Raw genomic sequence first — 461373 nt, forward strand, 5'->3', positions numbered from 1 at the left:
CCGGTCAGTTACCATGCCTGTTTCAACTCTGAGACAAGGCTGTCCTGTGTTCCCTGGCCCGCCCCCCTACCCTCGCCTGTTGCTGCTGACCGCATTGCTCGGTGGCTCGGCCATGGCCGACGACTTGTTCATCGACAACACAGACCTGCCGCAGGTTCTGACCGCCACACGCCTGAAACAATCCCCGGCGGCGGTACCGGGCAGCATGACCGTGCTCGACAACGAACTGATCCGCGCCAGCGGCGCCCGCGACATCCCCGAACTGTTGCGCCTGGTACCCGGGATGATGATCGGCTATGGCGCCGGCAACCAACCGACCGTCAACTACCACGGCAGCAACGTCAACGAAGCACGGCGCATGCAGGTACTGATCGACGGCCGCTCGGTGTACCGCGCCGGCCTGGCCACGGTCGACTGGAGCGACATCCCGGTGGCCATCGAGGACATCGAGCGCATCGAGGTATTCCGCGGCCCCAACACCGTCAGCTATGGCGCCAACGCACTGATGGCGGTGGTCAACATCCTCACCCGCAACCCGGCCGACAGCCACGGCACACGGATGAAACTGACCCGCGGCCAGGACGGCATCAACGACTACTACCTCAGCCACGGCTTCGGCTGGGACGGTGGCGACTTGCGCTTGTCGGTGTCCGGCCAGCAGGACGATGGCTTCGACGAGAACCAGTTCGGCCAGGACTACCGCGACAGCCGCCGCCTGAACCGCTTCAACCTCAGTGTCAGCCACGTTCTGGCACCGGACCAGACCCTGGAATGGCAACTGGCGGCCAAAGAAGGCAGCAACCAGCGACCGTATACCTATCAGCCGGTGTTCCCCTACGTCACCCAGACCGGTGACAACGCCGACGTCAACGCCAAGGACTATGCAGGCTCGGTACGCTGGAACATCGATTTCAACCCTGAGCACAGCCTGTATGTGCAGGGTTCGGCCCAGCATTTCGACCGCCAGCAGGTCTGGCGCGCCTGCGACGCGGCGCTGTCGTTCAGCCCCGAGCTGACCCGCTTGTGGCAGATGAACCCCGACTTCGCCGAAAAGGTCGCCCGTGGGGCGAACAACCCGCCGAGCAGCAGCAACCCCGAAGAACAGGCGCTGGTCGATGCAATCAAGGACCAGTGGAACAACCAGGGCGGCAAGAACGTGGTGTGTGGCGATGTCGACCAGAGCACCCGAGAAAGCCGATACGACCTGGAAATCCAGGACACCCTGAGCCTGACCGACAGCCTGCGCCTGCTCAGCGGCATGAACTACCGTTATGATCGTGCCGATTCGCAGACTTACTTCAACGGCAGCATCGACGACCAGACCTGGCGCCTGTTCGGCCAGCTGGAATGGCGCGCCGACGAACACTGGATTCTCCAGGGTGGTGCGATGCTCGAGGATTCGCGCCTTTCCGGCAGCTCGCTGACCCCGCGCATGGCGGTCAACTACCTGATCACTCCGCGCCACGGCCTGCGCGCGGTGTACTCCGAGGCCGTGCGCTCGCCGGACATGTTCGAGAACAACGTCAACTGGAGCTACACGGTCAAGAACCTGAACCCCACAGCGTTCGGCCAGCGCAATGCCGAATACTTCGTCAAGACGCGCGGCCCGGGCGACCTCGAGCAGGAGCGCATGCGCTCGCGCGAGCTGGGTTACAACGGCTACTTCAGCGATATCGACCTGAACATGGATGTGAAGGTGTTCTATGACGAAATCACCGGAATGATCAGCGAGCCCCTGAAGAACAATCAGTACATCGCCAGTAACGCCAACAAGGCCCGCTTTACCGGCAGCGAGGCACAGTTCGACTGGCACCTGGCGCCACGCGATCGCCTGCGCCTGACCTATGCCTATGTCGATGCCTGGGCCAGCAACCCCGCCGACAGCGCCAACACCGCCCGCAACAGTGGTTCGGCCGGATGGATGCGCGAATGGGGTGAAGGCTGGTCCAGCGCGCTGTTCTACTACGGCGACGATGCGCTCAACCAGTACCGTTACGAACGCCTCGACCTGCGCGTGGCCAAGCGTTTTCGCATCGAAGGCAGCAACCTGGAGCTGGCCGCGCTCTGGCAGCAACGCCTGGACGACGAACCGACCACGTCGATTCAGAACCGTTATGACAGCCGCCACCGCCTGAGCGTCAGCGCGGAGCTGGAGTTCTGATGGCCCGGCTGCTGCGCCTGCTGCTGTTCTGCCTGTGGCCGCTGGGTTCGCTGTCCGCCAGCGAAATCCTGCTGGTCGGCGGCGAAGACCAGCCTGGCGTGCGCAGCTTCGTCGAAGCGCTGCAAGCCCGCCGCAGCCATGACCAGGTGCGTTTCCAGAGCGTCGCCGAGCTGGCCCGCCCCGGCCAGCTCAAGGCTGACGTGCGCCTGGTGCTGCTCGACAACGCCGCACTGGAGTGGCGCCTGGCTGAAAGCAATGGGCCGCCTGCCTTGGCCATGCGCATCAGCCGAGTACAGGCTGAACAACGCCTGGGAAAGTCGCGCCCCGCGTACCTGACCCTGCTGTGGAGCGACCCGCCCATGGCCCGGCAACTGCGCCTGGCCCGCTACCTGTTACCCCAGGCCCGGCGCATCGGCGTGTTGTACGGTGAGCACAGCCATTTCCTGCTCGACGAACTGCGCCAGGCGGCACGCCCGCTGGGCCTGGAAATCGTCGCCCAGGACTGGCCGGACCAGCGCGACAGCCGCCCCCTGCAGCACCTGCTGGGCAACAGCGACGTGCTGCTCGCCCTCGACGACCCTGAGCTGTACAACTCGAAGACGGCAAAGAACCTGCTGCTCAGCAGCTATGGCCGGCAAATGGCGCTGATCGGCCCGAATGCCGGTTTCGTCCGCGCCGGCGCCCTGGCCAGCACCTACAGCGACCAGGATGACTGGCTGGCTGTGCTCGACCAGTTGCTCGATCAATCACCGGCGCGCTGGCCGCGCAGCCTGTACCCGGCACACTACGGTGTCAGCGGCAACCAGCAGGTGGCACGCGCCCTGGGCCTTGAACCGATCGATCCGAACGCCACTGCCAAGGCCCTGGCCGCAGGAGAACCCACCCCATGAGCAAACGCCTGAGCTGGGACATCCACACCCGCACCCAGATCATCAGCCTGGGCCCGGCGCTGTTGCTGACCTTGCTGTTGATCAGTTTCTTCACTTTCGTGCGGATCCAGGATCTGCGCCAGGAGCTGAACCACACCGGGCAGCTGATTGCCAACCAGCTGGCGCCCGCCTCCGAGTACGGCGTCATATCCGGTAACAATGAAGTCCTCGAAGGCCTGATGCGTGCCACCTTGAGCATCCCTCACGTGCGCTTCCTCGAGGTGCAGGACAGCCGCAACCACATATTGGTGTACGTCGAGCAGCAGGACGAGAGCAACAACCGGGCTCAGCAGGTGGAGGTGTTCCAGGCGCCGATTCGCCTGCAGCAGATCCGCCTGGACAGCGACTTCCTGCAACAGGGCAAAGCGCCAACACCGGCCATCGGCGACGACTACCTGGGCCGAGTGATCGTCGGCATGTCCGACGATGCGTTCAGCCAGCGCCAGCAGGAAATCGTGATCAAGGCCGGCATCCTCGCGCTGTTCGCGTTGCTGTTCACCTTCCTCCTCGCCCGCCGTCTGGCCATGAGCCTGGCCAAGCCGATCAGCGACATGGGCCATGCGGTGAAGGCTATCCAGCAGGGTGAATACAACGCGCCACTGCCGGTGGTCGACGACAGCGAGCTCGGCCACCTGGCGCGCCATATCAACAACCTGGCCAACGCCTTGGACCAGGCCAGCGCCGAACAGAAGCAGGCCATCGCCCAGTTGATCCAGGCACGCGAGGAAGCCGAACAGGCCAACGGCGCCAAGTCGGAGTTCCTGGCGATGATGAGCCACGAACTGCGCACCCCCATGAACGGCGTGCTGGGCATGCTGCAACTGCTGGAAACCACCCAGCTGACCAGCGAACAGGCCGATTACACGGCTGTGGCCAGTGAGTCCACCGGGCACTTGCTGAAGGTCATCAATGACATCCTCGACTTCTCGCGGATCGAGCGCACCACGCTGGAGCTCGAGCACATCGACTTCAACCTGGGTGAGCTGATCACCAGCAGCGTGCAGTCGTTCCAGCACAGCGCCCAGCAGCGCGGCCTGGAACTGCACCTGCAGTTGCCGACAGATGGCGCACAGCCACAGGTGGTTGGCGACCCGACGCGGATTCGCCAGATCCTGCTCAACCTGATCGGCAACGCCCTGAAGTTCACCGAGCGTGGCCAGGTACAGGTCGAGGCACGCTGGCAGTTGCTCGACCGGCAATTGCTGTGGTTTACCTGCAGCGTGCGCGACACAGGCATCGGCATCGACAGCGAGCGCCTGGAAATGATGTTCGTCGCCTTCCAGCAGGCCGACAGCTCGATCTCGCGGCGCTATGGCGGCACCGGCCTTGGCCTGTCGATCGCCCGCACCTTGGCCGAACGCATGGGCGGCAAGCTGCGCGGTGAAAGCCGCGAAGGGCTGGGCTCGACCTTTACCCTGGAAATGCCGCTGCCCCTGGCTATCAACACGCCGGCAACGCGGCCCGGCGCCTCTGGGGGCATTGCGCCACTTGAGGTGGGTAAGCGCATCCTGTTGGTGGAAGACAATCCGGTCAATCAAAGCGTCATCGAAGCCATGTTACGTAGCCTGGGGATGGAGGTCAGCGTTGCCCACGACGGGCTACAGGCAGTGGAACAGGTAAGGCAGCAGCCATTCGCTGCAGTACTGATGGATTGCCGCCTGCCCCAGGTGGATGGCTACGAAGCCACCCGGCGTATCCGCCTGTTGCCGGCCTGCGGCCAATTGCCGATCATCGCGCTGACCGCCAATGCCTTGCAGGGCGACCGCGAGCGTTGCATGGCCGCCGGCATGAACGATTACCTGAGCAAACCGTTCCGCCGCACCGAGTTGCAGCGGGTATTGCAGCGCTGGTTACCAGGACGCACAGCGGCGACTGGCGATAAATGCTAAAGTGCGGCAGTCTTAAGTACTGGACAGGACCTTGTTCGGACCTGAAAATAGACGTTTCAGTGCACACCTGTACTTCTTTCACCAGGTGCGCTGTGACTTTCACCACAACGCAATAGTCTACCTGTAGGCTGCCGTCCCAGAAGCAAGAAGGGTCGGCCGGGAAGATTCATCCCCTGCCACAGGGGGTTATTGAGGAGCTCGCATGACCAAACAACACGCCTTTACTCGGGAAGACCTGCTGCGCTGCAGTCGCGGTGAGCTGTTCGGCCCAGGTAATGCGCAACTGCCCGCGCCGAACATGCTGATGGTCGATCGCATCACCCATATCAGCGAAGAAGGCGGCAAGTACGGCAAAGGTGAGTTGGTCGCCGAGCTGGATATCACCCCGGATCTGTGGTTCTTCGCCTGCCACTTCGAAGGTGACCCGGTGATGCCAGGCTGCCTGGGCCTCGACGCCATGTGGCAGCTGGTCGGCTTCTTCCTCGGCTGGCAAGGCCTGCCGGGCCGCGGCCGTGCGCTGGGTTCGGGCGAAGTGAAATTCTTCGGCCAGGTGCTGCCTACCGCCAAGAAAGTCACCTACAACATTCACATCAAGCGCGTCCTGAAGGGTAAGCTGAACATGGCCATCGCCGATGGCTCGGTCAGCGTCGACGGTCGCGAGATCTACACCGCCGAAGCCCTGCGGGTCGGCGTGTTCACCTCCACTGACAATTTCTAAGGGTTATTCGCATGCGCCGCGTCGTTATCACTGGTCTGGGCATCGTATCGTGCCTGGGCAATGACAAAGCTACCGTCACCGAAAACCTGCGCAACAGCCGTCCGGGTATCCGTTACAACCCGGAATACAAGGAAATGGGGCTGCGTAGCCAGGTTTCCGGGTCCATCGACCTCAACCTCGAAGAACTGATCGACCGCAAGGTCTACCGCTTCGTCGGCCACGCCGCTGCCTATGCCTACCTGGCGATGCAGGACGCGATCAAGGATTCCGGCCTGACCGAAGAGCAGGTGTCCAACCCGCGTACCGGCCTGGTTGCCGGCTCCGGCGGCGCCTCGACCCTGAACCAGATGGAAGCGCTGGACACCCTGCGCGAAAAAGGCGTCAAGCGCGTCGGCCCATACCGCGTCACCCGCACCATGGGCAGCACCGTTTCGGCGTGCCTGGCCACCCCGTTCAAGATCAAGGGCATCAACTACTCGATCTCGTCGGCCTGCGCCACTTCCGCACACTGCATCGGCACCGCTCTGGAGCAGATCCAGTGGGGCAAGCAGGACATCGTCTTCGCCGGCGGTGGTGAAGAAGAGCACTGGAGCCAGTCGTTCCTCTTCGATGCCATGGGCGCCCTGTCGACCAAGCGCAACGAAACCCCTGAACTGGCCTCGCGCGCCTACGACGCTGACCGTGACGGTTTCGTCATCGCGGGCGGCGGCGGCATGGTCGTGGTCGAGGAGCTGGAACACGCCCTGGCCCGCGGCGCCAAGATCTACGCCGAAATCGTCGGCTACGGTGCCACTTCCGACGGTTACGACATGGTCGCACCGAGCGGTGAAGGTGCCATCCGTTGCATGCAGCAGGCGCTGTCCACCGTCGACACCCCGATCGACTACCTGAACACTCACGGCACTTCGACTCCGGTCGGTGACGTTGCCGAGATGAAAGGTGTTCGCGAGGTGTTCAAGGACAACGCGCCGAAGATCAGCTCGACCAAGAGCCTGTCGGGCCACTCGCTGGGCGCCGCTGGCGTGCACGAGGCGATCTACTGCCTGCTGATGATGGAAAACAACTTCATCGCCGGCTCCGCCAACATCGACGAGCTGGACCCGGAAGTCGCTGACCTGCCGATCCTGCGCAAAACCGAAGAAAACGCCAAGATCGACACGGTCATGAGCAACAGCTTCGGCTTCGGCGGCACCAACGCCACCCTGGTGCTCAAGCGCTGGGCTGGCAAGTAAGACGCTGCTGCGGCAAGTGAAACGCCCCGACTGGTTCGGGGCGTTTTCATTGGTAGCGCCTGCTCCGGCCCTTGCGCGGGCAAGCCCGCTCCCACAGGTAAGGCGCCGCATCGTAAGGCATCGGCAATCCTGTGGGAGCGGGCTTGCCCGCGAAGAGGCCAGTACAGGTCAATGCTGCCCGGGCAATACAGCCAGGAAGTTATTCCGGGCCACCTTGTTGGCCACCTCTTCCGGCAAGGCATCCAGAAACGGCCTGAAACCGTGCATCTGCTCCCCAAGACTGCCAAACCGCCCCACCACATCCGACCCCAGCATGAACCGGTCCGGATGCCGCTCGACCAGCGCCACCCACTCCTTGCGCGGCACGCCCTGTTCATCCAGCAAATAGGGCTCCAGCACACTCCACGACAAGTCCACATATAAATTCGGGTAGTCCGCCAGCAATCGCGTCAGCACCGGCAGCAAAAAGTCCATTCGGGTCTGATGCCGATGGATCTCTGCGCTGCTCCCTGCATGCGCCCAGATGAAACGGGTATGCGGATGATTGCGCAGCGGCTCCTCGATCTCGGCCAGGTACAGCGGATTACGCTCACGCTTGGAAGTGATGTTCGAATGCAGCAACACCGGCATGTCGTGTTCCGCCGCCAGGTGATAGATACGGGTCATCGCCTCGTTATTGGCCCGCGGCGTATCGCCACTGGTCAGCGCAGTCAGGTCGTCATGCCGGGTAAACACCTCGCCGATCCCTTGCCACAGCCCCGGGTTAAGTTCGAGCATGCGCTCGATATGGCTGACGGCATTCTTGTCCACCGGATTGAAGCCGGTCAGAAAGGGATAGAAACGTTTTCGCTGCTCGGCCGGCAGCTTTTCCAATGCGGCAGCTACATAGGTATCGGTGGCGCTATACCAATAGGCATCAGCGTCGTCGCCGGCGTAATAGCGCGGGCGCTTGGGCTCGTCTTCGTGCCACTTCTTAGCTACCGGAATACCAGAAATCATCGAATGCTCGACACCCGCCTGATCCATGGCCTTGATCAGCGCCGTCATGCCCTCGGTCTCCTGGAAGAAGTCCACGTAGTGCAAATGGGCATCGCTGTAGCGGTAGTCACGGGCCTGTGCCGCCTGGCATAGCCAGCCAGACAACAGCATGCAGGCCAACGCTCTGGCAATCATGGGCGTGCTCCTTCTCCAGGCATGAACAGGGTAGACCGGGCAGCCAGCGCAACGGTTCAGCATTGCCCGGCAAACCGCTATGCTTGGGGCATTTCCACCTCGCCTGGAGCCCACCATGAGCAGCCCCCTGATCATCCGCCCACGCGCCGAGTCGGTCGAGGGCCAGCCGATCCTGCGCCCGCTGCCCTCGGCCCAGTGCCGCAGCGTCGGCCCGTTCGTGTTCTTCGACCATATGCTCGAGACCGACTATGCGCCGGGCCATGGCATGGATATCCGCCAGCACCCGCACATTGGCCTGTCCACCCTGACTTATCTGTTCGAAGGTGCGATCCTGCACAAGGACAGCCTTGGCTCGGAACAGCGCGTACTGCCTGGTGATGTGAGCTGGATGACCGCCGGCAAAGGGGTGGCGCATGTCGAGCGTACACCTGCGGACGCCCTGGCCCATGGCTCACGCTTGCATGGGCTGCAGGTGTGGCTGGCCTCGCCCCAGGCACTCGAACAAGGCGAACCGAGCTACAGCCACCACCCCGCAGCGAGCTTGCCGGTCAGCGACAACCTGGGCGTGCGTATCTGCATGATTGCCGGCAGCGGGTTCTGCCTGGAGTCACCGGTGCCGGTGCTCTCCCCTACTCTTTATGCGCATGTGCTGATGCAGCCGGCCACTACCTTGGTAGTACCTGACGAACATGCGCAGCGGGCGCTGTATCTGCTCGACGGCGAGCTGTTCATGGACGGCGAGCAGGTCGAGGCCTGTAGCCTGATCGTGCTGGCGGAAGGGGAAGAGGTCACGCTGTATGCCGAGGAGGAGTGCCAGCTGGTGCTGATTGGCGGCGAGCCGCTGGATGGGCCGCGGCGGATGAACTGGAATTTTGTGGCCAGTGATGTGGAACTGATCGAGCAGGCACGAGCCAAGTGGGCGGCGGGGGATTGGCCGACAGTCCCCGGGGAAACGTCGAGAATCGAGTTGCCTCGCTGAATTGGGGCCGCTTTGCGGCCCTTTCGCGACACAAGGCCGCTCCTACAGGGGTACGCGCACTTCTGTAGGAGCGGCCTTGTGTCGCGAAAGGGCTGCGAAGCAGCCCCATGCAATGTCAGCGCTGGAACACTTCGGTGAGCAGGTTGTGCATCGAGCGGAACGCGCGCTCCGAGGTGCGGCGGTCATACTGCATCTTACCCGGCACATTGGCATTCGGGTCAGTGAACGAATGCACCGCACCGCCGTAGCTCAGCAACTGCCAATCCACCTTGGCCGCATTCATCTCCTCCTCGAACGCCGGCAGTTGCTCCTTCGGCACCAGCGGATCGGCAGCGCCATGCAGCACCAGCACCGAGCCCTTGATGCGCTTGGCGTCTTCCGGGTTCGGCGTATCAAGCGTGCCGTGGAACGACACCGCCGCCCTCAAGTCGGCACCGGTACGCGCCAGTTCCAGGGCGCAGCAACCGCCGAAGCAGAAGCCGAAGGTGGCGACCTTGCCCGGCTCCAGCAACGCCTTGGACTGCGCCAGCAGCTGCGACAACGCCTCGTTCATCCGCTTGCGCAGCTCGGCCCGGTCATTTTTCAGCGGCATCATCGCCGCACCAGCCTCATCCGCATTGGACGGGCGTACCGACTGCCCATACAGGTCGGCAATCAGCACCACGTAACCCTTTTCGGCCACTTCCTTGGCAATGCGCTCGGCGCCTTCGCCAATACCCATCCAGTTCGGCGCCATCACCAGGCCGGGCTTTGGCAGCGCACCCGGCTCGTAGACCAGGCGGCTCTCATAGGTCTTGCCGGACAGGTGATAGACCAGCGATTCGACGATTACCTTGCTCATCAAGCACTCCTTAGGCACTTTTTCATAAAACAGCCCGCCATGAAAAAAGCCCGCCGAAGCGGGCTTTCCTATGCATCAACTCAAGCAGACAGCTCGACCAGCAGCTTGTTCAGGCGACGAACGTAAGCCGCCGGGTCCTTCAGGCTGTCACCAGCCGCCAGCGCGGCCTGATCGAAGAGGATGTGCGACAGCTCGGCGAAACGGTCTTCGCTCTGCTCGTTGTCCAGCTTCTCGATCAACGGGTGAGTCGGGTTGAATTCGAAGATCGGCTTCGAGTCCGGCACCTTCTGCCCGCTGGCTTCCAGGATCTGGCGCATCTGCAGGCCAAGGTCCTGTTCGCCAATGGCCAGGATCGCCGGCGAGTCGGTCAGGCGGTGCGACACGCGCACTTCGGCCACGCTGTCACCCAGCGCACCTTTCAGGCGCTCTACCAGGCCTTCCTTGTCCTTGGCCACTTCTTCCTGGGCCTTCTTGTCCTCTTCCGAGTCCAGCTTGCCCAGGTCCAGGTCGCCACGGGCGACGTCGACGAATGCCTTGCCGTCGAACTCGCTGAGGTAGCTCATCAGCCACTCGTCGATACGGTCGGTCAGCAGCAGTACCTCGATACCCTTCTTGCGGAAGACTTCCAGGTGCGGGCTGTTCTTGACCTGCGCGTAAGACTCGCCGGTGAGGTAGTAGATCTTGTCCTGGCCTTCCTTGGCGCGGGCCAGGTAATCGGCCAGGGCAACGCTCTGCTCGCCGCTGTCGTCCTGGGTGGAGGCGAAGCGCAGCAGGCCAGCGATTTTTTCCTTGTTGGCGAAGTCTTCAGCCGGGCCTTCCTTCAGCACCTGGCCGAAGTTTTTCCAGAAGCCCTTGTACTGCTCAGGCTCGTTCTTGGCCAGCTTCTCCAGCATGTCCAGCACACGCTTGGTCAGCGCGGTCTTCATCGAATCGATGATCGGGTCTTTCTGCAGAATTTCGCGGGATACGTTCAGCGACAGGTCATTGGAGTCGACCACACCCTTGATGAAGCGCAGGTACAGCGGCAGGAACGACTCGGCCTGGTCCATGATGAACACGCGCTGCACATACAGCTTCAGGCCGCGCGGTGCTTCGCGCTGGTACAGGTCGAACGGTGCACGGGCCGGCACATACAGCAGCGAGTTGTATTCGAGCTTGCCTTCGACCTTGTTGTGGCTCCAGGCCAGCGGGTTCTCGAAGTCATGGCCGATGTGCTTGTAGAACTCCTGGTATTCCTCGTCCTTCACTTCGGAGCGCGAACGGGTCCACAGGGCGCTGGCGCGGTTGACGGTTTCCCATTCCTGCGCGGGCTTTTCTTCACCCTCGGCGGCTTCGGCCTGCTCCTTGGGCAGCTCGATCGGCAGGGCAATGTGGTCGGAGTACTTCTTGACCACGTTGCGCAGGCGCCAGCCATCGGCGAATTCCTGCTCGTCCTTCTTCAGGTGCAGAACGATGCGGGTGCCGCGCTGCGGCTTGTCGATGGTGGCGACTTCGAACTCGCCCTCACCCTTGGACGACCAATGCACGCCTTCGGCGGCAGGCTGGCCGGCGCGGCGGCTGTAGACGTCGACCTTGTCGGCGACGATGAAGGCCGAATAGAAGCCCACACCGAACTGACCGATCAGGTGCGAATCCTTCTTCTGGTCACCGGTGAGGTTCTTCATGAAGTCGGCGGTGCCGGACTTGGCGATGGTACCCAGGTGGGCAATGACATCTTCGCGGCTCATGCCGATGCCGTTGTCCTCGAGGGTCACGGTACCGGCGTCCTTGTCGAAGCTCAGGCGGATCTTCAGGTCGGCGTCGCCCTCGAGCAGCTCTGGCTTGGCCAGGGCCTCGAAGCGCAGCTTGTCGGCGGCGTCGGAGGCGTTGGAGATCAGCTCACGGAGGAAGATCTCCTTGTTCGAGTACAGCGAATGGATCATGAGGTGCAGCAGTTGCTTCACCTCGGTCTGGAAGCCCAGCGTTTCTTTTTGAGTCTCCACACTCATGGTCTTCAAAACTCCGATCTGATGGCAGTGGCGCCTGGCGGCCGACATGGCCTGCTTTAACGGCGGATGTCATGCAGATGGGGGCTGCCCGGACGATTTCAAGGGCTTTTCCGGTTCGATCTTGAAATGTGCACGAGCGGTGGCGATCGGCGACTGCCGGTCTGCCTGCCAGGCAGTGATGGCGACGTTGGTCACCCGCCGCCCCTGACGCCACAGCTGGCACTGGGCGTAGGTATCGCGAAAATGCCCGGCACGCAGGTAGTCGATGGAGAAATCGATGATCTTCGGAATGCTCGCACTCTCGCTGTAGATCAGCAGGTACAGGGCAGCAGAAAGCTCCATGAAGCCGGCAATGACGCCACCATGGATGGCCGGCAGCAACGGGTTGCCGATGTTGTCCTGGCTGGCCGGCAGGCGGAACAGCAAGTCGTCGCCATCGCGCTGGCACTCGATGCCGATCAGGCCGGCGTATGGGATCAAGGCCAGCAAGGGACCGTAGTCACCAACCGCGTGAGCCGCGTTCAACTGCTGGCGGACGTCTTCAGGGATCATGCCCCACCCTCCTTCAGGCTGTTGCCGAAACGGATGCCACCCTTGATCTCCTGGCCCAGGCGCATGAAGGTCCCCACCACATGGCAGATCGGCTGGCCAGGGTCGTCCTGATAGGCCGTGCCACGGGTAAAGATGACGTCGCGGGTCACGCGATAGCACTGGGCATGGCCGTAAATCGGCTTGCCCGGTACCGCGGCATGCATGTAGTCGATACGCAGATCCAGCGTCGGGCACACCTCGAAGCGCGGCAGCACGCACAAGGTGGCCATGCCGCACGTGCTATCCATCAGCGTGGTCAACGCCCCGCCATGTACCGCGCCGGTCTGTGGGTTGCCGACGATCGCCGGCGACCAGGGCATGACCAACGTCATGCCCTCACTGTCGGCTTGGGCCACGCGCATCTGCAACAACTGGCAATGTTTCAATGCTGAAAGAAAGCGTTCGGCCATGGCCTGCAAGCTTGAATCATTCATACGCTGTTTCCGTGATGACTGCCGTAACGGCATAAAACCTGTAAAAAGTCTATATAGAACGCGGCGTTATATATCTGTAACAGGCACGGAACTTCTTCCGCATGGCTGAACTCGAAGGAACAACTCAGTTATTCACCAAGAGGAAACACCCCCATGCGTAAACCTTTTGCTTTTGCTCTGATGCTGGCTGCTGCCATGGGCCTGGCTGCTTGCGATAAAGCGAGCGAAGACAAAGCCCAAGACGCACAGCAACATGCCGAGCAAGCCCAGGAAAAGATGGGCGAAGCTCAGGATAAGATGAACGACGCTGCCAAGGAAAACGCCGAAGCCGCCAAAGATCAGGCCGAAGCCGAGCAGAAGGCCGCCGAAGAGGCCGCCCCAGCTACTCCGGCACCGGAAACCGCGCCTGCCGAACCTGCCAAGCAGTAATCGGCCCAAACAAAAAAACCCGACATCGTCGGGTTTTTTTGTGCCTGTCTTTAGTGAGTTAAACGTTTCAGTTAATACTGTTTGAACTTTCCCTGGGTGCTTCTGTCACCGCACTTTCAGTCGGCGTGAACACCATCACGTCCAATACATCGGAATGGAACTCACGGCGATACAGAATCAGCACGACGCCGACACTCACAATCATGAACAGCCAGGGGCTGATAAACCAGGTGAGCATGGCCATGCCGAAGTAATAAGAACGCAGGCCAAAGTTGAACTGGTTGGCTGCCAGCGACAGCACCCGCGCTGCGCGCGAAGCGAAGGCCTTGCGCTCTAGCTCATTGACCTGGCGCTCACCGATCATAGGCGCGGACCCCACCAGCACCGCGGCAAAGTTGTACTGACGCATGCACCAGCTGAAGGTGAAGAAGGCGTAGACGAAAACCATTGCCAGGCACAGCAGCTTGATCTCCGACATGCCCTGGGACGCCTGCTGCACCAGCGGCAAGTCCGCCAGCAGTGACAGCGCGCGATCCGAAGCACCCAGCACGGTGAGGATGCCAGCGAGGATGATCAGAGTGCTGGAGGCGAAGAACGAGGCATTGCGCTCCAGGTTGCCGATCACGCTGGCGTCGGCGATGCGGTTGTCGCGCAGCAGCATACGGCGCATCCAGTCTTCCCGGTACAGGTGCAGCACACTGGCCAGGCACGCGGTGTCGCGGCCCTTCCAGATGGCATAGCGAGTGTAACCGCCCCAGCACAGGGCGAACCAGCAGACAGCCAGGAGGTTGTGGAGGTTGCTTTGGATGAAGTTCATGCAGAATTCCCGAAGGCCAGGTGCACAAAGAATAGTGACCGGGTTTCGACGCCTACAAGCGGTAAAAGGCACAAACTGAAACGAAAAAGCCCCGCATCCTTTCAGATGCGGGGCTTTCGAGTCTCCACCTTTGGCGAGCACCCTACGGCTTGTGGCCGGTGCCGCCCTCAGGCTTCAACTGCTCAGGCCAACGCTTCGCGCGGCTTGCCGAGCATGCGGTCGCAGGCCACGGCGCCGATCAGCGTCACGACCGAAGGCACCAGCCAGGCCAGGCCCTGATCGCTCAGCGGCAGGTGCGCCATGACGTCTGGCAGCACGTGGGCGATGTCGCTGCCCTTGATCGCGTCGACGATACCGAACACCAGCGAAACCAGCATCACTGGAGCCAGGATGCGAGTCGGCGAATTCCACAGGTCCTTCACGAAGCTCAGGCCCACCACCACGATGCACGGCGGATAGATAGCGGTCAGCACCGGGATCGAGAACATGATCAGCTTGGTCAGGCCCAGGTTGGAGATCAGCAGCGAGAAGCCTGCCAGGATCACCACCAGTGCACGGTACGACAGCGGCAGAATCTGGCTGAAGTATTCGGCGCAGGCGCAGGTCAGGCCAACGGCAGTCACCAGGCACGCCAGGGCGATCAGCACGGCAAGGAAGCCACTGCCCAGGGAGCCGAAGGTGTGCTGTACATAGGCGTGCAGAACGGCGGCACCGTTGGTGGCATCGGCGGCGATATCGTGGCTGCCGGCACCCAGGCGGAACAGGCTGATGTACACCAGGGCCAGGCCGACACCGGCGATCAGGCCGGCGATGATGGCATAGCGGGTGATCAGCTTCGGCGACTCGACACCGCGCGAGCGGATGGCGTTGACGATGACGATACCGAATACCAGGGCACCAAGGGTGTCCATGGTCAGGTAGCCATCGGAGAAGCCTTTGGAGAACGCGGCGGCGGCATAGGCCGGCTGTGCTTCACCGATGGTCCCGGCTGGCAGGGCGAAGGCAGCGATGCCCAGCACCGCCAGGGCGATGATCTTCAGCGGCGCGAGGAAGCGGCCGACAGTGTCGAGCAGCTTGCCCGGGTACATGGACACGGCCAGTACCACGGCGAAGTACACCAGGCTGTAGATGAACAACGCTGTCGGGCTTTCACCGGTCAGCGGTGCCACGCCCACTTCGAACGACACGGTCGCGGTACGCGGCGTCGCGAACAGCGGGCCGACCGACAGGTAGCACACGGCCGCCAGCAGGCCGCCGAAGAACTTGCCGATCGGGCTGCTCAGGGCATCCATGCCACCACCGACCTTGGCCAGGGCGACCACGGTGATGACTGGCAGGCCCACGGCGGTAACCAGGAAGCCCAGGGCCGCCATCCATACGTGCGGGCCAGACTGCAGACCGACGATAGGCGGGAAGATGATGTTGCCAGCGCCTACGAAAAGCGCAAACGTCATAAAGCCAAGCGCCAGGATATCCTGGCCTTTGAGAACTTTCATTTAAGGTAGTACCACACTGCTGAAATCGGGATTCGAGAGGGGATTTCCCTTTGGATGAGGGGAAATGCTGCCCGGCTTGATAGGCCAGACCCGTTTAGCGTGTCGTTCCCTTTTGGGGTACGGGCACAGAGTGAACGCGTAGATTAACCGTTTTACCCGGTAAACGCACTGATACAGTGCTGCTTGTCCGATGTGCGTACATGTTTGTCGTCTGTGTGTCCGATAACAGTAGGAATTATCCTCGGATTGAAATAATCGTCTGCTTCAAAATTCCTATCGTACCTATCGAAAATTCCGCATTGCCTGTACCGGCCACTTCGCGGGTAAACCCGCTCCCACAGGTACTTCACAATTATCAAGGCTAGTGATTTTCCTGTGGGAGCGGGTTTACCCGCGAAGAGGCCGGTGCAGGCAAACAACCTCCCGAAAACGACAAAGGCCACCCGAAGGTGGCCTCTGTGCGCGTGGGGGGTGTAGCAGGTATTACTTCTTGGCTTCCCAGCCGGTCAGCTCGGCCAGGGCCTTGCCAATGTCAGCCAGGGAACGCACGGTCTTCACACCAGCGTCCTGCAGCGCGGCGAACTTCTCGTCCGCAGTGCCCTTGCCGCCGGAAATGATGGCGCCAGCGTGGCCCATGCGCTTGCCCGCAGGTGCGGTAACACCAGCGATGTAGGAAACGACTGGCTTGGTGACGTTGGCCTTGATGTAGGCCGCGGCTTCTTCTTCAGCCGAACCGCCGATCTCACCGATCATGACGATCGCTTCGGTCTTCGGGTCTTCCTGGAACAGCTTCAGGATATCGATGAAGTTGGAGCCTGGGATCGGGTCGCCACCGATGCCCACGCAGGTCGACTGGCCAAAGCCGGCGTCGGTGGTCTGCTTGACCGCTTCGTAGGTCAGGGTGCCGGAACGCGAAACGATACCGACCTTGCCTGGCAGGTGGATGTGGCCTGGCATGATGCCGATCTTGCACTCGCCCGGAGTGATGACGCCTGGGCAGTTAGGGCCGATCAGGGTCACGCCCAGCTCGTCGCACTTGACCTTGGCATCCAGCATGTCCAGGGTAGGAATGCCTTCGGTGATGCAGACGATCAGCTTGATGCCGCCGAATGCCGCTTCCAGGATCGAGTCCTTGCAGAACGGAGCCGGAACGTAGATGACCGAAGCGTCAGCGCCGGTGGCTTCTACGGCTTCTTTCACAGTGTTGAACACTGGCAGGCCCAGGTGGGTGGTGCCACCCTTGCCTGGAGTAACGCCGCCGACCATCTTGGTGCCGTAGGCGATGGCTTGTTCGGAGTGGAAAGTACCCTGCGAGCCGGTGAAGCCCTGGCAGATGACCTTGGTGTCTTTATTGATCAGGACGCTCATTACTTGCCCTCCGCAGCTTTGACAACTTGTTGAGCAGCGTCGGTCAGGCTGGTTGCCGCAATGATGTTCAAACCGCTTTCTGCCAGTACTTTAGCGCCCAGTTCGGCGTTGTTGCCTTCAAGGCGAACGACAACCGGAACTTTAACGCCGACTTCTTTCACTGCACCGATGATGCCTTCGGCAATCATGTCGCAGCGAACGATGCCGCCGAAGATGTTGACCAGTACGGCCGCGACATTGCTGTCGGACAGAATGATCTTGAACGCTTCGGTAACGCGTTCTTTGGTCGCGCCGCCGCCCACGTCGAGGAAGTTGGCTGGCTTGCCGCCGTGCAGGTTGACGATGTCCATGGTACCCATGGCCAGGCCGGCACCGTTGACCATGCAGCCGATGTTGCCTTCGAGGGCAACGTAGTTCAGTTCGAACTTGGCAGCGTGGGCTTCACGGGCGTCGTCCTGCGACGGGTCGTGGAAAGTCTTCAGCTTAGGCTGACGGTACATGGCGTTGGCGTCGATGTTGATCTTGGCATCGAGGCAGTGCAGGTCGCCATCGGCCTTGATCACCAGCGGGTTCACTTCCAGCAGGGCCAGATCGTGATCCTTGAACAGCTTGGCCAGACCAACGAAGATCTTGGCGAACTGTTGAACTTGCTTGCCTTCCAGACCCAGCTGGAACGCCAGCTCACGACCCTGGAACGGCTGAGCGCCAACCAGTGGGTCGATGGTAGCCTTGAGGATCTTCTCAGGAGTTTCGTGAGCGACTTTCTCGATGTCCACGCCACCTTCGGTGGAAGCCATGAACACGATACGGCGGCTCGAACGATCCACTACAGCGCCCAGGTACAGCTCTTTGGCGATGTCAGTGCAGGACTCGACCAGGATCTTGGAGACTGGTTGACCGTTGGCGTCAGTCTGGTAGGTCACCAGATTCTTGCCCAACCACTGCGCAGCGAACGCCTTGGCGTCTTCCTTGCTGCGAACCAGCTTGACGCCGCCCGCTTTACCGCGACCACCCGCGTGGACCTGAGCCTTAACGACCCACTCCGAACCGCCGATCTTGTCGCAGGCTTCAGCCGCTTGCTCAGGGGTATCGACAGCGAAACCCTTGGAAACTGGCAGGCCGTATTCAGCGAACAGCTGCTTACCCTGATACTCGTGAAGATTCATGCTTTTTACCGTCTTCGTTAGGTACTGCGCTTCGGCGCTGCGCCATTGCTGGCGCCGCACCACCTGTGACCATTGACCCCGGGTTTACCCGTGTAGTCCGGTCCGGCGGACGTTCCGCGGTGAGTCATGCACGCAAGACTCACGACGGGCAGCCCGCCGTGGTTTCTTATAATTAACGCTTCTTACGGTTGGCCACGTGAATGGCGCCGCCATTCACTGCCAGCGCTGCTTCATGCAGCGCTTCGGACAGGGTTGGATGGCTGAAGACCATCATGCCCAGATCCTCGGCACTGGTGCCGAATTCCATTGCGATTGCGCCCTGCTGTACCAGTTCGGCAGCCGATGGGCCAATCACGTGAACGCCCAGCACGCGGTCGGTCTTGGCATCGGCGATGACCTTGACGAAACCACCGGTATCGTTGGCTGCCATCGCACGGCCGCTGGCCGCGAACGGGAAGGTGCCTACGTTAACCTCAACACCCTCGGCCTTCAAGGCTTGTTCGGTCTTGCCGACCCACGCGATTTCCGGGTGGGTGTAGATGACCGACGGGATCAGGTCGTAGTTCATCTGAGCCTTGTGGCCCTTGATGCGCTCGACGACCATGATGCCCTCTTCCGAGGCCTTGTGCGCCAGCATCATGCCACGCACCACGTCACCGATGGCGTATACGCCAGGAACGCTGGTAGCGCAGTAGTCGTCGACGAAGATGTAGCCACGCTCGTCGATGGTCACGCCGCTGTCGGAAGCCAGCAGGTCAGTGGTCACCGGGCGACGGCCGACCGCGACGATCAGCTTGTCGAAGGTGATCTTCTGCTCGCCTTCGGCGTTGGTGTAGGTCACTTCGACTTCGTTGCCGTTGACTTTCGAGCCGGTGACGCGGGCACCCAGCTTGATGTCCAGGCCTTGCTTGGTCAGGGTCTTCTGGGCTTCTTTCGACACGGCGGTGTCGGCAGCCATCAGGAAGGTGTCCAGGGCTTCCAGGACGGTGACTTCAGCACCCAGGCGAGCCCATACCGAGCCCAGCTCCAGGCCGATCACACCAGCACCGATCACGCCCAGGCGCTTCGGTACCGATTGGAATTCCAGGGCGCCGGTGGAGTCGACGATGACGTTCTGGTCGACCGGAGCCGGCGGAATGTCGATCGGACGCGAACCGGAAGCGAGGATCACGTTCTCGGCTTCGATGACTTCGGTGGTGCCGTCAGCCTTGGTGACTTCGACCTTCTTGCCAGCCAGCAGTTTGCCGTGGCCCTGGATCGAGGTAACGCCGTTGGCCTTGAACAGAGTGGCAACGCCACCGGTCAGGTTCTTGACGATGCCAGCCTTGCGGCCAACCATCGCGGCGACGTCCATCTTCACTTCACCAGTGGAGATACCGTGGACGTTGAAGCTCTCTTTGGCTTCCTTGTACTTCCAGGAGCTGTCCAGCAGCGCCTTGGACGGAATGCAGCCTACGTTCAGGCAGGTGCCGCCCAGGGCCAGCTTGCCCTCGGCGTCGGTGTACTTCTCGATACAGGCAGTCTTCAGACCAAGTTGTGCGGCCTTGATGGCAGCAACATAGCCGCCAGGGCCTGCACCAATTACCACTACGTCGAATTTCTGGGTCATAAAAGATTCCTTATCAGCTACAAGCTACAGGCCGCGGACCGCGCGGCATGGCTTCTCGCGAAGCCAGGGCCGGCACGGTACGCAGCCAGAGGGTTAGATGTCCAGCAGCAGGCGAGACGGATCTTCCAGCAGGTTCTTGATGGTGACCAGGAAGGTTACCGCTTCCTTGCCATCGATCAGGCGGTGATCGTAGGACAGTGCCAGGTACATCATCGGGCGGATAACCACTTGGCCGTTGATGGCCATCGGGCGCTGGATGATGTTGTGCATGCCCAGGATGGCAGCCTGAGGCGGGTTGACGATCGGGGTCGACATCATCGAGCCGAAAGTACCGCCGTTGGTGATGGTGAAGGTACCACCGGTCATCTCTTCGATGGCCAGCTTGCCGTCACGGGCCTTCTTGCCGAAGGTGGCGATGCCGTTCTCGATTTCAGCCAGGCTCATCGATTCGGCGTTACGCAGAACCGGTACCACCAGGCCACGGTCGCTCGACACGGCAACGCCGACGTCGGCATAGCCGTGGTAGACGATGTCGTTGCCGTCGATCGAGGCGTTGACTGCCGGGAAACGCTTCAGCGCTTCGGTGGCCGCCTTGACGAAGAACGACATGAAGCCCAGGCGTACGCCGTTGTGGGTCTTCTCGAACAGGTCCTTGTACTTCGAACGCAGGGCCATGACTTCGGTCATGTCGACTTCGTTGAAGGTGGTCAGCATGGCCATGTTCGACTGGGCTTCGACCAGACGCTCGGCGATCTTGGCGCGCAGACGGGTCATCGGCACGCGCTTCTCGGTGCGGTCGCCAGCGGCAACGACAACCGGGGCAGCAGCGGCAGCAGCAGGCTTGGCAGCTGGAGCCGGGGCCGACTTCTTGTTGGCGACGGCGGCGACGACGTCTTCCTTGGTGATGCGACCGCCTTTGCCAGTGCCGGCAACGGTAGCCAGATCGATACCGCTCTCTTCAGCCAGCTTGCGCGCGGCAGGAGCTGCGATCGGGTCGTCTTCGCCAGCGTCGGCGGCAGCAGCGGCTGGAGCAGCGGCGGCCGGGGCAGCCGCAGGAGCTGCGGCTGCAGCGCCACCTTCAACGATCGAACCCAGTACTTCGTCGGACAGGACGGTGTCGCCCTCGCCCTTGACGATAGCGCCCAGCACGCCGTCGGCGGTAGCCAGAACTTCCAGGACGACCTTGTCGGTCTCGATGTCTACGATCAGCTCGTCACGCTTGACGGCGTCGCCCGGCTGCTTGTGCCAGGTGGCAACGGTGCCATCGGCAACCGATTCCGGGAAGGTTGGGGCTTTGATCTCGATAGCCATTATCTGTGTTTCCTTAAATTCGGTTTCAGGTGCGCGAAGGCATTAAACAGTGAAGGCGTCTTGCAGCAGTTTTTCCTGCTGCTCGGCGTGCTTCGATGCGTAACCACAGGCTGGCGCGGCGGAAGCGTCGCGGCCGGCGTATTCCAGGACCAGCGCCTTGTTGTGGCGGCCCAGGATACGGCGCATGTGGTGCTGACTGCTGTACCAGGCGCCCTGGTTCATCGGTTCTTCCTGGCACCAGACCGCATGCTTGAGGTTGGTGTATTGCGCCAGGATTTCGACCAGGTCGTCCTCAGGGAACGGATACAGCTGCTCCAGACGCAGGATCGCGATGTCTTCGCGGCCTTCGGCACGGCGTTTTTCCAGCAGGTCGTAGTAGACCTTGCCGCTGCACAGCACCAGGCGCTCTACCTTGGCCGGATCGAGGCTGTCGATTTCCGGGATCACGGTCTGGAACGAGCCTTCTGCCAGGTCTTCCAGAGTCGAGATGGCCAGCTTGTGGCGCAGCAGCGACTTCGGCGTCAGGACAACCAGCGGCTTGCGCAGCGGGCGAATGACCTGGCGACGCAGCAGGTGGTAGATCTGTGCCGGGGTGGTCGGTACGCAGACCTGGATGTTGTGCTCGGCGCACAGCTGCAGGTAACGCTCCAGACGCGCGGAGGAGTGCTCCGGCCCCTGCCCTTCATAACCGTGTGGCAGCAGCATGGTCAGACCGCACAGGCGGCCCCACTTGTGCTCGCCGCTGGTGATGAACTGGTCGATCACGACCTGGGCACCGTTGGCGAAGTCACCGAACTGGGCTTCCCAGATCACCAGCGCATTCGGCGTGGTGGTCGAATAGCCGTATTCGAAGGCCAGTACCGCTTCTTCCGACAGGAAGGAGTCGTACAGGTCGAAACGCGGCTGGCCCGGGAACAGGTTCTTCAGCGGTACGTAGGTGCTGGCGTCCTTCTGGTTGTGCAGCACCGCGTGACGGTGCGAGAAGGTGCCACGGCCGATGTCCTGACCGGTCATGCGGATCGGGTGACCTTCGAACTGCAGGGTGGCGTAAGCCATGGTCTCTGCATAACCCCAGTTGATCGGCAAGCCACCGGCTTGCATCTTCTGACGGTCTTCGTAGATCTTCGCGACCTGACGCTGTACGACGAAGCCTTCCGGCAGTTCCAGCAGCTTGGCCGACAGGTCCTGCAGGGTCTTGAGGTCGAAGCGGGTGTCGTGACGCGCAGTCCAGGCATGGCCCAGGTACGGACGCCAGTCGACGAACAGCTCGCGGTTCGGCTCCTTGACCAGGCTCTTCACCACGTGCAGGCCGTTGTCCAGGGCGTTGCGGTATTCGTCGATCTTGGCCTGAGCACGCTCGGCCTCGATACGGCCCGCCTGGATCAGCGAATCGGCATACAGCTCACGGGTGGTGCGCTGCTTGGTGATCTGCTGGTACATCAACGGCTGGGTGCCGTTCGGCTCATCGGCCTCGTTGTGGCCGCGGCGACGGTAGCAGACCAGGTCGATGACCACGTCACGCTTGAACTGCATGCGGTAATCGATGGCCAGCTGGGTCACGAACAGCACGGCTTCCGGATCGTCACCGTTGACGTGCAGGATCGGCGCCTGAATCATCTTGGCTACGTCGGTGGCGTACTCGGTGGAGCGCGCGTCCAGCGGGTTGCTGATGGTGAAACCAACCTGGTTGTTGATCACGATGTGCACAGTACCGCCGGTCTTGAAACCGCGGGTCTGCGACATCTGGAAGGTTTCCATGACCACGCCCTGGCCGGCGAACGCAGCGTCGCCGTGGATAGAGATCGGCAGAACCTTGTCACCCACGGTATCGTTGCGACGGTCCTGACGGGCGCGCACCGAACCTTCAACCACTGGCGAGACGATTTCCAGGTGGGACGGGTTGAACGCCATGGCCAGGTGAACTTCGCCACCCGGGGTCATCACGTTCGAAGAGAAGCCCTGGTGATACTTCACGTCACCGGAGCCAAGCTCGTTCATCTTCTTGCCTTCGAACTCGTCGAACAGCTCGCGCGGGTTCTTGCCGAAGGTGTTGACGAGCACGTTCAGGCGGCCACGGTGGGCCATGCCGATCACGACTTCCTTGGTGCCATAGGAGCCGGAACGCTGGATCATTTCGTCCAGCATCGGGATCAGGCTTTCGCCGCCCTCGAGGCCGAAACGCTTGGTGCCTGGGTACTTGGTGCCCAGGTATTTCTCAAGGCCCTCACCGGCGGTCACGCGCTCGAGCAGGTGTGCCTGCACGTCGGCCGAGAATTCCGGACGGCCGCGCACGCTTTCCAGGCGCTGCTGGAACCAGCTGCGCTGCTCGGAGTCGACGATGTGGGTGAACTCGGCGCCAATGGTGCGACAATATGTCTTCTGGAGTGCCTCGAAGATCTCGCGTAGGCTCGCCTCCTCTTTGCCGATGAACAGGTCGCCGGCACGGAAGGTCGTATCAAGATCGGCATTGGTCAAGCCGTAGTGATTGATCGACAGGTCTACAGGCGCAGGTCGCTGCCACAACCCCAACGGGTCGAGCTTGGCAGCCTGATGACCGCGCATACGATAGGCCTGGATCAGTCGCAGAACTTCAACCTGCTTCTTCTCGTGTTCTGTGCTCACGCTCCCGGCGGAAACCGGTTGGGCGCGGCGCTGGTTCTTTGCCAGCAGTACGAAATGGTCGCGGATCGTCGAGTGCGATACATCGGTAGCGGTGCTGCCGTCGGCGGGCAACTTCTGGAAGTAAGTGCGCCACTCTTCTGGCACAGCGTTAGGGTCGTGCAGGTAGAGTTCGTAGAGCTCTTCCACATATGCAGCGTTACCACCTGAAAGGTGGGCGCTTTCCCACATGCGCTGCATCACGCTTTCTTGCATGCTTGGTCACCCTCGGTTAGGGGACTGATCGGCGAGAGCCACAGCAAACCTGGAAAAGTCCGAATAAAGCGACTGAACCACGCCACTTGGATCCTGCTGATTTTCCGGGTACCAGCCCGGAAAGCCCCTGCTGGTCTCATATCTTCATAGGTATCGAGCGCGAGCTTTGTGGGCCCTTGCTCAGGTTTTACCTCAGTGCGGGCTCACCACCCGCACCTCGGCTTACTGCAGTTACAACTCTTTGTATCAGGTGCCGCTTTGCAGCAGCATGTTACGTACGTGACCGATTGCCTTGGTCGGGTTCAGACCCTTGGGGCAAACGTTGACGCAGTTCATGATCCCGCGGCAGCGGAATACGCTGAACGGGTCATCCAGGGACGCCAGGCGCTCCTGGGTCTTGGTGTCACGGCTGTCGGCCAGGAAGCGGTAGGCCTGCAGCAAAGCGGCCGGGCCCAGGAACTTGTCTGGGTTCCACCAGAACGACGGGCAGGAGGTCGAGCAGCAAGCGCACAGGATGCACTCGTACAGACCGTCCAGCTTGTCGCGATCTTCCGGCGACTGCAGACGCTCGATGGCCGGAGCCGGCGTGTCGTTCTGCAGGAACGGCTTCACCTTCTCGTACTGCTTGTAGAAGATGCTCATGTCGACAACCAGGTCACGAATGACCGGCAGGCCTGGCAGCGGACGCAGAACCAGCTTGTTGCCCTTGACCACGCCCGACAGCGGGGTGATGCAGGCCAGGCCGTTCTTGCCGTTCATGTTCATGCCATCGGAACCGCAAACGCCTTCACGGCAGGAGCGACGGTACGAGAAACCCTCGTCCTTCTCCTTGATCAGCGCCAGCACGTCCAGCACCATCAGGTCCTTGCCGCCGGTATCGACGTCGAACGACTCCATCTTGGGCGCCGAGTCGGTGTCCGGGTTGTAACGATAAACTTCGACTTTCAACATAGCAGCCACCCTTAGTAAGTCCGGACTTTTGGTTCGAAGGCTGGAACAGTCTTCGGCGCAAAGTTGACGCCACGCTTGGCGACGCGCTTCTCACCCGGGTAGTACAGGGTGTGGCACAGCCAGTTTTCGTCGTCACGGTCTTCGAAGTCTTCACGGGCGTGAGCGCCGCGGGACTCTTTACGGGCTTCGGCCGCAATGGCGGTAGCTTCGGCGACTTCCAGCAGGTTCTGCAGCTCCAGCGCTTCGATACGCGCGGTGTTGAAGGCCTGGGACTTGTCGTTGATCTTGACGTTGGCGATGCGCTCACGCAGGCCGGCCAGCTGCTCGATACCCTTCAGCATGTATTCGCCAGTACGGAATACACCGAAGTAGTTTTGCATGCAGCTTTGCAGCTCGCGCTTGAGGCTGGCAACGTCTTCGCCAGTGGAGCGCTCGTTGAGCTTGTTCAGACGGCTCAGGGCAACATCGATGTCGGTGTCGCTGGCGTCGAGGTGCTCGATGCCGTCGCTCAGCGCCTTCTCCAGGTGCAGGCCGGCAGCACGGCCGAACACCACCAGGTCGAGCAGCGAGTTGCCGCCCAGGCGGTTGGCACCGTGAACCGATACGCACGCCACTTCACCTACGGCAAACAGGCCAGGGATGATGTGATCCTTGCCTTCTTCGTCCATGGTGATGGCCTGGCCATGAATGTTGGTGGCAACGCCGCCCATCATGTAGTGGCAGGTTGGAACGACCGGAACCGGGGCGACCACTGGGTCGACGTGGGCGAAGGTCTTGGACAGCTCGCAGATGCCTGGCAGGCGGCTGTGCAGCACTTCCTCGCCCAGGTGGTCCAGCTTCAGCAGTACGTGGTCCTTGTTCGGGCCCACGCCGTTGCCGGCGATGATTTCCTTGACCATGGAACGGGCGACCACGTCGCGGCCAGCCAGGTCTTTCGCGTTCGGCGCGTAACGCTCCATGAAGCGCTCGCCGTGGGCGTTGATCAGGTAGCCACCTTCACCGCGGCAGCCTTCGGTAACCAGTACACCGGCGCCGGCGATGCCGGTCGGGTGGAACTGCCACATTTCGATGTCCTGTACCGGTACGCCTGCACGCAGGGCCATGCCGATACCGTCACCGGTGTTGATCAGGGCGTTGGTGGTGGAGGCGTAGATACGACCGGCACCGCCAGTGGCCAGAACGGTGGCCTTGGACTTGATGTACATGGTTTCGCCGGTTTCGATGCAGATCGCGATCACGCCGACGAAAGCGCCTTCCTTGTTTTTCACCAGGTCAACGGCATAGTACTCGTTGAGGAAGGTGGTGCCTGCCTTCAGGTTGCCCTGGTACAGGGTGTGCAGCAGCGCGTGACCGGTACGGTCGGACGCAGCGCAGGTACGGGCGGCCTGGCCACCTTTACCGAAGTCCTTGGACTGGCCACCGAACGGACGCTGGTAGATACGACCGGTTTCGGTACGCGAGAACGGCAGACCCATGTGGTCCAGTTCGAAGACCGCAGCCGGGCCTTCCTGACACATGTATTCGATAGCGTCCTGGTCACCGATGTAGTCGGAACCCTTGACGGTATCGTACATGTGCCAGCGCCAGTCGTCGTTCGGGTCTGCCGAAGCGATGGCGCAGGTGATGCCGCCCTGGGCGGATACAGTGTGCGAACGGGTCGGGAAGACCTTGGTGACTACGGCAGTCTTGTGACCGCCCTGGGCCAGCTGCAGCGCTGCGCGCATGCCGGCGCCGCCGCCACCGATGATGATGGCGTCGAAGGAAATGGTTGGAATGCTAGCCATGGATCAGATACCCCAGAGAATCTGCACACCCCAGACAAAGTAAGCGAACATCGCAACGCCGCATACCGCCTGGAACAGGAAACGAATCGCAGTCGCCGACTTGCCGAACGACATTGGCGTCAGGTAGTCGGTGGCGATGGTCCACATGCCGACCCAGGCGTGAGCGCCCAGGGCAACGAGGGCCAGCAGACTGAAGATCCGCATCGCGTTGTTGGAGAACAGACCATGCCACTGGGTGTAGTCGATGCCTGGGTGGCAGACCACGTAGCCGATCAGGAAAATGAAGTAAGCCGCGAGAACGACCGCCGATACGCGCTGCGCCATCCAGTCATAGAGGCCCGAACGCGACAGGTTCGTGACATTGGTTACCATACCCAAACTCCCACCAGAACGATCAGCACCACGGAGATGACGATCACGATTTTCGAGCCCAGCTTGCCGCCTTCCAGCGTCTCACCGATACCCATGTCCATGATCAGGTGGCGTACACCTGCCACGAGGTGATAAAGCAGGGCGGACAGCAGGCCCCAGGTCACGAACTTGGCCAGCGGGCTGGTCAGACACGCCTTCACCTCACCGAAGCCTTCCTCGGAACCCAGCGACTTGCCCAGTGCATAAAGCATGATGGCAAGGCCGAGGAACAGGATGACGCCGGAGATACGGTGCAGAATGGACGTGTACGCAGTGACAGGAAGCTTGATGGTCCTTAGGTCTAGGTTTACAGGTCGTTGGCTTTTCACGGCTTTTTTCACACTGAAGAGCCCCTAGCGAATCAGGGCAAAGTTGTTGGTAAGTGTACTGGTCAGGTACCCACCACCCAGGGAACGGCGACCCCCAGCAGTTCGGGCTTGCAAGCCCCTGGGAGTCGGGTGCCGAGTATAGACAGTTAGGCTGCTTATGACAACGTGACGGGGTAGCCCAAATAGCGGATTGCCTTTAGTGAGCAAAAGGCGTAAATGGGCGAGAAATTCGTGAAAAATCAGGCCTTGAGGGCCGTTTCAACCAGCCTTTAGGCAAATTGACATTCGAATTTACTTCTCTATAGTGGTGCGGGCCCTGCGTGGGGGGCTGTCTGATGATTTCAAGCATTAATAGGAGGCCACATGGCTGACAAAAAAGCGCAGTTGGTCATCGAGGGCGCTGCCCCCGTCGAGCTGCCCATTTTAACCGGCACCGTTGGTCCTGATGTAATCGACGTCCGCGGGTTGGGGGCCACTGGTCACTTCACCTTCGACCCTGGTTTCATGGCGACCGCCTCGTGCGAGTCGAAGATCACCTACATCGACGGCGACAAGGGCGTGCTGCTGCACCGCGGTTACCCGATCGAACAGCTCGCCGAGAAATCGGATTACCTGGAAACCTGCTACCTGCTGCTCAACGGCGAACTGCCGAATGCCGAGCAGAAGGCCCAGTTCGTCAGCACCGTGAAGAACCACACCATGGTTCACGAGCAGCTGAAGTCCTTCTTCAACGGTTTCCGCCGCGACGCTCACCCAATGGCGGTGATGTGCGGTGTGGTCGGCGCCCTGTCGGCGTTCTACCACGACTCCCTGGACATCAATAACCCGCAACACCGCGAAATTTCCGCGGTGCGCCTGGTCGCCAAGATGCCGACCCTGGCCGCGATGGTTTACAAGTACTCCATGGGCCAGCCGATGATGTATCCGCGCAACGACCTGTCGTACGCGGAAAACTTCCTGCACATGATGTTCAACACCCCGTGCGAGATCAAACCGATCAGCCCGGTGCTGGCCAAGGCAATGGACCGGATCTTCATCCTCCACGCCGACCACGAGCAGAACGCCTCCACTTCCACCGTGCGCCTGGCGGGCTCCTCGGGTGCCAACCCGTTCGCCTGTATCGCCGCCGGTATCGCCGCACTGTGGGGCCCGGCCCACGGCGGTGCGAACGAAGCAGTCCTGACCATGCTCGATGAAATTGGCGATGTTTCGAACATCGACAAGTACATCGCCAAGGCCAAGGACAAGAACGATCCGTTCAAGCTCATGGGCTTCGGTCACCGCGTCTACAAGAACCGCGACCCGCGCGCCACCGTGATGAAGAAGACCTGCGACGAAGTCCTGGGCGAGCTGGGCATCAAGAACGATCCTCAGCTGGAACTGGCCATGCGCCTGGAAGAGATCGCCCTGACCGATCCGTACTTCATCGAGCGCTCGCTGTACCCGAACGTCGACTTCTACTCGGGCATCATCCTGAAGGCGATCGGCATTCCGACCAGCATGTTCACCGTGATCTTCGCCCTGGCACGCACTGTCGGCTGGATCTCGCACTGGAAAGAAATGCTCTCCAGCCCGTACAAGATCGGCCGCCCTCGCCAGCTGTACACCGGCGAACTGCAGCGCGACATCGTCGAGCTGAAGGACCGCAAGTAAGCTCTACGAGCCGAACGCAAAAAGGCTGCCCTCGGGCAGCCTTTTTTATTGCCAACTCAAAGCCGCGCAGTACTGTGGGAGCGGCCTTGTGTCGCGAAAGGGCCGCAACGCGGCCCCGGCGATCTTGCGGTAGACCTTGAAGTCCGGGGCGCTTCGCACCCCTTTCGCGACACAAGGCCGCTCCCACATGGACCGCACCAGCCCTCAGTTCTTCTCGGCCCGCTCGCGCAGCCCTTTCAAGGTATTGAACGGCGAATCGACCACGAACTTGTTGGCCACCATCGCAGGCACGCTACCACCTGGCTCGGTGTGCACCTGATAGGTCACCTCGGTGCCGTCACCCTTGGGCACCAGCTTCCAGAAGCCCTGCACCTTCGCCACCCGCACAAAGCCCTTTTCTTCCGGAATGTAGGTCGGCTCTTCGACCAGATTGCGGGTCAGGCTGCCGTCAGCCCCCTTGACGGTGGTGATATGCAACACGGAATCACGCGGCGTCACCGGCCACGGCGTATTGAACTGGGTATAGGTCCAGCTCTGGTCACCTTCATGCTTGAGCAACTTCTGCGACTTGCACTCATGTATCCAGGCACACGCCCCCGCCACGTCTTCCTGCAGCGCCTGGACCTTGGCCAGCGGCGCCTTGATCAGGGTCACGCCCTGATAAGCCTTGTACTTGGAGCCCGGCACCTCACTGAGCGAGACCTTGATCCCCTCCTCGTCCTTGGCCACCTGCCAGTTTTCGGCCCAGGCAGCCGGCGCCAGCAGGACACCCATGCCACACAGCAGTGCAATACGCTTGAACGATCTCATCATGTTTATCCTTGTTGTCGAAGATCCAGCCTCTCACGCCGCCGTTATCTGCTCCCACCAGCCAAGAATCCTGATCGCCTCGTCGCGATCACTGCCGCACACCTCGATATCCGCCTTGAAACCGCCGCACACCGCCGGCCGCTCGGGCTTACCGAACAAGTCGCAGAGATTTTCTGCAGTCAGGTGCAGGCAGCGCTCGCCCGCCGGCTTGCCCAGAGGCATGCGCGGCATCGCCGAGCTGATGGACGGGGCGATGCAGCAGGCACCACAACCCTCACGACAATTCATGGCTAAATCAGGACTCCCTGAAACAAAACGGGACGATCGTCCCTGGATAGTAACCGCTCAAACATTCGTTTGAAATTACTGGCCCGATGAAATCTGCCGTGACCCGGCAGTCAGTTGGACTTGCTCAGTTGCGGAACTCGAAATCGATTGCCGCGCCTTCCACATCGTGGCGGCTATCGTTACGCAACTGCAGCTGCATCTCGTTGCTGATCAAGCGGCCATTGAGCTGAAACGGGCTGTCGCTGGTTTCGGGCTTTTCCGTGAACATGGCGGGCAGCAAAGGTTTGCGGCGGGTCGAAGAGTCGCCCACCTCAGGCTCCAGGTTCTTGACCATGTCGGTCGGCAGGCTCAGGTCCAATTTGGCTTTGGGCAAAGGCTGCGAGACTGCCTTGCTGACCGGCTTGGGCTTGGCTTTGGGCTTCGGCTTGGCCTTGCTGCTCGCCGGTTTGGCCTTTGCTGCAGGCTTTGCTGGCGCCTTGCCCTTGGCCTTGTCGTGCACCGCCTGCACCTGGGCAGCTGGCTGCGCAGCCTGAACCGCACCACAAGGCAGGCAGAACGGGACAATACAGATTATCAGGGCAGCACTTCGCAACAGTTTCATGGACATCGGCAGACAGGCGGAATTGGAAAAGTGCGTATGCTCTCTGTTCCGTCCGTTGCTGGCAAGCCTACAAAAGTGAGGGCTGCGATTCTCTGCACAATTGCTGGGCCAACAGCCCGAGCGTGATGACTGCCCTTTCGGCCTCCTTGTTCCAGGGAATGCCACAGTTGAGCCGTATGCAGTGGTTGAACTGCTCGGTGTTACTGAAGATCAGGCCGGGCGCGATACTGATGCCCTGCTCCAGCGCACGCACATGCAATTCCTGGGTATTGACCCGCCCCGGCAGGCTTACCCACAGGATGAAACCGCCGGTTGGCCGGGTCATCTGGGTACCCTCCGGGAAATGCTGCTGCACCGCCAGCTGGTAGGCACTGAGGTTTTTGCGGTACTCCTGGCGGATATAGCGCAGGTGCCGGTCATAACCACCGTTCTCCAGGTACGCCGCCACGCCCATCTGCGTCACACTGCACGCCGAATGGGTGGTGAAGGTCTGCAGGCGCTGAATTTCATCCTGATAACGCCCCGCCACCATCCAGCCGACGCGCACCCCGGGCGAAAGGGTCTTGGAAAAGCTCGAGCAGTAGATGACCCGGTCCAACCGGTCGAAGGCCTTGAGCGCCTTGGTCTTGCCCTGCTCGAACATCAACTCGCCGTAGATATCGTCTTCGACGATCTGGATATCGAAGTCCGATGCCAGGCGCAGCAACTGCTTCTGCCGCTCTTCAGGCACGGTGCCACCCAGCGGGTTGCTCAGGCGCGTGGTCAGCACCAAGGCCTTGATCGACCATTGATTGGCTGCCAGCTGCAAGGCTTCGAGACTGATGCCGGTAGACGGATCACTGGGGATCTCGATCACCTTCAGGCCCAAGAGGTCAGCCAGTTGCAAAAGCCCATAGTAAGTCGGCGATTCGGCCGCGATCAGGTCACCCGGGCGGGTCAGCACCCGCAGCGACATCTGCAAGGCATCGACACAGCCATGGGTGACGATCACTTCACGCGGGTCGACCAGCACGCCAGCATCACGCATGCGGATGGCGATCTGCCGACGCAACGGCTCGAAGCCGGGGCTGAACATATAGCTGAAGGCACGCGGGCTGTGAAAGCGGGTGACCTTGGCGATTTGTTGATGCAGGGCGCGCACCGGCAGATAGTCGACGTGCGGCACGGCGGCGCCGAATGGGAACACGCCATCGCGCCGTGCCTCGGTCAATACCTGCTGGATGATGCTGGCACGCGTCACCAGACCAGGGCGCTCGACCCGGGCAATATCCGGCGTCTGCGCAGTCAGGGCAGGCGTCTGGTGCACGTAGTAGCCCGACTGCGGCCGGGCACGAATCAGGCCCTGATCCTCGAGATTGGCGTAGGCCTGCAATACCGTGGCATGGCTGACGTTGAGCTGGGCGCTCATCTTGCGCACGGACGGTACGCGTTCGCCTGGCTGGTAGACACCGCGACGGATGTCATCGGCCAGTTGCTGGGCGATACGCTGGTACAGCAGCAGGTTGGTCATGGGGCAGTCTCGGCGCGCGGGCGGGCTCGTTGTTCTTGTACGACACACTGACGGTAGAGCATACCGTAACAGTTGCAAAGTGTACTGGGACAGATGGCAAGTTAGTCAACCATAGAGTTGTGTGACATCTGTCTAAACAATTAACCCGAGGCCGCAAGGCGGCCCCGTTATCCGATCCTCAGCGGGCCGGTGCGAGCTTGCCCTTGTCGTCCGAGAAGACGATCTCGACCCGGCGGTTCTGCGCCCTGCCCCGCTCCGAGGCATTGGCCTCGATCGGATACTGATCGCCATACCCTTCGACTTGCAGGCGCTTCTCATCGATGCCCAGGTCGACCAGCATGTCGGCCACCGACTGGGCACGATCACGCGACAACTTGAGATTGTCCTCGGGCGTACCGGTGCTGTCGGTATAGCCCTCGATCCGCACAACGCGACGCGGATTGAGCTGGAGGAACTGCACCAGCTTGAGCACGGTGCGGCTGGCCGAGTTCTTCAGGTCGGCACTGCCGGTGTCGAACAGCACATCGCTCAAGGTCATCACCAGGCCTCGGTCAGCCTGCTCCGAGGCCAGCGCGGCAATCTGGTTTTCCAGCCATTTACCCTGCTGCTGCACACTGTCCAGTTTGGCCTCACGCAGAGCCAGCTGCAGGCGCTGGCGTTCGAGGTCGAGCTTGGCCCGACGCTCCTCATTCAGCGCCAGCTTGGCGTGCTCACTGGCGATCTCGCTGTAGCGCTGGCTCAGGTAGGCATAATGACGCACGTCGCTGCCCGTGCCGATGTAGCTGGACAGGCGCTCGGCGCGGGACAGCGACTCACCGGCACGGACCACATCACGCGGGGCACTGCGCAGCACGTCGGCATCGTCCTTGACCCTCTGGAAGGCCGCGGTCGCGTCATCCAGCGCCGCCGAACTGCGCTGGCTGGCACAACCCTGCAGGCCAGCCGTCAGCACCAGCAGTGCCAGTGCGGCTTTCGCATTGAGGCGCATCATGGCTGCACCTCCAGCTGCTTGCGCAGGCGCTTGACCCGCGATTGCAGCAACTGAAGCTGCTCTTCGCTTTTCTGGTTCAGCACCTGCGCCTCGGCCAGGCGTGCGTCCAGCTCGGCCTGCTCAGCACGCATGCGCGCGTCACGGTAGTCCTCGGTCAGCATGTTGGTCTTGGCCCGGGCGAACTTGTCTTCGGCCAGTTTCAGCGCCTCGACCTGGTCGGTGGCACCGACAGCCTTGGCTTGCTCCAGCGCCTGCTCGGAAATTCGCATCTGCTCATTGGGCGCCGGGTCGTTGGCGCAGCCAGCCAGGCCGAGCATGGCCACGGCTAGGATCAGGGATTGGGTTTTCACGCACTCTTCCTAATGTTTTGGGGCGTCCGCCTGCACTTGCATCTGCGCTTTCCAACGCTCGACATTACGTTGCAGTACGGCTTCGGACGCGCCGGAGATCGGCAATTCTGTCAGCTTTTTTGCCAGTTGCCCACGCAACCACGCGTCATTGCAGGCCGAATTGTGCGACACGGCCAGGTACAGGCCCGGGCGATCCACCGGCAAGCCGCGCGCGATGAGATTGTTACTCATGCCCAGGCCCTGGGTCATGGCCATGCCCGAATAGCGCCCGGCCAACACATAGTCGACCTGGCCCAGCACCAGTTTCTGGAAGGCCTGGGTGAGGTTTTGCGCCGGCACCAGCTTGAGCTGGGCCTTGGCGAAGGCAGTGAACGCAGGGGTCAGGCGCGCGCGCTCGGACAGGCTGCCCTGATACCTGGCCAGGTCAGCCGGGCCATCGAACTCCAGCGCGGCGTCATGGCGGGTCCAGACCAGGTATTCATTGAGCTGCAGGGGTGGATGAATGTAGTCCAGCGCGGTCAGCTGCTCCACTTGCATGGGGGTATCGAGCAGCAGGTCCATGCGCCCGCTGCGCACCTCTTCCAGCGCCTGATCGCGACGACCGGCACTGAGTACCTCGACTTTCACCCCCAGCTCGCCGAGAACCTGGCGCAACAGGTCGACATTGGCGCCGATCAGGTGTTTCGGGTCGCTTGGGTCCTGCCAGGAGTATGGCGGTGCGTCCGGGCTGCCAGTCGCCACCAGGCGCTCGCACTTACCTGCCGCCATCACCATTGGCGACAGCATTGCCACCATGCATGCCAGCACCTTGCCCGCGTTGCGCAACACCATCCTTCACTCCTTGCACGGCAACAAAAAAGCCCGGCCCTCATTGTGAGGGCCGGGCTTCTTTATAAGTGAAGCAGGCGGATCAGACCAGCTTTTCCAGCTCTGGAACGGCTTCGAACAGGTCTGCGACCAGGCCGTAATCGGCTACCTGGAAGATCGGCGCTTCTTCATCCTTGTTGATCGCGACGATCACCTTGGAATCCTTCATGCCGGCCAGGTGCTGGATCGCGCCGGAGATACCGACGGCGATGTACAGCTGAGGGGCAACGATCTTGCCGGTCTGGCCGACCTGCATGTCGTTCGGCACGAAGCCCGCGTCGACCGCGGCGCGCGAGGCACCGACAGCGGCGCCGAGCTTGTCGGCCAGGCTGTACAGGTGCTTGAAGTTGTCACCGTTGCCCATGCCACGGCCGCCGGAAACGACGATCTTGGCAGCAGTCAGCTCTGGACGGTCGGACTTGGCCAGCTCTTCGCCAACGAAGGCCGAGATACCGGCGTTGTGCGCCGCAGCCACCGCTTCGACGGCAGCCGAGCCACCTTCAGCGGCCACGGCGTCGAAGCCGGTGGTACGCACAGTGATGACCTTGATGGCCGCGCTCGATTGCACGGTGGCAATGGCGTTACCGGCGTAGATCGGGCGCTTGAAGGTGTCGGCGGATTCGACCGAGATGATCTCGGAAATCTGGTCCACGTCCAGCAGCGCGGCAACGCGCGGCAGGATGTTCTTGCCGTTGGTGGTAGCCGGGGCCAGCACGTGGCTGTAGCCCTTGGCCAGCTCGACGATCAGCGGCGCGACGTTTTCCGGCAGCACGTGGGCGTAGGCGGCGTTATCGGCAACCAGCACCTTGGCCACGCCTGCGATCTTGGCAGCGGATTCGGCGACGCCACCGACGTTCTGGCCAGCGACCAGCACGTGCACATCACCATCAATCTTGGCGGCAGCGGCGACAGTGTTCAGGGTGGCCGGGGCTACGGCACCTTTTTCGTATTCAGCGACAACCAGGATAGTCATTTAGATTACCTTCGCTTCGTTCTTCAGCTTCTCGACCAGTTCGGCCACCGATTTGACCTTGATGCCAGCGCTGCGGGCAGCCGGGGCTTCAACCTTCAGGGTCTTGGTGGTGGAGGCCAGGGAAACGCCCAGCGCGTCTGGCGTGACGGTTTCCAGCGGCTTCTTCTTGGCCTTCATGATGTTCGGCAGCGACGCGTAGCGTGGCTCGTTCAGGCGCAGGTCGGTGGTGACGATGGCTGGCAGGTTCAGCGATACGGTCTGCAGGCCGCCATCGATTTCACGGGTGACGTTCAGCTTGTCGCCAGCGACTTCGACCTTGGAGGCGAAGGTGCCCTGGGCGAAGCCGGTCAGCGCAGCCAGCATCTGGCCGGTCTGGTTGTTGTCACTGTCGATGGCCTGCTTGCCGAGGATGACCAGCTGTGGCTGCTCTTTGTCGACAACGGCTTTCAGTGCCTTGGCCACGGCCAGGGAATTCAGCTCGTCAGAGGCTTCGACCAGGATGGCACGGTCGGCACCCAGGGCCAGGGCAGTACGCAGCTGCTCCTGAGCAGTGGTCGGGCCGACGGAGACGACGACGATCTCGGTCGCGACGCCCTTTTCCTTCAGGCGTACGGCTTCTTCCACGGCGATTTCGCAGAAGGGGTTCATGGACATTTTGACGTTAGCAAGGTCGACGCCGGAGTTGTCCGCCTTGACGCGAACCTTGACGTTGTAGTCGACCACTCGTTTGACAGCTACAAGAACCTTCATGGATTCCTCGTTACTCTCCGGTGAATAGATAGTCGCCTGGGGCTGAGCCCGGCGATGCGCGTGGGTACAAGGGCACCTCTAAAAACGTACCGGGAGGGGCAAACTTCATGGTGACCGAACAGTCTTGTCGCGACTGTTGCGGCAAATACCCACGGGTCATTTTCTGTCGTGGCGTGTAAACTCCACTACAAACCGGCCAAAAGCCGCAAAACCCTGCTCCACACCTGGTCTTTAGAGGTGTACCTGCGCCCGGCTGCAAGCCTACGGCGAACGTAAAACCGCTCGTATCTTGACCGTAACACCCAATCCGGTCAATACGGCAAATCGGTCACCCTCCAGCCGTGTTCCTGTGATTTTACTGGGCTCCGGCAAATTCAAACAAACGTTTGTATTGGACCCGCCAAGTGGTGTAGATATAATGCGCGCCAAGACAAAACGGTGTAGTCCGTCCATTGCGTAGCTACAGTTTCGCGCCAGTGAAGCGCCCCGCACGCAAGCACCCATAAGACAAAGCAACAGCACGAGCCTTGATGAGTAGGAGAGAACCTGTGGAACGCGAATACATGGAATTCGACGTGGTCATCGTCGGCGCAGGCCCCGCGGGCCTGTCCGCCGCCTGCCGCCTGAAGCAGAAGGCCGCCGAAGCCGGTAGCGAGATCAGCGTCTGCGTGGTGGAAAAAGGCTCCGAAGTAGGTGCTCATATTCTTTCCGGCGCGGTCTTCGAACCCCGCGCCCTGAACGAGCTGTTCCCTGACTGGAAAGAGCTCGGCGCGCCGCTCAACACTGAAGTGAAGCGCGACGATATCTATGTGCTCAAGGACGCCGGCAGCTCGACCAAGGTCCCGGACCTGTTCGTGCCCAAGACCATGCACAACCACGGCAACTACATCATCTCCCTGGGCAACCTGTGCCGCTGGCTGGCCCAGCAGGCCGAGAACCTGGGCGTGGAAATCTACCCTGGCTTCGCGGCCCAGGAAGCGCTGTTCGATGAAAACGGCGTTGTGCGCGGCATCGTCACTGGCGACCTCGGCGTCGACCGTGAAGGCAACCCGAAAGACGGCCTGTACACTCCGGGCATGGAGCTGCGCGCCAAGTACACCCTGTTCGCCGAAGGCTGCCGTGGCCATATCGGCAAGCAGCTGATCAAGCGCTTCGACCTCGACAGCGAATCCGACGTCCAGCACTACGGCATCGGCCTCAAGGAAATCTGGGAAATCGACCCGGCCAAGCACGAGCAGGGCCTGGTGGTGCACACCGCTGGGTGGCCGCTGGACGTGACCAGCAAGGACAACACCGGCGGTTCGTTCCTCTATCACCTGGAAAACAACCAGGTGGTGGTCGGCCTGATCGTCGACCTGTCCTACGCCAACCCCTACCTGTCGCCGTTCGACGAATTCCAGCGCCTCAAGCACCACCCGGTGATGAAGCAGTATCTCGAAGGCGGCAAGCGCATCAGCTATGGTGCTCGCGCCATCTGCAAGGGCGGCCTGAACTCGCTGCCGAAGATGGTCTTCAACGGCGGCGCACTGATCGGCTGCGACCTCGGCACCTTGAACTTCTCCAAGATCAAGGGCAGCCACACCGCGATGAAGTCCGGCATGCTTGCTGCCGAAGCGGTCGCCGACGCACTGATCGCCGGCAGCGAGGGCGGCGACCAGCTCAATGGCTACGTCAGCGCCTTCAAGGCCAGCTGGCTGTACGAAGAACTGTTCGCCAGCCGCAACTTCGGCCCGGCACTGCACAAGTTCGGCCCGCTGCTCGGTGGCGCGTTCAACTATGTCGACCAGAACTGGTTCGGCGGCAAGCTGCCCTTCACCCTGCACGACACCAAGCCCGACTACGCCTGCCTCAAGCTCGCGGCAGAGTCGAAGAAGATCGACTACCCGAAACCGGACGGCAAACTCAGCTTCGACAAGCTCAGCTCGGTATTCCTCTCCAGCACCAACCACGAAGAGGAACAACCCTGCCACCTGAAACTGACCGACCCGAACGTGCCGATCGCCAGCAACCTGCCGTTGTACGACGAGCCGGCCCAGCGCTACTGCCCGGCGGGCGTGTACGAAGTGGTCAGCCAGGAGGACGGCAGCAAGCGCTTCCAGATCAACGCGCAGAACTGCGTGCACTGCAAGACTTGCGACATCAAGGACCCGGCCCAGAACATCACCTGGGTCACCCCTGAAGGCGCCGGCGGGCCGAACTACCCGAACATGTAAGCAAGCCCTGCCATTGCAAAAGAAGCCCCGTTCGCAGAGTTCGGGGCTTTCTTATGCCTGGCCCGGCAGCAAAGCTTCAATTTCAACGCCTGGAGTGCACTTGCGTCGCACTGGTGTCCAGCCCTAGTTGTTCAAGCCGCTCGAGCACGTGCCCCAAGCACGCTCCGCCATCAGGTTGGTAGTGGCCCGAAGCATCATTGATCATACCCAGAAGATCTTGCACGGCCATTTGACCGGCCTGCCTGGAAATCTTCATTTCGCCAGCACAGATTACCGGCTGCCCCCCTCCCAACTGGCTATGGCGAACATACGCGCTTTGCGGCGCGACCTTGTCCCACCATTTGACAATGATGCTGCCTTGCGGCGTGTAGACCCAGGTATATGAGTCAGCATCGGAACTAGGCTCCAGGTAGATCGGGCACTTATGCTTCAGATCATAGGCGAGGATTCTGCCGTGCTGCTCGCCAATCAATTGGCATATGCCCTCAATGCTACTGGGGTCGTACGAACGCCAGGCGAGCCAGTCGCCCAGCATTTGCTTCCACTGCACCGGGTAAGTAAAACCTGCAAAGTCCAGTGGTCCATCTTGCCCCTCGCGTCGCCAATCAAGCCAGTTTAGCGCCCCCTTCCATGAGGCTCCGCGCCCTGGCAGCAGCCAAGGCCCTTGAGACCCCAGGAGCCGATTGCTGAGAAGCTCGTTGACCACAAGATCCAGCGCATTCATGCGCCAGGCGGGGCCATAACCATGGCTGCTCTCTTGATACAACGCTACTGTCTGTAGCTCATCGGCATATATCGTTCGCCCAGGAAACATGGCTGACAAGTCCACTTCAACCTGTAATACCGAACCGCGTTCGAAATTGCCGGCCAGAAACTGACGATGAGAACTTCCATTGATGGAGAACCGCACACTGTCGCTGGTACCGGCACGATAATCATTGGCAACCTGCACCCGTAGAACAAGCTTATTGACTACCATCCCGGCGGCCCTCTCACGCACCGCCACATCAGGCAGTACAACTTGCCACTGTGTTTCCGGCGATGCTGCACCCTGCTCTTGCAACCAAAGATCACCATTCAAACCATCAGCACACAAGCTTTGCGTGCTGTTGTCATAAAATAATGCTCCCCGCGGGGATAAATGCCACTTGTCACTGCCCAGCACTACAGGCTTACAGCGGATTCCCATGCCGAGAACTTGCCGCGAAGCAACATGAGTCAACGTCCCGTTTTTGTACTCCCAGCGCATCGCAAGCGGATCAGCCAGTGCGGCCATGCGCACACCCGCTTCATCAGCGACGAGATAATCATGGCCATTGCGCAGGCAGAACGGGATGCCGGTCGGAAGACCTTCAGTAGGCCCCGCAGCCCCTTCTCTTCCATCCAACTGGTCCAATGAAAGATGGGAGACTTCAAATTGCCGATCACTCGAATCGATCAGCATCATGGATACGCCTGTCGGTGCTTCGCGAATGTCGACGACATGGCGAAAGTCAGCCAGTTTTTGGGCGCCGGTCAAATTGACCCCGCCGCCGTAAACCACAAGCCAGGCCACATCGTGATGGTCTTTGTCGTCAAACACACACGCGACGTTTTTCTCCCATGTAATTACAGGAGTCGTCGGAGCGACAACGCTCTCAGGCGTGGGGGCATCATGATGAATACCCGAAAAGAGCATGTTCGGAGGAATATCGGGCAGTTGTTCGCGAGTCTTCCACTTCACGTGAAATCTGTACATGGCGCTTGTCTCCAGAAGGCAGAATGATGTTCGGCAGTGAACCACCGCTGCAATCTACCCTCGCGCAGAGACGCGTTATGTGGGCCTTTGGCCTTTGCTTGAACGAATAGCTTACATGCCCTGTAGGCCGTTCGATGCGCCCGGAACACCGTGACTCAGGACATTGTGGTTGCCGTGGGCTGTGCGCAGTACAAGCGCGTGCGACGACCGAAGTGCACTGCGGTCATCACCCCCACCATGCCCATGATCAGACAGAAGCCGACACACACCCACGGGCTCCACGGCATCAGCGCGATCAAGGCCAGCGGCGTGGTACTGGCCCAAAGCGCGTAAGCCACGTTGTACGTGAAGGAAATCCCCGAAACGCGGATCTCGGCCGGGAACAGCCCGACCATCACCGACGGCACCACCCCCACCACGCCACAGGCCAGCCCGGCCAAGGCATAGGCCAGCCAGGTCATGCCCCACTGCCCCACCAGGCTGGCGTACAGCGCACCGATGCCCAGCGGCAGCAGCAGGCTGTAGATCATCAGTGCGCGCCAGGCACCCAGGCGGTCGACCAGCAACCCGGCCAGCACGCAGCCGATATTGAGGAAGACGATGCCTACGCTGCTCAGGGCGAAGGTATGCCCCGCCGTCATGCCAAAGCGTTGCTGCATCACTGTCGGGGTAATCACCACCAGTACCACTACTGCAGAAGTCAGCACGCAGGTCAGCAGTGCCGCCGGGATCAACGCCGAACGGTGCTCGCCGAGCACCCGCCGCAGCGGAAACTGCACCGGCCGCTCCTGACGCTCGCGCAGGGCCAGGAACACCGGGGTCTCGCTGAGCCAGCGGCGCAGCCATACACCAATCACACCAAACACCCCACCCAGCAGGAACGGGTAACGCCAGGCATAATCGAGAATCTCCTGCGGCGTGAACACTTGCGCCAGCAGTGTCGCCGTCAGTGCGCCCAGCAGGTAGCCAAAGGTCAGCCCCGCCTGCAGGAAGCCCAGTGCATAGCCACGACGCCCGTTTGGCGCATGCTCGGCGACGAAGGTCCAGGCGCTCGGCACTTCACCGCCCACCGCAGCGCCCTGCAGGATGCGCAGCGCCAGCAGGATCAACGGTGCCGCATAGCCAATGTCGGCATAGGTCGGCATCACCCCGATCAGCAGGCACGGCAAGGCCATCATCAGGATGCTCAGGCTGAACACCCGCTTGCGCCCGAGGTGGTCGGCAAAATGGGCCATCAGGATGCCGCCCAGCGGCCGCGCCAAGTAGCCGGTAACGAAGATGCCGAAGCTCTGCAGCAGACGCAGCCATTCGGGCATTTCCGGCGGGAAGAACAGCTGGCTGAGGGTCAGGGCAAAGAACACGAAGATGATGAAATCATAGATTTCCAGCGCGCCGCCCAGTGCCGCCAGGCCCAGGGTCCGGTGGTCGCCGCGGCTGAACCGGGGCGGGCGAGCGGTATCGATGGCAGTCATGGCAGAAGTCCGCAGATCGGCAAAGGGCAAGAGGATAACAAATGCCCGCCACCTTGCCCCACCTGAGCCACTAACGGCTGAAGACGGTGTGGCCGAAGTTTCGCGGTTTGCGCGCATGAACGGCGCCAGCAGCAAGCCCGGAAGGCAGGGCTATCGTGCCAACCAGCACGGGGCTGTCGATGATCGCCATGAAGGATTGCAACGCATCGTTGTCGGGCACCTGCGGCAAGCTCACGCTGACGGCCTGGCGCTCGGTTTGCGGCACCACTGGCACCTTCAAGTGGTGCGAATGGTAAAGCAGGGCATGCTGGATCTGCGTACTGACCCGGCAGAAACGCGCCAGATCGACGCCAGCATGGCTGGCCAGTTCGATGTTGCCCAGCAGCAGGTTGAACGGTTGCAAGGCGCACTGCACCAGGCGCTGCAACTCTTCAAAAGATTCGACCGGGGCAATCCGGTAATAACCAAGGCCATTGAGCAGTTTTTCCAGCTGCAGGCGCTGCTGCGGGTGCTCGTCGGCAATCAGGATGCGCAGGGTCTTGTTTGTCATTGTCGGACCTGGGCCGTCAGGTGAATTAGGGAAAGCTCCCTGACCAAACTGCGCCAGAAACAGGCAACCGCCAGGGCTGCACCTGGAGGGGTCAATCTAGATAGTTGTCGGGAAAGCGGGAGAAATCAAGTGGCCATCACACAGAATTTTCACCTGCCCTTCACCCCGCGTTCAGGACTCCCACTGCCGCATGCGCACACGGCAATGCTTCATGGCATTGACGATGTGCTTTTCCACCAGGCTGCGGGAGATACCCAGGCGCTCTGCGATCTGCTGGTGTGACAGGCCATCGATCTTGCGCAACAGAAAGCAGTCCCGGCAAACCTTGCTCAGTTCATCCAGGGCCTTTTGCATCAAGGCCAGACGCTGATCGAGCTGCATGTCCTGCTGCAATTCTGCACTGAGAAAGCGCCCGTCGGCATCCAGCGTATCCAGTGATTCGGCCTGGCGAACCTGATGGCGCCGGTGCCTGTCGATCACCAGGTTGAGCGCAGTACGGTAGAGGAACGCTCGCGGATGCTCGATCTGCCCGCTTGAGGTACGCTCCAGCACACGCAGATAGGCATCATGGGCAACGTCCTCCGCAGCCTGGCGATTGCCCAGGCGCGCACTAAGGAAGCTCACCAGTTCGCGATAGTAATGTTCCACAACAGCACCTGAAATCGTCCATGCAACCCACGTGCGGGACTGAGTGACACCGGGCTGTGATAGTACAAATTATAACTATTCTCAGCAACACGCCCGCCACCCTCTCATTCAGGCTAAATCCGCCGGGCCAGCCTTCGTTTATCTGGGACTTCGATGCGCACCACGATTGGCGGCGCGTGACCACTACCCAGGCTGGAAGTCCGCATGAGCCGTTCAACCTCACCCCGTCGCCGGTTCACCCTCGCTGCCGCGGGCCTGCTGAGCCTGGGCTGCCTGCTGGCCTGGCAAGCCCTGCCCTTCGGCGCTCAACCGCTTGGTACTGTCACGGTCACACGGGCAGACATCGAAAGCAGCGTGACAGCCCTGGGCACCTTGCAGCCCAGGCGTTACGTGGATGTGGGCGCCCAGGCCTCCGGGCAGATCCGCAAACTGCACGTGGAAGCGGGCGACCCGGTGCGCCAGGGGCAACTGCTGGTCGAGATCGACCCCTCCACCCAGCAGGCGCGGCTGGATGCCGGGCGCTTCTCGATCGACAACCTCAAGGCCCAGCTCGCCGAACAGCGCGCGCAATTCGAGCTGGCCAGCCAGCAACTCAAGCGCCAGCGCGATCTTGCCGCCGCTGGCGCCACCCGTGATGAAGACCTACAGGCCGCGGCTGCCCAGCTCAAGGTGACCCAGGCGCGTATCGACATGTTCCAGGCCCAGATTCGCCAGGCCCAGGCCAGCCTGCGCAGCGACGAGGCGGAACTGGGCTACACGCGCATCTATGCGCCGATGGACGGCACGGTGGTTGCCGTCGACGCCCGCGAGGGCCAGACCCTCAACGCCCAGCAACGCACCCCGCTGATCCTGCGCATCGCCAAACTGTCGCCCATGACCGTGTGGGCCCAGGTCTCCGAAGCCGACATCGGCAAGGTCAAGCCGGGCATGACCGCCTATTTCACCACGCTGTCCGGTGGCAAGCGCCGCTGGAGCAGCACCGTGCGGCAGATTCTGCCGATCCCGCCCAAGCCGCTCGAGCAGGCCAGCCAGGGCGGCGGCAGCCCGGCCAGCGCCGGCAGTACTGGCAACCAGGTGGTGCAGTACACCGTGCTGCTGGATGTCGACAACCCGGATGGCGCCTTGATGGCCGACATGACCACCCAGGTGTTCTTCGTTGCTGGCCAGGCCAGCCAGGTGCTGACCGTGCCACTTGCCGCGCTGGACAACAATGGCAGCCTGTTCACGGCACGAGTGCTCGACCCGCACGGCAAGGTGGTGCAGCGCCAGGTGCGCACCGGCCTCAGCGACCGCCTGCGGGTTCAGGTGCTGGACGGGCTCAGCGAAGGTGAACAACTGCTGATGGGCGCCCCCAGCGCCAGCGGGGGCTGAATGAGCGCACCGCTGATCGAGCTGGTCGATATCCGCAAATCCTACGGCGGCCAGGACAGCCCCAAGGTCGATGTATTACGCGGCATCAGCCTGAGCATCCACCCCGGGGAGTTCGTCGCCATCGTCGGGGCCTCCGGGTCGGGCAAATCAACCTTGATGAACATACTCGGCTGCCTGGATCGCCCGACTTCAGGCAGCTACCGCTTCGCCGGCAAGAACGTGGCCGAGCTGGGTAACGACGAACTGGCCTGGCTGCGCCGCGAGGCGTTTGGCTTCGTGTTCCAGGGCTACCACCTGATCCCTTCAGGCTCGGCCCAGGAAAACGTCGAAATGCCGGCCATCTATGCCGGCACTCCCGCCAGTGAACGGCATGCCCGCGCCGCTGCCCTGCTCGCCCGCCTGGGCCTGGCCAGCCGCAGCGCAAACCGCCCGCATCAGCTTTCGGGTGGCCAGCAGCAACGGGTGTCGATCGCCCGGGCGCTGATGAACGGTGGCCATATCATCCTTGCCGACGAACCCACCGGTGCGCTCGACAGCCACAGCGGCACCGAAGTCATGGCGCTGCTCGACGAACTGGCCAGCCAGGGCCACGTGATCATCCTGATCACCCACGACCACAAGGTGGCGGCGCGGGCACAGCGGGTAATCGAGATCCGCGACGGCCAGATGATCAGCGACACCGCGACCGACCAGGCGTCCAGCCTTCCCCGCCAAGGGCTGCAGGCCGATGACCTGCGCCAGCGCCTGGACCGCGGCGCAACCCTGCGCGGCGCCTGGAAAGGCGAGCTGACTGAAGCCCTGCAAGCCGCCTGGCGGGTGATGTGGGTGAACCGCTTTCGCACCGCCTTGACCCTGCTCGGGATCATAATCGGGGTTGCCTCGGTGGTGGTCATGCTGGCCGTCGGCGAAGGCAGCAAGCGCCAGGTGATGGCGCAGATGGCCGCCTTCGGATCGAACATCCTCTACCTCAACGGCAAGCCCGCCACACTGGGCGAACCTGCCGGCACCATTACCCTCGACGACGTCGCGGCCATCGGCCAACTGCCGCAGGTCAGGCAGATCATGCCGGTGCTGGGCGAAAAGGTGATGGTGCGCCACGGCAACAACAGCCAGCGTTTCTACGTGGGTGGCAACAACAACCAGTTCCCGCTGATCTTCAACTGGCCGGCAGTCGAAGGGGCGTTCTTCACCGACGCCGACGAAGCCAGTGGCGCAGCGGTGGCCGTGATCGGCCAGAAGGTCCGGGAGAAGATGCTCGAACCTGACCGCGACCCGCTCGGCCAGTACATCCTGATCGGCAATGTGCCGTTCCAGGTCATTGGCATTCTCGCCGGCAAAGGCGCGAGTTCCGGCGACCAGGATGCCGATGGGCGCATCGTGGTGCCCTACTCGGCAGCGGCGATCCGCCTGTTCGGCCAGCGCGACCCCGATTACATTACCGTCGCTGCTGCCGACGCCGCGCGGGTCGATGAAACCGAAGCCGCTGTCGACCGCCTGCTGCGCCAGCGTCACCAGGGCCGTCACGATTTCGAACTGACCAACTCGGCCGCACTGATCCAGGCCGAGGCCCGCACCCAGAACAGCCTGTCGCTGATGCTCGGGGCGATTGCCGCGATCTCGCTGCTGGTCGGTGGCATCGGGGTGATGAACATCATGCTCATGACCGTGCGCGAGCGCACCCGCGAAATCGGCATCCGCATGGCCACCGGTGCGCGCCAGCACGACATTCTGCGCCAGTTCCTCAGCGAGGCGGTGATGCTGTCGATGGTCGGCGGCATGGCCGGCATCGGCCTGGCCCTGCTGATCGGCGGCGCATTGATGCTGGGCAAGGTTGCCGTGGCCTTTACCCTGCCTGCCATGCTCGGTGCTTTCTCCTGCGCCGTTCTCACCGGCGTCGCGTTCGGCTTCATGCCAGCCCGCAAAGCCGCCCGACTCGACCCGGTCAAAGCCCTCACCAGCGAATAGCCCATGACCCTGCCAAGCCGCATCAGCCTGTTGTCCCTGTGCCTGGGCCTCGCCGCCTGCAGCCTGCCGTCCGCGCCACCCAGCGGCATCACTGCCCCTTCAGCCTGGCAAGGCGCTGCCGCCCAGGCCACTGCCAGCCAGCCTTCAGCCCAGTGGTGGCAGGCCTTCGACAGCGCCGAACTGGACCGCCTGGTCGAACGTGCCCGGAACAATGCCCACGACCTCGCCGCCGCCACGGCGCGCGTGCGCCAGGCTCAGGCACGGGCAGTGATCGCCGGGGCGCCACTGCTGCCGGAGCTCAGGTTTGAACTCGACGGCAGTCGCCAGCGCCTGCTGCATGGCGAGGGTTATGACCAGCTCGATGTCAGCAAGTACGAACCGACCAGCACGTCGTTCGGCATGCAGCTGGTCGCCAGCTACGAGATCGACTTCTGGGGTGGCCTGCGCGCCGCCCGTTCAAGCGCCCTGCACAGCCTCGACGCCAGCCGCTTCGACCGCCAGACCGTCGAATTGACACTGGTCAGCAGCGTGGCCAACAGTTACCTGCAGGGCCTGGCCCTGGAAGAACAACTGCGCATTGCCCGCCTCAACCTGCGTAACGCCCGTGATGTCCTGGCCTTGGTCGAAACTCGCCAGCGCGCAGGTTCCGCGACACGCCTGGAACTGGCCCAGCAACGCAGCCTGGTGGCCGCCCAGCAGCGGCAAGTGCCGCTGCTCGAACAGCAGTGGCAAGACAACCGCGTTACCCTGGCCACACTGCTGGGCGACCCAGTCCAGGCCCTGCCCACCACAAGCGAAGCACTGCAGGCTGTAAATTGGCCGCAGATTGGCAGCGGCATACCCAGCGAACTGCTGACCCGCCGCCCAGACATCGCCGCCGCCGAATCACGCCTGGCCGCCGCCAACGCCAATATTCAGGTGGCCAGGGCCGCCCTGCTGCCAAAAGTGACCTTGGGCGCCAACATCGGCACCGGCGCACGCACCTTCGCCGAGGTCTTCGACAGCTCCTACTACACCCTGACCACCGGCCTGGTCGCACCGATCTTCAACAATGGCCGGCTGCGCGCGGCACAGCAGTTGGCTGAGGCCGAGCAGGACGAGTTGCTGGAAAGCTACCGTAGCAGCATCCTGGCCGGCTTCGCCGACGTCGAGAAGGCCCTGAATGCCATCCACGGCGTCGAACAGCAGCGCCAGTGGCAGGACCAGGAAGTCGAACAGGCGCGCCTGGCCTTCGACCTGGCCCAACGGCGCTACGCAGCGGGCGCCGAAACCCTGCTGAGCGTGCTCGAAACCCAGCGCACGCTCTATCTCGCCCAGGACCAGCAGGCCCAGTTGCGTCTGGCTCGCCTGCAGGGCAGCGTGGCGCTTTACAAAGCGTTAGGGGGTGGCTGGCAGCTCGCGAACGCGGATCAGGGTTAATTCGCCACACTGGCAGCTCGTTCATAAGGAAAGCCGCTTGCAAGAGGATTTCCCCATGACCCGCTCCGCCAGCATGCTCCAGGCTTGGCAACAAGGCCTGCGCCGCCTGGTTCAGGGCCAATCGCCAGGTGCCCGCGCCTATCGCGCGTTCGACCTGGTTCTGGCTCGGCGCATCCGCCTCAGCCCATCGTTCGCTCGCCTGGTGTTCACCGGCCCGGATGTCGAATTCATGCTCACCTTGGCGCCGGACCAGCGCGTGAAACTGCTGTTTCCTGCCCCAGACGGTTCGTTGCCAACCCTGCCCCACGACGTTCACTGGAAGACCGCGCACAGCGCACTGGCCGCCGAACAGCGCCCACCCATGCGCACCTACACCATCCGCGCCTTGCGCCCGGATGCGTTGGAAGTCGACGTGGACTTTGTACTTCACGGGGTCAATGGGCCAGCCTCGGCCTGGGCAACCCATGCCCAGGAGGGCGACCGGCTGCTGATGGTGGCGCCGAACCTGGCCCACGCCGGCGACCCCGGCGGCTATGAGTGGAAGCCGCCACAAGGTACCCGCCATGTGCTGCTCATTGGCGACGAAACGGCATTGCCCGCCATCGCCGGCATTCTCGAAGCGCTGGCCGAGGAACAGCCCGAACTGGCCGTGGAAGCCTTCATCGAAGTCCCGCAGGAAGCTGATTGCCTGCCCCTGCGCCACAGCGCCAGTACCCGCCTGCACTGGCTGCCCCGGGAGCTGCTGCGCTGCGACCATGGCCAGGCCATGCAACACGCCGTGCGCGAACTGGCCAGCCTGCCACTGGAAAACGCGTTCTATGCCTGGGTGGCCGGGGAGTCTGCGACGGTGCTGGATATTCGCCGTTACCTGACCAAGCAGCGCGGGCTGCCGCGCGAAAGCCTGATGACGATGGGGTATTGGCGCCTGGGTGAAGCCTGCGACTGAGCAGGCCGAACGAAAGGGCCGCAGCGCGGCCCTCCCGGAATCAAACGGCCGCAGCCAGCGCTTCGGCAAAGCGCTGCGCCACTTCGTCGACCTGCTGTGCGCTGATGATCAGCGGCGGCAGGAAGCGCACCACGGCGCCATGGCGCCCACCCAATTCGAGAATCAGGCCACGCTTGAGGCATTCGCGCTGCACTTTGGGTGCAAGCTCCCGATTGGCGGGCGGGTGGCCCAACGCGTCGGGTTGCCCCTGCGGGTCGACCAGTTCCACCCCAAGCATCAAGCCACGTCCACGGATATCGCCCAGTTGCGGGTAACCCCGCTGCAGTCGCTGCAGGTGTTCGCGCAAGCGCTGGCCCATGGCCTCGGCATGTTCGGCCAGGCGATGCTCGACCAGGTAGTCGATCACCGCCGAACCCGCGGCCATGGCCATCTGATTACCGCGGAAGGTGCCGGCGTGGGCGCCTGGCTTCCAGGTATCCAGCCAGTCGCGGTACACCACCACCGCCAGTGGCAGGCTGCCGCCGATGGCCTTGGACAAGGTGACCACATCCGGCACGATGCCGGCATGCTCGAAGGCGAACATCCGCCCGGTGCGGGCGAAACCGCTCTGGATCTCGTCGACGATCAACGCCACGCCGGCCTGCTCGGTGATATGCCGCACGCCTTTGAGCCACTCGATGTCGGCCGGAATTACCCCGCCCTCACCCTGCACCACTTCAAGGATCACCGCCGCCGGCAGCGGCACGCCGCTTTCCGGGTCCAGCAGCAGGTTTTCCAGGTAGTGCAGGTTGGCCTTGACCCCGGCTTCGCCACCGAGGCCGAACGGGCAGCGGTAGTCATAGGGGTACGGCATGAACTGCACGCCATTGCTCAGCAGCGCACCCAGCGGCTGCTTGGGGCCGTGGCTGCCCATCAGGCTCAGCGCACCTTGGCTCATGCCATGGTAGGCGCCCTGGAAGGCCAGCACGGTACTGCGCCCGGTGGCACCGCGCACCAGCTTGAGCGCCGCCTCCACTGCGTCGGTGCCGGTTGGCCCGCAGAACTGCACCTTGGCTTCGCGGCGCAGGGCTTCGGGCAGAATGCCGAACAGGTCCTGGACGAAGCGGTCCTTGACCGGCGTGGTCAGGTCCAGGGTATGCAGCGGCAGTTCGTCGGCCAGCACGCGCTGGATCGCTTCGATCACCACCGGGTGGTTGTGGCCCAGGGCCAGGGTGCCAGCGCCGGCCAGGCAATCGATGAACTGGCGCCCTTCGACGTCTTCCACGTAGATGCCACGGGCGCGTTTGAGCGCCAGAGGAATGCGCCGCGGGTAGCTGCGGGCGTTGGACTCCTGTTGCTGCTGGCGCTGCAGCAGCGGGGATTCGCTGAATTCGTACAGAGGGTGCGGCGCGCCGGCCGGCAGGACCTGGGCAAGGCTGGTAGCGGTGGACATGGGTAAATCCTCGCAAGCAAGCGAATGGGCAGTTATCGCTTGGAAAACGCTTGAGTGCGTGGAGGATTTAGCGGTTGTTGCGGGATTTTGCTGTGCCTGTACCGGCCCTTTCGCGGGTAAACCCGCTCCCACAGATGTTGCATGGACTTCCAGCCCTGTGCAGCACCTGTGGGAGCGGGTTTGCCCGCGAAGAGGCCGGTACTGGCAGTAAAGATCAGCTAGCGGACCGCGCCGGCACCTGCAGCAGCACTCGCAACCCATCATTGCGGCTGTCGAACCTGAGGCTACCGGCACATCGCTGCACGATCGCCTGAACGATCGCCAGCCCCAACCCACACCCACCGCTCTGGCCATTGCGCCAGAAACGCTCGGTCAGGTGCTGCAGGTCGTCATCGGCAATACCCGGCCCATGGTCACGGACCATGAACCCCACCTGCCCATCGGCCATCTGCACCTCCAGCTCCACCTCGGTATCACCACCGTGGCGCAGGGCGTTGTCCAGCAGGTTGCGCAAGGCCGCCACCGCCAGCGGTGCAGGCATGCCCAGGTAGATCTGCGTAGCCTCCTGCGGCAGGCGCAATACGATGCGCCGGTTGTCACCGCCGCCGGCATCTTGCACCGCTTGGCGGGCGACTTGCTCTGCGCTGCACTGCACACCATCCTCGAACGACAGGCTGCCCTCGACCCGCGCCAGCATCAGCAACTGCTCCAGGGTCCGGTGCATGCGGTCGGCGCCTTGCTCGGCATGCTCCAGGGCCTGCTCGCGCACCGCACCGTCGGTCATGCGTGCCACCTGCAGGTGGGTCTTGATCGCCGTCAGCGGGCTGCGCAGTTCGTGGGCGGCATCGTCGGTCAGGCGCCGTTCGCGCTCGATGGTCTGGGCGATGCGCAGGAACAGTTGGTTCTGGGTGTCGAGCAAGGGTTGCAGCTCGCTGGGCAAGCCGGCCACCTGCAACGGCTCGACACTGTCGGCGCGCCGTCGGCGCAAAGCGTCACGCATACGATTGAGCGGTTCCAGGCCTTTGCCCAGGCCGATCCACAGCAACCCGAGGCTGCCGAGCAAGGCCATCAGCACCGGTGCCGAGGCGGCCAGCAGAATCGACTGGTTCAGCGCCTCGCGCTCCATGTGCCGGTCGGCGGTGGTGATGCGTACGTCACCGTGGTTGTAGGTGAAGGTGCGCCACAACGCGCCGTCGATGGTCTGGTCGCGGAAGCCGCTGCGCTGGTCGTCCATGGCGCCGTCGTGTTTGTGGTTGCTGGCGAGTATCTCGCCACGCAGGGAGCTCACCTGGCAGGCCATGCCATCGGGCACGCTCAGCTGGTCGGCGGAAAAATGCGCATCCTCGCCCTTGGCCGCCAACGGCTGCGGCAACTGCTCGATCAGCCCGGCGACCATGCGCGCCGAGGCGACCAGGCGCTGGTCGAGGGAGAACATCATCTGCTGGCGCAGGTCGCGCAGCATCCACGCCGCTGCCAGTGCCCAAATGATGATGAAGGCGGTGCCGAGGATCAGGCTCAGGCGTACCCGCAGGCTCATGAGGCAGCCTCTTCGGGCGCCTGCGCAGGCCCCAGCCGGTAACCCAGGCCACGCACGGTCTCGACGATGCTGTTGCCGAGTTTGCGCCGCAGGTGGTGGATATGCACGTTCAGCGCGTTGCTCTCGACTTCATCGCTGAAGCCGTACACGCAGTCCTTGAGTTGTTCGCTGGACAGCACGCGACCGGGGTTCTGCAGCAATGCCTGCAGTAACGCCTGCTCGCGCCGCGACAGGTCGACCGGCTGGCCGGCCAGGGATGCTTCGCAGCTGCTCGGGTCATAACGCAGCGGGCCATGCTCGATCACGTTGACCGCCCGCCCCGCTACCCGACGCAACAGGGTATGCAGGCGCGCAGCCAGCTCGCGCAGGTCGAAGGGTTTGAGCAGGTAGTCGTCGGCGCCCGCCTGCAGGCCGTCGACGCGGTCAGTGACCGCATCGCGCGCAGTGAGTACCAGCACGGGCAGGTCCACACCCTGCTGGCGCAGGCGGCGCAGCAGTTTCAGGCCATCTTCGTCGGGCAGGCCGAGGTCGAGGATCATCACGTCGAACTGTGCCGCCTGCAGCAAGGCCCGGGCACTGGCGGCATTGGCCACGCGGTCGACGGTCAGGCCCTGGGCGGTGAGGCCGGCGCAGATGCCGCTGGCGATCAGGTCGTCGTCCTCGCAGAGCAGAACGTGCATGGTGAGGCTCCCGGAGTGGTGTGGCTGGCATTGCACTATGGGGGGATTAAGGGGGGATTATGGACCTTTTTGTGTTCGCCGAAAGCCTTGCAGCGCCTGTGAGATCGAGCGCCGCCCGCGCGGCGCATCGCGGATAAATCCGCTCCTACATCTGTTGCAACGTGCCGAACCTGTTACGCCATGGTTGCCCGCCTTGGCGCATGGCTTGAGCCCTACAGACAAGGCTGACAACCATGGCCTCACAGGCATGGCCACGTTGCAACAGATGTAGGAGCGGGTTTATCCGCGATGCGCCGCGCGGGCGGCGCTCGATCTCCAGGGCGACAAATCCCTCCAGCCGTACCCTTCGCAGCAACAACCCAATCCCTAAAACCCCACCATCAGCAACGAATCGACTTTTCCTACAACCGACTCAGGAACGTCCTACCCACACCCCATGATGTGATTCCCCTGCACAAAACTGGCAGGGAGACGCCTCATGCTGCTCTGGCACATTGTGCCCACCTGGCGCGATATCGAGACACGCATCACCGATGAAATGGGCTATCAGGGAGGCGCCCATTTCCGTACCTACCTTAACGAAGAGGTGCCATCACTGGCCCTCCAGCTGCGCCGTGTCGACAGTGTGCGGCGCGCGCTCTACAAGGCCGAGTGGGTCGCGGGCGAACTGCTGCGCCAGCGCTTCGCCGACCTCGACATCAAAAGCATCCTCAACGACTTGCTCGGGGTGGCCGAGCAGATGGCGATGATCGTCGCCGGCAGCGCCCTCACGGGCGGCCTGCTCGGTGCCGGCATCGGTGCCTTCGCCGGCGGCGTCGGCGCCTTTCCCGGCGGCGTTGCAGGCACGGCCATCGGCTTCAAGGTCAGCGGCTGGATCCTCGGCGTGCTGGGCATTGCGTCCCTTGCCGAATTTTTCGTCGACGGCTTGCCACGCATCGGCGAGTACTACCTGGACGGCATCGGCATCGCCTGGGAAGGCCCACGTGGTGAACAAGGTCTGAGCGCGTTCAGCCAGGACAACCCGCTTGCCATCAATCAGGCCGCGCACTTCATTGCCACCGGGCATGTGGAAGTCGTGATGCTGCTGTTAGGCGCCATGGTTTCCTACCTCACCCGTGGGCGTGGCAATGCGGGTGTGCTGGCTCAGGAAATGGCCGCCAGCAAGAAAGGCGCACGGATTGGGCAGTGGATGCTCAAGCATGAGGAGGCTTTGAAGAAACGGCCGGATCTGCAGGTGCCGGAACGGCGTAAAGGTGTGGTGAGTGATCCGCAGCCTGCGCAGCCAAACCGGCCAGCAGGGAAAGACAAGGAGCCTTCCACGGGTAAGCCCGGTAGCATGCCATTGCATACGGTGGCCTGTTTCAAGGCTGACAACTTGCCGGCGTCGAAGCATGGCGAGTTTGAACGGCAGTTGAAAGGCCAGCAGGATGGGTTGAATCGGCTGACGGTAGAAGAGTTTCTCGAAAACCTCGCCACTCCAGCCAAGCGAAATCCACGCCTTGCGAAAATAGCGAGAAAGGAACTCTACGCTGAGTTACAGGAAAGAATCCAGAAAGACCTCTTGAAAACCATGAGCCCCATTGAAGCGAAAAAACTCTCAGTCAAGCAAGCAAAGGAAACGATGTTATCCTTGGCTGCTTTGCATAATCCTGACTTGATAGCCGGCGGGCGAGATGCTATTTCTGATTTTGGAGACAAGCAAGTCAACTCAACTATCGGCCCACAATGGAGAAATAAAGTTGAAAGCATGAAGTCCGCCGCCGAGAACGCGGCAAAGTCAGGAGCAAGCTCAAGCCTGCTAAACGTCAAGCTGCATAAATGCTAACCACTGAGGATTCCGCTATGGATGAAGTTTATTCCATTTTTGTTGAGCAAGTTGGCAAGCCCATATTCCGACAAGAAGTACCTTCCTCAAGCATAGAGCGCTATAAGGGAGTACTACCCGACAAATTACTCGAGCATTGGAAGGAACACGGTTGGTGTGGATATGGCGAGGGAGTATTCTGGACCGTCAACCCCCAGGAGTATGAAGGAGTATTGTCCTCACTTATAGAAGATACACCATTGGCAAACAGAGACAGGTATCACCTTATTGCTCGCGGCGCATTTGGCGACTTGTATTTATTTGGAGAGAAAACGGGTTTTTCCGTAAAAATTCTGCCTCATATCTCTCGATACCGGGGTAGCGAATGTGAATTAACGGCAACTGACATGGATAGAGAGGTCCAAAGTTTTTTCCTCAGCAAAGAGAAGGCATCTGTTGATTTCGACGACATGTTCCGACCCGCAAAGAAAAAACTAGGCACGCTAAACCATGATGAAATGTATGGCTTCGTTCCAGCTTTGACATTCGGTGGACCCTGCGATCTTTCCCACCTCGAAAAAGTTAAGACTGTAGAGCACTTAACACTGCTCGCCCAGATTTGCCCCCTCGAACCCTACAGCTTCTCTGACTTCTAACTACACTAACAGGCGTGAAAAATGAACGTTCTCTTTTCCATCTTCCTCGAAACCTTCAACGACCCCATCGGCCACCAGCCCGTCCCCCCTTCCGCTCTGGAAGATTACAAAGACAAACTCCCCAACCAACTCCTGACCTACTGGCAAGACCACGGCTGGTGCGGCTACGGCGGCGGCCTGTTCTGGATGGTCAACCCGAAGGAATACGAAGATGTCGTCGCCTTCTGGCTGTCAGGCACTGACTTCGAGACCCGCGACACCTACCACCTCATCGCGCGCAGCGCTTTCGGCGAGCTGTATCTCTGGGGCGAAGAAACCGGGTCAGTCCTGACCATCACTGCCTACGCATCCCGCTACATCGATGGCGCCTACAGCTCGACCGACGAGGAACGGGACGCGAAGATCCAGGGCCTGCTCATGTGGGTACTGACTGAAGGCATCGACCTGGACCTGTTCGAGGCCGCGAGGGAAACGCTGGGCACCTTGGCGCCTGACGAGATGTATGGCTTCGTCCCGGCGTTGATGCTGGGCGGGCCTGCAAAGCTGGCCAATCTGCAGCGGCTCAAGGCCGACGTGCATCTGATCCTGCTTTCCCAGTTGGGCGAACTGGAGCCTTACGAATTCGATGACGAAGAAGATGAGTAATACGTGACAGATAAACTCATTGGCGCAGTGCATCAGGCGTATCGACATCGCGCAGCACACCAGCATCCTCGACTGCCAGCCTGACGCAACTGTCCGGATGGGCTCTCACCACCGAACGCGCCCCTTCATCACCCGTCAGCCGCGCTAGCGCTGGCCAAAAATCACGTCCGAATACTACCGGATGGCCTTGCTGCCCAGCATGACAAGGCAGAACTATCGTCGACCCACTGGCCTCGCGTGCAAGCAAACCCAGGGTCCCGAGTTCCACCCAAGGCATGTCACCCAACAGAATCGCCACCGCCCGCGCCTCGCTGTCGACCAGCGAAGCAGCGCCAGCCGCCAGGCTATGGCCCATGCCAAGCGTGAAATCGGCGCTGGAGATGACCCGGCACGCCGATGGCAACCCGAGTGCCTCTCCCCGCTCCCCGTCACGCAACACCACCCGCACATCATCAAACACTGTGCAGGCACGTTCGACGCTGTGCACCAGCACACTTCGCCCATCAGCCATCAGCGCCCGGCGCTTGTCGCCACCGAAGCGCACGCTGCTGCCGGCCGCCAACACCAGCGCCACCACACTCACAGCGCTGCCCGCCCGATGCCGTTGCGCAGGCGCAGGATATCGGCAAGCACTGCCAGGGCGATCTCGGCCGGGGTCTTGCTGCCCAGGTTGAGGCCGATCGGCGCGTGGATGCGCGCCAGCTCGTCGTAGCCCAGGCCGCCAATGCGGTGCAAGCGTTCACGACGCTTGTCGGAAGTGGCCTTCGAGCCCATCACGCCAATGTAGAACGCTTCGGTACGCACCGCTTCAAGCATGGCCAGGTCATCGATTTTCGGATCATGGGTCAATGCAACCACTGCCGTGTCGGCATGGCAACCACCATTGGCGATGAACTCCGACGGCAGCTCACGGCGCACCTCGATCCCCTCCAGCATCACGCCTTCGAGCACCTCGTCACGCGGATCGCAGAGGATGACTTCAAAGCCCATCCCTTTGCCGAACTCGGCACAGAAATGCGCGACGCTGGAGTACCCGGCCAGCAGCAAGCGCTGGGCGGCACCGACGCGCAAACGCACGCGGCCGCTTTCACGCTCCACGCGCGGCCCCTGGCTGTGGTCGTCGCTGAGCTGGCGCTCACCTTGCGGCAAACTCACTTCGCGCAGCAGCCGACGCTGGCCGCGCAACGCGCCTTCCAGCTCACGCAAGTGGGCCTGTACTTCACAGTCAGCCGGCAGGTTTTCCACCAGCACTTCGAGCACGCCGCCGCACGGCAGGCGAATGCTCGAACGCGTGTCGCTGCCATCACCGTAACGCACAATGGCGATCGGCTCGGGGAATTCACCCCGTGCCACGCGTTCGAGGAAGTCATCTTCGACGCAGCCGCCCGACAGCGACCCCAGCCACTGGCCGCTGGCGTTGACCGCCAGCAGCGAGCCCGGCGCGCGAGGCGCCGAGCCGTAGGTGGCGAGCACCGTGCACAACCACACCCGCTGGCCATTGCACGACCACTGCAGCGCCTGGCTGATCACCTGGAGATCGAGATGCTGCACGGTTTACTCCGCCTTCAGCTCGGCGAGCTGCTGTACGGTCAGGTCGCCGGGCAATCCACCCCAGGCCTGGCGCAGGTAGTTGACCATGTCCGTCACTTGCTGGTCGTCGAGCTTGTCAGCGAAGCCCGGCATCGGCTGCATGCGCTCGAAGCCGGTGAACTGCTGCTCACGGATGCCCTCAAGGATCGCCTTCACGAGGTTGCGTGAGTCGCCCTGGCGCAACACGGTGTTGCCCTGCATGGCCACGGCGATGTGCGGTTTGCCCTCACCGTCCACACCGTGGCAGCCGGCACAGACGTTCAGGTACTGCTGACGCCCACGTTTGGCGCTGTCGGTGAGCTGCTCCAGTGGCACTGCCTCGATCACCTTGGCCTTCGGCGGCTGGTCACCGAGCAGGTAGGTGGCCATGGCGGCCAGGTCGGCGTCTTCAAGATGCTGGGTGCTGTGGTGCACCACCGGGAACATCTCGTTGAACATGCTGCCCTGGGCACTGATGCCGTGCTTGAGGAAGGTGGTCAGGTCCGGCTGGGTCCAGCCGCGCTCGGCCAGGTCCTGGGCCAACAGGCTCGGCGCCAGGTAGCCAGCCAGCAGGCCGCCGGTCAGGCGCTTGTCCTGTTGCAGTGCACCGATCGGGTTGCGCGGCGTATGGCACTCGCCGCAGTGGCCCATGACCTCGACCATGTACTGCCCGCGCTGCCAGGCCGGGCTGTTGCCTTCGGTTGGCTGCAGTTGCACGCTCTTGCCATAGAGCATGTTCCAGCCAGTCAGCCCCAAGCGCACGTTGAACGGGAAGCTCAGCTTGGTTTCCGGCGCCGGGCGATTGATCGGCGGGATGGTCATCAGGTAGGCCAGGATCGCGTCCGAGTCTTCCCGCTTGATCAGGTGGTACGAGGTGTAGGGCATGGCCGGGTAGAGGTTGGCGCCATCCTTGCGCTTGCCCTCGGTGACCGCGGCGAAGAACTCGTCGGCCGTGTAGTTGCCGATGCCGTACTGCTTGTCCGGGGTAATGTTGCTGCCATAGATGGTGCCGAACGGCGAATGGATCGGCAGGCCACCGGCAAACGGTGCGCCGCCTTCGGCCGTGTGGCAGGCCATGCAGTCGGCCGCACGGGCCAGGTATTCACCACGCTTGACCTGCGCCTCGTCGGCCGCCTGGGCAAGCGAGACGACCGCAAGGCCCAGGGCCAACGCGAGAGTGCTGCGAACGAAGCCCATGCTCAACCCTCCTTGACCAGGCCGAGGTCATTGAGCACCGTGCGGGTGGCGTCGTAGTAACGCACGTACCCGGTGCAGCGGCAGATGTGGTGGCCGAGGCTGGCCTCGATGCGGTCTTCCACTTCGCTCTTCTTCAACGGCTGGCGGTGGGCGGTTTCAACCAGCACCGTGGCGGCGTTGACGAAGCCTGGCGCGCAATAGCTGCACTGGAAGGCGAACAGGTCGACGAACTTCTGCTGGATCGGGTTCAGCGTCAGGTTGCCGGCCTCGTCCTGCTTGGCATGGCCTTCGATGGTACGGACCTTCTTGCCTTCGAAATAATGTGCACCGGTGATGCAGGTACGCACTTCCTCGCTGGTGCCGTCGGGGTTGTCGACGATCACCACGCAGGCGTGGCAGATGCCCTGGCCGCAGCCAAGGCGCGAACCTGTGAGGTTCTGGTGTTCGTGCAGGTAGTCGATCATCGCCAGGTCATCAGGGACCTCGACCGGGCCGACCGGTTGACCGTTGAGGGTCAGTTGCAGTGGACGGTTAGCCATTGAGGGCCTCCTTGATACGGGCTGGGGTAATGGGGAGATCGCGCACGCGCTTGCCAATGGCATGCGCCACGGCATTGCCGATGGCACCGACGACCGGGATCATCACCACTTCGGCGATGCCCTTGGACGGGTCGGTCGGTGACAGCGGCGGGAGGATTTCGCTGGTCTGCTTCCACACCGCCACATCGCGCGCATGGGGCAGGCGGTAGCGGTTGAAGTTCCAGTCGCCCTCCCCGGGCCCGCCCTCGTACAACGGCATTTCCTCGGTCAGCGCATGGCCGATGCCCATGGCGATGCCGCCTTCGAGCTGGCCTTTGACCAGCTCTGGCACCAGCACACGGCCACACTCGACCCAGCTGTGGTGGTTGAGCACCTGCACTTCGTGAGTGCCTTTGTTGACCTTGACCTCGACGATGGTCGCCACCGGGCTGTAGTAGGTGACCATGGCGTTGTTCAGCTGGGTATCCGGGTACGCGGCATTCTGCCGGTCGAGCAAGTGGTAGCCATGGCTGCTCATCTGCGCCTTCTTGGCATTCACCGCGCCGTCGCCGTATTTCACCGCCACGGCATCAAGCGGGAAGCGCTCGCGCACGCCATCGATGACGAAGTCGGCCTCGGCCCAGCTCCAGCGGTTGAAACCGTGCACGCTGGCACCGGTGACCAGGCCCATCTCGTGGGCCTTCTGCGCCAGCTGGGCGAACGGGATCGGCGCCAGGCCGTTGCCGGTCAGCTCGCCGTTGACCCACACCGCATTCTCACGGCGCACCACCAGCGGGTTGGCCTGGCCGCCATGCGGCCCCTGGCTCCAGATGGCCATGGCTGCCGGCCACAGGCCGTGGTTGAACAGCACGCGGGCCGCTTCACGGGTGGCGTGGCTGAAGTAGAACGCCGAGTTGGTCGCCGACGACGGCGAGGCCAGCTTGCCGACCCAGCGCGGGTTGCGCAGCGCGGCATCCTGTTCGGGCTGGCTGATCAGGTACGGGTTGCCGCTGGTGCTCAACTGCAACTCCGGCCATTCGGTGACTGCAGTCTTCACCTCATCAGCCGAGCGGCCCAGGAAGTCACTGACCACCAGGGCCTGGGACGTGGACATGCCGGTGCCCAGTTCGGTGCCGATGTGGCGCAGCGTGATGCGGCCATCGGCGGTGAATTCGACGCTGGCCATGGGGGCTTCGGAGCCGGTGCCGAAGTCCTTCTGGCAGATGGCAAAGCCAACGCCGTACCAGTGGTCCGGGTCCTTGGCGTCCATCTGTTGCTTGCGCGCATCGCGGTTGCGCCACCAGTCGTGCACGGCAGCCTTGTCGAGAATCTCGTACAGGCGCAGGGCACCGGCCGGGACTGCGCCCTGGGTGTTCTTCATGCCCGACTTCAGCGCGTTGGCGCGGCGCAGGTCGATGGCATCGACGCCCAGCCGACCGGCAATTTCATCCACCATCATTTCGGTGGCCGCCATGCTCTGCAGGGTGCCGTAGCCGCGCATGGAGCCAGCCTCGACACCGCGCGAGAAGTAGGCAGTCACCGACAGGTCGTTCTGCGGCATGTAGTAGATCGATTGCGCTGCAGTGGCGCCCACCGCGGCCACCGACGGGCTGTAGTTGATACGCCCGCCACCGTCGCAGCTCATGTCGGCACGGAAGATCTTGAAGCTGTTGTCCTTCTTGTCCACGGCCAGCTGGTAGCGGATGTCGAAGGCATGGCGTTTGATGCCGCTCTGGAACTGCTCGTAGCGGTCGTTGGCCAGGCGGATCGGCACGCCGTCGCCATACAGCGCGGCCACGGCGGCGTAGAAGACAAAGATGTTGTTGTCTTTCGAGCCGTAGCCCACGGTGTAGCCCGGGTGCATGTTCAGCGTGTTCAGGGCGAAGCGCGACGGCTTGATCATGTGCACGCATTCCTGTGCCGCTTCGAACGGGCACTGGGTTGCGACCACGAAGTGCAGCGTGCCGGTCGCCGGGTCGTACCAGCCGTTGCCATTGTCCGGCTCCAGCGCGGCAGGCTCGATCGACGGCGTCTTGTAGCGTTCGTCGAACACCAGCCAGTCGGCGGGCGGGTTGTCCAGTTGTTCGCCCATGCGCTTGGCGTAGAACAGGCCCTGCTCGGTCAAGTCGCCGTGCTGGTTGGGCGCTTTCGACCACACCGGCTTGCGGTTGAGGATGGTGGGGAACAGCATGGAGTTCTTCAGGCTGGAGAACTCATCGTCGTCGAACGGCGTGGCGCCGCCCACACGCACGAAGCGGAAGCTGCCATAGGGGTCACGCTGGTACAGCGGAGCCTGGGCGCCGTACTTGATCGCCTTGTCGTTGAACTGCAGCTTGCGCTTGGCCTGGCGGAAGCGCTCGAAGTCGTGCCAGATCAGGATCGCCACCGGGTGGCCGATGAACATCGGCACCTGGCCGGGCGGCAGCAGCGGGTCGGGCGAGTGGGCCTCGGGCCAGGCAATGCCGTCCTTCGCCAGGTCGGCGGCGGTGACGATACGGTCCGGCTGCAGGTCGGCGCCTAGCAGGCTGAGGTCATGGCCGGCGTAGATACGGTCGGCCTTGGTCGCCTTGAGCAGCAGCGCATGGCCTTGCTGGGTCGGCCAGCCGGGCATGTCCTTGGCGCGGATGTCGCGGGCGAAGACCTTGTTGCCACAGACCTTGGACAGCGCGTCGTTGCGAAAACGTGCCTTGCCGTCGTGGTTCATCCACTTTTGCGGCGAGGTAGTGACGCGCTCCTCCATCAGGGCGGCGAATGCCTGGCTGCCGAGTGGCGCCATGGTCACACCGACACCAGCGATCAGGCCGCCTTGCAAGAAGGCGCGCCGGGAAATATCACGGTTGGACATGCTTGATCCTCTGGGCAGAAGAGTATCTGCCCATCTTTTTCTGATTCTTGTGCGGGGAACTCGGAAGGGTGAGAACCTTGTCGCTTGAGTCAGGAAAAACTGACTTATGCGTCAACTTTACAACAAGAATATGGGCATAAGCAAAGTCAAGCCGACAATATGTCGCGGTGTGTCCAAGGCCGACATGCGGTGCTGCGGCAACAGCGTCGCCAGGAACGGTTAACCTTGGGTTAATCAATCCCAGCCAGCATGGCCACCATTCCGTACTGCCAAGGCGAAGACATGCGCATCCTCCTGCTCTTCCTGACGTTACTCCTGGCCGGCCCGTTGCAGGCCAACCCGTTCGACGTCAAACCCGACTTCCTGCCGGTCAACCAGGCGTTCGTGCTGACCCACGACCGCCAGGCTGACGGCCAGATGCGCCTGTACTTCCAGATCAAGCAGGGTTACTACCTGTACCAGAAGCGCCTGAAGTTCGACGGCCTGCCCGCCGACCAGCAACCGCAACTGCCTGCCGGCCTGAATCACCACGACGAGTTCTTCGGTGACACCACGGTGTACCGCGACCAGCTCGAACTGCTGATCCCGGCCAATGCCCAGGGCCAGTTACGCCTGGGCTGGCAAGGTTGTGCCGATGCCGGCCTGTGCTACCCACCGCAAACTACCGCCATCGACCTGGGCGGCAGCGTGGCGCCGGCCAGCGGGCAAGCCAGCGACCAGGCACTGGCCAGCGGCTTGCAGAGCGCCAGCCTGGGCTGGAGCCTGCTGGCGTTCTTCGGCCTTGGCCTGCTGCTGGCCTTCACCCCTTGCTCGCTGCCGATGCTGCCGATTCTCGCCGGCCTGGTCCTGGGCAACGGTGCCAGTGCCCGGCGTGGCTGGCTGCTGGCCGGGGTCTATGTACTGAGCATGGCGCTGGTGTATGCGGCCCTTGGCGTGGTCGCGGCACTGCTGGGCGCCAGCCTGCAGGCCTGGCTGCAGCAGCCTTGGCTGCTGGGCAGCCTGGCCGGCCTGTTCATCCTCCTCGCCCTGCCTATGTTCGGCGCCTTCGAGCTGCAACTGCCGGCCGCCTTGCGCGACCGCCTCGACCGCGCCGGGCAAGGCACCCGTGGCGGCAACCTGTATGGCGCGGCGCTGCTTGGCGCGCTGTCTGGCCTGCTGCTCGGCCCGTGCATGACCGCGCCACTGGCCGGTGCACTGCTGTACATCGCGCAGAGTGGCGATGTGCTGCAAGGCGCATTGGTGTTGTTCAGCCTCGGCCTGGGTATGGGCGTACCGCTGCTGTTGCTGGTGACCCTGGGCAACCGCTACCTGCCGCGCCCGGGGGCGTGGATGAACCGGGTAAAAGGTGTGTTCGGCTTCGTGTTCCTGGCCATGGCCCTGTACACCGTGCGCAGCCTGCTTGCCTCCCCTGTATTGCTGGCCCTGAGCGGCGCCTGGCTGATTGCCCTGGGCTGGGCCAGCTGGCCGGCGCTGCAGCGCTTGCCGGCACTGCGCGCGATACCGCTGCTGGGCGCGTTGTGGGGGGGCTTGCTGCTGGTCGGCGCGGCAGCCGGTGGCGACGATCTGTGGCAACCGTTGCGGCCGTTCGCCGGCGGTACTGCCCCCGCCACTGTGCAAAAGGCCGACGAGCACTTCGTCACGGTCAGCAGCCCTGAAGCCCTGCAACGCGAGCTGGATGCCGCCAAGGCTCGCGGCCAGTGGGTCATGGTCGACTACTACGCCGACTGGTGCGTGTCGTGCAAGGTCATGGAAAAGCAGGTGTTCAACCGCCCTGACGTGCAAGCCAGCCTGGCGGGCGTCCACCTGCTGCGCCTGGACGTGACTGCCGACTCCGAGGCCAGCCGCGCGCTGTTGCAGCGCTACCAGGTACCCGGCCCGCCCAGCATCATCTGGCTCGGCCCGGAAGGTGAAGAACGCCGCGCACGGCGCCTCACCGGTGAGGTGGATGCCGCGGCATTCCTGCAACACTGGACCCAGACCCGGAGCCAAGGCTGATGCTGACGGTTACTCTTGGGCCACTGACCATGGCCCTCAACCACCTGCTGATGCTCGCCGCCCTCGGCGTGGCCTGCCTGGTCGGCTGGTGGGTCGCCCGGCGCGGCGGCGAAAGCCCGGAGTCGGCGCTATTCAACCTCTTCCTGATCGGCCTGCTGTGCGCCCGCCTGGGTTTCGTGCTGGCCTACTGGCCGATGTACCGCGCCGACCTGCTGCAAGTCATCGACATCCGTGATGGCGGCTTCCTGCTCTGGTCGGGCCTGGTCGGCATCGTCCTCGCCACCCTGTGGCAGGGCTGGCGCCAGCCTGGCCTGCGTCGCCCGCTGGGCTGGGCACTGTTCAGCGGTGCGCTGTTCTGGGGCCTGGCCAGCCTGGGCAGCCACCTGTACAGCAAGGGCACTGCACTGCCCGAGCTGAGCTTGCGCAATGCTGCTGGCCAGTCCGTGGCCCTGCACAGCTACCGTGGCAAGCCGCTGGTGATCAATATCTGGGCCACCTGGTGCCCGCCCTGCCGCCGGGAAATGCCGGTACTGCAACAGGCACAGGGCGAATACCCCCATGTGACCTTCATCTTCGTCAACCAGGGCGAGACGCCGGAGAATGTCACAACGTTCCTCGCCACCACCGGGCTGAGCCTGACCCATGTGCTGTTCGACGGCACCGGCGTGCTGGCCCAGCGGGTCGGCTCGATGGCCCTGCCCACCACCCTGTTCTACGACGCCGACGGCCGCCTGATCGGCAGCCACCTGGGCGAGCTGTCGCGGGCCAGCCTGCGTCATGCCCTGGAACCTTTCGAGCGGGCCAAGCCGCCCGCCCCTGCCGCACAAGGAAACTGACATGCGATTGACTGCCCTGCTGCCCCTGTCCCTGGCCCTGCTGGCCGCCCCGCTGGTGCAGGCCGAAGACCTGCCCAAGGCGATCCAGCAACTGCAAGCCAAGGGCGCAGAAATCAAAGGCAGCTTCGATGCGCCCAACGGCCTGCGCGGCTATGCCGCCGAGTACCAGAACAATGCCCTGGCGCTGTACCTGACCCCCGACGGCAAGCACGTACTGGTCGGCAGCCTGTTCGACGAACAGGGCAAGGACCTCAGCGCCGAGCCGCTGCAGAAGCTGGTGTATGCGCCGATGAGCAAGGAAATCTGGGCGAAGATGGAGAAAACCTCCTGGATCGCCGACGGCAAGGACAGTGCGCCACGCAAGGTGTACCTGTTCAGCGACCCTAACTGCCCTTACTGCAACATGTTCTGGGAACAGGCGCGGCCGTGGGTGGAATCGGGCAAGGTGCAGTTGCGCCATATCATGGTCGGCATCATCCGCGAAGACAGCCCAGGCAAGTCGGCGGCACTGCTGGCAGCCAAGGACCCGGCCAAGGCGCTGCATGAACACGAGAAAGCGGGCAAGGCGAGTGCCCTGAAGCCGCTGGACAAGGTGCCGGATGCCGTGCAGCAGAAGCTAGCGGCGAACATGGCCCTGATGGAAGAGATGGGGCTGCAGGCGACCCCGGCGATCTTCTACCAGGATGAGCAGGGCAACCTGAAGAGCCAGCAAGGCGCGCCGCGGCCAGAGCTGCTTGGCAAGATTCTCGGCAAGCGTTAGTGCATGCCTTGAGATTTGTATTTGCAGGTAGATCGAGCGCCGCCCACGCGGCGCATCGCGGATGAATCCGCTCCTACATCTATTGCAACGTGCCGAACCTTATACGCCATGGTTGCCCGCCTGGCGCATGACTTGAGCCGTACAAACCGGCTGACAACCATGGCCTCACAGGCATGGCCACGTTGCAACAAATGTAGGAGCGGATTCATCCGCGATGCGCCGCGCGGGCGGCGCTCGATTTCCGCCGCCCCGCAAAGCTCAAGACATACTACAGCCCCTCCAGCTCAGCCATCAGGTCACTGAGCCGATCCGCCTTGCCTTCATCCATCTCACTGCCCTGCAACCCGCGCACATACTCGGCCAACTCCTCCACCGTGCTGCACTCGAACATCGCCCGCAACGGCACGTTCAACTGCAGCTGCTTCTGCACCCGCGAAGCGATCTGGGTGGCCAGCAGCGAATGCCCGCCCAGCTCGAAGAAGTTGTCATGCACCCCGACCCGCTCGGCCTTGAGCACTTCGGCCCAGATACCGGCAAGCACCTCTTCCAGCTCATCCCGCGGCGCCAGGTAGGCCTGGCTGTGCTGGCCACCGATTTCGATGGCCGGCAGTGCCTTGCGGTCAAGCTTGCCGTTGGCGTTGTGCGGCAGGCTGGCGAACCAGCCCCAGTGCAGCGGCACCATGTACTCCGGAAGCTCGGCACGCAGGCGCTGCTTGACCTGCTCCAGCAACGCCGCATCGGCGACCACGCCCTGGTGTGCCACCAGGTAGCCAACCAGGTGCTTGCCATTGGCGCTTTCCTGCACCCCCACCGCTGCATCGCGAATCTCGGCCTGCTCGTGCAGACGCGCCTCGATCTCGCCCAGCTCGATACGGTAGCCTCGGATCTTCACCTGGTGGTCGATGCGCCCGACGTACTCAAGCACCCCGTCCGGGCGCTGTCGCGCCAGGTCACCGGTACGGTACAGGCGTTCGCCCGGCGCCCCGTGCGGGTGCGGGATGAATGCCAGTGCCGTGCGCAGCGGGTCGCCAACATACCCGCGACCGACGCCAGTGCCAGCCACGCACACCTCACCCACTGCACCCAGCGGCACCAAGGTCTGGTCCTCGCCATACAGGTACAGGCGGTTGTTGTCGGTCGGCGTGCCGATCGGCAGGTAGCTGCCACGGGTCGACGCCATGTCGACGCGGAAGAAGGCCACGTCATCCGAGCACTCCGCCGGCCCGTAGGCATTGACCAGGCCAATCTGCGGATAACGCTGCAGCCATTGCGCAGCCAGCTCCGGCGGCATCGCTTCGCCCGTCGGCAACATCCAGCGCAAGCCATCCAGCGCCTGATGATCGTTGGCGAGCATGCCCTGGATCAGCGATGGCACGCTTTCCAGCACGCTGATGCCGGTTGCCTGCACATGCGCCAGCAAACCTTGCGGGTCATGGGCGATGGCGTTCGGCACGATTTCCACCCTGGCCCCGAACAACGGTGCGGCGAGGAACTGCCAGACCGAAATATCGAAGCTCTGCGAAGCGGTCTGGGCGATCACGTCGCGCTCGCTCAAGGCCAGGTAGGGCAGCTTGCTCAACTGGTTGTTGAGCATCCCGCGCTGCTCGACCATCACACCTTTGGGCAGCCCGGTGGAGCCTGATGTATAGATTACGTAGGCCAGGTTGTCTGGCCCACTGTGGATGCCTGGGTTGTGGCTGGCGATGCTGCTGCCCTGCACCTCTTCCCAAATCAGCAATTGCGGCCGCGCCACACTCGCCAGGTCATCCAGCAACTGGCGCGCCTGCTCGGCACAGGCCGCGCTGCACACCAGTACCGGCGTGCGGCTCAGCTCGACGATGCGCTGCAGGCGCGCCGACGGCAGGCCCGGGTCCAGCGGCAAGTAGCCGGCGCCAGCCTTGAAGCTGCCGACGATCATGCCCAGCAACGGCAAGCCCCGCTCGGCCAGCAAGGCAACCGGCTGGTCGATGGCCACGCCCGCTGCGACCAGCGCGTGGCCGAGGCGGTTGGCCGCAAGGTTCAGCCCGGCGTAGTCATACGACGCATCCAGGCAGCGGGCTACAGTGCGCTCAGGGTGGGCAGCCACCTGCGCTTCGAACAGTGCCACGTAGCTCTGCGTCAGCGGGTAGGCACGCTCGGTACGGTTGCAGTCGTCGAGCAGGAAGCGTTGTTCAGCCTCGCCCAGCAACGGCAATTCGCTCACCTCACCCTCAAAGCCTTGCACCAGCGCCAGCAACAGGCGCTTGAACTCGGCCAGCAGGCGTTCGACGGTCGGGTAGTCGAAGTAGCGCTGGTCGAACGACAGGTGCAGGCCCAGGTCGTCGCCCGGGTAGCACACCGCCGTCAGCGGGAAATTGGTGTGGGTACGGCCTGAGTCGGAGCTGGCATTGAGGTGCTGGGCGTGGTCGAGCACTGCGGTTTCCACCGGCGCGTTCTCGAACACGAACAGGCTGTTGAACAGCGGCTGCCCCTTGGGCAGTTCGCTGCAGTCCTGGATCGTCACCAGCGGCAGGTACTCGTACTCGCGCAGCTCCATGTTGCGTTCCAGCACAGCTTGCAACCACTGGCGCACGCTGCAGCGCTGGCCCGGCTCGGGCAGTTGCACGCGCAGGGCGATACTGTTGATGAACAGGCCGACCGTGCGCTGCATCTGCGGCAGGCTCACCGGGCGCCCGGCCACGGTCACGCCGAAGGCCACGTCGCGATCGCCGCTGTAGCGCGCCAGCACCAGCGCCCAGGCCGCCTGGGCGAAGGTGTTGATGGTCAGCTGATGGGCCTGGGCCAGTTCGCGCAGGCGCACGCCGTCGCTTACCTCCAAGCGGGTGTAGCAGTCGCCCACCACCATGCCGTCACCGGCGTGATCGTTGCGCAGCGGGCGGTCGCTGGGCAGCGCCGTGGCGCGTTCGAAGCCGGCCAGGCTGGCCTGCCACCAGTTGCGCGCTTCATCCATGTCCTGGCGCTGCAGCCAGCCGATGTAGTCGCGGTAGCGCGGCGGCACCGGCAACTGGGCCTGGCGGCCTTCGCCGAGGGCCTGGTAGAGCTCGAAGAAGTCGTTCATCAGCAACGAACGGCACCAGGCATCGATAAGGATGTGGTGGTTGCTCATCATGAACCAGTAGCGCTCATCATCGACCCGCACCAGGCGCAGGTGGAACGGCGCCTCCTGCAGCAGTGCAAATCCCGCTTCCCGCTCCTGCTTGTGCAACGCTTGCAGGCGCGCTTCCTGGGCCGCTTCATCAAGGCCGCGCCAGTCCTGATAGTCCACAGGCGTGCTGCCCGGCTTGTGGATGATCTGCAGCATGGTTTCGCCGGCGTTCCAGCTGAACGAGGCGCGCAAGGCCTCATGCCGTGCCACCACGGCCTGCCAGGCCTGGGCGAAACGCTCAGGGTCAAGCGCGCTGTTGATGCGGTAGCGGTCCTGCATGTAGTAGAGGCCGGTGCCCGGTTCCAGCAGGGTATGCAACAGCATGCCCTCCTGCATCGGCGTCAGCGGGTAGACGTCTTCGATCTGCGCGGCCGGGATCGGCAGTGCGTCGATCTGCGCCTGGGTCAGGTGCGCCAATGGGAAGTCTGATGGCGTGAAGCTGCCGTTGCCATCGGCCAGGCAGTGGCCGATCAGGGCCAGCAGCTCCTGGCGATAGGCCTCGGCCAACTGCGCGATGGTCCGCTGGTCATAACGCTCGCGGCTGAAGGTCCAGCGCAGTTGCAATGCACCGCCGTAGACCTGGCCATCGACACTGAGCCAGTTCGGCAGCGGCGCATCCAGATCGTGAGCCAGGCCTGCCGGTGCATCCAGCGGCAGGAACAATGCAGCCTCGTCGAACTGCTGATCGAACTGGCCCAGGTAGTTGAAGGTGATGCGCGCCTGCGGCAGCGCCGCCATGCTTTCGCGGCTGGCAGCATCGCCCAGGTAGCGCAGCACGCCATAGCCCAGCCCCTTGTGAGGCACCTGGCGCAGCTGTTCCTTGATGCACTTGAGCGAAGTGGCGCGCGCGGCGTCGTCGTCGCCAGCCTGCGGGTTCAGGCGCAGCGGGTAGGCATTGGTGAACCAGCCGACGCTGCGGGTCAGGTCCATATCTTCGAACAGGCCGTCGCGGCCGTGGCCTTCGAGCTGCACCAGCACTTCCTGGTCCCCGCTCCAGCGGCACAGGGTGCGGGCCAACGCGGTCAGCAGCAAGTCGTTGACCTGGGTGTGGTAGGCCGCCGGTGCCTGTTGCAGCAACTGCCGGGTCTGTTCCACGTCCAGGCCGATGGCCAGGGTGTCGGCATGCCGATGCAGGTTGCCACCCTGCGGGTGATCGCATGGCAGCTCATGGCGCACGCTGCCGAGCTGGCCTTGCCACCAGCCCAGTTCGTCGCGCAGCGAATCGCTGCCGGCGTAGCTGGCCAGGCGCGCGGCCCAGTCGGCCATGGCGTGGGTCTTGGCCGCCAGTGGCTGGCCGCGATACAGCGCTTGCAGGTCTTCGAGCAGCACGCGCCAGGACACGCCATCGACCACCAGGTGGTGGATCGCCAGCAGCAGGCGTTGCGCGCCCTGTCCGTCACTGACCAGCAGTGCGCGCAGCAGCGGGCCCCGTTCCAGGTCGAGGCTGCGTTGCACGTCGGTATACAGCGCCTGGCAGTCGGCGAAGTCGGCGACCGTTGCAGTCCATAGCAACTGCTCGGCAGTCAGCGCGGCAAATGCGGCCTGGCCTTGGGTGAAACGCAGACGCAGGCTGTCGTGGTGCGCCACCAGCCCGGCCAGGGCCTGCTCAAGGGTGGCACGCTCCAGTGGCTGGCGCGCTTCCAGCAGCACCGCCTGGTTCCAGTGCTGCGGCTGGGCCACATCACTGTCAAAGAACCAGTGCTGAATCGGCGTGAGGCCGCTGCGCCCCTCGCGCTGGCCCTGGTCGATGCTGCTCGGCGCCGCGCTGCGGCTGACCACGGCAGCCAGGGTCTGGATGGTCTGGTGCTGGAACAGGTCGCGTGGGGTGAACTGCAGGCCCAGCTGGCGAGCGCGGCTGACCACCTGAATCGAGAGGATCGAGTCGCCACCCAGCTCGAAGAAGTTGTCCTGCACGCCTACGCGGGAAGTGTTCAGCACTTCGCGCCAGACTTGCGCCAGCTGCTCTTCCAGCTCATTGGCCGGGGCCTGGTAATGCTGGCGCGCCTGTTCCAGGTCCGGTGCCGGCAGTGCACGGCGGTCGAGCTTGCCGTTGCCCATCAGTGGCAGGCGTTCGAGCAGCACCAGGTGCGCTGGCACCATGTAGTCCGGCAGGTGCTGACGCGCATCGGCCTTGACCGCTTCGCGCAGCCTGGACTGGGTTTCGCTGTCGGCAGTGGCCTGCCTGCACACCAGGTAACCTGCCAGCTGCTTGCCGCCCGGCAGGTCAAGGGCCAGGACCACGGCCTCGTCGACATCGGCATGCTCCTGCAGGCGGCTTTCGATTTCGCCAAGTTCAATGCGGAAGCCGCGAATCTTCACCTGCTGATCGGCGCGGCCGATGTATTCCACCAGGCCATCGGCGCGCAGGCGCACCAGGTCGCCGGTGCGGTACAGGCGCCCGCCGTCATGGCTGAACGGGTCGGCGACGAAGCGCTCGGCGCTGAGGCCCGGGCGGTCATGGTAACCCTGGGCCAGGCCGGCACCGCCGACGTAAAGTTCGCCGACCCCGCCTTGCGGCAGCAGGGCCAGGTCTTCGTCGAGGATGTACGCCGTGCGGGCACCTATCACCCGGCCGATCGGCACGCTGCCAGCGTCGGCGGGCATCACCTGCGGCGCCAGGCAGGCCAGCGGCATGACCACGGTTTCGGTGGGGCCGTAGGCGTTGAAGAACTGCTGCGGGACAAAGGCCTGGCGGATGCGCTGCAGGTGCTCGCCGGTCAGCGCTTCGCCGCCGGTGATCACCAGCCGCACTGGCAACTGCTCACCCTGCCCGGCCAGGTACTGGGCCAGCTGGCTGCCATAGCTCGGGGTAAAGCCCAGAACGCTCACCTGCTGCTCACGCACCAGCTGGCAGATTTCCTCGGCACCCCATTGGCCCTGGGCACGCAGCACCACGCGGGCGCCACACAGCAGCGGTACCAGCAAACGTTCACTGGCCGCATCGAAGTTGATCGAATAGAAGTGCAGCTCGCAGTCATCGCTGCGCATGCCGAAGGCGTCGATCACCGCCTGGCAATGCATGGCGATTTCGCCATGGCTGACCACCACGCCCTTGGGCTTGCCGGTGGAGCCGGAGGTGTAGATCAGGTAAGCCTGGTGCTGCGGGAGGTTAAGGTTGTCCAACGGCGCATCGCTGTATGCCGACAGGCTCGCCGCGTCGTCTTCAAGGCTCCAGCGGGCCACGCCGTCGGGCAATTCACCGAGGCTTTCAAGCAGCGCTTGCTGGCCCAGCAGCAGGCCGATGCGGCTGTCCTCGACCATGTAGCGCAGGCGGTCGAGCGGGTACTCCGGGTCGAGCGGCACATAGGCACCGCCGGCCTTGAGAATGGCCAGGAGACCGACCACCATCTGCAGCGAACGCTCAAGCGCCAGGCCCACTCGCACCTGCGGGCCGACACCGCGCTCGCGCAGGGCCCGCGCCAGGCGGTTGGCCTGCTGATCGAGCTCGGCGTAGGTCATGTGCTGGCCGGCGAAGGTCAGCGCACCCGCGTTGGGCGTACGCGCAGCCTGGGCGGCAAACAGGCCGTGAATCGTCTGGTCGAGGGCGAAGTCCTGCTCGCCTTGCAACTGGCCGATCAGCACCTGCTGTTCGGCATCGGCCAGCATCGGCAGCTCGCACAGGCGCTGCTGCGGGTTGTCGAGCAGGCCGACCAGCAGTTGCTGCCAGTGCTCGGCCATGCGGGCAATGCGCGACTCGTCGAACAGGTCGCGGCTGTAGGTCAGGCAGCAGCCCAGGCGGCCATCGAGATCAGTGACCTCCAGGTACAGGTCGAACTTGGTGGCACTGGCGTCGTTGACCAGGTAATCCACCTGCATGCCGGCCAGCTCACGGCTTTGCTGGAAGGCCCAGCGCTGCACGTTGCACATCACCTGGAACAGCGGGTTGTAAGCACTGCTGCGCGGCGGCTGCAGGGCCTCGACCAGCTGATCGAACGGCAGGTCCTGGTGAGACTGACCTTCGATGGCAGCCTGTCGTACCTGATCGAGCAAGTCGGCAGCTGTCATCTGCCCATCCAGTTCGCAGCGCAACACCTGGGTGTTGAGGAAGGCACCGATCAGGCCTTCGCTTTCCGGGCGGATACGGTTGGCCACCGGCGCGCCGATGCGCAGGTCGCGCTGGCCGCTGTAGCGGTGCAGCAACGCAGCCAGCGTGGCGGTCATGGTCATGAACAGGGTCAGGCCACGCTGATTGTTGAAAGCATGCACGCGGGCGACCAGCGCCGGGTCGAGGTCGAAGCGGTACAGCTCGCCGCGGTGGCTCTGCACAGCCGGGCGCGGGCGGTCGGCGGGCAGCGCCAGCACCGGGTGCTCATCGCCGAGGCGGTCTTTCCAGTAGGCCAGCTGGCGTGCGCCCTCGCCGCTTTCCAGCCATTGCCGTTGCCACACGCTGTAGTCGAGGTATTGCACCGGCAGCGGCGCCAAGGGCGACTCACGGTCATCGACGAAGGCTTCGTAGAGCTCGCCCAGCTCGCGGGCGAAGATGTCCATGGCCCAGCCTTCGGTGACGATGTGGTGCAAGGTCAGCACGAAGTAGTGTTCACGGTCCTCGGCCTTCACCAGGCACGCGCGCAGCAGCGGGCCGCGCTCCAGGTCGAACGGCTGGTGGGCCTGGTCGTCGGCCAGTTGTTGCAGGCGCTGTTGACGGGCCTGCGCCGGCAGGGCCGTGAAGTCTTGCCAGTCCAGTTGCAGCCCGCTGTCGTCGGCCACGCACTGGTACGGCACGCCATCGATGCTCGGGAAGGTAGTGCGCAGGGTTTCGTGGCGCACGATCAGTGCCTGCAGGGCGCGTTCGAAGGCATCCACATGCAGGGCTCCACGTAAACGCGCCATGCCGCCAACGTTGTAGGCGGGGCTGCCTGGTTCCATCTGCCAGAGGAACCACATGCGCTGCTGCGAATACGACAGCGGCACGGCCTGGCGGCGGTCGACCAAGGCGATTTCGCCTTGCCGGTTGCACTCACCGGCAGCGCGGATGCGGGCGATTTCTTCACAGAACGCAGCCAGCTCGCTGGTGTCGAACAACGCCTTGAGCGGCAGCTCGACATCACAGGCCTGGCGAGTGCGCGAGACAATCTGGGTGGCCAGCAGCGAGTGGCCGCCGAGGGCGAAAAAGTCATCGTGCAGGCCAACCTGCGGCAGGTTCAGCACCTCGCGCCAGATGGCTGCCACCTGTTGCTGCAACGCAGTCTGCGGCTCGACATGGGCACGCTGCTGCCACACGGGCGCCGGCAGCGCCTTGCGCTCGACCTTGCCGCTCGGGCCCAGCGGCATTTGCGCCAGGCCGATCAACTGGGCCGGCACCATGTACGCCGGCAATTGCGCGGCCAAGGCAGCCAGCAAGGCCTCGGACTGTGCCGTGCCACTGTAGTAACCGACCAGTTGCGCACCGACGGCGTCCTGGTGAATCAGCACCAGTGCCTGTTCGACACCCGGCTGGCCCAGCAGGCAAGCCTGAACTTCTTCCGGTTCGACGCGAAAGCCTCGCACCTTAACCTGCTGATCGAGGCGACCGAGGTATTCCAGGGCCTGGCTCTGCACCTGCCAGCGGGCGCGGTCGCCACTGCGGTACAGGCGCGCGCCATTGCCGTCGGCTTGTGGTACGAAACGCTCGGCCGTCAGGCCCGGCCGGCCCAGGTAGCCACGGGCCAGGCCCGCACCACCCAGGTACAGCTCGCCCGGAACGCCAGGCGCGGTCAGTTCAAGCTCATCGTCCAGTACCCGGCAGAGCACGTTGCCCAGCGGGCGACCGATCGGCGAGCGTTCACCATCTTCTGCCTGGCACTGCCAGTGGGTGACGTTGATGGCGGTTTCGGTCGGCCCGTAGCGGTTGTGCAACTGCACCTGTGGCAGCAGTTGCAGCACACGGTCACGCAGGTTCGAAGGCAGCGCCTCGCCACCGGAGAACAGCCGGCGCAGGCTGCTGCAGCCAGCGGCCAGCGGCTCCTGCACAAACACCTGCAGCAGCGGTGGCACGAAGTGCAGCGTGGTCACGCCATGCGCTTGCACCAGCGCGGCGATGCGCTGCGGGTCACGGTGCTCGCCGGGGCCGGCCAGCACCAGCTTGCAACCGCTGATCAGTGGCCAGAAACACTCCCACACCGACACGTCGAAGCTGATTGGCGCTTTCTGCATCAGCACGTCGCTTTCATCCAGCGCATAGCTGGCCTGCATCCACTGCAGGCGCTCGGCCAGGGCGGCATGGGTATTGCCAACGCCCTTCGGCTGGCCGGTGGAGCCGGAGGTGTAGATCACGTAGGCCAGGTTGTCGCCCTGCAAGTGCAGGCCCGGTGCCTGGCTTGGCCAGCTGTCCAGGTGCAACTGGTCGAGGGCGATGGCGCTGACGCCGTCCACCTGCGGCAATGTGCCGAGCAGGCTGCTGTGGCTGAGCAGCAGGCTGGCCTGGCAGTCGCCAAGCATGTAGGCCAGGCGTTCGGCCGGGTAATCGACATCCAGCGGCACATAGGCACCGCCAGCCTTGAGGATGGCCAGCAAGCCGACCAGCAGTTGCGGCGAACGCTCGACAGCGATGGCCACGCAGGTGTCGGGGCCGACGCCTTTGTCGCGCAGATAATGCGCCAGGCGGTTGGCCTGCTGATGCAGCTCGGCGTAGTCGAGGCTGCCGCCTTCCCAGACCAGCGCGGTGCGCTGCGGCGTCAGGCGGGCCTGTTCATTGAGCTGCTCGACCAGCAAGCGCTGCGGCGCGGCCGCAGGCGCCTGCCCCCATGCCAGCAGTTGCTGGCGACCCTGTTCATCCAGCAGTTGTACGTCGCCCAATGGCAGTTGTGGCTGCGCGCAAACTTGCTCGAACAGCGCCAGCAGGTGCTGGGCCAGGCGCTTGACGGTGCTCGCTTCGAACAGCTCGGCAGCGTAGTCGAAGGCCAGGCTCAGGCGGCCCTGGTGGTCTTCCTCGCTGTGCAACTGCAGGTCGAACTTGGCTTCGCGGCTGTGCCACGGCAGCTCTTCGGCGAGCAGGCCTGGCAGGCGGCGCAAAGCGGAGAGATCACGCTGCTGGTGGTTGAACATGACCTGGAACAGGCCCTGCTCGCGCGACTCGGGCAGGGCTTCGAGCAGTTGCTCGAACGGCAGGTCCTGGTTGGCCTGGGCGCCGAGTGTCGCGCCTCGCACCTGGGCCAGTAGCTGAGTGAACGGCAGGCGGCCATCCAACTGCGCACGCAGCACCTGGGTGTTGATGAAGAAGCCGACCATGCCTTGGGTTTCCTGGCGCGGGCGGTTGGCATTGGGTACACCGACGCGGATGTCACCCTGGCCGGTGTAGCGGTGCAGCAGGCCCTGCCAGGCAGCCAACAGGACCATGAACAGGCTGGCCTGCTGTTCGCGGGCCAGGCCCTTGAGGGCATTGCCCAGCTTGGCCGGCACTTTCACGCTCAGGCGTGCGGCACGGTTTTCATGCTGGCTGGAGCGTGGCTGGTCCGGGTACAGGTCGAGCACTGGCGAGGTATCGCCCAATGTGGCTTTCCAGTACTCCAGCTGGCGCGCACTTTCGCCTTCGGCCAGCCATTGGCGCTGCCAGGTGCCGTAGTCGGCGTAGCCCAGTGTCAGCGGCGCCAGCTTGGCGTCCAGCCCCTGGCAATGGGCGGCATACAGTTTGGCGAACTCGTCGAGCAGGATGTTCAGCGACCAGCCATCGGCGATGATGTGATGCAAGGTCACCCACAGTTGGTGGTCTTCATCATCCAGGCGCACCAGGGTCACGCGCAGCAGCGGGCCATTGATCAGGTCGAAGGGTTGCCGGGCCTCGTCCTCGCGACGCGAGAGCACCTGTTCAGGCGCCAGCCCTTCCAGGTCCAGACGCTCAAGGCTGAAAGGCTGCTGCGCCAGCACACGCTGCAACGCCATGCCGTCTTCTTCACTGAATACCGTGCGCAACGATTCGTGACGCGCGACCAAGGCTTGGAACGCGCGCTCAAGTGCGGCTTCATCCAGCTCACCGCGCAGGTGCAGCCCCGCAGGAATGTTGTAGGCCGCAGACTGCGGCTCAAGCTGCCAGGTGAGCCAAAGGCGGTTCTGTGCCAGCGACTGCGGCAGTGCCTGGCCACGGTTCAACGCCGTGATAGCGGAGGCTTCACCTGTGCCTTCAGCCAGAATGGCCGCCACGCCAGCGCAGTATTCGGCCAGCGTGGGGGCCTCGAACAGGGTGCGCAGGCTCAGCTGGATAGCCAGCTCATCAGCCAGGCGCGCAGTGACCTGCGTGGCAGCGATGGAGTTGCCGCCCAGCAGCAGGAAGTGATCGTCAGCGGCAACCGTCTCGACCTTGAGGACCTCGCGCCAGATTCCGGCGATACGGGCCTGCAGGTCATCGCCCGTTACCGTATCTGCAGCCTGCCCGGCAGCCATGGGAAAGCGCGCATAGCAATCCAGGCTGCCATCGTTCATGCGCAGGCGGCAGGCCGAACGCTGCAGCTTGCCGCTGGAGGTCTTTGGCAATGCGCCCGGGTTGAGCAGCAGGACCACGGCCGGCGCCTGGCGACAGGCATCGGCGATCACCTTGCGCAGTGTCTTGATCAGGTCCTCGGGTTTGACGGCTTTCTGCACGTTGCGGCTGACCTCCACCGCCACGCCGATGCCCTCCTCGCCCTGGTCGTCGACCGCGAACACGGCCACCCGGCCCTTGCGCAGCACTTCGACCTCACGCTCCAGGGTCTTTTCCAGGTCCTGCGGATACAGGTTCTGGCCACGGACGATCAGCATGTCCTTCAGGCGGCCGGTGACGAACACTTCGCCGTCACGCATGAAACCGAGGTCGCCGGTACGCAACCAAGTCTGGCCGTCGCTTTCGACGAAGGTTCGCGCCGTGGCTTCAGGGTTGCGCCAGTAACCCAGGGCAATGCTCGGGCCGCCGGCCCAGATCTCGCCGACCTGGTTGTCGCCCAACACCTCAAGTTGCTGTGGCTCGACGATGCGCACCGGGTGGCCGGGCTGCGGGTAGCCGCAGCTCATCAGCACGCTGCCCTTGCCGGCTTCGGCACGGTTGGCGGCGAACGCCTCGGCATCCAGCTCCAGCGCGCCGATGCCCTGCCCACGGCGGCTGCCACTGACGAACAAGGTGGCTTCGGCCAGGCCATAACTGGCAAAGAAGCTGCCCGGCTGGAAACCGCAGGCAGCGAACTTGCCGGCGAAGGTGGCGAGGCTGTCCTGGCGGATTGGCTCGGAGCCGGAATAGGCCACACGCCAGCGGCTCAGGTCGAGGCCGGCCAAGGCCGCCTCGCTGACCCGTTCGCTGCACAGCCGGTAGGCGAAGTCTGGCCCGCCGCTGATGGTGCCGCCGTACTCACTGATCGCCTGCAACCAGCGCAGCGGCCGGGCCAGGAAGTAACCCGGCGACATCAGCACGCACGGTACGCCACTGAAGATCGGCTGCAGCAGCCCGCCGATCAGGCCCATGTCGTGGTACAGCGGCAACCAGCTGACGATCACATCGTCAGGGTTGAGGTCGATGCCGAAGCCCGAGCGGATCAACTGCTCGTTGGCCACCAGGTTGCCGTGGCTGACCTGCACGCCCTTCGGTAGCGCGGTGGAACCGGAGGTGTACTGCAGGAAGGCGATGTCGTCCACCTGCAGCTGCGGCTCGCGCCAACTGCCCGCCAATGCCGGGTCAAGCGTATCCACAGCCAGCAGTTCGGGGGCGTTGCTGCCGCTAAGGGCCTCCAGCCCCTGCAGGCTGTCGTGCAGCGCGGCAACGGTCAGCAGCAGGCGCGGCTCGGCGTCATCGATGATCGACAGCAGGCGCTCCTGGTGATGCTGGCGGGACGACTCCGGTGGATAGGCCGGCACGGCAATGACGCCGGCATACAGGCAACCGAAGAACGCCGCCACGTAGTCCGGGCCACTGGGGAACAGCAACACGGCCCGCTCGGCAAACCCGGCGCGGGCCTGCAGCGCAGCCGCGATGGTGCGCGCACGGGCGTCCAGGTCGCGATAGCTGAGCACGGCCTGCTCGCCGGGGGCATCGGCCAGAAAGCGCAGGGCGATGCGGTCCGGGGTCAGCGCGGCGCGTTGCGCCAGGGCCTGGACCAGCGAGAGCGGGAGTTTGAAGGCGTCCGTCATGGGGGGTTCCTGCCAGTGTCTGGTTGGGTCGGGCTGGCTGCCCCGCGCAGGGTCGGCGGGCAGCGGCAGCGGCCGGATGTACACAGGGGAACGGATGGGCGCGGCAGGAAATTAGCGGTGTGAAAGGCGCTGAGGGGAGCAAGAAGGTGAACTGCGTCACGCTCGCTTGCTTAGAACCGAAACTAATAGAAACTCATTAACTTTCGTATTTGACAATCATTATCATTCTGAATAGTTTGTCGCACGTCGTAGGAAGCTTCCCCTCGTGGGGTGCTCCCCTCCCCCTTCGAGACAAGGTGATTTCCATGGCGGAACAACTATCCACAAGTAAGTGCGATTCACCATTACTCCAGGCATTCGTCGACAACCGCAGCATCCTGGTCAAGATCGCAGCACGCATCACCGGCTGCCGCTCGCGCGCCGAGGATGTGGTGCAGGACGCCTTCTTCCGGCTCAGCGCCGCCCCGCAGATCACCTCGTCGTTCAAGGCACAGCTCAGCTACCTGTTCCAGATCGTGCGCAACCTGGCCATCGACCATTACCGCAAGCAGGCGATGGAGCTGAAGTATTCCGGCAGCGAAGAGGAAGGCCTGAACGTGGTCATCCCGAACGCTTCGCCCGAAGCCACGCATATCAACCTGGCGGCGCTCGAACACATCGCCGAGGCGCTCAACGAACTGCCCCAGCGCACCCGCTATGCCTTCGAGATGTACCGCCTGCATGGCGTGCCACAGAAAGACATCGCCAAGGAACTGGGGGTGTCGCCGACGTTGGTCAACTTCATGATTCGCGATGCCCTGGTGCATTGCCGCAAGACTGCCAACCGGCAGGCCTGATTACTGTTTGAGATTGCAGGGGGGCGCGCTGCGCACCCCGTTCCGACCGGTCCGGCGCCCCGGCAAGGCCGCTCCTACAGGCGACCGCGCTCCCTTGTAGGAGCGGCCTTGCGTCGCGAAAGAGTTCCCACAGGTACAGCACAGGCCCCTGGCCCAGCGCAAAACCTGTAGGAGCGGCCTTGCCGGGGCGCCGGACCGGTCGGAAAGGGCCGCAAAGCGGCCCCTGGCCTTCAGACCAGCTTGCAGCGGTCGAAGAATTGCTCGCGCCCCAGAATCATCAGCGCCGCGCGCTTGTGCGGGAAATCGAACTCCTTGTCGCAATGGAAGCACTGGTCGTGCATGTAGCCGATCATCTTGCCATTGTCGGCACGCGGCTCAGCCACCACCCGCTGAGTGCGCGGGTCATCCAGGAACAGGTAGTGCACCAGCGCCGACAGCCAGCTGGCGACCTTGTGCGGGCCACGGTGCGTCTCTTCACCTACCAGCATGTGAATGCCACGGTCGTAATCGTCGGCCGGGTAGAACGGCGCGATGCGATCCTCCTTGGCCCAGTACGCTTCGAAGTAGGCAAACGGCTGGTCATCGAAGCAGCCAATCAGGGTCAAGGCATGTGGGTCGGCCTCAAGCTTGGCCAGGTACTCGCGGTGCTGCTCCAGCGAACCCGCCTCCTGCCAGAATTTCTCCACACGCGGGTTATTCTGCCAGCGATTGAAACGCTCCAGGTCCTGGTCGATTTCCAGGGTACGCAGCGACACCCAGGCGCCCAGGCGCGCATCGAACCGGCGATACACCTCGCCACGCGGTTTGGGTGCCCGGCGTGGGTGGCGCTTGCCATTGCTGAACTGCATCTGCTGCGGGTAGACACCGCTGGCCGAGGCGCCCAGCCACGGCTGCGGCAACTGCCAGAACAGCGTGCGCTCGCACAGATAGACACCTGACTGCTCAGTGGCCAGCAGCAAGCCGCTGGCCAATGCCTCAGGTACGCTTGCAGACAGGTACACAGCCAGGCGTTGACGTGCCGGATCACGCGACAGCAGCCAGTAACAGGCGGCCCACAAGGCCTGCTGCGGGCGCTCCGGGCACAGGTCCTGCACATGAACTTGCAGCGTCTCGCCCGGTTCCAGGCGTACCTGGATCAGGGGGCGGCCTTCAAGGGTCAAGCTTAGCCAGCAGTCACCCTCCTCGGCATCGAGGCTGCGCCAACGTGGTAACGACAGGGGCTGCGAAGCGGCATCGAACGGCATGGTCTTGGCTCACGGCAAAATGAAAGAAAGGCTCACTGCTGATGACGTGCCCGTGCCGGGGGAATTTAGTCGCCAGGCGCGGCGACGGTGATCCGGTAGGGCTGGAAGATACGCGTCAGTTCACCCGTGTCGCGCAGGTAACGCATCAGCTCGGCGAACTTGCGATCACTGATCGGTGAGTCGGGGCGGAGCAAGGCATAGTGGTGATAGACCTGGTCGATGCGCTGCGAGGCCATCAACTGGTTGAGGCTTTCGGGGTTGCGGGCGAGGAAGTCGCTCAGGTACGAGCGCGTTACCAGGGCGATGTCGGAGCGCCCGGCCTGAACCATCAGCAGGTTGCTGTCGTGGGAATAGGTCAGTGTCGCGTTGTACGTCTTGCGCAGGTAGTCGGGGTCGGGGTTGAAGTTGGCGAAGGCGTAGTGATAACCGTTGAACAGGGCCAGGCGCTTGCCACCCAGGCTATCGAAGTAATGCTGGTCTCGGCCATTGACCTTCCTGGCGACGAACACTTCGGCATCCTCCAGGCCCATGTCCACCGTCTGGTGGGGGATCTGCTGCCATCCCCACTCCGGGTTCTCGAAGATCGCCATGTCGGTGCGACCTTGCTGGAAATCACCGAAGCGCCGCTGAATTGAGGTCGGCACCAGGACGAAGCGGTAGTCCTGTTGCAGGCGGTTCAAGGCCTCGACCAGCTGTGGCAGCAAACCGGTGTCGGCACCCTGCTCCGGGCGCACGGTATAAGGCGGGAAATGCGCGGCACCGATTTTCACGTCGACGGCCTCGACGGCCCACGCTGGCACCGCCAGCCAGGCTGCGGCCAGCATCAACAGGGTGGAAAATACCTTCAGGCCGGGCACTGGAGTCAAAGCGGGCGCTCATCACGGTTCATACCTGGATGCGCCTAAACTAGGCGTTTTCACGGCACGGCACAACCGCTGCTTATGCCAAAATGAGGGCATTTTGCCAGGGGATGCCGTGTGGCCAGACATTGGCTACGCTGCTTTGGCATGTATGGCGAGGGAGCCTGATATGGGCCACTGGTTGGTGATCGACCTGGAAGCTACCACCGATGACGGTGGCTGGCCGGTCACGGAGATGGAAATCATTGAAATCGGCGCCAGCCTGGTGACCCGCGAAGGCCGCGAAGTGGACCACTTCCAGCGCTTCGTGCGGCCCCGGCGGCGGCCGCAGCTGACACCGTTCTGCCGCGAGCTGACACACATCAGCCAGGCAAATGTCGACAGCGCCGCAGCCTTCCCTGAGGTGTGGGAGCGTTTCGAGCGCTGGCTGGGGCACCATCGCGGGCAGCTGCAGGCCTGGGTCAGCTGGGGCGACTATGACCGCCAGCAGCTGCTGCAGGAGTGGCGCCAGCACGCAGTCGACAGCCTGCTGCGCGAGCTGCCGCACATCAACCTCAAGCAGCGCTTCGCCAAGGCCCGCCACCTGCAGCGCCCGGCCGGGCTCAATGGCGCGCTGCAGCTGGCCGGCATGCACTTCTGCGGGCAGCAGCACCGGGCCTTGGAAGATGCTCGCAACACCGCGCGCCTGCTGCCCTTGAGCCTGCCCGCGAACGGCACTTGAAAGCAGATGACGAGGCGGATGGGCTTGGGCATACTGGCCAGCCCTTTTTCACCCCTATTCTTTCAGGAGTCGCCCATGTTCCAGGTCAACGAGTACTTCAACGGCACCGTCAAGTCGATCGCCTTTGCCGGTGAAGAAGGCCCTGCCACCGTGGGTGTGATGGCACCAGGCGAATACGAGTTCGGCACCGCCAAGCGCGAGATCATGCACGTGGTGTCCGGCGCCCTGACCGTGAAGCTGCCAGGTAGCGACAACTGGGAAACCTTCAACGCTGGCGACAAGTTCAACGTGCCGGCTGACAGCAAGTTCCAGCTGCAAGTGAAAGTGGATACCGCCTACCTGTGCGAGTACCGCGACTAAGCGGTAGCCTGCTCCGGCCTGTTCGCGGCGGTTCGGCGCACCGATAAAGCCGCTCCCACAGGTATTTCACCGCCTTTTAGAGCTGTGCAGTACCTGTGGGAGCGGGTTTACCCGCGATGAATGCAGCGCTAATCCCTCAGGAAACCCGCCACCTTTTCAGCCGCAGCCTGCAAGTGCTGCTCATGGCTGAACCCCGAGGCCTTCAGCGGCTTCAGGTCATGATCCCCCGCCACCAGCCAGCTCACCTCGATCGCCGGTGACAGCGCATACCCTTGCACTGCCTCACGATTGCCCAGCGCATCCCGCTCGCCCTGTACGATCAACGTACGCGTCTTCAGCTCGGCCAGATGCTCGACCCTGGGCTTCTCTGGCTTGCCCACCGCATAGAACGGATACCCCAGGCACACCAGCGCATCCGCGCCCAACTCATCGGCCAGCAGGCTGGCCATGCGCCCGCCCATCGACTTGCCACCGATGGCCAGCCTGCCCGTGACCAAAGGTCGCACCTGCCGGTACACCTCGCGCCAGCAATCGAGCAGCACCTTCTGCGGATTGGGCGGCCGCTTGCTACCCCCAGCCCTACGCTCGGCCATGTACGGGAACTCGAAGCGGACCACGCCAACCCCAAGCGCCGCCAGCCTTTGCGCCATCTCGTCCATGAACCCGCTGTCCATAGGCGCACCTGCGCCATGGGCCAGGATCAGGCAGGCGGACGGGCCGCTATCTCCCTGATTTCGCGGAGGATCGCAGCGCAAGCCTGGGACATTTCCGACTTGCGCCCATTGATCCCCGTCAATACCGGCACTTTGCCCATTACTCATGCTTGCCTCGCTGTAAAGCCTGCCAAAATAACCGTGGATGGGAACCCATACATGAACACAACCAGCAGTACCGCCTATAACTACAAGGTGGTCCGCCAATTCGCCATCATGACGGTGGTGTGGGGAATCGTCGGGATGGGGCTCGGCGTCTTCATCGCCGCCCAGCTCGCCTGGCCTTCCCTCAACTTCGACCTCCCCTGGACCAGCTTCGGCCGCCTGCGACCCCTGCATACCAATGCGGTGATCTTCGCCTTCGGCGGCTGCGCGCTGTTCGCCACCTCCTATTATTCGGTGCAACGCACCTGCCAGACCACCCTCTTTGCGCCGGGCCTGGCCGCGTTCAGCTTCTGGGGCTGGCAACTGGTGATCCTGCTGGCGGCCATCAGCCTGCCGCTGGGCTACACCAGCTCCAAGGAATACGCCGAGCTGGAATGGCCGATCGACATCCTGATCACCATCGTCTGGGTGAGCTACGCCATCGTGTTCTTCGGCACGCTGATGAAACGCACCACCAAGCACATCTACGTGGGCAACTGGTTCTTCGGCGCGTTCATCCTGACCGTGGCGATACTGCACATCGTCAACAACCTGGAGCTGCCGGTCAGCCTGACCAAGTCGTACTCGGTCTACGCCGGCGCCACCGACGCCATGGTGCAATGGTGGTACGGCCACAACGCGGTGGGCTTCTTCCTGACTGCCGGCTTCCTGGGGATGATGTACTACTACGTGCCCAAGCAGGCCGAGCGCCCGGTGTATTCCTATCGCCTGTCGATCGTCCACTTCTGGGCGCTGATCACCCTGTACATCTGGGCAGGTCCCCACCACCTGCACTACACCGCCCTGCCGGACTGGGCGCAGTCGCTGGGCATGGTGATGTCGCTGATCCTGCTGGCACCGAGCTGGGGCGGCATGATCAACGGCATGATGACCCTCTCGGGCGCCTGGCACAAACTGCGCAGCGACCCGATCCTGCGCTTTTTGGTGGTGTCGCTGGCGTTCTACGGCATGTCCACCTTCGAAGGCCCGATGATGGCCATCAAGACGGTCAACGCCCTGTCCCACTACACCGACTGGACCATCGGCCATGTCCATGCCGGCGCCCTCGGCTGGGTGGCGATGATCTCGATCGGCGCGCTGTACCACACCATCCCGAAAGTGTTCGGCAAAGAGCAGATGCACAGCATCGGCCTGATCAACGCGCACTTCTGGCTGGCAACCATCGGCACCGTGCTGTACATCGCCTCGATGTGGGTCAACGGCATCGCCCAGGGCCTGATGTGGCGTGCGGTCAACAGCGACGGCACGCTCACCTACTCGTTCGTGGAAACCCTGGTGGCCAGCCACCCAGGCTTCATCGTGCGCTTCGTCGGCGGCGCGATCTTCCTCAGCGGCATGTTCCTGATGGCCTGGAACACCTGGCGCACCGTGCGTTCGCCGGCGCTCGACGCCACCCCTGCGAACGCCCAGCTGGCTTGAGGAGACCTGCCTGATGAAACATGAAGTCATCGAGAAAAACGTCGGCCTGCTGGCCTTGCTGATGGTGTTTGCCGTGAGCATCGGCGGCCTGACCCAGATCGTCCCGCTGTTCTTCCAGGACGTCACCAACAAGCCGGTCGAAGGCATGAAGCCCTACACCGCCCTGCAACTGGAAGGCCGCGACATCTACATCCGCGAAGGCTGCGTCGGTTGCCACTCGCAGATGATCCGCCCGTTCCGCGCAGAAACCGAGCGCTACGGCCACTACTCGGTCGCTGGCGAAAGCGTCTGGGACCACCCGTTCCTGTGGGGCTCCAAGCGCACCGGGCCGGACCTGGCCCGCGTTGGCGGCCGCTACTCGGACGACTGGCACCGCGCGCACCTGTACAACCCGCGCAACGTGGTACCGGAGTCGAAGATGCCGTCCTACCCCTGGCTGGTCGCCGAAAAGGTCGACAACAGCCACACCGACACCAAGATGCGCACCCTGCGCACCCTGGGCGTGCCGTACACCGACGAGGACATCGCGGGGGCCCGTGACGCGGTCAAGGACAAGACCGAGATGGACGCCCTGGTCGCCTACCTGCAGGTGCTGGGCACCGCAATCAAGAACAAGAGGTAACCCCCATGGAAATGGACATCGGCATGATCCGTGGCCTGGGCACCCTGGTGGTGATGATCGCCTTCATCGGCCTCTCACTGTGGGTGTTCAACCGCCGCCGCGACCATGATTTCGCCGAAGCGCGCCTGTTGCCCTTCGTCGACGACCGCCTGCCCCCCGCCGGGCAGGAACCTGCTGCCATGACTGCGGCTGTGAGGAGCAAAGCGCAATGACCACCTTCTGGAGTACCTACATCAGCGTACTGACCATCGGCAGCCTGATCGGCCTGGCCTGGCTGTTGTTGTCGACCCGCAAGGGCCAGAGCAACAACACCACCGACCAGACCATGGGGCACAGCTTCGATGGCATCGAGGAGTACGACAACCCGCTGCCTAAGTGGTGGTTCTGGCTGTTCGTCGGCACCCTGGTGTTCGGTGCCGGTTACCTGGTGCTGTACCCGGGCCTGGGCAACTGGAAAGGCATCCTGCCCGGTTACGAGAATGGCTGGACCGGGGCCAACGAGTGGCAGAAGGAAATGGAAAAGGCCGACGCCAAGTTCGGCCCGATCTTTGCCAAGTACGCCGCCATGCCGGTCGAGGAAGTGGCCAAGGACCCACAGGCACTGAAAATGGGCAGCCGCCTGTTCGCCTCCAACTGCTCGGTGTGCCACGGCTCCGACGCCAAGGGTGCCTACGGCTTCCCTAACCTGACCGACAAGGACTGGCGCTGGGGTGGCGAGCCAGAGACTATCAAGGCCTCGATCATGAACGGCCGCCACGGCGTGATGCCGGCGTGGGTCGAGGTGATCGGCGACCAGGGCGTGGCAGATGTCGCCGCGTTCGTGCTGACCAACCTCGACGGCCGCAGCCTGCCGGAAGGGGTCAAGGCCGACCCGCTCAAGGGCAAGGAAATCTTTGCGGGCAACTGCGTGGCCTGCCACGGGCCTGAAGGCAAAGGCACCCCGGCCATGGGCGCGCCGAACCTGACCCACCCGCAGGCGTTCATCTACGGTTCGAGCTTTGCCCAGTTGCAGCAGACCATTCGCTATGGCCGCCAGGGGCAGATGCCAGCCCAGGCGCAAATCCAGGGCAATGACAAGGTGCATCTGCTGGCAGCCTATGTGTACAGCCTGTCGCAGGATAGCGCTGCTGAAGCGGTGACCGCCAAGTGAGTTCGTCGAGAGAGATTCGGCGCCTGTGAAATCGAGCGCCGCCCGCGCGGCGCATCGCGGATGAATCCGCTCCTACATTTGTTGAAACGTGGCCATGTCTGTGAGGCCATGGTTGTCAGCCGGTTTGAACGGCTCAAGACATGCGCCAGGGCTGGCAACCATGGCCTAACAGGTTTGGCACGTTGCAACAAATGTAGGAGCGGATTCATCCGCGATGCGCCGCGCGGGCGGCGCTCGATATCCGCCCCACCGCAACACCCATGCCTTACACCCGCCGTACCCCTCCCTTGCACCCCCTCCGAACAGAACTAAGCTTGTTGCCACAGTGGGCTTCGCTCCCAAAGGAGCGAAGCAGACGCGGCGCACAGCCTGATGCCGCCCGCAGAAAAAGCTTGACCGATCGATCAGAAAAAGGTGAAAAACGGTACACATTACAAATATTTATTTGTGTACAATCGTCCCGACCCTATCGCCGCGGGACACCGGCGAAAGGGCCCGGACACGGGTCGGCGCAAGGATCCTTGCGTTGCCATAACCCAAGTGGTTATCGATACTGGCGCCGATTTTTCGACCAACAAGAACACCAAAACCGTGGAACCTTAGAATGAGCACAGCAATCAGTCCGACTGCTTATAACTATAAGGTCGTCCGCCAGTTCGCCATCATGACGGTGGTCTGGGGGATCCTTGGCATGGGCCTGGGCGTCTTCATCGCCTCGCAGCTGGTGTGGCCGCAACTGAACCTGGACCTGCCCTGGACCAGCTTCGGCCGCCTGCGCCCGCTGCACACCAACCTGGTCATCTTCGCCTTCGGTGGCTGTGCGCTGTTCGGCACCAGCTACTACGTGGTGCAGCGGACCTGCCAGACCCGGCTGATCTCCGACAGCATGGCCGCCTTCACCTTCTGGGGCTGGCAGGCGGTGATCGTCGGCGCGCTGATCACCCTGCCGATGGGCTTCACCACCACCAAGGAATACGCCGAGCTCGAGTGGCCGCTGGCGATCCTCCTGGCCATCGTCTGGGTCACCTACGGGCTGGTGTTCTTCGGCACCATCGTCAAGCGCAAGACCAAGCACATCTATGTCGGCAACTGGTTCTACGGCGCCTTCATCGTGGTCACCGCGATGCTGCACATCGTCAACCACATTTCGCTGCCGGTCAGCCTGTTCAAGTCGTACTCGGCCTATGCCGGTGCCACCGACGCGATGATCCAGTGGTGGTACGGCCACAACGCGGTGGGCTTCTTCCTCACCACCGGCTTCCTGGGGATGATGTACTACTTCGTGCCCAAGCAGGCCGAGCGGCCGATCTACTCGTATCGCCTGTCGATCGTCCACTTCTGGGCGCTGATCACCCTGTACATCTGGGCCGGCCCGCACCACCTGCACTACACCGCCCTGCCGGATTGGGCGCAGTCGCTGGGCATGGTGATGTCGATCATCCTCCTGGCACCGAGCTGGGGCGGCATGATCAACGGCATGATGACCCTCTCGGGCGCCTGGCACAAACTGCGCACCGACCCGATCCTGCGCTTTTTGGTGGTGTCGCTGGCGTTCTACGGCATGTCCACCTTCGAAGGCCCGATGATGGCCATCAAGACCGTGAACTCGCTGTCGCACTACACCGACTGGACCATCGGCCACGTACATGCCGGCGCCCTCGGCTGGGTGGCGATGATCTCGATCGGCGCGGTCTACCACATGATCCCGAAACTCTACGGCCGCGAGCAGATGCACAGCGTCGGCCTGATCAACGCTCACTTCTGGCTGGCGACCATCGGCACCGTGCTGTACATCGCCTCGATGTGGGTCAACGGCATTACCCAGGGCCTGATGTGGCGCGCCATCAACGATGACGGCACGCTCACCTACTCCTTCGTCGAAGCCCTGCAGGCCAGCCACCCTGGCTATATCGTCCGCGCCCTGGGCGGTGCGTTCTTCGCCTCCGGCATGCTGCTGATGGCCTACAACGTGTTCCGTACCGTACGTGCCGCCAACCCGGTACAGGCTGAGGAAGCCGCCAAGATCGTCGTCGTGGGAGCGCACTGATGAAGCATGAAGCCGTCGAGAAGAACATAGGCCTGCTGGCCTTCTTCATGGTCATCGCCGTGAGCGTCGGTGGCCTGACCCAGATCGTCCCGCTGTTTTTCCAGGACGTCACCAACAAACCGGTCGAAGGCATGAAGCCGCGCACCGCGCTGGAAGTCGAAGGCCGCGACATCTACATCCGTGAAGGCTGCGTCGGTTGCCACTCGCAGATGATCCGCCCGTTCCGCGCCGAAACCGAGCGCTATGGCCACTACTCGGTCGCCGGCGAAAGCGTCTGGGACCACCCGTTCCTGTGGGGCTCCAAGCGCACCGGGCCGGACCTGGCCCGCGTTGGCGGCCGCTACTCGGACGACTGGCACCGCGCGCACCTGTACAACCCGCGCAACGTGGTGCCGGAGTCGAAGATGCCGTCCTACCCGTGGCTGGTCGAGAACAAGCTCGACGGCAAGGACACCGCCAAGAAGCTCGAAGTGCTGCGTACCCTGGGTACGCCGTACACCGATGCAGACATCGCCGGCGCCCGCGACGCGGTCAAGGGCAAGACCGAAATGGACGCCCTGGTCGCGTACCTGCAGGGTCTTGGCACCATCATCAAAAGCAAACGGTGACGCTGATGGATATCGGGATGATTCGCGGCCTGGGCACCGTCGTGGTGATGGTGGCCTTCGTGGGCCTGGCGCTGTGGGTGTTCAACCCACGGCGCAAGAAGGACTTCGACGAAGCGACCCAACTGCCCTTTGCGGATGATCCCGGGGCCAGCAAGCACGTCGAGCAAGCAAAAGCTTCTGGGAGCAAACAACAATGACAACCTTCTGGAGTCTGTACGTTACCGTCCTGACCCTGGGCACCATCTTCTCGCTGACCTGGCTGCTGCTGTCGACCCGCAAGGGCCAGCGCGAAGAGGTCACCGACGAAACCGTCGGGCATGCCTTCGATGGCATCGAGGAATACGACAACCCACTACCAAAATGGTGGTTCTGGCTGTTCGTCGGCACCATCATCTTCGCCCTTGGCTACCTGGTGCTGTACCCGGGCCTGGGCAACTGGAAAGGCATTCTGCCGGGCTACTCGTACCTGGATAACGACAAGCAGACCGAGTTCTCCAACGGCCAGCCGGGCTGGACCGGCGTGCACGAGTGGGAAAAGGAAATGGCCAAGGCCAACGCCCGCTTCGGGCCGATCTTTGCCAAGTACGCCGCCATGCCGCTCGAGGAAGTGGCCAAGGACCCGCAGGCGCTGAAGATGGGCGCACGCCTGTTCGCCTCGAACTGCTCGGTCTGCCACGGCTCCGACGCCAAGGGCGCCTACGGTTTCCCCAACCTGACCGACCAGGACTGGCGCTGGGGCGGCGAGCCGGAAACCATCAAGACCACCATCATGGGCGGGCGCCATGGCGTGATGCCGGCCTGGGGTGAAGTGCTCGGCGAACAGGGCGTGGCCGATGTCGCCGCGTTCGTCACCAGCAAGCTCGATGGCCGCAGCCTGCCAGAAGGTGCCAAGGCCGATGCCGAGAGCGGCCAGAAGCTGTTCGCCGCCAACTGCGTGGCCTGCCACGGGCCTGAGGGCAAGGGCACACCAGCCATGGGGGCGCCAAACCTGACCCACCCGCAGGCGTTCATCTACGGTTCGAGCTTTGCCCAGCTGCAGCAGACCATTCGCTATGGCCGCCAAGGGCAGATGCCAGCCCAGGAGCAGCTGCAGGGTAATGACAAGGTGCACTTGCTGGCCGCTTATGTGTACAGCCTGTCGCATCAGCCGGAGGCGGCCCAGCAGGCCGAGTAAGGCAGGCCTGGCCTCTTCGCGGGCAAACCCGCTCCCACAGGTTCGCCACCTGCTTCAGGACCTGTGCAGAACTTGTGGGAGCGGGCTTGCCCGCGAAGAGGCCGGTACAGGCACTGCATTTCTTGCAGGCGAATGACCTGGATCAATTGACACCCGCCATATCACGATTCATGCCACGAACCCAACGCGACTAAAGGTCGCAGCGCGATCCCATACCGCCATCAGCGGCGTATCATGGACCGCAGAGCGCTAGCAGAATGCGCGAGACTGCGGCCGGCACGCACTGGCCGCGGCGTTTCTCCACTGCCGTGGGACTTGATGATGAGCAAGCAAATTCCGGTACATGACGTCACCCCGCCTGCCAACAAAGGGAAGGATTCCGTCGATCTCTACGCCTCCCGCGAGAAAATCTACACCCGCGCCTTCACCGGCATCTTCCGCAGGCTGCGGATGGTCGGCGGTGCGGTGCTGTTCCTGCTCTACTTCGGCACCGTGTGGCTGAACTGGGGCGGGCACCAGGCCGTGTGGTGGAACCTGCCCGAGCGCAAGTTCTACATCTTCGGCGCCACCATCTGGCCCCAGGACTTCATCCTGCTCTCGGGCATCCTCATCGTCGCCGCCTTCGGCCTGTTCTTCGTCACCGTCTACGCTGGCCGCGTGTGGTGCGGCTACACCTGCCCGCAAAGCGTATGGACGTGGATCTTCATGTGGTGCGAAAAAGTCACCGAGGGTGACCGCAACCAGCGCATGAAGCTCGACCGCTCCCCCATGAGCGGCAACAAGTTCCTGCGCAAGTTCGCCAAGCACAGCCTGTGGCTGCTGATCGGCTTCGTCACCGGCATGACCTTCGTCGGCTACTTCTCGCCCATCCGCGAACTGCTCACTGAATTCTTCACAGGCGATGCCGACGGCTGGGCCTACTTCTGGGTCGGCTTCTTCACCCTGGCCACCTATGGCAACGCCGGCTGGTTGCGCGAGCAGGTGTGCGTGTACATGTGCCCCTACGCGCGCTTCCAGAGCGTGATGTTCGACAAGGACACGCTGATCGTTTCCTACGACCCGCGCCGCGGCGAAACCCGTGGCCCGCGCAAGAAAGACGTCGACTACAAGGCCAAGGGCCTGGGCGACTGCATCGACTGCACCATGTGCGTGCAGGTATGCCCTACTGGCATCGACATCCGCGACGGCCTGCAGATCGAATGCATTGGCTGCGCGGCGTGCATCGACGCCTGTGACAGCATCATGGAAAAGATGAACTACCCCAAAGGGCTGATCAGCTACACCACCGAGCACAACCTCTCGGGGCAGAAGACCCATATGCTGCGCCCACGCCTGATCGGCTACGCCGCGGTGCTGCTGGTGATGATCATCGCCCTGGGCACGGCCTTCGCCACCCGCTCGCTGGTGGGCTTCGACGTCAGCAAGGACCGCGTGCTGTACCGCGAGAACGCCCAGGGCCGGATCGAAAACGTGTACAGCCTCAAGGTCATGAACAAGGACCAGCGCGACCACGTCTACGTGCTGGACGCCGCCGGCCTGCCCGACCTGCGCCTGGAAGGCCAGCGCGAAATCCGCGTGGCCGCCGGCGATATCGTCAGCCTGCCGGTGCAACTGTCGATCGCCCCCGAGAAACTGCCCTCGACCACCAACGAAATCACCTTCATCCTCAAGAGCGCCGACGACAGCGCTGCCAAGATTGAAGCCAAGAGCCGCTTCATCGGCCCACAGATCCGCTGACAGAGAGAACACTGACAATGCCTGCCGCCACCGCCGCCAGCCCCTGGTACAAGCACCTCTGGCCCTGGATCATCATCGGCATCCTGACCACCTCGGTGTGCCTGAGCCTGACCATGGTCAGCATTGCCGTAAACAACCCGGACAACCTGGTCAACGACAACTATTACGAGGCTGGCAAAGGCATCAACCGCTCGCTGGACCGCGAGCTGCTGGCCCAGACCCTCAACCTCAAGGCCAGCGTGCACCTGGATGAGCTGACCGGCGAAGTGGACGTGCGCCTGAACGGCAACAGTGACCCGCAAAGCCTGGAACTGAACCTGATTTCGCCGACCCAGCCAGACAAGGACCGCAAGGTACTGCTCAGCCGGGTCGAGGCCGGGCGTTATGTCGGGCAACTGGAAGACAAGGTCGACGGGCGCCGGTTCGTGGAGCTGCTCGGCAGCCAGGACGAGCATGTGTGGCGGTTGTTCGAGGAAGAGAAGGTCGAGCATGGCGTGACCTTGCAGTTGGGCGATGAAGCCATCCAAGGCGCCGAACACCAGCGATGAACCCAGCCATGAAGAGGGGCGCGTTGCGCCCCTTTCGCGACACAAGGCCGCTCCCACAGGAATTCGCATACCCCTGTGGGAGCGGCCTTGTGTCGCGAAAGGGCTGCAGAGCAGCCCCAGCAATCTCAAGACTTAAGACTGCTCGACAATGACCCAACCCACCCCCTGCTACCACTGCGCCCTGCCCGTCCCCGCTGGCAGCCGCTTCACCGCCGTGGTCCTCGGCGAACCCCGGCAATTCTGCTGCCCGGGCTGCCAGGCGGTGGCCGAGTCCATCGTCGCCAGTGGCCTTGCGCACTACTACCAGCACCGCAGCGACAGCAGCATCAACCCCGAAGCGCTGCCCAAGCAACTGCAGGACGAACTGGCCCTTTACGACCGCAGCGATGTACAGCAGCACTTCGTCCGCCATGCCGGCGAACTCGCCGAGACCACCCTGCTGGTCGAGGGCATCAGCTGCGCCGCCTGCGGCTGGCTGATCGAAAAGCACCTGCGCAACCTGCCAGGCGTCGCCGAAGCCCGCCTGAACCTGTCCAACCATCGCCTCCAGCTCAACTGGGACGACCACCAGCTCCCGCTGTCGCGGCTACTCGCCGAACTGCGCCAGATCGGCTATGCCGCCCACCCGTACCAGCCCGACCAGGCCGCCGAGCAGCTTGCCAGGGAGAACCGCAGCGCCCTGCGCCGCCTTGGCGTGGCCGGGCTGCTGTGGTTCCAGGCGATGATGGCGACCATGGCTACCTGGCCGGAATTCAACATCGACCTGTCGCCAGAAATGCACACCATCCTGCGCTGGGTCGCGCTGTTTCTGACCATTCCCATCGTGTTCTACAGCTGCGCACCGTTCTTCAAGGGTGCCGCGCGCGACCTGCGTACCCGCCACCTGACCATGGATGTGTCGGTATCGCTGGCCATTGGCCTGGCCTTCGGCGCAGGTATCTGGACGGCCGTGACCGGCAGCGGCGAGCTGTACTTCGATACCGTCGGCATGTTTGCCTTGTTCCTGCTCACCGGCCGCTACCTCGAGCGCCGCGCCCGTGAACGTACCGCCGCAGCCACCGCGCAGCTGGTCAACCTGCTACCCGCCTCATGCCTGCGCCTGGATAGCCTCGGCCGGGCCGAACGCATCCTGCTCGGCGAACTGCAGCGTGGCGACACCGTGCAAGTGCTGCCCGGCGCGGTGATTCCGGCCGACGGGTGCATCGTCGAAGGCCGCTCCAGCGTCGACGAATCGCTGCTGACGGGCGAGTATCTGCCACAACCGCGCCGGGCCGGCGAGCGCGTCACCGGCGGCACGCTGAACGTCGAGAGCACGCTGAACGTGGAAGTCGAAGCCCTCGGCCATGACTCGCGCCTGTCAGCCATTGTCCGCCTGCTTGAGCGCGCGCAGACAGAAAAACCACGGCTGGCGGAAATCGCCGACCGCGCCTCGCAGTATTTCCTGCTGTTCTCGCTGCTGGCCGCCGTGGCCATCGGCCTGTGGTGGTGGTACCTGGACCCGGCGCGGGCATTCTGGATCGTCCTGGCCATGCTGGTGGCGACCTGCCCATGCGCCTTGTCCCTGGCCACCCCGACCGCGCTCACCGCCGCCACTGGCACCCTGCACAAGCTGGGCCTGCTGGTGACCCGCGGCCACGTGCTGGAGGGCCTCAACCAGATCGACACGGTGATCTTCGACAAGACTGGCACCCTCACTGAAGGCCGCCTGACCCTGCGCAACATCCGCCCTCTGGCGGCGCTGCCTGCCGACCGCTGCCTGGCCCTCGCCGCCGCCCTCGAGAACCGCTCCGAACACCCGATCGCCCGTGCCTTTGGCCGCACCGCCAGCCCTGCCGACGAGGTCCAGACAGTGCCGGGGCTCGGGCTCGAAGGCAAGGTCGATGGCCAGCCACTGCGCATCGGCCAGGCCACCTTCGTCTGCGCGCTGAGTGGCGCCGAAATCCCCAGCGTGCCGGAGCCTCGCGGCCAGTGGCTGCTGCTGGGCGACCGCCAGGGCCCGCTGGCCTGGTTCGGCCTCGATGATCGCCTGCGCGAAGATGCCCCGGCCCTGCTCGCCGCTTGCCAGGCTCGCGGCTGGCGTACCCTGCTGCTGTCCGGCGACAGTTCGCCGATGGTCGCCGAGGTGGCCGCGCAACTGGGCATCGACCAGGCCATTGGCGGCCTGCGCCCGGACGACAAGCTGGACCGGCTCAAAGCACTGCAGGCTTCAGGGCGCAAGGTGCTGATGCTCGGCGACGGGGTCAATGACGTGCCGGTACTGGCCGCCGCCGACATCAGCATCGCCATGGGCAGCGCCACCGACCTGGCCAAGACCAGCGCCGACGCGGTGCTGCTGTCCAACCGCCTGCAGGCACTGGTCGAGGCCTTCGACTTGGCCCGCCGCACCCGCCGCAACATCCTCGAGAACCTGCTCTGGGCAACTCTGTATAATGGCCTCATGTTGCCGTTCGCCGCGCTTGGCTGGATCACCCCGGTGTGGGCGGCCATCGGCATGTCGGTCAGTTCACTGATCGTGGTGCTCAATGCCCTGCGCCTGACTCGCCTGGCTCACAAGCCGGCGGCAGCGGGCCTGCCTGCGAACGACACAGCAGCTAACGGAAGGAAGTCGCCATGCCCGCGCTCTATGTGATGATCCCAGCCGCCCTGCTGCTGGTTGGCGTGGCCGTGTACATCTTCTTCTGGGCGGTGGACAGCGGCCAGTACGACGACCTCGAAGGGCCGGCCCACAGCATCCTGTTCGATGATCAGGACCCGCGCCACCAGGCGGCGGTCAAACCTGACGAAGCCACAACGCCAGACGACAAGGAAGCACCACCCCGTGCCTGACCTGCTTCCCCTGCTCGGCTCGGCACTGGTCCTCGGCCTGCTCGGTGGCGGCCACTGCCTGGGCATGTGCGGTGGCCTGATGGGCGCGCTGACCTTGGCCATCCCCCCAGAACAACGCGGCCAGCGCCTGCGCCTGCTGGTGGCCTACAACCTGGGACGCATCCTCAGCTATGCCTGTGCCGGCCTGCTGCTGGGCCTGGCTGGCTGGGCAGTGGCCAGCAGCCCGGCAGCCATGGCCTTGCGCGTGGTGGCGGCGTTGCTGCTGATCGCCATGGGCCTGTACCTGGCCGGCTGGTGGAGCGGGCTGACCCGCATCGAAGCGTTGGGCCGAGGGCTGTGGCGGCACATCCAGCCAGCCGCCTCGCGCCTGATGCCGGTGTCCAGCCTGCCCCGCGCACTGCTGCTGGGCGCACTGTGGGGCTGGCTGCCGTGCGGCCTGGTGTACAGCACCTTGTTGTGGGCGGCCAGCCAGGGCAACGCCGGCTACAGTGCTGCGTTGATGCTGGCATTCGGGCTGGGCACTTGGCCGATATTGCTGGCCACCGGGCTGGCAGCGGAGCGGGTAAACGCCTTGTTGAGGCGGCGCAGTGTGCGCATGGCCGGTGGTGTACTGGTGATCCTGTTTGGTATCTGGACCTTGCCTGGCCCTCACCAGCACTGGATCATGGGCCACTGAGCGGGGCCACTGCGCAGCCCCTGTGTGCCTTGATACAAATCAACACAGATTCCTACAGACAGCCATAGACTCCGGACACTGCTGCATTATCCGGGGACCGCCCACATGCTCGACGACCTACGTTGGGATGCCGACCTGATCCGCCGCTACGATCTCGCCGGCCCACGCTACACCTCCTACCCGACCGCCGTGCAACTGCACAGCGAGGTAGGCTCGTTCGACCTGCTCCACGCCCTGCGCGAGAGCCGCCGGGCCGTGCGCCCACTGTCGCTGTACGTGCACGTGCCGTTCTGCGCCAACATCTGCTACTACTGTGCCTGCAACAAGGTCATCACCAAGGACCGCGGCCGCGCGGCACCTTACCTGCAGCGCCTGGAGCAGGAGATCCAGCTGATCGCCTGCCACCTGGACCCTAAACAGCGCGTTGAACAGCTGCATTTCGGTGGCGGCACGCCGACCTTCCTCAGCCACGTGGAACTGCGCCAGCTGATGGCCACCCTGCGCCAGCATTTCAACCTGCTGGATGACGATTCCGGTGACTACGGCATCGAGATCGACCCCCGCGAAGCCGACTGGTCGACCATGGGCCTGCTCCGTGAACTGGGCTTCAACCGCGTCAGCCTCGGCGTGCAGGACCTTGACCCGGCCGTGCAACGCGCGGTCAACCGCCTGCAGAGCCTGGAGCAGACCCGCACCCTGATCGAGGCCGCACGCACCTTGCAGTTCCGCTCGGTCAACCTCGACCTGATTTACGGCCTGCCCAAACAGACCGTGGAAGGCTTCGCCCGCACCGTCGACGAGGTGATCCGCCTGCAACCGGACCGCCTCTCGGTGTTCAACTACGCCCACCTGCCCGAGCGCTTCATGCCGCAGCGGCGCATCGACAGCAACGACCTGCCGGCCCCAGCGGTGAAGCTCGAGATGCTGCACAACACTATCGAGCAGCTGACCGCCGCCGGCTACCGCTACATCGGCATGGACCACTTCGCCCTGCCCGACGACGAGCTGGCAATCGCCCAGGAAGAAGGCACCCTGCAGCGCAACTTCCAGGGCTACACCACCCACGGCCACTGCGACCTCATTGGCCTGGGGGTTTCGGCGATCAGCCAGATCGGCGACCTGTATTGCCAGAACAGCAGCGACCTCAATACCTATCAGGACGCCCTGTCCAATGCCCAGCTGGCGACCCAGCGCGGGCTGCTCTGCAACCACGACGACCGCTTGCGGCGGGCCGTGATCCAACAGCTGATCTGCCATTTCGAACTGGACTTCGAGCCGATCGAGGAGGCTTTCACCATCGATTTCCGCGGGTATTTCAACGATCTCTGGCCAGAACTGCAGAGCATGCAACGTGACGGCCTGATCAGCCTCGACGACAAGGGCATACGCATCCTGCCAGCCGGGCGCCTGCTGGCGCGCTCGGTGTGCATGGTGTTCGACGCCTACCTGGCGATGCAAAACCGCCAGCGTTTCTCCCGGGTGATCTGAACGGCGAGTCGATCAACCGCATGGACAAGCCTCCTGGCCAGGCACACTATGGGCACACATGGACTCCCGGCAGGTAACTTGCCGGGGTTTCGCCAGAGCGCACCACCAACGCGCAACTGGCCTACACCCTGTGTCGTGGGTTACCCTTACGACTTATGTGTGCTTTCCCACAAGGATCGATTCAAATGTCCGAGCCAGTCAAACTGCGCCCTCATAACCAGGCCCACTGCAAGGACTGCAGCCTGGCCCCCCTGTGCCTGCCTCTTTCGCTCAACCTGGAAGACATGGATGCACTGGATGAAATCGTCAAGCGCGGGCGCCCGCTGAAGAAAGGCGAGTTCCTGTTCCGCCAGGGTGACAATTTCGGCTCGGTTTACGCCGTTCGTTCCGGCGCCCTCAAGACCTTCAGCCTGAGCGACAGCGGCGAAGAACAGATCACCGGCTTCCACCTGCCCAGCGAGCTGGTCGGCCTGTCCGGCATGGACACCGAGGCCTACCCGGTGTCGGCCCAGGCCCAGGAAACCACCTCGGTCTGTGAAATCCCCTTCGAGCGCCTCGACGAGCTCTCCGTTCAGTTGCCACAGCTGCGCCGCCAGCTGATGCGAGTGATGAGCCGCGAAATTCGCGACGATCAGCAGATGATGCTGCTGTTGTCGAAGAAAACCGCCGACGAACGCATCGCCACCTTCCTGGTCAACCTGTCCGCACGCTTCCGCGCCCGCGGCTACTCGGCCAACCAGTTCCGCCTGAGCATGTCGCGCAACGAGATCGGCAACTACCTGGGGCTGGCGGTGGAAACCGTGTCGCGGGTCTTCACCCGCTTCCAGCAAAACGGCCTGATCCGCGCCGAAGGCAAGGAAGTGCATATCCTCGACCCGATCCAACTGTGCGCGCTGGCCGGCGGTGCAATCGAAGCCTGAGATTGGCGTTTAGCGGGTATACTTGGGCATTCGTTTTCCCAGGATACCCGCAACAATGCACAGCGACGCCTTCGACCTCAAAGCCCTGATCCGCCCGGTAGTGGACTTCCCCAAGCCCGGCGTGATCTTCCGCGACATCACCCCGCTGTTCCAGTCGCCGCGCGGGCTGCGCTACGTGGCCGACCAGTTCATCGAGCGTTACGTCGAGGCTGAGTTCAGCCACATCGGCGCCATGGACGCACGGGGTTTCCTGATTGGCTCGATCATCGCCCACCAGCTGAATAAACCGCTGATCCTGTTCCGCAAGCAGGGCAAGCTGCCGGCTGACGTATTGAGCGAAGGCTACCAGACCGAATACGGCGAAGCCTTCCTGGAAGTGCATGCCGACAGCCTGTGCGAAGGTGATTCGGTACTGATCTTCGATGACCTGATTGCCACCGGCGGCACCCTGCTGGCTGCAGCCAACCTGGTGCGCCGCACCGGGGCACAGGTGTTCGAAGCGGCAGCGATCATCGACCTGCCAGAGCTGGATGGCTCGCGCCGACTGCAGGCGGCCGGGGTACCGACCTTCTGCCTGACCGAGTTTTCCCTGAGCGAATACTGAGTTGCTGTTTGGGGCCGCTGTGCGGCCCATTCGCGGGCAAGCCCGCTCCCACAGTGTTCATGTGGGGGCGGGCTTGCCCGCGAATGGCCTGCAAACAGCCCCAGCGATTTACAGCGAGATCGGCTTGCGCCCGGCAAAGGCATGGGCCAGGGTGCCACCGTCGACCAGCTCCAGCTCCCCACCCAGCGGCACGCCATGGGCGATGCGCGACGCCACCAGCCCCTTCTCGTTCAGCAACTGGGCGATGTAATGCGCCGTGGCCTCACCTTCCACGGTCGGGTTGGTCGCAAGGATCACTTCAGTGAAGCTGCCTTGCTCTTCGATCCGCGCCATCAGCTGCGGCACACCAATCGCCTCAGGCCCCAGGCCATCGAGCGGCGACAAGTGCCCCTTGAGCACGAAGTAACGCCCGCGATAGCCGGTCTGCTCCACCGCATACACATCCATCGGCCCTTCCACCACGCACAGCTGCGTGTCATCACGACGCGGGTCGCTGCACTGCGGGCACAGCTCCTGCTCGGTCAGGGTCCGGCACTGGCGGCAATGCCCTACCCCCTCCATGGCCTGGCTCAGCGCCTGGGCCAGGCGCAGGCCGCCGCTACGGTCACGTTCGAGCAGCTGCAAGGCCATGCGCTGGGCGGTTTTCTGGCCGACGCCCGGAAGGGTGCGCAGGGCGTCGATCAGTTGGCGGATCAGGGGGCTGAAGCTCATGTAGACAGGCCTGCAAGTCTTGGAAAACAGAATGAACAAGGGAGCAACGACCGCCAGGCCGTTACTCCCCCTGTGAAGCTGAAAGTGGATCAGAACGGCATCTTGAAGCCCGGCGGCAGCTGCATGCCGGCAGTCATGTTGCCCATCTTGTCCTGGCTGTTCTGCTCGATCTTGCGCACGGCGTCGTTCAGCGCAGCGGCGATCAGGTCTTCCAGCACTTCCTTGTCGTCTTCATCGGTCGACATCAGGCTCTGGTCGATGCTGACACGCTTGACGTCATGACGACCGGTCATCACCACGCTCACCAGGCCGCCACCGGACTGGCCGGTGACTTCGGCGTTGGCAAGCTCTTCCTGCATCTTCTGCATCTTTTCCTGCATCTGCTGGGCCTGCTTCATCAGGCCGGCCATGCCACCTTTCATCATGGGGGTATACCTCGATTGGGTCATATGATGCGGCACGACGAGGGGCCGGCCGCATGGTTGTGATTACTGGCCCTGGCTGACCAGGGCTTCTACAGGTTCAATAGTATCCTGTCGCACCGTGGCACCGAACTGCTTGATCATCTGCTGGATCAACGGATCCTGTTCGATCGAATGCACGGCGTCCTGCTGGCGCTCGGCGCGCTTGCGCGACGCTGCCTGGGCCGGGGTTTCCTGTTCGGGGCGAATCAGTTCGATCCGCAGGTTCAGGGTACGCCCCAGGTGCTGGTTGAGCGCCTCGTTCAGCCGGCGTTGCTGGGTGCTGTTGAACAGCGCGCCCTGGCCTGGGTCCAGGTGCAGCAACCAATCGTCACCGTCGGCGGCCATCAGCGTACAGTTTGCAGCGATGTTGCCTGTCATGCCGGACACAGGCAACTGTGGGAATAATTCCAGCCATTGCAGGGCCAGGCCGGTCGCCGGTTGAGCAGCCGGCAGCGGTTCGGGCGTTGCGGCTTGGGGTTCTTCCTGAACGTGTTCTGCCAGCTCATCGAGGTAGCTGAAGCCTGCCGGGTCGCTTTCGCCACCGTAGTAGTCCTCGTCCATTGGCGGCTCGTCGTCGCGGTCCATGCCAGCCGAAGCGTAGGCGGACGGGTCGAAGGGCGGCTCGTCGTAAGCTGGCTGGGCGTTATGCGAGGCTGCAACCGGGGACTGGGCTGGAGCTGGCACAGGCTCGGGCGCAGGCGCGGCAGCAGGCTCCTCCCAAGGCAGGTCGATGACCTCTTCCACAACCGCCGGCTCAGGTGCGGCAACTTCGGGTTCAGGTTGTGGCTCAGGCGCGGGCGTCGGCGCCACAACCGGTGCGGCCTCAACCTGTGGGGCAGGTGCCACTGGCGCAGGCTGCGACACCGCAACGGCAGGCGCCTCGACAGCAACGGCTGGCGCTGCCACCGGGGTTGCCGGATCAGCTGTGGCCTGGCTGATCCCCACTGGCTTTAGCACCGGTTTCGGCGCATCGTCGGTATCTGCCGGGCGGAACGCCAGCATGCGCAGCAAGACCATTTCGAAACCGCCCCGCGGGTCCGGCGCCAACGGCAGGTCGCGACGGCCGATCAGGCCCATCTGGTAGTAGAACTGCACGTCTTCGGCCGGCAACGCCGAGGCCAGTGCCAGCACCCGGTCGCGATCGCCCTGGCCATTGTCCACCGCCTCGGGCAGCGCCTGGGCGATGGCCACGCGGTGCAGCACATTGAGCATTTCGGCCAGCACGCCGCTCCAGTCCGGCCCCTGCTCGGCAAGGTTGCGCACGGCTTCGAGCAGCGCCCGCGCATCACCTTCGAGCAGCGCCTGCAGCACGCCATAGACCTGGCCATGATCGAGGCTGCCGAGCATGGCGCGCACATCGGCTGCCAGTACCTTGCCCTCGCCGAAGGCGATGGCCTGGTCGGTGAGGCTCATGGCGTCACGCATCGAACCATCGGCAGCACGGCCGAGCAGCCACAGGGCATCTGCCTCGAACGGCACGTTCTCGGCCTGCAGTACGTGGCTCAGGTGTTCGACCACCCGCTCCGGGCTCATGTTCTTCAGCGAGAACTGCAGGCAGCGCGACAGGATGGTGGCCGGCAGCTTCTGCGGGTCGGTGGTGGCGAGGATGAACTTGACGTAGGGCGGCGGCTCTTCAAGCGTCTTGAGCAAGGCGTTGAATGAGTGGGTGGAGAGCATGTGCACTTCGTCGATCAGGTAGACCTTGAAGCGCCCACGGCTCGGCGCGTACTGCACGTTATCGAGCAGCTCGCGGGTATCTTCGACCTTGGTGCGGCTGGCGGCGTCGATCTCGATCAGGTCGACGAAGCGGCCTTCGTCGATCTCCCGGCACACCGAGCAGGTTCCACAGGGCGTGGAGGTAATGCCGGTTTCGCAGTTGAGGCATTTGGCGATGATTCGCGCAATGGTAGTCTTGCCCACTCCCCGCGTACCGGTAAACAGGTAGGCGTGGTGCAGGCGCTGGTTGTCCAAGGCATTGATCAAGGCCTTGAGCACATGGGTCTGGCCGACCATTTCGCGGAACGAGCGCGGACGCCATTTACGTGCAAGAACCTGATAACTCATCGAAAAACCATCGCAGCCTGATCGAGCGGAAGATCGCTAATGCTAGCGGAGCGGGGGCAAAATTGCACCCTGCACGGTTCGTCTAAGCTAAGCAACTGGCGCGCTGTTCAAGGAGGATGTGCATTGCGACGACTGCTGGCCCTGCTATTGCTCTGGTGCACCCACAGCCTGGCGGATCAACCGGTGCTGCGCTTTTCCGTGGCCGAGAGCTGGAGCATGCCGCTGGTACGGGTCGAAGGCGGCCAGCCGGTAGAAGGCCTGGTGTTCGATCTTCTGCAGGCGCTGGCCCGGGAAGCCGGCGTGCGACCCGAATATCACGTGATGGCCCGCCTGCGCCTGCAGCAGGCGATGGATGCTGGCGATATCGATGTGCGCTGCTATGTCAGCAGCCAGTGGTTCAATGATCGCCCAGGGAATTTCGTCTGGAGCATTCCGTTACTTCTGCAGCGTGATGTACTGGTCGGGCGACCTGATGACGATACCCCTGTCTACCCCGAACAACTGCCGCCCCAGGCAATCGGCACGGTGCTGGGGTATGCCTACGGCACGCTGGAGCCGTTGTTTGCCCAAGGGCGCCTGCAGCGGGAGGACAGCCGTAGCCAGCAATTGGCACTGCAGAAGCTGCAGATCGGGCGGTACCGGCATGCGGTGAGCAATGAGCTTTCGCTGCAGTGGTTCAACCAGGGACTACCTGCCGGGCAGCGGCTGCAGGTGCAGGCGGTGCTGGAGGAACAGGCGCTGGGGTGCATGGTGAGGAATGACCCGGCGATACCAACCCAAGGCATCTTGCGGGCCCTGGTGCGCATGAGGCAGTCGGGGGAGATCGAACGGATTGTGCGGCGGTATGGGGCAACGGGGTATTCGGGGGAGGTTTCGGTGGTGCAGCCTTGAGCTGAGTTGGCAAAAGACCGCCCGACAGAGACTCCCGAACTGTTAGCGACGACTCAATGTCAATGTGCCATCACTCAGTGTAGAGTTACGCGCCCCCGACGCACTGCGGCGGGCGAGAACCGTATCCACACTAAGGAAAGTTGCATGTCCACCGCTCGAAATCTGACCGCTGCCGCATTGATAGCGCTGACCACTGGCTGTGCCACCGGCCTCAATTCGGTCCAGGAGTCGGAACTCGCTGGCTACCGCGCCAGAAACCTCTCGGTAGAAGAGAAAAAACCTGGGCTTGCCGCCGGCCTCGGCCTGCTTCCAGGTGGCGGATCGTTCTACGGCCGCGCCTACGGTTTTGGTGTGGTGAACCTGCTGTGCTGGCCACTCTCCATCCTCTGGGACCCCGTCAGCGGGCATGACGCTGCAGAAATGATCAACTACCAAGCCACCAAGGCTCATATCGCAGCGCTGAAAAAGCGCGATATGGACGAGCTGGATGCCCAGTTGGAGACCGAAGCGATCGATATCAAGCGCTATGCGCTCGACAAACGCCGAATTGATGAGAAATACAGCCTTTGAGGCCATCAGTCGGAGAGCGTCGCACAGGCGGCGCTCAATCTCACAGGCGCTGAAGCTGCTGTGGCACGTGCCTGCCAGCCCTACACGATCACTTCCGCTCCAGCGCCAGCCGAATGTCGCTACCGGGGATTCAAAGACACTGAGGCCACAACAACATCCAAAGCGAACGATGCGCCGTTCCACCCAGGAAATTCGCGAGCAATTTCATCTTGATCTTGAAGCACGGGAAGAGGACATGCGCAAAGCCAGGAATGAATCACTTTGGCAAGCGCTGCTGCCTTTCTGCCTGGGAGCGGTTTTTTTGTTGATCGTGATCGTTGTCGGCACCTGGATCATGCGACAGCTGCAACCAGTGATCAAAAGATGGGAGAGGTGAAGCGCAGGGCCGAATGCAACTTTTCGAGCCCAGAAATGGAGGCGGCCCCACCAGCCACACCCCGGCACTCGATGTTCCCGCTATGGCTGCTCCCTTCCGGGCCTGACCATGTGGCATGCAAGCATGCTCGGTAATCAATGCGGGCCTTATGGGGCAAGGGTTACCGGCTGATGAGGTGATTCGTCACTTACCCGTGCAGACACCCTGCACGGTCGCTCAAAGCTTGGGGTGCGACCAGAATTGTTCCACTCAATTGGTCCACTTTACTGGTCCACTCTGGTGTTCACTCATGGCATACATTGTCCGCCGTCAGTCCATCTACTACCTCAACCTTCGACTACCAAAGCACCTATTTCCCAGCCGTCATACGCTTCGCATATCACTGCGAGTGCGAGAGCGGCAGGCAGCCTTGTACCTTGCCAGCTCCTTAGCTCAGCAAGTGCTTTGCCACCTAACTGAACATCCTCTGACAGCCCCTGAGACGCTGCGTGCACTGTGTACTCAGTGGCGAGACTCTACCCCTAAGCCAATCATGGCGGCTGCACCACGAAGAACTACAGCGGCCACAGCGAAGCCACAAAGCGACGGCCCTACCCTCGCCACCCTGTCCAAACTCTATATAGAAGAAGGCAAACGCGGCGGCACATGGCGACAGGGCAGCACCGAGGAAGTCGAGCGAGCTTTAGCTGACCTTTTCGAGCTGTTAGGCGATATGCCCGCCAAAGCCTTCGATGCACAACAAGCACGCCTGCTAAAGGAACGGCTCAGCCTATGCCCGCAATACTTCGGCTTACGACCTGAGTTCAAGGGCAAGACGCTGAAACAGGTGATTGAGTCAGGTACCACCTACAAGACCATTACTGCTGTCACAGTGAACAATCGGCTACGCAAGCTCACCGCGTTTCTGAACTGGTGCAAAGCGAACGGGTACGTGGCAGACAACTCACTGACGGGCATGAAAGTCATGACAGGATCAGCGAAGGAAGCTCGGCTGTCATTTGAACGACACGACCTAGATGCCCTGCTGAACCGTGAGTCACTGCGAAAGGAAGTCCGCAAACACCCTTGGCGTTACTGGCTGCCGCTCCTTGGGCGAACCACTGGGGCACGATTGGAAGAGCTGTGCCAACTGCGTGTCGATGACTTCATTGAGCAACAGGGCATCCCGTGCATCCGGATTGATGACAGCCGAGAAGGCCAGAACCTGAAAAACGCAAGCAGCCGCCGCGTGCTTCCTTTGCACCCTTATCTGATCGATCTGTGCCTACTTCAGCATGTTGAGTCGATGAGGGTTACTGGTGCAAATCGAGTATTCCCTGAGCTGGAAGCAATACGTGGGAAGCTCGGGCATGCAGCCTCAAAATGGTTTGGCCGCTATAAGGCGAAACTGGGTATCACCGACCCACGCAAAACCTTCCACAGCTTCCGCCACACCTTCATCGATGACCTGCGTGATGCTGGCGTTCAAGACTCACTGATCAAGCGGATGGTGGGTCATGAAGATAGCTCCGTGACCTTTGGCATCTACGGCAGCAGGACGCCAATCAAGGCGATGGTCGAGGCCATGAAGCACATCAAATAACCTCGAATAACCCACCAATAACCTCGATTAAACCTTCCCTTCAGCGGGATGATATCCAACCGCCTCTCACACCAAACCCAATGATTACAGGGCAAAAGGGAGCTATGGATTAAGCGAAGCGCGTTCCTCACCACGAATATTGGTTTATGGTGAAATCTGGCTTGTCAAGTATCGATCTTGACCGGTCATCGCAAAGCGTGTAAAATCCTCAACCTGCTTCAGAGAGCAGACAGACATACTGAAGAGCCTCCACCGCGACCACCAAATAGGTGCATTGCATGGGGGCTTAAATTTGCCTGCGATTTACCAAACAAAACCGGCACAACCCGAGAGGAACTGCCTATCGAAATGAACTTGAAGAGGAGAACGTACAATGGCATACGAATGCCCAGCTTTTACCGCATCACCCTTCCTTAACGTCGATGGACTGCTGATCAGCCCAAAAACCGGCGAGATCTTTGGTTACGATGACAAGCCTTCTGTCTTCAGCAAACGCCCTGACTACCGGCCAGAACTGAGCAAGTGCCGCAGTGCTGACGACCTGCACGCGCATCTGAAGCACGTCGACCGCCGCAAGCTGCCAACGCATACGCTGCACTCACTGACCGACGCACAGGACTACGCCCATGGCCTATGGCGCCGGACAGGCGTGGACTGTCGTATCACTGTCCCAATGATGAACACTCTGAGCAAACTGCACGAGCTGGTTCAGTACCGGAACATGATCATCATGTCTCAAGCCGACTTGGCGAAGGCATTGGGTACAACAGCTCCAAACTTGATGAAGAAGTTGGGAGCGCTGATCAGCACCAATATGGTGCGCGTGAGCACCTCAAGGCAGGGTGGCATTCGCACGGGTGAAATCAAGCTGACAGTAAATCCACGGCTGATCTTCCGGGGCGATGATGCCAATCGGGATGAGTACATCAAGCATTGGTATCGTGACTGGACAACTCTCCACCCTCAATCGGCATCGAGGATGAATAGAAGAGGATGGGATGACAACACCATTACCACAGCAGCACTTGCCGCTTGACCCGAAATGCTGGTTGTTGACCTTGCGTAGTTTCACATCACTTTTTTAAAAAAACTACGCAAGAATCTTGCTGCAAGCCACGCAATACAAGGGGTTGAGGAAAGTCCTATTATATACAAGGATTTCTTGCACCGTTCATAAACACTCATTAGGCCGTCAAGTCTAAGCTGTATCGTTGGCTCAGGCGTAAAGCCCCCTTCCCCTATTGCGTAAGTAATGATTCGTACACAGGGACAACAAACAACAAAGTTGTCCAAAATGAAAATAGCTATCATTGTTAGCTGGCGCTAACGGCCAATCGTACCAGTCCAACCAACCAATAACATGGTTGGACAACAAGAATGCGAGCAGCTACCAGAGCTATGCTCTGATCGTGCAAAACTCAATCCTGCGGATCAGATATTGTGCACAGGAACAGCGTCAGCTGTAGATAGTACGGATTAGTAGGTTTGGGGGGGTGTTGGTTGTTTCACCCCCTCTACACCGTTAGATGTCCACGATCCTGAACTACGGTCATATACAGTGCAATCAGCTGAAAGCTTGCCGCTTTCGGTGCAAACGCCCAGCGGAGCTGATCAAGGAATTTGCTTTGAAGCTCCGCTGAAGGTGCGCAGCATCTACCGTAGGTAGAAGTACAGGAACACTACCACCAACACAACGAAAATCACCCTTCCTTGAAACACATCAGCATTCAGCTTGTCTGTCTTGATCTGCTGGTGCGTGGCAGCATCGCTCAAGCCCTGAGACTTGTAGTGCATGATCTGGTCAATTTCCCTATCGATCTTCTTGTTCTGACCATCGTTGCTTCGCATTGTGATGCCCCACACGATCAACCAAAGCCCTCCTGTCAGAACGGTCAGGATCAAGTGCAGGATGTGGTTTGTCTTCTTCTTGCGACTGGTCAGCACGAACAGTTTTTCGTTCATTTCGTTGGTCTCTCAGAGCTAGGCGTTCGCTTTCCGCGTAGGGGGCTGAGACCATTGTATCATTTAGTGTGTCATCATTTGGAGTGGAATCAATTGGTGTGTTCACGATCAGGGTGCATCCAACCATCATGCAGGGATGCAGACAAACCAACACCTACGAAAGGCCTTTGGCCAACGAATCCGCGAACTACGCAGCAGCCAAGGCTTCAGCCAAGAAGCATTCGCTGACAAATGCGGCTTTGTCCGCACCTACATGTCTCGCATTGAGACGGGCACAGCCAACCCCAGCCTTGAAGCTGCGAAGGTGCTTGCCGATGGCCTTGGTCTTTCTCTGTCAGAATTGCTTCAAGGGTTTTGAAGCGATCATCTTGCCCCTGTGATGCTAGTCACTCACCACATAAGTCAGGAAGATTTTCCGCCATGGGCGATCTAAACGTTTTCGTCAGCGTAGGGGCCACAGCCAATGATGAACAGGAATCTTTTGTTCGTGCCATCGAAGATCGCCTCCGTAGCGAAGGACTTACTCCCCACACCGTAGGCCGAAATTCCTTCAGTGATAAATCTCCTCTGACAGCGGTGACGGAGCTGATGGATAGGTGCTCTGGCACGGTAGTAATCGCTCTTGAGCGCATGTACTGCTCTGAAGGCATTGAGAAGCGGAACGGCAAGAGCGAATCGCGCGTTGCGGATGTAAAGCTAGCCACTCCTTGGAACCAGATAGAGGCAGCAATGGCATACAGCCGTGGCCATCCTCTGATGGTAATCGTGGAGGCAGGAGTTCGGAATGAAGGACTGCTTCAATACGGCTACGATTGGTTCGTTCAATCCGTGCAGGTAGATGCTTCTGTCTTGAGCAAACCTGAGTTCAACGGTGTGCTTTCAAGCTGGAAGCAAAAGCTGAAAACGTCATCAAACCAATCTCATATAGAGAAGAGCCCGGCCGAACTTACGGTCGGGGAGCTAATCACCCGCATGAAGCTCTCGCACCTTTGGGCTAGTCTGGCAGCACTTGCGACCCTTACCACTGGAGCCTTCATGCTTGGAGCGAAGTTTTTCGCATCCTAGGGTCGTACAGACGCATCCTGAGGCTATCAAAGGACTAGACCTATCTGATAGCTCAGCTGGCGCCAGCAAGAAACTATCAATTGGCTATTGTGGATAGATATATGATTCAATTATCATTGACCTATCATTATAAAGATCAAAGGATAGTAAGCGATGAATGCCCACCTCTACCTCCGAGCATCGACCAAGGACCAAGACGCCAATCGTGCAAAAGCCACCTTGGAACTGTTCGCCGCTGAGAAGGGATTGAGCATCGTTGGTGTGTACGCTGAGAACATCAGTGGCACCAAGCTCAACCGCCCAGAGTTGCTATCCTTGCTCGATATTGCCCAGAGTGGGGAAGTGCTATTGGTCGAGTCTGTAGACCGCCTCAGCCGCCTCTCACAAGCTGACTGGGACACTCTCAAGGCCACCATCAAGGCCAAGGGACTTAGATTGGTAGTGGCTGATCTGCCCACCAGTCATATGCTGGTTGAAGCGAAGGGCATCACTGGCCAGATCATGGATGTGATCAACAACATGTTGATTGACCTCATGGCCACCATGGCACGTCTGGATCAGGAGAAGCGCGTGGAACGCATCAAACAGGGTCTCGAGATCAAGAGGGCTTCTGATCCTGAATGGAAGCCAGCAGGAAAAGGAAGAAACACTGCCAAGTGGAAAATGGTGAAGTCGCTGATGCAGGAGCACCCAACCATGTCTGCTGACAACATCGCCAAGCTGGCTGACTGTGGCGTTGCTACCGTTTACCGGATCAAGCGAGAAACGACAACTGCTTGATGCTACTGGTAACACGAGAACACACATGAACAGTCTTACCGATCGAGTTGTAAGGTGTATCGGCCGTCACTTCGTATCGCTGTCCTGCGTTCAGCACCCCCCTGCTCCCGAGGTAACACGGGTTCACGTTTTCTCAGGCTTCGTCGTGGAAATCATGGGCGAATGGTTTTACATGACGGCAGGCCACATCCTGAAAGACCTACGTACTGCTATGGACGCTGGATCCGTCTTCGATGAATGGCGACTTGGCGACCAAACAGCTGGAAATAAATTCAACAACGTTCCTGTGCCCTACGATTTCCAGCTTGAGCAGTGGTCCGTCCTAGAGGACGAAAGCACTGGACTTGACTATGCAGCAGTGCACTTAGGCGGGCTTTTTCGCCAGCAGCTCGAAGCTGGCGGTGTTGCTCCCATCACCAAGCAAGCTTGGGGCGACCACATTACCCAGCATGATCACTGGATTCTCGCCGGCATTCCGAGAGAGTCTATCTCCTACGATGACACTAGTAACATCACAGCCAAATTCGTGATGGTTCCTCTGTTGCCAACGAAACCTCCACCACTCCCTGAACAGAAGGCTGGAAATCAATTTTTTGCGAAACTTGCTGATGGGTCTGAAAAAGTCGTCAGTGATATCGTTGGCATGAGTGGTGGACCAATCATAATGCTATGGAAAGTCGACAACACATGGAAATACAGCATCATTGGAGTACAAAGCGCTTGGTACCCCAAGGGTCGCATTATTGCTGCCTGTCCCTTCCCCTCCTTTGCCGAAGCCCTCGAGCCGGTAGTTGAAGAGGCTCTCACTAGATTAAAGCACTTGAATTGAAGGGATCTGTGGGACCACCACGCTGCAATCGGTCGCTGACTGCTTGAACAAGAAAGGGCTTCGCACCCCGCGTGGTAGTGAGTTCAACGCTACAGCAGTCCGCCGCTTGATGCTTTCTCTTAACGTATCGCTCTAAAAAATAGACTGATATAACCCAGAGTTATTTCTGATTTAGTCAGATTTTCAGAAGCCGGCCTTCCAAATGGGTTAAGCCGATTTGCTGGTTTTCTGGCCAATCGTGGCTCGCAACCCTGCCATACATTATTTTTCAGGCTGAAATTGGAGTGCGCATCAAATGCGCCCTTTTGGCTCAGCGGAAAATTGGGATGGGCAGCAAACGGCTATGTACCAGCTGAAGGAATGTGTACAGTGGATAACATGAGCACAGTGAATTAGGAATCGTGCATGACCAGCACCACATGGAAACTCAAAGAGCTTGAGCAATGGATCGAAACCAACCGACCTGAAGACAAGCAGACCGCAGCCTTGCCAAGGTCGCTCAGCCGTTCATCCTTCATTATCAAGTACCACGCGAACTTAGCAAAGGAAGCGTTTGCGGAGTTCAACAAGGAGTCTGACAATCATCGATCAATGATGGTCGCAATGCTGAGTTTGAAACCTGACTTTGCTATGGCTGCTCTCGCACACGAAGCCAACATTATCGCCACCATTCACACAGTGCGAAACTACGCTGATATATTTGCTCAGCTTGTTAATTCACTGACAATGGCCAAACCTCTGAAAGAGAAAGACTGTACATTTGGAAGAGTTGCTAGCGGGATTCCCGAATCAGCATTAAAACAAAGAATGCTGGATTTGAATTCGTCTTACTCGTTCCGCTACCTAGCAGCATTCAGCAATATATCAAAGCATCGCCGCTTAATCCAAAGCAAACCAAGCGTAAATTTTGAAGAAAATGCTAGCGGTTTGAAAGTAGAAGCATTCTCCTACGCATTCTCTGAAAAAGAGCCCGATACTGCCTTCTCCCAATGCTGGGGCCACGACTTATTAGAAGAGACATTCAATGTCTATCGCCGGATTTTGGAGCTAGGCCAGCAATTGAATGCCCAGCTTTTCCATTCATGACTGAAGCTCAGTTGAAAAAGACCCCCACCAAGTGCGGAATTTTTTATCCAGTAAAAAGCATCCATTAGCCGACGTGATTCTAACAGAATCACCAGCACGCTAACCCACGTAATTTCTTGGCCTTCAGCCACATTGATGACCATGATTGTGGTATTACCCTCGCAATGTGGGCACCCCGCACTCTAAGGAAACTTTTTTGCAGAAGAAAATAGCTAGTGCACCAACAGCCATCAGGTATGGGGCGACTAGGTCTAAAGTTTCCCTATGTGAAACCCAAGCGTTAACTCTGTATTTGGTTTCAAACCACAGTAACAGCATGAAATCCTTACGCGTCCACTTCTTGCTATACGTATTTAAGTCCACGTAGCGCGTTATATCGCACTCTCCATAAAATGAGTGATTCTCTTTTGAAGGATAAGCAATTTTTCGTTGCAAAATTCCTGTTTTCAAGTATTCAGGTGCAGCCAGTCCCGGCTCATCACCGCCATAAATGTTTATGGCTTCTCCGATATGCCCAGTCACTTCATGTATTTCATGGTCTAGGTAATATATAGAGGGATTACTTAGCATTTTATCGGACCATCGCTTGAAGAGCTCGTCTCGGTAGACCTCGGAGTAGGCGTAGTAGCGCAACATACTGTAGATAACGCCCGCAACCAGAAGCCATTGCAAGTTTTCGTGATTTGTAAATTCGATCTTGAAAATCAGGCTACTAGCCTCTTTGATATCAGCACCACTGACAACTATCGCAAGTAACAATAACGACAGATAGAACAGGTTTGCCCTTTTCTTCTTGAACCCTTCATCACCATCTATCGCTTTACGGAATTTGTCGGCTTCCATCACAGCACCTCACCCCAAAACAGATGAAATCTCATCAACCACCCCACACACACAAACAAAATCACACAAAATAGTGATCATTAAGTTCCGGATCACGATATATATTTGCTATAAGATCGGAGCGATGACACCGTCCCTCCATATAAATATGATCAAGACTATCGATATCTATATTCCAGACACCATCAGCCTCATCATACTTAGGAACACCAAACACATACAGAAAAATTTGGTTTTCCGGACGCTTATCAACAATCTTAGCAACTGCCAGAAGTCGCTCTAATAAACCTCGATAATATGCACGCGCCTGATTAACAGACTCTGAGACGGTAGTCGCCAAGAGTCGCACAACAACAGGAGCTCCATTACTCGGAACAGAGAAGCATCGTCCAAACTTAAAACATATATACCTCTCACAGGAATCCATACAGACTGCCAAGCCGCAATATATAAAGCGTCTATAGACATCCGGACTCTGGTTATCTACCGGAACGAAGGCGGACTTAATCGTACCCGAATTACCATCAATAACCAGCCCTCGACGAAGGGACCACCCGCCATTTAAAAGCGTCTCAATAGAGTAGCACTTCGGATTAGCCACCCCCGAACCCTCACCAGACGGACGATTAGACACGTAACGAAGGTTTACTATGTCATCGGCAGGGAACTGTCGTATACGGACTGGAACTCCAAAATATCCTTTTCGACGCTTAGTTTCAAACACAATCTCCGTAGCATCTGCTATGAAAGATCTTTCGCGCCTCCCTCTCCCTAAGACATTGAGAGCTGGAATTGTATACTTAGGCTCAAATGAACAGCCCGGATAGTGCCCTTCAGTCCTACGTGCCGTTTTGAAGTAGTGATCGACTTTATAAGTCTTCCGTCCTAAATTCGCACAAACATACCTCGCCCTACAGGATGCGTCCAAGCATGCAAAATCGTCTTTCTTCGTAATTACGTTTTGACGATAAAGCTCTACTACCTCTTTTGCAGTAACCTCTTTGTTGAGACTGATGCAGTACGCTCGATCCATGATCGCTCACCCCAAAGTATCTAACACTGACAGCCTGTCGTTGCAAATGACTGCACACTGAAAATCAAGAATCACATTGCACAATTCTACATAATCAACTGCAACTTGACATCCGAACGAACGCCTCAAAACGATACGAGCACAGCGTAACCTGCACCTAGGTAGGAGCTGCGACAGGGCACAATCGACCCCTCTAATAGAGATAGGAGCAAATAGGAGTTAGAATCGCGCCTATGGTGCACCACTCAGGTGTACTACGGCACTGGTCCACTTCAAGATTTTTTGAGAGAGAAATCCTTGAGAATTCAAGGACTTGCGTAATGGAGGCGGCCCCACCAGCCACACCCCGGCACTCGATGTTCCCGCTATGGCTGCTCCCTTCCGGGCCTGACCAGGTTAACGGGTAATCAATGCGGGGGGACCGATGGGGCCACCACTACGCGGCTCGCCAAGCAGCGAGCCGCGCCATTGTACCGGTCTGGGGCGAAGATACAACCTCTGCGCGAGAAAAAGTCATCATTTCTCAATGACTTGTCCGGGGTCAGGCTGATCGGGCCCTGGGCCAGGGCTCGTGTAGGAGCGGCCTTGTGTCGCGAAAGGGCTGCAAAGCAGCCCCCGCAAAATCGAGTCACGGCACAGTTAGAGGGGGCGCTTCGCACCCCTTTCGCGACACAAGGCCGCTCCTACAAAGGCCGCGCAGGATCAGACAGTGATGCCATGCCCTGCCAGGAAAGTGACGAAGGCTTCCTCATCCAGCACCTTAACACCAAGCTCACTGGCCTTGGCCAGCTTGGAGCCGGCACCCGGGCCTGCGACCACACAGTGGGTCTTGCCAGAGACCGAGCCGGCCACCTTGGCACCCAGGCCTTCCAGCTTTTCCTTGGCGATGTCGCGACTGAAGCGCTCCAGCGACCCTGTCAGCACCCAGGTCTGGCCGGCCAGTGGCAGGCCTTCGGCAACTTTCTTCTCGCTACTCCAGTGCATACCGAAGGCCAGCAGTTGTGCCTCGATGTCGCGGGCCAGCTGTTGGTTGACCGGCTCCTTGAAGAATTCACGCACCGCTTCTGCCTGTTTCGCCGCCAGCGCCTGGCGCAGGTCGATGCCGTCAGCCGCAATGATCTTGTCCAGGCTGTCGAGCTTGGCCACCAGCTTTTCCGCACCTGTCGGGCCGACCGAGGGGATGTCGAGCTTGGCGATCATGCCAGCCAGGGTAGTGCTGGCGGCAAACTCGGCAGCCAGCTCGCCCTCGTCCTGCAACTGCATGCCGCAGGCCAGCAACTGCTCGATGACCTTGCGGTTGTGCTCGTCCTCGAAGAAGTTGTGGATCTCGTACGCTACTTCCAGGCCGATATCCGGAAGATAGGTCAGCACCTGCGGCAGCGCCTGCTGTACGCGCGCCAGGCTGCCCAGCGAGCGGGCCAGGACCTTGGCGGTCTCCTCGCCCACGTCCGGGATGCCCAGGGCATAGATGAAGCGCGCAAGGCTCGGGCGCTTGCTGGCCTCGATGGCGTCCAGCAGTTTCTTGCTGGAAACCTCGGCGAAACCTTCAAGGCCGACGATCTGGTCGAACTCCAACTTGTACAGGTCTGCCGGAGAGCCGATCAGGCCTTCATCCACCAATTGCTCGACGCTCTTCTCACCCAGGCCATCAATGTCCATGGCACGGCGAGAGACGTAGTGGATGATTGCCTGCTTGAGCTGGGCACCACAGGCCAGACGGCCGACGCAGCGATACACCGCGCCTTCGCTGGTGGTTTCTTTGCCCTTGCTGCGCTTGACCAGCTGAGTGCGCTCGACCTGCGAGCCACACACCGGGCACTCGGTCGGCACTTCGACCGGCCGCGCATCTTCGGGGCGGCGTTCGAGCACCACCTGCATCACCTGGGGAATCACGTCACCGGCACGGCGAATGATCACTGTGTCACCGATGCGCAGGCCCAGCCGGGCGATTTCGTCCATGTTGTGCAGGGTGGCGTTGGACACGGTCACACCTGCCACCTTGACCGGCTTCAGGCGCGCCACTGGCGTGACCGCGCCGGTACGGCCGACCTGGAACTCCACGTCCAGCACTTCGGTAAGCTCTTCCATGGCCGGAAACTTGTGGGCGATGGCCCAGCGCGGTTCGCGCGCACGGAAGCCCAGCTCGCGCTGAGCCGCCAGGCTGTTGACCTTGAACACCACGCCATCGATCTCGTACGGCAAGCTGTTGCGCCGTTCGCCAATGTCGCGGTAGTAGGCCAGGCACTCTTCGATACCGGCCGCATGCCTGAGCTCGCGGCTGATCGGCAGGCCCCACTGCTTGAGCTGCTCAAGAATGCCGATATGGCTCTCGCCGATGCTCTCGGACACCTGCCCGACACCGTAGCAGCAGAACTCCAGCGGGCGGCTGGCGGTGATCTTCGAGTCCAGCTGGCGCAGGCTGCCGGCAGCCGCGTTGCGTGGGTTGGCGAAGGTCTTGCCGCCGGCCTCGGCCTGGGCGGCATTGAGGCGGTCGAAGCCGGCCTTGCTCATGTACACCTCGCCACGCACTTCAAGCACGGCGGGCCAGCCTTCGCCCTGCAGCTTCAGCGGGATGTTGCGCACGGTGCGCACATTGGCACTGATGTCTTCGCCAGTGGTGCCGTCGCCACGGGTAGCGCCCTGCACCAGCTGGCCATCGCGGTACAGCAGGCTCACTGCCAAGCCATCGAGTTTCGGTTCGCAGCTGAAATCCACGGCGCCCGGCTGGTCGAGCCCATCGACCACGCGGCGGCCGAATTCGCGCAGGTCAGCTTCTTCGAAGGCGTTGCCCAGGCTGAGCATGGGCACTTCATGACGCACCTGGCTGAAGGCCGCCAAGGCAGCTCCGCCGACACGCTGGGTAGGCGAATCAGGGGTGACCAGGTGCGGGTGCTCGGCTTCGAGCGTCTTCAGTTCATTGAACAGACGATCGTATTCGGCATCGGGCACGCTTGGCTCGTCGAGCACGTAGTAGCGGTAGTTGTGCTGGTCGAGCTCGGCGCGCAGTTCGTGGATTCGGGTTTCGGCGTTCATGGGTCAGGGTCTCTTGCAAAGCAAAAAGAGCAGCCTGGAGGGATGCTTGGGGCTTAAGAGTCTGACTACCTGTAGCGGCCCCTTCGCGGGCAAGCCCGCTCCCACAGGTACGCCACACGCCTCAAGGGCAGTGGCATACCTGTGGGAGCGGGCTTGCCCGCGAAAGGGCCGGCACAGACGACAACAAGTCTTGAACCGGCCAGCATGCCCACAGGCTGCTCTTTCGTCTGGATCTATCAGCGTTTCTGGGTCAGCGCACGGCGCTCGAACTCGACGATGCGCTGGCGGTAGTGCTCGATGGTCTGCGCGGTCAGCACGCTGCGCTGGTCGTCCTTCAGCTCGCCATTGAGCTCATGGGCCAGCTTGCGCGCCGCAGCCACCATCACGTCGAAGGCCTGCTTCGGATGACGCGGGCCTGGCAGGCCGAGGAAGAAGCTCACGGCACGGGTGCTGAAGTGGTCGATGTCATCCAGGTCGAAGATGCCCGGCTTGACTGCGTTGGCCATGGAGAACAGCACTTCGCCGTGACCCGCCATGCTCTCGTGGCGGTGGAAGATGTCCATCTCGCCAAAACGCAGGCCGCTTTCGAGGATGTTCTGCAGCAGGGCTGGCCCCTTGAAACCGCCCTCATCGCGGGAAATCACACTGATCACCAGCACTTCCTCGACCAGCGGCAGCTCCTTGGCCGCGTTGCCGGTGGCGGCAAAACCACTGCTGCGGGTGTTGTCGGCAACAAATTCTTCGTCGGCATCGGCGAACAGGTCAGGCTCGCGCGGTTCGGCGGCCAGGTTCAGGTCGCCCTGCTGCTGCGCCTCTACCGCACGCTTGCCACGCTTGCTGGCCTTGGCCGGCTTGGGCTCGCGCTCACGTTCGCGCTCACGCGCCGGTGCGCTGAGCGACGGCAGGTCGGCCTCGTCCAGTTCAGGCTCCTTCTGGGTATCCAGCACCCGCGACGGGCCGAGCACTTCAGCGCTGCCCTCCTCGTCCGGCAGGTTGGAATAACTGCGATCCAGACGGAATTTCAGCTTGCCTTTTCCGCCGCGCATGCGGCGCCAGCCGTCGAAAAGAATACCGGCGATGACAATGACGCCGATGACGATCAGCCACTCGCGCAGACCGATTTCCATGTAATCCCGTGCCTCTATAAAAATATGCTTGAAAACAAAGGGTTCAAAGCCCTTTAACACGTGGCGCCAACTCTATGTTCTGACAGGCGTTTTACCCACGCAAAAAACGAGTGACATTAAGCTAGCACGACCAAAGACAACTTTACACCGTCTGTCGCACATGACAGGGGCATTTGCCTACAGTTTTCGCCCTATCTTCGCTCATCAGGCGTCTACCATGGCCAGCGCCTCCTCGACATCAACTGCAACAAGACGTGAACAACCGGGCTCGTGCATGGTCACCCCCATCAATTGGTCCGCCATCTCCATGGCAATCTTGTTATGGGTGATGTAGATGAACTGCACGCTTTCACTCATTTCCTTGACCAGCCGGGCGTAGCGCCCGACGTTGGCATCGTCCAGCGGCGCATCGACTTCGTCGAGCATGCAGAACGGTGCGGGGTTCAACTTGAAGATGGCAAACACCAGCGCCAACGCGGTCAGTGCCTTCTCGCCGCCGGACAGCAGATGGATGGTGCTGTTCTTCTTGCCCGGCGGACGCGCCATGATCGTCACCCCTGTATCGAGTAGATCTTCGCCCGTCAGTTCCAGATAAGCGCTGCCGCCACCGAAAACTTTTGGAAAAAGTGCCTGTAATCCGGCATTTATCTGATCAAAGGTATCCTTGAAGCGGTTGCGGGTCTCCTTGTCGATCTTGCGAATGACGTTTTCCAGGGTATCCAGGGCTTCGACCAGGTCGGCATCCTGGGCGTCCAGGTAACGCTTGCGCTCGGACTGCTGCTCGTATTCCTCGATGGCCGCCAGGTTGATCGCACCCAGGCGCTGAATGCGCCCTTCGATCTGCTCCAGTTCCTGCTCGGTGCCCTGCTCGCTGGCATCCGCCTCGACAGTGGCGAGCACACCCTGCAAATCGTAGCCGTCGGCCAGCAATTGTTCCTGCAAGGTCTTGCGGCGGATGTCCAGGCCCTGGTTTTCCAGGCGCATCTGCTCCAGCTGGCCACGCAGCAGCTGGGCTTGCTGTTCGGCCTGGGTGCGGCGCTTTTCGGCGTCGCGCAATGCGCGGTCGGCTTCATCCATGTGCAGCCGCGCCAGGCGCATTTCCTCGTCGACGCTCATGCGCCGCTCCAGCAGCTCTTCGAGCTTCAGGCGCAGCTCTTCGAGCGGCGCCTCACCCTCTTCCAGGTTCAGGCTCAGTTGCTCCTGGCGCTCGCTCAGGCGTGCGGCCTGCTGCTCCAGACGCTCCAAGGCCTGGCGGGTGGAGTCGTGCTGAGCACGCAGCGAACCCAGGCGCACTGCCAACTGGTGGGCGTGATCCTTGTGCTGACGGGCTTCCTGGCGAATGCGATCAAGGCCTTCGCGCAAGGTGTCGCGGCGCGCCATCAACTGCTCGCGCTGCTCGGTATCCTGGGCCATCAGGTCCAGAGCCTCCTGCAGCACCAGGCGCGCCTCGCCCAGTTGCTCCTGCTCCAGGGCACGTTGTTCCTGAAGCTCGGCCAGTTCTTCCTGCAGCCGGCGGCGGCGTAGCTCGACCTGCTCGGCACGGGCACGGCCAGCGGACAGGCTGGCCTTGAACTCGCCGTGCTGGCGGCTTTCTTCCTGGGTGCGGCGGCGCAGCTGCTCACGCTGCTCCTCCAGCTCTAGCTGCTGCTCGCGGGTTACCTGAAGCTGCTGCTCCTGATGCTCCAGCGCTGCTTCAAGCTCCACCTGCTCCTGGCCCAGGCGTTCGATTTCCTGGCCGCGAGCCAGCACGCCACCCTGGGCTTCGCCACCCCGGCTGACGCGCAGGAAATGGCGGCCAACCCAGTAGCCATCGCGGCTCACCAGGCTCTGCCCTTCCCCCAGCGCTGCGCGCCTTGCCAAGGCTTCGGCGAGGTCTTCGACCGGCTGCACCCGGCCCAGCCACGGGGCCAGATCGATGTGCCCTTCGACCTTGTCGAGCAGGCTGCCGGGCTGACGCTCACCACCCCCGGCCGCCAGTAACAGGCGCAGCTCGCCCTGCTCCAGGGCGTTGAAATCCAGGCCGGCAAAATCGTCCAGCAGCACAGCCTGCAAATCGGCACCCAGCACGGTTTCCACCGCCAGCTCCCAACCCGGCTCCACGCGCAGCCCCTCAGCCAGGCGCGGGCGCTGCTCCAGCCCTTGTTCGCGCAGCCAATCGGCAGCACCGATGCCCGGCTCCAGCGCGGCCTGCTGCAGCGCCTCCAGCGAGGCCAGGCGGCCGCCGAGGCGCTGCAGGTCGCCCTGCTGCTGTTGCTGGGCCTGGGTCGCCTGCTGCAGTTGCTCGCGCACGCTTTCCAGGCGCTCGACCACCTGCTGCTCCGACAACTGCAACTCTTCGAGCAGTATTTCGCTGCTGGCCAGTTGTTCAGAAAGCTCCAGCAGGGAGCTATCCTGCGGATCTACCGTCAGTTGCTCGCTTTCCTCGACCAGCTTGCGTTGGCGTTCGGCCAGGCGCTCCAGGCTGGCTTCCAGCTGCTGCAGGCGCGCTTGCTGCACTTCGGCCTGACGCCGAGGTTCGGAAGATCGGGTGTTGAAGCTGTCCCACTGCTCCTGCCAGCCGTGCATGCCCAGCTCGGCTTCTTCGAGGGTGGCGGCAGCCTCTTCGGCGGCGGCCAGGGTCAGCTCCTGCTCCGGCTCGAGCATGGCCAGCTCTTCACCCAGGGTGGCCAGCAGGGTGCGGTCATGGCCCAGGTGCGATTCGGTTTCCTGGCGGGTACGCTCGGCTTCCTTGAAGTCGTCCTGCAACTGGCGCAGGCGCTGCTGGCCGTGCTGGATGCTCTGTTCCACCCGGGCGATATCACCGGCCACCGAATAGAAGCGCCCCTGAACCTGATTGAAGCGCTCCGACAGCTCGTGATGGCCGTCGCGCAGGCGCTCGATGCTGGCGTCGGCATTACGCTGCTCGGCAACCAGCGCCTCATGGGCGACATCCTGGTCACCGATCACCGCCTCGCGCTGGCGCACGCGCTCGTCCAGGTCGCGCCAACGTAGGGCCGACAGGCGCGCCTTGAGCTGGCGCTCCTGGGCTTTGTATTCGCGGTACTTTTCTGCAGCCTGGGCCTGGCGATGCAGGCGTTCGAGCTGACGCTCCAGCTCTTCGCGCAGGTCGGTCAGCCGCGCCAGGTTCTCCTGGGTACGGCGGATTCGGCTTTCGGTCTCGCGGCGGCGCTCCTTGTACTTGGAGATGCCGGCCGCCTCTTCGATGAAGTTGCGCAGCTCTTCAGGCTTGGCCTCGATCAGCTTGGAAATCATGCCCTGCTCGATGATCGAGTAGCTGCGCGGGCCCAGGCCAGTGCCGAGGAAGATGTCGGTGATGTCCCGACGGCGGCACTTGGTGCCGTTCAGGTAATAGCTGTTCTGCCCGTCACGAGTTACCTTGCGGCGGATGGAAATCTCGGCGTAGGCGGCGTACTCGCCGAGCAAGGTGGTTTCGCTGTTGTCGAATACCAGCTCGATGCTGGCCTGGCTCACCGGCTTGCGGCTGGTGGAGCCGTTGAAGATGACATCGGTCATCGACTCGCCACGCAGGTTCTTCGCCGAACTCTCGCCCATCACCCAGCGCACCGCGTCGATGATGTTGGACTTGCCGCAGCCATTGGGGCCGACGACGGCCGCCATGTTGCTGGGGAAGTTGACCGTGGTGGGATCGACGAACGACTTGAACCCGGCCAGGCGAATGCACTTCAGGCGCATCGGTCAGCCCCGGGCCAGCGCCGCCAGCACCAGTTCGCAGCTGCGCTGGCCATAGGCGGTGAGTACCTCGCGGATGCGCGGCAGGTCGCGGGCAACCACGGCTTCGAGCAGGCGGGCGAACAGGTCAAGGTAGTCGTCCATGTTGGCCTGGCGCTGATCCAGGGCCAGGTAGTAGGCACGGCTCATGGCCGGCTGCAGGTTCTCGACCGTTTCCTGCAGGTAAGGGTTGTCTGCGAACGGGTAGGCAGCGCGCATCACCGCGAAGCTGTCGGCGACGAAGACCTTGATGTCCTGCTGCTCGCGGGCCTGGCGCAAGCGCTGCTGGATGTCCAGGAACGGGCGCAGGTCGCCCTCGCTGCGCCATTTTTGCGCAACCGCATTGCCCAGCAGGATGTAGAACTCGCCCATCAGGGTGCACAGGCTGCGTACGCCGCGCTCGTCCAGTTGGGTCACATGGGCGCCACGACGCGGCAGGATCGCCACCAGATGGCGACGTTCGAGGATCAACAACGCTTCGCGCACCGAGCCACGGCTGACACTGAGGGCCTGGGTGACCTTCTGCTCCTGGATCCGCTCACCGGGCGCAAGCTCGCCGCGAATGATGCGTTCGGCCAGGTAGTCGGCAATCTGCTCGGAGAGGCTGTCCGGCGCCTTGAACGTCATGGTTTTCCTTCAAAATCATTGAACTGGGCACAAGGGAGCGATTGTAGCGCACTTGCCCAGCACACGCGCAGAGGGGCGTGGCGCTTTCTTTGCCCCGTCGACCAGCCAGCCGGGCGGCGCGATCTATGCTTGAGGTATGGGCACATCGTTCGGTGAGACACAGGCACGAATAATTTCCTGACCTTTGAGTCAGAAAATTATTGACCACCGCGACAGGTCTGCTTATTGTCCGCCCAACAACAATAAAACCATTGCGAGGCCATCCCCGTGATCCAGTTTCTCGTCAACCAGGAGCTGCGTAGTGAGCATGCCCTGGACCCGAACATGACGGTGCTGCAGTACCTGCGCGAGCACCTGGGCAAACCCGGCACCAAAGAAGGCTGCGCCAGTGGCGACTGCGGCGCCTGCACCGTGGTGGTCGGCGAGCTTGTCCAGGACGAACAAGGCGAGGACAACCTGCGCTACCGCAGCCTGAACTCCTGCCTGACCTTCGTCTCCTCCTTGCACGGCAAGCAACTGATCAGCGTCGAAGGGCTCAAGCACAACGGGCAGTTGCACAGCGTGCAACAAGCCATGGCCGACTGCCACGGCTCGCAATGCGGCTTCTGCACACCTGGCTTTGTCATGTCGCTGTTCGCCTTGCAGAAGAACAGCCAGGGCGCCGACCTGCATCAGGCCCAGGAAGCCCTGGCCGGCAACCTGTGCCGCTGCACCGGCTACCGCCCGATCCTCGACGCCGCCGAGCAAAGCTGCCGCCAGCCTTGCCGCGACCAGTTCGACGCCCAGCAGGCGCAGACCATCGCCCGCCTCAAGGCCATCACCCCCACCCAGACCGGCGAGCTCAACAGCGGCGACAAGCGCTGCCTGGTGCCGCTGACCGTGGCCGACCTGGCCGACCTGTACAGCTCGCACCCCGAAGCGCGCCTGCTGGCCGGTGGTACCGACCTGGCCCTGGAAGTCACCCAGTTCCACAAGACCCTGCCGGTGATGATCTACGTCGGCCACGTCGCCGAACTCAAACGTATCGACAAGACCGCCAGCCACCTGGAAATCGGCGCTGCCACCCCGCTGACCGACTGTTACGGCGCACTCAACGAGGAGTACCCGGACTTCGGCGACCTGCTGCACCGCTTCGCTTCGCTGCAGATTCGCAACCAGGGCACCCTGGGCGGCAACATCGGCAACGCCTCGCCAATCGGCGACTCGCCGCCCCTGCTGATTGCCCTGGATGCACAGGTGGTCCTGCGCCAGGGCGAGCGCCAGCGGGTGATGCCGCTGGAAGACTACTTCATCGACTACCGCATCACCGCCCGCCAGGACAGTGAGTTCATCGAGAAGATCATCGTGCCACGCGCCAGCAACGACTGGGCCTTCCGTGCCTATAAAGTGTCCAAGCGCCTGGACGACGACATCTCCGCCGTGTGCGCCGCCTTCAACCTGAGCATCGAAGACGGCGTGGTCAGCGGCGTGCGCATCGCCTTCGGCGGCATGGCAGCCATCCCGAAACGCGCCCGCGCCTGCGAAGCGGCCTTGCGCGGCAAACCGTGGAACCAGGCCAGCATCGAGCGTGCCTGCCAGGCCCTGGCCGAAGACTTCACCCCGCTCAGCGACTTCCGCGCCAGCAAGGAGTACCGCTTGCTGACCGCACAGAACCTGCTGCGCAAGTACTTCATCGAACAGCAAACGCCCTACATCGAGACCCGGGTGACCGACTATGTCTAACCATCACGTAGCCAAGAGCCAGGCCGAGATGGCCGAACTGTTCAGCCAGGACCTGACCACCGGGGTCGGCCGCAGCGTCAAGCATGACAGCGCCGACAAGCATGTGTCGGGCGAAGCGCTGTACATCGACGACCGCCTGGAATTCCCCAACCAGCTGCACGTTTATGCGCGTACCGCGGACCGCGCCCATGCGCGCATCCTGCGCATCGACACCACGCCGTGCTACGCCTTCGAAGGTGTGCGCATCGCCATCACCCACGAAGACATCCCGGGCCTGAAAGACATCGGCCCGGTGGTCGCCGGCGACCCGCTGCTGGCCATCGACAAGGTCGAATTCTTCGGCCAGCCGGTGCTCGCCGTGGCAGCCCGCGACCTCGAAACCGCACGCCGCGCAGCGATGGCCGCCATCGTCGAATACGAAGACCTGGAGCCCGTGCTGGACGTGGTCGATGCGCTGCGCAAGAAACACTTCGTGCTCGACAGCCACACCCACCAGCGCGGCGATTCAGCCGCAGCCCTGGCCAGCGCCCCGCACCGGTTGCAAGGCACCCTGCACATCGGCGGCCAGGAGCACTTCTACCTGGAAACCCAGATCTCCTCGGTGATGCCCACCGAGGACGGCGGCATGATCGTCTACTGCTCCACGCAGAACCCCACCGAAGTGCAGAAGCTGGTCGCCGAAGTGCTCGACGTGCCAATGAACAAGGTGGTACTGGACATGCGCCGCATGGGCGGCGGTTTCGGCGGCAAGGAAACCCAGGCCGCAAGCCCGGCCTGCCTGTGCGCGGTAGTCGCACGCCTGACCGGCCAGCCGACCAAGATGCGCCTGCCACGGGTCGAAGACATGACCATGACCGGCAAACGCCACCCGTTCTACGTGGAGTACGACGTCGGCTTCGATGACGACGGCCGCCTGCACGGCATCAACCTCGACCTGGCCGGCAACTGCGGCTACTCGCCCGACCTGTCCGGGTCGATCGTCGACCGCGCCATGTTCCACTCCGACAACGCCTATTACCTGGGCGATGCCACCGTGCACGGCCACCGCTGCAAGACCAACACCGCCTCCAACACCGCCTACCGCGGCTTCGGCGGCCCACAGGGGATGGTCGCCATCGAACAGGTGATGGACCACATCGCCCGCCACCTGGGCCGCGACCCGCTGGCCGTGCGCAAGGCCAACTATTACGGCAAGACCGAGCGTAACGTCACCCACTACTACCAGACCGTCGAGCACAACATGCTCGAGGAAATGACCGCCGAGCTCGAAGCCAGCAGCGACTACGCCGAACGCCGCGAGTCGATCCGCCGCTTCAACGCCAACAGCCCGGTCCTGAAGAAGGGCCTGGCGCTGACGCCGGTCAAGTTCGGTATCTCGTTCACCGCCACCTTCCTCAACCAGGCCGGCGCGCTGATCCACATCTACACCGACGGCAGCATCCACCTGAACCACGGCGGCACCGAGATGGGCCAGGGCCTGAACACCAAGGTGGCACAGGTGGTGGCGCAGGTCTTCCAGGTCGATTTCAGCCGCATCCAGATCACCGCCACCAACACCGACAAGGTGCCAAACACCTCGCCGACTGCTGCCTCCAGCGGTGCCGACCTGAACGGCAAGGCCGCCCAGAACGCCGCCGAGATCCTCAAGAAGCGCCTCACCGAATTTGCCGCACGGCACTATCAGGTGACCGAGGAAGACGTCGAGTTCCGAAACGGCCATGTGCGTGTACGCGACCAGATCGTCAGCTTCGAGCAGTTGGTGCAGCAGGCCTACTTTGGCCAGGTATCGCTGTCGAGCACCGGTTTCTACCGCACGCCGAAGATCTACTACGACCGCAGCCAGGCGCGCGGCCGGCCGTTCTACTACTTCGCCTTTGGCGCTGCCTGCGTGGAAGTGATCGTCGATACCCTGACCGGCGAGTACAAGATGCTGCGCGCCGACATCCTGCATGACGTGGGTGACTCGCTGAACCCGGCCATCGACATCGGTCAGGTCGAAGGCGGTTTCATCCAGGGCATGGGCTGGCTGACCACCGAAGAGCTGGTGTGGAACGCCAAGGGCAAGCTGATGACCAACGGCCCGGCCAGCTACAAGATCCCGGCGGTTGCCGACATGCCGCTGGACCTGCGGGTGAAGCTGGTGGAGAACCGCAAGAACCCGGAAGACACGGTGTTCCACTCCAAGGCCGTGGGCGAGCCACCGTTCATGCTCGGCATCGCCGCCTGGTGCGCGCTCAAGGATGCCGTGGCCAGCATCGCCGACTATCGCGTGCAGCCGAACATCGACGCGCCGGCGACACCGGAGCGGGTGTTGTGGGGTTGTGAGCAGATGCGCAAGGCGGTGGCTGCAGCACAGCCTGCCGAGCCGGAACTGGAAACCGTCACCCAGTAATACTGCAGGCCCACTTTTTTGTGGGAGCGGCCTTGTGTCGCGAAAGGGTCGCGAAGCGGCCCCAGGATCTTTGCCACAACATAGAGTTTTGGGGCTGCTGCGCAGCCCTTTCGCGACACAAGGCCGCTCCCACAAAAAGCGGACCGGGTTGATCTGAAGAGGATCTGAATCATGCACCAATGGATCAACGCCCTCGCCGACCATCAGTCCCGCGGCGAAGCCTGCGTGCTGGTGACCATCATCGAGGAACGCGGCTCGACCCCGCGCAACGCCGGCTCGAAGATGGTCGTCAGCGCCACCGGCCTGTTCGACACCATCGGCGGCGGCCATCTGGAATACAAGGCCCTGCACATCGCCCGGCAGATGCTCGAGGAACACCGCAGCACCCCGCACCTGGAGCGTTTCAGCCTCGGTGCCAGCCTCGGCCAGTGCTGCGGCGGCGCCACCGTGCTGCTGTTCGAGCCGATGGCCGCGGTGCAGGCGCAGATTGCCGTGTTCGGCGCGGGCCATGTCGGCCGCGCTCTGGTACCCTTGCTCGCCGCGCTGCCCTGCCGGGTGCGCTGGATCGACTCGCGTGAACAGGAATTCCCCGAATTCATCCCCAACGGGGTAAGCAAGGTCGTCAGTGAGGAACCGGTCGACGAAGTCGCGGACCTGCCGCCAGGCAGCTACTGCATCGTCATGACCCACAACCACCAGCTCGACCTGGAACTGACCGCCGCCATTCTCAAGCGCAATGATTTCACCTGGTTCGGCCTGATCGGCTCGAAGACCAAACGGGTCAAGTTCGAGCACCGCCTGCGCGAGCGCGGCTACGACGATGCCGTACTGGCGCGCATGCGCTGCCCGATGGGCCTGCCCGAGGTCAAGGGCAAGCTGCCGATCGAGATTGCCGTGTCCATCGCCGGCGAAATCATTGCCACCTACAACGCCTGCTTCGGCCAGCACGACGCTGCCGCCAACGCCGGCCCCATTGCCCAGTTGCTGCCGCCCTCCCGGCGCAGCCAAGCCATTTGACGAGTGTGTTATGACCGTTACCCGCAAAGCCTACCGTGCCGCCATCCTGCACAGCATCGCCGACCCGGCCGAGGTAGGCCTGGACGCTTCCCATGAGTACTTCGAGGACGGCCTGCTGGTGATCGACGATGGCCGCATCAGTGCCGTCGGCCCTGCCAGCGAGCTGCTGCCAAGCCTGGCAGCCGACATCGAAGTGGTGCATTACCAGGACGCCCTGATCACCCCGGGCTTCATCGATACCCACATCCATTTCCCGCAGACCGGCATGATCGGTTCCTACGGCGAACAGCTGCTGGACTGGCTCAACACTTACACCTTCCCCTGCGAGAAGCAGTTCGCCGACAAGGATCACGCCGACAAGGTGGCGAAGATCTTCCTCAAGGAACTGCTGCGCAACGGCACCACCACCGCCCTGGTGTTTGGCAGCGTGCACCCGCAGTCGGTCAATGCCCTGTTCGAAGAAGCCGAGCGCCTGGACCTGCGGATGATCGCAGGCAAGGTCATGATGGATCGCAACGCCCCGGACTACCTGACCGACACTGCCGAGTCCGGCTACACCCAGAGCAAGCAGCTGATCGAACGCTGGCACGGCAAGGGCCGCCTGCACTACGCGGTGACCCCGCGCTTCGCCCCGACCAGCACACCAGAACAACTGGCCTTGGCCGGTCAGTTGCTGAAGGAATATCCAGGGCTGTACATGCACACCCACCTGTCCGAGAACCTCAAGGAAATTGACTGGGTAAAAGAGCTGTTCCCCGAGCAAAAAGGCTACCTGGACGTCTATGACCACTTCGAGCTGCTCAGCGAGCGCTCGGTGTTCGCCCACGGTGTGCACCTGTGCGACAGCGAATGCCAGCGCCTGGCCGAAACCGGTTCGGCCGTGGCGTTCTGCCCGACCTCCAACCTGTTCCTCGGCAGCGGCCTGTTCAACCTGCCCCAGGCCGAGCGCTTCAAGGTCAATGTGGGCCTGGGCACCGACGTCGGCGCCGGCACCAGCTTCTCGCTGCTCAACACCCTGAACGAGGCTTACAAGGTGATGCAGCTGCAAGGCGCGCGCCTGCACCCTTACAAATCGCTGTACCTGGCCACCCTCGGTGGCGCTCGCGCACTGCGCCTGGACGACCGTATCGGCAGCCTGCGCCCAGGCAACGATGCCGACTTCGTGGTGCTCGACTACAAGGCCACGCCGCTACTGGACTACCGCATTCAGCAGTCCAGCAGCATCGAAGAGACCCTGTTCGTGCTGACCACCCTGGGCGACGACCGCACCGTGCGCGAAACCTACGCTGCTGGGCGCTGCGTGCATCAGCGCTAAGGCTCTTTCGCCAGGCCCCGGTACAGCGCGCCGCCGATCGCAGCCCCGATCAGCGGCGCCACCCAGAACAGCCAAAGCTGCTGCAGGGCCCAGCCACCGACGAACAAGGCCGGCCCCGTGCTGCGCGCGGGGTTGACCGAGGTATTGGTCACCGGGATCGAGATCAGGTGGATCAGGGTCAGGGCCAGGCCGATGGCAATCGGCGCGAAGCCTGCCGGGGCACGGGCATCGGTGGCGCCCATGATCACCACCAGGAACATCGCCGTCATCACCACTTCACTGACAAAGCCCGCCCCCAGCGAATAGCCGCCGGGCGAATGATCGGCGTAGCCGTTCGAGGCCAGGCCCGATGACAGCTCGAAGCCGGCCTTGCCGCTGGCGATGAAGTAGATCACCGCAGCTGCCAGAATCGCGCCGATCACTTGGGCGATGACGTAGGGCAGCAACTCCTTGGCAGGGAAGCGCCCGCCCACCACCAGCCCGAACGACACGGCGGGGTTGAGGTGACAGCCGGAGATATGACCGATGGCGAACGCCATGGTCAGCACGGTGAGCCCGAAAGCGAAAGCGACACCGAGCACGCCGATGCCGACGGGAGAACTGGCTGCAAGTACGGCACTGCCGCAGCCACCAAGAACCAACCAGAAGGTGCCGACCAGCTCGGCCCCCATCCGTGTACCCAGAGACATGGTCATCGACCTTTCCTCAAGTAGTGGAACGCAATGGATGCGCAAGCCCAACTGCTTGATGAAGGTTTGCTCACAAAAATTTAGCAGACCTTTGGCTGATGGCCAGTAACGGCATGAGGCCGCTTCGCGCCCCATCGCCGGCAAGCACGGTTCTCACAAGGATGCGCTATCCCTGTGAGCTGCGCTTGCCGGCGATGGGGCGCGAAGCGGCCCTCAAATGACTCAGGCAAACGATCAACCCTTGGCGGAAGCCTTGGGCTTTTTCAGCAAGTGCGAGAACACGGCGTGAAGGTCGTCCGAGGCACTCTCGTCGTCCAGGTTCAGCTTGCTGTCGATGTGGTCCATGTGGTGCATCATCAGGCTCACCGCCTGCTCCGCATCGCGCGCCTCGATGGCATCGATCAACTGCATGTGCTCGTCATAGGAGCAATGCGAACGGGTGCCGCTCTCATACTGGGCGATGATCAGCGAAGTCTGCGATACCAGGCTGCGCTGGAAGCTGACCAGCGGGGCGTTGCCTGCGGCTTCGGCGAGCTTCAGGTGGAACTCGCCGGAAAGACGGATACCGGCGCCGCGGTCGCCACGGGAGAAGCTGTCGCGCTCCTCGCGCACCATCTGACGCAGTTCGTTGAGCTGCTCCAGGGAGGCATGCTGCACGGCCAGTTCGGTGATGGCGCGTTCGACCATGCGCCGCGAGAAGAACACCTGGCGCGCCTCTTCTACCGTCGGGCTGGCCACCACGGCGCCGCGGTTAGGCCGCAGCAGCACCACGCTTTCGTGGGCCAGGCGCGACAGGGCGCGGCGAATGATGGTGCGGCTGACGCCAAAGATCTCGCCCAGCGCTTCCTCGCTCAACTTGGTGCCCGGCGCCAATCGCTGCTCGAGGATCGCCTCGAAAATATGCGCGTAGACGATGTCGTCCTGGGTACCACTGCGGCCGGCCTTGCCAGTGCGCGCAGGTTTTTTCAGAGGTTGCAGCTGTTCGTTCATGGGCTCTCGAGGCACGAAGAGAAAGTATGGCGCCATTGTACACAGGCTGAGGCGATTCCGCAGGGGGCGTTTTACCTATATAGCCGTTGTACGACGCATTGCGCACACAAAAGATAAAACATTATTTGCATTCTTTGTACACAAAAGCATAATCCACCCAGCAACTTCTTGACCCGTGAGTCAACAAAGCGCGTCAGACGTCTGCCTTCCCTCGTGGAGCCACCAAGTGCATTGCTCAGGACCCTGGCTCCAACAACAACAAGAAAGACTTGAGGAGTACTCGCTGTGGAAAGCCGCAAATCCGAAGCACCTACGCTGGATCTCGCGCCACCGCTCGAAACGAGTTGGCTGGAGCGGATTTTCAAACTCAAGCAACACGGCAGCACTGTCAGAACCGAACTGATCGCCGGGGTGACCACCTTCATCACCATGGCATACATCATCTTCGTCAACCCCAACATCATGGCCGACGCCGGCATCGACCATGGTGCCGCTTTCGTCGCCACCTGCATCGCCGCCGCGCTGGGCTGCCTGCTGATGGGCCTGTACGCCAACTGGCCGGTGGGCCTGGCGCCGGGCATGGGGCTTAACGCGTTCTTTACCTACACCGTGGTCGGCACCATGGGCTACAACTGGGAAACTGCGCTGGGGGCGGTGTTCGTCTCGGGCGTGCTGTTCATGTTCCTGACTTTGTCGAAAGTGCGCGAATGGCTGCTGAACAGCATCCCGGTCAGCCTGCGCCATGCCATGGGGGCCGGCGTCGGATTGTTTCTCGGGCTGATCGGCCTGAAAACCGCCGGCATCATCGTCGACAGCCCGGCCACGCTGATCAAGCTGGGCTCGCTGCATGAGCCAGGGCCGCTGCTGGCGGCGGTGTGCTTCCTGCTGATCGCCATCCTCAGCTACAAACGGGTGTTCGGCGCAATCCTGATCAGCATCATCGGCGTCACCCTTGCTGGCTGGGGCCTGGGGCTAGTGAAGTTCGGCGGGGTGATGTCGATGCCGCCGAGCCTGGCGCCAACCTGGATGGCCATGGACGTGGCCGGCGTGTTCAACGTCAGCATGATCAGCGTGGTGCTGGCGTTTCTGTTCGTGCACATGTTCGACACTGCCGGCACGCTGATGGGCGTGGCACAGCGGGCGAATCTGGTAGCGCCGGACGGGCGCATCGAGAACCTGTCACGGGCATTGAAGGCCGACAGTGCTTCGAGCGTGTTCGGCGCCGTGGTCGGTGTACCGCCAGTCACCAGCTATGTCGAAAGTGCTGCGGGTGTGGCCGCAGGTGGCCGAACCGGCCTGACGGCTGTGGTGGTGGGCATCCTGTTCATCGCCGCGATGTTCTTCGCACCATTGGCTGGAATGATCCCGGCTTACGCGACTGCCGGTGCGCTGATCTATGTGGCGATGTTGATGATGGGCAGCATGGCGCACATTCATTGGGACGAAGCCACCGACAGCATTCCGGCGATCGTCACGGTGATCATGATGCCGCTGACCTTCTCGGTCGCCGACGGTATTGCCCTGGGCTTCATCAGCTATGTGGCATTGAAGGCAGGTACCGGCAAGTACAAGGAAATCTCCGCCAGCCTGTGGGTGCTTTGCGCGATCTTCATTGCCAAGTTCGTGTTCCTCTGAACCCTCACTGCACCAACCAAGGGCGCTTCGGCGCCCTTTCTTTTATTGGCTGCGCATGACGGCGCGTGTAGGAGCGGCCTTGTGTCGCGAAAGGGCCGCAAGGCGGCCCCTGCGGTTCATGCTGCGAAGCTGAGATCTCGTGGGCGCTGCGCACCCGGTTCGCGACACAAGGCCGCTCCTGCAACAATGCAGACCGGCTGCCAACGATAAACAGCAGACGAAAAAAAGCCCGCCAGTGTGAGAGCGGGCCAAAGGACCTACGAAGATTCTTCTAGCGACCAACTAGCTTCCGCGGTAGGTCGAATAGCTGTACGGCGAGATCAGCAGCGGCACGTGGTAGTGCTCCTGCTTTTCATCGATGCCGAAACGCAACACGACAACATCAAGAAACGCCGCATCCGGCAGCTGCACGCCGCGGGCACGGTAATAGGCGCCAGCACTGAACTGCAGCTGGTAGACGCCGGTACGGTAGTCGTCACCTTGCAGCAGCGGCGCGTCGACGCGGCCATCGCTGTTGGTCAGGGCAGTGTTCACCAGCTCCAGCTGCTGGCCTTCGACGCGGTACAGCTCGACCTTGATCGAGCTGCCTGGGCAGCCATGCGCGGCATCCAGTACGTGTGTGGTCAAACGTCCCATCTGCTTGTCGCCTCTTGTTCAATCTATGGGCAAAAAATACACAGCTAACGCCCCGGCTTGGGGCCTGCGATGTGCGGGAATGACGCCATTAAGACATTTCATCGCCAGATTGTACACAATTTTTTAATCCCTTCCGTCGCAGCCCCGACAAACCGGCCACCAGTCGCAAATACAGGCGCTGTGCAGAGCCTGACGTCATTAACTGACCAATCAGGCAGGTTTCTTGCAATACATTCTCATGCGACAAAAGGGAAGAAATGCGGAAAAACAGGCTTACAAAAGATTTCAGAAGTTGTATACAATCAGCCCATCCGGTGGTGCGACATCCCGACGCGGCCCGCCCACCCCCGCACAAACGCACAAGAAGGAAGACTGCAGTGAGCGCTGACTACCCTCGCGACCTGATCGGTTACGGCAACAACCCTCCTCACCCGCAATGGCCGGGCAACGCTCGCATCGCGCTGTCTTTCGTCCTCAACTACGAGGAAGGCGGCGAACGCAACATCCTGCACGGTGACAAAGAGTCCGAAGCCTTCCTGTCCGAGATGGTAGCCGCCCAGCCGCTGCAGGGTGCGCGCAACATGAGCATGGAATCGCTGTACGAATACGGCAGCCGTGCCGGTGTGTGGCGCCTGCTCAAGCTGTTCAAGGACAGCGGCGTCCCCCTGACCATCTTCGCCGTGGCCATGGCCGCCCAGCGCCACCCCGACGTGATCCGCGCCATGGCCGAAGCCGGCCACGAGATCTGCAGCCACGGCTACCGCTGGATCGACTACCAGAACATGGACGAGGCCCAGGAGCGCGAGCACATGCTCGAAGCCATCCGCATCCTCACCGAACTCACCGGTGAACGCCCGGTGGGCTGGTACACCGGCCGCACCGGCCCGAACACCCGCCGCCTGGTCATGGAGGAAGGTGGCTTCCTGTATGACAGCGACACCTATGACGACGACCTGCCCTACTGGGAGCCGAACAACCCGACCGGCAAGCCACACCTGGTGATCCCTTACACCCTGGACACCAACGACATGCGCTTCACCCAGGTACAGGGCTTCAACTGCGGCGAGCAGTTCTTCCAGTACCTGAAAGACGCCTTCGACGTGCTGTACGCCGAAGGTGCCGAAGCGCCGAAGATGCTTTCGATCGGCCTGCACTGCCGCCTGGTTGGCCGCCCGGCACGCCTGGCTGCGCTCAAGCGCTTCGTCGATTACGCCAAGAGCCACGACCAGGTCTGGTTCGCCCGTCGCGTGGACATCGCCCGCCACTGGCACGCCACCCACCCGTACAAGAAAGAGAACGCCTGATGACCGCCTTCAAAACCCTCAAGCCCTCCACCCTGGACCGTGACGCCTTCGTCAAGGTTTTCGCCGACATCTACGAGCACTCGCCGTGGGTCGCCGAAAAAGCCTACGACCTGGGCCAGCTGGGTGAACTGGACGAGATCGAGGCGCTGCACCAGCGCATGAGCGACATCCTGCTCAGCGCCAACCACGCCTCCCAACTGGCGCTGATCAACGCTCACCCGGATTTGGCCGGCAAGGCCGCCATCCAGGGCGAGCTGACCGAATCGAGCACCAACGAGCAGGCCGGCGCCGGCATCCACCAGTGCACCGCCGAAGAGTTCGCCCGCTTCACCGAGCTGAACGACGCCTACAAGGCCAAGTTCCAGTTCCCGTTCATCATGGCGGTGAAGGGCAGCAACCGGCACCAGATCCTCGCTTCCTTTGAAAAGCGCATCCACAACGATGCCGATGCCGAGTTCAAGGAAGCCTTGGCGCAGATCAACCTGATCGCCCTGTTCCGCCTGCTGCAGCTGTAAGCGACAGCCGAACCCTATTTTAGAAAAACGAACAATAGAAGAGATAACCGCATGCGCACCCTGATGATCGAGCCCCTGACCAAAGAAGCCTTCGCCCCCTTCGGAGACGTGATCGAAACCGACGGCAGCGACCACTTCATGATCAACAACGGCTCGACCATGCGCTTCCACAAGCTCGCCACGGTCGAGACCGCCGAGCCTGAAGACAAGGCGATCATCAGCATCTTCCGCGCCGACGCGCAGGACATGCCGCTGACCGTGCGCATGCTGGAACGCCATCCGCTGGGCAGCCAGGCTTTCATTCCGCTGCTCGGCAACCCCTTTCTGATCGTGGTCGCGCCGGTTGGCGATGCACCTGTATCAGGCTTGGTCCGTGCCTTCCGCAGTAATGGCAGGCAGGGCGTTAATTACCATCGCGGCGTGTGGCACCACCCGGTGCTGACGATCGAAAAGCGGGATGATTTCCTGGTGGTTGATCGCAGTGGTTCTGGCAACAACTGCGATGAGCATTACTTCACCGAGGAACAGATGCTGATCCTCAATCCCCACCAATAAGAAAAGGTCAGTCATCCTTCTCGGTGACTGGCAGAGGTACATACTGTGGAAGCACACCTTCACGAATGGCTGAACCTGAGCATTCGCTGGGTTCACATGATCACCGGTGTCGCCTGGATCGGTGCATCGTTCTACTTCGTCTGGCTGGAGAACCACCTGAACCGAAGCAACCCGCGCGATGGGTTGTCGGGTGATCTCTGGGCGATTCACGGCGGTGGTATCTACCACCTGGAGAAATACAAGCTCGCACCCCCGAAAATGCCCGAGAACCTGCACTGGTTCAAATGGGAAGCCTACTTCACCTGGATGTCCGGTATCGCCCTGCTGTGCGTGGTGTTCTACTGGAACCCGAGCCTGTACCTGCTGGCACCCGGCAGCACCCTGAGCGGTGCCGAAGGCGTGGCCATCGGTATCGGTTCGCTGGTCGCCGGCTGGTTCATCTACGACTTCCTGTGCGACTCGCCGCTGGGCAAGCACCCTGCCCTGCTCGGTGCCGTGCTGTTCGTCCTGATCATCGCTGCCTGCTTCGGCTTCAGCCTGGTGTTCAGCGGCCGCGGTGCGTACCTGCACACCGGCGCGATCATCGGCACCATCATGGTCGGTAACGTGTTCCGCATCATCATGCCGGCCCAGCGCCAGCTGGTGGCGGCGATCGAGAACAACCAGACTCCGGACCCGGTACTGCCGGCCAAGGGCCTGCTGCGCTCGCGTCACAACAACTACTTCACCCTGCCGGTGCTGTTCATCATGATCAGCAACCACTTCCCGAGCACCTACGGTAGCCAGTACAACTGGCTGATCCTGGCGGGTATCGCAGTAGCCGCGGTTCTGATCCGCCACTACTTCAACACCCGCCACGACAGCAACAAGTACGCCTGGACCCTGCCGGTCGGCGCTCTGGCGATGATCTGCCTGGCCTATGTCACCGGTCCGAAGCCGATGGCAGTCAGCCCTGAGCAGGCCGCGGCGAAGGTCGAGTACCAGCCGCTGCCGGCCACCGCCGTAGGTGGCAAGACCGCTGCCGAGCTGCGCGCCGAGGAAGCCGCCAAGGCCGCCGAAGCACCAGCCGCACCAGCCGAAGCTCCGGCCCAGGCGACCGCACAGGCTGCCGGTGGCGACTTCGACAAGATCCACAAAGTCATCCAGGAACGCTGCAGCGTGTGCCACTCGTCGAAACCGACCAGCCCACTGTTCAGCGCAGCACCTGCCGGCGTGATGTTCGACACCCCGCAGCAGATCCAGGCCCAGGCCGCGCGCATTCAGGCGCAAGCGGTCGCCAGCCAGATCATGCCGCTGGGCAACATCACCCAGATGACCGCCGAAGAGCGCAAGCTCGTCGGTGACTGGATCGCCAAAGGCGCTCAGGTCAACTGATCCACCCTCTCCTGCCAGGGCGTCCGCGCGCCCTGACGGGGGCGGCCTTGCGCCGCGAAGAGGCCGGTACCCCCGGCCTCGCCCTTTACAGATTCATGCAACAAGCAAGCATCGAGCGTTCGACTGCATGCGGGAACCCCAGGCTGCCTCCAACGGGCCTGCCGTATGCGACTGGCGCTTGGATCCGAGAATAAAAACAAAACTCGAGGTGCTGCATGTCCGAGTCACGCAAGGCGTACATTCCAGTTGCGCCGCCGCGACAGCCTCTGCCCCTGTTCCAACTGATCCTGGTTGGCCTGCAACATGTACTGCTGATGTACGGGGGTGCGATTGCCGTCCCTCTGATCATCGGCCAGGCCGCTGGTTTGTCTCGTGAAGAAGTCGCTTTCCTGATCAACGCCGACCTGCTGGTCGCCGGTGTCGCCACCATCATCCAGTCGTTCGGTATCGGCCCGGTCGGGATCCGCATGCCGGTGATGATGGGTGCCAGCTTCGCTGCCGTCGGCAGCATGGTGGCCATGGCCGGCATGCCGGGCGTAGGCCTGCAGGGGATTTTCGGCGCAACCATCGCTGCCGGGTTCTTCGGCATGCTGATCGCGCCGTTCATGTCCAAGGTCGTACGTTTCTTCCCACCACTGGTCACCGGTACGGTGATCACCTCGATTGGCCTGTCGCTGTTCCCGGTGGCGGTCAACTGGGCCGGTGGTGGCCAAGACGCAACGACCTTCGGTTCGCCGATCTACCTGATGGTGGCTGGCCTGGTACTGGCAGTCATCCTGTTGATCAACCGCTTCATGCGCGGCTTCTGGGTCAACGTCTCGGTCCTGGTGGGCATGGGCCTGGGCTACATCCTGGCCGGTTCCATCGGCATGGTCGACCTGTCTGGCCTGAGCGACACACCGTGGCTGCAAGTGGTCACCCCACTGCACTTCGGCATGCCGACCTTCAGCCTGGCGCCGATCCTGTCGATGTGCCTGGTGGTAGTGATCATCTTCGTCGAGTCCACCGGCATGTTCCTCGCCCTGGGCAAGGTGACTGATCGCGAAGTTACCCCGGGGATGCTGCGTCGCGGCCTGTTGTGCGATGCCGGCGCGTCGTTCATCGCCGGTTTCTTCAACACCTTCACCCACTCCTCGTTCGCCCAGAACATCGGCCTGGTGCAGATGACTGGCGTGCGTTGCCGTTACGTCACGGTAACGGCGGGTGCACTGCTGATCGTGCTCAGCCTGCTGCCAAAGGCGGCCTTCCTGATCGCCTCGATCCCGCCCGCAGTACTGGGCGGCGCGTCCATTGCCATGTTCGGCATGGTCACCGCCACCGGGATCAAGATTCTCCAGGAAGCCGACATTGGCGACCGCCGCAACCAGTTGCTGGTGGCGGTGAGCGTCGGCTTTGGCCTGATCCCTGTGGTCAAGCCGGAGTTCTTCGCGCAGATGCCGCAGTGGATGGAACCCATCACCCACAGCGGGATCGCCATGGCCACGGTCAGTGCCCTGGTGCTCAACGTGCTGTTCAACATCCTCGGTGGTGCCGAGCGCGCCGTGCATAACGACGCCTGCCACCAGCATTGAGCCTCAGGCGGGGCGGCGCAGTTTGCCGCCCCTGCTCATATTCCGCAGTAACCGCTTTACCGTCGACCCGCCGGAATGGGCCGCTCGGGGCGCCTGCGCGCCGAAAAAACCGCCAACAAAAACAATAAGTCCGGGAATCACAACATGAAGCGCATCACCTCGTCCCTGCTGCTGGGCAGCAGCCTGCTGGCCACCCTCCCCGCCCATGCAGGCGATTGGCTGCTGTGGCACGGCGAAAGCCTGACGTACTTGTACGGCAAGGACTTCAAGATCAACCCCGATATCCAGCAGACCATTACCTTCGAGCACGCCAACAAATGGAAGTACGGCGACACGTTCTTCTTCGTCGACAAGATTTTCTACAACGGCAAGGCTGACCGCAGCAAAGGCGAGGACACCTATTACGGCGAGTTCAGCCCACGCCTGTCGTTCGGCAAGATCCTCGACCGCAAGCTGGCCTTCGGCCCGGTCAAGGACGTGCTGCTGGCGATGACCTACGAACGTGGCGAAGGCGACAACGAGGCCTACCTGATCGGCCCCGGCTTCGACCTGGACATTCCCGGCTTCAACTACTTCACCCTCAACTTCTACATGCGCCAGACCGAAGGCGGCCGCCCCGGTGACGACGTCTGGCAGATCACCCCCGGCTGGTCCTACACCATCCCTGTGGGCAAATCCGACATTCTGATCGACGGTTACATGGACTGGGTTCCGGACAACGACCAGAACAGCCGTGGCACCTACCACGCCAACCTGCACTTCAACCCTCAGGTCAAGTATGACCTGGGCAAGGCCCTGAACCTCGGTGCCAAGCAGCTCTATGTCGGCTTCGAATACAGCTACTGGAAAGACAAGTACGGCATCGACAGCCGCGGCAACCTGGAGAGCAATCAGAGTGTCGCCAGCGCGCTGATCAAGGTACATTTCTGAAAACCTGATCAAACGCCCAGGTTTGAATCACTGTGCTCCAGGACGGAGCACTTGAGGCGCGGCGCGCAAGCCAGTAATCTGCGCGCCCCCTCGATCAGGGCAGGAAGGATTCTGCCTGCGTTTACTGACCGCTCAGTCAATGAATTCGGGCGGTTGGCCAACGTGTTGCCAGCCTGAAACACCCATTTTCATCCGTTCAGAACGAGTCGAGCAGGAAGGTAGCAGCTAACCCCGAAAAGTTGGCGCAGCTCTTGCCAAACAACTGTGGCCAATCGAAAAAAGCTGACTCAAAAGACAACAAAAGCGCCTGTACCGAGCGCTGACAACAGATCAATCAAGGGAGCGACACTCGCAATGCGTACCATCAATAGCCTGATTCTCGCGGGCGGCCTGCTGGCCTGCGGCACCACCTTCGCCGGCGACCTGCTGCAGTGGCAGAACAACAGCCTCACCTACCTGTGGGGCAAGAATTTCAAGGTCAACCCGGATACTCAGCAAACCTTCACCTTCGAGCATGCCGATGGCTGGAAGTACGGCGACAACTTCTTCTTCGTCGACAAGATCTTCTATCAGGGCAAGAAAGACGCCAGCAACGGCCCGAACACCTACTACGGCGAATTCAGCCCGCGCCTGTCATTCGGCAAGATCTTCGACCAGAAGCTCGAGTTCGGCCCGGTCAAGGACGTGCTGCTGGCCGCGACCTACGAATTTGGCGAGGGTGATGTCGAGTCGTACCTGATCGGCCCTGGCTTCGACCTGAACATTCCGGGCTTCGACTACTTCCAGCTGAACTTCTACAACCGCATCCCTGACGGCAGCCGCGCGGGCAAGAATGTCTGGCAGATCACCCCGGTCTGGTCCTACACCATCCCGGTCGGCGACTCTGACGTGCTGATCGACGGTTTCATGGACTGGGTGGTCGACAACGACGAGAACCGTCACGGCACCTACCACGCCAACCTGCACTTCAACCCGCAGATCAAGTACGACCTGGGCAAGGCGTTGCACCTGGGCGAGAAGCAGCTGTATGTGGGTGTCGAGTACGACTACTGGAAGAACAAGTACGGCATCAAGGACAGCGATGCCTTCACCACCGACCAGAACACCATGAGTTTGCTGGTGAAAGTACACTTCTGATCGGCTGAAGCGTGACAGCGCCGTTATCTGACGGCGCCGTCATGATTATGGCTTGTAAGTTTAAACTTACAGCTTTTTAAGATTTATCTTACTCGCAACGAAAATTGCCTTATAGGTCAAAAATATGACCGCTGGCAGCAGCATCCCAAACATCAGCAAGATCATCTCCACTTCGTGGTGTGGGATGACCCGAAAAATATCAAGCACCAGCACTGCCGCATTGAGTGTCAATGCCAGGCCGAACATCGCACAGCACTTGTAAAGGGCCTGAGCGTCGGCGCTGCGCAGCAGGAAGCCGAAGCCCAAAGCCCCCCACGCCAACGCCGTGAGCAGGTAGAGCGCCAGGTGGTAGGCGTCGTAAGTCAGTACACCGAACATGTGAAGTTCCCCTTCCGACCAAATCTGAAATGGCAAGTTACGACTATAAAGCCAGCGCCCTCGCGTGCACCGCGAAATTTTGACATTTTTTTGCAAACTTTCGACTAAACTCGTCGCCCTCGCACAACCAATAAAGAAAACAGGCCAACTTGATGCGCACTCCCCTCGCCGCGCCATGGCGCTACCTGCTGCTGCTCTGCTCAACCTGGTTCGGCATCTTCCTGCTGACACGCTTAATATTGCTGGTGACGCATCTCTACGAGGTCAGCGGCAATTACTTCTCGATCTTCTTCGACGGGGCCATCTACGACCTGAGCTTCCTTATCTACACGGCCCTGCCACTGGGTGTGTACCTGGTGCTGTGCCCGGACAGGTTGTGGCGCTCGCGTGCCCATCGCTGGCTGCTCGGCGGCTTGCTTGTGGTCAGCCTGTTCGTGATGCTGTTCGTCGCCGTGGCCGAGTGGCTGTTCTGGGACGAGTTCGGCGTACGCTTCAACTTCATCGCCGTCGACTACCTGGTCTATTCCAAGGAAGTGCTGGATAACATCCGCGAGTCCTACCCACTGCCAGCTCTGCTCAGTGGCATTGCGGTAGCCGCAATCCTGCTCGCACTGGTGCTGCGCAAGCCACTGGCGCAAGCACTCAGCGGCCCCGGCGCCACCCTGCGCCAGCGCCTGTCAGGGCTGGCCGTGCTGGCGGTGCTGGTCGGCCTGAACATCCTGGTGATCGATCAGCAGTTCCCACGCGGCCAGGGCGGCAACGCCTACCAGCGCGAGCTGGCCAGCAACGGCCCGTACCAGTTCTTTGCCGCCTTCCGCAACAACGAACTGGACTACACCCAGTTCTACGCCAGCCTTGGCGCTGGCGAAGTCGGCGCGCAGATGCACCAGGAACTTGCCGAACCCAATGCCCGCTTCCAGGGCCAGGAACCCCAGGACATCCGCCGCCACATCAGCGCCAGCGGTGAGCAGCGCACGCCGAACATCATCCTGGTGACCATCGAGAGCTTCAGCGCCAAGTACATGGGCAGCAACGGCGATTCGCGCAACCTCACGCCGAACCTCGACGCCCTGCGCCGCGAAAGCCTGTACTTCAACAATTTCTACGCCACCGGTACCCGTACCGACCGCGGCCTGGAAGCCATCACCCTGTCGATCCCGCCCACCCCGGGCCGTTCGATCGTCAAGCGCATCGGCCGCGAAAGCGGCTACGCCAGCCTTGGCCAGCAACTCACCGCCAAAGGCTACGACGCTGTGTTCGTCTACGGCGGGCGCGGCTACTTCGACAACATGAACGCCTTCTTCAGCGGCAACGGCTACCGCATCGTCGACCAGAGCAGCGTCGATGAAAGCGAAATCAGCTTCAAGAACGCCTGGGGCATGGCCGACGAGGACCTGTACCGGCAGACCCTCAAGCTGGCCGATGCCAATTACGCCCAGCAAAAGCCGTTCTTCCTGCAACTGATGACCACCTCGAACCACCGCCCCTACACCTACCCGGACGGCCGCATCGACATCCCGTCAGGCGACGGCCGCGAAGGCGCGGTGAAGTACACCGACCACGCCATCGCGCAGTTCCTCAAGGACGCCAAGGGCAAGCCGTGGTTCGACAACACCCTGTTCATCTTTGTCGCTGACCACACGGCCGGTAGTGCCGGGGTCGAGGACCTGCCGGTGAACAACTATCAGATCCCGCTGTGGATCTATGCACCGAAAATGATCGAGCCCCGCGAAGACGCCAAGCTGGCCAGCCAGATCGACCTGGCGCCTACCCTGCTGGGCCTGCTCAACTTCGACTACACCTCGACCTTCTTCGGTCGCGACCTGCTCAAAGAAGACGACCTGCCGCCACGTGTGCTGATCGGCAACTACCAGCACCTGGGGCTGTTCGACGGCAACAACCTGGCCATCCTCAGCCCGCGGGGCGGCATGCGTGTGCATGAGGATGCCCTGGGCAAGAGCCATGAAACCACGGTAACCAGCGACAACCCGCTGATTCGCCGGGCGATCGCCTACTACCAGAGCGCCGCCTACGGCTTCAGCCAAGGCTTGCTGGCCTGGAAGCCAGAGCAGCAGAGCGTCAAGACCGAAAACTGATCACGATGGATGGCACCGGCTCCGCCGGTGTTCGCGGGCAAGTCGGGTCGCCGCACCGCCCACAGGAATCGCGCATGCCCTGAAGCTAGCGCTAAACCTGTGGGAGCGGCGGTGCGGCGACCCGACTTGCCCGCGAACCGGGGCGAAGCCCCGGCCATGCAGCCTCAGCTGGCCGGGCGAACCATGCGCCACACTTTCCCCGCAACAGCCACCACCGCCAGCACCACGGCTCCGGCCAGCACACCGGCCACACCATTGAGCAGGCCGCTGGTCAGCGCCCCTCCGCGCCCTTCGCTGAACGCCTCGACTGCATGATGCAGAGGCGCTACCCCGTGTACCAGGATCCCGCCACCGACCAGGAACATCGCTGCAGTGCCGATCACTGACAAGCTCTTCATCATGTAGGGCGCAGCACGCAGGATGCCGTTGCCGACCGTACGGGCCAGGCTTGAAGACTTCTGGGTCATCCACAGCCCCAGGTCGTCGAGTTTGACGATACCGCCCACCAGCCCATACACACCGATGGTCATGACCACCGCAATGCCCGACAGCACGATGATCTGCTGCGTCAGCGGCGAATCGGCGACGATGCCCAGGGTAATGGCGATGATTTCAGCGGACAGGATGAAGTCGGTCCGCACCGCGCCCTTGATCTTGGCTTTCTCGAACGCCACCAGGTCGACATTGGCATCGGCCACCGCTTCCTTGCGCGCCTCGTGCTGGAGTTCGTCTTCTTCCTTGCTGTGCAGGAACTTGTGCGCCAGCTTCTCGAAGCCTTCAAAGCACAGGTAGGCGCCACCGAGCATCAGCAGCGGCGTCACTGCCCAGGGGATGAATGCGCTGATCAACAGCGCCGCCGGCACCAGGATCGCCTTGTTCACCAGCGAGCCCTTGGCCACCGCCCACACCACCGGGATCTCACGCTCGGCGCGCACGCCGGTGACCTGCTGCGCATTCAGTGCCAGGTCGTCGCCAAGCACGCCGGCGGTCTTCTTCGCCGCGACCTTGGTCATCACCGAAACATCGTCGAGCACCGTGGCGATGTCGTCGATCAGTACCAGCAGGCTGCTTGCGGCCATTGAAAATGCTTCCTTACGATTCAAAAAATGCAGCATACCCCGCGCCGCTCAGGGTGCCCAGCCACCCCCCAGGCTCTGGATCAGCGCCACGCTGGCCTGGCTCTGCTGGCCCTGGGCATCGCGCAGGCTCTGCTCGCTCTGCAACAGCAGCAACTGCTGGGTCAGCACCGCCTGCTGGCTGGCCACCCCGGCGCGCTGCTGGGACTGCTGGCTGGCAAACAGCTGCTGGTTGCGCTGGTGGATCTGGCCAAAGGTGTCCGCCTGGCGTTGCAGGTGGTTGAGCGCCGACAGGTTGTCCTCGACATTCTGCAACGCCGCCAGCACCGTGCCACGGTAGTTGGCCACGTCCTGGTCGTAGCCGGCGTATGCCTGGCGCAAGGCCGCCTCGCGGGCGCCACCGTCGAACAGCGTCGCCGACAGCGCAGGCCCCAGGCTCCAGATGCGGTTGGCGGTGCTGAACAGTCCGCCCAGGGCGCTGCCACGGAAACCGACTTCGGCGGTAAGGTCCAGGTTCGGGAAAAACGCCGCTTCAGCCACGCCAATCCGGGCATTGGCCGCCGCCGCAGTGCGCTCGGCGGCGATCACATCGGGCCGCCGCTGCAACAGCGCTGAAGGCAGGCTCAAGGGCGGGTGCGGCACGACAAAATCGTAATCGGCCCTGGGCGCCACGTTGAACTGTGCCGGAGCCTGGCCGACCAGCACGGCCAGGGCATGCTCGAACTGCTCGCGGCTGCGCTGGGCGGTCTGCAGGCTGACGACCACGGTACTCAGCTGGTCCTGGGCCACCAGCAGCTGATCGTTGGACGCCGTGCCCTGGAGGAAGCTGGCCTGGGTCATGTCCAGCAATTGCTGGTTGAGCTGCTGTTGCTGTTCGAGCAGGCCAATGTCCAGGTCCAGCTGGCGCAAGCCCAGGTAATTGCTCGCCACGCTGCTGGCGATCGACAGGCGCACCCCAGCCAGCTGGGCATCCGACACATCGGCCAGGGCCTGGTTGGACTCGATGGTGCGCCGCACCTGCCCCCACAGATCAGGTTCCCAGCTTGCCCCCAGCGTAGCGCTGACGGTCTGCTGCACACCGCTGCCGGTGCCTTGGGACAGGCCCGCACCACCACCATCGACGCCACGGCTCATGGTCAACCCGGCAGTGACCGTCGGCCACAGCCCGGCACGGCTGATGTCGACCTGGGCCTTGGCCTGGCGCCAGGCGGCTTCGGCAGCGACGATCGACTGGTTGGCTCGCGCCGACTGCTCGACCAGGTTGTTCAGCTGGGGGTCGCCAAAGGCCAGCCACCAGCGGCTTGCCAGCGCCCCTTGCGGGTTGGCTGCGGCGCGCTGCCACTGGGTGCCCTCCTTGAAGCCTTGCGGCAGCGCCAGCTCAGGGCGCTGGTAGTTCGGGCCGACCATGCAGCCGGCAAGCATCAGGAACAGCAACAGGCCCGCGCCGCGCAGCTTCATGTGCCTTGCTCCTTGGCCTTGCCGCCCAGGCGGTCCAGCCACAGGTAGACCACCGGCGTGCTGTACAGCGTCAGCAGTTGGCTGAACAGCAACCCGCCGATGATCGAAATGCCCAGCGGCCGCCGCAGCTCCGCGCCATAGCCATTGCCCAGCACCAATGGCAACGCACCCAATGTGGCCGCCAGGGTGGTCATCAGGATAGGCCGCACCCGCACCAGGCACGCCCGGCGGATGGCAGCACGGGCGTCGCTGCCCTCGACGCGCCGTTCATGGAGGGCAAAGTCGATCATCATGATCGCGTTCTTCTTGACGATGCCGATCAGCAGGATCATCCCCACCAGGGCGATGATCGACAGCTCGGTTCCGGTCAGCAGCAACGCCACCAGGGCGCCGACCCCGGCAGAAGGCAAGGTCGAGAGGATGGTCAGCGGGTGCACCAGGTTCTCGTAGAGGATGCCAAGCACGATGTACACCGCCAGCAACGCTGCGGCGATCAGCAGCGGCTCGCCGGCCAGCGACGCCTTGAACACCTGCGCGGTGCCGGCGAACTCACCGACTACGCTGGCCGGCATGCGCAACTGCGCCACAGCGTTATCGACCAGCGCCGTGGCCTGGCCGATGGACACCCCGGGGGCCAGGTTGAACGAGGCGGTCACCGCCGGAAAGGTACCCTGGTGGTTGATGGCGATGGCCGTGCGCTCCAGCAACTGGCTGGCCACCGCCATCAGCGGCACCAGCGGCTCGCCTGGCTGGCGGCTGGGCAAGTAGATGGCCTTGAGTGCCGCAGGGTCGGTCCAGTAGGACGGCGCCAGGCCCATGACCACGTGATACTGGTTGGCAGCCCGGTACAGCGTCGACACCTGGCGCTGGCCAAACGCGTCGTACAGGGTCTGGTCCACGGCCGACATGCTCACGCCCAGCCGCGCGGCGGCATCCCGGTTGACCTGCAGGTGGGTCATCAGGCTGGCGTTCTGCTGGTCGGTGTTGACGTCGGTGAGCTGCGGCAAGCCACGCAGCACCTCCACCACCTTGGGCACCCACAGGTCGAGCGTATCCTGGTCGTCAGCGGTCAGGGTGTACTGGAACTGCGCCCCACTTTGCCGGCCACCGACGGTGATGTCCTGCGCCGACTGCAGGTACAGCCGCGTGCCTGGCATCGCCCCCAGGGTGTGGCGTATCTGTGCGATGACCTGGTCGACCGTGGCCTGCCGCTCGCCCTTGGGCTTCAGGGCCACGAACAGCTGGGCACTGTTGATTGCACCGGAGCCACCGCCACCACCGCCACCGACGAAACCGCCCACGGTGGCAACGTTGGGGTTGCTCACCACCTGGCGGTTGATCTCGCGAAAGTCCGCCTGCATCGCCGCATACGACACACTCTGCGAAGCGAGGATGCTACCGCTCAGGCGCCCGCTGTCTTCCTGCGGGAAGAAGCCCTTGGGCACCACGGCGTAAAGCACTACGGCCAGCACCAGCACCAGCAGGGTCAGCAGGCCCATCAGCCGCGAATGGTCGATGGCCCAGGCCAGGCTGCGATCATAGAAGCGATGCAAGCGCGAGTCCGGCGTGTGCGCATCAGTGGGGTGCCGTGGCGGGCGCAGCAGCACGCTGGCCAGCACCGGGGTGACCGTCAGCGAGACCAGCATGGAGATGACGATCGACAACGACAGAGTCACGGAGAACTCGCGAAACAGCCGGCCCACGATCCCGCCCATCAGCAGCAGCGGGATGAACACCGCCACCAGCGACACACTGATGCTCAGCACCGTGAAGCCGACTTCACCCGCCCCCTGCAGCGCGGCCCGGTGCCTCGGCACGCCGCGCTCCAGGTGGCGCATGATGTTCTCCACCACGACGATGGCATCGTCCACCACGAAACCGGTGGCAATGGTCAGCGCCATCAGCGACAGGTTGTTCAGGCTGTAACCCAGAAAATACATGGCGCCGAAGGTACCCAACAGCGACAGCGGCACGACGGTGGCAGGTACCAGGGTGCTGCGCCAATCGCGGAAAAACCCGTAAGTGACCAGGGTCACCAGCAGGATCGCCGCCAACAGGGTGATTTCCACATCCCGCAACGAGGCACGGATGGTGGTGCTGCGGTCCATCAGCACGCTCAACTTGATGGTTGCCGGTATCGAGGCCTGCAGCAACGGCAGCTGCGCCTTGACGGCGTCCACCGTGTCGATGACGTTGGCCCCCGGCTGCTTGAACAGCACCAGCAGCACCGCCGGTTTGCCATTGAACAGGCCGAAGTTTCGCAGGTCCTCGACGTCTTCGCGCACCTGGCCGAGGTCGGCGATGCGCACCAGGCTGCCCGCGACCTGCTTGACCACCAGCGGCGCGTAATCGGCGGGGGTGTACAGCTGGTCATTGGCCGCCAGCACATGGCTTTGCGCGCCAAGGTCGACCACGCCTTTGGGCAGGTTGACGTTGGCGTTGGCAATGGTCGAACGCACCTGCTCCAGGCTCACGCCGTAGTGGTTGAGGCGGTCTGGGTTGAGCTCCACCCGCACCGCCGGCAAAGCCCCGCCCCCTACCGTCACGTCGCCGACTCCGCGGGTCTGCAGCAGGCGCTGCTCCAGCAGGGTCGAGGCCACATCGTACATCTGCCCCGGGGTGGCGCTGTCCGAGGTCAGGCCAATGATCAGGATCGGTGAATCGGCCGGGTTGACCTTGCGGTAGGTAGGGTTGCCAGTCAGGTCACTGGGCAGGTTGCTGCGCGCCGCGTTGATCGCCGCTTGCACATCGCGGGCCGCGCCGTCGATGTTGCGGTCGAGGTCGAACTGCAGGTTGATGCGGGTTGCCCCCAGGGTGCTGGCCGAGGTCATCTGGGTCACCCCGGCGATCTGCCCGAACTGGCGCTCCAGCGGCGTGGCCACCGAAGTGGCCACGGTATAAGGGTCGGCACCCGGCAACGATGCGCGCACGCTGATGGTCGGGAAGTCCACCTCCGGCAACGGCGCCACCGGCAGCAAGGTGAAGGCCAGGCTGCCGAACAGGGCCAGGCCCAGGGCCAGCAGCGCCGTGGCCACCGGGCGCTGGATGAACGGCGCGCTGAGGTTCATGGCGTGGCGTCCTGCAACGAACGACTGCGACCCAAGCGCTGCGACAGGCTATTCATCGCCAGGTAGATCACTGGCGTGGTGAACAGCGTCAGCAACTGGCTGAGCAGCAGCCCACCGATGATGGCGATGCCCAGCGGGTGGCGCAGTTCCGAGCCGACCCCGGTGCCGAGCGCCAGCGGCACGGCGCCGAACAACGACGCCAGGCTGGTCATCAGGATCGGTCGCAGGCGCAACTGCGCGGCCCGGCGAATCGCCTGCAGCGGCTCTGCACCGTCACGGCGCTGCAGCTCCAGGGCGAAGTCGACCATCATGATGCCGTTCTTCATCACGATGCCGATCAGCAACACGATACCGATCAGGCCGATGATGTCGAATTGCAGGCCGGTGAGCCACAGCGCCAGCAATGCCCCCAAGGCCGCCGAGAGCAAGGTGGAAAGGATGGTCACCGGGTGCACGAAGCTTTCGTAGAGGATGCCCAGCATCAGGTAGACCACGACGATCGCCGCCGCGACCAGAAAGGCCTGATTGCCCAGCGAGTCGGCAAAGGTCGCCGCCGCCCCCTCCAGCGACACCTGCACGGCAGTCGGCAGGCCCTGTTGCGCCTCGATTACCTTGAGCCGGTTTACCGCCGCGCCCAGGGTCTGCCCCGGGGCCAGGTTGAAGGCAATATCGGCGTAGGGGAACTGGCCCAGCCGGTCAAGCGTCAGCGGCACCCGCTGCACCTGCTGGCTGGCCATGCTCGACAACGGCACCACGCCCCCACCCGGCAGGCTCACATACAGGCCGGTGAGCAGGTCGCGAGGTTGTGCGGCGGCCGGTCGCTGACCATTACCACGTGGTACTGGTTGAGCTGCGTGTAGAGGGTCGAGACCTGGCGCTGACCAAAGGCATCGTACAGCGCATCATCGATGGCCTGGGGCGTGACACCCAGGCGCGAAGCCGTGGCGCGGTCGAAGTCCAGCTGGATCTGGTTGCCGAACTGCAGGGCCTGGCTGTGCACATCGGTGAACATCGGGTCCTGGCGGATCGCCGCCAGCAGCTTGGTGGTCCAGCGCTCGAGGGTTTCCATGTCGGCGGCCTGCAGCCCCAGCCGATAGCTGGTGGTCGACACCGTGGCGTCCAGGGTCAGGTCCTGCACGCCGTGCAGGTACAAGCGGATGCCGGCATCGTCGGCATTGGCATCGGCCAACCGGCGGATGACGGCTGCAGCGCTGTCGCGCTGGCCACGCGGCTTTAGGTTGATCAGCAGGCTGCCCTGATTGAGCGTGGGGTTGTTCTGGTCGATACCGACGAACGAAGACAGGCTCTGCACCGCAGGGTCACGCAAGATGCGCGCTACCAGGCGCTGCTGCTGCGCCTGCATGTTACTGAACGAGGCAGTCGGCGCAGCTTGTGAGATCCCCTGGATCAGACCGGTGTCCTGTTCGGGAAAGAAACCCTTGGGCATGGCCGACAAGGTCAGCACGGTCAAGGCTGCGGTCAGCAACACCGACAGCAGGGTCAGCCCCCGATGTGCCAACACCCAATCCAGGCCCCGCAGGTAACGGCCCTCGATGCGGCTGAACAGGTCATCCTGCGCCGGCGCGGCATTGCGCTGCAGCATGCGCGCGCACAGCATCGGCGTCAGGGTCAGGGTGATCAGTGCGGAAATGACGATGGCCACCGCCACGGTCATGGCGAACTCACGGAACAGCCGGCCCACCACATCGCCCATGAACAGCAGCGGAATCATCACCGCGATCAACGCGATCGACAGCGAGACGATGGTGAAGCCGATCTGCGCCGCGCCTTTGAGCGCTGCCTGCAGCGGCGTATCGCCTGCCTCCAGGTAACGGGTGATGTTCTCGACCATGACGATGGCATCGTCGACCACAAAACCGATGGAAATGGTCAGGGCCATCAAGGTCAGGTTGTTCAGGGAAAAACCCAGTGTGTAGATCACCGCCAGGGTCCCGACCAGCGTCAGGGGCACGGTCAATGCCGGAATCAGCGTGGCCGACAGGCTGCGCAGAAACACCAGGATGACCAGCACCACCAACACCACGGCCACACCCAGTTCGAACTGCACATCGCTGACCGAAGCGCGGATGGTCTGGGTGCGGTCGGTCAGCACCGCCACCTTCAGCGTGCCGGGCAGGCCGGCGCGCAAGGTCGGCAGCAAGCGCTGCACCCGGTCCACCACGTCGATCACGTTGGCCCCGGGCTGGCGCTGGATATTCAGCACGATGGCTGACGTGGCATTGGTCCAGGCGATCTGCCGGGGGTTTTCCGGCCCCAGGATGGAGCTTGCCACCTGGGACAGGCGAATGGCCGCGCCGTTGCGGTAGGCGATGACCAGGTCACGGTAGTCTTCGGGCTTCTGCAACTGGTCATTGGCGCCGATGGAATAAGCCTGGAAGCGCCCATCGATATTGCCCTTGGCCTGGTTGACGTTGGCACTGCCCAGCAGCGTGCGCAGGTCTTCCAGCGACAGGCCGAGGCTGTTCAGTGCCGAGGTGTTGGCCTCGACCCTTACCGCCGGGCGCTGCCCGCCACTGATGGTCACCAGGCCTACGCCGGTGATCTGCGAGATCTTCTGTGCCAGGCGGGTGTCGGCCAGGTCCTGGACCTTGGTCAGTGGCAGCACATCGGAGGTCAGCGAAAGGGTCAGTACCGGCGCGTCGGCCGGGTTGACCTTGCTGTAGACCGGCGGGTACGGCAGGTTGGCCGGGAGGAAGGTGCCGGCGGCATTGATTGCTGCCTGCACTTCCTGTTCGGCGACATCCAGCGACAACGTCAGGTCGAACTGCAAGGTCACCACCGAGACGCCATCGGAGCTGGTCGAGCCCATCGAGCGCAATCCCGGCATTTCGCCCAGCTGGCGCTCGAGCGGTGCACTGATCGACGAACTGACCACCTCAGGGCTGGCCCCGGGGTACTGGGTAAATACCTGGATGGTCGGGTAATCCACCTGCGGCAACGCCGACACCGGCAGCAACCGATAGCCAAGAATGCCCAGCAGCAACACGGCGACCATCAGCAGGCAGGTGGCCACCGGCCGCTCGATGAACGGGCGGGAAATGTTCATCCACCGCGCCTCATTGCGCCACCACCTTGATCGCAGCGCCGTCGTCGAGCTTGTCGGCCCCCTCGGTGATCACCTGTTCGCCCTGGCGCACGCCGTCGTCGAGGATCGCCGTGACATCACCGCTGCTGGGCCCGCTGCGCACCCGGCGCAACTGCGCCTTGGCAGACTGCACGATAAACAGGAAATCGCCCTGGCTGCCATGCTGGATCGCCCGCGTCGGCACCACCGGCACCTGCACCAGGGTATCGGCCTTGAGCCGGGCGTTGACGAACTGGTTGGGGAACAGCGCCGTGCCCGCCTCGTCGAAGCGGGCCTTGACCTTGACCGTGCCGGTACCGACATCGACCTGGTTATCCAGCGCCAGCAGCGTGCCCGTGGCCAGCAGGTTGTGCTTGTCGCGGTCATAGGCCAGCACGCTGACCGGGCCCTTGAGCTGCGCCTGGTGGATCTTGCCCAGGTCATCCTCCGGCACGGCGAACACCACCATGGCCGGGTGCAGCTGGGTGATCACCGCGATCGGCGTGGTACTGGTGGTGCTGACATAGTTGCCTGGGTCGACCTGGCGCAAGCCCACCACGCCATCCACCGGTGAAACGATGGTGCAGTAGCCCACCTGCACCTCAAGGTTCTGCACCGCGCCCTGGTCGGCGGCCACCGTGCCCGCTTGTTGTTGCGCGCTGGAAGCCTGGGTGTCGAGGGTCTGCTGGCTGACCGAACCGGCCTTGATCAACTCGCGAAAGCGCGCGAGGTCGCGGCGGGCATTGTCCAGCACCGCCTGGTCATGGGCCAGCACCCCGCGCGCCTGGGCCAGTTGCGCCTTGAGCGCGCGGTCGTCGATGCGGGCGATGACCTGGCCCTGGCGCACCGTCTGGCCTTCGGTGAACTCCACGGTGGCCAGGATGCCATTGACCTGGGTGGTCACACTGACACTGCGCGATGGCGTCACCGTGCCCAGCGCATCGATGTACACCGGCACATCCTGCAGGGCCACGGCCACAGCGGCCACCGGCTCGCCGGGGCTGGCCGGGCGCGGCGCATGTGCAGGGCCCGAGAGCAGCCACCAGGTCAGCAGGCCCAGCACCAACAGCCCTCCCAGGCCCATCAGAAGTCCGCGCCTTGCCCGTACGCCGTTAGCCACGACAGTGCTTCCACGAAGGACGACCCGTTGAAACTCTAGCACCCCCCCATACAGGGTAACGGTCGATCCTCGTCTTGTTCAGGCAAGCGACAGCCTGCCAATCAGTGCTACCATCCGGGCTCGCAGCGCCAAAGGACCGCCAGCACCATGAGTACCATTCGCGAGCGCAACAAGGAGCTGATCCTGCGCGCAGCCAGTGAAGAATTCGCCGACAAGGGCTTCGCCGCCACCAAGACCAGCGACATCGCTGCCAAGGCCGGCCTGCCCAAGCCGAACGTGTATTACTACTTCAAATCCAAGGACAACCTCTACCGCGAGGTCCTGGAAAGCATCATCGCGCCGATCATGCAGGCTTCGACGCCGTTCAATGCCGACGGTGACCCGAAAGAAGTGTTGAGTTCGTACATCCGCTCGAAAATCCGCATCTCGCGTGACCTGCCGCATGCCTCGAAGGTGTTCGCCAGCGAAATCATGCATGGCGCACCGCACCTGTCGCCGAACCAGGTGGAGCAGTTGAACGAGCAGGCCCGGCACAACATCGAGTGCATCCAGCGCTGGATCGACCGCGGGCAGATTGCCCATGTCGATGCCCACCACCTGATGTTCAGCATCTGGGCCGCGACCCAGACCTATGCCGATTTCGACTGGCAGATCTCGGCAGTGACCGGCAAGGCCAAGCTGGCCGACAGCGACTACGATGCTGCGGCCGACACCATCATCCGCATGGTGCTGAAGGGCTGTGAGCCCGAGGCGGCCTGACAATCGGCATAGGCTTCTTCGCGGCTGAACCCGCTCCCACAGGAGCACCACAGGCCTGAAGCTTGTGGAATCCCTGTGGGAGCGGGTTTACCCGCGAACAGGCCGGAACAGGCTACATCGGTTTAGGCAGCTACACCCGCATCCGCCTTCAACCCCACCTCTTCGATCGCACTGATCGCGCACTGCTCGTCGATATCCGACGTATCGCCGCTGATCCCTACCGCACCCAGCACCTTGCCGTCCTGATCACGAATCAGCACACCACCCGGCGCCGGCACCACCGGCCGTTCGCCCAAGCCGTTCAACGCCGCGAAAAACGCCGGACGCTGCTGCGCATCGAGCGCCAGCAAACGCGAGCCCTTGCCCAGGGCAATCGCCCCCCAGGCTTTGCCGGTAGCCACTTCCGGGCGGATCAGGCTGGCACCGTCCTCGCGCTGCAAGGCCAGCAGGTGCCCACCGGCATCAAGCACGGCCACGGTCAGTGGCGCTGCATTGATCTTGCGGCCCGCCGCCAGCGCGGCGTTCACCAGGCTGACAGCGACTTTCAGGTTCAAAGCGTTCATGGAAAGGTCCTCTTCTTGTTGTGAGAAGCCCTGAGGGCAGGTGAAAAACCAATAAGCCAATAGAACACAACTGAATGTATTTTTGTATACAATAAATTGAAACGATCGTATGCGAGACCGCAAACCGCTGTTTTCACGGGCGCTCGAACGAAAGCGACGCAACCCGACGAAAACCCGTTGACCTGAGCGGCCAGCCGTGAATACACTTTGGCACAAAGCAAGTTGTATACAATTACAAAATCGATGAGGCACAAACCATGAGCAAAATGAGAGCAATCGATGCAGCCGTTCTGGTCATGCGCCGTGAAGGTGTAGATACCGCGTTCGGCATCCCGGGGGCTGCCATCAACCCGTTGTACTCGGCCCTGAAGAAAGTCGGTGGCATCGATCACGTCCTCGCTCGTCACGTCGAAGGCGCCTCGCACATGGCCGAGGGCTACACCCGTGCCAACCCAGGCAACATCGGCGTGTGCATCGGCACCTCCGGCCCAGCCGGCACCGACATGGTCACCGGCCTGTACAGCGCCTCGGCCGACTCCATCCCGATCCTCTGCATCACCGGCCAGGCGCCGCGTGCTCGCCTGCACAAGGAAGACTTCCAGGCTGTCGACATCACCAGCATCGTCAAGCCGGTGACCAAGTGGGCAACCACCGTTCTGGAGCCAGGCCAGGTGCCGTACGCCTTCCAGAAAGCCTTCTATGAAATGCGCACCGGCCGCCCAGGCCCTGTATTGATCGACCTGCCGTTCGACGTGCAGATGGCCGAAATCGAATTCGACATCGACGCCTACGAGCCGCTGCCGGTCAACAAGCCGTCCGCTACCCGCGTACAGGCTGAAAAGGCCCTGGCCCTGCTCAATGACGCCGAACGCCCACTGCTGGTAGCCGGTGGCGGCATCATCAACGCCGACGCCAGCGACAAGCTGGTCGAGTTCGCCGAACTGACCGGCGTGCCGGTAATCCCGACCCTGATGGGCTGGGGCACCATCCCTGACGACCACGAACTGATGGTCGGCATGGTCGGCCTGCAGACCTCGCACCGCTACGGCAACGCCACCCTGCTCAAATCCGACCTGGTATTCGGTATCGGTAACCGCTGGGCCAACCGCCACACCGGTTCCGTCGACGTTTACACCGAAGGCCGCAAATTCGTGCACGTGGACATCGAACCGACCCAGATCGGCCGCGTGTTCACCCCGGACCTGGGTATCGTGTCCGACGCCGGCAAGGCACTGGACGTGTTCCTCGAAGTGGCCCGCGAGTGGAAAGCCGCAGGCAAGCTGAAGTGCCGCAAGGCCTGGCTGCAAGACTGCCAGGAGCGCAAGGCCACCCTGCAGCGCAAGACCCACTTCGACAACGTGCCGGTCAAGCCGCAGCGCGTGTACGAAGAGATGAACCAGGTATTCGGCAAGGACACCACCTACGTCAGCACCATCGGCCTGTCGCAGATTGCCGGCGCGCAGTTCCTGCACGTGTACAAGCCACGCCACTGGATCAACTGCGGCCAGGCCGGCCCGCTGGGCTGGACCATCCCTGCCGCCCTCGGCGTGGTCAAGGCCGACCCGAAACGCAAGGTTGTCGCGCTGTCCGGTGACTACGACTTCCAGTTCATGATCGAAGAGCTGGCTGTAGGCGCGCAGTTCAACCTGCCGTACGTCCACGTGCTGGTGAACAACGCCTACCTGGGCCTGATCCGTCAGGCACAGCGTGGCTTCGACATGGATTACTGTGTACAACTGGCGTTCGAGAACATCAACTCGACCGACGCCGCCACCTACGGTGTCGACCACGTCGCTGTGGTCGAAGGCCTGGGCTGCAAGGCCATCCGCGTGTTCGAGCCGGCAGAAATCGCCCCTGCCCTGCTCAAGGCGCAGAAGATGGCCGAAGAGTTCCGCGTGCCGGTCGTGGTCGAAGTGATCCTCGAGCGTGTGACCAACATTTCCATGGGCACCGAGATCAACGCGGTCAACGAGTTCGAAGACCTGGCCCTGGTCGGCAACGACGCGCCAACCGCCATCTCGCTGCTGGACTGATCGCCTGCCGCCCCCAGGCATGCCCTGGGGGCCTTCATCGCAAGGAGACAACTCATGCCTCGCTTCGCTGCCAACCTGTCCATGCTGTTCACCGAACAGGACTTCCTGGCCCGCTTCAAGGCTGCCGCCGACGCTGGTTTCAGCGGCGTCGAATACCTCTTCCCGTACGATTTCAGCGCTGCCGAAATCAAGCAGCAGCTGGACGCCAACGGCCTGACCCAGGTGCTGTTCAACCTGCCGGCGGGCGACTGGGCAAAAGGTGAGCGCGGTATCACCTGCCACCCCGACCGCGTCGAGGAATTCCGCGCCGGTGTCGACAAGGCCATCGAGTACGCCAAGGTGCTGGGCAACACCCAGGTCAACGCCCTGGCCGGCATTCGCCCACAAGGCCCGGACTGCGCCACCGTGCGCAAGACCTTCGTGGAAAACCTGCGCTACGCCGCCGACAAGCTCAAGTCCGCCGGGATCCGCCTGGTCATGGAAATGATCAACACCCGCGACATCCCGGGCTTCTACCTGAACACCACGAAGCAGGCCCTGGAAATCCAGGCGGAAGTCGGCAGCGACAACCTGTTCCTGCAGTACGACATCTACCACATGCAGATCATGGAAGGTGACCTGGCTCGCACCATGGAAGCCAACCTGAAACTGATCAACCACATCCAGCTGGCCGACAACCCAGGCCGCAACGAACCAGGCACCGGCGAGATCAACTACCGCTTCCTGTTCGAGCACCTGGACCGCATCGGCTACCAGGGCTGGGTGGGCGCGGAGTACAAGCCGCTGACCACCACCGAAGCAGGCCTGGGCTGGCTGAAAACGCACAACGCCATCTAAGACAGTACGCGAAACCTTGTAGGAGCGGCCTTGTGTCGCGAAAGGGGTGTTTAGCGCCCCCAGGATTTCAGCCAAGGCAAAGATTGCCGGGGCTGCAGCGCAGCTTTTTCGCGACACAAGGCCGCTCCTACAGAGATACAACAAATACAACGAGGTAATCTCTCATGGCTAAAATCGGTTTCATCGGCACCGGCATCATGGGCAAGCCCATGGCTCAGAACCTGCAGAAAGCAGGTCACAGCATCTTCGTTTCCACCCACCACGACGCCGCCCCGGCTGACCTGATCGCCGCTGGCGCAGTCGCCCTGGCCAACCCGAAGGAAGTGGCCCAGGAAGCCGAATTCATCATCGTCATGGTCCCGGACACCCCGCAGGTCGAAAGCGTCCTGTTCGGTGAGAACGGCGTGGCTGAAGGCGTGGGCCCGAACAAGGTAGTGATCGACATGAGCTCGATCTCCCCTACCGCCACCAAAGCCTTCGCCGAGAAGATCAAGGCCACTGGCGCTGCCTACCTGGACGCCCCGGTGTCCGGTGGCGAAGTCGGTGCCAAGGCCGCGACCCTGAGCATCATGGTCGGTGGTTGCCCGAAAGCCTTCGAGCGCACCCTGCCGCTGTTCGAAGCCATGGGCAAGAACATCACCCGCGTCGGTGGTAACGGCGACGGCCAGACCGCCAAGGTGGCCAACCAGATCATCGTCGCCCTGAACATCCAGGCCGTTGCCGAAGCCCTGCTGTTCGCCGCCAAGAACGGCGCAGACCCGGCCAAGGTACGTGAAGCCCTGATGGGCGGCTTCGCTTCGTCGAAGATCCTCGAAGTGCACGCCGAGCGCATGATCAAAGGCACCTTCGACCCAGGTTTCCGCATCAACCTGCACCAGAAGGACCTCAACCTGGCCCTGCAAGGCGCCAAGGAACTGGGCATCAACCTGCCCAACACCTCCAATGCCCAGCAAGTGTTCAACACCTGCCAGGCCCTGGGCGGCGGCAACTGGGACCACTCGGCACTGATCAAAGGCCTGGAGCACATGGCCAACTTCTCGATCCGCGACGACAAGTAAGCCTGTACCGGCCCTTCGCGGATAAATCCGCTCCTACACACTACCCCTTGTAGGAGCGGATTCATCCGCGATGAGGCCAACCCCGCTGAACCTGCGACCACAGGTTCAGCGGGTGACACCGAGCAACACCCGCCCCTGGTTCGGCCTGCACGGAGGCAGTTCCAGGGGCGTTTTTGATTCTGCAGAACAACAATAAATGGGAGCCTGCCATGTCGGTCGATCCGCAAAAAATTCTCCGCGACCTGTTCGACACAGCCATCGCCGCCGCCCACCCACGTCAAGTCCTCGAACCCTACCTGCCCGCCGACCGTAGCGGCCGGGTCATCGTCATCGGCGCCGGCAAGGCCGCAGCCGCCATGGCCGAAGTGGTCGAGAAGAGCTGGCAGGGCGAAGTTTCCGGGCTGGTTGTCACTCGTTATGGCCATGGCGCCAACTGCCAGAAGATCGAGGTGGTCGAAGCCGCTCACCCGGTCCCCGACGCCGCCGGCCTGGCCGTGGCCAAGCGCGTGCTGGAACTGGTCAGCAACCTCAACGAAGAAGATCGCGTCATCTTCCTGCTTTCCGGCGGCGGTTCTGCCCTGCTGGCGTTGCCAGCCGAAGGCCTGACCCTGGCTGACAAGCAACAGATCAACAAGGCGCTGCTAAAGTCCGGCGCCACCATCGGCGAGATGAACTGCGTGCGCAAGCACCTCTCGGCGATCAAGGGCGGCCGCCTGGCCAAGGCCTGCTGGCCGGCCACCGTCTACACCTATGCGATTTCCGATGTGCCTGGCGACCTGGCCACGGTCATCGCCTCTGGCCCGACCGTGGCCGACCCGAGCACTTCGGCTGATGCCCTGGCGATCCTCAAGCGCTATAACATCGAAGCGCCCAAAGCCGTCATCGACTGGCTCAACAACCCCGCCTCGGAAACCGTCAAGGCCGATGACCCGGCGCTGGCCCGCAGCCACTTCCAGCTGATCGCCAAGCCCCAGCAGTCGCTCGAAGCCGCCGCGGTCAAAGCCCGCCAGGCCGGTTTCAGCCCACTGATCCTGGGTGACCTGGAAGGTGAATCGCGCGAAGTGGCCAAGGTGCACGCCGGCATCACCCGCCAGATTGTGCAGCACGGCCAGCCACTGAAGGCGCCCTGCGTGATCCTCTCCGGCGGCGAAACCACCGTGACCGTACGCGGCAATGGCCGTGGCGGGCGCAACGCCGAGTTCCTGCTCAGCCTCACCGAAAGCCTCAAGGGCCTGCCGGGCGTGTATGCCCTGGCTGGCGACACCGACGGCATTGACGGCTCGGAAGAAAACGCCGGCGCGTTCATGACCCCAAGCAGCTACGCCCGCGCCGAGGCCCTGGGCCTGTCGGCCAGTGACGAGCTGGACAACAACAACGGCTACGGCTACTTCGCCGCGCTCGATGCGCTGATCGTCACCGAGCCGACCCGCACCAACGTCAACGACTTCCGCGCCATCCTGATCCTCGAGACTGCCCAATCATGACGCCTGATAAAAAAGTAAAGATCCTCGCCACCCTCGGCCCTGCGATCAAAGGCATCGACGACATCCGCCAGCTGGTCGAAGCAGGGGTGAACATCTTCCGCCTCAACTTCAGCCACGGCGAGCACGCCGACCACGCCCTGCGCTATCAGTGGATCCGCGAAGTCGAGCAGCAGCTGAATTACCCGCTGGGCATCCTCATGGACCTGCAAGGGCCTAAGCTGCGCGTCGGCCGCTTCGCTGAAGGCAAGGTCCAGCTGCAACGCGGCCAGGCCCTGCGCCTGGACCTGGACAAGACCCCGGGCGACAGCCGCCGGGTCAACCTGCCGCATCCGGAAATCATCGCTGCGCTGGAGCCGGGCATGGACCTGCTGCTCGACGACGGCAAGCTGCGCCTGCGGGTGACCGCCAAGCACAGTGACGCCATCGACACCGAAGTGCTGAACGGTGGCGAACTGTCCGACCGCAAGGGCGTCAACGTGCCACAAGCGGTACTGGACCTCTCCCCGCTCACCGAAAAGGACCGCCGCGACCTGGCCTTCGGCCTGGAGCTGGGCGTGGACTGGGTGGCCCTGTCGTTCGTGCAGCGCCCTGAAGACATCGTCGAAGCGCGCCAGCTGATCGGCGACCGCGCCTACCTGATGGCCAAGATCGAGAAGCCTTCGGCGGTCGAACAACTGCAAGCCATCGCGGAGCTTGCGGATGCGATCATGGTGGCCCGTGGCGATTTGGGCGTGGAAGTGCCGGCCGAAAGCGTGCCGCAGATCCAGAAGCGCATCATCGGCACCTGCCGCCAGCTGGGCAAACCGGTGGTGGTGGCCACACAGATGCTCGAATCGATGCGTTTCTCGCCAGCGCCGACCCGTGCCGAAGTCACCGACGTGGCCAACGCCGTGGCCGAAGGTGCCGATGCGGTGATGCTGTCGGCGGAAACTGCCTCGGGTGACTACCCATTGGAAGCCGTGCAGATGATGAGCAAGATCATCCGCCAGGTGGAAAACGGCCCGGACTACCAGGCCCAGCTGGACGTCGGCCGGCCGAAGGCCGAGGCGACCGTGTCGGACGCCATCAGCTGCGCGATCCGCCGTATCAGCGGCATCCTGCCGGTGGCGGTGCTGGTCAACTACAGCGAGTCGGGTGCATCGACCTTGCGCGCCGCCCGCGAGCGGCCACGGGCGCCGATCCTCAACCTGACGCCGAACCTGGCCACCGCCCGCCGCCTGAGCGTGGCCTGGGGTGTGCACTCGGTGGTCAACGACCGCTTGCGCCAGGTCGACGAGGTGGTTTCCACAGCGCTGGAGATTGCCCAGGCACAAGGCATGGCCAGCCGTGGCGACACGCTGCTGATCACCGCCGGTGTGCCTTTCGGCAAGCCGGGTTCGACTAATACCTTGCGGATCGAGACCTTGGTCTGAAATCCCTGGGGGCGCCTTGCGCCCCTTTCGCGACACAAGGCCGCTCCCACAGGGACCGCGCCAAGGCATGGATACAGGGTCCCTGTGGGAGCGGCCTTGTGTCGCGATTGGAGGGCGCAGCCCTCCCCGAACACCGATGTAACTGAACTGCGGAAAACCGAGGCCCAAAGAGGCCCACCGCTCCCCATCAACCTTATCGACTGCCCCGATGTACACCAAAAATTTCGTCAACCCGTGCCCCGACTGGGCCACGGCGTTACTCAACGGTTTCAGCCAGGTGCTGCTGCTGCGCAACCCCCTGTGCGGCCTGTGCTGTCTGCTGGCCATCCTGCTGACCGCCCCCAACCTGGTCGGCGGCGCCCTGCTCGGTGCCCTTTCCGGCCTGCTCACCGCCCAGCGCCGCGGCTACGACCGTGCCGACCGCCAGGCCGGGCTGTATTGCTACAACGGCGTGCTGATCGGCATCCTGATCAGCGCCGTGCTGCCCTGGTCGGTCATTCTGCCGCCGCTGATCATCGCTGCGGGTGGCCTCTCGAGCATCATCACCCACCAGTGGCGCAAGCGCGGCGGCAAGCTGCTGGTCGCGTACACCGCCCCCTTCGTGCTGCTCGGCTGGGTTGCACTGCTGTTCGCAAGCCCCGCGCCCAGCGGCTTCGTCGAGGCAGAACCTGCGTATGCCCTGGCGCGTGGCGTGGGGCAGATCTTTCTGCTCGACCAGCCGCTGGCCGGGTTGCTGATCATCATCGGGATGTTCATTGCCAACCCCTATGCGGCCATGTGGGCCGTGCTCGGCTCGGCCATTGGCGGCGGCGTGGCGCTGCTCGCCGACCAGGCGCAAGCCGCATGGCTGGGATTGTTTGGCTTCAATGCCGCGCTGGCGGCGCTAGCGTTCAGCCGCCAGGGTGAAAAGCCTTGGGTGACTTTGCTGGCAATTGCGCTGGCTCTGATGCTGCAACCTCTGTTCAAGATGTTGCCGGTACTTGGCCTGACTGCGCCCTTCGTCGCCGCTTGCTGGCTGATGCATCTGGGTAGCCACCTGGCCCAGCCTCGGCAGCGAAACGCCAGCCGCTTGCACAGCTGAAGGGCAGCCCCTAGGCTCAGCCCATCGCAACCGTGGAACGAGCCAATGAACAACCCTGCGAGCCTGCGCGAGCAGCTCTACGTCATCGTCTTCCAGACCGACACCGTAGCTGGAAGGCGCTTCGACAAGATCCTCCTGCTGATCATCCTGGCCAGCCTGGTCACAGTAATCCTCGACAGCATCGACGAAGTCCACCAGGGCTACGCCGGCCTGCTGGCCGCCATCGAGTGGGGTTTCACTGCAATTTTCCTGGCCGAATACCTCACCCGTCTGTATTGCTCGCCCAAGCCCCTGCGCTATGCCTTCAGTTTCTATGGCCTGGTCGATCTGCTGGCGATCGTGCCGGGGATCATCGCCCTGTACTACAGCGACGCCCAGTACCTCTTGATGATTCGGGTAATCCGGATGCTGCGGATCTTCCGCGTGCTCAAGCTCAGCCCCTACCTCAAGCAGGCCCATTACCTGCTCGACGCACTGCGCGGCAGCAAGCAGAAGATCATCGTGTTCCTGGTCAGTGTGTCGACCCTGGTCACCGTGTTCGGCACCTTGATGTACGTGATCGAAGGGCCAGAACATGGCTTTACCAGCATCCCCAAAGGTATCTACTGGGCGATCGTCACGCTCACCACGGTGGGCTTTGGCGACATCGTGCCAAAGACGCCTCTGGGGCAGGTGTTGTCGTCGCTGGTGATGATTACCGGTTATTCGATCATTGCCGTGCCGACTGGCATCTTTACCGCCGAACTGGCCAATGCCATGCGCGGGGAGCAGCTGCAGCATGACTGCCCGACCTGCAGCAAGAAGACCCACGAGCATGGGGCCGCGTTCTGTTCCCGGTGTGGGAATGGGCTGTTTCCCAAGCTGTGATTTTGCCGGCTTTGGCTGTGAGCCAATGCCGGCCATAGCACACTTTCAATTTTGGCGAATTTGTCTAACCTCTCCATTGGCCAGTCCGCCCTGACTGCTACCGAGACCCGGGATGCTGCTTCTATTCCACTCATCTTCGCCAAACCAGCTTTTAACTTCCTTAGACAGCGCATCAATTCCAGCTTCAGTGGAGGAATAAAAATTCAACCCGACCGACCTCGGCCTTTCCCTGCGGAAACCATAATTATCGGCAAGGCGATCAGTTGCGGAAAACTTGTAATCCTTATCTGAGTCAACTTTTAAGTCAACTTTCAACCCACCCTTGACATAAAGCTCACGCCCGGCAAAACTTTCGCTCGTAGCGGCCTTCGGCAGAAGATCTGGAGCCTCCCCCCAAGCCAACCGGTAGTGTTTGTAATCACCATCAGCGTTGGCCTCATATACATAAATACTTCTACGATCCGCAGAAGATCTAGCTTTAAGCAACGGTTTCAGCAACCCCTTCGGCAAACTTTTCTCTTTCATGAAGCGGGTTAAACCAGTTCGGCGCCACGGCATGAAGAGTTTTGCAATATTTACACGACCAGAAGGATCCAAACCATTGACCGGATCAGAAGAACAGTAGACATAGCAATTGACACCCCCCTTACCGAAAGGGCTTAAATGATCGGGCGACACAAAGCGCATCAGACCTGGAGCAAACTGACGGTGTCCGTTTCCCAGTAGATAACCACCTGTTACAGAATCTAGCCTTTGGCCATTGAAAGCGTGTCTACGCTCCATCCCTTCATGCACACCAAATCCGTAGGGTGCATATGAAAACTCACTTCTCTTGTCAGCCATCTCTCCAAGCACTGTGCCTCTTTCATTAGTTGACAATAGCTTAGTATTCGCCCCCAGCAATGCGAGAGGGCTTCCAGATACAGAGAAAAAACTCAGCGTTTTTTCAGCCATCTCACTTGCCAACCTCGCCTTACAATAAAAGAAGCAAACTTTTCTCATGGCGCACCTCTAAAAAAATTTACTTAATCCACAACTCAACCTTGGCTATCGAAACATCACCAAGCCACACTCAATAATCCCCGCGAATTTTCCACCCTTATGTTGGACTCTGTAACTCCGAGAGGCTACTGGTATTTTTATCAGGCCGCGCGGGGCCACGTTCGCGCTGATTCCTGTTAGGCCTTTAGCATGCCGCCTCTGCAACGACCGCGCATGCCTTGAGTTCAATGCAATCAAGAGGCGCACGTTGCAGTGCTGCGCTGTTGACGGCATAAACAAAGTATTTTTTGTTCTTTAACCGCCATAGCGCCACCCGCTATAGTCGCTGGCAATCTGCCCCAACAACCTTCAAGAACAAGGAAGCAACGTGAAAAAACTCTTCAGCGCCTCGCTGCTCGCCGCAGGCCTTGCCCTCGGCAACCTCGCCCAGGCCGCCCCAACCCTGCTCAACGTTTCCTACGACGTGATGCGCGACTTCTACAAGGACTACAACCCGGCCTTCCAGAAGCACTGGGAAGCCGAGCACAACGAAAAGGTCAACGTGCAGATGTCCTTCGGTGGTTCGAGCAAGCAGGCGCGTGCAGTGATCGACGGCCTGCCGGCCGATGTCATCACCATGAACATGGCCACCGACATCAATGCCCTGGCCGACAACGGCAAGCTGGTGCCGGACAATTGGGTGAGCCGCCTGCCGAACAACAGCGCGCCGTTCACCTCGGCCACCGTGTTCATCGTGCGCAAGGGCAACCCCAAGGCGCTGAAGGACTGGCCTGACTTGCTGAAAGAGGGCGTGCAGGTGATCGTGCCCAACCCGAAAACCTCGGGTAACGGCCGCTACACCTACCTCTCGGCATGGGGCTATGTGCTCAAGCAAGGCGGTGACGAGACCAAGGCCCGTGACTTCGTCGGCAAGCTGTTCAAGCAGGCTCCGGTGCTGGATACCGGTGGCCGTGCCGCCACCACCACCTTCATGACCAACCAGATCGGCGACGTGCTGGTGACCTTCGAGAACGAAGCCGAGATGATCGCCCGCGAGTTCGGCCGCGACCAGTTCGAAGTGGTCTACCCGAGCGTATCGGCCGAGGCCGAGCCACCGGTGAGCGTGGTCGACAAGGTAGTGGCCAAGAAAGGCACCCAGGCCGTGGCCGAGGAATACCTGAAGTACCTGTGGTCGCCAGCAGCCCAGGAAATCGCCGCGCAGAACTACCTGCGCCCGCGTGATGCAAGCGTGCTGGCCAAGTACACCGACCGCTTCCCGAAAGTCGACTTCCTGTCGGTGGAGAAGACCTTTGGTGACTGGCGTACCGTGCAGAAGACCCACTTCAATGACGGTGGCGTGTTCGACCAGATCTACACCAATCAGTAATTGATGTAGCCAGCACCGGCCCTTCGCGGCTAAAGCCGCTCCTACAGGGACTCGCGCTCTACTGTAGGAGCGGCTTCAGCCGCGAAGGGCCGGCACTGAAAACACACGGCTTCGAACTTTCCCACCCCGATCATAATCAGTTCCTTGAGTAACCCTGCCCCGCTCACCCCGGCCCAAGGAGTACTCCAGTGCTGCGCTATCTCTCCACCCTACTGCTCGGCTGCCTGCTGAGCACCCATCTGCTCGCCGCAGACCCCGCCCCCGCTGACGAACAACCCGCCGAACCGGAACCGGTACTGCAAGGCGGTCTGCTTGGTGCCCTGGCCGATGGCCTGGACAGCGCCGCACAGGAACTCGACCTTGACGCCCACCTGGTCGACGCCTGGCGCCTGCGCACCGACCGCGCCGCCCAGGAAGTGGAACGTCTGGTCGACCGCCATTCGGCCAGCGATTCGCTGCAGCTGGCCGGCAACTTCATCCTGCTGACGCTGGCCTGGGCCGCCAGCTTCGCCCTGCTCACCAGCCTCGGGCGCTGGCTCGCCAAACGCCTGGCCGGCACTCCATGGTTAAGCGCACGCAAACGCGCCAGCAGCCTGCTTGGCTACCTGCTGCCCTACACACTACCGGCGCTCGCCAGCCTGCCGCTGACCCTGTATGTCAGCCGCTTCCTCGACCCGTCGATCGCCCGCGCCCTGGGCCTGAGCCTGGCCTACGCGACCAGCAGTGGCTTGTTCTCGACCTCGATCATCCTCTGCCTGATCACCCTGTTCGATGCTGGCCACAAGCGCGCGGCGGTAGCGGCGATCAAGCGCCTGGCGCCGCGCCCGTTGTTTCTGATCGGTTTCCTCGCTGCCTGGAGCGATGCCCTGACCAGCCCGCAGATCGCCCGCCAGCTGGGCGGCAATATCACCGCCAGCATTGCCGTGATCACCGGCCTGACCGCCACCATCGTCTTCGCCAGCCTGGTCATCCGCCTGCGCCGCCCGGTCGCCCACCTGATCCGCAACCGCGACTACAAGGACCGCGTGCAGCACCGTGCCGTGCAGGAGACCCTGCGCATCTTCTCGGCAGTGTGGTACCTGCCGATCCTGCTGATGATCCTGGTCTCGGCGATCCACCTGCTCGGCGCTGGCGAAGAAAGCCAGAAGGCACTGCAGAACGCCTTGCTGACCACGGTACTGCTGGTTTCCACCGTATTCCTCAGTACCCTGCTGCAACACCTGCTGGCTCCGCACGAAGCGGACCCGGCGCAGCGCGTGCGGCCCTACAAGGAACTGCTGCGCAGCCTCGCTCACGCCCTGCTGCGCATCATCATGGCGGTCACCTTCATCGAACTGCTGGGGCGCATCTGGGGCTTCTCGGTGATCGATTTCGCCCTGAGCAACAGCCTCGGCCAGGCGATCAGCAATTCACTGTCGAGCATCGGCCTGATCCTGCTGGTCACCTGGCTGCTCTGGGTGGTGCTCGACACCGCCATCCAGGAGGCACTCAAGCCCGCCGTCGGGCGCCGCGCCTCGCGCCAGCCAAGCACTCGGGTGCGGACCATCCTGCCAATGCTGCGCAATGCGGTGAAAGTCATCCTGATCGTCATCTGCACCATCACCACCATGGCCAACCTGGGCATCAATGTCGCGCCGCTGCTGGCCGGTGCCGGGGTGATCGGCCTGGCCATCGGCTTTGGCTCGCAGCAATTGGTACAGGATGTGATCACCGGGCTGTTCATCCTGATCGAGGACACCATCTCGATCGGCGACTGGGTGGTGCTCGACTCCGGCCATGCCGGCACCGTCGAAAGCCTGACCATCCGTACCCTGCGCCTGCGTGACGGCAAAGGCTTCGTGCACTCGGTGCCGTTCGGCCAGATCAAGGCGGTTACCAACCAGTCGCGGCAGTTCGCCTATGCGTTCTTCTCGGTGCAGTTCACCTATGACAGCGACGTCGACGAGTCGCTGGGGCTGATCCATGAAGTGGGGCATTCGATCAGCGAAGACCCGCTGCTGCGCATCAACCTGCAGGGGCCGCTGCAAGTATTCGGGGTGGATCGCATGGACTTGAACGGTTTTGTGCTGACGGCACAGTTCCGCACTATCTCCGGCGGGCAGTATGCGGTGAGCCGGGCATTCAACGAGCGGCTGAAGAAGCGCGTGGACCAGACCGAGAATGTGAGCTTTGCCCAGGTTTATCCCATGCCGCTGCGCGGGATTTCAGCCTGATGTCGCCTGTACCGGCCTCTTCGCGACTAAAGCCGCTCCCACAGGTGCGACGCAAGGTTTGAGAACAGCGCGGTCCCTGTGGGAGCGGCTTAAGCCGCGAAGAGGCCAGCACAGGCAATATCACACCTGACGGAACACCAGCGCCTTCAGCCCACCCGCCGGGTCGACATCTGGAAACTCCGGCGGATTCTCCAGCCGCTCGACAAAGGCCAGCGACGGCGCCTGCTCAGCCATCCCCTCGATCAGAAACTCCGGCCCGATCCCCGGGTCGTTGACGCAGGCCAGCACAGTCCCGCCCTCATTCAGCAACTCCGGCAAACGCCGCAGGATCTTGGCGTAATCCTGGGTCAGCACGAAGCTGCCACGCTGGAAGGTCGGCGGGTCGATGATGATCAGGTCGTAAGGCCCGTATTTGCGCACCTTGCCCCACGACTTGAACAGCTCATGCCCAAGGTATGCGACCCGCGACGCATCGTGCCCGTTCAAACGATGATTATCACGGCCCCTGGACAGCGCCGACTTGGCCATGTCCAGGTTGACCACCTGCTCGGCACCGCCAGCAATCGCCGCCACCGAGAAGCCGCAGGTATAGGCGAACAGGTTGAGCACGCGCTTGCCCGCTGCCTGCTCACGCACCCAGCGCCGGCCGTAACGCATGTCGAGGAACAGGCCGTTGTTTTGCCGCACGCCCAGGTCGAGCAGATAGGTCAGGCCATCCTCGACCACTTCGCGCTGCTGGCAAGGCTCGCCCCACAGCCACTGGCCCGGGCTGTCGGGCAGGTAACGGTGCTGGATGAGGATCGCCTGGCCGGCCCATTGCGGGCGTTCGGCCAGGCTGCGCAGCATGGCCTCCAGTTCGGCCAGCTGGCCCTCGGGCGGTTCGCGGAACAGGGCTACCGACAGCACACCCTGCAGCCAGTCCACCGTGACCTGCTCCAGGCCCTCCCAGCAACGGCCGCGGCCGTGGAACAGGCGGCGGGTTTCGGCGGGGGCAGGGTCAAGGGCAGCCAGCAGGTGCTGTTCGAGGGTGTGGATCGGCGAAGTCATGGCGGGTCGCAAGCAAGTGAAAAGGCCGCCATTCTACCCCTTGGCCGGCACTTGTGCAGAACGGAACCACCAGCCCTGCTGCATGCCCGCTGCCGCCAGCAGAATCAACGCCACCCCCAACCACTGCAACGGCGCCAGCCTGTGCCCGAAGGCCAGCCAGTCGACCAGGATGGCAGCAATCGGGTAGATGAACGACAGCGCACCAGTCAACGCCGTGGGCAGACGCTGGATGGCGCTGTACAGCAGCACATACATCAACCCGGTGTGGACCATGCCCAAGGTCACCAGGCTGGCCAGAGCCGACGGCTCACCAGGCAAGCCACCGAGCTTCACCCACGGCGCCAGCAGCAGCACCCCGGTAGCGACCTGGATCAGCGCGATCAGGTGGGGCGGCGTGCCTTTCAGGCGTTTGATGATCAAGGCGGCAATCGCATAGAGCAACGCCGCGCCCAACGCCAGGGCAATGCCCTGCAAGTAGTCATCACCACTGGCCTGCCCAGCGCCATGGGCACTGACGATCGCCAGCATGCCGAGGAACGCCACACTCAGCCAGGTGACCTTGGCTGCGGTGATTTTTTCGCCGAGGAACAGCGCTGCCAAGCCCACCAGCATGAACGGCTGGACGTTGTACACCGCCGTGCCAATGGCGATCGACGCCCTCGAATAGGAGGCGAACAGCAGCAGCCAGTTGCCGACGACGGCCACCCCGCTGGCGATGGCCAGCAGGAACGCCGTTCGGGTTATCACACCCGGTTTGAGAAAGCCGAACGCCGCGCAGATCACCAGCAAGGTGCCGGTACCGAATACGCAGCGCCAGAACACGACCTCCAGCACCGGCTGCCCCGACACCAGCACGAACCAGCCAATGGTCCCGGAAATCAGCATGGCGGCGACCATTTCCAGCGAGCCACGGCGCAACGAACTGTCCATCTCACACCTCCCTTGGATGATGGCCATAGTATGCGGAGGGTCACCGTGCGCCTTCCAGCGGATATCCAAGGCATATCGGCCAGTTCACCTTTACTATCAAGGCATGTTCCCTGAATTGCCTGATGAGGTGCGCATGACCGACGCCATCGACCAACTGCTGATCAACGCCTTGATGGAGGACTCGCGCCGTTCGCTCAAGGCGCTGGCACAAATCAGCGGCCTCTCTGCCCCCAGCGTCAGCGAGCGCCTGCGCCGCCTGGAAGAACGCGGCGTGCTACGCGGTTACACCGTGGATATCGACCCGCGCAGTTTCGGCTACCAACTGCAGGCCATTGTGCGCATTCGCCCGCTGCCGGGGCAGTTGCAGGAAGTGGAGCGGCAGATCATCGCGATCCCCGAGTTCACCGAGTGCGACAAGGTGACCGGCGAGGACTGCTTCATTGCGCGCCTGCATGTGCGCTCGATGGAGCAACTCGACACCCTGCTCGACCGGATCAATGTGCTGGCTGAGACCAATACCGCGATCATCAAGAAGAGCCCGGTGAAGCGGCGGTTGCCGCCTATGGATTGATTGCGCCTCGACTTTCCCCGCGAAGAGGCCGACCCCGGAAAAGCTGACTATTTTTTGTACACAAGAATGTCACCATAAGTGCCATTTTTGTGTGCACTTTCCCAGGTAACGCCCCAATACGTTACACATCTCGCTCAACTAATTCTGACCAATCGATCAACTAAGAAGCCAACTAAAAAATTAAACCTGTTCATCTGGTCAACTTATATTTCGTTCATTTCATAAACTTAATTATCAAGTGCTTAGATTCAAAATAATGGCCACCTGAAACTCGTTTTTCTCTGGCATGGAACTCGCTTTTGTGTGTTCGTGTTTTGTATACAAATTCAACAAAACATAAATACACAAGAACTCGCGACGCCGGCCCAACACCGGCCGCCGCGCCCAGAACCCAGTGATGCCAAGCTGCACCGACGAGATGGCGAGCCCGTGCGCATGCCCGCTCATCGCAGTCCACGTGCATCAGGAGCCTGCCGGAATGAGTACCAGCCTCGACCTTGCCCCTGAACTATCCGTCGCCAGCACCAGCCCCTCTTCCACCCTAACAGGCGAAATGCCGCCACTCGCACTCAGCCCGCGCCTGCACAACCGTGACCTCGCGCCCACCCGTATCGAAGGCCGCCGCTGGGGCCGCTACAGCATCTTTGCGCTGTGGACCAACGATGTGCACAACATTGCCAACTACTCCTTCGCCATGGGCTTGTTCGCCCTTGGCCTGGGTGGCTGGCAGATCCTGCTGTCGCTGGCGATCGGCGCAGCACTGGTGTACTTCTTCATGAACCTGTCCGGCTACATGGGGCAGAAGACCGGCGTGCCATTCCCGGTGATCAGCCGCATCGCCTTCGGCATCCACGGGGCGCAGGTCCCGGCGCTGATCCGCGCGGTCATCGCCATCGCCTGGTTCGGCATCCAGACCTACCTGGCCTCGGTGGTACTGCGCGTGCTGCTCACCGCCGTATGGCCGCAAGTCGCCGCCTACGACCACGACAGCATCCTCGGCCTGTCGAGCCTGGGCTGGGTATGCTTCGTGGCGATCTGGCTGGTGCAGCTGGTGATCCTCGCCTACGGCATGGAGATGGTGCGCCGCTACGAGGCCTTCGCCGGCCCGGTGATCCTGCTGACCGTGGCCAGCCTGGCGGTGTTCATGTACTTCAAGGCCGATGCGCGTATCGCCTGGTCGGTCGCCGAGCCCCTGACCGGCTATGAGATGTGGCGCAACATCTTCGCCGGCGGCGCCCTGTGGCTGGCGATCTACGGCACCCTGGTGCTCAACTTCTGCGACTTTGCCCGTTCCTCGCCGTGCCGCAAGACCATTCGCGTCGGCAACTTCTGGGGCCTGCCGGTGAACATCCTGGTGTTCGCCATGATCACCGTGGTGCTGTGCGGGGCGCAGTTCCAGATCAACGGCCAGATCATCGACAGCCCGACCCAGATCGTCGCCAGCATCCCCAGCACAGCGTTCCTGGTGCTGGGTTGCCTGGCCTTCCTGATCGTCACCGTGGCGGTGAACATCATGGCCAACTTCGTTGCCCCGGCCTTCGTGCTGAGCAACCTGGCACCACGCCACCTCAACTTCCGCCGCGCCGGGCTGATCAGCGCGACCCTGGCGGTGCTGATCCTGCCCTGGAACCTCTACAACAGCCCGCTGGTGATCGTGTACTTCCTGTCCGGCCTGGGCGCCCTGCTCGGCCCGCTGTACGGGGTGATCATGGCCGACTACTGGTTGCTGCGCAAAGGCCGCATCAACGTGCCGGAGCTGTACACCGAGCACTCGACCGGCGCCTACCACTACAGCAAAGGCATCAACCTGCGCGCCGTAGCCGCCTTCGTGCCCGCGGCACTGCTGGCCATCATCCTGGCGCTGGTGCCGAACTTCCACGGTATCGCACCGTTTTCCTGGCTGATCGGCGCCGGCATCGCTGCCGCGGTGTACCTGCTGATCGCCCCGCGCAACCGCCAATACCACGATGTCAGCGGCGAGTGCATCGCCGTCGACCACAGCAGCCATTGATCAAGGAAGACTGCCCATGCGTATTTTGATTGCCAACGTCAACACCACCGCAGCCATCACCGAAGCCATCGCCGAACAGGCCCGCAGCGTCGCGGCACCCGGCACTGAAATCATCGGCCTGACCCCATGGTTCGGCGCCGAGTCGGTGGAGGGCAACTTCGAGAGCTACCTGGCCGCCATCGCCGTGATGGACCGGGTGCTGGCCTACGACGGCCCTTATGATGCCGTGATCCAGGCGGGCTACGGCGAACATGGCCGCGAAGGCCTGCAGGAATTGCTCGACGTACCGGTGGTGGACATCACCGACGCCGCCGCCAGCACCGCCATGTACCTGGGCCACGCCTATTCGGTGGTGACCACCCTGGACCGCACCGTACCCTTGATCGAAGACCGCCTGAAGCTGTCAGGGTTGTACGACCGTTGCGCCTCGGTGCGGGCCAGTGGCCTGGCCGTGCTCGAACTGGAGCAAGACCCTCTACGGGCCGTCGAGGCCATTGTCGAGCAGGCCGAGCGGGCCGTGCGTGACGACAAGGCCGAAGTGATCTGCCTGGGCTGTGGCGGCATGGCCGGGCTGGATGAGCAGATCCGCCAGCGCACCGGGGTGCCGGTGGTCGATGGTGTGAGCGCGGCGGTGACCATTGCCGAGTCGCTGGTGCGGATGGGGCTCAGCACTTCCAAGGTGCGCACCTATGCCACACCGCGAGTGAAGAAGGTAGTGGGCTGGCCGATGCGCTTCGGGCGCTAGAGCGGCCCCATCTGGACCGGCCCCTTCGCGGGCAAGCTGAACTGGCCTAATGATTTTGGACACCTTCATCGGGCGCTATGATGGCGCCCAATTGGAGGCAAAATCAGTGCGCAAGTCTTATTCGAAAGAACACAAAATCCAAGCTGCCGAAATGGTCCTGGACGGTGGCCAGTCAGTTCCTGAGGTATGCGAAATCCTCGGGATTGGCCGTACAGCCCTTCGCCGTTGGGTTGAGCAGGTACGCCAGGAGAGAGAGGGTAAGGTTCCGACTGGAGCCAAAGCCATCACTCCGGAGCAGCAACGTATCGAAGAGCTGGAAGCATTGGTTCGTCAAAAGGATCGGGATATCGAAATCCTAAAAAAGGCCAGTGCTCTCCTGCTTCGGGACTCCAAAGATCGTTCTCGCTGATCAACGAGCTGAGTGAGCAATACGGTGTTGTCGACTGCTGTCGTGTGCTTGGGGTCAAACGCAGTAGTTTCTATGCATGGCGCAAACGCCAAGGGCGTGAGAATCCCGGCAGGGATGCTCTACGCTCGCGTGTAATCAATCACTTCATGGCGTCACGAAGCTCCGCGGGTTCACGCACGTTGATGCAAGAACTGCGGCGTGAAGGCCATGTGGTTGGGCGTTACAAAGTGCGTGCGCTTATGCGTGAAGCTGGCCTGAAATGCCGGCAGCGTAGGCCACACCGGTATCGGTCATCAGGCACGGAAGCACTGATTGCGGAAAACCAACTGAAGCGAAACTTCAAGGTTTCAACGATCAACGAGGTCTGGTGTGGCGATGTGACTTACATTCAGGTTGGCAGACGTTGGCTGTACTTGGCCGCAGTAATCGACTTGTACGCACGCCGAGTTGTGGGCTGGGCGTTTTCAATGACTGCTGATGCCAAGTTGGCCTGTGACGCGCTGCGCATGGCGTCTGAGTCCAGAGGCAAGCCTACGGGCGTGATGTTTCATTCAGATCAAGGTTGTCAGTACACCAGCCATAAATTCAGGGCTGTACTTGAAGAGTGCAGCTTGAAACAGAGCATGAGCCACCGTGGCCAATGCTGGGACAATGCGGCCATGGAGCGATTCTTCGGGGCATTGAAATCAGAATGGGTGCCAGCAGGAGGCTATGAATCCGAAGCTGAAGCTAAAGCCGACATCATGGCTTATTTGGTGCGCTACAACCTAAAGCGTCTCCACAGCTACAACGGCTACGAGACCCCGGTAGCTATGGAGGAAAAGCTCAGGGCAGCGGCATGAACCTTAACCGGTGTCCAAAATTACTTGACCAGATCAAGCCCGCTCCCACAGGTATCACACAGACCTTGAGAGCTGTGCAGTACCTGTGGGAGCGGGCTTGCCCGCGAAGAGGCCGGTGCAGTCAACCCAGCATCCGCGCCAGCCGCTCCCCGCTGCCACAGGCCAAGGTAAACCCCAAGGCCCCATGCCCAAGGTTCAGCCACAGGTTGCGATAGGCTGTAGTACCCACAATCGGCACCCCGGTCGGCGTCGCCGGCCGCATCCCTGCCCATTCCACCGCCCCCGCGTAATCCGCAGCCCGCGGCAAGGTCTCCAACGCCTGCCGACGCATGCTGGCGAGCCTGCGCGCATCCACCGTTTCGTCGTAGCCGACGATATCCACCATCGCCGCTATTCGCAGCTGCTGATCAAGCCGCGCGTAGACGATCTTGCGCTCGTAGTCGGTAATGCTGACCTCCGGCGCTCGATGTTCCGCCGCGATCGCTGCTGTCAGGCTGTAACCCTTGAGCGGGTAGACCGGCAGCCGCAGCCCTGGCAGCGCCAGCCCGGCACTGCGATGGCCGATGCACAGCACCAGGCGCTCGACCTCCATTTGCTCAAGCCCCAGTTGCAATGCCACTACCTGGTCATCACGGGCGATCAAGCGCGTGACCGGGCGGCCCAGCAGGAATCGGCACTGCCCTGATGCCCGCAAGCGCTCTGCCAGGCGTTCGCAGAAACGATGGCAATCGGCGACTTCCTCTTCCGGAGTCAGCACTGCGCCGATAAAGGGCGCATCGGCCAATGCCGGTTCCAGCGCCCTGACTTCGCTGGCACCGAGTACCTGTTGGTTTTTCGGGTCGAGCAAATGCTCACGGCCATGGGCGAACGCCCGCTCACTGCGAAATGCCACCAGCTTGCCGTTCTGACGCCAGGCAAAATCGCTCAGGCCGTCTTCTTCACGCCAGCGTTTCAGGGTGGCCTGGCTGTGCAACGCCAATTCCAGCAGTTGTGCGGCATTACGGTGATTGACGCTGCTGCGGCAAGCCATCACGAACGCCAGCAACCAGCGCCATTGAGCCGGGTCCAGGCGCAAACGCAGGCGCAGCGGCGAGTCACCCCGCAATAGCCATCCAAGCGCCTGCCACGGCACACCGGCATCGGCCAACGGCGCCACGTAGCGATAAGAAAGTTGCCCACCGTTAGCGAAACTGGTCGCCGAGGCCAGCTGGTCTCGCGCCTCGACCAGCACCACCGACAGGCCTTCGCGCACCAGCGCATAGGCCGTCGCCAGGCCGATCACGCCACCACCGATTACCGTTACCCGTTGCGTCATTGTTCTTCCCTGCCCTGACTTCCCTGCCAAGACAGTATCAGCGGATCAGGTCGGGCAGCTATGGTCACCGCCATTCAGGCCTTGGCGGACGTTACGACTGAGCAGGCTGGCCTTGCCGTCGTGCCAGGTCAGGGTGAGGACGTAGAGGGTATCGAAATCGTCGCCGTTCCAGTCTTCGGTAATCACCCGCTTATCGCCCAACGCCTTGCCGGCCACGGCATTGATCAGTTCGGGCAGGTAGCCGTGGCCCCAGGCGGTATAGACCGTGGCATTGCGGTACTTCTCGCTGACCAGTTCATCAGCGAGCTCGTCGGTGTCGTTGGCAGCGAAGTCGATGTTGACCGGCAAACCCAGGCGAATGGCGCTGGGCGTGATGGTCATCAGCGGGCGGATGTAGCTGTAACTCTGGTCCTGGCTGCCTTCCTCGACATGCCGCGAGGGATTGGCCGCGAACACATAATCCGCCTTGCCGAAACGCTCTGGCAGCAAGGTTGCCAGGTCCAGCGCGCGGTTGAGCCCCTGGCAGTTCAGTTGCCCCAGGCCTTCACCGGGCTTTTCAGCGTGGCGCAGAAACACCAGTGTCTGGATACCGTCGACCGGTTGAGCGCGGCTTTCGACCACTTCCAGTGCCAGCGGCACAGACGCGGCGACGAGGGCCAGGCTGAGCATCAGGTGGCGGCGACGTCGAAAGACGGATGGCAACTTCATGTAGGCAGGCTCTTGTGGCAAGAAGTATCTGGATACCCGCCACATTGCCCCGCGGCCCATGCCGCAGGGCATCCGTGTTAGTGATTGCCATCCTTGGCAACGAGCAGGACTCAGAGTGCCCTCAACCCGTTTGGTTCCTCCTTGAGTGTGGATGCCGTTCCCTAGGCAAGGAATACCTTAGACCAGGTGTGTTGCAGAGATATGTAAGGCTGTGAGGTGTTCGCCTTTAGTTTTGAGGCGCCTGTGAGATCGAGCGCCGCCCGCGCGGCGCATCGCGGATGAATCCGCTCCTACATCCGTTTCGGGCCAGTCTATCCTGCGCCAGATGAGCTGCCCGCCTTGCGCCAAGCCGGACGAAGGTGACTTCACAGGAAGAACTGGCCCGAAACGGATGTAGGAGCGGATTCATCCGCGATGCGCCGCGCGGGCGGCGCTCGATCTCACAGGCGCTGCAAATCCCAAATCAAGCGCATGCTGACGTACGCGCAATCAATCATCCCGGGTCAGCACTTCCAGCAGTTCGATTTCAAAGGTGAGGTCCGAGTTCGGCGGAATCGCCCCTACGCTGCGCTCGCCATACCCCAGGTGCGCCGGCACCTGCAGCTTGCGCTTGCCACCCACACGCATGCCCATCAACCCCTGGTCCCAGCCTTTGATCACACGGCCAGTGCCGATCACGCACTGGAAGGGTTTGCCGCGCGACCACGACGAGTCGAACTCGCTGCCGTCGGCCAGCCAGCCGGTGTACTGGGTGGTGATCAGGGCGCCTTTGACGGCCGCTTTGCCGTCGCCTTCGACGAGGTCGGTGATCTGCAGTTCACTGCTCATGGGCATGCTCCAACGCTGAAATACAAGGGCGCCCTTTTCTCAGGAATGCACAGGTTTGGCAAGCTCCCGTGGCGTACCGTGCTGGCGCATCGACCACAGCACCCCGCCGATCACCAGAACGATCGCCGCCGCTTCCAGCAGGCTCGGCCCGGCTTGCCGCCAAAGAAAGGCATACAACAGCGCGAACAGGGTCTCGAATACGATCAGTTGCCCGCTCAAGGTCAATGGCAGGCGCTTGGACGCCGCGTTCCACAGCGCCGTGGCCAACCAGGAGCCCAGCACCGCACAACCCAGGCAAGCGGCCCAGAACAGCCACCAACGAGCCATCGGCGCCTCGACCTGCAGCTGCTGCGGCTGCCATATGGCCAGGGCGGCAACCATCACCAGGCTGCTCAGGCCGGTCAGCACGCCGATCAGCACCGACCACTGGTGGCTGTCGAAATGCCCACTCTGCTTGAGGTAACAGCTGTTCTGCACCGCGTACCAGGTCCAACAGGCCAGCGCGGCCAGGGCGTATAACAGCCCCATCAGCTTGTCGCCGATATCACCCGGGGCGAAGGCGAAAGTCTCCAGGTTGATACACAACATTCCGGCAAGGATCAGCGCCAGCGGGCCGACCAGCCGCCGGATCGGCACTGCGCCGCTGTCGTTGCGGCCATACAGGGTAATGGTCAGCGGCAGCACCCCGACGATCAGCGAGGCAGGTGCCACGCCCAGGCGCTGGATCGCCGCCACCAGGCAGATGAAGTACACCAGGTTACCGACCACTGCCAGGCGCAGCAGCATCCAGCCGTCCGCCAGGGTCAGCCGGCGCAGCTGCCGGGCCATCGGCGCGGCCAGCAGCAACGAGATCAGGCCGACCAGCGCATAGCGCACGCTGCTCAGCAGCATCGGGTTGAACTCCGGCAGCAGCTCCGGAACCATCAGTACCATGCCCCACAATGCACCGGCCCCACCGGCATACATCACACCGCGCTTCACACTGCCCGCTCCTGTTCGTGGATGCGCGCAGGCTACCGCTGTGCGGGGCTGGCGGCAAAGTATCTTTTCGCTTGCGGTCTATCCCGCGGGGTATGGTCAGCCGAACTGCTCGAACGCTTGCTCCCCAGTCAGCTCCTTGGTCTGGTTGGCAAAGCAGTACCAGGCAGGTTTCTGCTCTACGAAGATCTGCAGGTCGAAATCCCAGGCCTCGTCGCCGTCAAGCATGCCCACAGGGACCGCATAGTGGTCCTTATCCTTGAGCCGGTAATAGAGGTGCGTGCCGCAACGGCTGCAAAAACCACGCTGGGCCCAATCGGACGAGTCGTAGACAGCCGGGGCCCGCCCCTCGAAGACCGGCGCTTTGCTGCAGTCCACGACCAGCAGCGGGCCGCCGGTCCATTTGCGGCACATGCTGCAATGGCAGGCGCTGATGTGGGTGTTGTCGACGCTGGCGCGCAGGCGGGTTTCACCGCACAGGCAGCTGCCGCTTTTTTCCAGGGTCATGGTGGGGCTCCTTGCAGGTTGGGCCAGCAAGTATAGATCGGGCTCCACAGCACAGAGCCCGCCACCCCACTCGTTCGATCAGATGAACACGCTGCCGCGCAGGTACAGCGCCGCACGCCCGCTGATGATCACCCGGCCATTGCCAGGAACGTCACAATGCAACTGCCCTTTGCGCGCCCCGCCCTGCTCGCAGCTCAGCGACGATTTGCCCAACCGCTCGGCCCACAACGGCGCCAGCGAGGTATGCGCAGAGCCGGTGACCGGGTCTTCATTGACGCCGACCCGCGGGCCGAACCAGCGGGTGACAAAGTCGAAGCCACGGCCGGCGGCAGTGACCGCGATGCCACGCACGTCGAATGCCGACAAGGCGACGAAGTCGGGCTTGAGCGGGTCGAGCAACGCGGCTTCATCGACCACCACCACATAGTCGTCGGAGCGGTACACCGCCATGGCTGCGTTCAGGCCCAGCGCCTCCAGCAACCCGGCCGGCACATCCACGGCTTGCGGTTGCTTGGCCGGGAAGTCCATGGCCAGCAGGCCGTCGTTACCCCGGCTGACCCGCAGTTCGCCACTGCGGGTGTTGAAGCGCAGCACTTCGGCTTGCTCACCGAGTTGTTCGAACAACACATAGGCCGAAGCCAGGGTGGCATGGCCGCACAGGTCGACCTCGACGGTCGGGGTGAACCAGCGCAGGTCGAAGCTTGCACCGTTGCGCACGAAGTAGGCCGTTTCGGAGAGGTTGTTCTCTTCGGCGATACGTTGCAGCACATTGTCCGGCAGCCAGCTTTGCAGCGGGATCACTGCCGCCGGGTTGCCACCAAAAGGCTCGGCGGAGAAGGCATCGACCTGGAAGATCTCGAGTTGCATCAAACGCTCCTTGTGCTCCGGGCAAGCCCGGGTTTGGAAAAGGTTACGCGTGGACTGGCGTGAGCACCGGTTCGCCAGCAAAGAAGGCCTGCAGGTTGCGCAGCACGAGGCTCACGGTGTCGCGTGCGGCCTCGGGCGACTGGCCGGCCACGTGGGGGGTGAGGACCGTATTGCCGAGGGCCTTGAGGGCGTCTGGCACTGCGGGCTCATCATCGAACACATCGAGCGCGGCACCCGCGAGCTGGCCGTGCGCCAAGGCGCTTACCAGCGCCTGGGTGTCGACCACACTGGCCCGGGCGATATTCACCAGGTAACCCTCCGCGCCCAGGGCCTCGAGCACCTGGGCATCGACCAGATGGCGGGTACTGGCACCACCGGGGGTGGCAACGACCAGGATGTCGACGGCATCGGCCAGGTGCAGCGGGCTGTCGTACCAGGTGTAAGGCACGTCCTGGCGAGGGGTGCGGCTGTGATAGCTGATGTTCATGTCAAAGCCCTGGCTGGCGCGCTTGGCGATGGCCAGGCCAACCGCGCCGAGCCCCAGCAGGCCCAGGCGCTTGCCACTGACCGAAGGGCTGATTACTCGGTTCCACTCGCCACGGCGGGTGCTGGCGTCGGCACGGGGAATGTCGCGCAGCAGCGCCAGCAGCAGGGCCAAGGTGTGGTCGGCAACTGCCGCGGCGTTTGCGCCAGCGCCGTTGGTGACAGTGATGCCACGGGCTGCCGCGGCAGCCAGGTCGACCTGCTCGTAGCCGGCACCGATCACACAGATGATCTGCAGCTTGGGCAAGGCGGCGATTTCCGCAGCGGTCAGGCCCAGCGGGCCGCGGGTGAGCACCGCGTCGATCTCACCAGCATGGCGCTGGATGGCATCGGCGCGCAGTTGCGGGGATGGCGCGCGGATCAGCCGGTAACCTGCCTGTTCGAGCAATGGCAGGTAATCGTCGACGGTTTCCACCAGTACCAGGACTGTCTTGCTCATGCCACCTCCGAGTCAATTCGAAGGGGCATTATGCGGAGTCACTGGCCAGTACAGTCAACTGGAAAAACAACGGGAAACTGTACTGTATGGGTGGGGCGGGCTTCAGGGCGCGTTAGGGCTTCCAAGTCTAGGCCGCGAAAGTTGCAGCGCCTGTGAGATCGAGCGCCGCCCGCGCGGCGCATCGCGGATAAATCCGCTCCTACATCCGTTTCGGGCCAATCAAGCCTGAGAGGTCACCGCTGTCTGCCTTGTTTGCATGACTCGAGACATGCGCCAGGGCTGGCAAACATGGCGTAACAGGTTCGGTACGTTGCAACAAATGTAGGAGCGGATTTATCCGCGATGCGCCGCGCGGGCGGCGCTCGATCTCACAGACACCAAACTTCTAACGGCGAACACCCGCAAGCCTCAACAAATTTATTGCCCGTAGGCGCGCCCCAGCCCCCCGGGCACACCGCTGCTGTCAGTTTCCTGCCATGGCCCATCCGGGTTCAGCGACCAGCTCCAGCCATTGTCATAGCGGTAGTAGGTACGCTGCCGGTAAAAGACATTGGTCTTTTTCTCCAGCACATACACCCCAAGCTTCGGATCCCAGTGGCTCGCTCCACCCGGTGGTGGTGCGAAACTGGCAGAGGTACGCGGCATCGGTTTGGGGATCGCCGCTGGCTTCTCCGGCGGTGTCGACGGCTGGCCACCCGGCAGCGGCTTCACCGCTGGCCCTTGATGCGGCGGCACGCTCTCGATCGGCGGCGACGGCTGCTCGTACGGTTGATGCGCCGTACACGCGGACAAACCCACGGCCAGGGTGATCAGGGTCAGGCGGACGGCGCTATGCATGGCGTTGCTCTCTTACGGGTCGGGGCTGTCGATGGTCAGGTGCTGGGTGGCCTGGGTGGTATTGGCCAGGGGCGCGCCCAGGCCGATCCACTCGCCGCGGGTCGGCTGGCCGGCGCGGGAAACACGTGCAACCAGTTGGACTTCGGCAAACTGGGACAGTTTCATCTGCGGCAGCATAGCGTCAGCGTCGGACAATTCCACTTCCAGTGGCAACTGCGCCACGGTCACCCGCTTGGCCGCCAGCGGCATCGGCGGGCCGTTGCTGGCACGGGCGAAGATGAACACGGTGTCGTCAGGCTTGACCTTGTCCTTGAGCGCCGCTGCCAGCTCCACCCGCACTTTTAGCCGGGCTGGCGCAGTGGCCTGCGCTTTGGCGCCACCGGTACCGCCCAGGCGCGCTGCCGCACGGTCGATACCGCCTTGCAGCGCCGCCCGCGAGGCATCGCCTTCGGGCAGTTGCGCCAGCAGGCGGTTCCAGTAGTCGATGGCTTCCTGGTAACGCTCGCCCTCGAAGGCGGCGATGCCCCGCAAGCCAAGGCTGGTGACCTCGTTCGGGTCGGCCTTCAATGCCTCGTCCGTCAGCGCCTGCACCTGGGGGCTCCACTGCTTGTCCGCCGCAAAGTACAGCGCCTGGGCCCACTGGCCAAGCAGCTCGGGCTGGCGGCCGGCCAGTGCCACGGCGCGCTCGTAGGCACGTGCTGCATCGGCCGGGCGTTGCTGGGCCATGTAGGCCCGGCCAAGGAAATACAGGCCCTCGGCCGAGTCCGGCTGGGCCTGCACGGCGCGCTCGAGGCGCGTGGTCATTTCGTCCATGGTTTTCGGTGCAGCGGCAAATTCCTGGGTCAGTTCGACCTTGTCCGCCGCACCAAAGTGCAGGTATAGCCCCAGTGCCAGTGCGGGCACCAGCACGGCCGCCAGCAATGGCAAGGCCTTGCCCAGGTGCCCCTGACGCGCAGGTTCGGCGCCTTCGGTGTCGGCCAGCAGCTCGCGGGCAGCTTCGTCACGGCCCTTGGCCATTTGCGCCTCATCGAGCACACCGGCGGCCTGTTGGGCGGCCAGTTCGGCGACGCGTTCCTGGTACAGGGCGACGTTCAGGGCAGTGCGGTCTTCTTCCTGCTGCTGGCGACGGCCACGCAGGATCGGGATCAGCAGAAAGCCGAGGGCGGCGAGCAGCAACAGGCCCGCGCTAAGCCAGAATTCAGTCATGGGTCTGTTCTTTTTCCAGCAGTTTGGCGAGACGCTCGCGTTCTTCGACGGACAGTTGCTGTGCAACCTGGGCGGCCGGGCCACGGCGCCTGCGGACGATCACCGCCAGCACCACGAAACCACCCGCCAACAGAATGCCCGGGCCGAACCACAGCAACCAGGTGCGGCCACTGAGCGCCGGCTTGTAGCGCACGAAGTCGCCATAGCGGTCGACCATGAAGTCGACGATCTGCTGGTTGCTCTTGCCTTCGCCGAGCATGCGGAAGATCTCGCGACGCAGGTCGGCGGCAATCGGTGCGTTGGAGTCGGCGATGTCCTGGTTCTGGCACTTGGGGCAGCGCAGTTCCTTGGTCAGCTGCTGGTAACGCTCGCGCTCGGCGTCGTCACGGAACTGGTAGGTATCGATGGCCGCCTTGGCCACACCGGCCAGGCTCAGGCCCAGCACGGCGGCTGCCAGCCAGCGCTTCATGGCTTGGCCTCGTCGACCAGGCCCTGGTACAGCGGCGCCAGCTGCTCGCGCCACACGCTGGCATCGACGATGCCGACGTGCTTGTAGCGGATGATGCCCTTGGCGTCGATCAGGAAGGTTTCCGGCGCGCCATACACGCCCAGGTCCAGCCCCAGGCTGCCCTGCTCGTCGCGGATATCCAGCTGGTACGGGTTGTGGAACTCGGCCAGCCACTTCTGCGCGGCGGCGTTGTCGTCCTTGTAGTTGATGCCGTGGATCACCACGCCCTGCTGGGCCAGCTGGTTCAGGTACGGGTGCTCGACCTTGCACGACGGGCACCAGGTGGCCCACACGTTGACCAGCGCCGGCCGCCCCAGCAGGTCGGCCTGGGTCAGGTTGCGGTCACCCTGGGTCGAAGCCAGGGCGAACGCCGGGAACGGCTTGCCGATCATCGCCGACGGCAGCTCGTCGGGCTTGAGGAACAGCCCCTTGTAGAGGAAAACCGCCATCAGCAGAAACACCGCCAGTGGCACGACCATGATCCAACGCTTCATGCAGCAGCTCCAGACACGCCCAGGGCCTCACGCACCCGGGTCTTGACCTTGACGCGATAGCGCCGGTCGAAGGCCGCCAGTAACCCGCCCAGGCCGGTCAGCAGACCGCCCAGCCAGATCCAGCGGACATAAGGCTTGATATGCACGCGCACTGCCCAGGCGCCGTTTTCCAGCGGCTCGCCCAGGGCGACGTACAGGTCACGGGTGAAACCGGCATCGATGCCGGCTTCGGTCATCATCGACTGCTGCACGGTGTACAGGCGCTTTTCCGGGTGCAGGGTGGTCACTTCACGGCCGTCACGGGTGACCACGATGGTGCCCTTGTCGGAGATGAAGTTCGGCCCTTCGAAGTGCGTCGCCCCTTCGAACAGGAAGTGGTAACCGCCAAGCTCGACACTTTCGCCCGGCGCCATGCGCAAGTCGCGCTCTGCGCTGTTGTTGCTCGACAGCACCACACCCAGGGCACACACCGCCAGGCCCAGGTGCGCCAGCTGCATGCCCCAGTAACTGCGGGTCAGGCCGCGCACGCCCTTGGCCAGGCCTTTGTGGCGGGTCTTGTCGAAAATGTCACGCAGGCCGCCGAGCACCACCCAGGCCGCCAGGGCAAAGGCGCTCAGGACCGGCCAGTCGAGGTCGTCGACGATGAAGCCAGCGATCGGCGCCAGCACCGCGCTGCCGATCAGCACCGGGGTCATCATGTTCGCCAGCCACTTGCCGGGGGTGTCCTTCCAGCGCACCACCACACCCACGCTCAGCACCACCATCAACAGCGCCATCAACGGCAGGAACAGGGCGTCGAAGTAAGGTGGGCCGACCGACAGCTTGGCCCCGGTCAGGGCGTCGAGCACCAGCGGGTACAACGTGCCCAGCAGGATCATCGAAGCCGCCACCACCAGGATCAGGTTGTTGGCCAGCAGCAGCGTTTCACGCGACCACAGGGCGAACCCGACCTGGCTCTTGACCACTGGTGCGCGCAGGGCGAACAGGGTCAGCGAGCCACCGACCACGAACAGCAGGAAGATCAGGATGAACACGCCGCGCGCCGGGTCGGCAGCGAAGGCGTGCACCGAGGTCAGCACGCCGGAGCGGACCAGGAAGGTACCCAGCAGGCTCAGCGAAAACGCAGCGATCGCCAGCAGCACGGTCCAGCTCTTGAATACCCCGCGTTTTTCGGTCACCGCCAGCGAGTGGATCAGCGCGGTGCCCACCAGCCAAGGCATGAACGAGGCGTTCTCCACCGGGTCCCAGAACCACCAGCCGCCCCAGCCCAGTTCGTAGTAGGCCCACCACGAGCCAAGGGTAATGCCGACGCCGAGGAAGGCCCAGGCGACGATGGTCCAGGGCCGCGACCAGCGCGCCCAGGCCGCGTCCAGGCGCCCGCCGAGCAGTGCGGCGATGGCGAAGGCGAAGGCCACCGAGAAGCCCACATAGCCCATGTACAGCATCGGCGGGTGGACGATCAGGCCGAAGTCCTGCAACAGCGGGTTGAGGTCACGGCCGTCGGTCGGCACCTGCGGCAGCAGGCGCTGGAACGGGTTGGAGGTGATGATCAGGAAGCTCAGGAAGCCGACGCTGATCATGCCCATCACCGCCAGCACACGGGCCAGCATCACCTGCGGCAGCTGGCGCGAGAAGATCGACACGGCGAAGGTCCAGCCACCGAGGATCAGCGCCCACAGCAGCAGCGAACCTTCGTGGGCGCCCCAGACCGCACTGAACTTGTAGTACCAGGGCAAGGCGCTGTTGGAGTTGCTGGCCACGTAGGCGACCGAGAAGTTGTCGGTCATGAACGCATGGGTCAGGCAGGCAAAGGCGAACACCAGGAAGGTGAACTGGCCCCAGGCTGCCGGGCGCGCCAGGCTCATCCACAGGCTGTCACCGCGCCAGGCACCGAGCAGCGGCAGCGTGGCCTGCACGGCGGCAAAGCAGATCGCCAGGATCATCGCCAGCTGGCCGAGTTCGGGAATCACCAGTGCCGCATTCATGGTTTGGCCCCCGCGCCGCTGGCCGCCTGGCCGCTTTCCTTCAGGGCCTTGGTAACCTCGGGCGGCATGTACTTCTCGTCGTGCTTGGCCAGCACTTCGTCGGCGACCACCACGCCATCGCCGTTGAGCTTGCCAAGGGCAACGATGCCCTGCCCTTCACGGAACAGGTCCGGCAGGATGCCGCGGTAGGTGATCGGCACGGACTTGTTGAAGTCGGTGACCACGAAACGCACGTCGAGCGAATCCGATGAACGCTGCACCGAGCCCTTCTCGACCATGCCACCCGCACGGATGCGCGTGTCCAGCGGCGCCTCGCCGTTGGCGATCTGGGTTGGTGTGTAGAACAGGTTGATATTCTGCTGCAGGGCGCTCAAGGCAAAGCCGACGGCAACCGCAACCCCGACCAGCAGGCCGAGGATCAGGAACAGGCGTTTCTTGCGCTGCGGATTCACTGGTTGTTCTCCCGGCGCAAACGGCGCGCCTCATCTTGCAGGTAGCGGCGGCGGGCCAACACGGGGGCGGCGACATTCAGCGCCAGCACCGCCAGGCAGATGCCATAGGCCGACCAGACATACAGGGCATGGTGGCCCATGGCGAGAAAATCGCCGAAGGAAGCGAAACTCATCGCGCGGCCCTCCGCCCCAGGCTGTTCAACACTTCATCCTTGACCCAACTGGCGCGCGCCTCGCGCTTGAGCACTTCCAGGCGCATGCGCAGCAGCAGCACGGCACCGAAGAAGCAGTAGAAACCCAGCGCCGTGCACAGCAGCGGCAGCCACATTTCGGCCGGCATCGCCGGTTTTTCGGTGAGGGTGAAGGTAGCGCCCTGGTGCAGGGTGTTCCACCACTCCACCGAGTACTTGATGATCGGAATGTTGATCACCCCGACGATGGCCAGCACCGCGCAGGCCTTGGCGGCGCTCTCACGGTTGCTGATGGCCTGGCCCAGGGCAATGATGCCGAAGTACAGGAACAGCAGGATCAGCATCGAGGTCAGCCGGGCGTCCCAGACCCACCAGCTGCCCCAGGTCGGCTTGCCCCAGATGGCCCCGGTGACCAGCGCCACGGCGGTCATCCAGGCGCCAATGGGCGCTGCGCATTGCAGGGCGACATCGGCCAGTTTCATCTTCCACACCAGCCCCACCGCGCCAGCCACGGCCAGCAGTACATAGCAGGACTGCGCCAGCATGGCCGCCGGTACGTGGATATAGATGATGCGGAAGCTGTTGCCCTGCTGATAGTCCTCGGGGGCGAACGCCAGGCCCCAGACCACGCCGGTGACCAGCAAAAGGACGGCAGAGATGGCCAGCCATGGCAGCATGCGGCCGCTGATGGCATAGAACCATTTCGGCGAACCCAGTTTGTGGAACCACGTCCAGCTAATTTTCATCAGGTACATCCGGTATTAGCCGGGCTTGGGAGCCCGGGACTCGTTATTCGCCGACGCTGATCTTCAGGCCGGCCGCTATCGCAAAGGGTGCCAGGGTAACCGCCAGGGCTGTCAGGCTGGCGAGCCAGAGCAGATGGCCGGTGGCTGGCATATTCTGCAATGCCGCCTGCAACGCACCACTGCCCAGGATCAATACAGGGATATACAACGGCAGAATCAGCAACGCCAGTAACAAACCACCACGCTTGAGACCGACCGTCAGCGCAGCGCCGACCGCCCCCAACAGGCTCAATACCGGCGTGCCCAGCAGCAGCGAGCCGAGCAGCACCGGCAGGCAGTGGCTGGGCAACCCCAGCATCAGTGCCAGCAATGGCGCCAACAATACCAGCGCCAGCCCGGAAAAGATCCAGTGCGCCAGCACCTTGGCCAGCACCAGCATGGCCAGCGGGTGCGGTGACAATACCCACTGCTCCAGCGATCCGTCTTCGAAATCACTGCGAAACAGGCCGTCGAGCGACAGCAGCACGGCCAGCAAGGCCGCGACCCAGACCAGCCCGGGCGACAAGGTTTGCAACAATTGGCTTTCCGGGCCAACGGCCAACGGGAACAGGGCCACGACGATGGCGAAGAATACCAGTGGGTTGGCCAGCTCTGCCGGGCGGCGGAACAGCAAGCGCGCTTCGCGGCGCAGCAACAGGATGAATACGCTCATGCCGCCCACTGCCCCAGATTGAGTTCGCGGTAGCCGCTGGGCTTGCGTTCCAGGCTATGGTGCGTCGTCAGCACGACCGTACCGCCCTGTTCGCAGTGGGCGGCCAGGTGCGCTTCGAGCTGGGCCACGCCCTGCTTGTCGAGGGCGGTGAAGGGTTCGTCGAGAATCCACAACGGCGGGCTGCTCAGGTGCAGCCGGGCCAATGCCACGCGGCGCTGCTGGCCGGCGGACAAGGTATGGCAGGGGACGTCTTCGAACCCACGCAGGCCGACCGCCTCCAGTGCCGCCCAGATGGCTTCACGGGTGGCCGGTTGGTGCAGGGCACAGAGCCAGGTGAGGTTCTCCTCGGCGGTGAGCAGGTCCTTGATGCCGGCGGCGTGGCCGATCCAAAGCAGGATGCTGGCCAAGGCATGGCGCTGTTCGCCAAGTGGCTGGCCACCCAGCAGGATCTGCCCGGCAGTTGGCTGCATCAGCCCGGCCAACAGGCGCAACAGGCTGGTCTTGCCGCTGCCGTTGGGGCCGCTGATCTGCAGCATGTCGCCGGGGCGCAACTCGAAATCGAGGTGCTCGAACAACAGGCGCCAGTCGCGCTCGCAGGCCAGGCCCACGGCTTGGAGGTGAAGGGTCACGGATTCGCCTTATCTATATGCTTCTCAAGTCGCCCACCTCGCTGCCGTTATACTGGCAGTGGCGGGCGGCAGGCATTATTACATGTGCTGCCGCGCTGCCAAGAGGGCGGGCTCCACAGGTTGTATACAATCATGACTGAAATCAATAGTCTCGGCGCACAAACCGCCATCAATCCGCAGGCGATCAAGGCCCAGCTGACCGGTGAGCTGCTCAACCTGACCCAGGCGCAACCCGGCTTGCTCAAGCCGGGCGAAACCGCTCAGGCCGAAGTGCTGACCCTGCGCCAGAGCGGCAGTACCTTCCAGTTGGTGCTGCAAGTGATCCAGGCCAACGGCAGCCAGACCCAGGTCCAGGCCAGTGCCAATCAGCCAATCCCACAAGGCAGCCAGCTCACCGTCAGCCAGCCCGAAAGCAACCGCCTGGCCGTCATGGTGCAGCAGGCCAGTGCCAGCAACGTCGCCACCCTCACCCAGCTCGACACCAGCAAGGTGCCGGTCGGTACCCTGCTGCAGGGCAAGGTGCTGACCAACCAGCCGTTACCCCAGGCTACGGGCGAGGCGGCCAGCTTCCGCTCGCTGGTCAGCCTGCTCAACACGGCTCAGGCTGGCGCCACACTCAGCATCGACAGCCCGCGCCCACTGCCGATCGGCAGCCTGCTCAGCGCCCTGGTGCAGGGCGATCAGTCGCTGCGTTTCGTGCCGCTCAGCGGTCGCCAGGAACAACTGAACATTGCCCAGCAGTTGCTGACCCAGCAAGGCCGCCAGGCGTCCCTGCCCGGCCTGCTCGCTGCGCTGCAGCAGATAGCCAGCAGCCCGAGCACCGACGGCGAACTGCGCAGCACCGCCAGCAGTCTGCTGGCCAGCCTGCCGGACGCCCGTCAGCTCAGCGACGGCAAAACACTGGCCCAGGCCCTGAACAACAGTGGCACCTTCCTCGAAGCAAAACTGCTGGGCGGCCTCGGTAGCGCCGTGGCCACTGACCTCAAGGCGCAGCTGATTCGGCTGGTGGCCCAGGCCACAGTGAGCGCGCCGACCAGCCCGGTGGTCGCCAGCACCACCCTTGCCCAGGCCCTGCCGGCCATGGCCCGCAGCGCCCTGGGCATGCTCGACCGGGTCAGCCCGAGAACAATACCGGGCGCATTCCCGCTACCGTCACGCCTGCTGCAGGCCATGGAAAATGAAGGTGACCTGCAACAGCTGCTGCGCCTGGCCGCCGCTGCCATTTCGCGTCTGCAAAGCCACGCCCTGAGCAGCTTGCAGCAATCCGGCACGCTGGATAACGGCAACCTGCAGACCACCTGGCAGACCGAAGTGCCGGTGCGCCACGGCCAGGAGTTCATCCCCCTGCAAGTGAAGCTGCAGCGCGAAGAAACCCCGGAGCAGCAGGGCAAACGCCAGCAACGCGAACAGCCGGACCCGCTGCAGGCACTGTGGCGGATCGACCTGGCATTCGACCTGGCGCCCCTTGGCCCATTGCAGGTGCAGGCACAGTTGCTTGAGGGGCGCTTGTCCGGCCATCTGTGGGCCGAGCGCGAACAGACCGCGCGGCTGATCGACAGCCAGCTCGGCGACCTGCGCGAACGCCTGCTGGCCCGTGGCCTGAATGTCGGCGACCTGGAGTGCCACGCCGGCATTCCACCACAGGGCCCGCGCACACGGGTGGAACAACGTTGGGTGGACGAAAACGCATGATCGACAGGCAACCACGCCAGGCCATCGCCCTGAGCTACGACGGCCAACAGGCCCCGACTCTGACCGCCAAGGGCGATGACGAGCTGGCCGAGGCCATTCTCGCCCTGGCTCGCGAGCACGAAGTACCGATCTACGAGAACGCCGAACTGGTGCGCCTGCTGGCACGCCTGGAGCTGGGCGAACAGATCCCTGAGGCGCTGTACTTGACCATCGCCGAAATCATCGCCTTTGCCTGGCAGCTGCGCGGCAAGGTCCCGTACGGCTTCGAGGATGCGCCCCAGGGCGAGCGTGACGTGACCGAAGTGCAGCCGCGCCTGGCCGGCCCACCCGCCTGAATCGACGCGGCCAGCACTATTTACCGCTTTGCAGCTAACCGATCGTTCGACTCTGTGGCCTTTTGCTCGCCACGGAGACCGCAATGCCCAACCCCCACATCAATGCTGCCGGCGTGCAGTTCGTTCGCAACCACCTGGCCACCCTGCCCCGCCCCGACCAAGAGGCCAAGCACGCGATAAGCAGCTGGCTGTCGGCACAAGGCGTGAACCTTGACCCCGACCAGATCGACGTCGTCACGCTGCATGTCCACCCAGCCGGAGTCGCCAGCTACCAGGCGGTTGTCGTCCAGCGCCTCAGCCTGACCCAGGCCGTACTGACGAACTGGCAAGGCGAATCCAACAATGATTTTTTCGGCGGGCTGTTCAGGCAACCCTGGGCCGGGCAGCTTCCTGATGATGGCCCGATCGCTGTCGTCGACACACTGCCTCAACAGCCCATTGCCGATAACGGTGCGTGGTACGAAGTGTTCAACGGCCTGTTCAGGCGCTCGGCGCCAGCCCGCTACGATCACTCGACACTGCTCGATGTTCGCGCCGAAGCCCTGTATGAGCATATCGAGGCACTCGACTTCCACACCCGCTACAAGGCCTCGCTCGACACGTTCTGGCACCAGCACCTGCCTGACTACCGCCTGTGCTGCAAACTCAATTTCATCGCGGCCTGCAACCAGCAGGTCGCCGAAGGTAGCCTGAGCGATGCTGCACGCAAGCTGGCCTGGCGTGCAGCCGAGCTGATTCCCCGAGGCAAGGGCCTGCGCCTGAGCACGTTGAGCATCTATGGCTATGCGGCCAGCGACCTGCTCTACATCAACGATGCCAGCAGCGACCTCACACTGCTGTACGCGCCCGGCAACAGTTCGCCCCTGCTGGAGTTCGCCAGTGAAGACCTGCTCAAGGACTGGGTTGGCCAGCAGTGCAAGGAAGCAACCGGGCGCCGGGCGTTGAAACAGCATTTTCGCCTGGCCGACGGCCCGCAGGGTATCGACTTCAGCGGCCTGGACACCGCACTGGAAGGCTTGGGCGTATACCCGCGCAACCACAGGCTGCCCCCGGAACATGGCTTTTTCAATAACGACGGTATCTGGCCGCCGCGTACCTACGTCAACTACCGCCCCGGCAAGTACAACCCCAGAATCACCGGCGACCTGTTCCAGGCGATGGCCGAACGTCAGCGTCAGCGCAGCTACGACGATGCCGACTTCCTGATTACCAGCAACAGCGAAGTCATGAAGTCCCGGTGGGCGGGTTACCTCAACACCACACTCACCTTGCTGGCCCCCCTGACCTTCGTGGTGCCGGGCCTTGCGCCTTTACTGGCACTGGGCGGCATCGCCCAGATCGGGCTTGGCCTGGACCAGGCGATCAACGGCAAGACCTTGCAAGATAAACAGCAAGGCGTAGGCAACATTACCTACGGCCTGTTGAATGCAACGCCTTTGGCCGCCGAAACGGTACTCAAGGGCGATGCCCTGTTTCGCTGGCAGCAGGACGGTTTCGTTGCGCCGCGCCGGGTCAACGAACAATGGGGCTACCCGCTGAGCCCTGTCAGCCCACCCCACTTGCCCGACCTGGATGTCGCGCCCTACTTCCACCGCCCTGCACGCATTGCCCCATTACCCGATGCAAATGCCACGGTTGCCAACTCGGTGAGGCGCTTTCCCCGCTACAACGGGGATGTCGACCATCTCCTGGGCTATCTGGAAGAATTCCCCGGGTATGTGGAAACACTGGACCTGGTCTACGACGTGCAGGCCGACCTGTTCATCACCGAGGAAGGCACCAACGAGGTAAGCCCGACTTATTACGAAGCCGAGCCAGGGACCGGCAACATGCGCATCGTCAGCAACGAAGGGCGGCAGGTGACGGACGCTATGCGCATGTCGTCCCTTCGCGCGCTCGGCATCGATGTGCAGTTTCCGGTGCAACTTCCCGCTGCGGCAATCGACGGCGCTCACCCCATACCCAAACTGATCTCGTCGATTTGGGTCGGTGACAAGACGCTCGGCAACGAGCTGATCGATACCTTGGCAGCCAATGCGGCAAAGCTGCGAAACAGCCCCTATCAGTATCGGCTGTTCCTGTCGAAGGCAAACCCGGTGGCGTTCGCGCAAAACCTCGAAAAGCTGGGTTCAAACGTGCCTGGCTTGCAAGTTTTGCCACTGGAAGAACAACCCTTTTTCGAGGCCTTCACACAGAGCGAATACTTCGACCAATATCAAGCCGCGATCGCTGGCAATGGCGGAGTGGCCACCAACTACGCTTCCGCCTCGGACGTGTTGCGCTACCCCATGCTGCATGCCGAAGGCGGGCTGTACATGGACGTCGATGACCAACTGCTGAGCAAGGCGCTGACTGTAGACGGCCCGCACGACAGTGCAGCCATCGACACACTCGAACTGGCAACCAGCGATGATGGCCTCCTGCTGCATCCGCCCCTGCAAAACGAAAAGCTGGGCATGAACAGCCTGTACAACACCAGCATGATCGGCAGCCACCCGGGCAACCCGACGCTGCGGGCCATTTCCGAAGAGATGCATGCGCGCTACCGGCTCAATACCGACTTCTATCACGCCCGCCCCACACTGGCCGACGATCCGGAAGGCTTCTACCGCTACGCCAGCCGCTTGAGCCAGCTGACCGGCCCCGCGATGCTAAACGCCGTGGTAGACAGGCTGTTGCCTGACCTTTACCAACTGCGCCAGTTGCACAACCTGTACACGATGCCACGCATCAACAGCTACCTGTACATCGACCTGGAAGCCTTCAAGGCCCTGCAGCGTGAACGCCTGCCGCTCAACCGCCTGGCCAGGGTTGGCGGCTTGCACTCGTGGGCCAGCACCTGAAGCAGGCACAAAAAAGGCGACCTCAGGGTCGCCTTTCTTCTGTCATTCCGAGCGGTGCAACTTGCGCATCAGCTCCGCCTCGGCCTGGGTCAAGCCACAGGTCTCGGTCAATTCCGACACACTCGCCCCCATCCCCACCAGCTTGGCGGCCTGACTGAAGGTGACGTTGTTGGGGTCGCGCTGCTCCAGGCGTTCCAGGCGGTCAGGCAAGGTCGCCACTGCCGCGCGCAACTCGTGAATGGCCTCACCCATGCGCACGGTACCGTTCTGGTAGTCGTCCAGGCGCTTGCCCAGGTCCTTGATGCGCTGGTCGCGCAGGGCATCGCCCGCGGCCTGCTGCGCCGCCAGTTCGCGTTGGCGCTTGCTGTAGTTGAGAAAGAACCACAGGCTCACAGCCCACAGCAGCGCCAGGAAGATTACCGCCACCTCGAAGATCAACTCAGATGTTCTCCAGCTCGGACCACTCTTCCTCGGTCATCATCTTGTCCAGCTCGACCAGGATCAGCAGTTCGCCGTTCTTGTTGCACACGCCCTGGATGAACTTGGCCGACTCTTCGTTACCGACGTTCGGCGCCGTCTCGATTTCCGACTGACGCAGGTATACCACCTCGGCAACGCTGTCGACCAGGATGCCGACCACTTGCTTGTCAGCCTCGATGATCACGATACGGGTGTTGTCGGTCACGTCCGATGGCATCAGGCCAAAGCGCTGGCGGGTGTCGATCACCGTCACCACGTTGCCGCGCAGGTTGATGATGCCCAGCACGTAGCTAGGTGCGCCCGGCACCGGTGCGATCTCGGTGTAGCGCAGCACTTCCTGCACCTGCATGACGTTGATGCCGTAGGACTCGTTGTCCAGACGGAAGGTTACCCACTGCAGGATCGGATCTTCAGAACCTTGCGCAGACGACTTTTTCATTCCCCTAGCCCTCTAAATCCGCTGTTGGCGGTTGTGTTCGGTGTCATTTCTGTTTGGCGTGCAACTGCTTGACAGCGCCGCTGGCGATCAGCTCGGCCAGTTCGGCGACGTCGAGCAGTGCACACATGTGTTCGATGACCGTGCCGGCCAACCAGGGGCGCTGACCACGCTGGCTGCGCCACTTGATCTCGGCCGGGTCCAGGCGCAGCGAACGGCTGACCTGATGCACTGCCAGGCCCCATTCGTAGCCCTGCACGGAAATCACGTAATTCAGGCCCTGGCGAAAGTCTTCGCGGTAGCGGTCGGGCATGACCCAGCGCGCGGTGTCGAGCACCTTGAGGTTACCGGCCTGGCAAGTGAGGATGCCAAGGAACCAGTCCGGCTGGCCGAACAGCGGTGTCAGCTCCTGGCCTTCCAGGCTGTAGATCGAGCCCAGGCATACCAGCGGTACGGCCAAGGTCAACCCGGCAACGTCGAACAGCAGGCACTCGAACGGCTCGGCAGCCCAGGCTGGGCGGCCATCGATGCTGGCCGGCGGGACCGGTGTGTCCGCCATGCCTGCCGCTGGCAGGTGCACTTCGACCAAGGGTGCGACCGGCGCCGGTGCTGGCGCCTCGGTCAGCACCGGGATGCTGGCCTCGGCCACCACTTCAGCCTCGACCAGTGCCACCACTGGCTGCTCGACCGGCAATACGGCTGGCAGCACCTTCACCTGCGGCTCGGCGAAAGGCCTGGCTACAGGTGCTGGCTGACGTGCATCACGCGCCTGCTCTTCACGCACGGCGGCGGCGAATTCGTCGTTGGCCATGGGCGCATCGGCCGGCGCGGGCAGGTCGAGAATGTCCTCGGCCTCGGTGGCCTCTTGCAACAGCCCATCCAGGTACGACTGCAGGGCCAGTTGCGGCTTGGTGCCGACAGGCCGGTTCATGAAGCCACCTGCGTGGCCGGCTTGTAGGTGAGCATATGCTTGAGCAGTGCCCGGTAGGCGATCACCCCGCGGCTCTTGCCGTCGAACTGCGACGGCGTGACGCCATTGCGGCTGGCATCGCGCAGGCGCGTGTCGACCGGGATGTAACCCTGCCACACCTGGTGTTCATAGGTATCGCGCAGCACCTTGAGAGTGCCCAGCGAAGCCTGGGTACGGCGGTCGAACAGGGTCGGCACGATCTGGTACGGCAAGGCCTGCTTGCGCGAGCGGTTGACCATGGCCAAGGTGCCGATCATGCGCTCCAGGCCTTTAACCGCAAGGAATTCGGTCTGCACCGGGATCACCAGTTGCTGGCTGGCAGCCAGTGCGTTGACCATCAGCACGCCCAGCAAGGGCGGGCTGTCGATCAAGGCGAAATCGAAATCCTGCCACAACTGCGCCAGACTCTTGGCGATCACCAGGCCCAGGCCACTCTGCCCCGGCGACTGACGCTCCAGCACGGCCAGCGCGGTGCTCGACGGCAGCAACGAGATACGCTCATCGCTGGTGGGCAACAACAACTGACCTGGCAGGCCTTCAGGCACGCTGCCCTTGTGCAGGAACAGGTCGTAGCAGCTGTGCTCCAGGGCGTCCGGGTTGTGCCCGAAATAGCTGGTCATCGAGCCGTGCGGGTCGAGGTCGACGACGACCACGCGCTTGCCCGCCTCGGCCAGCAGGCCGGCCAGGGCGATGGTGGTCGTGGTCTTGCCAACGCCACCTTTTTGATTGGCTACTGCCCAGACTCTCATAGGACAACTCTTGTCTGATTGGCGTTGCAGGGTCCATGCGGGAGCGCAGGCTTCGATAAATCGAGCAAGACAACTGCCCCCATTAAATTTGCTGTGACGGAGAATTGACGGCTCACTTCGCCGTCGTCGCTGCTGGGGCTGGTGGTGCACTTTGTGTGCCAGCACGGCGCAGCGCTGCATCCGGGGTGGCATTGGCACTGCCCGAACCGGTCAGGCTGCGGCGTACTTCAAGGTTGCGGGAAATCACCAGCACCACCCGCCGGTTGCGCGCGCGCCCTTCGGCGGTGTCGTTGCTGGCGACCGGCTGGTATTCGCCATAGCCCACCGAGGCCATGCGGGCCGGGTTGACCCCTTGCATCGCAAGCAAACGCACGATGCTCGCCGCCCGCGCCGCCGACAGCTCCCAGTTGGTCGGGTACTGCGCCGTGCGAATCGGCAGGTTGTCGGTGAAGCCCTCGACGTGCACCGGGTTGGCGAACGGTTTGAGGATGTTGCCGACCTTTTCGATGATGTCGAACGCCTTGTCACTGGGCATGGCATCGCCACTGCCGAACAGCAAGGACGAGTTGAGCTCGATCTCCACCCACAGTTCGTTGCCGCGCACGGTCATCTGGTCAGACTTGATCAGGTCGCCAAAGGCATCGCGCACGTCATCGCTGATGGTCTTGAGCGGGTCGACGTTGGTCTGCGCAAGGCCCGCATCGGTCTGCTCGCTGTCCTTGATCAAGGGTTCTGCCGGTTTCACACTGAGCGGCTGCTCATCGCCGACCGGGATCGGCTTCATGCTGCGCTCAGGGTCGTTGAACACCCCGAGCAGCGCTTGCGAGATGACCTTGTACTTGCCCTCGTTGATCGAGGAAATTGAATACATGACCACGAAGAAAGCAAACAGTAAGGTGATGAAGTCGGCGTACGACACCAGCCAGCGTTCGTGGTTCTCGTGTTCCTCGGTATGACGGCGACGGCGCATGGCTTACTCCATGAAGCCTTGCAGCTTCAGCTCGATCGAACGCGGGTTCTCGCCCTCGGCAATCGACAGCAGGCCTTCAAGCAGCATTTCGCGGTAGCGCGACTGGCGCATCACGATGGCCTTGAGCTTGTTGGCGATCGGCAGCAGGACCAGGTTGGCACTGGCCACGCCGTAGATGGTGGCGACGAACGCCACGGCGATGCCGTTGCCCAGCTGCGAAGGATCGGCCAGGTTGCCCATCACGTGGATCAGGCCCATGACCGCACCGATGATACCGATGGTCGGGGCGTAGCCGCCCATGCTCTCGAACACCTTGGCGGCCTGGATATCACGGCTTTCCTGGGTCAGGAAGTCGACTTCGAGGATGCTGCGGATCGATTCCGGCTCGGCGCCATCGACCAGCAGCTGCAGGCCCTTGCGGGCGTACGGGTCAGGTTCGGCATCGGCCACGCCCTCCAGGCCGAGCAGGCCTTCCTTGCGTGCCACCAGGCTCCAGTTGACCACCCGGTCGATACCGCCGGCCAGGTCGACCCGTGGCGGGAAGAAGATCCAGCGCAGGATCTGCAGCGCGCGCTTGAAGGCCGACAGCGGCGACTGCAGCAATGCCGCCGCCAGGGTGCCGCCGAGCACGATCAGGCCGGCAGGGCCATTGAGCAAGGCGCCGACGTGGCCACCTTCAAGGAAGTTGCCGCCAACGATGGCGACGAACGCCAGAATCAGGCCAATCAGGCTGAGCACATCCATCAGACACAAGCCTCGACCAGGTGTTTGCCGATTTCATCCAGGCTGTACACCGCGTCGGCCAGGTTGGCTTTGACGATGGCCATGGGCATGCCGTAGATCACACAGCTGGCCTCATCCTGGGCCCACACGGTACTGCCGCCCTGCTTGAGCAGGCGCGCGCCTTCACGGCCGTCGGCGCCCATGCCGGTGAGCACCACCGACAGCACCTTGTCGCCGTAGGACTTGGCCGCCGAGCCGAAGGTGATGTCCACGCACGGCTTGTAGTTCAGGCGCTCGTCGCCCGGCAGGATCTTCACCGCACCACGGCCGTCGATCATCATCTGCTTGCCGCCAGGGGCCAGCAGTGCCAGGCCCGGGCGCAGCATGTCGCCATCCTCGGCTTCCTTGACACTGATCTTGCACAGCTTGTCGAGGCGCTCGGCAAAGGCCTTGGTGAAAGCCGCAGGCATGTGCTGGATCAGCACGATCGGCGCCGGGAAGTTCGCCGGCAGCTGGGTCAGCACCCGCTGCAGGGCCACTGGGCCACCCGTGGAAGTGCCGATCGCCACCAGCTTGTAAGGCTTGCGCTTGGGTGCCGGGGCATGCGCTGCAGCAGGCGCCGGAGCCGCTGCGCGGGCTGGTGCGGCGCTGCGTACCGGCGCTGCGCTGGTAAGGCTGCTGGCGGGGGCATGGCTGCTGGCCGGCGCTGGCGCGGTGGCCGGCGCGTGGCTGGCGTAGCCGCCGAAACGGCGGTTGCTGCGCGAAATGGTATGCACCTTCTCGCACAGCAGCTGCTTGACCTTCTCCGGGTTGCGCGAGATGTCTTCGAAGTTCTTCGGCAGGTAATCCACCGCACCGGCATCCAGCGCGTCAAGGGTGACGCGGGCGCCTTCGTGGGTCAGCGAGGAGAACATCAACACTGGCGTCGGGCAGCGCTGCATGATGTGCCGCACTGCGGTGATGCCATCCATCATGGGCATCTCGTAGTCCATGGTGATGACATCGGGTTTGAGCGCCAGTGCCTGGTCGATCGCTTCCCTGCCGTTGGTCGCAGTGCCGACCACCTGGATCGTCGGGTCCGCCGAGAGGATTTCCGAAACGCGGCGGCGGAAGAAACCGGAATCATCCACCACCAGGACCTTGACTGCCATAAACACTCCATTAGGCGGCGCAACCCGCCAGGGTGCGCCGCCGAAAATCAGATACGCCGTGCCGCGTAACGCTTGAGCATGCTCGGCACGTCGAGAATCAGCGCGATGCGACCGTCACCGGTGATGGTGGCGCCGGACATGCCCGGGGTGCCCTGCAGCATCTTGCCCAGCGGCTTGATCACCACCTCTTCCTGGCCCACCAGCTGGTCGACCACGAAGCCGATACGCTGGGTACCGACCGACAGGATCACCACATGGCCCTCGTGCTGCTCTTCGTGCACCTGGCCCTGAACCAGCCAGCGCTTGAGGTAGAACAGCGGCAGTGCCTTGTCGCGCACGATCACCACTTCCTGGCCGTCCACCACGTTGGTGCGCGACAGGTCGAGGTGGAAGATCTCGTTGACGTTGACCAACGGGAAGGCGAATGCCTGGTTGCCCAGCATCACCATCAGGGTCGGCATGATCGCCAGGGTCAGCGGCACCTTGATGACGATCTTCGAGCCCTGGCCCTTGGCCGAGAAGATGTTGATCGAGCCGTTGAGCTGGGAAATCTTGGTCTTCACCACGTCCATGCCGACACCGCGGCCGGAGACGTCGGAAATCTCGGTCTTGGTCGAGAAGCCCGGGGCGAAGATCAGGTTGTAGCAGTCCGATTCGCTCAGGCGATCGGCGGCGTCCTTGTCCATCAGGCCCTTTTCCACGGCCTTGGCGCGCAGGATGTTCGGGTCCATGCCTTTGCCGTCGTCGGAGATCGACAGCAGGATGTGGTCACCTTCCTGCTCAGCCGACAGCACCACGCGGCCAGTTCGTGCCTTGCCGGCGGCTTCACGCTCGTCCGGCATCTCGACGCCATGGTCGACGGCGTTGCGCACCAGGTGCACCAGCGGGTCGGCCAGGGCCTCGACGAGGTTCTTGTCGAGGTCGGTCTCTTCACCGACCAGCTCCAGGTTGATCTCTTTCTTCAGCTGCCGGGCCAGGTCACGGACCAGGCGCGGGAAGCGCCCGAAGACCTTCTTGATCGGCTGCATGCGGGTTTTCATCACCGCGGTCTGCAGGTCGGCAGTGACCACGTCGAGGTTGGACACGGCCTTGGACATGGCCTCGTCGCCGCTGTTCAGGCCCAGGCGCACCAGGCGGTTACGCACCAGCACCAGTTCGCCGACCATGTTCATGATCTCGTCCAGGCGCGCGGTGTCGACGCGCACGGTAGTTTCCGCTTCGCTGGCATGCTTTTCGGCGGCCGGTGCCGGGGTGCGGGCTGGCGCGGCAGGCTTGGCGGCAGCAGGTGCAGCGGCCGCCGGGGCAGCAGCAGGCCTGGCGGCCGGCTTGCTTTCAGCCTTGGCAGCAACCGGCGCAGCCACAGCGACAGGCGCTTCACCAGCAACGGTTTCAGCGGCAAACTTGCCCTTGCCGTGCAACTGGTCGAGCAACGCTTCAAACTCGTGCTCGGTGATCTCGTCACTGCTGGCAGGCGCGACAGCGCTTTGCACGGCAACCGTGGCGGCTGGCAGGGCATCGGCCTGGAAGGTGCCCTTGCCGTGCAGCTGGTCCAGCAACGACTCGAATTCTTCGTCGGTGATCTCGTCGCTCACCGGCGCGCTGGCAACGACCACCGCTTCGGCGGCAGCCACTTCGGGCGAGAACTGGCCCTTGCCATGCAACTGGTCGAGCAGCGATTCGAACTCGGCGTCGGTGATGTCGTCACCCGAGCCGCTCAGGGTCTCGCCCTGCATCTGCTGTTCGGCAGCGGCCGCTTCAGCCTTGACCGCGTCGAGCGAATCGAGCAGCTGTTCGAACTCGGTGTCAGTGATGTCGGCCTCGCTGGCCACAGGCTCCGGCGCCGCTTCGACCACCACCGCAGGGGCGTCGCCGCTGGCAGGTTCCGCCAGGCGCGACAGGGCCGCCAGCAGCTCCGGCGTGGCCGGGGTCACTTCACTGCGCTCACGCACCTGGCCGAACATGCTGTTGACCGTATCCAGTGCCTCAAGCACCACGTCCATCAGTTCCGCGTCGACCCGGCGCTCACCTTTGCGCAGGATGTCGAACACGTTCTCGGCGATGTGGCAGCACTCCACCAGCTCGTTCAGCTGAAGGAAGCCGGCGCCCCCTTTTACAGTGTGGAAACCGCGAAAGATCGCATTGAGCAGGTCGGCATCGTCGGGCCGGCTTTCCAGCTCGACCAGTTGCTCGGACAGTTGCTCAAGAATTTCGCCGGCTTCTACCAGGAAATCCTGAAGGATTTCTTCATCGGCGCCGAAGCTCATTAAACGTGCTCCTTAAAAACCCAGGCTGGACAGCAGATCGTCGACGTCGTCCTGACCGGACACAACGTCTTCACGCTTATCGGCATGAATCTGCGGACCTTCACCCCGAGTCGGATGTTTTTCTTGATCTTTTTCAGCGCGCAGCTGCTGGTGGTCATGTTCGATACCGGCAAAGCGGTCGACCTGACTGGCCATCAGCACGAGCTTGAGCAGATTGCTTTCCACTTCGGTCACCAGCGCAGTCACGCGCTTGATCACCTGGCCAGTCAGGTCCTGATAGTCCTGAGCCAGCAGAATGTCGTTGAGGTGGCCGGCGACCTTGCGGTTACCCTCGGCGCTGTGCGTCAGGAAACTGTCGACACGCTTGACCAGCTCGCGGAACTCCGGCGCGGCGACCTCGCGGCGCATGAAGCGCTGCCAGTCGACGCTCAGGCCTTGCGCCTCGCTCGCCAGGTCGTTGAGCACCGGGGTGCTCTCCTCCACCAGGTCCATGGTGCGGTTGGCGGCGCCCTCGGTGAGCTTGACCACGTAGGAGAGGCGCTCGGTAGCGTCGGTGATCTGCGAAACTTCCTCGGCCTGCGGCATGTGCGGGTCGATCTGGAAGCTGACGATCGCGCTGTGCAGCTCACGAGTGAGCTTGCCGACTTCCTGGTACAGGCCACGGTCGCGGGTCTGGTTGAGCTGATGGATCAGCTGCACCGCCTCGCCGAAACGCCCCCGCTCCAGGCTCTCGACCAGCTCCTGGGCATGTTTCTTCAGGGTCGATTCGAACTCCCCCAAAGACGTTTGTGTTGATTCCATGGCGCCCCCTGACGTGACTCAGCCGTTGACGCGTTCGAAGATCTTCTCGATCTTTTCTTTGAGCACCTGGGCGGTGAACGGCTTGACCACGTAACCATTGACCCCGGCCTGGGCCGCTTCGATGATCTGGTCGCGCTTGGCTTCGGCGGTCACCATCAGCACCGGCATGCCTTTCAGGCGATCGTGGGCACGGACCTTGCGCAGCAGGTCGATACCGGACATGCCGGGCATGTTCCAGTCGGTTACCAGGAAGTCGTAATGGCCACTTTCGAGCATTGGCAGCGCAGTGGTGCCGTCATCGGCTTCATCGGTGTTGGTGAAGCCCAGGTCACGCAACAGGTTCTTGATGATCCGCCGCATCGTCGAAAAGTCGTCAACGATGAGGATTTTCATGTCTTTGTTCAAGTAGACCTCCAAGCAGTCTCAAACGCGCTCGGCCCCGAGCGCGCGCATTCATTCAATTCGGTACAACATGGAAAACGAACGTGGATAACGACCGCAACGACCCCAGGCTCAACGCGCCCGCCATTCCCCCAGGCGGCTGCGCAGGCGCGCGGCACACTGGCTGTGCAACTGGCTGACACGCGATTCGCTGACCCCCAGCACCTCACCGATTTCCTTGAGGTTCAGCTCTTCGTCGTAGTACAGCGCCAACACCAGCCGCTCACGCTCTGGCAGGTTGGCGATCGCATCGGTCAGGGCAGCCTGGAAGCGCTCGTCTTCCAGATCGCGCGACGGCTCGATCTGGCCACTGGCGCCGTCCTCGTGCAGCCCTTCGTGCTCGCCGTCCTGCAACAGGTCGTCGAAGCTGAACAGGCGGCTCCCCAAGGTATCGTTCAAAATCCCGTAGTAATCATCGAGACTCAACTGGAGTTCGGCAGCAACTTCATGATCTTTAGCGTCGCGGCCAGTTCTTGCTTCAACAGCGCGCATCGCATCACTGACCATGCGCGTATTGCGGTGCACCGAACGCGGCGCCCAATCGCCCTTGCGGACTTCGTCGAGCATTGCCCCGCGAATGCGGATGCCGGCGTAGGTTTCGAAGCTGGCGCCCTTGCTGGCGTCATACTTGTTGGCCACTTCCAGCAGGCCGATCATGCCGGCCTGGATCAGGTCTTCAACCTGGACGTTGGCTGGCAGGCGTGCCAGCAAGTGGTAGGCAATGCGCTTGACCAGCGGCGCATAACGTTCCACTAGCTCGAACTGGGCGTCTTTGGACGCCTTGCTGTACATCTTGAAGCCGCTCGCGTTCATAGCACGGGCCCTGCGCTGGTGGGTTGCACCAGGCGTTCGACGAAGAACTCAAGATGCCCGCGCGGGTTGGCGGGCAGCGGCCAGCTGTCGACCTTTTGCGCGATGGCCTTGAAGGCCAGGGCGCACTTGGAGCGAGGGAAGGCTTCGTACACCGCGCGCTGCTTCTGCACTGCCTTGCGCACGCTCTCGTCGTACGGCACGGCGCCGACGTATTGCAGGGCCACGTCGAGGAAGCGGTCGGTAACCTTGGTCAGCTTGGCGAACAGGTTGCGCCCTTCCTGCGGGCTCTGCGCCATGTTGGCCAGCACGCGGAAACGGTTCATGCCGTAGTCGCGGTTGAGCAGCTTGATCAGCGCGTAGGCGTCGGTGATCGAGGTCGGCTCGTCGCACACCACCAGCAGCACTTCCTGGGCCGCGCGCACGAAGCTGACTACCGAGTCACCAATACCCGCAGCGGTGTCGATCACCAGCACATCGAGGTTGTCGCCAATCTCGCTGAAGGCCTGGATCAACCCGGCATGCTGCGCCGGCGCCAGGTGCACCATGCTCTGGGTACCGGAGGCGGCCGGCACGATGCGCACACCGCCAGGCCCCTGCAACAGCACATCGCGCAGCTCGCAGCGGCCCTCGATCACATCGGCCAGGGTGCGCTTCGGGGTGAGGCCAAGCAATACGTCGACATTGGCCAGGCCAAGGTCGGCGTCCAGCAGCATCACCCGGCGGCCGAGTTCGGCCAGCGCCAGGGACAGGTTCACTGAAACGTTAGTCTTGCCGACGCCACCTTTGCCACCGGTGACGGCGATCACCTGTACGGGATGCATGCTACCCATGTTCGTTGTTTACCTTGTCTTGCCTGGACCCAAGCCACACGCGGGGCGACACTGCCAGCCCCGGAATGTAGGTACTTTGCATACGCTTCATCCTCAACCCGCGCGCCGCGGGTTGTGGTAGAGATCAGCGAACATGTCGGCCATCGCCTCTTCGCTGGGCTCGTCCTGCAACTGCACGTTGACTGCACGGGTCACCAGCTGGTGCGGGCGCGGCAGGTGCAGGTCGTCAGGAATGCGCGGGCCATCGGTGAGGTAGGCCACGGGCAGTTCATGACTGATGGCCAGGCTCAGCACATCGCCGAGGCTCGCCGTTTCATCGAGTTTGGTCAGGATGCAGCCGGCCAGGCCGCAGCGCTTGTAGCTGTGGTAGGCGGCGGTCAGCACCTGCTTCTGGCTGGTGGTGGCCAGCACCAGGTAGTTCTTCGCGGCAATGCCACGCCCGGCCAGGGTTTCCAGTTGCATGCGCAGGGCCGGGTCGCTGGCCTGCAGGCCGGCGGTATCGATCAGCACCACGCGCTTGCGCAGCAGTGGCTCCAGCGCAGCGGCCAGCGACTGGCCCGGGTCGACATAGGTCACCGGCACATTGAGGATGCGCCCCAGGGTCTTGAGCTGCTCCTGGGCACCGATACGGAAGCTGTCCATGCTTACCAGCGCCAGGTTCTGCGGACCGTACTTGAGCACATAGCGCGCCGCCAGCTTGGCCAGGGTGGTGGTCTTGCCCATGCCGGCCGGGCCGACCATGGCGATCACACCGCCCTCTTCGATCGGTTCGGCCTGTGGCACTTCGATCATCCGCGCCAGGTGCGCCAACAGCATGCGCCAGGCCTGGCGTGGCTCTTCGATCTCGTTGGTGAGGTCGAGCAGTTCGCGGGCGATCGGCCCGGACAGGCCGATGCGCTGCAGGCGGCGCCAGAGGTTGGCCTGGGCCGGCTTGCTGCCCTGCAGTTGGCTCCAGGCCAGCGAGCCGAGCTGCACTTCGAGCAGTTCACGCAGGCCCGACAGCTCCGAACGCATGGCGTCGAACAGGCGCGGGTCGACGGCCGGCTGCGCCGGCGCAGGCGCCGGGGCCGGTGCATCGACGTGCGGCTCGATCAACGGCTCGGACGCGGTCAGCGACTGGCCGGCAAACAATTGGCGGTTGCCTTCGCTGGCCTCGGCGCGGTTGTCCAGCTCGGCCTGGGCAGTGGCGATGCGCGACTGGGTCTTGCGCAGCTCTTCTTCCAGCTCGGCATTGGGCACGCGCGGGGCCAGCGCGGACAGCTTGTAGTCCAGCGCGGCGGTCAGTTCGACACCACCGGCGATGCGGCGGTTGCCAATGATGGCGGCATCGGAGCCCAGCTCATCACGAACCAGCTTCATGGCCTGACGCATATCGGCGGCGAAAAAACGCTTGACTTGCATAACCCACTACCTCAGCCGTTGGGGCCCACTGTGGCAACGATGGTGACTTGCTTGTTATCCGGTATTTCCTGATACGCCAGAACATGCAAATTCGGTACAGCCAGGCGGCCGAAGCGCGACAACATGGCACGGATCGGGCCAGCTACCAGGAGAATGGCCGGTTGGCCTTGCATCTCCTGGCGCTGGCAGGCGTCGATCAGCGAACGCTGCAGCTTTTCGGCCATGCTTGGCTCAAGAAGAACACCGTCTTCCTGACCTTGCCCGGCCCTTTGCAAACTATTGAGCAAGATCTGTTCCAACCTTGGCTCAAGGGTGATCACAGGCAGCTCGGGCTCAACGCCGACAATGCTTTGGACGATGGCACGACACAATCCGACGCGCACCGCAGCCACCAGCGCGGCGGTATCTTGACTCTTGCCAGCGTTGTTGGCGATGGCCTCGGCAATACTGCGGATGTCACGCACCGGCACTTGCTCGGACAACAATGCCTGCAGGACCTTGAGCAGCCCCGACAAGGAAATGACACCGGGCACCAGCTCTTCTGCAAGTTTAGGCGAAGCCTTGGACAATACCTGCAACAGCTGCTGTACCTCTTCGTGGCCGATCAGCTCATGGCAGTGCTTCTGCAGAATCTGGTTGAGGTGGGTGGCAACCACGGTACTGGCGTCAACCACCGTGTACCCCAGCGACTGCGCCTGGGCGCGCTGGCCAACGTCGATCCACACCGCTTCAAGGCCAAATGCCGGGTCGCGCGCGGCGATGCCATTGAGCACGCCAAATACCTGGCCCGGGTTGATCGCCAGCTCGCGGTCCGGGTAGATATCGGCCTCGGCGAGGATCACCCCCATCAGCGTCAGGCGATAGGCGCTGGGCTGCAGGTCGAGGTTATCGCGGATATGCACGGTCGGCATGAGGAAGCCCAGGTCCTGGGACAGCTTCTTGCGCACCCCCTTGATCCGCGCCAGCAGCTGGCCACCCTGGTTGCGGTCGACCAGCGGAATCAGCCGGTAGCCGACTTCCAGGCCGATCATGTCGATCGGCGTGACGTCGTCCCAGCCCAGCTCCTTGGTCTCCAGTGCGCGCTGCGGCGACGGCAGCAGGTCCTGCTGGCGCTGCGCCTCCTTCTGCGCATCAATCTTGACCTTCTGCTGCTTCTTCCACACCAGGTAGGCACCGCCCCCGGCCAGCAGGCCGAGGCTGAGGAAGGCGATGTGCGGCATGCCGGGCACCAGGCCCATGATGATCATCAACGCCGCAGACACACCCAGCGCCTTGGGCGAGTCGAACATCTGGCGGTTGATCAGCTTGCCCATGTCCTCGGAGCCCGAGGCACGGGTGACCATGATCGCGGCGGCAGTGGACAGCAGCAGTGATGGCAATTGCGCCACCAAACCGTCACCGATGGTCAGCAAGGCGTAAACCTTGCCCGCATCGCTGAACGACATGTTGTGTTGCAGCATACCGATCAGCATGCCGCCGATCAGGTTGATGAACAGGATCAGCAGGCCGGCAATGGCGTCACCGCGGACGAACTTGCTGGCACCGTCCATCGAACCGTAGAACTCGGCCTCCTGGGCCACTTCGGCGCGGCGCGCCTTGGCCTGGGCCTGGTCGATCAGCCCAGCGTTGAGGTCGGCGTCGATGGCCATCTGCTTGCCAGGCATGGCGTCGAGGGTGAAGCGCGCGCTTACTTCGGAAATGCGCCCGGCACCTTTGGTCACCACGACGAAGTTGATGATCATGAGGATGGCAAACACCACCGCACCAACCACGTAGTTACCGCCGATCACCACCTCGCCGAAGGCCTGGATCACCTTGCCGGCGGCGCCATGACCCTCCTGGCCATGGAGCATCACCACGCGGGTGGACGCCACGTTCAGCGCCAGGCGCAGCAAGGTCGCCACCAGCAGGATGGTCGGGAACGCGGCGAAGTCCAGCGGGCGCAGGGCGTACACGCAGACCAGCAAAACCACGATCGACAGGGCGATGTTGAAGGTGAAGAACACGTCGAGCAGGAACGGCGGTATCGGCAACATCATCATTGCCAACATCACCAGCAGCAGCAACGGCACGCCCAGGTTGCCCCGACCGAGCCCGGCCAGGTTGTTGCGGGCGTTGCTGATTAACTGAGTGCGATCCACCGCGATTCCTCTTCATGCAAAACTTTGACGCCCAAGGGGCGCTTGGGCGTGGCTCTGCAAGAAGCTTTCCAACTTTGCTCGCCAGAGGATCCAAGTTACGGCGCAACCGTTGTGGGAGCGGCCTTGCGTCGCGAAAGGGCTGCGCAGCAGCCCCGGCAATTTATGCGGCGAAGCTGAGATTCTGGGGGCGCTGCGCACCCCTTTCGCGACGCAAGGCCGCTCCCACAAAGACCGCAGCAAAGCACGGATCAACTGTCGCGGCGCAGGTCCGGCGGAATCGGCAGGTCTTCCTTGAGCGGCTCAGGCCGCTTGCCCTTGCCTGAGCGGTACTGGCGGATCTGGAACACATAGGCCAGCACCTGCGCTACCGCCAGGTAAAGCCCTGCCGGAATTTCCCCTTCGACCTCGGTGGAGTAGTAGATCGCCCGCGCAAGGGCTGGCGATTCGAGGATCTGCACCTTGTGCTCGACGCCGATCTCGCGAATCTTCAAGGCAATGAAGTCGGTGCCCTTGGCCACCAGCAACGGCGCTACCCCACCCTTCTCCGGGTCGTACTGCAGGGCCACGGCATAGTGCGTCGGGTTGGTGATGATCACATCGGCCTCGGGCACGGCGGCCATCATGCGCCGCTGCGACACCTCGCGCTGCAGCTGACGGATGCGCTGCTTGACCTCGGGCTTGCCTTCGCTGTCCTTGTACTCGTCCTTGATCTCCTGCTTGGTCATCTTCAGCTTCTTGTGGGTCTGCCACAGCTGGAACGGCACGTCCGCCGCCGCGATCAGCAGCAGGCCGGCAGCCATCCACAAGGCACTCCAGCCAACCACCTGAACACTGTGGATGATCGCCTGCTCCAGCGGCTCGTTGGCAATGGCCAGCAGCGCCTGGCGGTCATTGCTCAACACCACCAGCGCCACGACCAGGATGACCATGAACTTGGCCATGGCCTTGAGCAACTCTGTGAGCGAGTTCAGCGAAAACATCCGCTTGATACCCGACAATGGGTTCATCCGGCTGAACTTGGGCTGCAACAGGCTACCCGAGAAAATGAACCCGCCGAGGGCGATGGGTGAAACGAAAGCGATGACGAACAGCAGCATGAGAATCGGCTGCACCGCCCAGATCGCCATCTTGCCCGACGCCAGCAGGAACATGCCCATCGAGCGCTCGTCGGTCAGCACCTCACGGGTCAGGGAAAAGTTCATACGCATCAGCGTCATCAACGTTTCCGCCAGGTTGCCGCCGAATGCCAGCAGCGCACCGGCGCCGGCAAGGGTCGAGGCAACGGTATTGAGTTCCTTGGACCGGGCGATCTCACCTTTTTCGCGCGCGTCGCGCTTGCGTTTGTCGGTCGGGTCCTCTGTCTTGTCCTGGCCGCTCTCGCTCTCTGCCATGCTCAGGGTGCCCTCGCCAGTTCACGCAGCCATTGCAGCGCTTCGCTGGCCAACGTCTGGTAGTGCGAAAGCACATCGGCCAGGCCGATCCAGAAGATCCCCATGCCCAGCACCAGGGTCAGCGGGAAACCGATGGAAAAGATGTTCAGCTGTGGCGCGGCACGGGTCATCACGCCGAAGGCGATGTTCACCACCAGCAGCGCGGTGATCGCCGGCAGGATCAGCAGCAGGCCGGCACCGAACACCCACCCCAGGCGGCCAGCCATTTCCCAGAAGTGATTGACCACCAGGGCATGGCCCACCGGCAAGGTGGTGAAGCTCTCGGTCATGACCTCGAACACCACCAGGTGGCCGTTCATCAGCAAGAACAACACGCTCACCAGCATGGTCATGAACTGGCTCACCACCGCCACGTTGACCCCGTTGGCCGGGTCGACCATCGAGGCGAAGGCCATGCCCATCTGCACGGCGATGATCTGCCCGGCGATGACGAAGGCCTGGAACAGCAACTGCAGGGAGAACCCGAACAACGCGCCGACGATGACCTGCTCGCCACACAGCAGCAGGCCGCGCAGGCTCAGCGGGTCGAACTCCGGCAGCGGCGGCAGTGCCGGTACGATGACCACGGTGATGGCCACCGCCACATACAGGCGGATGCGCGCCGGCAGCATGCGCGTACCGAAGATCGGCATGGTCATCAGCACCGCGGTCACCCGGAACAGCGGCAGGATGAAGGTGGCGACCCAGGTGCCGATCTGCGCGTCGGTCAACTCCAGCATGGCAGGCTCAACCGATCAGCTGCGGGATGCTGGTGTACAGGCCGGTGATGTACTCCATGAACTTCTGCACCAACCAGGGCCCGGCGACGATCAGCGTGACCAGCATCACCAGCAGGCGCGGGAGAAAGCTCAAGGTCTGTTCGTTGATCTGCGTGGCAGCCTGGAACATGGCCACGATCAGGCCGACCAGCAGGCTCGGCACCACCAGCACGGCAACCATCAGGGTGGTCAGCCACAGCGCGTCACGGAACAGGTCGACAGCTACTTCAGGTGTCATGCGGGGCTCTCCTAGGCGGCGTCAGACGCCGCCGAAACTGCCGGCCAGGGTACCCATGATCAGCGCCCAGCCATCGACCAGAACGAACAGCATGATCTTGAACGGCAGCGAGATGATCAGCGGCGACAACATCATCATACCCATGGCCATCAGCACACTGGCCACCACCATGTCGATGATCAGGAACGGGATGAAGATCATGAAGCCGATCTGGAACGCGGTCTTCAGCTCCGAAGTGACGAACGCCGGCACCAGGATAGTCAGCGGCACTTGATCGGGGCCGGCGATGTCGGTGCGCTTGGACAGGCGCATGAACAGGTCGAGGTCGCTCTGCCGGGTCTGTGCCAGCATGAAGTCCTTGAGCGGCCCCTGGGCCTTTTCGATGGCCTGCTGGGCCGTCATCTTCTCGCTCAGGTACGGCTGCAGGGCATCCTGGTTCACCCGGTCGAACACCGGCGCCATGATGAACAGGGTGAGGAACAGCGCCATGCCGGTCAGCACCTGGTTCGACGGTGTCTGCTGCAGGCCCAGGGCCTGCCGCAGGATCGAGAACACGATGATGATGCGGGTGAAGCTGGTCATCAGGATGACGAACGCCGGGATGAAGCTCAGCGCCGTCATGATCAGCAGGATCTGCAGGCTGACCGAATACTCCTGCTGCCCGTCCGCGGTGTTGGACAGGGTAATGGCCGGAATCGACAACGGGTCTGCCGCCAGGGCCAGCGGCGCAGCCAGCAGCAGCGCAAGTGGCAACAATGTGCTCAACGTATTTTTCAACAGCAGGCGCAAGGCGCGGGTCATCACTTCTTGTCCTTCTGATCCTTGCCCATCAGCTCCATCAGCCGCTGGGCAAACTCCGGCGTCGCCTGGCGCGCGCTGGCGGGTACTTCGACAGGTTCGGCCAGCACATGCAAAGCCTCGATGCTGCCCGGAGTGTGGCCGATAAGGATCTGCTCCTTGCCAACCTGCACCAACAACAGCCGGTCACGCGGGCCGATGGCACGGCTGCCGACGATCTCGATCACCTGCCCGCCCTTGGGCGCAGCGCCCTGCATGCGGCGCAACGCCCAGGCCAGGAAGAAGATCAGCCCCACCACCAGCAGCAGGCCGAACACCATCTGCGCCAGCTGCCCCCCCAGGCTGCCGGGCGCAGCGGCCGGCGCTGCAACCGGGCTGGCAGCAGGCGTGGCGGCGGCGATGGCCATTTCACTGGCCAGCAGCGCGGCCAGGGCCATCACGGCCCGCATCGTGCCTTTCACTCAGCGCAGCTTCTTGATGCGTTCGCTTGGGCTGATCACGTCGGTCAGGCGGATGCCGAACTTCTCGTTGACCACAACCACTTCGCCATGGGCGATCAGCGTGCCGTTGACCAGCACATCGAGCGGCTCGCCGGCCAGGCGGTCGAGTTCGATCACCGAGCCCTGGTTGAGCTGCAGCAGGTTGCGAATGTTGATTTCGGTGCTGCCCACTTCCATGGAAATGTTCACCGGAATGTCCAGGATCACATCCAGGTTCGGGCCTTCGAGGCTGACGTTCTCGTTCGGCCGCGGGGAGCTGGCGAACTCTTCCATCGGCAGGCGACCGGCACCGGGTTTGCCGCCGTCACCGGCGAGCAGTGCGTCGATGTCGGACTGGCCGGCATCACCGGTTTCTTCCAGGGCCGCGGCCCACTCATCGGCCAGGGCCTGGTCTTCCGCGGAAGTGATCTCGTTTTCGTTAGCCATGATGTCCTCGACAGGCATTCAATTCGTAAAGAGCGACCGGCACGCAGTCAGCGGCGTTCGATCGGGTCAATGATCTGCAGGGCCAGGTTGCCCTTGTGCGAGCCCAGGCGCGCCTTGAACGACGGCACGCCATTGGCGCGCAGTACCAGGTGCTCAGGCAGCTCCACCGGGATCACGTCGCCAGCCTGCATGTGCAGGATGTCGCGCAGTTTCAGCTGGCGGCGGGCAACCGTGGCGGTCAGCGGCACCGAAACGTCCAGCACGTCCTCGCGCAGGGCCTTGACCCAGCGCTCGTCCTGGTCGTCGAGGTCGGACTGGAAGCCGGCATCGAGCATTTCCCGCACCGGCTCGATCATCGAATACGGCATGGTCACATGCAGGTCGCCGCCACCGCCGTCCAGTTCGATATGGAAGGTCGACACCACCACTGCCTCGCTCGGGCCGACGATGTTGGCCATGGCCGGATTGACCTCGGAGTTCATGTACTCGAAGTTGACCGGCATGATCGCCTGCCAGGCTTCCTTGAGGTCGACGAAGCACTGGTCCAGCACCATGCGCACCACGCGCAGCTCGGTCGGGGTGAATTCACGGCCCTCGATCTTCGCGTGACGGCCGTCGCCACCGAAGAAGTTGTCCACCAGCTTGAACACCAGCTTGGCGTCGAGAATGAACAGCGCGGTGCCGCGCAGCGGCTTGATCTTGACCAGGTTGAGGCTGGTCGGCACGTACAGCGAATGCACGTACTCGCCGAACTTCATCACCTGCACGCCGCCCACCGCCACGTCGGCCGAACGCCGCAGGAGGTTGAACATACTGATGCGGGTGTAGCGGGCGAAACGCTCGTTGATCATTTCCAGGGTCGGCATGCGACCACGCACGATCCGATCCTGGCTGGTCAGGTCGTAGCTTTTGATGCTGCCTGGCTCGGCAACGCTCTCGGTCTGTACCAGCCCATCATCGACGCCATGCAACAGGGCATCGATCTCATCCTGGGACAGCAGGTCCTGTACGGCCATTGCGGACTCCTACTGCAATACGAAATTGGTGAACAGCAGCTGGTCGACCACCGGCTTGCCGACTTCTTTCTGCGCCACTTCCTGAACCACTGCGGTGGCTTTCTGACGCAGCATCTCCTGGCCCACCGAACTGGCCGCAAGGGTATCGAAGCCCTGGCCGGAGAACATCATCACCAGGTTGTTGCGGATCACCGGCATGTGCACCGAGAGTGCGTCCAGGTCGGCCTGATTACGGCCCTGCATGGTGATGCTCAGCTGCATGTAGCGCTGGCGGCCGTTCTGGTTGAAATTGACCACGAAGGCGGGAGCCAGCGGCACGTAGATCGCGGCAGCCTTGACGTTGGTAGCGGCCGCTTCAGGGGCGGGTGCCGATTCACTCTTGTGCATGATGAACCAGGTGGCGCCCACCGACAGGCCGACCGCCAGCAGCAGCGCCAGCACCAGCAGCAGGATCAGCTTGAGTTTGCCTTTTGCGGCGGGGTCTTTCACTGCGTCGCTCTTCGCCATGCCAATAATCCGTCGTCCATCGGGGTTTCAAAGGAGGATGACGTGGCTTGAGCAAGTGTTATGCCAGATTTGCTTTGTGAGGGGTTTGGCTTGAGAGGTGTGGCGCCTGCGAGATCGAGCGCCGCCCGCGCGGCGCATCGCGGATAAATCCGCTCCTACATCTGTTGCAACGTGGCCATGCCTGCCAGGCCATGGTTTTCAGCCTAGTTTGCAAGGCTCAAGACATGCGCCAAGGCAGACGACCAAGGCGTTACAGGTTCGGCACGTTGCAACAAATGTAGGAGCGGATTCATCCGCGATGCGCCGCGCGGGCGGCGCTCGATCTCACAGCCGCTGCATATCCAAAGCCAAACCCATCAAGCGTAATAATCGACCGCACTGTCGCCAATCACCACCTGCTGCTCCACTGGCCGGGAAACATCAGCCAGCTCACCCTGCTCACCCCCGCCACCCTGCGCTCGCCGGGCAGCCACCCCGGACAACTGCGAGCCATCCTGCTGCGCCTGCTGCTGTTGCTGGCGCGACTGGTCGGCGACATTGACGTCCGGCTGCGCCAACCCCTGCTGAGCAAACAGCTCGCGCAGGCGATACACCTGGCTGTCCAGTGCATCTCGTACGCCCGCATGGCCGCTGACGAAAGTGATCTGGGTGGATTGGTCAGTCGCGACATTGACGCGAATATCGAGGCGCCCCAGCTCGGCCGGCTCCAGCTGGATATCCGCCGACTTGAGGTTCTGGCTGGACAGGTACATGACCCGGTTGACCAGGCCTTCGGCCCACGCCCCCTGGTTCATCTGCAAGGGCTGATGCAAAGGGTTGGCGCTTACCGGCAGGGCATTGGCGGTCTTCGCGGTAACCGCCTGGGTCAGGCTGGCCAGGCGGTTGGCAAAGTCATCGACACGGGTATCGCTGCTGGCGCTCTTGGTGTCCTTGAGCCCGTCTTCGAGCAAGGCGCCGAAGGCCTTGTCGCCAGTCTCGGATTTGCCTGCCTGGCCCTCGACCTTGTCGATCAGGGTCGCCAACGGATTGACGGCCGCCTGACCATCATCGGGCTGCGCCTTGGATGCGTCGGCAGCATGCGCCGAGGTCGTACCTTTGGCCTGGGCAGTCTGCTCCAAGGCCAGGCGCAAGGTCGGCAGGTTGGCCAAAGGATCGGCATCCGGGTCGAAGGCCTCGGCATCGGCCTCGGGCGCTGCCGGCAAGGGCGCGGCAACCTCGGCCACTGCTGGCTGCTGCATAGCGGCCTGCAACACCGGCGCCACCGCTTCGGCCTGGGCCTGCAGCAACTGCGCGCCGGGCTGTGCATCCGTCACCTGGCCCGCAACCAGGCTGGCATCGAGCGACCCCGAATCACTGGGCACTGCAGCATCGGCAGTATCCGGCGCCGCATCGTCTGCTGGCAATTTGTTGCCGTCATCGGCAACCGCCGGTTTATCGGCGTCCTGCTTCTTGCCGCCCTGGGCAACGTCGGGTTTGTCTTTCGGGCCGGGCTGAGCAACCTTGTCGTTGCTTGCAGGCGCCTTGTCACGCCCCTGCCCGGCCATGACCTTGTCGAAGCCGCCGCCCAACCCGCCCGCCGCCTGCAGCGGCTTGTCCGCCCGCGAGGAACCTGCGTTCGACACCTTGCTCAAGGTGTTGGCTTGCATCAAAGGGTTGGGTGCGACAGGCATTGAGCGGTCTCCGCGCCAGAAACTGGAATATCATCTGGGCACAGAGAGGCAAAAGTCGCGCCAACTTGCCCTCAGCTCGCTGAAACGCGCTCACGCTCGCCGCGATAGAAGCACTGCACTTCCTGGTATTCCTCGTCGATCCGGTTGATCAGGTCTTCGATGCCATACAGCGGTCGCACCTTCACCCGCTCTTCCAGTTGCTGGCACAACCGCGCCAGGCCAACAGCACCCATGTTGCTGCTGCTGCCCTTGAAGCTGTGCGCAGCCATGCCCAGCTCATCGGCGCTCTTGGCCTCATGCAGCTGGCTCAAACGCCGCTCGGAGTCTTCCAGAAAGGTTTCCAGCAGCTGCAGGTAGCCATCTTCCATGACCTCCTGCAAATCGCTGAGTACCTTGTGGTCAATATGCATGTCAGTCACTTGCTCACTCCTTGATCAAGCCGGATTATGCCTGAGCCGCCCTGCGGCCCTCCAGGCGCATCACCAATCGAACTGAACGTGGGCGCAACGGCCACCTTCGCGCCATTCGGCGCGGCTGCCAAGCCGCTGCACCAGGTTCAGCCCGCGCCCGCTCAAATCCTGCTCAAGGGACGGGCGCGACAACACGCTGCGTACATCGAACCCCGCACCACTGTCGCGGACCTCGATGGTAAGACGCCCGCCCGCCCCTGACGGTTCCACCTTCAGGTCGATGCGCACGAAGCCTTCGGCCAACGCCACCAGGCGCCGGGCCCGCTCCTGATAGTAGTCGGCAAAACCCTGCACATCACGCTTGAGCTGCGAATCCAGGCCCAGCACACCATGCTCCAGGGCATTGGAATACAACTCGCTGAGCACACTGTGCAAGGCGCCGGTGCGCGGCCGCAAGCCATGGATTTCCTGCAACAACTGCACCAGGTAGGGCACCGGGTTGAAACGCTTGAGGCTTTCGCCACGCAACTCGAACCCCAGCGACCAGTCCAGCGGACTGGAGCGCCCGCTATCGGAATACAGGGTCGGGGCAGGCACCCGGTCATCGCCGCTGAACATGCGAATGTCGCACAGGCTGATGTCGTCCCGGGGGCGCCCGCCGAAATGCTCCAGGGCCTGCATGACCTCATCGAACAGCCGCGCCGGCTCGCGATTGGCAGCCAGCACCTCGCGCAGGCGCTCGACACCGAACAGGCGCTCCTGCTCGTCTGCGGTATCGACCACGCCATCGGACAGCAACAACAGCCGCTCCCCCGCCGCCAGCGGCAGCACTTCGGTGCTGTCGTCGAAACGCTCCGGCGCCAGGATGCCCAGCGGCAGATGCCGCGAACCCAGGCAACCCAGCACTTGCCCGTCAGCCGAAAGCCGGTAGCCATCAGGCATGCCGCCATTCCACACTTCCACGGCACCGCGCTGCACGCTCATGTTGAGCAGCAGCGCGCAGCAGAACATGTCCACCGGCAGGATGCGCTTGAGCTTGGCATTCATCTCACGCAGCATCTGTGGCAGGCCGTAGCCTTTGGCAGTCATGCCGTAGAACACTTCCGCCAGCGGCATCGCACCAACTGCGGCAGGCAAACCATGGCCGGTGAAATCGCCGAGCAGCACGCGCATGTCCCCCGCCGGGGTGAACGCTGCCAGCAGCAGGTCGCCATTGAACAGGGCATAGGGCGACTGCAGGTAGCGGATGTTCGGTGCAGTGATGCAACCGGAGTGGGCGACCTTGTCGAACACCGCCTTGGCCACCCGCTGCTCGTTGAGCAGGTGGTGATGGTGGCGGGTGATCTGGTCACGCTGCTCGAGCACGGTCGCCTGCAAGCGACGCAAGCGGTCCATGGCGCGGATCTTGGCACCGAGGATCACCGCACTGTAGGGCTTGGCCATGAAGTCGTCACCCCCGGCCTCCAGGCAACGCACCAGGGCATCCTCCTCGCTCAGCGAGGTCAGGAAGATGATCGGCACCAGCGCCTCGCCGGCCAGCGCCTTGATCTGGCGCGCGGCCTCGAAACCATCCATCACCGGCATCAAGGCGTCGAGCAAGACCAGCTGCGGGCGCTTCTCGGCAAACAACGCGACGGCCTGTTCGCCATTTTCCGCCGTGAATACCTGGTGACCCTGGCGACGGACGATCTGCGCCAGCAGCAGGCGGTCGACCGCCCCGTCCTCAGCCACCAGTACGGTCAACGCCTGCTCGGCCGACATCTGGGCACTCAACTGATATCGAACAGTTTTTCGAAATTGGAAATGGCCAGGATCTTGCGCACGTCGGAACTGGCATGTACCACGCGCACGTCCGAGTCGTCACCACCGGCATGGTCACGCAGCAACAGCAGCATGCCCAGCGCGGAGCTGTCCAGGTAGGTGGCGTCCTTCAGGTCGACAACCACCGAATCGGGCTTTTTCGCGTGGCGCTCATAGGCATCACGAAATTCCTGATGCTTGCCGAAATCGAAGCGCCCCTTGACCTTGATCGTGAGTTTTTTCCCGTCCTGCGAAAAATCAGTCTCGACTGCCATGCTAGCGATTCCTTCGATGATGGCGAATGCAACTCTTCAAGGTTTAGCAGCCCGCGGCTGGACTATCAAGGCAAGCCGGCAAAGGCCGCTTCGCGGCGGTTCGACGCCCCGACAAGCCCACACCCACAGCGACCGCACTGCTCCCGGGCCTTGCGCTGTTCCCGTGGGAGCGGGTTTACCCGCGAAGAGGCCGGCACAGGTTACAGATGACCTTGCCTGGGCAAGCGCTGCGACAGTTCGTCCAGCAAACGCTGCTCGCGCTTGTCTTCCGCCCGTCGCGCCTCCTCCAGATAGCGCTGCACCAGCTTGCGCAGCCCCTCCACCCGGGCATAGGCCTGCTGCCAGGTGCCGCGGGCATTCTTCAGGTTGTTCTCATGCCAGGCCAGGCTCTGCCGTTGCTGGGTCATGGCCGTTTCCAGCTGGGCCAGGAAGCGCTGGTAGTTGAGCAGCCAGCTGCCATTCACGCCCTGCCCGCCACGGTTGATCCACTGGGCCTGATAACCTTCGCGGAACGACTCCAGCTCAGCCAGCTTGGCCTGGGCCTGAACCATCTGCTGCTGAAAGTGCCCCACGCGCTGGGCGGCCTTGCGCTCAGCCTCTTCGGCCATGTTGACCACAGGGGCCAGGCGGGCAGCGCGACCGGGCAGGCTCACGGCCTATCAACCCTTCGCCGGCGGCGTGAAGATCGCCCCCAGCTCGTCGCGGCTCTGACCCATGCCGACATTTTCGTCCAGCCCCTGGCGCAGGAAGTCCACCAACTGCGGCTGCAAGGCAATTGCCAGGTCGGTTTCCGGGTCGCCACCGGCCACGTATGCGCCGACGCTGATCAGGTCACGACTCTGCGACAGCCGCGACCACAGTTGCTTGAATTTCTGTGCCTGGCGCAAGTGGTCGGCACCTACCACCTGCGGCATGACCCGGCTGATCGAGGCTTCGATATCGATGGCCGGATAATGGCCCTCTTCGGCCAGGCGACGGGACAGCACGAAGTGGCCGTCGAGCACACCCCGCGCCGAGTCGGCGATCGGGTCCTGCTGGTCGTCACCCTCGGACAGCACGGTGTAGAAGGCGGTAATCGAGCCACCACCGGGCTCGCCGTTACCGGCGCGCTCCACCAGCTTGGGCAACTTGGCGAACACCGACGGCGGGTAGCCGCGGGTGGCAGGTGGCTCGCCGATGGCCAAGGCGATTTCGCGCTGGGCCTGGGCGAAACGGGTCAGCGAGTCCATCAGCAGCAGGACGTTCTTGCCCTTGTCGCGGAAGTACTCGGCAATACGCGTGCAATACATGGCCGCACGCAAACGCATCAACGGCGCGTCGTCAGCAGGCGATGCCACGACCACCGAGCGCTTGAGCCCCTCTTCGCCGAGGATGTGCTCGATGAATTCCTTGACCTCGCGGCCCCGCTCGCCGATCAGGCCGACCACGATGATGTCCGCTTCGGTGAAACGGGTCATCATGCCCAGCAACACCGATTTACCGACGCCGGTACCGGCGAACAGGCCCAGGCGCTGGCCACGGCCGACGGTCAGCAGGCCGTTGATGCTGCGGATGCCCACGTCCAGCGGCTTGCTGATCGGGTCACGGTTGAGCGGGTTGATGATCGGCCCGTCCATCGGCACCCAATCCTCGGCACGCATGCCGCCCTTGCCATCGAGGGCGCGCCCGGCGCCGTCAAGCACTCGGCCCAGCATGCTCATGCCCATGGGCAGGCGACCACTGTCGTCCAGGGGCACCACGCGCGCGCCCGGCGCGATGCCGGCAATGCTGCCCACGGGCATCAGGAACACTTTGTTGCCGGCAAAGCCCATCACCTCGGCCTCGACCTGCACCGGGTGGTAGCTGTCGTCGTTGATGACCAGGCAACGCCCGCCTACCGCGGCGCGCAGGCCTTCGGCTTCAAGGGTGAGGCCGACCATGCGCAGCAGGCGGCCTTCGACCACCGGTTGCACCGGCAGCCCGATTGCCTCGGCATAGCCGCCCAGGCGCTTGCCGAAGCTGGTGCGGTCAAGGCGCATCGCTGGCGTCCAGTTCGACCGACATGTCCGCCGCCGCCGGGTGCAAGGCCTGGTCGTGCAGCTGGTCGAACAACTGCGCCACGGCTTTCTCGATACGGGTTTCCATGGTCGCGTCGATGCGGCTGTGCAGGGTCTCGATCCGGCAGCCACCAGGCAGCAGGGCCTCATCTTCGAGCAGCTTCCAGCTTTCTTCATGGCGCTCGCGCAGGGCCTTGGCCAGCTCGAAATCCTGCGGGTTGAGGTGGATGCGGATATTGTCGGCACCCATCGGCAACAGCTTCAACGCTTCGCGCAACACCTGGGTGATCTGGCTGGAGTCGCTGCGCAGTTCGCGGCCGATGACCTGGCGCGCCATGTGCGCAACCAGGTGCACCACGCTGCGTTCGATCTGCGTGTCCTGCTCGGCGATCGGGTCGAGCAGGTGCCCCATCAGCTGCTCCAGGCTGGCCAGCTTGGCGGCGAGCGCTTCCTCGGCCTCCTGGCGCACTTTCAGCTGGGTGCTGTGGAATCCCTCACGCTCACCGGTGGCGAAGCCTTCGTTGTAGGCCTCCTGGCGGATCGCTTCGAGCTCTTCGAGGGTCAGTGGCTGGACTTCTTCCAGCGGCACTTCCTCGACTTCTTCCTCGACCACTTCCGGCGCAGGCTCAGGTTCCGGCTCAGGCTCCGGGTCGAAGCTGGGCAGCGCCCACACGTCGACGCCCTCGAGGTCGCGGGCACGGATCAGGTCGCTGGGGTGGGATTCTTTGGTGGGCATGTTTTCAACTACTCATCTGCAAGCGACACGATCCTTGTAGGAGCGGCCTTGCCGGGACGCCCCCACAGGGAGGTTCGTGTCGCCTGATGGATCAGATCATTTCCTCGGCACCCTTGCCGCCGAGCACGATCTCGCCGGCCTCGGCCATGCGACGGGCGATGGTGAGGATTTCCTTCTGCGCCGTCTCCACGTCGCTGACACGCACCGGCCCCTTGGCTTCGAGGTCGTCGCGCAGCAGTTCCGAGGCACGCTTGGACATGTTCTTGAAAATCTTGTCCTTGACCCGCTCGTCGGCGCCCTTGAGCGACACCACCAGCACGTCGGACGACACTTCGCGCAGCAGTGCCTGGATACCACGGTCGTCGACATCGGCCAGGTTGTTGAAGACGAACATCAGGTCTTCGATCTGTTCCGACAGGTCGTTGTCGATCTCGCGGATCGAGTCCATCAGCGCACCTTCCACGGAGCTGTCGAGGAAGTTCATGATATCGGCGGCACGCTTGATACCACCCAGGGTGGTGCGCGCGGCATTGGAGTTGCCCGAGAACTGTTTCTCGAGGATCTGGTTCAGCTCCTTCAACGCTGCCGGTTGCACGGTGTTCAGCGAGGAAACGCGCAGGATGATGTCCAGGCGCACCTTGTGGTCGAAGTTGCTCAGCACTTCACCAGCCTGGTCAGGGTCGAGGTAGGCGACCACGATGGCCTGGATCTGCGGGTGCTCGTAGCGGATCACATCGGCCACGGCGCGCGGTTCCATCCACTTGAGGCTGTCCAGGCCGCTGGTGTTGCCACCGAGCAGGATACGGTCGATCAGGCCATTGGCCTTGTCCTCGCCGAGGGCCTGGTTGAGCATCTTGCGGATGTAGCCGTCGGAGCCCACGCCCAGGCTGGTCTGGTCGCCGACGATCTCGACGAACTCGCTCATCACCTGCTCGACCTGCTCACGGTGCACATTGCCCATCTGCGCCATGGCCACACCGACCCGCTGCACTTCTTTCGGGCCCATGTGTCGCAGGACTTGCGCAGCATCGGTCTCACCGAGCGACAGCAGCAGGATCGCAGCCTTGTCGACGCGGCTCAGCTTGGCGGTAATGGCTCGATTGTCACTCATCGGCGTTGATCCACTCTTTCACGACCTGGGCCACGCGGCCCGGGTCTTCGGCCACCAGGCCTTTGATTGCGTTGAGCTGTGCTTCGTAACCCTCGCTCGGGCTCGGCAACAGAATGCTTGACGGGCCACCGAGGCTGATACGGTCGTTGGCCAGTTCGCCATCCAGACCGATCATCCCGCCCAGTTCCATGTCGCTGTCCGCAGCAGCCTGCTTGCCGCCACCGGTGATGTTGTTGAGCACCGGGCGCAGCACGCCGAACACCAGCACCAGGATGAACAGTACGCCCAGCACCTGCTTGACGATGTCCCAGAACCACGGCTGCTGGTAGAACGCGATATCGGCGATTTCTTCGCCACGGTCGGCGGCGAACGGCACGTTGATCACCGTCACGCTGTCACCGCGGCTGGCATCGAAGCCCACCGCGTCCTGCACCAGGCGGGTGAAGCGCGCCAGGTCTTCAGCACCCCATGGGGCACGGGTGCTCTCGCCATTGGCGCCAACCTTGACCTGGTCGTCGACCACCACCGCAACCGACAGGCGGGTCAGGCGGCCCTGCTGCTGACGGGTGTGGCTGATCGAGCGGTCCAGCTCGAAGTTCTTGGTGGTCTGCTCACGTTTGTCCGACGGGTACGGGGCGAGCATCGGCTGGCCGGTGGCCGGGTCCATGATCTGCTGGCCGTTGGCATCCACCAACGGCTGGCCAGGCTGGATGGCAGCGGCCGGCGCGGCAGCGCCACCGGTGGTTTGCGGTGCCGACGCCGGGCCTGGCGGCTGGTTGCTCAGCGCGCCAGGCACGCCCTGCGGGCCCTGGCTGCTGGCGCGCTGCTCGTTGACCGCCTGCTCGCTGCGCAGCGCCGGCTGGTCCGGGTTGAACTGCTCGGACGTCGATTCGACCGCACTGAAGTCCAGGTCGGCGGAAACCTCGGCCTTGTAGCGGTCATTGCCCAGCACTGGCTGCAGGATGTTGTGCACACGCTGGGTGAGCATGCCTTCCATGCGGCGGCTGTAGTCGAACTGCTTGCCGGCCATGGTCAGCGCGGTGTCCTGCAACTGCTCGGAGAGCAGGTTGCCGCGCTGGTCGACCACGGTGACCTGCGACTTGTCCAGCTCCGGCACACTGGTGGCGACCAGGTTGACGATGGCCATTACCTGGCCCGCTTCCAGCGAACGGCCAGGGTACAGCTCGACCAGCACCGAAGCGCTTGGCTTGCGCTCGTCACGCACGAAAACCGAACTTTTTGGAATCGCCAGGTGCACGCGGGCGGCCTTGACGTTGTTCAGGCTGGAAACGGTACGCGCCAACTCACCTTCCAGGCTGCGGCGATAGCGGGTGGCTTCCATGAACTGGCTGGTGCCCAGCCCTTGCTCTTTGTCGAGCAGCTCGAAGCCGACATTGCCATCGCTTGGCGCCACGCCGGCCGCCGCCAGTTTCAGGCGCGCACGGGAGAGGTCGTCGGCCTTGACCAGCAGAGCACCGGAATTGGGCTCGACATGATAGGGAATGTCTGCGGAGGCCAGGGTATCCATGACCTGCTTGGTGTCCATGCCGGCCAGGCTGCCGTACAGCGGCCGGTAATCCGGCTGCTGCGACCACAGCACCACGGCGAAGCCGATCGCCACGCTGGCCGCCAACCCGACCAGCAGGCCGACCTGACGCAGCATGGGCATCTGCGAGATGTTTTCCAGAAACGCCAGGTTCAACAGCGGCGGCTTGGAACCTGGCGCGCTGCTCTTGGCAGGGGCGTTATCGACGACTGCATCAGCCATGACTTACTTCCGTCCTCAAACCGGCATCTGCATGATGTCTTGGTACGCCTGGACCAGCTTGTTGCGTACCTGGGTCAACGCCTGCATGGACACGCTGGCTTTCTGCGAGGCGATCATCACGTCGGTCAGGTCGACGCCGCTCTTGCCGATCTCGAAGGCATTGGACAGCTGGGTCGACGCCTGCTGGGTCTCGTTGACCTTGCCGATGGCCTGGCCGAGCATGTCGGCAAAGGTGCTTTGGCCAGGCGCCAGCTCGGGGGCGACGGTGGCTTTGGGCAACGACATGGCATCGGCCTGCATGGCACGCATGTCCAGCATCAGACGATTGAATTCAACACCTTGGCTCATGACCTTCTCTCTCCGGCGGCCGCATTTTTTTGACACTCATGCGGCGGATAGCCCTGAACTAGCAACACGTGTGCCAGCCCGGCGCAAACATACAAATGAATGCTTCAGCCGAACAGGCTGGCTTCCACGTCGAGCCCGGCATCACGCATTTGCGCCAGCTTGTAGCGCAGGGTACGTGGGCTGATGCCCAGCTTTTCGGCAGCTTCCTTGCGCCGCCCGCGCTCGGTGCGCAGGGTATCGATGATCATCTGGAATTCATGACGACGCATATCGTCGCCCAGGCCTCCGGAGTCGCCCACCGCTTCCGCGGATAATGGCGATACAGTGGCCACCACCCCGACTGACAATGGAATGGCGCCTGCCAGACAAAAATCCGCCGCCTCGATCACCCCGCCCTGCTGCAGGATCAGCGCCCGCTGCAAGGCGTTGTCCAGCTCACGCACGTTGCCCGGCCAGGCATGCGCCTGCAGGCAGGCGCATGCCTGGGCAGACAGCCGCACCGGCGCGTGCTTCATCTTCGCCACGTGGCGCGCCAGCAGGCGCTCGGCCAGCGGCAGGATATCGCCAGCGCGCTCGCGCAGTGGCTGCCAGGCCAGCGGGAATACCGAAAGCCGGTAGTACAGGTCTTCGCGAAAGCGCCCCGCCGCCACTTCGCCCGCCATGTCGCGGTTGCTGGTGGCCAGCACACGGATATCCAGGGCGATCGGCTTGCGCCCACCGACCCGCTCCACCTCGCGCTCCTGCAGCACGCGCAGCAGCTTGGCCTGCAGCCCCAGGGGCATCTCGGAAATTTCGTCGAGCAGCAAGGTGCCACCCTCGGCCTGCTCGAACTTGCCGGCCTGGGCGGCGATGGCGCCGGTGAAGGCCCCCTTCTCGTGGCCGAACAGCGTGGCCTCGAGCATGTTGTCCGGGATCGCCGCGCAGTTGATCGCAACGAACGGCTGCGCCGCCCGCGGCGACTGTTGGTGGATATAGCGCGCCAGCACTTCCTTGCCGGTACCCGACTCACCGGAAATGAGCACGGTCGAATCGCTGCGAGCCACGCGCGCCGCCAGTTCCAACAGCTGTCGACTGGCGGCCTCACAGGCTACCGGCCCTTCATTGTCAGTGGCCGTCAGGCGCCCGGCGGCGTGGCGCTCGACCAGGCTCAACAAGGCTTTGGGCTCGAACGGCTTGACCAGGTAATCCGCAGCCCCTTGGCGCATGGCCTCCACCGCACGCTCGACAGCCGCGTGAGCGGTCATCAGCAACACCGGCAGCTGGGGATGATGACGGCGCAGCTGCGCCAGCAACTCATGACCATCCATGCCCGGCATGTTCACGTCACTGACCACCAGGCTGTAAGCCTCGCCTGCCACTGCCTGTAGCGCCTCTTCGGCACTGCCGACGGCATCGAAGGCGAAGCCACCGATCTCCAGGGTATCGCCCAGCGCCTGGCGCAATACGCGGTCATCCTCGACCAGCAGCACCTTGATTGCCATCACACGACCTCCGCTGCCTGCCCATCGATCAGCGGCAGCTCAACTTTTACACAGGTGCCACGCCCGACCTTCGAGCGCAACTGCAACTTGCCCTGGTGCGCACGCACCACGGCCTTGACCACCGCCAGCCCGAGCCCGGTGCCGGTGGCCTTGGTAGTCAGGAACGGCTCGCCCAGGCGTCCCAGCAACTCGGCATCGATGCCACTGCCGGCATCGCTGATGTTCAGGTGCAAGGTGCGCTCACGACGGAACAGGTGCACCTTGAGGCGCGCCGGGCTGTCGCTGGCCTGCAAGGCGTTCTCGATCAGGTTGAGCAAGGCACCGACCAGGGTGTCGCGATTGCACAGCAACTCGCCCAGGTGGCTGTCGCACTGCCAGCGCACGGCGTGCCCTTGCACGTGGGGCTGGGCCGCTTGCTGCAAGGCCTGGAACAGGGCTTTGGGGGTCAGGCGATCACCCAGCGGCAGCTCGCCACGGGCAAATACCAGCATGTCGCGCACCTGGTGCTCCAGCTCGTGCAGGCGCTCTTTCAGGCTGCCGGCGAAGCGCTGGCGGGTTTCTGGCGCGAGCTCGCGCTCACCATCAGCCAGGTGACTGGCATAGAGCATGGCGGCCGACAGTGGCGTACGGATCTGGTGTGCCAGCGAGGCGACCATGCGCCCCAGCGAAGACAGGCGCTCATGCCGGGCCAACTGGTCTTGAAGACGGCGGGTTTCAGTCAGGTCGTTGAGCAATACCAACTGGCCTGGCTCGGCATCCAGCGAACGCGTGGCGATCGACAACCGCCGACCATCGCGCAGCGAGACCTCATGGCCGTCATCCTTGCGCGGGGCGAAGCTGCGCGCGATCACCTGGCGCCACAGCTGGCCGACCACAGGCTCGCCGAGCAACTCGCAGGCGGCCGGGTTGGCCTCACGCACCAGGCCCTGGTCGTCGATCACGATGACCCCACCCGGCAGCAGATCGAGCAGGTTCTGCAGGCGGTTGGCCAGGCGCTCTTTTTCGTTCAGCTCGGCCATGCGCTGCGCACCGACCACTGCCAGCTCGCCCTTGAGCTCACTGACCCGGGCTTCGAGCATGCTGTAGGACTGGTTGAGCTGGGTGGAAACCTGATTGAACAGGGCAAACGCCTGCTCCAGCCCCTGTCGACTCTCCTGTTTGACCGGGGTACGCCCCTGCGGATCAGGGACTCGGGAAAAGTGGGCGGCCTGGGGCATCGTGCTCTCTCGCGTGGCTGACCGTCATAAAAACGGTGTGGTGCCAGCGGAGTAGCAATAGCCGTGCCGGGGTTGGGGATTTAGCGGAGGGTGAACAGTTTGAGGTTTGTGGTGTGGCGTAGATCGAGCGCCGCGCGGGCGGCGCTCGATCTACGCCCCAACATCTACCTCAAGACATGCGCCCAAAAACGCAATCAGTCTTCCGCCTGATCCTCGCCGCCCTGGCGGCTCATGCCGTACTTGCGCATCTTCTCGACCAGGGTGGTGCGGCGAATACGCAAACGTTCAGCCGCACGCGCAACAATCCCGTTGGCATCGTCCAGCGCTTGCTGGATCAGGCCCTGCTCCAGGCTACCGAGGTAGTCCTTCAGGTCCAGGCCCTCTGGCGGCAACATCGCATGGTTGCTGAAGTTCGGCGTATGGCCGTTGATCGCCACGCGCTCTTCGAGGTCGCTGCGCAGGCTGTCAACCAGTTGCTCGTCCTCGTCATCGATGTAGCGGAACTTCTTCGGCAGCTCCGACACCCCGATCACCCCGTACGGGTGCATGATCGCCATGCGCTCGACCAGGTTGGCCAGCTCGCGGACGTTGCCCGGCCAGCCGTGGCGGCAAAGCGACATGATCGCGGCCGAGTTGAAGCGGATCGAACCGCGCTTCTCGTGCTCCATGCGCGAGATCAGCTCGTTCATCAGCAGCGGGATGTCTTCCACGCGCTCACGCAACGGCGCCATCTCGATCGGGAACACATTGAGGCGGTAGTACAGGTCTTCGCGGAACGTCCCATCCTCGATCATGGTTTCGAGGTTCTTGTGGGTCGCGGCGATGATGCGCACGTCGATGCTCTGGGTCTTGTTGCTGCCCACGCGCTCGAAGGTACGCTCTTGCAGCACACGCAGCAACTTGACCTGCATCGGCAACGGCATGTCGCCGATTTCGTCGAGGAACAGGGTACCGCCGTTGGCCAGTTCGAAACGCCCGGCACGGCTGGTGATGGCACCGGTAAAGGCGCCCTTCTCGTGGCCGAACAGCTCGCTCTCGAGCAACTCGGCCGGGATCGCCCCGCAGTTGACCGGCACGAACGGCGCTTCGCGGCGCTTGGAATGGTAGTGCAGGTTGCGCGCCACCACTTCCTTGCCGGTGCCGGACTCACCGAGGATCAGCACGCTGGCGTCGGTGTCGGCCACCTGCTGCATCATCTGCCGCACGTGCTGGATGGCACGACTGGTGCCGACCAGGCTGCGGAACAGGTTGGGCTCGCGCTGACGACCGCGCTCACGGGCCTGGTCGTACATCTCGCGATAGACCTGGGCACGGTGCAGCGAATCGAGCAGCTGGCTGTAGCTCGGCGGCATCTCGAGATTGGACAGCACCCGACGGCGCAGTTCTTCCGGGAAGTCCGCAGAAGAAATTTCACCAATCAGCAGAACCGGAAGGAACTCATCCCACCCAGCCACTGTCTTAAGCAGCCCAAGCACACTGCCCGGGGCATTGACGGTACCGATCAGCACGCAGAGCACTTCGCGACTCGAAGACAGGCTCCCTGCTACCTGCTGCCAATCCTGGCTGGAGCACGGGAGGTTTTCTTCGCCGAGAAAGTTCAGGACCACCGCCAGATCGCGGCGGCGGGCGCTGTCGTCATCGATCAGGAGAATCTTGGTTTCACGCCACATGCAATAGCAACTTCCCTAGTCATATCGGCGCCCTTGTCAGGGCATGCTCGACATCTCCGACTGAATGGTCAGTGTTCGGACGTCTGAAATTCGAAAACAGCCACTAGTAAAGTCAAAAAAACCCGTACAGTCAAATTAATGGCGCACGGCTTTTTGTACATCTGTGGTCAAGTGAACAGATGGTATACCTTGGCGGCGTTTTTCGCCTGGCGGATTTGCGTCATCTCGTCGACTATTGATTGACGCTCGCCACTTGCAACGTCAATCAACTGCCCGTAGACCACAAGCAATTCCTCAAGACTTGTACGCACCGCGGCCTCATTGCTCAGTGCTTCAGCCAGCACATCCTCGACACAGACGCGACACGCAAGGTCAAGCTCACCGACCGCCTGCCAGTCACGGCTGGCCAGTGCAGCCAGCAACTCGTCACGGGTCTGTTCGATACGCTCGATCACCTTGCTCATATACCCTCCTACTGCGCGCCGATCGCGTCCCAGCCTTCCTTGACAGTGATCAGCAGGTCCCTGACCTCGTCAAGGATCGCCGGATCGTTCTGCATGTTGGCCTCGCTCAAGCGGCGGGTCATGTACAGGTACAGGTTGTCGAGACGATTGAGCTCTTCGGTCATGTTGTCGCGATCCAGGCCTTCACGCAGCCCGCCGATGATGCCGATGGCCTTGCCGATGGCGATCCCCTTGGCGGCGATGTCCTTGCGCTGCATCGCACCACTGGCCTGGGCAATGCGGTCCAGGCCGCCTTCCATCAGCATCTGCACCAGACGATACGGACTCGCCTCGGAGGTCTGCGCCTGGGCGCCAATCTTCTGGTACTGCCGAAGGGCTAACATTGGATTCATGGGGTACCTCGTCACCACGGGGTTGCTGTATGACCGGGCTATCGGCGCGGCGTCAAAAAACTTTAGAGAGAATACAAAAAGCCCGACAGAGCGTCACGCGCTGTCGGGCTTTTGGCACTGGTACGCGGCGCCATGGCTGCGCCGGCGTTACGCATCACGCCCCGTCAGGATTTTTTCTGCTGGGCGGTCATGGCATCGAAGATCGACAGCACGCTGTCTCGCTGCGAGTTCAACTGGCCCACCAAGGTGTCCATGTTGTTGTACTTCTTGGTCAGCGAGGCTTCCAGGTCCTTGATGCGGGCATCCAGGGAGCTCTGCTCGATCTCCAGGCTCTTTTTGGTCGATTCGAGCGACTTGTTGCGCTCATCCAGCACACCGCCGGTCGCAGAGAACGGCTCCATGGCCTTGTTCATGCGATCGAGCAGGCCGCCATCACCATTGAACAGGTTCTGGACTTCGCCGCCGAGCTTCTGATCGTTGATCGCCTTGGTGAACTTGGTGCTGTCAAATTCCAGCAGGCCAGTCCCCTGGGCAGTGTTGATACCCAACTGCGAGAGCACGCTGAGCTGCCCCGAGCCATTGTCGCCCGGCACCACCAGCTCGTTGCGCAGCGCCGTCAGCATGCTGCGCACTGCCGGGTCGCCCGACAGCGCCGGGGTCTTCCAGGTGCCATCTGTGGCCTTGGTCGAAACACTGACCGTGTTGATCGCGCCCACCAGGGCGTTGTAGGCATCGACGAAAGACTGCACCGACTTCTTCAGGCCGTCGGTGTTGGCGGTCACGCTGATTGACACCGGCGACAGCGCTTCGGTCTTGGACAGCAACTCGAAGGTCATGCCGCTGATGGCATTGTCGACCTTGTTCGACTTGCTGGTGAGCTTCATGCCGTCGATTTCGAACTCGGCATCCTTGGCCAGGTCACCGATGCGACCGGCACCACCGGCATCGGTCATCTGCGCCGACGGGTCGATGGTCATGACGCCGGATACGGAAATATCCGAAAGCTCACCCATGGTCTCGGAGCTCAGCACCAGGCGCGAGCCGGTACCGTCGTTGACGATGTTGGCCGTGTAGCCCTTGGACGTGGCCTGGGCATTGATCGCGTCGCGGGTCTGCTGCAGCGTGGCATTGGCCGGGATGGTAACGTCGAAGCTGACGTTATTCTGGGTGAGCGTCAGGGTGCCGCCACTGGCGGACACCACCGAACTGCTGTCGGTGTAACGCTGACTGGCCACGCGCGACGCGGTTGCCAGCTGCGAAACCTGCACCGAATAGTTGCCGTTGACTGCCGAACTGCCGGCAGTGGCCTTCACATATTTGTCGTTGGACGTGGCCGCCACAGAGCCAATGAACGCCGGGTTGGCGCTGTCATTGAGCTTGTCCATCGCCGTCTTGTAGGCGGCCAGTGCGCTCTTGAGGCTACCCACCGCCGAAATCGAAGCGGTGTTTGCCGACGTGCGGCGATCGAGCTGCCCCTGCTTGGGGGTTTTCTCGGCATCAACCAGGGCCTTCACAATGGCCGTAGTATCGAGACCGGAACCCAGCCCCAAACTCGGTAGAATTGGACTTGCCATTACATCCTCCTTTTCTGGTTGACGCCGAAAAACCGGGGTGCCTCTTCGGCACCCGTGCAACCGTTCAAATGACCTGCGGGCCGTCAGGCTTTCTCATCGAAAAGCAGACTGTTGACGTCATGCAGGCTGCGGGCCAGTTCGAGGGCGGTCTCCGACGGAATCTGACGGATTACCTCGCCGCTGTCACGGGCAACGACCTTGACGACCCACGTACCGGTGGAATCATCCACCGAAAACTCCAGGTTGCGCTGCAACGACTGGACGAAATCCTGTATTTCCTTCACGGCCGAATGCAATTCGACCTCGCTCTTGGGAGCGTCTTGCTGCGATGCCTTGCGCACTTGCCCGGAGGCTTTGTCGGCCGCGTCATCCTTCTGGATGCTGGCGACTACCGAAGACATCTGATACGACGGGCTTGACTTGACGCTAATGTCCATCGCACTTCACCTCTGAAAGTAAAAAGCGAGAGAGTGCGCATGCACCCCCTCGCCGAACTTCATCGCGCTATTACTGAAGCAGTTTCAGTACGGCGGATGGCAGCTGGTTGGCCTGGGCCAGAACTGCGGTCGAAGCTTGCTGCAGGGTCTGCTGCTTGGTCAGCTGAGCGGTTTCTGCGGCGAAGTCGGTGTCCTGAACACGGCCCATGGCGGCAGCCGAGTTCTCGTTCATGCTCTGCAGGTTGTTGATGGTCGACTGGAAGCGGTTCTGGATAGCACCCAGGTCCGACTTCTTGTTGTCAACGGTTTGCAGGGCGGCGTCGATGGCGGTCAGAGCGCCGTCAACAGCGGTGTGAACTGCGGAGTCCGAAGTACCCGAGATTGCCAGGGTGCCGGTGCCGACAGCCAGGGTCGAAGCGGCGAAGGACGAAGTCATGCTAACGCTCAGGATCTGGCTGGTGCCAGTCATCGCGCCAACCTGGAACTCCATGGTGCCAGCGGTGCCGTTCAGCAGCTGCTTGCTGGTGCCGTAGGTGGTCGACGAAGCGATACGGGTGATCTCGTCGGACTTGGCCGCGAACTCTTTGTTCAGAGCAGCGCGTTCAGTAGTGCCGTTGGAGTCGTTACGTGCTTGCAGAGCCAGCTCACGCATACGCTGCAGGATGTTGGTGATTTCCGACAGCGCGCCTTCAGCGGTCTGGGTGATCGAGTTACCGTCGTTGGCGTTTTTGATCGCAACGGTGGTACCGGTGACCATGGTCTGCAGCTTGTTGGCGATCTGCTGGCCAGCGGCGTCGTCCTTGGCGCTGTTGATGCGCAGGCCGGAAGACAGGCGGGTCATCGAGGTGCTCAGCGAGTCGGAAGCTTTGTTCAGGTTCTTCTGCACGCCCAGCGAAGTGGTGTTGGTGTTTACGGTTAATGCCATGACGAATTCCTCGTTGGATGGATACTGCGGCTTCCGGCCCTGGCATCCGCCGGGTGTGGCCTAGAGAACCTTCGTAATGGTTATCGTCGGGTTTGCACGTTGCTTTAGGGGTTTTCCAAAAAAAAATGCCATCACGGCGCCACCCCTTGTAAATCGGGCCTTGCAGCCCTGCCTTGCGGCGCGACGGCCGCAGGCAATATGTGATATGGATCACATTTCAGCGCGAAGGGCCTCGCTCGATCAGGTGCAGCAACTCGTATTCGAGGTAGTCGGCCAGCGCCAGCCAGTCCTGGCGCTGCTGCGCATCGAGCATGGCCTGCAGGACTACCGCCCCCGCCTGGGGCTCGACCAGCGGCAACACTCCGTCGAACAGCTCGACCATGCGCAGCGCCCCTTCCACATCCCGCCCCAGACGGAACAGCGCCGCGCATTCGCGGGCCGCAGTACAGTGCCTGGCAGCATTCATGGGCAGAACTCCGGGTCGTAGGTGGTGCCGGCGATAAACGCGCCAGCCCGGCTGGTGTTATGGAAGCGCACCTCGGGATGCTGCGCGATGAAGCGCTCCAGCTCGATCAGGTAGCCACGGAAATTCAGCTGGGTACGCACACGCTGGCCATTGCCATCCAGCACCCAGTGGCGCGCAGCGGAAACTGCCGGGCCAAGCACGCCATCGTCCCAGCCGGTGTGGGTGCGGTCGCCCGGGAAGGCGAAATCGGCACCGAACAGGGTGATGCTGCTCGCCCCCATTTTCACCGCCAGGTCCGTCGCCGGGTGAATCACGCTGCCGCCCACGAACAATTCCGCACGCGGTATCGCTTCACGCACCGCGGCGTACAGGGGGCTGGCGGAATAGGCGCTGTAGCGCGGCCCGCGCCAGTTACCGACCAGCTCGACATCCAGCATCGGCATGTACACCAGGGCAGTTGCCGCCGAAGCGTCTGGCGGCAAGTGGTGGATGCGGATCTTGTGGTCGACGCTGACCACGATGTCCGGCTGGATTCCGGCGCGCAGCAGAGGCAGGTAGGCAGTATCGACGCAGATGAACAACGGCCGCACGGCCTGCGCACGAACCCTTGCCAGGGCCGGCAGATGCCCGGCCAGGCTCGGCCCCGTGGCGATCACGTAGCAGTCACGCCCCGCCTGGGTAGCGAACAGTGCAGCCACATCAGGATCCTGACGCAGCAGCGGCAAGCTGTCTTCAAGCAGTTGCTGCAGGCGCGGGTCGGCCACATCGAAGGCGCGGTTGTTGTCGGCCAGGTGCGCTTCACTGATCAGCCGGTCGCGGATCTTCGCATTGAAGTCATCGGCCAGCACCAGCTCCGAGGGCAAGGCGAAGAACGGCAGGGCAATTTCACCGCTGTCGCCGGCACAGGCCAGCTCGACCCGGGGGTCGGCCAGCCAGTCGGACTGATCGAGCAGTTGCAGCACCAGCTGGAACAAGGCGCCATTGAGTAGGTACACCCGCAGCCGGGCAAGCCCTGGCCGCTCCAGCAGCACGCGCTGCAGATCGCCCAGGCCAGCGCCATAGAGATGAAGGGTGGGACTGTCGGCTGGCAGGCTTTGCGCCTGCAAACGCGCCTCGGCGAGCCGGTCGTGGCGGCTGGTGAGCTGGATGCCGGATACGCTCAGGGTCGACCCCAGGCCCTCCACCAGCTCGGCCTCCAGAGCCTCGCCTGCCACGCCCTGCAGGCGCTCCAGCAGCGCCGGCCAGCGGCGCTGCAGCACTTCGGTGTTACGCTGGAAAACCTCGCTCATGGGTTGAGCTTCCCTTGCCTGCGAAACACCGAAGGTTAACCTAAAGGCGGCGGTTATTCAGCCTTGTAGAGAATCGCCGAACCCCACGACAGGCCAACCCCGAAGCCGCTGATGGCCACACGCTTCCAGCTGCCGTCGAACATATGCTTCTGCAGCAGCAGCGGAACACTGGAAGATACCGTGTTGCCGGTCTCCAGCATGTCTTTGACGAACTTGTCGGCCTGGGATTTTTCCGGGTCTTCCTCGAAGCGCCGCGCCACGGCATCGACGATCGCCGCGCTGCCCTGGTGGATGCAGAAGGCGTCGATGTCCTTGTTCTCCAGGCCCGACTCGGCCAGCAGCTCATGCAGGTGCGCCGGCACCTTGATCAGGGCAAAGTTGAACACCTGACGACCGTTCATGTAGAACTCGCCATCGGTCACCTTCAGGTGCGGTGCACCCGAGCCGTCGGTACCGAACTTCGACTTGCCCAGCTGCCAGGTGGCATCCTCACCCATCCAGGTGGCGGTGGCGGCGTCGCCGAACAGCATGGTGGTGTTGCGGTCTTCCGGGTTGACGATCTTGGAATACGGGTCAGCCGTCACCAGCAGGCCATTCTTCAGGCCTGCGGCCTCCATGAAGCCCTTGAGCGCATAGATGCCATAGACGTAGCCAGAGCAACCCAGGGAGATGTCGAAGGCCGCAACGTGGGTCGGCAGGCCGAGCTTGTGCTGGACGATGGCAGCGGTGTGCGGCAAGCCTTCCTCGTCGCCATTCTGGGTAACGACGATCAGCGCATCGATCGACTCACGCTTGAGTTGCGGGTTGGCAGCGAACAGGTTGTTGACCGCCTCCACGCACAGATCGGACGTTTCCTGCTCATCGTCTTTGCGTGGCAGGAAGCTCGCGCCGATCTTGCCGAACATGAACTCTTCGTCCTTGCCGAATTTCGCGCCTTGCACATAGTTGTCCAGGCCGGAAGCGGGCACATAGCTCGCGATGCTTTTAATGCCGATCATCATGGCTTCCCAAAAAATAACAGCTCAATACCGCCGCCCGGATGACTCGAGCAGCGCCAGAATAACGGGCTCTGCTGCCGGGTGGACCGGGCAGCAGGCGGGGCAGGCAAGCGACGATTGGCGCGCCTGCCCCATTAACGGTTACAGAGGGAGATGCCCGCTCTGACCGATAGGTCACGAATATTTCCAGACAATCGCATATTTTGCCTGGGTGCGTCACCTCGACTTTGCGCTGGCGCGCTCGCGCATTCAGGCAAACAAGCCCCGGCCGGGGCGTGCTTCAGTCGAGCAGCGACCAGTCCAGTGCCGTGCCACGCTTGAGCGGTTGCCGCGCCTTGCGCCCAAGCACTGCGTCGAGATGCCCCGGCGCCAGCCCCAGGCCCGGGCGAATGGCGCGCACATTACTGCGGTCGAAAGCCTCGCCTGCGGCCATGTCGCGCACCACATACAGCGAGCGCCGGAAGCGCCGCGAAGCCTGCTCGGCCTCGGTTGCGCCGTAAAACACCCGCCCCAGCGCCTGCCAGCCGCGCTCGGTTTCCTGCACCAGTGCGGCCATTTCCCCGGGCTCCAGGGAGAACGCCGCATCCACGCCCCCCTCGCTGCGATCCAGCGTGAAATGTTTTTCCACTACCGTGGCCCCCAAGGCCACCGCCGCCACAGCTACGCCAACACCCAGCGAGTGATCCGACAGCCCGACCTGGCAACCGAACAGCTCGCGCATGTGCGGGATGGTCGACACGTTGCTGTTGTGCGGGCTCGCCGGGTAGGTGCTGGTGCACTTGAGCAGCACCAGGTCGCGACACCCCGCCTCCCGCGCCACCTGAACGGTACGCTCGAGTTCCGCCAGGCTGGCCATGCCGGTGGAGATGATCAGCGGCTTGCCGGTGGCCGCCACCTTGCGGATCAGCGGCAGGTCGGTGTTCTCGAAGCTGGCGATCTTGTAGGCCGGCACATCCAGGCTTTCGAGGAAGTCCACCGAGGTTTCGTCGAACGGCGTGGAAAACGCCAGCATGCCCAGCTCGCGGGCACGCTCGAAGAGCGGTTGGTGCCATTCCCACGGGGTATGGGCCTGTTGGTAAAGCGCGTACAGCGACGAGCCCTGCCAGAGGCTATCCGGGTCGGCAATGAAGAACTCGCCATGGGCCAGGTCCAGGGTCATGGTGTCGGCGGTGTAGGTTTGCAGCTTCAGTGCATGGGCACCTGCAGCAGCGGCCGCTTCGACGATCTGCAGGGCGCGCGCCAGCGATTGGTTGTGATTGCCGCTCATCTCCGCGATCACCAGGGGGGGCTGGTCCGCGCCGACGAGGCGGTGGCCGATAGTGAAACTGTGCATGGGCTACTCCTGGAAAACCCGCTCGAACGAGCACGGCGACTGCACGTAGCCGGCATTCGCGAATAATTGCAATGATGCCTGATTGTCTGGCAACACCTGGGCCTCGATCGCCTGCAGGTCCGGCCATCGTTGACGCGCGCAGGCCTCGCCACGGGCGAGCAGTGCCCTGCCCCAGCCGAGGCCGAAGCGCCCCGCAAAGAGGTACAGCGACACCCGCGCACGCTGGCCTGGCAAGCGGTCGTAGCGCACGCTGCCGACCGCCCCGTCGCCGGTTTCGGCGATCAGCAGCAGCCGCTGCCGGTCGGCCAGGGTCGCGGCCAGCCAGGCTTGATGCTCGGGCCACTGCAGCGCTTGCCCCTGCTGCGATCGGCGGCGCACTTCGGGCGCGTCGCGCCCCTCGAACAACAGCCGTGCGTCTTCACTGCGGGCCGGGCGCAGCTTCAGGTGCTCGCCCAGCAGGGCTACCGCCACCCGCTGTGCACCGCGGCCATCGACCAGCGCCCGGCTGCGTTCGGCGAAGCTCTGACGCAACGCCTGGTTGCCCAGCAGCAAGGCGATCGCCTGGCGCAGCGCCGGCACATCGACCTGCCCGGCATCGCCCAGATAGAGGTGCATGCCCGCCCGGGCCATGGCCTGGGCAGCGGCCTGCTGGTTGTCCGCCACGCTCACGCACAGGCTCGGCAAGCCCAGCGCGGCGCGCTCCCAGGTGGTGCCGCCAGCTGCGCCGATGAACAAATCCGCCGCCGCCATCCGCGCCGGCAGGTCATCGACATAGTCATGCAGCTCCCAGCCTGCCCGCCCGGCGCATAACTGGCTCAACACCTCGTGCTGGGCGTTGCCGAGCCCGGCGACACAGGTCACCTGCAGCCCCTCCAGCCCGGCCAGTGCCTGCAAGGTTCGCGGCAGCATGCCTGCCACGTCGAAACCGCCAAAGCTGACCAGCACCCGCCGCGCCTGCTGTGGCGGCGTAATCGCCGGCCGCTGGAACGCCGGCCGGACCAGCGCGTAACGTGGCCCCAGCAAGCGCCGACAGGCCGCGGTCAGCCGCGGCGCGTAGCGCGCCTCGCTGGCGCCGAAATTCTGATCCAGCAGCAGGTCGGCTGCGTGATCGCGGTCGGCCAGGTCATCGATGACCGCGATACGCCTGGCGAATGCCCGGGCAGCCTGCTCCCAGCGCGCATCCAGGGCGTAATGATCGACAACCAGCCAGTCGAACCCAGCGCCTGCCGGCAACGCGTTGCGCAGCGCGGCAATGTCCGCCGCCCAGCCCTCGATGCCCGGCGCTTGCTCAGGCTGCGGCCAGGCAAAGACCTCGAAGCCTTCCTGTTCAATGGCCGCTCGGCGGTGGCCGTCTAGCAGGCAGCAGGCAAAGCTGACCTGCGCCCCCTGTGCACGCAGCGCCTGGGCCAAGGTCAGGCAACGCGCCGTGTGGCCGATACCGATGGTTGAAGACGCGTCAGCCCGCAACAGCACCTTCATGACTCCAGCTCCCCTCCTGCCTTGAGCGCTGCGTACAGGTATTGCGCGCGCAGCCAGTCGTCTTCGGTGTCGATGTCCTGCACCAGATGCCGGGGGATGATCACTGGCAAGCTGCGCTCGGAGTAGAGCACCTCGTTCTGCAACCAGGCCTCTACCCGCCCCCAGTAGAACTGGCCGGCATCCTGATAGGCCGGCGCCAGGTCTTGCGAGCGGGTCTCGCGATACTGCGGATTGAGCGGCACCAGCGCGCCCTCGGCATCCAGTGTCAGCGCCCGCTGGACCGGGAAGCCGAAACCACTCACCGAAAAGGCGAAAGCGCGTCCCGGGTGCTGGCGCAACAGTGCCAACCCCTCATGCAGGAAGCGCTGCTGCAGGAAAGGCGCAGTGGCATAGATGCAACAGGCATGGGTCAGCACCTGGCCCTGGCTGGTCAGTACCTCCAGGGCATGGCTGACCACTGCATGGGTGGTCGCATGGTCGTCGGCCAGGTGCGCGGGCCGACGAAACGGCACCAGCGCGCCATGCTCCCTGGCTACCGCCGCGATATCCGCATCATCCGTACTGACCACTACCTGGTCGAACAAGCCACTGGCGAGTGCCACGCGAATCGAGTGGGCAATGATCGGCAGCCCGGCAAAGCTCTTGAGGTTCTTGCTCGGAATGCGTTTGCTGCCGCCACGGGCCGGAATGATCGCGACGTTGATTTCCCTGCGTTCATTCATGTGAGCAGCCCGCGCAGGCTGTCGACCACATGATCCTGCTGGGCGTCGCTCAGGCCTGGGTACATCGGCAGGCTCAGTGCGCCTGCGTAGTAGGCCTCTGCCTGCGGGAAGTCCCCGGGCTTGAAACCCAGCTCGCGATAATAGGGCTGCAAGTGAATGGGGATGTAATGCAGATTGACTCCGACCCCCGCCGCCCGCATCCCGTCGAAAACCTCCCGGTGCGAGCGCTGCAGGTGATCGCCCTGCAGGCGCACCACGAACAGGTGCCAGGCGGATTCGGCCTCCGCCTGGGGTGCCTGTACGCTCACCGGCAGGCCCGCGAGCAACTGCTGGTAACGGGCCGCCAGTGCTTGACGACGAACAAGGAAATCATCCAGCCGCGCCAACTGGGAAAGCCCCAGGGCAGCCTGCAGATCGGTGATGCGGTAGTTGAAGCCCAGCTCGAGCTGCTGGTAGTACCAGGCGCCATGGCTCTCTTCAGTCATCTGGCCACTGTCCCGGGTCACCCCGTGGCCACGTAACAGGCGCAGGCGCTGGGCCAGATCGGCACGGTTGGTGAGGACCATGCCGCCTTCAGCCGAAGTGATGATTTTTACCGGGTGAAAGCTGAACACCGTCATGTCGGCGAACTCGCCGCTGCCGACTGCCACTCCCGCATAGCGCGCGCCGACCGCATGGGCAGCGTCCTCGATCAAGGTGAAGCCATACTGGCGGGCCAGCGCTTTGATCGCACGCATATCGGCGCTTTGCCCGGCGAATGCCACGGCAACCACCACCTTGGGCAAGCGCCCTTGCCGGGCAGCCTGTTCGAGTTTCAGTGCCAGCGCTGCGGCGTCGATGGCCCAGGTATGCGGGTCGATGTCGACGAAATCGACGCTGGCCCCGCAGTAACGACCACAGTTCGCCGATGCCACGAAACTGATTGGGGATGTCCACAACCAGTCCCCGCTACCCAGCCCCGCGGCCAGGCAAGCCAGGTGCAGGCCGGCGGTGGCGTTGCAGATTGCCACTGCATGGCCTGCGCCACAGCGCTGGGCAATCGCCTGCTCGAAGCGCTCGACCAACGGCCCCTGGGTCAACCAGTCGGACTGCAACACCTCGACGACCGCGCTGATGTCGGACTGATCGATGCTCTGCCGGGCATATGGAATCACGCCAGCATCCCTGTGTGCAGGATGGGTAGCTGGCCCCTGGGGCAGGAGGTGAAAATGGACTTGTCGTCGAACATGCGTCGATCCTAGGGGCGGCGCCATCGACTGACGACGGCGCCCGGTTGCAGGGTCAGGCCAGCGCGCAGCCTACAAATTTCTGACTCGCGCGCGTTGTATCCCTGCCCGAAGCAAGATACAGGCCAGCCCCGCAACCCGCCGTTTTCAGCCGATCAGGCCGACCCAGTCCAGCGCCGCCTTGGCAGGGGCCAGCACCTGGTGCTGGGCCGCCCCCTGCCACTGCGCCGACCATTTGGCGCTCAGCGCCGCCAGCAGCGCCGGGTCTGCGGCCACCTCGCCGGGGTGGATCACCTGCACCTGCGGTGTCCAGACCGTCAGCAAGCCAGCTGCAGCTGCTTTCAGGCACAGGTCGACATCGCCGAAGGCCTGGGCAAAGGTGGTTTCGTCCAGGCCACCAAGGGCCTGGAACACCTCGTTGCGAACCATCAGGCAGCTGGCCGATACCGCCGCACGGTTCTGCTCCACAGCCAACCGGTTCAGGTAACCCAGCGCATTGGCCGCTTCACCGGCGCAGGCTGGCGTGACTGCGCCTTCGGCATCCAGCAGCAAGCCGGCCTGGGTGAGTTTGCCTTCAGCATCCAGCAGCTTGCCGCCGACCACGCCCACCTCCGGGCGCTGCGCCTGGTTCAGCAGCGCCTCGATCCAGTTGGCGTTGACCACTTCGGCATCCGCCGCCAGCAACACCAGGTAGTCGCCCTTGGCCTCGGCACTGGCAGCGTTGCACAGTGCAGCCGGGCTGAGGCGCTCGGCGCTTTGCAGCACGCGCACCTTGCCGCCCGCCTGCTGCTGTTGCGCCAGCCATTCCAGCAACTGCGGCGACTGGCTGGCGTTGTCAGCGATCAGCACCTCGTAGCGGGCATAGCGGGTGCGCTGCAGGATGCTCTTCAGGCAGCGCTGCAGTGCGTCCAGGTTGTCCTGGCTGCGCAGCAGGATGCTCACCAACGGCCGCTCGACGTGCCGGTAGTCGATACGCAAGGTACCGGCCACCGGGGTACTGACCTGGGCCTTGTAACCACGGCTCGCCAGGTGCCGGATCAGGGCCTGGCGGGCATGCTCGCTGGCCGAGGCTTGCGGTGCCGGCGTGATCAGCACTGGCTCGTCGAGGTGAGCCAGGCCATTGAGGCCGCCAGCCTCGATCAGGCGCAGCAGCAGGTCGAACTCCAGCGCCTGGTCGTACTGCTTGTCGAAACCGCCCGCCTCCACCAGCACTTCCCGACGCAGCAACCAATGCCGCGCCATCAGCGCGGGGTTGGTCTGCAGCAGGTCGAGGTTGACCCCCGGACGCAACAGCTCACGCCAGGCGCCATCAGCCTGCTGCTGGATCTCGTCGACCGCGACCGCACGGCAATCCGGTGCGTTGAGCAGTTCAAGGCTGGCGCGCAACAGGCCGGTTGCAGTGAAACGGTCACCAGCCTCGGCCAGCAGCAGCCATTCGCAAGAGGACTGCCGGGCGAGCTGGTTGATGCGCTCGACATAGTCCTCGCGGCTGACCTTGATGAAATGCAGCGTGTTGTGCAGCGAGGTGGCCATCGGCGGCTCACCGGTGGTGAAGACCATGATCCGGAAGGCCTTGCTCAGCCCGGCCAGCAGGCTGTCGAACGTGTCCTGCAACGCGGCCTGGTTGTTGTTCAGGTCCAGCAGCAGGATACCGAACTGCGGGCCGCCCTGGTGCAGCGCCAGGTGTTCGTCGATCGCGGCCAGTGCCGTGGCATCCGGCTTGCGCGCCTCCAGCCAGTCGAGCAGGCGGCCTGAAGGCATGCTGCCGAGCAGCTCGCGGCCGCTCTGCTTCAGCACAGCTTCCAGGCGCGCCAGCCAGGCGAACAGCGCCTCGCTCTCATCGGCTTCGCCGTTGTCGCGCAGGTGCCCGGCCAGGCGACGCACCACCTCGCGGTTGAAGGCGTTATGCCCCAGGGCAGCCCAAAGGCGGCTGCCGACGGTGCCCGGTGTGTCGCTGGCATGCGCTTGCAACAGTTGCTCCTGGCGCAGCAGCAGAGGCTCCAGTTGCTGCAACTGCAGGCGACCGGCCGGCATGGCATGAATCAGAAATTCGAACGCCGTGAGCTGATCGAAGAACGCCTGGTTGTAGAAAGGCAGCTCGACATACTGGGTCGGCTCGAAGGTGCGCACTGGCGGCTTCAGCGGGTCGGCCCAGCTTGACCCCCAGACCAGGTCCAGGGTCACCGCCCGGCCCTGGAACAGGCCTTCGGCCATGGCAGCAAAGCTGTCCAGGGCCAGCTGGCGCCGCGCCGCATGGTCCAGCCCCTCGATAGCGGTAGGCAGGCCGGCGAGGAAGTCGGCGAACTGTTCACGCTCGGCCACCGACTTGGCGTCGGTGAAGGCCAGCACATGAATGACCTCGGTCTGGTGCTCGGAAACACCGTAGTTGGTTTCACGCACGGCATAGGCGATCGGCAGGACCCGCGCCTTGGCGTTGGTCAGCAGGAAGTAGGCATGGCCGATTTCCTGCCACTCGAAGCTGGTGTTCTCTGGCAGCAACTCGAACCACTGGCGCAGCAGCGCGGTACGGGTGACGGCAAAAAACGGCGGGAGGAATTCGCCCATGTAATCCAGCAGGCGCTGTTCGGCGCGCGGGGCGTCGTAGTCTTCGCGGACCTTCTTGTTGCGCCGGTAATAGTTGACCTTGGTGGCTTCAGCTAGGTAGTTCAGGCAGTAGCCATGGCAGATGCCGTAATCCGGGTTGGCGTCGAGGAAGTCCAGCGACTGGTTCAGCCCGTCGAACAGCAGGAAGTCGTCATCGGCGGCAAAGGCCATGTACGGCGTGCTTACCCGGTTCACGCCATAGGTCAGCTTGGCCTGGAAGCCCATGTAGGAAAACTGCGGCAGGTGCAGGTACTCGACGCCCGGGTACTGCGCTGCCATCGCCTCGGCCGACTCGGTCGAGGAGTCCAGCACGAGGATCGAGCACGGGTAGTCGCTGTAGTACTGCAGCGTGCGCTGCAGGAACGCCGGCCGGTTGTGCGTCATCAATACCAGCGTGAACCGCTCACGCAGCGTGGCTGCCTGGTCTGCCGCGAAATTGCCTTGCATAGTCTTCACCACCATTGGCGTTGCCGCCGAAGAAATCGAACCGTTGTTGAGTGTCTCAGCGAACCCGGCGCAGGTAGCCGTCCGGAGCCACAGTGACCAGCAGCTTGTTCTGCAACTGGTAGTCGATCTCGAAGCTGTCGTTGCCCTTGAGGTACTCCCAGACCGCGGTCTTGGGGTTGTCGCCATGGCCCCACGGGCGATCGGGGAAGAAGTCGGCCGGCATGTCCTCGACCACGGTGTCCATCACCACGCAGTAGCTGCCCACCGCCACCAGCGGCGCGTACAGTTCCAGCTCCTTGAGCACGTGCTCATGGGTGTGGTTGGAGTCGAGCACCAGGATGACCTTCTTGCCTTCGGCAATTGCCCGGACCTGCGCGGCGATGCCGGCGTCGATGCTGGAACCTTCGATCATGCGCACGCGCTTGCTCATCGGGTGCGCCTCGATGGCCTCACGGTTGTGCGGGCGGATGTCGATGTCGATGCCCAGCACCTCGCCGTGGCCCTGCAGTTCCAGCAAGGAGGCGTAGTAGAGGATCGAACCGCCGTGGGCGATGCCGCACTCGATGATCAGGTCTGGCTTGACCTGCCAGACGATCTCCTGCATCGCCATCATGTCCTGGGGCAACTGAATGATCGGCCGGCCCATCCAGGAGAAGTGGTAGGTGTACTTGTGCGCGGCGGACTGGTTGAAGAAGTCGCGGGCCACTTGCTGCAGCGCCTGGTCTTCACCCTGGGCGGCGATTTGCGCGGTGCATTCGGCTTCGAAGGCCTTGATCGGCGAGTCGGTCATTGTGCGGTCTCGGTTGGCAGGTGTGTGAAATCAGCGCTGTCGACGGCGTGGTAAGTGAAGCGGCCTGCGGTCATGCGGCGGATTTCATCGAGGTAGTTGGAATTCATCACGAACAGGTGCGCGCCGTCCGGCAAGGCGTCCAGCGCCTCCTGAGGCGAGCTCACCCGGGCGCCGCTGAGCGGCAGATAACGGCCCTGCTTGGCCGGGTTGATGTCGATCACCCAGTCCACCGGTGCGCCGGCGCGTTGCAGGAACAGCGAATAGATCACGCCTTTGGACGAGGCCCCCCAGATCGCCGAACCGCGCCCGGCGTCGCGCTGCACGATGCCCACGGCGTGGTCCAGGCTGGCGCTGAAGTCGGCTGGCAGGGTCAGTGGCGGCACCGGCTGCAGCGTGGTGCGCAGGCTGGCGAGGTCGGCGACGATGTACAGGTACTGGCCATCGAACAGGTGCCCGGCCTCGGCGACCGTGCCAAACAGCCGGCGCAGGTCGTCCAGGCGGAAGTAGTTGACGTGCTCGTAGAACAGGTCGAACCAGGCCTTGTGCTCGATGATCCAGTCCAGGCACGGCACTTCGATGTAGATCTGCCCAGCCCCGCCGTTGGCGTCGGCGATGGCGGCCAGGAACGCCTGCGGGTCCTGAATGTGCTCAAGCACATGGCGCAGCACGATGCCCTCGGCCCGGCGATTGAGCGCGCGGGTGAACGGCGCCTTGACCACATCCGGGCTGTCACCTTCATAGGCCGGGTCGATGCCAGTGACGGCATAGCCACGCTCGCGCAGCAGCTCGAAGAACCAGCCCTTGCCGCAACCGACCTCGATCAGGCTACGGCCCTTGAAGTGGCGGGCGATCACGCCTTCGACGTCGTCCAGGTGGCGCTGGAAGCGCACCGAGTGGCCCTGCTCGTTCTGGTAGTCGCTGTCGTAGCTGAGCTTGTCGGCATCGAAGGCGTCGTTGTAGACCAGGCCCGTGCGGCCATCCTGCACCAGGCGCATGTCGGCACTGGCCGAGGCGCGCGCCGACGCCGCATCGGCGAAGGTGCGGTTCTGCAGCACCGGCAAGCCGGTGGCGCGGTATAACTCATGCTTCATCACAAGCCACTCCCAACAGTGCCCGCAGCCGGCGGGCATCACCCCAGAACGCCATGGGTTCGTGGGCCGGATAGGGGTAATGCCCCAGGTTCAGCGCGATCTGCGCGCCGCGCTTGGCGACATGCGCCTCGACCAGCGTACGTACTGCTATCGGCTGACCGCTGCAGCAATTGACCACACCGCTGAAATCAGTCCGCTCAAGCAAGTCGGCCAGGTAACCAACGGCCGTTTCGATGGGCAGGAAATCGCGCAACTGCTCCCCGCCCGACATGTCGAAGCGTGGCTGCCCTGCATCGATGGCCCGGTCCAGCGCCGCCAGCAGGCTGTTGGGGTTCTGGCCTTCACCGAACAGGTAGAACAGCCGCACCCATTGCAAGGCAAATGGCTGCTGCCGGGCCAGGCTTTCGAGGAACTGGCGCAGGCTGTGCTTGGCCAGGCCGTAGGGGTTGCCCGGCTGGCAGACCAGCGACTCGCCCAGCGCGCCATCCTGCAGGCCGTATTCCAGGCAGGTACCGGTAACCTGCACCCGGGCAACCCCGGCTTGCACCACACGCTGGATGAACCCGTAGTCGGCCATCAGGTTGTGTTCGAAGTGGAATAACCCCTGATAGTTGGGCAAGCCGGGCCAGGCCAGGTGCACCAGCGCATCGACACCTTCGCACAGCGCGCCGACGTCCAGCTGCGGGTCATGCACATCGGCGCCGACGAACTCGACCTGGTCGAACCACGGCATCGCCCGCGCAGCATCCACGCGGCGCGCAACGGCACGCACCCGGTGGCCGCGCGCCAGCAGCGCGCCGACCAGGTGCCGGCCGACAAAACCGCTGGCTCCGGTAACCAGCACGGTCAGGCTGCTCACAGGATGGTCAGCTCCGGCACGGCAATCACGAATCGCCCGCCCCACTCACGCACCTGCGCCTGCTGCTGGCTGACCTCCTGAAGCAGGTTCCACGGCAACACCAGCACGTAATCGGGCTGTTCGATGGCCAACCGCTCCGGGGCCACCACCGGAATACGGCTGCCCGGCAGGAACTTGCCCTGTTTGTGCGGGTTGGCGTCGGCCACCCAGGCCAGCAGGTCAGGCTTGACCCCGGCATAGTTGAACAAGGTGTTGCCCTTGGCCGCCGCGCCGTAGCCGACCACGCGCTTGCCTTCGGCCTTGGCCTGCAGCAGGAAGCGCAGCAGCTGGTGCTTGATGCGTTCGGCGGCGGGCGCCAGGGTGTTGTAGAACGCCGCCGTGGTCACCCCTACCCCCAGCTCGATGCCGAGCAGGTCATCGACACTGGCGCGGCGCACCTGCGGGCCGCCAGCGCGCTGCACGAACACCCGCAGCGAGCCGCCATGGGTCGGCAGCTCACTGACATCGAAGATCTCCAGGCCGTTGCGCTGGCACAGGGTGTTCACCGCAGTCAGCGACAGGTAGGAGTAGTGCTCGTGGTACAGGGTATCGAACTGATGCGCGGCCATCAGGCAGAGCAGGTGCGGGAATTCGAACGTGGCGACGCCATCGGCCTTGAGCAGGGTGGCGAAGCCGCGCAGGAAGTCATTGATGTCCGGCACGTGGGCCAGCACGTTGTTGGCCGCCATCAGGTCGGCCGACCAGCCCTCGCCCGCCAGCGCCTCGGCCACCTGCTGGCCGAAGAACACTTCGCGGATTTCGAGCCCCTTTTCCCGCGCCGCCTGGGCGGTGCTGCGGGTGGGCTCCACGCCCAGGCATGGGATGCCGCGCTCGGCAACGTACTGCAGCAAGTAGCCATCGTTGGCGGCGATCTCCACCACCCGGCTCTGCGTGGTCAGGCCGAAGCGCTCGACCATCTGCGCCACGTAGTCGCGGGCATGGGCCAGCCAGGAGCTTGAGTAGGAACTGAAATAGGCGTAGTCGGCATCGAACAGCGCATCGGCGCGGGTGTAGTCCTCGGTCTGTACCAACCAGCACTGCTCGCACACCGCGACCTTCAGCGGCACCCAGGCCTCGGCCGCGCCCAGTTGCTCGGCGCGCAGGTAGGCATTGGACGGCGGCGCGGTGCCCAGGTCGATCAGGGGCAGGCTCAGGCAGGTACCACAGCCACGGCAATTCATGGACACACTCCGGTGAACGATGGGGCCAGCCAGGGATGCTCGGCATCCCGGGCTGACAGATTCTTGACAGCCAGCGGCCAGCTGATGGCCAGCCTCGGGTCGTGCACCGACAGCCCGCCCTCGCGGCCCGGGGCATAGTCGGCACTGTGCAGGTAAAGCAGTTCGGCTTCGTCGCTCAACACCTGAAAACCATGGGCGAAGCCAGCCGGGATCAACAGGCTACGCCCATCCCCGGCCTGCAGATGCTCGGCATGCCAGTGCAGGAAGGTCGGCGACCCCTGGCGCAGGTCTACTGCCACATCCCAGACTTCACCGCGCAGGCAGGTGATCAGCTTGGCTTCCGGCGCATCGCCGAGCTGGTAGTGCAGGCCGCGCACGCTGCCCTGCCCGACCGTATGCGAATGGTTGATCTGGCGCACATGGAACGGCGCCCCCAGTGCGCCCAGGCTGGTTTCGCAGAACAGCCGGGCGAACTGGCCGCGGGCATCGCCGTGGCGCTTGTGCTGGACACTGAACAGACCGTCGAGGGGCAAGGCGTGCAGCAGCAGATCAGTCACGACAACTCCGCGTACAGGTTCAACTGGTCAAGGGTGACGGCACGCATGTTGTCGCCGCGCTGCCAGGCCAGGTGCCAGTCCAGGGTGTGCTTTAGGCAATCGTGCAGCGACCAGCGCGTGCGCCAGCCCAGCAGCTGTCGCGCACGCGAGCTGTCCAGGCGCAGCAGGCCGGCCTCATGCAGCTCGCTCGGTTCCACGTGCATGCCCGGTGCTTGCGGCCACTGGCGGGCGAGATGCGCCACCACCTCGCCAACGCTGCACATGTCCTGCTCAGCGGGCCCGAAGTTCCAGGCACCCGCGTAAGCCGGGCCTTGGCGATACAAGCGTTCGGCCAGTTGCAGGTAACCGGCCAGCGGCTCCAGGGCGTGCTGCCAGGGGCGCACGGCCTGGGGGTAGCGCAGGGTCACAGGCGTACCCGCCGACCAGGCCTTGAGTACGTCCGGGATCAGCCGATCGGCCGCGAAGTCGCCACCGCCCAGCACATTGCCTGCGCGTGCAGTCGCCAGCGCCAGGCCGTGTTCGGCGTGTTTGTCCGCCGGGAAGAACGACGCGGCATAGGACTGCGCCAGCAGCTCGCAGCAAGCCTTGCTGCTGCTGTACGGGTCATGCCCGCCGAGGGCTTCGTTCTCGCGGTAAGGCCAAGGCCATTCCTGGTTGGCATAGACCTTGTCGGTGGTCACCAGCACGCAGGCCCGCACGCCACCGACCTGGCGCATGGCCTCCAGCAGGTGAAGGGTGCCCATGACATTGCTGGAGTAGGTACCCAGCGGGTCGCGATAGGCTTCGCGCACCAGCGGCTGCGCCGCCAGGTGCAGGACGATTTCAGGCTGTGCCTCGGCCACGGTGTCGAGCAGCGCGCCAAGGTCTCGCAGGTCGCCGCGCACATCGGTGATCTCGCGGCCGACCTGGGCCAGCTCGAACAGGCTGGGCTCGGTTCCCGGGTCCAGGGCAAAGCCTGTGACCTGCGCGCCCAGTTCACGCAGCCAGAGGGCCAGCCAGCTGCCCTTGAAGCCCGTGTGGCCGGTCAGCAAGACACGCTTGCCCTGCCAGAATGCCGGGCTCAGTCCCATTGCTTCCATGGGGCCTCCCCGCTTTGCCACAGGTGCTCCAGGTGGTTCTTGTCGCGCAGCGTGTCCATCGGGTGCCAGAAGCCGTCATGCTGGAAGGCATTGAGCTGCGCCGCTGCGGCCAGCCGGGCGAGCGGTTCGGACTCCCAGGAAGTCTGGTCGTCGTCGATGTAGTCGATCACCTTGGGCGACAGCACGAAGAAGCCGCCGTTGATCCAGCCGCCATCGCCACGGGGTTTTTCGACGAAGCCGCGCACCTGCTCACCGTCGCGCTCCAGTGCGCCGTAGCGCCCCGGGGGCTGCACGGCGGTCACCGTGGCGAGCTTGCCATGGGCCTGGTGGAAGTCCACCAAGGCGCCGATATTCAGGTCCGAGACGCCGTCGCCGTAGGTGAAGCAGAAGGCTTTTTCGCCCTCAAGGTAGCGCGCGGCACGGCGCAGGCGGCCGCCAGTCATGGTTTCTTCACCGGTGTCGACCAGCGTGACACGCCATGGCTCGCTGTAGTTCTGGTGCACGTCCATGCGGTTGGCGCGCATGTCGAAGGTGACGTCGGAGGTGTGCAGGAAGTAGTTGGCGAAGAAATCCTTGATCGCGTAGCCCTTGTAGCCCAGGCAGATCACGAAGTCATGGATGCCGTGGGCCGAGTACTGCTTCATGATGTGCCAGAGAATTGGCTTTCCGCCGATCTCGATCATGGGCTTGGGCTTGAGATGGGACTCCTCGCTGATACGCGTGCCCAGTCCACCGGCCAGAATTACCGCCTTCATGTTGTCCCCTCTTGTTCGTCACCGGCCACGGATCGTGTGACTGCACGATTTATGGCGATATGACAGGGGGCTTGCAGGAAACGCGCCAGCTGGTGATTTTGTTTGGCGTGAATTATGTGGCGCCTGGGAGATCGAGCGCCGCCCGCGCGGCGCATCGCGGATAAATCCGCTCCTACATTTATTGCAACGTGGCCATGCCTGTGAGGCCATGGTTGTCAGCCTTGTTGGCATGACGGGATTTCGAGGTGGGCATTGATGCCGCCTCACATGCCTTGAGGCATGCACCAAGGCTGGCAACCATGGCCTGTCAGGTTCGGCACGTTGCAACAAATGTAGGAGCGGATTTATCCGCGATGCGCCGCGCGGGCGGCGCTCAATCTCACAGGCACCACACAACCAAAGTCAGACCCCAATCAGCTCGGCATCCAGCCGCTGTACCAGTGCTGCACATGCTCTTCGCGCAGCACGTAGTCCCGCAGCACTTCCTGCTTCAAGCGGTCACCGAGACGATAGCTTTCGTCCGGGTCGGCCAGGTGCATGCGAATCGCCTCCAGCCACTCCGCCGTGCTGTTGGTCTTGATCCGCGTGCACGGCAGGTAGCCTTCATAGGCACGGGTGTCGGTGACGATCACCGGGTAGCCGCAGGCCCCGTACTCCAGCAAGCGCAGGTTGCTCTTGCAGTCGTTGAAGATGTGATATTCCAGCGGCGCCAGGGCCAGGTCCAGGTTCAGGCTGGCCAGCTTGGCCGGGTACAGCTCCAGCGGCACCGGCGGATGGAACTCGCTGATGTAGGGCCGCAATGCCGGCGGGCACATGCCGAAGAACACCCATTCGACCTCGTTGGCCAAGGTCTTGACCACCTCGGCAATCACTTCCAGGTCACCGGTGTGGCTGGTGCCACCGCCCCAGCCGACCCGCGGCTTGCGCGAGGTCCGGCGCTGGCTGCGCAAACTGGTCCAGAGCTCCTCGGCCAGCATGTTCGGCATCACCCGGATATCGCTGTGGGCGTCATGCAGGGCATCGGCCAGGGCCTGGGTCGAGACCACCAGCCGGTCGCAGCGCTCGATCCCCCGGCGCAGCGACCGCTCCAGATCCTTTGGCGTGTGCTTGAGGTGGCCGTTCTTCTTCGGCACGTCGATCACGTAGTCGTCCAGCTCGTAGATGCAGAAGCCCTTGGAGAAGGTCTTGAGCCGCTCGATCTCCTTGACGAAGCCCTCGGTATAACGCCCCTGCAGAATCGCCACGTCCGGCGAGCAGCGCTCCAGCTCGATGCTGGTGGGAATCTCGAAGTACTGTTGCTGAGTGACCCAGCCTGCCTTCTCCAGCTCCACCACCGGCTGGATCACCCGATAATGGCCGACGGCGGTCTTGTTCATCGGCAAGGCCAGCACGTGGGGCAACGGCCGGCTGACGAATGGCGTCCAGGCGGCCTTGAGGCCAGGATCCAGGCAGAAGCTGGAACCGTTCAGCGACAGGTTGATGTTATAGGCCGGGTCACGCGCCACCACCGGCATCCAGGTACGGAAGAAGGCATCATGCTGCTCCACCAGCCGCGCCTGGCGCTCGGCCTCGCGCTGCGGATCAGGCGCTGGCGCCGCTGGCGGGTCGAGGATCAGACGGGCATCGGGCGCCCACACCACCAGGTAACCTGCCTCGCCCAGGCGCAGGCCCAGGTCGACATCGCTGAAGGCAAGGCTGAAGACACCGTCGTCGAGCCCGCCCAGCTCCAGGAACAGTTGCTTGCGCACCAGCAGGCAGTCGGCACCGACCACCGAATAATTCTGCGCCACCTGCAGTCGCTGCATGTAGCCGCCCGCCTCCATCGGCTCACCGACAAACGGCGAGCCCACGGCGCCCCGCAGGCCCAGTACGCCGCCAGCATGGACGATCAGGCCATGGCCATTGCACAGCTTGGCGCCAACTGCGCCGACTTCATGGCGCTGGCCATGGCTGAGCAGGGCGTCGAGCCAGTCGGGCTCGGTGGCCAGGGCGAACGGGCTGAGCATCAGCAGGTACTCGCCCCGGGCCTGCTGCGCGGCCAGGTTCTGCACGGCGGCGAAGCTGCTTTCCTGGTCCAGCCTCAGCACCCGCAACTTGTCGCCGCCCAATTGTTCAAGGGCAGCCAGCCAGGCGTGGGTATCCGCACCCTGGCTGGCATTGTCGACGATCAGCACTTCGTAATGGGCGTAGGCCGTGTTCTGCAGCACGCTTTCCAGGCAGCGCTCCAGCGCCGGTAGCTGGTCCTGGGCACTGAGCACCAGGCTCACCAGTGGTTGCGAGGCGTGCAGATAGCGAACCTGGTTGATCGCCCCGCCGCTGTTCTGCAGCCGATAAGCCACACCCAGACGTGCCAGGTGTGCCGCCAGTACCTGCGGGTTTTCCTCGATCACCGCCGGCGAGGACAGCCAGGCGGCATAGCTGAATGCACTTTCGCCCAGCACTTCCGGGATGTGCTCGATAGTCTGCGGGCCGCGGCTTTCAACCAGGCGCCAAAGCAGGTCGTGGGGCGCCAGCTCGCGGTAGCCGGCAGCGAAACCGCCCAACGTGTGCAAAGCCTCGCAGGAAAACGCCAGCATGCGGCCGGTGTAGGGGTAGCCGCGCATCAGGTCGAGGTTGAAGTCGGGCTTGAACACCGGCTCCACCGATTCTTCGTCGCGCAGGCCACCTTCGTCACCGTAGCAGCAGGCGATCTGCGGGCGCGACACGATCCGCTCGGCCAGCAACATCAGGCTGAAGGCATTGAGCCGGTCACCGGCACGCAGCAGGTAGACCCAGTCGGCGCCATCGCGCTGCGCGACCAAGGTGTTCAGTTGCGCGGCCCAGTCGGCCTGCAAGGGCTGGCTGTCGACGCGGCCTTCCAGGTTGGCGGCCAGGCGCGCGCTGGACAGCACCAGGGTCGCCTCGGCGGCATAGGCCTGGCCGGCAATGCTGTCCAGGGTCACTTGCAGGGCCTGGGCATCGCCGTCGCTGTCGATCACCACCGGCACGATGCGCGGGCGCTGCGGCCAGTGCTCGCTCAGCCGCATCAGCCGCGCCAACACCAAAGGGTCCTGGCGACAGGCCAGCCACTTGGCGTACAGCTCGGCAAAACTGTCGCTGTCGCTGCCGACATGGGACTCCTGGATCGCCTGCAGGCAGCGCAGGGTATGGACCAGGAACAGGTTCTCCCACTTGCGCCCGGTGTCACGCCCATCGCCATGCAGGATCTGCACACGCACCCAGCCGGAGAACGGCTCGCGCTCGGCGACGCGGGCCGCGAACATGTCACGCAGGTATTGCGCCTCGCCGGCCGCTGCCGCCTTGACCTCGCTTTGACGACGCAACTGGTCGGGATGAATCCGCTCCATGCAGTGCACCCCGGCAGTCACCCCCAGGTGGCCACGTCGCAGCAGGCACACGAACAGCACGAAATCGAGCATGGCCACAAAGCCTGGGGCCAGCGCCGGCAGCAGCTCGCGCAGGTCGCTGGCGCGCAGCAGCACGCTGCTGAGCCCGCCGATGAAATTGAGCTGGCGGGTCTCGAAGAAATCCAGCAAGTCGTCGCCGTTGAACAGGGTATCGCCAAAGGTGACCGGGCTGGTCTCAAGGCGTTGCGGCAGGATGTGGTCCTCGGCATCCACCAACTGGCGCCTGGCCGCGACCAGGCTGACATCGCCATGGGCCTCGAACAGCCGCACCTGGCTGGAAACGCAATCGGCCATCAGCCGGTCATCGTCGCAGAGGAACTTGATGTAGTGCCCCTGGCTTTGTTCAAGCCCCTGCTGCAGGTTGCCGGCAAAGCCCAGCGGCTGTGGGTTGCGCACATACATCAACGGGTGACGGGCCAGGCTGCGCAGCTCCTCGACCACCGCCTCGATCTGCGGGCCCCGGCTGTCGTCGCAGACGATGACTTCGAGGTTGTCGTAGTCCTGCGCCAGGGCACCGGCCAGGGCGGCACGGAAGAACTCAGGGTTGCTGGCGGGGATGACAAGGCTGACTAGGGGGGCTTGGCTCACGAGGAAATCTCTCGACAGGTGACTGCCCGCGGAGAATTCAGAACAGTCGCTACCAGGTTGGAACAACGCACCATCCCCCTCCTCCGGTCAGGAGAAGGGGGACGGCAAAGGGCGCACTCAGAGTGCGTTGAACAGGCTCAGCTGGCTGATTCGCGCAAACGCCTGCTGGGAGGCTTCGAGCGTGGTCTTCTGCTGGGTAAGGCGGATCAGCACCTCGGCCGGGTCGGAGTCGCGGATCGACGACTGCGTGGTGCTGTTGGCGATGCTCAGGCTTTCGTTGGTGTTCTGCTGGATTTCCAGCGCCTTGCCCCGCGCACCGATATCGGTAACGGCACGGCTGAGCGTGTCCTGGCCGCTCTGAATGTTGGCGATGGCCGAATCCAGGTCGGCACGCAGCTGCTGGTAGGCCGCATTGTCGCCGTCGATCGGCTGGCTCAGGGCGGTGCGCAGCTTGGCCACGCTGTCCAGGACGTTCTGGGTCTGGTGGTTGTCGACATTGACCATGTACTGGTCACCAGACTGCTGCGGTGGGGTGCTGCTGAAGGTGAAGTCCACACCCGCGGCCGAGGCGACGTTGCCAGCCATGGTGCCACTGGCCACCGGCCGGCTGTCGGCGGTCAGCGGCTGGGCATACAGCTCGAAGTCGGTGGCGCTGGTGAACTTGATCACCGCACCGCCGCTTGGGAACATCGCCTTGTACTTGCTCTGGTCGGTGACGTTGATCGAAGACACCTGGGCGCTCGACGGGTTGCCCGGGCTGCGGGTGGCGGTGATGGTGTCCGGCTTGCTCTGCAGGGTGAAGGTATGGCCTGCCACGGCGGTGTCCGGGACATCGCCATCCTGCAGGTTGATGTTCAGGCGCAGATCCACGCCACGGAAGCTGACCATCGAGCCGCCTGTGGTATTCGGGTCGAAGCTGCCACCCTGGGTGGCTTCGGCGGTGACGTCGTTGCCCTGGCTGTCGGTGATGCTGAACTTGGTGCTGCTGAGCATGGTGATGGTGTACGGCTGGCCACTTCTGAAGCGGTCGTTGTAGGTCACGCTGCCCGAGACCTGGCCGTTGGACAGTTTCACCCTGCCGTCATCCACCGCCGGCGCGGTCATGCTGGTGGACGTGCGGCTGGTGTTCAGGGCCTGCTCGAACACGCTGTAACCGGAGCTGTTGCCGGCCATCTTGAGCATGTCGCCGACCTGCAGCTCTTGCTGGGTCTGGTCGCCCTGGTAGGAGTAGGTGCCATCGGCATTGCGCACGAACGGCGCGGTGTCGGTCTTGGAGCCGGCGAACAGGTACTGGCCGTTCTCGTCACGGCTGTTCATCAGGCTCAGCAGCTGGTCTTCCAGCTGGCCCAGTTCGGCCGCCTTGGCCTTGCGTTCGGTGTCGGTATAGCCGGCGTTGCCCGACTCTAGCGCCAGCTCGTTCACCCGGGTCAGGATGGTGTTGATCGAGTTGAGCGTGGTCTCGGTCTGGTTCAGCGAGTTGGTGATGTTGGTGGCGTTGGTCTTGTACTGCGCCAGCATGTCGGCCTGGTTGCCCAGCTGCAGCAGGCGCGCTGCCCCCACCGGGTCATCGGCTGCGGTGTTGACGCGCACGAAGGAGCTGGCCTCCTCGTTGGTCTTGATCACGTTGGAATAGTTGCGCTGGTAGTTTGCCGCGCTGGACGCATAGAACTGGGCCGTGGAAATACGCATGGGTCAAGACTCCTTAAAGCGCGGCGATCAGGGTGTTGAAGATTTCCTGCGCCGCCTTGATGATCTGCGACGAGGCCGTGTAGTACTGCTGGTACTTGACCAGATTGCCGGCTTCTTCATCCAGCTGCACACCGGACACCGAATCACGGGCGCCGGTTGCCTGGGTCAGGATGACGCCGGTTGCCTGGGAGTCCATCTGGCCCTGCTTGGCCTGTGCCCCGACGTTTTCCACCAGCTTGCCGTAGGCATCGGTGATGCTGATGCCCTTGGTCGAACCAATGTCCATGGTCTGCTTGGTCTGCAACTCTTGCAGGGACAGCGCGTTGCGGTTGTCCGAAGAACCGGCGCCGGTCAGCGATACGGTGAAGCTGTCGCCGTCCTTGGGGGCACCGGCGACATCCATTTCGAAGCTGAACGACTTCTGATTGCCATTGGCATCGTTGATCGGGTTGCCTGCGGAGTCGACCATCGGCACATCGAACTTCAGGGTGTTGCTCTGCCCCGGGACGAAGGTGCCGGTGCCAATGCTGTTGCCCTTGGCATCGAAGGCTTCGTAGCTCTGCGGCGAGGTGGTTTCGTTGCCGAACACCAGGCGCACCGGCGTGGAATACTTGATGCCGGTCTGCAGCTCCTGGCGCTGAGCCGGGTCGGCGATATCCAGCACCGAAGTCAGCACCGGCTGGGTAATCACACCGGTACCGGTATTGCCGCTGCCCGAGGTGGCGGTCAGCGGCGCGGCCAGCGCCAGGCGCTTGGCGTCGGTCAGCACCACGCCGATCTCCGCCGAAGCATTGCGGGTCGGGGTGATCTTGAAGCTGTCGCCCACCGCCGCGGTACCGCTCTTGAGGTCGAGGCTGAAGCCGTCGATCACCGGCGCCGGGTCGTCATTGGTGCTGTAGGTGCCCATGTCCGTGCCGTCAGGCAGCTTCTTGACCTGGTACTTGTCTGCGCCCGGGCCGACGAAGGTCACCTGGTAGTCACTGGTGCTCAGCTTGCCGGTGTCGCGGATGACCACGTTCAGCGCGGCGCTGCCGGTGTTGCCGGCCTTGGGCGTGCTGCGCGCGGACATGGCCTTGTCGCTGTTGATGTCACCAAACAGCGCCGCGCCGAAGTCACCGTTCTTGTCGATGCCCTGGCCGAGCTGCGAGTTGATCTGCTGCGACACCACCAGCGCAATGCGGCCCAGCTCGTTCATCGCCGGCGCCAGGGTTTCGCTGCGGTAGCGCAGCAGGCCGCCCATTTCGCCGCCGCTGATGCTGCTGGTGACATCCATGGTGGTGCTGCCACGATCAAGCTTGACCGAGAACTGGGTTGGGTCGGTGGCGCTTGGCTCGGCGCTCATCTTGTTGGTGGTCTTGCCCAGCACCAGCGACTGGCCGTTCTTCAGGTAGACGTCGATGCTGCCGTCACGCTCGACGGTCTGCACGCCCACCAGTTCATTGAGCTGGCGCACTGCCTCGTTGCGCTGGTCGAGCAGGTCGTTCGGCTGGCCTGTGTTTGCCGAGACCCTGGAGATCTGATCGTTCAATTGGGCAATGTTGGAAGTCAGTTCGTTGATCCGCGAGGTCATCGAGCTGAGGTTGCCGTTGATGTTGCTGTTCTGCTCCTTGAACTGGGCAGAAAGGCTGTTGAAGCGGCTGGCCAGGGCCTGGGCATTGCTCAGCAACAGCTGGCGCGAGGCGTCCTCGGTCGGCTTGTTGGCGGCGCTTTGCAGGGCAGAGAAGAAGTTGGTCAGCGCACCGGTGATACCGGTGTTGCTGTCGGACAGCAAGTTGTTGAGCGGCGTGACCTGGTTCAGGTAGGCGGTGCTGTCGCTGTTGAGCGAGGTGGCGGTCTGCAACTGAGCATCCAGGAAGGCGTTGTACACCCGACGGACATCGCCCAGGGTGGTGCCGGTGCCCATGAACACCTGGCCTTCCTGGAGCGAACCCTTGGCTCGCTGGACGTTCTGCTGGCGGGAATAGCCGGCGACATCGGCGTTGGCGATGTTGTTACCGGTGGTATGCAGGCCCGCCTGGGAGGCCGACAGTCCCGACATGCCAATATTGATCAGACTCGCCATGGTTCCATACCCTTAAAGTTTCGTTGTGGTACCGAGCATTGCGTAGCTCTCGTACGACTTCATCTGTCTTGCGATCTGCGAGATCTTGCTGGCGTAGTTCGGGTCGGTGGCGTACCCGGCCTTTTGCAGTTCTCGCACGAATTGTTCTGGGTTATCGGCCGACTTCACCGCATCTTGATAGCGCGAATTGCTCTGCAGCAGGCTCACCAGGTCGTGGAAACTGTCCTGGTACGAATCATAGGAACGGAACGCCGCCGTTTCCTTGACGAACTGCCCGTCACGGAATTCGCTGGTGATCGCCCGCGCCGAATCGCCTTCCCAATTGCCACTGGCCTTGATGCCGAACAGGTTGTGGCTGCTGCTGCCGTCACTGTTGCGCATGACCGACTTGCCCCAGCCTGTTTCCAGGGCGGCCTGGGCCACCAGGTAACGCGGGTCGACACCAATGCGCTTGGCGGCCTGCTCGGCCATCGGCAGCATGGTGGCGACGAATTCGTCGCTGTCGGCAAAGGCCTTCTTCGGCGCCAACGGCGGCTGCGCCACGGCGCGGCCAGTGATGCGCAGGCCGTTGTCCGGGATTGCGATGGCCCTGGCCACCTGCTGCCCGTCACGGGCCGGCACGGCAGCGGTATTGGTGGCAGCGGCCGGGCTGGTGGCCGAGGGCACGATACCGGCCAGCAGGCGGTCGGTCAGCTTGCCCGGCAGCGCCAGGCGCCGCGAATTGAGCGCGGCGACGTCGTTACGCGCAGCCGTGGCCTGGGTGGCGTGCACCGGGTCGGCCACCTTGTTGCCCCACAACGTCGGCGCGGTGCCATCAACACGCGGGAACGGGCTGGTGTTGGCCGGGGTGCTCTTGTTCTTCGACAGCTGGCGTACCAGCACGTCCTGCAGGCCGATACCGCCACCTTCGCGGGACATGCTCACGGCCAGCTGCTGGTCGTACATGTCGCGGTACTGCTTGACCGTCTCGGAGTTCATCGGGTTGTCATCGGCCAGCACATCGCTGGCCTTGCGCGAGGCCTTGAGCATCTCGCTGATGAACAGCGACTCGAACTCCTGGGCCACCTTGCGCACGTTGGCGTCACTGTCGCGGTCACCGTGCTTGAGCGAGCTCAGGCGGTTGAGGTCGGTGTAGGCACCGCTGTCGGCGTGACTGGAGACCAGGCTCTTCGAATTCATCCTGGCGTCCTCAGATCACGATCAGGTCGGCCTGCAAGGCGCCGGCCTGTTTCAATGCTTCAAGGATGGCCATCAGGTCGCCCGGTGCCGCCCCGACCTGGTTCACCGCGCGGACGATCTCATCCAGCGTGGTCCCCGGGCCAAACTTGAACATCGGCTTGGCTTCCTGTTCGGCATTGACCCGCGAGCGCGGAACCACCGCCGTCTGGCCATTGGAGAACGGCCCCGGCTGGCTGACGATCGGGTCTTCGGTAATGGTCACGGTCAGGCTGCCATGGGTCACCGCCGCCGGCGAGACCTTGACGTTCTGGCCGATGACGATGGTGCCGGTGCGCGAGTTGATGATGACCTTGGCCACGGCCTGACCCGGGTCGATCTCGAGGTTTTCGAGGATCGACAGGTAGTCGACGCGCTGGCTCGGGTCCATCGGCGCGGTGACGCGTACCGAGCCGCCATCCACGGCCTGGGCCACACCAGGGCCGAGCAGGTCGTTGACTTTGTCGACGATGCGCTTGGCCGTGGTGAAGTCCGGGCGGTTGAGGTTCAGGGTCAGGCTGTTGCCCTGGTTGAAGCCGCTCGGCACGGCGCGCTCGACCGAGGCACCGCCAGGAATACGGCCGGCCGACGGAACGTTGACGGTGATCTTCGAGCCGTCACGGCCTTCGGCATCGAAGCCGCCGACCACCAGGTTGCCCTGGGCGATGGCGTAGACGTTGCCGTCGATGCCCTTGAGCGGGGTCATCAGCAGGCTGCCGCCGCGCAGGCTCTTGGAGTTGCCGATCGACGAAACGGTGATGTCCACCACCTGGCCCGGCTTGGCGAACGCCGGCAGGTCGGCATGCACCGATACCGCGGCGACGTTCTTCAGCTGCACGTTGCCGGAGCCTGGCGGCACCTTGATGCCGAACTGCGACAGCATGTTGTTGAAGGTCTGCAGGGTGAACGGGGTCTGGGTGGTCTGGTCACCCGTACCGTTGAGCCCCACCACCAGGCCATAGCCGATCAACTGGTTGGAACGCACACCAGAGATGCTGGCAATGTCCTTCAGGCGCTCGGCATGGGCACCGAACGCGCAGGACAGGAGCAGGGTCGCGGCAATCAGCTGCCTAACGTTGAACATGTTCATCCGTACTCAGAAGGGCCAAAGCGGGCTCAGGAAGAAGCGGTCGAACCAACCTGGCTGGCTGGCATCGGCGAACGAACCGGTGCCCGAATAGGTGATGCGCGCATCGGCCACGCGGGTGGACGGCACGGTGTTGTCGGTGGCGATGTCGTCGGCGCGGATCAGGCCGGCGATACGCACCAGCTCTTCACCGGTGTTCAGGGTCATCCACTTCTCGCCGCGCACGGCGATGATGCCGTTGGGCAGTACTTCGGCGACGGTGACGGTGATCGAGCCGGTCAGGGTGTTGCCCTGGGTGGCCTTGCTGTCGCCCTTGGTGGTGCGGTCACCGCTGTAACCCGCCTCCAGCGACAGGTCGCCGCTACCAAACGGGTTGTTGGTGTTCGGGTTGGAGCCAAACAGCGAAGTCAGGCCGATGTCAGCCTTGCTGTTCTTCTGGATCTGCGAGCCTGCGTTCTTGCTCGCCGACGTGCGTTCGTTGAGGGTGATGGTGATGATGTCACCCACGCGGAACGCTTTGCGGTCGGTGTACAGGCCCTGCTCGAAACCGGCCTGGTAGATCGAACCGTTGTTGGCTGCGGCCGGCAACGGGGTGCGCGGCAGAACCGGCGCATAGTACGGGTCGTTCGGCTTCGGCGTCGGCGCGACGCAACCTGCCAACACAACCGCCCCCCCCAGGGCGAACACAGACAACAGACGCTTCATGACACTTACCTCACGGTGTAACGGGAGTAGAACCTGGACCAGGGCTTGCAACTGCCGGGCTTTAGAGCTGCTGAGTGACGAACGACAGCATCTGGTCGGCGGTGGAGATGACCTTGGAGTTCATCTCGTAAGCACGCTGGGTGGTGATCATGTTCACCAGCTCTTCCACGGTGCTGACGTTGGAGTTTTCCAGGGTCTGCTGCAGGGTGGTGCCGAAGCCGTTCAGGCCAGGGGTACCGACCTGTGGCGCGCCACTGGCAGCGGTCTCCAGGAACAGGTTGTCACCAATCGCCTGCAGGCCGGCCGGGTTGATGAAGTCGGCGGTCTGCAGGTTGCCGATTACCTGGGCAGCCGGGTTGCCGGCGGTGGTGATCGACACGGTGCCGTCCTGGCCGACAGTGAAGGTCTGGGCGTCGTTCGGCACCACGATCGCAGGCTCCAGGGCAAAGCCCTGGGCGGTGACGATCTGGCCATCGGAGTTCAGGTGGAAGGTACCGTCACGGGTGTACGAGACGGTGCCGTCCGGCTGCAGCACCTGGAAGAAGCCACGGCCGTTGACCGCCATGTCCAGCGGGTTTTCGGTGGTCTGCAGGCTGCCGGTCTGGAAGCTCTTCTGGGTGCCGACAATGCGCACACCGGTACCGACTTGCAGGCCCGATGGCAGCTCGCTGTCCTGGGTCGACTGCGCGCCTGGCTGACGCTTGATCTGGTACAGCAGGTCGGCGAACTCGGCGCGGTCACGCTTGAAGCCGGTGGTCGAGACGTTGGCCAGGTTGTTGGAAATGACGGTCAGGTTGGTGTCCTGGGCGGACAGGCCGGTTTTAGCGACCCAAAGAGCCGGAAGCATCAGTATTCTCCTCGTGCGCCTGTTTTACGGCACCCGTTCAAAGTTGGTTAGCCGATTTGCAAAACACGCGCCATGGCTTCATCGCCTTCCTTGGCCGCGTTCATCATTTTCACGTGCAGCTCGAACTGGCGGGACAGCGCCAGCACCGAGGTCATTTCTTCCACGGCGTTGACGTTGCTGCCCTCGAGGAAGCCCGACACCACCCGCACATTGACGTCGGCGGCAGCCGGTTGGCCGTTCTGGGTGTGGATCAGCCCGTCCAGGCCCTTGGTCATGCTCTTGATGTCCGGGTTGACCAGCTTGATGCGGTCGACCTCGGCCATCACCCGCGGGTCCTCGCCCATCGAGCGGATGCTGATGGTGCCGTCGGCACCGACTTCGACTTTCTGCTCTGGCGGAATGGCGATCGGGCCACCGTTGCCGATTACCGGCATGCCGTTGCCGGCGCGCAGCACGCCAAGGGCATCGATGTTCAGGCTACCGGTGCGCACGTAGGCTTCGCTGCCATCCGGCGCCTGCACGGCGATAAAGCCCTGCCCGGCCACGGCCACGTCCAGGTCACGCCCGGTCTCGACCATCGGCCCTTCGCTGAAGTCGGTGGCCGGGCGTTCGGTCATGGCAAATGCCCGCGACGGAAAGCTGTCACCGAACACCGGCATCGAGCGCGCCTGCTCCAGGTCGCGCTGGAAGCCATTGGTGGAAACGTTCGCCAGGTTGTTGGCGTGGGCCTTCTGCGCCAGCGCGTTCTGGCTGGCGCCGGTCATGGCCACGTAAAGCATCTTGTCCACAGTCATCCTCCGCTGCACTGACGATCGTTTGCCGTTCGCCGCTGCTGTGCAGGCTCTAAAGCAAGTTCCGAACCAACTTTTTGAATTCACGAAAAAGCCCGTGAATACGGGCCTTTTCGGGGTTTTGCGATCAGCGTGCCGCCGGATATCCGGCGCCGGGTTGCCGATAGCGGCAAACCTGTACCGGCCTCTTCGCGGGCAAGCCCGCTCCCACAACAATCGCGCAGGGTTTGAAGTCTGCATCATCCCTGTGGGAGCGGGCTTGCCCGCGAAGGGGCCGACACAGGTGAATCAGGGCTCGCGGCAACCGCCATTGCTGTAAGGGCCGGCGAATTTCTTCCAGCCATCACCCGGCGACCACTGCGAGCACACCAGCCGGCCATCCGCCTGGCTTTCCCAGCGCCACCAGGGCGCGGTGCCGGCCTGGGCCTGGTACAGGCAGAAAGCGGTGATCAGTGTGACGACCAGCTTTTTCATGATCCCTCCAGATCGCCGGGGCCGCCTTGCGGCCCTTTCGCGACAAAAGGCCGCTCCTACCAGGAACTGCGTAATCCTGTGGGAGCGGCCTTGTGTCGCGAAAGGGCTGCGCAGCAGCCCCCTACCCAGCGACCATCAGGTCATCTGGATGATGGTCTGCATGATGGTGCTTTCGGTGGAGATGGTCTTGGCGTTCGCCTGGTAGTTGCTCTGCGCCTTGATCAGCTCGACCAGCTCCTGGGTCAGGTTGACGTTCGAAGCTTCCAGCGAGTTGGATTCGACGCTACCCAGGGTGCCGGTCTTCGGCGAGTCGATGCCGGGAATGCCCGAAGAATAGGTTTCGGTCCAGCGCGTGCCGCCAATCTGCTGCAGCCCCTGCTCGTTGGCAAAGCTGGCCAGGGCCACCTGGCCGATGGCGCGAGACTGCTGGTTGCTGAAGCTGGCGAACATCACGCCGGTGGAGTCGATCGACAGGCTCGACAGGATACCGGTGGCATAACCATCCTGGGACTGCGACATGCGCGCGGTCTCGGTGTTGTACGAGCTGGTGCTGTTCATCGACAGGCGCATGCCGTTGGCGTTCTCTGCCGAACCGTTGGAGGCCCAGTTGCCTGCTGCGTCCTTGGCGGCCGGGATCCAGCCCTTGAGGGTGAAGGTGTTGTTGGTCACCGCCCACTCGGCGTTGGCCGGAGCACCCGGCGGAATGCTGGCCGGGTCGGTGGCCATGGACGCCACGCTACCGTCGGAGTTGAAGGTCATGGTCGCTTCCAGCGGCGCAGTGGAAGTCGGGTCCATCGGGTTGCGACCGTCTACCAGGGTGTACATGGTCCACTGGTTCGTACCGGTCTTGCGGTAGAACTGTTCCATGGTGTGCTCGTTACCCTGGCTGTCGTACACCTTGGTCGGGAAGGACTTGGTGTAGGTGGTGTCATCCGCCGGGTCGAACGTCGGGCCGGCAGGGGTGGCACCTGGCAGCGGGATGATGGTCGCTTCGGAGTTCAGGTTGATGCCCTGATCGATCAGGGTGGTGGCCTTCGGCGCAAGCGACGAGGTATCGATCTTCAGGTCGGTCAGCACGCCGCGCTTGATGTTGCCGTTCTCGTCAGCGGCATAGCCCTGCAGACGCAAGCCGTCCGAGGTGACCACGTAGTTGTCCTTGCTGTTCTGGAAGGCGCCGGCACGGGTGTACACGCGCGCACCGTTGTCGGACAGCACGAAGAAGCCCTGGCCCTGGATACCCATGTCCAGCACGTTGCCGGTGTTGTTGACGTCACCCTGGCTGAACTGCTGGGAAATCGCCGCCAGGCGCACACCGTTGCCGACCTGGTTCTTGCCCACGCCCAGGCGGTTGGCGCCGGCATACACGTCGGCGAACTCGGCGCGCGAGGATTTGAAGCCAGTGGTGTTGACGTTGGCGATGTTGTTGCCGGTAACGTCCAGCTGCTTGTTGGCTGCGTACAGACCGCTAAGGCCGATATTGAAAGACATGCTGTTGCTCCTTTTTGCCGTTCTGTCGGCCTTAGATACCGATGGTTTGTACGTCGGACAGGGAAACCTTGCCCACGCCCGCCAGGTTCAGCACCATCTCGCCGGTGGTGTTGAAGCTGACACTGGTGACCTTGGCTGGCAGCAAGGTATTCATCTGCACCGCCTTGCCGTCCACCGTGGTGGTGGCAGTGAAGGTGTAGGTACCCGGGTCGACTTTCTCGCCCTTGTTATTGGTGCCATCCCAGATGAAGTCGCCGTAACCGGCCTTCTGCTCGCCCAGTTCGATGGTCTTGACGGTGTTGCCATCCTTGTCGGTGATGGTGACCTTCGCTTCGCTGATGGCCTGCGGCACCACGAACTGTGCATTGAAGCTGTCAGCGGTATCGACGATCGCCTTGTCGTTCTGCACGATCACCGAACGGCCTACCAGCGAAGATGCCTGCAGCGCTTGCGACGATGCCATGGCACTGGTGATCGCACTGACCGACTCGTTCAGCGAAGTAATGCCTTCAAGGCTGCTGAACTGCGCCAGCTGGGCGACGAATTCACTGTTGTCCTGCGGATCCAGCGGGTTCTGGTTCTGCATCTGGGTGACGAGCAACTGCAGGAACGCATCCTTGCCCAGGGCCTGACCACCGGTCGCGGAACTGGTCGTGGAGGTTTTCTTGGTGCTGGAGCTGACACCGGACGCCGCGATGACGTCGTTGAGGTTCACACCGCTGCTGCTATCGACTGCCATGGTCTGGATTCCTTATCACTGACCCAGGGTCAGTACTTTCTGCATCATGTTCTTGGCGGTGTTCATCAGCTCGGCGTTGGTCTGGAACGCACGGCTGGCGGAGATCATGTCAGCCATCTCCTCGACCACGTTGACGTTCGGGTAGTAGACGTAGCCGTCCTTGTTCGCCGCCGGGTGATTCGGCTCGTAGCGCGCTTCCAGGTTGCTCTGGTCTTCGACGATACCCTTGACCTGCACACCCTGCCCCGCTTCGCCCTGATCCTCGAACAGCGACTGGCTGACGCCGCTTTGCGCGTTCTGGAAGGTGGTGGCGAACACCGGGTGGCGCGCACGGTAGGTCTGGTCGATGCTCGACGACACCGTCTCGGCGTTGGCGATGTTCGAGGCGACGGTGTTGAGGCGAGTGTTCTGCGCGCTCATGCCGCTGCCGGCGATGTTGAAAACACTGGAAAGGGACATGAATTACTCTCCGCGCAGGGCCGAAACCAGCCCTTTGAATTTACTGTTGAGCAAGGTGAAGCTGGCCTGGAAGCCGATGGCGTTCTCGGTGTAGTTCGACTGCTCGATCTGGGCATCCACGGTGTTCTGGTCGATCGAAGGCTGGGTCGGCACGCGGTATTGCACCGTGTCGTCAGCCATCGCCAGGCCTTCGGCCTCGATGTGGCGGCTGTTGGTGCGATCCATGGCGAAGCGGCCGCTTTGCTGCTTCTGGCTCTCGGCAGCGAGCACCGAAGAGAAGTCCATGTCACGCGCCTTGTAGTTGGGCGTGTCGGCGTTGGCGATGTTGTTGGCCAGCACTTCGGCGCGCTGGGCGCGGAAGCCCAATGCCTTTTCGTGAATGCCAAGCGCCTTGTCGAAACTGATGCTCATGTCGGGGAAACCTTCGAAGGTTGGCCGGAATTTCGTTGAGCTAGGTATAGCAAGGGCTGTGCCAGAATCCCCAAACCCCGCAAACACTGGGCTGCGACGCGGGTGACTGATGGCGCGATGCCAGAAAAGCGGCAAAGTGCTTCCGCCTGACGAAGGGAAAGCGGCAATTGCCGGGCGGCAAAAGCGGCAAATCAAAAAATTGACGTCAGATGAGGGGCGCGGGTGATTGGCGTTGGATGTGTGTCGTTTTCGAGATCGAGCGCCGCCCGCGCGGCGCATCGCGGATAAATCCGCTCCTACATTTGTTGCAACGTGGCCATGCCTGTGAGGCCAAGGTTGTCAGCCGGTTTGCACGACTCAAGACTTGCGCCAAGGCTGGCAACCATGGCGTAACAGGTTCGGCACGTTGCAACAAATGTAGGAGCGGATTTATCCGCGATGCGCCGCGCGGGCGGCGCTCGATCTGATAGGCGCAGAAAGCATCAAGGCGAACACCTGTCAGCCCAAACTCACTTGGCCTGGTAGATGATCCCCGGGCTGCACTGGACCATCTGGTAATGGTCCGGCAACCCGTTCAGCGCCTCCGAGGCGCCGAGGAACAGGTAGCCCCCGGGCTTCAGCGTGCTGTGGATACGCATCAGGATGTCCTTCTTCACCTGCGCCGAGAAATAGATCAGCACATTGCGGCAGAACACGATGTCGAACTTGCCCAGGCTCGCATAGCTGTCGAGCAGGTTGAACGAGCGGAACTCAACGCGGCTGCGGATCGCCGGCTTGACCGCCCAGCGCCCCGGCGCCTTGGTGTCGAAGTAGCGCTGCAGGCGCTCCTGGGACAGGCCACGGGCAATCGCCAGGCTGTCGTACTCACCGGTCTTGCAGTTGGTCAGCATCGAGCCGGACAGGTCGGTGGCAACGATCTGCGCACCCATCTTCAACTGGCCCAGGTTGCTGCGCTCGAACTCATCGATGGCCATCGAAATCGAGTAAGGCTCCTGCCCCGACGAGCAGGCCGCCGACCACATGCGCAGGCGCTGGCCGGGGTTGTTCCTGATGAACTCGGGGATGACCTTGTTCTTCAGCACTTCGAACGGGTAGGTATCGCGAAACCACAGGGTCTCGTTGGTGGTCATCGCATCCACCACCTGCTCGCGCAGACCGCCCCGCGGCTGGGTCTGGATACGTTGCACCAGCTCGCCCAGGCTCTTGATGCCCTGCTGTTCCATCAGCTTGTTGAGACGGCTGGAAACCAGGTACTGCTTATTCTCCCCCAGCAGGATGCCACAGGCTTTCTCCAGGAAGACCCTGAACTGTTCGAACTCCAAATTACCCGTAGACACTACTGCCGCCTCTTTTCAATCACTGGTGCCGGGGGCATGCCCCCGGCTGCTTCAATGCGCTGCCTTGATCCGGTCGACCACGCGCTGGGCCAAATCGTCCGGCTTGAACTTGGCCAGGAAGTCATCGGCCCCGACCTTCTTGACCATCGCCTGGTTGAATACCCCGGACAACGAAGTATGCAGGCAGATGTGCAATTTTTGCATACGCGGGTCGCTACGGATCTCCGCGGTCAGCGTATAGCCGTCCATTTCCGGCATTTCAATGTCGGAGATCATCATCAGGAACTCTTCTTCGGGCTTCTTGCCCTCGTCCACCAGCTTGCGCAGGTAGTCCAGGGCCTGTCGGCCATCGTTGAGCGCCACCACTTCCACACCTACCGTCTGCAGGCAGCGGCTGACCTGCTTGCGCGCCACCGACGAATCGTCGACGGTCAGCACCCGCAGCAGCGTGGCCTTGTCCTGCACCTCGGCGTCGACCACACCGGCAGACACCGACTCCGACGAGGGCGCCACTTCGGCCAGCACTTTTTCCACGTCGATGATCTCGACCATGCGGTTGTCGACCCGTGTGACGGCGGTCAGGTAATGATCGCGGCCGGTGCCCTTGGGTGGCGGATGAATCTCTTCCCAGTTCATGTTGACGATGCGCTCGACCGAGTGCACCAGAAAGCCCTGGGTCTTGGTGTTGTACTCGGTGATGATCACGAAACTGTTGCGCGTGTCTTCCTGCAACCCTGGCAGGCCGGTCGCCATCGACAGGTCGAGGATCGGGATGGTCGCCCCGCGAATGTTGGCCACGCCTCGCACCACCGGGTGCGACTTGGGCAGCACGGTCAGCTCAGGGCACTGCAGCACCTCGCGGACCTTGAATACGTTGATGCCGTAAAGCTGCGCCCCGTTGAGACGGAACAGCAGCAACTCCAGGCGATTCTGCCCGACCAGCTGTGTGCGCTGGTTGACTGAATCCATTACCCCCGCCATGCCTGACTCCTTATGCTTTCTGCCTTTTTGGTGCTACATGGTCACCAAGTCGGCACGGGCTTTGCTTTTTTGAGCGCCATGTACACGAAAACGACAAATTTCCGACGACTGACGCACCTGCTGAGCGGCTCGCTCGCCGTGCTGTGCCTGCTGGCACCCGGCGTTCGCACGCTGGCGGACGCGGTTACCTTGCCTGAACAGCTTATCGGTGTCACCCAAGGGTTTCTTGAATTCAGCGTCGAGGATTACCTGGCCACCACCCAGACCCCAGGGCGTTACGAAATCCAGGTCAACCCGCTCGACCCGCGCCTGCGCATGCCGCTGTGCAGCCAGCAGCTGGACGCCTCGCTGGAAAGCCCGGCGCAACCACTGGGCCGGGTTACCGTGCGAGTGCGCTGCGACGGCAGCGCACCGTGGACGATTTTCGTGCCGGCAACCGTACGGCTGTTCCGCGATGTGGTGGTGGTGACCCGCCCACTCAAGCGCGACAACCTCATCGGCGAGGGCGACGTGGCCCTGCGCGAACGCGACGTCGGCACATTGCCCCAGGGCTTTCTCACCGACCTCGACCAGGCAGTTGGCATGAAGATGCTGCGCCCGACGGTGCTCGACCAGGTCCTCACGCCGCAGCATCTGGAGCAAGCCGAGGTGGTGCGCAAGGGCGACCATGTAGTGATCACTGCGCGCAGCGGTTCCTTGAGCGTGCGCATGCCTGGCGAAGCCTTGGCCAAGGGTGGCCAGGGCGAGCAGATCCGCGTGCGCAACCTCAATTCGCAGCGGGTGGTCAAGGCCCGGGTAACCGGCCCCGGCCAGGTCGAGGTCGCCATGTAGATTACGCTGGCGGTGTGCAACTGCTTTTCCTAAACTGTGCGGAAACGGGTTCGCGAGCTTGCTGACAGGCGGCTAAGCATTTGTGCCTAAAGTTTCTTTCGGGTTGGCCGAAAACAAGGCAAGCGTCCAAATACCCAGAGGTTTCTGATCATGGTCATCGACTTCAGTCGTTTGAATAACTCTCCGTCCGTTACGGGCGGCGTTCGTGGCAATGCCACGCCCGGCAACGCCGAAAAAACCGGCGAAACCCAAGAAGCGCCAAAAAGCGCCAGCGCCAGCGGAGAAGCGGTACACCTCAGCCAAGAGGCCCAGCAGTTGCAAAAGGTCAGCGACAAGCTGCGCGACCAGCCCGTCGTCAACAGTGCCCGCGTGGCGCAGTTGAAACAGGCGATCGCAGACGGCAGCTACCAGGTCGATGCCGGCCGGGTCGCCAGCAAACTGCTCGATTTCGAAGCCCAGCGCTGACCGTTCGGCGCGCTGACTTCACGGACGCTATGTAAAGCCAAGAGTTAGCCATGCACGACATCACTTTGCTGCAACTGATCGAAGACGACATCGCCCCGACCCAGGAACTGCTCGACCTCCTCCAGCAGGAGTCGATGGCCCTGCACGGCCGCGACATGGCACCGCTGGAGGGCATCCTGGCCCGCAAGCAGTCGCTTATCGTCCTGCTCGAGCAGCAAGGCATGCGCCGCAGCAACCTGCTCACCAGCCTTGGCCTGAGCGCCAATCGCGCCGGCGTGCAGGCACTGGCGGCGCAGTCGGACAACGGCGAGCTGATCATGCAGCAGCTCGAAGTGCTGAACCAGCTGATGAACGACTGCCAGAAGACCAACGAGGCCAATGGCCGGATCATCCAGGTACAGCAGCACGTCACGGCCAACCAGATCAGAATCCTCCAGGGCGGTGAAGCACCATCGCTCTACGACAGCCGTGGCACCACTTCTCCACTTGCCAAGCCCCGGGCGCTCAGCCAAGTGTGATTACTTCTATCAAGGCACGGAACATACTGGCAAAATGCCGTTACTTGCGTGTGTCGTTTTTGCCTGGAGATTGAAAACCCGTGTTCAATGAAACCGATGCCCCGCAACCGCCAAAGGTGCTGAACACGCCCTTGGAGATCGCGGCCAACCTGCGCCAGCTGCAAGAAAGCCATGATCCACTGATCATCACCTTCCACGAGCGCAGCCAGCGGTTCCAGAGCTATGTGGTGCATGTGGACCGTGACAGCAATACCCTGGCACTGGACGAAATGATCCCGCGCGATGGCGAAAAATTCATCGAGAACGGCGAACCGTTCCGCGTCGAAGGCTTCCACGACGGCGTGCGCATCGCCTGGGAATGCAATCACGAACTGAAGATCAGCGAAGTCGACGGCCACCGCTGCTACCGCGGCGCGATGCCGGAAGAGATGACCTACCACCAGCGCCGCAACGCCTTCCGCGCCGCGCTGAAGCTGTCGCAACTGGTCGACATCATCCTCGACGGCAGTTTCCTCAAGGGCAACGGCGCCCTGCGCGGCAAGCTGCTGGACATTTCCGCCACTGGCTGCAAGCTGCGTTTCGAGGGCAACGTCGAGAACTGCCTGCAACTGGGCCAGGTGTACGAACGCTTCAAGGCCAGCAACCCGCTGGGGCTGGTGGATACCATGGTCGAGCTGCGCCACCTGCACTATGAAGAGCGGATCAACACCACCTTCGCTGGCGTGCGCTTTCACAACCTCAATGGTCAGGCACAGCGCAAGATCGAGAGTTTTGTCTACCAGCTGCAGCGAGAAGCGCGGCGGTTCGACAAGGACGACTATTGATCGTCAGCCGATATATGAACGCCACCCATCGGGTGGCGTTTTTGTTTCTCCCGAGCCGCCCCCTTCACGGGTAAACCCGCCCCCACTGGATCGCATTGCCTTTGAGGCCTGTGCAGTACCCGCGAAGAGGCCGGTACAGGCTCAAACCGACTTGCTGACCTCATCCTGCGCCTGAGCCTCGGCAACCGGCTCGGCCTTCTGATCATCCTCGGTATCTTCAGCCGCCACCGGCGCCTGCATCACCTCCTGCACGGTCTGCTCATCCACCCGCGGGTCGAGCGCTGCCGACAACGGCGAACCGGCAGCCGGCATGGCCACGTGCCCCAGCGGCGCATCCTGCACCTGGTGCAACCCGGTAACCGCCTTCGGCCGGATCCGCCACACCAGCACCAGGGCGAAGAACGCGAAGAAGGCATAGAGCATCTGCGGCCCCAGCACCTTCATCAGCACGCCCGCCGCCAGCGGCCCGATACAGGCACCCACGCCATAAGTGACCAGCAGCATGGCGGTCAGTGACACCCGCCGCTCGCTCTCGACATGGTCATTGGAGAACGCCACCGCCAGCGGGTACAGGCAGAACTGCAGCAGCGAAATCACGAAGCCGATACCGAACAGCACCTCCAGCGGCACACTCGGCAGAAATGCCAGCGGCGCCGAAGCCAGTGCCAGGCCCACCGCAACGCTGCGGATCAGCACCGCCCGGTCATAGCGGTCAGACAACCAGCCCAGCGGCCATTGCACCAACAGCCCGGCAAAGATGCAGCACCCCATGAACAGACCGATCTGCTCGGTCGACATGCCCTGGCTGGAGGCGTACAGCGGCGCCAGGCCATAGAACGAACCCACGATCAAACCTGAACCCAGCACGGTACTCAGCGACTGCGGTACCCGCTTGATGAAGAACTTCGGCTCCATCGGTGCCGGGCGCAGCGGCGCCGGGTGGATGCGCCGGGTCATCGCCACTGGCACCAGGCACAGCGCAAAACACATGGCGACCAGCATGAGCAGCTCCGGGCCCAGCTGCGGGTGCACCACCAGGATCAGCTGGCCGAGCACCAGGCCAAGATAGGAAGCGATCATGTAGCCACTGAACACCGCACCGCGGTGCTTGGCCTCGGCCTGCTCGTTGAGCCAGCTCTCGATGACCATGTATTGGCACATCATGCCCAGGCCGACGATCATCCGCAGCCCGACCCACACCGGCAACCAACTGGTCAGACCATGGCCCAGCACCGCTGCGCCGACAATACCGGCGCAAGTGGCGTAGGCACGGATATGCCCCACCCGGCCAATCAGCCGGTGGCCGACCTTACCGCCCACGGCCAGGCCGAAATAGTTGGCCGCCATCAACGCACCCACCCACAGGCTGTCGACATGATCGGCCGCCAGGCGCAGCGCCAGGTAGGTACTGAGCAGGCCGGAGCCGATCAGCATCATCAAGGCGGCGAAATACAGCGACTGAAAGGGCTTCCAGATGTTTCGCATACGTCCCTTCGAACTCCCTGGTCAGGTGGCGTTGGCCTGGCAAGCATAAAAGCAAAATGGCCACGGCGCAGTCCCCTACCAGATAAATAGCCTCACAGGGGCGCGTCCAGTGCCGATCGTGTCGTGATCAGGCCTGTGCGGCCAGCACGCGCCGTTCCCACGGGGTGATCTCGTTGAAGAAGTCGGTCAGTTCCAGGGTCTTGCTGGCGATGTAGCCTTCAATGAACTCACTGCCGAACAGTTCCCGGGCCAACGCGCTGCGTTTGAGGCGTTCGAGGGCCGCATGCAGGGTGCACGGCAGGCTCAGATGCTCCGGCACCTCGAACTCACCCTGGATCGCCGGGGTGGGCTGCAGGCGCTGTTCGATGCCGTGCAGGCCCGCGGCCAGGCTGGCAGCGATGGCCAGGTAGGGGTTGGCATCGGCGCCCGGCAGGCGGTTTTCGACCCGCCGCGCCACCGGGGCACTGGCCGGAATGCGCAAGCCGGCAGCGCGGTTGTCCTCGGACCAGCAGGCATTGTTAGGCGAAGCGTACGGATGGCACAGCCGCTGGTAGGAGTTGACGTTGGGCGCGAACAGCGCAGTGAAGTCGGCCATGCACGCCTGCTGGCCGCCAATGAAGTGGTAGAAGGTATCGGTCGGCTGGCCCTGCTCGTCGCTGAACACGTTACGCCCGCTGGCGATCTCCACCAGGCTCTGGTGAATGTGCATGGAGCTGCCCGGGGTATGCGCCAACGGCTTGGCCATGCACACCACGCTCAGGCCGTGCTTGAGCGCCACTTCCTTGAGCAGGTGCTTGAACAGGAAGGTCTGGTCGGCCAGCAGCAGCGGATCACCGTGTAACAGATTGATCTCGAACTGGCTGACGCCCATTTCGTGCATGAAGGTGTCGCGTGGCAGACCCAGGGCCGCCATGCACTGGTAGACCTCCTGGAAGAACGGGCGCAGGCCGTTGTTGGAGCTGACGCTGAACGCCGAATGGCCAAGCTCGCGGCGGCCATCCTTGCCAACGGGTGGCAGGAAAGGTTGCTGGGGGTCAGTGTTGGGGGCAAAGACGAAGAACTCCAGTTCAGTCGCCACCACCGGCGCCAGGCCCAGGGCAGCGTAACGAGCGATCACAGCCTTGAGCTGCCCTCGCGTGGACAGCCCCGATGGCCGGCCATCGAGCTCGTTGGCGTCACAGATAGCCAGCGCCAGGCCCTCCTCGCTCCACGGCAAGCGGTGGATCTGCGCAGGCTCCGCGACCAGCGCCAGGTCACCGTCATCGCTGCCGTAGAAACGCGCCGGCGGGTAGCCGCCCATGATGCATTGCAACAGTACCCCCCGGGCCATCTGCAGGCGGCGGCCTTCGAGGAAGCCCTCGGCGGTCATCACCTTGCCGCGCGGGACGCCGTTGAGGTCGGGGGTGACGCATTCGATCTGGTCGATGCCCTGGAGGAGCTCGGCAGGCGAGCGATGGGCGGCGGTGGTCATGACGCTTGTCCTTGTTGTTATAGGCTGACAACAACATAGGCTTGGGGTGTTTAAAATATCAAGCACCCCTTATACCCATAACGGCAGGCCCTGAGCGCATACGCGGGCATCGCTTGAAAGCCTTCCAGGCTCCCACCGAGGGTGAGCGGAGTTTTACTGTGGCCGCCCGCACGTCATTTGCGTGCGCTCACATCACCTGGAGCTTCCATGATTCACGCCAATTTCACTGCCGAATTGCACTGCCAATATGGCCAGGCTGTCATTGCAGACACTAGTTTTTCAGATCACCCATTCACCAGTCTTGACGAGGATGGATGGCTGATTACAGAGGGCGCCCGCGATCACTGGGCGACAGCAGATAAGTTCAAACGTGTCGCATTCGATTTCCACTTCATCAAGCAAGCGGGTAAACATACGTTCTACGTCATTACGTGTTCGCAGCACTGGGATTACGCTGGGGCACGGCTCGAACAAAACACTAACGGGTGGTTGGGACTGTATGGAACACATGTAGCTGGGCGAGTTCTTGACGCCCTCAACCCCGTGAACCTTGTCAGGAGTCAGGACTACTGGAAGATCGAGACGCTCGAACCTTGGGACGGGGATGTGGCGAGTGTCGAATCTGTTCCGTTCTATCTGCGCGACAAAAATGGCCACCGGGTTGCACAAACCGCACCCAGTGGGCCCAATCTTTCTTTCCTGCACTTCATGAATGCCAGCGCGCTTGAGGGGGAAATCCTCGTGTTCAAGCTGCGCAATCTTCAGCTTGACTGAATGTAGGCACCGCTCCTTTGCCGACGATTTCGCTTGACGCGTCTACTCGCGCAGGGTGATGCCGTTCGCCGGCAAAGGCAATGCCGTCTTGTAGCGCACTTGCTTGAGGGCAAAACTCGAACGGATATTCGCCACCCCCGGCAGCCGTGTCAGGTAATCGAGAAACCGCTCCAGCGCCTGAATGCTCGGCAACAGCACTCGCAACAGGTAATCCGGGTCACCGGTCATCAGGTAGCACTCCATCACCTCGGGCCGTTCGGCGATCTCTTCCTCGAAGCGGTGCAGTGCCTGCTCGACCTGCTTTTCCAGGCTGACATGGATGAACACATTCACATCCAGCCCCAGCACTTCCGGCGACAACAAGGTCACCTGCTGGCGGATCACCCCCAACTCTTCCATCGCTTTGACCCGGTTGAAACAGGGCGTCGGCGACAGGTTCACCGACCTCGCCAATTCGGCATTGGTGATGCGGGCGTTGTCCTGAAGGCTGTTGAGAATGCCGATATCGGTACGATCGAGCTTGCGCATGAGACAAATTCACCGGTTTTTTGTGTTTATCCGGAATGTTTATCTCCCCCGTCAGACAAAGGCAATCAACTTGAGAGAAAAATTCTCCTGCCCTCCCACTAAGATGTAAAAGACGCTGACCTACCAGTCACAAGCCGGTACTCAGCGGCGGCCGCTTCAGAGCTCACAAAAACAACATCCGAGCGAGCGTAAAAAGCATGAACGAGTACGCCCCCCTGCGTTTGCATGTGCCCGAGCCCACCGGCCGGCCAGGCTGCCAGACCGATTTCTCCTACCTGCGCCTGAACGACGCAGGTAAAGTCCGTAAACCCCCGATCGATGTCGATGCTGCCGACACCGCCGACCTGTCCTACAGCCTGGTCCGCGTGCTCGACGAGCAAGGCAATGCCCAAGGCCCATGGGCCGAGGACATCGACCCGCAGATCCTCCGCCAAGGCATGCGCGCGATGCTCAAGACGCGCATCTTCGACAGCCGCATGGTGGTTGCCCAGCGCCAGAAGAAGATGTCCTTCTACATGCAGAGCCTGGGCGAGGAAGCCATCGGCAGCGCCCAGGCGCTGGCGCTCAACCGCAGCGACATGTGCTTCCCCACCTACCGCCAGCAGAGCATCCTCATGGCCCGCGACGTGTCGCTGGTGGAGATGATCTGCCAGCTGCTGTCCAACGAACGCGACCCGCTCAAGGGCCGCCAGTTGCCGATCATGTACTCGGTGCGCGAAGCCGGCTTCTTCACCATCAGCGGCAACCTGGCGACCCAGTTCGTGCAGGCAGTTGGCTGGGCCATGGCCTCGGCGATCAAGGGCGATACCAAGATCGCCTCGGCCTGGATCGGTGACGGCGCCACTGCCGAGTCGGACTTCCATACCGCCCTCACCTTCGCCCACGTCTACCGCGCCCCGGTGATCCTCAACGTGGTCAACAACCAGTGGGCGATCTCCACCTTCCAGGCCATCGCCGGTGGCGAGCAAACGACGTTCGCCGGCCGTGGCGTGGGTTGTGGCATCGCCTCGCTGCGGGTCGACGGCAACGACTTCGTCGCCGTGTACGCCGCCTCGCGCTGGGCCGCCGAACGTGCCCGCCGCGGCCTGGGCCCATCGCTGATCGAGTGGGTGACCTACCGTGCCGGCCCGCATTCGACCTCGGATGACCCGTCCAAATATCGCCCGGCCGATGACTGGAGCCACTTCCCGCTGGGCGACCCGATCGCCCGCCTGAAGCAGCACCTGATCAAGATCGAACACTGGTCCGAGGAAGAACACCAGGCCACTACCGCCGAGTTCGAAGCCGCGGTCATCGCCGCGCAGAAGGAGGCGGAACAGTACGGCACCCTGGCCAACGGCCACATCCCGAGCGCGGCTTCGATGTTCGAGGACGTGTACAAGGAAATGCCTGACCACCTGCGCCGTCAGCGCCAGGAACTGGGGGTCTGAGATGAACGATCACAACAACAGCATCAACCCGGAAACCGCCATGGCCACCAGCACACTGACCATGATCCAGGCCCTGCGCTCGGCCATGGATGTCATGCTCGAGCGCGACGACAATGTGGTGATCTACGGCCAGGACGTCGGCTACTTCGGCGGCGTGTTCCGTTGCACCGAAGGCCTGCAGGCCAAGTACGGCAAGTCGCGGGTGTTCGACGCCCCGATCTCGGAAAGCGGCATCGTCGGCACCGCCGTGGGCATGGGCGCCTACGGCCTGCGCCCGGTGGTGGAAATCCAGTTCGCCGACTACTTCTACCCGGCCTCCGACCAGATCGTTTCGGAAATGGCCCGCCTGCGCTATCGCTCTGCCGGCGAGTTCATCGCCCCGCTGACCCTGCGCATGCCCTGCGGCGGCGGCATCTACGGCGGCCAGACCCACAGCCAGAGCCCGGAAGCGATGTTCACCCAGGTCTGCGGCCTGCGCACGGTCATGCCGTCCAACCCGTATGACGCCAAGGGCCTGTTGATCGCCTCGATCGAGTGCGACGACCCGGTGATCTTCCTTGAGCCCAAGCGCCTGTACAACGGCCCGTTCGACGGCCACCACGACCGCCCTGTCACGCCTTGGTCGAAACACCCGCAAAGCGCCGTGCCGGACGGCTACTACACCGTGCCGCTGGACAAGGCGGCGATCACTCGCCCTGGCAACGATGTCACCGTGCTGACCTACGGCACCACGGTCTACGTGGCCCAGGTGGCCGCCGAGGAGACCGGCGTCGACGCCGAAGTCATCGACCTGCGCAGCCTCTGGCCGCTGGACCTGGAGACCATCGTCGAGTCGGTGAAGAAGACCGGCCGCTGCGTGGTCGTGCATGAAGCCACCCGCACCTGCGGCTTCGGCGCCGAACTGGTGTCGCTGGTGCAGGAGCACTGCTTCCATCACCTCGAAGCACCGATCGAGCGCGTCACCGGCTGGGACACCCCCTACCCCCACGCACAGGAATGGGCTTATTTCCCAGGCCCTTCGCGGGTAGGCGCGGCATTGAAACGGGTCATGGAGGTCTGAATGGGCACGCACGTCATCAAGATGCCGGACATTGGCGAAGGCATCGCGCAGGTCGAGTTGGTGGAATGGTTCGTCAAGGTCGGCGACGTGATCGCCGAGGACCAGGTGGTGGCCGATGTCATGACCGACAAGGCCACCGTGGAAATCCCTTCGCCGGTCAGCGGCAAGGTGCTGGCCCTGGGTGGCCAGCCTGGTGAAGTGATGGCGGTCGGCAGCGAGCTGATCCGCATCGAAGTGGAAGGCAGCGGCAACCATGTGGATGTGCCACAGGCCAAACCTGTGGAAGCGCACAGCGCGCCCGTTGCACCCGCGGCGCCCAAGCCAGAAGCGAAAGCGCCACAGCCGGTGACGTACCAGGCACCCGAGCATCACGTCGAAGCGCCGATCGTGCCGCGCCAGCCGGGCGACAAGCCGCTGGCCTCGCCGGCGGTGCGCAAGCGCGCCCTGGATGCCGGCATCGAGCTGCGTTACGTGCATGGCAGCGGCCCGGCCGGGCGCATCCTGCACGAAGACCTCGACGCCTTCATGAGCAAACCGCACAGCGCTGCCGGCCAGGCGCCGAATGGCTATGCCAAGCGCACCGACAGCGAGCAGGTGCCGGTGATCGGCCTGCGCCGCAAGATCGCCCAGCGCATGCAGGACGCCAAGCGCCGGGTCGCGCACTTCAGCTACGTGGAAGAGATCGACGTCACCGCCGTGGAGGCCCTGCGCCAGCAGCTCAACGCCAAGCACGGCAACACGCGTGGCAAGCTGACCCTGCTGCCATTCCTGGTCCGCGCCCTGGTCGTGGCCCTGCGTGACTTCCCCCAGATCAACGCCACCTACGACGACGAAGCCCAGGTCATCACCCGCCACGGTGCGGTGCATGTGGGCATCGCCACTCAGGGCGACAACGGCCTGATGGTACCGGTACTGCGCCATGCCGAAGCCGCCAGCCTATGGGCCAACGCCGGCGAGATCTCGCGCCTGGCCAACGCCGCACGCAGCAACAAGGCCAGCCGTGAAGAGCTGAGCGGCTCGACCATCACCCTGACCAGCCTCGGCGCCTTGGGCGGCATCGTCAGCACCCCGGTGGTCAACACCCCGGAAGTGGCGATCGTCGGCGTCAACCGCATCGTTGAGCGGCCGGTGGTGATCGACGGCCAGATCGTCGTGCGCAAGATGATGAACCTGTCCAGCTCGTTCGACCACCGAGTGGTCGATGGCATGGATGCCGCGCAGTTCATCCAGGCCGTGCGCGGCCTGCTCGAACAACCTGCTTGTCTGTTCCTGGAGTGAGCATGTCCCCGATCATCGATACCACCCTGCTGATCATCGGCGGCGGCCCCGGCGGCTACGTGGCCGCCATCCGCGCCGGGCAACTGGGCATCCCCACTGTGCTCATCGAAGGCCAGGCCCTGGGCGGCACCTGCCTGAACATCGGCTGCATCCCGTCCAAGGCGCTGATCCATGTAGCCGAGCAGTTCCACCAGACCGCACGCTTTGCCGGGCAGTCGCCACTGGGCATCAGCGTCGATACCCCGCGCCTGGACATCGGCCAGAGCGTGGCCTGGAAAGATGGCATCGTCGACCGCCTGACCACCGGCGTAGCCGCCTTGCTGAAAAAGCATGGGGTCAAGGTGATTCACGGCTGGGCGAAAATCCTCGACGGCAAGCAGGTCGAGGTCGACGGCCAGCGTATCCAGTGCGAGCACCTGCTGCTGGCCACCGGCTCGAACAGCGTCGAGCTGCCAATGCTGCCGCTCGGCGGGCCGGTCATTTCCTCCACCGAAGCCCTCGCGCCCAAGGCCCTGCCCAAGCACCTGGTGGTGGTGGGCGGTGGTTACATTGGCCTGGAACTGGGCATCGCCTATCGCAAGCTGGGCGCGCAGGTCAGCGTGGTGGAAGCACGCGAGCGCATTCTGCCGACCTATGACAGCGAACTGACTGCCCCCGTGGCCGAGTCACTGAAGAAGCTGGGCATCGCCCTGCACCTGGGCCACAGCGTCGAAGGCTACGAAAACGGCTGCCTGCTGGCCAGCGATGGCCAGGGCGGGCAACTGCGCCTGGAGGCCGACCGGGTGCTGGTGGCCGTGGGCCGCCGGCCACGGACCAAAGGCTTCAACCTGGAATGCCTGGACCTGAAGATGAACGGCGCCGCCATTGCAATCGACGACCGCTGCCAGACCAGCATGCGCAATGTCTGGGCCATTGGTGACGTGGCAGGCGAACCGATGCTCGCCCACCGCGCCATGGCGCAAGGCGAGATGGTTGCCGAAATCATTGCCGGCAAGACCCGGCGTTTCGAACCCGCGGCAATAGCCGCGGTGTGCTTCACCGACCCGGAAGTCGTGGTAGCGGGCAAGACGCCGGAGCAAGCCAGCCAGCAAGGGCTGGACTGCATCGTCGCGCAGTTCCCGTTCGCCGCCAACGGCCGGGCCATGAGCCTTGAGTCGAAAAGCGGTTTCGTGCGGGTGGTGGCGCGGCGTGACAACCACCTGATCGTCGGCTGGCAGGCGGTGGGCGTGGCGGTATCGGAACTGTCCACGGCGTTTGCCCAGTCGCTGGAGATGGGCGCACGGCTGGAAGATGTGGCTGGCACCATCCACGCTCACCCGACGCTGGGCGAGGCAGTACAGGAAGCGGCACTGCGCGCGCTGGGCCACGCACTGCATATTTGACACTGAAGCGGCCGAGGCCGATTTGACCCGCTGCGCCCCAGGCGCCGCGGGTCTTTTTTCGTCGGTCGCGAGTGTGCGTCAGACGCGGAAGTAGCCCACCGACGAATCGAATGGCAGGCGCTTGAGCTCGATCTTGTTCAGGTCCAGTACGTCACGCAGCGCCTGGGTCTCGCCCGGGAAGTTGCGGTAGGCCACTTCGTCCAGCACCACGATCGCACCCTTGGGCATGTACGGCAGGAAGGTTTCCAGCGCCACCTTGGTCGATTTGTACAGGTCGGTGTCGAGAATCAGCATCGCCACTACCAGGTCCGGGCGGGTCTTGACGAAGGCTGGCACGGTTTCCAGGATGTCGCCCTTGACGATCTCGCAGCGCGGGATGCGGTTGACCGGACGGATCAGGTCGTTGGCATCGATCATGTCCTGGATCAGCGTCTCGTCGGTGTCGGAGAACATGCTTTCGTTGATGTCGGCCGGGTCCTGCTCGGCATCGATGCTGGCGAAGCCGCCGAAGGTATCGAAACCAATGATCGAACGGTTGATCGCATAGGGCTCAAGGATCATCGACAGCTGCATGTACAGCATCAACGAGTTGCCTTTGTACACACCGCACTCGACGATGGCGCCCGGAATGTCCTGGACCATCTTGAACAGCTCGATGCGCGACAGCGCAGCGGTCACGGCGATACGGTTGGCGAACAGGAACGGCGCATCAGCCACGTATTGGGCATCGACACGGCTCAGCACGCTGGCGCGCTTTTCGTTGTACTCGACCTCGGCAGCAGTCAGGCGACGTTTGGTCATGGGTTAACTCCCTGGAATTGCGAAAAGTCGCTGGCATTGAAAAAGTCTTTGAAGCCGGCCTCTGCGTCCGAACAGCCGTTGTCGACGTTCGGTGCGCCGCGCTTGTGCAGCAAGTCTTGCAGGTGGATCAGGCGGAAGTCCACGCTGAAGCGCACCTTGTCGGTGAAGTTGGCCACGGTGCCGTGCAAGTGGGCACCGGAGAAGATCAGCATCTCGCCACTGTTGGCCGCCACACGCAGCTCGGCGCTGGTGTCGATGTCTTCCAGCGGCACCGGGTGCACCCGGGTCTCTTCGGTGATGTTCTGCGAGGCCTTGTGCCGCTGCACGTTGATCCAGTCGTTCAGGCTCCACTGCGCCGAACTGTTCTGCACCGGCCGCTCGAAGTACGCCGGGTTGATCATCATGGTCTGCTCGGGCTCGATGCTGTACACCGGCATCCAGGTGTTCACCTGGCTTTCGACGCTGCCGTACCAGGTATCGCGGTGCGGCTTGTACGCGTAGCTCACACCTGCATGCAGGTAGTCGTAGTTCGGCACCACGCGTACCCGTGGCACGTCGAAGATGTAGTCCTTCGGGTCGGCGCCGATTTCGCGGATGAAATCGCGGATCAGTGCCTTGGCTTCAGGGCCATTGGTGAACTGGCGCTTGAGTGCGGTGACGCGCTCGACGAAGGTTTCCACCGGCATCATCTTGTGCAGCGACTGGTGGTCGGTTTCGCCTTCGAACGCGGCGGTGATGCTCTGCCGGGCCAGGGCGCACAGTTGGTGTGCATTGCCAAGGCCGGTTTCGAGGAAGATATCGCCCTTGAACAGCGCGCCCCGATAGTCCGGCTTGTTTTTCACCTGGTTGACATAAAGATTCATACTTGCCCCTTCAGCACTCATTCAGCCCCATGCGACCTTGTGATCGGCATGCCGGCAGGAAACTTTAAAGCCTGCGCGTACCAGCGATCAGAATCCCTTGCCTGCAACGGCATACACGTCGCGCACCTGCTCGGCACTCGGGAAGTTCTCGGTGATCAGGCCGCGCTGCATGCTCTTCTGCTGGGTAAACGGATACTCGCGTTCGATGAACGTCGGCTCGCTGGCATTTTCATAGCGCCCGCTGATGGAAATGCGCAGTCGGTCATCGCCTTCGCGAGAAGACCGATGAATGGTGAAGTTCGACATCAAGCAAACGCCACCCTTGCCGACACAGACAGGAACGAAGTCACTTTCCTTGTAGTGCTTCTCGTCGACCCGCAGCACATGCTGTTGCTGGTCGCCGCTGAGCAGGCCAAGCAAGTGGCTGCCGGGCAGCACTTCCATGGTGAACAACCGTGGGTCGATGTCCATGAATGGGATCCAGGTGGTGATGGTATCCAGGCTGCCCTGTACCGAGGTCCAGTCCTGGTGCACGTCGAAACCCTGATAGCCCCCCGGGATCACCAGCTGCTTCGACATCAAGTGCAGTACGGGAGTGGTCTGGAACAACGGCGTGGTGATACCCAGGTCGGCAGCCGCATCGCGCAAGCGCTCGGCGGTCATCAACCGGTAGACCCCGTACAGCTTGGAGCACATGCGCAGCGTCGCCAGGTAGAGCGCAACGTTCGCGCCCAGCAACGCGGCCATGTTGCGGTGCAGGGTTTCGACGGCAGGGCCAGCGGCGACCGGCAGTGCCAGGCGGTCAAGCTGCTGGGCGAAGGCCAGGTTGAAGTGGGCAAGGGTTTCATCGAGGTGCAGCGGGTCGAAAATATCCTCGGCAACCAGGTAACCCTGCTCCCTGTAAAAGCGGATTTGATTTCGATCAAGAATTTTTCCCATCGGCCCGGTGCCCTTTTTAGTTACGCCAGCGGAGGTGCTATCGTGGGCGGCAGTATACACAGCGTACCTTTGGATCGGCTTGACCTGGCTCAGCCTCGAATTTCCTGGATGCCATGATGCAAAAAGTTGTCATTTTCGGAGTTCTGGACACTGCCCAGCTGGCGCACTACTACCTGAAGAAGGACCCTTCGGTGCAGGTGGTCGGTTTTACCGTGAACGAGCGCTACCTGCCCGAATCGAGGCTGTTCGAAGGGCTGCCGGTGGTGCCGTTCGAAACCCTGCAGGACTATTTTCCAAGCACCGACTACAAGCTGTTCGCGCCCATGACAGGGCGCAAGATGAACCGCCTGCGCGAGTCGGTGTACCTGCAAGGCAAGGAAAAGGGTTATGACTTCATCTCTTATGTCAGCCCGCATGCCACGGTGAACGATAACGTCATCGGCGAGAACTGCTTCATCCTCGAAGACAACACGCTGCAGCCGTTCACCACCATCGGCAACAACGTGGTGCTGTGGAGCGGCAACCATATCGGCCACCATGGCGAAATCCGTGACCATGTGTTCTTCACCTCCCACGTGGTGCTGTCCGGGCACTGCCTGGTCGAGCCCTACGCCTGGTTCGGCGTCAACGCCACCATCACCAACAACTGCACCATCGGCGAAGGTACCTGCGTCGCCATGGGTGCGCTGATTTCGAAAGACACTCAACCCTGGCAGCTCTATGTCGGTGCCCCCGCGCGCGCCGTGAAAAGCAGCCAGGATCTGGATTTTTAGGTAGAGCATGGCCTGGAAAAAACTCGGCAGAACCTTCGACCCTGACCACGACTGGGTCGGCTCCCACGCCCAGGTGCCCACCGCACTGGTGCTGGACGATGTGATCAGGGTGTTCATTTCCACCCGCAACAGCGCCGGCAAGAGCCTGTGCTACGCAGTAGACCTGGACAAGCACGACCCACGCACCGTCGTCGCCCGCCACCGCGAACCGTGCCTGGGCTTCGGTGCCCCCGGCACCTTCGATGACGAAGGGGTGATGCCCAGCTATGCGGTGAAGAAAGATGGCCGCACCTACCTGTACTACAGCGGCTGGAACCAGCGGCTGACCGTGCCGTACCACAACGCCATGGGCGTTGCGGTCTCGGACGACGATGGCCTGCACTTCAAGAAGCTGTTCGAAGGCCCGATCATGGATCGCACGGCCACCGAGCCCTACCTGGCGGTGACGCCCACCGTGCTGTACGACGAAGGCCTGTGGAAGATGTGGTACGTCTCTGGTACCCGCTGGCTGGAGGTGGATGGCAAATACGAGCCGTTGTACGTGATCAAGTACGCCGAATCCCGGGATGGCTTCGAGTACACCCGCTTCCCGCAGCAATGCCTGGTGTCGCGCTTCGAAACCGAAGCCTTTTCCCGCCCCTGCGTGATCAAGGACAACGGGGTGTACAAGATGTGGTACTGCTCGCGCGCCTCGCAGGACTACCGCAACGGTGCTGGCTCCTACCGCATCCGCTACGCAGAGTCGCTCGACGGTCGGGCCTGGACCCGCCATGACGACGAAGGCATAGCGCCGTCGGACGAAGGCTGGGACTCGCTGATGACCTGCTACCCGTTCATCTTCCAGAGCAACGGGCACACCTACATGCTGTACAACGGCAACCGTTTCGGGACCAGCGGCTTCGGCCTGGCCCAGTGGAGTGATGATGAGTAACGAACAGCTGCAAGACGACGTCTACAAACTCGAATCCACTGCTTCGGACCTGCAGTACGCCTTCCGTGACAAGTTGCGCGACCTGTACCTGAACAGCCCGCTGTCGGACGATGACGTGCTGTTCAACCTCGGCCTGTACACCCGCAGCTCGGTGTTGGTGAAGTTCATTGTGCTGAGCGACCTGTACAAGCGTTTCAAGCACATCCCCGGCATGATCTGCGAATTCGGTACCTGGTACGGCCACAACCTGGTCCTGCTGGAAAACCTGCGGGCCATGTACGAGCCGTTCAACAAGCAGCGCAAGATCGTCGGCTTCGACACGTTCGAAGGCTATTCGGCACCAGGCGAGAAAGACCGCAAGGAAAGTGGCGTGTGGGTCGAGAACTCGTACTCCACCAAAGCCAGTTACAAGGACTACCTGAACGAACTGCTGCAGGTACACGAAGGCAACAACGTGCTCGGGCACAAGCGCGGCGTGCATGAACTGGTGGCGGGTGACGTCTGCCAGACCGCACCTGAGTTCTTCAAGGCCAACGGCGCTGCCATCGTCGCCTTCGCCTACTTCGACATGGGCCTGTACGAGCCGACCCTGGCAGCGCTCAAGGCGATCAAGCCGCATCTGGTCAGCGGCAGTGTGCTGCTGATGGACGAACTGACCTGGGCGGAATCGCCAGGCGAGGCACTGGCCTTCAAGGAAGTCTTCAGCCCTGCCGAATACAGCCTGGAAAAGTGTGAGCTGTACCCTTCCAAATGCATCGTCACGATCAGGTAAGGCGCCCATGATTTCCACCGAGGCGTTCGACCGGCGCATGGCGCAGCAGGGCTGGCTGATCTTCGAGAACGCCATCCCTGCCGCTATCGTCGAGCAGATGCGCGAAGACATCCACAAGGCCTACGCCGTCTGTCGCGACTACCAGGTCAAGAACGGCATCGACCAGGACACCAGCAACACGGTGCATCACCTGATTGGGCAGTTCGACAGCTTTTTCGACTGCCTGAAGGCTTACCCGATCTATGCCTTCATCGAGCGCTATTTCGCCGGCCAGTTCATCCTCAACTCCTATGGCGGTGCCATCAACACGCGTGCCAGCCAGTCCTATGCGCAGCGCGTCCACCGGGATATCCGCTCTTATTCCGGGGACATGCCGCTGCTGCTGAACACGCTGGTGATGCTGGACGACTTCACCGCCGACAATGGGGCGACCTGGATGCTCTCCGGCTCGCACAAGGCCGAAGCCAAGCCGACCGACGAGTATTTCAAGGCCCACGCCGAACAGGCGATCGCCCCGGCCGGCAGTATCCTGATGTTCAACTCCAATGTCTGGCATGCTGGCGGCAGCAACGTGACCGATCAGGTACGCCGCTCGGTCACACCGATGTTCTCCAAGCCATTCATGAAGCAGCAATTCGATTACCCGCGCGCCCTGGGCTATGACCTGGGGCCAGACCTCGAGCCGATGATGCGCCAGGTCATCGGCTACAACGCGCGGGTACCCGCGACCCTGGACGAGTGGTATCAGCCACCGGCCAGGCGCATGTACCACTCCAACCAGGGTTAACCATGTCACGCGACCTGAACACCGAGTACCAGGACACGGAAAACCGCCTGTACGCCTACGACTTCGACTACATTCACCGCGACTACATGATCAAGGCGCTGAGCGGGCAGTTTCGCCCGGGCAATGCGCTGGAAATGGGTTGCTACCACGGCGAGTTCACCCGCAAGCTGTTGCAGGTCTTCGATGACGTGACCGTGCTCGAAGGCGCCTGCGACCTGATCGAGATCGCCCGCCGCAATGTGGCCGATACACGGGCAACCTTCATCCTCGGGCAGTTCGAGGACGCCACCTTGGAGCGGCGCTTCGACAACATTTTCCTGATCCACACCCTCGAACACCTCAGCGAGCCGCAGCCGGTGCTGAAAAAAGTACGTGAGTGGCTGGCGCCGGGTGGCCGGCTGTTCATCGTCGTGCCCAATGCCAACGCGGCGTCGCGGCAGATCGCGGTGGGCATGGGGCTGATCGACTTCAACGCGGCGGTTACCGACGGCGAACGCCAGCACGGCCACCGCTGCACCTACAGCCTCGACACGCTGGAGCACGAAGCGCTGCAGGCCGGCCTGCAGGTGACCCAGCGTGGCGGCATCCTGTTCAAGCCCATGGCCAACTTCCAGTTCGACGCTGCCTTGCGTGCCGGCATCATCGACCAGGCGTTTTTCGATGGCTGCTACAAGATGGGCATGAAGTACCCGGACCTCACCGCGAGCGTCTACGTGGTCTGCGAGGCCTGAGCCTCAGAGGTAATCGTAGGCCGCCAGGTGCGGCCCGATGCCCTCGGCGCCGACTTCCATCAAGGCATCGACGATCGACAGGTAGGGGGTGAAGCCCTCGCCGCGTTGCCGATAAGGCAGCGGGCGCATGCCGATGAAGCGCAGGTCGATGCCGGCATCGGCGAACCTGGCAGGCGTATACAGCGAACGCCCACCCTGGGCATTGATATAGCGGGCCGCGCCTTCCTGGCGGCAGATATCCACAATCCGCTCCTGTGCCGCAAGCCGGGCATTGCCGTAGCCCTGGCTGCTGCTGACGATCTGTACCGTCTGGCCCATGAAACCGGCCAGCACCTGAATCTGATGGGTCAGGAAACCGGCCAGGTTGTTGTCCGGATGCGCCAGGATGCGCTCGATCACCGGGAACACCTGATCGAAACAGGGCGCCTTGCGGTAGGCCATTTCCACGCAGCGCAGCATGCGCCGCTGCCACTGGGCAGCGGGGGCAATGTCGATCTCGTTGATCTTGCGGTTCTGCGAGGCCTGCAACAACGGCAGGGTAATCAGCCCGGGTGCATTGTTGATCAGGATGCGGTTGCGGTTGACCCAGCCACGGACGATGTAATTCACATCGTCGTAGACCACGAAGCGATCTGCGGCCTGCAACAGTTGCCAGTAGCCGATGTAGGGGAACAGGTAAGGCTGCATGATCGCCACGGCGCTCATGCAGCAGCCCCGGCGATCAGGCCAATAATGAAGTCGACAGTAGCGTGGTCGAGGTCGGGATAGATCGGCAGGCAGATCACCTGCTCCACCACCTGATGCGCCACCGGCAGGTTGCCGGCGCTGGCCGACGGATACCCGCGGTACATCGGCAGGCCGCTGATCAGTGGCTGGAAATACCGCCGCCCATGGATGTTGTGGGCCGCCAGGTGGGCGAACAGTGCGTCGCGGCTCAGCCCGAACTCAGGCCCCACCAGGATCGGGAAGTAGGCATGGTTGGCGACTGCCTCGGCCACCCCGCTAATGCAGTGAATACCGGCAATGCCCGCGAGGCCGGCACGGTAACGCTGGTCGATGCGCCGGCGTTTCTCCAGTGCTTCGTCCACGCCTTGCAGTTGCAACAGGCCAAACGCCGCGTGAATCTCGCTGAGCTTGCCGTTGGTGCCGGTCACTTCCACGGTAGTGCCGTCGGCAGACAGGCCGAAGTTCTTCAACTGGTCGATGCGCCGCTTGGTCGCCTCGTCGCGGCAGACGATGGCGCCACCCTCGAAGGTGCTGAACACCTTGGTCGCATGAAAGCTCAAGGTGGCCATGTCGCCGTGACGCAGCAGGCTGCCGCCAGCGTCCTGCGAACCAAAGGCATGGGCGGCATCGTAGATCACTTTCAGGCCGTGGCGGTCGGCGATCGCGCGTATCGCCTCGACATCACAGGGGTAGCCGTAGCAGTGAACCGGCAGGATCGCCGTGGTGTTCTCGGTGATGGCCGCTTCGATGCGCGCAGGGTCCAGGTTCAGGGTGTGCGGGTCGATATCGACGAACACCGGCGTCAGGTTGTTCCACAGCAATGAATGCGCGGTGGCGACGAAGGAGTACGGCGTGGTGATCACCTCACCGCTGAGCCCGGCCGCCTGCAGCGCGGTGATCAAGGCCTGGGTACCGTTGCAGAACAGCGATACGTGCTCCACGCCCAGGTAGGCGCACAGCGCCGCCTCCAGCTGCCGGTGCATGATGCCGCCGTTGGTCAGTATGTGGCTGTCCCAGATTTCCTGCAGGTAGGGCAAAAACGCGTCCAGCTCAGGCAGTGACGGCTGGGTCACGTAGACCGGTTGCCGGCCAGGCTCTGGCAATGCTTGCGCGGACGCAGCCGTTGACTGCTCCCAGGGGGTACGGGCGTGGGCAGGCTTGGGCATGTCAGATCGCCTTGTCGAACTCATGCCGCGCCCAGAAGTCGCGCATGATCGCCCAGCAGCGCCGGGATTCACCTTGGGCAGCTGCGCCATACAGCACCTGGCACTGCTCGCCGTGGATACGGAAGCTGCTCAGCGGCTGAATCAGGTAGACGGTGTTGCCGCGCAGGGCGAGGTTGAGGAAGATCGCCACGTCCGAGGCCCAGGCAATGGGTTGCTGGTCAACCGACATGAAGTCCGGGGTAATGCCCAGCATGTCAGCACGGCGGAACATCACCGTGCTCGGTTCGCCGACAAAATTGAGCTGCGACTGCATCAGTGCAGTACCCAGCGACAGGCCTTCGATCAGCGAGTCGTCCGCTACCGGGGCCTGGGTGGCAGCGATATCGGCCAGTGGCTCACCGTGCTGGTCGATGCGCTGGCGCTTGGAGGTCACCAGGGTGACATCCGGGTAGCGGCGGAAGCTGTCGAGCATCCGCTCCACGCATTCGAGGTCCAGCAGGTCGTCGTCATTGAGGAACTTGATGAACTCGCCACGCGCTTCTTTCAGGCAGAGCACGTGATTGAGGCGGCCGATGTCTTTGCCGGCATCCGGGTTGCGCACATAGCGCACACGCGGGTCGTGCTGGCTCAGGTCGGCGCATATGCGTTCGATTTCATCGGTCGGGCAGTCGTCGCACACCAGGATTTCCAGGTTGCGGTAGGTCTGGTTCAGCGCACTGCCCAGGGCGTCGTACAGGTGCTCTGTCTTGTAGGTCGGCATGACGATGCTGACCAGTGGCTGGGCACTTTCCGCCAGCTGTCGCGCGGTCTTGCGAAACTCCAGTACCAGTTGCCCGGGCAGCGGTGCGTCCAGGCCGCTCAGTTGCGGATCGCAGCTGGTGCCCGCTTCGCTGATGGCCACCGGCTCCAGGCCGACCATCGTGCAGATCCGCGTCAGCTCCTCGGCGTCGAAGGTCCAGGCGTGCTGGCGCAGGGCCGTATTCAGCCTTTCGCCGCGGCCGATACCTGGGGCCTCGGGGTGGCTGCGATTGCCCAGGTAATCGTCGATCAGCGCGTTGAGGTCGGTGCAGACCAGGCGGACCACCCCACCCGGTTGCAGCGCCCGGCGGCATTCGTGCAGCAGGCGGATAGCCTGGTTGCGCCCCAGACGCTGCAGAAAATGGGCGCTGTAGATCCCTGCCAACGTACCCGTTTCCCACGGCAACGCCTGACCCGGCGCCCACTGCAAGTCAGCGCCTGCGGCATCCAGATCGATATTGATGAAGCCCTGGCGTGGGTGATCGGCGCAACCTAGGTTCAAGTAGATGGGGGGCATGGTGCTCGCTTCGAAGGGATCTTCAGGGACGTACTGCTGCAACCGCTGTATCGGCCGCAATCTTCCGAGCATGACTGTGAATTTCGAAAGACGTCAGCATGCCGCAGGCATGATCGCCAAATCCCTTTCGCGGTACAAGGCCGCCCCTACAGACGGCCCTGAGGCATCGATTCATTCGGCAATGGCGTTTTTCCCCGAGCCTTTGGCCCGGTACAAAGCCTTGTCGGCCCGCGCCAGCAGTTCCTCCTGGCCCTCCCCGTCCTGCCACTGCACCACGCCGTAGCTCATGGTCAAGCGGCAATCGCCCACTGGCTCCATCCGCTCCATCATCCGGCGCAACTGCCCGGCCAGGTCGAGCGCCTCGCCCAGGGTGGTTTGCGGCAGCACCATGACGAATTCGTCACCGCCCCAACGCGCCAGCAGGTCGAGCTCGCGCAGGCTGCTACGCAGGTTGTCTGCTACCCGGATCAGCGCCGCGTCGCCCCGGGCATGGCCATGGTGGTCATTGATCGGCTTGAAGTCATCCAGGTCCATGGCAATCAGCGCCAGCGGCTGGCGGAAGCGCTTGGCCCGTTCGCACTCCTGCTGCAAGGTCTTTTCCAGCCGGTAGCGATTGGCAACCCGCGTCAGCGCATCGCGCTCGGCCAGGATGCGGTTTTCGTCGAGCTGGCGCTGCAGCTGCTGGTTGACCCACGACAGCTCGCGGGTGCGCTCGGCCACCTGGGCTTCCAGCGAATGGTTCTTCTGCTCCAGCTGCGCCACCAGGCGCTTGCCCGCGTCGATATTGCGGTGCGCGCCGAGCATGCGTGCCACCGAGCCATCCTCGTTGCGGGCAATGATATGGCCACTGTCCTCGATCCACAGGTAGCTGCCATCCTGGCAGCGGCAGCGGTATTCGATGAGATAGTGCTCGTTGCGCTGGTTGATGTAGGCCTCGAAATGCGCCATCACCCGTGGGTAGTCCTCGGGGTGGATCACGCTTTCCCAGGTCAGCACGGTGTTGGCCTTGGAATGGCTTTGGTAACCGAGCATGGCGTACCAGCCGGGGTTGCGATAGACGTAGCCGGTATTGGCATTCCAGTCCCAGATACCATCGCTGATCAACTCGAACAGCGTGGCCAACTGCTGCTCACTGAAGCCGGCAGGTGCCGGCAGTGTTTCCTGACTCATGGACGCTCTCCCTGGTGTCCAGCAACTGCGCCCCGGTCAAGGTGCTGCCGACAGTGCTTGTGTTTGCCGCAGGCGGCAACGTACTTCCTCTGACAGGCAAGCATATGCCTGGCGGGCGACCATCGGAATAGCCCGAACGTCCTATTTTCGTGGCTTGCACGACTGGCATGGGTTTTGCCCGTTTTCCCTGGCTTTGCAACTTCCAAGGAGGAGAACATGGCAATCACCCTCAATGGCCTAGGTTGGCAGGCCCCCGTGCACCAGCAGCAGCGCATCAACCACGACCAGGCGCAAGCCGCGCTGGTGCCGTTCCATGCGCCGCTGGCCACCAGCAATATGTCTGCGCAGCAGAACAGCCAGGGCAGCACTTCGCAGCAAAATGCCGACGATGCCCGCGAAGAAGCTTTCGCCAAGCTCAAGGTCATGCTGCAGAACCCCGACCTGGCTGCCCGCCAGCAGGCCAGCACCAGTACCCAGGAAACCGGTGATGCGCTGCAGGAGTTCCGCGACTACATGGCCAAGTCACCGGAGGAGAAGATCAAGGAGAAGGTCCTGCAGGAACTGGGCATGACCGAGGACGAGTACAACGCCCTGCCACCTGAGCAACAGGCCCAGGTCGATGAGCAGATCGCCCACCGCATGAAGAAAGATGTCGAAATCAAGACCCAGGCCAAGTTGGCCGGGCAGACAACAGAAACCGAACAGGTCTGAAACCAGGGTGTGGCCAGCGCAACGTTGGCCACACTTCAGGCCAGCAGTTTCAATGCCTCCTCTACCGCAGCCACCCGTGGGTTGCCCGTGGCTCCGGGCAAGCGCCAGGCCGCGATGGTCAACCCGAGGGGCACCGAGCGGGCCAGGGGCGCGACCAGTTCGCCACTGTCGAGATAGGGCTGTATCAGGCTTCTGCGCCCGATCAGCACGCCGGCGCCCAGCAAGGCTTGCTGCACCGCGATCGAATACAGGGAAAAACCGGGGCCGCGAGCCACGAAGTGCTGCTCAGGCATGATCGCAGCCGACCACACGTCCCAGTCCTGCCAGCCGACATCCTTGATGCAGCGTGCGCTGGCCAGATCCGCAGGCGCACTTATCTGCATGGCCAGTGCAGGGCTGCACACCGGCAGGATGTCTTCGTCGGCCAGCTTGCGCTGGCCGCGCTCGACCCGCTCGACATAGAACAGGCAAAGGTCGAACGGGCTGCGCTTGAGGTTGGGCGCTTCGTCGACTGCGGTTACCGAGATCTCGATGGGTGCGAGCATTTCGGTCAGGCGCGGCAGCCGTGGCCCGATCCACAATTGCGCCAATGCTGGCGAGGTGACGATATGCACCCGCTGCGGCGCGGCCAGCCGGCGCAGGGTGCGGGCGGCCTCCTCCACCGCATCGAAGGCGTCGGTGAACTGGGTCTTCACGCTTTCGCCCAGCGGGGTCAGGCGCACCCCCTTGGCATGGCGCTCGAACAAGGCTGCGCCGTACTGGCTTTCCAGGGTCTTGATCAACGCCGCAATCGCCCCTGGCGTGACCTTCAATTCATGCGCAGCCCGGGCAAAACCGCCGAGCCGCGCAGACGCCTCGAATGCGCGCAGGGCGTTGAGTTGCAAGGTGTGCCGGGTAGGTGAGTCGAGCGACATGGTTTCAGGCCTATTTTTTTTAGGCCTAATATTCCAGAAATCTGCGTTGTTACCAAGCCATGCGGGTTTTACCTTGAGCGGGCCTGATGAATTGCCAAGGAACCGACATGCACTACAAAAGCGCGATGCACGCATTCACCGAAGGTGTCCGCGCGGTACTGCCACTGATGACCGGCATGGTGCCCTTCGGCCTGATCACCGGGGTGACGGCCATTGGCGTGGGCATGTCGCCCTTCGACGCGATGGGAATGACCCTGCTGTTCTATTCCGGGTCTGCGCAGATGGTGGTGCTGCAACTGATGCAGAGCGGTGCACTGCCGTTGACCATGGTGGTCACCGCCCTGGTGATCAACCTGCGCTTCCTGATGTACAGCGCCGCCCTGGCCCCGCACCTGAGCGACCTGCCACGCCGCAAGAGCTGGCCGTTGTCATACCTGCTTTCGGACCAGTCGTTCGCGTTGTGCAGCCTGAAGTTCGGCGCCGGCGACCTCGGCCGGTTTGCCTTCCCCTACTACCTGGGGACTGCCTTGCCGATGTGGTTCGGCTGGAACCTGGCGGTGCTGGCCGGCGTATACCTGGGTACCGGCATCCCGGAATCCTGGTCGCTGGGCTTTGCCATTCCGCTGTCGTTCCTGGCACTGCTGGTGCCAGGCATCCGTAACCCGGCCATGCTGGGCGCAGCGGTCGCGGGTGGCACGCTGGCCGTGCTGGCCCACGACCTGCCCTACAACCTCGGCTTGCTGGTCGCCTCGCTGGGCGGTGTGATCAGCGGCTTGACCCTCGAACAACTGCGCAAGGGCGCACGTGTGGCAGCGGAGGCGCCATGACCGACATCAACCCATGGCTCACCTTCGCCCTGATTGGTCTGGGCACCTTTGCGATACGCCTGTCGTTCATCGAGTTCTATGGTGCCCTGCGCATTCCACCGCTGTTGCGCCGCGCACTGGTGTATGTGCCGGCCAGTGTATTGGCCGCACTGGTGTTGCCGGCCGTGGTGTTCAAGGCCGGCCAGCCTGGGATTGACTGGGGCAACCCGCAGATACCGGCAGCGATCGTGGCTGGGCTGGTTGCCTGGCGTACACGCAGCACGTTGCTGACCCTGGCGGTTGGCATGGGCGTGTTGTGGGGGTTGCAGTACTGGGGAATGTGATCGGCTGAGGATGGCATGAAGGCTTCTGTGGGCCAGCCATAACAGATTTTGCGCCTTTGGGATCAAGCGCCGCCCGCGCGGCGCATCGCGGATGAATCCGCTCCTACAGTTGTTGCAACGTACCGAACCTGTTACGCCATGGTTGCCAGCCTTGGCGCATGTCCTGAACCGTGCAAACCGGCTGACAACCATGACCTCACAAGCATGGCCACGTTGCAACAACTGTAGGAGCGGATTCATCCGCGATGCGCCGCGCGGGCGGCGCTCGGTATCACAGGCGCTGAAATTGTTGTGGCAGGCCCATCGAAGCCCTGACGCGCCCCCCAGCCAGCATCTCAATCCCCCACCAGACTGAACCTGTTCCGCCCACTCCGCTTGGCTTCATACATCGCCTTGTCTGCCAACGCCAAAGCCTCCTCGGCACTCTGCGGTTCATGCCCGGACAGGTTCAGATAAACCCCGATACTGGCACCAACGGCCACTTCAGCATCCTCCACCGAAATTGGCGCCGACAGCACATCGCACAGCTTGCGCGCAATATCCCGGGCTGACGCCTGGTTGGCCACGGCCTGGGCGATGACCACGAACTCGTCACCCGCCAGCCTGGCCACCGTGTCATCCGCCCGCATAGTCGCGAGCATGCGCCCCGCTGCAGCCTGCAACACGGCATCACCCGCCTCGTGCCCATGCTGGTCGTTGACCTGCTTGAAGCCATCCAGGTCGATGAAGAACAAGGCAAAGGCGGCACGCTGCTGCAGGGCGAAATCCAGCTCCTTGTGCAGTGCCACCCGGTTGGGCAAGCCGGTCAACGGGTCGAGCGTGGCCTGGTCGAGCAGGGTCTTTTCCTTGCGCTTGCGCTCGGTCACGTCCAGCGACATGACGAAAAAGCCCTCCACTTTGCCGTTGCGGATATCAGGCACATAGGACGCGTGCCAGATCCGCGAGTCGTCGCGGCCGTAGCTCACGTTGTCGGCCTCTACCCGCTCCCCGGCCAAGGCCTTTTGGAAGCAAGGCAGCAGTTGCTGATACACCTGCGCCGGGAGCAGATCCTGCACCTTGCGGCCCTTGAGCTCAGTGGGCTCTACACCGAACACCTGGCGGTACACGGCATTGTTGAAGCGGTATTCGAGGTCGGTGCCGATCTGCGCGATCAACACCGGGATGTTGTCGGCGATGGCCTGCAGGGTTTCCTGGCTGCGCGCCAGTTCTTCGGTGCGCTGCGCCACTTGCTGCTCAAGGGTGGCCTGGTAGCGCTGCAGTTGCTGCTGGCGGCGCTTGCGCTCGCTGATGTCACGCACGAAGACCACCATCTGCTCGGTGACACCGCGCGCGTTGCGCAGCGCCGATACACTTAGCTCGGTCCACAGCGCGGCATTGCCAAGCGTGCTCAACCGCACCTCGACCAGCAGCGAGTCCTGCTCGCCGGCCACTGTCCGCTGCCACGGCTCGTCCAGTCTGCTCATGTCCTGCGGGTGGATCAGCGCGCGCAGCTGGGTCAGCACCAGCAATTCCTTGGCCTGGCCCAGCAGTTGGCAGAATTCGCGGTTGGGTTCGAGGATGCGCCCGTCCAGGCCAACCAGTGCCTTGCTGGTCGGGCTGTTGTCGAACACGCGGTGAAAGCGCGCCTCGGAAGACACCAGTGCGCCCTGCTCCGCCTGCTGCACCGCGCTGCCCGAGTCGATGGCCAGGCTACGGTGCAGCATCTCGCGCTCGACGATCCGCGCCAGGTCGCGCAGGTGGGCCAGTGCGGTTTCCGATACCTGGCGAGGGCGGGTGTCCAGCACGCACAAGGTGCCCACGGTCAGTTCGCCGGCAAAACGCAACGGCACGCCGGCGTAAAAGCGAATGCGCGGTCCGCCGGTCACCAGGGGGTTGTCTTCGAAACGCGGGTCGGCGCTGGCATCCGGGATCACCAGGATATCTTCGGCATGCAGGGCATGGGCACAGAACGCTACATCGCGCGTGGTTTCGGCAACCTCCACGCCCTGGCGCGACTTGAACCACTGGCGGTTCATGTCGACCAGCGACACCAGGGCCATGGGCACATCGAGCAGCACACTGGCCAACCGGGTGATGCGGTCGAAGGTTTCCTCGGCCGGGGTATCGAGGATGTTCAGGCTCTCGAGGAAACACAGGCGGGCGGCCTCGTTGAGAGGCGACGGGGCAATTTGCATGACAACTCGCTCGGCAAAATCCTGACCCGAAAACGATAGCGCCGCAGCGCTCAAGCGCAACCCTTTCCTCTCTACTATCAAATCGCTCAAGCCGTATAATCGCGTCCTTTTGTAAGCCTAAGACGTATTTTCATGAAGAAATTGCTTTGCGCCGTCGCCCTCGCCTTCGCCGCCATCCCCGCCGCTTTTGCCACCCCGCCCGCCACCTTCACCGAAGCCAAGGTGGTCGCCAAACAGAAGATCTACCTCGACCAGGGCAACAGTGCCATGGGCGAGTTGTACTGTGGCTGCAAGTGGACCTGGGTCGGCAAATCCGGCGGCCGAGTCGACCTGAAGTCCTGTGGTTATGAAACCCGCAAGCTGCAGACCCGCGCCGAGCGCACCGAGTGGGAACACATCGTCCCGGCCTGGACCTTTGGCCACCAGCGCCAGTGCTGGCAGAACGGCGGGCGCGAGCAGTGCGTCGACAGCGACCCGACCTTCCGCGCCATGGAAGCCGACCTGTTCAACCTTTATCCGTCCGTGGGCGAAGTGAACGGTGACCGCAGCAACTTCAATTACGGCATGGTTTCCGGCGTTGCGCCGCAATACGGCCAGTGCACCACCAAGATCGATTTCCAGCAAAAAACCGCCGAGCCGCGCGACGAGGTCAAGGGGCTGGTGGCACGCACCACGTTCTACATGTTCGATCGCTACAAGCTGAGCATGTCGCGCCAGCAGCAGCAGGTGTTGATGGCCTGGGACAAGCAGCATCCGGTGACGGCCTGGGAGAAGCAGCGTGATCAGCGGATTGCCGCGATCATGGGGCACAGCAACCCGTTCGTGACGGGTGAGCGCAAGTGGGCACTGGGGTATACGCCGCAGGGCGCGGCTGCGGTGCCGGCTACGGCGGTGAAAGAGGCGGCCAAGCCGACACTGGCCAGTGCGGTGACGGGTGGCGCGGTTGTGGGCAACCGCAATAGCCATGTGTATCACCTGGCCAGTGGTTGCCCGGGGTACAGCCAGGTTTCGCAGAAGAACCAGGTGGCGTTTGGCAGTGAGGCCGAGGCGCAGGCGGCGGGGTATCGCAAGGCTGGGAACTGCAAGTAACGGTGTGAGGGTTGTGTGAGGGCCAAGAGGTGTTCGCCTCGATACCTTCTGCGGTTTTGAGATCGAGCGCCGCCCGCGCGGCGCATCGCGGATAAATCCGCTCCTACATTTGTTGCAACGTGCCGAACCTGTAACGCCATGGTTGCCAGCCTTGGCGCATGTCTTGAGTCTTGCAAACAAGGCAGGCAACCATGGCCTGACAGGCATGGCCACGTTGCAACAAATGTAGGAGCGGATTTATCCGCGATGCGCCGCGCGGGCGGCGCTCGATCTAACAGGCGCTGAACCTTCCATGGCGAGCACCTGTAAGCCACTACACATCCCCCCCGCCATTCAATCCGAAGAAACCGGTCTAGTCTCAGCTGTCGGAACCCATCACAAGGATCAACCGACAGCCATGACTCAGCAAAAACTTGGAAGGATTCTGCTCACCAACGACGACGGCATCGACGCCCCTGGCCTGAAAGTCCTGGAGCAGGTTGCCGCGCAACTGGCCGATGAGGTGTGGGTGGTTGCCCCGCGTGCAGACCAGAGCGGCACCTCGCACTCGCTCAGCCTGCACGCTCCGCTGCGGGTCAGTGAGCATGGTGACAAACGCTTCGCCGTCACCGGCACGCCAGGTGACTGCGTGGTGATGGCGGTGCAGCACCTGCTCAAGGACGCGCGGCCAGACCTCATCCTTTCCGGGGTCAACCGAGGCGCGAACCTGGGCCTGGAAACGGTGTTCTCCGGCACGGTCGGTGCCGCCATGACGGGCATGCTGCTAGGGATTCGCTCGATTGCCCTGAGCCAGGCCTATAGCGACCGGGCAGACGTGCCTTGGGACAACGCGCTGACCCACGCGCCCAAGGTGCTGCAGGCACTGCTGAGCCAGGATTGGCCAAGCGATGCCTGCCTGAATGTGAACTTCCCCGACTGCGACCCGCAGGCCACCTTGCCTTTGAAGGTGACGCGGCAAGGTGCCGGGCCTTTGAACAGCATGTCGGTGCGCAAAGAGGTGGACCCTCGTGGGTTCGACTACCACTGGATCAAGCTGAACAATGCCAGGGAGGTCGACCAGCCTGGGACTGAAATGGCTGAACTGGCGGCAGGGCATGTCACCGTCACACCGCTGCAGTTTGAGAGAACACATATGGCGGCGTTCAATGATGTGGCGTTGAAGTGATCATCGCGAGAGGTTCAGCGCCTGTGAGATCGAGCGCCGCCCGCGCGGCGCATCGCGGATAAATCCGCTCCTACATTTGTTGCAACGTGACCATGCCTGGGAGGCCATGGTTGTCAGCCGTTTGTAGGGCTCAAGACATGCGCCAGGGCTGGCAACCATGGCGTAACAGGTTCGGCACGTTGCAACAGATGTAGGAGCGGATTTATCCGCGATGCGCCGCGCGGGCGGCGCTCGATCTCACAGGCGCTGAACCTTTCACGGCGAACACCTCTGAACCGTTGCACAACCCACTATGACCTCTCAGGCAACTTCATATGCCGCGCATACCAAGGCCTGCGCGGCGTACGCCGCAGCAGGTCGCCAACATCCCGCTCACCGCTGAAGGCAATGCGCAACGCCAGCTTCATCGCCTCCACCTCCATCTCCCCAGCACCGCCCCCCGCATCGGAAATACCCCCACAGCCATGGGTCATCGGCCCGAGCCAAGGGTCACCAACCTGCACCCAACGCCCCGGCGCAAACCACGACACGCCATTGACCTCGCGACGCTGCACCTCCCCCGGATGGGCGCGTTCGTGGGCCCGGTACCAGTCCTCGATGCGGTCGTCGATCCAACCATGGAAGCGCCAGAACACCGGGTTCACATGGGACGAGAACGGGTCGCCGAGGAAGTCGTTTTCCTCGCGGAACCAACGCGCCGCATAGTCCGTCTGGTTCCGGTCGCCCATCACCGGCGCACCATTGGAAGGGTCGCGGGTGACGGTTGCCCAGCGCATGTGCAGCCAGTCGTGGATGTTCAGCTCCACCTCCGAGCCGAACTGCCCGAGGGTCAGGCGGCTGAGGTAGTCAGGGTCCTGGTACTGCGATTCCCAGACCTGGAAATTGCTGAAGAACGTTTCTGCCGCCTTGATGCCATGCAGCCATTGGCTCAGTTCCTCATCATTGGCCGCGACCCAGGCCGGCGGCACCGAGTTGCCGTCATGGTTTTCCTGATAGCGGATGAACCCTTGCCGGTCGTACTCAAGCTGCGGTGACGGCAGCGGCAGTTGCGCCCAGTTCGGCAAGTCGGGCTGCAAGCCACGCGCATGCCTCAGCATGTGCCGGTGCATGAAGAAGAAGTCCTCGCCGGAACCATTGAGGTGCTTGCGCCGCCCACGAGCGCCGCGTTCGGCGTCACGCGGGCCAGGTTGCCAGCCGGCACCGCGCAGGGCATCGCGCTTGCTGTCGTCCAGGCGGTGCCACTTGTCCCGGGTGGCATGCCACACCTGGTGAAACAGCCGGTGCTCGGGCGAATTCAGCCAGGCCATCAGCGCCGGCGCCAGCGGCGTGACCTGGCGTGCCTCGGGGAAGGCGCGCTTGCTGGCGACGAAGTGGTTGTCCGGTTCAGGGCTCAGCAGCGGCCGGTCGATGCGACGGATGCGCCCGGTCAGGGTGCCGGCACCGGCGTTGCCCCAGGAAGCCCAGACTTCATCGAGGGTCGCCACCAGTTCATGGCTCGGCGCTGACGCCCCAGCCGGCACCAGGCGCCAGCGAACCTTGCCGGCATCGGCGGCAACCAGCTCGCCGAGCACCCGGTAGCGCGGCTGGTCACTGCCGCGCAGGCGTTCGGCCACGTCGATGAAGCCGCGCAGCGAGCGGCCGGTCGGGCCGACATCGAGCAGCATCTGCACACCCTGCAGCGGCAGGCCATCCAGGCCGGCCTCGGCACCACTGAAGCGCAGGTCCCAGATGCCGCGCAGCTTGTCGCCGATGCGCACGCCCGCACTGGCGGCGGCCTCGACCGTGGCCTCGCCGGGGGTCTCCACTTCATCCTTCCTGAGCTTCTCGTCGTGGTCCTGCGGCTGGCGCGCATACCACGCTGCCGAACCCGCCGCCCCGGCTACCGCCAGCCCCACCATGAACCCACGCCTGGAAAACCTCATCGCCACATCCGTATCCGTGTCAGCCACGCCTATCGAGCTAGAACGAGATGCCGGGCAGCAAATTTACCAGTAGCACACCGCTAAATTTCCCCCTGCCGCTCTCGTCCCTCCGTGACAGGCAAGCCCCGTGATCGCGGCTGCCGCAACCGCATCGACCCTGGCAACCAACGGGATGGCAATGAACACGACACGCTTGCGCAAGGCCCCCTACCTCGCCGCCTTGGCGCTGATCCTCACACTCGCGGGCGCCGCGGCCTGGTACTTCTTCATCTACCTGCCCGCCGGCTACCCGCGCGAGGTGATGAAACATGCCGAAGAGCTGCAGGAACGCATCATCTCCTTCGACAGCCACATCACCGTGCCGCTGAACTTCGGCACCGAAGGCAAAGAGGCCGACAAGGACGGCAGCGGCCAGTTCGACCTGGTCAAGGCTGGCCGCGGCCGCCTCTCTGGCGCGGCGCTGACGATCTTCGGCTGGCCGGAAATCTGGAACGGCGCCAACGCGCCCCATCGCCCGACTGCCGCCTTCGTCGATGAAGCACGCCAGCAGCAGGAAATGCGCTACAAGATCCTCACCGGCATGGTCCGCGACTATCCCAACCAGGTCGCCATCGCCTACACCCCCGCTGACTTCCGACGCCTGCACGGCGAAGGCAAGTTCGCGATCTTCCTCAGCATGCTCAATGCCTACCCGCTGGGCCACGACCTGAATGCCTTGGACACCTGGGCCGCGCGCGGCATGCGCATGTTCGGCTTCAGTTACGTGGGCAACAACGCCTGGGCCGACTCTTCGCGCCCGCTGCCGTTCCTCAACGACACCCCCGACGCCCTCGGCGGCCTGTCGCCGCTGGGTGAACAGGCCGTGGGCCGGCTCAACGACCTGGGCGTGATCATCGATGTCTCGCAGATGTCTACCCTGGCGCTGGAAGACGTCGCCCGCCTGAGCCGCGCGCCGATGGTCGCCTCGCACTCGGCACCGCGTGCACTGGTGGACATCCCGCGCAACCTCAGCGACCACGAGCTGCAAGCGATCAAGCACAGCGGCGGCGTGGTTCAGGTGGTGGGCTTCCCGGCCTACCTCAAGCCGCTGAGCCAGGGCACCCTGGACAAGCTCAACACCCTGCGCAAGCGCTTCGACCTGCAGCCGCTGAACGGCCTGGCCAACGCCCTGATGCCGGGCGACGCGATCATTTCCATCTGGCCGGAAAAGAAGTTCGGCGAGTACGCCAGCGCGCTCTACGCCATCCTCGACGAAGAGCCCCGCGCCACAGTCAAGGACATGGTCGACGCCATCGACTACACGGTGCGCAAGATCGGCATCGACCACGTCGGCATCGCCTCCGACTTCAACGATGGCGGCGGCGTCACCGGCTGGATGAACGTCGGCGAGTCGCGCAATGTCACCGCCGAGCTGATCCAGCGCGGTTACTCCGACGCCGATATCGCCAAGCTGTGGGGCGGTAACTTCCTGCGCGTGTGGGAAGAGGTGCAACGCCTGGCCAAACCCGGCACCAACACTCAAGCGGAGCGTGGCTGATGAACGACCGTCGCAGCTTTCTCAAGCAGGCAGGCGTGCTTGCCGCCGCCCTGCCCCTGACCGGCAGTTTTGCCCAGACCGCACTGGCTGCCACGCCTGTGGCAAACCCCGGCCAGAACAAATGGCAGGCCCTGCGCCAGCAGTTCGACCTGGACCCGGCCTACCTGCACTTCTGCAATTTCCTGCTTGCCTCCCACCCCCGTGTGGTCAGCGAGGCCATCGCCCGCTTCCGTGCGCGGCTGGACCAGAACCCGGGCGAAATGGTCGACTGGGACCGCGAGGAACTTTGGGGCTATGAAAACGAAGTGCGCGCGTGGGCCGGCCGCTACTTCGGCGTGCAGCCGGGCCAGGTGGCCCTGACCGGCAGCACCACCGATGGTTTGTCGATGATCTACGGCGGCCTGCAGGTAGCGCCGGGCAAGGAGATCCTGGTCAGCGCCCACGAGCACTACTCCACCAACACCCGCCTGGCCTACCGCGAACGGCTGATGGGCACCCAGGTGCGCCGGGTGGCGCTGTTCAAGGAACCGCAATTGGCCTCGGTGGACGAAATGCTCGGCAATATCCGCCAGGCCATCCGCCCGGAAACCCGCGTGCTCGGCATGACCTGGGTGCAGTCCGGCAGCGGTGTCAAGCTGCCGATCCGTGAAGTCGGCGAACTGGTGAAAACCGTCAACCAGAGCCGCGACGAGCAGGACCGGATCATTTACGTGGTCGACGGCGTACACGGCTTCGGCATCGAGGACGTGAACTTCGCCGACTTCAACTGCGATTACTTCATCGCCGGCACCCACAAGTGGCTGTTCGGCCCACGCGGTACCGGCGTGATCATCGCCCGCGAAACAAAGCCCCAGCCCTATCTGGTGCCCAGCCTGCCGACCTTCACCAAGGGCGAGAACTTCGGCACCTTGATGACCCCCGGTGGCTACCACGCCTTCGACCATCGCCTGGCCCTGGGCAAGGCGTTCGAACTGCACCTGCAACTGGGCAAGGCCGATGTCCAGGCCCGCGTGCACCAGCTCAACGACTACCTCAAGCAGCGCCTCGCCGAGCACTCCAAGGTGCAGCTGGTGACGCCACGCAGCAGCCAGCTTTCCGCAGGCTTCACCTTCTTCCGCGTCGAGGGCCGCGATTGCGACGCCGTCGCCCGCCACCTGATGGCCAACAAGGTGATCAGCGATGCCGTCGACCGTGATGTCGGCCCGGTAGTGCGCCTGGCCCCGAGCCTGCTCAACGACGAAGCCGAGATCGACCGGGTGATGGCCATCCTCGCCCCGCAACTCGCCTGACCTTTCGCCTTTCAAGAGAACCGCCATGCACATGTTCAAGCCCCTGGCCCTGATGGCCGCCCTGCTCGCCAGCGCCCCGGCCTTTGCCGCCGGCACGCACACACCCGGCAAAACCTTCAAGGACTGCAAGGACTGCCCCGAAATGGTCGTGCTGCCCGCCGGCAGCTTCACCATGGGCGTACCGGATGACGAAGTCGGCCGCCAGCCCGACGAAGGCCCGATGCACACCGTGACCTTCGCCAAACCCTTCGCCATCAGCCAGTTCCAGGTGCAGGCCAAGCAGTTGCAGGCCTGGCAACGCGAAGCCAAGGTCACCCTGCCTGACGGCGACGACCGCCCAGGGCGCCGTTGCACCAACGGCAAGCCCAGCTACCCGCAAGGCCCCGACCAGCCGGCGGTGTGCATCAGCTATGACGAGGTCAAGGCCTACGTGGCCTGGCTGTCGAAGAAGACCGGCAAGCATTACCGCATGCTCAGCGAAGCCGAGCGCGAATACGGCGCCCGCGCAGGCTCCAGCGGCCCGTTCCCGTTCCCCTTCGATGAAGGCAAGGAATACAGCATCGCCAAGCACGCCAACACCTATGGCGCCGCCGACGGTTACAACTACACCTCGCCCGCCGGCAGCTTCCCGGCCAACGCCTTCGGCCTCTACGACATGCACGGCAACGTCTACGAATGGGTTGCCGACTGCCGCCACGACAGCTACGTCGGCGCGCCCGGCGATGGCAGCGCGTGGATGGAAGCGAGCTGCGAGTACAACCACATCCGCGGCAACGACTACAGCGAAGCGCCGGTGTTCTCCCGCTCGGGCAACCGCAATTACCGCGAACCCTATGTGCGCGGTGACTGGCTGGGCTTCCGGGTAGCCCGCGAGCTCTGAGCAACACCCCTCTGCCAGGTACCGCCAGCGCTACCTGACTTGCCCGGGCGCACGGCCCGGGCCGGCTAAATCACAGCCCCCCTCACACGTCTTTTCACTGGGCAACCAGCCCACACGGCGCTCGCACGCGCAGCGCCGAAACCGCATCCGCGTACCCACCAGGAATTCACCATGAACCGATCGACCCCTGGCGCACTCCGCGAACTCCTCGGCCTGCTCAAGCCTTACCGACTGATCGTCGCCCTGGCCGTCGTGCTGGGGATCGTCGGCGGCCTGTGCATCACCTTGCTGCTCGCCAACATCAACAACCTGCTGCATGCCCCCGGCGCCATCACCTGGGGCGTGGTACTGGCGTTCGCCGGTATCTGCCTGCTCGCCCTGTGCGCGTCCATCGCCTCGGACATCGGCACCAACTATGTCGGCCAGCATGTGATCGCCAGGCTGCGCCGCGACCTCGGCGAAAAAGTGCTCAGCGCGCCCATCGAGCAGATCGAGCGCTACCGCAGCCACCGCCTGATCCCGGTGCTGACCCATGACGTCGACACCATCAGCGACTTTGCCTTCGCCTTCGCGCCACTGGCCATTTCCCTGTCGGTGACCCTGGGTTGCCTCGGCTACCTGGCCCAGCTGTCCTTGCCGATGTTCCTGATCACCGCCTGCGCCATCCTGGTGGGCACGGCCGTGCAGTACATCGCACGGGTGCGCGGTATCCGCGGCTTCCATGCGGCCCGCGAGGCGGAAGACGAAATGCAGCGGCATTACAGCGGTGTCGCGTCCGGGGCCAAGGAGCTGCGCATCAGCCGCCCGCGGCGCCAGCGCATGTTCGACGAACGCATCAGCCGCACCGCCAACTTCATCCGCGACACCCACATCCGCTCGATCAACATCTTCGTGGTCGCCAAGAGCCTGGGCTCGATGCTGTTCTTCGTGGTCATCGGGCTGGTGCTGGCCCTGCAACAGGCCGAGCTGATCACCGACCCCAAGGTCACCAGCGGTTTCGTGCTGGTGCTGCTGTTCATGAAGGGGCCGCTTGAGCACCTGGTTTCGACCCTGCCCATCGTCAGCCGCGCGCAGATCGCCTTCCGCCGCATTGCCGAGCTGTCGACCCAGTTCTCCTCGCCCGAACCGCACCTGCTGCTCGACGCCCCTGAAGTCCCCGACCGGCAGATCAGCACCCTCGAACTGCGCAACGTGCGCTTTGCCTTCCCGCCAGTGGACGGTGCCGCGCCGTTTGCCCTGGGGCCGATCAACCTGCGCGTCGAACAGGGCGACATCCTGTTCATCGTCGGCGAGAACGGTTGCGGCAAGACCACACTGATCAAGCTGCTGCTGGGCCTGTACGCGCCCCATGAAGGCGAGATCGTGCTGGACGGCCAGGCCGTTACCGCCAGCAACCGCGACGATTACCGCCAGTTGTTCACCACGGTGTTTGCCGATTACTACCTGTTCGATGACCTGCTGCAGGACGGCCAGGCCTTGCCCGAGGACGCCGGCAAGTACCTGCAACGCCTGGAGATCGCCCACAAGGTGCAGATCCGCGATGGCGCCTTCACCACCACCGACCTGTCCACCGGCCAGCGCAAGCGCCTGGCACTGGTCAACGCCTGGCTGGAGAAACGCCCGGTGCTGGTGTTCGACGAGTGGGCCGCCGACCAGGACCCGACCTTCCGGCGCATTTTCTACACCGAATTGCTCCCGGAACTGAAGCGCCTGGGCAAGACCATCATCGTCATCAGCCACGACGACCGCTACTTCGACGTGGCCGATCACCTGCTGCGACTGCGCGACGGCAAGCGGGTGGAAGAAGAAATCACAGAATTTTCACATTGATTTTTCCGGTTCTGGGGAGCCGGCACGTTACATAAATGCAAATAAAACTCATAAGTAATCTATCTGCTAACACTGAGTATCCGCATGACCATTAATACGGTTTCGCCGCTCGCCCGGGCGGTTCGCAGGAAAACACTGGCCATCCTCCCTTCGTCGCTACTCGCCTGTGCGCTGGCAGCGTCCATGGCAGCGCAAGCCGAGCCGGTCGCGCTGGATATCCCTTCGCAAGGGTTGGTGGGGGCTCTGAATACCCTGGCCAAGCAGGCCAATCTGCAGCTGCTGTATAGCCCGGACGCGGTGCACAACACCCCGGCGCCAGCGGTCAAGGGCAACATGGAGCCGGAACAGGCCCTGCGCCTGCTGCTTCGCGACAGCGGCCTGACCTACCAGCTCGACGGCCACACCATCACCCTCAGCGGGCCCGCCGATGCTTCCGCCCTGAACCTGGGCCCGGTGAACATTTCCGGGCGCCAGTTCGATGCCACCACCGAGGACTCGGGGAGCTACACGTCCAACGCGGTGACCATCGGCAAAGGCACCCATCGCCTCAAGGACATCCCGCAGTCGGTCAGCGTGGTCACCCGCAAGGCGATGGACGACCAGCGCCTCGACACCCTTGACCAGGTGCTGGAAAAAACCACCGGCATCACCACCTACCAGAGCCCGTCCGGCGGCAAGTACATCTACTCGCGCGGCTTCGAGGTCGAGACCATCCAGTACGACGGCGTGCCGCTGGACCGCCGCTACTACGGCATCGGCAGCAGCTTCACTTCCGACACCCTGTTGTACGACCGCGTGGAGATCCTGCGCGGCGCCAACGGCCTGCTGCAAGGCAGCGGCAACCCGGGTGCGGCCATCAACCTGGTACGCAAACGTCCGAAGGCCGAGCCTTCCCTCTCCATCACCGCCAGCGCCGGCTCCTGGGACACCTATCGCCAGACCATCGACGCTAGCAGCCCGCTGACCGCCGATGGCCGGCTGCGTGGGCGCCTGGTCGCCGGCCATGAAGACCGCGACTACTTCTACGACACGGCGGATAGCCGCAAGAACGTGCTGTACGGGATTCTCGAATACGACCTCAGCGACTCCACCACAGTCGCCGCCGGTGCCAGCGTCGAAGACCTGCACTCGACGCCCTACTTCGGTGGCCTGCCGCGCAACAAGGACGGCAGTGCGGTAAACGTCAGCCGCTCGACCTTCACCGGCGCCGACTGGAACAAGTGGAACAACAAGCAGACCACCTACTTCGCCGATATCACCCACGACTTCAACGAAGACTGGCGCCTGAAAGCCTCCGGCAGCTACATCCGCGAAACCAACGACATTTTCTACAGCTTCGGCCGCGGCGCCGTCGACCCGGCAACCGGTAACGGCATGCAGTCGCGTGCCTACCTGTACGACTTCGAGAACATCAACCAGGGCGCCGACATCAACCTCACCGGCAAATGGCGCGCCTTCGGCCACGAGCACGAGATCGTGGTGGGTGCCAACGCCAGCGACCTGCGCACCGACGACCTGCAAGGCGGCCTGCTCAACCTCGGCCCGATGAACATCTATGACCCGGTCTCGCCTCGCGAACCCACCCTGGATGAAATGCTCAGCACCACCTATGCCGGTGTTTCCAAGGCCAAGATTCGCCAGAATGGCGTGTACGGCGTGATGCGCTACAAGCTGATCGACCCGCTGACCCTGGTGCTCGGCGCACGGGTCAGCAACTACAAGTACGACTACGAGCTGACGCGCTTCACCACGTCGTCGCCCGACCCTTCACATGCGAAGGAAACCGGTGAAGTCACGCCGTACGGCGGCTTGATCTACGCACTGAATGACCAATGGTCGGCCTACGTCAGCTATGCCGACATCTTCAAGCCGCAGACCGAACTGACCGAGGACCTTGCCCCGCTCAAGCCGATCGAAGGCTCCAACTACGAGATCGGCCTGAAGGGCGAACTGCTGGATGGCCGGGTCAACACCAGCTTCGCGGTGTTCCGCGTCGACCAGGAAAACCGCGCCCAGTACGACTACAACTCGGTGTGCGGACAGGACGGTGAAACCAACTGCTACGTGGCAGGCGGCAAGGTACGCGCCGAAGGCTTCGATGCGGAAATCAGCGGTGAGGTGCTGGCTGGCCTGCAACTATTCGCCGGCTATACCTATACCTCGACCAAGTTTCTCAACGACCCGGGTGATGGCAGCTCGTCTTCCGGCTCCACCTTCAACAGCTACACGCCACGCCACCTGCTGCGCTTCTGGGGTGACTACAACCTGCCTGGCGAGCTGAACCAGTGGACCGTCGGTGCCGGCGCCAACATCCAGAGCAAGAACCACAACACCAACCAGGGTGGCACCAACGGCATCGACAAGATCGAGCAAGCCGGCTACGCCATCTGGAATGCCCGCGTGGCGTACCAGATCAACCAGAACTTCAGCGTCGCCCTCAACGGCAACAACCTGTTCGACAAAAAGTACTACTCGTCCATCGGCTGGTTGAACGCGAGCAATGTGTATGGCGAACCTCGTAACTACACCGTGACCCTCAGAGCTGACTTCTGACGCAAACGGTATGAAAAAGGCCCCTGGCGTGATGCGCGAGGGGCCTTTTCAATGCGGTTGTGACATAGCTTTTCGTGCAGAACCAGCTCAAAATCCCATACGATGTTTGCGACACTTCTTTACGTACAGAGCTTAAATCTTAAGGAACACAGAAAAATCTGGCCCGAGTTCATCCCTCAAACCTTTGACTAAGCGCTCCCCCTCCAGCTTAAACTCAAGCTCCAATTCATCATTCTTAAATCCAGAGTTTGATGGTGTGACATACGAACCACCGTCACTATCATGGTTGACCCGACGAATCTACATGCAATAAAAGGCACTTGCCTTCTCGCTTGACGACAAGACTAATCGGCCTTGTTGTTTCTCCCTCATCAAAAGACATTTCAACCTTAAGGTGCTGGTCGCCAAACGTCTTAAGCTCAGCGATAAGCTCCGCCACTGTCTTGCCTCGATTTTCCCAGTCTACTCTATCGCTCATTCAATCACCGATACGATTCAAATTTTTATCAAAGGTACCGTCACGTGTTGACTTACTTTCCAGGGCTTTTACTGAACCGGCCATTTTCCATGCACCTCCATTGTGCCCATCCAAATCTCTCGTAATGTAGGTTTTGCCCTTACGGAACACTGCTTGGCCGCCATGAACTGTTTCGCTTATTTTCTGATACCCTAACGCCTCAGCTGCTACCTTAGCCTCTTTTGTAGTCCTGTACACAGGTTGTTTTGTAACGACCGAGCGACCGCCCATGGTCGCGTTTAGCAACGTCGAGCCTATCATGGAAAGGAGCCGGCTCTCATCTCCTCCTTTGAGCGCGCCCAGTTCACTTGCGATAATATTCTGCGCGTCTTGATTACTACTGCTAATCACATAGCCGATGACAACAGATGCGCCAAACTCACCTCGAGCAGATGCTTCTTTAGCTAACGCTCTGAGTTTCGGCTCGTCAGCACTGAGCTTCGCGGAAATATCTTCGCACTGCCCAGGATTTTTACGACACACGTCGGCCAACTCTTTATTGCGAGCCTCATCCAACTGCGCATATTTCTCTCTAGTATCCTGAACACACCCATCATCCAGGCAGGCTTTTTCTTCCGCGTCCTTATTTTGAACTTCTTCATGTGTAAGGTAATTATATTGCGTCGAGTTGCTTGCCACCCACGCGCCCATCTGCGAACTGTCGCCATCACCGTTGACCGCAGCAGCAGCCAAAACACCCAACAATTGTGAGTTCATTATCAGCAACTGCTGCTTCTTCTCAGGCTGCATTTCGGCATAGTGCTGCGCAAGCGTATCCACTACCGCCTCATTGAGCCCGGCTGCAACTGCACCGGTTTTGAAATCGCCTCCAGCCGCCTCCGCGGCCAGCCCGCCCATCACCGCATGCAGTGCAACTTTGCCGGCGCCTCCCGGCTGAAGATCGAAGCGACTACCCAAATCGCCAACCAGATTGAACCCTGCAGCTGCGAATGTACTGGCGAGGCTGCTTCGCAGAGCATCACCCAACGCGCTGTCACCACCGAGGGCGCGGTCCAGCACGGTCGAAGTACCATTCTGAAGCAGCTGGTTGCCTGCAAAGCGACCAATGCCGTCCCAAGTGGAAAGCCCTCCCGCCGGCAATACGGCGCCACTATTAGGCAGCGCGCTTGAAGTTCCCGTTTCGGTCGCTGTCCAGTCATCGAACACGCCGGTAGTCAAACCTGCGGTGAGCCCCGTAACCACATAGCCGCGAAGCGCATCAGTGGACGTGACATCCTTAAGCACCAGGCTCAAGTTGCCACGATTGTTGATCGCGCTGATGGTCGCTCCACTTGCCGCACTGGCGGCGATCGAGGAAAGCGCCACATTCGCCCATCCTGCCGCAACGGTCGAACCCGCTGCCGCGCCGCCGGCTACGGCACTGGCCGTCGCTGTTCCACTTGCCGCCATGGCCGTCCCGGATCCAGCAGTCGCACCAGCCGCAGAACCCAAGGCAGCGCTGGCTGCGCCTGCAGTAAGGTAAGTGATGATGATCGCAACGACCAACTGTGCCGCAACACCCATACCCGACTGGCTGTACTTGAAGGAATCGTGCACCTCCTTGACTTGCCGCCAATCAACATCACCTCGAGCGTCGGCCTCCTTGAGCCAAGCCAGCTGAGGGTCTTGCTGGACCATCAGATCGATGGTCTCGCTCACGCTCTTCTGATCGACCTGCCTGATATCGATCTTCAAGCCATCGGCGGCCTTGATCAGCACGTCACCACTGGCCAGCAACTGGCTCTGACGCAGTGTCTCATCGGTGTTGCCTTTGCCTTTGGCGCTGTTCCAGACAAGACTGGTCTTGCTCTTGACGTGACTCTCCTGATGCAAGTCCTTGACCGCTTCAAAAATCACTGCGCCGCCACTGTCGATGATCAGGTCTGCGCCGCTGTCGAGCTTGGCCGCCTGGTACAACTGGTCACCACCGCTGACCAGCATCAGGTCGCCACCTGTGCTGATCGCACTGCCGACGCTGGTGACCTGGGTGACTTCATCGCGCTTGGTATACTTGCTGCCGAAGCTGCCCTTCTTTTTCTTGTCGTACAGCGAGTAGTCCAAATCCTCCGCCGCCAGCAAGGCAAGTTGGCCGCCGGCCACCAGGTAGGCTTCGTCGCCGGCACTGATGCGGCTGGCACTCAGGGCCAGGTCCTGGCCGGCGCTGATGGAGACATCGGCACCGGCTGTCAGCACGGTGGACACCTGGCTGACATGGTCTTCCTGGGTCTTGAGCTTCTTGGAGGTGTACGCCGAATGGGTCTCGTCTGCCGCCGACATCAAGGTCACGTCACCAGCGGCGCTGATATCGATGGCGCGCTGTGCCTCGATCTGGCTGGCCACCGCAGTGAGGTCGCGCCCTGCCACGGCAGTGAAATCGCGCCCGGCACTGACGCTGGAGCCGTTCTGCGTCACCGACTGGGTGGTGGTGCGCCCATAGGCGGCGCTGTCGATGGACTCGGCGGAACCCAGCAGGATGTCGCGACCGGCCTCGATCGAGGTGTCGCGCCCGCTCTGCAGTACCCCGCCGGCGCTGACGAAATCTCGTCCAGCGTTGATGCTCAGGTCGTTGGCGGCCTCGATGCGCGCGGCGCTGTCGACGTAATCGGTACGCATCTGCAGGCGAGCAGCGTCGGTGACCTGGCTGGTTACCGAACGCTCATTGATTACGTCTCCCTTCAGGGTGGTCATGCTGATGTCGCGACCGGAAATGATGCCACCGGCCTTGTTGACGATGTCGTTGCCGGCCAGCAGGTCGACCCGGTTGCCCGCCTGGATCAGGCCACTGTTGATGATGTCGTTGCCGGCCGCGGCCGACAGGTTGTTGCTGGCGCGCAGGGTGCCAACGTTGAGCAGGTCCTGCCCGGCCACCAGGTTGACGTCATTGCCTGCCACCAAGGCGCCATTGGGCGCCAGGCGGTTGTTGGCATTGGCCATGTACAGCACCGGTACCAGCACCTTCTCGCCGTTGACCGTGACCTCTTCCAGCCAGACGATGTCGTGGGTCAGCGCCGCCACCTGCTCCGAGGTCAGGCCCACGCCCACCGCCAAATTCAGCTGCTGCTTGCTGGCGATGGCGTTGTCCATCAGGTACTTGAACATCTGCTCGTCGCTGGTCTGGCCGGCCAGGAAGCGCTGCCCGGTGGCGGCCACCACGGCTTGCTGCAGCAAACGCTGCTCATAGAAGCCATCGCCCAGCCGCTTGGCGCTTTCGTCAGGGTTGTAGCCCAGGCCGGCCAGCAGGTAGTCGGAGCTCATGAACTGCTTCAGGTCGGTGAGCAAGGGGCTGGTTTCGACCAGGTACTTGTGCGGCTGGGACGCGACAGTGCGGTCCGGCAGGCCGGTCACCCGGTCGATGTTCTGCCCGGCCGCTGCCGTCGGTTGCGCGCTTCCTGGCGAGGCGACGGTCGAGCGGCCGTCGGCACTCGGCGTGCCGGGGCGATCGGCCGCCGAAACCACGGCCTGGCTGGCCGGCGACAAGGGGGCGACGGTGGCCACCTGTGCAGGTTGCGCGGCGGCCACATCGGTCAGCCCGTCACGGGCCTGCGGCGCCAGGTCGGTGCGGCCAGCGGACTGGCCGGCCACTGTAGTGTCGCGGCTGCCGGAAGCCAGCCCCGGCACGTTCGCCGGGCCTGCCGAACTGCCCGGCGTAGTGACGCCAACCTGGGTGTCGCGGTTCGTCTCGATGCCGGCAAGGTCGACAGACTGCCCGGTGGCGCTGAGCGAGCCGGCGGCATCGCCGGAAGGCGTCTGGCTGCCGATGCCATCGCTGCGGGTGACATCACCGGCCTGGCTACGGCCCGACTGCCAGCTGCCGTTGTTGACGCTGCCAACCGCAGACACATCGACCGCACTCGCGGTGGCGCCCAACGTGCCGGCTTCGCGCGCAGCGACCGAGAGTTGCTGCGTGCTGGCCCAGAGCTGGGCGTTGTCGCCCACCTGCAAGGTGCGCCCGGTCGTGCCCGGCAGCGCCAGCTCGCGTTGCGCCAGGTCAATGCTGGCAGCACCTAGGGTCCAGTTGCCGGCGCCGCTGCCAGCTTGGCTGGCCTGGCCTGCGCTGGCTGCCTGGTCGCTCAGGCGGAACAGGCCGTTGGGGTTGGTCGGCAGGCTGAAGCCCGGCAGGCTCAACGGGTTGATCTGCTGTTGGGCGAGGTTGGGCGGCAACTGCCGGTTCAGCACGATCACCGGCGCCATGCCGGTGCCCGTGGCACCGGTATTCAGGCCCCTTGCAGCCCCAGTGGCCGCTTGGCTGTAGGCCCGCTCGACGCCGTTGGAAATGTTGCTGGACGCGGTGATGGCAATCGCGCCACCGGCCTGAACAACTGAAGGCAGGTAGTTGGAACCGGCATTTTCCACGCGTTGCGTGAGGAACGGCGTTGCAGCCTGAATGGCCGCCGGAGCGCTGCTGGGCTGCCCACTTCCGTAGTTGGCCGGGAAAATGAATTCGGCGTACTTGTATTTACCGCTGCCGCCTTTCGATTGGGTGGTGTCAAGCCTGAAGCTGGCGAAATTCACCCAAGAGATCGTGTTGCCACTACCGACGGAGCGGGTCCCGCCGTTGATCGCTGCCATCGATTCGTTGCCCGCTGCGTTCCAGAAGCGGATACCCCCTGTGTAGCCGGCGTCGTTATCGGCGTTGTACTGGGCGATAAGCTTCCACAACCCCTCGCCGGGCTTGCCAACGTCGATGTACTTCAGCTCCGAGTAGCCGTTCAGCGATGTCCCGGTATTGGCAAACGAGCCGGTATTGATGGTGATATTACCGGCGGCGGAAACCGTGGAGTTGGAGTTGGCGAACGCATCGCTGGCCACGCTCAGGTTACGTCCCGACACCAGGCTTGCCTGTTGCTCGACCGCCCCCAAGGCCTCATAGGTGTAGGTCTGCCCCCAGACCAGGTGCGAGCTCGGCGAAATCTGTACGCTGCCGTCCATGTAGCTGGAACAGCTGTAGCAGCGCACGCCGATGTAACCGGACTGCACCGTCGGGGTCAGGCTGAAGTCGACGCGCTTGTTGCTGACGGTGCTGGCCGCGATGGTGAAATCGCCAACGCTTTCCATCGTCCCGGAGATGTTTTCCAGCAGGGCCGAACGATTGCCTTGGGCATCCCGGGCAACCCGGATCGCACCCAGGCTGTATATATCGCCCTGGCGGTTGGTCAGGCTCTGGGCGTACAGCGCCATGTCCGTGCCGCTGTAGATGAAACCGCCTTGGTTCAACACGTTGCCGGAGGTCAGGGTCAGGGCCTGGGCGCTGCCCAGCGAACCGTAGTTGGTGATGCCGCCAGCCTGGACCGCGAGGCTCGACGCCGACGTCAGGCGCCCGGCATTGCTCAGCAAGCCGCCGACGTTGAGCGTGCCGTCGCCACCGGAGGCGACGCTGGCGCTGTTGCCCATGGTCAGCTGGCCGAGGGTGAAGTTCATGGCTCCAAGGCTGCTGACACGCCCGCTGGCATTCAGGCTGCCGGCGAGGCTCAGGTCGAGCCCGCCATCACTGGCGATCAACCCTGCCGTGCTCCAGTTGTTGCCGCTGCCGCTGAAACGTTCCGAGGCCAGTAGTTGCCCACCGGCCGTCTGGTTCAGTTCGCCGACGTTGACGGTCAGGCGCCCGGCCTGGATCACACTGCTGTTGGTCCAGCTGGCCGCTGTCAGGGTCAGCCCGCCACGGGTGACCAGGGTGCCGCCGCTGTTGGTGATGTTTGCCGTGGAAATGTCGAAGGTGCCGGTGCCGCCATGCAGCACAGTGCCATCGAGGTTGCTCAGGCCACTGGTGTTGAGGGTCAGGTCGGTGTTGGCCACCTCTACCCTGCCGCTGCGGTTGTCGAAGCCACCGCCAATCTGGAACTCGCTCTTGCCGGCCGTGCCCAGGGCGCGCAGCTGGCCACCCTGGTTGTCCACGGCGGCCGCTGACACCAGCAATTGCGTGTCGCTTTCGATAACGCCCGAGCGATTGGCCAGCATGTTGCCGAGCGCCAGTTCCACGCGGTTGCCTGCCAGCTGCCCGGCACTGTTGTCCAGGCTGCTGGCATCGACCCGCACCAGGCCTTTGGCATACAGACCACCGCCCGCATTGACCAGGGCCGCGCTGCGGATACGTGCATCGCCCGACTGGGCGGCAACCCGGCCGCCACTGTTGTCAACGCTGCCGGCCACCAGCAACAGTTGCTGGCCCTGCACTACACCGCCGTTGCCGGCGAGGTCGCGCCGGTTGTCGAGCAGGCCGCTGACGTTGACGTCCAGCAACCCGGCGACGCTGGCCAGGATGCCACCCTGGTTACCCAGGCTGCCGGCCCGCTGCACCACCAGGTTGCCGCCCTGGGCCAGCAGCTTGCCGCCGCGGTTCTCCAGCGCCCCGGCGATGTCCAGCAGCACGCTGCTGCGCCCCTGCACTTCGCCCTGCTGGTTGAGCAGTTCGCCCGCCTGCAACGCGACATCGGCGTTTTCGCTGTAGATCAGCCCCTGGTTGTCATTGCGCAGGGTCGATGCGACATTGACCTTGACCTGCTCCTTGGCCGCCAAGGTACCCAACTGGCCGTTGTCGAAGCTGCCGGCATTGAGCTCCAGCCCGCTGCGGCTGACGATCTTGCCAGCATGGTTGAGCACCTGTCGGGCCTGCACCAGTTGCAGCTCCTCAGCGCTGACCAAGGTGCCGCCGCTGTTGTCGAGGTTGCCACGCAGGTCGAGCAGCAGGCTGCCATTACCGGCAATGCGGCCACCACGGTTGTCCAGGTCACTGCCATTGATGCTCAACAGTTGCTGGGCATCGATGCTCCCCCCCAGGTTGGCCAGGGTGGCCGTGTCCAGCTGCAAGGCCGCGCCGCTGGACAGCACACCGCCGCTGTTGTCGAGGCTGGCCGCGTCGACGTCCATGCGCCCCTGGCTTACCAGGGCACCGTCCCCACCATTGAGCAAGGCACCGGTGAGTTGTACGTCCAAGGCACCCTGGCGGCTGGACAGGGTGCCGAGGTTGCGGTTGTCGAGGCTGCCGCCTTTGAGGCTCAGTCCCTGCCAACCGGACAGCAGGCCGCCCTGGTTGCTGACGCTGGCGGCGGAAAGCACCAGCTGCCGTGCGCCAATCAGTTTGCCGCTGTCGTTTACCAGGCTACCGGCGGTCAGCGCCAGGTCCTGTGTGGCAGAGACCTCGCCCCCGCTGTTGTCGACACTGTCGGCGTTGATGCTCACACCCGCCTGGCTGTTGATCAGGCCGGCCGCGCGGTTGTTCACAGCGCGCGACGTCAGCGACAGGCCTTGGCCCGCGAGTAGCGCCCCGCCCTGGTTGGTCAGCCTGTCACTGCTCAGGGTCAGCTGGCCTGCCGCGCTGATCAGCCCCTGCTGACCATTGTCGAGCAGGCCACTGCTGCCCAGCTGCAAGTCGCTGCGGCTGTTGAAGGTGCCCCCACGGTTGTCCACCGCGCCTGCGCTGACGCCCAGGCTGGCGGCGCCGATCAGGCCCTTGAGGTTGCTCAGGGTCTGGGCGATGACCAGGTTCAGGCCCTGGCTGGCGAGTACACGGCCGCCGTCGTTGTCCAGGCTACGGGCAGCGAGGGTGTAGGCCTGGGCGCTGGAGATTTCACCGGCGCGGTTGCTGACATCAGCCAGGTTGCTCAGCCGCAACGGGCCGGCACTGTTGATCAGGCCACCCTGGTTGTCCAGCTTGCCGCCCTGGAGGTCGAGGCTGAGGCTGGTATTGCCCGACAGTTTGCCACCTTGCTGATCGAGCCCGGTGACAGTGGCGGTCAGCGCGCCGAGGCTGCCGATGTTGCCACCGTTGATCACCTGCCCGGCATCAAGGTCGAGGGCCTGCGCGCTGTTGAGCCTGCCGCCCCGGTTGCTCATGGCACCGGTCTGCACACTGACCGCACCCTTGGCACTGATGCTGCCCTGGTCGTTGACCAGGCTGGCGCTGCGCAGGTGCAGTCGAGCATCGGTGAGCAGTTCGCCATCGCTGTTGTCGAGCGTTTTGGCCACGGTCAGGGTCAGGTCGTCGGCACTGCCCAGGTTGCCACCTTGGTTATCGAGGCTGTTAGCGCTGACCACCAGCGTCGACTCACTGCTCAGCATGCCCTGCCGGTTGCTCAGTTCGCCGCTGAAATTCAGCACCAGTGGCCGCTGCGAGAAGATCGCCCCGCCGCTGTTGTCCATGCTGGCACCGCTCAGCTCCACGGCTTGCCCATGCAGTTGGCCACGGGTACGGTTGAGCACCTGCTGCACCGCCAGTGTCAGCTTGCCGCCTGCGAACAGAACACCGTCATCACTGTTGTCCAGAGAAAGCCCGGTGAGAGTGAGGTCGCTGTTGCTGGTCAGCTCGCCTGCGCGGTTGTCCAGGTTGTCGATAGTCAGGTCCAGCGCCTGGGTCGCGCCAAGCAAACCAGAGCGGTTGTCCACCCGGGTGGCGGTGACGCTGACGCGATCGGTGCCTATCAGCTGGCCGCCCTGGTTATCAAAGGTGCCGGTCTTCAGTTCGACCAGCGCCTTGCCGGCAATCTGGCCTTGGCCATTGTCGAGGTTGTCGCTGCCCAGCGTGAGCACATCGTCGGCAATCAGGGTGCCGCGGCGGTTGAGCAACGACTCGCCAGCATGAACCGCAAGCGAGCCACGGGCGCTTATCAGCCCGTCGCTGTTGTCCAGGCGCTGGCTGTCCAGCGCCAGTTGCGTCCCGCTGATGCGACCGTTGCGATTACCCAGCACCTGGTCGACGCGCAAGACCAGGCGCTGGTTGCTGACCAGCTTGCCATCACTGTTGTCGAAGCTATGGGCAGCAAGGTCGATCGCGCCCTGACTGGAAATTTCGCCCCTCTGGTTGAGCACCGTGCCGAGGTTCTTGAGGGCCAGGCTCGGGGCATTGATCAAGCCACCGTTGACCAGCGCGCCCCGGTTCAGGTCCAGGGTCAGTTGACGGTTGCTGAACAGCTCGCCTTGGTCTTGGACCAGGCCAGTGACGCTGGCGTCGAGCACGCCATTGCTGGCGATACGTCCGCCATTGCTGACCTGGCCGGCGTTCAGGGTCAGGTCTGCGCTGCTGATGAGACGGCCGCCCTGGTTGTTATCCAGGCGTCCGGTAACCACGGTGGTATTGCCTTGGCCCTTGATTAGACCCTGCTCGCTGTTGTCCAGGCTGGCGCTGGTGAGGCTGAGGCCCTGACCGCTCTCCACCACGCCGCCCTGGTTGAGTACTCCGGCCGCGCCGTTCACCAGCAGCAGGCCGGCACTGGAAATACTCCCGGCGCGGTTATCCAGCAGTTGGCCGTCGAGACTCAGGGAGCCCTCACTGCCGAGGCGCCCTTGGCGGTTGTCGAGGCCGCCGTCAAGCGTTCCTGCCCCTTGCGCCGCAAGGCGAACCTGCAACGACTGCTGCGCGGCGAGAGTACCCAAAGCGTTGTCCAGTCGGGCAGCGGCCAGGTTGATGTCGCGGGCGAACACCAGGCCACGGGCCTGGTTGACCAGCCGAGCCACGGTCATTTCCAGCGAAGTGCCTGCCAGCAGCTTGCCCGCACTGTTGTCCAGCTGCGCGGCGCCGAGCGTGACCTGCTGCTGGCTGGAGATTTCCCCGCCCTGGTTGTTTACCGACTGCACCTGCAGGCGCAGTGCCTTGCGGCTGCCGACCAAGCCACCCGCGCTGTTGTCCAGCTGGTCGCCGGTCAGGCTCAGTTCGCCCTCGGCCACCAGCTCGCCGCCCTGCTGCTCAAGCAGGCCAATGCTCGCCAACAGATCGCCCTGGCTGGCGATACGCCCCTTGCCGTTGCCGACCGAATCGGCTGTGAGCCTCAACCCACCGTTGGTGCTGACCAAGCCGCCCTGGTTGAGCAGCTCACCGATATCGAGCTCCAGCGCCTGTACGCCGCTGAGCAGGCCTTCGCGGTTGTCCAGCTGCGCCAGGTGCAGCTGCATGCCCTGGTTGGCGCGCACGACCCCACCACGGTTGTCCAGCGACGTACCACTGAAGGTCAGGGCGTTCTGCCCGGCCAGCCGGCCGCCACGGTTGTCGAGGCGCTCGACCTGCAGCGCCATGGCGCCTTTGCTGAGTATGCTGCCGCCGTTCCGGTTATCCAGCAGGCCTGCGACGCTCAGCCCAAGGCTGCCGTCGCTGACCAGGCTGCCATTGCCACTGTTGTCCAGGTTGCCGGCAGTGACCTGCAGCTCGCGCCCGGCGCCCAAGGTACCGCCCTGGTTGGACAGTGCGCCGCCCACCTGCAGGTCGAGGGCAACATCACCCATGACCTGGCCCCGGTCGTTGCTCAGGGACTGGGCTGCGACTTTGTTGACTCCAGCGGCGGAGACTTCGCCGGCCGCGTTGAGCAAGGCGCCAGTGATCGCCAGATCGAGGTTGGCGCCACTGCTGAACAGGCCATTGCTGTTGTCCAGGCTGGCGGCCTTGGCCGTCAGGCCGTTGGCGGTGATCTGACCGTCGGCGTTGAGCAATGCCTGACGGATGTCCAGATCGATGGCCTGGTCGCTGAGCAGGCCGCCATCACTGTTGTCGAGGCTGTCGGCCAGCAGGCCGAAGGCCTGCTCGCTGGAGATCTCGCCGCCCCGGTTGACGACTGTGGACAGGTTGCGCAGCACCAGTGCCCCCGGTGCGTTGATCAGGCCTCCACTGTTGTTCAGCAAGCCCTGATTCAGGTCCAGAGTCAGGGCGCTGTTGCTGTACAGCTCGCCGCCACCGCGTTGGTCCAGGCCGCGCAACGAGGCCGTGAGTGCCTTGACGCTGGCAATCGTGCCGCCCAGGTTGTCTACCTGCCCGGCATTCAGGTCGAGTTGGTCGAGGCTGATGAGGCGCCCAGCCTGGTTGTTGAAAGCCCCAGTACCTAACGTCATCGAACCATTGGCGGCGATGCGCCCGGCCGCGTTGTCGAGGCTGAGGCTGGAAAGCGCCAAGGCACCGGCAGCAAGCAGCTCGCCCCCCTGGTTGCCGATGCCCTGCGCCGTGGAGAGGCGCAGGTCGGCATCGCTGCGAATCGCGCCCTGGCGGTTGTTCAGTTGCCCGCTCCCACCCCCCCCCTTCAGCAGCAGTGAAACGCCAGTCTTGCCATACAGGCTGCCTTGGGCACTGTTGTCCATCTGCCCGGCAATGATGGCCACGGCGCGCTGGCCGGAGATGATGCCCTTGGCCTGGTTGTCCAGGCGCGACAGGGTCAGCTGCAGGGTGCCATTGGCGACAACCTGGCCGGCGCTACTGTTGTCCAGGGACTCGCCGTTGATGTCCAGGTCCGCAACACTGGCAATCTGGCCCGCGCGGTTGTCGAGCCGCTCGACCGCGAGTGTCATGCCGTTGCCGGCATTGAGCAGGCCGGCCTGACGGTTGTCCAGCGCGTGGCTCTGCACTCGCAGTTGCCCGGTCGCGACCACGTTGCCAGTGCGGTTGTCGAACTGGCGAGCATCGACTGCGATGTCATGCTTGCCGGTGATTCGCCCGGCAGCGGTGTTGAACAAGCTGTCGGCGCGCAGTTGCAGGGCCCCGACGGCACCCAGCACGCCCCCCAGGTTCAGCAGCTGACCGCTAACGGCCAGCGCCATCGTGCCATCGCTGGCAACACGACCCTGGCCGTTATCGAAGCTGGCGGCCTCCAGGCTCAGCGCATTGGCAGCCAGCAACTGCCCATTGCGGTTGCTGACCGCACCGGTCTGGCGCAGGGCCAGGCGCGTGTCGGCTTGCACCAGCCCGGCGCTGTTGTTCAGCTCGGCACTGGTCAGCGCAACGCTGCTGCCAAGAACGCGCCCTTGCTGGTTGTTCAGCACGCCGTCGACGGCCAGGTCAAGACCCTCGCGGGCTTCCAGGCTACCTTCGCGGTTTACCAGGCTGCCCGCGTGAACATCCAGCGAAGCGGCCTTGATCTGCCCCAGGGTGTTGTCCAGAGCCTGGGTGATGCGCAGGATCAGGCCCTGCTCGCTGAGGACCTTGCCGCCGTTGAGCAGGTCGCTGGCGGCCAGTTCGAAAGCCTGGCCACTGGAAATTTCACCGCCCTGGTTGCTGACGCTGGCAAGCTGCTTCAGCAGCAACTGGCCTGGCGCGTTGATCAGCCCGCCCTGGTTGTTCAAGTAGCCATTGTTCAGGTCGAGGGTGACACCCGCCTGGCCGTAAAGCCGGCCACCGTCATGCTGGTCCAGGCTGGCGACCGAGGCCTCCAGCTGCCCGCTGCTGTGAATGCTGCCACCCAAGCTGTTGTCGGTGGCACCCGCATTGAGCAAAAGGTCACCCGCACTGTCGACCAGGCCGGCCTGGTTGAGCAGTTGAGCGCTGATGCATGCGGTCAGGCCGCTGTCACTGCTGAGTTTGCCTGCGCGGTTGTCCAGGCTGGCGGCGTTGAGTTCGGCCGCTTGCCTGGCGTACAGCGCCCCCTGGCGGTTGTCCACTGCGCCGAGGCTGTCGATGGTCAACTGACGGTCGCTCTGGACCAGGCCCTGCCGGTTATCCAGCGAACCGGCGCTGATCGTCGCCTCGCCGGCCAGCAACTGTCCGCCTTGGTTGTCGAGGGTACCTTCGGCATGTAGCGCGAGCGCGCCGCTGGTGCTGATGCTACCGCCCTGGTTGACCAAGGCACCCGCGCGGATATCCAGCTGGTCCGCCGAAACCAGGCCTTTGGTGTTTTCCAGCACACGGGCGATACGTAAGGTCAGACCCTGCTCGCTGAGCAGCTTGCCAGCGCCGTTGTCCAGTGCATCGGTAGCCAGGAGGAAGCCGAGGTTGCTGGAAATTTCGCCACCGCGGTTATCGACCGACGCGACATTGTTCAGCAGCAGGCGACCGGTTGCATTCAACCGCCCACCCTGGTTGTCCAGGCGCCCCTGGTTCAGGTCGAGGGTGAGTGCACCCTGGCTGAGCAACTGCCCGTCACCGTGCTGGTCAAGAGCGCCCAGCGTTGCATCGAGCCGTTCGCCACTGCTGACTCGGCCGCCACTGCTGTTGTCCAACACTCCGGCTTGCAGGTCGAGGCTGCGTTCGCCGCGCAGCGTGCCATTGGCGTTGCTCAGCGTGCCGTCAAGCACCAGGCCAAGATGATTGCCTGCGAACACCGCACCCTGCTGGTTATTCAGTTGCGCGCCACGCAGGGAAAGCTGGTCGCCGGCACTGATATGACCGGCCCCGTTGTGCACCTCTGCTGCGCTAGTGAGTTTCAGGTTACGGTCTGCCTGGATCCGACCGTTGCGGTTGTCCAACGTGCCAGCAGAAATCAGGCCTTCTCCGGCCTGCAGTTTGCCGTCGACGTTGTTCAGCGTACCCTCGACGGCCAGTGTCAGGTCATCGCGTATGTTCAGATTGCCTTGGCTGTTGTCGAGGCCACCCAGCTGCGCTTCCAGCCGCGCCGCAGAAACCAGCCCGGCCGCGTTGTCCATGGCCCTGGCGATACGCAGGGTCAGCAGTTGCTCGCCGAGCAGCTTGCCGCCGCGGTTGTCCAGGCTGCTGGCGTCCACGGTAAAAGCCTGGCGGCTGGAGATCTCGCCGCCCTGGTTATCGACGCTGTCCAGGTTGCGCAGCAGCAACTGCCCCGGAGCGTTGAGCAGGCCGCCCTGGTTGTTCAAGTGACCGTGATTCAAGTCCAGGATCAGGTCGTTCTGGCTGTAGAGCTGCCCGCCACCGGCCTGCATCAGCCCGCTGACGCTGGCCTGCACATTCTGAGCGTGCACACGCCCGGCGTTGCGGTTATCCAGTTGCGCGGCACGCAGTTGCAACGTGGCCCCGGCTGCCAGTTCGCCCTGCTGGTTGACAAGGTTGGCGCCGGTCAGTTGCAGGTTGGCACCGGCACTGAACAGGCCACTCTGGTTGAGCAAGTCACCTGCCAAGGTGGCCGTCAGGTCGCCACCGCTGGTGAGCTTGCCGGAGCGGTTATCCAACTCATTTGTAGTCAGCGCCACGTTTGCGCCGCTGGCCAGGATGCCGTTACGGTTATCGACACCTGCTGCATTCAACTGCAAACGGTCGATGGCCTGGATCCGGCCGCCCTGGTTGTCCAGCGGCCCCAGGTCGAGGCCGAGGTTTGCGCCCACCACCTCACCGCCACGGTTATCCAGCCCGCCTGAGGCTACCAGCCCCAGGTCACCCTCGCTCTTGAGCTTGCCAGAACGGTTGTCCAGTCGCTCGGCACGCAGTTCGAAACCGCGCACGCTGGAGATTTCGCCGCCCTGGTTGTCTACCGAGGCGAGGTTGAGCAGCTGCAGCGGGCCCGGTGCAGTGACGAGGCCGCCCTGGTTGTTCCAACTGCCGTGGTTGAGGTCCAGGCTGACACCGGCCTGGCCGTGCAGGCGGCCGGCACCGTTGTCCAGGCTGCCGACCGCGAGCCGCATGTCACCCTGCGCGGTCAGGTTACCGTCGTGGTTGTTCAGGGCACCACTGAAATGGGCATCCAGGCCTGCCTGGCTGCTGATCATGCCTTGCTGGTCGTTGAGCAGGCTGGCGGCATCAAGCCACAGGCCACTGGCGGCAATCAGGCCCGCGCTGTTGCTGAGGGTACGGGCAATGCTCAAGGTCAGGCCCTGGTCACTCAACAGTTTGCCTGCACCGTTGTCGAGGCTGCTTGCGCTGACGTTGAAGGCGCGCTGGCTGGCGATTTCACCCTGACGGTTATCGACGCCATCGAGGTTGCTCAGGGTCAGCTGCCCGCTGGCGTTGATCACGCCACTGCGGTTGTCCAACAGCCCGCGACGCAGGTCGAGGCTCAGGTCACCATCGCTGACCAGGCGCCCGCCGCCCTGCTGATCAAGGCTGCCGACGCTCGCCGTCAGGCGCTGTTTGCTGGTGAGCTGGCCACCGTTGCGGTTGTCGAGAAGGCCCGCGGCATACAGGTCGAGTGCTTGCCCGGCTGCCACCAGACCGGCGACGTTGTCCAGCGTTGCCACGTGCAGGGTGACTTGCCCCAGGCCCGACAATTCGCCATTGCGGTTGATCAGGCTGGTGCTGCTGACACTTAATGCACCGCTGCTGCCCAACAGCCCGCCCTGCCCGTTGAGCAGGCTCTGGCTGTTGACGCCAAGGTTGGAGCCAGCGAGCACACGCCCGTGGTTCTGGTTGTCCACCCGGGCGACCTCAAGCTGGGCATTGCGCCCGGCGCTCAGGGTACCCCCCTGGTTGGCCAGTTCGCTGGCCGTGACCACAACGTCCCGACTGGCGGCCAGGGTATGGCCACTGTTGTCCAACGACTGCGCACTAATGCGCACATCACCTTGGGTGTTGCGGCTGTTGTCGGCGTTGACCCCGGCTTCGATGACACCCTGGTTGAGCACCCGCCCCTTGCTGTCGAGGCTCACGCTGTCACGCGCGGCCAGATTACCCTGGTTGCGCAACTCGCCCTGGGCGCTGATGGCCAGGTCCTTGCCCGCGTACACGGTCCCCTGGGCATCGACACCCCGTGCCTTGGCAGCAAGCGAGCCGCCGGCGGACACCTGGCCGAGGTTCAACTGGCCATTGGCATCGATCTGGATGTCTCCCCCGGCAATCATGTCGCCGGCCAGCTTCACCCCCACGCCTGCCTCGGTGCCGACCAGGCGAATGGTATCGACGTACATACCGCCAAGGGCCGAGGAGTCGATCGCCAACTGCGGCACCGTGCTGCCATCGGCCGCCCGCGCGGTGGCCGTCAGCGTTTGGGCATCGACATCGTTGCGCCCGGCGACGATCGCCAATTTCTTCGCCTGGATCTGCGCATTGATCTGCGCTGCCCGGGTGATGATCTCGAACTGGTCGACATTGCTCGCATTGAGCCCCGCGCCCTGAATCGCGATGGCACCCTGATCGACCTGGTAACGGCGCAACTGGCCGTTCTCGATCACTGGCGTACCCGTGCTCAGGGTCACTTTCGGGGTATTGATGAAGCCGCAGCCATCGCAGCTGATGCCATGGGGGTTGGCCACGATGACGTGCGCGGCCTTGCCCGCCACTTCGGTGTAACCGCGCAGCTGGCTCGGATTGGCGCCGTTGACCTCATTGAGGATGATATCGGCGGCACGACCGGAGAAATTCGGGTTGCCGACGATGATGCCACCCAGTTGGGTGTTCTGCGTGCGATCCGTCGCGTTGTTGAGGATCAGCCCCTGCGCATCGACGTTGTAGTCCTTGAACTGGTTGTGCGACAGGCCGTTGCCATTGGGCGCGGCGATGTTGACGATCGGTACGCCATTGCCTGCCTGCGCCAGCCCCGTGCCTGGCGCGCTGACCGCAATACCTTCGGCCTGGGCCCACAGCGGCTGCCAGAACATGACGTTGGCCAGCAGCAAGGCCAGCGCACGCTTGGGCATGCCACAGAATGTGTCGCGTGCTTGCACGGCGGCAGAAGGCAGGCGAACCAGGAAGGCGAATTGGCGAACGTCCATGTAACGACCTCAGGTCAGCAGCGGCAGCGCTTACAGCAGCAGATCCAGCCGGAAGTAGATGGGTGACTCGCGCTCGGTGATGGCATCCGGGCGTTCGAGTGAATGGGCGAAGGTGACGCTGGCGGCCAGGTGCTGTCTGCGGGCGAACAGTTCCAGGGAATGGCTGGAGACTCGGCCGTGCTGGTCGCCACTGAAGCGGTCGTGGCGAATCACGCCCTGGTCGTAGCCGACGCTGGCGCCATACTCGGCGAGTAGCGGGCGCAGCCACTGAAGTTGCATCGGGCGGCTCCAGCGCAGGTCGTTGCGCCAGTAGCCACCGCTGTCCCCGGTCAGGAACTGGTCCTTGTAGCCTCGCACCGAAGACAACCCGCCCAGGCTCATGCGCTGCGGGCTGAACAGCGGATCCTCGCTGCGCTGCCCAGTGAACAGGCTGCTGAAGCTCAGGCGTTCGCCCCACAACGCAAACGGCTGCAGGTAGCTGAAGGTGAGGGTGTATTTGCGGTAGCGCGCGTCTGGATCGCCGGGGGTGTCTGTCTGCCGGGGCTGGGCACCGAAGGCACCGATGCCTTGCTGCATCCCCAGGTCGAGGTTGACGAACGCAGTGCCGATACGCCGACCATGGTTGATGCCGAACTGCGCTTCGCTGAGCCGGTTGCTGCTGTTCTTCAGGCGGCTGTCTTCGATGTAGTTGTTCGAACGCAGGTAGGCCAAACCGGTATTCAATGCGGTCTTCGAAACGCTGTCACGGTAGATCACCCGCTCGGCGCGAAACTGGTGGTTCTGGGTATCACCGGTCTGTTTGAAGGCGAAGTTGTTGGCCACGGCCTGGGAGCGGTAGGCGCTCTGGCTGTAGGCATAGTTGAAGTTCCACCAGCCCCAGGGCAGGTTGTAGTTGAGCATCTCGCTATGGGAGGTGTGCTGATGGTCGCTGACAGCGTCATGGCCGCCACGGACCAGCAACTGGTCGGCCAAGCCCAGCGGGCTGTCCCATTCCAGGCCATAACCCCATTGCTGTTCGCCGGTGGCGCGCTGCCCTTCGTTGTTACGTGACAGGCTGGCCCGCCAAGGTTTGGTCGGGGTGTTGCGCACATCAACGGTGCTGCCGCCTACGGTGTTGCCAGGCATCAGCTCCATCTTCGCCTGGTTGGACGGTAGGCGGTTGAGCTGATCGACCATCTGCTCGATATCCCGCAGGTTGAGCCGCTCACCGACCGTGCCAGGAAAGGTCATGGCCAGCTCACGCGCCGAGAGGCCGCTGTCATCGCCACTCTTGAGGCCTTCCAGGCGCCCTTCCACCACCTGTATTTCAAGGTGGCGGGTGGTCAGGTCCTGTTGCGGCAGGTAGGCACGGCTGGTGACCTGGCCAATAGCCAGGTAATGGTCGGTGATGGCCTTGAGCAAGGCATTGAGCTGCGACACGCCCAGGCATTGGCCAAGCCAGGGCTGCACCAGGCGCTCCCGCTCGGCTTTGGACAGACTGTCGGCACCCTTGATCTCGATGGTATCGACGGGGAAACAGCGTGTGTCAGCGGCCGTCGGCGCGGCTGGCTGTGTTGCTTGCTGGCCTGGCAGGTCGCGCAGTTCGTCCAGGCGGCGCTGCTGCTCTTGCAGCAAACGGTCCTGTCGATCACGAATCAGGTCCTGCTCGCCCGGGGTAGCTGCAAAGGTGGTTTGAGCTGCGCACAGCCCCAAGGCCATGAAGCACAACCTCATCACGAGGTGGTGAAACTGCATGTAACTTCCTTGTATATGTCATTTGGCCATCATTGGCGGGAAATCTTATTTAGATGGAAAAATGACGTCAAGAAAATTGCGCTCAACGGACGCGCCTGGGATGACACGTGTGATGGGTGCGTCGAGCATGCACGAAGATCTGAAGCGGACCGCGGCCTCCTGTAGGAGGCCGTGGTCGCGTATGACTGCTTTGTTTGTCGCAGTACCGCTATAACTGTCGAGAACCAGCGCTAAGGATCAGACCGCGAGTGCCGCCTCTTGGCGTTCGACGCCAATACCCTGCAATAGCGAGGCTACATCCTCGATCAACTGCCCGTCCTGCAGCAGTTCGAAATGGCCCCGGTCGCTGCTCAGGTGCCGCAGTGGCGTGCCGTAGTGCCCATCGATACTTGACCGCGCCGCCACTTCGCGCCCCGCCGCCCACCAGCAGGTGGGTTTCACTCGAGTGCCTGGCAATGCCTTCATGGCCATCGCTACTCGGTCCAGTTGCAGCGTGGTACGCACGAAAGCAACCCGCTCGGCGATGGCGAGATCGACCAACACTGGCGACGACAAGGTGCCAAGCACGGCCGCCATTGGCTCACCTAACAGCAGTCGCTCATCCTTGCCGGGGCCCTGCCAACCACAGCACAGTGCTCGGCTAGCGTCCGCATCGGCGCCCAGCGCCAGCAGCAGGCTCAACAAGCGCTCATCCCAGGGCTGCTGCTGGTCGGCCTGCGGCAAGTAGCTGTCCAGCAGCCCGACGAAGGCCACCGCCTGGCCCTGTGCCTCCAGCTCACGCGCCACCTGCAACGCCAAGGCGCCACCCAGCGACCAGCCGAGCAGGTAATAGGGCCCCTGTGGCTGCACGGCGCGGATGTAGTCGCAGTAGTCGACCGCCATCGACTCGACATCCCCGTCGACCCAGGCAGCATTGAACAACATGCGGCACTGGATGCCGTGCACCGCCCATTGCGGCTGCAGCCGCCTGGCCAACGGAAGGTAGTCGAACACCGAGCCATGCACGCCATGCAGGCAGAACAGCGGTGTGGCGCCCTGCTTCGGGGTGTTCAGCAATAGCATCGGGGGCTGGCTGGCAGCGCTTTGCAGGCGCCCGACCAACTCGCCGATACGCGGCGTGGTCATCAGATCGCGAAGGGTCATGGTGAACCCATCCAGCGCTGCCACCCGCACCCGGCGTACCAGTTCCATGGCCAGCAGCGAGTTGCCGCCCAGTTCGAAGAAGCTGTCATCAAGGCCGACCTCTTCCACATCCAGCAGCTCGCCCCAGAGCTTCGCCAGGCTCACCTCCAATGGCGTGACCGGCGCGCGGTAGTGTTCGGAACGGTCCAGCACGGGGGCTGGCAAGGCATGCCGATCGAGCTTGCCGTTGGGGTTCAATGGCATGGCTGGCAGCACCAGCAGGTGCGCGGGCACCATGTACTCCGGCAAGGCCTGGCGCAACCGGGCAAGCACCTGGCCACGCAGCGCGGCATCCCACTGCAGGCCCGGCGCCAGCACCAGGTAAGCCACCAGGCGCGAACCACGCCCTTCGCCTGCCACGGCGACCACCGCTTCACGCACTTCATCCATGGCCATCAGGCACGATTCCACTTCGCCCAGTTCGATGCGGAAACCGCGCACCTTGACCTGATGATCCACCCGGCCAAGGTACTCGACCACACCATCATGGCGCAGGCGCACCAGGTCGCCGGTACGGTAAAGGCGGCCACCTGTCGGGCCGAACGGGTCGGCGACGAAACGCTCGGCGGTCAGGCCCGGGCGCTGGTAGTAGCCGCGCCCCAACCCCTCACCGCCGATGTAGAGCTCGCCGGGCACGCCAGCTGGCAACAGCTGCAGGTCGCTGCCCAGCACATAGGCGGAACGCGCGCCGACGGGCGTGCCCACCGGCATGTACTGCGCATCGAACCCGCTGCCCAGGTGAACCGCCCACAGCAATGGCGTGATCACGGTCTCGGTCGGGCCATAGCCATTGATGATGCGCGGTGTGCGCAGCACCTGCTGGATCTGCTCGAAGGTGGCCCGGCTGGTGCCTTCGCCGCCCACGGTGTAAGAGCGAATGGGCAAGTCTGCACCCGCCTCGCCCAGATGCTCGGCCAGCTGCTGCAGGTAGCTGGGGGTGAAGCAGGTAATGGTGATGCCATGCTCGGCAATCTCGCGCGCGCTGCGCTCGACATCCCAGGCATCGTTGTCGCGCAGCATCAGCATCGAACCGGAAACCAGCGGCACCAGCCAGCGCTCATGGGCGCCGTCGAAGTTGATCGAGGCGAACTGCAGCTCGCGGTCTTCGGGGGTCATGCCATAGCGCTCGGCAATGGCCAGGCAGTGCATGGCCAGTGGGCCGTGGGTGACCGCCACGCCTTTCGGCCGGCCGGTGGAGCCGGAGGTGTAGATCAGATAGGCCAGGTTGCCCGCCGCCACCGGGTAATGGGCATCGTGCGCCGGGTAACCTTGCAGTTCGGCGCCATCCGCGCTGACCGGCAACACTGCGACAGCGGCAGGCAGTGGCAGCTCGGCCAGCAGATGGGGCTGGGCCAGCACCAGGGCAACGCCGCTGTCCTCGATCATGTAGCTCAACCGCTCGCGCGGGTGGGTCGGGTCCAGTGGCACGTAGGCGCCGCCGGCCTTGAGCACGGCCAGCAAGGCAACCAGCATTTCGACAGAGCGCTCGAGCGCTATGCCCACGCGCACCTCCGGGCCTACACCCGCCTCGTGCAGGCGCGCCGCCAGCCGGTTGGCCCACTGGTTGAGTTGCTGGTAATCGAGCTGCCTGCCCGCCACGACCAGCGCGGGGGCGTTGGGGCGCAGGTGGGCCTGTTGCTGTATCAGCCCGTGCACGGTACGCATTTCGGCGGCCATGCCCAGCCCAGGGTTCAAATCCTCCAGCTGCCAGTTGCGTTCAGCCTTGCTCAGCATGCACAGCTCGGCGAGCGGTTTGTCGTGCTCGGTGCTCATGCGCCACAACAGGTTCTGCCAATGGGCGAACATCTGCTGGGCGGTAGCGCCATCGAACAGGTCAGTGGCATAACTCAAGCTGGCACTGAGCTGACCGCCATGCTCCTGCGTGTCCAGTGCCAGGTCGAACTTGGCCCGCGAGGTCGGCGCGGGCAGCAGGGTCATCGACAAGCCGGCAAGCGCCGAAGCCCCCAGGTCATCGCCCATCACCTGGTGGTTGAACATGACCTGGAACAGCGGGTTGTGGCTGAGATCGCGATGCGCCACCAGGCTATCGACCAGCGCTTCGAAAGGCAGGTCCTGGTTGGCCTGGGCGGCGAGCAAGGTGGTGCGGGTGTCGTGCAGCAGCTGCGCGGTGGTCAGGCCATCTTCAAGCCGACCGCGCAATACCAGGGTGTTGACGAAGAAACCCGTCAGCGGCTCCACCTCTGGCCGGTTGCGCCCCGCCGACGGCATGCCCACGCAGACATCGTTCTGGCCGCTGTAACGGCGCAGCAGCAGCTGGAACGACGCCAGCAGCACAGTCGACAACGTGCAGCCGTGCGCTTGGGCCAGGGCGACCAGGCGCTGACGCAACGGCTCGTCCAGCGTGCCGGTCACCGCCTGGCCACGATGGCTGGGCACAGCTGGGCGTGGTCGATCGGTGGGCAGTTCCAGCACCGCAGGGGCATTGCTCAGTTGCTCCGTCCAATAGGCCAACTGCCGCGGCCCCTCGCCCGCTTCAAGCAGCTGGCGCTGCCAGGCGGCGAAATCGGCGTACTGAATGGCCAGCGCCGGGAGGTTGGCCTCGCGGCCTTCGCAGGCGGCCTGATAAAGCTGGATCAGTTCCCCGATCATCACCTGCATCGACCAGCCATCGGAGACGATGTGGTGCTGGGTGATTACCAGCACCCGGTCCGTCGCGCCGATTTCCAGCAACAGCACCCGCAGCAACGGGCCACGCTGAAGGTCGAAGGGCCGCACCACTTCGTGACTTACCGCCGCGGCGATGGCCTGGTCGTCGGCGCCTGGCAAGGCCACGTGCTCGATCGCCACCGGGGCTGCAGCGTGGATACGCTGCAGGGGTTCACCTTCGGCTGCCTCGAAGGTGGTGCGCAGCGGCTGGTGCCGCGCCACCAGCGCATCGAAACTCCTCTGCAGCGCGGCAAGGTCCAGTGGGCCTTCAAGGCGCAACGCTGCCGGCATGTTGTAGGCGGCACTCTGTGGGTCCAGCTGCCAGAGGAACCACTGGCGCTGCTGGGCATGGGAAAGGCGTGGCTCATCGCCTTCAGCCAGCGCGACGATGGGCAGGCGGCCCGGGTCGATGCCTTTTTCCAGCAGGCGCTTGAACAGGGCCACGCGCTTGTCATGGCCCAGCCCGCTGATCCGCTGGACCAGCTCATTGCCCTGTTGGGTCCCTTGCTTAAGCATCAAATGCCTCCAGTTCGTCCAACGCGTCAAAAATGGCGTCGTAGTCTTGTTCTGCCGGGCCCGCGTTGCGCGACACCAGGGCAGCCAGGGCGCCAAGGTCGTCGGCGAGGTAGGCATCCTGGATCGGCAATTCGACGGAAAACTCGGTCTTGATCCGGGAAACCAGGCGCACCATCAGCAACGAATGCCCACCCAGTTCGAAGAAATTGTCGTTAAGGCCAACCCGCTCGACCTTCAGCACCTCCTGCCAGATGGCAGCCAGGCGTTGCTCCAGCTCGCTCTGCGGCGCCAGGTACTCGCGCCGGGACTGGCCCAGCGCCGGTTTGGGCAGTGCCTTGCGGTCGAGCTTGCCGTTGGGCGACAGCGGCATGCGCTCGAGCAGCACCCACTGGCTTGGCACCATGTAGTCCGGCAGCACGGCAGCCAGGTGCGCCTTGATCGCCGCCAGGCTGTCGGCCTGCTCGGCCACCAGATACGCCACCAGCTGACCTTCGGCGGCCACTACCACGGCTTCGCGCACGGCATCCTGTTCCTGCAGGCGCGCTTCGATCTCGCCCAGTTCGATGCGCAGGCCGCGGATCTTCACCTGGTGGTCGATACGCCCGGCGTATTCGATCACGCCGTCCTCGCGCTGGCGCGCCAGGTCGCCGGTGCGGTACAGCCGCTGGCCAACAACGAACGGGCTGGTGACGAAACGCTCGGCAGTCAGCGACGGGCGGCGGTGGTAACCGCGGGCAAGGCCAATGCCACCCAGGTACAGCTCACCGGTCACGCCAGGGCTGACCGGGTTCAGCTCGCCGTCCAGCACGTAGGTCTGCAGGTTGGCGATCGGCTGGCCGATCGGGACGGCATCCTTGCCTTCTTCGACGCACGTCCAGTGGGTGACGTCGATGGCCGCTTCGGTCGGGCCGTACAGGTTGTACAGGCCGCTTTGCGGCAGCAGCGCCAGGGTCTGGCGTTGCAGCTCCACCGGCAGTGCTTCGCCGGAGCAGATGATCCGTCGCAGCGAGGTGCAGCGGGCGGCGTTTTCATCGCCGACGAAGGCCTGCAGCATCGACGGCACGAAGTGCAGCGTGCTGATCTGCTCGCGGGTGATCAGCTCGGCCAGGCGCGCCGGGTCGCGGTGGTCACCGGGCAGCGCCATGACCAGGCGTGCGCCTTCCATCAGTGGCCAGAAGAACTCCCACACCGACACATCGAAGCTGAACGGCGTCTTCTGCAGCACGCTGTCATTGGCGCTGAGCTGATAGGCCTCCTGCATCCAGGCCAGGCGATTGTGCAAGGCGACATGGCGGTTGCCGGCGCCTTTCGGTTTGCCCGTGGAGCCGGAGGTGTAGATGACGTAGGCGAGGTTTTCCGGGTGCAGTAGCACATCCGGGTTGTGCGCATCCTGAGCGTTCCAGGCCTCGGCCCGGTCCAGATCGAGCACGCTCAAGCCTTCGGGAATCGGCAGGCCATCGCGCAGGTGCGACTGGGTCAGCAGCAAGGCGATGCCGCTGTCCTCGAACATGTAGGCCAGGCGGTCCTGCGGGTAGTCCGGGTCCAGCGGCACATAGGCGCCGCCGGCCTTGAGGATCGCCAGCAGGCCGACCACCATTTCCACCGATCGCTCGGCGGCGATGCCGACCAGCACGTCCGGGCCCACGCCCATACCGCGCAGGTACTGCGCCAGGCGATTGGCCTCGGTATTGAGTTCGGCGTAGCTCAGCGTGCGTTCGGCGAAGGTCAGTGCCGGCGCCTGCGGCTGTTGGATGACTCGCTGTTCGAACAGCTGATGCACATACGGCGTACCTGAGTATTCGCGTGCTGTGGCGTTCCAGCTTTTCACTATCCGCGAATGAGCCGCCGCATCGACCAGCCCGAAGCTGCCCAGCAAGGCTTGCGGCGCGCTGGCAAAGCCTTGCAGCAGATGGCGCAGCTCGGCAGCAATTTGCTGCACCTGCTCATGGCCGAAGACCTGGCGCTGGTAGGCGAAGGTCAGTTGCATCTGTTCGCGTGCTTCGGCAATCAGGGTCAGCGGGTAGCCGCTGTATTCCTGATAATCCAGGCCGGAAAGACGCAACCCGGCACTGCTGTCCGACAGGCTCTGGGCCAGCGGGTAGTTCTCGAACACCAGCAGGCTGTCGAACAATGCCTCGCCATTGCGCCCGGCCGCCGCCTGGATGGCATACAGCGGTAGGTATTCATGCTCGCGCAGGCGCAGGTTGAGCGCCTGCACCTCACGCACCCAGTCGCCCACCGCCATCTGCCCTTGTGGCTCGGCGGCCACCGGCAGGGTGTTGATGAACAGGCCCAGTTGCTGCTCGATACCTGGCAATTCCGCCGGGCGCCCGGAGACGGTGGCACCGAAGCAAGGCCGACGTTGACCGGTGCGACGCTGCAACAGCAGCGCCCAGGCAGCCTGCAGCACGCTGTTGAGGGTGACCTGCTGTGCCTGCGCAAAGTGCTTCAGGGCCTGGCTCAGTGCCTCGCCCAGTTCCAGCACCACCGCGCCCTGCCCGGACTGGCTGGCATCGCGGGTAGCGCCAAGCAGCGACGGCCCGTCGAGGTCGAGCAGCTGGGCTTTCCAGAACGCATCGGCGCCAGCGCGGTCCTGCTGCTGCAGCCAGCCGAGGTAATCGCTGCGGGTGGCCTGCGTCAGCGCGGCAGGCTGCCCCGAGTAGGCCTGCATCACGGCGGCGAACAGCAACGAATTGCTCCAGCCGTCCATGAGAATGTGGTGGCTGCTGTAGATCAGGTGATGGCGCTGTGGCCCGGTGCGCACCAACACCAGGCGCAGCAGCGGCGCCTGGCCAAGGTCGAAGGCGCGTGCCTGCTCGGCCTGCGCCAGCGCTTCGAGGCGGGCGTCGATATCGGCCTCGCCTGCCCAGTCGAAGCGCTCGACTGGCAGCTCGACATGGCGCAATACCACCTGGCGTGGCGCTTCCAGGCCCTGTTCCCAGACAAACCCGGCGCGCAGCGACTCATGCTGGTCCAGCGCCAGCTGCCAGGCCTGGATGAAACGCTCAGGGTCGAGGTCGTCGAGGTTCAGGCGCAGGCGGTTGACGTAACTGCTGGCCTGGCCGTCGTACAGGCTGTGGAACAGCATGCATTCCTGCATCGGTGCCAGCGGGTAGATGTTCTCGACCTGGCGCAGGTCGACCGGCAGCGCATCCAGCTGCGCCTGGGTCAGGCCTGCCAGCGGGAAGTCGGCCGGGGTAGCCCCGCCGGCGTGGCTGTCGAGGCAATGCGCGACAAGCGCGGCCAGTTCACAGGCGTAGTCGTCGGCCAGCTTGGCGATCACCGGTTCGTCGAACATCGCCTGGCTGAAGGTGAAACCCAGCTCCAGTTCGCCGCCCAATACCTGACCATTGACGCTCAGCCAGTTGCCCAGTGGCGCGTCGGCAGCCAGGGTGGCGCCCACGCTTTCCATGGCGGGTGCGAACAGCCGGTCTTCACCGAAGCCCTGGTCGAACTGGCCGAGGTAGTTGAACGTCACCCGCGCTTGCGGCAACGCTTGCAGCGCCGCCTGTTGCGCCGGGCTGCCAAGGTAACGCAGCACGCCATGGCCGACGCCGCGCCCGGGCACGCCACGCAACTGCTCCTTGATGGCCTTGAGCGAGCCGGCCGGGTCGTCGGCCGGGGTCAGCGCCACCGGGAACAGGCTGGTGAACCAACCCACCGTGCGGCTCAGGTCCACGCCGTCGAACAGATCCTCACGGCCATGGCCTTCCAGCTGGACCAGCGCACTGCCCTGCCCGGTCCAACGGCACAGCACCCGTGCCAGGGCCGTGAGTAGCAGGTCGTTGACCTGTGTGCGATAGGCTGCCGGCGCCTGCTGCAGCAGGCCCTGGGTTATGTCGGCAGCCAGCCGGCAGCGTACGGTGCGTGCATCGCGTACCTGCAGGCTGACGTCGCGGCGTGCAGCCGGCAGGTCGCCGCTGTGCCCCGTGAGGGTCGCTTGCCAGTAAGCCAGCTCTGCCTCGCGGGCAGGCTCCTGGGCCCAGCCCACCAGGCGTTCGGCCCAGGCCTTGAATGCCGTGCTCTTCTCCGCCAGCGCGGGCGCGCGCCCGGCCAGCAGGGCAACGCAGGCCTGCTCCAGGTCCTCCAGCAGCACGCGCCAGGACACACCGTCGACCACCAGGTGATGAATTACCAGCAACAGGCGCTGCCCACCTTCGGCAAGGTCGCACAGCACTGCGCGCAGTAACGGCCCGTGAGCAAGCTCAAGGCTGCCCTGCGCCTCTTCTGCGATTGCCTGCAGTTGCTCAGCATCACTCGCCTGACGATGCCAAAGCAGTCCGCCTGGCACGCCCGCACGGTGCTCGGCACGCCAGCTGCCTTGCAGATTGCTGAAGGCCAGGCGCAGTGCGTCGTGCTGGTTGACCAGCAGCGTCAGGGCCTGCTCGACGATGTTCGCCGTCAACGCCTGGCGCGGTTGCAGCATGACTGCCTGGTTGTAATGCCCAGGCTGGTTCAGGGCCAGCTCGAAGAAGCGTGCCTGCACCGGCAGCAGCGGCATGCTGCCGCCGACCTGTGCAACAGCAGCGGGCTTGGCCACTGCAGCAGTCACCTTGGCAACCTGGGCCAGCTGGGCGATGGTCTGCTTCTCGAACAGCTGGCGCGGGCTGAGCTTGATCCCCTGGCGCTTGGCCCGGGCGATAATCTGCAGGCTGAGGATGGAGTCGCCACCGAGCTCGAAGAAGTTGTCTTCGACGCCGATATCTTCACGCTTGAGCACCGCTTGCCAGATGGCCAACAGCTGCTCCTCCAGCGCAGTGCTGGCGGCGACATGGCGCTTGAGTTGCACCTGCGGCTGCGGCAATGCGCGGCGGTCCAGCTTGCCGTTGGCGGTCAGCGGCAGGCGTTCCAGCAACACTAGATGAGCCGGTACCAGATAGTCCGGCAGCAACGCCTGCAACTGCTCGCGCAGGGCCTCGGCGCTCAGCGCGGGGTTGCCCGGCACGCACCAGCCGACCAGTTGCAACTGCGCCGGATCATCCCCTTGCGCAACCGCCAGCACCACGGCGTCATGCACCCCTGCCAGGCCACGCAGTACACGGCCGACTTCCCCTGGCTCGACACGATAACCGCGGATCTTCACCTGGTCGTCGGCACGACCGAGGAAGTGCAGCAAGCCTGCGTTGTCGCGATGTACACGGTCACCGCTGCGGTACAAGCGCGTGCCCGGCGCGCCAAACGGGTCGGGCACGAAACGTTCGGCGGTCAGCGCCGCCTGGCCGAGATAGCCTTGCGCCAGGCTGTCGCCGCCAATGTACAGTTCGCCAGCGACACGCGCGGGCAACACGTTGAGCACATCGTCCAGCACCCGCACGCTGGCACCCGGCAGCGCTGCGCCCAAGGGTATCGCGTGCGGCGCTTCACCTTGCAGCTCGTGGGTCAGCACACCGACCGTGGTTTCGCTGGGGCCGTAGTGGTTGATGAAGCGGCAGCCCGGCTTGAGCTCGCGCACTTTCTGGTACAGCGCGGGTGAGCAGGCCTCACCGCCGACGATCAAGGCATGCTCGGGCAGCACATCTGCCGCGTTGGCCGCCTGCAGCAGGCCATTGAGGTGGCTGGGGACGATCTTCAACACGCCAATGCGCTGCTCGCCCATGTAGGTAGCGAAGGCATCGGGATCAAAGCCCAGCGCCTCCGGCAGCACATGCAGGGTGCGCCCGGAGCACAGGGCGCCGAACAGCACCGTATGGCCAAGGTCGGCAGCAATGGTGGAAACCAGCGCCATGCTCACATCTGCGGCCAGGTCCAGACGTTGCAGCAGGCCATCGACATAGCTGGCCAACGCGCCATGGCTGACCACCACCCCCTTCGGTTGGCCGGTGGAGCCGGAGGTGTGGATCACATAAGCCGGTGCAGTTGCCAGTATCGCGGCGTGTGGCGCATTACCCGGCAACGAAGCCCAGCACTGCGGAGTGTAAGGTTGTACCTGGCAGCCTGAGGATGCCAAGGCCTCTTGGCGAGCCTCGGCAGAATCGCAAAGCAGCACCGACGCGCCGCTGCGCTCCAGCATGCCTTGCAGGCGTTCGGTCGGCGCCTTGATGTCCAGCGGCATGTAGACGCCGCCCGCCTTGAGAATGCCCAACAGGCACACCAGCCAGTCCAGCGAGCGCTCCATCAGCACCGCAACCGGCGCACCAGCGGCGACGCCCAGGTCGCGCAGGTGATGGGCCAGGCGATTGGCCTGGCTATCCAGTTCGGCATGGCCAAGCCCCTGCCCTGCACAGACCGCCGCAATGCCATCGGGCTGACGGCGCACCTGCTGCTCCCAGCGCTGCAGGACCAGGGCCGGTTGCGCACGCTGACTGGCCACCTCTGGGGCAGGCGCCTTGACCAGGGTATGCAGCGGCGCATCTGGTGCGGCCAGCAACGTCTCGAACAGCTCACGCAAGGCGCCGATGAAGCCTTCGATGGTGGTGCGCTGGTAGAGATCGCTGGCGTAAGTCATCTCGCCGTGCACAAGGCTGCCATCGTCGGTGACGTCCAGGGCGAGGTCGAAGTGGGTGCCTTCCTTGCGCAGCGGATATTCGCTGACTGCCAGCCCCGGCAGTTGCAGTGCGGTCTGCTTCTGCACGCCGACGTTCTGGTTGAACTTGGCCTGGAACAGCGGGTTGTGGCCAAGGCTGCGCTCCGGTGCGAGCACTTCCACCAATTGCTCGAACGGCAGCTCCTGATTGGCCTGGGCGGCGAAGGTTGCCTCGCGTACCTGCACCAGCAGTTCACCCAGCGACAGGCGCTCGTCGACCACGCAGCGCAGCACCTGGGTGTTGACGAAGAAACCGATCAGGCCTTCCACCTCTTCGCGCCCGCGGTTGGCGTTGGGCACACCGATGCGGATGTCACGCTGCCCGGAATGGCGCGAGAGGAACAGCGCGTAGCCGGTCAGCATCAGCATGAACAGGGTCACGCCCTGGGCCCGGGCAGTCTCGCGCAGGCGCTGCGACAGCGGCCCGCCGAAGTCGAACTTCAGGGTCTCGCCCTGGAGGCTCTGCACGGGCGGGCGCGGGAAGTCCGCAGCCACGTCGAGCAGGTGGTGTTCTTCACCCAACTGCTCGCGCCAGTGCTGCAACTGGCGCTCGCCCTCACCAGCCTCCAGCCAGCGGCGCTGCCACACGGCGTAGTCGGCATACTGCAGCGGCAGCGCCGGCAGGCTTTGGGGGCCAGCCTGGTAGCACTGGACGAACTCGCGGACCATCACGTCCATCGACCAGCCATCGGAAACGATGTGGTGCATGCACACCACCAGCACGTGTTCATCCTGGCCCAGGCGGAACAGGCTGGCGCGCAGCAGCGGGCCATTGAGCAGGTCGAACGGGCGAGCGACTTCGTCCTCTACCAGGCGCGCCAGCTCGACCTCGTCATCCGTGCCGAGGTCGATACGCTGCAGGGCCATAGGCGCCGCAGCCAGCACCCGTTGCAGCGGCTGTTCGCCGTCGACCTGGAACACCGTGCGCAGCGCTTCGTGGCGCTCGATCAGGGCGTCGAAGGCGCCCTGCAAACGGCTTGCGTCCAACGCGCCGCGCAGGCGCAGGCCGGCGGCCATGTTGTAGGCGGCGCTCTGCGGGTCGAGCTGCCAGAGGAACAGCAGCCGCTGCTGGGCGTAGGACAGCGGAATCGCCTCAAGGCCATGGCGGCTGACCGGGATCGGCAGCAGGCCGAAATCCTTGCCATCCTGGCGCAGCTTGGCGAGGAACTGACGGCGTTGTTCGAGCGGCAACCCGATGAACTTCTCGGCGATACGCAGCGTAGTGTTGCGGGTCATGCTCAAACCTCCTCCAGTGAATTCATGAACGCTTCCATGTCGGCCCAGTCCTCGTCAGCGGTGCCGCCGAGGGCCTGCAGCTCTTCAGCCAGGGCGGCCAGGTGCGGGCGCTCGAACAGGCTGCGCATGGGCAGCGCAACACTCAGTTCGGACTTGATCCGGGCGATGACCTGGGCCGCCAGCAGCGAGTGCCCGCCAAGGTCGAAGAAGCTGTCGTCGAGACCGACGCGGGGCACCTGCAGGACTTCCATCCAGATCGCCGCAAGCTGTTGCTCCTGCTCGCTGACCGGCGCGCGGAAGCTGGCCTGCAACTGGCTCGGGTCGGGCGCGGGCAAGGCCTTGCGGTCAAGCTTGCCGCTGGGGGTCAGTGGCAGGTTGTTCAGCAGCACCAGGTGCGAAGGGACCATGTAGTCCGGCAGCGTCGCGCGCAGGCCCTCGCGGATCGCCTGGCGCTGCGCTTCGTCACTGGCGCCATCGGCCTGGGTGACCACATAGGCCACCAGCTGCCGCCCGCCGGCCATGTCCAGGGCCAGCACCGCCGCCTCGCGCACACCTGGGCATTGCTGCAGGCGCATCTCGATTTCGCCAAGCTCGATACGGAAGCCGCGCACCTTCACCTGATGGTCGACTCGGCCGATGTATTCAATGGCACCGCTGGCATCGAAGCGGGCTCGGTCGCCGGTTCGGTACAGGCGCTCACCGGGCACCTCCGGGTCGGGCAGGAAGCGTTCGGCGCTGAGCGCGGGCTGGCCGTGATAACCGCGTGCCAGGCCGGGCCCACCGATGTACAGCTCGCCGATGGCACCCGCTGGCACAGGCTGCATCTCGCCGTCGAGAATGCACAGGCGCCGGCCGGCCAGGCCCTGGCCAATGGGGATGCCGCGCCAGGACACATCCTGCGATGCCAGCGCCGTGCAGTCATGGATGCTTGACACTACCGTGGCCTCGGTCGGGCCATAGGTGTTGAGCAAGCGCACCCCGCCAAGGCCGGCACGGCGCCACAGGTCGAGGCCATCGACTGCCATGGCTTCGCCGCCGACATGCACCTGGCGCAGTCCGGCAAACGACTGTGGAGTAGCGCGGGCGTAGTCCTGCACCAGCATGTGCCAGTAGGCCGCCGGCAGGTCGGCGACAGTGATGCCGTGCTGCTGCAGTGCCTGCAGGAAGCTGGCGCTGTCCCACAGGCGGCTGTCGCGCAGCACCACGCGGGCACCGACGCACAGCGGAGGGTAGAACTGCTCGACAAAGCCGTCGAAGCTGCAGGTGGCGAACTGCAGCACACGATCTTCCGCGGCCAGGCGCGAATAGTCAGTTGCCAGTTCGCAGAACTCGGCCAACGCGCCATGGCTGATGGCGACGCCTTTGGGGCGGCCGGTAGAGCCGGAGGTGTAGATCACATAGGCCAGGTTGCCTGGCTGCAGCGATACCGGTGGGGCATGCTCAGGTTGCTCGGCAAGCTCACCCTGCGCCTGATCCAGGCACACGACCTCGATGCCGTCAGCCTCTGGCAGCTGGCCGAGCAAGTTCGATTGCGTCAGCAGCAAACGCAGGCCGCTGTCGGCGAACACCTGGGCAATACGCTCGCCGGGTGCTTGCGGGTCCAGCGGCACATAAGCGCCGCCGGCCTTCAGTACCGCCAGCAGGGCAACCCCCATGTCCAGCGAACGCTCCAGCGCTACACCGACCAGGGTCTCTGGGCCGACACCCGACTGCATCAGGCGTTGGGCCAGGCGGTTGCTGCGGCGCTCCAGCTCGGCGTAGCTCAGGCTGGCGCCCTGCCCTTCGCCGGCCAGCACCAGGGCAACCGCCTCGGGCGTGCGCGCTGCCTGTGCCTGGAAGCGCTGATGGGCCAATGCCGATGCGTGCGGTGCGGGTGCACGCAGTGCCCAATGCTGCAATTGGCGAGACTCTGCAACATCGAGCATTTGCAGCTCGCCGATTCGGCATTGCGGGTCAGCGAGCACGCTGTGCAGCAGGTTGCGCCAATGGCCGGCCATGCGCTCGACGGTGGCGGCATCGAACAGGTCGGTGGCGTAGGTGAAGGCGGCCAGCAAACGTTCGCCTTCCTCGCGGGTTTCCAGCATCAGGTCACTGGCGGCGGCATGGCTGCGGGCACCGGCCACGCTCTGTTCGGCGTCAAGATGCGCCAGTTGCAGGCCGCAGCCCAGGCGCATGCCCTGGATGTCGGTGACCAGCGGCTGATGGTTGTACATGACCTGGAACAACGCGTTGTGGCTCTGACTGCGGCTGGGCTGCAGCGCCTCCAGCAGCGCATCGAACGGCAGCTCCTGGTGGGCTTGCGCGCCCAGGGCGGTCTGACGCAGGGCCTGCAACAGCTGCGCGAAGGTCTGGCGGCCGTCGAGCTGGCTGCGCAGTACCTGGGTATTGACGAAGAAGCCGATCAGCCTCTCGACCTCACCGCGGTTGCGGTTGGCAATCAGGCCGCCGACGCGGATATCGCCCTGCCCGCTGTAGCGGTACAGCAAGGTCTTGAAGGCCGCCAGCAGCACCACGAACAAGGTCACGCCCTGGCGCTGGGCCAGCGCCTTCAGGCCATTGCGCAGCTCGGCGTCGATGGCGAACTCCAGGCGCGCGCCGGCGTGGCTCGGCTGTGCCGGGCGTGGCCGGTCGGTGGGCAATTCCAGTGGCTCATGCTCCTCGCCCAGCTGCGCCCGCCAGTAGTCGAGCTGCCGCGCCTGCTCGCCGGCTTCCATCCAGCTGCGCTGCCACAGGGCGTAGTCGCGGTAGTGCACGGCCAGCGCCGGTAATTGGGCCTGGCCCCCAGCGCTGCGGGCGTCCAGGCAGCGCATGAACTCTTCGATGAGGATGTTCATCGACCAACCGTCGGCAATGATGTGATGCATGGTCAGCAGCAGCACATGCTCATCCGCCGCCAATTGCAGCAACGCTACCCGCAGCAGCGGGCCCTGCTGCAGGTCGAACGGCTGGCCTGCTTCGCGGGCGACTTCTTCCCGGGTGCGCTGCAGGCGCTGATCCGCACCCAGGGCGGTCAGGTCGACATGGCGAACCTGCACCTGCGCACCGTCACCGACACACTGCACGGCCTGCCCGTCGACTTCCTCAAAGGTGGTACGCAGGCACTCATGGCGCTGCACCAGATCGGCAAAGGCCAGGTCCAGCGCCTGATGATTCAGGCTGCCGAGCAGGCGCACGGCCCCTGGCAGGTTGTAGGCAGCGCTGCCCGGCTCCAACTGCCAGAGGAACCACATGCGCTGCTGGGCGTAGGAAAGCTGGTCGCGGCCGGCGACACCGCTGCAGTCGGGGATGGGGTAGCTGGTGAAATCGACCTGCTCGTCGCGCAGGGCGGCGAAGAAGACACGGCGTTTTTCCAGCGGCAGTTCAATGAAGCGGCGCGCCAGCTTCAGGGATTGATCGAGGGTGCTCATAGGTCGTCCGAACCGGTGATGGGAGCCGCCCTGGGCTCCGCGATACCTGTTGAACGAATGGTTCCGGCTTGCATTTAGGCGCTGTTGGCAAAACCTGTGGCGCCCGTTTGGCAACCGCGCGCCGGTGCGCCCGAAGACGTGCCGGCGGTCGCTGCACTGCTTGCGCGGCTCAGCCCGCGCCGTGCCCCTCGGCCATGGCCACGATGACCTTGCGCTTGCCGGTGAAGGTGCTGCGGGCGTGGGCGGCGAGCATGTTGTCGAGCATCAGCACATCGCCTTCCTGCCACGGGAAGGCGATGGTGCACTCCTCCAGCACGCCGCGCACTTCGTCGAGGATCGAGTCTTCGATGGCTGAACCGTCGCCGTAATAGACATTGCGTGGCAGGTCTTCCTCGTCGACGATTTCCAGCAGGCTCTCGCGCACTTCGGGCGGCAGGTTGGACACATGGAACAGGTGCGCCTGGTTGAACCACACATCCTCACCGGTACGTGGGTGGCGGGCCACTGCCTGGCAGATCTGGCGGGTGCGCAGTTCACCGTCATCCTTCCAGTCGCAGGTGATCGCATGGCGTTGGCAGTAGGCCTCCACCACCGCCGGGTCGTCGCTGTTGAATACCTGCTCCCAGGGCACGTCCAGGCCATTGCCGAAGTTGCGCACGTACATCAGCCCATGGCGATTGAAACGTTCGTGAATGCGCGGGTCGATGCGGCGGAACACTTCGCGGCTATCGGCGATTGGCGTTTCCCCTCCACTTTCGGCAGCGATCATGCTGTAGAACCAGATCTTCATCGGCCATTCGCGGGTGTAGGCCTGCTCGTTGTGCAGCGGGATCTTCTGGTGCGCAGGGTACTCGGTGGAGGTGTATACACCCTGGGTGACGTTGCTTCGCGGGGTAGAACCGAACTCGTAATTCAGCAACGGGTGGCCGAAGCCGCCGGCGAAACTGCGGAAGGCCTCGGCGCCGCCCACGTCGAAGCCGCGAAAAAGAATGCCACCGGCGTCGAGCAAGTGGCGGTCGACCAATTCGCGAATCGGCTCCAGCGCCTCGTTGAGGTCCAGGCCGGCGTGGGGCGCCTCGACCAGCAGGGGCAGGGTGCGCTGGCCGGGCAGCAGTGGCCGGGCAAGCAGTTCCAGTATGGCGCTCATGGCTTCCCCCTTACGGCGGCGGGCCGTAGCGGGCTGAGCAGCAATTGAATGGCAACAGGCAGCGCCTGGCTGGCCTTGAAGCAGGTGGCGGCATGCATCCTTCGACCCTCGATAAAATGACAGCAAGCTCCGGCTCGGGCGCGCAGCGCACGTCGGCCTTGTGCAGAGGAAACGAGGGGCAGAGGGAGGGATTTAGCGTAGATGGCGTCCCCGGCAGGAATCGAACCTGCACCAGAGTCTTAGGAGGACCCCGTTCTATCCATTAAACTACAGGGACTGAAACCCGTCGGCGATTTTACTGAGCTGAATGCAGCATTAGCGCGACGGCGAGCATGTTAACCAGCGCGCCACCGTTTGTCATGCCTGAATCGGGCTTTTTGCACGTAGGGTTTTTCTGGGAGCCATCAGGCAATCAACTTTTCCTGACGCAACAGTTCGATCAAAGCAGTAACCGCCGCAGCCAGATCACCTGAATTGTCGAGCGTGTGGACCGACGGCGCAGCCTCCAGCTGAAGCCGGGCATTGCGCGCCAGGCGCTGGTCGACTTGCTCCGGGGTTTCCCGCCCGCGGGCGAGCAAGCGTTCACGCAGCACCTCGGGTTGCACTTCGAGGCACACCGCCAGCAGATTCGGGTAACGCTCCCGCGCGACGGGCAGATAGGCCCGAGAGCCATTGACCAGCACCGAGCGCCCTTGCGCCAACCACTGATCCACCTGGGCCGGAATCCCGTACTCCAGGCCATTGGCCCGCCAGTGCATGGCGAATGCGCCCTCCTCGCGCAGTTGCGCGAAGCGTTCCGCGCTCACGCCGTGGGCCGCTTCACCCTTGGCCTCGGCCGAGCGAGTGATGACCCGACGGGCAATTTCTACCCCTGCGGCAGACAATTGCGCACGAGAAGCATTGATCAGGGAATCTTTTCCCGAACCCGATGGTCCTACCAGAAATATCAGGCGGCCTGAGGCTCCATCTCGGGCGCTTGCGTCATGTTGCATAGCCACTATGCTCTATGGAAGGAAACCCGCGCATTCTAGGTGTTTTCTGCAACCTTTGCTGCGTTTTACAGGTTTTTGACGGCAAAAGGCTGACGGTGCAGAGGGCTGGATAATGCAAAACTTTTCAAACCAGTGCTCATTTCTGATAATTGGTACTGGCAAAAAGCCTTTATCCGGCTCACTATTTGTCACAGAATTGACGCCAAGGAAACGGCGACCATGAGGCAAGATGACCATCCAAATTTCCATGACGGTTGAACATTTTGTCGTCGCCACGGTCGTACTTCCACTCCGTGCGGCCAATTTGAGAACCGCTTCCCCTGAACCAGTAAATCCGGTCAATTTATATGCGCCCAATGAAACAGGCTATTTATTCGAGCCGCACCGCTGACAAGTTCGTCGTCCGCCTGCCAGACGGGATGCGTGAGCGCATTGCCGAGGTAGCGCGCAACCATCACCGCAGCATGAACTCCGAGATCATCGCGCGCCTGGAGCAGAGCCTTATCCAGGAAGGCGCGCTGGGCGACGAGCTGAGCATGCGCCTGGACAGCCCGGAGCTGTCGCTGCACGAGCGTGAGCTCCTGCAACGTTTCCGCCAGCTGTCCCACCGCCAGCAGAATGCACTGGTGGCCCTCATCGCTCACGATGTGGAAATGGCCGCCGACGCCTCCTGAGGCCGGCAGCAAGCAGACACGAAAAAGCCAGCGTAAGCTGGCTTTTTTCGTTGTGTGTAGGAGCGGCCTTGCCGGGGCGCCGGACCGGTCGGAAAGGGCTGCAAAGCAGCCCCAGGATACTGCAGTGGATCACAGATCCTAGCGCAGCTTCGCAGCCCTTTCCGACCGGTCCGGCGCCCCGGCAAGGCCACTCCTACAAGAGGAAGAGCGTTGCCAAACCCAGGAAGATGAAGAAGCCGCCGCTGTCGGTCACGGCAGTGATCATCACGCTCGAGCCCATCGCCGGGTCGCGCCCCAGGCGCGTCAGTGTCATAGGGATGAGTACACCCATCAATGCCGCCAGCAACAGATTCAAGGTCATCGCCGCAGTCATTACCACGCCCAGCGACCAGCTGCCATAGAGCCAGAACGCTACCGCACCAATCACCCCACCCCAGATCAGGCCATTGAGCAGCCCTACCGCCAACTCCTTGCGCATCAGCCGGCTGGTATTGCCTGGCGATACCTGATCCAGCGCCATGGCACGGACAATCATGGTAATGGTCTGGTTACCCGAGTTGCCGCCAATACCGGCAACGATGGGCATCAGCGCAGCCAGCGCCACCAGCTTCTCGATCGAACCTTCGAACAGGCCGATCACCCGCGAGGCGACGAAGGCGGTAATCAGGTTGATCGCCAGCCACGCCCAGCGGTTGCGCAGCGAGCGCCAGACCGAGGCGAAGATATCTTCCTCCTCACGCAGACCCGCCATGTTGAGGACTTCGCTTTCGCTTTCCTCACGGATCAGGTCGACCATTTCGTCGATGGTCAGACGGCCGATCAGGCGATCACTCTTGTCCACCACGGGCGCCGACACCAGGTCATAACGTTCGAAGGCCTGAGCAGCGTCGTAGGCATCTTCCTCAGGGTGGAAAGACACGGGGTCGGTTGCCATGACCTCCGCCACTTTCTTCTCCGGATCGTTGACCAGCAGGCGCTTGATCGGCAGCACACCCTTGAGGATGCCCTCATAGTCGACCACAAACAGTTTGTCGGTATGGTTGGGCAGCTCTTTCAGACGGCGCAGGTAACGCAGTACCACTTCCAGGCTGACGTCTTCGCGGATGGTGACCATCTCGAAGTCCATCAGCGCACCGACCTGCTCCTCGTCGTAGCTCAGTGCCGAGCGCACACGCTCGCGCTGCTGGGCATCGAGGCTTTCCATCAGCTCGTGAACCACGTCACGCGGCAGCTCTGGCGCAAGGTCTGCCAGTTCGTCGGCGTCCATTTCCTTGGCCGCAGCCAGGATCTCGTGATCGTCCATGTCGGCGATCAGCGATTGACGAACAGAGTCGGAAACTTCGAGGAGGATGTCGCCATCGCGATCCGAGCGCACCAGCTGCCAGACCGTCAGGCGGTCCTGCAGGGGCAAGGCTTCGAGGATGTAGGCGATGTCTGCTGGGTGCAGGTCGTCGAGCTTGCGCTGCAACTCGACCAGATTCTGGCGGTGGACGAGGTTTTCCACCAGGTCATTGTGCTGACCTTCCTGACGATGAGTCAGGTCTTCTACCACGCGTTGGCGCTGCAACAGTTCGACCACCTGGGCCAGGCGATCCTGCAGGCTCTCTTGAGCTTTCTTTACTTCTACTTCAGTCATAGGCGAACTCCACTCCCAGCAGCGGAGCACGCCGGGAGAATCAATCAGTCAGATCTAGCTGTATGAATCTTGTTAGGGAGTAACTACTGGGTAAGTCCATGGTGGTTTTCCACAAGCCCCGGCGGGGCTGACGGGCGCAATCATACACTGCCTTAGCTGCCAGATCGCTTAAAATTTTGGCCAGAACAATCGTTTGCGTGATAAAGCTGGGACAACGCTCGAAGCCATCAGTGCGACGGCAGACGCGCAATTAAAAACACATGCGCCGCGCAAAAGTCTGTCGGGCTGGTTTCTGTGCAGTCTAGTAGGCATCACTGACAAAGCAGTGAAACAGAAAACAAAAAGCCCGCTCAATTGAGCGGGCTTCTTGATTGTGTGGCGGACTCAGCAGGATTCGAACCTGCGACCGCTCGGTTCGTAGCCGAGTACTCTATCCAGCTGAGCTATGAGTCCGTGGTGGTAGTTTTAGACCAGATTACCACTGGTGGGTGAAGCGACTTTGCAAGCATAGCCACTTCAAAAGTGGCGGACTCAGCAGGATTCGAACCTGCGACCGCTCGGTTCGTAGCCGAGTACTCTATCCAGCTGAGCTATGAGTCCGTGGTTGGCAGTTTTAAACCAGATACCGCTGGCGGGCGAAACAACTTTGCAAGCAAAGCCACTTCAAAAGTGGCGGACTCAGCAGGATTCGAACCTGCGACCGCTCGGTTCGTAGCCGAGTACTCTATCCAGCTGAGCTATGAGTCCGTCATTGGTAGTTTTAGACCAGATTACCACTGGTGGTTTGAAGCAGCTTTGAAAGCAAAGCCACTTCAAAAGTGGCGGACTCAGCAGGATTCGAACCTGCGACCGCTCGGTTCGTAGCCGAGTACTCTATCCAGCTGAGCTATGAGTCCGTGTCTTGCCGCGCATGATAGTTCGCTGAAACATTTTTGCAAGAACTTTTTCGTTTAACTTCAACGACTTAGCGTTCTTACCGTTTACAGCGCCCTACGCAAATAATGGCGGTGAAGGGGGGATTCGAACCCCCGATACCCTTATGAGGTATACTCCCTTAGCAGGGGAGCGCCTTCGGCCACTCGGCCACCTCACCGCAACACGAGGCGAATATTAAAGAACCTCTTTCACCTTTGCAACCCTTTTTTTGAAAAAAACTTCAAAAAAATTAAAGGCTTGGCTCTTCATCCTTCTCCTTCTTGATCCGCAGGTAGATTTCCTCGCGGTGAACAGCCACTTCCTTCGGGGCGCTGACGCCAATACGCACCTGGTTGCCTTTGACGCCGAGCACCGTCACGGTGATCTCGCCGTCTCCAATGATCAGGCTCTCGGCGCACCGACGAGTCAGAATCAACATAGCTTTCTCCTTACGCAAAACATTCAGGGATTACAGTCTTGGGATGTCAGGGCCTTGCCGTGGACCACGGCACAGGGCCTGGATGATCGCCCCGCCGGCAGGACAGGGCCTGCGTGGCGACCAGAAACGCGAAGGGCGCGGCTAAGCCGCGCCCTCCAGGCAAGGCCTTACTCGCCCTGTCGGGCAGGAGCGTCGAGTTCGAACGCGGTGTGCAGCGCGCGAACGGCCAGCTCCAGGTACTTCTCTTCGATAACCACCGAGACCTTGATTTCGGACGTGGAGATCATCTGAATGTTGATGCTCTCCTTGGCCAGGGCTTCGAACATGCGGCTGGCAACGCCCGCGTGGGAGCGCATGCCAACACCGACGATCGACACCTTGGCGATCTTGGTGTCGCCGATCACTTCACGGGCACCGATTTCACGTGCGGTGTTTTCCAGCACGCTGTAGGCCTTCTCGTACTCGTTGCGGTGCACGGTGAAGGTGAAGTCGGTGGTGTTATCGTGCGAAACGTTCTGCACGATCATGTCCACTTCGATGTTAGAAGCGCTGATCGGGCCGAGGATCTTGAAGGCAACGCCCGGGGTGTCCGGCACGCCACGAATGGTCAGCTTGGCCTCATCACGGTTGAAGGCGATACCGGAAATGATCGGCTGTTCCATGGATTCCTCTTCATCAATGGTAATGAGGGTACCTGGACCCTCCTTGAAGCTGTGCAGCACGCGCAGCGGAACGTTGTACTTGCCGGCGAACTCCACCGAGCGGATCTGCAGCACCTTGGAACCGAGGCTGGCCATTTCCAGCATCTCTTCGAAGGTGATCTTCTCCAGGCGGCGGGCCTGCGGCACGACGCGCGGGTCGGTGGTGTAGACGCCATCGACGTCGGTGTAGATCTGGCACTCGTCAGCCTTGAGCGCAGCCGCCAGGGCCACGCCGGTGGTGTCGGAGCCACCACGGCCGAGGGTGGTGATGCTGCCGTGCTCGTCGACACCCTGGAAACCGGCCACCACGACCACGCGACCTTCCTTGAGGTCGGCACGGATCTTCTGGTCATCGATCTGCAGGATGCGCGCCTTGTTGTGCGCGCTGTCGGTGAGGATGCGCACCTGGTTGCCGGTGTAGGACACCGCTGGCACACCGCGCTTGATCAAGGCCATGGTCAGCAGGGCAATGGTGACCTGCTCACCGGTCGACACGATCACATCCAGCTCACGCGGAACCGGCTGATCGGTGATCTGCTTGGCCAGGTCGATCAGGCGATTGGTTTCACCGCTCATGGCCGACAGCACAACCACCAGGTCGTCGCCCGCTTCACGGTGTTTCTTGACCTTTTCGGCTACCTGCTCGATCCGCTCGATGGAACCGACAGAGGTGCCGCCAAATTTCTGTACGATCAACGCCATTTCAATGGTGCCTCAGCCCATACCGGGCCTCAAAAAAACCATCCAACATGAAGGGGCAGATGACTAGACCAGCCGCCCCTTCATCTCAAAGTCCCTGCTCTGCGAACGGCACGGCCAGCGCCAGGGCCTGGTCCAGTGCAGCGACGTCGACGCCACCACCCTGGGCCATGTCCGGACGGCCACCGCCCTTGCCACCCACTGCCGCAGCGGCTTGTTTCATCAGGTCACCAGCCTTGAGTTGGCTGGAGAGGTCTTTGGTCACGCCGGCCACCAGCACGACCTTGCCCTCATGCTCGCTGCCCAGCAGGATCACTGCGTGGCCGAGCTTGTTCTTCAGCTGATCGACCAGGGCCAGCAGGGCCTTGCCATCCTGCCCATCCAGGCGGGCAGCAAGCACCTTGGCGCCCTTGACCTCAACGGCCGCATTGGAGAGATCGTCCCCGGCGGCGCTGGCGGCCTTGGCCTGCAGCTGCTCGAGCTGCTTTTCCAGCTGGCGGTTGCGCTCAAGCACAGCCGACAGCTTGTCGATCAGGTTGTCACGGTTGCCCTTGACCAGCTGCGCGGCTTCCTTGACCTGCTCTTCGGCAGCGTTCAGGTAGGCCAGTGCAGCGGCACCGGTAACCGCTTCGATACGGCGTACGCCCGAGGCCACGCCGCCTTCGCTGATGATCTTGAACAGGCTGATATCGCCGGTGCGCTTGGCGTGGATACCACCGCACAGCTCGACGGAGAAGTCGCCGCCCATGCTCAGCACGCGCACGGTATCACCGTACTTCTCGCCGAACAGGGCCATGGCACCCTTGGCCTTGGCGGTTTCGATATCGGTCAGCTCGGTTTCAACCGGGGTGTTCTTGCGCACTTCACGGTTGACGATGTCTTCCAGGGCCTTGATCTGCGCAGGCGTTACCGCTTCGAAGTGGCTGAAGTCGAAACGCAGGCGCTGGCTGTCGACCAGCGAGCCCTTCTGCTGCACGTGCTCACCCAGGACCTGGCGCAGCGCTTCGTGCAGCAGGTGAGTGGCCGAGTGGTTCAGCGAGGTGGCGTGCTGCACGTCGGCATCGACCTTGGCCTCGACTGGCGAGCCGATGACCAGTGCACCGCTGGCGACCACGCCGTGGTGCAGGAAGGCACCGCCGGTCTTGGTGGTGTCGCGCACGTCGAAGCGTGCAGCGCCGGCCTGCAGGAAGCCGCTGTCACCAACCTGGCCGCCGGATTCGGCGTAGAACGGCGTGCGATCGAGGACCACGACGCCCTGCTCGCCTTCACCCAGCTGATCGACGGACTGGCCGTCCTTGTACAGGGCGATGATCTTGCCCTGGCCTTCGGTGGCGTCATAACCGAGGAACTCGGTGGCGCTGTCGACCTTGACCAGGCTGTTGTAATCCATGCCGAAGCTGCTGGCGGAACGGGCACGCTCGCGCTGGGCTTCCATTTCACGCTCGAAGCCGGCTTCGTCGATGGTCAGCTCGCGCTCACGGGCGATGTCGGCGGTGAGGTCCATCGGGAAGCCGTAGGTGTCGTACAGCTTGAACACCACGTCGCCCGGGACCACGTCGCCCTTGAGCTGCGCCAGGTCCTGCTCGAGGATGCGCAGGCCCTGCTCCAGGGTCTTGGCGAACTGCTCTTCTTCAGCCTTGAGCACACGCTCGATGTGCGCCTGCTGGTTCTTCAGCTCAGGGAAGGCCTCGCCCATCTCGGCGGCCAGGGCAGCGACGATCTGGTAGAAGAAGCTGCCCTTGGCGCCCAGCTTGTTGCCGTGGCGGCAAGCGCGGCGAATGATGCGGCGCAGGACGTAGCCACGGCCTTCGTTGGACGGCAGCACGCCGTCCGCAATCAGGAAACCGCAGGAACGGATGTGGTCGGCAACCACTTTCAGCGATGCCTGACCGTCATTGCTGCAACCGATGGCCTTGGCCGCGGCAGACAACAGGTTCTGGAACAGGTCGATCTCGTAGTTGGAGTGCACGTGCTGCATGACCGCACTGATGCGCTCCAGGCCCATGCCGGTATCTACCGACGGTGCTGGCAGCGGGTGCAGCACGCCATCGGCAGTGCGGTTGAACTGCATGAAGACGTTGTTCCAGATCTCGATGTAGCGATCGCCGTCTTCTTCCGGCGAGCCGGGTGGGCCGCCCCAGATGTCGGCGCCGTGGTCGTAGAAGATCTCGGTGCACGGGCCGCACGGGCCGGTGTCGCCCATGGTCCAGAAGTTGTCGGAGGCGTATGGGGCGCCTTTGTTGTCGCCGATGCGCACCATGCGCTCGGCCGGCACGCCGACTTCCTTGGTCCAGATGTCGTAGGCTTCGTCGTCAGAGGCGTAGACGGTGACCCAGAGCTTTTCCTTGGGCAGGTTCAGCCACTGGTCGGAGGTCAGGAAGGTCCAGGCGAAGGTGATTGCGTCGCGCTTGAAGTAGTCACCGAAGCTGAAGTTGCCCAGCATTTCGAAGAAGGTGTGGTGACGCGCGGTATAGCCGACGTTTTCCAAGTCGTTGTGCTTGCCACCGGCACGCACGCACTTCTGGCTGCTGACTGCGCGGGTGTAGGCACGCTTCTCGGCACCGAGGAAGCAGTCCTTGAACTGGTTCATGCCAGCGTTGGTGAACAGCAGGGTCGGGTCGTTGTTCGGGATCAGCGAACTGGAGGCGACTCGGGTATGGCCCTGCTCTTCGAAGAAGCGAAGGAAGGCTTCACGGATTTCTGCGCTTTTCATAGGTTCTTCCACGGAAACGGCGGCCCTTGGGGGCAAACACGTCGACGAAACGACGGCAAAGGGCCGCATTATATCGGTCCTGCAAGCAAGGTGCAGTGTGTTTATGCGTTAGAAAACGTCGTTTGGACGGGTTTTGAGACGCTTGCAAACGAAAATGGCATGACCGGATGCTAAATGCTGCCTTTCGCCACTGGCAAGTCCATTACCGCTCAAGGGAAGGAGAAATGGAACAGACGGTGAGTTAAAAGGTTTTCATCTGGGGCCAGCAGGCACCAGCCGGGCGATCAGCAGGCCCACGTAACACCACTGCTGCTTGTCATGGGCTAGATGTATAGCGCCTTGCGTACCCCGCAACGACCTAGTCTGGCCGCCCCACTTACGAAAGGCCATGCCCATGACAACCTCAACAACCCCACAAATTGTGCTCGGCAACGAGAAAGGCAAGGCGGTCGCATTCGGCGAACTGGACGAGGCGATTGGCTATGACGACCTGGCTTCGTCAGAGCTGACCCAGTCGCGGGTCTACTTTAACTACGAACTGTTCGACCTGCATCGCGAGCCGAACATCCACATTCAGCGCCGGCTGATTGAAGCGATGGACGACAACGTGGTCGTCGGCCGCACTGATGAAATACTGATCTGGCTGAACACCATCGACGTGAAGCTGAACCACGACAGTGACCTTGAGCTGGAAGTCGCGGGCAAGTCCTTCGCGATCCGACAAAGCTCCGCAGATCAGCGCCTGCACTTGCTGTTTTCAGGAGCAGAGGCTCCAGCAGGTATTACCGAAAGCATTACCGTCCCCTTGTACGTGGATGGTAACGCAAGCCCGGACCGGCGATTCGAAGTCACGGCGATCGACCACCTGTTCCTTTACGGCACACCACAGTTCCAGGCCCGCGTGCTTGAGCAACTGGCGCTGCTGCCTGGTTATCCGGCGCTCAACCGACAACTGCAAATGGCGCGCAAACAGTTCGCCAGCGTGCCCGATATCGTGATCATGCAGTGCCACGCCGGCCCAACGCAGCTAGGCCCTGGGTTCGATCTGCAGCGAGTGATCCCCGCCAAATATGCCCACCTGCTGCCCGGCCACTACACCGTGATTCTTTACGACCCTTACAGCGCAGAGGGCCTCGATGGCCTGACCACGCTGGCAAGGATGCTGCAACAGGCGTATGAGGCCCTCGCCCCGGACATGCTCGTGCCGACGCCAGCCGATTGATGATCAGGCCAGACCGCGCCCCGTGTCCGGCACGATGAGAATCCCCGCCCTGAGGCCATTCTTGACCCTGGGGTTGGGGAAAATGATCCGCGCCCCCTCCTCCTCGACCACCCAGCGCATCTCTGCCAGGTCCTCGGCCAGCAGGTAACCCTTGCTCAGCTCGGAGAAGTTCTCGATGTCCGCCGGCAGGTGCAGGTGGAAGCTGTCACTGTGCTTGATGATCTCGCGCGCTACGCTGAACAGCTTCAGGCCATCCAGCGAGCCGTCGATCTCGGGCTCGGTATCCTCAATGATACGAATCAGGCGCTCTTCGAGCCTGTCGAGGTTGACCTGCTCGTTCTGCCCGAACGGCCGGGCCTTGCCGAGTTCCAGGGTAAATGCCTCGGCATCCAGCTGTTCGTAGGTGAAGGCACTGAAGGTGATCGACGACTTGCTCTGCAGCAGCACCGCCTCCATGCCGGCTGCCGCCAGGCGGGCCAGCTCGCGACGGGAATGCTTGCGCCCCTCTTTATAAGGGTACAGGGCAAATTGCTCGATCTTCGAGCCGCGGATGGCAGTATGCAGGTCGTAGTGCAGGCGGGTGCGTTCCGGCTTGCTGAAGAATACCCGAGCGAACTGCTCCAGCTCGGCCGCACGCAATGCCTCGAAACCACTGGAGAGCTCGTGGCGACCGTTGAACAGGCGGTTGATATCCTGCTCGACGAAACGCTCGCCCTTGCGGATGGCTACCGGGTTACCGAACAGGAACAGTATGCGCGCGCGCGGCTTGACCTTGCCATTGGCAACGCCATGCAGCAGCCTTTCGAGCAGTTCGATCGGTGCCGTCTCGTTGCCGTGTATGCCGGCCGACAGCAGCAGGTCCAGCCCACAATCCTCGCCTTCAGGTGGGCGCACCTCCAGTGCGCCCTCCCCCAGCCAGCGCAACCGCACGCCCTTGGGTGTCACTTGAGTCTTCTCGGCCGGCTCGTGATCGGTCAGGGTCAGCTCGAGCAATTTGCCAAGGGCGAGCATAGGCGCTTCCTTAGTGGTGGTGGCCGCAGTCGGGGCCATGGACGTGATCGTCATCTTCGCCAACCTCTGCCGGCTCCATTTCCAGCTGCAGGCTGACCAGGTTGGTGGCCATCGGGCGCAGCAGCAGGTTGGCGTATTCAGCATCGCCTTCCTCGACATCCACGCCGATCAGCAGCTGGCCACGGCCATCTTGCTGAACCCACACTTCCTTGCCTTGCCAGACAATGGCAAAACGGGTGCAGGAGGTTTCCAGCTGGGTGCCGTCTACATCTTCGAGGATCAGGCGCAGGGCGTCGGTCATTGCAAATTCTCTCTTCAAGGTTGGCGTTGGAACGGGTACACCGAGCCCAACTTCAGGATCTGGGTCAATTCATCCAGCGCGGTACGGCATTCCAGCAGCAGCTGCGGGTCGGCAAGGTCGGCTTCGCCAAGGCGATCGCGGTAGTGCTTGTCGACCCACTGCACCAGGGTGTCGTACAGCGGGGCGGTCATGATAACGCCTGGATTGACCGCCGCCAGTTCCGATTCCTTCAATGCCACGCGCAAACGCAGGCAAGCCGGGCCACCGCCGTTCTGCATGCTCTGCTTGAGGTCGAACACCTTGACCTCCTTCACCGCACCACCCTGGGCGGTCAGCTGGCCGAGGTAGGCCCAGACCCGCTCGTTGTTGCGGCACTCTTCCGGCACCACCAGCAGCATCGAACCATCGTCACGGCTGAGCAGCTGGCTGTTGAACAGGTAGGAACGCACCGCATCCTCTACCGCTACCGCCGCGCGTGGCACACGGATGGCCTGGAAGTTGCCACCCTTGCTGGCCAGTTTAGCCTGCAGTTGACCAAGCACCGCGTCAGTCTCGAGGAAAGCGTCCTCGTGGTAGAACAGTACTTCACCGTTACCGACCGAAATCACATCGTTGTGGAACACGCCCTGGTCGATTACCGCAGGGTTCTGTTGAGCGTAGACCACACCGTCATCGCTCAGCCCATGCAGCCTGGCCACGGCCTGCGAGGCCTCCAGGGTCTGCCGCGCCGGGTACTTCTGCGGTGCCGGGTAACGGCTGTCGAAGGCACTGCGGCCATAAACGAAGAACTCCACCCCGGCTTCGCCGTATTCACGGCAGAAGCGCGTGTGGTTGGCCGCGCCCTCGTCACCGAACTGTGCCACGGCAGGCAGTGCTTCGTGGTGGGCAAAGTGTTTCTCGTTGTTGAACATCGCCGCCAGCACGCGGCTGGTGGTCGGGTGCTCGATGCTGCGGTGGTACTTGCAGTTGAGGTTGGCGGCGGTGAAGTGCACGCGGCCATCGGCGGTGTCGGCACTCGGGCTGACAGTGGCGGCATTGGCCACCCACATGCTCGAGGCCGAGCAACTGGCGACCAGCAACGGCATGGCCTCCTTGGCGGCACGCTGGATCACCTCGGCATCGCTGCCGCCGAAGCCCAGGCGGCGCAGGGCGGCCACGTCAGGGCGCTCCTGTGGCGCCAGCACACCCTGCTTGAAGCCCATGTCGGCCAGCGCTTTCATTTTGGCCAGGCCCTGGCGCGCAGCTTCACGCGGGTTGGAGCCTTGCTGGCTGTTGCTTTGCGAAGCCACGTTACCGTAGGACAGGCCGCCGTAGTTGTGGGTAGGCCCCACCAGGCCATCAAAATTCACTTCATAGGATTTCATCGGCTAGGCTCCGTGACCTGTTGTTATAGGGTGACGCCCGGCGTCAGGGTCGCCGGCAAGGCAAGGCTGGCGGTCTCCAGCGAAGCTACGGGGTAAGCGCAGTAATCGGCTGCGTAATAGGCGCTGGCACGGTGGTTGCCACTGGCGCCCACACCGCCGAACGGTGCACTGCTGGCAGCGCCGGTCAGCTGCTTGTTCCAGTTGACGATGCCGGCGCGGCTGCGCAGCCAGAAGTACTGGTAGCGGGCACGGGAATCGGACAACAGGCCAGCAGCCAGGCCGTACTGGGTGTTGTTGGCCTCGTCGATGGCAGCATCGAAATCGGCGTAGCGGATCACTTGCAGCAGCGGGCCGAAGAACTCTTCGTCCGGGCGTTCGGCCACGGCGGTGACATCGAGAATGCCAGGCGTCAGCAGCGCGGCGTCGGCCTGGGGCTGGGTCATTGCCAACAGTTTCACGGCGCCCTTGGCCAGCAGTTCGGCCTGGGCTGCGATCAGTGCCTGCGCCGCCTGCAAGGAGATCACCGAGCCCATGAATGGCGCCGGCTGCTGATCGAAAGCACCGACCGTAATGCTCTGGCACACCTCGACCAGCCGGGCGACCAGCGCATCACCCCAGGGCCCCTGCGGCACCAGCAGGCGGCGCGCACAAGTGCAGCGCTGGCCGGCAGAGATGAACGCCGACTGGATGATGGTATACACCGCGGCGTCGAGGTCCTTGACCTCATCTACCACCAGCGGGTTGTTGCCGCCCATTTCCAGGGCGAGGATCTTGTCCGGGCGCCCGGCAAACTGTTGGTGCAGCAAGTTGCCGGTGCGACTGGAACCGGTGAAGAACAGGCCGTCGATACCCGGGTTGGCAGCCAGTGCCACGCCAGTTTCACGCGCCCCCTGAACCAGGTTGAGCACACCGGCCGGCAGGCCCGCGGCGATCCAGCAATTGACCGTCAGCTCGGCGACCTTGGGGGTCAGCTCACTGGGCTTGAACACCACGCAGTTACCTGCCAGCAGCGCCGGGACGATATGGCCATTGGGCAAGTGCCCGGGGAAGTTGTAGGGGCCGAACACCGCCACCACACCATGGGGCTTGTGCCGCAGCACGGCCGTGGCATCGGCCAGCGGGCCGCTCTTCTCGCCAGTGCGCTCGCGGTAGCTCTGCACCGAAATCGCCACCTTGTTGACCATGCTGGTCACTTCCGTGGCCGATTCCCACAACGGCTTGCCAGTTTCCTCACCGATGCAGTGTGCCAACGCCTCGGCATGTTGCTTCAGTTGCTCGGCGAATTTCTCCAGCACGTCGATACGCGCTTCCAGGCTCAGCTGCGCCCAGGCCGGGAATGCCTGGCGGGCAGCCTTGATGGCTGCGTCGACCTGGCCGGCATCGGCGCCCTGCCCTTGCCAGACAACCGCCTGAGTCACCGGATTGAGTGACTGCAGGGCTTTGCCCTTGCCAGCCAGCCAGTTGCCTGCGATGTAATGCGTGGTCATTTACTGGGCCTCCCGGCTTGCCGACAGCGGCACGGCGCGCACATTGTCGCCGGCGCCCATGCGCAGGCGCTTGGCGGTCTGCGGGTCGACCACCAGGGTGCCGGCGGCCAGGCGAGCGGGCGCAGCGGTGATGCGGCAATCGTCGCGCTTGCGGTTGTGGATGATGTAAGGGGTAGCGTCATCGCCTGGCGTGCCCACGGCCAGCACCAGGGTCTCGCTGTCGCGCACGGCGCGGATCTTCGAGGTCTCGCATTCGATGGCCGGGCCGGCGTCGAAGATATCGACGTAGCCCTGGTAGCTGAAGCCTTCCTGCTTGAGCATCGCCAGCGCAGGCTCGGTGTCGGTGTGTACGCGGCCGATGACATTGCGCGCAGCTTCGGACAGGAAGCAGGTGTAAAGCGGAAACTTGGGCATCAGCTCGGCGATGAACGACTTGTTGCCCACCCCGGTGAGGTAGTCGGCCTGGCTGAACTCCATCTTGAAGAAGTGCCGACCCAGGCTTTCCCAGAACGGCGAACGGCCCTGCTCATCGGACATGCCGCGCATTTCAGCGATGATCTTGTTACCGAACAGTTCAGGGAACTCTGCAATGAACAGCATGCGCGCACGCGACAGCAAGCGGCCGTTGAGCCCGGAGCGATAGTCGCTGCGCAGGAACAGCGAGCACAGTTCGGAATTGCCGGTCAGGTCGTTGGCCAGGAACAGCGTGGGGATTTCGCGATAGATCTTCAGCTCCTGAGAGGCGCTGACCGTCAGGCCGACCCGGTAGTTGTACCAGGGCTCCCGCAGGCCCACGGCCCCGGCGATGGCACTGATGCCGACCACCAGGCCTTCATCGTTCTCAAGCACGAACAGGTAATCGGTGTCGCCACGCTCGGCTTCGCCACGGAAGCTCTTCTCGGCCCAGCCGACACGGTGGCCAAGGCGCTCCTCGTTGGCTGGCAGGGTGGTCAGCCCGGTGGTACCGGTACTGCGGGCCAACTCGATCAGCGCGGGTAAATCGCTGCTGCGTACAGGACGAACGATCATGCTATCTCCTTGTGCGGCGGCCTGTGCCTGCCGCATGACTCTCTATACCTGCCTGCTGTTGCGGTTTGCGTGCGTTCGCTCAGGCGGCGACCAGGCGCACGCTGGCGCCTTCGCCTACCCCCAGAGCCTCGGCCGCCTTGCTGCTCAGGCTGACCGGCTTGCCCGGCACCCAGTCCAGCTCCAGCAACACTGCGCGGTAGTCCTGCAACTGGCCGTTGCACACCAGGTACGGGCGCCCGCCCTTGACCGGGGTATCGTCCACCTTGACCGGCACCACGCGGCTCTGGGCGATCGAGCGGATGCCCGAGGCACGCGCGTGCAGGGTCGGCCCGCCATCGAAGATGTCGATGTAGTGCTCGGTCTCGAAGCCTTCGCGCATGAGGATGTCAAAGGTGATCTGCGCCCGCGGGTGCACCTGGCCCATGGCTTCCTGGGCCTCGTCGGGCAGCAGCGGCACGTAGATCGGGTAATGCGGCATCAGTTCGGCGAGGAAGGTGCGGCTCTTCAGGCCGCACAGGCGCTCGGCGTGGGCATAGTTGAGGTCGAAGAAGTTGCGACCGATGGCGTCCCAGAACGGCGACTCGCCCTGCTCGTCGCTGTAGCCGACGATTTCGGTGACCACCGAATCGGCGAAGCGCTCCGGGTGCGAGGCCATGAACAACAGGCGGCCACGGGAGTTTAGCTCGGCCCAACCACTGTTCACCAGTTCCGGCAACACATAGAAACTGGTCAGCAGGCTGTTGCCGGTGAGGTCGTGGCACAGCGACAGGACATGGATCTTGTTGTGGATCTTCAGCTCGCGCGAGGCGTGCACGAAGGTCTCGTTGCGAAAGCTGTAGAACGGCTCGGAGTAGCCGGCCGAGGCGACAATGGCCGAGCAGCCGGCAAGCTTGCCGGTGTCGCTGTCTTCAAGTACGAAAAAGTAGCTCTCTTCACCGTTGAAACTGACTTCAGCAGCGAAGGAGGTTTCCGACGCGGCAATCTTGTCGCCCAGGCGGGCGGCATCGTCCGGCAGCGAGGTGACACCAACGGGGCTGTCGGCAGCCATGCGCTGCACTTCGTTCAGATCAGCCATTTGCGCGGGGCGCATCACCAGCATGGTGTCACTCCTTTGGAAAAACGGGCCATCCAGGACGGCACGGAAAAACGGCGGGCGCAACGGCACCCGCACTGGAATTCGAGCTTCACCGACCCCCGACGGATCGGTGAAGCGACCGCAGGCTGATCAGCCCTTGGTCAGTTGCGCCACAGCGCGCTCGAAGCGGTTCAGGCCTTCGTCGATATCGGCATCTTCCACCACCAGGCTTGGCGCGAAACGAACCACATCAGGGCCGGCCTGCAGCACCATCACGCCTTCTTTTTCAGCGGCGTTGAGCACGTCCTTGGCCTTGCCCTGCCAGGCTTCGGTCAGTACGCAGCCGATCAGCAGGCCGACGCCACGCACCTGGCTGAACAGGCCGTACTGCTGGCCGATCTTCTCCAGGCGGGACTTGAAGCGCTCGTGCTTGGCCTTGATGCCGGCCAGGGTCTGCGGGGTGTTGATCACATCCAGCACGGCGCAGGCAACGGCGCAGCCCAGCGGGTTGCCGCCGTAGGTGGTGCCGTGGGTGCCGACGGCCAGGTGCTTGGCGATGTCGGTGGTGGTCAGCATGGCGCCAATCGGGAAACCACCGCCCAGGCTCTTGGCGCTGGTCAGGATGTCCGGGGTCACACCGTAGTGCTGGTAGGCGTACAACGAGCCGGTACGGCCAACGCCAGTCTGCACTTCATCAAAGATCAGCAGGGCATTGTGTTCGTCACACAGCTTGCGGGCACCTTCCAGGTAAGCCTTGTCGGCCGGTACCACACCACTCTCGCCCTGGATCGGTTCGATCACCACGGCGCAGGTCTTGTCGGAAATCTGTGCCTTCAGCGCTTCCAGGTCGTTGTAGGGCACGTGGCTGATGCCGGTAATCTTCGGGCCGAAGCCGTCGGAGTACTTCGGCTGGCCACCGACGCTGACGGTGAACAGGGTGCGACCGTGGAAGCTGTTCACGGTGGCGATGATTTCGTGCTTCTCAGGGCCGAAGCGGTCATGGGCGACGCGACGGGCCAGCTTGAAGGCGGCTTCGTTGGACTCGGCGCCGGAGTTGCAGAAGAACGCACGGTCGGCAAAGGTGGCGTCGACCAGCTTGTGCGCCAGGCGCAGGGCCGGCTCGTTGGTGAAGACGTTGGATACGTGCCAGAGGGTATTGGCCTGTTCGGTCAGGGCCTTGACCAGTGCCGGGTGGCAGTGGCCCAGGGCGTTCACCGCGATGCCGCCGGCAAAGTCGATGAGCTCACGGCCCGACTGGTCCCAGACGCGGGAACCCTCGCCTCGTACAGGAATGAAGGCCGCCGGAGAATAATTGGGAACCATGACCTGGTCGAAATCGGCACGTTGCACCGGGGCTTGCTCAACGGACATCTGAGTCTCCTGAAGAGGAACGCTGGCCTGGAAGTGGCGAGCGATGGGGGGATTGTAAGGACTGATCCGCGCCTGTCCTTGCGGCCAAGCGACAACTTGTTACAGCGCAAAACCCAGTTTTACCAAGGCTTTCGGCAATGCGACAAACACTGTCGCAATCGCGCAGTGTACGGGAGAGAGGGGGCTGGGTGAACGGGTGTGCACAGGCAAATGGATGTAGCAGCGGATGCAAGGCGTGATTGGTGTGTAGTGGCGAAAATCGAGCGCCGCCCGCGCGGCGCATCGCGGATGAATCCGCTCCTACATTTGTTGCAACGTGGCCATGCCTGCGAGGCCATGATTGTCAGCCGATTTGCACGGCTCAAGACCTGCGCCAGGGCTGGCGACCATGGCATTACAGGTTCGGCACGTTACAACAAATGTAGGAGCGGATTCATCCGCGATGCGCCGCGCGGGCGGCGCTCGATTTCAGCACCACCCTCAAACCCAAGGCATGCACCCCGCCCCCACCCGAAACCTCAGCACTTTTCGGCCGGCGCCGAGCTCAGTTCGAACGGGCTGCTGCTGCGCCGCTGGTTGCGGTCTTCCCGCGGCGTGGCGCCAAAGAAGTTGCGATAGGCACTAGAGAAATGCGGCCCCGAGGAGAAGCCACAGGACAACCCGATCTGGATGATCGACTTGCTGGTCTGCATCAGCATCTGCCGCGCCTTGTTCAGCCGCAGCTCCAGGTAATACTGGCTCGGCACGCGGTTGAGGTACTGCTTGAAGATCCGCTCCAGCTGCCGGCGAGAGACGCAGACATGCTGGGCAATTTCATCAGTGGTCAGCGGCTCTTCGATGTTCGCTTCCATCAACAGCACGGCCTGGGTCAGCTTCGGATGGCTCGAACCAAGGCGGTTCTGCAGCGGAATGCGCTGGCGCTCGCCACCTTCGCGAATGCGCTCGACCACCAGCTCCTCGGACACCGCCCCGGCAAGCTCAGCCCCATGATCGCGGGCCAGCACCGCCAGCAACAGGTCGGTCACCGCCATGCCACCACAGGCCGTCAGGCGATCACGATCCCAGTCGAACAGGTGGCTGGTGGCAATCACCTTGGGGAAACGCTCGGCGAAATCATCCTGCCAGCGCCAGTGCACCGCCGCACGGTAGCCATCAAGCAAACCAAGCATGGCCAGCGGATACACACCAGCGGACAGACCACCGATCATGCAGCCACTGCGCGCCAGCTGCTTGAGCGCCGCCGACAGCGCCGAACCCACCGCCTGGGGCAAGTCGTCTGCCAACAGGAAGAGCTTGTGACAGCCCTCCAGGCGCCCATTCCACGGCTCGCCCGGCAGGCGCCAGGCGCCCTCCTCGACCGGCTCCGCCTGGAGAAAGGCGATCTCGTAGACCACCTCCGGATGCACCCGCTGGGCCACCTGCAACACTTCCTCCGCCAGCGCCAAGGTCAAAGGCTTGGTGCTTGGCCAGATGAGAAAACCGATTCGCTGGGTGGTCATAGGGTGCGGTCCGAAACCTGGGTTCGTTCGAGTCAGTGGCGCCGGGTCAGGCTGCGCTCGCTGCGCAGCATGCCCTATTCTGGTGCAAATATGCAGCCTTTTACTTCAAGCTGCCGGAGAGGAACTGCTTGAGCCGCTCCGATTGCGGGTTGGCCAGCACTTCACGCGGGCAACCGGTCTCTTCGACCAGGCCTTTGTGCAGGAACACCAGCTGGTTCGACACTTCGCGGGCAAAGCCCATTTCGTGGGTCACCACCACCATGGTACGGCCTTCCTGGGCCAGGGCCTGCATGACCTTGAGCACATCACCCACCAGCTCGGGGTCGAGCGCCGAAGTCGGCTCGTCGAACAGCATGACCTCCGGCTCCATGGCCAGGGCCCGGGCAATGGCCACACGCTGCTGCTCACCGCCAGACATGTGCCCGGGGAAGGCGTCCTTGCGGTGCGCCACACCGACCTTGGCCAGGTAATGTTCGGCCTTCTCCAGGGCTTCCTTCTTGCTCACCCCGAGAACGTGCACTGGCGCTTCGATGATGTTCTCCAGCGCGGTCATGTGCGACCACAGGTTGAAATGCTGGAACACCATCGACAGGCGCGAGCGCATGCGCTGCAGCTGGCGCGGGTCGGAGGCCTTGAGCGCGCCGTCCTTGCCGGGCTGAAGCTTCAGCTCTTCGTTGTTGAGCAGGATCTTCCCTGCATGGGGCTGCTCCAGCAGGTTGATGCAGCGCAGGAAGGTCGACTTGCCCGAACCGCTGGAGCCGATGATGCTGATCACGTCGCCGGCCTTGGCCGCCAGGGAAACGCCCTTGAGCACTTCATGGCTGCCGTAGCGCTTGTGCAGGTCTTGGACTTCGAGTTTGTACATACTGTCGGTTCTCACAGAGCGTTCAGTGCTTGCGCGGCGCCAGGTAGCCGAGCCAGCGGCGTTCGGCCATCTTGAACAGGCGCACGAGGATGAAGGTCAGGCACAGGTAGAACACGCCCGCCGTGATGTAGGCCTCGAAAGGCAGGTAGTACTGGGCATTGACCGTGCGCGCTGCACCGGTGATGTCGATCAGGGTCACGATCGACGCCAGGCTGGTGGTCTGCAGCATCATGATCACTTCGTTGCTGTACTGCGGCAGCGCCCGGCGCAGGGCCGACGGCAGCAGGATGCGGCGGTACATCTTCATGCGTGACATGCCCATGGCCTTGGCCGCCTCGATCTCGCCATGGGGCGTGGCCTTGAGGCTGCCGGCGATGATTTCGGCGGTGTAGGCGCTGGTGTTGATGGCAAAGGCCAGGCAGGCGCAGAAGGTTGCGCTGGACAGCCACGGCCAGAAGATGCTCTCGCGCACCGCCTCGAACTGGGCCAGCCCGTAGTAGATCAGGAACAGCTGCACCAGCATCGGCGTGCCACGGATCACATAGGTGTACAGCCAGGCACCCATGTTCACCAGCGGCTGCTTGGATACGCGCATCAGGCCCAGCGGGATGGCCGCCAGCAGGCCGAACAGCAGCGACAGCGCCAGCAGCTTGAGGGTGGTCAGCAGGCCGCCAAGGTACAGCGGCATGGCTTCCCAGACGACGTTGTAGTCGAAGATCATAGTTCAGCCACCTTGACGCCTACCGAGTAGCGGCGCTCGAGATACTTCAGCGCCAGCAGCGAAATACTGGTGATCACCAGGTACAGCGCGGCCACGGCCAGGAAGAAGGTGAAAGGTTCGCGGGTGGCGTCGGCCGCCTGCTTGGCCTTGAACATCATGTCCTGCAGGCCGACCACCGAAATCAGCGCCGTGGCCTTGGTCAGCACCAGCCAGTTGTTGGTGAAGCCCGGGATGGCCAGGCGAATCATCTGCGGCACCTGGATGCGGAAGAACACCTGGCGCGCACTCATGCCATAGGCCACGCCGGCTTCGGCCTGGCCCTTGGGGATACCGAGGAACGCACCACGGAAGGTTTCCGACAGGTACGCGCCAAAAATGAAGCCCAGCGTGCCGATACCGGCCACCAGCGGGTTAAGGTCGATGTAGTCGTCATAGCCGAGCAGCGGCGCCACCCGGTTGATGATGTCCTGGCCGCCGTAGAAGATCAGCAGGATCAGGACCAGGTCGGGGATACCACGGATCACCGTGGAGTACAGATCCCCCAGCCAGGCCAGCCAGCGCACCGGCGACAAACGCAGCGCCACGCCGATCAGGCCGAGGACGATGGCCAGGGCCATCGACGACAGGGCGAGCTGCAGCGTCAGCCACGCCCCGTCGAGGATGACTGCCCCATAGCCTTTCAACATGATTCGGATTCCTCAGGGCTTGGGAATGAAAAATGGTGCAAACCTCAGAGCCTCTGCTGTTTGCACCATTGCACAGGTGAAACTCGATGTCTTAGTTCGAGTCTGGACCGTAGATATCGAAGTTGAAGTACTTCTTCTCGATTTCTTTGTACTTGCCGTTGGCGCGGATGGCGTCGATGGCCTTGTTGATGCGCTCGCGGTTGGCGTCGTCACCCTTGCGCACGGCAATACCGACGCCGTCACCGAAGTACTTCACGTCGGTGAACGATGGGCCGACGAAGGCAAAGCCCTTGCCAGCGTCGGTTTTCAGGAAGCCGTCTTCGAGCAGGGTGGCGTCGGCCACGGTACCGTCCAGGCGGCCGGCGGCAACGTCCAGGTAGATTTCGTTCTGGGTGCCGTAAGGCACCACGGTGGCGCCCTTCGGAGCCAGGACTTCCTTGGCGAAGCGGTCGTGGATCGAGCCGCGCTGCACGCCGATCTTCTTGCCCTTGAGCTCGTCGAGGCTGTCGCTGACGGTGGAGCCTTCCTTCATGACCAGGCGCGCCGGGGTCAGGTAGTAGCGCTTGGTGAAGTCGACCGACTTCTTGCGATCATCGGTGATCGACATGGACGACAGGATGGCGTCGATCTTGCGCACCTTAAGCGCCGGGATCAGGCCGTCGAACTCTTGCTCGACCCAGGTGCACTTGGCCTTCATTTCTTCACACAGGGCATTGCCGATGTCGTAGTCGAAACCGGCGATGCTGCCGTCCGGCTGCTTGAAGGCGAAGGGTGGGTAGGCGGCTTCGATGCCGATCTTCAACGGTTTTTCATCGGCCTGCGATACCAGGGAAAACACGGAAAGCGCGAGGGCGCCAAGCAGTGCGAGCTTCTTCATCAGGTAACTCCATCGGTACGGGGCAATACGAGGCAGGGGTAACAGCTGCCCGATATGCGAATGGGTACAACGCGAGCCGCGCAGGTTTCGACCAAGGTCGCAGACCACGAGCGAGTGAGTGGCATTTTAACGACAGCCCGGTAGTCGATATTTCTTCAAAGCGACAACTACTTACAGAAGCGCTTGAAATCGCGGCGGGCGATGTTGACAGCTTTTGCAAATCATGCAAGAGCTCGAGAGAAATAACCTGTAAGCCAAGCAATTACTGGGCCTATTATTGGCAAAGCCTTGCATTACGGCAAGTGCAGCGTTCCACCTGGCTGTAAATGGCCACCGAGACGCACCAAAACGGCACGGATGTGTTTCCCTGCGCCCCGATCCTGTGCGAAATCGGTGACAGAAGAGTTACCGATGATTGTCGGGTAACAGTAAAGCAAAAACCCCGCCGGTTGCCCTGGCGGGGTTCATACTCGCGGCGCGCCTCTTTGTGGGAGCGGCCTTGTGTCGCGATAGGGCTGCGCAGCGGCCCCAGGATTTTAGCTTCGCAGCCTGTATTGCCGGGGCCGCTGCGCGGCCCTTTCGCGACACAAGGCCGCTCCCACAAGGGGCCGCGGCCAGCCTGGAATCAGGCCGTAGCCAGGCTCATCGCCTTGTGAGTATCGATCAGGTGCTGCACCACACCTGGGTCGGCCAGGGTCGAGATATCACCCAGGGCATCGTATTCGGCCGTGGCGATCTTGCGCAGGATGCGCCGCATGATCTTGCCCGAACGGGTCTTCGGCAGCCCCGGCGCCCACTGGATCACATCCGGCGAGGCAATCGGGCCGATCTCCTTGCGCACCCAGTTCTTCAGCTCCAGGCGCAGCTGCTCGCTCGGCTCGATTCCGGCATTGAGGGTGACATAGACATAGATGCCCTGCCCCTTGATGTCGTGCGGCACGCCGACCACCGCCGCCTCGGCGACCTTGGCGTGGGCGACCATGGCGCTCTCGATCTCGGCGGTACCCATGCGGTGGCCGGACACGTTGAGCACGTCGTCCACGCGGCCGGTGATCCAGTAGTAGCCATCCTCGTCACGACGCGCACCGTCGCCGGTGAAGTACATGCCACGGAAGGTCTTGAAGTAGGTATCGACGAAGCGGTCGTGGTCGCCGTACAGCGAACGCGACTGGCCCGGCCAGGAATCGAGAATCACCAGGTTGCCTTCGGCAGCCCCTTCGATCAGGTTGCCCAGGTTATCCACCAGCGCCGGCACCACACCGAAGAATGGACGGGTCGCCGAGCCCGGCTTGAGTGCCGTGGCACCCGGCAGCGGGCTGATCAGCACACCCCCGGTCTCGGTCTGCCACCAGGTATCGACGATCGGGCAACGCTCTTTGCCGACGGTCTTGTAGTACCAGTTCCAGGCCTCGGGGTTGATCGGCTCGCCGACCGAGCCCAGCAGGCGCAGGCTGGAACCGTCGGCACCGGCAACGGCAGCCTGCCCTTCGGCCATCATGGCGCGGATGGCGGTCGGCGCGGTGTAGAGGATATTGACCTTGTGCTTGTCGACGATCTTCGACACGCGGGTGATGTCCGGGTAATTCGGTACGCCTTCGAACAGCAGCGTAGTTGCGCCGTTGGCCAGCGGGCCATAGACAATGTAGCTGTGGCCGGTGACCCAGCCGACGTCGGCGGTGCACCAGTAGACTTCGCCCGGGCGGTAGTCGAACACGCGCTCATGGGTCAGCGCGGCATACACCAGGTAACCACCGGTGGTGTGCAGCACACCCTTCGGCTTGCCGGTGGAGCCGGAGGTATAAAGGATGAACAGCGGCTCCTCGGCACCCATTTCCTTCGGCGCACAGTGGCTGGAGGCAACCTTCATCAGGTCCTCGTACCAGATGTCGCGATGCTGGTGCCAGGCGATGTCGCCACCGGTGCGCTTGCACACGATGATCTTCTGCACGCTGTTGGTTTCCGGGTTGGTCAGCGCCAGGTCGACGTTGGCCTTGAGCGGCGTGCGACGGCCGCCACGCAGGCCTTCGTCAGCAGTGATCACCACTTTGGACTTGCAGTCGATGATGCGCCCGGCCAAGGCTTCCGGCGAGAAGCCGCCGAACACCACCGAGTGGATGGCACCGATGCGGGCGCAGGCCAGCATGGCCACCACGGCCTCGGGGATCATCGGCATGTAGATGGTCACCACATCGCCACGGTGCACGTCCTGGCCGCGCAGGGCGTTGGCGAACTTGCAGACCTGCTCGTGCAGCTCGCGGTAGGTGATGTTGCGGTGCTCGGAAGGGTCGTCGCCCTCCCAGATGATTGCCAGCTGGTCGCCGCGCTCTTCGAGATGGCGGTCCAGGCAGTTGGAGGAAACGTTGAGAGTGCCGTCGGCAAACCACTTGATATCGACATGGTGGTCGTCGAACGAGGTCTGCTTGACCTTGGTGAAGGGCTTGATCCAGTCCAGACGCTGGGCCTGCTCGCGCCAGAAGCCGTCCGGGTTGATCACCGATTGCTGGTACATGGCCTTGTAGGTGGCCTCGTCGGTCAGGGTAGTGGCCGCAACCTCGGGACGAACGGGATACAGTGGAGCCGCACTCATCTGTGTTACCTCGGTGTAATAGTTGTTTTTGTATGGAATCGTTTGTAACTGTACCAGAGCGGGAAAAACCATACGACGATGGTAGTAGCACGCCCGGCAAATCTTCATGCGCACGGCGCGGGAGGCTCTAGCCCGCAGCCGCCGGCCCGGCAAGGGAAAAACACGAGGGTGCTTGCCAAGGGATTGTTACAGATTATGGAAAAAGGCGAAAAAACTTTATCAAAACGCCATCTGTTTCCCTTAGTTGCTCAGGCATAAGATTCACCTCGCCAGCAACGGCAAGGCGATTAACTACTGGAACAGCCCCCACGAAGGCAATCAGTTAATCCCTCTCTAATCCCGATAGTTGAACTTTGGCAATACCCGCGGCGCCACAAGCGCCGCGTGCCCCCTCACGACCTTAGACAGGTAAATAGAAAATGAAAGCTTTACTGGTATTGGTACTTGGCAGTCTTTGCGGCGCGGCGATGGCCGGCGAAGCAAACAATGTCGAGCAGATTCCGGTTGAACAGTACAGTTACTCGCAGCACCTGGACATTGCCCGCGTCATCTCCATGAGCGAAGTGCCCAACGTCTGCGAAGTAGTGCCCGCCCGCATGACCTACGAGGACTCCAAGGGCCAGAAGCACATTCTCGAATACCGCGTGATGGGGAACGGCTGCTCCAACGGCTGATACCTTCGAATCGGGGCCCCTGCGGGCCCCGTTCGCGTTCTTGCCCGCCTGCAACTTTCACCCCGAATTGGAAGTTAACGAGGCATTAAATAACAGCCCTTTAATCTGCCGACTTGCCCAGCGAATAATCCCGCAACTTGTTGGCAATTGTCGTATGGGAAACACCCAGGCGTTTTCCCAGTGCCCGGCTACTTGGAAACTCCCCCATCAGACTTTCCAGTACCGCCTTTTCAAATCGCCCTACAATCTGCGAAAGATCCCCATCCAGCGAAAACTCGCCCAACGGCTGCCGCACGCCATAATCCGGCAAGCGGATATGCTCGCCCTTCACCACCCCGCCTTCGCATAACGAGACCGCCTGGAACAACACGTTCTCCAGCTGCCGCACATTACCTGGCCAGTGATACTGGCTGAGCTTGTCCATGGCCGCTGGTGCCAGGCGCGGCATGGCGCAGCCGATTTGCCGGCTGGCCTGATCGAGGAAGTGCTGCACCAGGCCCTCCAACCCGTCCATGCATTCGCGCAGCGGCGGAATGTGCAGCGACAGCACGTTGAGCCGGTGATACAGGTCCTGGCGGAATTCGCCGCGGGCGCACAACTCGGACAGGTCGACCTGGGTGGCGCAGATCACCCGCACATCCAGGTACACCTCTTCGTCGCTACCGACACGGCGGAAGCAACCATCCTGCAGGAAGCGCAGCAGCTTTACCTGCAGGCGCGGGCTCATCTCCCCCACGCCATCGAGGAACAACGTACCGCCAGCCGTCAACTCCAGCAGCCCCAGCTTGCCCTCGGCACGCGCCCCCTCGAAAGCCCCGGGGCCATAACCGAACAGCTCGGTTTCGGCCATCGACTCTGGCAGGCCGGCGCAGTTGAGTGCCATCAAAGGTGCCTGGCCACGCGGGCTGGCCAGGTGACAGGCGCGGGCCAGCAACTCCTTGCCAGTACCGGTCTCGCCTTCGATCAGCAAGGGCGCATCCAGCGGCGCCATGCGCCGCGCCTCACGCACCACCGCTGCCATTACCCGCGAGCTCTGGAAGATGCTGTCGAAACCGCGCAACTCCTGCTTGCGCACGTTATAGATGCGCTCACCGATGCGGTCGGCGCGATGCAAGGTCAGCACGGCACCGGCCAGGGCCTCGCTGTCATCGTGCTCTGACTGCAGCGGCGCGATATCGGCCAGGAACACATCACCCTTGACCTTGATACGCAGGCCATTGATGCGCGACTTGTTGGCGCGCACCAGCTCCGGCAGGTCGAAATCCTCGACGTAGCGCGCCAGCGGCATGCCCGGCACTTCGTCGACCCGCACCCCGAGCAACTGCGCCGCGGTGCGGTTGGCAGCGACGATGCTGCCCCCCATGTCGATCGACAGCACCGGGAAATCCAGCGCACCGAGCAACGCATTGAGCTCCATGTGGCGGCGCTCGCTGGGCATCAGGCCAACGCGCTTGACCCCGAACACGCCGGCAATCGATTCGAACTTGGGCCGCAGCGCCTGGAACTGCAGATTGATCAGGTTCGGGCAGTGCAGGTAGATGGCGTTGCCATGGTCTCCCCCCACCTCGCCGCGCAGTACGTTGATGCCGTATTCCACCAGCAGGTTGAGGATGTCGCGAAGGATGCCGATGCGGTTCTGGCAATGCACTTTGATACGCATGGATGCTCTCGAAGCGGCGAAGTTTTTCAACGTCGCACGGAAAAGTCGTAAAGATAAACTGCCAAAAACGACACAAAGGGCAGCTTGATGACCCGGATTTTCCGGCATGCAGGGCATTTTGTAAAATTATCGTTACGAATATCCGGCCAAAGTGCACCTGCCAGCAGACGCTGCCCCCGTGCAAATCAACCGGTGAAGGGATATTCCTGAGTCATGTCGTGGACATAACAAGAAAGCCCTCACCAGGAGAGCCACATGAAACAGACGCAATACGTGGCACGCGAGCCCGATGCGCACGGTTTTATCGATTACCCGCAGCAAGAGCATGCGGTATGGAACACCCTGATCACTCGCCAGCTGAAAGTCATCGAAGGCCGCGCGTGCCAGGAATACCTGGATGGCATCGACCAGCTCAAGCTGCCCCATGACCGCATCCCGCAGCTGGGCGAAGTCAACAAGGTGCTGGGCGCCACCACCGGCTGGCAGGTTGCCCGGGTACCGGCACTGATCCCCTTCCAGACCTTCTTCGAGCTGCTGGCCAGCAAACGCTTCCCGGTCGCCACCTTCATCCGCACCCCGGAAGAACTGGACTACCTGCAGGAACCGGACATCTTCCACGAGATCTTCGGCCACTGCCCGCTGCTGACCAACCCGTTCTTTGCCGAATTCACCCACACCTACGGCAAGCTCGGCCTGGCAGCGACCAAGGAACAACGCGTGTACCTGGCACGCCTGTACTGGATGACCATCGAGTTCGGCCTGATGGAGACCGCACAGGGTCGCAAGATCTATGGCGGCGGCATCCTCTCTTCGCCGAAAGAGACCGTCTACAGTCTTTCTGGCGAGCCTGAGCACCAGGCCTTCGACCCGATCGAGGCCATGCGCACCCCCTACCGTATCGACATTCTGCAGCCGCTGTACTTCGTGCTGCCGAACATGAAACGCCTGTTCGACCTGGCCCATGAAGACATCATGGCGATGGTCCACAAAGCCATGCAGCTGGGGCTGCATGCACCGAAATTTCCACCCAAGGTCGCTGCCTGAGCACCTTGCCGATAACAACTCGAAGCGGAAAACACACCATGAATGCCTTGAACCAAGCCCACTGCGAAGCCTGCCGCGCTGACGCACCCAAGGTCACCGACGAAGAACTGGCCGAGCTGATCCGCGAGATCCCGGACTGGAACATCGAAGTCCGCGATGGCCATATGGAGCTCGAGCGCGTGTTCCTGTTCAAGAACTTCAAGCATGCCCTGGCGTTCACCAATGCCGTGGGCGAGATCGCCGAAGCCGAAGGCCACCACCCTGGCCTGCTGACCGAGTGGGGCAAGGTCACCGTGACCTGGTGGAGCCACTCGATCAAGGGCCTGCACCGCAACGACTTCATCATGTGCGCGCGCACCGACAAGGTCGCCGAGACGGCTGAAGGCCGTAAGTAACACCACCGACAGGGCCTCAAGGCCCTGTTTTTTTGCCCGCTGTCTGTCCGAAATCTGTCCGGTATCCGCCCGCAAAACCGACAAGCGACCGGGAAAAAATACAAACTGTCATCCAGACTTGTGTATCCTGCCCCAGCTTTACGAAGCTCCGAACGCGCCTGGCGCAGACTTTTCACTCACACTTGCGAGGAACGACGAGATGCATGAAATCCCGAATCTTCCCTTCCCAAGCCTGAACCCAGAAGAGCCAACCGTTACCGTCCACGCCGAACCGACGCCTGCCGTCGATCAGGATGGTGACGATCAATCCAGCGCTGACCAGGAATAAACTGCGCATCCCTCCGACTGTGTGAAAACGGCTGACCTGCGGGCCACCCCCGTCATCACGTTTTCACACCGTCACGAACCTCTGCCACGAAGACCCCCATGCCTGACTCACCGCGCCCCCTTGCGGTCACCCTGCAAGTCGTATCCATCGTCCTCTTCACCTTCATCGGCTACCTGAACATCGGCATCCCCCTGGCCGTGCTGCCTGGCTATGTGCACAACGACCTCGGCTTCAGTGCCGTGATCGCCGGCCTGGTGATCAGCGTGCAGTACCTCGCCACCCTGCTCAGCCGCCCTACCGCCAGCCGCATCATCGATAACCTGGGCAGCAAGAAAGCCGTGATGTACGGCCTGTTCGGCTGCGGCCTGAGCGGGGTGTTCATGCTTGCCTGCGCCTTCCTCACCCACCTGCCCTGGGTCAGCCTGAGCTGCCTGCTGGTCGGCCGCCTGGTGCTTGGCAGCGCGGAGAGCCTGGTGGGCTCTGGCTCGATCGGCTGGGGTATCGGCCGGGTCGGTGCCGAGCACACGGCCAAGGTCATCTCCTGGAACGGCATCGCCAGCTATGGCGCGCTGGCCATCGGTGCGCCATTGGGCGTGCTGATGGTCAAGAGCCTGGGGCTGTGGAGCATGGGGGTGAGCATCATCCTGCTATGCGGCCTTGGCCTGCTGCTGGCCTGGCCGAAGCACGCGGCGCCCGTCGTCAGCGGCAAGCGCCTGCCGTTCATGCAGGTACTGGGCAAGGTATTCCCGCACGGTTCGGGGCTGGCCTTGGGTTCCATCGGCTTTGGCACCATCGCCACGTTCATCACCCTGTACTACGCCAGCCGTGGCTGGGCCAATGCAGCACTGACCTTGAGCCTGTTCGGCGCCAGCTTCATCTGCGCGCGGCTGCTGTTCGGCAACCTGATCAACCGCATGGGTGGGTTCAGGGTGGCAATCGTTTGCCTTTCGGTGGAAACCCTTGGGCTGCTGATGCTGTGGCTGGCGCCGAATGCCGAGATGGCGTTGGCAGGCGCTGCACTGAGCGGGTTCGGTTTCTCGCTGGTGTTCCCGGCACTGGGGGTGGAAGCGGTGAACCAGGTGTCGGCGGCCAACCGCGGGGCGGCGGTGGGGGCTTATTCGCTGTTCATCGACCTGTCGCTGGGGATTACCGGGCCGCTGGTGGGTGCGGTGGCGTCGGGGTTCGGGTTTGCTTCGATGTTTCTGTTTGCGGCTGCGGCGGCTTGCTGTGGGTTGGTGTTGAGCCTGTATCTTTATCGCCAGGCGCGGCTGGGGCGCGGCCAATAAAGCTGGGAGCGCTTTGCGCTCCTTTCGCGACACAAGGCCGCTCCTACAAGAGAATGCGATCCCCTGTAGGAGCGGCCTTGTGTCGCGAAAGGGCTGCAAAGCAGCCCCCGGGGCCCTGAAGGTCAGCGCCTGGCGTACTGCAACACCACCTCAAGCGGGTGGCGCATCTGCCGCTCGGTCATACGCTTGACCTGGCTGCGGCACGAGTAGCCAGTCGCCAACGCCTCCCCTTCCTTGTCCAGCTTGGTCGCCCACGACTGCTCGAAGATGGTCCGCGAAGTGCCCTGGTTGCGCGCCTCGTGCCCGTAGGTACCAGACATGCCACAGCAACCCGTCGCCTCGGTCACCAGCTTCAACCCCAGACGGGCAAACACCTGCTCCCACTGCCGGGTGCTGGCCGGCACGTTGGTCTTCTCGGTGCAATGCGCCATCAGGCGGAAATTGCCCGGCGCGGCAGGCACCTGCTCCGGCAGCACATCCATCAGCCACTCCTGCGGCAGCAGTACATTCGGGCACCCATCCAGGCCCGGCACCTTCTGGTATTCCTGGCGGTAGACCAGGGTCATCGCCGGGTCCAGGCCCACCAGCGGCACGCCGCAGTCAGCCAGGGCCTTGAGCTGGGTAGCGTTGCGGATCGCCGCCTTGGCGAAGGCGCCGAGGAAGCCCTGCACGTGCAGCGGCTTGCCGTTGGCACTATATGGCGCCAGGAACACCCGGTGGCCCAGGCGATGGGCCAGCTCGATGAAAGCGGCCAGCAGCGGCGTTTCGAAGTAACGGGTGAAGGCATCCTGCACCAGTACGATGCTGCGCTCGCGCTGGGCCGGGGTCAGTTCGCGCAGGGCCGGCACGCTGGCCACGCCGACGCGGCAGCGGGTCAGGGTCGACTGGAAGTTGAAGCGGCTGATCAGCGGGCTGTCGACCATGCCGACCTTGTCCGCCAGCAGCTTGCTCACCCACTTGGAGCCCATCACGGCGTTGTACAGGCCAGGTGCATGGGCCAGGTACGGAATGGTGAACTCCAGCGAGCCGATCAGGTAATCACGCAGCGGGCGCTGATAGCGGCCGTGGTACAGCTCCAGGAAGCGCGAGCGGAAGTCCGGCACGTTGACCTTGATCGGGCACTGCCCCGCGCACGATTTGCACGCCAGGCAGCCGGCCATGGCGTCGTACACCTCATGGGAGAAGTCTTCCTGGCCCTGACTGCGTGCACGGTTGTTGCGCAGCCGCGCCGGCAGGCCCTTGAGCCACGACACCTTGTTGCGCGCAGCCGCCAGCACGTCGATGTTGGCCTCGCCCTGCAGGCGCAGCCACTCGCGCATCAGCGAGGCGCGGCCCTTGGGCGAATGCTGGCGTTCACGGGTAGCCTTCCAGGACGGGCACATGGCGTCGTTGGGGTCGTAGTTGTAGCAGGCACCGTTGCCGTTGCAGTGCACGGCGCTGGGGAAGTCCTGCCACACGCGCTCGTCGATGGTGCGGTCGAGCTCGCCACGCAGGGTAACGCCATCGACTGGGGTCAGGCCCTCGGTGCTGCCCAGCGGCGTGCAGATCTTGCCCGGGTTGAGCTGGTTGTGCGGGTCGAAGGCGCCCTTCAGGCGCTGCAGCGCCGGGTACAGCTCACCGAAGTACTCCGGCACGTATTCCGAACGCAGGCCCTTGCCGTGTTCGCCCCACAGCAGGCCGCCGTAGCGCTTGGTCAGCGCGGCGACGGCGTCGGAAATCGGCTTGACCAGTGCGGCCTGGGCCGGGTCTTTCATGTCCAGCGCCGGGCGCACGTGCAGCACACCGGCATCGACGTGGCCGAACATGCCGTAGGCCAGGCCGTAGCCATCGAGCAGCGCGCGGAAGTCGGCGATGTAGTCGGCCAGCTGCTCTGGCGGTACGGCAGTGTCTTCAACGAACGGCTGCGGGCGCACCTCGCCCTCGACGTTGCCGAGCAGGCCGACCGAGCGCTTGCGCATGGTGTAGACGCGGGTTACCGCCTCGGCGCCCTCGGCCAGGGTGTGGCCAAGGCGCTCGACACTGGTGTCGCTCTGCAGGTGATCGATGAACGCATGGACCCGGGCATTGACCTCCGTAGGCTCGTCACCACAGAACTCCACCAGGTTGATGCCCAGGGTCGGGCGCTCGGGGTCGGCCGGGAAGTATTCGGCAACGCTGTGCCAGACGATGTCCTTCATCGCCAGCATCAGCACCTTGGAGTCGACCGTTTCGATCGACAGCGGCTTGAGCGCCATCAGCGCATTGGCGTCGCGCAGGGCGTCCATGAAGCTGCTGTAGCGCACGTTGACCAGCACCGCGTATTTCGGGATCGGCAGCACATTGAGCTTGGCTTCGACCACATAGCCGAGCGAACCCTCGGCACCGCACAGCACGCTGTTGAGGTTGAAGCGGCCTTGCTCGTCGCGCAGGTGCGCCAGGTCATAGCCGGTCAGGCAGCGGTTGAGCTTGGGGAAGGTGGTCTCGATCAGCTCGCCCTGGGTTTCCTGGATCTCCCGGGCCATGCGGTACACCTCGCCGACCCGGCCAGGCGTGGCACATGCCTGCTCCAGCGCGCGGTCGTCGATCGCCAGGCTGTGCAGGCGCTCGCCACCAAGCAGCACGCTGTGCAGTTCGAGCACGTGGTCGCGGGTCTTGCCGTAGGTGCAGCTGCCCTGGCCACTGGCGTCGGTGTTGATCATCCCGCCGACGGTGGCGCGGTTGGAGGTGGACAGCTCAGGGGCGAAGAACAGCCCGTGTGGCTTGAGCGCGGCATTGAGCTGGTCCTTGACCGTACCGGCCTGGACCCGCACCCAGCGCTCCTCGACGTTGATTTCGAGGATCTGGTTCATGTGCCGCGACAGGTCGACGACGATACCGTCGGTCAGCGACTGGCCATTGGTGCCGGTGCCGCCGCCACGCGGGGTCAGCTTGACCTCTTTGAAGCGTGGCTCGCCCATCAGCGTGGCGACCCGCGCCACGTCGTCGGCATCCAGCGGGAACACCGCCGCCTGAGGCAGGCGCTGGTAGATCGAGTTGTCGGTGGCCAGCACCGTACGGGTACCGTAGTCGGCGCTGATCTGGCCACGGAAGCCGCTGTTGCGCAGGGCTTCGAGGAATTCTGGGTAGTTGGCGCTCGGCGCAAGGGTCGACAGCTGGGCGATCATCGAAGGATGGCCTCTTGATATGGGCTAATTCACGGGAATCCTGTCATGCCGGTATGGGTAGCCACACGCGAGGATGACGCATAGGCCAATGTTCCTGTAGTTTCGCTTCAGGGGCAAACGGATAATCCTGCCGCTATCAATGACTTTTATGAATGAATTACCGCCACCTGACACCGTCCATGTCGCTGCTGCTGGCTTTCGAGGCCGCCGCCCGGCATGAAAGCTACACCCGCGCCGCCGCCGAACTGTCGCTGACCCAGAGCGCGGTCAGCCGCCAGGTGCAGGCGCTGGAGCAGCAACTGGGCCTGACCCTGTTCCGCCGCGAGGGCCGCCAGGTGCAACTGACCGACGTCGGCCGGCTGTATCAGCGCGAATTGAGCGAGGCGCTAGGGCGCATTCGCAGCGCCACCCTGCAGGCACTGGCCTATCAGTCTGGTGTCGGTACCCTGCGCCTGGCGACTTTGCCTACCTTCGGCTCGAAGTGGCTGCTGCCGCGCCTGCATGCGTTCTACAGTGCCCACCCGGGCATGCTGGTGCATATCCATTCACGCATCGAAGCGATCAACTTCGACACCAGCGAGATCGACGCTGCCATCGGCGTGGCCAGCCATGACCTGCCGGGCTTGATCTGCCACCGGCTGCACGCCGAGGAGCTGGTGGTGATCCTGCCGCCGGAAGCAGGCGGCGATGCCCAGGGTTGGGGCCCGGCGCGGGTCAGTGAAGAGGTACTGCTGAACGTGGCCAACAACCCGCATGCCTGGGGCGAGTGGTTTTCGCACCACGGCTTGCCGCACCGGGCGATGCGCCTGGGGCCAAGCTTCGAACTGACCTCGCACCTGATACAAGCCGTGCGGGCCGGGATCGGCATCGGCCTGGTACCGAGGATTCTGGTGGAGGAAGAGCTGGCCAAGGGTGAGCTGTTCAGCCCGGGGGCGGCGTTTGCCAGCCAGCGCAGTTATTACCTGATCTATCCACCGCGCAATGAAGCCTTGCCTTCACTGAGGGCATTTCGCAGCTGGTTGCTGGAACAGATCTGAATCCTGTTCCGGCCTCTTCGCGGGTAAACCCGCTCCCACAGGGAACTCACTGCCTGTGGTGCGGGTTTACCCGCGAAAGGGCCGGAACAGGCAATAAAAAACCCGATGCCAGTCACCTGACATCGGGTTTCTTCACGCAGCCAAAGATTTACTTGGCCACGGTACCTGCAGTGCCATTGGCCTGCGATCGACGCTTGCCCTTGAGCAGGTAGGCGACCAGCATCGCTCCCAGCCACACAGGAATTGCATACACCGACACCTGGATGCCCGGAATCATCAGCATGATGCCGAGGATCAGCACCACGAAAGCCAGCACCAGGTAGTTGCCGTAGGGGTACCACAGCGCCTTGAACAGCGGCTTCTGGCCAACACGGTCAAGGTGCTGGCGGAACTTCAGGTGCGAGTAGCTGATCATCGCCCAGTTGATCACCAGGGTCGCGACCACCAGCGACATCAACAGCTCCAGCGCATTCTGCGGCATCAGGTAGTTGAGCAGCACGGCAATCAGGGTCACAGCCGCCGACACCAGGATCGAACGCACCGGTACGCCACGCTTGTCGACCTTGGCCAGCGAGGCCGGGGCGTCACCCTGCTCGGCCATGCCCAGCAGCATGCGCGCATTGCAGTAGGTGCCGCTGTTGTACACCGACAGCGCTGCGGTCAGGACCACGAAGTTCAGCAGGTTGGCCGCCACGTCGCTGCCCAGCAGCGAAAACACCTGGACGAACGGGCTGCTGCCATAGCTGCCACCGGACGCGTCGATGCTGGCGACCAGGTTGTCCCATGGGGTCAGCGACAACAGCACGATCAGGGCACCGACATAGAAGATCAGGATACGGTAGATGACCTGGTTGATCGCCTTCGGGATCACGGTCTTCGGCTTGTCGGCCTCGGCGGCGGTGAAACCGAGCATTTCCAGGCCACCGAAGGAGAACATGATGAACGCCAGGGCCATCACCAGGCCGCTGACACCATGCGGGAAGAAGCCGCCGTGGCTCCACAGGTTGCTCACCGAGGCGTCAGGGCCGCCGTTGCCGCTGGTCAGCAGGTAGGCGCCCAGGCCGATCATGCTGACGATGGCCACGACCTTGATGATGGCGAACCAGAACTCGGCCTCACCGAAGAACTTCACGTTCATCAGGTTGATGGCGTTGATCAGCACGAAGAACGCTGCCGCCGTGACCCAGGTCGGGATCTCCGGCCACCAGTAGTGAACGTACTTGCCCACCGCCGACAGCTCCGACATGCCCACCAGAATGTACAGCACCCAGCAGTTCCAGCCCGACAGGAAGCCGGCGAAGCCGCCCCAGTAGGTGTGCGCAAAGTGGCTGAACGAGCCGGCCACCGGCTCTTCGACGATCATCTCGCCAAGCTGGCGCATGATCATGAAGGCGATGAAGCCGCAGATGGCGTAACCCAGGATCATCGACGGGCCGGCGGATTTCATCACGCCTGCCGAGCCGAGGAACAGGCCGGTGCCAATCGCGCCGCCGAGGGCGATCAACTGGATGTGGCGGTTCTTCAGGCCCCGCTTGAGCTCGCCTGAATGCATGTTTTGTCCACTCATGAACGAAGTCACCTGCATTGTTTTTATCTGTGACGGAATCGGACCCACCGCGCTCGTGGCGCAGCGGAATGGGCAAGGTGGTTACCTTGGGTTTCCTGCCAACGGATGCCGCCGGGGCGGATCAGCCAGGTGTTGGCAAGAGTGCGCGGTACGCAAGAGGGTCACAGGTAAAACGCGGCGCACTGTATACCCCTGCAAACGCGCAGGCGTCAACGCGTTGCATCGTTTCCTCGGGAAAAAACGCAGCGATCCTGTGGTAGGAGCCTGAAAAGGCGAAGTGATCGGCGTACATGGCGCCTCCATTTGTTGTTTTGTCAGCCCGGCTCTGTGGACGGGCTCTTGCACACGGCAATGAGCGCTATATCACCGTGGTACGGGGGTTTGGGCAAGACTGGGCAGGAGGAAGGCAGGGGCTTTGCGGCGGGTGGTGCGGCAAGTTCTGTTTACACGAACAGGAAAATTCCGAAATCCAGACTGAATTCGAGCAGTTCTGTAAAAATTTATTTACATGGTGGTTTGGAAACTTGCCAGTCGTCCGAAAAATTCTTTTTGTTCAATATCTTGGGGCCGCTTTGCGGCCCTTTCCGACCGGTCCGGCGCCCCGGCAAGGCCGCTCCTACAGGTGATCGCGTGCTTCTGTAGGAGCGGCCTTGCCGGGGCGCCGGACCGGTCGGAAAGGGCTGCGCAGCAGCCCCAGATTCTCACAGGCATAAAAAAACCAGCCCGAAGGCTGGTTCTCATTGCTGCACTTACCGATCAACCACGCGGCTTGCCGCGGCCACGGCCGGCCGGCTTGTCACCGTCAGGTTTGCCGGGGCGCTTGCGCATCTCACTCGGGCGCTCGGCCACGGCGCTGCCACGGTTGCCTTTGCGCGGCGCTTCGTCGCGCGACTGACGCGCAGGGCGCTCACCCGAGGTATCCCGCGGCTGACGTGCCGGGCGCTCAGCGGCTGCAGCACCGCCTTCATGGGCCGGGCGCAGGCTACGTACGCGCTCGTTGCGCCCCATCGGCCGGCTCGACTTGCGCTGCAGGCGCTCCATCTTGTCCTTGGCCTTGAGGTTCAGGGTTGGCAGCGCCACCGGCTGCAAGCCTACTTCAGCAGCCAGGATGTCGATCTCGCCCTGGGTCATTTCACGCCAGCGGCCCATCGGCAGGTCGGAGTTGAGGAACACCGGGCCGAAACGCACGCGCTTCAGGCGGCTGACCACCATGCCCTGGGACTCCCACAGGCGGCGCACTTCACGGTTGCGGCCTTCCATCACCACGCAGTGGTACCAGTGGTTGAAGCCTTCGCCACCTGGCGCCTTCTGGATGTCGGTGAACTTGGCCGGGCCGTCTTCGAGCATCACGCCCGCCTTCAGGCGGTCGATCATCTCGTCGTCGACTTCGCCACGTACACGTACGGCGTATTCGCGGTCCATCTCGTAGGACGGGTGCATCAGGCGGTTGGCCAGCTCACCGTCGGTGGTGAACAGCAGCAGGCCAGTGGTGTTGATGTCCAGACGGCCGATGTTGATCCAGCGACCTTCTTTCGGCCGTGGCAGGCGGTCGAACACGGTCGGGCGGCCCTCCGGGTCGTCACGGGTGCAGATCTCGCCATCGGGCTTGTTGTACATGATCACCCGGCGCGTGGCTTCGGCAGCCTCTTCGCGCTTGATCAGCTTGCCGTCGACGGTGATGGCGTCGTGCAGGTCGACGCGCAGACCGAGGGTGGCCTCGACGCCGTTGACCTTGATGCGGCCCTGGCTGATCCAGGCTTCGACGTCACGGCGCGAACCGACGCCAATGCGCGCCAGCACTTTCTGCAGCTTCTCGCCGGCTGGCGGGGTGATTTCGGTATTTTGCAGGTCTTGCTCACTCATCTGGGCACCTCCCGGTGTAGGAATGAAAACAGGGTTCTGGCGACGAACGCGCCAAAAGGCCGCGCATCATACGCGGTTCGCTGGGGGAACGCACTGGAGGGTAGAGGGTTTTGTCAGCTTTGCGAGTGAATTCTGCCTAATGGTGATGTGTGGCCAGTGCCTGCCCTTTCGCGGGTAAACCCGCTCCCACAAGGAGGTCACATCCTGATTGCGGCGCAGTACCTGTAGGAGCGGGTTTACCCGCAAAAGGGCCGGCACACGCGGCAAAAGAGTCAGGGCTCTGACTTGCCCTCTTCCTCTACCGAAACCTCCGGCTCTTCCTCACGAAGGTCATCGAAGTCGGTCTTCAGCCCCTCCTCCATGGCATCCAGCTCCACCAGCAGGCTGCGGAAGCTGGTCTCATCCTTCGGTTCAGCCACCTCCTCTTCCTCACCCAGGCTGGCATCGGCCAGCGCCTGCAGGTGTGCCGGCACCGGCGCGTCATCCGGATCGAGCAGTGGCTCCGGTTCCATTTCGCGCAGTTCCGCAAGCGCTGGCAGCTCGTCCAGGCTCTTGAGGTTGAAGTGATCGAGAAACGCCTTGGTGGTGGCGAACATCGCCGGGCGCCCGGGCACTTCGCGGTGGCCGACCACGCGAATCCACTCGCGCTCCATCAGCGTCTTGATGATGTTGCTGTTGACCGCTACCCCCCGTACATCCTCGATCTCGCCACGGGTGATGGGCTGGCGGTAGGCGATCAGCGCCATGGTTTCGAGCAGTGCCCGGGAATACCGCTGCGGGCGCTCCTCCCACAGCCGGCCAACCCAGGGCGCGAAGGTTTCGCGAATCTGCAGGCGGTAACCGGTGGCCACTTCCTTGAGCTCGAAAGCCCGCCCGGCGCAAGACTTGCCGAGCACTTCCAGGGCTTTTCTGAACACCTTGGGCTCAGGCCGCTCGGCTTCTTCGAACAGCTCGTACAGGCGTTCGAGGGACTGCGGCTTGCCCGAGGCGAGCAGGAAGGCTTCGATCAGCGACGCCAGGTCGCGGGGTTCATTCAGATTCATCAGGTTCTTCGACAGACTCGGGGCGCAGCCGCACATGGATCGGCGCGAAAGGCTCATTCTGCACCAGTTCGACCAGCGATTCCTTCACCAGCTCGAGGATCGCCATGAAGGTCACCACCACGCCGAGCTTGCCCTCCTCGGGCGTGAACAACTCGACGAACGGCACGAACGCGCCGCCCTTGAGGCGCTCCAGCACGTCGCTCATGCGCTCGCGGGTAGACAGCGTCTCGCGGGTGATCTGGTGGCTTTCGAACAGGTCGTTGCGGCGCATGACCTCGGCCATGGACACCAGCAGCTCCTCAAGGCTGACCTGCGGCAGCAGCTTGCGCACTTTCGCCTGCGGCGCCTCCAGGCGCGGTACGACAATCTCGCGGCCAACCCGTGGCAGCTCGTCGATGCCCTCGGCGGCGGCCTTGAAACGCTCGTACTCCTGCAGGCGGCGGATCAGCTCGGCGCGTGGGTCGCCCTCTTCTTCCTCGATCGCGGCCGAGCGCGGCAGCAGCATGCGCGACTTGATCTCGGCGAGCATGGCCGCCATCACCAGGTATTCGGCCGCCAGCTCCAGGCGCACGCTCTTCATCAGCTCGACGTAGCCCATGTACTGGCGGGTGATTTCCGCCACCGGGATGTCGAGGATGTCGATGTTCTGCTTGCGGATCAGGTACAGCAGCAGGTCCAGCGGGCCCTCGAACGCTTCGAGGATGACTTCCAGGGCGTCGGGCGGGATGTACAGGTCCAGCGGCAACTCGGTCAGCGCTTCACCGTAGACCAGCGCCAGCTGCAACTGCTGGGGGGGCGATTGTGTTTGCACCTGCGCCTGTTCGGCCGGTGCCTCGGGTGCTTCTACCTGACTCACGCGTTGACCATGAACGGCGTAGGGTCGCCGCAGCCTTCGCGGATCAGTTCAGGCTCGTCGCCGGAAAGGTCGATGATGGTCGAGGCCTTGAGGTCACCGAAGCCGCCATCGATGACCAGGTCGACATGGTGCTCCAGACGCTCGCGAATCTCGTAGGGGTCGGTCATTGGCTCGGTGTCGCCCGGCAGGATCAGGCTCACACTCATCAACGGCTCGCCCAGTTCGGCCAGCAACGCCAGGGTGATGGCGTGGTCCGGCACGCGCAAACCAATGGTACGGCGCTTTTCATGCAGCAGCAGGCGCGGCACTTCGCGGGTACCGTTGAGGATGAAGGTGTACGGCCCCGGCACATGGGCCTTGAGCAGGCGGAAGGTGCCGGTGTCGACCTTGGCGTACAACCCCAGCTGCGACATGTCGCAACACATCAGGGTGAAGTTGTGGGTCTTGTCCAGGCCGCGCAGACGGCGCACCCGCTCGATTGCTGCCTTGTCGCCGATCTGGCAACCCAGGGCATAGGCCGAGTCAGTCGGATAGACCACCACACCACCCTTGCGGATGATCTCCACCGCCTGGCGAATCAGGCGCGGCTGCGGGTTCTCCGGATGAATCTGGAAAAATTGGCTCACGAAGTCATCCTGTTCATAGCGCCATAGGCTGTTCATGGCTGAATCGACGCCACAAAGGTGGCAAGTCCTCGGGCAATGGCCGGTAGGCACCGATCTCGCCCCAGGTGCCGGGGCCGTGGAAATCGCTGCCAGCGCTTGCCAGCAGGCCGAACTCACGGGTAAGGATGGACATCGTGCCCACCTGCTCGGCCGGCATCATCCCGTTGACCACTTCAAGTGCCTGCCCGCCTGCCTGAATATAGTCGGCAATCAGCCGCCTGCGCTTGCTGCGGGTCAGATCGTAGTGCATGGGGTGCGCAAGGCTCACCCAGGCGTTGGACTGACGCAGGGTGGCGACAGTTTCGTCCAGGGTTGGCCAGTGCTGCTTGACGTCGCCCAACTTGCCGGCCCCCAGCCACTTGCGGAAGGCCTCGCCGCGGTCCTTGACATGGCCGGCGCGCACCATGAACTCGGCAAAATGTGGCCGCGCGGGTGCGTTGCCGCTGTCCCCCAGCTCTTGCTGCACGGCCCGCGCGCCGTCGAGGGCACCGGGCATGCCCTTGGCCGCCAACCGTTTGTCGATTTCCTCGGCGCGCAACCAGCGGCCACGGTGCAGGGCCTCGATGGCCTGGAGCAAAGGCGGCGCATCGAGCGGGAAGTGGTAGCCCAGCACATGAATGGTCGCGCCCCCCCAGGTGCACGACAGCTCTACCCCGCTGACCCAGCGCATGCCGCGCGCGTGGCAGGCCTGGCGCGCCTCGGGCAGGCCTTCGAGGGTGTCGTGGTCGGTCAGTGCCAGCGTTTGCACCCCGTGCTCGTGGGCCCGGGCGACCAGGTCCGTGGGCGACAGGGCGCCGTCGGAGGCCGTGCTGTGACAGTGCAGATCAACATTCATGGAGGAGCGCTTTCGCTGGAATCGATGTTTGTTATTATGCCGTCACATCCCGATTCTGGCTGCCATTGTGAAACAATTCATCGATTTCATCCCGCTGCTGCTGTTCTTCATCGTCTACAAGCTCGACCCACGGCCGATGGACGTCGCTGGCCACAGCTTCGAATTCGGCGGCATCTACAGTGCCACGGCGATGCTGATCATCAGCTCGCTGCTGGTGTACGGCGCGCTGTTCCTGCGCCAGCGCAAGCTGGAAAAGGGCCAGTGGCTGACCTTGGTCGCCTGCCTGGTGTTCGGCGGCCTGACCCTGACTTTCCACAGCGAAACCTTCCTCAAGTGGAAGGCGCCGGTGGTCAACTGGCTGTTCGCCCTGGCCTTTGCCGGTAGCCACTTCATCGGCGACCGGGTGCTGATCAAACGCATCATGGGCCATGCGCTGACCCTGCCCGATGCCATCTGGTCGCGCCTGAACGTGGCCTGGATCGCCTTCTTCGTGTTCTGCGGTGCTGCCAACCTGTTCGTCGCCTTCACCTTCCAGGAGTTCTGGGTCGACTTCAAGGTGTTCGGCAGCCTCGGCATGACCGTGCTGTTCCTGGTGGCGCAGGGTGTGTACCTGTCGCGCCACCTGCACGACGACCCTTCCACCTCCAAACCCAAGGATTGACATGCTCTACGCCATCATCGCCAGCGACGTCGCGAACTCCCTGGAAAAACGCCTGGCCGCACGCCCGGCGCACATCGAGCGCCTGCAGCAGCTCAAGGCCGAAGGCCGCGTGGTGCTGGCCGGCCCGCACCCGGCCATCGACAGCAACGACCCGGGTGAAGCTGGCTTCAGCGGCAGCCTGATCGTCGCCGAGTTCGACTCCCTGGCCGCTGCCCAGGCCTGGGCCGATGCCGACCCTTACATCGCCGCAGGCGTGTACGAAAAGGTCATCGTCAAGCCGTTCAAGCAAGTCCTGCCTTGACCTGATATCGCGTCGTCTGCTTCGCGGGCAAGCCGGGGCGCCGAACCGCCGCTCCCACAGGGATTGCACAGGCCCGAAGGCTGCCAGAGACCTGTGGGTGCGGGCTTGCCCGCGAAGAGGGCGACGCAGCCTCCCCCGCTCCAATTGCACACTCGTCCTCAGTCTGCGGTATCTTTGCCACTGGCGGACACAGTAGACGCCGTCAATGGTTGAATTGAGTGAGTCATGAGCGAGCTGTTACTGATTGATGATGACCAGGAACTCTGCGAGCTGCTAGGCAGCTGGCTGACCCAGGAAGGGTTTGCGGTACGCGCCTGCCACGATGGCCAGAGCGCGCGCCAGGCATTGGCCGAGCATGCCCCGGCGGCCGTGGTGCTGGATGTGATGCTGCCCGACGGCAGCGGCCTGGAGCTGCTCAAGCAGCTGCGCAGCGAGCATGCCGAGCTGCCGGTGCTGATGTTGTCGGCCCGTGGCGAACCCCTGGACCGCATCCTCGGCCTGGAACTGGGCGCCGACGATTACCTGGCCAAGCCCTGTGACCCCCGTGAGCTCACCGCCCGCCTGCGCGCCGTGCTGCGCCGCAGCCACCCCACCGCCACCACCACCCAGCTGGAGATCGGAGACCTGGCGTTCAGCCCGGTGCGAGGGGTGGTCAGCATCGACGGCCGCGACATGAGCCTGACGCTGTCCGAAAGCCGCATCCTCGAAGCGCTGCTGCGCCAGCCCGGCGAGCCGCTGGACAAGCAGGAACTGGCGCAGATAGCCCTGGGGCGCAAGCTGACTCTGTATGACCGCAGCCTGGACATGCACGTCAGCAACCTGCGCAAGAAGGTTGGCCCGCATGCCGATGGGCGGCCACGGATCGTCGCGCTGCGTAGCCGCGGTTACTACTACAGCCTCTGACCTTGTGGGAGCGGCCTTGTGTCGCGAAAGGGCTGCGAAGCAGCCCCAGCAAAGCCCGCATGAATACCGAATCCCAGGGGCTGCTGCGCAGCCCTTTCGCGACACAAGGCCGCTCCCACAGGAATCGCGCCTGCTTCTAAAAGTTGAGCCAGACAATTGCCTTGCCCCCGCAACATATCCACTCATCTTTACCCTGCCTTTACGCTGCGCTGACTGCGCTTGACCTTGATCTCCCTAGACTGAGCTCATCCGGTAACCACCGGCCTATGACAGGAGAGACACCATGCGCAAGACCCTTATCGCTCTGATGTTCGCCGCCGCCCTGCCAACCGTGGCCATGGCCATGCCTGAAGGCGGCCAGCGTCACGACGGCCCGCATCATCGCGGTGATGCGCCTTTCGCCCAACTGGACCTGAGCCGCGACCAGCGCCAGCAGATCGGCAAGCTGATGGGCGAGCAGATGAAGAACCGCCACGAAATCACCGAGCGCTACCTGAACAAGCTGCCGGCAGCCGACCAGAAGGCCATGAAAGACGAACTCAAGGCCAGCCACGACAAGACCGACAGCCAGGTCCGCGCACTGCTCAAGCCTGACCAGCAGAAGAAATTCGACGAACTGCAGAAGGAACGCGAAGCACGCAAGGCTGAATGGAAGGAGTTCCAGGCCTGGAAAGCTGAAAAAGCTGGCAAGGCCCAGTAAGCTGTCACCCAATGCCCGGCCCGCCCTCAAGCGGGCCGGGCTTTTCCCGTTTACAGGAGGTGCTCTTGCGTTCTCTGTTCTGGCGCATCCTGGCCAGCTTCTGGCTGGCTATCACCCTGGTCGCGGGCCTGTCGATCCTGCTCGGCCACATGCTCAACCAGGACGCCTGGATCCTCAGCCGCCACCCGGGCCTGAAAACCATGGCCAGCCATTGGACCAAGCATTATGAGCAGGAGGGCCTGGAGTCTGCCCAGGCATTTCTGGAGCGACGCAAGCAGCGCTACAAGATCGATGTACAGGTGCTCGACGACAGCGGCGATGCCGTGGTGCCCGGCACCTTCCCGCGCCGCGCTGCGGCGTTCGAGGCGCGCCAGCACAATGACGAGCGCCGCCTGCCGTGGCGCCGCTTGACCGAGGAATACACCAGCCCCGACACCGGCGAGACCTACCTGCTGATCTACCGCATCCCGCACCCGGAGCTGGATGCGTGGCACCGCGAGAGCCTGCTGTGGCCGTTGAGTGCGCTGGGCATCGCGTTGGTGGTGCTTACCTTGTTCAGCCTGCTGGTGACCCTGTCCATCACCCGTCCGCTCAGCCGCCTGCGCGGTGCCGTGCACGACCTTGGCCAGGCCACCTACCAACAGAACAGCCTGGCCCGCCTGGCTGCCCGGCGTGACGAGTTTGGTGTGCTGGCCAAGGACTTCAACAAGATGGGCGCACGCCTGCAGAGTCTGATCGGCAGCCAGCGTCAGCTGCTGCGCGACGTGTCCCACGAGCTGCGTTCACCGCTGGCCCGCCTGCGCATTGCCCTGGCCCTGGCCGAACGTGCCGAAACCGAACAGCGCCAGGCCCTGTGGCCGCGCCTGACCCGCGAATGCGACCGCCTGGAAGACCTGATCAGCGAAATCCTGACGTTGGCCAGGGTCGATGCCGAGCAGGCCCATGCCGAGCCTGTCGACCTCAACACGCTGCTCGGCAGCGTGCGCAAGGACGCTCAGCTCAGTGCGCCGGAGCAAGAAGTGAAGCTGGAGGCACAACCGGGGTTGACGCTGCAAGGCTGGCCGACGCTGATCGAGCGCGCCGTGGACAACCTGGTGCGCAATGCCCTGCGCTTCAACCCGCAGGGGCAACCGATCGAGATCAGCGCGCAGCGCGAGCCCGGGCAGATCGTCCTGAGCGTGCGTGATCACGGCCCCGGGGTGGCGCCGGAGCACCTGGCACAGCTGGGCGAGCCGTTCTTCCGTGCGCCGGGGCAGGAGGCAGCGGGGCATGGCCTGGGCCTGGCGATTGCGCGCAAGGCGGCGGAGCGCCATGGCGGCAGCCTGGTGCTGGAGAATCACCCGCAGGGTGGATTCGTAGCCCGGTTGGAGTTGCCTGAGAACATCGCGGCTGACTGACAGAAAGCCGGGGGCTGCTTTGCAGCCCTTTCCGACCGGTCCGGCGCCCCGGCAAGGCCGCTCCTACAGGGATCACCACAGGCTCGAAACCTGTGCCGTGCCTGTGGGAGCGGGCTTGCCCGCGAAGAAGCCAGCGCGTTATTCGCCCCAGACGCTGACGTACTCGGCGGTTTCCAGTATCGGCGCCGTACGCGGCTCGGTCAGCGGCGTGCCGACATACAGGTAGCCGATCAGCTCCTCGTTCTCGGCCAACCCCAAGCCCTTGTGCACGTGGGCATCGAAGGCCATGTCGCCAGTGCGCCACACCGCGCCGATGCCCTGGGCATGCGCCGCAATCAGGATGCCATGGGCCGCGCAACCCGCTGCCAGGCGCTGCTCGGACTTGGGCACCTTGAAGTGGTCCTGCAGCTTGGCGATCACCACGATCAGCAACGGCGCACGCAGCGGCATCGCGCGCGCCTTGTCCAGCGCAGCCTGGCTGGCGTCGCCCTTGTGCTGCAGCGCTTCGGCGAACAGTTCACCGAGCTTGTCGCGGCCCTGACCCTCGATGGTCAGGAAGCGCCATGGCCGCAGCTGGCCGTGGTCCGGTGCGCGCAAGGCCGCCTGGAACAACGCCTCGCGCTGGGCCTCGTTAGGTGCAGGTTCGGTCAGGCGTGGCACGGAAACACGGTTGAGCAATGCGTCGAGAGCCTCCATCGGCTACCCTCCTGGCAGGTAAATGTGCGGCCATTCTAGCGTTTACATCACCAGACCCATAGGTAGAATGGCGCCCTTCCGTTTCGAGTCTGAGCAGATCACATGGCGTTGCCGACCTTAAGGATCATTGGTTTCATCATCGGCATCTTCCTGATTACCCTGGCCGTAGGCATGGCCGTGCCCATGGCGACCTTGGTGATCTTCGAACGCACCGGCGACATGCCCTCGTTCCTCTGGTCCAGCCTGATCACCTTCATCGCCGGCCTGGCCATGGTCGTTCAGGGGCGACCCGAGCACGTCCACCTGCGCCCACGCGACATGTATTTGCTGACGGTCAGTAGCTGGGTGGTGGTGTGCATCTTCGCGGCGCTGCCATTCTTGCTGACCCAGCACATCAGCTACACCGACGCCTTCTTCGAAAGCATGTCCGGCATCACCGCCACGGGCGCCACGGTGCTCAGCGGGCTCGACAACATGTCACCGGGCATCCTGATGTGGCGTTCGATGCTGCACTGGCTCGGCGGCATCGGCTTCATCGCCATGGCGGTAGCGATCCTGCCGCTGCTGCGCATCGGTGGCATGCGCCTGTTCCAGACCGAGTCGTCGGACCGTTCGGAAAAGGTCATGCCGCGCTCGCACATGGTCGCCAAGTCGATCGTCGGCGTGTACGTCGGTTTCTCGATCTTTGGCGCACTGGCCTTCTGGTGGGCCGGCATGAGCCCGTTCGATGCCATCAATCACGCCATGTCGGCGATCTCCACCGGCGGTTTCTCCACCTCCGACCAGTCGCTGGCCAAGTGGGACATCCCCGCCGTGCACTGGGTCGCGGTGGTGGTGATGATCCTCGGCAGCCTGCCTTTCACCCTGTACGTGGCGACCCTGCGCGGCAACCGCAAGGCGTTGATCCGCGACCAGCAGGTGCAGGGCCTGCTGGGCATGCTGGTGGTGACCTGGCTCGTGCTCGGCACCTGGTACTGGTACACCACCAACCTGCACTGGCTCGACGCCTTGCGCCACGTGGCGCTCAACGTGACCTCGGTGGTCACCACCACCGGCTTCGCCCTGGGCGACTACAGCCTGTGGGGCAACTTCTCGCTGATGCTGTTCTTCTACCTGGGCTTCGTCGGTGGCTGCTCCGGCTCGACGGCCGGTGGCATCAAGATCTTCCGTTTCCAGGTGGCCTACATCCTGCTCAAGGCCAGCCTCAACCAGCTGATCCACCCGCGCGCGGTGATCAAGCAGAAGTACAACGGCCATCGCCTGGACGAAGAGATCGTGCGTTCGATCCTGACCTTCTCGTTCTTCTTCGCCATCACCATCTGCGTGATGGCCCTGCTGCTGTCGCTGCTGGGGGTGGACTGGATGACCGCACTGACCGGCGCCGCCGGCACGGTGTCGGGCGTCGGCCCGGGCCTGGGTGAAGTGGTCGGCCCTTCGGGCAACTACTCGACGCTGCCGGATGCCGCCAAGTGGATCCTCGCCGCCGGCATGCTGCTCGGCCGCCTGGAAATCATCACGGTGCTGGTGTTGTGCATGCCGGCGTTCTGGCGTCACTGACTTCGCCGGGCTCGGTACCCAGCCGGGCGCGGTATTCGCTGGGGGTCACATCGAACCAGCGGCGGAACGCCCGGTAGAAGTTGCTCGGGTCGGCAAAACCCAGCAGGTAGGCGGTTTCCAGCAAGGTCATGCCTGGCTGGGCCAGGTACTGCTCGGCCAGCTCGCGACGGGTGTCGTCCAGCAGGGTCTGGAAGCTGGTGCCCTCTTCCTGCAGGCGGCGCTGCAAGGTGCGCTGGGACAGGTGCAGGGCCTGGGCCAGGGTTTCGCGCTGGGGCTCGCCTTGCGGCAGGATGCGGCACAACACCTGGCGCACCCGGTGAGTCACGCGGCTCTCCGAAAAGCGCGCGAGGTATTCACCGGCAAAGCGGTCATGCAGGATGGCCATGGCTTCGTTGGCGGTGGGCAATGGCGCCTCCATGTCGGCCCGTTCGAACACCAGCGCATCGTGCGGTGCACCGAACACCAGCGGGGAATGGAATGCCACCTTGTACGGTTCAATATCCTTCGGCTGCGGCCCTTGCACCAATACCCGTCGCGGCTGCACCGGCCGACCACTGAGCCACTTGCACAAGGCCAGCGCGCAGGCCAGCGAGGCTTCTGCGCTGTGCCGGGTGGGCGGCAGGTGGTCGCCATGCACGGTCAGAATCAGCGAATAGCCTTCAGGGCCGAGGATGAAGCTCAGGTCGGAGCTTTCGGCGATGATGCGCTGGTAGCGCACCAGCCGCTCGAAGCCTTCAGCCAGGGTGCGGCTGGACATCAGCGCGTAGCCCACCACGTGGAACGACGCCGGGCGCACCACCCGTGCCATGTTCAGGCCAATGGCTTCGTTGCCCGAAAGTTCGACCGCAAGCTGCCACAGGCGGGTCATGGAGTCCTGAGGAAAACGCGCATCCGGGTCGTCGAGTGCGGCGAAATCCAGCCCCAGCTGCTTGAACATGGCTGGGCAGTCGAGCCCTTCCAGCTCCAGCGCCTTGACAATCCCTGATGCCCAGCTGGCTGACGTGGTTCTTTCGCTCATGGCAGGCTTCTTATGCTGACCGCATCATGCGGTTAACCCCAAGGATACTCATTTGGCGCCTATTGTCACTGGCCGGCCCCGCCAATCACTCTAGACTCGATTCAGGCTCCACGCCGTGTAACCTGTCAAAAAGTGATAATCCCGGAGTACTGCCCATGACCAGCACCACGCAGTTTCGCAGTTTCGCCGAGTTCTATCCGTATTACCTGGGGGAGCACAGCAACCCCACCTGCCGGCGCCTGCACTTTGTCGGCACCAGCCTGGTGATCGCCTTGCTGGCCTACACCATCGGCAGCGGGAAGTGGTTGCTGTTGCTGGCAGTGCCGCTTTGCGGGTACGGCTTCGCCTGGGTGGGGCACTTCTTCTATGAGCGCAACAGGCCGGCGACGTTCAAGCACCCGTGGTACAGCCTGGTAGGTGACTTCGCCATGTTCCGCGACATCCTGCTTGGCCGGATCAGCCTCTAGGCTGGCTCACGCAGAGCCGCCGCAGCGTCGGCCTGACGCGCCTGGGCATCGGCCAGCCGGTAAAGCTCGATGCTGCCGTCCCAATGCTCGATCAGCGCCGTGCACGACTCGACCCAATCACCGCAGTTGAGGTAATCCACTTCGCCGACCTTGCGTATTTCGGCGTGGTGGATATGCCCGCACACCACCCCGTGAAAACCACGGCGGGTGCACTCATGGGCAATCGCATCCTCGAAGTCGCTGATGAAGTTCACCGCACCCTTGACCTTGTGCTTGAGGTACGCCGACAGCGACCAGTAGCCATACCCGTAGCGCACACGCCAATGGTTGAGCCAGCGGTTGAGCACCAGGGTGAACTCGTAGGCACGGTCGCCAAGGAAGGCCAGCCAACGGTGATAGCGGGTGATCACGTCGAACTGGTCGCCATGGATCACCAGCAGGCGTCGGCCATCGGCGGTCAAGTGCTCGGCCTCGTCCACCAGCTGGATGTTGCCCAGCATCAGCTTCGAGTAACGGCGCAGGAATTCGTCGTGGTTGCCGGTGACGTAGATCACCTCGGTGCCGCGCTTGCTCATGGTCAGCAAGCGGCGAATCACATTGGTGTGGGCCTGCGGCCAGTAGATGCCACCGCGCAGCTTCCAGCCATCGATGATATCGCCGACCAGGTAGATACGGTCGGCCTGGTAGCCCTTGAGGAACTGCGACAGGTGTTCGGCCTGGCAATCACGCGTGCCCAGGTGCACGTCGGATATCCACAAGGTGCGTACGCGCTGCTTGCGTGACGGGCGAGAGAGTTCGGCATGGGTCATGGGCAGGCTCCGGCGCTGTTTGCTGGAGACTGGCAGGCACAGGTGACAGGTTGGTGGCAGGGATGTGACGAGTGATGGGCTGCCAGGAATGCGGCACAATGGCTGGCAGCCCCACGAGGAACCCCCATGGCCGGCCCGATACTTTCCTTGCGCCACTACCGCGATGAGCTGATCGCCCACAGCCACGAACACCCGCAATTGGTATTCGGCCTGCAAGGTCGCCTGGATTTCGAGGTGCAGGGCCACGGCGCCAAGGTCGCCCGCCAGGGGCTGGTGGTGGTGCCCGCTGGCGCCCACCACACCTGTGGCAGCGATGCCGGCAGCGATTGCCTGGTACTGGATGTGCCCGGTGAGCATTGGCTGCACGAGCAACTGGGGGCCCATGCCGATGCCAGCCGGCGCCTGCTCGACCAGCCTGGCGCAATGGGGCTGGACGATCGCCAGCAGCAACTGGTGGACTGGCTGGCGGCGAGCCCCATGGACGACCCACTGATTGCCCGGCAAGGCGCGGTGCTGTTGCTGGCCAGCCTGAACCCCGGCGCCGCGGCCATCGTCACGCCCAGCCATCGCCTTCCCTATGCCGCTTTCGATGCGCATATCGAACAGCATGCGGCCTACCCGCTGCAGGTTGCCGACCTTGCACGTATCGCCGGCTTGTCCAGTGCCCGGCTACATGCACGATTCACCGCGGAGTGCGGCATGACGCCGATGGACTACATCCGCCAGCGGCGCCTGCTCAAGGCAAGGCGGCTGGTCAAGCAGACCTTGCTGCCGATGGGGGAGATTGCAGCGCAGGTGGGGTACAGCTCGCAGAGTGCGTTCTCGGCGGCGATGCTGCGCGCGTTTGGCTGCCCGCCGTTGGCCATGCGGCGAGAGGCTGGCGACAATTGACGGCAGGATGGCGACAGAACGTGTTGTCTTGAAGATTTACACTTTGCTGCGCCGGCCTCATCGCGGATAAATCCGCTCCTACGCGGTACCTGTAGGAGCGGATTTATCCGCGATGAGGCCGGCACAGCCAGTAAAGATACAAGCAAGGACCCCATATGAACCACCGCACTGCCCTCGGCGCCCTGCACATCGGCGCGTTGTTCTTCGGCCTGACCGGCGTCTTCGGCAAGCTGGCCACCAGCGCCAGCCCGGCGATCATCGTCTTCGGCCGCGCCGCCTTCGCCGTGCTGGCCCTGGCGCTGTTCGCAAGCCTCACCGGCCCCGGCTGGCGACGCCTGAGTGGCCAGGACATGCGCCGCCTGCTGCTCGGTGGCGTGCTGCTGGCCGGCCATTGGGTCAGCTTCTTCATCGCTGTGAAAGTTGGCGGCGTGGCCATCGCCACCCTGGGCTTTGCCAGCTTCCCAGCCTTCACCGTGATCCTAGAAGGCTTGCTGTTCCGCGAACGCATCCGCCGCAACGAAGGCGTGCTGGTGGTACTGGTCAGCATCGGCCTGATACTGGTCACCCCGGCATTCGACCTGGCCAGCCAGGCTACCGGCGGCCTGCTCTGGGCGTTGCTCTCCGGGTTGCTGTTCTCGCTGCTGTCCCTGACCAACCGTGCTGGCTCCGGGCGCTTGCCAGCCGTGCAGGCGGCGCTGTGGCAGAACCTGGTGGTCGGCTTGTGCCTGCTGCCCTTCGCCGGCCAAGGCCTGAGCCAGGTAGCCGCCATGGACTGGTTGTGGATCGCCCTGCTCGGGGTCTTCTGCACCGGCGTCGCCCACAGCCTGTTCGTGGCCAGCCTGGGAGTGATCAAGGCGCGCACCGCCGCCGTAGTGTTCGCCATGGAACCGGTCTACGGTATCGCCGTGGCCTGGGCGGTGTTTGCCGAAACGCCAACCCTGCGCATGCTGTTGGGTGGCGTGCTGATCATCTTTGCCATCGTGCTGTCCAGCCGCATGGCCGCAGAGCAACCTCCCAGGCACAAGGCCGTGGCCGAGGGCGCCTGATCAGCGATCGTTGTGGCCCAGGTCGCGCTGCGGGTCGATCTGGTCGCGCACTCGCTGCTTGAGCACCTTGGCCTCGGGGAAACCTCCGTCAGCCTTGCGCTCCCAGATCTGTACGCCATTGCAAGTGATGCGGAAGACCCCACCGCTGGCCGGTTCCAGCGCTACCCGGCCAAGGTCGTCGGTGAAGGTGCTGAGCAGCTCCTGGGCCAGCCAGGCGGCTCGCAGCAGCCACTGGCATTGCGTGCAATATGTGATGACGATTTCCGGCTTGTTGTCGGCCATGCTGAGGCATCTCCAGGTAAGGGGCCGCTTATACTAGCGGTCTTTAGCCTTCGGTTTGAGACTCAAGATGCGCCGCCTGCTGTTCTGCCTTTTGCTGATGCTCACTGCCTTCACCGCATTCGCCGCCGAGCCCGCCCGTCCCAAGGTCGGCCTGGTGCTGTCTGGCGGTGCCGCCCGCGGCCTGGCCCACATCGGCGTGCTCAAGGCCCTGGAGGAACAGGGCGTGCACATCGACGCCATCGCTGGCACCAGCATGGGCGCGGTGGTGGGCGGGCTGTATGCCTCCGGCTACAGCGTCGAAGAGCTGGAAAGACTCGCCACCACGCTGGACTGGCAACAGGCGCTGTCCGATGCCCCGCCGCGCAAGGATGTGCCGTTCCGGCGCAAGCAGGATGACCGCGACTTCCTGGTCAAACAGAAGCTGAGCTTTCGCGACGACGGCAGCCTCGGCCTGCCCCTGGGCGTGATCCAGGGCCAGAACCTGGCTCTGCTGCTGGAAAGCAAGCTGGCCCACACCGCCGACACCCGCGACTTCGACAAGCTGCCAATCCCCTTCCGCGCCGTGGCCACCGATATCGCCAGCGGCGAGAAGGTGGTGTTCAGCCGTGGCCACCTGCCGCAGGTGATTCGCGCGAGCATGTCGATCCCGGCCGTGTTCGCCCCGGTCGAGCTGGATGGCCGCCTGCTGGTGGATGGCGGCATGGTCGACAACATCCCCCTCGACGTGGCCCGGGAAATGGGCGTTGACCTGGCCATCGTCGTCGACATCGGCACGCCGCTGCGTGACCGCAAGCAACTGGCCACGGTGGTCGATGTGCTCAACCAGTCGATCACCCTGATGACCCGGCGCAACTCCGAGGAACAGCTGGCCAGCTTGCACCGCGACGACATCCTGATCCAGCCACAACTGGCCGCCTTCGGCGTCACCGACTTCGGCCGTGCCCAGGACATGATTGACGCTGGCTACCGCGCCACCCGCCTGCTCGACACGCGCCTGGCCACGCTGCGCCAGCCAGAGAGCGACGCCAGCCTGGCCGTGGCCCGCTCGCCGGGCCAGCGCACGCCGGTGATCACTGCGATCAGGATAGAAAACGACTCCAAGGTCAGCGACGACGTGATCCGCTATTACATCCGCCAGCCAATTGGCGAGCCGTTGGCGCTCGACCGCCTGCAGACCGACATGGGCACCCTGTATGGCCTGGACTACTTCGACCGGGTGCAGTACCGCGTGGTGCACAAGGGCCACGACAACACCCTGGTGATCAATGCTCGCGGCAAGCGCGGCGGCACCGACTACCTGCGCCTGGGCCTGAACCTGTCGGACGACCTGCGTGGCGACAGCGCCTTCAACCTCGGCGCCAGCTACCGCATGAACGGCATCAACCGGCTGGGTGCGGAATGGCTGACGCGCGCCCAGATCGGCGACCAGCAGGAGCTGTACAGCGAGTTCTATCAACCGCTGGACGTGGGTTCGCGCTACTTCGTCGCGCCCTACCTGGACCTGAGCTCGCAGAACATCGAAGCGACCCTGGACAACGACCCTATCGCCGAGTACCGGTTGGAGCGTTATGGCTTCGGCCTCAACGTCGGTCGCCAGATCGGCACGTCCGGTGAAGTGCGCCTGGGCGTGGGCAAGGCCTGGGGCGAGGCCGAAGTGCGTATTGGCGATCAGGACCTGCCCTCGGTCAGCTTCAACGAAGGTTTTTACGAGCTGAAGTATTCGTTCGACACCCTCGACAACGTGTACTTCCCGCACAGTGGCGAGGACATCGGCCTGACCTTGCGCAAGTACGACAAGTCGCTGGATTCGGATGATGAGTACCGGCAGTGGCTGCTGAACCTGGACAAGGCATTCAGCGTCGGGGCGAACACCTTCGTGCTGGGTGGGCGTTACGGGCGAACGCTGGACCCGACGGAGGTGGTGACCTCAAGTTTCGTGTTGGGGGGTGCGCGAGAGCTGTCGGGCTTCCGCCAGGACTCGGTGTCAGGGCAGAACGTCAGCCTGCTGCGGATGGTGTACTACCGGCGCCTGACGCCGAGGGCCTATCTTCCGTTGGACTTCCCGTTGTATATCGGCGGGTCGCTGGAGCGTGGGCGGGCCTGGAACAACGACAACGAGTTCGACAGTGGCTACATCAATGCGGCGAGCATCTTCCTGGGGCTGGAGACGCCTTTGGGGCCGTTGAACCTGAGTTATGGAGCCAACAGTGCGAACGAGCAGGCGGTGTACCTGAACCTGGGGCATACCTTCTAGAGGGCTGGGGCCGCTTTGCGGCCCTTTCCGACCGGTCCGGCGCCCCGGCGAGGCCGCTCCTACAGGGGATCGCATATGCCTGTAGGAGCGGCCTCGCCGGGGCGCCGGACCGGTCGGAAAGGGCTGCGAAGCAGCCCCCGGAGGGATCAGGACTTTTCCAGGTTGCCGAGGATCTTGGCATGCACCCGCATGCACACTTCCAGATCCGCCTCATCCACGCCCGTGAACAGCTCCAGGCGCAGGGCGTTGGCAATGGTTTCGATCTGCTCGATCAGCGGCTTGGCCGGTGGGCACAGCAGGATTTTCTTCGCCCGCCGATCCTCCAGCACCGCCTGGCGGCGCACCAGGCCCTGGCTTTCCAGGCTGTCGAGCAGACGCGCCAGGGTCGGGCCTTCAACGCCCACGCTCTGCGCCAGCTCGCGCTGGGTGGGCGCTTCTTCGAAACGGGCCAGGTGCAACAACACCAGCCAGCGCGCCTGGGACAGGTTCAGCCCGGCCAGGCGGCGATCCAGCTCGGCGCGCCAGCCGCGGGACATCTGCGCCAGCTGCATGCCGAAGCGGTGTTGGTTGTCGGTCAGGGGCATAAGCAACTCAATAGACTAGAACTAATTGTTAGTCAGCTAACCATGCTCCGGGGGATCAGGCAAGGCTGCCCGCCCCGGAAACACCCGATAATCGTCAAAAAGGATGACAAACATCAGCAGTTGACAGAAATGCCGCCCATCAGAGCTCGAACTCCGCCGCCAGTGCCGCACGTATGCAGTACAGCACGCCTTCTGGCACCCGGGCGCCGAACAACGGCGCAATCGCCGACACCGGCGGCAGCTCGCCTTCGCCGTCGAGGAAGGCATCCTGCACTTCCATCATCAGGTCTTCCGGCAGGTCCAGCGCTTGCTCCAGGCTCAGCTCCTGGCGCCCAAGGGCCTCGGCCAACAGGCTGTAGACGTTCTTCTCACTGCAGTTGAGCTGCCCGGCGATCTGCGCCGGGGTCATGCCGGCACGGGCCAGGCTGACCAGTTCGTGGCGCAGGTCGAGCACCACCTTCGGCGCCTCCTCGGTGCCACCGGCGCCGTTGAGCACTTCGAGGAAGGCCTGGCCATAGCGCTCCAGCTTGCGCGCACCCACGCCGCTGACCTGGGCCATGTCGCTGAGGCTGGTCGGCTGGCTGCGGAGCATTTCCAGCAGGGTGGAGTCGGGGAAGATGACATAGGGCGGCACGCTGTGCTCTTCAGCCAGCTTGCGCCGCAAGGTGCGCAGCGCCTCCCACAGTTCGCGCTCTTCGGCGCGCACCAGTTGGCTGGCCGGGCTGCCGCCGCTGGAGGCCGCCTTGGCCACGGTCTGTGGCTTGAGGTCGCGGCGCAGCTGCAGGTTCACCTCGCCGCGCAGCAGTGGCCGGCAGCTGTCGGACAGGCGCAGGCCACCGTAGCCTTCCAGGTCGATGTCGACCAGGCCGCGCGCCACCAGCTGGCGGAACAGCGAACGCCATTCGGCCTCGGCCAGGTTCTTGCCGACACCGAACACCGAAAGCTTCTCGTGGCCAAAGTTGCGCACCTTCTCGGTGTCCTTGCCCAGCAGCACGTCGACCAGGTGGCCTACGCCATAGCGTTGGCCGGTGCGGAACACAGCCGACAACGCCTGGCGGGCAGGCTCGGTGGCGTCCCAGGTCTGGATCTGGTCGACGCAGTTGTCGCAGTGGCCGCAGGGCTGCTCAAGGGTTTCATCGAAATAGGCCAGCAGCGACTGACGGCGGCAGCGGGTTTCTTCGCACAGGGCCAGCATGGCGTCGAGCTTGTGCTGCTCGATGCGTTTGTGGCGCTCGTCACCTTCGGAGTTCTGCAGCATCTGCTTGAGCATCACCATGTCCTGCAGGCCGTAGGCCATCCAGGCATCCGACGGCAACCCGTCACGGCCGGCACGCCCGGTTTCCTGGTAATAGGCCTCGAGCGACTTGGGCAGGTCGAGGTGGGCCACGAAGCGCACGTTGGGCTTGTCGATGCCCATGCCGAAGGCAATGGTGGCGACCATGATCAGCCCCTCCTCATTGAGGAAGCGGTGCTGGTTGGCCGCACGGGTCTCCGCGGCCAGGCCGGCGTGGTACGGCAGCGCCGGGAAGCCTTGCTCGCAAAGGAACGCGGCGGTTTCATCGACCTTCTTGCGCGACAGGCAGTAGACGATGCCGGCATTGCCACGGCGCTCGCCGAGGAAGGCCATCAGCTGCTTGCGTGGCGACTCCTTTGGCACGATGCGATAGAAGATGTTCGGCCGGTCGAAACTCGACAGGAAGCGCTCGGCGCCCTGCAGGTGCAAGCGCTGGACGATCTCCTCGCGGGTACGCATGTCGGCGGTCGCGGTCAGGGCGATACGCGGCACGTGCGGGAACAGCTCGGCCAGTTGCCCCAGCTGCAGGTACTCCGGGCGGAAGTCATGGCCCCATTGCGATACACAGTGCGCTTCGTCGATGGCGAACAGCGAGATGTCGAGATCGCGCAGGAAGTCCAGCATGCGTGGCTGTACCAGGCGCTCCGGCGCCAGGTAGAGCATCTTCACCTCGCCCCGGCGCAAGCGCCCGGCCAGGTCGCGCTGCTGCTCCGGGCTAAGCGTGGAGTTCAGCGCCGCCGCGGCGACGCCGAGTTCATCGAGGGTGGCGACCTGGTCGTCCATCAGCGCGATCAGCGGCGACACCACCACCGTCAGGCCCGGGCGCAACAAACCAGGCACCTGGAAGCACAGGGACTTGCCGCCACCGGTAGGCATCAGCACCAAGGCATCGCCGCCATTGGCCACGCATTCGATGATCGCTGCCTGGCGCCCACGGAAACTGTCGTAACCGAAGATATCCTTGAGAACGCGCTGAGCCTGTTCGAGCATGTGCAACTCCACAAATCGCCGTACCATCCTGGACACAGGCTGGACGAAAAACCCGCCCCGCACACGCCAAAAGCGTAAGCGGCTTTTGCCAGATGGACGGGAAATCCCGCACCTGGATGAAAAACGGCGGAGTATACCGCAGTGCTGGCCCGCACAGGATGCCCGGTGACAGACGTTCCCTTTGCCCCGCTGCCGCCGCAAGGTGCTAGAATTCACTATCGTTTATTCCCCAAGGTAGCCCTGTAATGTCCTTCGCCGAGCAACTGACCCGCCTGCAAGCCTTCCTCGACGCCGACGAGCTGCACGAAGAAGCGCTGGACTACGTCGCCGCACACGGCTACCTGACCGCGCTGTCGATCTGCTCGGAAGTCGTTCCCGAGCGTGAATGGATCGACGCGCTGTTCGCCGAAGAGCCCCATTACGCCAGCGATGCCCAGCGCACCGAGATCGAAGCGACGCTGGTAGCCCTCAAAGGCCACATCGCCCGCCAACTGGCCAGCGACGAAGAATTCGACCTGCCATGCGACCTTGACCTGACCGACGAGCCGGACGATTCCGACCTGCGCGGCTGGTGCATCGGCTTCATGGAGGGCGTGTTCCTGCGTGAAGAGGCCTGGTTCGAGAACGCCGAAGAAGAAGTCAGCGAAATGCTGCTGCCGATCATGGTCGGTTCCGGCCTGTTCGACGAACAGCCTGAGTTCGCCGACATCGCCAGCAACGCCAACCTGCAGGACGACATGATCGTGCAGATCCCGGAAGCGCTGAGCGCGCTGTTCCTGCTGCTGCACGCTCCAGAAGAGAAGCCGGCGCTGCTCAAGCCACGCCACCACTGAGTCGGCCGTGCGCTACCTGCTGCTGGCCGTCGGCTGGCTCAGCGTTGCGCTGGGGGTGCTGGGGATCTTCCTGCCGGTGTTGCCCACCACCCCGTTCCTGCTGCTGGCTGCGGCCTGCTTCGCGCGCAGCTCGCCGCGCTTTCACGATTGGCTGGTCAACCATCCCAAGCTTGGGCCGTGGATCCGTGACTACCTGAGTGGCGAGGGTATTCCACTCAAGGGCAAGGTCTACGCCATCGGCCTGATGTGGGCGAGCATCGGCCTGTCCTGCTACCTGGTACCACTGTTCTGGGCCAGGGCCTTCATGCTGACCAGTGCAGTGCTGGTCAGCCTGTACATCCTCAAGCAGAAGACCTTGCGCCGATCGGGCTGACCCCTGCTATCGCCTGTGCCGCCCTCTTCGCGGCTAAAGCCGCTCCTACAGGTACTCTGCAGCTCTCAAGGGCTGCGAAGTATCTGTAGGAGCGGCTTTAGCCGCGAAGAGGGCGGCACAGGCTGATCAGACCGTATCCACCTTCAACGAATGGTCATTGATCATCCCGTTGATGATGGTCGCAGTATCATGCCCCGCCGAAATCACCCCGCCCGCCCCTGCCGTCACCCCGTAATGCTGGGCCAGGTCGACCCCGGCCAGGTCGATGGTCTGGGTCGGCGCCGCACCCGCCACGCTGCTGACTTCGATGGTCGAGACCACATTGGTGCCGCTGCCGCTGACCTTGAAGTGCAGGTAGTCATCCAGCGAGGCCGAAGTGGCATTCTCGCCCTGCAGCAGTTGCGACAGGTCCAGACGGTCGCTGCCCGGAGTGAAATCAGTCACCGTGTCATGCCCGGTGTCGCCCTTCTGCCAGACGAAAGTGTCGTTGCCGTTGCCACCGGTCATGATGTCGTCACCTGGCCCGCCGATGAGGATGTCATTGCCATCACCGCCCTTGAGCACATCGTTGCCCCGGCCACCGCTAAGCGTGTTGTCGCCGGCATCGCCGATCAAGGTGTCGTTGTAATCGGAGCCGATCAGGTTCTCGATGCTGATCAAGGTGTCGATGCCTGCGGCACCGGTATTCTGTGGGCCGTGCAGGCTGAGGTCGACCGTCACACCTGCGGTGGCCGAGGCATAGCTGGCGGTATCGTTGCCCGCGCCGCCATCTAGCAGGTCGTTGCCAAGGCCGCCGATCAGCAGGTCATCGCCATTGCCCCCGTGCAGGGTGTCATTGCCCGCACCGCCTACCAGCACATCATGGCCGTCACCACCGTTGAGGATGGTGTCGGCATTGCTTGCCATCAACACATCATCGCCTGCCGTGCCGTTCAAGGTGCTGCCGGCCTGGTAAGTGATATCCACCGCGCCAGCAGCACTGCCGCCATGGCCATCGGTGACCGTGTAGCTGGCCTGATGCACGTCATTCACGGCGTTGCTGTAGTCCACCACCATGCTCAGCTTGTAGTTTTCGGCGGCCTTGCTGTTGTCCGAGGGGTTGATCTGGTTGACCACATGGATGCTGTACACCCCGTCATGGCTGGCGGTGAAGCTGCCGCCATCGGCAATGGGCTGATAGCTGCCGTTGGCATCCTTCCACTCAAGGCCTACGTTGCCGTCGGGGCGGTCATGGTCCAGGTGAAGGGTCTCGCCCTTGCGCAGGCTGACGGTAATCACATCCTCGGCATTGGCATGACTGCTGTTGATGTCACCGAGGTAGCCGAGCACCACCAGCGCTGCGGTCATGCTGCCAGCAGCAGTGGTGAAGGCGCTGCGCTCCAGGGCCTTGAACTGGTTGTCGAGCGAATTGCCATGGCCATCGAAGGTGATGTTCGGGACGCTAGTGCCGAGGGTGAAGCCGGCCCCCTTGTCGGCAAAGTTGGTGTTCACGGTGATCGGCGCCGCACTCAAATGGTCGTTGTCGAGATCACTGTCATTGGCCAGCAGCACTTCGGACGGCAAGGTGATACTGGCGCCGGTGATGTTGGTGATTACATGGTCAGCCACCGCCACCGGTGCATGGTTGCCATTGATCATTATCAGCAGGTCGGCACTGCTGGTATCGCCGTCATTGTCGCTGACCGTGAAGCCGAAACGCTCGGGCGGGCTGCTGCCATTGCCATTGGGTGGCGTGTAGGTGAACTCGCCGCTGTCCATGTTCACCAGCAGGCTGCCGCCCAGGTTGGTCTTGATGGTGAGTGTGTTGCCCGTGGTGTCGAAGCTGGCATTGTCTGCGCCACCACTGGCCGAATACCCACCCTGCCCCGCGTTGGCTTTCGGGTCGTAGGTGTAGGTGATGCCGTCGACCAGCAGAGCCTTGATGAAGCCGCCATCGGCACCGAAAGTGCCATCACTGAGGAGGCTGCCGGTAATCGGCGAACCCTGCACGGTACCCGACAGCACGCCATAAAGCTGGTTGAAGTCGCTGACGATCACTGCATTGGTGTCGGTATGGCTGCTGCCGTCATAGGCCAACGGGTTCAGGTTGTCCGCGTGGATATCCTTGCCCAGGCCAATGGCGTAGGACTTGATGCCATTGCTGTCGAGGAACGTCTCCCAACTGGTTTCGCGGGAAGCGGTCATGGCATGCCCGGCGCTGGGCTCGCCATCGGAGAAGAAGTAACTGACGTTCTGCGCACCCGCCAGCTTGCCATTCTGGGCATAGGCCGCCTGGGCAGCGGTGGCCGCACTGTCGTAGTAGGTCGAACCACCGGCGTGCAGGCCGTTGACGATCGACTTGGCGACGTCGATGCTGACCCACTCCGCCGACTGGATCTGCGCACCACCGCTGAAGGTGACGATCTGCACCTTGATGTCGCCCATGCCGTCGTACTTGTCGAGCAGCGCAGCGATGGCATGTTTGGCCGCGTCCAGCCGGGTCAGGCCTGGTATGCCGGAGGCAGAATCCATGCTGCCGGACACATCGATCACCAACAGGATGTTGGAATCCAGATGGCCCGGCGTGATGCTGCGCTCGGCGCAGACCGCATTGGGCACATCGTCGACGATGGTGATGGCAATGTTGTTGGTGATGCTGTGGCCGAGCGAATCGGTCGCCTTGTAAGTGAAATACTCGACCGCCGAATCGGCGCCCGGGGTATTGGCAGGTGAAGTCAGCGTATAGGTGTAGCTGCCGTCAGGGTTGATGCTGATCTGCCCATACTGGCCGACAGCGTTGCCAACCAGGCTGAAGGTCAGCGCCCCCACGGCATTGGAAACGGAGCCTGCCAGCGAGCCGCTCGCCGTTTCACCGGTCGAGGCCGGGTCACTGCCCGTGACGCTGCCGGCTGCCAGGTCATTGCCGTCCTTGTGCAGGTCCAGCGCTTTCTCGTACACCGTGACTTCCTGATCCCCGCAAACCTGGAGCCTTGGGTCATGCACGTTGATGGCCAGGGTCGTGGTGCTCTCGTCGCCATCGGCATCGCGGATGGTGTAGACGAAGGTGTCGACGGCATCCCGCGGCGATACCACGTCCGGGTTGGAGTGGTAGACCGCGTTGCCCTTCTCGTCGATGGTCAGGTAGCCATACTGGCCATTCACCTGGCTGTTCAGCTGGCCGATCGCCGAGGTGCTGGTGTCGCTACCGGCGCGCACACCGACCACGTAGTTGCCGTCGCTGCGCACGTCGGCGCCGACCACATCGTTGTACATCACGTTGCCGCGTACGTCCTCGCCCTTGTACACGCTGACAAAATCGCTATGGGCTTGCGGCACGTCGTCGACGATGGAGATGATGATGGTACTGGTGGCCGAATGGCCGTAAGCGTCCTGAACCTGGTAGGTAAAGGACTCCGTCACGGTGTTGGCACCGTCGTTGGCATGCACCGGCGAATTGGCCGGTGAGGTCAGGGTATAGGTGTAGCTACCGTCGGCATTGAGATGAATCTGGCCGTACTGGCCGACTGCATTACCCACCAGGCTGTAGGACAAAGCGCCTATCCCGCCAGAAGCCAAGCCGGCCAGGCTGCCAGTGGCTGTTTCAAGGGGCGATGTCGGGTCGCTGCCAGTAACTGTGCCTGCGGCGAGGTCGCTGCCGTCCTTGCTCAGGTCCAGGGCTTTTTCGAACACCGTGACGCCACCATCCATGCACACTTCGATGCGCGGGTCATGCACGTTGATGGTCAGGGTCGTGGTGCTTTCGTCACCATCGGCATCGCGGATGGTGTAGACGAAAGTGTCGACGGCATCTCTCGGCGACACCACGTCCGGGTTGGAGTGGTAGACCGCGTTGCCCTTCTCGTCGATGGTCAGGTAGCCGTACTGGCCACTCACCTGGGTGTTCAGTTGGCCAATGGCCGAGGTGCTGGTGTCGCTACCGGCGCGCACACCGACCACGTAGTTGCCATCGCTGCGCACGTCGGCACCGACCACATCGTTGTACATCACGTTGCCGCGTACGTCCTCGCCCTTGTACACGCTGACAAAATCGCTATGGGCTTGCGGCACGTCGTCGACGATGGAGATGACGATGGTGCTGGTGGTCGAGTTGCCTACCGAGTCTTTCACCTGGTAGGTGAAGGTTTCGGTGACGGTGTTGGGGCCGTCATTGGCGTGGGTTGGCGAGTTGGCCGGTGAGGTCAGGGTGTAGGTGTAAGTACCGTCGGCGTTCAGGTGAAGCTGGCCGTATTGGCCCGTGGCATCGCTCACCAGGCTGTAGGTCAACGCACCGACACCGCCGCTGGCAGAACCGACCAAGGTGCCGGTGGCGGTTTCACGGGTCGAGTCCGGGTCGCTGCCGGTGACACTGCCGGCGGCCAGGTCGTTGCCGTCCTTGTGCAGGTCCAGGGCGTTTTCGTAGACCGTGACATCACGGTCGGCGCAGGCCATCAACGAGTTGTGCACGTTGATGGTGATTGTCGTGGTGCTTTCGTCACCATCGGCATCGCGGATGGTGTAGACGAAGGTGTCGACGGCATCCCGTGGCGACACCACGTCCGGGTTGGAGTGGTAGACCGCGTTGCCCTTCTCGTCGATGGTCAGGTAGCCGTACTGGCCATTCACCTGAGTGTTCAGCTGGCCGATGGCCGAGGTGCTGGTGTCGCTACCGGCGCGCACACCGACCACGTAGTTGCCATCGCTGCGTACGTCGGCACCGACCGCGTCGTTGTACATCACATTGCCGCGTACTTCGTCCCCCTTGTACACACTGGTGTAATCGCTGTGGGCTTGCGGCACGTCGTCGACAATGGTGATGACGATGGTGCTGGTGGCCGAATGGCCGTAAGCGTCCTGAACCTGATAGGTAAAGGACTCCGTCACGGTGTTGGCACCGTCGTTGGCATGCACCGGCGAATTGGCCGGTGAGGTCAGGGTGTAGGTGTAGCTACCGTCGGCATTGAGATGAATCTGGCCGTACTGGCCGACAGCATTACCCACCAGGCTGTAGGACAAAGCGCCTATCCCGCCAGAAGCCAAGCCGGCCAGGCTGCCAGTGGCTGTTTCGAGGGGCGACGTGGGGTCACTGCCAGTGACTGTGCCTGCGGCGAGGTCGCTGCCGTCCTTGCTCAGGTCCAGGGCTTTTTCGAACACCGTGACGCCACCATCCATGCACACTTCGATGCGCGGGTCATGCACGTTGATGGTCAGGGTCGTGGTGCTTTCGTCACCATCGGCATCGCGGATGGTGTAGACGAAAGTGTCGACGGCATCTCTCGGCGACACCACGTCCGGGTTGGAGTGGTAGACCGCGTTGCCCTTCTCGTCGATGGTCAGGTAGCCGTACTGGCCATTCACCTGGCTGTTCAGCTGGCCGATGGCCGAGGTGCTGGTATCGCTACCGGCGCGCACACCGACCACGTAGTTGCCATCGCTGCGCACGTCGGCACCGACCACATCGTTGTACATCACGTTGCCGCGTACGTCCTCGCCCTTGTACACGCTGACAAAATCGCTATGGGCTTGCGGCACGTCGTCGATGATGGAGATGACGATGGTGCTGGTGGTCGAGTTGCCTACCGAGTCTTTCACCTGGTAGGTGAAGGTTTCGGTGACGGTGTTGGGGCCGTCATTGGCGTGGGTCGGCGAGTTGGCCGGTGAGGTCAGGGTGTAGGTGTAGGTACCGTCGGCGTTCAGGTGAAGCTGGCCGTATTGGCCCGTGGCGTCGCTCACCAGGCTGTAGGTCAGCGCACCGACACCGCCGCTGGCCGTGCCCGCCAGGCTGCCAGACGCGGTTTCACGGGGCGAGTCAGGATCGCTGCCGGTGACACTACCCGGGGCCAGGTCGTTGCCGTCCTGATGAACATCCAGCGCACTTTCGTGGACCGTTACCCCGCCAACCGGTCCAGCGACGAGCGAGCAGTCCTGCACATTGATCGTGATGGTCGTGGTGCTCTCGTCGCCGTCAGTGTCACGAATGGTGTAGACGAATACATCACTGGCGCCTGGCGGCAGCACCGCGTTCGGGTTGGCGTGATAGATCGCGTTACCAGCCGCATCGATGGTCAATGTGCCGTACTGGCCGGAGATCTCGGTATTGAGATTGCCGATGGCGGATGTCGAGGTGTCGGAGCCAGCGCGTGCACCGACCACGACATTGCTGGTACCTGCCTGGTCTGCGCCCAGCTTGTCGTTCCAGAGGACATTGCCCGTGACAGTCCCACCTTCCACGACGCTGGTGGTATCTGCCCCTGCCTGCGGCACATCATCGACGATGTTCACGTCCAGGCTGCCAGTGGCGGTGCTGCCGTCGACGTCTTTGGCGACCACCTCGAAGTGTTCGCTGATGCTGTTGCTGCCGGCACCGTCCGGGTGGCTTTCGTTGCCGGTCAGGGTGTAGCTGTAGCTCACCACCCCGGTGGTCGGGTTGTAGCCGGTGATGGTCAGCGTGTTGCCTTCCGGGGTGGTCACCGATTGCGGGAAGCCGGCAGCCACGCCTCCGGTCACTACCGAGATGCCACCAACCGTCAGGCTTTGCAGACCATCCGGCGCCGTAACCTTGAAGGTGCCTTGCTGGGTCAGTGCAGCCGCGTCCGGCGCGGTGCCGTCGCTCAGGTGCTTCTCGTAGACAGTCAGCTCGCCGCCCCGCGCGTCCAGGCCATCGAGGGTGACAGGGTCGTTGAGGTTGCTGATGTTCAGCGTCAGGGTCGCCGAGCTGGTGTCGCCGTCGGCGTCCTTGATCGTGTAGGTGAAGTTCTCCACCCCATTGCCGCCACCGCCCAGGTTCTTGAAGTCCGGGGCGTTGGGGTTGAGGGTGTAGGTGTAGGAGCCGTCTGCGGCCAGCACCAGCGTGCCGTAGGTGCCGGTGAAGGTGCCAGCGATGACCGGGCCACCCGCCACGCGGTCGGCGCCTTGCACGTCGTTGCTCAGTACATTGCCGGTCAATTCTGTGTGTTGTTCGGTCGCTGTGACAGCGTTGCTGTCATCCACTGCCTTCGGCACATCATCGACGATGTTCACGTCCAGGCTGCCAGTGGCGGTGCTGCCGTCGACGTCTTTGGCGACCACCTCGAAGTGTTCGCTGATGCTGTTGCTGCCGGCACCGTCCGGGTGGCTTTCGTTGCCGGTCAGGGTGTAGCTGTAGCTCACCACCCCGGTGGTCGGGTTGTAGCCGGTGATGGTCAGCGTGTTGCCTTCCGGGGTGGTCACCGATTGCGGGAAGCCGGCAGCCACGCCTCCGGTCACTACCGAGATGCCACCAACCGTCAGGCTTTGCAGGCCATCCGGCGCCGTAACCTTGAAGGTGCCTTGCTGGGTCAGTGCAGCCGCGTCCGGCGCGGTGCCGTCGCTCAGGTGCTTCTCGTAGACCGTCAGTTCACCGCCCCGCGCGTCCAGGCCATCGAGGGTGACCGGGTCGTTGAGGTTGCTGATGTTCAGCGTCAGGGTCGCCGAGCTGGTGTCGCCATCGGCGTCCTTGATCGTGTAGGTGAAGTTCTCCACCCCATTGCTGCCGCCACCCAGGTTCTTGAAGTCCGGGGCGTTGGGGTTGAGGGTGTAGGTGTAGGAGCCGTCTGCGGCCAGGACCAACGTGCCGTAAGTGCCGGTGAAGGTGCCGGCGATCACCGGGCCGCCCGTCACGCGGTCGGCGCCTTGCACGTCGTTGGTCAGCACATTGCCGGTCAATTCTGTGTGTTGTTCGGTCGCTGTGACAGCGTTGCTGTCATCCACTGCCTTCGGCACATCATCGACGATGTTCACGTCCAGGCTGCCAGTGGCGGTGCTGCCGTCGACGTCTTTGGCGACTACCTCGAAGTGCTCGCTGATGCTGTTGCTGCCGGCACCGTCCGGGTGGCTTTCGTTGCCGGTCAGGGTGTAGCTGTAGCTCACCACCCCGGTGGTCGGGTTGTAGCCGGTGATGGTCAGCGTGTTGCCTTCCGGGGTGGTCACCGATTGCGGGAAGCCGGCAGCCACGCCTCCGGTCACTACCGAGATGCCACCAACCGTCAGGCTTTGCAGGCCATCCGGCGCCGTAACCTTGAAGGTGCCTTGCTGGGTCAGCGCAGCCGCGTCCGGCGCGGTGCCATCGCTCAGGTGCTTTTCGTAGACCGTCAGCTCACCGCCCCGCGCGTCCAGGCCATTGAGGGTGACCGGGTCGTTGAGGTTGCTGATGTTCAGCGTCAGGGTCGCCGAGCTGGTGTCGCCGTCGGCGTCCTTGATCGTGTAGGTAAAGTTCTCCACCCCATTGCCGCCACCGCCCAGGTTCTTGAAGTCCGGGGCGTTGGGGTTGAGGGTGTAGGTGTAGGAGCCGTCTGCGGCCAGCACCAGCGTGCCGTAGGTGCCGGTGTAGGTGCCGGCGATGACCGGGCCACCCGCCACGCGATCGGCGCCTTGCACGTCGTTGGTCAGCACATTGCCGGTCAGTTCGACCTGCTGCTCAGTCGCAGTGACCCCGTTGCCATCATCGAATGCCTGGGGTGCATCATCGTGGATGATGACATCCAGCGAGCCCTGGGCGACATCACCGTCGCGGTCACTGACCAGGACCGGCAAGTGCTCGGTCAGCGACTTGGCCCCATCATTCTCGATATGTTGCCCGGATGCGGAGAGCGTGTAGGTGTAATTCACCTCGCCGGTGCTCGGGTTGTAGCCGGTAATGGTCAGGATGTTGCCCAGCCCGGTGGTGATCGACTGGCCAACGCCGGTCACCGCGCCACCTGTCACCACGTTGATGCCAGCGACACTGAGGTTGAACACACCGTCCTGAGCCACCACGGTAAAGCTGCCGTGCTGGGTCAAGGCCGCCGCATCACTGGCAGAGCCCAACGGCAGGTTCGCCTCGTTCAGGCTCAGCTCACCGGGGGCGATATTCAGCCCCAACAAGGTGACGGGATGATTGGGGTCTACCGTCGGGATGGAAGGCTCTGTAGGGGGCGTGCCTGAATCGCCGTTGCCGCCGCCAACGGGACGACCGTTGAGCGAACTGCCATTGCTCGGGTCAAGGCCGCCTACCTCGCGGTTGGCCAACTCTGGAATGCCATTGAAGCCCGCCGTCGGGAAACCCACCTGGGGATCGACACGCGCACCGACTTCATTCAGCAGGACGAAACTGTGGCCTCCCCCCAGCTCCCCGGACGCCATCCCGCTGTGTGACCCGGCGGCGGTTGCCTCAGCGCTTTGGGTGGGGTCGTCGCCAGCTGCAATTGCCTGCTGGATACGCTCCACATCACTCAGTTGCGCGTCGCTCGGCGCAACGTCGTGGCCCTGCCCATGGGGCGCCCGGCTGGCGAGCAGGTCCGGCGTCATCTCCAGGCTGCTGTCGCGGCCCAGGGTCAATTCGGCACCGTTCTGCAGGCGGACCGCCACGGCCCCCGCAGCTCCCGTCTCCAGTTGCTCGCCAGCGAACAGGCGGTCGCCTTCGATCAAGGGGCGCCGGCTGCCATCGCCGGCAACCGCGAAGACCTGACCAATCACCTTGCTGACCACACCGACTAATTTAGCCATGAGCGAACGCCTCCCCTTACTGATCGGCTACTTCAGCCAATGACTTTGCGCAGGCAGATGTGGGCATGGAGTCCGAAATATCTCAACGGTGAGAATCGTTCTCTCAGGTACTACTTTGGCGATAGTAATAATGTAAGTTGGCCATCATTTGATGCCAATTTTTTGTCGCCAAATACTGCTTCCACCCATCCGTTCCGCGTCCTTAGCTGAAAATAATCTGGAACCTGCTGCAGTGCTTGTAGACCGCGCCTTGCAACCGCGCGCGAATTCACTTGGATGAAACAATGTCTTGCTTTCGTTAGACCGCATAAGTTTTTTTTCGCATAGGCGTTATGAAAAAAAATTCTTAGCTCGCGCGTTAAATGTTCTTAGCTCTTGTTACAAACATGAAACGGTTTGAATTATAAATTTCGTCATTTTTTTGGCGAATAGCAGGACTTTTTTTGTGACCAGGGAGAAGTAACCCCATGCGCGTTTTCACCCCCCTCGCCAGTGCAATGCTGGTAGCCATGGCATGCACGAACGTCGAGGCGATGTCCCTCAACGAAGCAATCCAGAGTGCCGTGGATTACCACCCGCAAGTCAGCTCCAACCGCAACAGCAAGCTTTCGGCCGATGAGGACGTCAAATTCGCCCGTGGTGGTTACTACCCGACCGTGGATCTGGTGGCAGGTTATGGGCGCCAGCGCTCGGACAACCTCAATACCCGGGGCCTCAACCCGGACGGCACGACCAACCACAACAAGGAAACCCTGAACTACACACAGTCGGAACTGCGCCTGCGGCAGATGATCTTCGACGGCTTCAACACCGCCAATGAAGTGGGCCGCACCGAAGCGGTGGCGACCTCTCGCGCCTACTACACCCAGGCCATCGCCCAGGACGTCGCCTTGCGTACCGTCGAGGTATATCTCGAGGTACTCAAGCGCCGTGAACTGGTGACTCTGGCCAAGAACAACCTGCAGGCGCACCTGCGCGTCAACGACCAGATCGGCCTGCGCAGCGAACGCGGCGTCGGCAGCACCGCTGACCTCGACCAGTCCCGCGCCCGTCGCGCCCTGGCGGAAAACAACCTGGACACGGCCGAAGTCGACCTGGCCGATGCCGAGGCCAATTTCTACAGCGTGGTGGGCCGCGTGCCCGATGAGCTGGAAGGGCCGCAGTCGATCAAGGTGGACGTGCCGGGCACCCTCGACGAAGCACGCGAAGGCATGCGCCAGAACAACCCGTACCTGAAATCGGCACAGGCCGACGTCAATGCCGCCGAACAGCAGTACGAAGTGGCCAAGTCGCCTTTCTACCCACGCCTGGACGCCGTACTGGCGACCGGTGCCGACAACAACATTGGCGGTGAGAAGGGCCACAGCAACAACGACTGGCAGGCCGGCGTAGAACTCAACTACAACCTGTTCCGCGGCGGCAGCGACAAAGCCCGCCTGCAGTCCGACGCGCACAAGATCAACCAGGCCCTGGACATCCGCAACAATGCGCTGCGCGAGCTGACCGAAAACCTCAGCCTGTCCTGGAACGCCATGAACAACGCCCGCAAGCAGACCCCGACGGCGCGTGAGTACGCGGAAACCACCCAGCGTGTACGTGCGGCCTACCAGGACCAGTTCGGCCTTGGCCAGCGCACCCTGCTCGACGTGCTCGACAGCGAAAACGAGCTGTACAACGCCAACCGCCGCTACACCGAAGTGCGTTACACCGAAGAGTTCTCGATGTACCGGGTGCTGGCGACCATGGGTGAACTGCTGAGCAAGCAACGCATTTCGCTACCACCGGAGGCTATCGCCAACAACGAGGTCCGGACCGAGGCCAGGCTGCCCGACATGCGCTGAGCATCGCACGCGCTGGCACGGATCGCCTGCACAGCAACCCATCCACCCTGGCGGGAGTAGGCCATCGTGACCAGTATGCAAAGTGCGCAGCCGCGCCCGGATGTCGATGACCCACTGCTCGATGGCCTGCTGATCCTGTGCCGGCTGCATGGCCGCCCGGCCAGCCGCGCCAGCCTGTGCAGCGGCCTGCCCCTGGCCCAGCAGCGCCTGGGCGCAGACCTGCTGCCACGGGCCGCAGCGCGTGCCGGCCTGCAAGGGCGGGTATTGGAACGGGCGCTGGATGGCATCTCGGCGCTCAACCTGCCCGTACTGCTGTTGCTTGGCAATGGCCGCAGCGCGGTGCTGCAACGCTGGGGCGATGACGGCCGGGCACTGATCCTGCCCTGCGAAGCCGAAGGCGGCGAGCAATGGGTCGAACGTGAGGCACTGCAGCAGGCCTACAGCGGCCACGCCCTGTTTGCCCGCCCGCGGCATACCCTGGAAGACGTGCGTTCGCCGCTGCTGCCGAGGGTCAACGCCTGGTTCCGCGACACCCTGCGCCATTCCCGCTGGCTGTACGGCGACGCCCTGCTGGCCAGCCTGCTGATCAACCTGCTTGGCCTGATGGTGCCGTTGTTCGTCATGCAGACCTACGACCGCGTGGTACCCAACCAGGCGCTGTCGACCTTGTGGGTGCTGGTCGCCGGCCTGTTCATCGGCACCGCCTTCGAGCTGGTGCTGCGCATGGTCCGCGCCCACCTGCTGGACCAGGCCGGCAAGAAGACCGACCTGATCCTCTCCGCCACCCTGTTCGAGCGCATCACCGGCATGGCCATGAAGGCCAAGCCCGCCACCATCGGTGGTTTCGCCCAGAGCATCCATGACTTCCAGGGCCTGCGCGAATTTCTCACCGCGGTCACCCTGACCAGCATCATCGACCTGCCTTTCGTGGCCCTGATGCTGCTGGTGATCGGCCTGCTTGGCGGCTGGCTGGTGCTGATCCCGCTGATCGCCTTCCCGCTGGCAGTGGGCTTTGCCCTGATCATCCAGGCCCGCCTGCGCGACACCGTACAGAAAAGCCTGAACCTCGGTGCCGTGCGCCAGGCCCTGCTGATCGAAACCCTGGGCGGCCTGGAAACTCTCAAGGCCTGTGGCGCCGAAAGCGAACGCCAGTACCAGTGGGAGCACACCAACGCAGCCATCGCCCGCCTCGACGCCCACGCCCGCAACCTGTCGTCGCTGGCCAGCAACGGCACGTTGTTCATCCAGCAGTTCTGCGGCATGGCCACCATCGTTGCCGGTGTGTACAGCATCATCGCCGGCAACCTCAGCGTCGGTGCGCTGGTGGCCAGCTACATGCTCGGCAGCCGAGTGCTCGCCCCACTCGGCCAGATCGCCGGGCTGATCACCCGCTACCAGCAAGCGCAACTGACCATGCGCAGCACCGACGCGCTGATGGCCCTGCCCCAGGAGCGTCAGCTCGACCAGCAGGCGCTGGAGCACACCACGCTCAAGGGCGCACTGGCGCTGAGCCACGTCAGCTTCCGCTACCCGGGGCAGACCAGCCCGGCGCTGCAGGACGTGAACCTGGCCATCACCCCCGGCGAGCGCATCGGCATCATCGGCCGCAGCGGCTCGGGCAAGAGCACCCTGGGCCGCCTGCTGATGGGCTTCCACCACCCCGACGATGGCCAGGTGCTGCTGGACAACCTCGACCTGCGCCAGCTGGACATCGCCGACCTGCGCAGCCAGATCGGCTACGTTGCCCACGACTTGCCCCTGCTGGCCGGCAGCCTGCGCGACAACCTGACCCTGGGCGCGCGCCATATCAGCGATGCGCGCATGCTCGAAGTGGCCGAGCTGACCGGCGTCAGCGAGCTGGCCCGGCAACACCCCAACGGCTTCGACCGCCCGGTGGGCGAGCGCGGCCAGCTGCTTTCCGGCGGCCAGCGCCAGGCCGTGCTGCTGGCCCGCGCGCTGCTGCTGGAGCCGCCGATCCTGATCCTCGACGAGCCGACCAGCCACATGGACAACAGCAGCGAAGAGCAACTGCGCCAGCGCCTGCTGGCCTGGGTGCCAGGCAAGACCGTGCTGCTGGTGACCCACCGCACCTCGATGCTCAGCCTGGTGGACCGGCTGGTGGTGCTGGACAACGGCAAGGTCGTCGCTGATGGGCCGAAGGATGCGGTTGTCGACGCACTGCGCAAGGGCCGCATCGGCTCGGCCCTTTGACTCAACATATTCAACCCTGTGGCAGCGGGCTTGCCCGCGAAGCAGACACTGCGGTGTGTGGCACCGGCTTTGCCGGTGTTCGCGGGCGAGCCCGCTCCCACAGGGGCCGCACCTTGCCACTGAGAAAAGTGAGGTAGGCCATGTCCTTGAGCCATAACATTCGCAGTAGCCATGGCACCGACAAACGGGCCGAGCGCGACTACATGCCGGAACTGGCAGGCGCCACCCTGCAGGATTCGCCTCGCCTTTCGCGCCTGACCGTGTGGCTGGCCGCAGCGTTGCTGCTGGTGGCGCTGGCCTGGGCCAGCCTGGCGGTGCTCGACGAAGTCACGGTCGGTGAAGGCAAGGCGATCCCATCTAGCAAGGTGCAGGTGGTGCAGAACCTTGAAGGTGGCATCGTCACCGAGATCTTCGTGCGCGAAGGCCAGATGGTCGAGAAAGGCGCCACCTTGCTGCGCCTGGACGATACCCGGTTCAAGTCCAACAAAGGCGAAAGCGAGGCTGACCGTTACGCCCTCACCGCCCAGGTCGAGCGCCTGTCGGCAGAAGCCGAAGGGCGCCCGTTCGTGCTCTCGGACGAAGTGCGCGCCAAGGCGCCCCAGGTCGCCGAAGACGAAATCGCCCTGTATGGCTCGCGCCAGCGGCGCCTGGCCAGCGAAAAGCAGACCCTCAACGAACAGCTGCGGCAGAAGAACCAGGAACTTGCCGAGTTCCGCTCCAAGGTCGATCAGTACCGCTCGGCCGTGGCACTGCTGCAGCAGGAAACCGACATGTCGGCGCCGCTGGTGAGCAAGGGCGCCATTTCCCCGGTAGAGATCCTGCGCCTCAAGCAACGCACCGTCGAAGCTCGCGGCCAGCTCAACGCCACCAGCCTGGCCATCCCCCGCGCCGAAGCGGCGATTGCCGAGATCAAGAGCAAGATCGAGGAGTCCGATGCAGGCTTCCGCTCGGACGCTGCCAAGGAACTCAATGACAAGCGCACCGAGCTGTCCAAGATCACTGCCACCAGTATCGCCATCGACGACCGGGTCAACCGCACCACCGTGGTGTCACCGGTGCGCGGCATCGTCAAGCTGCTCAAGGTCAACACCATCGGCGGTGTGGTGCAGCCGGGCAGTGACCTGGTGGAGATCGTGCCGATCGAGGACAACCTGCTGATCGAGGCCAAGGTGCGCCCTCAGGACGTGGCCTTCCTGCACCCGGGGCAACCGGCAATGGTCAAGTTCAGTGCCTATGACTACACCATCTACGGCGGGCTCAAGGCCAAGCTGGAGCTGATAAGCGCCGACACGGTCACCGACGACAAGGGCAATGCGTTCTACCTGATCCAGGTGAGAACCGAGAAGAACCACCTGGGCGGGGACAACAAGCCGTTGCTGATCATCCCCGGGATGGTGGCCACGGTGGATATCATCACCGGGCAGAAAAGCGTGCTGGATTACCTGCTCAAGCCGGTGCTCAAGGCCCGCACCGAGGCGCTGCGCGAACGGTGACTGGTTTGGATTGTGTGAGAGCGGACAGGTGCATGCCGCTGCATTTTCGGCGCCTGTGAAATCGAGCGCCGCCCGCGCGGCGCATCGCGGATGAATCCGCTCCAACATTTGTTGCAACGTGGCCACGCCTGTGAAGCCATGGTTGTCAGCCTTGTCTGTAGGGCTCAAGCCATGCGCCAAGGCTGGCAACCATGGCGTTACAGGTTCGGCACGTTGCAACAGATGTAGGAGCGGATTCATCCGCGATGCGCCGCGCGGGCGGCGCTCGATTTCACAGGCGCCGAAATTCTCGCGGCGTAAACCTTTGAACTCCCGCTCAATGGTTGCGCTCGAACACATCAACCCCCATGGCCCTGATCTGCCCCTCGATCAACGCCTCGAACGGCCGAAGCAGCTCATCGAAACTGGCAGGCTGTTCCAACACATTCAACGCCTGCACCACCGCCTCGATGGTCGACACCGCCCCCGGCTCCGGGGCCTTGCGCAGGCGATAGCGGGATGGCGCCACCTCAGCCAGAGTCACTCGGGGCAGAGCATCAAGCAGCGGGTTCAGGTACAGCAGCTTGCGTGCCTTGCGCCAGGTGCCGTCAGGGACGATCAACAGTAATGGCCTGTCATCCGTTTCGCCGTAGGCTACCAGCGCCTGGGCCTGCTCGCCCGGGAACAGCAGCACAGGCCGATAGCCTGGGGTGGCCAATAGCTCGGCAAGATCAGCGAACACTTCCCCGACCCGCAACTCGGCATTGACCAGGCCAAGGGCAGCCAGGCGGGCAGTGTTCAGGGCGTGGGCGGTTTCACTGGGGTGCTGCAACAGGAGCACGCGGGTGCGGCTGTCGAGGCTGGGAATCAGCAGGCAGAGGCAATGGTCGAGCGGGCGCTGGCAGCGTTCGCAGCGGGGTCTGGGCATGGGCTTCTCCGTTGGCGGAGTATTTTGCCATATGCCGAAATTTTGGGCCCGCTTTGCGGGCCATCGCCGCGGCTCCCACAGAGATATCACCCGACTCTAAGGCGGTGAAGATCCCTGTGGGAGCGGGCTTGCCCGCGAATGAACCTGAAAACCCGGACCTACCGGTTGAACCGCTCCGCCAGGCTGTGCAGGTATTCGGCCATCCGCTCCAAGTCCAGGCTGATCTCTGCCCCCTGCTTGGCCTGCCCCGCCGTCTGGTCGCACAGCTGGGCAATCCGCACGATCTGCTGGTTGATGTCCTCGGCCACATGGCTCTGCTGCTCCGACGCCGTGGCCATCTGCTGGCTCATGCCGGTAATGCGGCTGACCGCCTGGGCAATCCCGGCCAGCGCCGTCTGCACCGCCTCAACGCTGTGCACGCTGTCCCGCGAAATCTGCTCGCCACGGCTGGCGGTGCTCACCGCCCGCTCAGCCCCGGCACGCAGCGAGGCGATGATCTGGTGAATCTCGTCAGTGGAAGCGCGCGTGCGCCGGGCCAGCGAACGCACCTCGTCGGCGACCACGGCAAAGCCCCTGCCCTGCTCGCCCGCCCGGGCCGCCTCGATCGCGGCATTGAGCGCGAGCAGGTTGGTCTGCTCGGCAATCGAGGTGATGGTGTCGACCACGCTGCCAATCGACTGGGTCTGTTCGGCCAGGGCATTGACAGCCTGGCCGATGTCGCTGACCGCCTCGCTCATGCTGCCCATGGCCTTCAGGCTCTGCTGCGCCAGTTCGCTGCCGTGCTGGGCCAGTTGATCGGCATCGCCAGCCGCGTGAGCGGTGCTCTGCACATTGTGGGTGACCTCCTGAATGGTCGCCGCCATCTGCGCGATGGCCGTGGCCGACTGGTCGGTCTCGCTGCGCTGGCGGTCGAGCATCTGCGCCTGGGCATCGGACAGGTCGGCCGACTGCGCGGCGCGTGACTTCACGCCGACGCCGGCATCCACCAAGCGGGTCAGCGCGGTTTGCAGGCGCGCCTCTTCGCTGATGATCGCCAGGTCCAGCTGGCCCCGCAGGCCGGGGTTGTCACTGTAGGTCAGGGCCACCAGGGGGCTGGTGAACGCCTTGGGGTGTTCAGCGAGCGTGCGGCGGATCGCCTGGCTTTGCTGATGCTCGATCAGGTACCAGGCCACCAGCAGGCTTGCCATCAGTACTCCCAGTGCCGCATAAGCCGGCAACCACAAGTAACCGGCTGCGGACACCAGCCCCGCACCGATCAGTGGCCAGCCATGCCCCAGAAGCTGGCCCAACCGGGCCGCCGCTGGCACCGCCGACTTGCCCCCGCGCAATCGTGCATAGAGCGCTTCGGCACGGCGGATCTGCTCACGGCTTGGCACCGAGCGCACCGACTCGTAGCCACTAATCCGGCCATTCTCGTAGATGGCCGTGACATAGGCGCTGACCCAGTAATGATCGCCGTTCTTCGCGCGGTTCTTGACCACGCCCATCCAGGGCTTGCCCTGCTTGATGGTCTCCCACATATGCCCGAAGACCGCTGGCGGCATATCGGGATGGCGCACCAGATTGTGCGGCTGGCCGACCAGCTCGTCGTAGGTGAAGCCGCTGATCGCAACGAAGGCATCGTTGCAGTAGGTGATGCGGCTGTTGAGGTCCGTTGTGGAGATCAGCCGCTGATCGCCGGAAAAGGTTCTTTCGTGCTCAGTGACGGGCAAATTCATGCGCATCTTGGGGCGGTCCCTGCTCGTATAGATGAAGGGCATCACAGCAAGTAGAGGTTTAGCAGAACGCCATCATCAGAGCGGTCAGCTTTATGCAGGAAATGGACTACTTCCGACGGGCTGCATTCATCAGCCCACGTAGAGCTGGCTTTTGAGCAGGTCGCGGAAGGTCTGAATCAGTGGCTCGCGGCTGCGGCCACGGCGAATGATCAGCGAGAATGGCGCCTGATAGCCGAAAGTGGCCGGCGATAGCACCCGCAAGTCGCCCTTGTCCGCCCACGCCTGGGCGTAGTGCTCGGGCAGATAGCCAATGTAGGCGCCCGAGAGGATGAGGATCAGCTGCGCCTCCATGCTCTCGACTGTCGCCGCACTGTGCTTGAAGCCATGCCGGGCCAGCTCGGCCTGGCTCCAGTAACCGCGCCCGACCATGCGCTGCTGGGTCACCACCTGCTCAGGGATGCGCCTTTCGGCGAACAGCGGGTGGCGGCTGCTGCAATATAGCCAGTGCTGCTCGCGGTACAGCGGCTGGTAAAGCAGGCCGCTCATGCGCGAGGAGAACGCACCGATGGCCAGGTCCAGGCGGTTGTCCTGCACCCCCAGCTGCAGTTCGTAGGGGCTGGATACCGACAGGTGCAAGTGCACGGCCGGGTGTTCCTGGCTGTAGGCGCCGATCACTTCGGCCAGCGGCAATGCGCGATCGCCGACGGTGGAGTCGATCACACCGAGGTTGAGGGTGCCGCGCAGCTCGCCCTTGAGCGCTGCAGCGTACTGTTCGAAACCATCCAGCTCGGCCAGCAGGCGCAGCGTCTCCTGGTGAAACAGCTCGCCTTTGCTGGTCAGGCTGAAGCCGCCCCGGCCGCGGTGGCACAGGACGATACCCAAGGCGCCTTCGAGCTGGCTCATGTAGGTACTGATGGCCGAGGTCGACAGGTTGAGCTCGCGCTGGGCATTGGCGAACCCCTGGTGGCGCACCACGCTGACGAAGATGCGCAGCAGTTTCAGGTCGGGCAAGGTCGAGGCCATGGTGCAACGGTTCCGCAGGGGGTATTTGCGCGCAGTCTAACCGCTCCTGCGGCCTTTAGTTCAGAAATTCCTGAAGTAAGTATTTGCCGGTAGCGATTTTTCCCGCGCACTACCTTGCGCAGACTTGGCCGAAATGTCCCTGCCCGCCGGCATATCCAGACTTGGAAGGCGTGCGGCGGAACAGGTTCGAACAAACAGAACAATCGACCGACTGATGAGGCCCACCGTGGACAAAGTTCTCCACCAACCACTGGGCGGCAACGAAATGCCGCGTTTCGGCGGCATCGCCACCATGCTCCGTCTCCCACACCTGCAAAGTGCTGAAGGCCTGGACGCCGCGTTCATCGGCGTGCCGCTGGACATCGGCACCTCGCTGCGCTCCGGCACCCGTTTCGGCCCACGGCAGATCCGCGCCGAATCGGTGATGATTCGCCCGTACAACATGGCCACCGGTGCCGCCCCGTTCGACTCGCTGTCGGTGGCCGACATCGGTGACGTGGCGATCAACACCTTCAACCTGCTCGACGCCGTACGCATCATCGAAGAAGCCTACGACGAGATCGTCGAGCACAATGTCATCCCGATGACCCTGGGTGGCGACCACACCATCACCCTGCCGATCCTGCGCGCCCTGCACAAGAAGCACGGCAAGATCGGCCTGGTGCACATCGATGCCCACGCCGACGTCAACGACCACATGTTCGGCGAGAAGATCGCCCACGGCACCACCTTCCGCCGCGCCGTGGAAGAAGGCCTGCTCGATTGCGACCGCGTGGTGCAGATCGGCCTGCGTGCCCAGGGTTATACCGCCGACGACTTCAACTGGAGCCGCCGCCAGGGCTTCCGCGTAGTGCAGGCCGAAGAGTGCTGGCACAAGTCGCTGGAACCGCTGATGGCCGAAGTGCGCGAAAAGGTCGGCGGTGGCCCGGTGTACCTGTCGTTCGACATCGATGGCATCGACCCGGCCTGGGCGCCTGGCACCGGCACCCCGGAAATTGGCGGCTTGACCACCATCCAGGCGATGGAGATCATTCGCGGCTGCCACGGCCTGGACCTGATCGGCTGTGACCTGGTCGAAGTCTCCCCGCCTTACGACACCACCGGCAACACCTCGCTGCTTGGCGCCAACCTGCTGTTCGAGATGCTCTGCGTGCTGCCGGGCGTCGTGCGCCGCTGATACCGCTACACCCCGGCAGGAGCCATGAGGGAGGGCCATAGAGGCCCGCCAACACAAGACAAGACCGCCGGGCGCCGTGAACACGCCTGCGCGGTCGATCTCGCCATAATAAAGATAATCGGGAGACCCCCAATGGCCTTGGACATCATTGTTGTAATGATCTATACCGCCGGCATGCTCGGGCTGGGCTGGTATGGCATGCGACGCGCAAAAACCCACGAAGACTACCTCGTGGCCGGGCGCAACCTCGGCCCGACCCTGTACATGGGCACCATGGCCACCACCGTGCTCGGCGGTGCCTCCACCGTCGGCACCGTGCGCCTGGGCTACGTCCATGGCATCTCTGGCTTCTGGCTGTGTGCCGCCCTGGGCCTGGGCATCATCGCCCTCAACCTGTTCCTCGCCAAACCGTTGCTGCGCCTGAAGATCTTCACCGTCACCCAGGTGCTGGAGCGCCGTTACAACCCCATGGCCCGCCAGGCCAGTGCGGCGATCATGCTGGCTTATGCGCTGATGATCGGCGTCACCTCGACCCTGGCCATGGCGACCGTGCTGCAAGTGCTGCTCGATCTGCCCTTCTGGGCGTCGCTGCTGCTCGGCGGCGGCGTGGTGGTGGTCTACTCGACCATCGGCGGCATGTGGTCGCTGACCCTCACCGACATCGTCCAGTTCGTGATCAAGACCGTTGGCCTGATGTTCATTCTGCTGCCGATCTGCCTGTACAAGGCCGGTGGCTGGGACACCCTGGTGGCCAAGTTGCCGGCGGCCAGCTTCAGCTGGACCACCATCGGCTGGGACACCATCATCACCTACTTCCTGATCTACTTCTTCGGCATCCTGATCGGCCAGGACATCTGGCAGCGGGTATTCACTGCCCGTGACGAAAAGGTCTGCCAGCGCGCCGGTACCACTGCAGGTGTGTACTGCGTTCTGTACGGCCTGGCTTGCGCCCTGATCGGCATGTCTGCACACGTGCTGATGCCGGACCTGGCCAACCCGAACAATGCGTTTGCCGAGATGATCAAAGGCCAGCTGCCCGAAGGTATTCGTGGCCTGCTGATGGCTGCGGCCCTGGCGGCCATGATGTCCACTGCCAGCGCCGGCCTGCTGGCGGCCTCGACCACCCTGACCGAAGACCTGCTGCCCAAGCTGCGTGGCGGCAAGCAATCGAGCCTGGGCATCAGCCGCCTGTTCACCCTGATCACCGGCCTGGTGGTGCTGGGCATCGCCCTGGCGGTGAACGATGTGATCAGTGCCCTGACCCTGGCCTACAACCTGCTGGTCGGCGGCATGCTGATCCCGCTGATCGGTGCGATCTTCTGGAAGCGCGCAACCACCGCAGGCGCCATCGCCAGCATGTCGCTGGGCTTTGCCACCGCGCTGTTCTTCATGTTCAAGGACGGGTTGGATGCCAACACGCCGATCTACTACAGCCTGGCTGTAGGCCTGGTGAGCTTCGTGCTGGTGAGCGTGCTCTCGCGCAAACCGGTGGGTGAAGTGAAGCTGGCCTGATGGGCCAGCCTGCACCGGCCTCTTCGCGGGCAAACCCGCGAAGAGGCCGGTGCAGGCCAAGCTAATGCAACAGAAACAAAAAGGCCGCGGCATCTATCCAGATGCTGCGGCCTTTTTGCATTTCAGCGACGACGCGGCTGGCGCCTGCGCTGCTCTTCATCAGTCGGGATCGGCACCGGCTGCAAGGGTGGTGGAATCAGCCCCAAAGCGACGCCCAGGTCGTGGAGCCAGTTGAACATTTGGTTTTTCATAATGCCCCCTTGACGGGTCAGCCTCACGGCAATTCAATCCTGCGATGTTTCATACAGATCATAGCCCGATGTCCTGTACTACGCATGCTCTTGTATCTACAGATATGGGCTAGCTTGACGCGGATCAAGCGGAAACGGCGCATTCCGACGACTGGTTAATCGTTTCGCTTTGTTGCAGGTCGATCCAGGCATGTAAATTCGCCCCCCGCATCCCCTGCCGCCACATCAGCCAGGTTTCCGCGTGATCGAACGGCGGCTGCAGGCGATGAGCACTCACCCGATCGCGCCCAGGCAGGCTGTCGAGCATCGACTGCGCCATCAAGGCCACCCCTGCACCGGCGATCACGCAGGCCAGCATGCTCTGGTACGACTCGATTTCCATCACACGCCCCATCGGCGTGTGGTCATGGGCATACCACGCCTCCAGACGCATACGATAGGAACATCCCTGGCGGAAGGTGAACACCGCCTTGCCGGCCACGTCCCTGGCACTGCGCACCGCCGGGTGCTCGGGGCTGGTGATCAACACCAGCACTTCATCGCACAGTGGCACACCATCCAGCCCGGCCAGGCTGGGCGGGCCGTCCACCAATGCCGCATCCAGACGATGGCTGAGCAACCCTTCCAGCAGATCGCCGCTGGGTGCTGCCTGCACCTGCAGGTTCACTGCCGGGTATTGCTGGTGGTAGCGCGCTAACAGGGCTGGCAAGTGGATGGCGGCAGTGCTGTACATGGTGCCCAGCACGAAATCGCCGGCCGGCTGACCGCCCTGCACCGCCGCCACGGCTTCATCACGTAACGCCGACAGGCGGTTGGCGTAATCCAGCAGTACCTTGCCAGCGGGCGACAGCTGCAGGCGCTGGCGTTCACGCAAGAACAGCTCCACCCCCAGCTGCTCTTCGAGCTGGCGCAGACGCGTCGACAGGTTCGACGGCACCCGGTGCAGGCGCTCGGCAGCGCGGGTTACCGAACCTTCTTCGGCCACGGCCTGAAAGATGCGTAGCTGGCTGAACTCCATGACATTCTCCAAAACAGAACAACTTCATCATCATTATTCAATTTTATTGAAAGTCAACTCGCCCTAACCTGCCATCCATCGCATTGATTCGCGCAGGAGAGTACTCATGTCGCCCTTCGTACAACTGCTGGCCAGCGCCGTGGCCCTGATGATGGCCATGGGCATCGGCCGCTTCGCCCTCACTCCGCAACTGCCGCAACTGATCGCTGAAGGCCAGTTCGACCTGACCGCCGCCGGGCTGGTTGCGGCAGCCAACTACCTGGGCTACTTCCTCGGCGCCGTAGACGCCATGTACGCCCGGCGACCGAACCAGGTGCGGCTGCGCCTGCACACGGGCCTGTGGCTGTGCGTGCTGCTGACCCTGGCCTCCTGGGCTGCTGACGGTTTCTGGAGCCACCTGCTGCTGCGCTTCGGTACCGGCGTAGCCAGTGCCTGGGTGCTGGTAATGATCACCAGCCTCAGCCAGCAGGTTGCCAATGCCCACAACCGCCAGCGCCTCGGGGCGATGGTGTTCGCCGGGCCCGGGCTGGGTATTGCACTGACGGGATTGCTGGCACTGGTGGCGCATCTGCTGGGGCTTGGTTCGGCGGCACTCTGGCTGGTGTATGCCGTTGCAGCACTGGTGATGCTGCTGGCCGTATACCCCTGGCTGCCTCGCGCCCTGCAACCTGCCGTAGCGCCCGCCGCCGCGCAACCGGGCCCAACCCGCAGCGTCGGCATCGGCCGCCTGGGGCTGGTCTATGCCTTGTACGGCATTGGCTACATCCTGCCGGCGACCTTCCTGTCGCAGATGGCCAACCAGCAGTTTGGCGGCAACTGGATGGCTGACCTGTTCTGGCCAGCGTTCGGCCTGGCGGCGGCGCTCGGTGTGGTGCTGGTCAGCCTGCGCAGGGCCGGCCGTACCTCGGCCTGGCTGACACTCACTCTGTGGTTGCAAGGCTTGGGAGTACTGGCCTGCCTGATGGGCGGTGGTGTTGGATTGACACTGGGCGTGGTGCTGTGTGGCGGGCCATTTCTGGCTTGCATGCAACTGGTGATGCAGCGCTCGCGGGAGCTGGCACCGCATGCCACGCAGCGCAATGCCGGGCTGCTGACCGCCTGCTTTGCCTTGGGGCAGTTGAGTGGGCCGTTGCTGGCGGCACTGAGCAACCACTTCAGTGGGAGTCTACAGCCAGCGCTGGTGCTGGCGGCGGTTGGGCTGGGACTGGCAGGGGTACTGGTGCTGAGCGCTGGGGGTAGCCCTCAAGATTGCCAGGCAGCGACCCGAACAGCCTGAAATTTTGAGATTTCCAGTACCGGCCCTTTCGCGGGTAAACCTGCTCCCACAGGGCTACAACAGAGTTCGAGCCTGCTCAGTCCATGTGGGAGCGGGTTCACCCGCGAAAGGGCCGGTACTGGCAAACTTCAACCCACGAACTTGCGCAGTTGCTGCTTCACCCAAGGCTCTGCGCTCACCAGGATCACGCCCAGCAGCACCATCACCGCCCCAAGCACAAAGTTCACACTCAACGGCTCGCCCAGCAACAACACCCCGAAGGTCACGCCGAACAATGGGGTGATGAACGAAAACACTGCCAGGTTGGAAGCCAGGTACTTGCGCAACAGCCAGAACCAGGTCAGGTAACTGATGAACGACACCACGATCCCCTGGAACAGCACACTGCCCACCGCAAGCGGCGTCAAGCTCACATCGCCAATCTGCCCGCTGATCAGGGCGATCAACAGCAACCCGGCAAAGCCCACCGCCAACTGATAGAACAAGGTAAGGGTGGCTGGGGCCTCGGAAAGGCGCGAGCCACGTACCACTACAGTGGTCGCGCCCCAGGCCAGCCCGGCGAGCACGCCAAAGGCATCACCCAGCAGCATGCGCCCATCCATCTCGGCGAACGACATGCCACCCGCAAAGGCCATCGCAATCCCGGCAAAAGCCAGCAAGATGCCCAGCCACTGCAACAACCGCAGCCGCTCGCTGGGCAACATGAAGTGCAAACCAAGCGCTGTGAATACCGGCGCCGTGTAGAGGAACACCGACATGTGCGCCGCCGAGGTCAGCTTCAGCCCCTCGGCAATGAACAGGAACTCCAGCCCGAACAAGCCGCCGGCCAGCAGACCTGCCCGCCAGGTGCTGCCCACCTGTTCCCAGCCACCGCGCCAGCAGATCATCAGCCCCACCAGCACCGCGGCGATGCAATTACGCAAAGCTGCCTGCATCACTGGCGCGATATCCACTGCCGCGGTCTTGATCAGTACCTGCTGGCAGCCCCAGATCAGGCACAGGCCCAGCATCACCTGGAAGGCAAAGGCATCGGGATTCTTGCGGGCCGCACTCATGGGCGGGCCTTTTGGGTGGTCAAGGACATTGGCAACGGCTCGGCAGAGGTCAAGGGATACCGATTATCGGGTTTCCCTGCCCGCCCTTGCCAGCCTCAAAACGACCTCAAGCGATCTGCGCCTTTGCAGACACCTGCTCGAAGGTGACTTCGTCCAGCCCGTCAGCCTGCTCATCGAGCACCTGGCGCGGGTGTTCGAAGCCCGGGATGCTGCTGTCGATCAAGCTCAACAGTCGCGATCCACGCTCGGTGAGCACGAAATTCTCGCCATTGCCGCCATCCTCTTGCGGCCGGCTTTCGATGAAGCCGCGTTCGAACAGCAGCTTTTCGTACTCGCAGGCACGGGTTTTCAGATGGTCCAGGTCGCCCACCGTCTGGCCCTTGGCGGCCAGCGCCGCGGCGTGCTGCTCGGCATAGGGGCGTGGCGTGAAGCTGTGACCGGCGCCGTTCTGCACTTCGTGCAGCATGCGCTCGATCAGGTCCCAGTCGTAGGTGCTGCTCATGGAGGTGGCCTCCTGCTGTGGACGAAGGGTTCACAACTTGGGACCAATTGACAGTGGCGACCGTTCCAAAAGATCTCAGCGCTGGCGTTGTTGAGCCTGCATGTATTGGCGCAGCAACTGGTTGATCCGCGTCTGGTAGCCCGTCCCCTGCTCCTTGAACCAGGCAAGAACATCGGAATCCAGGCGTATCGTCACCGTCTGCTTCGCTGGGACTCGCAGTTCGGCCTCGCGGAAGAAATCCTCTCCTAGCTCTGGAATGTCCGAGGTATCAATGTCCTTGTCGTCCATTTGAGCCAACCGGCTCCAATCAGTTTTCGATGATTTGGTCATAAACTTTGGCCTCCCACTTGGTGGCTCTGCGTGCGGAGATAGTGCGAATGACATCACCCTGCCGCTCCGTGTAAACGACCACACCCAGCAATGATTTCAGCCAGCCGAGGCTGACCCAACGCTCTTCGCAATAATCCAGGCAATGATCCCGGCGAGTCAGCATGGGATGATTGAACATATCTGGAACATCATTGAAGTCGATGCCGTGCTTGCGGATGTTGATCTGGTTCTTCGCATCATCCCACTCAAAGAACATGGGACGCCACGTATTTACATATGTACATACGATACCTCCTGATTGCAGGCGAGACTAGAGGGCAATCGCACGCCCTTCAATAGCGCCAGGAGGCTTTGGGAAAAGGACTACAGCTTGCAGCGAAATCAGCCTAATCGGCCAACTGCTGCAGCTCAGCTACTGCTTCACCAGATAATTGATAAACAACCGAAACAACTCCGCATTCCCGGCAATCCCCAACCGCTGCCAGATATTGTGCCGGTGCACCTTCACCGTCCCCTCGGAGATCCCCAGTTCGCGGGAAATCGACTGGCTGCTGTGCCCCTGCAGGATCAGTTTGGCCACATGCCGCTGGGTTTCGGTCAGCTGACCTTGAAGGATATCGACGAAGGCATCCCCCAGCTGGCTATCCGACTCCTGCGGGTCGGCCAGGTCATCGGCATGGGCCAGGCGCAAGTGCTGGCTGAAGATGGCATCGATCACCGGCGTCAGTGACGCCAGCCGTTGCGCTTCCGCCGCCTCGAACGCGCCCTTGTCCAGGCCGCGCATCAGCGAATACACCAGCGCCGTACGTGGCCGCACCGGGACGATGAAGCCGATTTCCTCGATCAGGCTGCCGTGGTACGAAGAAACGCAGGGGTGAATGTCGTGGGAGATGGAAAAGCCCGAGGCGAAGAAGCTGTCCGGGGCCAGTTCGCTCATGCGCCACAGGCCGGACGGGTGGTTGTTGGTGCAGGCGACATAGAACGGGTCGAGCAGATAGCCACCGCGCAGGTAGGCCTTCAGCGTACGTTCGGCCACCCGCTGGTTATAGCCGTCGTGGATCAGCAGCGCCGGCTGGTTGAAGCGGAACAGGTAGGCGCAGCTCATGTCGAAATCGACCACGCCCTTGAGCGCAGCGTCCAGAGCGGGGCCCAGGGTTTCGCTGCCGATACTACGAATGACCGTGCCCAGGCGGTCGGCGTTGTCGCTGTTCATTGCGATGGCCCGTGCGGTGATAGGAGAAGGCGCGCATGCCGCCCGGCTGTTCCAGCCCGAGCGGCATTGAACGATGCCAGGCCCTGTCAGTGCAACGCTGCGCTGGCAGGCAGCAGGCCGGCGCCCTCCTCCTGGCGGCCCAGTTCCAACGCCTTAGGCACCGCCAGCCAGTAAGCCAGCGCCATGCCCAACAGGCCACCGGCGAGCTTGCCGACGATCAGCGGCCCGATCAGCGTCGGCTGGAAGTTGGCCGAGTAGGCCAGGTGGTCACCAAAGGTGAAAGCCGCGCACACGGCGAAAGCGATCACCAGCACCTTGTCCTTCGGTGGCATGTCGGCCACCAGGCGGAACATCGCCAGGATATTGGCCGAGGCCGCGAGGATGCCGGCGGCGCCCACCGGCGACAGGCCAAGCTTCGAGGCCACTTTCTCGATCGGCCGCGACAGGAAACGCTTGATCAGGTAGACCATCGGGAACGCACCGCAGAGCATGATACCCACGTAACCGGCAATCTCCAGTGCACGGAACTGGTCGGCCTTGTCGGCAATGATCGGCGCAAAGCCCCAGCCACCGAACAGCGAGGTGAATGCCCCGGTGAAGTACTCGACGACCGAGGCCACCAGCACCAGGGTCACCGCCGCATACATCAACTGCCCCAGTTTGAGGAACAGGCTGACCATCAGGTTGGGGAAGTAGCGCAATGCCGCCGCCAGCGCCACGCAGAAGAGGATCAGCGGCGACAGGTTGCGCAGCAGGGTCGGCAAAGTGAAGTGCAGCGCCTGGGTCGCGGCGCCTGCCGTGGCGATGTCCGGGCGCACACCCAGGCCCATGGCCTGCATGCCCATGGCGATGAACACGATGCTGATCGGAATGCTCAGCAGCCCGGCCATGATCCCTAAGGCCATGTACTTGTGGTCGGCCTTGTTGAGCATGGCCAAACCCACCGGGATGACGAAGATCACCGTCGAACCGCACTGGAAGCCCGTGATCAGACCGAGGATCCAGCCTTCCGGGCTGTGCGACAGTGCCTGGGCCAACTGATAGCCGCCCAGGTCCGAGGCGATGAAGATCGGCCCGGCGATACCGGCATCGGCGCCCATGGCCAGGAACAGCGGGCCGATGACATGGCTGATGAAGCTGGAGATGAACGGGATGGCGGCCATGATCCCGGCCACCGGGATGAAGATCGGGCCGATGCTGTGCAGGCCGGCGGTGAACTCCTTGGCCAGCTCGGATTGCGCATTGACGATCGATGCGATCGCGCCGATCACGGCGCACACCATGATCACGTAGATGACGTAAGTGCCTATGTTTTCCATCTGCTGCCTCTGTCTTGTTGGAATTGGCGTGGGGGCAGAATTGAAGGGTGCTGCATATCGTTGTTGTTGATGGCCGGCAGCGGGTTGCCGGCCGGGCATCACATGGCGGTGTAGGCGTTGTCGACGAACAGGTGCGAGCCACTGACGAAGCTCGACTCGTCGCTGGCCAGGAACAACGCAGCATTGGCCACCTCGGCCGGGTCGCACAGGCGCCCCTGCATGGTCTTGATCGCCTCGTCGGAAGCGTCCACACCATAACCGCGCAGCAGGTCGAGCTCACGGCGGCCATGGGCGGTGCCGATGAAGCCCGGGCAAATGGCGTTGCTGCGGATATTCTGGTCGCGGTATTCCACGGCCAGGGCGCGGGCGAACATGTGGCAAGCGCCCTTGGTGGTGCAATACAGCACCTCCATGGGCGTGCCGACCACTGCCGAGATCGACGAAGTGCAGATCACGCTGCCACCGCCTGCGGCGAGCATCCCCGGCAACACCGCCTTGGTGACCAGGAACATGCTTTTGACGTTGACACTCATCAGCCGGTCCCAGTCGGCTTCGCTGGTTTCCAGGAACGGGCCGGCGGCGATGATCCCGGCATGGTTCATCAGCACGGTAATCGGGCCAAAGTGCGCCTGGCCCTGGGTCACGGCGCGGTGCACCTGGTCGGCCTGCGACACATCGGCAGCGACGAACAGCGCCTGCCCGCCTTGGGCATTGATGCGTGCGGCCACGGCTTCGCCCTGGCTGGTCGGCAAGTCGAGGATCACCACCTTGGCGCCCTCGGCGGCGAACAGCGCCGATGCGGCCAGGCCACAACCGCCTGCGCCGCCGGTAATCAGTGCCACCTTGCCTTTCAATCGATCCATGGGTGTGTTCCTCGGTTGTTGTGTTTGTGGCTTCAAACTAGAGCCGAGGGGGATCGCGGTAAATATACCCAGGGGTATAGCCGCCGGTCGTTGGCACTGAACCAACCATCGCGCGCGGGCCTCCACCGGGCATCATCACCGCCGGAGGTAGAAAGGATGAAACCGCTGCTGCGCATCGCCTGTGCCACCGCCCTGTGCTGTGCCCTGCCCGCCTGGGCCTGCACGCCGGAAGAAGCGACACAGAAACGTGAAGAGCTGGCCGGGCTGGTCAGTCAACTGACCGAGCAGAACCCTCAGAAGGCCAAGGAGATAAATGACGAGCTCCAGGGGATGGAGCTAGGGACGGCGAGCAAGGATTTGCCCGACAAGTGTCAGTTGATCGACAAGCGGATCAAGGAGCTGAAGGAAGCAGAGAAGAAAACTGAATAATTCATTAGCCGCTGCCGCCAGCCCTGTAGGAGCGGCCTTGTGTCGCGAAAAGGCTGCACAGCAGCCCCGCGATATTCGCATTGAAGCATCAATTTGAGGGCCGCTTTGCGGCCCTTTCGCGACACAAGGCCGCTCCTACAGGAATCGGATCAGCCTTACTCGGCTGCCGGCTTGCGCTTCTTCAGCGGCGCCAGGCCGTCGGAGCTGGCCAGCGGGGCATTAGGCCGTGGCTTGGCGGTCGGCTTGCGCTTGGCAGCGGCCTTCTTCTCGCCAGTCTTCTTGTCGACCTTTTTCTTTTTGGCACCCACCGCCTTGCCCGAAGCCTTGACCTTCTTCGGCCCGTTGTAGGTACCTTTCACTTCCTTGATCACCCGGCGCTCGAACTGCTGCTTGAGGTAGCGTTCGATGCTGGACATCAGGTTCCAGTCATTGTGGGTGATCAGCGAAATCGCCAGGCCTTCACCGCCGGCCCGGCCGGTGCGGCCCACACGGTGCACGTACTCGTCACCACTGCGTGGCATGTCGAAGTTGATCACCAGGTCCAGGCCGTCGATGTCCAGGCCACGGGCCGCCACATCAGTGGCTACCAGCACCTTGGAGCTGCCCTGCTTGAAGCGCTCGATGGCCAGCTTGCGGTCCTTCTGGTCCTTCTCGCCGTGCAGCACGAAGGCTTTCACGTCCTTGGCCACCAGGTGGCCGTAGATGCGATCGGCCAAGGCGCGGGTGTTGGTGAAGATGATCGCCTTGTCGAAGGTCTCGTTGGCCAGCAGCCACTGCACGATGGCTTCTTTGTGCTGGTCGTGGTCGGCTGTGATGATCTGCTGGCGGGTGCCTTCGGCCAGCTGCGAGACGCTGTTGAGCATCAGGTGCTCAGGGTCTTTCAGCACCTTGCCGATGATGTCGCGCAGGGCCGCGCCGCCGGTGGTGGCGGAGAACAGCAGGGTCTGCTCGCGGTTCTCGCACTCCTTGCACAGGCGCTCCATGTCTTCGGCGAAGCCCATGTCGAGCATACGGTCGGCTTCGTCGAGGATCATCACTTGCACGTGGGACAGGTCGAGGTTGCCCGCGTTGAGGTGCTCGAGCAGGCGGCCCGGGGTGCCGATCAGCACATCCGGCACCTTGCGCAGCATGGCGGCCTGCTCCTTGAAGTCTTCACCGCCGGTGACCAGGCCCGCCTTGATGTAGGTGAACTGCGAGAACAGCTGCACTTGCTTGAGGGTCTGCTGGGCCAGCTCGCGGGTCGGCAGCAGGATCAACGAGCGGATCTCGACGCGCCCGCCTTTCAGGTCAACCAGGCGGTTGAGCAGCGGCAGGACGAACGCTGCGGTCTTGCCGCTGCCTGTCTGCGCGGTCACACGCAGGTCGCGCCCTTGCAGGGCCAGGGGGATGGCCGCGGCCTGCACCGGGGTTGGCTCGACAAATTTAAGCTCGGCCACGGCTTTAAGCAGGCGTTCATGCAGGGCGAATTGGGAGAACACGGAGGTAACCTCAGGCAAGTGCGGGAAATTCAGTTGCATAGGGTAACGTTTTCTGCCGCCTTAGCCGAATTTCTTTTGGCAACTTTGTCGGCTTCCGCGCTCTAATGGCGCTTCGTTTCGCTGCAATAGACTGGTTTACAAGCTTATGGACATCCAACGCATCTGGCGTGACAGCCTCGACCTGTGGGGCACCCTCGACCAACATCCCCTGCTCCACGCCGCCATCGGGCTGGCGGTGCTGCTGCTGATTTCCCTGGTCCTCGGCCGCCTGGCGCGCTTTCTGGTGCTGCACAGTGCGCGCCTGCTGGCCCGGCAGGCAGCATTGAAGTGGCTCGACGACCTGCGCCATAACAAGGTGTTCCACCGCCTGGCCCAGACCATCCCGTCGCTGGTGATCCAGTTCGGCCTGAAACTGGTGCCGGAGCTGTCCGAAACCGCCCAGCACTTCCTCGGCAACGTCGCCCTGGCCTTCACCCTGCTGTTCATGACCATGGCCCTGTCGTGCCTGCTGGATGCCCTGCTGGACATCTACGCCCGCACCGAACACGCCCGCACCCGCTCGATCAAGGGCTACGTGCAGCTGGCCAAGATGATGTTGTGGATCTTCGCCTCGATCGTCATCGTCGCCACCCTGATCGACCGCTCGCCGCTGTTGCTGCTGTCGGGCCTGGGTGCGATGTCGGCGGTGCTGCTGTTGGTGTACAAGGACACGCTGCTGTCGTTCGTCGCCAGCGTGCAACTGACCAGCAACGACATGCTGCACGTGGGCGACTGGATCGAGATGCCACAGGTCGGCGCCGATGGCGATGTGGTGGATATCACCTTGCACACGGTCAAAGTGCAGAATTTCGACAAGACCATTGTCTCGATCCCGACCTGGCGCCTGATGAGCGAGTCATTCCGCAACTACCGCGGCATGCAGCAGTCAGGCGGGCGGCGAATCAAGCGCAGCCTGTTCATCGACGCAGCCGGTGTACGCTTTCTGACCCCGGACGAGGAACACCGCCTGAGCCAGGTGAGCCTGCTGGGCGACTACCTGGCCGGCAAGCGTCAGGAACTGTTGGCCTGGAACGAAGCGCTTGGGCCGGTGCCCGAGCTGTCGGCCAACCGGCGCAAATTGACCAATATCGGCACGTTCCGGGCGTTTGCCCTGGCTTATCTGAAGAACCACCCGAACGTGCACCCGAACATGACCTGCATGGTGCGACAGATGCAGACCACCGCCGAAGGGGTGCCGCTGGAGATCTACTGCTTTACCACCACCACGGTGTGGGCGGATTACGAGCGGATTCAGGGGGATATCTTTGACTATCTGCTGGCGGTGTTGCCGGAGTTTGGGTTGAGTCTGTATCAGCAGCCGAGTGGCAATGACATGCGGGTGGGGTTGGCTGGGCGGGTTGTGGAGCCGGTTTCGCGGCGGTTGGAAGAGATGGGCGAGGTTTGAGATTGTCGGGGGCGGCTTTGCAGCCCTTTCGCAACGCAAGACCGCTCCTACAAGGACCGTGCTAGCCTGTAGGAGCGGCCTTGCGTCGCGAAAGGGCCGCAAAGCGGCCCCCGGTTACCCCGCATAGCCCAGCAGGTATAGCAGCCCGGTCAAGGTCACCAGGGACGACACGGTCGACAACAGGATCGTCCGCGAAATCAGCCCCGCCTCGCGGTTGTAGTACTCCGCCAGCATGAACGGCCCGGTGCCGGTGGGCAGCGCCGCCAGCAATACCGCCGAAGCCGCCCACATGGTCGGCAGGCTGAACACCTTGAACGCAAGCACCCAGGTCAGCGCGGGCTGGCCAATCAGCTTCAGGCCCACCAGCGGCCATGGGCTGGCTTGCGAACCGGTGCGCTTCTCGGCCAGGAACGCCCCCAACGAGATCAACGCACAAGGCGTGGTGGCCAGCGCCAACATGTCGAGAAAATGCATCACCGGCTCGGCCAGCCCCAAGCCACCCATGGCCCAGCCCGCCCCTGCCAGCGGCGAAATCACCAGCGGGTTCTTCGCCAGCGCCTTGCTGACCAACAGGATGGCACGGCCGATCTGCCGCTCTTCCTGCAGGCCGATCTCGATCAGCGTCAGGGAAATCGCGAACACCAGGCAGACCACGATCAACGACGAGATCAGTGCCGATTGCAGGCCCGGCTGGCCAAACAACAGCAGGCACAGCGGGATGCCGATGTAGCCGGTATTGGCATAACCGGCGCTGAGCCCGTCGATGCTCGCTGCCACCAGCCCATGGCCGCTGTACAGGCGCCAGCCCAGGGTCACGACAAACATCGCCAGCGCTCCGGCGCCGAAGGCCACGATGAAGCCCGGGTGCCAGATCTCGCTCCAGGTCGCTGTGGCGGTGACCTTGAACAGCAGCGCCGGCAGGCACAGCCAGACCAGCATCTTGTTGATCTCGGCGGCGGCCTTGTCACCGAGCTTGTTGGTCTTGCGGCACAGAAAGCCGACCAGGATCAGGGCGAAGATCGGCGCGACGATGACGAAGATGGTGTGCATGTCAGGCCTTGCCCGTCGCAGGCGCTTGCGCACGGCTGCCCAGGCGGCTCAGCCACACCGAGGCAAGAATGATCGCGCCACCCAGGAACAACCGGCCAAGCGGCTCGTCGCGGTTCCAGATCAGCAGGTTCAGCAGCAGCCCCACCGGCACGTGCAGGTTGTTCATCACCGCCAGCGTGGCGCCAGAAACCAGGCACGCGCCCTTGTTCCACCAGTACAGGCCCAACGCCGTCGGGCACAGGCCGAGGAACAGCAGCACCAGCCACTGCACCTGGGTGCTCGGCAGATGCTGGGCATTGCCGAACAGCAGGAACGCCGGCAGTGCCACGATCAGCGCGCCCAGGTAGAAGTAGCCGAAACGCTTGTAGTGCGGCAGGTCGCTGGGGTTGCGTGCCACCAGGTGGCGGTACAGCACCTGGCCAGCGGCGTAAGTGAAGTTGGCCAGTTGCAGCAGCAGGAAGCCGATGAAGAAGTCGCCACTGATGCTGTCGAAGCGGATGACCCCGGCCCCCGCCACGGCCACCAGGGCCGCGAGCAGCGCCCAAGGGTTGAAGCGCCGGTTCAGGGCGTCTTCGATCAAGGTCACGTGCAACGGTGTGAGGATGGTGAACAGCAGCACTTCCGGCACAGTCAGCACGCGGAAACTCAAGTACAGGCAGACGTAGGTGATGCCATATTGCAGCGCGCCGATCAGCAGCATCGAGCGCAAGAAACGCGGCTCGACCTGGCGCCAGCGGGTCAGCGGCAGGAACACCAGGCCGGCCAGCACCACCCGCGCGAGCACGGCGAAATAGCTGTCGACGTGCCCGGCCAGGTACTCGCCGATCAGGCTGAAGGAAAACGCCTGGATCAGCGCGACGATTATCAGGTAGCCCATGGTTGCCTCTCGTGGATCAAGGGCGCGACCTTAGCGGGTTGCGGCAAGTGAGTTCAACCATTGGGAAAGTAAGGGTGGCTGGCCACTCGGTCTTTGTGGGAGCGGCCTTGTGTCGCGAAAGGGGTGCGAAGCGCCCCCAGGATCTCAGCACAGCTGCACATATTGCTGGGGCTGCTCCGCAGCCCTTTCGCGACACAAGGCCGCTCCCACACAGAGCAGAAGCAGACCGCGTGCGCAGGCATAAAAAAGCCCGGCCATCAGGCCGGGCAGGTACACCCAAAGGAGCAAAAACAGGTGTCAGGGTTGGGAATTCGTTGAGCCTCAGGCCACGGCGGCCAGCTTGGCCTTGGCCTGGTTCAGGCCCTTCTCGTGGAACTCACCGCTCATGTTCAGGCCTTCGGCATGAATAAAGTCGACATCGTGAATACCGATGAAGGCCATCACCTGGCGCAGGTACGGTTCCTGGTGGTCGCTGGTGGCACCGGCATGGATGCCGCCGCGGGCCGTCAGGACGATGGCGCGCTTGCCGGTGAGCAGGCCTTGCGGGCCGGTCGGGGTGTACTTGAAGGTGATGCCGGCGCGCAGCACGTGGTCCAGCCAGGCCTTGAGGGTGCTGGGGATGGTGAAGTTGTACATCGGCGCAGCCAGCACCAGCACGTCGGCCGCCAGCACTTCATCGGTCAGCTCGTTGGAACGGGCCAGGGCTTCCAGTTCGGCGGCGCTGCGCTGTTCTTCGGGCTTCATCCAGCCACCGAGAAGGTTGGCATCCAGGTGCGGCACCGGGTTCACCGCCAGGTCACGTACGGTGATCGCGTCGGCCGGATGCGCCGCCTGCCACTGCTGGATGAAATCACGGGTCAGTTGACGGGAAACGGAATCCTGCTGGCGGGCGCTGCTTTCGATGATCAGTACGCGGGACATGGGGTGCCTCCATCGGCAAAAAGGGTTGCGATTCGATGGAGGTGAGATTAAGGCTTGACCTATCGATAAAAAAGCGTAAAAAGTGGGTTCAATCTATCGATTAATCAGTTTTATTGCGCTTTGCAGTCCAGCGCGATGCGCAGTTTGATGATCTGCCGATTGAAATTGGCCGTCACGTCGACGCTTTTACCGGCCGGCACGTTGACCCGGCGCACGCGTGGCGCCTCGGGCCCGTTGCGGAAGGTCACCTTGCAGGCCGCTGGCACTTGCCCATAGTTGTTCAGGGTAATGGAGCCGATGTCGTAGGCAGTGTCGTAGGTGGTGTAGTCCAGCTTGACCCCGGTCAGTTCCTTCTCCACGTCGATGGGGTAAGCCATGGCCCCAAGGGGCAGGCACATCAGTATTGCCGCACAACATTTCTTCATGGGGCGCTCTCCTTGAAAGAGCGCAGCTTAGGACAACAGGAGCCAAACATGAAAGCGCCGCGCGTGACCCTGGATCAATGGCGGACCCTGCAGGCAGTGGTCGACCATGGCGGGTTTGCCCAGGCCGCCGAAGCCCTGCACCGTTCGCAGTCTTCGGTCAGCTACACCGTGGCACGCATGCAAGAGCAGCTGGGTGTGCCGCTGTTGCGCATCGATGGCCGCAAGGCCGTGCTGACCGAGGCCGGCAATGTGCTGCTGCGCCGTTCGCGGCATCTGGTCAAGCAGGCCAGCCAGCTGGAAGACCTGGCGCATCACATGGAGCAAGGCTGGGAAGCCGAGGTGCGCCTGGTGGTCGATGCGGCCTACCCCAGTGCCCGGCTGGTACGCGCCCTGGCCGCGTTCATGCCGCAGAGCCGCGGTTGCCGGGTGCGCCTGCGTGAAGAGGTGCTGTCCGGCGTCGAAGAAGTGATGCACGAAGGCATCGCCGACCTTGCCATCAGCAGCTACAGCATCGGTGGTTACCTGGGTACCGAGCTGAGCTCGGTGGAGTTCGTCGCCGTTGCCCACCCCGAGCACAGCCTGCACCGCCTGGGCCGGGAGATCACCTTCCAGGACCTGGAAAGCCAGTTGCAGGTGGTGATCCGCGACTCCGGCCGCGCGCAGCCACGCGATGTCGGCTGGCTCGGCGCCGAGCAGCGCTGGACCGTCGGCAGCCTGGGCACCGCCGCTACCTTCGTCGGCAGCGGCCTGGGCTTTGCCTGGTTGCCACGGCACATGATCGAGCGCGAGCTGCACGACGGCGTGCTGAAGCCGTTGCCACTCGATCAGGGTGGCAGCCGCCACCCACTGTTCTACCTTTATTCGAGCAAAGAGAAGACCTTGGGCCCGGCCACGCAGATTCTCATCGACCTGCTGCGCAATTTCGACACTGCGCCACTGGACGTGCCCTTCGCAGCCCCCCCACAAGCCTGAGAGGACCGCGCCCATGGCCTATTTCGAACATGAAGGATGCTCGCTGCATTATCAGGAATATGGCCAGGGCGAGCCCCTGGTACTGCTGCATGGCCTGGGCTCCAGCAGCCAGGACTGGGAGCTGCAGGTACCCGAACTGAGCCGTCACTACCGGGTGATCCTCATGGATATCCGCGGCCACGGCCGTTCCGACAAGCCACGCGACGGTTACCAGATCGCCACCTTCAGCGAAGACCTGCTGGCCCTGCTCGAGCACCTGCAGACCGGCCCGGTGCACTTCGTCGGCCTGTCCATGGGCGGCATGGTCGGTTTCCAGTTCGCGGTCGATCACCCGCAATGGCTGCGCAGCCTGTGCATCGTCAACAGCGCGCCCGAGGTCAAGCGCCGCACCCGCAGCGACTGGCTGTGGTGGCTCAAGCGCTGGGGCCTGGCACGCATCCTCAGCGTCGAGACGGTTGGCCAGGGCCTGGCCGCCAGGCTGTTCCCAAAGCCCGGGCAAGCCGACCTGCGCAAGAAGATGGCTGAACGCTGGTCACGCAATGACAAACGCGCCTACCTCAAGAGCTTCGACGCCATCGTCGACTGGGGCGTGCAGGAACGCATCGGGCAGATTCGCTGTCCCACGCTGGTGATTGCCGCCGACCACGATTACACCCCGATACAACTGAAGGAACACTACGTCGCCCTGATGCCCCACGCCAGGCTGGTGGTCATCGACGATTCCCGGCACGCTACGCCCCTCGATCAACCCGAGGTCTTCAACCAGACCCTGCTGCAGTTCCTCGCAGCCGCTTCCACCTCTCAAGGATCATTGAGCCCATGCTGAAAAAAATCCTGCTCACCGCCTGCTCGGTCGCCTTCGCCACCAGCGTCATGGCCTCCGACAAGACCCCGCACGTACTGCTGGACACCAGCTTCGGCCAGGTCGAAATCGAGCTCAACGCCGAGAAGGCACCGATCAGTACCAAGAACTTCCTCGGTTATGTCGACAGTGGTTTCTACAACAACACCATCTTCCACCGCGTGATCCCGGGCTTCATGGTCCAGGGCGGCGGTTTCACTGACCAGATGGTGCAGAAAGACACCAAGGACCCGATCAAGAACGAAGCCAGCAACGGCCTGCAGAACACCCGCGGCACCTTGTCGATGGCCCGCACCTCCAACCCGAACTCGGCCACCAGCCAGTTCTTCATCAATGTCGCCGACAACGACTTCCTCAACCCGGGCCGCGACGCCGGTTACGCCGTATTCGGCAAAGTGACCAAGGGCATGGAAGTGGTCGACCAGATCGTCAATTCGCCAACTACCGTCAAGAAAGGCATGCGCGATGTGCCGGCCGACCCGGTGTACATCAAGTCCGCCAAACGCATCGACTGACTGCTGGTTTCACAAGGACGTGAAACCTTTGTGGGTCGGGTAGCACAGGAGTCTTGTCACCCATGCTGTACCGCCGTTTCGAGCAACTGATCGATATCTTCCGCGACGCGCCCAGCGAGTCGCCGCCCGGCCAGGTCTGGCCGTTCTACCTGTATTACCTGCGCCAGGTCTGGCCGAGTTTTCTCGCCCTGCTGGTGGTAGGCCTGTTCGCCTCGCTGATCGAGGTGGCGATGTTCAGCTACCTGAGCCGCATCATCGACCTGGCCCAGGGTACGCCCAATGCCAACTTCTTCAGCGACCACAGCGGCGAGCTGATCTGGATGCTGGTGGTGATCCTGCTGCTGCGGCCGGTATTCTTCGGCCTGCACGACCTGCTGGTGCACCAGACCATCAACCCCGGCATGACCAGCCTGATCCGCTGGCAGAACCACACCTATGTGCTCAAGCAGAGCCTGAATTTCTTCCAGAGCGACTTCGCCGGGCGCATCGCCCAGCGCATCATGCAGACCGGCAACTCGCTGCGCGACTCCGCCGTACAGGCGGTGGATGCGCTGTGGCATGTGCTGATCTACGCCATCACCTCGCTGGTGCTGTTCGCCGAGGCCGACTGGCGCCTGATGCTGCCGCTGCTGCTGTGGATCATCGGCTACATTGCCGCGCTGTACTACTTCGTGCCGCGGGTGAAGGAACGTTCGGTGATTTCCTCCGACGCGCGCTCCAAGCTGATGGGGCGGATCGTCGATGGCTACACCAACATCGCCACCCTCAAGCTGTTCGCCCATACCGACTACGAACAGCAATACGCCCGCGAAGCGATCAGTGAACAGACCGAGAAAACCCAGCTGGCGTCGCGCGTGGTCACCAGCATGGACGTGGTCATCACCACCCTCAACGGCCTGCTGGTCGTCACCACCACCGGCCTTGCGCTGTGGCTGTGGAGCCAGTCGCTGATCACCGTCGGCGCCATTGCCCTGGCCACTGGCCTGGTGATCCGCATCGTCAACATGTCGGGCTGGATCATGTGGGTGGTCAACGGCATCTTCGAGAACATCGGCATGGTCCAGGACGGCCTGCAGACCATCGCCCAGCCGGTCACCGTCACCGACAAGCCCCACGCGCCGCCACTCAAGGTCAGCCGCGGCGCCGTGCGCTTCGACAACGTGGACTTCCACTATGGCAAGGCCGCCAACGTGATCGAAGGGCTCAACCTGGACATCCGCCCGGGCGAGAAGATAGGCCTGATCGGCCCGTCAGGCGCCGGCAAGTCGACCCTGGTCAACCTGCTGCTGCGCCTGTACGACGTACAGGGCGGGCGCATCCTGATCGACGGCCAGGACATCGCCGAAGTCAGCCAGGCCAGCCTGCGCGCGCAGATCGGCATGATCACCCAGGACACCTCGCTGCTGCACCGCTCGATCCGCGACAACCTGTTGTATGGCCGCCCCGGCGCCAGTGAAGCGGCGCTGCACGAAGCCGTGCGCCGCGCACGGGCCGACGAGTTCATTCCGCAGCTGTCGGACGCCCAAGGCCGAACCGGTTTCGATGCCCATGTCGGCGAGCGGGGGGTGAAACTGTCTGGCGGCCAGCGCCAGCGCATCGCGATTGCCCGGGTGCTGCTGAAGAACGCACCGATCCTGATCATGGACGAAGCCACTTCGGCGCTGGACTCGGAGGTCGAGGCGGCCATTCAGGAAAGCCTGGAAACACTGATGCAAGGCAAGACGGTGATCGCTATCGCCCACCGGCTGTCGACCATCGCCCGCATGGACCGCCTGGTGGTGCTGGACAAGGGGCGGATCGTCGAAAGTGGCAGCCACAGTGAGCTGCTGGAGCAGCAAGGGCTGTATGCCCGCCTGTGGCATCACCAGACCGGGGGCTTTGTCGGGGTCGACTAAGTCCTGTTCCGGCCTCTTCGCGGGCAAGCCCGCTCCCACAGGGACTGCACAAGTCTCAAGGGCGACGGTGATCCCGTGGGAGCGGGTTCACCCGCGAAGAGGCCCGAAAAGGCAATAGAGATCTCAGTCCTTGCGGTAAGGCAACATCTCTCTGGCTTCCTCGGCATACCCCCTCACCCCTGCCCGCTCCTGCTGCAGAAAATCCTCCACCGCCCGCCGCAACCCCGGATGCAACAGGTAATGCCACGACCGCGTCAGCACAGGCTCGAACCCGCGTATCAGCTTGTGTTCGCCCTGCGCGCCGGCATCGAAACGCTGCAGCCCCTCGGCAATGGCAAAGTCCATGCCCTGGTAGAAGCAGGTCTCGAAATGCAGCCGGTCAAATTCATCGAGGCAACCCCAATAACGACCGAACAGGCTGTCGCCCCCGACCAGGCTCAAGGCCATCGCCACATCACGCCCACCCTGGCGCGCCATCACTACCCGCACCGCCTCGGGCATGCGCTCGGCCAGCAGGCTGAAGAACTCGCGGGTCAGGTAAGGCGCGCGCCTGCGCACCGCATAGGTATTGGCGTAACAGAGGAAGACGAAATCCCACTGCGCCTCGTCCAGCTCGTCGCCGCGGTACCAACGAAAATCAATGCCCTGCCCCGCCACCTGCTCACGCTCCTTGCGCATCTGCTTGCGCTTGCGTGAGCTGAGGCTGTCGAGAAAGTCCTGGAAGTCGCGATACCCGTGATTGCGCCAATGGAACTGGCAGCCCAGGCGCTCCATCCAGCCCGGCAGGCCGGCCATTTGCGTATCCAGCTGAGCGTCGGTGAAATTGATATGCGCCCCTGACAACCCGCCCTTGCTCAGGTACTCCGGCAATGCCTGCAACACCAGCAAGGCATCGGCCGGGTCCACCGCCAGCAGGCGCGGCCCGCTGACGGGGCTGAACGGCACGGCACCGAGCAGCTTGGGGTAATAGGCGATGCCGGCACGCTCGCAGGCATCGGCCCAACCGTGATCGAACACGTACTCGCCATACGAATGCCATTTGCGATAAGCCGGCAGCAACGCACGCACCTGCCCGTCACGCTCAAGCACCAGGTGTTCGGCTGCCCAGCCGGTGTTGGGCGCCACGCTGCCACTGTCTTCCATGGCACTTAGAAAGGCATGGCGCAGGAAGGGTTGGCCAGGGGGAACCAGGGCATCCCAGGTCGCCGCTGGCAGGTCACGCAGGTGGGCAAGGCTGTAGAGACTGGTCACGTTTTCGACTCGCTGTTCAAGGCCATCAGTATCGGCGAACAGAGGCCCGTCGCTCAAATGATGATCGGCCCGTTTCGCCTTTCATTCTCAATTACTTAACAGCAGTGCCACTAATTAGACATTATTCTGTCATTCGCCCCCGCAATACTTGCGCCTGTTTTCCGGAACCCCAGAACCTGTCTAGTCAGGCCCTTTCCGAAGACATGCCAACATGGGGGTGGGCGCTAAGCCTCCCCAAATCTTTTAAGTAGGGAGAACCTTATGCGTCTTGTTTCTACACTTACCGGAGTGAGCCTCACCGGCATGATGCTGGCTCTGAGTACTCCGGCCAGTGCGGCCGTCGACGCCAAGCTGCTCGAAATGCTCCGCGCCAACGGCTCGATCAACCAGGCGCAGTACAACGAACTGCAAGGCGACCTGGCAAAAGAAACCAAGGAAAAGGCCGACCAGAAAGCTCAGTCCGAACGTATGAGCTCTTTCGAACAAAAAGTGGCATGGGCCGCCAAGACCCAGATCAAGGGTGATGTGCGCCTGCGTTACGAAGACGTCAACGTCGACAACCCGATCTCCCGCAGTGGCAACCAGGACCGCGAGCGCGTGCGTGCCCGTGTCGGCTTCTACAGCGAGATCAACCCGCAGGTCGACGCCGGCGTGCGTGTGGCCACCGGCAGCAGCGCCGATGCCCGCTCGACCAACCAGAGCCTGGACAACTACTTCGAGAAGAAATCGCTGTGGGTCGACCTGGCCTACCTCGACTGGCACCCGACTGCCGTACCGAACCTGCACCTGATCGGCGGCAAGATGATGCAGCCATGGGTGAGCATGGGCGACATCATCTGGGACAGCGACATCAACCCGGAAGGCGTGGCTGTCACCTACAAGACCAACGCCGGCCCGGCCGAAGTGTTCGGCAGCATCGGCCACTACAACCTGAAGGACAACGTCGACGGCGACGGCGTGCAGTTCAAGCACGACGCTCAACTGTACGCTGCCCAGCTGGGTACCAAGTTCAATGCGGCTGACACCGTCAAGGTCACCGTCGGTGCCAGCCTCTATGGCTACGACAACGACAAAGCCTCGGCGGCGCTGCGTTCGCTGGGCAACACCACCGACGAGTTCAACCTGGTTGAAGGCTTCGGTCAGCTCGACTTCACCGGCTTCGCCATCCCGCTGTCGGCTTATGGCCAGTACGTCAAGAACACCGAAAGCACCGACGGCATGGACACCGCCTGGCTGGCGGGCCTGAAGTCGAAGATCGGTGCCTGGAGCCTGGACTACAACTACCGCGACGTACAGCGTAACGGCGTGGTCAGCCTGTTCACCGACTCTGACTTCGGTAACGGCTTCACCGGTTCTCGCGGTCACAAGTTCAAGGTCGGTTACGAAATCGACAAGAACTTCGCCCTCGGCGCGGCCTACATGATGGCCAAGACCGACTACTCCAACCTGCCGGACAGCAATGCTGACGTAGACACCCTGCAGGTGGACCTGGAAGCCAAGTTCTAAGCTAGCAAACTCCTCTGCTTCACTCTGAGGCGGGAAATGCCGACCCCATCCGGTATTTCCCGCCTTTTTTTGCCTGCCAGAAATGCAACGGCCTCTTCGCGGGCAAGCCCGCTCCCACAGATACCCCACAGCCCTTGAAGCCTGTGTAGTACCTGTGGGAGCGGGCTTGCCCGCGAAGAGGCCAGTACAGTCTCTAAAGAAATCAGCGCTTGCGCAGAATCACGCTACCAATCGAATAACCCGCACCAAACGAGCTCAACACGCCCAACGAACCCTTGGCCAGATCATCCTGGTACAGGTGGAAGGCAATAACCGACCCCGCCGAACTGGTGTTGGCATAGCGGTCGAGAATCACCGGTGCCTCTTCCTCGTTCACCTCACGCCCCATCAGCCTCTTGACGATCAGGTGGTTCATGCTGAGGTTGGCCTGGTGCAGCCAGAAGCGTTTGACGTCGGATGGCTGCAGGCCATTCTCGCCCAGGTGCTCGCCGATCAGTTCGGCGACCATCGGGCAGACTTCCTTGAACACCTTGCGGCCTTCCTGCACGAACAACTTGTCGCGGGCACCAATGCCCTCTTCCGCCGCGCGGTTGAGGAAGCCGAAGTTGTTGCGGATATTGTTGGAGAACGCGGTCTTGAGCTTGGTGCCGACGATGTCGAACTGGTGCGCCGAGGTGGCCTTGTCGGCACGCTCGACCAGCACCGCAGTGGCGGCGTCACCGAAGATGAAGTGGCTGTCGCGATCGCGGAAGTTCAGGTGCCCGGTACAGATCTCCGGGCTGACCACCAGCAGTGCCCGGGCCTGGCCCAGTTGCACGCTGTTGGCAGCGGTCTGGATGCCGAAGGTGGCCGACGAGCAGGCCACGTTCATGTCGAAGGCGAAGCCCTCGATGCCCAGCGCCTGCTGCACTTCGATGGCGATGGCCGGGTAAGGACGCTGCAGGTTGGAGCAGGCGACGATCACCCCGTCGACATCCGCCGGGGTACGGCCCGCGCGTTCCAGCGCCTGGCGCGCAGCGGCCACGCCCATTTCGCAGAGGATCGACTGCTCGTCGTTGGAACGCTCCGGCAGGCGTGGCTTCATGCGTTGCGGGTCGAGGATGCCGGCCTTGTCCATGACGAAACGGCTCTTGATACCCGAGGCCTTTTCGATGAAGGCAGCGTCGGACACGGGGGCTGCTTCGATTTCGCCACGCTCGATGGCGGCGGCGTTATCCTGGTTGTACTGCTGCGACCAGGCATTGAAGGAGGCCACCAATTCTTCGTTGGAAATGCTCTGGGCCGGGGTATACAGGCCGGTGCCGCTGATCACGACGTTATGCACGATCGATCCTCTGCTCAAAGGCCATCGCCACGGGGCGCTGGCTGGGAATATGACAGAATAATGGCACTTTAGTACCAATTTCTCGGCGAGGGCTGCGCCCTCGATCGCGGATGAATCCGCTCCTACAGGACGGTGCAATACCCCGTAGGAGCCGATTCATCCGCGATGGGCCGCAAAGCGGCCCAAATTGCATCAATATTGCCACAACTGCGGAAGTTTATCCCTCCACCAGGCTCCACTGCTTGCTCAATCTCTTGTCGGAAATCGGCACTTTGGTGCCCAGCTGCTGGGCAAACAGCGACACCCGATACTCCTCCAGCAACCAGCGATACAAGGTCAGCGCTTCATCGCGCTTGCCCTCCTGGGCATGCTTCTCGGCCCGCGCCTTGTACTGCGCCCACAGGTTGCCCAGCTCGCCGCTCCAGACCCGGTCCTTCTGCACCTGAGCGCCCAGCTTCTCGAGGCGTAATTCCACCGCCTTGAGGTAGCGCGGCAACTCCTTGAACCAGGCTGCCGGAGTCTCGCGCACGAAGCCCGGATAGACCAGGTTGGCCAGCTGCTGCTTGATGTCGTTCAGCGCCACCGCCTGGCTCAGGTCGATCTTGCCCTTGAAGCGCTTCTGCAAACCGTGCCACAGCTTGAGCACTTCCAGAGTCTGGCGGGCCAGGCGCTCGGCATGCTCGGCCCAGCTGCCGCGTTTGCGTTCAGCCAGCCCGGCCAGCGCCGCACCGTCACGCGGCAACGTCGCTTCACCGTCAAGGATGCAGCTGTCCAGACTCGCCAGCAGAATGTCCTCGACCAGCGCCTCGATGCGGCCCAGTTCGCGGTACAACAGGCCCAGCTCGGTCAACCCCGGCAGCTTGCCGCGCAGGAACTTGGCAGGCTCCGCCAACTGCTGCAGCAACAGGCGCTGCAAGGCGCGGCGGTGCTGGAACTCGGCTTCGGCCTGGGTCGAGAAGCGGCCCTCACGCACGGTGCCGTTCTCTTCCACCAGCGCCGGGTAAACGGTCATCGACAGGCCAGCGATCTTCTGCTGGGCGGTCTGCTTGACCTCGCTGAAGGCCTTGGCTTGTACCGGTTGCTCGCTCTTCTCGGTGCGTGGCACGGCCAAAGCGGCCTGGCTGGCAGCGGCAAAGCGGGCGGTCAGCTCGGCCAGGTTGCGGCCTTCGCCAAGGAACTTGCCCTGGCCATCGACCACTTCGATGTTCATGCGCAGGTGGCCTTCGACCAGGTTGACCGACTCGGCCCAGGCCTCATCGCTCACCCGCGCACCAGTCATGCGCAACAGCTCCTGGCCCAGCGCCTGGGGCAGCGCGCCCTGGCCGAAGGTCATCCGCGCCAGCGAGGCCTTGACGAAATCGGGTACCGGCACGAAGTTCTTGCGCAAAGCCTTGGGCAGGTTACGTACCAGCGCCACGCACTTGGCTTCCAGAAGGCCTGGTACCAGCCACTCCAGCCGTTCGCCCGGCAGGCTCGGCAACAGCGGCGCCGGTACCCGCACGGTCACACCGTCACGCGGGTGGCCCGGCTCGAAGTGGTAGGTCAGCGGCAGGCGCAGTTCACCGACTTGCATGCTGTCGGGGTACTGCGCCGCAGTGACTTCGCTGGCCTCGCGTGCCAGCACGTCTTCCTCACGCATGATCAGCAGATTCGGGTCCTTCTGGCTGGTCATGCGGTACCAGGCATCGAAGGTCGCGGTCTGGTGGATTTCTGCCGGCAAGCGTGCTTCGTAAAACGCGTACAGGGTTTCTTCATCGGCGAGAATGTCGCGCCGACGGGCCTTGGCTTCCAGCTCGTCGAGCTCTTCAAGCAGGCGCTTGTTCGCGGCCAGGCACTTGGCACGTGACTGGATTTCACCGCCAACCAGGCCCTCGCGAATGAACAGTTCACGCGAGGTGACCGGGTCGATCGGGCCAAAGTGCACCGGGCGGCGGCCGACCAGGATCAGGCCATACAAAGTGATCTGCTCATAGGCAACCACCTGCCCGCGCTTCTTCTCCCAGTGCGGCTCGAAGTGGTTCTTCTTGATCAGGTGGGTAGCCAACGGCTCGATCCAGTCAGGCTCGATCTTGGCGACCATGCGCGCATAGAGCTTGGTGGTTTCTACCAGTTCGGCCGCCATCACCCACTGCGGGCGCTTGCGGCCGATGCCGGAAGACGGATGCACCCAGAAGCGCCGCTGGCGGGCCCCCTGGTAATCGCCTTCTTCGGTCTTTTGGCCGATCTGGCTGAGCAGGCCGCTGAGGATCGCCTTGTGCACCTTCTGGTAGTCGGACGGTTCCTTGTTGACCGGCAACTGCAGCTCGCGGCAGATCAGCGACAACTGGCGATGGGCGTCGCGCCACTCGCGCAGGCGCAGGTAGTTCAGGAAGTTCTTGCGGCACCAGTTGCGCAGCGGGCTGGCCGTCAGTGCCTGACGCTGCTCTTCGAAACCCCGCCACAAATTGACCAGCGCGGCGAAGTCGGTATCGGCGTCCTTCCACTGCGCATGTGCCTGATCGGCGGCCTGCTGGCGCTCTGGCGGGCGCTCGCGCGGGTCCTGCACCGACAGGGCGCTGGTGACGATCAGCACTTCCTGCAGGCTGCCCTGACGCGCACCTTCGAGCAGCATGCGGCCCAAGCGAGGGTCGATCGGCAGGCGCGCCAGCTGGCGGCCGATCGGCGTCAGCTGGTTCTCGCGGTTTACCGCCGAAAGTTCCTGCAGCAGGTTGAAGCCGTCGCTGATGGCTTTGCCATCCGGCGGCTCGATGAACGGGAAGGCGTCGATTGCGCCCAGGCGCAGGTGCAGCATCTGCAGGATCACCGCGGCCAGGTTGGTACGCAGGATCTCGGGGTCGGTGAAGGCCGGCCGGCCATTGAAGTCTTCTTCGCTGTACAGCCGAATGCAGATACCCGGCTCGACCCGGCCGCAACGGCCCTTGCGCTGGTTGGCACTGGCCTGCGAAACGGCCTCGATCGGCAGGCGCTGAACCTTGGCGCGGTAGCTGTAGCGGCTGATGCGCGCGGTGCCGGTGTCGATCACGTAACGGATGCCGGGCACGGTCAGCGAGGTTTCCGCAACGTTGGTGGCCAGCACCACCCGGCGCCCGGTGTGCGACTGGAAAATGCGCTGCTGCTCGGCCGGCGACAGGCGCGCGTACAGCGGCAGGATCTCGGTATGGCGCAACTGTGCCTTGCGCAGGATCTCTGCGGCATCGCGGATTTCCCGCTCGCCCGGGAGGAACACCAGCACATCGCCGGGGCCTTTGCCCACGCTGCGCTCGTGCTGGGCGATCTCGTCGAGGGTGGCCAGTATCGCCTGGTCGACAGTGAGGTCTTCCTCGACCTGGTTGCCCTCCTCGTCCTGTTCGCTGGTCAGCGGCCGGTACCAGGTTTCCACCGGGAAAGTACGGCCGGACACCTCGATGATCGGGGCATTGTCGAAGTGCTTGGAGAAGCGCTCCAGGTCGATGGTCGCCGAGGTGATGATCAGCTTCAGGTCCGGGCGGCGGTGCAGCAGCGTCTTCAGGTAACCGAGCAGGAAGTCGATGTTCAGGCTGCGTTCGTGGGCTTCGTCGACGATGATCGTGTCGTAGCGCTCGAGAAAGCGGTCGTGCTGGGTTTCGGCCAGGAGGATACCGTCGGTCATCAGCTTGACCAGGGTGTTGGCATCGCTCTGGTCTTCGAAACGCACCTGGTAGCCGACCAGCCCGCCCAGCGGCGTGCCGAGCTCTTCGGCAACCCGGGCGGCGACACTGCGCGCCGCAATCCGCCGTGGCTGGGTATGGGCGATCAGGCCATGGCTGCCGCGGCCCAGTTCCAGGCAGATCTTCGGTAACTGAGTGGTCTTGCCCGAACCGGTTTCGCCGGCAATCACCAGTACCTGGTGTTCTGCCAGGGCCTTCTTGATCTCATCACGCTTGGCGGCGATCGGCAGGCTGTCGTCGTAGCGGATTTGCGGCACGCTGTTCTGGCGCGCGGTGACCTGGGCGCAGGATGCCTGGACCTTTTCCACCCACTGCGCCAGCTTGGCCTCATCGGGGCGCTTGCGCAGTTCATGCAGTTGCCGGCGCAGGCGATGACGCTCGGCAATCATGGCGTGGTCGAGGTTTTGCAGCAGTTTGTCGATGGCTTGGTCAGTCATGGGGCTTTTTAGTGATGCAGGTGGGCCTGCTTTTTCATGATCGGCATTCGAAGGATGCGCGATTGTCGCAGATTTACCGGTTCTCTGCTGCCTGAGCGATCACTGTGGGAGCGGCCTTGCGTCGCGAAAGGGCCGCAACGCGGCCCCAGGATTTCGCCGTTGATACAAAAAATCCGGGGGCGCGCTGCGCCCCTTTCGCGACGCAAGGCCGCTCCCACATGACCGCGTCAGACTCCAGACAAATGTTTAGCCAGGTCTGATGTGAAGGTTGCCATTCACTGCTTTAATCAACCTTACGCCGCATGTGAGTATCAAAGGCATGACTCCCGCCCAGACCATCGCCCCACCGTCGTCCCGCCCTTCGCCAGCGAAGGCCCGGTCCCACGCCGGTGAAAATCCGCTGGTCCACATCATCCTCGCCTTCTGGGCCCTGTGGCACTGCCGCCATGCGCGCCCACCGGATTCATCGCTCACGCCTTTGTGACCCGACTCGGCCGCAGCCCGGCCGTCTGACTCAAGTGGACCGCGCCTGCGCGCAGGTCCCGTGCGCCTGTGAGCGAATCCATCATGCACTTTGCACCTGTAGAGCACGCCAGCCGTTTCCTGGCAGAAAACCCCGATATCGAACTGTTCGAACTGTTCATCCTCGACGCCAACGGCGTGCCACGTGGCAAGCTGCTGCACCGCGAGGAGTTGCTGGCGGTCTACCAGAGCGGGCGCCCGCTGCCCAGCACCATCCTCGGCCTGACCCTCAATGGCGACGACGTGGAAAACTCCGGCCTGGTCTGGGATGTCGGTGACATCGACTGCCGCGCCTACCCACTGGAGGGCAGCCTGGTACGCCTGCCGTGGCGGCGTGTGCCGACTGCGGCAGTGCAGGTCAGCATGCACCCGAGCGAGGGCCTGCCGGCCAGCGTCGCCGACCCGCGCCATGTGCTGTTGCGCACCATCGAGGCACTCAAGGCTGACGGCTACCACCCGGTGATGGCCTGCGAGCTGGAGTTCTACCTGCTTGACCAGAAACGCGATGCCCAGGGCCGCCCGCAACCGGCACTGGACAACGACGGCGGGCGCCCACGCAGCACCCAGGTCTATGGCCTGCGTGAGCTGGAACAGATCGAACCGTTCCTCGCTGACCTCTACGCTGCCTGCAAGGCCCAGGGTATCCCTGCTCGCACGGCGATCTCCGAGTACGCCCCGGGCCAGGTGGAAATCACCCTGGAGCATGGCGATGCGCTGGCAGCGATGGACCAGGCCGTGCGCTACAAGCGCCTGGTCAAGGGCGTGGCCCATGCCCATGGCATGCAGGCCTGCTTCATGGCCAAGCCGTTCGCGCAACTGGCCGGCACCGGCATGCACATGCACCTGAGCCTGGCCGACAGCGCCGGCAACAACCTGTTCGCCAGCGAAGACAAGGCTGGCACCCCACTGCTGCGCCAGGCTGTTGCCGGCATGCTCCGCCACCTGCGTGACTCGCTGCTGCTGTTCTGCCCCAACGCCAACTCGTTCCGCCGCTTCCAGGCCAACAGCTATGCGCCATTGGCGCCGACCTGGGGTGTCGACAACCGCACCGTCAGCTTGCGCGTTCCCGGCGGCCCGGCCAACAGCCGGCACGTCGAGCACCGCATCTGTGGCGCCGATGCCAACCCGTACCTGGCTGCCGCCGCCATTCTGGCCGCCTGCCATCGCGGCATCCGCGAGCAGCTGGACCCCGGCGCGCCGGTAGAAGGCAACGGCTATGCCCAGGCCACCGAGCACCTGCCCACCGACTGGCTCACCGCACTCGATGCACTGGAGCGCTCGCACTGGGCGCGGGAGGCGCTCGGCGAAGCGTTTCTCGGCGTCTACTTGAAGGTCAAGCGCGCCGAGTACCGCCAGTTCATGGCCGAAGTCAGCGAACAGGACTGGCGCTGGTACTTGCACCAAGCCTGAGCCTTACCCCATCAAGAACAAGGAACACCCATGAACGCAGCATTGCACAACGGCCCGGCCCAGCGCGCGCCGTCCTATTACAGCGCCTCGCTGAACGACCATACCGAGTACCCGCAGCTCAAGGGCACGGTGCAGGTCGACGTGGCAATCATCGGCGGTGGTTTCACCGGTGTGGCCACTGCGGTGGAGCTGGCCGAGCGCGGCCTGAAGGTGGCGATCGTCGAGACCAACCGGATTGGCTGGGGCGCCAGCGGCCGCAACGGCGGCCAGGTCACCGGCAGCCTGTCGGGTGACGAAGCCATGCGCACGCAGATGCGCAACCACCTGGGCGCCGAGGTCGATGATTTCATCTGGCACCTGCGCTGGCGTGGGCACCAGGTCATCGAGCAACGGGTCGAGCGCTATGGCATCGATTGCGACCTCAAACGCGGCCATCTGCATGCCGCGATGAAACCTTCGCACATGGAGGAGCTGCGCAGCTTCCAGGCCGAGGCCGAACGCCGCGGCATGGGCGACCAGGTGCAACTGCTCGACCGCAACGGCGTCGCCGGGCACCTGCAGAGCCCGCTGTACCTGGGCGCACTAAAGAACCTGCGCAACCTGCACCTGCACCCGCTCAACCTGTGCCTGGGCGAAGCCCGCGCCGCCCACAGCCTGGGTGCGCTGATCTTCGAGAACTCCGAGGTGCTGGACATCGTCCACGGCCCACGCCCGGCAGTCGTTACCGCCCACGGCCGGGTCGAAGCGCGCCAGGTGATGCTGGCCGGCGACGTCTACCACAAGCTGGAAAAGCGCCAGCTCAAGGGCAAGATCTTCCCGGCCATGGGCGGCATCGTCACCACTGCCCCGCTGGGCGAACTGGCGGAGCAGATCAACCCGCAGGACCTGGCGGTGTACGACTGCCGCTTCGTCCTCGACTACTACCGCCTGACGGCTGACAAGCGTTTGCTGTTCGGCGGCGGCGCCAACTACTCGGGCAAGGATTCGCGTGATATCGAAGGCGAGCTTCGCCCGTGCATCGAGCGCACCTTCCCGGCGCTCAAGGGCGTGCCGATCGAGTTCCAGTGGAGCTGCGCGATGGGCATCGTGGTCAACCGCATTCCGCAACTGGGCAAGCTATCGGACAACGTGTGGTACTGCCAGGGCTATTCCGGGCACGGCATCGCCACCAGCCACATCATGGGCGAGATCATGGCCGAGGCACTGACCGGAACGCTGGAGAAGTTCGACACCTTCGCGCAGTGCAAGCACGTGCGCGTGCCGATGGGGGACTTGCTGGGCAACCCGCTGCTGGCGGCGGGGATGTGGTACTACCAGATGCTAGAAAAACTGCGCTGATTGCACTGGCCAGTGTGGGAGCGGCCTTGTGTCGCGAAAGGGCCGCAGAGCGGCCCCAGGGTCTCAGCAGTGACGCTGAAATTGCTGGGGCCGCTCTGCGGCCCATTCGCGACACAAGGCCGCTCCCACACTGGCCGTGCAGGTTTGGATCAAGCGATCTTCTTCAAGCCCTGCTTCTTCAGCTCTTCATCGCGCAGTTCACGGCGCAGGATCTTGCCAACGTTGGTGGTCGGCAGCGCATCGCGGAACTCGATGTAACGCGGCACCTTGTAGCCAGTGACGTTGGCACGCATGTGCTCCATCACCTGCTCCTTGGTCACGGTCATGCCCGGCTTGACCACGATGAACACCTTGATCACTTCACCCGACTTCTCGTCCGGCACACCGATGGCTGCGCACTGCAGCACGCCCGGCAGGGCGGCGAGCACATCTTCCAGCTCATTGGGGTAAACGTTGAAGCCCGAGACCAGGATCATGTCCTTCTTGCGGTCGACGATGCGCATGTAGCCATCCGGCTGGATCAGCGCGATGTCGCCGGTCTTCAGCCAGCCGTCGCTGTCGAGGATCTCGCGGGTGGCGTCTTCACGCTGCCAGTAGCCTTTCATGACCTGCGGGCCCTTGACGCACAGCTCGCCGGTTTCGCCCAGCGCCAGCTCGTTGCCGGCGTCGTCGATGACCTTGCACAGGGTCGATGGTACCGGGATGCCGATAGTACCCACCTGGTTCGCCTCGGCCGGGTTCACCGCCGCCACCGGGCTGGTCTCGGTCATGCCGTAGCCTTCGCAGATGGCGCAGCCGGTAACGCTCTTCCAGCGCTCGGCCACGCTCAACTGCAGGGCCATACCACCAGACAGGGTGATTTTCAGCGCCGAGAAGTCCAGGGCGCGGAATGCCTCGTTGTTGCACAGCGCAACGAACAACGTGTTGAGGCCGACGAAACCGCTGAACTTCCACTTGCCCAGCTCCTTGACCATTGCTGGCAGGTCGCGTGGGTTGCTGATGAGCACGTTGTGGTTGCCGATCAGCATCATCGCCATGCAATGGAAGGTGAAGGCATAGATGTGGTACAGCGGCAGCGGAGTGATCAGGATCTCGCAACCTTCTTGCAGGTTGGAGCCCATCAGTGCCCGGCACTGCAGCATGTTGGCCACCAGGTTGCGGTGGGTCAGCATTGCCCCCTTGGCCACGCCGGTAGTGCCGCCAGTGTACTGCAGTACGGCCACGTCATTGGCTTGCGGGTTGGCTTCGGTGACCGGCTGGCCCTTGCCCAGCGCCAAGGTATCGTTGAAGCGCACGGCGCGCGGCAGGTTGTAGGCCGGCACCATCTTCTTCACGTACTTGATCACGCTGTTGATCAGCAGGCGCTTGAGCGGTGGCAGCAAGTCGGCCACCTCGGTGACGATGACGTGCTTGACCTGGGTCTTGGGCACCACCTTCTCAGCCAGGTGCGCCATGTTGGCCAGGCACACCAAGGCCTTGGCACCGGAGTCGTTGAACTGGTGCTCCATTTCCCGCACGGTATACAGCGGGTTGGTGTTGACCACGATCAGGCCGGCGCGCATGGCACCAAATACGGCTACCGGGTATTGCAGGACATTGGGCAGCTGGACGGCAATACGGTCACCCGGCTTGAGGTCGGTGTGCTGCTGCAGCCAGGCCGCAAAAGCGCCTGACAGCGCATAGAGCTCGCCGTAGGTGATGGTCTTGCCCAGGTTGCTAAAGGCCGGTTTATTGGCAAAGCGTTGGCAGGATTGCTTGAGTACCGCCTGGATATTGGGGAATTCGTCAGGATTGATTTCCGCCGTAATCCCGGCTGGGTATTTATCCTTCCAAAAATTTTCGATCATGGAAGCCCACTCCTTCAGCAACAGCGAAGTTCGATTCACGCGTCGATGCGTTTATTATTGATATGTGATGAGGGTTCGTTGCAAACCTGATCATCTGAAAGCGGCCCGAGAGTAACAGCTTTAAATGGGGTCGCCTAGGGGCCAAGAACGGCCTCTCAGTCACAAAAATGACTCAATGAACTATACAAGTCATTTTTAGAGTAATTGACCAAAATGTCGCAAATCGGGCTGTAAGCAGCCTGTTAGAGCACCTTCGAAGCATTCGCGGGCAAGCCCGCTCCCACAGTTACCGCACATTCTTCAGGCATGTGCAGTGCCGGTAGGAGCGGGCTTGCCCGCGAAGAAGCACATTCGGTATCAGGCTATGTCACGCAATTCGCGCCGCAGGATCTTGCCCACTGGGGTCATCGGCAGCGACTCGCGCACCACGATGTGCTTGGGCACTTTGTAGCCGGTGAAGTTGGCCTTGCAGTAGGCCTTCAGCTCATCGACGTTCACCCCACCCTCACGCGCCACCACGAACAGCTTCACTGCCTCCCCCGAACGCTCGTCCGGCACGCCGATGGCCGCGCAGCTGGCGACCTGCGGATGGCCCATCACCACATCCTCGATTTCGTTGGGGTACACATTGAAGCCAGAGACGATGATCATGTCCTTCTTGCGGTCGACAATGCGGGTGAAACCATCCGGGTCGATCACCGCGATATCGCCAGTCTTGAACCAGCCCTCGGCATCCAGTGCCTGGGCCGTGGCCTCTGGCTGCTGCCAGTAGCCTTTCATCACCTGCGGGCCCTTGATGCACAACTCGCCGCGCTCACCCAGTGGCTGTTCGTTGCCGTCATCATCGATGACCTTGAATGCCGTACCCGCCACCGGAATGCCCACGGTGCCCAACCGCGCCAGCTGGCCGTAGGGGTTGGTGCTGGCCACCGGCGAGGTCTCGGTCAGGCCGTAGCCCTCGACGATGCGGCAACCGGTAAGTTGCTCCCAACGCTCGGCAGTGGCCTTGACCAGCGCCGTGCCGCCGGAGTTGGTGACTTTCAGTGCCGAAAAATCCAGCTGACGGAAGCCTGGGTGGTCCATCAGTGCGACGAACAAGGTGTTCAACCCCAACAGCGCCGAAAAACGCCACTTGCCCAACTCCTTGATGAAGCCCGGGATGTCGCGCGGGTTGGTGATCAGCACGTTGTGGTTGCCGGTGACCATCATGCACATGCAGTTCGCGGTAAAGGCATAGATGTGGTACAGCGGCAGCGGCGCAATCATCACTTCCTGGCCTTCCTTGATCAGCCGCTGCCCATCCGGGCCGTGCTGGGAGAAGCAAGCCAGCACCTGCAGCATGTTGGCCACCAGGTTACCGTGGGTGAGCATGGCGCCCTTGGCCAGGCCCGTGGTGCCGCCGGTGTACTGCAGCACGGCAATGTCATCGAGGGTGAGCGGCACCGGTTTGTGCGTCAGGCTGCGGCCTTCGCGCAGTACCTGCTTGAACGGGATGGCCTGGGGCAGATGATAGGCCGGGACCATTTTCTTCAGCTTGTCGACCACGGTGTTGACCAGCCAGCCCTTGGCTGCTGGCAGCAAGTCGCCCATCTTCGCTTCGATCAGGTACTCGATACCGGTATCGGGCAGCACTTCCTGCACGCGCTTGCCGAACATGTTCAGGTACACCAGGGCGCGAGCGCCGGCATCCTTGAACTGGTGACGCATCTCGCGCTCGGTATACAGCGGGTTGGTGTTGACCACGATCAGCCCGGCGCGCAGGGCGCCGAACACGGCAATGGGGTACTGCAGGACGTTGGGCATCTGCACTGCGATGCGATCACCCGGCTTGAGGTCGGTGTGCTGCTGCAACCAGGCAGCGAAGGCCGCCGAATGGCGCTCGAGCTCGGCGTAGCTCAGGGTCACGCCGAGGTTGCTGAACGCCGGGCGCTCGGCAAAGCGCTTGCAGGAGCGCTCGAACACCTCGACGACCGAAGCGTATGCGTGGATGTCGATGGAGGAAGGCACGCCCTCGGGGCGTTTGTCATTCCAGAAGTCGGCTTGCATTTATTATTGTTCCTCTGCCTGAGCCCGCGCTGATTCCTTGTCCCGTTTGCCTGATGGCAAAAAGGCGTTGAACCGACGTTAGCAGGTAAGCCCGAGGTGGCATATATGCCAAGTGCCGCCATTAACATTGTGAATCTTATTTGTGCCCTTCCTGCAATCCGGGCGGTTATGCATACACTGTGCGGGTAACCATCGCGCAAAGGATTCGCCATGCCCCATGACGCCTTCTGGCTACCCGCCAGCGAGCATTGCAGCCTGTACGTGCACCAATGGCTGCCGGCCACACCGGTCAAGGCCGTGGTGCTGCTGGCGCATGGCATGGCCGAGCATGCCGGGCGCTACCAGCGCCTGGGCCACGCCCTCTGCGATGCCGGCTACGCCCTGCTGGCGCCCGACCTGCGCGGCCACGGCCGCACCGCCGAACTGGGCAGCCTCGGCCTGTTCGCCCGACACCATGGCTGGAATGCCGTGGTCAACGATCTTGGCCTGCTGGCCCAGCACATCGGCCAGCAGTTTCCCTGCACCCCGCTGTTCCTGTTCGGCCACAGCATGGGCAGCTACATCGCCCAGGCCTATCTCACGCACCACAGCGCCAGCCTGCAGGGGGCGATTCTCAGTGGTTCCAACTTCCAGCCCACCGCGCTGTATCGGGCGGCCCGCCTGATTGCGCGCCTGGAAGCCTGGCGCCAGGGGCCACTGGGCAAGAGCGCCCTGATCGAATGGCTGTCGTTCGGCTCGTTCAACAGCGCCTTCAAGCCCAACCGCACGGCGTTCGACTGGCTCAGCCGTGACCCGGCGCAAGTGGACCAGTACGTCAACGATCCGCTGTGCGGCTTTCGTTGCAGCAACCAGCTGTGGCTCGACCTGCTGCAGGGGCTGACGCAAATCAGCCAGGCGCGTAACCTCGCACAGATCGATCCGAACCTGCCGCTGCTGGTGATCGGTGGCGAATGTGATCCGGTGAGTGCCGGCAAGCGTCTCACCCATCTGGCCGATGCCCTGCGCGCGACCGGCAATCGACATGTACAACTGCGCGTCTATCCTGAGGCGCGGCATGAAGTGCTAAACGAAATCAATCGGGACGAGGTCACCGCCGATATCCTCGCATGGCTTGAGCAGGCGCTGGCCCTTGGCCGCCCTGCTCGCAGTGAATGATATCGGCCTCGTCCGCCTATCAAGGAAACGCCAATGACCCAGGTCACCAACACGCCTTACGAAGCTTTGGAAGTCGGCCAGAAAGCCAGTTACGAAAAGTCTGTCGAAGAACGCGATATCCAGCTGTTCGCCGCGATGTCCGGTGACCACAACCCCGTGCACCTGGATGCCGAATTTGCAGCCAAGAGCATGTTCAAGGAACGTATCGCCCACGGCATGTTCAGCGGTGCGCTGATCAGCGCTGCAGTGGCCTGCACCCTGCCTGGCCCTGGTACCATCTACCTGGGCCAGAAGATGAGCTTCCAGAAGCCGGTGAAAATTGGCGACACCCTGACCGTGCGCCTGGAAATCCTCGAGAAGCTGCCCAAGTTCAAGGTGCGTATCGCCACCAATGTGTACAACCAGAACGATGAGCTGGTAGTCGAGGGCGAGGCCGAGATCCTCGCACCGCGCAAACAGCAGACCGTCGAGCTGGTATCGCCGCCGAACTTCGTCGCCAGCTGATTTCGCTGCTGGCCTCTTCGCGGGTGAACCCGCGAAGAGGCCGGCCAAGCCATCACATCAGTTCGCGTAATCGCCTTTCGATATGCCGCCGCTCCGGCTCCTGGCAGGTCAATTCCAGCGCCTTTTGCCAGGCCATCCGAGCCTCATCCACATTCCCCAGCTGCTGATGCATCTCCGCCCGCGCCGCATGCGCCAGGTGATAGTCGCGCAACTCTCCGCCTGCCAGGATCGCCTCCACCGCCACCAACCCAGCCTGCGCCCCGTCACGCTTGGCCAGCGCCACCGCCCGGTTGAGCGCCACAACGGCAGACGGCCAGTGCCTTTGCAGTACATCGTACAGCCCGACGATCTCCGCCCAGTCTGTCTCTTGCGCCGTCGCCGCCTCGGCATGCACCGCCGCGATCGCCGCCTGCACGGTGTAGGCACCAAAAGCCCGACTGGCCAATGCCAGGCGCACCAGCTCGCAGCCTTCGCCAATCTGCTCGCGGTCCCACAGGCTGCGGTCCTGCTGATCGAGCAGCACCAGATTGCCTTCGGCATCGCTGCGCGCGCGCTGCCGCGATGCCTGTAGCAGCATCAGCGCCAGCAGGCCGACGGCTTCTGCGTCCGGCAATAATTGCACCAGCAGGCGCCCGAGGCGGATCGCCTCGTCGCTCAGCTCCTGCTGCAGCAAATCCTCACCCGAAGACGCCGAATAGCCTTCGTTGAACACCAGATAGATCACCCGCAACACACTCTCCAGGCGCTCGGGCAGTTCGTGCAATTCAGGGACCTGATAAGGAATGCCGGCGTCGCGGATCTTGGCCTTGGCCCGCACGATACGCTGGGCAATGGTCGCCGGGCTTTGCAGAAACGCCCGGGCGATCTGCTCGGTGGTCAGGTCGCAGACTTCGCGCAGGGTCAGCGGCACCTGGGCATCGGCGGCCAAGGCCGGGTGGCAACACGTGAAGATCAACCGCAGGCGGTCGTCAGCGAGCAGCTCCTCTTCACTGGGATCTTGCCCCTGGCCTTCGATCAGCATGATCAGGTCGGCCTGGGAGCGGTCGAAACGGGCACGCCGGCGCAATGCATCAATGGCCTTGAAGCGCCCGGTCGAAACCAGCCAGGCGCGCGGGTTGCCGGGGATACCATCGCGCTGCCAGCGCTCGACGGCGATGAAAAAGGCATCGTGCATGGCCTCCTCGGCCAGGTCGAAATCCCCCAGCAGGCGGATCAACGTCGCCAGGATGCGCCGCGAATCACGCCGGTACACCGCTTCGACTTCGCCACGCACCTGCGCCAGCTCCGCCATCAGTCTGGCATCCGCTGGGTCACCACCTCCACCAGGCGGTCCAGGCTTTCTCCCCAGCCCTGATGGAAGCCCATTTCTTCATGGGCACGGCTGTCGGCTGCATTCCAGTGCCAGGCACGGGCGGTGTAGCGGGTCTTGCCGTTTTCTTCGTCAAAGCTGATCACTGCAGTCATGAAGGCCTTGCCCGACGGCACCCAGCCCGGCCCGAAGGCATCGGTGAACACCAGCCGGCGCGGGGCGGCAATTTCCAGAAACACCCCCTGGGTGGGGTACTCGGAGCCATCCGGAGCACGCATGAGCGTACGGAAAAGGCCCCCGACCCACAGTTGCATCTCGCATTCAGGGGTGGTCATGCCGTGCGGCCCCCACCACTGCATCAGCCACTCGGGCTCGGTCCAGGCACGGAATACCTTGGCAGGTGGGGCATCGATCAAGCGGCTGATGGACAGCTCGTGCTGCGCAGGCGCGGGTTGGGCAAGGGTCATTCTTGTTGTTCTCCGTTGCTGTCAGGGTTGCAGTTCGCGCACCGGCCGCACTTCCACGCTACCGACCCGCGCCGCCGGTATGCCCTTGGCGATGTTCAGCGCCTCGTTGAGGTCACGGGCATCGACCAGGTAGAAACCGGCGAGCTGCTCTTTGGTTTCGGCAAACGGGCCATCGGTGATGCTCATTCGCCCTGCGCGCATGCGCACGGTGGTGGCGGTTTGCACGGTCTTCAGCGCTTCTGCTGCAATGATGCGCCCGGAGCTCTGCAGCGATTCGGCGTAGGCCATGCATTCGGCGTCTTCCGGGCTGTCGGGCAGGCTGTGCAGCAGCCCTTCGTCACAATAGACCAGGCACAGGTATTTCATGGTCGTCTCCAGGCGTTGGCAACGTGCATTTGGCGATAGCCGATCAAGGCTTGAGATCGAATAGTGCTTTCTGGGTTTGCATGTCGAACGGTGCCGACCAATGCTCGTGGATCACCTGCCACTGGCCGCCAGACTTGCGGTAACCGACGGTGGCCCGCATGAAGCCGCACTGGCTCTCGTCATCCCCAGGGCCGCAGCGGTTCAGCCAGTGCGCCAGGCCCAGCTCGCCTTCGGCGTGCACGGTCAGTTGGGCGAGCTCGAAGACCATGGGCCCGGGGCACATGCCCATGCACATTTCCCAATGCGCCTGGTAGGCGGCCTTGCCCTTGAATTGCAGCGACTGGATGGCATCGAAGGCGACGATGTCGTCGGCGTAGGGCGCAGTGATGGCGGGAATATCACGGTCACGCACGGCCTGCATCCAGCGTTCGATAAGCTGACGGATTTCGTTTTCGGCTGCCGTGTTCATCGGGTGTTCCTCCGATCGTTCATGAGCGTTTCGGTAAAGGGTTGTCTTGTACCTTCAGCTCATGGTCGAACGGTAATCGGATAAATCGACAGGTCTTACCAACGTTTTTCTTGAGAGACGCATGCCTTGATTGCAGTGGCGCCTGTGAAATCGCGCGGCGCATCGCGGATGAATCCGCTCCTACATTTGTTTCGAGCCAATCACTCCTGCGAATTCGCCGCTGTCCGCCCTGTTTGTTACCTTCAATATCGAGGTGAGCGCAAAGCGGGCAGCCCATCTGCCACAGGATAGACTGGCCCGAAATAGATGTAGGAGCGGATTCATCCGCGATGCGCCGCGCGGGCGGCGCACGATCTCACAAGCGCCAAACAACTCCAGGCATGCACCCATGCTCCCATGCCCCAACCACAACCTAAACGCCGGCGCCAATGAATTCCCGGTAACCCGAGACAATCACGTACACCGCGAAATAACAGAAAATAGCCGCCGACAGAAGATATGACCAGGTCAGCAGGCGGTCCCCCAGCAAGCGCCCGCCGTGGCTGGCGATGCCACATAGGCTCATGCACCAGACCAGCCCGGCCGCGAAGAAGCCGCCAAGAAACAACCCGGCGTCCAGCAGGCTGCCGCTGCCAGAGCGGGAAATCAGCACGCCACCGACCGCGGCGAACCAGAGGATGGCGCTGGGCGACGACATGGCCAGGAAGATGCCACGCAGAAACTCGCGCCAGCCCGACTCCACCACCACCTGCGCACTGGCATCCATGTGCCCGCCCCGCCAGGCGGCCAGCAGCATCTTGATGGCGAACCACACCAGCAACACCGAACCGCCAAGCCACAGGGTCCAGCGCACGCTTTCGAATTGCAGCAGCACGGTCATGCCAGCCAGCGCCGCAATGGCGTAGACCAGGTCGCCCACGCAGGTCCCCAGGCCGAGCCAGAAGCCTTGGAGAAACCCGCGTTGCATGGCCAGGGTGATCATGGCGATGTTGGCCACGCCGATGTCCAGGCACAGGGACAGGCTGAGGAAGAAACCGTTGGAAAAAGGCATTGAACACTCGAAGTCAGGGCAATCAGGCGCCGTAGAGCCTGCCACGAGCGGTCATGGGATGGAAGGGTGTACGATCAAGCCAGAGCTGCCTGCTCGAAAACCTCATCCGCCCACTGGTTAAGACTTTTGCCCGCAGCTCGGGCGGCAACGCTGGCGGCCGCGTGCACCTCTGGGCGAATGCGCAGCATGACCTTGCCTGACGCGGGTTTTTCCGGGGTGATGCCCTGCTCCGCGCAATCGGCCAGGTAATCTTCCAGCGCCCCGCGGAAGGCTTCATGAAGCTCGGGCACCGAGCTTGCGTGAAAACTGATGATGTCGCGCATGCCCAGTACACGGCCAACAAAAATGTCGTCACGCTCATCGTATTCGATACGGGCGGCATAGCCCTTGTAACGCATGCAACTCATAGGCTGACTCCTGCCCGCAGCAAGAATTCGCGGGCTTCTTCAATCTGATACCGTTTGGCTTCCTTGCCAGGATGGGGGCGATGGCACCTCCAGCTCTGGCCGCCAAGCACCAGCTTGACCCTGGAGCCTTGCCGCTCCAGCACTTGCCCGCCGAGGTGAAGCACCAGGGCTTCGACCTCGGCAAACGCCAATGAAGGTGTCGTGGGCGTCCTGAAGATAGCGTCGTAGATTTTTCGGTATCGAGTGTTCATCGGAAAATGCTATCAAAATAAGATAGCACTTTTTCCCCGATATTCATTCAGGATTTTTCAGCACCTGCCAGCACCTGCGCATAACGCCCGCGATCCACGTTGGCCCCGCTCAGCACCACTGCCACGCGCTTGCCTGCCTGGCGCTCGCGCTCCTGCAGCAACGCCGCCAACGCTGCAGCACCGGCGCCTTCGGCCGTGTTATGGGTGGTTTCGTGATAGATCCGCATAGCCTCTGCCACTTCGCTGTCGGTGACCCGTACGATCCGCGCGGCATGCTCGCGTACGAGGGCGAAGGCATCCGGGTGTGGAACCCGGCAGGCCATGCCATCGGCAAAGGTATCGGCGGTGGCCGTGGTGACGATGCGGCCCAGCTCGAAACTCTGCGCATAGGCATCGGCCGCACTGGACACCACGCCGACGATCTCGGTTTTCAGCCCCAGCAGGTTGCGTGCCTGGATCAGCCCGCAGATGCCCGAACCCATACCGATCGGCACGTACACGCAATCCAGCTGGCCCACGGCCTCGAACAGCTCCAGGGCATAGGTGGCGACCCCGCGCACCAGTTCAGGGTGGAACGACGGCACCATGTCATAGTCCAGCTCGTCCGCCAGGCGCGCCGCCTCTTCACGGGCCACGTCGAAGTCGACACCATGCTCCACCAGCTCTGCGCCCAGTGCACGCATGGCGGCGTTCTTTTCTTTCGAGTTGCCCTCGGGCACCACGATCACCAGCGGCACGCCAGCCTGGCTCGCGGCCAGCGCCATGCTCTGCCCGTGATTGCCGCGGGTCGCGGTGACCAGCCCGCGGGGTGGCTCGCCCCTCGCCATCAGCGAACGCACATAGACCAGCCCGCCACGCACCTTGAATGCGCCGGTGGGTGCGTGGTTTTCATGCTTTACCCACACCTGGCAGCCCAGCCGCTGGGCCAGCAAGGGCCAGACGTGCTGT

The 461373-nt window shown here is 63.1% G+C and carries 373 protein-coding genes, 6 tRNA genes, 1 other RNA gene and 1 pseudogene (1 of these 381 running past the window's edge); 141 read left to right on the forward strand and 240 right to left on the reverse strand.

Annotated features, from left to right (window positions below; all coding sequences use genetic code 11):
• Positions 1-13 precede the first annotated feature (13 nt).
• The 5 genes from BUQ73_RS17340 to fabB all read left to right on the forward strand — a co-directional run bounded on the left by BUQ73_RS17340 (position 14) and on the right by fabB (position 6929).
• Positions 14-2161 carry a TonB-dependent receptor plug domain-containing protein gene (locus BUQ73_RS17340; protein WP_192858663.1) on the forward strand — a complete coding sequence of 716 codons (2148 nt, stop codon included), beginning with the start codon at positions 14-16 and terminating at the stop codon, positions 2159-2161.
• The gene (locus BUQ73_RS17345) at positions 2161-3051 is read left to right on the forward strand and encodes an ABC transporter substrate-binding protein (RefSeq protein WP_079228992.1); all 891 of its coding nucleotides are present in this window, start codon (positions 2161-2163) and stop codon (positions 3049-3051) included. Before BUQ73_RS17340 ends, BUQ73_RS17345 begins: the two co-directional genes overlap by 1 nt.
• On the forward strand, positions 3048-4979 hold the full coding sequence (locus BUQ73_RS17350) for an ATP-binding protein (protein ID WP_079228993.1): 1932 nt from the start codon (positions 3048-3050) through the stop codon (positions 4977-4979). Before BUQ73_RS17345 ends, BUQ73_RS17350 begins: the two co-directional genes overlap by 4 nt.
• 202 nt (positions 4980-5181) lie before the next feature.
• Positions 5182-5697: a 3-hydroxyacyl-[acyl-carrier-protein] dehydratase FabA gene (gene fabA, locus BUQ73_RS17355; RefSeq protein WP_012315334.1), complete on the forward strand. Its 516-nt coding sequence runs from the start codon at positions 5182-5184 to the stop codon at positions 5695-5697.
• 11 nt (positions 5698-5708) lie between these two features.
• Positions 5709-6929: a beta-ketoacyl-ACP synthase I gene (gene fabB / locus BUQ73_RS17360; protein ID WP_079228994.1), complete on the forward strand. Its 1221-nt coding sequence runs from the start codon at positions 5709-5711 to the stop codon at positions 6927-6929.
• Between the two features lie 168 nt (positions 6930-7097).
• Here fabB and BUQ73_RS17365 read toward each other — a convergent pair whose 3' ends face one another.
• Positions 7098-8102, reverse strand: a complete 1005-nt coding sequence (locus BUQ73_RS17365) for an amidohydrolase family protein (RefSeq protein ID WP_079228995.1) — start codon at positions 8100-8102, stop codon at positions 7098-7100.
• Positions 8103-8217: 115 nt separating this feature from the next.
• Here BUQ73_RS17365 and BUQ73_RS17370 point away from each other — a divergent pair, with 115 nt between their 5' ends.
• Positions 8218-9081 carry a pirin family protein gene (locus BUQ73_RS17370; protein WP_079228996.1) on the forward strand — a complete coding sequence of 288 codons (864 nt, stop codon included), beginning with the start codon at positions 8218-8220 and terminating at the stop codon, positions 9079-9081.
• Positions 9082-9196: 115 nt separating this feature from the next.
• Here BUQ73_RS17370 and BUQ73_RS17375 read toward each other — a convergent pair whose 3' ends face one another.
• The 4 genes from BUQ73_RS17375 to BUQ73_RS17390 form a co-directional block, all read right to left on the reverse strand.
• Entirely contained in the window at positions 9197-9922 is a 726-nt protein-coding gene (locus tag BUQ73_RS17375; protein WP_027921331.1) for a dienelactone hydrolase family protein, read from the reverse strand.
• Positions 9923-10002: 80 nt separating this feature from the next.
• Complete coding sequence (gene htpG, locus BUQ73_RS17380) at positions 10003-11910, reverse strand: molecular chaperone HtpG (RefSeq protein WP_079228997.1); 1908 nt, start codon at positions 11908-11910, stop codon at positions 10003-10005.
• A gap of 69 nt (positions 11911-11979) precedes the next feature.
• Positions 11980-12462, reverse strand: coding sequence for a PaaI family thioesterase (locus BUQ73_RS17385; RefSeq protein ID WP_079228998.1), 483 nt, complete (start codon positions 12460-12462; stop codon positions 11980-11982).
• Positions 12459-12935, reverse strand: a complete 477-nt coding sequence (locus BUQ73_RS17390) for a PaaI family thioesterase (RefSeq protein WP_079228999.1) — start codon at positions 12933-12935, stop codon at positions 12459-12461. Before BUQ73_RS17390 ends, BUQ73_RS17385 begins: the two co-directional genes overlap by 4 nt.
• A 153-nt stretch (positions 12936-13088) precedes the next feature.
• On the opposite strand from BUQ73_RS17390, the gene BUQ73_RS17395 reads away from it, so the two are divergent.
• Positions 13089-13364 (forward strand): hypothetical protein, encoded by a 276-nt coding sequence (locus BUQ73_RS17395; protein WP_079229000.1) that lies wholly within the window; start codon positions 13089-13091, stop codon positions 13362-13364.
• Positions 13365-13431: 67 nt separating this feature from the next.
• Here BUQ73_RS17395 and BUQ73_RS17400 read toward each other — a convergent pair whose 3' ends face one another.
• From BUQ73_RS17400 to sdhC, 11 genes are all read right to left on the reverse strand, one after another.
• Positions 13432-14181, reverse strand: a complete 750-nt coding sequence (locus tag BUQ73_RS17400) for a DUF599 domain-containing protein (protein ID WP_079229001.1) — start codon at positions 14179-14181, stop codon at positions 13432-13434.
• A 182-nt stretch (positions 14182-14363) separates the two neighbouring features.
• On the reverse strand, positions 14364-15677 hold the full coding sequence (gene brnQ / locus BUQ73_RS17405; protein WP_079229002.1) for a branched-chain amino acid transport system II carrier protein: 1314 nt from the start codon (positions 15675-15677) through the stop codon (positions 14364-14366).
• 483 nt (positions 15678-16160) lie between these two features.
• Positions 16161-17045: a succinate--CoA ligase subunit alpha gene (gene sucD, locus BUQ73_RS17410; protein WP_016393102.1), complete on the reverse strand. Its 885-nt coding sequence runs from the start codon at positions 17043-17045 to the stop codon at positions 16161-16163.
• On the reverse strand, positions 17045-18211 hold the full coding sequence (sucC, locus tag BUQ73_RS17415) for an ADP-forming succinate--CoA ligase subunit beta (protein WP_011534748.1): 1167 nt from the start codon (positions 18209-18211) through the stop codon (positions 17045-17047). The genes sucD and sucC overlap by 1 nt, the downstream gene beginning before the upstream one ends.
• Before the next feature lie 172 nt (positions 18212-18383).
• Positions 18384-19820: a dihydrolipoyl dehydrogenase gene (lpdA, locus tag BUQ73_RS17420; RefSeq protein WP_079229003.1), complete on the reverse strand. Its 1437-nt coding sequence runs from the start codon at positions 19818-19820 to the stop codon at positions 18384-18386.
• A gap of 93 nt (positions 19821-19913) precedes the next feature.
• Positions 19914-21131 (reverse strand): 2-oxoglutarate dehydrogenase complex dihydrolipoyllysine-residue succinyltransferase, encoded by a 1218-nt coding sequence (odhB, locus tag BUQ73_RS17425; protein ID WP_079229004.1) that lies wholly within the window; start codon positions 21129-21131, stop codon positions 19914-19916.
• A gap of 42 nt (positions 21132-21173) precedes the next feature.
• On the reverse strand, positions 21174-24005 hold the full coding sequence (locus BUQ73_RS17430; protein WP_079229005.1) for a 2-oxoglutarate dehydrogenase E1 component: 2832 nt from the start codon (positions 24003-24005) through the stop codon (positions 21174-21176).
• 246 nt (positions 24006-24251) lie between these two features.
• Positions 24252-24956 (reverse strand): succinate dehydrogenase iron-sulfur subunit, encoded by a 705-nt coding sequence (locus BUQ73_RS17435; RefSeq protein WP_012315348.1) that lies wholly within the window; start codon positions 24954-24956, stop codon positions 24252-24254.
• Positions 24957-24967: 11 nt separating this feature from the next.
• A complete protein-coding gene (sdhA, locus tag BUQ73_RS17440; RefSeq protein WP_027921321.1) occupies positions 24968-26740 on the reverse strand; it encodes a succinate dehydrogenase flavoprotein subunit in 1773 nt (590 codons plus the stop codon).
• 3 nt (positions 26741-26743) lie between these two features.
• Positions 26744-27112, reverse strand: coding sequence for a succinate dehydrogenase, hydrophobic membrane anchor protein (sdhD, locus tag BUQ73_RS17445; protein WP_027921320.1), 369 nt, complete (start codon positions 27110-27112; stop codon positions 26744-26746).
• Positions 27106-27492, reverse strand: a complete 387-nt coding sequence (gene sdhC / locus BUQ73_RS17450; RefSeq protein ID WP_012315350.1) for a succinate dehydrogenase, cytochrome b556 subunit — start codon at positions 27490-27492, stop codon at positions 27106-27108. The genes sdhD and sdhC overlap by 7 nt, the downstream gene beginning before the upstream one ends.
• 351 nt (positions 27493-27843) lie before the next feature.
• On the opposite strand from sdhC, the gene gltA reads away from it, so the two are divergent.
• On the forward strand, positions 27844-29133 hold the full coding sequence (gene gltA / locus BUQ73_RS17455; protein ID WP_054899921.1) for a citrate synthase: 1290 nt from the start codon (positions 27844-27846) through the stop codon (positions 29131-29133).
• Between the two features lie 204 nt (positions 29134-29337).
• On the opposite strand, the gene BUQ73_RS17460 is transcribed toward gltA, so the two are convergent.
• The 9 genes from BUQ73_RS17460 to BUQ73_RS17500 form a co-directional block, all read right to left on the reverse strand.
• Positions 29338-29943 carry an START domain-containing protein gene (locus BUQ73_RS17460; protein ID WP_079229006.1) on the reverse strand — a complete coding sequence of 202 codons (606 nt, stop codon included), beginning with the start codon at positions 29941-29943 and terminating at the stop codon, positions 29338-29340.
• A gap of 33 nt (positions 29944-29976) precedes the next feature.
• Positions 29977-30231, reverse strand: a complete 255-nt coding sequence (locus BUQ73_RS17465) for a YkgJ family cysteine cluster protein (protein WP_079229007.1) — start codon at positions 30229-30231, stop codon at positions 29977-29979.
• Positions 30232-30355: 124 nt separating this feature from the next.
• A complete protein-coding gene (locus BUQ73_RS17470; RefSeq protein ID WP_079230581.1) occupies positions 30356-30832 on the reverse strand; it encodes a hypothetical protein in 477 nt (158 codons plus the stop codon).
• A gap of 67 nt (positions 30833-30899) precedes the next feature.
• Positions 30900-32342, reverse strand: coding sequence for a PLP-dependent aminotransferase family protein (locus BUQ73_RS17475; RefSeq protein WP_027921315.1), 1443 nt, complete (start codon positions 32340-32342; stop codon positions 30900-30902).
• 178 nt (positions 32343-32520) lie between these two features.
• On the reverse strand, positions 32521-33333 hold the full coding sequence (locus tag BUQ73_RS17480) for an OmpA family protein (protein WP_079229008.1): 813 nt from the start codon (positions 33331-33333) through the stop codon (positions 32521-32523).
• Complete coding sequence (locus tag BUQ73_RS17485; RefSeq protein ID WP_079229009.1) at positions 33330-33683, reverse strand: DUF4398 domain-containing protein; 354 nt, start codon at positions 33681-33683, stop codon at positions 33330-33332. The genes BUQ73_RS17480 and BUQ73_RS17485 overlap by 4 nt, the downstream gene beginning before the upstream one ends.
• Before the next feature lie 9 nt (positions 33684-33692).
• Positions 33693-34514 (reverse strand): substrate-binding periplasmic protein, encoded by an 822-nt coding sequence (locus tag BUQ73_RS17490; protein ID WP_079229010.1) that lies wholly within the window; start codon positions 34512-34514, stop codon positions 33693-33695.
• Between the two features lie 79 nt (positions 34515-34593).
• Positions 34594-35523 (reverse strand): electron transfer flavoprotein subunit alpha/FixB family protein, encoded by a 930-nt coding sequence (locus BUQ73_RS17495; protein WP_079229011.1) that lies wholly within the window; start codon positions 35521-35523, stop codon positions 34594-34596.
• Positions 35524-36273 carry an electron transfer flavoprotein subunit beta/FixA family protein gene (locus tag BUQ73_RS17500; protein WP_079229012.1) on the reverse strand — a complete coding sequence of 250 codons (750 nt, stop codon included), beginning with the start codon at positions 36271-36273 and terminating at the stop codon, positions 35524-35526.
• A gap of 548 nt (positions 36274-36821) precedes the next feature.
• Between BUQ73_RS17500 and BUQ73_RS17505 the strand changes: the two genes are divergently transcribed.
• The gene (locus BUQ73_RS17505) at positions 36822-38486 is read left to right on the forward strand and encodes an electron transfer flavoprotein-ubiquinone oxidoreductase (RefSeq protein WP_237772714.1); all 1665 of its coding nucleotides are present in this window, start codon (positions 36822-36824) and stop codon (positions 38484-38486) included.
• 82 nt (positions 38487-38568) lie between these two features.
• Here BUQ73_RS17505 and BUQ73_RS17510 read toward each other — a convergent pair whose 3' ends face one another.
• The 4 genes from BUQ73_RS17510 to BUQ73_RS17525 form a co-directional block, all read right to left on the reverse strand.
• The gene (locus BUQ73_RS17510; RefSeq protein ID WP_079229014.1) at positions 38569-40224 is read right to left on the reverse strand and encodes a hypothetical protein; all 1656 of its coding nucleotides are present in this window, start codon (positions 40222-40224) and stop codon (positions 38569-38571) included.
• Positions 40225-40379: 155 nt separating this feature from the next.
• The gene (locus BUQ73_RS17515) at positions 40380-41696 is read right to left on the reverse strand and encodes an MFS transporter (protein ID WP_079229015.1); all 1317 of its coding nucleotides are present in this window, start codon (positions 41694-41696) and stop codon (positions 40380-40382) included.
• A gap of 70 nt (positions 41697-41766) precedes the next feature.
• Positions 41767-42246 carry a histidine kinase gene (locus BUQ73_RS17520; RefSeq protein WP_079229016.1) on the reverse strand — a complete coding sequence of 160 codons (480 nt, stop codon included), beginning with the start codon at positions 42244-42246 and terminating at the stop codon, positions 41767-41769.
• Between the two features lie 171 nt (positions 42247-42417).
• A complete protein-coding gene (locus BUQ73_RS17525; RefSeq protein ID WP_079229017.1) occupies positions 42418-42894 on the reverse strand; it encodes a sigma-70 family RNA polymerase sigma factor in 477 nt (158 codons plus the stop codon).
• A gap of 204 nt (positions 42895-43098) precedes the next feature.
• On the opposite strand from BUQ73_RS17525, the gene BUQ73_RS17530 reads away from it, so the two are divergent.
• From BUQ73_RS17530 to BUQ73_RS17545, 4 genes are read left to right on the forward strand one after another with little or no spacing between them, the layout of a single operon-like run.
• Entirely contained in the window at positions 43099-44265 is a 1167-nt protein-coding gene (locus BUQ73_RS17530) for an efflux RND transporter periplasmic adaptor subunit (protein ID WP_079229018.1), read from the forward strand.
• Complete coding sequence (locus BUQ73_RS17535; protein WP_079229019.1) at positions 44266-46230, forward strand: MacB family efflux pump subunit; 1965 nt, start codon at positions 44266-44268, stop codon at positions 46228-46230.
• A gap of 3 nt (positions 46231-46233) precedes the next feature.
• The gene (locus BUQ73_RS17540; RefSeq protein ID WP_079229020.1) at positions 46234-47649 is read left to right on the forward strand and encodes an efflux transporter outer membrane subunit; all 1416 of its coding nucleotides are present in this window, start codon (positions 46234-46236) and stop codon (positions 47647-47649) included.
• A 55-nt stretch (positions 47650-47704) separates the two neighbouring features.
• Positions 47705-48595 carry a siderophore-interacting protein gene (locus BUQ73_RS17545; RefSeq protein ID WP_079229021.1) on the forward strand — a complete coding sequence of 297 codons (891 nt, stop codon included), beginning with the start codon at positions 47705-47707 and terminating at the stop codon, positions 48593-48595.
• A gap of 40 nt (positions 48596-48635) precedes the next feature.
• Here BUQ73_RS17545 and BUQ73_RS17550 read toward each other — a convergent pair whose 3' ends face one another.
• From BUQ73_RS17550 to BUQ73_RS17560, 3 genes are all read right to left on the reverse strand, one after another.
• The gene (locus tag BUQ73_RS17550) at positions 48636-50027 is read right to left on the reverse strand and encodes an aspartate aminotransferase family protein (protein ID WP_079229022.1); all 1392 of its coding nucleotides are present in this window, start codon (positions 50025-50027) and stop codon (positions 48636-48638) included.
• A 214-nt stretch (positions 50028-50241) separates the two neighbouring features.
• A complete protein-coding gene (locus BUQ73_RS17555) occupies positions 50242-51564 on the reverse strand; it encodes an ATP-binding protein (RefSeq protein ID WP_079229023.1) in 1323 nt (440 codons plus the stop codon).
• On the reverse strand, positions 51561-52244 hold the full coding sequence (locus BUQ73_RS17560; RefSeq protein WP_027921299.1) for a response regulator transcription factor: 684 nt from the start codon (positions 52242-52244) through the stop codon (positions 51561-51563). The genes BUQ73_RS17555 and BUQ73_RS17560 overlap by 4 nt, the downstream gene beginning before the upstream one ends.
• A 478-nt stretch (positions 52245-52722) precedes the next feature.
• On the opposite strand from BUQ73_RS17560, the gene BUQ73_RS17565 reads away from it, so the two are divergent.
• From BUQ73_RS17565 to BUQ73_RS17575, 3 genes are read left to right on the forward strand one after another with little or no spacing between them, the layout of a single operon-like run.
• The gene (locus BUQ73_RS17565; RefSeq protein WP_079229024.1) at positions 52723-54069 is read left to right on the forward strand and encodes a DUF6861 domain-containing protein; all 1347 of its coding nucleotides are present in this window, start codon (positions 52723-52725) and stop codon (positions 54067-54069) included.
• A 17-nt stretch (positions 54070-54086) separates the two neighbouring features.
• Positions 54087-54704 carry a GAD-like domain-containing protein gene (locus BUQ73_RS17570; RefSeq protein WP_079230582.1) on the forward strand — a complete coding sequence of 206 codons (618 nt, stop codon included), beginning with the start codon at positions 54087-54089 and terminating at the stop codon, positions 54702-54704.
• A gap of 21 nt (positions 54705-54725) precedes the next feature.
• Positions 54726-55349, forward strand: coding sequence for a GAD-like domain-containing protein (locus BUQ73_RS17575; RefSeq protein WP_079229025.1), 624 nt, complete (start codon positions 54726-54728; stop codon positions 55347-55349).
• A gap of 16 nt (positions 55350-55365) precedes the next feature.
• On the opposite strand, the gene BUQ73_RS17580 is transcribed toward BUQ73_RS17575, so the two are convergent.
• The 5 genes from BUQ73_RS17580 to BUQ73_RS17600 are packed head-to-tail and all read right to left on the reverse strand — an operon-like array spanning position 55366 to position 61478.
• Positions 55366-55932: a nucleotidyltransferase family protein gene (locus tag BUQ73_RS17580; protein WP_079229026.1), complete on the reverse strand. Its 567-nt coding sequence runs from the start codon at positions 55930-55932 to the stop codon at positions 55366-55368.
• On the reverse strand, positions 55929-56900 hold the full coding sequence (locus BUQ73_RS17585) for an XdhC family protein (RefSeq protein ID WP_079229027.1): 972 nt from the start codon (positions 56898-56900) through the stop codon (positions 55929-55931). The genes BUQ73_RS17580 and BUQ73_RS17585 overlap by 4 nt, the downstream gene beginning before the upstream one ends.
• Before the next feature lie 3 nt (positions 56901-56903).
• Positions 56904-58115 (reverse strand): cytochrome c, encoded by a 1212-nt coding sequence (locus BUQ73_RS17590; RefSeq protein WP_079229028.1) that lies wholly within the window; start codon positions 58113-58115, stop codon positions 56904-56906.
• Between the two features lie 2 nt (positions 58116-58117).
• Complete coding sequence (locus BUQ73_RS17595; RefSeq protein ID WP_079229029.1) at positions 58118-58654, reverse strand: (2Fe-2S)-binding protein; 537 nt, start codon at positions 58652-58654, stop codon at positions 58118-58120.
• On the reverse strand, positions 58647-61478 hold the full coding sequence (locus tag BUQ73_RS17600) for a xanthine dehydrogenase family protein molybdopterin-binding subunit (RefSeq protein WP_079229030.1): 2832 nt from the start codon (positions 61476-61478) through the stop codon (positions 58647-58649). The genes BUQ73_RS17595 and BUQ73_RS17600 overlap by 8 nt, the downstream gene beginning before the upstream one ends.
• Positions 61479-61760: 282 nt before the next feature.
• On the opposite strand from BUQ73_RS17600, the gene dsbD reads away from it, so the two are divergent.
• Genes dsbD through dsbG form a run of 3 tightly spaced genes read left to right on the forward strand, consistent with a single transcriptional unit; the run spans position 61761 to position 65069 of the window.
• A complete protein-coding gene (gene dsbD, locus BUQ73_RS17605; RefSeq protein ID WP_079230583.1) occupies positions 61761-63473 on the forward strand; it encodes a protein-disulfide reductase DsbD in 1713 nt (570 codons plus the stop codon).
• The gene (locus tag BUQ73_RS17610; RefSeq protein WP_079229031.1) at positions 63473-64309 is read left to right on the forward strand and encodes a TlpA family protein disulfide reductase; all 837 of its coding nucleotides are present in this window, start codon (positions 63473-63475) and stop codon (positions 64307-64309) included. Before dsbD ends, BUQ73_RS17610 begins: the two co-directional genes overlap by 1 nt.
• A 1-nt stretch (position 64310) precedes the next feature.
• Positions 64311-65069, forward strand: coding sequence for a thiol:disulfide interchange protein DsbG (gene dsbG, locus BUQ73_RS17615; protein ID WP_079229032.1), 759 nt, complete (start codon positions 64311-64313; stop codon positions 65067-65069).
• 268 nt (positions 65070-65337) lie between these two features.
• Here dsbG and BUQ73_RS17620 read toward each other — a convergent pair whose 3' ends face one another.
• The gene (locus BUQ73_RS17620; RefSeq protein ID WP_079229033.1) at positions 65338-78279 is read right to left on the reverse strand and encodes a non-ribosomal peptide synthetase; all 12942 of its coding nucleotides are present in this window, start codon (positions 78277-78279) and stop codon (positions 65338-65340) included.
• Positions 78280-78584: 305 nt separating this feature from the next.
• On the opposite strand from BUQ73_RS17620, the gene BUQ73_RS17625 reads away from it, so the two are divergent.
• The gene (locus BUQ73_RS17625; RefSeq protein WP_079229034.1) at positions 78585-79115 is read left to right on the forward strand and encodes an RNA polymerase factor sigma-70; all 531 of its coding nucleotides are present in this window, start codon (positions 78585-78587) and stop codon (positions 79113-79115) included.
• A 230-nt stretch (positions 79116-79345) separates the two neighbouring features.
• On the opposite strand, the gene BUQ73_RS17630 is transcribed toward BUQ73_RS17625, so the two are convergent.
• Positions 79346-80359, reverse strand: coding sequence for a GNAT family N-acetyltransferase (locus BUQ73_RS17630; protein WP_079229035.1), 1014 nt, complete (start codon positions 80357-80359; stop codon positions 79346-79348).
• 65 nt (positions 80360-80424) lie between these two features.
• Complete coding sequence (locus tag BUQ73_RS17635) at positions 80425-81225, reverse strand: substrate-binding periplasmic protein (RefSeq protein WP_079229036.1); 801 nt, start codon at positions 81223-81225, stop codon at positions 80425-80427.
• A 163-nt stretch (positions 81226-81388) separates the two neighbouring features.
• On the opposite strand from BUQ73_RS17635, the gene BUQ73_RS17640 reads away from it, so the two are divergent.
• Positions 81389-81940, forward strand: coding sequence for an exonuclease domain-containing protein (locus BUQ73_RS17640; RefSeq protein ID WP_027921285.1), 552 nt, complete (start codon positions 81389-81391; stop codon positions 81938-81940).
• Positions 81941-82015: 75 nt separating this feature from the next.
• A complete protein-coding gene (locus BUQ73_RS17645; RefSeq protein WP_013973489.1) occupies positions 82016-82300 on the forward strand; it encodes a pyrimidine/purine nucleoside phosphorylase in 285 nt (94 codons plus the stop codon).
• A gap of 128 nt (positions 82301-82428) precedes the next feature.
• Here BUQ73_RS17645 and BUQ73_RS17650 read toward each other — a convergent pair whose 3' ends face one another.
• Positions 82429-83121 (reverse strand): alpha/beta family hydrolase, encoded by a 693-nt coding sequence (locus BUQ73_RS17650; RefSeq protein WP_079229037.1) that lies wholly within the window; start codon positions 83119-83121, stop codon positions 82429-82431.
• A 51-nt stretch (positions 83122-83172) separates the two neighbouring features.
• Between BUQ73_RS17650 and ccoN (BUQ73_RS17655) the strand changes: the two genes are divergently transcribed.
• The 16 genes from ccoN (BUQ73_RS17655) to BUQ73_RS17735 all read left to right on the forward strand — a co-directional run bounded on the left by ccoN (BUQ73_RS17655) (position 83173) and on the right by BUQ73_RS17735 (position 98997).
• Complete coding sequence (gene ccoN, locus BUQ73_RS17655) at positions 83173-84597, forward strand: cytochrome-c oxidase, cbb3-type subunit I (protein WP_079229038.1); 1425 nt, start codon at positions 83173-83175, stop codon at positions 84595-84597.
• A gap of 13 nt (positions 84598-84610) precedes the next feature.
• Positions 84611-85219 carry a cytochrome-c oxidase, cbb3-type subunit II gene (gene ccoO, locus BUQ73_RS17660; protein ID WP_079229039.1) on the forward strand — a complete coding sequence of 203 codons (609 nt, stop codon included), beginning with the start codon at positions 84611-84613 and terminating at the stop codon, positions 85217-85219.
• Between the two features lie 5 nt (positions 85220-85224).
• Positions 85225-85431: a cbb3-type cytochrome oxidase subunit 3 gene (locus BUQ73_RS17665; protein ID WP_054884102.1), complete on the forward strand. Its 207-nt coding sequence runs from the start codon at positions 85225-85227 to the stop codon at positions 85429-85431.
• Positions 85428-86369, forward strand: coding sequence for a cytochrome-c oxidase, cbb3-type subunit III (gene ccoP, locus BUQ73_RS17670; RefSeq protein ID WP_079229040.1), 942 nt, complete (start codon positions 85428-85430; stop codon positions 86367-86369). Before BUQ73_RS17665 ends, ccoP (BUQ73_RS17670) begins: the two co-directional genes overlap by 4 nt.
• A 604-nt stretch (positions 86370-86973) precedes the next feature.
• Positions 86974-88416 carry a cytochrome-c oxidase, cbb3-type subunit I gene (gene ccoN / locus BUQ73_RS17680; RefSeq protein ID WP_027921278.1) on the forward strand — a complete coding sequence of 481 codons (1443 nt, stop codon included), beginning with the start codon at positions 86974-86976 and terminating at the stop codon, positions 88414-88416.
• Positions 88416-89024 carry a cytochrome-c oxidase, cbb3-type subunit II gene (ccoO, locus tag BUQ73_RS17685; protein WP_027921277.1) on the forward strand — a complete coding sequence of 203 codons (609 nt, stop codon included), beginning with the start codon at positions 88416-88418 and terminating at the stop codon, positions 89022-89024. The genes ccoN (BUQ73_RS17680) and ccoO (BUQ73_RS17685) overlap by 1 nt, the downstream gene beginning before the upstream one ends.
• Before the next feature lie 5 nt (positions 89025-89029).
• Positions 89030-89221: a CcoQ/FixQ family Cbb3-type cytochrome c oxidase assembly chaperone gene (locus BUQ73_RS17690; RefSeq protein WP_027921276.1), complete on the forward strand. Its 192-nt coding sequence runs from the start codon at positions 89030-89032 to the stop codon at positions 89219-89221.
• The gene (gene ccoP / locus BUQ73_RS17695) at positions 89218-90198 is read left to right on the forward strand and encodes a cytochrome-c oxidase, cbb3-type subunit III (protein ID WP_079229041.1); all 981 of its coding nucleotides are present in this window, start codon (positions 89218-89220) and stop codon (positions 90196-90198) included. The genes BUQ73_RS17690 and ccoP (BUQ73_RS17695) overlap by 4 nt, the downstream gene beginning before the upstream one ends.
• A gap of 321 nt (positions 90199-90519) precedes the next feature.
• Positions 90520-91935, forward strand: a complete 1416-nt coding sequence (ccoG, locus tag BUQ73_RS17700; RefSeq protein ID WP_079229042.1) for a cytochrome c oxidase accessory protein CcoG — start codon at positions 90520-90522, stop codon at positions 91933-91935.
• Positions 91936-91952: 17 nt separating this feature from the next.
• The gene (locus BUQ73_RS17705; RefSeq protein WP_079229043.1) at positions 91953-92483 is read left to right on the forward strand and encodes a FixH family protein; all 531 of its coding nucleotides are present in this window, start codon (positions 91953-91955) and stop codon (positions 92481-92483) included.
• Between the two features lie 148 nt (positions 92484-92631).
• The gene (locus BUQ73_RS17710) at positions 92632-95112 is read left to right on the forward strand and encodes a heavy metal translocating P-type ATPase (RefSeq protein WP_079229044.1); all 2481 of its coding nucleotides are present in this window, start codon (positions 92632-92634) and stop codon (positions 95110-95112) included.
• On the forward strand, positions 95094-95309 hold the full coding sequence (ccoS, locus tag BUQ73_RS17715; RefSeq protein ID WP_079229045.1) for a cbb3-type cytochrome oxidase assembly protein CcoS: 216 nt from the start codon (positions 95094-95096) through the stop codon (positions 95307-95309). Before BUQ73_RS17710 ends, ccoS begins: the two co-directional genes overlap by 19 nt.
• A complete protein-coding gene (locus BUQ73_RS17720; RefSeq protein WP_079229046.1) occupies positions 95302-95985 on the forward strand; it encodes a sulfite exporter TauE/SafE family protein in 684 nt (227 codons plus the stop codon). Before ccoS ends, BUQ73_RS17720 begins: the two co-directional genes overlap by 8 nt.
• A 105-nt stretch (positions 95986-96090) precedes the next feature.
• The gene (gene hemN / locus BUQ73_RS17725; RefSeq protein ID WP_079229047.1) at positions 96091-97473 is read left to right on the forward strand and encodes an oxygen-independent coproporphyrinogen III oxidase; all 1383 of its coding nucleotides are present in this window, start codon (positions 96091-96093) and stop codon (positions 97471-97473) included.
• 185 nt (positions 97474-97658) lie between these two features.
• Entirely contained in the window at positions 97659-98393 is a 735-nt protein-coding gene (gene fnrA / locus BUQ73_RS17730; protein ID WP_016711709.1) for a Crp/Fnr family transcriptional regulator FnrA, read from the forward strand.
• A gap of 55 nt (positions 98394-98448) precedes the next feature.
• Positions 98449-98997 (forward strand): adenine phosphoribosyltransferase, encoded by a 549-nt coding sequence (locus BUQ73_RS17735; RefSeq protein ID WP_009683910.1) that lies wholly within the window; start codon positions 98449-98451, stop codon positions 98995-98997.
• 108 nt (positions 98998-99105) lie between these two features.
• Here BUQ73_RS17735 and recR read toward each other — a convergent pair whose 3' ends face one another.
• From recR to dnaX, 3 genes are all read right to left on the reverse strand, one after another.
• The gene (gene recR, locus BUQ73_RS17740; protein ID WP_054884114.1) at positions 99106-99708 is read right to left on the reverse strand and encodes a recombination mediator RecR; all 603 of its coding nucleotides are present in this window, start codon (positions 99706-99708) and stop codon (positions 99106-99108) included.
• Positions 99709-99797: 89 nt separating this feature from the next.
• Positions 99798-100133 carry a YbaB/EbfC family nucleoid-associated protein gene (locus BUQ73_RS17745; RefSeq protein ID WP_027921266.1) on the reverse strand — a complete coding sequence of 112 codons (336 nt, stop codon included), beginning with the start codon at positions 100131-100133 and terminating at the stop codon, positions 99798-99800.
• Positions 100134-100196: 63 nt separating this feature from the next.
• The gene (gene dnaX / locus BUQ73_RS17750; RefSeq protein ID WP_079229048.1) at positions 100197-102236 is read right to left on the reverse strand and encodes a DNA polymerase III subunit gamma/tau; all 2040 of its coding nucleotides are present in this window, start codon (positions 102234-102236) and stop codon (positions 100197-100199) included.
• A 123-nt stretch (positions 102237-102359) separates the two neighbouring features.
• On the opposite strand from dnaX, the gene BUQ73_RS17755 reads away from it, so the two are divergent.
• The 5 genes from BUQ73_RS17755 (at position 102360) to BUQ73_RS17775 (ending at position 106691) form a co-directional block, all read left to right on the forward strand.
• Positions 102360-103127 carry a substrate-binding periplasmic protein gene (locus tag BUQ73_RS17755; RefSeq protein WP_079229049.1) on the forward strand — a complete coding sequence of 256 codons (768 nt, stop codon included), beginning with the start codon at positions 102360-102362 and terminating at the stop codon, positions 103125-103127.
• A gap of 144 nt (positions 103128-103271) precedes the next feature.
• Complete coding sequence (locus BUQ73_RS17760; RefSeq protein ID WP_079229050.1) at positions 103272-103697, forward strand: hypothetical protein; 426 nt, start codon at positions 103272-103274, stop codon at positions 103695-103697.
• A 169-nt stretch (positions 103698-103866) separates the two neighbouring features.
• Positions 103867-104073 carry a hypothetical protein gene (locus BUQ73_RS17765; RefSeq protein ID WP_079229051.1) on the forward strand — a complete coding sequence of 69 codons (207 nt, stop codon included), beginning with the start codon at positions 103867-103869 and terminating at the stop codon, positions 104071-104073.
• A gap of 289 nt (positions 104074-104362) precedes the next feature.
• Positions 104363-105655 (forward strand): site-specific integrase, encoded by a 1293-nt coding sequence (locus tag BUQ73_RS17770; RefSeq protein ID WP_079229052.1) that lies wholly within the window; start codon positions 104363-104365, stop codon positions 105653-105655.
• A 373-nt stretch (positions 105656-106028) separates the two neighbouring features.
• Positions 106029-106691 (forward strand): hypothetical protein, encoded by a 663-nt coding sequence (locus BUQ73_RS17775; protein ID WP_079229053.1) that lies wholly within the window; start codon positions 106029-106031, stop codon positions 106689-106691.
• A gap of 617 nt (positions 106692-107308) precedes the next feature.
• Here the strand turns inward: BUQ73_RS17775 and BUQ73_RS17780 are convergent.
• Positions 107309-107617, reverse strand: a complete 309-nt coding sequence (locus BUQ73_RS17780) for a hypothetical protein (protein WP_079229054.1) — start codon at positions 107615-107617, stop codon at positions 107309-107311.
• A gap of 136 nt (positions 107618-107753) precedes the next feature.
• Here BUQ73_RS17780 and BUQ73_RS17785 point away from each other — a divergent pair, with 136 nt between their 5' ends.
• The 5 genes from BUQ73_RS17785 (at position 107754) to BUQ73_RS17805 (ending at position 111377) form a co-directional block, all read left to right on the forward strand.
• Entirely contained in the window at positions 107754-107975 is a 222-nt protein-coding gene (locus BUQ73_RS17785; RefSeq protein WP_079229055.1) for a helix-turn-helix domain-containing protein, read from the forward strand.
• 62 nt (positions 107976-108037) lie between these two features.
• Positions 108038-108682, forward strand: a complete 645-nt coding sequence (locus BUQ73_RS17790; protein ID WP_079229056.1) for a hypothetical protein — start codon at positions 108038-108040, stop codon at positions 108680-108682.
• Positions 108683-108835: 153 nt separating this feature from the next.
• Positions 108836-109462 carry a recombinase family protein gene (locus tag BUQ73_RS17795; RefSeq protein ID WP_079229057.1) on the forward strand — a complete coding sequence of 209 codons (627 nt, stop codon included), beginning with the start codon at positions 108836-108838 and terminating at the stop codon, positions 109460-109462.
• 25 nt (positions 109463-109487) lie between these two features.
• Entirely contained in the window at positions 109488-110291 is an 804-nt protein-coding gene (locus tag BUQ73_RS17800; RefSeq protein WP_152031572.1) for a hypothetical protein, read from the forward strand.
• A gap of 405 nt (positions 110292-110696) precedes the next feature.
• A complete protein-coding gene (locus tag BUQ73_RS17805; protein ID WP_079229059.1) occupies positions 110697-111377 on the forward strand; it encodes a hypothetical protein in 681 nt (226 codons plus the stop codon).
• 153 nt (positions 111378-111530) lie between these two features.
• On the opposite strand, the gene BUQ73_RS17810 is transcribed toward BUQ73_RS17805, so the two are convergent.
• The 7 genes from BUQ73_RS17810 to BUQ73_RS17845 form a co-directional block, all read right to left on the reverse strand.
• Positions 111531-112220, reverse strand: a complete 690-nt coding sequence (locus BUQ73_RS17810) for a hypothetical protein (protein ID WP_079229060.1) — start codon at positions 112218-112220, stop codon at positions 111531-111533.
• A gap of 61 nt (positions 112221-112281) precedes the next feature.
• Entirely contained in the window at positions 112282-112560 is a 279-nt protein-coding gene (locus BUQ73_RS28160; RefSeq protein ID WP_152031573.1) for a hypothetical protein, read from the reverse strand.
• Between the two features lie 1023 nt (positions 112561-113583).
• Positions 113584-113680: signal recognition particle sRNA small type (gene ffs, locus BUQ73_RS17820), an RNA gene on the reverse strand.
• A gap of 275 nt (positions 113681-113955) precedes the next feature.
• A complete protein-coding gene (gene ligA, locus BUQ73_RS17825) occupies positions 113956-116286 on the reverse strand; it encodes an NAD-dependent DNA ligase LigA (protein WP_079229062.1) in 2331 nt (776 codons plus the stop codon).
• A 236-nt stretch (positions 116287-116522) separates the two neighbouring features.
• On the reverse strand, positions 116523-117413 hold the full coding sequence (gene zipA / locus BUQ73_RS17835; RefSeq protein WP_079229063.1) for a cell division protein ZipA: 891 nt from the start codon (positions 117411-117413) through the stop codon (positions 116523-116525).
• 204 nt (positions 117414-117617) lie between these two features.
• Positions 117618-121106: a chromosome segregation protein SMC gene (smc, locus tag BUQ73_RS17840; RefSeq protein WP_079229064.1), complete on the reverse strand. Its 3489-nt coding sequence runs from the start codon at positions 121104-121106 to the stop codon at positions 117618-117620.
• A 3-nt stretch (positions 121107-121109) separates the two neighbouring features.
• Positions 121110-121769 carry a GntR family transcriptional regulator gene (locus BUQ73_RS17845; protein ID WP_079229065.1) on the reverse strand — a complete coding sequence of 220 codons (660 nt, stop codon included), beginning with the start codon at positions 121767-121769 and terminating at the stop codon, positions 121110-121112.
• 267 nt (positions 121770-122036) lie between these two features.
• Here BUQ73_RS17845 and xdhA point away from each other — a divergent pair, with 267 nt between their 5' ends.
• The 4 genes from xdhA (at position 122037) to guaD (ending at position 128215) form a co-directional block, all read left to right on the forward strand.
• On the forward strand, positions 122037-123491 hold the full coding sequence (xdhA, locus tag BUQ73_RS17850; RefSeq protein WP_079229066.1) for a xanthine dehydrogenase small subunit: 1455 nt from the start codon (positions 122037-122039) through the stop codon (positions 123489-123491).
• Positions 123484-125883 (forward strand): xanthine dehydrogenase molybdopterin binding subunit, encoded by a 2400-nt coding sequence (xdhB, locus tag BUQ73_RS17855; RefSeq protein WP_079229067.1) that lies wholly within the window; start codon positions 123484-123486, stop codon positions 125881-125883. The genes xdhA and xdhB overlap by 8 nt, the downstream gene beginning before the upstream one ends.
• Before the next feature lie 171 nt (positions 125884-126054).
• On the forward strand, positions 126055-126900 hold the full coding sequence (xdhC, locus tag BUQ73_RS17860; RefSeq protein ID WP_079229068.1) for a xanthine dehydrogenase accessory protein XdhC: 846 nt from the start codon (positions 126055-126057) through the stop codon (positions 126898-126900).
• Positions 126901-126910: 10 nt separating this feature from the next.
• Positions 126911-128215: a guanine deaminase gene (gene guaD, locus BUQ73_RS17865; protein WP_079229069.1), complete on the forward strand. Its 1305-nt coding sequence runs from the start codon at positions 126911-126913 to the stop codon at positions 128213-128215.
• On the opposite strand, the gene aqpZ is transcribed toward guaD, so the two are convergent.
• Together aqpZ and BUQ73_RS17875 are read right to left on the reverse strand one after the other, a co-directional pair.
• Positions 128212-128910: an aquaporin Z gene (gene aqpZ, locus BUQ73_RS17870; protein WP_027921254.1), complete on the reverse strand. Its 699-nt coding sequence runs from the start codon at positions 128908-128910 to the stop codon at positions 128212-128214. The genes guaD and aqpZ overlap by 4 nt on opposite strands.
• A gap of 228 nt (positions 128911-129138) precedes the next feature.
• Positions 129139-129894 carry a GntR family transcriptional regulator gene (locus BUQ73_RS17875; protein ID WP_027921253.1) on the reverse strand — a complete coding sequence of 252 codons (756 nt, stop codon included), beginning with the start codon at positions 129892-129894 and terminating at the stop codon, positions 129139-129141.
• A gap of 285 nt (positions 129895-130179) precedes the next feature.
• Here BUQ73_RS17875 and BUQ73_RS17880 point away from each other — a divergent pair, with 285 nt between their 5' ends.
• Positions 130180-131529 (forward strand): NCS2 family permease, encoded by a 1350-nt coding sequence (locus BUQ73_RS17880; RefSeq protein ID WP_079229070.1) that lies wholly within the window; start codon positions 130180-130182, stop codon positions 131527-131529.
• 282 nt (positions 131530-131811) lie between these two features.
• Here the strand turns inward: BUQ73_RS17880 and uraH are convergent, their stop codons facing one another.
• Positions 131812-132165 carry a hydroxyisourate hydrolase gene (gene uraH, locus BUQ73_RS17885; protein WP_079229071.1) on the reverse strand — a complete coding sequence of 118 codons (354 nt, stop codon included), beginning with the start codon at positions 132163-132165 and terminating at the stop codon, positions 131812-131814.
• Positions 132166-132542: 377 nt separating this feature from the next.
• On the opposite strand from uraH, the gene puuE reads away from it, so the two are divergent.
• From puuE to BUQ73_RS17920, 7 genes are all read left to right on the forward strand, one after another.
• Positions 132543-133469 carry an allantoinase PuuE gene (gene puuE, locus BUQ73_RS17890; protein ID WP_027921250.1) on the forward strand — a complete coding sequence of 309 codons (927 nt, stop codon included), beginning with the start codon at positions 132543-132545 and terminating at the stop codon, positions 133467-133469.
• Complete coding sequence (gene uraD / locus BUQ73_RS17895; protein ID WP_079229072.1) at positions 133469-133984, forward strand: 2-oxo-4-hydroxy-4-carboxy-5-ureidoimidazoline decarboxylase; 516 nt, start codon at positions 133469-133471, stop codon at positions 133982-133984. Before puuE ends, uraD begins: the two co-directional genes overlap by 1 nt.
• A 51-nt stretch (positions 133985-134035) precedes the next feature.
• Entirely contained in the window at positions 134036-134539 is a 504-nt protein-coding gene (locus BUQ73_RS17900) for an ureidoglycolate lyase (protein ID WP_027921248.1), read from the forward strand.
• Between the two features lie 45 nt (positions 134540-134584).
• Complete coding sequence (locus tag BUQ73_RS17905) at positions 134585-135913, forward strand: urate hydroxylase PuuD (protein ID WP_027921247.1); 1329 nt, start codon at positions 134585-134587, stop codon at positions 135911-135913.
• Between the two features lie 215 nt (positions 135914-136128).
• A complete protein-coding gene (locus BUQ73_RS17910) occupies positions 136129-137484 on the forward strand; it encodes a nucleobase:cation symporter-2 family protein (protein WP_079229073.1) in 1356 nt (451 codons plus the stop codon).
• A 144-nt stretch (positions 137485-137628) separates the two neighbouring features.
• The gene (locus tag BUQ73_RS17915) at positions 137629-138414 is read left to right on the forward strand and encodes an outer membrane protein OmpK (RefSeq protein WP_079230584.1); all 786 of its coding nucleotides are present in this window, start codon (positions 137629-137631) and stop codon (positions 138412-138414) included.
• Positions 138415-138768: 354 nt separating this feature from the next.
• On the forward strand, positions 138769-139551 hold the full coding sequence (locus BUQ73_RS17920) for an outer membrane protein OmpK (RefSeq protein ID WP_079229074.1): 783 nt from the start codon (positions 138769-138771) through the stop codon (positions 139549-139551).
• 66 nt (positions 139552-139617) lie between these two features.
• Here the strand turns inward: BUQ73_RS17920 and BUQ73_RS17925 are convergent, their stop codons facing one another.
• Complete coding sequence (locus tag BUQ73_RS17925) at positions 139618-139929, reverse strand: hypothetical protein (RefSeq protein ID WP_079229075.1); 312 nt, start codon at positions 139927-139929, stop codon at positions 139618-139620.
• Between the two features lie 152 nt (positions 139930-140081).
• Here BUQ73_RS17925 and BUQ73_RS17930 point away from each other — a divergent pair, with 152 nt between their 5' ends.
• The gene (locus BUQ73_RS17930) at positions 140082-142025 is read left to right on the forward strand and encodes an LTA synthase family protein (protein ID WP_079229076.1); all 1944 of its coding nucleotides are present in this window, start codon (positions 140082-140084) and stop codon (positions 142023-142025) included.
• Between the two features lie 164 nt (positions 142026-142189).
• On the opposite strand, the gene BUQ73_RS17935 is transcribed toward BUQ73_RS17930, so the two are convergent.
• From BUQ73_RS17935 to BUQ73_RS17955, 5 genes and pseudogenes are all read right to left on the reverse strand, one after another.
• Complete coding sequence (locus tag BUQ73_RS17935) at positions 142190-143104, reverse strand: DUF808 domain-containing protein (RefSeq protein WP_079229077.1); 915 nt, start codon at positions 143102-143104, stop codon at positions 142190-142192.
• Between the two features lie 48 nt (positions 143105-143152).
• Complete coding sequence (locus BUQ73_RS17940) at positions 143153-144559, reverse strand: efflux transporter outer membrane subunit (protein ID WP_079229078.1); 1407 nt, start codon at positions 144557-144559, stop codon at positions 143153-143155.
• Positions 144556-147627, reverse strand: a complete 3072-nt coding sequence (locus BUQ73_RS17945) for an efflux RND transporter permease subunit (RefSeq protein WP_079229079.1) — start codon at positions 147625-147627, stop codon at positions 144556-144558. Before BUQ73_RS17945 ends, BUQ73_RS17940 begins: the two co-directional genes overlap by 4 nt.
• Positions 147624-150694 (reverse strand): annotated as a pseudogene (locus tag BUQ73_RS17950) (efflux RND transporter permease subunit). Before BUQ73_RS17950 ends, BUQ73_RS17945 begins: the two are co-directional and overlap by 4 nt.
• A 10-nt stretch (positions 150695-150704) precedes the next feature.
• Complete coding sequence (locus BUQ73_RS17955) at positions 150705-151796, reverse strand: efflux RND transporter periplasmic adaptor subunit (RefSeq protein WP_079229080.1); 1092 nt, start codon at positions 151794-151796, stop codon at positions 150705-150707.
• Positions 151797-151979: 183 nt separating this feature from the next.
• Here BUQ73_RS17955 and BUQ73_RS17960 point away from each other — a divergent pair, with 183 nt between their 5' ends.
• The gene (locus BUQ73_RS17960; protein WP_079229081.1) at positions 151980-152591 is read left to right on the forward strand and encodes a TetR/AcrR family transcriptional regulator; all 612 of its coding nucleotides are present in this window, start codon (positions 151980-151982) and stop codon (positions 152589-152591) included.
• Positions 152592-152713: 122 nt separating this feature from the next.
• Here BUQ73_RS17960 and BUQ73_RS17965 read toward each other — a convergent pair whose 3' ends face one another.
• Positions 152714-153154, reverse strand: coding sequence for a GlcG/HbpS family heme-binding protein (locus BUQ73_RS17965; RefSeq protein ID WP_008091653.1), 441 nt, complete (start codon positions 153152-153154; stop codon positions 152714-152716).
• Positions 153155-153411: 257 nt separating this feature from the next.
• Between BUQ73_RS17965 and gcl the strand changes: the two genes are divergently transcribed.
• From gcl to BUQ73_RS18000, 7 genes are all read left to right on the forward strand, one after another.
• Positions 153412-155187, forward strand: a complete 1776-nt coding sequence (gene gcl / locus BUQ73_RS17970; protein ID WP_060485907.1) for a glyoxylate carboligase — start codon at positions 153412-153414, stop codon at positions 155185-155187.
• A 54-nt stretch (positions 155188-155241) separates the two neighbouring features.
• Positions 155242-156024 (forward strand): hydroxypyruvate isomerase, encoded by a 783-nt coding sequence (gene hyi / locus BUQ73_RS17975; RefSeq protein ID WP_079229082.1) that lies wholly within the window; start codon positions 155242-155244, stop codon positions 156022-156024.
• 164 nt (positions 156025-156188) lie between these two features.
• Positions 156189-157082: a 2-hydroxy-3-oxopropionate reductase gene (locus BUQ73_RS17980; RefSeq protein WP_003254347.1), complete on the forward strand. Its 894-nt coding sequence runs from the start codon at positions 156189-156191 to the stop codon at positions 157080-157082.
• 209 nt (positions 157083-157291) lie between these two features.
• Positions 157292-158566, forward strand: a complete 1275-nt coding sequence (locus tag BUQ73_RS17985) for a glycerate kinase type-2 family protein (protein ID WP_079229083.1) — start codon at positions 157292-157294, stop codon at positions 158564-158566.
• A complete protein-coding gene (gene pyk / locus BUQ73_RS17990) occupies positions 158563-159978 on the forward strand; it encodes a pyruvate kinase (protein WP_079229084.1) in 1416 nt (471 codons plus the stop codon). Before BUQ73_RS17985 ends, pyk begins: the two co-directional genes overlap by 4 nt.
• A 208-nt stretch (positions 159979-160186) precedes the next feature.
• On the forward strand, positions 160187-161059 hold the full coding sequence (locus BUQ73_RS17995; RefSeq protein ID WP_079229085.1) for an urea transporter: 873 nt from the start codon (positions 160187-160189) through the stop codon (positions 161057-161059).
• A gap of 45 nt (positions 161060-161104) precedes the next feature.
• On the forward strand, positions 161105-161926 hold the full coding sequence (locus BUQ73_RS18000; protein ID WP_079229086.1) for an ion transporter: 822 nt from the start codon (positions 161105-161107) through the stop codon (positions 161924-161926).
• Positions 161927-161971: 45 nt separating this feature from the next.
• Here the strand turns inward: BUQ73_RS18000 and BUQ73_RS18005 are convergent, their stop codons facing one another.
• Entirely contained in the window at positions 161972-162880 is a 909-nt protein-coding gene (locus tag BUQ73_RS18005) for an RHS repeat-associated core domain-containing protein (protein WP_237772716.1), read from the reverse strand.
• Between the two features lie 415 nt (positions 162881-163295).
• On the opposite strand from BUQ73_RS18005, the gene BUQ73_RS18010 reads away from it, so the two are divergent.
• Both BUQ73_RS18010 and BUQ73_RS18015 read left to right on the forward strand, forming a co-directional pair.
• Positions 163296-164294 carry a sulfate ABC transporter substrate-binding protein gene (locus tag BUQ73_RS18010; protein ID WP_079229087.1) on the forward strand — a complete coding sequence of 333 codons (999 nt, stop codon included), beginning with the start codon at positions 163296-163298 and terminating at the stop codon, positions 164292-164294.
• A gap of 188 nt (positions 164295-164482) precedes the next feature.
• Positions 164483-166507 (forward strand): mechanosensitive ion channel family protein, encoded by a 2025-nt coding sequence (locus tag BUQ73_RS18015; protein WP_079229088.1) that lies wholly within the window; start codon positions 164483-164485, stop codon positions 166505-166507.
• Between the two features lie 120 nt (positions 166508-166627).
• On the opposite strand, the gene BUQ73_RS18020 is transcribed toward BUQ73_RS18015, so the two are convergent.
• Positions 166628-167554 (reverse strand): class I SAM-dependent methyltransferase, encoded by a 927-nt coding sequence (locus BUQ73_RS18020; protein ID WP_079229089.1) that lies wholly within the window; start codon positions 167552-167554, stop codon positions 166628-166630.
• Between the two features lie 33 nt (positions 167555-167587).
• Positions 167588-168484 carry a DMT family transporter gene (locus BUQ73_RS18025; RefSeq protein ID WP_079229090.1) on the reverse strand — a complete coding sequence of 299 codons (897 nt, stop codon included), beginning with the start codon at positions 168482-168484 and terminating at the stop codon, positions 167588-167590.
• Positions 168485-168617: 133 nt separating this feature from the next.
• Here BUQ73_RS18025 and BUQ73_RS18030 point away from each other — a divergent pair, with 133 nt between their 5' ends.
• From BUQ73_RS18030 to BUQ73_RS18045, 5 genes are all read left to right on the forward strand, one after another.
• The gene (locus BUQ73_RS18030) at positions 168618-169055 is read left to right on the forward strand and encodes an Lrp/AsnC family transcriptional regulator (protein WP_079230586.1); all 438 of its coding nucleotides are present in this window, start codon (positions 168618-168620) and stop codon (positions 169053-169055) included.
• Between the two features lie 478 nt (positions 169056-169533).
• The gene (locus BUQ73_RS18035) at positions 169534-171066 is read left to right on the forward strand and encodes an NCS1 family nucleobase:cation symporter-1 (RefSeq protein ID WP_079229091.1); all 1533 of its coding nucleotides are present in this window, start codon (positions 169534-169536) and stop codon (positions 171064-171066) included.
• A gap of 16 nt (positions 171067-171082) precedes the next feature.
• Positions 171083-171811, forward strand: a complete 729-nt coding sequence (locus tag BUQ73_RS18040; protein ID WP_079229092.1) for an aspartate/glutamate racemase family protein — start codon at positions 171083-171085, stop codon at positions 171809-171811.
• A gap of 49 nt (positions 171812-171860) precedes the next feature.
• Positions 171861-172220: a transposase gene (locus BUQ73_RS28730; RefSeq protein ID WP_237772709.1), complete on the forward strand. Its 360-nt coding sequence runs from the start codon at positions 171861-171863 to the stop codon at positions 172218-172220.
• A gap of 8 nt (positions 172221-172228) precedes the next feature.
• A complete protein-coding gene (locus tag BUQ73_RS18045; RefSeq protein ID WP_237772777.1) occupies positions 172229-173062 on the forward strand; it encodes an IS3 family transposase in 834 nt (277 codons plus the stop codon).
• 121 nt (positions 173063-173183) lie between these two features.
• On the opposite strand, the gene BUQ73_RS18050 is transcribed toward BUQ73_RS18045, so the two are convergent.
• From BUQ73_RS18050 to ccmA, 17 genes are all read right to left on the reverse strand, one after another.
• Positions 173184-174377, reverse strand: a complete 1194-nt coding sequence (locus tag BUQ73_RS18050; protein WP_079229093.1) for a D-amino acid dehydrogenase — start codon at positions 174375-174377, stop codon at positions 173184-173186.
• Between the two features lie 45 nt (positions 174378-174422).
• The gene (locus BUQ73_RS18055; RefSeq protein WP_079229094.1) at positions 174423-175085 is read right to left on the reverse strand and encodes a histidine phosphatase family protein; all 663 of its coding nucleotides are present in this window, start codon (positions 175083-175085) and stop codon (positions 174423-174425) included.
• A gap of 489 nt (positions 175086-175574) precedes the next feature.
• Positions 175575-175913 carry an FKBP-type peptidyl-prolyl cis-trans isomerase gene (locus tag BUQ73_RS18060; RefSeq protein WP_012315472.1) on the reverse strand — a complete coding sequence of 113 codons (339 nt, stop codon included), beginning with the start codon at positions 175911-175913 and terminating at the stop codon, positions 175575-175577.
• A 39-nt stretch (positions 175914-175952) separates the two neighbouring features.
• Positions 175953-176894, reverse strand: coding sequence for a DMT family transporter (locus BUQ73_RS18065; protein ID WP_079229095.1), 942 nt, complete (start codon positions 176892-176894; stop codon positions 175953-175955).
• 96 nt (positions 176895-176990) lie between these two features.
• The gene (locus BUQ73_RS18070; RefSeq protein ID WP_079229096.1) at positions 176991-177398 is read right to left on the reverse strand and encodes a GFA family protein; all 408 of its coding nucleotides are present in this window, start codon (positions 177396-177398) and stop codon (positions 176991-176993) included.
• Positions 177399-177476: 78 nt separating this feature from the next.
• Positions 177477-178265 carry a PhzF family phenazine biosynthesis protein gene (locus BUQ73_RS18075; RefSeq protein ID WP_079229097.1) on the reverse strand — a complete coding sequence of 263 codons (789 nt, stop codon included), beginning with the start codon at positions 178263-178265 and terminating at the stop codon, positions 177477-177479.
• A gap of 43 nt (positions 178266-178308) precedes the next feature.
• A complete protein-coding gene (locus tag BUQ73_RS18080) occupies positions 178309-179247 on the reverse strand; it encodes an NAD(P)-dependent oxidoreductase (protein WP_079229098.1) in 939 nt (312 codons plus the stop codon).
• 417 nt (positions 179248-179664) lie between these two features.
• Positions 179665-180084, reverse strand: a complete 420-nt coding sequence (locus BUQ73_RS18085) for a hypothetical protein (protein WP_079229099.1) — start codon at positions 180082-180084, stop codon at positions 179665-179667.
• 12 nt (positions 180085-180096) lie between these two features.
• Positions 180097-181290 carry a c-type cytochrome biogenesis protein CcmI gene (gene ccmI, locus BUQ73_RS18090; RefSeq protein ID WP_079229100.1) on the reverse strand — a complete coding sequence of 398 codons (1194 nt, stop codon included), beginning with the start codon at positions 181288-181290 and terminating at the stop codon, positions 180097-180099.
• The gene (locus tag BUQ73_RS18095) at positions 181283-181759 is read right to left on the reverse strand and encodes a cytochrome c-type biogenesis protein (RefSeq protein WP_079229101.1); all 477 of its coding nucleotides are present in this window, start codon (positions 181757-181759) and stop codon (positions 181283-181285) included. Before BUQ73_RS18095 ends, ccmI begins: the two co-directional genes overlap by 8 nt.
• Entirely contained in the window at positions 181756-182292 is a 537-nt protein-coding gene (locus BUQ73_RS18100; protein ID WP_079229102.1) for a DsbE family thiol:disulfide interchange protein, read from the reverse strand. The genes BUQ73_RS18095 and BUQ73_RS18100 overlap by 4 nt, the downstream gene beginning before the upstream one ends.
• Entirely contained in the window at positions 182289-184262 is a 1974-nt protein-coding gene (locus BUQ73_RS18105; protein ID WP_192858723.1) for a heme lyase CcmF/NrfE family subunit, read from the reverse strand. Before BUQ73_RS18105 ends, BUQ73_RS18100 begins: the two co-directional genes overlap by 4 nt.
• Before the next feature lie 11 nt (positions 184263-184273).
• Complete coding sequence (gene ccmE / locus BUQ73_RS18110) at positions 184274-184729, reverse strand: cytochrome c maturation protein CcmE (protein ID WP_027921214.1); 456 nt, start codon at positions 184727-184729, stop codon at positions 184274-184276.
• The gene (gene ccmD, locus BUQ73_RS18115) at positions 184726-184902 is read right to left on the reverse strand and encodes a heme exporter protein CcmD (protein ID WP_079229104.1); all 177 of its coding nucleotides are present in this window, start codon (positions 184900-184902) and stop codon (positions 184726-184728) included. Before ccmD ends, ccmE begins: the two co-directional genes overlap by 4 nt.
• On the reverse strand, positions 184899-185666 hold the full coding sequence (locus BUQ73_RS18120; RefSeq protein WP_079230587.1) for a heme ABC transporter permease: 768 nt from the start codon (positions 185664-185666) through the stop codon (positions 184899-184901). Before BUQ73_RS18120 ends, ccmD begins: the two co-directional genes overlap by 4 nt.
• 43 nt (positions 185667-185709) lie before the next feature.
• A complete protein-coding gene (gene ccmB, locus BUQ73_RS18125; protein ID WP_008096270.1) occupies positions 185710-186378 on the reverse strand; it encodes a heme exporter protein CcmB in 669 nt (222 codons plus the stop codon).
• The gene (gene ccmA, locus BUQ73_RS18130; protein WP_079229105.1) at positions 186375-187007 is read right to left on the reverse strand and encodes a cytochrome c biogenesis heme-transporting ATPase CcmA; all 633 of its coding nucleotides are present in this window, start codon (positions 187005-187007) and stop codon (positions 186375-186377) included. The genes ccmB and ccmA overlap by 4 nt, the downstream gene beginning before the upstream one ends.
• Positions 187008-187139: 132 nt before the next feature.
• On the opposite strand from ccmA, the gene BUQ73_RS18135 reads away from it, so the two are divergent.
• The 3 genes from BUQ73_RS18135 to BUQ73_RS18145 all read left to right on the forward strand — a co-directional run bounded on the left by BUQ73_RS18135 (position 187140) and on the right by BUQ73_RS18145 (position 191877).
• Positions 187140-188699: a flagellar hook-length control protein FliK gene (locus BUQ73_RS18135; protein ID WP_079229106.1), complete on the forward strand. Its 1560-nt coding sequence runs from the start codon at positions 187140-187142 to the stop codon at positions 188697-188699.
• Positions 188696-189034: an EscU/YscU/HrcU family type III secretion system export apparatus switch protein gene (locus BUQ73_RS18140; RefSeq protein ID WP_079229107.1), complete on the forward strand. Its 339-nt coding sequence runs from the start codon at positions 188696-188698 to the stop codon at positions 189032-189034. The genes BUQ73_RS18135 and BUQ73_RS18140 overlap by 4 nt, the downstream gene beginning before the upstream one ends.
• Positions 189035-189117: 83 nt before the next feature.
• Positions 189118-191877 (forward strand): dermonecrotic toxin domain-containing protein, encoded by a 2760-nt coding sequence (locus BUQ73_RS18145; RefSeq protein WP_079229108.1) that lies wholly within the window; start codon positions 189118-189120, stop codon positions 191875-191877.
• Positions 191878-191919: 42 nt separating this feature from the next.
• On the opposite strand, the gene BUQ73_RS18150 is transcribed toward BUQ73_RS18145, so the two are convergent.
• The 70 genes from BUQ73_RS18150 to BUQ73_RS18495 all read right to left on the reverse strand — a co-directional run bounded on the left by BUQ73_RS18150 (position 191920) and on the right by BUQ73_RS18495 (position 265250).
• Positions 191920-192315: a DUF2802 domain-containing protein gene (locus BUQ73_RS18150; RefSeq protein ID WP_027921207.1), complete on the reverse strand. Its 396-nt coding sequence runs from the start codon at positions 192313-192315 to the stop codon at positions 191920-191922.
• A 1-nt stretch (position 192316) separates the two neighbouring features.
• A complete protein-coding gene (locus BUQ73_RS18155) occupies positions 192317-192796 on the reverse strand; it encodes a chemotaxis protein CheW (RefSeq protein WP_016393802.1) in 480 nt (159 codons plus the stop codon).
• Positions 192797-192839: 43 nt separating this feature from the next.
• The gene (locus tag BUQ73_RS18160) at positions 192840-193724 is read right to left on the reverse strand and encodes a CheW domain-containing protein (RefSeq protein WP_079229109.1); all 885 of its coding nucleotides are present in this window, start codon (positions 193722-193724) and stop codon (positions 192840-192842) included.
• On the reverse strand, positions 193721-194512 hold the full coding sequence (locus BUQ73_RS18165) for a ParA family protein (RefSeq protein ID WP_027921205.1): 792 nt from the start codon (positions 194510-194512) through the stop codon (positions 193721-193723). The genes BUQ73_RS18160 and BUQ73_RS18165 overlap by 4 nt, the downstream gene beginning before the upstream one ends.
• A 112-nt stretch (positions 194513-194624) precedes the next feature.
• The gene (gene motD, locus BUQ73_RS18170) at positions 194625-195482 is read right to left on the reverse strand and encodes a flagellar motor protein MotD (RefSeq protein WP_079229110.1); all 858 of its coding nucleotides are present in this window, start codon (positions 195480-195482) and stop codon (positions 194625-194627) included.
• Between the two features lie 3 nt (positions 195483-195485).
• The gene (locus BUQ73_RS18175) at positions 195486-196226 is read right to left on the reverse strand and encodes a flagellar motor protein (RefSeq protein WP_027921203.1); all 741 of its coding nucleotides are present in this window, start codon (positions 196224-196226) and stop codon (positions 195486-195488) included.
• Positions 196226-197356 (reverse strand): protein-glutamate methylesterase/protein-glutamine glutaminase, encoded by a 1131-nt coding sequence (locus tag BUQ73_RS18180; protein WP_079229111.1) that lies wholly within the window; start codon positions 197354-197356, stop codon positions 196226-196228. The genes BUQ73_RS18175 and BUQ73_RS18180 overlap by 1 nt, the downstream gene beginning before the upstream one ends.
• A 47-nt stretch (positions 197357-197403) precedes the next feature.
• On the reverse strand, positions 197404-199620 hold the full coding sequence (locus BUQ73_RS18185) for a chemotaxis protein CheA (RefSeq protein ID WP_079229112.1): 2217 nt from the start codon (positions 199618-199620) through the stop codon (positions 197404-197406).
• Between the two features lie 12 nt (positions 199621-199632).
• Positions 199633-200421 carry a protein phosphatase CheZ gene (locus BUQ73_RS18190; RefSeq protein ID WP_079229113.1) on the reverse strand — a complete coding sequence of 263 codons (789 nt, stop codon included), beginning with the start codon at positions 200419-200421 and terminating at the stop codon, positions 199633-199635.
• Between the two features lie 18 nt (positions 200422-200439).
• Positions 200440-200814, reverse strand: coding sequence for a chemotaxis response regulator CheY (locus BUQ73_RS18195; RefSeq protein ID WP_104881405.1), 375 nt, complete (start codon positions 200812-200814; stop codon positions 200440-200442).
• Positions 200815-200934: 120 nt separating this feature from the next.
• Complete coding sequence (gene fliA / locus BUQ73_RS18200; protein WP_027921199.1) at positions 200935-201675, reverse strand: RNA polymerase sigma factor FliA; 741 nt, start codon at positions 201673-201675, stop codon at positions 200935-200937.
• The gene (fleN, locus tag BUQ73_RS18205; protein ID WP_054884183.1) at positions 201672-202505 is read right to left on the reverse strand and encodes a flagellar synthesis regulator FleN; all 834 of its coding nucleotides are present in this window, start codon (positions 202503-202505) and stop codon (positions 201672-201674) included. The genes fliA and fleN overlap by 4 nt, the downstream gene beginning before the upstream one ends.
• A 93-nt stretch (positions 202506-202598) precedes the next feature.
• Positions 202599-203906 carry a flagellar biosynthesis protein FlhF gene (gene flhF / locus BUQ73_RS18210; protein WP_079229114.1) on the reverse strand — a complete coding sequence of 436 codons (1308 nt, stop codon included), beginning with the start codon at positions 203904-203906 and terminating at the stop codon, positions 202599-202601.
• Positions 203907-203917: 11 nt separating this feature from the next.
• Positions 203918-206047: a flagellar biosynthesis protein FlhA gene (gene flhA, locus BUQ73_RS18215; protein WP_079229115.1), complete on the reverse strand. Its 2130-nt coding sequence runs from the start codon at positions 206045-206047 to the stop codon at positions 203918-203920.
• A gap of 248 nt (positions 206048-206295) precedes the next feature.
• Positions 206296-207438 carry a flagellar biosynthesis protein FlhB gene (gene flhB, locus BUQ73_RS18220; RefSeq protein ID WP_079229116.1) on the reverse strand — a complete coding sequence of 381 codons (1143 nt, stop codon included), beginning with the start codon at positions 207436-207438 and terminating at the stop codon, positions 206296-206298.
• A 2-nt stretch (positions 207439-207440) separates the two neighbouring features.
• Positions 207441-208217 (reverse strand): flagellar biosynthetic protein FliR, encoded by a 777-nt coding sequence (gene fliR / locus BUQ73_RS18225; RefSeq protein ID WP_079229117.1) that lies wholly within the window; start codon positions 208215-208217, stop codon positions 207441-207443.
• Between the two features lie 7 nt (positions 208218-208224).
• A complete protein-coding gene (fliQ, locus tag BUQ73_RS18230) occupies positions 208225-208494 on the reverse strand; it encodes a flagellar biosynthesis protein FliQ (RefSeq protein WP_027921194.1) in 270 nt (89 codons plus the stop codon).
• 21 nt (positions 208495-208515) lie between these two features.
• On the reverse strand, positions 208516-209295 hold the full coding sequence (fliP, locus tag BUQ73_RS18235) for a flagellar type III secretion system pore protein FliP (protein WP_079229118.1): 780 nt from the start codon (positions 209293-209295) through the stop codon (positions 208516-208518).
• Positions 209295-209741 (reverse strand): flagellar biosynthetic protein FliO, encoded by a 447-nt coding sequence (gene fliO, locus BUQ73_RS18240; protein ID WP_192858724.1) that lies wholly within the window; start codon positions 209739-209741, stop codon positions 209295-209297. The genes fliP and fliO overlap by 1 nt, the downstream gene beginning before the upstream one ends.
• A gap of 12 nt (positions 209742-209753) precedes the next feature.
• On the reverse strand, positions 209754-210218 hold the full coding sequence (gene fliN / locus BUQ73_RS18245; protein ID WP_027921191.1) for a flagellar motor switch protein FliN: 465 nt from the start codon (positions 210216-210218) through the stop codon (positions 209754-209756).
• A 47-nt stretch (positions 210219-210265) separates the two neighbouring features.
• On the reverse strand, positions 210266-211234 hold the full coding sequence (gene fliM / locus BUQ73_RS18250; RefSeq protein ID WP_027921190.1) for a flagellar motor switch protein FliM: 969 nt from the start codon (positions 211232-211234) through the stop codon (positions 210266-210268).
• Positions 211235-211243: 9 nt separating this feature from the next.
• Positions 211244-211741 carry a flagellar basal body-associated protein FliL gene (fliL, locus tag BUQ73_RS18255; RefSeq protein WP_079229120.1) on the reverse strand — a complete coding sequence of 166 codons (498 nt, stop codon included), beginning with the start codon at positions 211739-211741 and terminating at the stop codon, positions 211244-211246.
• 356 nt (positions 211742-212097) lie between these two features.
• Positions 212098-213411, reverse strand: coding sequence for a flagellar hook-length control protein FliK (locus BUQ73_RS18260; protein ID WP_079229121.1), 1314 nt, complete (start codon positions 213409-213411; stop codon positions 212098-212100).
• Between the two features lie 71 nt (positions 213412-213482).
• The gene (locus tag BUQ73_RS18265; protein WP_079229122.1) at positions 213483-213830 is read right to left on the reverse strand and encodes an Hpt domain-containing protein; all 348 of its coding nucleotides are present in this window, start codon (positions 213828-213830) and stop codon (positions 213483-213485) included.
• Between the two features lie 60 nt (positions 213831-213890).
• Complete coding sequence (locus BUQ73_RS18270; protein ID WP_079229123.1) at positions 213891-215582, reverse strand: fused response regulator/phosphatase; 1692 nt, start codon at positions 215580-215582, stop codon at positions 213891-213893.
• 8 nt (positions 215583-215590) lie between these two features.
• Positions 215591-215896 carry an STAS domain-containing protein gene (locus BUQ73_RS18275; RefSeq protein ID WP_079229124.1) on the reverse strand — a complete coding sequence of 102 codons (306 nt, stop codon included), beginning with the start codon at positions 215894-215896 and terminating at the stop codon, positions 215591-215593.
• A gap of 200 nt (positions 215897-216096) precedes the next feature.
• Positions 216097-216549, reverse strand: a complete 453-nt coding sequence (fliJ, locus tag BUQ73_RS18280; RefSeq protein ID WP_079229125.1) for a flagellar export protein FliJ — start codon at positions 216547-216549, stop codon at positions 216097-216099.
• Positions 216550-216555: 6 nt separating this feature from the next.
• Entirely contained in the window at positions 216556-217914 is a 1359-nt protein-coding gene (gene fliI, locus BUQ73_RS18285; RefSeq protein ID WP_079229126.1) for a flagellar protein export ATPase FliI, read from the reverse strand.
• Positions 217904-218668 (reverse strand): flagellar assembly protein FliH, encoded by a 765-nt coding sequence (fliH, locus tag BUQ73_RS18290; protein ID WP_027921182.1) that lies wholly within the window; start codon positions 218666-218668, stop codon positions 217904-217906. Before fliH ends, fliI begins: the two co-directional genes overlap by 11 nt.
• A gap of 91 nt (positions 218669-218759) precedes the next feature.
• Positions 218760-219779: a flagellar motor switch protein FliG gene (gene fliG / locus BUQ73_RS18295; protein ID WP_027921181.1), complete on the reverse strand. Its 1020-nt coding sequence runs from the start codon at positions 219777-219779 to the stop codon at positions 218760-218762.
• Positions 219772-221547, reverse strand: a complete 1776-nt coding sequence (fliF, locus tag BUQ73_RS18300; RefSeq protein WP_079229127.1) for a flagellar basal-body MS-ring/collar protein FliF — start codon at positions 221545-221547, stop codon at positions 219772-219774. The genes fliG and fliF overlap by 8 nt, the downstream gene beginning before the upstream one ends.
• 15 nt (positions 221548-221562) lie before the next feature.
• Positions 221563-221895, reverse strand: a complete 333-nt coding sequence (gene fliE, locus BUQ73_RS18305; RefSeq protein WP_079229128.1) for a flagellar hook-basal body complex protein FliE — start codon at positions 221893-221895, stop codon at positions 221563-221565.
• Between the two features lie 104 nt (positions 221896-221999).
• Entirely contained in the window at positions 222000-223376 is a 1377-nt protein-coding gene (locus BUQ73_RS18310; RefSeq protein WP_079229129.1) for a sigma-54-dependent transcriptional regulator, read from the reverse strand.
• Entirely contained in the window at positions 223376-224593 is a 1218-nt protein-coding gene (locus BUQ73_RS18315) for a sensor histidine kinase (RefSeq protein ID WP_079229130.1), read from the reverse strand. Before BUQ73_RS18315 ends, BUQ73_RS18310 begins: the two co-directional genes overlap by 1 nt.
• A 194-nt stretch (positions 224594-224787) precedes the next feature.
• Complete coding sequence (gene fleQ, locus BUQ73_RS18320; RefSeq protein ID WP_079229131.1) at positions 224788-226263, reverse strand: transcriptional regulator FleQ; 1476 nt, start codon at positions 226261-226263, stop codon at positions 224788-224790.
• Between the two features lie 167 nt (positions 226264-226430).
• A complete protein-coding gene (locus BUQ73_RS18325; RefSeq protein ID WP_027921175.1) occupies positions 226431-226727 on the reverse strand; it encodes a hypothetical protein in 297 nt (98 codons plus the stop codon).
• Between the two features lie 8 nt (positions 226728-226735).
• Positions 226736-227119 (reverse strand): flagellar export chaperone FliS, encoded by a 384-nt coding sequence (gene fliS, locus BUQ73_RS18330; protein WP_079229132.1) that lies wholly within the window; start codon positions 227117-227119, stop codon positions 226736-226738.
• Between the two features lie 164 nt (positions 227120-227283).
• Positions 227284-228693 carry a flagellar filament capping protein FliD gene (fliD, locus tag BUQ73_RS18335; RefSeq protein ID WP_079229133.1) on the reverse strand — a complete coding sequence of 470 codons (1410 nt, stop codon included), beginning with the start codon at positions 228691-228693 and terminating at the stop codon, positions 227284-227286.
• A gap of 83 nt (positions 228694-228776) precedes the next feature.
• Entirely contained in the window at positions 228777-229130 is a 354-nt protein-coding gene (locus tag BUQ73_RS18340) for a flagellar protein FlaG (protein ID WP_079229134.1), read from the reverse strand.
• Positions 229131-229200: 70 nt separating this feature from the next.
• Positions 229201-230055, reverse strand: coding sequence for a flagellin domain-containing protein (locus BUQ73_RS18345; RefSeq protein ID WP_060485920.1), 855 nt, complete (start codon positions 230053-230055; stop codon positions 229201-229203).
• A 217-nt stretch (positions 230056-230272) separates the two neighbouring features.
• Complete coding sequence (locus BUQ73_RS18350; RefSeq protein WP_079229135.1) at positions 230273-230521, reverse strand: hypothetical protein; 249 nt, start codon at positions 230519-230521, stop codon at positions 230273-230275.
• Entirely contained in the window at positions 230518-231810 is a 1293-nt protein-coding gene (locus BUQ73_RS18355) for a motility associated factor glycosyltransferase family protein (protein ID WP_079229136.1), read from the reverse strand. The genes BUQ73_RS18350 and BUQ73_RS18355 overlap by 4 nt, the downstream gene beginning before the upstream one ends.
• Before the next feature lie 53 nt (positions 231811-231863).
• Complete coding sequence (locus BUQ73_RS18360) at positions 231864-232808, reverse strand: ketoacyl-ACP synthase III (protein ID WP_027921168.1); 945 nt, start codon at positions 232806-232808, stop codon at positions 231864-231866.
• Between the two features lie 280 nt (positions 232809-233088).
• Positions 233089-234141, reverse strand: coding sequence for a pseudaminic acid synthase (gene pseI / locus BUQ73_RS18365; protein ID WP_079229137.1), 1053 nt, complete (start codon positions 234139-234141; stop codon positions 233089-233091).
• 3 nt (positions 234142-234144) lie between these two features.
• Positions 234145-235620, reverse strand: coding sequence for a UDP-2,4-diacetamido-2,4,6-trideoxy-beta-L-altropyranose hydrolase (pseG, locus tag BUQ73_RS18370; RefSeq protein WP_079229138.1), 1476 nt, complete (start codon positions 235618-235620; stop codon positions 234145-234147).
• The gene (gene pseF, locus BUQ73_RS18375) at positions 235617-236342 is read right to left on the reverse strand and encodes a pseudaminic acid cytidylyltransferase (RefSeq protein ID WP_079229139.1); all 726 of its coding nucleotides are present in this window, start codon (positions 236340-236342) and stop codon (positions 235617-235619) included. Before pseF ends, pseG begins: the two co-directional genes overlap by 4 nt.
• The gene (pseC, locus tag BUQ73_RS18380; RefSeq protein WP_079229140.1) at positions 236339-237496 is read right to left on the reverse strand and encodes a UDP-4-amino-4,6-dideoxy-N-acetyl-beta-L-altrosamine transaminase; all 1158 of its coding nucleotides are present in this window, start codon (positions 237494-237496) and stop codon (positions 236339-236341) included. Before pseC ends, pseF begins: the two co-directional genes overlap by 4 nt.
• Before the next feature lie 219 nt (positions 237497-237715).
• Positions 237716-240619, reverse strand: coding sequence for a TIGR00180 family glycosyltransferase (locus BUQ73_RS18385; RefSeq protein WP_079229141.1), 2904 nt, complete (start codon positions 240617-240619; stop codon positions 237716-237718).
• 55 nt (positions 240620-240674) lie between these two features.
• On the reverse strand, positions 240675-241409 hold the full coding sequence (locus BUQ73_RS18390; RefSeq protein WP_079229142.1) for a cephalosporin hydroxylase family protein: 735 nt from the start codon (positions 241407-241409) through the stop codon (positions 240675-240677).
• On the reverse strand, positions 241406-242500 hold the full coding sequence (locus BUQ73_RS18395) for a class I SAM-dependent methyltransferase (RefSeq protein ID WP_079229143.1): 1095 nt from the start codon (positions 242498-242500) through the stop codon (positions 241406-241408). Before BUQ73_RS18395 ends, BUQ73_RS18390 begins: the two co-directional genes overlap by 4 nt.
• Positions 242490-243350, reverse strand: a complete 861-nt coding sequence (locus BUQ73_RS18400) for an NAD-dependent epimerase/dehydratase family protein (RefSeq protein ID WP_192858725.1) — start codon at positions 243348-243350, stop codon at positions 242490-242492. Before BUQ73_RS18400 ends, BUQ73_RS18395 begins: the two co-directional genes overlap by 11 nt.
• Positions 243351-243355: 5 nt before the next feature.
• Positions 243356-244579 carry a class I SAM-dependent methyltransferase gene (locus tag BUQ73_RS18405; RefSeq protein WP_079229145.1) on the reverse strand — a complete coding sequence of 408 codons (1224 nt, stop codon included), beginning with the start codon at positions 244577-244579 and terminating at the stop codon, positions 243356-243358.
• Positions 244576-245136 (reverse strand): dTDP-4-dehydrorhamnose 3,5-epimerase family protein, encoded by a 561-nt coding sequence (locus BUQ73_RS18410; protein WP_079229146.1) that lies wholly within the window; start codon positions 245134-245136, stop codon positions 244576-244578. The genes BUQ73_RS18405 and BUQ73_RS18410 overlap by 4 nt, the downstream gene beginning before the upstream one ends.
• The gene (rfbG, locus tag BUQ73_RS18415; protein ID WP_079229147.1) at positions 245133-246215 is read right to left on the reverse strand and encodes a CDP-glucose 4,6-dehydratase; all 1083 of its coding nucleotides are present in this window, start codon (positions 246213-246215) and stop codon (positions 245133-245135) included. The genes BUQ73_RS18410 and rfbG overlap by 4 nt, the downstream gene beginning before the upstream one ends.
• Positions 246197-246970: a glucose-1-phosphate cytidylyltransferase gene (gene rfbF, locus BUQ73_RS18420; protein WP_079229148.1), complete on the reverse strand. Its 774-nt coding sequence runs from the start codon at positions 246968-246970 to the stop codon at positions 246197-246199. Before rfbF ends, rfbG begins: the two co-directional genes overlap by 19 nt.
• 413 nt (positions 246971-247383) lie before the next feature.
• Positions 247384-250965, reverse strand: coding sequence for a glycosyltransferase (locus tag BUQ73_RS18425; RefSeq protein ID WP_079229149.1), 3582 nt, complete (start codon positions 250963-250965; stop codon positions 247384-247386).
• Positions 250966-251082: 117 nt separating this feature from the next.
• The gene (locus tag BUQ73_RS18430; RefSeq protein WP_079229150.1) at positions 251083-252654 is read right to left on the reverse strand and encodes a flagellar hook-associated protein 3; all 1572 of its coding nucleotides are present in this window, start codon (positions 252652-252654) and stop codon (positions 251083-251085) included.
• Between the two features lie 13 nt (positions 252655-252667).
• The gene (gene flgK / locus BUQ73_RS18435; protein ID WP_060485931.1) at positions 252668-254716 is read right to left on the reverse strand and encodes a flagellar hook-associated protein FlgK; all 2049 of its coding nucleotides are present in this window, start codon (positions 254714-254716) and stop codon (positions 252668-252670) included.
• A gap of 12 nt (positions 254717-254728) precedes the next feature.
• The gene (gene flgJ / locus BUQ73_RS18440) at positions 254729-255895 is read right to left on the reverse strand and encodes a flagellar assembly peptidoglycan hydrolase FlgJ (RefSeq protein WP_079229151.1); all 1167 of its coding nucleotides are present in this window, start codon (positions 255893-255895) and stop codon (positions 254729-254731) included.
• Positions 255896-255905: 10 nt separating this feature from the next.
• Positions 255906-257015: a flagellar basal body P-ring protein FlgI gene (locus BUQ73_RS18445; protein WP_027921150.1), complete on the reverse strand. Its 1110-nt coding sequence runs from the start codon at positions 257013-257015 to the stop codon at positions 255906-255908.
• A 12-nt stretch (positions 257016-257027) separates the two neighbouring features.
• On the reverse strand, positions 257028-257723 hold the full coding sequence (gene flgH, locus BUQ73_RS18450) for a flagellar basal body L-ring protein FlgH (protein WP_079229152.1): 696 nt from the start codon (positions 257721-257723) through the stop codon (positions 257028-257030).
• 61 nt (positions 257724-257784) lie between these two features.
• Positions 257785-258570, reverse strand: coding sequence for a flagellar basal-body rod protein FlgG (gene flgG, locus BUQ73_RS18455; protein ID WP_079229153.1), 786 nt, complete (start codon positions 258568-258570; stop codon positions 257785-257787).
• 47 nt (positions 258571-258617) lie between these two features.
• Positions 258618-259358 (reverse strand): flagellar basal-body rod protein FlgF, encoded by a 741-nt coding sequence (gene flgF, locus BUQ73_RS18460; RefSeq protein WP_060508324.1) that lies wholly within the window; start codon positions 259356-259358, stop codon positions 258618-258620.
• A 291-nt stretch (positions 259359-259649) separates the two neighbouring features.
• Complete coding sequence (locus BUQ73_RS18465; protein WP_079229154.1) at positions 259650-259835, reverse strand: hypothetical protein; 186 nt, start codon at positions 259833-259835, stop codon at positions 259650-259652.
• A gap of 135 nt (positions 259836-259970) precedes the next feature.
• On the reverse strand, positions 259971-261323 hold the full coding sequence (flgE, locus tag BUQ73_RS18470; protein ID WP_079229155.1) for a flagellar hook protein FlgE: 1353 nt from the start codon (positions 261321-261323) through the stop codon (positions 259971-259973).
• Positions 261324-261354: 31 nt separating this feature from the next.
• Positions 261355-262062, reverse strand: coding sequence for a flagellar hook assembly protein FlgD (flgD, locus tag BUQ73_RS18475; RefSeq protein ID WP_027921144.1), 708 nt, complete (start codon positions 262060-262062; stop codon positions 261355-261357).
• Positions 262063-262077: 15 nt separating this feature from the next.
• Positions 262078-262521 (reverse strand): flagellar basal body rod protein FlgC, encoded by a 444-nt coding sequence (flgC, locus tag BUQ73_RS18480; RefSeq protein WP_027921143.1) that lies wholly within the window; start codon positions 262519-262521, stop codon positions 262078-262080.
• 3 nt (positions 262522-262524) lie between these two features.
• Positions 262525-262932 (reverse strand): flagellar basal body rod protein FlgB, encoded by a 408-nt coding sequence (gene flgB / locus BUQ73_RS18485; RefSeq protein ID WP_079229156.1) that lies wholly within the window; start codon positions 262930-262932, stop codon positions 262525-262527.
• A 509-nt stretch (positions 262933-263441) separates the two neighbouring features.
• Entirely contained in the window at positions 263442-264269 is an 828-nt protein-coding gene (cheR, locus tag BUQ73_RS18490) for a protein-glutamate O-methyltransferase CheR (protein ID WP_027921141.1), read from the reverse strand.
• Between the two features lie 51 nt (positions 264270-264320).
• Positions 264321-265250: a chemotaxis protein CheV gene (locus BUQ73_RS18495; RefSeq protein ID WP_079229157.1), complete on the reverse strand. Its 930-nt coding sequence runs from the start codon at positions 265248-265250 to the stop codon at positions 264321-264323.
• A 78-nt stretch (positions 265251-265328) separates the two neighbouring features.
• On the opposite strand from BUQ73_RS18495, the gene flgA reads away from it, so the two are divergent.
• From flgA to BUQ73_RS18515, 4 genes are all read left to right on the forward strand, one after another.
• Complete coding sequence (flgA, locus tag BUQ73_RS18500; protein ID WP_027921139.1) at positions 265329-266081, forward strand: flagellar basal body P-ring formation chaperone FlgA; 753 nt, start codon at positions 265329-265331, stop codon at positions 266079-266081.
• A gap of 150 nt (positions 266082-266231) precedes the next feature.
• Positions 266232-266546, forward strand: a complete 315-nt coding sequence (gene flgM, locus BUQ73_RS18505) for a flagellar biosynthesis anti-sigma factor FlgM (RefSeq protein WP_079229158.1) — start codon at positions 266232-266234, stop codon at positions 266544-266546.
• A gap of 50 nt (positions 266547-266596) precedes the next feature.
• A complete protein-coding gene (locus BUQ73_RS18510; RefSeq protein ID WP_027921137.1) occupies positions 266597-267064 on the forward strand; it encodes a flagella synthesis protein FlgN in 468 nt (155 codons plus the stop codon).
• Between the two features lie 80 nt (positions 267065-267144).
• Positions 267145-267888, forward strand: coding sequence for a flagellar brake protein (locus tag BUQ73_RS18515; protein WP_027921136.1), 744 nt, complete (start codon positions 267145-267147; stop codon positions 267886-267888).
• Positions 267889-268029: 141 nt separating this feature from the next.
• Here BUQ73_RS18515 and BUQ73_RS18520 read toward each other — a convergent pair whose 3' ends face one another.
• Both BUQ73_RS18520 and BUQ73_RS18525 read right to left on the reverse strand, forming a co-directional pair.
• Entirely contained in the window at positions 268030-269373 is a 1344-nt protein-coding gene (locus BUQ73_RS18520) for an MFS transporter (protein ID WP_079229159.1), read from the reverse strand.
• A 127-nt stretch (positions 269374-269500) separates the two neighbouring features.
• Entirely contained in the window at positions 269501-270742 is a 1242-nt protein-coding gene (locus tag BUQ73_RS18525; RefSeq protein ID WP_192858726.1) for a glutamine synthetase family protein, read from the reverse strand.
• Positions 270743-271051: 309 nt separating this feature from the next.
• Between BUQ73_RS18525 and BUQ73_RS18530 the strand changes: the two genes are divergently transcribed.
• Positions 271052-271618 (forward strand): hypothetical protein, encoded by a 567-nt coding sequence (locus BUQ73_RS18530; protein ID WP_079229161.1) that lies wholly within the window; start codon positions 271052-271054, stop codon positions 271616-271618.
• A gap of 42 nt (positions 271619-271660) precedes the next feature.
• On the opposite strand, the gene bkdR is transcribed toward BUQ73_RS18530, so the two are convergent.
• Positions 271661-272146, reverse strand: coding sequence for a Bkd operon transcriptional regulator BkdR (gene bkdR, locus BUQ73_RS18535; protein ID WP_079229162.1), 486 nt, complete (start codon positions 272144-272146; stop codon positions 271661-271663).
• A 197-nt stretch (positions 272147-272343) separates the two neighbouring features.
• Here bkdR and BUQ73_RS18540 point away from each other — a divergent pair, with 197 nt between their 5' ends.
• Genes BUQ73_RS18540 through lpdA (BUQ73_RS18555) form a run of 4 tightly spaced genes read left to right on the forward strand, consistent with a single transcriptional unit; the run spans position 272344 to position 277296 of the window.
• On the forward strand, positions 272344-273576 hold the full coding sequence (locus BUQ73_RS18540) for a 3-methyl-2-oxobutanoate dehydrogenase (2-methylpropanoyl-transferring) subunit alpha (protein ID WP_079229163.1): 1233 nt from the start codon (positions 272344-272346) through the stop codon (positions 273574-273576).
• 1 nt (position 273577) lies between these two features.
• Positions 273578-274636 (forward strand): alpha-ketoacid dehydrogenase subunit beta, encoded by a 1059-nt coding sequence (locus tag BUQ73_RS18545; protein WP_079229164.1) that lies wholly within the window; start codon positions 273578-273580, stop codon positions 274634-274636.
• Positions 274637-275914, forward strand: coding sequence for a dihydrolipoamide acetyltransferase family protein (locus tag BUQ73_RS18550; RefSeq protein ID WP_079229165.1), 1278 nt, complete (start codon positions 274637-274639; stop codon positions 275912-275914).
• A gap of 2 nt (positions 275915-275916) precedes the next feature.
• Positions 275917-277296: a dihydrolipoyl dehydrogenase gene (gene lpdA / locus BUQ73_RS18555; RefSeq protein WP_079229166.1), complete on the forward strand. Its 1380-nt coding sequence runs from the start codon at positions 275917-275919 to the stop codon at positions 277294-277296.
• A gap of 78 nt (positions 277297-277374) precedes the next feature.
• Here lpdA (BUQ73_RS18555) and BUQ73_RS18560 read toward each other — a convergent pair whose 3' ends face one another.
• From BUQ73_RS18560 to BUQ73_RS18570, 3 genes are all read right to left on the reverse strand, one after another.
• On the reverse strand, positions 277375-278097 hold the full coding sequence (locus BUQ73_RS18560; RefSeq protein WP_027921127.1) for a TylF/MycF/NovP-related O-methyltransferase: 723 nt from the start codon (positions 278095-278097) through the stop codon (positions 277375-277377).
• Entirely contained in the window at positions 278094-278960 is an 867-nt protein-coding gene (locus BUQ73_RS18565; protein WP_027921126.1) for a hypothetical protein, read from the reverse strand. The genes BUQ73_RS18560 and BUQ73_RS18565 overlap by 4 nt, the downstream gene beginning before the upstream one ends.
• 87 nt (positions 278961-279047) lie before the next feature.
• Entirely contained in the window at positions 279048-279899 is an 852-nt protein-coding gene (locus tag BUQ73_RS18570; protein WP_079229167.1) for a phytanoyl-CoA dioxygenase family protein, read from the reverse strand.
• Positions 279900-280015: 116 nt separating this feature from the next.
• On the opposite strand from BUQ73_RS18570, the gene BUQ73_RS18575 reads away from it, so the two are divergent.
• The 5 genes from BUQ73_RS18575 to BUQ73_RS18595 are packed head-to-tail and all read left to right on the forward strand — an operon-like array spanning position 280016 to position 283893.
• Complete coding sequence (locus tag BUQ73_RS18575) at positions 280016-280672, forward strand: acetyltransferase (protein ID WP_079229168.1); 657 nt, start codon at positions 280016-280018, stop codon at positions 280670-280672.
• 7 nt (positions 280673-280679) lie between these two features.
• Positions 280680-281603, forward strand: a complete 924-nt coding sequence (locus tag BUQ73_RS18580; RefSeq protein ID WP_079229169.1) for a hypothetical protein — start codon at positions 280680-280682, stop codon at positions 281601-281603.
• Positions 281596-282375: a class I SAM-dependent methyltransferase gene (locus tag BUQ73_RS18585; protein WP_027921122.1), complete on the forward strand. Its 780-nt coding sequence runs from the start codon at positions 281596-281598 to the stop codon at positions 282373-282375. Before BUQ73_RS18580 ends, BUQ73_RS18585 begins: the two co-directional genes overlap by 8 nt.
• A 7-nt stretch (positions 282376-282382) precedes the next feature.
• Positions 282383-283162: a phytanoyl-CoA dioxygenase family protein gene (locus BUQ73_RS18590; protein WP_079229170.1), complete on the forward strand. Its 780-nt coding sequence runs from the start codon at positions 282383-282385 to the stop codon at positions 283160-283162.
• Between the two features lie 2 nt (positions 283163-283164).
• A complete protein-coding gene (locus BUQ73_RS18595; protein ID WP_079229171.1) occupies positions 283165-283893 on the forward strand; it encodes a class I SAM-dependent methyltransferase in 729 nt (242 codons plus the stop codon).
• A 3-nt stretch (positions 283894-283896) separates the two neighbouring features.
• On the opposite strand, the gene BUQ73_RS18600 is transcribed toward BUQ73_RS18595, so the two are convergent.
• From BUQ73_RS18600 to BUQ73_RS18615, 4 genes are all read right to left on the reverse strand, one after another.
• On the reverse strand, positions 283897-284598 hold the full coding sequence (locus BUQ73_RS18600) for a WbqC family protein (protein ID WP_079229172.1): 702 nt from the start codon (positions 284596-284598) through the stop codon (positions 283897-283899).
• A complete protein-coding gene (locus BUQ73_RS18605) occupies positions 284595-285785 on the reverse strand; it encodes a DegT/DnrJ/EryC1/StrS family aminotransferase (RefSeq protein ID WP_079229173.1) in 1191 nt (396 codons plus the stop codon). The genes BUQ73_RS18600 and BUQ73_RS18605 overlap by 4 nt, the downstream gene beginning before the upstream one ends.
• Before the next feature lies 1 nt (position 285786).
• A complete protein-coding gene (locus BUQ73_RS18610) occupies positions 285787-287100 on the reverse strand; it encodes a glycosyltransferase (RefSeq protein ID WP_192858665.1) in 1314 nt (437 codons plus the stop codon).
• A gap of 171 nt (positions 287101-287271) precedes the next feature.
• A complete protein-coding gene (locus BUQ73_RS18615) occupies positions 287272-288270 on the reverse strand; it encodes a sensor domain-containing diguanylate cyclase (RefSeq protein WP_079229174.1) in 999 nt (332 codons plus the stop codon).
• A gap of 216 nt (positions 288271-288486) precedes the next feature.
• Between BUQ73_RS18615 and BUQ73_RS18620 the strand changes: the two genes are divergently transcribed.
• Positions 288487-288981: a hypothetical protein gene (locus BUQ73_RS18620; protein WP_079229175.1), complete on the forward strand. Its 495-nt coding sequence runs from the start codon at positions 288487-288489 to the stop codon at positions 288979-288981.
• A 35-nt stretch (positions 288982-289016) separates the two neighbouring features.
• On the opposite strand, the gene BUQ73_RS18625 is transcribed toward BUQ73_RS18620, so the two are convergent.
• Positions 289017-289895 (reverse strand): LysR family transcriptional regulator, encoded by an 879-nt coding sequence (locus BUQ73_RS18625; RefSeq protein ID WP_079229176.1) that lies wholly within the window; start codon positions 289893-289895, stop codon positions 289017-289019.
• 107 nt (positions 289896-290002) lie between these two features.
• On the opposite strand from BUQ73_RS18625, the gene BUQ73_RS18630 reads away from it, so the two are divergent.
• Together BUQ73_RS18630 and BUQ73_RS18635 are read left to right on the forward strand one after the other, a co-directional pair.
• On the forward strand, positions 290003-290722 hold the full coding sequence (locus tag BUQ73_RS18630; protein ID WP_079229177.1) for an AzlC family ABC transporter permease: 720 nt from the start codon (positions 290003-290005) through the stop codon (positions 290720-290722).
• Positions 290719-291045 (forward strand): AzlD domain-containing protein, encoded by a 327-nt coding sequence (locus BUQ73_RS18635; protein ID WP_079229178.1) that lies wholly within the window; start codon positions 290719-290721, stop codon positions 291043-291045. The genes BUQ73_RS18630 and BUQ73_RS18635 overlap by 4 nt, the downstream gene beginning before the upstream one ends.
• 335 nt (positions 291046-291380) lie before the next feature.
• Here BUQ73_RS18635 and BUQ73_RS18640 read toward each other — a convergent pair whose 3' ends face one another.
• Positions 291381-293219, reverse strand: a complete 1839-nt coding sequence (locus BUQ73_RS18640; RefSeq protein WP_079229179.1) for a diguanylate cyclase domain-containing protein — start codon at positions 293217-293219, stop codon at positions 291381-291383.
• A gap of 132 nt (positions 293220-293351) precedes the next feature.
• Here BUQ73_RS18640 and BUQ73_RS18645 point away from each other — a divergent pair, with 132 nt between their 5' ends.
• Together BUQ73_RS18645 and surE are read left to right on the forward strand one after the other, a co-directional pair.
• Complete coding sequence (locus BUQ73_RS18645) at positions 293352-294308, forward strand: endonuclease (protein ID WP_079229180.1); 957 nt, start codon at positions 293352-293354, stop codon at positions 294306-294308.
• 397 nt (positions 294309-294705) lie between these two features.
• On the forward strand, positions 294706-295473 hold the full coding sequence (gene surE / locus BUQ73_RS18650; protein ID WP_079229181.1) for a 5'/3'-nucleotidase SurE: 768 nt from the start codon (positions 294706-294708) through the stop codon (positions 295471-295473).
• A gap of 290 nt (positions 295474-295763) precedes the next feature.
• Here the strand turns inward: surE and BUQ73_RS18655 are convergent, their stop codons facing one another.
• The gene (locus BUQ73_RS18655) at positions 295764-297395 is read right to left on the reverse strand and encodes a twin-arginine translocation signal domain-containing protein (protein ID WP_079229182.1); all 1632 of its coding nucleotides are present in this window, start codon (positions 297393-297395) and stop codon (positions 295764-295766) included.
• 178 nt (positions 297396-297573) lie between these two features.
• Here BUQ73_RS18655 and pvdM point away from each other — a divergent pair, with 178 nt between their 5' ends.
• The 5 genes from pvdM to BUQ73_RS18680 all read left to right on the forward strand — a co-directional run bounded on the left by pvdM (position 297574) and on the right by BUQ73_RS18680 (position 305484).
• Complete coding sequence (gene pvdM / locus BUQ73_RS18660) at positions 297574-298932, forward strand: pyoverdine-tailoring dipeptidase-like protein PvdM (protein ID WP_079230589.1); 1359 nt, start codon at positions 297574-297576, stop codon at positions 298930-298932.
• Positions 298932-300221: a pyoverdine-tailoring periplasmic protein PvdN gene (gene pvdN, locus BUQ73_RS18665; protein ID WP_079229183.1), complete on the forward strand. Its 1290-nt coding sequence runs from the start codon at positions 298932-298934 to the stop codon at positions 300219-300221. Before pvdM ends, pvdN begins: the two co-directional genes overlap by 1 nt.
• A 25-nt stretch (positions 300222-300246) precedes the next feature.
• Entirely contained in the window at positions 300247-301101 is an 855-nt protein-coding gene (locus BUQ73_RS18670; protein WP_079229184.1) for a formylglycine-generating enzyme family protein, read from the forward strand.
• A gap of 171 nt (positions 301102-301272) precedes the next feature.
• Positions 301273-302931 carry a cyclic peptide export ABC transporter gene (locus tag BUQ73_RS18675; RefSeq protein WP_079229185.1) on the forward strand — a complete coding sequence of 553 codons (1659 nt, stop codon included), beginning with the start codon at positions 301273-301275 and terminating at the stop codon, positions 302929-302931.
• Positions 302932-303015: 84 nt separating this feature from the next.
• On the forward strand, positions 303016-305484 hold the full coding sequence (locus BUQ73_RS18680; protein ID WP_079229186.1) for a TonB-dependent siderophore receptor: 2469 nt from the start codon (positions 303016-303018) through the stop codon (positions 305482-305484).
• Between the two features lie 478 nt (positions 305485-305962).
• Here BUQ73_RS18680 and BUQ73_RS18690 read toward each other — a convergent pair whose 3' ends face one another.
• The 8 genes from BUQ73_RS18690 to phnN all read right to left on the reverse strand — a co-directional run bounded on the left by BUQ73_RS18690 (position 305963) and on the right by phnN (position 341701).
• Complete coding sequence (locus tag BUQ73_RS18690; protein WP_079229188.1) at positions 305963-322297, reverse strand: toxin C-terminal domain-containing protein; 16335 nt, start codon at positions 322295-322297, stop codon at positions 305963-305965.
• Between the two features lie 30 nt (positions 322298-322327).
• A complete protein-coding gene (locus tag BUQ73_RS18695) occupies positions 322328-324031 on the reverse strand; it encodes a ShlB/FhaC/HecB family hemolysin secretion/activation protein (RefSeq protein ID WP_079229189.1) in 1704 nt (567 codons plus the stop codon).
• A 237-nt stretch (positions 324032-324268) separates the two neighbouring features.
• Positions 324269-328396: an amino acid adenylation domain-containing protein gene (locus tag BUQ73_RS18700; RefSeq protein WP_161492850.1), complete on the reverse strand. Its 4128-nt coding sequence runs from the start codon at positions 328394-328396 to the stop codon at positions 324269-324271.
• Entirely contained in the window at positions 328389-336155 is a 7767-nt protein-coding gene (locus BUQ73_RS18705) for a non-ribosomal peptide synthetase (protein ID WP_079229191.1), read from the reverse strand. The genes BUQ73_RS18700 and BUQ73_RS18705 overlap by 8 nt, the downstream gene beginning before the upstream one ends.
• Before the next feature lie 2 nt (positions 336156-336157).
• Positions 336158-339562: a non-ribosomal peptide synthetase gene (locus tag BUQ73_RS18710; protein ID WP_079229192.1), complete on the reverse strand. Its 3405-nt coding sequence runs from the start codon at positions 339560-339562 to the stop codon at positions 336158-336160.
• A gap of 169 nt (positions 339563-339731) precedes the next feature.
• Positions 339732-340709, reverse strand: a complete 978-nt coding sequence (locus BUQ73_RS18715; protein ID WP_079229193.1) for a TauD/TfdA family dioxygenase — start codon at positions 340707-340709, stop codon at positions 339732-339734.
• 202 nt (positions 340710-340911) lie between these two features.
• Positions 340912-340986 (reverse strand) — tRNA-Arg (locus tag BUQ73_RS18720).
• Between the two features lie 127 nt (positions 340987-341113).
• The gene (gene phnN, locus BUQ73_RS18725) at positions 341114-341701 is read right to left on the reverse strand and encodes a phosphonate metabolism protein/1,5-bisphosphokinase (PRPP-forming) PhnN (protein WP_079229194.1); all 588 of its coding nucleotides are present in this window, start codon (positions 341699-341701) and stop codon (positions 341114-341116) included.
• A 229-nt stretch (positions 341702-341930) separates the two neighbouring features.
• Between phnN and BUQ73_RS28510 the strand changes: the two genes are divergently transcribed.
• Positions 341931-342092 carry a hypothetical protein gene (locus tag BUQ73_RS28510; protein WP_192858737.1) on the forward strand — a complete coding sequence of 54 codons (162 nt, stop codon included), beginning with the start codon at positions 341931-341933 and terminating at the stop codon, positions 342090-342092.
• Positions 342049-342375: an Arc family DNA-binding protein gene (locus tag BUQ73_RS18735; protein WP_003254499.1), complete on the forward strand. Its 327-nt coding sequence runs from the start codon at positions 342049-342051 to the stop codon at positions 342373-342375. The genes BUQ73_RS28510 and BUQ73_RS18735 overlap by 44 nt, the downstream gene beginning before the upstream one ends.
• A 193-nt stretch (positions 342376-342568) precedes the next feature.
• On the opposite strand, the gene mgtE is transcribed toward BUQ73_RS18735, so the two are convergent.
• The 9 genes from mgtE to alaS all read right to left on the reverse strand — a co-directional run bounded on the left by mgtE (position 342569) and on the right by alaS (position 349478).
• Positions 342569-344011, reverse strand: a complete 1443-nt coding sequence (mgtE, locus tag BUQ73_RS18740) for a magnesium transporter (RefSeq protein WP_027921101.1) — start codon at positions 344009-344011, stop codon at positions 342569-342571.
• 376 nt (positions 344012-344387) lie between these two features.
• Positions 344388-344464 (reverse strand) — tRNA-Arg (locus BUQ73_RS18745).
• A 70-nt stretch (positions 344465-344534) separates the two neighbouring features.
• Positions 344535-344611 (reverse strand) — tRNA-Arg (locus BUQ73_RS18750).
• Positions 344612-344681: 70 nt separating this feature from the next.
• Positions 344682-344758, reverse strand: a tRNA-Arg gene (locus BUQ73_RS18755).
• 72 nt (positions 344759-344830) lie between these two features.
• Positions 344831-344907 (reverse strand) — tRNA-Arg (locus tag BUQ73_RS18760).
• Between the two features lie 106 nt (positions 344908-345013).
• Positions 345014-345104 (reverse strand) — tRNA-Ser (locus tag BUQ73_RS18765).
• A 72-nt stretch (positions 345105-345176) separates the two neighbouring features.
• Positions 345177-345365 (reverse strand): carbon storage regulator CsrA, encoded by a 189-nt coding sequence (gene csrA / locus BUQ73_RS18770; protein ID WP_003254503.1) that lies wholly within the window; start codon positions 345363-345365, stop codon positions 345177-345179.
• A 167-nt stretch (positions 345366-345532) separates the two neighbouring features.
• Entirely contained in the window at positions 345533-346768 is a 1236-nt protein-coding gene (locus BUQ73_RS18775) for an aspartate kinase (RefSeq protein ID WP_027921100.1), read from the reverse strand.
• Positions 346769-346853: 85 nt separating this feature from the next.
• Positions 346854-349478, reverse strand: a complete 2625-nt coding sequence (gene alaS, locus BUQ73_RS18780; protein ID WP_079229196.1) for an alanine--tRNA ligase — start codon at positions 349476-349478, stop codon at positions 346854-346856.
• Between the two features lie 388 nt (positions 349479-349866).
• Between alaS and BUQ73_RS18785 the strand changes: the two genes are divergently transcribed.
• A complete protein-coding gene (locus BUQ73_RS18785; protein WP_152031578.1) occupies positions 349867-350700 on the forward strand; it encodes a hypothetical protein in 834 nt (277 codons plus the stop codon).
• A gap of 3 nt (positions 350701-350703) precedes the next feature.
• Here the strand turns inward: BUQ73_RS18785 and astE are convergent, their stop codons facing one another.
• From astE to acs, 13 genes are all read right to left on the reverse strand, one after another.
• Positions 350704-351711, reverse strand: a complete 1008-nt coding sequence (astE, locus tag BUQ73_RS18790) for a succinylglutamate desuccinylase (RefSeq protein ID WP_079229198.1) — start codon at positions 351709-351711, stop codon at positions 350704-350706.
• 10 nt (positions 351712-351721) lie between these two features.
• The gene (locus tag BUQ73_RS18795; RefSeq protein ID WP_027921097.1) at positions 351722-352012 is read right to left on the reverse strand and encodes a hypothetical protein; all 291 of its coding nucleotides are present in this window, start codon (positions 352010-352012) and stop codon (positions 351722-351724) included.
• 14 nt (positions 352013-352026) lie between these two features.
• Positions 352027-353376 (reverse strand): N-succinylarginine dihydrolase, encoded by a 1350-nt coding sequence (gene astB, locus BUQ73_RS18800; protein WP_079229199.1) that lies wholly within the window; start codon positions 353374-353376, stop codon positions 352027-352029.
• Positions 353377-353399: 23 nt separating this feature from the next.
• Positions 353400-354863 carry a succinylglutamate-semialdehyde dehydrogenase gene (astD, locus tag BUQ73_RS18805; RefSeq protein ID WP_079229200.1) on the reverse strand — a complete coding sequence of 488 codons (1464 nt, stop codon included), beginning with the start codon at positions 354861-354863 and terminating at the stop codon, positions 353400-353402.
• Positions 354864-355892, reverse strand: coding sequence for an arginine N-succinyltransferase (gene astA, locus BUQ73_RS18810; RefSeq protein WP_079229201.1), 1029 nt, complete (start codon positions 355890-355892; stop codon positions 354864-354866).
• Positions 355893-355971: 79 nt separating this feature from the next.
• Complete coding sequence (gene aruF / locus BUQ73_RS18815) at positions 355972-356991, reverse strand: arginine/ornithine succinyltransferase subunit alpha (protein WP_027921093.1); 1020 nt, start codon at positions 356989-356991, stop codon at positions 355972-355974.
• Positions 356992-357117: 126 nt separating this feature from the next.
• Positions 357118-358338: an aspartate aminotransferase family protein gene (locus BUQ73_RS18820; protein ID WP_079229202.1), complete on the reverse strand. Its 1221-nt coding sequence runs from the start codon at positions 358336-358338 to the stop codon at positions 357118-357120.
• A gap of 518 nt (positions 358339-358856) precedes the next feature.
• Positions 358857-359837, reverse strand: a complete 981-nt coding sequence (gene argR, locus BUQ73_RS18825) for a transcriptional regulator ArgR (protein WP_079229203.1) — start codon at positions 359835-359837, stop codon at positions 358857-358859.
• Positions 359838-359937: 100 nt separating this feature from the next.
• Positions 359938-360702 carry an ABC transporter ATP-binding protein gene (locus tag BUQ73_RS18830; RefSeq protein ID WP_027921090.1) on the reverse strand — a complete coding sequence of 255 codons (765 nt, stop codon included), beginning with the start codon at positions 360700-360702 and terminating at the stop codon, positions 359938-359940.
• Positions 360703-360724: 22 nt separating this feature from the next.
• The gene (locus tag BUQ73_RS18835; protein ID WP_027921089.1) at positions 360725-361423 is read right to left on the reverse strand and encodes an ABC transporter permease; all 699 of its coding nucleotides are present in this window, start codon (positions 361421-361423) and stop codon (positions 360725-360727) included.
• The gene (locus BUQ73_RS18840) at positions 361420-362109 is read right to left on the reverse strand and encodes an ABC transporter permease (RefSeq protein ID WP_027921088.1); all 690 of its coding nucleotides are present in this window, start codon (positions 362107-362109) and stop codon (positions 361420-361422) included. Before BUQ73_RS18840 ends, BUQ73_RS18835 begins: the two co-directional genes overlap by 4 nt.
• Positions 362110-362200: 91 nt before the next feature.
• Positions 362201-362986: an ABC transporter substrate-binding protein gene (locus BUQ73_RS18845; protein WP_027921087.1), complete on the reverse strand. Its 786-nt coding sequence runs from the start codon at positions 362984-362986 to the stop codon at positions 362201-362203.
• 625 nt (positions 362987-363611) lie between these two features.
• Positions 363612-365573, reverse strand: coding sequence for an acetate--CoA ligase (gene acs, locus BUQ73_RS18855; RefSeq protein ID WP_027921086.1), 1962 nt, complete (start codon positions 365571-365573; stop codon positions 363612-363614).
• A gap of 419 nt (positions 365574-365992) precedes the next feature.
• Here acs and BUQ73_RS18860 point away from each other — a divergent pair, with 419 nt between their 5' ends.
• The gene (locus BUQ73_RS18860) at positions 365993-366247 is read left to right on the forward strand and encodes a DUF2790 domain-containing protein (protein WP_027921085.1); all 255 of its coding nucleotides are present in this window, start codon (positions 365993-365995) and stop codon (positions 366245-366247) included.
• Between the two features lie 100 nt (positions 366248-366347).
• Here BUQ73_RS18860 and BUQ73_RS18865 read toward each other — a convergent pair whose 3' ends face one another.
• On the reverse strand, positions 366348-367907 hold the full coding sequence (locus BUQ73_RS18865) for a sigma-54-dependent transcriptional regulator (protein ID WP_079229205.1): 1560 nt from the start codon (positions 367905-367907) through the stop codon (positions 366348-366350).
• A gap of 255 nt (positions 367908-368162) precedes the next feature.
• Here BUQ73_RS18865 and phhA point away from each other — a divergent pair, with 255 nt between their 5' ends.
• The 4 genes from phhA to BUQ73_RS18885 all read left to right on the forward strand — a co-directional run bounded on the left by phhA (position 368163) and on the right by BUQ73_RS18885 (position 370960).
• Positions 368163-368951: a phenylalanine 4-monooxygenase gene (gene phhA, locus BUQ73_RS18875; RefSeq protein WP_079229206.1), complete on the forward strand. Its 789-nt coding sequence runs from the start codon at positions 368163-368165 to the stop codon at positions 368949-368951.
• A 38-nt stretch (positions 368952-368989) separates the two neighbouring features.
• On the forward strand, positions 368990-369346 hold the full coding sequence (locus tag BUQ73_RS18880) for a 4a-hydroxytetrahydrobiopterin dehydratase (RefSeq protein ID WP_003254532.1): 357 nt from the start codon (positions 368990-368992) through the stop codon (positions 369344-369346).
• 199 nt (positions 369347-369545) lie between these two features.
• The gene (locus BUQ73_RS28830) at positions 369546-369674 is read left to right on the forward strand and encodes a hypothetical protein (RefSeq protein ID WP_256208154.1); all 129 of its coding nucleotides are present in this window, start codon (positions 369546-369548) and stop codon (positions 369672-369674) included.
• A gap of 98 nt (positions 369675-369772) precedes the next feature.
• Complete coding sequence (locus BUQ73_RS18885) at positions 369773-370960, forward strand: MFS transporter (protein WP_079229207.1); 1188 nt, start codon at positions 369773-369775, stop codon at positions 370958-370960.
• A 122-nt stretch (positions 370961-371082) separates the two neighbouring features.
• Here the strand turns inward: BUQ73_RS18885 and BUQ73_RS18890 are convergent, their stop codons facing one another.
• Complete coding sequence (locus tag BUQ73_RS18890) at positions 371083-374103, reverse strand: FAD-binding and (Fe-S)-binding domain-containing protein (RefSeq protein WP_079229208.1); 3021 nt, start codon at positions 374101-374103, stop codon at positions 371083-371085.
• A 152-nt stretch (positions 374104-374255) separates the two neighbouring features.
• Between BUQ73_RS18890 and BUQ73_RS18895 the strand changes: the two genes are divergently transcribed.
• Entirely contained in the window at positions 374256-375140 is an 885-nt protein-coding gene (locus BUQ73_RS18895) for a LysR substrate-binding domain-containing protein (RefSeq protein WP_079229209.1), read from the forward strand.
• 148 nt (positions 375141-375288) lie between these two features.
• Here BUQ73_RS18895 and BUQ73_RS18900 read toward each other — a convergent pair whose 3' ends face one another.
• From BUQ73_RS18900 to BUQ73_RS18925, 6 genes are all read right to left on the reverse strand, one after another.
• The gene (locus tag BUQ73_RS18900) at positions 375289-376707 is read right to left on the reverse strand and encodes an amino acid permease (RefSeq protein ID WP_192858666.1); all 1419 of its coding nucleotides are present in this window, start codon (positions 376705-376707) and stop codon (positions 375289-375291) included.
• Between the two features lie 756 nt (positions 376708-377463).
• Positions 377464-378570 (reverse strand): 23S rRNA pseudouridine(2605) synthase RluB, encoded by a 1107-nt coding sequence (rluB, locus tag BUQ73_RS18905; protein WP_027921076.1) that lies wholly within the window; start codon positions 378568-378570, stop codon positions 377464-377466.
• Between the two features lie 272 nt (positions 378571-378842).
• Positions 378843-379613: an SMC-Scp complex subunit ScpB gene (gene scpB, locus BUQ73_RS18910; RefSeq protein WP_079229211.1), complete on the reverse strand. Its 771-nt coding sequence runs from the start codon at positions 379611-379613 to the stop codon at positions 378843-378845.
• Positions 379600-380325 (reverse strand): segregation and condensation protein A, encoded by a 726-nt coding sequence (locus BUQ73_RS18915; RefSeq protein ID WP_177326732.1) that lies wholly within the window; start codon positions 380323-380325, stop codon positions 379600-379602. Before BUQ73_RS18915 ends, scpB begins: the two co-directional genes overlap by 14 nt.
• Before the next feature lie 140 nt (positions 380326-380465).
• Positions 380466-381095 carry an L-threonylcarbamoyladenylate synthase gene (locus tag BUQ73_RS18920; RefSeq protein ID WP_033696652.1) on the reverse strand — a complete coding sequence of 210 codons (630 nt, stop codon included), beginning with the start codon at positions 381093-381095 and terminating at the stop codon, positions 380466-380468.
• Positions 381096-381108: 13 nt separating this feature from the next.
• Positions 381109-381969, reverse strand: coding sequence for a PHP domain-containing protein (locus BUQ73_RS18925; protein ID WP_079229213.1), 861 nt, complete (start codon positions 381967-381969; stop codon positions 381109-381111).
• A gap of 67 nt (positions 381970-382036) precedes the next feature.
• Between BUQ73_RS18925 and BUQ73_RS18930 the strand changes: the two genes are divergently transcribed.
• From BUQ73_RS18930 to BUQ73_RS18950, 5 genes are all read left to right on the forward strand, one after another.
• Positions 382037-382630: a septation protein A gene (locus BUQ73_RS18930; RefSeq protein WP_192858667.1), complete on the forward strand. Its 594-nt coding sequence runs from the start codon at positions 382037-382039 to the stop codon at positions 382628-382630.
• 1 nt (position 382631) lies between these two features.
• Complete coding sequence (locus tag BUQ73_RS18935; RefSeq protein WP_079229215.1) at positions 382632-382931, forward strand: YciI family protein; 300 nt, start codon at positions 382632-382634, stop codon at positions 382929-382931.
• Positions 382932-383156: 225 nt separating this feature from the next.
• The gene (locus BUQ73_RS18940) at positions 383157-383834 is read left to right on the forward strand and encodes a response regulator transcription factor (RefSeq protein ID WP_027921069.1); all 678 of its coding nucleotides are present in this window, start codon (positions 383157-383159) and stop codon (positions 383832-383834) included.
• Between the two features lie 283 nt (positions 383835-384117).
• On the forward strand, positions 384118-384534 hold the full coding sequence (locus tag BUQ73_RS18945) for a Spy/CpxP family protein refolding chaperone (RefSeq protein WP_079229216.1): 417 nt from the start codon (positions 384118-384120) through the stop codon (positions 384532-384534).
• A 59-nt stretch (positions 384535-384593) separates the two neighbouring features.
• Positions 384594-385931 carry a sensor histidine kinase gene (locus BUQ73_RS18950; RefSeq protein ID WP_079229217.1) on the forward strand — a complete coding sequence of 446 codons (1338 nt, stop codon included), beginning with the start codon at positions 384594-384596 and terminating at the stop codon, positions 385929-385931.
• A gap of 138 nt (positions 385932-386069) precedes the next feature.
• On the opposite strand, the gene BUQ73_RS18955 is transcribed toward BUQ73_RS18950, so the two are convergent.
• On the reverse strand, positions 386070-386627 hold the full coding sequence (locus BUQ73_RS18955; protein WP_060486006.1) for an NAD(P)H nitroreductase: 558 nt from the start codon (positions 386625-386627) through the stop codon (positions 386070-386072).
• Positions 386628-386729: 102 nt separating this feature from the next.
• On the opposite strand from BUQ73_RS18955, the gene BUQ73_RS18960 reads away from it, so the two are divergent.
• Positions 386730-388184, forward strand: a complete 1455-nt coding sequence (locus BUQ73_RS18960; protein WP_079229218.1) for a TrkH family potassium uptake protein — start codon at positions 386730-386732, stop codon at positions 388182-388184.
• Here BUQ73_RS18960 and BUQ73_RS18965 read toward each other — a convergent pair.
• Positions 388141-389202 (reverse strand): AraC family transcriptional regulator, encoded by a 1062-nt coding sequence (locus tag BUQ73_RS18965; RefSeq protein WP_079229219.1) that lies wholly within the window; start codon positions 389200-389202, stop codon positions 388141-388143. The genes BUQ73_RS18960 and BUQ73_RS18965 overlap by 44 nt on opposite strands.
• A 155-nt stretch (positions 389203-389357) precedes the next feature.
• Between BUQ73_RS18965 and BUQ73_RS18970 the strand changes: the two genes are divergently transcribed.
• A complete protein-coding gene (locus tag BUQ73_RS18970) occupies positions 389358-389669 on the forward strand; it encodes a DUF962 domain-containing protein (RefSeq protein WP_027921063.1) in 312 nt (103 codons plus the stop codon).
• Here the strand turns inward: BUQ73_RS18970 and BUQ73_RS18975 are convergent.
• Entirely contained in the window at positions 389666-390478 is an 813-nt protein-coding gene (locus BUQ73_RS18975; RefSeq protein WP_079229220.1) for a UDP-2,3-diacylglucosamine diphosphatase, read from the reverse strand. The two genes, BUQ73_RS18970 and BUQ73_RS18975, sit on opposite strands and share 4 nt — an antisense overlap.
• Positions 390479-390604: 126 nt before the next feature.
• On the opposite strand from BUQ73_RS18975, the gene BUQ73_RS18980 reads away from it, so the two are divergent.
• Both BUQ73_RS18980 and BUQ73_RS18985 read left to right on the forward strand, forming a co-directional pair.
• On the forward strand, positions 390605-391369 hold the full coding sequence (locus BUQ73_RS18980) for a helix-turn-helix domain-containing protein (protein ID WP_079229221.1): 765 nt from the start codon (positions 390605-390607) through the stop codon (positions 391367-391369).
• A 155-nt stretch (positions 391370-391524) separates the two neighbouring features.
• Entirely contained in the window at positions 391525-392415 is an 891-nt protein-coding gene (locus BUQ73_RS18985) for a DMT family transporter (RefSeq protein ID WP_079229222.1), read from the forward strand.
• Here the strand turns inward: BUQ73_RS18985 and BUQ73_RS18990 are convergent, their stop codons facing one another.
• The gene (locus BUQ73_RS18990) at positions 392416-392697 is read right to left on the reverse strand and encodes a SelT/SelW/SelH family protein (protein ID WP_079229223.1); all 282 of its coding nucleotides are present in this window, start codon (positions 392695-392697) and stop codon (positions 392416-392418) included.
• 67 nt (positions 392698-392764) lie between these two features.
• Here BUQ73_RS18990 and BUQ73_RS18995 point away from each other — a divergent pair, with 67 nt between their 5' ends.
• Positions 392765-394951, forward strand: a complete 2187-nt coding sequence (locus BUQ73_RS18995; protein WP_079229224.1) for a patatin-like phospholipase family protein — start codon at positions 392765-392767, stop codon at positions 394949-394951.
• A 146-nt stretch (positions 394952-395097) separates the two neighbouring features.
• Here BUQ73_RS18995 and BUQ73_RS19000 read toward each other — a convergent pair whose 3' ends face one another.
• Positions 395098-395535, reverse strand: a complete 438-nt coding sequence (locus tag BUQ73_RS19000; RefSeq protein ID WP_079229225.1) for a MarR family transcriptional regulator — start codon at positions 395533-395535, stop codon at positions 395098-395100.
• A 139-nt stretch (positions 395536-395674) separates the two neighbouring features.
• Positions 395675-397819: a DNA helicase RecQ gene (gene recQ / locus BUQ73_RS19005; protein ID WP_079229226.1), complete on the reverse strand. Its 2145-nt coding sequence runs from the start codon at positions 397817-397819 to the stop codon at positions 395675-395677.
• 245 nt (positions 397820-398064) lie between these two features.
• Between recQ and BUQ73_RS19015 the strand changes: the two genes are divergently transcribed.
• Together BUQ73_RS19015 and BUQ73_RS19020 are read left to right on the forward strand one after the other, a co-directional pair.
• Positions 398065-398652: a YecA family protein gene (locus BUQ73_RS19015; RefSeq protein WP_027921055.1), complete on the forward strand. Its 588-nt coding sequence runs from the start codon at positions 398065-398067 to the stop codon at positions 398650-398652.
• Positions 398653-398659: 7 nt separating this feature from the next.
• On the forward strand, positions 398660-399025 hold the full coding sequence (locus BUQ73_RS19020; protein WP_079229228.1) for a YbaN family protein: 366 nt from the start codon (positions 398660-398662) through the stop codon (positions 399023-399025).
• A gap of 126 nt (positions 399026-399151) precedes the next feature.
• Here the strand turns inward: BUQ73_RS19020 and BUQ73_RS19025 are convergent, their stop codons facing one another.
• The gene (locus BUQ73_RS19025) at positions 399152-408502 is read right to left on the reverse strand and encodes a retention module-containing protein (RefSeq protein ID WP_079229229.1); all 9351 of its coding nucleotides are present in this window, start codon (positions 408500-408502) and stop codon (positions 399152-399154) included.
• A gap of 467 nt (positions 408503-408969) precedes the next feature.
• Between BUQ73_RS19025 and BUQ73_RS19030 the strand changes: the two genes are divergently transcribed.
• The 3 genes from BUQ73_RS19030 to BUQ73_RS19040 all read left to right on the forward strand — a co-directional run bounded on the left by BUQ73_RS19030 (position 408970) and on the right by BUQ73_RS19040 (position 414047).
• Complete coding sequence (locus BUQ73_RS19030; protein ID WP_079229230.1) at positions 408970-410343, forward strand: TolC family outer membrane protein; 1374 nt, start codon at positions 408970-408972, stop codon at positions 410341-410343.
• A gap of 75 nt (positions 410344-410418) precedes the next feature.
• A complete protein-coding gene (locus tag BUQ73_RS19035; RefSeq protein ID WP_152031635.1) occupies positions 410419-412554 on the forward strand; it encodes a type I secretion system permease/ATPase in 2136 nt (711 codons plus the stop codon).
• A 140-nt stretch (positions 412555-412694) separates the two neighbouring features.
• Positions 412695-414047 (forward strand): HlyD family type I secretion periplasmic adaptor subunit, encoded by a 1353-nt coding sequence (locus BUQ73_RS19040; protein ID WP_079229232.1) that lies wholly within the window; start codon positions 412695-412697, stop codon positions 414045-414047.
• Between the two features lie 316 nt (positions 414048-414363).
• On the opposite strand, the gene BUQ73_RS19045 is transcribed toward BUQ73_RS19040, so the two are convergent.
• From BUQ73_RS19045 to BUQ73_RS19055, 3 genes are all read right to left on the reverse strand, one after another.
• Positions 414364-414954, reverse strand: a complete 591-nt coding sequence (locus BUQ73_RS19045; RefSeq protein ID WP_079229233.1) for a tRNA-uridine aminocarboxypropyltransferase — start codon at positions 414952-414954, stop codon at positions 414364-414366.
• A 158-nt stretch (positions 414955-415112) separates the two neighbouring features.
• Positions 415113-416678, reverse strand: coding sequence for a methyl-accepting chemotaxis protein (locus BUQ73_RS19050; protein WP_079229234.1), 1566 nt, complete (start codon positions 416676-416678; stop codon positions 415113-415115).
• 123 nt (positions 416679-416801) lie between these two features.
• A complete protein-coding gene (locus BUQ73_RS19055; RefSeq protein ID WP_027918723.1) occupies positions 416802-417695 on the reverse strand; it encodes a LysR family transcriptional regulator in 894 nt (297 codons plus the stop codon).
• Between the two features lie 226 nt (positions 417696-417921).
• On the opposite strand from BUQ73_RS19055, the gene speB reads away from it, so the two are divergent.
• Positions 417922-418872 carry an agmatinase gene (speB, locus tag BUQ73_RS19060; protein WP_012315641.1) on the forward strand — a complete coding sequence of 317 codons (951 nt, stop codon included), beginning with the start codon at positions 417922-417924 and terminating at the stop codon, positions 418870-418872.
• Between the two features lie 132 nt (positions 418873-419004).
• The gene (locus tag BUQ73_RS19065) at positions 419005-420384 is read left to right on the forward strand and encodes a sodium:solute symporter (protein ID WP_079229235.1); all 1380 of its coding nucleotides are present in this window, start codon (positions 419005-419007) and stop codon (positions 420382-420384) included.
• Between the two features lie 122 nt (positions 420385-420506).
• Here BUQ73_RS19065 and BUQ73_RS28840 read toward each other — a convergent pair whose 3' ends face one another.
• Together BUQ73_RS28840 and ptrR are read right to left on the reverse strand one after the other, a co-directional pair.
• Positions 420507-420635, reverse strand: coding sequence for a PA1414 family protein (locus BUQ73_RS28840; RefSeq protein ID WP_305728788.1), 129 nt, complete (start codon positions 420633-420635; stop codon positions 420507-420509).
• A 124-nt stretch (positions 420636-420759) separates the two neighbouring features.
• Complete coding sequence (ptrR, locus tag BUQ73_RS19070; protein ID WP_079229236.1) at positions 420760-421653, reverse strand: putrescine utilization regulator PtrR; 894 nt, start codon at positions 421651-421653, stop codon at positions 420760-420762.
• A gap of 106 nt (positions 421654-421759) precedes the next feature.
• On the opposite strand from ptrR, the gene BUQ73_RS19075 reads away from it, so the two are divergent.
• The gene (locus BUQ73_RS19075) at positions 421760-422929 is read left to right on the forward strand and encodes an MFS transporter (RefSeq protein WP_079229237.1); all 1170 of its coding nucleotides are present in this window, start codon (positions 421760-421762) and stop codon (positions 422927-422929) included.
• Positions 422930-423057: 128 nt separating this feature from the next.
• Here the strand turns inward: BUQ73_RS19075 and BUQ73_RS19080 are convergent, their stop codons facing one another.
• The 7 genes from BUQ73_RS19080 to BUQ73_RS19110 all read right to left on the reverse strand — a co-directional run bounded on the left by BUQ73_RS19080 (position 423058) and on the right by BUQ73_RS19110 (position 428211).
• Positions 423058-423984 carry a DMT family transporter gene (locus BUQ73_RS19080; RefSeq protein WP_079229238.1) on the reverse strand — a complete coding sequence of 309 codons (927 nt, stop codon included), beginning with the start codon at positions 423982-423984 and terminating at the stop codon, positions 423058-423060.
• Positions 423985-424090: 106 nt separating this feature from the next.
• Positions 424091-424486 (reverse strand): transcriptional regulator, encoded by a 396-nt coding sequence (locus tag BUQ73_RS19085; RefSeq protein WP_079229239.1) that lies wholly within the window; start codon positions 424484-424486, stop codon positions 424091-424093.
• Between the two features lie 75 nt (positions 424487-424561).
• On the reverse strand, positions 424562-424816 hold the full coding sequence (locus BUQ73_RS19090; RefSeq protein WP_079229240.1) for a BrnA antitoxin family protein: 255 nt from the start codon (positions 424814-424816) through the stop codon (positions 424562-424564).
• Positions 424794-425072 (reverse strand): BrnT family toxin, encoded by a 279-nt coding sequence (locus tag BUQ73_RS19095; protein ID WP_079229241.1) that lies wholly within the window; start codon positions 425070-425072, stop codon positions 424794-424796. The genes BUQ73_RS19090 and BUQ73_RS19095 overlap by 23 nt, the downstream gene beginning before the upstream one ends.
• A gap of 156 nt (positions 425073-425228) precedes the next feature.
• Positions 425229-426029, reverse strand: coding sequence for a helix-turn-helix transcriptional regulator (locus tag BUQ73_RS19100; protein ID WP_079229242.1), 801 nt, complete (start codon positions 426027-426029; stop codon positions 425229-425231).
• A gap of 86 nt (positions 426030-426115) precedes the next feature.
• Positions 426116-427348, reverse strand: a complete 1233-nt coding sequence (gene eutH / locus BUQ73_RS19105) for an ethanolamine utilization protein EutH (protein WP_079229243.1) — start codon at positions 427346-427348, stop codon at positions 426116-426118.
• Between the two features lie 98 nt (positions 427349-427446).
• Entirely contained in the window at positions 427447-428211 is a 765-nt protein-coding gene (locus tag BUQ73_RS19110) for an SDR family NAD(P)-dependent oxidoreductase (RefSeq protein ID WP_079229244.1), read from the reverse strand.
• 156 nt (positions 428212-428367) lie between these two features.
• Here BUQ73_RS19110 and BUQ73_RS19115 point away from each other — a divergent pair, with 156 nt between their 5' ends.
• Positions 428368-428640, forward strand: a complete 273-nt coding sequence (locus BUQ73_RS19115; protein ID WP_027918716.1) for a hypothetical protein — start codon at positions 428368-428370, stop codon at positions 428638-428640.
• 155 nt (positions 428641-428795) lie between these two features.
• Here BUQ73_RS19115 and BUQ73_RS19120 read toward each other — a convergent pair whose 3' ends face one another.
• Entirely contained in the window at positions 428796-430157 is a 1362-nt protein-coding gene (locus tag BUQ73_RS19120) for a DEAD/DEAH box helicase (RefSeq protein WP_079229245.1), read from the reverse strand.
• A gap of 106 nt (positions 430158-430263) precedes the next feature.
• On the opposite strand from BUQ73_RS19120, the gene BUQ73_RS19125 reads away from it, so the two are divergent.
• Complete coding sequence (locus tag BUQ73_RS19125) at positions 430264-431562, forward strand: mechanosensitive ion channel family protein (protein ID WP_079229246.1); 1299 nt, start codon at positions 430264-430266, stop codon at positions 431560-431562.
• A gap of 114 nt (positions 431563-431676) precedes the next feature.
• On the opposite strand, the gene BUQ73_RS19130 is transcribed toward BUQ73_RS19125, so the two are convergent.
• The 4 genes from BUQ73_RS19130 to BUQ73_RS19150 form a co-directional block, all read right to left on the reverse strand.
• On the reverse strand, positions 431677-432612 hold the full coding sequence (locus BUQ73_RS19130; protein WP_079229247.1) for an AEC family transporter: 936 nt from the start codon (positions 432610-432612) through the stop codon (positions 431677-431679).
• 1 nt (position 432613) lies between these two features.
• On the reverse strand, positions 432614-433489 hold the full coding sequence (locus BUQ73_RS19135; RefSeq protein WP_079229248.1) for a carboxylate/amino acid/amine transporter: 876 nt from the start codon (positions 433487-433489) through the stop codon (positions 432614-432616).
• Positions 433490-433810: 321 nt separating this feature from the next.
• A complete protein-coding gene (locus BUQ73_RS19145) occupies positions 433811-434410 on the reverse strand; it encodes an FMN-dependent NADH-azoreductase (protein WP_027918711.1) in 600 nt (199 codons plus the stop codon).
• 110 nt (positions 434411-434520) lie between these two features.
• The gene (locus BUQ73_RS19150) at positions 434521-434835 is read right to left on the reverse strand and encodes a 3-phosphoglycerate kinase (RefSeq protein ID WP_079229249.1); all 315 of its coding nucleotides are present in this window, start codon (positions 434833-434835) and stop codon (positions 434521-434523) included.
• A gap of 48 nt (positions 434836-434883) precedes the next feature.
• Here BUQ73_RS19150 and BUQ73_RS19155 point away from each other — a divergent pair, with 48 nt between their 5' ends.
• The 4 genes from BUQ73_RS19155 to BUQ73_RS19170 all read left to right on the forward strand — a co-directional run bounded on the left by BUQ73_RS19155 (position 434884) and on the right by BUQ73_RS19170 (position 439079).
• Positions 434884-435807 (forward strand): LysR family transcriptional regulator, encoded by a 924-nt coding sequence (locus tag BUQ73_RS19155; RefSeq protein WP_027918709.1) that lies wholly within the window; start codon positions 434884-434886, stop codon positions 435805-435807.
• Between the two features lie 13 nt (positions 435808-435820).
• Complete coding sequence (locus BUQ73_RS19160) at positions 435821-436633, forward strand: alpha/beta fold hydrolase (RefSeq protein WP_079229250.1); 813 nt, start codon at positions 435821-435823, stop codon at positions 436631-436633.
• Positions 436627-437184, forward strand: coding sequence for a peptidylprolyl isomerase (locus BUQ73_RS19165; protein ID WP_079229251.1), 558 nt, complete (start codon positions 436627-436629; stop codon positions 437182-437184). The genes BUQ73_RS19160 and BUQ73_RS19165 overlap by 7 nt, the downstream gene beginning before the upstream one ends.
• Positions 437185-437246: 62 nt before the next feature.
• A complete protein-coding gene (locus tag BUQ73_RS19170; RefSeq protein WP_079229252.1) occupies positions 437247-439079 on the forward strand; it encodes an ABC transporter ATP-binding protein in 1833 nt (610 codons plus the stop codon).
• Between the two features lie 123 nt (positions 439080-439202).
• Here the strand turns inward: BUQ73_RS19170 and BUQ73_RS19175 are convergent, their stop codons facing one another.
• Positions 439203-440330 carry a GNAT family N-acetyltransferase gene (locus tag BUQ73_RS19175; protein WP_079230590.1) on the reverse strand — a complete coding sequence of 376 codons (1128 nt, stop codon included), beginning with the start codon at positions 440328-440330 and terminating at the stop codon, positions 439203-439205.
• 261 nt (positions 440331-440591) lie between these two features.
• Here BUQ73_RS19175 and BUQ73_RS19180 point away from each other — a divergent pair, with 261 nt between their 5' ends.
• Positions 440592-441836, forward strand: coding sequence for a putative porin (locus BUQ73_RS19180; protein ID WP_079229253.1), 1245 nt, complete (start codon positions 440592-440594; stop codon positions 441834-441836).
• 202 nt (positions 441837-442038) lie between these two features.
• Here the strand turns inward: BUQ73_RS19180 and BUQ73_RS19185 are convergent, their stop codons facing one another.
• Both BUQ73_RS19185 and hrpA read right to left on the reverse strand, forming a co-directional pair.
• Positions 442039-443160, reverse strand: a complete 1122-nt coding sequence (locus BUQ73_RS19185) for a beta-ketoacyl-ACP synthase III (protein WP_079229254.1) — start codon at positions 443158-443160, stop codon at positions 442039-442041.
• A gap of 217 nt (positions 443161-443377) precedes the next feature.
• The gene (hrpA, locus tag BUQ73_RS19190; protein ID WP_079229255.1) at positions 443378-447283 is read right to left on the reverse strand and encodes an ATP-dependent RNA helicase HrpA; all 3906 of its coding nucleotides are present in this window, start codon (positions 447281-447283) and stop codon (positions 443378-443380) included.
• A 567-nt stretch (positions 447284-447850) separates the two neighbouring features.
• On the opposite strand from hrpA, the gene BUQ73_RS19195 reads away from it, so the two are divergent.
• Positions 447851-449215, forward strand: a complete 1365-nt coding sequence (locus tag BUQ73_RS19195) for a glutamine synthetase family protein (protein WP_079230591.1) — start codon at positions 447851-447853, stop codon at positions 449213-449215.
• A gap of 30 nt (positions 449216-449245) precedes the next feature.
• A complete protein-coding gene (locus BUQ73_RS19200) occupies positions 449246-450553 on the forward strand; it encodes an NAD(P)/FAD-dependent oxidoreductase (protein ID WP_079229256.1) in 1308 nt (435 codons plus the stop codon).
• Between the two features lie 149 nt (positions 450554-450702).
• On the opposite strand, the gene fadD1 is transcribed toward BUQ73_RS19200, so the two are convergent.
• Complete coding sequence (gene fadD1 / locus BUQ73_RS19205; RefSeq protein ID WP_079229257.1) at positions 450703-452400, reverse strand: long-chain-fatty-acid--CoA ligase FadD1; 1698 nt, start codon at positions 452398-452400, stop codon at positions 450703-450705.
• A gap of 357 nt (positions 452401-452757) precedes the next feature.
• On the reverse strand, positions 452758-454446 hold the full coding sequence (gene fadD2 / locus BUQ73_RS19210) for a long-chain-fatty-acid--CoA ligase FadD2 (protein WP_079229258.1): 1689 nt from the start codon (positions 454444-454446) through the stop codon (positions 452758-452760).
• Positions 454447-454656: 210 nt separating this feature from the next.
• Here fadD2 and BUQ73_RS19215 point away from each other — a divergent pair, with 210 nt between their 5' ends.
• Positions 454657-455601, forward strand: coding sequence for an alpha/beta hydrolase (locus tag BUQ73_RS19215; protein WP_079229259.1), 945 nt, complete (start codon positions 454657-454659; stop codon positions 455599-455601).
• 33 nt (positions 455602-455634) lie between these two features.
• Entirely contained in the window at positions 455635-456105 is a 471-nt protein-coding gene (locus BUQ73_RS19220; protein WP_027918696.1) for a MaoC family dehydratase, read from the forward strand.
• Positions 456106-456157: 52 nt separating this feature from the next.
• Here BUQ73_RS19220 and BUQ73_RS19225 read toward each other — a convergent pair whose 3' ends face one another.
• The 8 genes from BUQ73_RS19225 to BUQ73_RS19260 form a co-directional block, all read right to left on the reverse strand.
• Positions 456158-457396, reverse strand: coding sequence for an RNA polymerase sigma factor (locus tag BUQ73_RS19225; RefSeq protein WP_079229260.1), 1239 nt, complete (start codon positions 457394-457396; stop codon positions 456158-456160).
• Positions 457396-457881, reverse strand: a complete 486-nt coding sequence (locus tag BUQ73_RS19230; RefSeq protein WP_060485885.1) for an SRPBCC family protein — start codon at positions 457879-457881, stop codon at positions 457396-457398. Before BUQ73_RS19230 ends, BUQ73_RS19225 begins: the two co-directional genes overlap by 1 nt.
• Positions 457882-457902: 21 nt before the next feature.
• Positions 457903-458247, reverse strand: coding sequence for a YciI family protein (locus BUQ73_RS19235; RefSeq protein ID WP_079229261.1), 345 nt, complete (start codon positions 458245-458247; stop codon positions 457903-457905).
• Between the two features lie 43 nt (positions 458248-458290).
• A complete protein-coding gene (locus BUQ73_RS19240) occupies positions 458291-458716 on the reverse strand; it encodes a YybH family protein (RefSeq protein WP_079229262.1) in 426 nt (141 codons plus the stop codon).
• A 412-nt stretch (positions 458717-459128) separates the two neighbouring features.
• Positions 459129-459767 carry a LysE family translocator gene (locus tag BUQ73_RS19245; RefSeq protein ID WP_079229263.1) on the reverse strand — a complete coding sequence of 213 codons (639 nt, stop codon included), beginning with the start codon at positions 459765-459767 and terminating at the stop codon, positions 459129-459131.
• Positions 459768-459841: 74 nt separating this feature from the next.
• Positions 459842-460174 carry a type II toxin-antitoxin system HicB family antitoxin gene (locus BUQ73_RS19250; protein WP_079229264.1) on the reverse strand — a complete coding sequence of 111 codons (333 nt, stop codon included), beginning with the start codon at positions 460172-460174 and terminating at the stop codon, positions 459842-459844.
• The gene (locus BUQ73_RS19255; RefSeq protein ID WP_079229265.1) at positions 460171-460425 is read right to left on the reverse strand and encodes a type II toxin-antitoxin system HicA family toxin; all 255 of its coding nucleotides are present in this window, start codon (positions 460423-460425) and stop codon (positions 460171-460173) included. Before BUQ73_RS19255 ends, BUQ73_RS19250 begins: the two co-directional genes overlap by 4 nt.
• Positions 460426-460472: 47 nt before the next feature.
• Positions 460473-461373: the 3' portion of a threonine dehydratase gene (locus BUQ73_RS19260; RefSeq protein ID WP_079230592.1), read on the reverse strand. Its footprint extends 65 nt past the window's final position; the window shows 901 of its 966 coding nt (coding positions 66-966); the start codon falls outside the window, past its right edge — the gene reads right to left on this strand; it ends in the stop codon at positions 460473-460475.

Origin of the sequence: Pseudomonas putida (assembly GCF_002025705.1) — a bacterium.
Classification (GTDB): domain Bacteria; phylum Pseudomonadota; class Gammaproteobacteria; order Pseudomonadales; family Pseudomonadaceae; genus Aquipseudomonas; species Aquipseudomonas putida_J.

Bases quoted from the DNA above. Each gene is read 5' to 3' on its own strand.
- BUQ73_RS17340 (WP_192858663.1), top strand. From the start codon at position 14: ATGCCTGTTTCAACTCTGAGACAAGGCTGTCCTGTGTTCCCTGGCCCG.
- BUQ73_RS17345 (WP_079228992.1), top strand. From the start codon at position 2,161: ATGGCCCGGCTGCTGCGCCTGCTGCTGTTCTGCCTGTGGCCGCTGGGT.
- BUQ73_RS17350 (WP_079228993.1), top strand. From the start codon at position 3,048: ATGAGCAAACGCCTGAGCTGGGACATCCACACCCGCACCCAGATCATC.
- fabA (WP_012315334.1), top strand. From the start codon at position 5,182: ATGACCAAACAACACGCCTTTACTCGGGAAGACCTGCTGCGCTGCAGT.
- fabB (WP_079228994.1), top strand. From the start codon at position 5,709: ATGCGCCGCGTCGTTATCACTGGTCTGGGCATCGTATCGTGCCTGGGC.
- BUQ73_RS17365 (WP_079228995.1), bottom strand. From the start codon at position 8,102: ATGATTGCCAGAGCGTTGGCCTGCATGCTGTTGTCTGGCTGGCTATGC.
- BUQ73_RS17370 (WP_079228996.1), top strand. From the start codon at position 8,218: ATGAGCAGCCCCCTGATCATCCGCCCACGCGCCGAGTCGGTCGAGGGC.
- BUQ73_RS17375 (WP_027921331.1), bottom strand. From the start codon at position 9,922: ATGAGCAAGGTAATCGTCGAATCGCTGGTCTATCACCTGTCCGGCAAG.
- htpG (WP_079228997.1), bottom strand. From the start codon at position 11,910: ATGAGTGTGGAGACTCAAAAAGAAACGCTGGGCTTCCAGACCGAGGTG.
- BUQ73_RS17385 (WP_079228998.1), bottom strand. From the start codon at position 12,462: ATGATCCCTGAAGACGTCCGCCAGCAGTTGAACGCGGCTCACGCGGTT.
- BUQ73_RS17390 (WP_079228999.1), bottom strand. From the start codon at position 12,935: ATGAATGATTCAAGCTTGCAGGCCATGGCCGAACGCTTTCTTTCAGCA.
- BUQ73_RS17395 (WP_079229000.1), top strand. From the start codon at position 13,089: ATGCGTAAACCTTTTGCTTTTGCTCTGATGCTGGCTGCTGCCATGGGC.
- BUQ73_RS17400 (WP_079229001.1), bottom strand. From the start codon at position 14,181: ATGAACTTCATCCAAAGCAACCTCCACAACCTCCTGGCTGTCTGCTGG.
- brnQ (WP_079229002.1), bottom strand. From the start codon at position 15,677: ATGAAAGTTCTCAAAGGCCAGGATATCCTGGCGCTTGGCTTTATGACG.
- sucD (WP_016393102.1), bottom strand. From the start codon at position 17,045: ATGAGCGTCCTGATCAATAAAGACACCAAGGTCATCTGCCAGGGCTTC.
- sucC (WP_011534748.1), bottom strand. From the start codon at position 18,211: ATGAATCTTCACGAGTATCAGGGTAAGCAGCTGTTCGCTGAATACGGC.
- lpdA (WP_079229003.1), bottom strand. From the start codon at position 19,820: ATGACCCAGAAATTCGACGTAGTGGTAATTGGTGCAGGCCCTGGCGGC.
- odhB (WP_079229004.1), bottom strand. From the start codon at position 21,131: ATGGCTATCGAGATCAAAGCCCCAACCTTCCCGGAATCGGTTGCCGAT.
- BUQ73_RS17430 (WP_079229005.1), bottom strand. From the start codon at position 24,005: ATGCAAGAAAGCGTGATGCAGCGCATGTGGGAAAGCGCCCACCTTTCA.
- BUQ73_RS17435 (WP_012315348.1), bottom strand. From the start codon at position 24,956: ATGTTGAAAGTCGAAGTTTATCGTTACAACCCGGACACCGACTCGGCG.
- sdhA (WP_027921321.1), bottom strand. From the start codon at position 26,740: ATGGCTAGCATTCCAACCATTTCCTTCGACGCCATCATCATCGGTGGC.
- sdhD (WP_027921320.1), bottom strand. From the start codon at position 27,112: ATGGTAACCAATGTCACGAACCTGTCGCGTTCGGGCCTCTATGACTGG.
- gltA (WP_054899921.1), top strand. From the start codon at position 27,844: ATGGCTGACAAAAAAGCGCAGTTGGTCATCGAGGGCGCTGCCCCCGTC.
- BUQ73_RS17460 (WP_079229006.1), bottom strand. From the start codon at position 29,943: ATGAGATCGTTCAAGCGTATTGCACTGCTGTGTGGCATGGGTGTCCTG.
- BUQ73_RS17465 (WP_079229007.1), bottom strand. From the start codon at position 30,231: ATGAATTGTCGTGAGGGTTGTGGTGCCTGCTGCATCGCCCCGTCCATC.
- BUQ73_RS17470 (WP_079230581.1), bottom strand. From the start codon at position 30,832: ATGAAACTGTTGCGAAGTGCTGCCCTGATAATCTGTATTGTCCCGTTC.
- BUQ73_RS17475 (WP_027921315.1), bottom strand. From the start codon at position 32,342: ATGACCAACCTGCTGCTGTACCAGCGTATCGCCCAGCAACTGGCCGAT.
- BUQ73_RS17480 (WP_079229008.1), bottom strand. From the start codon at position 33,333: ATGATGCGCCTCAATGCGAAAGCCGCACTGGCACTGCTGGTGCTGACG.
- BUQ73_RS17490 (WP_079229010.1), bottom strand. From the start codon at position 34,514: ATGGTGTTGCGCAACGCGGGCAAGGTGCTGGCATGCATGGTGGCAATG.
- BUQ73_RS17495 (WP_079229011.1), bottom strand. From the start codon at position 35,523: ATGACTATCCTGGTTGTCGCTGAATACGAAAAAGGTGCCGTAGCCCCG.
- BUQ73_RS17500 (WP_079229012.1), bottom strand. From the start codon at position 36,273: ATGAAGGTTCTTGTAGCTGTCAAACGAGTGGTCGACTACAACGTCAAG.
- BUQ73_RS17510 (WP_079229014.1), bottom strand. From the start codon at position 40,224: ATGTACAGATTTCACGTGAAGTGGAAGACTCGCGAACAACTGCCCGAT.
- BUQ73_RS17515 (WP_079229015.1), bottom strand. From the start codon at position 41,696: ATGACTGCCATCGATACCGCTCGCCCGCCCCGGTTCAGCCGCGGCGAC.
- BUQ73_RS17520 (WP_079229016.1), bottom strand. From the start codon at position 42,246: ATGACAAACAAGACCCTGCGCATCCTGATTGCCGACGAGCACCCGCAG.
- BUQ73_RS17530 (WP_079229018.1), top strand. From the start codon at position 43,099: ATGAGCCGTTCAACCTCACCCCGTCGCCGGTTCACCCTCGCTGCCGCG.
- BUQ73_RS17535 (WP_079229019.1), top strand. From the start codon at position 44,266: ATGAGCGCACCGCTGATCGAGCTGGTCGATATCCGCAAATCCTACGGC.
- BUQ73_RS17540 (WP_079229020.1), top strand. From the start codon at position 46,234: ATGACCCTGCCAAGCCGCATCAGCCTGTTGTCCCTGTGCCTGGGCCTC.
- BUQ73_RS17545 (WP_079229021.1), top strand. From the start codon at position 47,705: ATGACCCGCTCCGCCAGCATGCTCCAGGCTTGGCAACAAGGCCTGCGC.
- BUQ73_RS17550 (WP_079229022.1), bottom strand. From the start codon at position 50,027: ATGTCCACCGCTACCAGCCTTGCCCAGGTCCTGCCGGCCGGCGCGCCG.
- BUQ73_RS17555 (WP_079229023.1), bottom strand. From the start codon at position 51,564: ATGAGCCTGCGGGTACGCCTGAGCCTGATCCTCGGCACCGCCTTCATC.
- BUQ73_RS17560 (WP_027921299.1), bottom strand. From the start codon at position 52,244: ATGCACGTTCTGCTCTGCGAGGACGACGACCTGATCGCCAGCGGCATC.
- BUQ73_RS17565 (WP_079229024.1), top strand. From the start codon at position 52,723: ATGCTGCTCTGGCACATTGTGCCCACCTGGCGCGATATCGAGACACGC.
- BUQ73_RS17570 (WP_079230582.1), top strand. From the start codon at position 54,087: ATGGATGAAGTTTATTCCATTTTTGTTGAGCAAGTTGGCAAGCCCATA.
- BUQ73_RS17575 (WP_079229025.1), top strand. From the start codon at position 54,726: ATGAACGTTCTCTTTTCCATCTTCCTCGAAACCTTCAACGACCCCATC.
- BUQ73_RS17590 (WP_079229028.1), bottom strand. From the start codon at position 58,115: ATGGGCTTCGTTCGCAGCACTCTCGCGTTGGCCCTGGGCCTTGCGGTC.
- BUQ73_RS17595 (WP_079229029.1), bottom strand. From the start codon at position 58,654: ATGGCTAACCGTCCACTGCAACTGACCCTCAACGGTCAACCGGTCGGC.
- BUQ73_RS17600 (WP_079229030.1), bottom strand. From the start codon at position 61,478: ATGTCCAACCGTGATATTTCCCGGCGCGCCTTCTTGCAAGGCGGCCTG.
- dsbD (WP_079230583.1), top strand. From the start codon at position 61,761: ATGCGCATCCTCCTGCTCTTCCTGACGTTACTCCTGGCCGGCCCGTTG.
- BUQ73_RS17610 (WP_079229031.1), top strand. From the start codon at position 63,473: ATGCTGACGGTTACTCTTGGGCCACTGACCATGGCCCTCAACCACCTG.
- dsbG (WP_079229032.1), top strand. From the start codon at position 64,311: ATGCGATTGACTGCCCTGCTGCCCCTGTCCCTGGCCCTGCTGGCCGCC.
- BUQ73_RS17620 (WP_079229033.1), bottom strand. From the start codon at position 78,279: ATGACGGACGCCTTCAAACTCCCGCTCTCGCTGGTCCAGGCCCTGGCG.
- BUQ73_RS17625 (WP_079229034.1), top strand. From the start codon at position 78,585: ATGGCGGAACAACTATCCACAAGTAAGTGCGATTCACCATTACTCCAG.
- BUQ73_RS17630 (WP_079229035.1), bottom strand. From the start codon at position 80,359: ATGCCGTTCGATGCCGCTTCGCAGCCCCTGTCGTTACCACGTTGGCGC.
- BUQ73_RS17640 (WP_027921285.1), top strand. From the start codon at position 81,389: ATGGGCCACTGGTTGGTGATCGACCTGGAAGCTACCACCGATGACGGT.
- BUQ73_RS17645 (WP_013973489.1), top strand. From the start codon at position 82,016: ATGTTCCAGGTCAACGAGTACTTCAACGGCACCGTCAAGTCGATCGCC.
- BUQ73_RS17650 (WP_079229037.1), bottom strand. From the start codon at position 83,121: ATGAGTAATGGGCAAAGTGCCGGTATTGACGGGGATCAATGGGCGCAA.
- ccoN (WP_079229038.1), top strand. From the start codon at position 83,173: ATGAACACAACCAGCAGTACCGCCTATAACTACAAGGTGGTCCGCCAA.
- ccoO (WP_079229039.1), top strand. From the start codon at position 84,611: ATGAAACATGAAGTCATCGAGAAAAACGTCGGCCTGCTGGCCTTGCTG.
- BUQ73_RS17665 (WP_054884102.1), top strand. From the start codon at position 85,225: ATGGAAATGGACATCGGCATGATCCGTGGCCTGGGCACCCTGGTGGTG.
- ccoP (WP_079229040.1), top strand. From the start codon at position 85,428: ATGACCACCTTCTGGAGTACCTACATCAGCGTACTGACCATCGGCAGC.
- ccoN (WP_027921278.1), top strand. From the start codon at position 86,974: ATGAGCACAGCAATCAGTCCGACTGCTTATAACTATAAGGTCGTCCGC.
- ccoO (WP_027921277.1), top strand. From the start codon at position 88,416: ATGAAGCATGAAGCCGTCGAGAAGAACATAGGCCTGCTGGCCTTCTTC.
- BUQ73_RS17690 (WP_027921276.1), top strand. From the start codon at position 89,030: ATGGATATCGGGATGATTCGCGGCCTGGGCACCGTCGTGGTGATGGTG.
- ccoP (WP_079229041.1), top strand. From the start codon at position 89,218: ATGACAACCTTCTGGAGTCTGTACGTTACCGTCCTGACCCTGGGCACC.
- ccoG (WP_079229042.1), top strand. From the start codon at position 90,520: ATGAGCAAGCAAATTCCGGTACATGACGTCACCCCGCCTGCCAACAAA.
- BUQ73_RS17705 (WP_079229043.1), top strand. From the start codon at position 91,953: ATGCCTGCCGCCACCGCCGCCAGCCCCTGGTACAAGCACCTCTGGCCC.
- BUQ73_RS17710 (WP_079229044.1), top strand. From the start codon at position 92,632: ATGACCCAACCCACCCCCTGCTACCACTGCGCCCTGCCCGTCCCCGCT.
- ccoS (WP_079229045.1), top strand. From the start codon at position 95,094: ATGCCCGCGCTCTATGTGATGATCCCAGCCGCCCTGCTGCTGGTTGGC.
- hemN (WP_079229047.1), top strand. From the start codon at position 96,091: ATGCTCGACGACCTACGTTGGGATGCCGACCTGATCCGCCGCTACGAT.
- fnrA (WP_016711709.1), top strand. From the start codon at position 97,659: ATGTCCGAGCCAGTCAAACTGCGCCCTCATAACCAGGCCCACTGCAAG.
- BUQ73_RS17735 (WP_009683910.1), top strand. From the start codon at position 98,449: ATGCACAGCGACGCCTTCGACCTCAAAGCCCTGATCCGCCCGGTAGTG.
- recR (WP_054884114.1), bottom strand. From the start codon at position 99,708: ATGAGCTTCAGCCCCCTGATCCGCCAACTGATCGACGCCCTGCGCACC.
- BUQ73_RS17745 (WP_027921266.1), bottom strand. From the start codon at position 100,133: ATGATGAAAGGTGGCATGGCCGGCCTGATGAAGCAGGCCCAGCAGATG.
- dnaX (WP_079229048.1), bottom strand. From the start codon at position 102,236: ATGAGTTATCAGGTTCTTGCACGTAAATGGCGTCCGCGCTCGTTCCGC.
- BUQ73_RS17760 (WP_079229050.1), top strand. From the start codon at position 103,272: ATGTCCACCGCTCGAAATCTGACCGCTGCCGCATTGATAGCGCTGACC.
- BUQ73_RS17765 (WP_079229051.1), top strand. From the start codon at position 103,867: ATGCGCCGTTCCACCCAGGAAATTCGCGAGCAATTTCATCTTGATCTT.
- BUQ73_RS17770 (WP_079229052.1), top strand. From the start codon at position 104,363: ATGGCATACATTGTCCGCCGTCAGTCCATCTACTACCTCAACCTTCGA.
- BUQ73_RS17775 (WP_079229053.1), top strand. From the start codon at position 106,029: ATGGCATACGAATGCCCAGCTTTTACCGCATCACCCTTCCTTAACGTC.
- BUQ73_RS17780 (WP_079229054.1), bottom strand. From the start codon at position 107,617: ATGAACGAAAAACTGTTCGTGCTGACCAGTCGCAAGAAGAAGACAAAC.
- BUQ73_RS17785 (WP_079229055.1), top strand. From the start codon at position 107,754: ATGCAGACAAACCAACACCTACGAAAGGCCTTTGGCCAACGAATCCGC.
- BUQ73_RS17790 (WP_079229056.1), top strand. From the start codon at position 108,038: ATGGGCGATCTAAACGTTTTCGTCAGCGTAGGGGCCACAGCCAATGAT.
- BUQ73_RS17795 (WP_079229057.1), top strand. From the start codon at position 108,836: ATGAATGCCCACCTCTACCTCCGAGCATCGACCAAGGACCAAGACGCC.
- BUQ73_RS17800 (WP_152031572.1), top strand. From the start codon at position 109,488: ATGAACAGTCTTACCGATCGAGTTGTAAGGTGTATCGGCCGTCACTTC.
- BUQ73_RS17805 (WP_079229059.1), top strand. From the start codon at position 110,697: ATGACCAGCACCACATGGAAACTCAAAGAGCTTGAGCAATGGATCGAA.
- BUQ73_RS17810 (WP_079229060.1), bottom strand. From the start codon at position 112,220: ATGGAAGCCGACAAATTCCGTAAAGCGATAGATGGTGATGAAGGGTTC.
- ligA (WP_079229062.1), bottom strand. From the start codon at position 116,286: ATGAACGCCGAAACCCGAATCCACGAACTGCGCGCCGAGCTCGACCAG.
- zipA (WP_079229063.1), bottom strand. From the start codon at position 117,413: ATGGAAATCGGTCTGCGCGAGTGGCTGATCGTCATCGGCGTCATTGTC.
- smc (WP_079229064.1), bottom strand. From the start codon at position 121,106: ATGCGCCTGAAGTGCATTCGCCTGGCCGGGTTCAAGTCGTTCGTCGAT.
- BUQ73_RS17845 (WP_079229065.1), bottom strand. From the start codon at position 121,769: ATGACGTTCAAGGCGCCGGACAGCCTCTCCGAGCAGATTGCCGACTAC.
- xdhB (WP_079229067.1), top strand. From the start codon at position 123,484: ATGTCTAACCATCACGTAGCCAAGAGCCAGGCCGAGATGGCCGAACTG.
- xdhC (WP_079229068.1), top strand. From the start codon at position 126,055: ATGCACCAATGGATCAACGCCCTCGCCGACCATCAGTCCCGCGGCGAA.
- guaD (WP_079229069.1), top strand. From the start codon at position 126,911: ATGACCGTTACCCGCAAAGCCTACCGTGCCGCCATCCTGCACAGCATC.
- aqpZ (WP_027921254.1), bottom strand. From the start codon at position 128,910: ATGACCATGTCTCTGGGTACACGGATGGGGGCCGAGCTGGTCGGCACC.
- BUQ73_RS17875 (WP_027921253.1), bottom strand. From the start codon at position 129,894: ATGAACGAACAGCTGCAACCTCTGAAAAAACCTGCGCGCACTGGCAAG.
- uraH (WP_079229071.1), bottom strand. From the start codon at position 132,165: ATGGGACGTTTGACCACACACGTACTGGATGCCGCGCATGGCTGCCCA.
- uraD (WP_079229072.1), top strand. From the start codon at position 133,469: ATGACCGCCTTCAAAACCCTCAAGCCCTCCACCCTGGACCGTGACGCC.
- BUQ73_RS17900 (WP_027921248.1), top strand. From the start codon at position 134,036: ATGCGCACCCTGATGATCGAGCCCCTGACCAAAGAAGCCTTCGCCCCC.
- BUQ73_RS17910 (WP_079229073.1), top strand. From the start codon at position 136,129: ATGTCCGAGTCACGCAAGGCGTACATTCCAGTTGCGCCGCCGCGACAG.
- BUQ73_RS17915 (WP_079230584.1), top strand. From the start codon at position 137,629: ATGAAGCGCATCACCTCGTCCCTGCTGCTGGGCAGCAGCCTGCTGGCC.
- BUQ73_RS17920 (WP_079229074.1), top strand. From the start codon at position 138,769: ATGCGTACCATCAATAGCCTGATTCTCGCGGGCGGCCTGCTGGCCTGC.
- BUQ73_RS17925 (WP_079229075.1), bottom strand. From the start codon at position 139,929: ATGTTCGGTGTACTGACTTACGACGCCTACCACCTGGCGCTCTACCTG.
- BUQ73_RS17930 (WP_079229076.1), top strand. From the start codon at position 140,082: ATGCGCACTCCCCTCGCCGCGCCATGGCGCTACCTGCTGCTGCTCTGC.
- BUQ73_RS17935 (WP_079229077.1), bottom strand. From the start codon at position 143,104: ATGGCCGCAAGCAGCCTGCTGGTACTGATCGACGACATCGCCACGGTG.
- BUQ73_RS17940 (WP_079229078.1), bottom strand. From the start codon at position 144,559: ATGAAGCTGCGCGGCGCGGGCCTGTTGCTGTTCCTGATGCTTGCCGGC.
- BUQ73_RS17945 (WP_079229079.1), bottom strand. From the start codon at position 147,627: ATGAACCTCAGCGCGCCGTTCATCCAGCGCCCGGTGGCCACGGCGCTG.
- BUQ73_RS17955 (WP_079229080.1), bottom strand. From the start codon at position 151,796: ATGGGCCTGGGAGGGCTGTTGGTGCTGGGCCTGCTGACCTGGTGGCTG.
- BUQ73_RS17960 (WP_079229081.1), top strand. From the start codon at position 151,980: ATGAGTACCATTCGCGAGCGCAACAAGGAGCTGATCCTGCGCGCAGCC.
- BUQ73_RS17965 (WP_008091653.1), bottom strand. From the start codon at position 153,154: ATGAACGCTTTGAACCTGAAAGTCGCTGTCAGCCTGGTGAACGCCGCG.
- gcl (WP_060485907.1), top strand. From the start codon at position 153,412: ATGAGCAAAATGAGAGCAATCGATGCAGCCGTTCTGGTCATGCGCCGT.
- hyi (WP_079229082.1), top strand. From the start codon at position 155,242: ATGCCTCGCTTCGCTGCCAACCTGTCCATGCTGTTCACCGAACAGGAC.
- BUQ73_RS17980 (WP_003254347.1), top strand. From the start codon at position 156,189: ATGGCTAAAATCGGTTTCATCGGCACCGGCATCATGGGCAAGCCCATG.
- BUQ73_RS17985 (WP_079229083.1), top strand. From the start codon at position 157,292: ATGTCGGTCGATCCGCAAAAAATTCTCCGCGACCTGTTCGACACAGCC.
- pyk (WP_079229084.1), top strand. From the start codon at position 158,563: ATGACGCCTGATAAAAAAGTAAAGATCCTCGCCACCCTCGGCCCTGCG.
- BUQ73_RS17995 (WP_079229085.1), top strand. From the start codon at position 160,187: ATGTACACCAAAAATTTCGTCAACCCGTGCCCCGACTGGGCCACGGCG.
- BUQ73_RS18000 (WP_079229086.1), top strand. From the start codon at position 161,105: ATGAACAACCCTGCGAGCCTGCGCGAGCAGCTCTACGTCATCGTCTTC.
- BUQ73_RS18005 (WP_237772716.1), bottom strand. From the start codon at position 162,880: ATGGCTGAAAAAACGCTGAGTTTTTTCTCTGTATCTGGAAGCCCTCTC.
- BUQ73_RS18020 (WP_079229089.1), bottom strand. From the start codon at position 167,554: ATGACTTCGCCGATCCACACCCTCGAACAGCACCTGCTGGCTGCCCTT.
- BUQ73_RS18025 (WP_079229090.1), bottom strand. From the start codon at position 168,484: ATGGACAGTTCGTTGCGCCGTGGCTCGCTGGAAATGGTCGCCGCCATG.
- BUQ73_RS18030 (WP_079230586.1), top strand. From the start codon at position 168,618: ATGACCGACGCCATCGACCAACTGCTGATCAACGCCTTGATGGAGGAC.
- BUQ73_RS18035 (WP_079229091.1), top strand. From the start codon at position 169,534: ATGAGTACCAGCCTCGACCTTGCCCCTGAACTATCCGTCGCCAGCACC.
- BUQ73_RS18040 (WP_079229092.1), top strand. From the start codon at position 171,083: ATGCGTATTTTGATTGCCAACGTCAACACCACCGCAGCCATCACCGAA.
- BUQ73_RS28730 (WP_237772709.1), top strand. From the start codon at position 171,861: ATGATTTTGGACACCTTCATCGGGCGCTATGATGGCGCCCAATTGGAG.
- BUQ73_RS18050 (WP_079229093.1), bottom strand. From the start codon at position 174,377: ATGACGCAACGGGTAACGGTAATCGGTGGTGGCGTGATCGGCCTGGCG.
- BUQ73_RS18055 (WP_079229094.1), bottom strand. From the start codon at position 175,085: ATGAAGTTGCCATCCGTCTTTCGACGTCGCCGCCACCTGATGCTCAGC.
- BUQ73_RS18060 (WP_012315472.1), bottom strand. From the start codon at position 175,913: ATGAGCAGTGAACTGCAGATCACCGACCTCGTCGAAGGCGACGGCAAA.
- BUQ73_RS18070 (WP_079229096.1), bottom strand. From the start codon at position 177,398: ATGACCCTGGAAAAAAGCGGCAGCTGCCTGTGCGGTGAAACCCGCCTG.
- BUQ73_RS18075 (WP_079229097.1), bottom strand. From the start codon at position 178,265: ATGCAACTCGAGATCTTCCAGGTCGATGCCTTCTCCGCCGAGCCTTTT.
- BUQ73_RS18080 (WP_079229098.1), bottom strand. From the start codon at position 179,247: ATGAGCAAGACAGTCCTGGTACTGGTGGAAACCGTCGACGATTACCTG.
- BUQ73_RS18085 (WP_079229099.1), bottom strand. From the start codon at position 180,084: ATGCATAGCGCCGTCCGCCTGACCCTGATCACCCTGGCCGTGGGTTTG.
- ccmI (WP_079229100.1), bottom strand. From the start codon at position 181,290: ATGACTGAATTCTGGCTTAGCGCGGGCCTGTTGCTGCTCGCCGCCCTC.
- BUQ73_RS18095 (WP_079229101.1), bottom strand. From the start codon at position 181,759: ATGAAGCGCTGGCTGGCAGCCGCCGTGCTGGGCCTGAGCCTGGCCGGT.
- BUQ73_RS18100 (WP_079229102.1), bottom strand. From the start codon at position 182,292: ATGAAGCGTTGGATCATGGTCGTGCCACTGGCGGTGTTTCTGCTGATG.
- ccmD (WP_079229104.1), bottom strand. From the start codon at position 184,902: ATGAGTTTCGCTTCCTTCGGCGATTTTCTCGCCATGGGCCACCATGCC.
- BUQ73_RS18120 (WP_079230587.1), bottom strand. From the start codon at position 185,666: ATGAAAATTAGCTGGACGTGGTTCCACAAACTGGGTTCGCCGAAATGG.
- ccmB (WP_008096270.1), bottom strand. From the start codon at position 186,378: ATGAGCGTATTCATCCTGTTGCTGCGCCGCGAAGCGCGCTTGCTGTTC.
- BUQ73_RS18135 (WP_079229106.1), top strand. From the start codon at position 187,140: ATGACTGAAATCAATAGTCTCGGCGCACAAACCGCCATCAATCCGCAG.
- BUQ73_RS18140 (WP_079229107.1), top strand. From the start codon at position 188,696: ATGATCGACAGGCAACCACGCCAGGCCATCGCCCTGAGCTACGACGGC.
- BUQ73_RS18145 (WP_079229108.1), top strand. From the start codon at position 189,118: ATGCCCAACCCCCACATCAATGCTGCCGGCGTGCAGTTCGTTCGCAAC.
- BUQ73_RS18155 (WP_016393802.1), bottom strand. From the start codon at position 192,796: ATGAAAAAGTCGTCTGCGCAAGGTTCTGAAGATCCGATCCTGCAGTGG.
- BUQ73_RS18160 (WP_079229109.1), bottom strand. From the start codon at position 193,724: ATGAACCGGCCTGTCGGCACCAAGCCGCAACTGGCCCTGCAGTCGTAC.
- BUQ73_RS18165 (WP_027921205.1), bottom strand. From the start codon at position 194,512: ATGAGAGTCTGGGCAGTAGCCAATCAAAAAGGTGGCGTTGGCAAGACC.
- motD (WP_079229110.1), bottom strand. From the start codon at position 195,482: ATGCGCCGTCGCCGTCATACCGAGGAACACGAGAACCACGAACGCTGG.
- BUQ73_RS18175 (WP_027921203.1), bottom strand. From the start codon at position 196,226: ATGGATGTGCTCAGCCTGATTGGCCTGATTCTGGCGTTCGTCGCCATC.
- BUQ73_RS18180 (WP_079229111.1), bottom strand. From the start codon at position 197,356: ATGGCAGTCAAGGTCCTGGTGGTGGATGATTCCGGTTTCTTCCGCCGC.
- BUQ73_RS18185 (WP_079229112.1), bottom strand. From the start codon at position 199,620: ATGAGCTTCGGCGCCGATGAAGAAATCCTTCAGGATTTCCTGGTAGAA.
- BUQ73_RS18190 (WP_079229113.1), bottom strand. From the start codon at position 200,421: ATGGAATCAACACAAACGTCTTTGGGGGAGTTCGAATCGACCCTGAAG.
- BUQ73_RS18195 (WP_104881405.1), bottom strand. From the start codon at position 200,814: ATGAAAATCCTCATCGTTGACGACTTTTCGACGATGCGGCGGATCATC.
- fliA (WP_027921199.1), bottom strand. From the start codon at position 201,675: ATGAACGCGAGCGGCTTCAAGATGTACAGCAAGGCGTCCAAAGACGCC.
- fleN (WP_054884183.1), bottom strand. From the start codon at position 202,505: ATGGGTAGCATGCATCCCGTACAGGTGATCGCCGTCACCGGTGGCAAA.
- flhF (WP_079229114.1), bottom strand. From the start codon at position 203,906: ATGCAAGTCAAGCGTTTTTTCGCCGCCGATATGCGTCAGGCCATGAAG.
- flhB (WP_079229116.1), bottom strand. From the start codon at position 207,438: ATGGCAGAGAGCGAGAGCGGCCAGGACAAGACAGAGGACCCGACCGAC.
- fliR (WP_079229117.1), bottom strand. From the start codon at position 208,217: ATGCTGGAGTTGACCGACGCGCAGATCGGCACCTGGGTCGCCACCTTC.
- fliQ (WP_027921194.1), bottom strand. From the start codon at position 208,494: ATGACACCTGAAGTAGCTGTCGACCTGTTCCGTGACGCGCTGTGGCTG.
- fliP (WP_079229118.1), bottom strand. From the start codon at position 209,295: ATGACCCGCGCCTTGCGCCTGCTGTTGAAAAATACGTTGAGCACATTG.
- fliO (WP_192858724.1), bottom strand. From the start codon at position 209,741: ATGCGGGCCGTGATGGCCCTGGCCGCGCTGCTGGCCAGTGAAATGGCC.
- fliN (WP_027921191.1), bottom strand. From the start codon at position 210,218: ATGGCTAACGAAAACGAGATCACTTCCGCGGAAGACCAGGCCCTGGCC.
- fliM (WP_027921190.1), bottom strand. From the start codon at position 211,234: ATGGCCGTACAGGACCTGCTGTCCCAGGATGAGATCGATGCCCTGTTG.
- fliL (WP_079229120.1), bottom strand. From the start codon at position 211,741: ATGGCGAAGAGCGACGCAGTGAAAGACCCCGCCGCAAAAGGCAAACTC.
- BUQ73_RS18260 (WP_079229121.1), bottom strand. From the start codon at position 213,411: ATGCCTGTCGCACCCAACCCTTTGATGCAAGCCAACACCTTGAGCAAG.
- BUQ73_RS18270 (WP_079229123.1), bottom strand. From the start codon at position 215,582: ATGTCGGCCGAGCAGGCGTTGACCGTACTGGTGGCTGAGGACGGGGCG.
- BUQ73_RS18275 (WP_079229124.1), bottom strand. From the start codon at position 215,896: ATGGCAGTCGAGACTGATTTTTCGCAGGACGGGAAAAAACTCACGATC.
- fliI (WP_079229126.1), bottom strand. From the start codon at position 217,914: ATGCGCCTTGACCGCACCAGCTTCGGCAAGCGCCTGGGCGGCTATGCC.
- fliH (WP_027921182.1), bottom strand. From the start codon at position 218,668: ATGCCCACCAAAGAATCCCACCCCAGCGACCTGATCCGTGCCCGCGAC.
- fliG (WP_027921181.1), bottom strand. From the start codon at position 219,779: ATGAGTGACAATCGAGCCATTACCGCCAAGCTGAGCCGCGTCGACAAG.
- fliF (WP_079229127.1), bottom strand. From the start codon at position 221,547: ATGGCTGATGCAGTCGTCGATAACGCCCCTGCCAAGAGCAGCGCGCCA.
- fliE (WP_079229128.1), bottom strand. From the start codon at position 221,895: ATGAGCCAAGGTGTTGAATTCAATCGTCTGATGCTGGACATGCGTGCC.
- BUQ73_RS18310 (WP_079229129.1), bottom strand. From the start codon at position 223,376: ATGGCAATCAAGGTGCTGCTGGTCGAGGATGACCGCGTATTGCGCCAG.
- BUQ73_RS18315 (WP_079229130.1), bottom strand. From the start codon at position 224,593: ATGCCCCAGGCCGCCCACTTTTCCCGAGTCCCTGATCCGCAGGGGCGT.
- fleQ (WP_079229131.1), bottom strand. From the start codon at position 226,263: ATGTGGCGTGAAACCAAGATTCTCCTGATCGATGACGACAGCGCCCGC.
- BUQ73_RS18325 (WP_027921175.1), bottom strand. From the start codon at position 226,727: ATGAGCAAGGTGATCGAGCGTATCGAACAGACCCGTGACGAGTTGCTG.
- fliS (WP_079229132.1), bottom strand. From the start codon at position 227,119: ATGAATCCAATGTTAGCCCTTCGGCAGTACCAGAAGATTGGCGCCCAG.
- fliD (WP_079229133.1), bottom strand. From the start codon at position 228,693: ATGGCAAGTCCAATTCTACCGAGTTTGGGGCTGGGTTCCGGTCTCGAT.
- BUQ73_RS18340 (WP_079229134.1), bottom strand. From the start codon at position 229,130: ATGGACATTAGCGTCAAGTCAAGCCCGTCGTATCAGATGTCTTCGGTA.
- BUQ73_RS18345 (WP_060485920.1), bottom strand. From the start codon at position 230,055: ATGGCATTAACCGTAAACACCAACACCACTTCGCTGGGCGTGCAGAAG.
- BUQ73_RS18350 (WP_079229135.1), bottom strand. From the start codon at position 230,521: ATGAATGCTGCCAGGCACTGTACTGCGGCCCGCGAATGCGCGGCGCTG.
- BUQ73_RS18355 (WP_079229136.1), bottom strand. From the start codon at position 231,810: ATGAGCGAGGTTTTCCAGCGTAACACCGAAGTGCTGCAGCGCCGCTGG.
- BUQ73_RS18360 (WP_027921168.1), bottom strand. From the start codon at position 232,808: ATGATCGGCATTAAAAGCATCGCGAGCTATGTGCCCGCTTCCGGCCTG.
- pseI (WP_079229137.1), bottom strand. From the start codon at position 234,141: ATGCACAGTTTCACTATCGGCCACCGCCTCGTCGGCGCGGACCAGCCC.
- pseG (WP_079229138.1), bottom strand. From the start codon at position 235,620: ATGAAGGTGCTGTTGCGGGCTGACGCGTCTTCAACCATCGGTATCGGC.
- pseF (WP_079229139.1), bottom strand. From the start codon at position 236,342: ATGAATGAACGCAGGGAAATCAACGTCGCGATCATTCCGGCCCGTGGC.
- BUQ73_RS18385 (WP_079229141.1), bottom strand. From the start codon at position 240,619: ATGCAAGGCAATTTCGCGGCAGACCAGGCAGCCACGCTGCGTGAGCGG.
- BUQ73_RS18390 (WP_079229142.1), bottom strand. From the start codon at position 241,409: ATGACCGACTCGCCGATCAAGGCCTTCGAAGCCGAATGCACCGCGCAA.
- BUQ73_RS18395 (WP_079229143.1), bottom strand. From the start codon at position 242,500: ATGAAGCATGAGTTATACCGCGCCACCGGCTTGCCGGTGCTGCAGAAC.
- BUQ73_RS18405 (WP_079229145.1), bottom strand. From the start codon at position 244,579: ATGAATTGCCGTGGCTGTGGTACCTGCCTGAGCCTGCCCCTGATCGAC.
- rfbG (WP_079229147.1), bottom strand. From the start codon at position 246,215: ATGGAAGCAATGGGACTGAGCCCGGCATTCTGGCAGGGCAAGCGTGTC.
- rfbF (WP_079229148.1), bottom strand. From the start codon at position 246,970: ATGAAGGCGGTAATTCTGGCCGGTGGACTGGGCACGCGTATCAGCGAG.
- BUQ73_RS18430 (WP_079229150.1), bottom strand. From the start codon at position 252,654: ATGCGTATTTCCACGGCCCAGTTCTATGCGTCCAGCGCGGCAAACTAC.
- flgK (WP_060485931.1), bottom strand. From the start codon at position 254,716: ATGGCGAGTCTGATCAATATTGGCATGTCGGGACTGTCGGCCTCCCAG.
- flgJ (WP_079229151.1), bottom strand. From the start codon at position 255,895: ATGAATTCGAAGAGCCTGGTCTCCAGTCACGCCGACAGCGGTGCCTAC.
- BUQ73_RS18445 (WP_027921150.1), bottom strand. From the start codon at position 257,015: ATGTTCAACGTTAGGCAGCTGATTGCCGCGACCCTGCTCCTGTCCTGC.
- flgH (WP_079229152.1), bottom strand. From the start codon at position 257,723: ATGAAGCGTCTGTTGTCTGTGTTCGCCCTGGGGGGGGCGGTTGTGTTG.
- flgG (WP_079229153.1), bottom strand. From the start codon at position 258,570: ATGCTTCCGGCTCTTTGGGTCGCTAAAACCGGCCTGTCCGCCCAGGAC.
- BUQ73_RS18465 (WP_079229154.1), bottom strand. From the start codon at position 259,835: ATGAAAAAGCTGGTCGTCACACTGATCACCGCTTTCTGCCTGTACCAG.
- flgE (WP_079229155.1), bottom strand. From the start codon at position 261,323: ATGTCTTTCAATATCGGCCTTAGCGGTCTGTACGCAGCCAACAAGCAG.
- flgD (WP_027921144.1), bottom strand. From the start codon at position 262,062: ATGGCAGTCGATAGCAGCAGCGGTGTGAACCTCAACGACGTCATCGCG.
- flgC (WP_027921143.1), bottom strand. From the start codon at position 262,521: ATGTCCCTTTCCAGTGTTTTCAACATCGCCGGCAGCGGCATGAGCGCG.
- flgB (WP_079229156.1), bottom strand. From the start codon at position 262,932: ATGAGCATCAGTTTCGACAAGGCGCTTGGCATTCACGAAAAGGCATTG.
- BUQ73_RS18495 (WP_079229157.1), bottom strand. From the start codon at position 265,250: ATGGCGGGGGTAATGGATTCAGTCAACCAGCGCACACAGCTGGTCGGG.
- flgA (WP_027921139.1), top strand. From the start codon at position 265,329: ATGTACACGAAAACGACAAATTTCCGACGACTGACGCACCTGCTGAGC.
- flgM (WP_079229158.1), top strand. From the start codon at position 266,232: ATGGTCATCGACTTCAGTCGTTTGAATAACTCTCCGTCCGTTACGGGC.
- BUQ73_RS18510 (WP_027921137.1), top strand. From the start codon at position 266,597: ATGCACGACATCACTTTGCTGCAACTGATCGAAGACGACATCGCCCCG.
- BUQ73_RS18520 (WP_079229159.1), bottom strand. From the start codon at position 269,373: ATGCGAAACATCTGGAAGCCCTTTCAGTCGCTGTATTTCGCCGCCTTG.
- BUQ73_RS18525 (WP_192858726.1), bottom strand. From the start codon at position 270,742: ATGACCGCCGAGGGCTTCCTCGAAGGCCGCCGCCTGCAGATGGCCCGG.
- BUQ73_RS18530 (WP_079229161.1), top strand. From the start codon at position 271,052: ATGATTCACGCCAATTTCACTGCCGAATTGCACTGCCAATATGGCCAG.
- bkdR (WP_079229162.1), bottom strand. From the start codon at position 272,146: ATGCGCAAGCTCGATCGTACCGATATCGGCATTCTCAACAGCCTTCAG.
- BUQ73_RS18540 (WP_079229163.1), top strand. From the start codon at position 272,344: ATGAACGAGTACGCCCCCCTGCGTTTGCATGTGCCCGAGCCCACCGGC.
- BUQ73_RS18545 (WP_079229164.1), top strand. From the start codon at position 273,578: ATGAACGATCACAACAACAGCATCAACCCGGAAACCGCCATGGCCACC.
- BUQ73_RS18550 (WP_079229165.1), top strand. From the start codon at position 274,637: ATGGGCACGCACGTCATCAAGATGCCGGACATTGGCGAAGGCATCGCG.
- lpdA (WP_079229166.1), top strand. From the start codon at position 275,917: ATGTCCCCGATCATCGATACCACCCTGCTGATCATCGGCGGCGGCCCC.
- BUQ73_RS18560 (WP_027921127.1), bottom strand. From the start codon at position 278,097: ATGACCAAACGTCGCCTGACTGCTGCCGAGGTCGAGTACAACGAAAAG.
- BUQ73_RS18565 (WP_027921126.1), bottom strand. From the start codon at position 278,960: ATGAATCTTTATGTCAACCAGGTGAAAAACAAGCCGGACTATCGGGGC.
- BUQ73_RS18570 (WP_079229167.1), bottom strand. From the start codon at position 279,899: ATGGGAAAAATTCTTGATCGAAATCAAATCCGCTTTTACAGGGAGCAG.
- BUQ73_RS18575 (WP_079229168.1), top strand. From the start codon at position 280,016: ATGCAAAAAGTTGTCATTTTCGGAGTTCTGGACACTGCCCAGCTGGCG.
- BUQ73_RS18580 (WP_079229169.1), top strand. From the start codon at position 280,680: ATGGCCTGGAAAAAACTCGGCAGAACCTTCGACCCTGACCACGACTGG.
- BUQ73_RS18585 (WP_027921122.1), top strand. From the start codon at position 281,596: ATGAGTAACGAACAGCTGCAAGACGACGTCTACAAACTCGAATCCACT.
- BUQ73_RS18590 (WP_079229170.1), top strand. From the start codon at position 282,383: ATGATTTCCACCGAGGCGTTCGACCGGCGCATGGCGCAGCAGGGCTGG.
- BUQ73_RS18595 (WP_079229171.1), top strand. From the start codon at position 283,165: ATGTCACGCGACCTGAACACCGAGTACCAGGACACGGAAAACCGCCTG.
- BUQ73_RS18600 (WP_079229172.1), bottom strand. From the start codon at position 284,598: ATGAGCGCCGTGGCGATCATGCAGCCTTACCTGTTCCCCTACATCGGC.
- BUQ73_RS18605 (WP_079229173.1), bottom strand. From the start codon at position 285,785: ATGCCCAAGCCTGCCCACGCCCGTACCCCCTGGGAGCAGTCAACGGCT.
- BUQ73_RS18610 (WP_192858665.1), bottom strand. From the start codon at position 287,100: ATGCCCCCCATCTACTTGAACCTAGGTTGCGCCGATCACCCACGCCAG.
- BUQ73_RS18615 (WP_079229174.1), bottom strand. From the start codon at position 288,270: ATGAGTCAGGAAACACTGCCGGCACCTGCCGGCTTCAGTGAGCAGCAG.
- BUQ73_RS18620 (WP_079229175.1), top strand. From the start codon at position 288,487: ATGGCAATCACCCTCAATGGCCTAGGTTGGCAGGCCCCCGTGCACCAG.
- BUQ73_RS18625 (WP_079229176.1), bottom strand. From the start codon at position 289,895: ATGTCGCTCGACTCACCTACCCGGCACACCTTGCAACTCAACGCCCTG.
- BUQ73_RS18630 (WP_079229177.1), top strand. From the start codon at position 290,003: ATGCACTACAAAAGCGCGATGCACGCATTCACCGAAGGTGTCCGCGCG.
- BUQ73_RS18635 (WP_079229178.1), top strand. From the start codon at position 290,719: ATGACCGACATCAACCCATGGCTCACCTTCGCCCTGATTGGTCTGGGC.
- BUQ73_RS18640 (WP_079229179.1), bottom strand. From the start codon at position 293,219: ATGCAAATTGCCCCGTCGCCTCTCAACGAGGCCGCCCGCCTGTGTTTC.
- BUQ73_RS18645 (WP_079229180.1), top strand. From the start codon at position 293,352: ATGAAGAAATTGCTTTGCGCCGTCGCCCTCGCCTTCGCCGCCATCCCC.
- surE (WP_079229181.1), top strand. From the start codon at position 294,706: ATGACTCAGCAAAAACTTGGAAGGATTCTGCTCACCAACGACGACGGC.
- BUQ73_RS18655 (WP_079229182.1), bottom strand. From the start codon at position 297,395: ATGAGGTTTTCCAGGCGTGGGTTCATGGTGGGGCTGGCGGTAGCCGGG.
- pvdM (WP_079230589.1), top strand. From the start codon at position 297,574: ATGAACACGACACGCTTGCGCAAGGCCCCCTACCTCGCCGCCTTGGCG.
- pvdN (WP_079229183.1), top strand. From the start codon at position 298,932: ATGAACGACCGTCGCAGCTTTCTCAAGCAGGCAGGCGTGCTTGCCGCC.
- BUQ73_RS18670 (WP_079229184.1), top strand. From the start codon at position 300,247: ATGCACATGTTCAAGCCCCTGGCCCTGATGGCCGCCCTGCTCGCCAGC.
- BUQ73_RS18675 (WP_079229185.1), top strand. From the start codon at position 301,273: ATGAACCGATCGACCCCTGGCGCACTCCGCGAACTCCTCGGCCTGCTC.
- BUQ73_RS18680 (WP_079229186.1), top strand. From the start codon at position 303,016: ATGACCATTAATACGGTTTCGCCGCTCGCCCGGGCGGTTCGCAGGAAA.
- BUQ73_RS18690 (WP_079229188.1), bottom strand. From the start codon at position 322,297: ATGGACGTTCGCCAATTCGCCTTCCTGGTTCGCCTGCCTTCTGCCGCC.
- BUQ73_RS18695 (WP_079229189.1), bottom strand. From the start codon at position 324,031: ATGCAGTTTCACCACCTCGTGATGAGGTTGTGCTTCATGGCCTTGGGG.
- BUQ73_RS18700 (WP_161492850.1), bottom strand. From the start codon at position 328,396: ATGCTTAAGCAAGGGACCCAACAGGGCAATGAGCTGGTCCAGCGGATC.
- BUQ73_RS18705 (WP_079229191.1), bottom strand. From the start codon at position 336,155: ATGACCCGCAACACTACGCTGCGTATCGCCGAGAAGTTCATCGGGTTG.
- BUQ73_RS18710 (WP_079229192.1), bottom strand. From the start codon at position 339,562: ATGAGCACCCTCGATCAATCCCTGAAGCTGGCGCGCCGCTTCATTGAA.
- BUQ73_RS18715 (WP_079229193.1), bottom strand. From the start codon at position 340,709: ATGAGCGCCATACTGGAACTGCTTGCCCGGCCACTGCTGCCCGGCCAG.
- phnN (WP_079229194.1), bottom strand. From the start codon at position 341,701: ATGCAACATGACGCAAGCGCCCGAGATGGAGCCTCAGGCCGCCTGATA.
- BUQ73_RS28510 (WP_192858737.1), top strand. From the start codon at position 341,931: ATGACCATCCAAATTTCCATGACGGTTGAACATTTTGTCGTCGCCACG.
- BUQ73_RS18735 (WP_003254499.1), top strand. From the start codon at position 342,049: ATGCGCCCAATGAAACAGGCTATTTATTCGAGCCGCACCGCTGACAAG.
- mgtE (WP_027921101.1), bottom strand. From the start codon at position 344,011: ATGACTGAAGTAGAAGTAAAGAAAGCTCAAGAGAGCCTGCAGGATCGC.
- csrA (WP_003254503.1), bottom strand. From the start codon at position 345,365: ATGTTGATTCTGACTCGTCGGTGCGCCGAGAGCCTGATCATTGGAGAC.
- BUQ73_RS18775 (WP_027921100.1), bottom strand. From the start codon at position 346,768: ATGGCGTTGATCGTACAGAAATTTGGCGGCACCTCTGTCGGTTCCATC.
- alaS (WP_079229196.1), bottom strand. From the start codon at position 349,478: ATGAAAAGCGCAGAAATCCGTGAAGCCTTCCTTCGCTTCTTCGAAGAG.
- BUQ73_RS18785 (WP_152031578.1), top strand. From the start codon at position 349,867: ATGCCCATGACAACCTCAACAACCCCACAAATTGTGCTCGGCAACGAG.
- astE (WP_079229198.1), bottom strand. From the start codon at position 351,711: ATGCTCGCCCTTGGCAAATTGCTCGAGCTGACCCTGACCGATCACGAG.
- BUQ73_RS18795 (WP_027921097.1), bottom strand. From the start codon at position 352,012: ATGACCGACGCCCTGCGCCTGATCCTCGAAGATGTAGACGGCACCCAG.
- astB (WP_079229199.1), bottom strand. From the start codon at position 353,376: ATGAAATCCTATGAAGTGAATTTTGATGGCCTGGTGGGGCCTACCCAC.
- astD (WP_079229200.1), bottom strand. From the start codon at position 354,863: ATGACCACGCATTACATCGCAGGCAACTGGCTGGCTGGCAAGGGCAAA.
- astA (WP_079229201.1), bottom strand. From the start codon at position 355,892: ATGATCGTTCGTCCTGTACGCAGCAGCGATTTACCCGCGCTGATCGAG.
- aruF (WP_027921093.1), bottom strand. From the start codon at position 356,991: ATGCTGGTGATGCGCCCCGCGCAAATGGCTGATCTGAACGAAGTGCAG.
- BUQ73_RS18820 (WP_079229202.1), bottom strand. From the start codon at position 358,338: ATGTCCGTTGAGCAAGCCCCGGTGCAACGTGCCGATTTCGACCAGGTC.
- argR (WP_079229203.1), bottom strand. From the start codon at position 359,837: ATGACCACCCAGCGAATCGGTTTTCTCATCTGGCCAAGCACCAAGCCT.
- BUQ73_RS18830 (WP_027921090.1), bottom strand. From the start codon at position 360,702: ATGTACAAACTCGAAGTCCAAGACCTGCACAAGCGCTACGGCAGCCAT.
- BUQ73_RS18835 (WP_027921089.1), bottom strand. From the start codon at position 361,423: ATGATCTTCGACTACAACGTCGTCTGGGAAGCCATGCCGCTGTACCTT.
- BUQ73_RS18840 (WP_027921088.1), bottom strand. From the start codon at position 362,109: ATGTTGAAAGGCTATGGGGCAGTCATCCTCGACGGGGCGTGGCTGACG.
- BUQ73_RS18845 (WP_027921087.1), bottom strand. From the start codon at position 362,986: ATGAAGAAGCTCGCACTGCTTGGCGCCCTCGCGCTTTCCGTGTTTTCC.
- acs (WP_027921086.1), bottom strand. From the start codon at position 365,573: ATGAGTGCGGCTCCACTGTATCCCGTTCGTCCCGAGGTTGCGGCCACT.
- BUQ73_RS18860 (WP_027921085.1), top strand. From the start codon at position 365,993: ATGAAAGCTTTACTGGTATTGGTACTTGGCAGTCTTTGCGGCGCGGCG.
- BUQ73_RS18865 (WP_079229205.1), bottom strand. From the start codon at position 367,907: ATGCGTATCAAAGTGCATTGCCAGAACCGCATCGGCATCCTTCGCGAC.
- phhA (WP_079229206.1), top strand. From the start codon at position 368,163: ATGAAACAGACGCAATACGTGGCACGCGAGCCCGATGCGCACGGTTTT.
- BUQ73_RS18880 (WP_003254532.1), top strand. From the start codon at position 368,990: ATGAATGCCTTGAACCAAGCCCACTGCGAAGCCTGCCGCGCTGACGCA.
- BUQ73_RS28830 (WP_256208154.1), top strand. From the start codon at position 369,546: ATGCATGAAATCCCGAATCTTCCCTTCCCAAGCCTGAACCCAGAAGAG.
- BUQ73_RS18885 (WP_079229207.1), top strand. From the start codon at position 369,773: ATGCCTGACTCACCGCGCCCCCTTGCGGTCACCCTGCAAGTCGTATCC.
- BUQ73_RS18890 (WP_079229208.1), bottom strand. From the start codon at position 374,103: ATGATCGCCCAGCTGTCGACCCTTGCGCCGAGCGCCAACTACCCAGAA.
- BUQ73_RS18895 (WP_079229209.1), top strand. From the start codon at position 374,256: ATGAATTACCGCCACCTGACACCGTCCATGTCGCTGCTGCTGGCTTTC.
- BUQ73_RS18900 (WP_192858666.1), bottom strand. From the start codon at position 376,707: ATGAGTGGACAAAACATGCATTCAGGCGAGCTCAAGCGGGGCCTGAAG.
- rluB (WP_027921076.1), bottom strand. From the start codon at position 378,570: ATGAGTGAGCAAGACCTGCAAAATACCGAAATCACCCCGCCAGCCGGC.
- scpB (WP_079229211.1), bottom strand. From the start codon at position 379,613: ATGAATCTGAATGAACCCCGCGACCTGGCGTCGCTGATCGAAGCCTTC.
- BUQ73_RS18925 (WP_079229213.1), bottom strand. From the start codon at position 381,969: ATGAATGTTGATCTGCACTGTCACAGCACGGCCTCCGACGGCGCCCTG.
- BUQ73_RS18935 (WP_079229215.1), top strand. From the start codon at position 382,632: ATGCTCTACGCCATCATCGCCAGCGACGTCGCGAACTCCCTGGAAAAA.
- BUQ73_RS18940 (WP_027921069.1), top strand. From the start codon at position 383,157: ATGAGCGAGCTGTTACTGATTGATGATGACCAGGAACTCTGCGAGCTG.
- BUQ73_RS18945 (WP_079229216.1), top strand. From the start codon at position 384,118: ATGCGCAAGACCCTTATCGCTCTGATGTTCGCCGCCGCCCTGCCAACC.
- BUQ73_RS18955 (WP_060486006.1), bottom strand. From the start codon at position 386,627: ATGGAGGCTCTCGACGCATTGCTCAACCGTGTTTCCGTGCCACGCCTG.
- BUQ73_RS18960 (WP_079229218.1), top strand. From the start codon at position 386,730: ATGGCGTTGCCGACCTTAAGGATCATTGGTTTCATCATCGGCATCTTC.
- BUQ73_RS18965 (WP_079229219.1), bottom strand. From the start codon at position 389,202: ATGAGCGAAAGAACCACGTCAGCCAGCTGGGCATCAGGGATTGTCAAG.
- BUQ73_RS18970 (WP_027921063.1), top strand. From the start codon at position 389,358: ATGACCAGCACCACGCAGTTTCGCAGTTTCGCCGAGTTCTATCCGTAT.
- BUQ73_RS18975 (WP_079229220.1), bottom strand. From the start codon at position 390,478: ATGACCCATGCCGAACTCTCTCGCCCGTCACGCAAGCAGCGCGTACGC.
- BUQ73_RS18980 (WP_079229221.1), top strand. From the start codon at position 390,605: ATGGCCGGCCCGATACTTTCCTTGCGCCACTACCGCGATGAGCTGATC.
- BUQ73_RS18985 (WP_079229222.1), top strand. From the start codon at position 391,525: ATGAACCACCGCACTGCCCTCGGCGCCCTGCACATCGGCGCGTTGTTC.
- BUQ73_RS18990 (WP_079229223.1), bottom strand. From the start codon at position 392,697: ATGGCCGACAACAAGCCGGAAATCGTCATCACATATTGCACGCAATGC.
- BUQ73_RS18995 (WP_079229224.1), top strand. From the start codon at position 392,765: ATGCGCCGCCTGCTGTTCTGCCTTTTGCTGATGCTCACTGCCTTCACC.
- BUQ73_RS19000 (WP_079229225.1), bottom strand. From the start codon at position 395,535: ATGCCCCTGACCGACAACCAACACCGCTTCGGCATGCAGCTGGCGCAG.
- recQ (WP_079229226.1), bottom strand. From the start codon at position 397,819: ATGCTCGAACAGGCTCAGCGCGTTCTCAAGGATATCTTCGGTTACGAC.
- BUQ73_RS19015 (WP_027921055.1), top strand. From the start codon at position 398,065: ATGTCCTTCGCCGAGCAACTGACCCGCCTGCAAGCCTTCCTCGACGCC.
- BUQ73_RS19025 (WP_079229229.1), bottom strand. From the start codon at position 408,502: ATGGCTAAATTAGTCGGTGTGGTCAGCAAGGTGATTGGTCAGGTCTTC.
- BUQ73_RS19030 (WP_079229230.1), top strand. From the start codon at position 408,970: ATGCGCGTTTTCACCCCCCTCGCCAGTGCAATGCTGGTAGCCATGGCA.
- BUQ73_RS19035 (WP_152031635.1), top strand. From the start codon at position 410,419: ATGCAAAGTGCGCAGCCGCGCCCGGATGTCGATGACCCACTGCTCGAT.
- BUQ73_RS19040 (WP_079229232.1), top strand. From the start codon at position 412,695: ATGTCCTTGAGCCATAACATTCGCAGTAGCCATGGCACCGACAAACGG.
- BUQ73_RS19045 (WP_079229233.1), bottom strand. From the start codon at position 414,954: ATGCCCAGACCCCGCTGCGAACGCTGCCAGCGCCCGCTCGACCATTGC.
- BUQ73_RS19050 (WP_079229234.1), bottom strand. From the start codon at position 416,678: ATGCGCATGAATTTGCCCGTCACTGAGCACGAAAGAACCTTTTCCGGC.
- BUQ73_RS19055 (WP_027918723.1), bottom strand. From the start codon at position 417,695: ATGGCCTCGACCTTGCCCGACCTGAAACTGCTGCGCATCTTCGTCAGC.
- BUQ73_RS19065 (WP_079229235.1), top strand. From the start codon at position 419,005: ATGGCCTTGGACATCATTGTTGTAATGATCTATACCGCCGGCATGCTC.
- BUQ73_RS28840 (WP_305728788.1), bottom strand. From the start codon at position 420,635: ATGAAAAACCAAATGTTCAACTGGCTCCACGACCTGGGCGTCGCTTTG.
- ptrR (WP_079229236.1), bottom strand. From the start codon at position 421,653: ATGGAGTTCAGCCAGCTACGCATCTTTCAGGCCGTGGCCGAAGAAGGT.
- BUQ73_RS19075 (WP_079229237.1), top strand. From the start codon at position 421,760: ATGTCGCCCTTCGTACAACTGCTGGCCAGCGCCGTGGCCCTGATGATG.
- BUQ73_RS19080 (WP_079229238.1), bottom strand. From the start codon at position 423,984: ATGAGTGCGGCCCGCAAGAATCCCGATGCCTTTGCCTTCCAGGTGATG.
- BUQ73_RS19085 (WP_079229239.1), bottom strand. From the start codon at position 424,486: ATGAGCAGCACCTACGACTGGGACCTGATCGAGCGCATGCTGCACGAA.
- BUQ73_RS19090 (WP_079229240.1), bottom strand. From the start codon at position 424,816: ATGACCAAATCATCGAAAACTGATTGGAGCCGGTTGGCTCAAATGGAC.
- BUQ73_RS19095 (WP_079229241.1), bottom strand. From the start codon at position 425,072: ATGTTCTTTGAGTGGGATGATGCGAAGAACCAGATCAACATCCGCAAG.
- BUQ73_RS19100 (WP_079229242.1), bottom strand. From the start codon at position 426,029: ATGAACAGCGACAACGCCGACCGCCTGGGCACGGTCATTCGTAGTATC.
- eutH (WP_079229243.1), bottom strand. From the start codon at position 427,348: ATGGAAAACATAGGCACTTACGTCATCTACGTGATCATGGTGTGCGCC.
- BUQ73_RS19110 (WP_079229244.1), bottom strand. From the start codon at position 428,211: ATGGATCGATTGAAAGGCAAGGTGGCACTGATTACCGGCGGCGCAGGC.
- BUQ73_RS19115 (WP_027918716.1), top strand. From the start codon at position 428,368: ATGAAACCGCTGCTGCGCATCGCCTGTGCCACCGCCCTGTGCTGTGCC.
- BUQ73_RS19120 (WP_079229245.1), bottom strand. From the start codon at position 430,157: ATGCAACTGAATTTCCCGCACTTGCCTGAGGTTACCTCCGTGTTCTCC.
- BUQ73_RS19125 (WP_079229246.1), top strand. From the start codon at position 430,264: ATGGACATCCAACGCATCTGGCGTGACAGCCTCGACCTGTGGGGCACC.
- BUQ73_RS19130 (WP_079229247.1), bottom strand. From the start codon at position 432,612: ATGCACACCATCTTCGTCATCGTCGCGCCGATCTTCGCCCTGATCCTG.
- BUQ73_RS19135 (WP_079229248.1), bottom strand. From the start codon at position 433,489: ATGGGCTACCTGATAATCGTCGCGCTGATCCAGGCGTTTTCCTTCAGC.
- BUQ73_RS19145 (WP_027918711.1), bottom strand. From the start codon at position 434,410: ATGTCCCGCGTACTGATCATCGAAAGCAGCGCCCGCCAGCAGGATTCC.
- BUQ73_RS19150 (WP_079229249.1), bottom strand. From the start codon at position 434,835: ATGAAGAAATGTTGTGCGGCAATACTGATGTGCCTGCCCCTTGGGGCC.
- BUQ73_RS19155 (WP_027918709.1), top strand. From the start codon at position 434,884: ATGAAAGCGCCGCGCGTGACCCTGGATCAATGGCGGACCCTGCAGGCA.
- BUQ73_RS19160 (WP_079229250.1), top strand. From the start codon at position 435,821: ATGGCCTATTTCGAACATGAAGGATGCTCGCTGCATTATCAGGAATAT.
- BUQ73_RS19165 (WP_079229251.1), top strand. From the start codon at position 436,627: ATGCTGAAAAAAATCCTGCTCACCGCCTGCTCGGTCGCCTTCGCCACC.
- BUQ73_RS19170 (WP_079229252.1), top strand. From the start codon at position 437,247: ATGCTGTACCGCCGTTTCGAGCAACTGATCGATATCTTCCGCGACGCG.
- BUQ73_RS19180 (WP_079229253.1), top strand. From the start codon at position 440,592: ATGCGTCTTGTTTCTACACTTACCGGAGTGAGCCTCACCGGCATGATG.
- hrpA (WP_079229255.1), bottom strand. From the start codon at position 447,283: ATGACTGACCAAGCCATCGACAAACTGCTGCAAAACCTCGACCACGCC.
- BUQ73_RS19195 (WP_079230591.1), top strand. From the start codon at position 447,851: ATGCACTTTGCACCTGTAGAGCACGCCAGCCGTTTCCTGGCAGAAAAC.
- BUQ73_RS19200 (WP_079229256.1), top strand. From the start codon at position 449,246: ATGAACGCAGCATTGCACAACGGCCCGGCCCAGCGCGCGCCGTCCTAT.
- fadD1 (WP_079229257.1), bottom strand. From the start codon at position 452,400: ATGATCGAAAATTTTTGGAAGGATAAATACCCAGCCGGGATTACGGCG.
- fadD2 (WP_079229258.1), bottom strand. From the start codon at position 454,446: ATGCAAGCCGACTTCTGGAATGACAAACGCCCCGAGGGCGTGCCTTCC.
- BUQ73_RS19215 (WP_079229259.1), top strand. From the start codon at position 454,657: ATGCCCCATGACGCCTTCTGGCTACCCGCCAGCGAGCATTGCAGCCTG.
- BUQ73_RS19220 (WP_027918696.1), top strand. From the start codon at position 455,635: ATGACCCAGGTCACCAACACGCCTTACGAAGCTTTGGAAGTCGGCCAG.
- BUQ73_RS19225 (WP_079229260.1), bottom strand. From the start codon at position 457,396: ATGGCGGAGCTGGCGCAGGTGCGTGGCGAAGTCGAAGCGGTGTACCGG.
- BUQ73_RS19230 (WP_060485885.1), bottom strand. From the start codon at position 457,881: ATGACCCTTGCCCAACCCGCGCCTGCGCAGCACGAGCTGTCCATCAGC.
- BUQ73_RS19235 (WP_079229261.1), bottom strand. From the start codon at position 458,247: ATGAAATACCTGTGCCTGGTCTATTGTGACGAAGGGCTGCTGCACAGC.
- BUQ73_RS19240 (WP_079229262.1), bottom strand. From the start codon at position 458,716: ATGAACACGGCAGCCGAAAACGAAATCCGTCAGCTTATCGAACGCTGG.
- BUQ73_RS19245 (WP_079229263.1), bottom strand. From the start codon at position 459,767: ATGCCTTTTTCCAACGGTTTCTTCCTCAGCCTGTCCCTGTGCCTGGAC.
- BUQ73_RS19250 (WP_079229264.1), bottom strand. From the start codon at position 460,174: ATGAGTTGCATGCGTTACAAGGGCTATGCCGCCCGTATCGAATACGAT.
- BUQ73_RS19255 (WP_079229265.1), bottom strand. From the start codon at position 460,425: ATGAACACTCGATACCGAAAAATCTACGACGCTATCTTCAGGACGCCC.